Annotated in this window: 359 protein-coding genes, 1 tRNA gene, 3 rRNA genes, 2 pseudogenes and 1 riboswitch (2 of these 366 only partly in view); of the genes and pseudogenes, 125 read left to right on the forward strand and 240 right to left on the reverse strand. The window is 71.4% G+C overall.

The window, feature by feature from the left end; all coding sequences use genetic code 11:
• The 4 genes from OG276_RS07860 to OG276_RS07875 form a co-directional block, all read right to left on the reverse strand.
• On the reverse strand, window positions 1–771 hold the 5' portion of the coding sequence (locus OG276_RS07860; protein ID WP_266903751.1) for an arginine deiminase. Its footprint begins 459 nt before the window's first position; the window shows 771 of its 1230 coding nt (coding positions 1–771); it begins with the start codon at window positions 769–771; the stop codon falls past the left edge of the window.
• Window positions 772–877: 106 nt separating this feature from the next.
• A complete protein-coding gene (locus tag OG276_RS07865; RefSeq protein WP_266903752.1) occupies window positions 878–1345 on the reverse strand; it encodes a hypothetical protein in 468 nt (155 codons plus the stop codon).
• Window positions 1346–1544: 199 nt separating this feature from the next.
• Window positions 1545–4139 carry a polynucleotide kinase-phosphatase gene (locus OG276_RS07870; RefSeq protein ID WP_266903753.1) on the reverse strand — a complete coding sequence of 865 codons (2595 nt, stop codon included), beginning with the start codon at window positions 4137–4139 and terminating at the stop codon, window positions 1545–1547.
• Window positions 4136–5635, reverse strand: coding sequence for a 3' terminal RNA ribose 2'-O-methyltransferase Hen1 (locus OG276_RS07875; protein WP_266903754.1), 1500 nt, complete (start codon window positions 5633–5635; stop codon window positions 4136–4138). Before OG276_RS07875 ends, OG276_RS07870 begins: the two co-directional genes overlap by 4 nt.
• A gap of 68 nt (window positions 5636–5703) precedes the next feature.
• Here OG276_RS07875 and OG276_RS07880 point away from each other — a divergent pair, with 68 nt between their 5' ends.
• A complete protein-coding gene (locus OG276_RS07880) occupies window positions 5704–5949 on the forward strand; it encodes a hypothetical protein (RefSeq protein ID WP_266903755.1) in 246 nt (81 codons plus the stop codon).
• 172 nt (window positions 5950–6121) lie between these two features.
• On the forward strand, window positions 6122–6544 hold the full coding sequence (locus OG276_RS07885) for a hypothetical protein (protein ID WP_266903756.1): 423 nt from the start codon (window positions 6122–6124) through the stop codon (window positions 6542–6544).
• On the opposite strand, the gene mmuM is transcribed toward OG276_RS07885, so the two are convergent.
• Together mmuM and OG276_RS07895 are read right to left on the reverse strand one after the other, a co-directional pair.
• Window positions 6531–7442, reverse strand: a complete 912-nt coding sequence (gene mmuM, locus OG276_RS07890) for a homocysteine S-methyltransferase (protein ID WP_266903757.1) — start codon at window positions 7440–7442, stop codon at window positions 6531–6533. The genes OG276_RS07885 and mmuM overlap by 14 nt on opposite strands.
• A 14-nt stretch (window positions 7443–7456) precedes the next feature.
• Window positions 7457–8380 (reverse strand): LLM class F420-dependent oxidoreductase, encoded by a 924-nt coding sequence (locus OG276_RS07895; RefSeq protein ID WP_266903758.1) that lies wholly within the window; start codon window positions 8378–8380, stop codon window positions 7457–7459.
• Window positions 8381–9557: 1177 nt separating this feature from the next.
• Here OG276_RS07895 and OG276_RS07900 point away from each other — a divergent pair.
• Window positions 9558–9749: a hypothetical protein gene (locus OG276_RS07900; RefSeq protein WP_266912599.1), complete on the forward strand. Its 192-nt coding sequence runs from the start codon at window positions 9558–9560 to the stop codon at window positions 9747–9749.
• Window positions 9750–10356: 607 nt separating this feature from the next.
• Here the strand turns inward: OG276_RS07900 and OG276_RS07905 are convergent.
• From OG276_RS07905 to OG276_RS07920, 4 genes are all read right to left on the reverse strand, one after another.
• Window positions 10357–10842: a DUF6099 family protein gene (locus tag OG276_RS07905; RefSeq protein WP_243331552.1), complete on the reverse strand. Its 486-nt coding sequence runs from the start codon at window positions 10840–10842 to the stop codon at window positions 10357–10359.
• A gap of 124 nt (window positions 10843–10966) precedes the next feature.
• Complete coding sequence (locus OG276_RS07910; protein ID WP_266903759.1) at window positions 10967–11359, reverse strand: nucleotide pyrophosphohydrolase; 393 nt, start codon at window positions 11357–11359, stop codon at window positions 10967–10969.
• Window positions 11356–12474: an ATP-binding protein gene (locus tag OG276_RS07915; protein WP_266912601.1), complete on the reverse strand. Its 1119-nt coding sequence runs from the start codon at window positions 12472–12474 to the stop codon at window positions 11356–11358. Before OG276_RS07915 ends, OG276_RS07910 begins: the two co-directional genes overlap by 4 nt.
• 775 nt (window positions 12475–13249) lie before the next feature.
• Window positions 13250–13645, reverse strand: a complete 396-nt coding sequence (locus OG276_RS07920) for a cell division protein SepF (protein WP_250742110.1) — start codon at window positions 13643–13645, stop codon at window positions 13250–13252.
• Window positions 13646–13849: 204 nt separating this feature from the next.
• On the opposite strand from OG276_RS07920, the gene OG276_RS07925 reads away from it, so the two are divergent.
• Window positions 13850–14569, forward strand: coding sequence for a DUF2470 domain-containing protein (locus OG276_RS07925; RefSeq protein WP_266903760.1), 720 nt, complete (start codon window positions 13850–13852; stop codon window positions 14567–14569).
• Between the two features lie 130 nt (window positions 14570–14699).
• Window positions 14700–15620, forward strand: a complete 921-nt coding sequence (locus OG276_RS07930; protein ID WP_266903761.1) for an NADP-dependent oxidoreductase — start codon at window positions 14700–14702, stop codon at window positions 15618–15620.
• Window positions 15621–15719: 99 nt separating this feature from the next.
• Here OG276_RS07930 and OG276_RS07935 read toward each other — a convergent pair whose 3' ends face one another.
• From OG276_RS07935 to OG276_RS07970, 8 genes are all read right to left on the reverse strand, one after another.
• A complete protein-coding gene (locus OG276_RS07935) occupies window positions 15720–16088 on the reverse strand; it encodes a ferredoxin family protein (protein WP_266903762.1) in 369 nt (122 codons plus the stop codon).
• Window positions 16085–17668, reverse strand: a complete 1584-nt coding sequence (locus OG276_RS07940) for an FAD-binding protein (RefSeq protein ID WP_266903763.1) — start codon at window positions 17666–17668, stop codon at window positions 16085–16087. The genes OG276_RS07935 and OG276_RS07940 overlap by 4 nt, the downstream gene beginning before the upstream one ends.
• Window positions 17665–19002: an LLM class flavin-dependent oxidoreductase gene (locus OG276_RS07945; RefSeq protein WP_266903764.1), complete on the reverse strand. Its 1338-nt coding sequence runs from the start codon at window positions 19000–19002 to the stop codon at window positions 17665–17667. Before OG276_RS07945 ends, OG276_RS07940 begins: the two co-directional genes overlap by 4 nt.
• A gap of 290 nt (window positions 19003–19292) precedes the next feature.
• The gene (locus OG276_RS07950) at window positions 19293–20081 is read right to left on the reverse strand and encodes an ABC transporter permease (protein WP_266912603.1); all 789 of its coding nucleotides are present in this window, start codon (window positions 20079–20081) and stop codon (window positions 19293–19295) included.
• 110 nt (window positions 20082–20191) lie between these two features.
• On the reverse strand, window positions 20192–21007 hold the full coding sequence (locus OG276_RS07955) for an ABC transporter ATP-binding protein (protein WP_266903765.1): 816 nt from the start codon (window positions 21005–21007) through the stop codon (window positions 20192–20194).
• Window positions 21008–21014: 7 nt separating this feature from the next.
• Entirely contained in the window at window positions 21015–22046 is a 1032-nt protein-coding gene (locus tag OG276_RS07960) for an ABC transporter substrate-binding protein (protein ID WP_266903766.1), read from the reverse strand.
• A gap of 91 nt (window positions 22047–22137) precedes the next feature.
• The gene (gene ssuE / locus OG276_RS07965) at window positions 22138–22695 is read right to left on the reverse strand and encodes an NADPH-dependent FMN reductase (protein WP_266903767.1); all 558 of its coding nucleotides are present in this window, start codon (window positions 22693–22695) and stop codon (window positions 22138–22140) included.
• Between the two features lie 87 nt (window positions 22696–22782).
• On the reverse strand, window positions 22783–23721 hold the full coding sequence (locus OG276_RS07970) for a TauD/TfdA family dioxygenase (protein ID WP_266903768.1): 939 nt from the start codon (window positions 23719–23721) through the stop codon (window positions 22783–22785).
• 1118 nt (window positions 23722–24839) lie between these two features.
• On the opposite strand from OG276_RS07970, the gene OG276_RS07975 reads away from it, so the two are divergent.
• From OG276_RS07975 to meaB, 4 genes are all read left to right on the forward strand, one after another.
• A complete protein-coding gene (locus OG276_RS07975; protein WP_266903769.1) occupies window positions 24840–26114 on the forward strand; it encodes an ROK family transcriptional regulator in 1275 nt (424 codons plus the stop codon).
• A 62-nt stretch (window positions 26115–26176) separates the two neighbouring features.
• Window positions 26177–28033, forward strand: a complete 1857-nt coding sequence (locus OG276_RS07980; RefSeq protein WP_266903770.1) for a methylmalonyl-CoA mutase family protein — start codon at window positions 26177–26179, stop codon at window positions 28031–28033.
• Window positions 28030–30216 carry a methylmalonyl-CoA mutase gene (gene scpA, locus OG276_RS07985; RefSeq protein ID WP_266903771.1) on the forward strand — a complete coding sequence of 729 codons (2187 nt, stop codon included), beginning with the start codon at window positions 28030–28032 and terminating at the stop codon, window positions 30214–30216. The genes OG276_RS07980 and scpA overlap by 4 nt, the downstream gene beginning before the upstream one ends.
• Before the next feature lie 5 nt (window positions 30217–30221).
• Window positions 30222–31217, forward strand: coding sequence for a methylmalonyl Co-A mutase-associated GTPase MeaB (gene meaB, locus OG276_RS07990; protein ID WP_266903772.1), 996 nt, complete (start codon window positions 30222–30224; stop codon window positions 31215–31217).
• A 178-nt stretch (window positions 31218–31395) separates the two neighbouring features.
• Here meaB and OG276_RS07995 read toward each other — a convergent pair whose 3' ends face one another.
• The gene (locus tag OG276_RS07995; RefSeq protein WP_266903773.1) at window positions 31396–32406 is read right to left on the reverse strand and encodes an asparaginase; all 1011 of its coding nucleotides are present in this window, start codon (window positions 32404–32406) and stop codon (window positions 31396–31398) included.
• Between the two features lie 126 nt (window positions 32407–32532).
• On the opposite strand from OG276_RS07995, the gene OG276_RS08000 reads away from it, so the two are divergent.
• The 6 genes from OG276_RS08000 to OG276_RS08025 all read left to right on the forward strand — a co-directional run bounded on the left by OG276_RS08000 (window position 32533) and on the right by OG276_RS08025 (window position 37646).
• The gene (locus tag OG276_RS08000) at window positions 32533–32982 is read left to right on the forward strand and encodes an Lrp/AsnC family transcriptional regulator (RefSeq protein WP_266903774.1); all 450 of its coding nucleotides are present in this window, start codon (window positions 32533–32535) and stop codon (window positions 32980–32982) included.
• A gap of 137 nt (window positions 32983–33119) precedes the next feature.
• Window positions 33120–34706, forward strand: a complete 1587-nt coding sequence (locus OG276_RS08005; protein ID WP_266903775.1) for an amidohydrolase — start codon at window positions 33120–33122, stop codon at window positions 34704–34706.
• A 5-nt stretch (window positions 34707–34711) separates the two neighbouring features.
• On the forward strand, window positions 34712–34942 hold the full coding sequence (locus OG276_RS08010; RefSeq protein WP_266903776.1) for a hypothetical protein: 231 nt from the start codon (window positions 34712–34714) through the stop codon (window positions 34940–34942).
• On the forward strand, window positions 34939–35661 hold the full coding sequence (locus OG276_RS08015; protein WP_266912605.1) for a 4'-phosphopantetheinyl transferase superfamily protein: 723 nt from the start codon (window positions 34939–34941) through the stop codon (window positions 35659–35661). Before OG276_RS08010 ends, OG276_RS08015 begins: the two co-directional genes overlap by 4 nt.
• A 196-nt stretch (window positions 35662–35857) precedes the next feature.
• Window positions 35858–36292, forward strand: coding sequence for a GNAT family N-acetyltransferase (locus OG276_RS08020; RefSeq protein WP_266912607.1), 435 nt, complete (start codon window positions 35858–35860; stop codon window positions 36290–36292).
• Window positions 36293–36548: 256 nt separating this feature from the next.
• Entirely contained in the window at window positions 36549–37646 is a 1098-nt protein-coding gene (locus OG276_RS08025) for a nitrous oxide reductase family maturation protein NosD (protein WP_266903777.1), read from the forward strand.
• Between the two features lie 62 nt (window positions 37647–37708).
• Here the strand turns inward: OG276_RS08025 and OG276_RS08030 are convergent, their stop codons facing one another.
• The 6 genes from OG276_RS08030 to OG276_RS08055 form a co-directional block, all read right to left on the reverse strand.
• Window positions 37709–38842, reverse strand: coding sequence for an acetylornithine transaminase (locus tag OG276_RS08030; protein ID WP_266912609.1), 1134 nt, complete (start codon window positions 38840–38842; stop codon window positions 37709–37711).
• 47 nt (window positions 38843–38889) lie between these two features.
• On the reverse strand, window positions 38890–39837 hold the full coding sequence (argB, locus tag OG276_RS08035; protein ID WP_266903778.1) for an acetylglutamate kinase: 948 nt from the start codon (window positions 39835–39837) through the stop codon (window positions 38890–38892).
• An 11-nt stretch (window positions 39838–39848) separates the two neighbouring features.
• Window positions 39849–41000, reverse strand: coding sequence for a bifunctional glutamate N-acetyltransferase/amino-acid acetyltransferase ArgJ (gene argJ / locus OG276_RS08040; RefSeq protein WP_266903779.1), 1152 nt, complete (start codon window positions 40998–41000; stop codon window positions 39849–39851).
• Window positions 40997–42043 (reverse strand): N-acetyl-gamma-glutamyl-phosphate reductase, encoded by a 1047-nt coding sequence (gene argC / locus OG276_RS08045; protein ID WP_266903780.1) that lies wholly within the window; start codon window positions 42041–42043, stop codon window positions 40997–40999. The genes argJ and argC overlap by 4 nt, the downstream gene beginning before the upstream one ends.
• A gap of 106 nt (window positions 42044–42149) precedes the next feature.
• The gene (locus tag OG276_RS08050; RefSeq protein WP_266903781.1) at window positions 42150–42818 is read right to left on the reverse strand and encodes an isochorismatase family protein; all 669 of its coding nucleotides are present in this window, start codon (window positions 42816–42818) and stop codon (window positions 42150–42152) included.
• A gap of 195 nt (window positions 42819–43013) precedes the next feature.
• Window positions 43014–43226 (reverse strand): MbtH family protein, encoded by a 213-nt coding sequence (locus tag OG276_RS08055; protein WP_266886023.1) that lies wholly within the window; start codon window positions 43224–43226, stop codon window positions 43014–43016.
• 193 nt (window positions 43227–43419) lie between these two features.
• Between OG276_RS08055 and OG276_RS08060 the strand changes: the two genes are divergently transcribed.
• Complete coding sequence (locus OG276_RS08060) at window positions 43420–44535, forward strand: alpha/beta hydrolase-fold protein (RefSeq protein WP_266903782.1); 1116 nt, start codon at window positions 43420–43422, stop codon at window positions 44533–44535.
• Between the two features lie 82 nt (window positions 44536–44617).
• Here OG276_RS08060 and OG276_RS08065 read toward each other — a convergent pair whose 3' ends face one another.
• The 8 genes from OG276_RS08065 to OG276_RS08100 form a co-directional block, all read right to left on the reverse strand.
• Entirely contained in the window at window positions 44618–46321 is a 1704-nt protein-coding gene (locus OG276_RS08065; RefSeq protein ID WP_266903783.1) for an ABC transporter ATP-binding protein, read from the reverse strand.
• Window positions 46308–57254: a non-ribosomal peptide synthetase gene (locus OG276_RS08070; RefSeq protein ID WP_266903784.1), complete on the reverse strand. Its 10947-nt coding sequence runs from the start codon at window positions 57252–57254 to the stop codon at window positions 46308–46310. The genes OG276_RS08065 and OG276_RS08070 overlap by 14 nt, the downstream gene beginning before the upstream one ends.
• A gap of 58 nt (window positions 57255–57312) precedes the next feature.
• Window positions 57313–59100 (reverse strand): ABC transporter ATP-binding protein, encoded by a 1788-nt coding sequence (locus OG276_RS08075; protein ID WP_266903785.1) that lies wholly within the window; start codon window positions 59098–59100, stop codon window positions 57313–57315.
• 2 nt (window positions 59101–59102) lie between these two features.
• Complete coding sequence (locus OG276_RS08080) at window positions 59103–60170, reverse strand: iron-siderophore ABC transporter substrate-binding protein (protein ID WP_266903786.1); 1068 nt, start codon at window positions 60168–60170, stop codon at window positions 59103–59105.
• A gap of 107 nt (window positions 60171–60277) precedes the next feature.
• On the reverse strand, window positions 60278–61123 hold the full coding sequence (locus OG276_RS08085) for an ABC transporter ATP-binding protein (RefSeq protein WP_266903787.1): 846 nt from the start codon (window positions 61121–61123) through the stop codon (window positions 60278–60280).
• A 118-nt stretch (window positions 61124–61241) separates the two neighbouring features.
• A complete protein-coding gene (locus OG276_RS08090) occupies window positions 61242–62315 on the reverse strand; it encodes an iron chelate uptake ABC transporter family permease subunit (protein WP_266903788.1) in 1074 nt (357 codons plus the stop codon).
• Window positions 62316–62317: 2 nt separating this feature from the next.
• Entirely contained in the window at window positions 62318–63313 is a 996-nt protein-coding gene (locus tag OG276_RS08095) for an iron ABC transporter permease (RefSeq protein WP_266912611.1), read from the reverse strand.
• A gap of 190 nt (window positions 63314–63503) precedes the next feature.
• Window positions 63504–64871: a lysine N(6)-hydroxylase/L-ornithine N(5)-oxygenase family protein gene (locus tag OG276_RS08100; RefSeq protein ID WP_266903789.1), complete on the reverse strand. Its 1368-nt coding sequence runs from the start codon at window positions 64869–64871 to the stop codon at window positions 63504–63506.
• 261 nt (window positions 64872–65132) lie between these two features.
• Here OG276_RS08100 and OG276_RS08105 point away from each other — a divergent pair, with 261 nt between their 5' ends.
• Window positions 65133–66080 (forward strand): methionyl-tRNA formyltransferase, encoded by a 948-nt coding sequence (locus OG276_RS08105; protein ID WP_266903790.1) that lies wholly within the window; start codon window positions 65133–65135, stop codon window positions 66078–66080.
• A 164-nt stretch (window positions 66081–66244) separates the two neighbouring features.
• On the opposite strand, the gene OG276_RS08110 is transcribed toward OG276_RS08105, so the two are convergent.
• Both OG276_RS08110 and OG276_RS08115 read right to left on the reverse strand, forming a co-directional pair.
• Window positions 66245–66493 carry a hypothetical protein gene (locus OG276_RS08110; RefSeq protein ID WP_266903791.1) on the reverse strand — a complete coding sequence of 83 codons (249 nt, stop codon included), beginning with the start codon at window positions 66491–66493 and terminating at the stop codon, window positions 66245–66247.
• An 11-nt stretch (window positions 66494–66504) separates the two neighbouring features.
• Window positions 66505–74304: a ricin-type beta-trefoil lectin domain protein gene (locus tag OG276_RS08115; RefSeq protein ID WP_266903792.1), complete on the reverse strand. Its 7800-nt coding sequence runs from the start codon at window positions 74302–74304 to the stop codon at window positions 66505–66507.
• A 609-nt stretch (window positions 74305–74913) separates the two neighbouring features.
• Between OG276_RS08115 and OG276_RS08120 the strand changes: the two genes are divergently transcribed.
• Window positions 74914–78057, forward strand: coding sequence for a DNRLRE domain-containing protein (locus OG276_RS08120; protein WP_266903793.1), 3144 nt, complete (start codon window positions 74914–74916; stop codon window positions 78055–78057).
• Window positions 78058–78341: 284 nt separating this feature from the next.
• Here the strand turns inward: OG276_RS08120 and OG276_RS40785 are convergent, their stop codons facing one another.
• On the reverse strand, window positions 78342–78632 hold the full coding sequence (locus OG276_RS40785; protein ID WP_323182319.1) for a hypothetical protein: 291 nt from the start codon (window positions 78630–78632) through the stop codon (window positions 78342–78344).
• Between the two features lie 588 nt (window positions 78633–79220).
• Between OG276_RS40785 and OG276_RS08130 the strand changes: the two are divergent.
• Window positions 79221–79400 (forward strand): annotated as a pseudogene (locus tag OG276_RS08130) (SAM-dependent methyltransferase); the annotation flags it as partial.
• Between the two features lie 357 nt (window positions 79401–79757).
• Here OG276_RS08130 and OG276_RS08135 read toward each other — a convergent pair.
• Window positions 79758–80366: a TetR/AcrR family transcriptional regulator gene (locus OG276_RS08135; protein WP_266912613.1), complete on the reverse strand. Its 609-nt coding sequence runs from the start codon at window positions 80364–80366 to the stop codon at window positions 79758–79760.
• Between the two features lie 116 nt (window positions 80367–80482).
• On the opposite strand from OG276_RS08135, the gene OG276_RS08140 reads away from it, so the two are divergent.
• Window positions 80483–81337, forward strand: coding sequence for a class I SAM-dependent methyltransferase (locus OG276_RS08140; RefSeq protein WP_266903794.1), 855 nt, complete (start codon window positions 80483–80485; stop codon window positions 81335–81337).
• A 5-nt stretch (window positions 81338–81342) separates the two neighbouring features.
• Here the strand turns inward: OG276_RS08140 and OG276_RS08145 are convergent, their stop codons facing one another.
• Together OG276_RS08145 and OG276_RS08150 are read right to left on the reverse strand one after the other, a co-directional pair.
• On the reverse strand, window positions 81343–81624 hold the full coding sequence (locus OG276_RS08145; RefSeq protein ID WP_266903795.1) for a metal-sensitive transcriptional regulator: 282 nt from the start codon (window positions 81622–81624) through the stop codon (window positions 81343–81345).
• A gap of 250 nt (window positions 81625–81874) precedes the next feature.
• Entirely contained in the window at window positions 81875–82822 is a 948-nt protein-coding gene (locus tag OG276_RS08150) for a hypothetical protein (protein WP_266903796.1), read from the reverse strand.
• Between the two features lie 176 nt (window positions 82823–82998).
• Between OG276_RS08150 and OG276_RS08155 the strand changes: the two genes are divergently transcribed.
• The 10 genes from OG276_RS08155 (at window position 82999) to OG276_RS08200 (ending at window position 91863) form a co-directional block, all read left to right on the forward strand.
• The gene (locus tag OG276_RS08155) at window positions 82999–83289 is read left to right on the forward strand and encodes a heavy-metal-associated domain-containing protein (RefSeq protein WP_266903797.1); all 291 of its coding nucleotides are present in this window, start codon (window positions 82999–83001) and stop codon (window positions 83287–83289) included.
• A 94-nt stretch (window positions 83290–83383) separates the two neighbouring features.
• Entirely contained in the window at window positions 83384–85642 is a 2259-nt protein-coding gene (locus OG276_RS08160; protein ID WP_266903798.1) for a cation-translocating P-type ATPase, read from the forward strand.
• A gap of 10 nt (window positions 85643–85652) precedes the next feature.
• Window positions 85653–85934, forward strand: coding sequence for a metal-sensitive transcriptional regulator (locus OG276_RS08165; RefSeq protein ID WP_266903799.1), 282 nt, complete (start codon window positions 85653–85655; stop codon window positions 85932–85934).
• A gap of 182 nt (window positions 85935–86116) precedes the next feature.
• A complete protein-coding gene (locus OG276_RS08170; protein ID WP_266903800.1) occupies window positions 86117–86506 on the forward strand; it encodes a BlaI/MecI/CopY family transcriptional regulator in 390 nt (129 codons plus the stop codon).
• Window positions 86503–87414 (forward strand): M56 family metallopeptidase, encoded by a 912-nt coding sequence (locus OG276_RS08175; RefSeq protein ID WP_266903801.1) that lies wholly within the window; start codon window positions 86503–86505, stop codon window positions 87412–87414. Before OG276_RS08170 ends, OG276_RS08175 begins: the two co-directional genes overlap by 4 nt.
• Window positions 87415–87544: 130 nt before the next feature.
• Window positions 87545–88024 carry a GNAT family N-acetyltransferase gene (locus OG276_RS08180; protein WP_266903802.1) on the forward strand — a complete coding sequence of 160 codons (480 nt, stop codon included), beginning with the start codon at window positions 87545–87547 and terminating at the stop codon, window positions 88022–88024.
• Window positions 88025–88246: 222 nt separating this feature from the next.
• On the forward strand, window positions 88247–89104 hold the full coding sequence (locus OG276_RS08185) for a bifunctional 2-polyprenyl-6-hydroxyphenol methylase/3-demethylubiquinol 3-O-methyltransferase UbiG (RefSeq protein WP_266903803.1): 858 nt from the start codon (window positions 88247–88249) through the stop codon (window positions 89102–89104).
• Window positions 89105–89258: 154 nt separating this feature from the next.
• On the forward strand, window positions 89259–89660 hold the full coding sequence (locus OG276_RS08190; RefSeq protein ID WP_266912615.1) for a Fur family transcriptional regulator: 402 nt from the start codon (window positions 89259–89261) through the stop codon (window positions 89658–89660).
• A gap of 54 nt (window positions 89661–89714) precedes the next feature.
• Window positions 89715–90716, forward strand: a complete 1002-nt coding sequence (locus OG276_RS08195; protein WP_266903804.1) for a LuxR C-terminal-related transcriptional regulator — start codon at window positions 89715–89717, stop codon at window positions 90714–90716.
• A gap of 94 nt (window positions 90717–90810) precedes the next feature.
• Complete coding sequence (locus OG276_RS08200; RefSeq protein ID WP_266903805.1) at window positions 90811–91863, forward strand: helix-turn-helix transcriptional regulator; 1053 nt, start codon at window positions 90811–90813, stop codon at window positions 91861–91863.
• Between the two features lie 116 nt (window positions 91864–91979).
• On the opposite strand, the gene OG276_RS08205 is transcribed toward OG276_RS08200, so the two are convergent.
• From OG276_RS08205 to asnB, 6 genes are all read right to left on the reverse strand, one after another.
• Window positions 91980–92294, reverse strand: coding sequence for a hypothetical protein (locus tag OG276_RS08205; RefSeq protein WP_266903806.1), 315 nt, complete (start codon window positions 92292–92294; stop codon window positions 91980–91982).
• A 230-nt stretch (window positions 92295–92524) separates the two neighbouring features.
• Complete coding sequence (gene mshA, locus OG276_RS08210) at window positions 92525–93823, reverse strand: D-inositol-3-phosphate glycosyltransferase (RefSeq protein ID WP_266912617.1); 1299 nt, start codon at window positions 93821–93823, stop codon at window positions 92525–92527.
• A gap of 147 nt (window positions 93824–93970) precedes the next feature.
• Complete coding sequence (locus tag OG276_RS08215) at window positions 93971–95620, reverse strand: class I tRNA ligase family protein (RefSeq protein WP_266903807.1); 1650 nt, start codon at window positions 95618–95620, stop codon at window positions 93971–93973.
• The gene (locus OG276_RS08220; RefSeq protein ID WP_266903808.1) at window positions 95580–96317 is read right to left on the reverse strand and encodes an SDR family oxidoreductase; all 738 of its coding nucleotides are present in this window, start codon (window positions 96315–96317) and stop codon (window positions 95580–95582) included. Before OG276_RS08220 ends, OG276_RS08215 begins: the two co-directional genes overlap by 41 nt.
• Before the next feature lie 131 nt (window positions 96318–96448).
• On the reverse strand, window positions 96449–97357 hold the full coding sequence (locus OG276_RS08225) for a PrpF domain-containing protein (protein ID WP_266903809.1): 909 nt from the start codon (window positions 97355–97357) through the stop codon (window positions 96449–96451).
• 16 nt (window positions 97358–97373) lie between these two features.
• On the reverse strand, window positions 97374–99173 hold the full coding sequence (gene asnB, locus OG276_RS08230; protein WP_266903810.1) for an asparagine synthase (glutamine-hydrolyzing): 1800 nt from the start codon (window positions 99171–99173) through the stop codon (window positions 97374–97376).
• 144 nt (window positions 99174–99317) lie between these two features.
• Here asnB and OG276_RS08235 point away from each other — a divergent pair, with 144 nt between their 5' ends.
• Window positions 99318–100061 (forward strand): PIG-L deacetylase family protein, encoded by a 744-nt coding sequence (locus OG276_RS08235; RefSeq protein WP_266903811.1) that lies wholly within the window; start codon window positions 99318–99320, stop codon window positions 100059–100061.
• A 48-nt stretch (window positions 100062–100109) separates the two neighbouring features.
• On the opposite strand, the gene OG276_RS08240 is transcribed toward OG276_RS08235, so the two are convergent.
• The 21 genes from OG276_RS08240 to OG276_RS08340 all read right to left on the reverse strand — a co-directional run bounded on the left by OG276_RS08240 (window position 100110) and on the right by OG276_RS08340 (window position 122351).
• Complete coding sequence (locus OG276_RS08240; RefSeq protein WP_266903812.1) at window positions 100110–100775, reverse strand: maleylpyruvate isomerase family mycothiol-dependent enzyme; 666 nt, start codon at window positions 100773–100775, stop codon at window positions 100110–100112.
• 5 nt (window positions 100776–100780) lie between these two features.
• Complete coding sequence (gene ahcY, locus OG276_RS08245) at window positions 100781–102187, reverse strand: adenosylhomocysteinase (RefSeq protein WP_266903813.1); 1407 nt, start codon at window positions 102185–102187, stop codon at window positions 100781–100783.
• 57 nt (window positions 102188–102244) lie between these two features.
• Entirely contained in the window at window positions 102245–105724 is a 3480-nt protein-coding gene (metH, locus tag OG276_RS08250; protein ID WP_266903814.1) for a methionine synthase, read from the reverse strand.
• Window positions 105721–106704: a carbohydrate kinase family protein gene (locus tag OG276_RS08255; RefSeq protein ID WP_266903815.1), complete on the reverse strand. Its 984-nt coding sequence runs from the start codon at window positions 106702–106704 to the stop codon at window positions 105721–105723. Before OG276_RS08255 ends, metH begins: the two co-directional genes overlap by 4 nt.
• A gap of 1 nt (window position 106705) precedes the next feature.
• Window positions 106706–107920 carry a methionine adenosyltransferase gene (gene metK / locus OG276_RS08260; protein ID WP_266903816.1) on the reverse strand — a complete coding sequence of 405 codons (1215 nt, stop codon included), beginning with the start codon at window positions 107918–107920 and terminating at the stop codon, window positions 106706–106708.
• Window positions 107917–108639: a 4'-phosphopantetheinyl transferase superfamily protein gene (locus OG276_RS08265; RefSeq protein WP_266903817.1), complete on the reverse strand. Its 723-nt coding sequence runs from the start codon at window positions 108637–108639 to the stop codon at window positions 107917–107919. The genes metK and OG276_RS08265 overlap by 4 nt, the downstream gene beginning before the upstream one ends.
• Before the next feature lie 58 nt (window positions 108640–108697).
• Window positions 108698–109561, reverse strand: a complete 864-nt coding sequence (locus OG276_RS08270; RefSeq protein ID WP_266903818.1) for a hypothetical protein — start codon at window positions 109559–109561, stop codon at window positions 108698–108700.
• Between the two features lie 34 nt (window positions 109562–109595).
• A complete protein-coding gene (locus tag OG276_RS08275; protein ID WP_266903819.1) occupies window positions 109596–110489 on the reverse strand; it encodes a diiron oxygenase in 894 nt (297 codons plus the stop codon).
• 42 nt (window positions 110490–110531) lie between these two features.
• Window positions 110532–111578 (reverse strand): methyltransferase domain-containing protein, encoded by a 1047-nt coding sequence (locus tag OG276_RS08280; protein WP_266903820.1) that lies wholly within the window; start codon window positions 111576–111578, stop codon window positions 110532–110534.
• Window positions 111575–112414 carry an SAM-dependent methyltransferase gene (locus tag OG276_RS08285; protein WP_266903821.1) on the reverse strand — a complete coding sequence of 280 codons (840 nt, stop codon included), beginning with the start codon at window positions 112412–112414 and terminating at the stop codon, window positions 111575–111577. The genes OG276_RS08280 and OG276_RS08285 overlap by 4 nt, the downstream gene beginning before the upstream one ends.
• 76 nt (window positions 112415–112490) lie before the next feature.
• Entirely contained in the window at window positions 112491–113006 is a 516-nt protein-coding gene (locus tag OG276_RS08290) for a MaoC family dehydratase (RefSeq protein ID WP_266903822.1), read from the reverse strand.
• Window positions 113007–113077: 71 nt separating this feature from the next.
• A complete protein-coding gene (locus OG276_RS08295; RefSeq protein WP_266903823.1) occupies window positions 113078–114268 on the reverse strand; it encodes a PLP-dependent aspartate aminotransferase family protein in 1191 nt (396 codons plus the stop codon).
• Window positions 114269–114396: 128 nt separating this feature from the next.
• Window positions 114397–115830 carry an MFS transporter gene (locus OG276_RS08300; protein WP_266912619.1) on the reverse strand — a complete coding sequence of 478 codons (1434 nt, stop codon included), beginning with the start codon at window positions 115828–115830 and terminating at the stop codon, window positions 114397–114399.
• A gap of 288 nt (window positions 115831–116118) precedes the next feature.
• The gene (locus tag OG276_RS08305; protein ID WP_266903824.1) at window positions 116119–117378 is read right to left on the reverse strand and encodes an MFS transporter; all 1260 of its coding nucleotides are present in this window, start codon (window positions 117376–117378) and stop codon (window positions 116119–116121) included.
• Window positions 117375–118523 carry a PLP-dependent cysteine synthase family protein gene (locus OG276_RS08310; protein WP_266903825.1) on the reverse strand — a complete coding sequence of 383 codons (1149 nt, stop codon included), beginning with the start codon at window positions 118521–118523 and terminating at the stop codon, window positions 117375–117377. The genes OG276_RS08305 and OG276_RS08310 overlap by 4 nt, the downstream gene beginning before the upstream one ends.
• A 130-nt stretch (window positions 118524–118653) precedes the next feature.
• Window positions 118654–119082 (reverse strand): hypothetical protein, encoded by a 429-nt coding sequence (locus OG276_RS08315; RefSeq protein WP_266903826.1) that lies wholly within the window; start codon window positions 119080–119082, stop codon window positions 118654–118656.
• A 204-nt stretch (window positions 119083–119286) separates the two neighbouring features.
• The gene (locus OG276_RS08320; protein WP_266903827.1) at window positions 119287–119466 is read right to left on the reverse strand and encodes a hypothetical protein; all 180 of its coding nucleotides are present in this window, start codon (window positions 119464–119466) and stop codon (window positions 119287–119289) included.
• Between the two features lie 152 nt (window positions 119467–119618).
• The gene (locus OG276_RS08325) at window positions 119619–120008 is read right to left on the reverse strand and encodes a hypothetical protein (RefSeq protein ID WP_266903828.1); all 390 of its coding nucleotides are present in this window, start codon (window positions 120006–120008) and stop codon (window positions 119619–119621) included.
• Between the two features lie 159 nt (window positions 120009–120167).
• The gene (locus OG276_RS08330) at window positions 120168–121073 is read right to left on the reverse strand and encodes a F510_1955 family glycosylhydrolase (protein WP_266903829.1); all 906 of its coding nucleotides are present in this window, start codon (window positions 121071–121073) and stop codon (window positions 120168–120170) included.
• Window positions 121074–121171: 98 nt separating this feature from the next.
• The gene (locus OG276_RS08335) at window positions 121172–121804 is read right to left on the reverse strand and encodes a DUF305 domain-containing protein (protein ID WP_266903830.1); all 633 of its coding nucleotides are present in this window, start codon (window positions 121802–121804) and stop codon (window positions 121172–121174) included.
• Window positions 121805–121910: 106 nt separating this feature from the next.
• Window positions 121911–122351, reverse strand: coding sequence for a DUF6153 family protein (locus tag OG276_RS08340; RefSeq protein ID WP_266903831.1), 441 nt, complete (start codon window positions 122349–122351; stop codon window positions 121911–121913).
• Window positions 122352–122497: 146 nt separating this feature from the next.
• On the opposite strand from OG276_RS08340, the gene OG276_RS08345 reads away from it, so the two are divergent.
• Window positions 122498–123019, forward strand: a complete 522-nt coding sequence (locus OG276_RS08345) for a DUF4396 domain-containing protein (RefSeq protein WP_266903832.1) — start codon at window positions 122498–122500, stop codon at window positions 123017–123019.
• A 145-nt stretch (window positions 123020–123164) separates the two neighbouring features.
• Complete coding sequence (locus OG276_RS08350) at window positions 123165–123575, forward strand: four-helix bundle copper-binding protein (protein WP_266903833.1); 411 nt, start codon at window positions 123165–123167, stop codon at window positions 123573–123575.
• Window positions 123576–123590: 15 nt separating this feature from the next.
• Here the strand turns inward: OG276_RS08350 and OG276_RS08355 are convergent, their stop codons facing one another.
• Window positions 123591–124118 carry a hypothetical protein gene (locus tag OG276_RS08355; protein WP_266903834.1) on the reverse strand — a complete coding sequence of 176 codons (528 nt, stop codon included), beginning with the start codon at window positions 124116–124118 and terminating at the stop codon, window positions 123591–123593.
• Window positions 124115–124261: a hypothetical protein gene (locus OG276_RS08360; RefSeq protein WP_266903835.1), complete on the reverse strand. Its 147-nt coding sequence runs from the start codon at window positions 124259–124261 to the stop codon at window positions 124115–124117. The genes OG276_RS08355 and OG276_RS08360 overlap by 4 nt, the downstream gene beginning before the upstream one ends.
• Before the next feature lie 80 nt (window positions 124262–124341).
• Here OG276_RS08360 and OG276_RS08365 point away from each other — a divergent pair, with 80 nt between their 5' ends.
• The 3 genes from OG276_RS08365 (at window position 124342) to OG276_RS08375 (ending at window position 126272) form a co-directional block, all read left to right on the forward strand.
• A complete protein-coding gene (locus tag OG276_RS08365; RefSeq protein WP_266903836.1) occupies window positions 124342–124911 on the forward strand; it encodes a TetR/AcrR family transcriptional regulator in 570 nt (189 codons plus the stop codon).
• A 79-nt stretch (window positions 124912–124990) separates the two neighbouring features.
• Window positions 124991–125434 (forward strand): hypothetical protein, encoded by a 444-nt coding sequence (locus OG276_RS08370; RefSeq protein WP_266903837.1) that lies wholly within the window; start codon window positions 124991–124993, stop codon window positions 125432–125434.
• A gap of 106 nt (window positions 125435–125540) precedes the next feature.
• Window positions 125541–126272: a hypothetical protein gene (locus tag OG276_RS08375; RefSeq protein WP_266903838.1), complete on the forward strand. Its 732-nt coding sequence runs from the start codon at window positions 125541–125543 to the stop codon at window positions 126270–126272.
• A 75-nt stretch (window positions 126273–126347) separates the two neighbouring features.
• Here the strand turns inward: OG276_RS08375 and OG276_RS08380 are convergent, their stop codons facing one another.
• The 3 genes from OG276_RS08380 to OG276_RS08390 all read right to left on the reverse strand — a co-directional run bounded on the left by OG276_RS08380 (window position 126348) and on the right by OG276_RS08390 (window position 128258).
• Window positions 126348–126611 carry a heavy-metal-associated domain-containing protein gene (locus OG276_RS08380; RefSeq protein ID WP_266903839.1) on the reverse strand — a complete coding sequence of 88 codons (264 nt, stop codon included), beginning with the start codon at window positions 126609–126611 and terminating at the stop codon, window positions 126348–126350.
• Window positions 126611–127741 carry a sulfite exporter TauE/SafE family protein gene (locus OG276_RS08385; protein WP_266903840.1) on the reverse strand — a complete coding sequence of 377 codons (1131 nt, stop codon included), beginning with the start codon at window positions 127739–127741 and terminating at the stop codon, window positions 126611–126613. The genes OG276_RS08380 and OG276_RS08385 overlap by 1 nt, the downstream gene beginning before the upstream one ends.
• Before the next feature lie 124 nt (window positions 127742–127865).
• Window positions 127866–128258, reverse strand: a complete 393-nt coding sequence (locus tag OG276_RS08390) for a hypothetical protein (RefSeq protein ID WP_266903841.1) — start codon at window positions 128256–128258, stop codon at window positions 127866–127868.
• Window positions 128259–128795: 537 nt separating this feature from the next.
• Here OG276_RS08390 and OG276_RS08395 point away from each other — a divergent pair.
• Both OG276_RS08395 and OG276_RS08400 read left to right on the forward strand, forming a co-directional pair.
• Entirely contained in the window at window positions 128796–130244 is a 1449-nt protein-coding gene (locus tag OG276_RS08395; RefSeq protein ID WP_266903842.1) for a hypothetical protein, read from the forward strand.
• Between the two features lie 835 nt (window positions 130245–131079).
• Window positions 131080–131727: a carbohydrate-binding module family 14 protein gene (locus OG276_RS08400; protein ID WP_266903843.1), complete on the forward strand. Its 648-nt coding sequence runs from the start codon at window positions 131080–131082 to the stop codon at window positions 131725–131727.
• Window positions 131728–131832: 105 nt separating this feature from the next.
• On the opposite strand, the gene OG276_RS08405 is transcribed toward OG276_RS08400, so the two are convergent.
• The 3 genes from OG276_RS08405 to OG276_RS08415 form a co-directional block, all read right to left on the reverse strand.
• Window positions 131833–132534 carry a class F sortase gene (locus OG276_RS08405; protein WP_266903844.1) on the reverse strand — a complete coding sequence of 234 codons (702 nt, stop codon included), beginning with the start codon at window positions 132532–132534 and terminating at the stop codon, window positions 131833–131835.
• A gap of 111 nt (window positions 132535–132645) precedes the next feature.
• A complete protein-coding gene (locus tag OG276_RS08410) occupies window positions 132646–133182 on the reverse strand; it encodes a hypothetical protein (protein WP_266903845.1) in 537 nt (178 codons plus the stop codon).
• 679 nt (window positions 133183–133861) lie between these two features.
• Window positions 133862–135151 carry a DUF6236 family protein gene (locus OG276_RS08415; RefSeq protein WP_266903846.1) on the reverse strand — a complete coding sequence of 430 codons (1290 nt, stop codon included), beginning with the start codon at window positions 135149–135151 and terminating at the stop codon, window positions 133862–133864.
• Window positions 135152–135251: 100 nt separating this feature from the next.
• Between OG276_RS08415 and OG276_RS08420 the strand changes: the two are divergent.
• A pseudogene (locus tag OG276_RS08420) lies at window positions 135252–135438 on the forward strand (SAM-dependent methyltransferase); the annotation flags it as partial.
• A gap of 188 nt (window positions 135439–135626) precedes the next feature.
• On the opposite strand, the gene OG276_RS08425 reads toward OG276_RS08420, so the two are convergent.
• The 4 genes from OG276_RS08425 to OG276_RS08440 form a co-directional block, all read right to left on the reverse strand.
• Window positions 135627–135797 carry a hypothetical protein gene (locus tag OG276_RS08425; protein WP_266903847.1) on the reverse strand — a complete coding sequence of 57 codons (171 nt, stop codon included), beginning with the start codon at window positions 135795–135797 and terminating at the stop codon, window positions 135627–135629.
• 310 nt (window positions 135798–136107) lie between these two features.
• Window positions 136108–137472 carry a YcaO-like family protein gene (locus tag OG276_RS08430; protein ID WP_266903848.1) on the reverse strand — a complete coding sequence of 455 codons (1365 nt, stop codon included), beginning with the start codon at window positions 137470–137472 and terminating at the stop codon, window positions 136108–136110.
• A 4-nt stretch (window positions 137473–137476) separates the two neighbouring features.
• Window positions 137477–137602: a hypothetical protein gene (locus tag OG276_RS08435; protein WP_266903849.1), complete on the reverse strand. Its 126-nt coding sequence runs from the start codon at window positions 137600–137602 to the stop codon at window positions 137477–137479.
• A 167-nt stretch (window positions 137603–137769) separates the two neighbouring features.
• The gene (locus tag OG276_RS08440) at window positions 137770–138744 is read right to left on the reverse strand and encodes an aldo/keto reductase (protein ID WP_266903850.1); all 975 of its coding nucleotides are present in this window, start codon (window positions 138742–138744) and stop codon (window positions 137770–137772) included.
• A gap of 142 nt (window positions 138745–138886) precedes the next feature.
• Here OG276_RS08440 and OG276_RS08445 point away from each other — a divergent pair, with 142 nt between their 5' ends.
• A complete protein-coding gene (locus tag OG276_RS08445) occupies window positions 138887–139774 on the forward strand; it encodes a TauD/TfdA family dioxygenase (protein WP_266903851.1) in 888 nt (295 codons plus the stop codon).
• A 73-nt stretch (window positions 139775–139847) separates the two neighbouring features.
• On the opposite strand, the gene OG276_RS08450 is transcribed toward OG276_RS08445, so the two are convergent.
• Together OG276_RS08450 and OG276_RS08455 are read right to left on the reverse strand one after the other, a co-directional pair.
• A complete protein-coding gene (locus OG276_RS08450; protein ID WP_266903852.1) occupies window positions 139848–140615 on the reverse strand; it encodes a polysaccharide deacetylase family protein in 768 nt (255 codons plus the stop codon).
• An 8-nt stretch (window positions 140616–140623) separates the two neighbouring features.
• A complete protein-coding gene (locus tag OG276_RS08455; protein ID WP_266903853.1) occupies window positions 140624–140875 on the reverse strand; it encodes a hypothetical protein in 252 nt (83 codons plus the stop codon).
• 224 nt (window positions 140876–141099) lie between these two features.
• Between OG276_RS08455 and OG276_RS08460 the strand changes: the two genes are divergently transcribed.
• The 6 genes from OG276_RS08460 (at window position 141100) to OG276_RS08485 (ending at window position 147399) form a co-directional block, all read left to right on the forward strand.
• A complete protein-coding gene (locus OG276_RS08460) occupies window positions 141100–142281 on the forward strand; it encodes a sensor histidine kinase (protein WP_266903854.1) in 1182 nt (393 codons plus the stop codon).
• On the forward strand, window positions 142278–142952 hold the full coding sequence (locus tag OG276_RS08465) for a response regulator transcription factor (RefSeq protein WP_266903855.1): 675 nt from the start codon (window positions 142278–142280) through the stop codon (window positions 142950–142952). Before OG276_RS08460 ends, OG276_RS08465 begins: the two co-directional genes overlap by 4 nt.
• Window positions 142953–143044: 92 nt before the next feature.
• On the forward strand, window positions 143045–143308 hold the full coding sequence (locus OG276_RS08470; protein WP_266903856.1) for a hypothetical protein: 264 nt from the start codon (window positions 143045–143047) through the stop codon (window positions 143306–143308).
• 431 nt (window positions 143309–143739) lie between these two features.
• Window positions 143740–144600: a polyprenyl synthetase family protein gene (locus OG276_RS08475; RefSeq protein WP_266903857.1), complete on the forward strand. Its 861-nt coding sequence runs from the start codon at window positions 143740–143742 to the stop codon at window positions 144598–144600.
• A gap of 165 nt (window positions 144601–144765) precedes the next feature.
• Window positions 144766–145851, forward strand: a complete 1086-nt coding sequence (locus OG276_RS08480) for a terpene synthase family protein (protein WP_266903858.1) — start codon at window positions 144766–144768, stop codon at window positions 145849–145851.
• Window positions 145852–146001: 150 nt separating this feature from the next.
• Entirely contained in the window at window positions 146002–147399 is a 1398-nt protein-coding gene (locus OG276_RS08485; protein ID WP_266903859.1) for a cytochrome P450, read from the forward strand.
• A gap of 307 nt (window positions 147400–147706) precedes the next feature.
• On the opposite strand, the gene OG276_RS08490 is transcribed toward OG276_RS08485, so the two are convergent.
• Entirely contained in the window at window positions 147707–148111 is a 405-nt protein-coding gene (locus OG276_RS08490; RefSeq protein WP_266903860.1) for a peptidase inhibitor family I36 protein, read from the reverse strand.
• Between the two features lie 461 nt (window positions 148112–148572).
• Between OG276_RS08490 and OG276_RS08495 the strand changes: the two genes are divergently transcribed.
• Together OG276_RS08495 and OG276_RS08500 are read left to right on the forward strand one after the other, a co-directional pair.
• Window positions 148573–149364, forward strand: coding sequence for a serine protease (locus tag OG276_RS08495; RefSeq protein WP_266903861.1), 792 nt, complete (start codon window positions 148573–148575; stop codon window positions 149362–149364).
• 136 nt (window positions 149365–149500) lie between these two features.
• Complete coding sequence (locus tag OG276_RS08500) at window positions 149501–149704, forward strand: hypothetical protein (protein WP_266903862.1); 204 nt, start codon at window positions 149501–149503, stop codon at window positions 149702–149704.
• A 211-nt stretch (window positions 149705–149915) separates the two neighbouring features.
• Here OG276_RS08500 and OG276_RS08505 read toward each other — a convergent pair whose 3' ends face one another.
• Window positions 149916–150227: a hypothetical protein gene (locus tag OG276_RS08505; RefSeq protein ID WP_266903863.1), complete on the reverse strand. Its 312-nt coding sequence runs from the start codon at window positions 150225–150227 to the stop codon at window positions 149916–149918.
• Between the two features lie 403 nt (window positions 150228–150630).
• On the opposite strand from OG276_RS08505, the gene OG276_RS08510 reads away from it, so the two are divergent.
• Window positions 150631–150918 (forward strand): hypothetical protein, encoded by a 288-nt coding sequence (locus tag OG276_RS08510; protein ID WP_266903864.1) that lies wholly within the window; start codon window positions 150631–150633, stop codon window positions 150916–150918.
• A 42-nt stretch (window positions 150919–150960) separates the two neighbouring features.
• On the opposite strand, the gene OG276_RS08515 is transcribed toward OG276_RS08510, so the two are convergent.
• Window positions 150961–151245 (reverse strand): hypothetical protein, encoded by a 285-nt coding sequence (locus OG276_RS08515; protein WP_266903865.1) that lies wholly within the window; start codon window positions 151243–151245, stop codon window positions 150961–150963.
• 268 nt (window positions 151246–151513) lie between these two features.
• On the opposite strand from OG276_RS08515, the gene OG276_RS08520 reads away from it, so the two are divergent.
• The 5 genes from OG276_RS08520 (at window position 151514) to OG276_RS08540 (ending at window position 156194) form a co-directional block, all read left to right on the forward strand.
• The gene (locus OG276_RS08520; protein WP_266903866.1) at window positions 151514–151720 is read left to right on the forward strand and encodes a hypothetical protein; all 207 of its coding nucleotides are present in this window, start codon (window positions 151514–151516) and stop codon (window positions 151718–151720) included.
• Window positions 151721–152078: 358 nt separating this feature from the next.
• On the forward strand, window positions 152079–153140 hold the full coding sequence (locus tag OG276_RS08525) for an oxygenase MpaB family protein (protein ID WP_266903867.1): 1062 nt from the start codon (window positions 152079–152081) through the stop codon (window positions 153138–153140).
• Window positions 153141–153439: 299 nt separating this feature from the next.
• Entirely contained in the window at window positions 153440–153739 is a 300-nt protein-coding gene (locus OG276_RS08530) for a hypothetical protein (RefSeq protein WP_266903868.1), read from the forward strand.
• A 181-nt stretch (window positions 153740–153920) separates the two neighbouring features.
• Entirely contained in the window at window positions 153921–155033 is a 1113-nt protein-coding gene (locus tag OG276_RS08535; RefSeq protein ID WP_266903869.1) for an ImmA/IrrE family metallo-endopeptidase, read from the forward strand.
• Between the two features lie 3 nt (window positions 155034–155036).
• Window positions 155037–156194 (forward strand): hypothetical protein, encoded by a 1158-nt coding sequence (locus tag OG276_RS08540; protein ID WP_266903870.1) that lies wholly within the window; start codon window positions 155037–155039, stop codon window positions 156192–156194.
• A 19-nt stretch (window positions 156195–156213) separates the two neighbouring features.
• On the opposite strand, the gene OG276_RS08545 is transcribed toward OG276_RS08540, so the two are convergent.
• The gene (locus OG276_RS08545; protein WP_266903871.1) at window positions 156214–156831 is read right to left on the reverse strand and encodes a hypothetical protein; all 618 of its coding nucleotides are present in this window, start codon (window positions 156829–156831) and stop codon (window positions 156214–156216) included.
• 746 nt (window positions 156832–157577) lie between these two features.
• On the opposite strand from OG276_RS08545, the gene OG276_RS08550 reads away from it, so the two are divergent.
• Window positions 157578–158750 carry a hypothetical protein gene (locus OG276_RS08550; RefSeq protein ID WP_266903872.1) on the forward strand — a complete coding sequence of 391 codons (1173 nt, stop codon included), beginning with the start codon at window positions 157578–157580 and terminating at the stop codon, window positions 158748–158750.
• 273 nt (window positions 158751–159023) lie between these two features.
• Here OG276_RS08550 and OG276_RS08555 read toward each other — a convergent pair whose 3' ends face one another.
• Window positions 159024–160358 carry a class I SAM-dependent RNA methyltransferase gene (locus OG276_RS08555; protein WP_266903873.1) on the reverse strand — a complete coding sequence of 445 codons (1335 nt, stop codon included), beginning with the start codon at window positions 160356–160358 and terminating at the stop codon, window positions 159024–159026.
• Between the two features lie 127 nt (window positions 160359–160485).
• Window positions 160486–162540 (reverse strand): APC family permease, encoded by a 2055-nt coding sequence (locus OG276_RS08560; protein ID WP_266903874.1) that lies wholly within the window; start codon window positions 162538–162540, stop codon window positions 160486–160488.
• Between the two features lie 263 nt (window positions 162541–162803).
• On the opposite strand from OG276_RS08560, the gene OG276_RS08565 reads away from it, so the two are divergent.
• Entirely contained in the window at window positions 162804–163472 is a 669-nt protein-coding gene (locus tag OG276_RS08565) for a TrkA family potassium uptake protein (RefSeq protein WP_266903875.1), read from the forward strand.
• Window positions 163469–164131, forward strand: a complete 663-nt coding sequence (locus OG276_RS08570) for a TrkA family potassium uptake protein (RefSeq protein ID WP_214953432.1) — start codon at window positions 163469–163471, stop codon at window positions 164129–164131. Before OG276_RS08565 ends, OG276_RS08570 begins: the two co-directional genes overlap by 4 nt.
• Window positions 164132–164332: 201 nt before the next feature.
• On the opposite strand, the gene OG276_RS08575 is transcribed toward OG276_RS08570, so the two are convergent.
• The 7 genes from OG276_RS08575 to OG276_RS08605 all read right to left on the reverse strand — a co-directional run bounded on the left by OG276_RS08575 (window position 164333) and on the right by OG276_RS08605 (window position 170954).
• A complete protein-coding gene (locus tag OG276_RS08575) occupies window positions 164333–165082 on the reverse strand; it encodes a DUF3159 domain-containing protein (RefSeq protein WP_266903876.1) in 750 nt (249 codons plus the stop codon).
• 2 nt (window positions 165083–165084) lie between these two features.
• The gene (locus tag OG276_RS08580; RefSeq protein ID WP_266903877.1) at window positions 165085–165513 is read right to left on the reverse strand and encodes an OB-fold nucleic acid binding domain-containing protein; all 429 of its coding nucleotides are present in this window, start codon (window positions 165511–165513) and stop codon (window positions 165085–165087) included.
• 24 nt (window positions 165514–165537) lie between these two features.
• Window positions 165538–166224 (reverse strand): response regulator, encoded by a 687-nt coding sequence (locus OG276_RS08585; protein WP_266903878.1) that lies wholly within the window; start codon window positions 166222–166224, stop codon window positions 165538–165540.
• Complete coding sequence (locus OG276_RS08590) at window positions 166221–168845, reverse strand: sensor histidine kinase KdpD (RefSeq protein WP_266903879.1); 2625 nt, start codon at window positions 168843–168845, stop codon at window positions 166221–166223. The genes OG276_RS08585 and OG276_RS08590 overlap by 4 nt, the downstream gene beginning before the upstream one ends.
• A gap of 198 nt (window positions 168846–169043) precedes the next feature.
• On the reverse strand, window positions 169044–169835 hold the full coding sequence (locus tag OG276_RS08595; RefSeq protein WP_266903880.1) for a DUF3710 domain-containing protein: 792 nt from the start codon (window positions 169833–169835) through the stop codon (window positions 169044–169046).
• 1 nt (window position 169836) lies between these two features.
• Complete coding sequence (gene dut, locus OG276_RS08600) at window positions 169837–170370, reverse strand: dUTP diphosphatase (protein ID WP_266903881.1); 534 nt, start codon at window positions 170368–170370, stop codon at window positions 169837–169839.
• On the reverse strand, window positions 170370–170954 hold the full coding sequence (locus OG276_RS08605) for a PaaI family thioesterase (protein ID WP_266903882.1): 585 nt from the start codon (window positions 170952–170954) through the stop codon (window positions 170370–170372). The genes dut and OG276_RS08605 overlap by 1 nt, the downstream gene beginning before the upstream one ends.
• A 58-nt stretch (window positions 170955–171012) precedes the next feature.
• On the opposite strand from OG276_RS08605, the gene OG276_RS08610 reads away from it, so the two are divergent.
• Complete coding sequence (locus OG276_RS08610) at window positions 171013–171474, forward strand: DUF3093 domain-containing protein (protein WP_266903883.1); 462 nt, start codon at window positions 171013–171015, stop codon at window positions 171472–171474.
• Between the two features lie 12 nt (window positions 171475–171486).
• On the opposite strand, the gene OG276_RS08615 is transcribed toward OG276_RS08610, so the two are convergent.
• The 4 genes from OG276_RS08615 to OG276_RS08630 form a co-directional block, all read right to left on the reverse strand.
• Window positions 171487–172464 carry a hypothetical protein gene (locus OG276_RS08615; RefSeq protein WP_266903884.1) on the reverse strand — a complete coding sequence of 326 codons (978 nt, stop codon included), beginning with the start codon at window positions 172462–172464 and terminating at the stop codon, window positions 171487–171489.
• Window positions 172465–172476: 12 nt separating this feature from the next.
• Window positions 172477–172773: a DUF4193 domain-containing protein gene (locus OG276_RS08620; RefSeq protein WP_112451146.1), complete on the reverse strand. Its 297-nt coding sequence runs from the start codon at window positions 172771–172773 to the stop codon at window positions 172477–172479.
• Between the two features lie 384 nt (window positions 172774–173157).
• Window positions 173158–174402, reverse strand: coding sequence for a HAMP domain-containing sensor histidine kinase (locus OG276_RS08625; RefSeq protein ID WP_243331627.1), 1245 nt, complete (start codon window positions 174400–174402; stop codon window positions 173158–173160).
• 5 nt (window positions 174403–174407) lie between these two features.
• Window positions 174408–175061: a response regulator transcription factor gene (locus OG276_RS08630; RefSeq protein ID WP_112451148.1), complete on the reverse strand. Its 654-nt coding sequence runs from the start codon at window positions 175059–175061 to the stop codon at window positions 174408–174410.
• A gap of 248 nt (window positions 175062–175309) precedes the next feature.
• Between OG276_RS08630 and OG276_RS08635 the strand changes: the two genes are divergently transcribed.
• Window positions 175310–175483 carry a hypothetical protein gene (locus OG276_RS08635; RefSeq protein ID WP_204357838.1) on the forward strand — a complete coding sequence of 58 codons (174 nt, stop codon included), beginning with the start codon at window positions 175310–175312 and terminating at the stop codon, window positions 175481–175483.
• 111 nt (window positions 175484–175594) lie between these two features.
• Here OG276_RS08635 and OG276_RS08640 read toward each other — a convergent pair whose 3' ends face one another.
• Together OG276_RS08640 and OG276_RS08645 are read right to left on the reverse strand one after the other, a co-directional pair.
• Window positions 175595–176395: an inositol monophosphatase family protein gene (locus tag OG276_RS08640; RefSeq protein ID WP_266912621.1), complete on the reverse strand. Its 801-nt coding sequence runs from the start codon at window positions 176393–176395 to the stop codon at window positions 175595–175597.
• Between the two features lie 68 nt (window positions 176396–176463).
• Window positions 176464–177639: a ferrochelatase gene (locus tag OG276_RS08645; protein ID WP_266903885.1), complete on the reverse strand. Its 1176-nt coding sequence runs from the start codon at window positions 177637–177639 to the stop codon at window positions 176464–176466.
• A gap of 169 nt (window positions 177640–177808) precedes the next feature.
• On the opposite strand from OG276_RS08645, the gene OG276_RS08650 reads away from it, so the two are divergent.
• Window positions 177809–179071: an MFS transporter gene (locus OG276_RS08650; protein WP_266903886.1), complete on the forward strand. Its 1263-nt coding sequence runs from the start codon at window positions 177809–177811 to the stop codon at window positions 179069–179071.
• Window positions 179016–180350 (forward strand): D-arabinono-1,4-lactone oxidase, encoded by a 1335-nt coding sequence (locus tag OG276_RS08655; protein ID WP_266903887.1) that lies wholly within the window; start codon window positions 179016–179018, stop codon window positions 180348–180350. The genes OG276_RS08650 and OG276_RS08655 overlap by 56 nt, the downstream gene beginning before the upstream one ends.
• 9 nt (window positions 180351–180359) lie before the next feature.
• On the opposite strand, the gene OG276_RS08660 is transcribed toward OG276_RS08655, so the two are convergent.
• Window positions 180360–181223, reverse strand: a complete 864-nt coding sequence (locus OG276_RS08660) for a hypothetical protein (RefSeq protein WP_266903888.1) — start codon at window positions 181221–181223, stop codon at window positions 180360–180362.
• 537 nt (window positions 181224–181760) lie between these two features.
• Between OG276_RS08660 and sepH the strand changes: the two genes are divergently transcribed.
• Window positions 181761–182777, forward strand: coding sequence for a septation protein SepH (gene sepH, locus OG276_RS08665; RefSeq protein ID WP_266903889.1), 1017 nt, complete (start codon window positions 181761–181763; stop codon window positions 182775–182777).
• Between the two features lie 54 nt (window positions 182778–182831).
• On the opposite strand, the gene OG276_RS08670 is transcribed toward sepH, so the two are convergent.
• On the reverse strand, window positions 182832–183692 hold the full coding sequence (locus tag OG276_RS08670; RefSeq protein ID WP_266903890.1) for a sulfurtransferase: 861 nt from the start codon (window positions 183690–183692) through the stop codon (window positions 182832–182834).
• A gap of 194 nt (window positions 183693–183886) precedes the next feature.
• Between OG276_RS08670 and OG276_RS08675 the strand changes: the two genes are divergently transcribed.
• Window positions 183887–184681: a VOC family protein gene (locus OG276_RS08675; RefSeq protein ID WP_266903891.1), complete on the forward strand. Its 795-nt coding sequence runs from the start codon at window positions 183887–183889 to the stop codon at window positions 184679–184681.
• 39 nt (window positions 184682–184720) lie between these two features.
• Here OG276_RS08675 and OG276_RS40790 read toward each other — a convergent pair whose 3' ends face one another.
• From OG276_RS40790 to OG276_RS08695, 3 genes are all read right to left on the reverse strand, one after another.
• Entirely contained in the window at window positions 184721–187222 is a 2502-nt protein-coding gene (locus OG276_RS40790) for an MDR family MFS transporter (protein WP_323182320.1), read from the reverse strand.
• A 100-nt stretch (window positions 187223–187322) separates the two neighbouring features.
• Window positions 187323–187829 (reverse strand): MgtC/SapB family protein, encoded by a 507-nt coding sequence (locus OG276_RS08690; protein ID WP_266903892.1) that lies wholly within the window; start codon window positions 187827–187829, stop codon window positions 187323–187325.
• Window positions 187830–187928: 99 nt separating this feature from the next.
• Entirely contained in the window at window positions 187929–188288 is a 360-nt protein-coding gene (locus tag OG276_RS08695; RefSeq protein WP_266903893.1) for a metalloregulator ArsR/SmtB family transcription factor, read from the reverse strand.
• Window positions 188289–188434: 146 nt separating this feature from the next.
• On the opposite strand from OG276_RS08695, the gene OG276_RS08700 reads away from it, so the two are divergent.
• From OG276_RS08700 to OG276_RS08720, 5 genes are all read left to right on the forward strand, one after another.
• A complete protein-coding gene (locus OG276_RS08700; protein ID WP_266903894.1) occupies window positions 188435–189796 on the forward strand; it encodes an MFS transporter in 1362 nt (453 codons plus the stop codon).
• 205 nt (window positions 189797–190001) lie between these two features.
• Complete coding sequence (locus OG276_RS08705; protein WP_266903895.1) at window positions 190002–191420, forward strand: DUF11 domain-containing protein; 1419 nt, start codon at window positions 190002–190004, stop codon at window positions 191418–191420.
• An 80-nt stretch (window positions 191421–191500) separates the two neighbouring features.
• A complete protein-coding gene (locus OG276_RS08710; protein WP_266903896.1) occupies window positions 191501–193624 on the forward strand; it encodes a hypothetical protein in 2124 nt (707 codons plus the stop codon).
• A gap of 90 nt (window positions 193625–193714) precedes the next feature.
• Entirely contained in the window at window positions 193715–195805 is a 2091-nt protein-coding gene (locus OG276_RS08715) for a DUF11 domain-containing protein (protein WP_266903897.1), read from the forward strand.
• A gap of 203 nt (window positions 195806–196008) precedes the next feature.
• Window positions 196009–196452 carry a hypothetical protein gene (locus OG276_RS08720; RefSeq protein ID WP_266903898.1) on the forward strand — a complete coding sequence of 148 codons (444 nt, stop codon included), beginning with the start codon at window positions 196009–196011 and terminating at the stop codon, window positions 196450–196452.
• A gap of 61 nt (window positions 196453–196513) precedes the next feature.
• Here the strand turns inward: OG276_RS08720 and OG276_RS08725 are convergent, their stop codons facing one another.
• Window positions 196514–197206: a CPCC family cysteine-rich protein gene (locus OG276_RS08725; protein WP_323182321.1), complete on the reverse strand. Its 693-nt coding sequence runs from the start codon at window positions 197204–197206 to the stop codon at window positions 196514–196516.
• A gap of 254 nt (window positions 197207–197460) precedes the next feature.
• Between OG276_RS08725 and OG276_RS08730 the strand changes: the two genes are divergently transcribed.
• The gene (locus OG276_RS08730; protein ID WP_266903900.1) at window positions 197461–199434 is read left to right on the forward strand and encodes an NAD-binding lipoprotein; all 1974 of its coding nucleotides are present in this window, start codon (window positions 197461–197463) and stop codon (window positions 199432–199434) included.
• A gap of 86 nt (window positions 199435–199520) precedes the next feature.
• On the opposite strand, the gene OG276_RS08735 is transcribed toward OG276_RS08730, so the two are convergent.
• Window positions 199521–201488, reverse strand: coding sequence for an NAD(P)/FAD-dependent oxidoreductase (locus tag OG276_RS08735; RefSeq protein WP_266903901.1), 1968 nt, complete (start codon window positions 201486–201488; stop codon window positions 199521–199523).
• A gap of 226 nt (window positions 201489–201714) precedes the next feature.
• Between OG276_RS08735 and OG276_RS08740 the strand changes: the two genes are divergently transcribed.
• Window positions 201715–202740: a toxin glutamine deamidase domain-containing protein gene (locus OG276_RS08740; RefSeq protein ID WP_266903902.1), complete on the forward strand. Its 1026-nt coding sequence runs from the start codon at window positions 201715–201717 to the stop codon at window positions 202738–202740.
• 22 nt (window positions 202741–202762) lie between these two features.
• On the opposite strand, the gene OG276_RS08745 is transcribed toward OG276_RS08740, so the two are convergent.
• Window positions 202763–203050 carry a hypothetical protein gene (locus OG276_RS08745; protein ID WP_266903903.1) on the reverse strand — a complete coding sequence of 96 codons (288 nt, stop codon included), beginning with the start codon at window positions 203048–203050 and terminating at the stop codon, window positions 202763–202765.
• 164 nt (window positions 203051–203214) lie between these two features.
• On the opposite strand from OG276_RS08745, the gene OG276_RS08750 reads away from it, so the two are divergent.
• Window positions 203215–204063: a hypothetical protein gene (locus OG276_RS08750; protein WP_266903904.1), complete on the forward strand. Its 849-nt coding sequence runs from the start codon at window positions 203215–203217 to the stop codon at window positions 204061–204063.
• Between the two features lie 18 nt (window positions 204064–204081).
• Here OG276_RS08750 and OG276_RS08755 read toward each other — a convergent pair whose 3' ends face one another.
• The 5 genes from OG276_RS08755 to OG276_RS08775 form a co-directional block, all read right to left on the reverse strand.
• Window positions 204082–204552 carry a hypothetical protein gene (locus OG276_RS08755; protein WP_266903905.1) on the reverse strand — a complete coding sequence of 157 codons (471 nt, stop codon included), beginning with the start codon at window positions 204550–204552 and terminating at the stop codon, window positions 204082–204084.
• 7 nt (window positions 204553–204559) lie between these two features.
• On the reverse strand, window positions 204560–209188 hold the full coding sequence (locus tag OG276_RS08760) for a putative T7SS-secreted protein (RefSeq protein WP_266903906.1): 4629 nt from the start codon (window positions 209186–209188) through the stop codon (window positions 204560–204562).
• A complete protein-coding gene (locus OG276_RS08765) occupies window positions 209188–209751 on the reverse strand; it encodes a hypothetical protein (protein WP_266903907.1) in 564 nt (187 codons plus the stop codon). Before OG276_RS08765 ends, OG276_RS08760 begins: the two co-directional genes overlap by 1 nt.
• Window positions 209751–210161: a hypothetical protein gene (locus tag OG276_RS08770; RefSeq protein WP_266903908.1), complete on the reverse strand. Its 411-nt coding sequence runs from the start codon at window positions 210159–210161 to the stop codon at window positions 209751–209753. The genes OG276_RS08765 and OG276_RS08770 overlap by 1 nt, the downstream gene beginning before the upstream one ends.
• A 193-nt stretch (window positions 210162–210354) precedes the next feature.
• Complete coding sequence (locus tag OG276_RS08775) at window positions 210355–211521, reverse strand: sensor histidine kinase (protein ID WP_266912625.1); 1167 nt, start codon at window positions 211519–211521, stop codon at window positions 210355–210357.
• Window positions 211522–211815: 294 nt separating this feature from the next.
• Between OG276_RS08775 and OG276_RS08780 the strand changes: the two genes are divergently transcribed.
• Together OG276_RS08780 and OG276_RS08785 are read left to right on the forward strand one after the other, a co-directional pair.
• Window positions 211816–212388 carry a heme-binding protein gene (locus OG276_RS08780; RefSeq protein WP_266903909.1) on the forward strand — a complete coding sequence of 191 codons (573 nt, stop codon included), beginning with the start codon at window positions 211816–211818 and terminating at the stop codon, window positions 212386–212388.
• A gap of 52 nt (window positions 212389–212440) precedes the next feature.
• A complete protein-coding gene (locus tag OG276_RS08785; protein WP_266903910.1) occupies window positions 212441–213037 on the forward strand; it encodes an ankyrin repeat domain-containing protein in 597 nt (198 codons plus the stop codon).
• 32 nt (window positions 213038–213069) lie between these two features.
• Here the strand turns inward: OG276_RS08785 and OG276_RS08790 are convergent, their stop codons facing one another.
• Genes OG276_RS08790 through OG276_RS08805 form a run of 4 tightly spaced genes read right to left on the reverse strand, consistent with a single transcriptional unit; the run spans window position 213070 to window position 218519 of the window.
• Window positions 213070–213720, reverse strand: coding sequence for a thymidine kinase (locus tag OG276_RS08790; RefSeq protein ID WP_266903911.1), 651 nt, complete (start codon window positions 213718–213720; stop codon window positions 213070–213072).
• A 60-nt stretch (window positions 213721–213780) separates the two neighbouring features.
• Window positions 213781–214986, reverse strand: a complete 1206-nt coding sequence (locus OG276_RS08795) for an alkaline phosphatase family protein (RefSeq protein ID WP_266903912.1) — start codon at window positions 214984–214986, stop codon at window positions 213781–213783.
• Window positions 214986–215582 carry a DUF5998 family protein gene (locus tag OG276_RS08800; protein ID WP_250746479.1) on the reverse strand — a complete coding sequence of 199 codons (597 nt, stop codon included), beginning with the start codon at window positions 215580–215582 and terminating at the stop codon, window positions 214986–214988. The genes OG276_RS08795 and OG276_RS08800 overlap by 1 nt, the downstream gene beginning before the upstream one ends.
• 57 nt (window positions 215583–215639) lie before the next feature.
• The gene (locus OG276_RS08805; RefSeq protein WP_266903913.1) at window positions 215640–218519 is read right to left on the reverse strand and encodes a bifunctional GNAT family N-acetyltransferase/acetate--CoA ligase family protein; all 2880 of its coding nucleotides are present in this window, start codon (window positions 218517–218519) and stop codon (window positions 215640–215642) included.
• A 184-nt stretch (window positions 218520–218703) separates the two neighbouring features.
• Between OG276_RS08805 and OG276_RS08810 the strand changes: the two genes are divergently transcribed.
• Entirely contained in the window at window positions 218704–218985 is a 282-nt protein-coding gene (locus OG276_RS08810; RefSeq protein WP_250746483.1) for an HPr family phosphocarrier protein, read from the forward strand.
• 293 nt (window positions 218986–219278) lie between these two features.
• Here the strand turns inward: OG276_RS08810 and OG276_RS08815 are convergent, their stop codons facing one another.
• The 4 genes from OG276_RS08815 to OG276_RS08830 all read right to left on the reverse strand — a co-directional run bounded on the left by OG276_RS08815 (window position 219279) and on the right by OG276_RS08830 (window position 224139).
• Window positions 219279–219944 carry a GntR family transcriptional regulator gene (locus tag OG276_RS08815; RefSeq protein ID WP_266903914.1) on the reverse strand — a complete coding sequence of 222 codons (666 nt, stop codon included), beginning with the start codon at window positions 219942–219944 and terminating at the stop codon, window positions 219279–219281.
• Window positions 219945–220186: 242 nt separating this feature from the next.
• The gene (locus tag OG276_RS08820; RefSeq protein WP_266903915.1) at window positions 220187–220981 is read right to left on the reverse strand and encodes a M23 family metallopeptidase; all 795 of its coding nucleotides are present in this window, start codon (window positions 220979–220981) and stop codon (window positions 220187–220189) included.
• Between the two features lie 12 nt (window positions 220982–220993).
• A riboswitch (cyclic di-AMP (ydaO/yuaA leader) is annotated at window positions 220994–221153 on the reverse strand.
• A 239-nt stretch (window positions 221154–221392) separates the two neighbouring features.
• A complete protein-coding gene (locus OG276_RS08825) occupies window positions 221393–222760 on the reverse strand; it encodes a pitrilysin family protein (RefSeq protein ID WP_266912627.1) in 1368 nt (455 codons plus the stop codon).
• Between the two features lie 20 nt (window positions 222761–222780).
• Window positions 222781–224139 carry a pitrilysin family protein gene (locus tag OG276_RS08830; protein ID WP_266903916.1) on the reverse strand — a complete coding sequence of 453 codons (1359 nt, stop codon included), beginning with the start codon at window positions 224137–224139 and terminating at the stop codon, window positions 222781–222783.
• Window positions 224140–224393: 254 nt separating this feature from the next.
• Between OG276_RS08830 and OG276_RS08835 the strand changes: the two genes are divergently transcribed.
• Window positions 224394–226850 (forward strand): DNA topoisomerase (ATP-hydrolyzing) subunit A, encoded by a 2457-nt coding sequence (locus OG276_RS08835; protein ID WP_266903917.1) that lies wholly within the window; start codon window positions 224394–224396, stop codon window positions 226848–226850.
• A 116-nt stretch (window positions 226851–226966) separates the two neighbouring features.
• Window positions 226967–229060 (forward strand): restriction endonuclease, encoded by a 2094-nt coding sequence (locus OG276_RS08840; RefSeq protein ID WP_266903918.1) that lies wholly within the window; start codon window positions 226967–226969, stop codon window positions 229058–229060.
• Here the strand turns inward: OG276_RS08840 and OG276_RS08845 are convergent.
• Genes OG276_RS08845 through OG276_RS08855 form a run of 3 tightly spaced genes read right to left on the reverse strand, consistent with a single transcriptional unit; the run spans window position 229006 to window position 231779 of the window.
• Entirely contained in the window at window positions 229006–229434 is a 429-nt protein-coding gene (locus OG276_RS08845; protein ID WP_266903919.1) for a hypothetical protein, read from the reverse strand. The genes OG276_RS08840 and OG276_RS08845 overlap by 55 nt on opposite strands.
• A gap of 10 nt (window positions 229435–229444) precedes the next feature.
• A complete protein-coding gene (locus OG276_RS08850; protein ID WP_266903920.1) occupies window positions 229445–230575 on the reverse strand; it encodes a GTP-binding protein in 1131 nt (376 codons plus the stop codon).
• Window positions 230576–230618: 43 nt separating this feature from the next.
• Window positions 230619–231779: a citrate synthase gene (locus OG276_RS08855; RefSeq protein WP_266903921.1), complete on the reverse strand. Its 1161-nt coding sequence runs from the start codon at window positions 231777–231779 to the stop codon at window positions 230619–230621.
• A gap of 70 nt (window positions 231780–231849) precedes the next feature.
• On the opposite strand from OG276_RS08855, the gene OG276_RS08860 reads away from it, so the two are divergent.
• Window positions 231850–233103 carry a citrate synthase gene (locus OG276_RS08860; protein ID WP_266903922.1) on the forward strand — a complete coding sequence of 418 codons (1254 nt, stop codon included), beginning with the start codon at window positions 231850–231852 and terminating at the stop codon, window positions 233101–233103.
• Window positions 233104–233137: 34 nt separating this feature from the next.
• On the opposite strand, the gene OG276_RS08865 is transcribed toward OG276_RS08860, so the two are convergent.
• The 6 genes from OG276_RS08865 to OG276_RS08890 form a co-directional block, all read right to left on the reverse strand.
• Window positions 233138–234745, reverse strand: a complete 1608-nt coding sequence (locus OG276_RS08865; RefSeq protein ID WP_266903923.1) for an alpha-amylase family glycosyl hydrolase — start codon at window positions 234743–234745, stop codon at window positions 233138–233140.
• A 68-nt stretch (window positions 234746–234813) separates the two neighbouring features.
• On the reverse strand, window positions 234814–235689 hold the full coding sequence (locus OG276_RS08870; RefSeq protein ID WP_266903924.1) for a carbohydrate ABC transporter permease: 876 nt from the start codon (window positions 235687–235689) through the stop codon (window positions 234814–234816).
• Between the two features lie 14 nt (window positions 235690–235703).
• Window positions 235704–236612, reverse strand: coding sequence for a carbohydrate ABC transporter permease (locus OG276_RS08875; protein ID WP_266903925.1), 909 nt, complete (start codon window positions 236610–236612; stop codon window positions 235704–235706).
• Window positions 236613–236715: 103 nt separating this feature from the next.
• On the reverse strand, window positions 236716–238116 hold the full coding sequence (locus OG276_RS08880; protein WP_266903926.1) for an ABC transporter substrate-binding protein: 1401 nt from the start codon (window positions 238114–238116) through the stop codon (window positions 236716–236718).
• A 234-nt stretch (window positions 238117–238350) separates the two neighbouring features.
• Window positions 238351–239370, reverse strand: coding sequence for a LacI family DNA-binding transcriptional regulator (locus tag OG276_RS08885; RefSeq protein ID WP_266903927.1), 1020 nt, complete (start codon window positions 239368–239370; stop codon window positions 238351–238353).
• 181 nt (window positions 239371–239551) lie between these two features.
• Window positions 239552–243844, reverse strand: a complete 4293-nt coding sequence (locus tag OG276_RS08890) for a discoidin domain-containing protein (protein WP_266903928.1) — start codon at window positions 243842–243844, stop codon at window positions 239552–239554.
• Window positions 243845–244083: 239 nt separating this feature from the next.
• On the opposite strand from OG276_RS08890, the gene OG276_RS08895 reads away from it, so the two are divergent.
• On the forward strand, window positions 244084–245691 hold the full coding sequence (locus tag OG276_RS08895) for a sensor histidine kinase (protein WP_266903929.1): 1608 nt from the start codon (window positions 244084–244086) through the stop codon (window positions 245689–245691).
• Window positions 245688–246449: a response regulator gene (locus OG276_RS08900; RefSeq protein ID WP_266903930.1), complete on the forward strand. Its 762-nt coding sequence runs from the start codon at window positions 245688–245690 to the stop codon at window positions 246447–246449. The genes OG276_RS08895 and OG276_RS08900 overlap by 4 nt, the downstream gene beginning before the upstream one ends.
• 38 nt (window positions 246450–246487) lie before the next feature.
• On the opposite strand, the gene OG276_RS08905 is transcribed toward OG276_RS08900, so the two are convergent.
• From OG276_RS08905 to OG276_RS08915, 3 genes are all read right to left on the reverse strand, one after another.
• Entirely contained in the window at window positions 246488–248080 is a 1593-nt protein-coding gene (locus tag OG276_RS08905) for a cation acetate symporter (protein ID WP_266903931.1), read from the reverse strand.
• On the reverse strand, window positions 248077–248607 hold the full coding sequence (locus OG276_RS08910; protein WP_266903932.1) for a DUF485 domain-containing protein: 531 nt from the start codon (window positions 248605–248607) through the stop codon (window positions 248077–248079). Before OG276_RS08910 ends, OG276_RS08905 begins: the two co-directional genes overlap by 4 nt.
• 187 nt (window positions 248608–248794) lie before the next feature.
• Window positions 248795–250915, reverse strand: coding sequence for a type IIA DNA topoisomerase subunit B (locus tag OG276_RS08915; RefSeq protein ID WP_266903933.1), 2121 nt, complete (start codon window positions 250913–250915; stop codon window positions 248795–248797).
• Between the two features lie 446 nt (window positions 250916–251361).
• Between OG276_RS08915 and OG276_RS08920 the strand changes: the two genes are divergently transcribed.
• Window positions 251362–251598, forward strand: a complete 237-nt coding sequence (locus OG276_RS08920) for a hypothetical protein (RefSeq protein ID WP_112449103.1) — start codon at window positions 251362–251364, stop codon at window positions 251596–251598.
• 127 nt (window positions 251599–251725) lie between these two features.
• On the opposite strand, the gene OG276_RS08925 is transcribed toward OG276_RS08920, so the two are convergent.
• The 14 genes from OG276_RS08925 to OG276_RS08990 form a co-directional block, all read right to left on the reverse strand.
• Window positions 251726–252703, reverse strand: coding sequence for a serine protease (locus OG276_RS08925; protein ID WP_266903934.1), 978 nt, complete (start codon window positions 252701–252703; stop codon window positions 251726–251728).
• A 140-nt stretch (window positions 252704–252843) separates the two neighbouring features.
• On the reverse strand, window positions 252844–254427 hold the full coding sequence (locus OG276_RS08930; protein ID WP_266903935.1) for an RNA polymerase sigma factor: 1584 nt from the start codon (window positions 254425–254427) through the stop codon (window positions 252844–252846).
• A gap of 484 nt (window positions 254428–254911) precedes the next feature.
• Window positions 254912–255853 carry a FadR/GntR family transcriptional regulator gene (locus tag OG276_RS08935; protein ID WP_323182322.1) on the reverse strand — a complete coding sequence of 314 codons (942 nt, stop codon included), beginning with the start codon at window positions 255851–255853 and terminating at the stop codon, window positions 254912–254914.
• Between the two features lie 150 nt (window positions 255854–256003).
• Window positions 256004–257800, reverse strand: a complete 1797-nt coding sequence (locus OG276_RS08940) for an ATP-binding cassette domain-containing protein (protein WP_266903937.1) — start codon at window positions 257798–257800, stop codon at window positions 256004–256006.
• Between the two features lie 206 nt (window positions 257801–258006).
• The gene (locus tag OG276_RS08945) at window positions 258007–258753 is read right to left on the reverse strand and encodes an NUDIX domain-containing protein (protein WP_250748883.1); all 747 of its coding nucleotides are present in this window, start codon (window positions 258751–258753) and stop codon (window positions 258007–258009) included.
• A gap of 150 nt (window positions 258754–258903) precedes the next feature.
• Window positions 258904–260793, reverse strand: coding sequence for a glycogen debranching N-terminal domain-containing protein (locus tag OG276_RS08950; RefSeq protein ID WP_266912629.1), 1890 nt, complete (start codon window positions 260791–260793; stop codon window positions 258904–258906).
• Between the two features lie 461 nt (window positions 260794–261254).
• Complete coding sequence (locus OG276_RS08955; RefSeq protein WP_266903938.1) at window positions 261255–262544, reverse strand: DUF4192 domain-containing protein; 1290 nt, start codon at window positions 262542–262544, stop codon at window positions 261255–261257.
• A gap of 194 nt (window positions 262545–262738) precedes the next feature.
• Window positions 262739–263914, reverse strand: a complete 1176-nt coding sequence (locus tag OG276_RS08960) for a hydroxymethylglutaryl-CoA synthase (RefSeq protein ID WP_266903939.1) — start codon at window positions 263912–263914, stop codon at window positions 262739–262741.
• Window positions 263915–263916: 2 nt separating this feature from the next.
• Window positions 263917–265050, reverse strand: coding sequence for a hydroxymethylglutaryl-CoA reductase (locus tag OG276_RS08965; protein WP_266903940.1), 1134 nt, complete (start codon window positions 265048–265050; stop codon window positions 263917–263919).
• Window positions 265047–266144: a type 2 isopentenyl-diphosphate Delta-isomerase gene (fni, locus tag OG276_RS08970; protein ID WP_266903941.1), complete on the reverse strand. Its 1098-nt coding sequence runs from the start codon at window positions 266142–266144 to the stop codon at window positions 265047–265049. The genes OG276_RS08965 and fni overlap by 4 nt, the downstream gene beginning before the upstream one ends.
• The gene (locus OG276_RS08975) at window positions 266141–267259 is read right to left on the reverse strand and encodes a phosphomevalonate kinase (protein ID WP_266903942.1); all 1119 of its coding nucleotides are present in this window, start codon (window positions 267257–267259) and stop codon (window positions 266141–266143) included. Before OG276_RS08975 ends, fni begins: the two co-directional genes overlap by 4 nt.
• Window positions 267256–268341, reverse strand: a complete 1086-nt coding sequence (gene mvaD, locus OG276_RS08980; RefSeq protein ID WP_266903943.1) for a diphosphomevalonate decarboxylase — start codon at window positions 268339–268341, stop codon at window positions 267256–267258. Before mvaD ends, OG276_RS08975 begins: the two co-directional genes overlap by 4 nt.
• The gene (gene mvk, locus OG276_RS08985) at window positions 268331–269425 is read right to left on the reverse strand and encodes a mevalonate kinase (RefSeq protein ID WP_266903944.1); all 1095 of its coding nucleotides are present in this window, start codon (window positions 269423–269425) and stop codon (window positions 268331–268333) included. Before mvk ends, mvaD begins: the two co-directional genes overlap by 11 nt.
• 8 nt (window positions 269426–269433) lie before the next feature.
• Complete coding sequence (locus OG276_RS08990) at window positions 269434–270522, reverse strand: polyprenyl synthetase family protein (protein WP_266903945.1); 1089 nt, start codon at window positions 270520–270522, stop codon at window positions 269434–269436.
• A 398-nt stretch (window positions 270523–270920) separates the two neighbouring features.
• Here OG276_RS08990 and OG276_RS08995 point away from each other — a divergent pair, with 398 nt between their 5' ends.
• Window positions 270921–272030, forward strand: a complete 1110-nt coding sequence (locus tag OG276_RS08995; protein ID WP_266903946.1) for a 3-oxoacyl-ACP synthase III family protein — start codon at window positions 270921–270923, stop codon at window positions 272028–272030.
• A gap of 3 nt (window positions 272031–272033) precedes the next feature.
• Here the strand turns inward: OG276_RS08995 and OG276_RS09000 are convergent, their stop codons facing one another.
• On the reverse strand, window positions 272034–274076 hold the full coding sequence (locus OG276_RS09000) for a LuxR family transcriptional regulator (RefSeq protein ID WP_266903947.1): 2043 nt from the start codon (window positions 274074–274076) through the stop codon (window positions 272034–272036).
• Between the two features lie 165 nt (window positions 274077–274241).
• Window positions 274242–276392, reverse strand: a complete 2151-nt coding sequence (locus OG276_RS09005) for a RecQ family ATP-dependent DNA helicase (RefSeq protein WP_266903948.1) — start codon at window positions 276390–276392, stop codon at window positions 274242–274244.
• A gap of 362 nt (window positions 276393–276754) precedes the next feature.
• Here OG276_RS09005 and OG276_RS09010 point away from each other — a divergent pair, with 362 nt between their 5' ends.
• Entirely contained in the window at window positions 276755–277384 is a 630-nt protein-coding gene (locus OG276_RS09010) for a hypothetical protein (RefSeq protein ID WP_266903949.1), read from the forward strand.
• A 157-nt stretch (window positions 277385–277541) separates the two neighbouring features.
• Here the strand turns inward: OG276_RS09010 and OG276_RS09015 are convergent, their stop codons facing one another.
• From OG276_RS09015 to OG276_RS09025, 3 genes are all read right to left on the reverse strand, one after another.
• Window positions 277542–278138, reverse strand: a complete 597-nt coding sequence (locus OG276_RS09015; protein ID WP_266903950.1) for a hypothetical protein — start codon at window positions 278136–278138, stop codon at window positions 277542–277544.
• A gap of 59 nt (window positions 278139–278197) precedes the next feature.
• Complete coding sequence (locus OG276_RS09020; protein ID WP_266903951.1) at window positions 278198–278908, reverse strand: ribonuclease HII; 711 nt, start codon at window positions 278906–278908, stop codon at window positions 278198–278200.
• Window positions 278909–279031: 123 nt separating this feature from the next.
• Window positions 279032–279658, reverse strand: coding sequence for a TetR/AcrR family transcriptional regulator (locus tag OG276_RS09025; protein WP_266903952.1), 627 nt, complete (start codon window positions 279656–279658; stop codon window positions 279032–279034).
• 116 nt (window positions 279659–279774) lie between these two features.
• Between OG276_RS09025 and OG276_RS09030 the strand changes: the two genes are divergently transcribed.
• Window positions 279775–281328, forward strand: coding sequence for an MFS transporter (locus tag OG276_RS09030; RefSeq protein WP_266903953.1), 1554 nt, complete (start codon window positions 279775–279777; stop codon window positions 281326–281328).
• 77 nt (window positions 281329–281405) lie between these two features.
• Here OG276_RS09030 and OG276_RS09035 read toward each other — a convergent pair whose 3' ends face one another.
• From OG276_RS09035 to OG276_RS09055, 5 genes are all read right to left on the reverse strand, one after another.
• On the reverse strand, window positions 281406–283091 hold the full coding sequence (locus OG276_RS09035) for a DUF4173 domain-containing protein (protein ID WP_266903954.1): 1686 nt from the start codon (window positions 283089–283091) through the stop codon (window positions 281406–281408).
• A 194-nt stretch (window positions 283092–283285) separates the two neighbouring features.
• Window positions 283286–284200: an ADP-ribosylglycohydrolase family protein gene (locus tag OG276_RS09040; RefSeq protein WP_266903955.1), complete on the reverse strand. Its 915-nt coding sequence runs from the start codon at window positions 284198–284200 to the stop codon at window positions 283286–283288.
• Between the two features lie 11 nt (window positions 284201–284211).
• Window positions 284212–284871, reverse strand: a complete 660-nt coding sequence (locus OG276_RS09045; protein ID WP_266903956.1) for a histidine phosphatase family protein — start codon at window positions 284869–284871, stop codon at window positions 284212–284214.
• A 107-nt stretch (window positions 284872–284978) separates the two neighbouring features.
• Entirely contained in the window at window positions 284979–285584 is a 606-nt protein-coding gene (locus tag OG276_RS09050) for a YdbC family protein (protein ID WP_250748831.1), read from the reverse strand.
• Between the two features lie 32 nt (window positions 285585–285616).
• Window positions 285617–286459, reverse strand: coding sequence for an arylamine N-acetyltransferase (locus OG276_RS09055; RefSeq protein ID WP_323182323.1), 843 nt, complete (start codon window positions 286457–286459; stop codon window positions 285617–285619).
• Window positions 286460–286538: 79 nt separating this feature from the next.
• On the opposite strand from OG276_RS09055, the gene OG276_RS09060 reads away from it, so the two are divergent.
• Window positions 286539–287498 (forward strand): DUF1152 domain-containing protein, encoded by a 960-nt coding sequence (locus tag OG276_RS09060; protein ID WP_266912633.1) that lies wholly within the window; start codon window positions 286539–286541, stop codon window positions 287496–287498.
• 82 nt (window positions 287499–287580) lie between these two features.
• On the opposite strand, the gene OG276_RS09065 is transcribed toward OG276_RS09060, so the two are convergent.
• Window positions 287581–290484, reverse strand: a complete 2904-nt coding sequence (locus OG276_RS09065) for a vitamin B12-dependent ribonucleotide reductase (protein WP_266903957.1) — start codon at window positions 290482–290484, stop codon at window positions 287581–287583.
• Between the two features lie 144 nt (window positions 290485–290628).
• The gene (nrdR, locus tag OG276_RS09070) at window positions 290629–291138 is read right to left on the reverse strand and encodes a transcriptional regulator NrdR (RefSeq protein ID WP_250748823.1); all 510 of its coding nucleotides are present in this window, start codon (window positions 291136–291138) and stop codon (window positions 290629–290631) included.
• A 480-nt stretch (window positions 291139–291618) separates the two neighbouring features.
• Between nrdR and lexA the strand changes: the two genes are divergently transcribed.
• Entirely contained in the window at window positions 291619–292410 is a 792-nt protein-coding gene (gene lexA, locus OG276_RS09075; RefSeq protein ID WP_243331797.1) for a transcriptional repressor LexA, read from the forward strand.
• Between the two features lie 98 nt (window positions 292411–292508).
• Here lexA and OG276_RS09080 read toward each other — a convergent pair whose 3' ends face one another.
• The 5 genes from OG276_RS09080 to OG276_RS09100 form a co-directional block, all read right to left on the reverse strand.
• On the reverse strand, window positions 292509–294479 hold the full coding sequence (locus tag OG276_RS09080; protein WP_266903958.1) for an ATP-dependent DNA helicase: 1971 nt from the start codon (window positions 294477–294479) through the stop codon (window positions 292509–292511).
• A gap of 52 nt (window positions 294480–294531) precedes the next feature.
• Window positions 294532–296364: an IucA/IucC family siderophore biosynthesis protein gene (locus tag OG276_RS09085; protein ID WP_266912635.1), complete on the reverse strand. Its 1833-nt coding sequence runs from the start codon at window positions 296362–296364 to the stop codon at window positions 294532–294534.
• A 172-nt stretch (window positions 296365–296536) separates the two neighbouring features.
• On the reverse strand, window positions 296537–297157 hold the full coding sequence (locus OG276_RS09090; protein WP_266912637.1) for a GNAT family N-acetyltransferase: 621 nt from the start codon (window positions 297155–297157) through the stop codon (window positions 296537–296539).
• An 83-nt stretch (window positions 297158–297240) separates the two neighbouring features.
• A complete protein-coding gene (locus OG276_RS09095) occupies window positions 297241–299106 on the reverse strand; it encodes an IucA/IucC family siderophore biosynthesis protein (protein WP_266903959.1) in 1866 nt (621 codons plus the stop codon).
• Window positions 299107–301718: 2612 nt separating this feature from the next.
• A complete protein-coding gene (locus OG276_RS09100; protein ID WP_266912639.1) occupies window positions 301719–303032 on the reverse strand; it encodes a diaminobutyrate--2-oxoglutarate transaminase family protein in 1314 nt (437 codons plus the stop codon).
• 438 nt (window positions 303033–303470) lie between these two features.
• On the opposite strand from OG276_RS09100, the gene OG276_RS09105 reads away from it, so the two are divergent.
• Window positions 303471–304640, forward strand: coding sequence for a serine protease (locus OG276_RS09105; protein ID WP_266903960.1), 1170 nt, complete (start codon window positions 303471–303473; stop codon window positions 304638–304640).
• 77 nt (window positions 304641–304717) lie between these two features.
• On the opposite strand, the gene hflX is transcribed toward OG276_RS09105, so the two are convergent.
• The 6 genes from hflX to miaA form a co-directional block, all read right to left on the reverse strand.
• Window positions 304718–306226, reverse strand: a complete 1509-nt coding sequence (gene hflX, locus OG276_RS09110) for a GTPase HflX (RefSeq protein WP_266903961.1) — start codon at window positions 306224–306226, stop codon at window positions 304718–304720.
• Window positions 306227–306421: 195 nt separating this feature from the next.
• The gene (locus OG276_RS09115; RefSeq protein ID WP_266903962.1) at window positions 306422–307870 is read right to left on the reverse strand and encodes a M1 family metallopeptidase; all 1449 of its coding nucleotides are present in this window, start codon (window positions 307868–307870) and stop codon (window positions 306422–306424) included.
• Between the two features lie 76 nt (window positions 307871–307946).
• Window positions 307947–310046 (reverse strand): bifunctional (p)ppGpp synthetase/guanosine-3',5'-bis(diphosphate) 3'-pyrophosphohydrolase, encoded by a 2100-nt coding sequence (locus OG276_RS09120; protein ID WP_266903963.1) that lies wholly within the window; start codon window positions 310044–310046, stop codon window positions 307947–307949.
• Window positions 310047–310186: 140 nt separating this feature from the next.
• Window positions 310187–311062 (reverse strand): diaminopimelate epimerase, encoded by an 876-nt coding sequence (dapF, locus tag OG276_RS09125; RefSeq protein ID WP_266903964.1) that lies wholly within the window; start codon window positions 311060–311062, stop codon window positions 310187–310189.
• A 46-nt stretch (window positions 311063–311108) separates the two neighbouring features.
• On the reverse strand, window positions 311109–311645 hold the full coding sequence (locus tag OG276_RS09130; RefSeq protein WP_266903965.1) for a hypothetical protein: 537 nt from the start codon (window positions 311643–311645) through the stop codon (window positions 311109–311111).
• A gap of 189 nt (window positions 311646–311834) precedes the next feature.
• Entirely contained in the window at window positions 311835–312773 is a 939-nt protein-coding gene (gene miaA, locus OG276_RS09135) for a tRNA (adenosine(37)-N6)-dimethylallyltransferase MiaA (RefSeq protein ID WP_266903966.1), read from the reverse strand.
• Window positions 312774–312947: 174 nt separating this feature from the next.
• Here miaA and OG276_RS09140 point away from each other — a divergent pair, with 174 nt between their 5' ends.
• Entirely contained in the window at window positions 312948–313163 is a 216-nt protein-coding gene (locus tag OG276_RS09140) for a gliding motility protein (protein ID WP_266903967.1), read from the forward strand.
• A 22-nt stretch (window positions 313164–313185) separates the two neighbouring features.
• Entirely contained in the window at window positions 313186–313431 is a 246-nt protein-coding gene (locus OG276_RS09145) for an antitoxin (protein ID WP_266881466.1), read from the forward strand.
• 76 nt (window positions 313432–313507) lie between these two features.
• On the opposite strand, the gene OG276_RS09150 is transcribed toward OG276_RS09145, so the two are convergent.
• Both OG276_RS09150 and miaB read right to left on the reverse strand, forming a co-directional pair.
• Window positions 313508–314215, reverse strand: a complete 708-nt coding sequence (locus OG276_RS09150) for a class III extradiol dioxygenase subunit B-like domain-containing protein (protein ID WP_266903968.1) — start codon at window positions 314213–314215, stop codon at window positions 313508–313510.
• A 62-nt stretch (window positions 314216–314277) separates the two neighbouring features.
• Window positions 314278–315789 carry a tRNA (N6-isopentenyl adenosine(37)-C2)-methylthiotransferase MiaB gene (gene miaB / locus OG276_RS09155; protein ID WP_266903969.1) on the reverse strand — a complete coding sequence of 504 codons (1512 nt, stop codon included), beginning with the start codon at window positions 315787–315789 and terminating at the stop codon, window positions 314278–314280.
• Window positions 315790–315901: 112 nt separating this feature from the next.
• Between miaB and OG276_RS09160 the strand changes: the two genes are divergently transcribed.
• Window positions 315902–316897, forward strand: a complete 996-nt coding sequence (locus tag OG276_RS09160) for a TAXI family TRAP transporter solute-binding subunit (RefSeq protein ID WP_266903970.1) — start codon at window positions 315902–315904, stop codon at window positions 316895–316897.
• A gap of 18 nt (window positions 316898–316915) precedes the next feature.
• Here OG276_RS09160 and OG276_RS09165 read toward each other — a convergent pair whose 3' ends face one another.
• From OG276_RS09165 to OG276_RS09175, 3 genes are all read right to left on the reverse strand, one after another.
• Window positions 316916–317833, reverse strand: a complete 918-nt coding sequence (locus OG276_RS09165) for an ROK family protein (RefSeq protein ID WP_266912641.1) — start codon at window positions 317831–317833, stop codon at window positions 316916–316918.
• 104 nt (window positions 317834–317937) lie between these two features.
• Window positions 317938–319011 carry a LacI family DNA-binding transcriptional regulator gene (locus OG276_RS09170; RefSeq protein ID WP_266903971.1) on the reverse strand — a complete coding sequence of 358 codons (1074 nt, stop codon included), beginning with the start codon at window positions 319009–319011 and terminating at the stop codon, window positions 317938–317940.
• Between the two features lie 8 nt (window positions 319012–319019).
• On the reverse strand, window positions 319020–323378 hold the full coding sequence (locus OG276_RS09175; RefSeq protein WP_266903972.1) for an NEW3 domain-containing protein: 4359 nt from the start codon (window positions 323376–323378) through the stop codon (window positions 319020–319022).
• 248 nt (window positions 323379–323626) lie between these two features.
• Between OG276_RS09175 and OG276_RS09180 the strand changes: the two genes are divergently transcribed.
• The 3 genes from OG276_RS09180 (at window position 323627) to OG276_RS09190 (ending at window position 330223) form a co-directional block, all read left to right on the forward strand.
• Entirely contained in the window at window positions 323627–324979 is a 1353-nt protein-coding gene (locus OG276_RS09180) for a glycosyl hydrolase (RefSeq protein ID WP_266903973.1), read from the forward strand.
• A 115-nt stretch (window positions 324980–325094) separates the two neighbouring features.
• Window positions 325095–327185 carry an endo-beta-N-acetylglucosaminidase gene (locus tag OG276_RS09185; RefSeq protein ID WP_266912643.1) on the forward strand — a complete coding sequence of 697 codons (2091 nt, stop codon included), beginning with the start codon at window positions 325095–325097 and terminating at the stop codon, window positions 327183–327185.
• Window positions 327185–330223, forward strand: a complete 3039-nt coding sequence (locus tag OG276_RS09190; protein ID WP_266903974.1) for a glycoside hydrolase family 38 C-terminal domain-containing protein — start codon at window positions 327185–327187, stop codon at window positions 330221–330223. The genes OG276_RS09185 and OG276_RS09190 overlap by 1 nt, the downstream gene beginning before the upstream one ends.
• Here OG276_RS09190 and OG276_RS09195 read toward each other — a convergent pair.
• Window positions 330220–331662 carry a HAMP domain-containing sensor histidine kinase gene (locus OG276_RS09195; protein WP_266903975.1) on the reverse strand — a complete coding sequence of 481 codons (1443 nt, stop codon included), beginning with the start codon at window positions 331660–331662 and terminating at the stop codon, window positions 330220–330222. The two genes, OG276_RS09190 and OG276_RS09195, sit on opposite strands and share 4 nt — an antisense overlap.
• A 12-nt stretch (window positions 331663–331674) precedes the next feature.
• Window positions 331675–332436 (reverse strand): response regulator transcription factor, encoded by a 762-nt coding sequence (locus tag OG276_RS09200; RefSeq protein WP_266903976.1) that lies wholly within the window; start codon window positions 332434–332436, stop codon window positions 331675–331677.
• A gap of 313 nt (window positions 332437–332749) precedes the next feature.
• Here OG276_RS09200 and OG276_RS09205 point away from each other — a divergent pair, with 313 nt between their 5' ends.
• From OG276_RS09205 to OG276_RS09235, 8 genes are all read left to right on the forward strand, one after another.
• Window positions 332750–333535, forward strand: coding sequence for an amino acid ABC transporter ATP-binding protein (locus OG276_RS09205; protein WP_266903977.1), 786 nt, complete (start codon window positions 332750–332752; stop codon window positions 333533–333535).
• Window positions 333536–333631: 96 nt separating this feature from the next.
• A complete protein-coding gene (locus OG276_RS09210) occupies window positions 333632–334486 on the forward strand; it encodes a glutamate ABC transporter substrate-binding protein (RefSeq protein ID WP_266903978.1) in 855 nt (284 codons plus the stop codon).
• A gap of 116 nt (window positions 334487–334602) precedes the next feature.
• On the forward strand, window positions 334603–335274 hold the full coding sequence (locus OG276_RS09215; protein WP_266903979.1) for an amino acid ABC transporter permease: 672 nt from the start codon (window positions 334603–334605) through the stop codon (window positions 335272–335274).
• Window positions 335271–336146, forward strand: coding sequence for an amino acid ABC transporter permease (locus OG276_RS09220; protein WP_266903980.1), 876 nt, complete (start codon window positions 335271–335273; stop codon window positions 336144–336146). Before OG276_RS09215 ends, OG276_RS09220 begins: the two co-directional genes overlap by 4 nt.
• Window positions 336147–336358: 212 nt before the next feature.
• Window positions 336359–337942 carry an FAD-dependent monooxygenase gene (locus OG276_RS09225; RefSeq protein WP_266903981.1) on the forward strand — a complete coding sequence of 528 codons (1584 nt, stop codon included), beginning with the start codon at window positions 336359–336361 and terminating at the stop codon, window positions 337940–337942.
• 47 nt (window positions 337943–337989) lie between these two features.
• Window positions 337990–338076 carry a putative leader peptide gene (locus OG276_RS40950; RefSeq protein ID WP_311318651.1) on the forward strand — a complete coding sequence of 29 codons (87 nt, stop codon included), beginning with the start codon at window positions 337990–337992 and terminating at the stop codon, window positions 338074–338076.
• Between the two features lie 73 nt (window positions 338077–338149).
• Window positions 338150–338677: a cysteine dioxygenase gene (locus OG276_RS09230; RefSeq protein ID WP_266903982.1), complete on the forward strand. Its 528-nt coding sequence runs from the start codon at window positions 338150–338152 to the stop codon at window positions 338675–338677.
• Window positions 338668–339054 (forward strand): rhodanese-like domain-containing protein, encoded by a 387-nt coding sequence (locus OG276_RS09235; RefSeq protein WP_266912645.1) that lies wholly within the window; start codon window positions 338668–338670, stop codon window positions 339052–339054. Before OG276_RS09230 ends, OG276_RS09235 begins: the two co-directional genes overlap by 10 nt.
• A gap of 652 nt (window positions 339055–339706) precedes the next feature.
• Here OG276_RS09235 and OG276_RS09240 read toward each other — a convergent pair.
• The 3 genes from OG276_RS09240 to recA form a co-directional block, all read right to left on the reverse strand.
• On the reverse strand, window positions 339707–342274 hold the full coding sequence (locus OG276_RS09240; RefSeq protein ID WP_266903983.1) for an ABC transporter permease: 2568 nt from the start codon (window positions 342272–342274) through the stop codon (window positions 339707–339709).
• 141 nt (window positions 342275–342415) lie between these two features.
• The gene (gene recX, locus OG276_RS09245; RefSeq protein WP_266903984.1) at window positions 342416–343051 is read right to left on the reverse strand and encodes a recombination regulator RecX; all 636 of its coding nucleotides are present in this window, start codon (window positions 343049–343051) and stop codon (window positions 342416–342418) included.
• Between the two features lie 4 nt (window positions 343052–343055).
• Entirely contained in the window at window positions 343056–344180 is a 1125-nt protein-coding gene (gene recA, locus OG276_RS09250; RefSeq protein ID WP_266903985.1) for a recombinase RecA, read from the reverse strand.
• Window positions 344181–344364: 184 nt separating this feature from the next.
• Here recA and OG276_RS09255 point away from each other — a divergent pair, with 184 nt between their 5' ends.
• Together OG276_RS09255 and OG276_RS09260 are read left to right on the forward strand one after the other, a co-directional pair.
• The gene (locus OG276_RS09255; RefSeq protein WP_266903986.1) at window positions 344365–344931 is read left to right on the forward strand and encodes a 2'-5' RNA ligase family protein; all 567 of its coding nucleotides are present in this window, start codon (window positions 344365–344367) and stop codon (window positions 344929–344931) included.
• Window positions 344932–345003: 72 nt separating this feature from the next.
• On the forward strand, window positions 345004–345765 hold the full coding sequence (locus OG276_RS09260) for a Clp protease N-terminal domain-containing protein (RefSeq protein ID WP_266903987.1): 762 nt from the start codon (window positions 345004–345006) through the stop codon (window positions 345763–345765).
• Here OG276_RS09260 and OG276_RS09265 read toward each other — a convergent pair.
• Both OG276_RS09265 and OG276_RS09270 read right to left on the reverse strand, forming a co-directional pair.
• A complete protein-coding gene (locus OG276_RS09265; RefSeq protein ID WP_323182406.1) occupies window positions 345713–346807 on the reverse strand; it encodes an AI-2E family transporter in 1095 nt (364 codons plus the stop codon). The genes OG276_RS09260 and OG276_RS09265 overlap by 53 nt on opposite strands.
• A gap of 255 nt (window positions 346808–347062) precedes the next feature.
• Complete coding sequence (locus tag OG276_RS09270) at window positions 347063–347257, reverse strand: DUF3046 domain-containing protein (RefSeq protein WP_214955542.1); 195 nt, start codon at window positions 347255–347257, stop codon at window positions 347063–347065.
• 81 nt (window positions 347258–347338) lie between these two features.
• Between OG276_RS09270 and OG276_RS09275 the strand changes: the two genes are divergently transcribed.
• Window positions 347339–348313, forward strand: coding sequence for a hypothetical protein (locus OG276_RS09275; RefSeq protein WP_266903989.1), 975 nt, complete (start codon window positions 347339–347341; stop codon window positions 348311–348313).
• On the opposite strand, the gene OG276_RS09280 is transcribed toward OG276_RS09275, so the two are convergent.
• Both OG276_RS09280 and OG276_RS09285 read right to left on the reverse strand, forming a co-directional pair.
• Window positions 348282–348590 (reverse strand): AzlD domain-containing protein, encoded by a 309-nt coding sequence (locus tag OG276_RS09280; protein WP_266903990.1) that lies wholly within the window; start codon window positions 348588–348590, stop codon window positions 348282–348284. The genes OG276_RS09275 and OG276_RS09280 overlap by 32 nt on opposite strands.
• On the reverse strand, window positions 348587–349321 hold the full coding sequence (locus tag OG276_RS09285; RefSeq protein WP_266903991.1) for an AzlC family ABC transporter permease: 735 nt from the start codon (window positions 349319–349321) through the stop codon (window positions 348587–348589). Before OG276_RS09285 ends, OG276_RS09280 begins: the two co-directional genes overlap by 4 nt.
• Before the next feature lie 66 nt (window positions 349322–349387).
• Here OG276_RS09285 and OG276_RS09290 point away from each other — a divergent pair, with 66 nt between their 5' ends.
• Window positions 349388–350191 (forward strand): nucleotidyltransferase domain-containing protein, encoded by an 804-nt coding sequence (locus OG276_RS09290; protein WP_266903992.1) that lies wholly within the window; start codon window positions 349388–349390, stop codon window positions 350189–350191.
• Here OG276_RS09290 and OG276_RS09295 read toward each other — a convergent pair.
• Together OG276_RS09295 and OG276_RS09300 are read right to left on the reverse strand one after the other, a co-directional pair.
• On the reverse strand, window positions 350188–351441 hold the full coding sequence (locus OG276_RS09295; RefSeq protein WP_266903993.1) for a DUF2716 domain-containing protein: 1254 nt from the start codon (window positions 351439–351441) through the stop codon (window positions 350188–350190). The genes OG276_RS09290 and OG276_RS09295 overlap by 4 nt on opposite strands.
• A gap of 10 nt (window positions 351442–351451) precedes the next feature.
• Window positions 351452–352303 carry an AraC family transcriptional regulator gene (locus tag OG276_RS09300; protein ID WP_266903994.1) on the reverse strand — a complete coding sequence of 284 codons (852 nt, stop codon included), beginning with the start codon at window positions 352301–352303 and terminating at the stop codon, window positions 351452–351454.
• Between the two features lie 80 nt (window positions 352304–352383).
• Between OG276_RS09300 and OG276_RS09305 the strand changes: the two genes are divergently transcribed.
• The 3 genes from OG276_RS09305 to OG276_RS09315 all read left to right on the forward strand — a co-directional run bounded on the left by OG276_RS09305 (window position 352384) and on the right by OG276_RS09315 (window position 359486).
• Window positions 352384–357006, forward strand: a complete 4623-nt coding sequence (locus OG276_RS09305) for an ATP-dependent helicase (RefSeq protein ID WP_266903995.1) — start codon at window positions 352384–352386, stop codon at window positions 357004–357006.
• Window positions 357007–357839: 833 nt separating this feature from the next.
• Entirely contained in the window at window positions 357840–358682 is an 843-nt protein-coding gene (locus tag OG276_RS09310; RefSeq protein WP_266903996.1) for a DNA-formamidopyrimidine glycosylase family protein, read from the forward strand.
• Window positions 358683–358718: 36 nt separating this feature from the next.
• Complete coding sequence (locus OG276_RS09315) at window positions 358719–359486, forward strand: SDR family NAD(P)-dependent oxidoreductase (protein ID WP_266903997.1); 768 nt, start codon at window positions 358719–358721, stop codon at window positions 359484–359486.
• A 62-nt stretch (window positions 359487–359548) separates the two neighbouring features.
• Here OG276_RS09315 and OG276_RS09320 read toward each other — a convergent pair whose 3' ends face one another.
• The 9 genes from OG276_RS09320 to OG276_RS09360 all read right to left on the reverse strand — a co-directional run bounded on the left by OG276_RS09320 (window position 359549) and on the right by OG276_RS09360 (window position 374041).
• Window positions 359549–359833, reverse strand: coding sequence for a hypothetical protein (locus OG276_RS09320; RefSeq protein WP_266903998.1), 285 nt, complete (start codon window positions 359831–359833; stop codon window positions 359549–359551).
• 278 nt (window positions 359834–360111) lie between these two features.
• Entirely contained in the window at window positions 360112–360492 is a 381-nt protein-coding gene (locus OG276_RS09325) for a helix-turn-helix domain-containing protein (protein ID WP_112451800.1), read from the reverse strand.
• A 109-nt stretch (window positions 360493–360601) separates the two neighbouring features.
• Window positions 360602–361156: a CinA family protein gene (locus OG276_RS09330; RefSeq protein ID WP_266903999.1), complete on the reverse strand. Its 555-nt coding sequence runs from the start codon at window positions 361154–361156 to the stop codon at window positions 360602–360604.
• 47 nt (window positions 361157–361203) lie between these two features.
• A complete protein-coding gene (gene pgsA / locus OG276_RS09335) occupies window positions 361204–361860 on the reverse strand; it encodes a CDP-diacylglycerol--glycerol-3-phosphate 3-phosphatidyltransferase (RefSeq protein WP_266881436.1) in 657 nt (218 codons plus the stop codon).
• Complete coding sequence (gene rimO / locus OG276_RS09340; RefSeq protein WP_266904000.1) at window positions 361857–363365, reverse strand: 30S ribosomal protein S12 methylthiotransferase RimO; 1509 nt, start codon at window positions 363363–363365, stop codon at window positions 361857–361859. The genes pgsA and rimO overlap by 4 nt, the downstream gene beginning before the upstream one ends.
• Before the next feature lie 126 nt (window positions 363366–363491).
• Window positions 363492–364388: a helix-turn-helix domain-containing protein gene (locus tag OG276_RS09345; protein ID WP_266904001.1), complete on the reverse strand. Its 897-nt coding sequence runs from the start codon at window positions 364386–364388 to the stop codon at window positions 363492–363494.
• A gap of 204 nt (window positions 364389–364592) precedes the next feature.
• Window positions 364593–367412, reverse strand: coding sequence for a DNA translocase FtsK (locus tag OG276_RS09350; RefSeq protein ID WP_266904002.1), 2820 nt, complete (start codon window positions 367410–367412; stop codon window positions 364593–364595).
• A 202-nt stretch (window positions 367413–367614) separates the two neighbouring features.
• On the reverse strand, window positions 367615–368301 hold the full coding sequence (locus OG276_RS09355; RefSeq protein ID WP_266904003.1) for a two-component system response regulator: 687 nt from the start codon (window positions 368299–368301) through the stop codon (window positions 367615–367617).
• A gap of 229 nt (window positions 368302–368530) precedes the next feature.
• On the reverse strand, window positions 368531–374041 hold the full coding sequence (locus OG276_RS09360) for a HAMP domain-containing protein (RefSeq protein ID WP_266904004.1): 5511 nt from the start codon (window positions 374039–374041) through the stop codon (window positions 368531–368533).
• Between the two features lie 270 nt (window positions 374042–374311).
• Between OG276_RS09360 and OG276_RS09365 the strand changes: the two genes are divergently transcribed.
• Window positions 374312–376834 (forward strand): SpoIIE family protein phosphatase, encoded by a 2523-nt coding sequence (locus OG276_RS09365; protein WP_266904005.1) that lies wholly within the window; start codon window positions 374312–374314, stop codon window positions 376832–376834.
• 20 nt (window positions 376835–376854) lie between these two features.
• On the opposite strand, the gene OG276_RS09370 is transcribed toward OG276_RS09365, so the two are convergent.
• From OG276_RS09370 to dapA, 7 genes are all read right to left on the reverse strand, one after another.
• Window positions 376855–377067: a hypothetical protein gene (locus OG276_RS09370; RefSeq protein WP_266904006.1), complete on the reverse strand. Its 213-nt coding sequence runs from the start codon at window positions 377065–377067 to the stop codon at window positions 376855–376857.
• Window positions 377068–377255: 188 nt separating this feature from the next.
• Window positions 377256–377331 (reverse strand) — tRNA-Thr (locus tag OG276_RS09375).
• 5 nt (window positions 377332–377336) lie between these two features.
• Window positions 377337–377454 (reverse strand): 5S ribosomal RNA (gene rrf, locus OG276_RS09380).
• Between the two features lie 74 nt (window positions 377455–377528).
• Window positions 377529–380652: ribosomal RNA gene (locus tag OG276_RS09385) — 23S ribosomal RNA — on the reverse strand.
• A gap of 284 nt (window positions 380653–380936) precedes the next feature.
• Window positions 380937–382461: ribosomal RNA gene (locus tag OG276_RS09390) — 16S ribosomal RNA — on the reverse strand.
• The 16S, 23S and 5S rRNA genes sit together here with 1 tRNA gene alongside, the layout of an rRNA operon.
• A gap of 628 nt (window positions 382462–383089) precedes the next feature.
• On the reverse strand, window positions 383090–384775 hold the full coding sequence (locus OG276_RS09395) for a ribonuclease J (RefSeq protein ID WP_266904007.1): 1686 nt from the start codon (window positions 384773–384775) through the stop codon (window positions 383090–383092).
• 116 nt (window positions 384776–384891) lie between these two features.
• Window positions 384892–385791 carry a 4-hydroxy-tetrahydrodipicolinate synthase gene (dapA, locus tag OG276_RS09400; RefSeq protein ID WP_266904008.1) on the reverse strand — a complete coding sequence of 300 codons (900 nt, stop codon included), beginning with the start codon at window positions 385789–385791 and terminating at the stop codon, window positions 384892–384894.
• A gap of 460 nt (window positions 385792–386251) precedes the next feature.
• Here dapA and OG276_RS09405 point away from each other — a divergent pair, with 460 nt between their 5' ends.
• Together OG276_RS09405 and OG276_RS09410 are read left to right on the forward strand one after the other, a co-directional pair.
• Window positions 386252–386491, forward strand: coding sequence for a hypothetical protein (locus OG276_RS09405; RefSeq protein ID WP_266904009.1), 240 nt, complete (start codon window positions 386252–386254; stop codon window positions 386489–386491).
• Between the two features lie 48 nt (window positions 386492–386539).
• Window positions 386540–387097, forward strand: coding sequence for a PH domain-containing protein (locus OG276_RS09410; RefSeq protein ID WP_266904010.1), 558 nt, complete (start codon window positions 386540–386542; stop codon window positions 387095–387097).
• Window positions 387098–387155: 58 nt separating this feature from the next.
• On the opposite strand, the gene OG276_RS09415 is transcribed toward OG276_RS09410, so the two are convergent.
• From OG276_RS09415 to eccD, 6 genes are all read right to left on the reverse strand, one after another.
• Window positions 387156–387608 (reverse strand): hypothetical protein, encoded by a 453-nt coding sequence (locus OG276_RS09415; protein ID WP_266904011.1) that lies wholly within the window; start codon window positions 387606–387608, stop codon window positions 387156–387158.
• A gap of 16 nt (window positions 387609–387624) precedes the next feature.
• Entirely contained in the window at window positions 387625–388377 is a 753-nt protein-coding gene (dapB, locus tag OG276_RS09420) for a 4-hydroxy-tetrahydrodipicolinate reductase (RefSeq protein WP_266904012.1), read from the reverse strand.
• A 75-nt stretch (window positions 388378–388452) separates the two neighbouring features.
• Window positions 388453–389832, reverse strand: coding sequence for a pitrilysin family protein (locus OG276_RS09425; protein WP_266904013.1), 1380 nt, complete (start codon window positions 389830–389832; stop codon window positions 388453–388455).
• Entirely contained in the window at window positions 389829–392051 is a 2223-nt protein-coding gene (locus OG276_RS09430) for a polyribonucleotide nucleotidyltransferase (protein WP_266912647.1), read from the reverse strand. Before OG276_RS09430 ends, OG276_RS09425 begins: the two co-directional genes overlap by 4 nt.
• Before the next feature lie 296 nt (window positions 392052–392347).
• Entirely contained in the window at window positions 392348–392635 is a 288-nt protein-coding gene (gene rpsO, locus OG276_RS09435) for a 30S ribosomal protein S15 (protein WP_243337509.1), read from the reverse strand.
• Window positions 392636–392807: 172 nt separating this feature from the next.
• Complete coding sequence (eccD, locus tag OG276_RS09440) at window positions 392808–394313, reverse strand: type VII secretion integral membrane protein EccD (protein WP_266904014.1); 1506 nt, start codon at window positions 394311–394313, stop codon at window positions 392808–392810.
• Window positions 394314–394551: 238 nt separating this feature from the next.
• On the opposite strand from eccD, the gene eccCa reads away from it, so the two are divergent.
• Both eccCa and OG276_RS09450 read left to right on the forward strand, forming a co-directional pair.
• Window positions 394552–398529, forward strand: coding sequence for a type VII secretion protein EccCa (gene eccCa / locus OG276_RS09445; protein ID WP_266904015.1), 3978 nt, complete (start codon window positions 394552–394554; stop codon window positions 398527–398529).
• Between the two features lie 120 nt (window positions 398530–398649).
• A complete protein-coding gene (locus OG276_RS09450; RefSeq protein ID WP_243337515.1) occupies window positions 398650–398895 on the forward strand; it encodes a DUF397 domain-containing protein in 246 nt (81 codons plus the stop codon).
• 93 nt (window positions 398896–398988) lie between these two features.
• On the opposite strand, the gene OG276_RS09455 is transcribed toward OG276_RS09450, so the two are convergent.
• The 4 genes from OG276_RS09455 to eccB form a co-directional block, all read right to left on the reverse strand.
• Complete coding sequence (locus OG276_RS09455) at window positions 398989–399297, reverse strand: WXG100 family type VII secretion target (RefSeq protein ID WP_266904016.1); 309 nt, start codon at window positions 399295–399297, stop codon at window positions 398989–398991.
• Between the two features lie 46 nt (window positions 399298–399343).
• Entirely contained in the window at window positions 399344–399688 is a 345-nt protein-coding gene (locus tag OG276_RS09460; RefSeq protein WP_266904017.1) for a WXG100 family type VII secretion target, read from the reverse strand.
• Window positions 399689–399903: 215 nt separating this feature from the next.
• Window positions 399904–401145, reverse strand: coding sequence for a type VII secretion-associated serine protease mycosin (gene mycP, locus OG276_RS09465; protein ID WP_266904018.1), 1242 nt, complete (start codon window positions 401143–401145; stop codon window positions 399904–399906).
• A 29-nt stretch (window positions 401146–401174) separates the two neighbouring features.
• Entirely contained in the window at window positions 401175–402788 is a 1614-nt protein-coding gene (gene eccB / locus OG276_RS09470) for a type VII secretion protein EccB (RefSeq protein ID WP_266904019.1), read from the reverse strand.
• A 261-nt stretch (window positions 402789–403049) separates the two neighbouring features.
• Between eccB and eccE the strand changes: the two genes are divergently transcribed.
• The 3 genes from eccE to OG276_RS09485 all read left to right on the forward strand — a co-directional run bounded on the left by eccE (window position 403050) and on the right by OG276_RS09485 (window position 410360).
• Window positions 403050–404333 carry a type VII secretion protein EccE gene (eccE, locus tag OG276_RS09475; protein ID WP_266904020.1) on the forward strand — a complete coding sequence of 428 codons (1284 nt, stop codon included), beginning with the start codon at window positions 403050–403052 and terminating at the stop codon, window positions 404331–404333.
• A complete protein-coding gene (locus OG276_RS09480) occupies window positions 404330–405106 on the forward strand; it encodes a hypothetical protein (protein WP_266904021.1) in 777 nt (258 codons plus the stop codon). The genes eccE and OG276_RS09480 overlap by 4 nt, the downstream gene beginning before the upstream one ends.
• 2503 nt (window positions 405107–407609) lie before the next feature.
• A complete protein-coding gene (locus tag OG276_RS09485; RefSeq protein WP_266904022.1) occupies window positions 407610–410360 on the forward strand; it encodes an SCO5717 family growth-regulating ATPase in 2751 nt (916 codons plus the stop codon).
• A 125-nt stretch (window positions 410361–410485) separates the two neighbouring features.
• On the opposite strand, the gene OG276_RS09490 is transcribed toward OG276_RS09485, so the two are convergent.
• The 9 genes from OG276_RS09490 to rimP all read right to left on the reverse strand — a co-directional run bounded on the left by OG276_RS09490 (window position 410486) and on the right by rimP (window position 422890).
• On the reverse strand, window positions 410486–411442 hold the full coding sequence (locus OG276_RS09490) for a bifunctional riboflavin kinase/FAD synthetase (RefSeq protein ID WP_266904023.1): 957 nt from the start codon (window positions 411440–411442) through the stop codon (window positions 410486–410488).
• 56 nt (window positions 411443–411498) lie between these two features.
• Window positions 411499–415365 carry a serine protease gene (locus tag OG276_RS09495; protein WP_266904024.1) on the reverse strand — a complete coding sequence of 1289 codons (3867 nt, stop codon included), beginning with the start codon at window positions 415363–415365 and terminating at the stop codon, window positions 411499–411501.
• A 275-nt stretch (window positions 415366–415640) separates the two neighbouring features.
• Window positions 415641–416549: a tRNA pseudouridine(55) synthase TruB gene (gene truB / locus OG276_RS09500; RefSeq protein WP_266904025.1), complete on the reverse strand. Its 909-nt coding sequence runs from the start codon at window positions 416547–416549 to the stop codon at window positions 415641–415643.
• Complete coding sequence (gene rbfA / locus OG276_RS09505; RefSeq protein ID WP_266904026.1) at window positions 416549–417016, reverse strand: 30S ribosome-binding factor RbfA; 468 nt, start codon at window positions 417014–417016, stop codon at window positions 416549–416551. Before rbfA ends, truB begins: the two co-directional genes overlap by 1 nt.
• A gap of 27 nt (window positions 417017–417043) precedes the next feature.
• Window positions 417044–417337: a DUF503 domain-containing protein gene (locus OG276_RS09510; protein WP_030161467.1), complete on the reverse strand. Its 294-nt coding sequence runs from the start codon at window positions 417335–417337 to the stop codon at window positions 417044–417046.
• Window positions 417338–417500: 163 nt separating this feature from the next.
• Window positions 417501–420662, reverse strand: coding sequence for a translation initiation factor IF-2 (infB, locus tag OG276_RS09515; protein ID WP_266904027.1), 3162 nt, complete (start codon window positions 420660–420662; stop codon window positions 417501–417503).
• Window positions 420663–420813: 151 nt separating this feature from the next.
• Entirely contained in the window at window positions 420814–421101 is a 288-nt protein-coding gene (locus OG276_RS09520; RefSeq protein ID WP_266904028.1) for a YlxR family protein, read from the reverse strand.
• Between the two features lie 188 nt (window positions 421102–421289).
• The gene (nusA, locus tag OG276_RS09525) at window positions 421290–422390 is read right to left on the reverse strand and encodes a transcription termination factor NusA (protein ID WP_266904029.1); all 1101 of its coding nucleotides are present in this window, start codon (window positions 422388–422390) and stop codon (window positions 421290–421292) included.
• 2 nt (window positions 422391–422392) lie between these two features.
• On the reverse strand, window positions 422393–422890 hold the full coding sequence (gene rimP / locus OG276_RS09530) for a ribosome maturation factor RimP (RefSeq protein ID WP_266904030.1): 498 nt from the start codon (window positions 422888–422890) through the stop codon (window positions 422393–422395).
• Between the two features lie 154 nt (window positions 422891–423044).
• Here rimP and OG276_RS09535 point away from each other — a divergent pair, with 154 nt between their 5' ends.
• The 4 genes from OG276_RS09535 to OG276_RS09550 all read left to right on the forward strand — a co-directional run bounded on the left by OG276_RS09535 (window position 423045) and on the right by OG276_RS09550 (window position 426097).
• Window positions 423045–423617 carry a hypothetical protein gene (locus OG276_RS09535; RefSeq protein WP_266904031.1) on the forward strand — a complete coding sequence of 191 codons (573 nt, stop codon included), beginning with the start codon at window positions 423045–423047 and terminating at the stop codon, window positions 423615–423617.
• Window positions 423614–424069 carry a ferritin-like domain-containing protein gene (locus OG276_RS09540; protein ID WP_266904033.1) on the forward strand — a complete coding sequence of 152 codons (456 nt, stop codon included), beginning with the start codon at window positions 423614–423616 and terminating at the stop codon, window positions 424067–424069. Before OG276_RS09535 ends, OG276_RS09540 begins: the two co-directional genes overlap by 4 nt.
• A 109-nt stretch (window positions 424070–424178) precedes the next feature.
• Window positions 424179–425081 (forward strand): aminoglycoside phosphotransferase family protein, encoded by a 903-nt coding sequence (locus OG276_RS09545; protein WP_266904034.1) that lies wholly within the window; start codon window positions 424179–424181, stop codon window positions 425079–425081.
• A gap of 50 nt (window positions 425082–425131) precedes the next feature.
• On the forward strand, window positions 425132–426097 hold the full coding sequence (locus OG276_RS09550; RefSeq protein ID WP_266904035.1) for a slipin family protein: 966 nt from the start codon (window positions 425132–425134) through the stop codon (window positions 426095–426097).
• A gap of 257 nt (window positions 426098–426354) precedes the next feature.
• Here OG276_RS09550 and OG276_RS09555 read toward each other — a convergent pair whose 3' ends face one another.
• The 12 genes from OG276_RS09555 to OG276_RS09610 all read right to left on the reverse strand — a co-directional run bounded on the left by OG276_RS09555 (window position 426355) and on the right by OG276_RS09610 (window position 444304).
• Window positions 426355–428058 carry a proline--tRNA ligase gene (locus OG276_RS09555; protein ID WP_266904036.1) on the reverse strand — a complete coding sequence of 568 codons (1704 nt, stop codon included), beginning with the start codon at window positions 428056–428058 and terminating at the stop codon, window positions 426355–426357.
• A 57-nt stretch (window positions 428059–428115) separates the two neighbouring features.
• Window positions 428116–428685, reverse strand: a complete 570-nt coding sequence (locus tag OG276_RS09560) for an N-acetyltransferase (RefSeq protein ID WP_266912649.1) — start codon at window positions 428683–428685, stop codon at window positions 428116–428118.
• 137 nt (window positions 428686–428822) lie between these two features.
• Window positions 428823–429668, reverse strand: a complete 846-nt coding sequence (locus OG276_RS09565; RefSeq protein WP_266904037.1) for a GNAT family N-acetyltransferase — start codon at window positions 429666–429668, stop codon at window positions 428823–428825.
• Between the two features lie 285 nt (window positions 429669–429953).
• Complete coding sequence (gene ispG / locus OG276_RS09570) at window positions 429954–431111, reverse strand: flavodoxin-dependent (E)-4-hydroxy-3-methylbut-2-enyl-diphosphate synthase (protein WP_243337575.1); 1158 nt, start codon at window positions 431109–431111, stop codon at window positions 429954–429956.
• A gap of 243 nt (window positions 431112–431354) precedes the next feature.
• The gene (locus OG276_RS09575) at window positions 431355–432656 is read right to left on the reverse strand and encodes an RIP metalloprotease (protein ID WP_266904038.1); all 1302 of its coding nucleotides are present in this window, start codon (window positions 432654–432656) and stop codon (window positions 431355–431357) included.
• The gene (dxr, locus tag OG276_RS09580) at window positions 432653–433906 is read right to left on the reverse strand and encodes a 1-deoxy-D-xylulose-5-phosphate reductoisomerase (protein ID WP_266904039.1); all 1254 of its coding nucleotides are present in this window, start codon (window positions 433904–433906) and stop codon (window positions 432653–432655) included. Before dxr ends, OG276_RS09575 begins: the two co-directional genes overlap by 4 nt.
• A 20-nt stretch (window positions 433907–433926) precedes the next feature.
• Window positions 433927–435246, reverse strand: coding sequence for a hypothetical protein (locus OG276_RS09585; RefSeq protein WP_266904040.1), 1320 nt, complete (start codon window positions 435244–435246; stop codon window positions 433927–433929).
• 103 nt (window positions 435247–435349) lie between these two features.
• Window positions 435350–437323 (reverse strand): acyl-CoA dehydrogenase family protein, encoded by a 1974-nt coding sequence (locus tag OG276_RS09590; protein WP_266904041.1) that lies wholly within the window; start codon window positions 437321–437323, stop codon window positions 435350–435352.
• A gap of 108 nt (window positions 437324–437431) precedes the next feature.
• A complete protein-coding gene (locus tag OG276_RS09595; protein ID WP_266904042.1) occupies window positions 437432–438157 on the reverse strand; it encodes a thioesterase II family protein in 726 nt (241 codons plus the stop codon).
• A 224-nt stretch (window positions 438158–438381) separates the two neighbouring features.
• Window positions 438382–439827 (reverse strand): aldehyde dehydrogenase family protein, encoded by a 1446-nt coding sequence (locus tag OG276_RS09600; protein WP_266904043.1) that lies wholly within the window; start codon window positions 439825–439827, stop codon window positions 438382–438384.
• Between the two features lie 470 nt (window positions 439828–440297).
• Window positions 440298–441875: a PucR family transcriptional regulator gene (locus OG276_RS09605; protein WP_266904044.1), complete on the reverse strand. Its 1578-nt coding sequence runs from the start codon at window positions 441873–441875 to the stop codon at window positions 440298–440300.
• Window positions 441876–442039: 164 nt separating this feature from the next.
• Window positions 442040–444304, reverse strand: coding sequence for an ATP/GTP-binding protein (locus OG276_RS09610; RefSeq protein ID WP_323182324.1), 2265 nt, complete (start codon window positions 444302–444304; stop codon window positions 442040–442042).
• A 435-nt stretch (window positions 444305–444739) separates the two neighbouring features.
• Here OG276_RS09610 and gabT point away from each other — a divergent pair, with 435 nt between their 5' ends.
• Both gabT and OG276_RS09620 read left to right on the forward strand, forming a co-directional pair.
• Entirely contained in the window at window positions 444740–446074 is a 1335-nt protein-coding gene (gene gabT / locus OG276_RS09615) for a 4-aminobutyrate--2-oxoglutarate transaminase (RefSeq protein ID WP_266904046.1), read from the forward strand.
• 426 nt (window positions 446075–446500) lie between these two features.
• The gene (locus OG276_RS09620) at window positions 446501–447073 is read left to right on the forward strand and encodes a phosphatase PAP2 family protein (RefSeq protein ID WP_323182325.1); all 573 of its coding nucleotides are present in this window, start codon (window positions 446501–446503) and stop codon (window positions 447071–447073) included.
• Here OG276_RS09620 and OG276_RS09625 read toward each other — a convergent pair.
• From OG276_RS09625 to OG276_RS09660, 8 genes are all read right to left on the reverse strand, one after another.
• Complete coding sequence (locus OG276_RS09625; protein WP_266904048.1) at window positions 447058–448869, reverse strand: chitinase; 1812 nt, start codon at window positions 448867–448869, stop codon at window positions 447058–447060. The two genes, OG276_RS09620 and OG276_RS09625, sit on opposite strands and share 16 nt — an antisense overlap.
• 151 nt (window positions 448870–449020) lie before the next feature.
• A complete protein-coding gene (locus OG276_RS09630) occupies window positions 449021–449485 on the reverse strand; it encodes a hypothetical protein (protein ID WP_266904049.1) in 465 nt (154 codons plus the stop codon).
• A gap of 195 nt (window positions 449486–449680) precedes the next feature.
• Entirely contained in the window at window positions 449681–451099 is a 1419-nt protein-coding gene (locus OG276_RS09635) for an FAD-binding oxidoreductase (protein WP_266904050.1), read from the reverse strand.
• A gap of 22 nt (window positions 451100–451121) precedes the next feature.
• Window positions 451122–451928 (reverse strand): ABC transporter permease, encoded by an 807-nt coding sequence (locus tag OG276_RS09640; RefSeq protein WP_266904051.1) that lies wholly within the window; start codon window positions 451926–451928, stop codon window positions 451122–451124.
• A complete protein-coding gene (locus OG276_RS09645; RefSeq protein ID WP_243337601.1) occupies window positions 451928–452857 on the reverse strand; it encodes an ABC transporter permease in 930 nt (309 codons plus the stop codon). The genes OG276_RS09640 and OG276_RS09645 overlap by 1 nt, the downstream gene beginning before the upstream one ends.
• Window positions 452854–454005, reverse strand: coding sequence for an ABC transporter ATP-binding protein (locus OG276_RS09650; protein WP_266904052.1), 1152 nt, complete (start codon window positions 454003–454005; stop codon window positions 452854–452856). Before OG276_RS09650 ends, OG276_RS09645 begins: the two co-directional genes overlap by 4 nt.
• An 83-nt stretch (window positions 454006–454088) precedes the next feature.
• A complete protein-coding gene (locus OG276_RS09655; protein ID WP_266904053.1) occupies window positions 454089–455339 on the reverse strand; it encodes a spermidine/putrescine ABC transporter substrate-binding protein in 1251 nt (416 codons plus the stop codon).
• A gap of 51 nt (window positions 455340–455390) precedes the next feature.
• On the reverse strand, window positions 455391–456917 hold the full coding sequence (locus tag OG276_RS09660; RefSeq protein ID WP_266912651.1) for a gamma-aminobutyraldehyde dehydrogenase: 1527 nt from the start codon (window positions 456915–456917) through the stop codon (window positions 455391–455393).
• Window positions 456918–457111: 194 nt separating this feature from the next.
• Between OG276_RS09660 and OG276_RS09665 the strand changes: the two genes are divergently transcribed.
• The 4 genes from OG276_RS09665 to OG276_RS09680 form a co-directional block, all read left to right on the forward strand.
• Window positions 457112–457663, forward strand: coding sequence for an NADAR family protein (locus OG276_RS09665; protein ID WP_266904054.1), 552 nt, complete (start codon window positions 457112–457114; stop codon window positions 457661–457663).
• A 449-nt stretch (window positions 457664–458112) separates the two neighbouring features.
• Window positions 458113–459741: a TROVE domain-containing protein gene (locus tag OG276_RS09670; protein ID WP_266904055.1), complete on the forward strand. Its 1629-nt coding sequence runs from the start codon at window positions 458113–458115 to the stop codon at window positions 459739–459741.
• A gap of 234 nt (window positions 459742–459975) precedes the next feature.
• Window positions 459976–461001: an adenosine deaminase gene (locus OG276_RS09675; RefSeq protein WP_266904056.1), complete on the forward strand. Its 1026-nt coding sequence runs from the start codon at window positions 459976–459978 to the stop codon at window positions 460999–461001.
• Window positions 461002–461021: 20 nt separating this feature from the next.
• A protein-coding gene (locus OG276_RS09680; protein WP_266904057.1) for a glycerophosphodiester phosphodiesterase crosses the window boundary here: on the forward strand, window positions 461022–461373 show its 5' portion. Its footprint extends 338 nt past the window's final position; only the first 352 of its 690 coding nucleotides appear in the window; its start codon is at window positions 461022–461024; the stop codon falls past the right edge of the window.

Consider the following 461373-nt stretch of genomic DNA (forward strand, 5'->3'; position numbering starts at 1 on the left):
CGTCGTCGCCGACCCGGCGGCGAACAGCCCGCGCGCCAGCATCTCCACGGCCTGCGGGGTGGTCCGCTCGCTCATCCCGATCAGCACGGCGCCGTTGCCGATGACCAGGACGTCGCCGCCCTCGATGGTGGACGGGTAGTCGGCCTGCCCCTGCGACCAGGTGTGGAAGGGTCCGGAACCGGTGAAGAGCGGGTGGTGCTTGTAGATGGCCTCGAAGTGCACGGTCTCGCGCTGCCGGGCCGGCCAGCGCATCGCGTTGATGGACACCCCGTCGTAGATCCAGGCGGAGGTGTCCCGGGTGAAGAGGTGGTTGGGCAGCGGCCCCAGCAGGAAGCCGTCCAGCTCCAGGGCGTGGAAGCGGACCGACACCGGCTCCGCGTGCCGCTCCAGGAACTCCCGCTTGGTCATCCCGCCGATCAGCGCCTCGGCCAGGTCGGCCGACGGCAGTCCGTCGAAGACGGCCCGCAGGTGGCCGGTGGCGAGCGGACCGTACTCCTTCTCGTCGAAGACCCGGTCCAGGACGAGATGTCTCGCCTCCGGGATGTCCAGGGACTCGACCAGCAGGTCCCCGAAGAGGTGGACCTCCACGCCCCGGTCGCGCAGGACGTCGGCGAAGCCGTCGTGCTCCTGGCGGGCCCTGCGCACCCACAGCACGTCGTCGAAGAGCAACGCGTCCTTGTTGCTCGGTGTGAGCCGCTTCAGCTCCAGGTCGGGCCGGTGGAGGATGACGCGGCGAAGCCGCCCGGTCTCGGAATCGACATGGAATCCCATGCCGTACACGTTCGCAGACCGGGCGGCTTTTTGACGTGGCGTCGGCCCAGGGCGTCTCCAGCGGGTCCGTCCCGCCGGATCCGGCGGCGGGTGCGGGCCCGCCGGTTCAGCGCAGGCCGAGCAGGGCCTCCGGGGTGCCGGTGAGGTCCGGGGCGATGATGCCCAGCGCGGGGGCGGTCACGTTCGGCAGCCCGTGGTTGGACGCGTCGGGCATGGTCAGCGGGGAGCCGACGAGCAGGCCCGGGGTCCGGGTGCGCACGGTGGTCGCGGGTGCGTCGAGCGAGCCCTCGCCGTCCGTCTCCGGCTTGCCCGCCAGGTTCGGCACCGGGGAGGTGAGGAGGGTGTTCCCGAGCTCGGTGCCGATCGGCACCGCCGGCAGCAGCGGGGTGGGCAGCATGTCGCCCTTGTGGAACCGGGGCGCCTCGGGTGCTCCGACCACCGGCACCGGCACTCCGGTGGCCAGGTGCGGGACGTCCACGCCGAGCGTGGTCCGCACCGCGTCCAGGGGGACTCCCACCGGCACCGCGTCGGCCATGGCCGGGGTGGCCGCGCCTGCCGCGGCCATACAGGTCATGAGTGCCGCAATGCTTCCGCGCGCGGTCATCTTCATAGGTGACGTTCCGTCCTTCCAGGGTCGCGGACATTCCGCTGCCCTGGATGAACGATCCCGCCGGTGGTTTTCCCGGAGTTCTCCGCGAAAGTTCCCCCATACGACCTAATGCGCGGCCGTACGGGGGCCCTTCCTTGACGCCGGGCGTTCCAGCTGGGCGTCGTCAGAGCCGCGGGTCCACCGGCTCCGACTCCAGCGCGAGCACGGCGAAGACCGCCTCGTGGACCCGCCACAGCGGCTCCCCGGCCGCCAGCCGGTCCACGGCCTCCAGACCGAGCGCGTACTCGCGCAGGGCGAGCGAGCGCTTGTGCCCGAGGTGGCGTCCGCGCAGCCGCTCCAGGTGGTCCGGACGCGTGTACTCGGGACCGTAGATGATCCGCAGGTACTCGCGTCCGCGCACCTTCACCCCCGGCTGCACGAGCCGGCCCTTGCCGTCCTTGGCGTACGCCTGGAGCGGTTTGACGACCATGCCCTCCCCGCCGGCGGCCGTCAGCTCCAGCCACCAGTCGGTGCCCGCCCGTACCGAGGCCTCGTCGGCGGTGTCCACCAGGATCCGGCCGGTGCGGCGCAGCAGTCCGGTCCCGGCGGCCTCGTCGGCGGCGACGAGCCGGTCCAGCCAGAACAGCTGCTCGTCGTGGGGTACGGCCGCCAGCGAGCGGCCGGCCGCCGCCAGCAGCTGGAACGGGGCGAACCGTACGCCGTCCAGCCCGTCGGTGCTCCAGCAGTAACGCCGGTACGCCTCGGTGAACTTCTCCGCGTCGGCGGCCCGCCCGCGCTGGCGCTCCAGGAGCTCCCCGGTGTCGACGCCCCGGGCCGAGGCCGCCTCCAGGGCCGCGATGGCCTCCGGGAACACGGCGCTGGAAGCCGCGCCCACGGCGGCGTACTGGTTGCGCAGCAGTCCGGTGGACTTCAGCGACCACGGCAGCAGTTCGCCGTCCACGAGCAGCCAGTCGGTGTCGAGCTCCTCCCACAGCCCGGCGTCGGTGACCGCCGAGCGGAGCCGGCCGAGGACCTCCTCGGTGACCGCGGGGTCCTTGAAGAAGGGCCGTCCGGTGCGGGTGTAGACGGACCCGGTGGGGCCGTCGACCCCGAACCGCTCGCGGGCCGCGCCGGCGTCCTTGCAGAGCAGCACGGTGGCGCGGGAGCCCATGTGCTTCTCCTCGCAGACGACCTGGGCGATGCCGTCCTTGCGGTACTGCGCGAAGGCCTCGGCGGGGTGCTCCAGGTAGCCCTCCTCCGAGGAGGTGGCGGTCGGCGCCATGGTCGGCGGGAGGTACGGGACCAGGCGCGGGTCCACGGCGAAGCGGCTCATCACCTCCAGGGCGGCGGCCGCGTTCTCCTCGCGGACGTTGACGTTGCCCAGGTGCCGGGTCTCGACGATCCGGCGGCCGTGGACGTCGGCCAGGTCGAGCGGACGTCCGTCATGGCCGCCGGGCGCCTCGGTGACGAGCGGCTTGACCGGCTCGTACCAGACCTTCTCTGCCGGTACGTCGACCAGTTCGCGCTCGGGCCAGCGCAGGGCGGTCATCTTCCCGCCGAAGACGGCTCCGGTGTCGAGGCAGATGGTGTTGTTGATCCAGGCGGTGTTCGGGACCGGCGTGTGGCCGTAGACCACGACGGCCTTGCCCCGGTAGTCCTCGGCCCACGGGTAGCGCACGGGCAGCCCGAACTCGTCGGTCTCGCCGGTGGTCTCCCCGTACAGGGCGTGCGCGCGCACCCGGCCGGAAGTGCGGCCGTGGTACTTCTCGGGCAGCCCTGCGTGGCAGACCACGAGCCGGCCGCCGTCGAGGACGTAGTGGCTGACCAGGCCCTGGATGAAGGTGCGGACCTCCTGGACGAACTCCTCCGGCTCCCGTTCGAGCTGCTCGATCGTTTCGGCGAGGCCGTGGGTCCGCTGGACCTTGGAGCCCTTGAGGTGACGGGCGAGCTTGTTCTCGTGGTTGCCGGGCACGCACAGGGCGTTGCCGGAGCCGACCATGCCCATCACGCGGCGCAGTACGCCCGGACTGTCCGGACCGCGGTCGACGAGGTCGCCGACGAACACCGCGGTGCGGCCCTCGGGGTGGGTGCCGTCCTGATAGCCGAGCTTGGCGAGCAGGGTCTCCAGCTCGGAGGCACAGCCGTGGATGTCGCCGATGATGTCGAAGGGGCCGGTGAGGTGGGTGAGGTCGTTGTAGCGCTTCTCCAGGACCACCTCGACCGATGCGACCTCCTCGGGCGTGCGCAGCACGTGCACCTTGCGGAAGCCCTCGCGCTCCAGGCCGCGCAGCGAGCGCCGCAGGTCGCGGCGGTGGCGCTGGATGACGGCGCGCGGCAGCTTGGCCCGCTCGGCGCGGGCCGCGTTGCGCTCGGCGCAGACCTCTTCGGGCAGGTCGAGGACGATCGCGATGGGCAGGACGTCGTACTCGCGGGCGAGCTGGACCAGCTGCCGGCGGGACTCGGCCTGGACGCTGGTGGCGTCGACCACGGTGAGGCGGCCGGCGGCGAGGCGCTTGCCCGCGATGTAGTGCAGGACCTCGAAGGCGTCCTTGCTGGCGCTCTGGTCGTTCTCGTCGTCGGCTACCAGGCCCCGGCAGTAGTCGGAGGAGATGACCTCGGTGGGCTTGAAGTGGGTGCGGGCGAAGGTGGACTTGCCCGAGCCGGTGGCCCCGATCAGGACGACGAGGGACAGGTCGGTGACGGGAAGTACGCGCTTGCGGCCGGTGGCCGTATCGCCTGCGGCCGTGGTGCCGGCGGTGTCGGTGCTGTCGGTGGTCATGCTGCCTCGCCCTCCTTCGGGGTGTCGGTGTCGGTGCCGGTGCTGCCGGCGGTGCCGGTGTTCAGGGTGAAGACGGCCATCTGGGTCGGCGGCCCCACCTCGGGGTCGTCGTCCCCGACGGGCAGGTGGGCGACGGAGTAGCCGTGCCGGGAGGCGACGTCCCCGGCCCAGGCCCGGAACTCCGCGCGGTTCCACTCGAAGCGGTGGTCGCCGTGCCGGACGTGCCCGGCGGGCAGGGTCTCCCAGCGGACGTTGTACTCGACGTTCGGCGTGGTCACGAGGACCGTGCGGGGGCGGGCCGAGCCGAAGACCGCGTACTCCAGGGCGGGCAGCCGCTCGAGGTCCAGGTGCTCGATGACCTCGCTGAGCACGGCCGCGTCGTAGCCCACGAGCCGCTTGTCGGTGTACGCGAGCGAGCCCTGCGTCAGGCGGACGCGGGAGCTCTGCCGCTCCCCCATCCGCTCCAGCCGCAGCCGCTTCGCGGCGATGTTCAGCGCCCGGACCGACACGTCCACACCCACGATCTCGGTGTACGCCGGGTCCTTGAGCAGCGCCTGCAGCAACTGGCCCTGTCCGCAGCCCAGGTCCAGGACGCGGGCCGCGCCGGCCGCTCCCAGCGCGGCGAGGATCGCCTCGCGACGCAGCACGGCGAGCGGTACGGGCTTCTCCTCCGTGTCGGTGGTCTCGTCGACCGCGTTGTCGATCTCCTCCACCTCGCTGCCGTCGGCCTCGGCGAGGCGGACCAGCTCCAGCCGCTCCAGGGCGTCCTGGGTCAGCCGCTTGTGGCGGGCCAGGTAGCGGGAGGTGATCAGCCCGCTCTCCGGGTGTTCGGCGAGCCAGCCGTCTCCGGCGCGCAGCAGCTTGTCCACCTCGTCGGAGGCGATCCAGTAGTGCTTGGAGTCGTCGAGGACGGGCAGCAGGACGTACAGGCCGCGCAGCGCGTCGGAAAGCCGCAGCTCGCCCTCCAGGACGAGGCGCACGTACCGGGAGTCGCCCCACTCCGGGAAGGTCTCGTCGAGCGCGACCGGGGTGGCCGTGACCGACTCCCATCCGAGCGGGGCGAACAGCCGGTGCACGAGCTCGGCGCCGCCCCGGGCGGGCAGCACCGGGATCTCGATGCGCAGCGGGCGCACCTCGTCGGGCAGCTCGGGGCGGGCCGCGCACTGCCCCTTCAGCGCGCTGCGGAACACTCCGCTCAGCGCGACGGCCAGCAGCGAGGAGGCGGCGTAGGGGCGGTCGTTGACGTACTGCGCGAGCGCGGCGTCCGGCGTGCCGCCCTGCCCCTTGCCCTGACCACGCCGCACGAGCGCGACGGGATCCACCTCCAGCAGCAGGCCCGCCGTGCAGCGCTCGTCCGTGGCTTCGGGGTAGAAGACGTGGGCGGTGCCGTGGGAGGTGGAGAACGCCTGCGTCTTGCCGGGGTGCTTGTGCAGCAGGAAGCCCAGGTCGGTGGCGGGGCGCTCGGCCGTGCCGGTCGTGGAGATCGTCAGGAACATGTGAGCGATTGTTGCTGGTCACCGGTGTTGCCCGCGCCCTATTTTCCGGGGGCGCCTACCGTCGAATCATGAGCGGCAACGTTGTTGTGTACGAGCTCGACCAGCCGGGAACGGGGTCCGTCCGCCGGGTGCACGCCGCCCCCCACGCTCCGGGAAGCAGTACCGGGCGCGGCCCGCGGACCATGTGCGGCAAGGACACCTTCGCCATGGAAACGGCCGACTGGAAACCGTCCGAACATCCGGACGCCTGGTGCCCGCCGGAGTACGCCGACTCGGTGTGCCCCGGCTGCGAGGCGGTGATGAGCGAGGACTAGTCCGCACCACCCTCGACGTGGGGTCCCACATCGGGTCCGACATCGGGTCCGGCACCGGGTCCCCAGGGTGATGACGTCTCCATCATGACAGGTCAGAGGCCGTTTTCGTAGGACGGACGGCACAGCCGATCAGCCTTGTTCCAGGCCTTGTTCGGCTCCCAGAATCTCCCTCATGAATCCCACGGAGAACATCAATCACGACGCCGTGCTGCGCGCCCGGGTGGCGCTCCTCGGATCGGGCACGCTGCCCGTCCGGGAGCGGGTGGCCGCCTATCGCGTCCTCGTCCGGGTGAGTCCGTTGGCCTATCTGCCGCTGCTGGCGGCCGCGTTGTACGCGTACAGCCGTCAGGAGTTCGCCCACCGGCCCGGGATAGCGCTTGCCCTGCGCGCCGAGTCCGTCGCCGCGGCGCGCCGGATGGGCGCGCTGGAGCCCGGGGAGACCCAACTGCTCCTCACCGCACTGGTGCACTACCGCGAGCAGCTGCTCCTGATGGAGCGTCCGGAGGAACTGGCTTCTGTGGAAACGGAGATGACCGCCCTCGTGGCCTCGGGCGGCGGATCGCCGGGCGTGCGCTGGGACCTCAGAGGAGCGTAGCCGCCAGTTCCGCGATGCGGTCGGGGCCGATGCGGCAGCAGCCGCCGATGAGGCGGGCGCCGGTGCGGCGCCAGGCGGCCGTGGGCCAGGGGGCGGGGGTGACCGGGGCCCGCCAAGTGGCGGTGGCGGGCTCCCAGACCGAGCCGTCGTTGGGGTAGGCGAGCAGGGGTTTGGCGGTGACGGTGGCGGCCGCTTCCAGGGCGGGCAGGACCTCCGCCGGGTCGCAGCAGTTCACGCCGACGGCGATGACCTGCGGGGACCCGGCAGCGAGGGCGAAGGCCTCGGGCAGGGACTGGCCGGCCCGGGTCCGGCCGCCCTCGACGGTGTAGCTCAGCCAGGCGCGGGCGCCGGTCTCCGCGAGGACGGTGAGCAGGGCCTCGGCCTCGGTGGCGTCCGGAACCGTCTCCAGGGCGAGGACGTCGGGGCCCTCGGCCAGCAGCGCCGCGATCCGGGGCCGGTGGAAGTCGGCCAGCTCGCGCACGCTCAGCCCGTACCGGCCCCGGTACTCGGAGCCGTCCGCCAGCACCGCCCCGTACGGGCCCACGGACGCGGCGACCCACACCGCGCGGTCCGCCGCCCGGGCCGCCGCCTCGGCCAGACGGACGCTGCGCCGCAGCAGGGCCGTGGTGCGTTCGGGGCCGTACCCGTGCCGGGCGAAGGCGGCGTACCCCACCTGGTAGCTCGCGGTGATCAGCACCGCGGCGCCGGCCCGTACGTAGGCGGTGTGGGCGGCCGTCACCTGCTCCGGCCGTTCGGCGAGGACCCGGCCCGTCCACAGTCCGCCGGACAGGTCGCAGCCCTGGTCGGCGAGCTGGTTGCTCAGCCCGCCGTCCAGGAGCACGGTCCGCCCGCCGGGGCCGGTCAGGGCCCCGGCGAGCGGGCGGGAGGCGCGGGGCACGGTCGCCGCTCCCGTCAGCCGAGCTGGGACTGGACCCGGGAGGAGATCAGCTCCAGGTGGTCCAGATCGCCGAGGTCGAGCAGTTGGAGGTAGAGGCGGGAGGAGCCGACCGCCTCGTAGGCTCCGATCCGGTCCACGACCTCGGCCGGGGAACCGGCCAGGCCGTTGGCCTTGAGATCCGCCACGTCGCGGCCGATGGCTGCGGCCCGCCGGGCCACCTCGGCGTCGTCCTTGCCCACGCACACGACGAGGGCGTTGGAGTAGACGAGGTCGCCGGGCTTGCGGCCGGCGAGCTCGGCGGCCGCGCGGACCCGGCCGAACTGCCGCTGGCTGTCCGCGATCGAGGCGAAGGGCATGTTGAACTCGTCCGCGTACCGGGCGGCGAGGCGCGGGGTGCGCTTCGCGCCGTGGCCGCCGATCAGGACCGGGATCTTGTCCTGGGCCGGCTTGGGCAGCGCCGGGGAGTTCTCCACCTGGTAGTGGACGCCCGTGTAGTCGAAGGTGGCGCCGGGCGCGGTGGCCCACAGCCCGGTGACGATCTCCAGCTGCTCCTCCAGCCGGGCGAGGCGCTCGGCCGGGAAGGGGATGCCGTACGCCTTGTGCTCCTCCTCGAACCAGCCCGCACCCAGGCCGAGTTCGATCCGACCGCCCGACATCTGGTCGACCTGCGCGACCTGGATGGCGAGCACGCCGGGGAGCCGGAAGGTGCCGGCCGTCATCAGCGTGCCCAGCCGGATCCGCTTGGTCTCGCGGGCCAGGCCCGCCAGGGTGATCCAGGCGTCGGTGGGCCCGGGCAGACCGTCGGCCGCACCCATGCGCAGGTAGTGGTCCGAGCGGAAGAAGGCGTCGAAGCCCAGGTCTTCGGTGGCCTTGGCGACGCTCAGGAGGGTGTCGTAGCTCGCGCCCTGCTGGGGCTCGGTGAAGATACGGAGATCCATGTCCCCATCCTGCCCTGAGTCACCCGGCTGCCTCCGGTGTCCACACCACCGAGCCGGGCATCGGGGCCCGTGTGCCGCGGATGCGCAACCAGAACCGGAGGCATACCCAGCGGGCCGGAGCACGCCGGTACCGGTGGAGCTTTGTCCATGAGCACTGGACCGGCGGACGACGAGCCTTCGCCGCCCCCGCGGAGACCGCTGGAGCCGAACCAAGAGGTCCATGACCAGCGCCAAGGGCGCTGTGATCACCCTCGACGCCGCGGCCGGCGCGATCGTGGCGGCCTGGGGCCTGGGGCCTGGGGCCTGGGGCCTGGGGCCTGGGGTCTGGGGTCTGGTGGAACTCATCACGGGTGGCGGAGGCCCTCCGCCACCCGATCCGCACCTCACCACCGCCGAACGCGTACAAGAATGCGAGGCGGCCCACGGCATGAACGGAGCGCCCCAGAAACCCACGTCCAACGGGTCGACCGTGTTCGCCACCTGCTCCCGGTCTCCGCCCAAGCTCGCGGATCCGGACGGCTACTTCGCGATCCCCGTGAACACGGAGCATCTTGAGGACGGGTCGGAGACGACCAACGACAGCGAGGCCACCCGCGTCACCGGACATGGCTCTGGTGGAGCGGACGGATCCAGCGAAGCCGGCCACCGGCGCCCGGGTCGGCTATCCGAGCCTGGAGCCCTGGAAAGGTGCGCTGCCCTTTGACCCCGGGAGCCCCGAAGCCGTCGTGGTGCAGGCCGCGCGCTACCAAGTCGATCAAGTGACCTGCGCCTGACCGGACACCGGGCGGAGGGTCTCGGGGCAGGCCGCCGCCGGGCACGTCGACCACGGGGAGGCCGAAGCCCGCCTTCCGATCCATGCCGCCTCCTGCTCCTTTCCACCCCGGTTCCACCCCCGCTCCACCCCGGCCGGGTGAATCTGAGCGGGCCTGACGGTCCGCCGCCGCCGTGCCAGTGACCAGCCCGGATGGGGATCGTTGGCTCGGACGGAGCCGGACCGCCCGGCCCGCGCGCCGGCGGCGTTCGCCGGTGCGTCCACCGCCCCCTTCCGCCTCTCGGAAGGGCCAGGGCCGAGGAGGCCGCCATGTCCCAGGAGTCCGCGCCGGAGACCCACCGGCAATCCCGTCAGGACTGTCAGACCGGGCAGGCAGCGCACGACCACGCACGCCAGGAGTCCGCGGTGCCCGCCCAGGGCGGCGCGCCGAAGGGCCTGCTGCAGCAGATGGAAGAGCTGATGGCGGCGCTGAACGCCGACCTCTCGCAGCTCGACGCCGACCTCCAGTCCTCCACCGACCGCAGCCCCGGCACCGCGCTGCCCCAGGGCGCCCGCACCCCGGAGAGCGAAGACCGCCCGTCCTACCGGTCCTTCTGACCGCCCGGGTCCCGTCGCGCGCGACGGGACCCCACCGAAGCACCCCGCACGCCGCAGCACCCCGGCTCGAGCCACCCCGCCTCGGCCCACGCCGACCCAGGCCACGCCGGCCCGGCCCACCCCAGCTCGGCCCACCCCAGCTCAGGCCAACCCGGCTCAGGCCACCCCAGCTCAGGCCAACCCGGCTCAGGCCAAACCGCCTCGGCCCACGCCAGCTCAGGCCAACCCGCATCGGGCACCCCGCCTCGGGCCACGCCAGCTCAGTCCACCCGGCTCGGGCACGCCTCCTCGGACCACGCCAGGTCAGGCCAACCCGCCTCGGGCCACGCTGGTTCAGCCCACGCCAGCTCAGTCCACCCGGCTCGGGCACGCCTCCTCGGACCACGCCAACTCAGTCCACCCCGACTCGGTCCACCCCAGCGCAGGCCCCCTCGGGCACGCCCCCTCGGGCCACCCTGCCTCGGCACGCCTCCTCGGGCCACGCAGGCTCAGCCCACCCCAGCTCGGTCCACCCCAGCTCGGTCCACCCCGGCTCGGTCCACCCCGGCTCGGGCACGCCTCCTCGGGCCACCCCGGCTCAGGCCGCCCCACCGCAGGCCACCCCGGCTCATGCCACCCCGGAGGCGGATCCCCGCTCGCGCACGGCCATCCGGCGCAGGATCGCCCGGACCCGGTCGCTCGACTCGTCGGCCGCGTCTATCGACTCTATGCACTGCCAGTACAGACCCTCGTCGTCCGTCCCGCAGGCCACCCCGACCAGCGCTATGCCCACTTCGCCGAGCAGTGCCTGCAGCCCGAGCAACGCCTGCCGGGCGTCCGTCACCTCGGTCAACTGCGCCGCCCGGGGCGGGAGATCGGGCGCATAGCCCTCTCCGCGCAGAGCCGCCCGGTCGAGCACCCCGCAACCTCTTCCCCCCGCTTCACCCAGCCCCCGTGCCTCCGATCTCAGCTCCGGCGGCCCGGTGACCGCCAGCCAGCTCCCTATCCCCTGCGCGAGGGCCTGCGCCTGCCAGGCCTCGCCCACGATGTCCCAAGCAGCCCCGCTCTGCGCCAGCGCGTGCCGGCCGGCTGCGATGAGCCGTACCGCGTCCATATGCCGTCCCCCGTCCGCACGACATCTTGCCGTTCTCTCCACTACCCAGAGTGAGGGCAACGGGCCGGTAAAGCCAGGGGTATTCGGAAATTGTGGACACCGAAGATGGTTGTGGATATCGCCATCACTCCGAAGAGTGACGGTCTGCCCCGGGAGTGCCCGGGACGGGGAACCGCAACTCGTTCCGCTCGATCTTCGCGGCGAGCGCATCCAGCACATCGACCCCGAGGACCTCACAGAACTGCAGCAGGTAGGCGAGTACGTCCGCCACCTCATCGGCCACTCTGTGTGCGGTGTCCGGTTTCTCCATGACCTTGGCGGACTGTTCGGGCGTCAGCCACTGGAAGATCTCCACCAGTTCGGCCGCCTCCACGCTCAGCGCCACCGCCAGGTTCTTGGGCGTGTGGAAGGGTTCCCACCCGCGCGCCGCCGCGAACTCGGCGAGCCGCCGCTGGAGCCGGTCGATCCGCTCACCGGCCCCCTCTTCTCCCCCGGTCACTCCATGCTCTTCGCTCATGCACCCAGGTCTACCACCGAGACCCCCGCGACCTCCCGGGCGGCCGCCGCGCAGGCCTCGCCCGCCGAGGCCGCCAGCCTGACCTGCCCGCGCCCGCACGCCAGTACGGCCAGCCGCAGCAGCTCGGCGGTCTGCCGGCCGTCCAGGTCCCGGTCGAAGCCGTCCGCGAGCACGGCCAGTGCCTGCCGCGCGGAGGGCAGTTCGGCCGCCGGATCCACGTCCAGGACGCCCGGCCCGGTCAGCAGCACCAGCGCGAGGGCCAGGAAACGCAGCTCGCCCGCGCCCAGCCGGGCCAGTTCGGTGGCGGGCCTGTCCGGGCCGCGGTCCAGCAGGCCGGTGACCGGGCCGCCCTCGGGAGCCCGTACGTCCAGCCCGGCGACCCAGCCCGCGCAGGCGGTACGGGCGGCCCCGGTCAGCAGGCCGTACCGGGTGCCGCACTCCAGGCGGGTCCGGCGCAGCACATCGGCCAGGTTGGCGCAGTCGGCCAGCAGCCGCCCCTCCCCCGGCAGGACCGGCTCCCGCATCCGCTCCGGGCGGGGGTCACAGGGGAACACCGCGCGCAGCGCGACCACCACTTGCTCGGCGGCGGCCAGCACCTGCCGCTGCCCCTCGGTGGCCCCGGCCACCCGCAGCGGGAGCAGCGCGGTCCCGAGCCGGTCGTCGGGCAGCGGGGCCCGGGTGACCCCGGTGGCTCCGCCGGTCAGCCAGGCCGCCTGTACGGACCGTCGCCCGGGGTCGCGGAGTGCGGTGGCGAGCAGGACCTGCCCGCCCACGGAGAGCCGCTCGCCGACGATCCGCAGCGTCGGCTCCGCCTGGACGGCGAGGTCGAGCCGGACCGGCCCGGCGGGGCCGTCGACCGTACAGCCGATCCGGAAGCCCCGGCGCCGCTCGGCATCGGGCACCGCCCGGTCCGGGATCCGGGCCCGCGGGTCGGGGAACACCTCCTCCAGGGTGGCCCCGGCGCCCAGGGCGGCCAGCGCTCCGTAGGCCTCCAGCACCTGGGACTTGCCGCTCCCGCTCGGCCCGGCGAAGAGGGTGACGGGCCCGAGAGCGAACCGTGCCCCGCGGTGCGCCCCGTAGGCGGAGAGCCGCAACTCGGTGACGGCGGGCCGCAGATGCGGGGCGCCTGCGGCGGGCGGGGCAGGGTCCTGGGCCGGAGCCGGAGCCGGAGCCTGGGGCGGAACCCGGACCGGGTCCGGGGCCTGAGCCGAAGCCGGGGCCGGAGCCTGGGGCGGAACCCGGACCAGGTCCGGGGCCGGGGCCGGGGCCGGAGCCGGGGCCGAGGCCGGAGCCGCGGCCGAGGCCGGAGCCGCGGCCGAGGCCGGAGCCGCGGCCGAGGCCGGAGCCGCGGCCGAGGCCGGAGCCGCGGCCGAGGCCGGAGCCGCGGCCGAGGCCGGAGCCGAGGCTAAGGCCGGAGCCGAGGCTAAGGCCGGAGCCGAGGCTAAGGCGGCCGGAGCCGGGGCTGAAGACGGAGCTGAGGCCGGAACTTGGGCCGACGCAGGCGCCTGTGCCCGTGCCCGTGCCCGTGCCGCGAGCGGAGCGCCAGCAGGAGCCGTGACCTGGCCAACGGCCAACTCCGGGCCGGCGAACACGGCGGAAGCCGTGGGGGCCGCGGGCAGGGCAGAAGCAGCGGAGGCGGGGAGCCCGGCCAACGCAACGGCGGGCGCAGCCGACGTGCCGGCGGGCAAGGCCGAAGCGACGGCGGGCGCAGCCGGAGCCGCGGAGGCCGTCGGCGCCGGTGAAGCAGGCGGCGCGGTCAGCGCGGTGGGAGGCGTGGCGGAAGCCGGGGCGGGGGCCGGTGGGGTGGCGAGGCGCGAGGTCATGCGCGGGACGGTACGGGCCGCCGGACCCCCCGTGGGTCCGGCGAACCGTTCCGCCCGCGGGACCTTCCTACGATCGGGGGACGGCCGCGGCCGCGATCCCCTCCACCTCGGTCCCGACGGGCGCCAGCAGGAAGACGTTCCGGTCGACCCGGTGCATCCCGCTGCCCAGCCCGAAGACCACGCCGCTGCTGAAGTCCAGGATCCGCTTGGCGACTTCGCCGTCCGCGCCCGTGAGGTCCAGCAGCACCGGGATCTGCGCGATCAGGTACTCCGCCACCTCCCGCGCGTCCGCGAAGACCTGGACCCGGATCACCACGAAGCGCCGCTGCTCCGCCGCGGACGCCCCCGGAACCGTGGGGATCGTGCGGTGATCCACCCGGGAGGGCCACTCGTTGCGGCTCCGCAGGGGAACCACCTGCGCGAGCCCCTCCCACTGTTCGTCGGTGACGTCGTACCTGCTCACCAGGCCGCCTCGGCCTTGCGCTTCATGTGCATCCCCCCATCCTCTCGCGTTTCACCCGTTCAGCCCAACACCGACACGAGGCAGCTGAGACGCCCCGCCTGCCACCCTCCGCCCACCCCTCACCTACCCCCCGCCCGTCGAGTAGGTTAGGTTAGGCATACCTAAGTACGCGCCATCTCGCCACTCGGGACGACGGAGATCCACATGCACCTGCCCCTGCCGCTGCCCACCGACGCCGAGCGGATCCGGTCCGTCCTGGCCGCCGCCCACTCCATGACCGTCGTCACCGACGGCCGGCGCACGGAGATCCGCCACCTCGACGGCACCGACCCCCTCGGCCGGCTGCACCTGCACCCCGCCGATCCGAACGCCCGCTCCGAGCACCGCCCCGCGATCCGGCTGGAGTTCACGGACATCGCGCCCACCCCCGTACGGGACCGCGTGCGCGCCCGGGTCACCCTCGTCGGGCGCCTGCTCACCCCTTATACGGACGGAAGCGCCGAAGGCTCCGGCTCCACCTGCGTGGAGTTCGGCCGGGCCGTCCTCGAAACCCCCGACGGCGCCCGCTCGTACGTCGGCCTCGAAGAGCTGGACGCGGCCGGCCCCGACCCGCTCGCCCCCTACGAGGCCGGGATGCTCACCCATCTCCTCGACGACCACGCCGAACTGGTCACCCTCCTGCTGCGCCTGGTCCGGCCGCGGCCGGCGGCGGACGCGGGGGCCGGGTCCGCCGTCCTGCGCGCGCTGCCCCTCGCCATGGACCGGTACGGGATCACCCTGCGGCTGGAGGAGCGGCACGGGCACCACGACGTACGGATCCCCTTCCCCTCCCCGCTGGACGACGTGGAGCAGTCCGGGGCGCAGATCCAGGCCCTGTTCAGCGCGGCCCGGCGCAGCTCGCACCGCAACACCCTGCCCGCCTGAGCGACCTCCCCCGGGAATAGGCCATTCCGGAGCGGGCCGGAAAGAACGGAACGGCCGGAACTGCCGGAATGGCCGGAAAGGAGCGCTCGAACCCGGAACAACGATCCCCCGAAGGCCTGTTGAAAGGATCATGAAGGCAATCACATACACCGCATACGGAACGTCTGACATCCTCACTCTCACCGAGGTTCCGGAGCCCAAGGTCGGTCCCGGTGAGGTCATCGTCCGCGTCAAGGCCGCCGGCGTGAACCCGGTCGACTGGAAGCTCGCCTCCGGATACCTCGACTCGATCCTCGAAGTCCGCTACCCGGTCATACCCGGCTGGGACGTCGCGGGCGTCGTCGAGGCGGTCGGCGAGGACACCTTCGACTACGCCGTCGGCGACGAGGTGTACGGCTACGTCCGCAAGGAGTGGGTGGAGCTGGGCACTTACGCCGAGCTGGTCACCGCCCCCGTCCGCACCCTCGCCCGCAAGCCGCGCGAGCTGACCTTCGAGCAGGCCGCCGGGATCCCGCTGGCCGGGCTCACCGCTTACCAGTCCCTGACCCGTGTGGGACTCAAGGCCGGTGAGACCGTGCTCATCCACTCCGCCGCCGGCGGCACCGGCTCCCTCGGCGTGCAGATCGCCGTCGCCCTCGGCGCACGCGTCATCGGCACGGCCGGCGCGCACAACCACGACTACCTGCGCTCGCTGGGAGCCGAACCGGTCCTGTACGGCGAGGGCTTCGCCGACCGGGTCCGCGAGCTGGCGCCCGAAGGGGTGGACGCCGCCCTGGACTTCTTCGGCGACGACGTGGTCCCGGCGCTCCAGTCCCTGGTCAAGGAGCGGCACCGGGTGGTGTCCATCGCCGACTCCACCGCGGCCGCCCAGGGCGCGCACCAGCTGTGGGTCCGCCCGGACACCGCCGACCTGACCTTCCTGGCCGAGCTCGCGGACGAGGGCCGGCTCACGGTCAACGTGGAGCACGCGCTGCCGCTCGCCGAGGCGGCGAAGGCCTGGGAGCTGAGCGCCACGGGCCGCACCCGCGGCAAGATCGTCCTGACGGTCTGAGCCGGGGCCGGGCCCCTGCCCCGGCCTCCGCACACGGACGTGCCGCCGGAGCGTTTCGCTCCGACGGCACGTGACTCCGTACGCGACGCGACCCCTCGCTCAGGAGGTGATCGGCGGCGCCGCACCGCCGCCGCCCGCCGGGCCGAGCGAGGGGCCGATCGCCCGCAGGGCGCCCGGTGTCCGCCCCTCGCCCCAGCCGATCTCCCGCCGGTAGCTGCCGAGCAGACCCCGGCCGGCGAGCCCGGCCTCGTCCCGTACGGCCGGGTCCTCGGGGACCGGACGGGTCAGCGGGGACACGAACAGCGCGTCCACGGGGCAGTTGGCCTCGCAGAGGAAGCAGGTCTGGCAGTCCTCCTGCCGGGCGAGCAGCGGGATCCCCTGCGGTCCCCGCTCGAAGACGTCGGTCGGGCACACCTCCACGCACTTGTCGCAGGCGATGCACCGCTCGGCCGAGACCAGTTCGATCATGCGACCAGCTCCGCCGGCCGCGTCCACACCCGGTCGAGCCCGCCCGTCACGATGCGGTGGTGCTGCGCCGGGTCCTGCCCCGGGTGGTCGAGCCGGCGGGCCATCCCGCGGCTCTCCGTACGGGCCAGCGCGGAGGCGTACATCCAGCGGGCGTGCGCCGTCATGGCCGCCGCCTGGCGGACCTTGACGAGCCCGGCACCCTCCCCGCGCACGGAGCCGCGCAGCTGCGCCCATACCTCGTCAAGGGAGCCGAGGGCGCCCCCGAGGACGGAGCCGTGCCGCAGGTAGTTCTTGTCGTACGGCAGCACTTGCTCCTGGACGAGGCGTACGAGTTCCCGCGCCTCGCCGGGCCCGGCCGCGGACCCGGCGCCCCCGGTCGGGCGCAGGCCCGCCCCGCCGGCCCCGGTGACCGGCCGGAAGGCGGCCCGGCCCGAGCCCAGCGAGCGGGCGTACCGGGCCGCGCCGGCCCCGGCCCAGCTGCCCGAGGACATCGCCCAGGCGGCGTTGTGGCTGCCGCCTCCGGTGAAGCCCCCGCAGATCTCCTCACGGGTGGCCGCGTCCCCGGCGGCGTACAGCCCGGGGACCGAGGTGGCGCAGTCGTCCCCGGTGATCCGGATCCCGCCGGTGCCGCGGACGGTGCCCTCGGCCAGCAGGGTGACGGAGAAGCGTTCGGTGAAGGGGTCGATGCCGAGCCGGTCGAAGGTGAGGAAGAAGTTCGGCTGCGCGAGCCGCATCGCGGCCTGAGCGGTGGCGTCGGCCCGGTCGAGGCGGGCGTAGACCTTGGCTCCGGTGAGGAGTTCGCGGGCGATGGCGGAGCGGCCGCCGAGGCTGGCGGCGCCCTCCAGGACCTCGCCGTCCTCCTGGTAGAAGGTGGCGAAGGTGTAGAAGGCCGTCTTGGTGACGGAGGTGCCCTCGGGGGCGATCCCGTAGGAGTTGGAGAACTCCATGCCGGACAGTTCGGCCCCGGCCTCGGCGGCGAACAGCGCGCCGTCCCCGGTGTTGGTGTTGGTGCCGAGCGCGCCGCTGAGGAAGGCGCAGCCCCCGGTGGCCAGGACGACGGCGCCCGCCCGGACCCGGAAGGGTTCGCCGGCCTGGCGGCGGTGGCCGACGGCGCCCGCGACGGCGCCGTCCGCGTCGGTCAGCAGCTCGGTGACGGGGCTGTGGTCGAGGATCCGGACCCCGGCGCGGCGGATCCGGATGCGCATCCGCCGCATGTACTCGGGCCCCTGGAGGCCGCCCCGCAGCGGCCGGCCGTCGGGGCCGGTCGGGAAGGGGTAGCGCCCCTCGTCCGCCAGCTCGTTCATCCGGTCGTACGTCTCGTCGAGGACCCGGGACATCCACCGCCGGTCGGCGAGGTACCCGCCGAGTCCCTCGCGGCTCGCCATCGCCGCTTCGCGGGCCGCCGGATCCGGCGGGACGTACCAGACGCCGGTGCCGCCGGCGGCCGTCGCCCCGCTGGTGCCGCAGTAGCCCTTGTCGGCGAGGACCACGGAGGCCCCGGCCGAGGCCGCCTTGAGGGCGGCCCAGGCGGCGGCGGGGCCCCCGCCGACGACGAGCACGTCGGCGACGTGCTCGCTCACGGGGTCGCCCCGGCGGTGGCGTAGCGGTTGGCGGGGCGGGCCAGGCCGTAGTTCTCGCGCAGGGTCCGGCCGGTGTACTCGGTGCGGAAGAGTCCGCGGCTCTGGAGGATCGGCACGACCTGGTCGACGAAGTCGGTCAGCCCGGTGGGGAGTACGGGAGCCATGATGTTGAAGCCGTCGGCGGCCCCCTGGGTGAACCACTCCTCCAGCTGGTCGGCGATCTGCTCGGGCGTCCCCGCGAAGACGCGGTGGCCGCGGCCCGCGCCGAGGCGGGCGATCAGCTCGCGCAGGGTGAGGCCCTCGCGGCGGGCGAGCTCGGCGACGAGCGTGAAGCGGCTCTTGTTGCCGTTGATGTCCCGCTCCTCGGGCAGGTCGGGCAGCCCGCCGTCGAGCGGCAGCCCGCTGAGGTCCACGCCCAGCATGTTGGAGAGCTGCGCGAGGCCGTACTCCGGAATCTGGAGCTCGGTGAGCTCCTGTTCCAGGGCCCTGGCCTCGGCCTCGGTGGAACCGATGACGGGGGCGATGCCGGGCAGGACGAGCAGCTGGTCCTCGGTACGGCCGTACTTGGCGAGGCGGGACTTGAGGTCCTTGTAGAAGGTCTGCCCGTCGGCGAGGGTCTGCTGGGCGGTGAAGACGGCCTCGGCGTACTGGGCGGCGAACTCCTTGCCGTCCTCGGAGGATCCGGCCTGCACGAGCAGCGGGTGGCCCTGCGGGGAACGGGGCACGTTGAGCGGTCCGGCGACGCCGAAGTACTCACCGCGGTGCGCGGCGGGGTGGAGCTTGTCGGTGTCGGCGTAGATGCCGTTCTCCTTGTCGAGGACGATCGCGTCGTCCTCCCAGCTGTCCCAGAGCTTGGTGGCCACGTCGAGGAACTCGCGGGCCCGGTCGTAGCGGAGGTTGTGCTCCAGGTGCTCGTCCCGGTTGAAGTTGCGGGCCTCGTCGACGCTGCCGGAGGTGACGATGTTCCAGCCGGCGCGGCCGCCGCTGATGTGGTCGAGGGAGGCGAACTTCCGGGCGGTGTTGAAGGGTTCGTTGAAGGTGGTGGAGACGGTGGCGATCAGGCCGATGTGCTCGGTGACGGCGGCGATCGCGGAGAGCAGGGTGAGCGGCTCGAAGCCGCCGACGGCGTTGTAGCGGGCCTTGCCCCAGAGGGCCACCCCGTCGGCGAAGAAGATCGAGTCGAGCCGTCCGCGCTCGGCGGTGCGGGCCAGTTCCTGGAAGTAGCGCAGATCGGTGATCCGCTCGGGGCTGCTGGCGGGGTGGCGCCAGGCGGCGTCGTGGTGCCCGGCGTTCATGAGGAAGGCGTTGAGGTGGAGGGTCCGCGGTGCGGTCATGTCTGGTCCTCGGTTCGGATCCGGGCGGGGACCCCGCGGGGCGGGGGCCGGGAACGGGGGGAACGGGGCCGAAAGGACCCGGGGTTTGGTGCCCGGCCGGAGGCCGGGAGTCATGCGCGGAGGCCGGGAGTCATGCGTGGAGGCCGAGAGCCCTGACCGGTCCGAAGGCCAGGGGTCAGGGACAGGGCCCCGGGACCCTGGCCAGGGGTCCCGGGCCGGGGCCAGGGGCCATGGCCCCGACCACGTGGACCGGGCCGGACCGGGGCTCGGGCGTCAGGGGTGGCCGGGCCTCAGGACGGGACGCGCCACGTGCTCAGACGGCGTTCGATCGTGACGAGGACCTGGTTGAAGGCCAGGCCGATCGCGGAGATCGTGACGATGCCCGCGTACATCTGCGGGATCGCGAAGTTGAACTGGGAGGCGTTGATCAGGTAGCCGAGGCCCGCCTTCGCGCCGATCATCTCGGCGGCGACCAGGACCAGGATGGAGACGGCCCCCGCCAGCCGGATGCCGGTGAAGATGACCGGCACCGACGCCGGCAGGATCACCTTCTGGAACAGCTTCGGCGTGGACAGGTCCATGGAGCGGGCCAGTTTCACCAGCGTCGGATCGGCGTTGCCCACGGCGCTGATGGTGTTCAGCAGGATCGGCCAGACGCAGGCGTACACGACGATCGAGACCTTCGAGGTCTCGCCGATGCCCAGCAGCAGGACGAACACCGGCAGCAGCGCGAGCGCCGCCGTGTTGCGGAACACCTCCAGCAGCGGCCCGAGCAGCGCCGCCACCGGCCGGTACCAGCCGATCAGCAGGCCGAGGGGGACCGCGACGGCCACCGCGATGCCGAATCCGCCGAAGGAGCGGGCCAGGCTGGCCTTGCTGTGCTCGGCGAGCTGCCCGTTGCCCAGCAGCTCCCACCAGGCCTTGGCGACCTCGCTCACCGGCGGCAGGAACGTCGCGTCGACCAGCCCCAGCCGCGGCGCCGCCTCCCACAGGGCCAGCAGCGCGAGGATCGCCGCCGAGCGCAGCGCCACCGCCCGCAGCCCCCGCAGGACGCGCAGCGCCAGGGGCGCGGCCGGCACCCGTACGGGGGGCCGCGCGGGGGTCCGTACGTCCGGGGGCGCGAGGTCCCGTACGGCTGTCGCCGCCCCGGCCTCCGGCTCCGCCTCCACCGCCGCTTCCACCGTGGTGCTCATACGGCGACCTCCTCCTTCTCCAGTTGCTGGGCGCGGGCCACCTCGTCGTGGAGCAGGGTCCAGATCTCGTGGCGGTAGCGGGCGAACTCCGGGCTGGAGCGCAGGTCTTCACCGGTGGCCCCGGTGGCCCGGTCGCCGAACGACACCGGCACGACCTGCTTGACCTTGCCGGGGCGGGAGGTCATGACGGCCACCCGCTGCCCGAGGTACACGGCCTCTTCGATGCCGTGCGTGATGAACACGACCGTCTTGCCGGTGCTCTGCCAGATCCGGCGCAGTTCGTCCTGGAGGGACTCGCGGGTCTGCGCGTCGAGCGCGGCGAACGGCTCGTCCATCAGCAGCACGTCCGGGTCGTACGCGAGCGAGCGCGCGATGGCGACCCGCTGGCGCATGCCGCCGGACAGTTCGTGCGGGTGCCGGTCCTCGAACCCGGTGAGACCGACGAGGTCCAGGAACTCGCGGGCCTTCGCCGCCCGTTGGCGGCGCGGGACGCCGGTGGCCTCCAGGCCGAACTCGATGTTGCCGAGCGCGGTGCGCCACGGAAGCAGCGCGTACTGCTGGAAGACGATGCCCCGGTCGAGTCCCGGCCCGGTGACCGGCTTGCCGTCGAGCAGGATCCGGCCGGAGGTGGGCGGGGTCAGACCGCCGAGCAGGTCCAGGAGGGTGGACTTGCCGCAGCCGCTGGGGCCCACGACGACCACGAACTCGCCGGAGCCGATCTCCAGGTCGATGCCGTCGAGGGCGGTGAACTCGGTCTTCTTGTCCTTCGTCGGGAAGGTCTTCGTCACGGAGTCGAACACGATCTTCGCCATGGCGCCGTCAGCCCTTCCCGGACGCGTTGAACTCGTTGGTGTAGAGGTCGGCCGCCTTGAGCTGGCCCTTCTTGATCTCCCCGCGCCCGCCCAGCCAGTCGATCCACAGCTGGAACTCCTTGTCGGCGATCCGGCCGCCCTGCTCGGCGACTCCGTAGGAGCGCCAGTACTGCAGGGTCGAGGTGTCCTCGTTGCGGCCGCGCTTCTTGACGATCTCCGTCATCCGCGCGATGACCTCCTCGCGCGGGGTGGCGCGGGACCAGTCGATGGCCTTGGCCACGCCCGTGGTGAAGGTGCGGACGGTGTCCGGGTTCTCCTTGATGAACTTCTGCGTCATCACGTACGAGCCGGCGCTGAACGCGCCGAGCAGTTCGAAGTCCTTGAACAGCGGCCGGATGCCGCCCGTGGCCAGGGCCTTGTCGCGCAGCACGCCGCTGAGGACGCCGACCTCGATCTGCTTCTGCCTCAGCGCCTGTTCGGTGTTGACGGGGGGCACGACGAGGGATTCGACCTTGGCCGCGTCGGCCTTCGGGACGCCGTTGCGCTCCAGGTAGATGTCGAGCAGGGCCTGGGCGTGGGCGCCCAGGGTGTTCATGCCGACCTTCTTGCCGATCAGGTCGCGGGCGGAGCGGATCGGGCTGTCCTCCAGGACGTAGTAGCCGAGGTAGCTGTACTGGTCGGAGCCGTAGTAGGAGGTGACGGCCTTGATCTGGGCCTTGCTCGCCGCGAGTTTGACGATCGCGCCGTTGAAGGCGCCGCCGAAGTGGGTCTGGCCCGTGGCCGCGGACTGGATGTCCTGGGGGCCGCTGATGGTGTTGCCGACCCAGTCCAGGGTCACGTCGCCGAGGTAGCCGAGGTCGGCGGCGAGCTCGGGCAGGCTGACCGCGCCGACGTTGCCCTGGTACTTCAGGGAGGTGATCTGGCCACCGCGGCCGCCGCTGGCGGTCGCCGTCCCGCAGCTCACCGCGGCCGCCGAGATGCCGAGCAGGGTGAGGAACTGGCGTCGGGAGGTACGGGTGGAGGTGAAGGCTGCGGACATGGCGATTCCTTGTCGATCCGGGTCGGGCTGGTCGGGCGGGCGGGAGGTCAGTGAGGGAGAGAGGGAGGGTGGGGCGGTTTCCGTACGGGGATCAGCGCGCGGTGGCGAGCGCGGCGGCCTGAGCCGCGCGCAGGGCCTCGGCGAACTCGTCGACGGCCTGGTACAGGTCCAGCTCCGCCTCCGGGCGCAGCCGGTCCGGGCCGGACCCGCGCTCCACGGAGGAGTCCAGGACGAAGCGGCCGGCGGTGACGTGCCGGGCGCCGAGCGCGGCGAGGACCGGGCGCAGGGCGTAGTCGATGGTCAGGACGTGGGCGAGGCTGCCGCCGGTGGCCAGCGGGAAGACCGTCTTGCCGGCCAGCCCGTCCTGCGGGAGCAGGTCGAGGAAGGCCTTGAGCAGTCCGGTGTACGAGGCCTTGTAGACGGGCGTCGCGATGACGATCCCGTCGGCTTCGGCGACGGCTTCCAGGGCCCGGCGGATCTCCGGCTCACCGCGGCGGGCGGCGAGCAGATCGGCGGCGGGGAGCTCCCGGACGGCGAGCTGCGCGGTCTCGAACCCGGCGTGGTTCAGGCGGCGCAGCACGTGATCGGCGACCACGTCGGTACGGGAGTGGACGGACGGACTGCCGGTGAGGGCGAGCAGCTTGGGCACGGAGCGCTCCTTGGCTGATGGGGCGGGTCGGGACGGGTCGTTCTGGTTCTGCGTCTGCTTCTGCTTCTGTCTTCTTCGCCTGTCGGCTCAGGCTTCGGAGGTGGAGGCTCCGGAGGCGATGCCGAAGGCCGGGTCCGGCACGGTCTCCGGGCTGATCAGCCGGGACGGGACCCCGTCGGGCCCGACCGGGACGTCGCCGTCGACCGTCACGCGGCGCAGGGTGCGCTCGTGGTCGTCGGAGTCGTCGACGCCGTAGTGCTGGGTGGCTCGGTTGTCCCAGATCGCGACGTCACCGGCCTGCCACTGCCAGCGGACGGTGTTCTCGGGGAGCTCGATGTGGGCCTGGAAGAGGTCCTGGAGGAGTCGCGAGTCGCGGCCGGTGAGCCCGTTGATCCGCTGGACGAAGTTGCCGAGCAGCAGGGTGCGTTCGCCGGTCTCGGGGTGGACCCGGACCACCGGGTGCTCGGTGAGGAACTTGGTCGAGGTGAACACCTCGCGGTACTGGGCCAACGCCTCGGGAAGGGCGTCGGGCTTCAGGGCCGCGTAGTCGTACTCGTTGGAGTGCACGGCGCGCAGGCTGTCGGCGAGGACGCGCAGCGGCTCGGGCAGGCCGGCGTAGGCGGCGGCCGTGTTGGCCCACAGGGTGTTGCCCCCGTACGGCGGGATGGTGACGGCGCGCAGGATGGAGAAGGCGGGGTAGGCGGGGACGAAGGTCACGTCCGTGTGCCACTGGTTGGCGCGGGCTCCGTGGTGGGAGTCGATGCCGAGCGCGTAACGCCCGTCGGCGGAGGGCACGGTGGGGTGCGCGACGGGCGCGCCGAGCAGCTCGGCGAAGGCTTCGTGCCCGTCCTCGTCGAGGTGGTCCTGACCGCGGAAGAAGACGACCTTGTGGGCGAGCAGCGCGGCCCGGATCCCGGCGACGGCCTCGGCTTCGAGCTCGCCGCCGAGCCGGACCCCACCGATCTCGGCGCCTATGCGGCCGCCGATCTTGGTGACGGTGAGGTCGGTGCGGGTGGCAGTGGACATGATGGGCTCCTTGTTTATTTCCGCAGCGGAAGAAATAAGGGAAAGCGAGAACGGTGGAGATCCGGCCGGGGAAGACGGGCTACGGACGGACGGGTGAACGAAGGCGGAGGCGGAGGCCGGCGGGCGGCCGGACGGGGCGGGCCGCGACGTCCGGCGGACGGCGGGCTTCGACGGACAGCCGCCGGAGGGCGACGGAGGCGAGCGGGGCCGCAATGCCCGATGACGATCACCCTGAACCGCGGAGCCACGCGCCCCTACGGGCACCCCGCGGGACGGGGCACGAACGCCCGGCCACGCGGAGATTCAGAGACTCGGGAACGCGAAGACTCCGGAGCGAAGGAGCCCAGGAACTCGAAGGCTCAGGAACTCAGGGGCTCAGGGGCTCAGGAACAGCGCGGGGCCGTACAGCGACGGCCCTGACACTCGCCCGGCGCGGTACAGGAGCCGGGGGTGTGGAGCCGCGGGGCGAGGAACTCGGTCGCGGACATGTCCCGGAGACTGCCAGCACCCCCACCCCCGGTCAACCCTGCCGAGCACCCCTCACCCTCACCCCCGACCACCCACCCACACCCGCCATGACCTGCCCTTTCACCGTTTTCCGCCACTCCCGGAACGGCCGAAACCCATGGCCTGATTTCACGCCCCCGCAACGCACCCGCCACGCACCACCCCATCCCGGCCCCACCGGCACTCGAGGCACAGGACCCGAGGCCGAGCCCCGGCAACAGCGCCGCACCACACCACTCCAGCCGGCCAAAATCACCCCCGCCGGCGCCTGAGGCAAGGGGCCCCGGGCAGAGCCCCCGCATGGGCGCCGCACGACACCACTCCAGCCGACCGAATTCAGCCCCGCCGACATGTGAGGCGCGGCGTCCGGGGCGGAGCCCCCCAACGGCGCCGCGCGGACACCCACCACCGGTCACCCGAATTCAGCCCCGCCGACATGTGAGGCGCGGCGTCCGGGGCGGAGCCCCACAACGGCGCCGCGCGGACACCCACCACCGATCACCCGAATTCAGCCCCGCCGGCGTTTGAGGCGCGGGGTCCGGGGCGGAGCCCCGGGAGCCTCGCCGCACGGCTCGACCCCGCTCCGCACCCGCCGAGCGCAGCGACACGGCATGATCGGGACCACACCCCACCCCCCGAGGAGCCCGCCCGTGCCCCCCACCCCCGGTGACGGCCGGGCCGCCGCCAACGCCGCCGCCGTGCTCCGTACCGTCCTGAGCCACGGCCCCCTCGCGCGGAGCGACATTCCGCAGCTCTGCGGTCTCAGTCCTGCCGCCGTGTCCCGGCAGACCACGGCCCTGCTCCGCGCCGGCCTGCTGTGCGAGCGCCCCGGACCGGATCACCCGCCCGCGACGACCGGACCCGGCACCGGCACCGGCACCGGCACCGGCACCGGGTCCGGAACCACCCCCGGCCCCGGCCGCCCCCGCATCCCCCTCGACCTGCACACCGGCCCCCTCGGCGGCCCCCTCGCCGCCGGCCTGCACATCGGCGTGCCCGCCTCCACCTTCAGCCTCGTGGACCTGCGCGGCCGCGTCCTGGCCCGCCGGGCCTTCCCGCACGCGGGCCGCTCCCCCGGCCGCCTCCCCGCCGCCATCGCCGCCGAACTCGGCCGGTTCCTCCAGGAGTCCAAACCCGCCGGCCGCCCCCTGCTCGGCCTCGGCGCCGCCCTCGGCGGCTGGGTCCGCCCCGCCGACGGCACCGTCGTGCGCCACGACGCCCTCGGCTGGCACGGGCTCCCCCTCGGCGCCGAGCTCTCCGACCGACTCGGGCTGCCCGTCTCCGTGGACAACCACGCCCGCGCCGTCGCCCACGCCGAGATCCTCTTCGGCCGCCCGGAGGCCCGCTCCAGCCTTCTCCACCTCTTCATCGGCAACGTCGTCGACGCAGCCTTCGGCATCGAGGGCACCGTGCACCAGGGCCCGGAGGCCGCCGCCGGGGACGTCGCGCACCTCCCGGTGCCCGGTTCGCGGACCCCCTGCGCGTGCGGCCGTACGGGTTGTCTCCAGGCGAGCGCCTCCGACGGGGTGATCGGTGCCGAGGCCGTGCGACGGGGCATCGTCCCGGAGCCTTCCGTCAACCTCCTGGTCGACGCCGCCGCCACCGGCGACCCCCGCGCCGACCGGCTGCTGCGCGAACGCGCCCGTACGGTCGGCCGGGCCGCGGCCCTGCTCCTCGACGTGTTCAACCCGGCCGTCATGGTGGTCGCCGAGCTGTCCAGCATCCTCCACGAGGGCTACCTCGACGAGATCCGTGCCGCGGCCGGCGACCAGGACCGCTACGGGCGGCGGATCGTCGCCCCGCACGCGGGTCCCGCCGTACTCCCGGTAGCCTCCGCGACCGTCCTGCTCGCCCCGCTCTTCCGTGACCCCTCCCGACTCACATGAGAGGGCGAGATCACATCCGGTGGTTATAGGTCGTTCACAAGGACCCCCCTAACATTCGAGCCATGACGGTCCTGCCTGATGACGGGCTCTCCTTGGCCGCCGAATTCCCTGACGCGACGCATGAGCAGTGGCAGCGCCTGGTAGAGGGCGTGCTGCGCAAGTCGGGCAAGGAAGTTTCCGGCGAGGCAGCGGAAGACGCGTTGTCCACGAAGCTTGAAGACGGGCTCACCACCCGCCCGCTGTACACCGCGCCCGAAACCGCGCCGGACACCGGTTTCCCCGGTTTCGCGCCGTTCGTGCGGGGCGGACGCCCCGAGGGCAGTGCCGCCTCGGGCTGGGACGTGCGCCAGCGGATCGCGGGCACCGACCCCGTACGGGTGAACGACGCGGCCCTCGCCGACCTGGAGAACGGCACCACCTCGCTGTGGCTGGCGGTCGGCGACGCCGGCCTCCCCGCCGAGGGCCTGGGCCGGGCGCTGGAAGGGGTCTACCTCGACCTCGCGCCGGTCTCCCTGGACCCCGGCGCCCAGTACGCGGAGGCCGCCCGGGCCCTGCTCGCGCTGTACACCGAGCGCGGGGTGGCCCCCGAGGCCGCCCACGCCTCGCTCGGCGCCGACCCGCTGGGCCACGAAGCCCGCACGGGCGAGGCCCTGGACCTGGCGGAGGCCGCCGCGCTCGCCGCGGACACGGCCGCCTGGCCCCACGTGCGCGCCCTGACCGTCGACGCCCTGCCGTACCACGAGGCGGGCGGCAGCGCCGCCGAGGAGCTGGGGCTCTCCCTGGCCACCGGCGTCGCCTACCTGCGCGCCCTCACCGACGAGGGTCTGAGCACCGAAGCGGCCTTCGGCGAGCTGGAGTTCCGCTACGCCGCCACCGCCGACCAGTTCCTCACCATCGCCAAGCTGCGCGCCGCCCGCCGCCTGTGGGCCCGGATCGCCGAGGCCTGCGGGACCCGGGGGGCCGGCGCCCAGCGCCAGCACGCCGTGACCTCGCCGGTGATGATGACCCGCCGCGACCCGTGGGTGAACATGCTGCGCACCACCGTCGCCTGCATGGCGGCGGGCGTGGGCGGCGCCGACGCGGTCACCGTGCTCCCGTTCGACCAGGAGCTCGGCCTGCCCGACGCGTTCGCCCGCCGCATCTCCCGCAACACCTCCACGATCCTGCTGGAGGAGTCCCACCTGGCCCGGGTGATCGACCCGGCGGGCGGCTCGTACTACGTCGAGCAGCTCACCGACGAACTCGCGCACGCCGCCTGGGAGTTCTTCCAGACCATCGAGAAGGCGGGCGGTCAGGCCACCGCCCTGCGCTCCGGCCTGGTCGCCGAACGCCTCGCCGCCACCTGGGCCGCGCGCTCCAAGAAGCTGGCCACCCGGCGCGAACCCGTCACCGGAGTGAGCGAGTTCCCGCACCTGTCCGAGAAGCCGGTCGTACGGGAACCCGCGCCGGCCCCGCTCACCGGCGGACTGCCGCGCGTGCGGCGCGACGAGGCGTACGAGGCCCTGCGCACCCGCAGCGACGTACACCTGGCGGCGACGGGCAAGCGGCCGACCGTCTTCCTGGCGGCCCTGGGCCCGGCGGCCGCACACACGGCCCGCGCCACCTTCGCCTCCAACCTGTTCCAGGCGGGCGGCATCACCCCGGTCCACGACCCGGTGTCGGTGACCCCGGAGACGGCCGCCGCGGCCTACGCGGCGAGCGGGGCCGACGGCACGGCCGTGCTGTGCTCCAGCGACGCGCTGTACGAGGAGCAGGCCGAGGCGGTGGCCGCGGCCCTGCGCTCGGCGGGCGCGACGACCGTGTTCCTCGCGGGCAGGCCCGGCACCGCCGCGGCGGCCGTGGACGAGTACGTCTTCGCCGGCTGCGACGCGATCGCCGTGCTGTCCTCCGTACTCGACCGGATGGGAGTCGCGTCTTGAGCATCCCCGATTTCTCCGAACTCGCGCTGAACGGCGCGGCCCCGGCAGCCGGGTCCGAGGACCAGTGGCGCACCGCGCTGAAGGAGTCCACCGGCTCGGGAGCCGCCGAGCTGCTGTGGGAGACGCCCGAGGGCATCGGCGTGCAGCCCCTGTACACCGGCCGTGACCTGGAGGGCCTGGACTTCCTCCAGACCTACCCGGGCGTGGCCCCGTACCTGCGCGGCCCCTACCCCACGATGTACGTCAACCAGCCCTGGACCATCCGGCAGTACGCCGGCTTCTCCACGGCCCAGGAGTCCAACGCCTTCTACCGGCGCAACCTCGCGGCCGGCCAGAAGGGCCTGTCGATCGCCTTCGACCTGCCCACCCACCGCGGCTACGACAGCGACCACCCGCGCGTGACCGGTGACGTCGGCATGGCGGGCGTGGCCATCGACTCGATCTACGACATGCGCCAGCTCTTCGACGGCATCCCGCTGGACAAGATGACCGTGTCGATGACGATGAACGGCGCCGTGCTGCCCGTCCTCGCCCTCTACATCGTGGCGGCGGAGGAGCAGGGCGTCTCCCCCGACAAGCTCGCCGGGACCATCCAGAACGACATCCTCAAAGAGTTCATGGTCCGCAACACCTACATCTATCCGCCGAAGCCCTCGATGCGGATCATCTCCGACATCTTCGCCTTCACCTCGCAGAAGATGCCCCGCTACAACTCCATCTCCATCTCCGGCTACCACATCCAGGAAGCCGGAGCCACGGCCGACCTGGAGCTGGCGTACACCCTCGCCGACGGCGTGGAGTACCTGCGCGCCGGCCAGGCCGTCGGTCTGGACGTGGACGCCTTCGCGCCGCGCCTGTCCTTCTTCTGGGCGATCGGCATGAACTTCTTCATGGAGGTGGCGAAGCTCCGCGCGGCCCGCCTCCTGTGGGCGCGCCTGGTCAAGCAGTTCGACCCGAAGAACGCCAAGTCCCTTTCCCTGCGCACCCATTCGCAGACCTCGGGCTGGTCCCTCACGGCGCAGGACGTCTTCAACAACGTCACCCGCACCTGCATCGAGGCGATGGCGGCGACCCAGGGCCACACCCAGTCGCTGCACACCAACGCGCTGGACGAGGCCCTCGCCCTCCCGACGGACTTCTCCGCGCGCATCGCCCGCAACACCCAGCTCCTGCTGCAGCAGGAGTCGGGCACCTGCCGGTCCATCGACCCGTGGGGCGGCAGCGCGTACGTCGAGAAGCTGACGTACGACCTGGCGCGCCGGGCCTGGCAGCACATCCAGGAGGTCGAGGCGGCCGGCGGCATGGCCCAGGCCATCGACGCCGGCATCCCCAAGCTCCGCGTGGAGGAGGCGGCGGCCCGCACGCAGGCCCGTATCGACTCCGGCCGCCAGCCGGTGATCGGCGTCAACAAGTACCGGGTGGAGACGGACGAACAGATCGACGTCCTCAAGGTCGACAACTCCTCCGTGCGCACCCAGCAGATCGAGAAACTGCGGCGGCTGAGGGCGGAGCGCGACGAGGCGGTCACCCAGGACACCCTGCGGGCGCTGACGAACGCGGCCGAGCGCGGGGACGGCAACCTCCTCGCCCTGGCGGTGGACGCGGCGCGCGCGAAGGCCACGGTGGGCGAGATCTCGGACGCCCTGGAGAAGGTGTACGGGCGGCACGCGAGCCAGATCCGTACGATCTCGGGTGTGTACCGAACCGAGGCAGGCGAGTCCCCGTCCCTGGAGCGCACCCGTGCGCTCGTCGACCGGTTCGAGGAGGTCGAGGGCCGCCGTCCGCGCATCCTGGTCTGCAAGATGGGCCAGGACGGGCACGACCGCGGCCAGAAGGTCATCGCCACCGCCTTCGCCGACCTCGGCTTCGACGTCGACGTCGGCCCGCTGTTCCAGACCCCGGAGGAAGTGGCCCGCCAGGCCGTCGAGGCCGACGTGCACGTGGTCGGCGTCTCCTCCCTCGCGGCCGGTCACCTGACCCTGGTGCCGGCACTGCGCGAGGCCCTCGCCTCGGAGGGCCGCGAGGACATCATGATCGTCGTGGGCGGGGTCATCCCGCCCGCGGACGTCCCCACCCTCCTGGAGATGGGGGCGACGGCGGTGTTCCCGCCCGGCACGGTCATCCCGGACGCGGCGCACGACCTGGTGACGCGGCTCGCCGCGGACCTGGGTCACGAGCTGTAGGCGCCGTGCCGCCGCGGATCGACATCCCCGCCTACACGAAGGGCGTGCTCGACGGGAAGCGCGCGTTCATCGCGCGCGCGATCACCCTCGTCGAGTCCACCCTGCCCGCGCACCGGGCCCTGGCCCAGCAGCTGTTGACCGAACTCCTCCCCCACTCGGGGCGGGCGCGCCGGATCGGCATCAGCGGTGTGCCGGGCGTCGGGAAGTCCACCTTCATCGACGCCTTCGGCACACTGCTGACGGGCCTGGGCCACCGGGTGGCGGTCCTGGCGGTCGACCCCTCCTCCACCCGTACGGGCGGCTCCATCCTGGGCGACAAGACCCGCATGGAACGCCTCTCCGTGGACCCCGCGGCCTTCGTCCGCCCGTCCCCCTCGGCGGGGACGCTGGGCGGGGTGGCGAAGGCCACCCGGGAATCGATCATCGTGATGGAGGCCGCGGGCTACGACGTGGTGCTCGTCGAAACGGTCGGCGTGGGCCAGTCGGAGACGACGGTCGCCGGAATGGTCGACTCCTTCCTCCTCCTCTCCCTCGCCCGCACGGGCGACGGCCTCCAGGGCATCAAGAAGGGCGTCCTGGAACTGGCCGACGTCCTCGCCGTCAACAAGGCGGACGGCCCGCACGAGCGCGACGCGAAGGCGGCGGCACGCGAACTGTCCAGCGCGCTGCGCCTGATGCACCCGGCCGACGCCGCCTGGACCCCACCGGTCCTGACGTGCAGCGCCCGGGAATCCACGGGCCTGGATGAGGTCTGGAACCGCCTGGAACAGCACCGCGTGCTCCTGGAAGCGGGCGGCCGCCTGGCGTCGAAGCGCGCGGCCCAGCAGGTGGAGTGGACCTGGTCGATGGTCCGCGACGAACTCCTGGAACGCCTCCGCTCGAACCCGGCGGTACGGGACCTGGCCCCGAGCCTGGAATCAGCGGTCCGGGCGGGCACCCTGACGCCCACCCTGGCGGCGGACCACCTCCTGGCGGCCTTCACCGACTCCTCGCCCACATAGCCCCGCCGGCGTTCGAGGCGCGGGGTCTGGGGCGGAGCCCCAGGAAACGGAGAAAGGGCGGGGCGGGGAGCAAGCCCCGCGCAGCGGCACCCCCGACCCCGCCCCGGAATCACGCACCGCAGGCCCGACCCGCGAGGGTCAGGCCCGACCCGCCAGGGTCAGGCCCGACCCGCCAGGGTCAGGCGGCGACCAGCACGGGCTGCCCGGTGGCCAGCACCCGCCGCAGCACCCGCACCCGAGCTTCCGCATCCCCCTCGGAGAGCAGCGCCGCGAGCACCGCGACCCGCGCCTGCGGCGCCCGCAGCGTCCCCGTCGGCACGGCCCCGGCCGCAACCAGATCCACCGCACCCCCGTGGGTGTAGATCTCCGTCACCGGCCCGGCCGCGACCCGCGTGGTCAACGCCACCAGCACGCCGTCCGCGACGGCCGCCTTCACCGCGTCGACGACCTCCGGGGTCGCGTTCCCCGCGCCCGTCCCGACCAGCACGATCCCCCTCGCGCCCGCCGCCACCGCGGCGTTCAGCAGCACGGCGTCACCGCTCACGTGGTGCACCACGACATCCACCCGCGGCAGCCATTCGGGTCCCTCGGCCACAGCGGGCAGCGGCAGCGGCTCCGGCCGCACCGGCGTCCGCAGCACGGTGACCTTGCCGAAGCCGACCTTCCCCAGCAGTTCCTTCGACGGGTCGGCAAAGGCGTCGAGGGCCACGGCCTGCGTCTTCACGGTCCCGCGGGCCGCGTGCACCCGCCCCGCGAACGCGACCAGGACGCCTAGCCCGCGCGTGGTCGAGGCGGTCAGCAGGGCGTCGTAGAGATTGCCGGGACCGTCCCCGTCGGCCGCCCCCATGGGCCGCTGCGAGCCGGTGAAGACGACGGAACGCACATCACGGTGATACAGGTCCACCAGGAACGCCGACTCCTCCAGCGTGTCCGTGCCGTGCGTGACGACGATCCCGTCCACACCCGGATCGGCGAGCACCTCGTGCACGGTCCGCAGCAGGGTCAACTGGTGCGCGGTGGTCAGCCGGGGGCTGTTCACGCTGAACAGGTCGACGACCTCCACGCTCACGCCCTCGGGCAGCGGCGCGGTCGCCATGACCTCGGCCCCGTCGGCATCGGCCGCGAAACCGGAACCCTGCCAGCGGCTGGCTATCGTCCCGCCCGTACTGATCACGACGACGCGTCCCATGGCCACGATCCTTCCCTCACACCGTCCGCACATATTTTCTACAAAAGGCAATGGTAGGCCGATCTACGCGCAATGTGATTGCCACTTCACCCAAGCCCGCAACAAACCATGCGTGATAATTGCGCCATGGACGCGATCGACAGACAAATCTTGCGCGAGCTCCAGGCCGACGGCCGGCTCAGCAACCAGGAGCTGGCCCAGCGCGTGGGCCTCACCCCCTCCCCCTGCATGCGCCGGGTCCGCCAGCTGGAAGAGGAAGGGATCATCCAGGGGTACCGCGCGGTGATCTCCCCCGAAGCGGTGGGCCGCGGCTTCGAGGTCCTGGTCTCCGTGGAGGTCCGCCGCGACCGCGAGGCCGTCGAGGCCTTCGAGGCGGCCCTCCAGGAGATCCCCGACATCATCGAGGCCTACCGCCTCTTCGGCAGCCCCGGCTGCCTCCTGCGCATCGCGGTCGCGGACCTCCGCGCGTACGAACGCCTCTGGATCGAAAAGCTGACGGCCCTCTCGGGCGTCACGGAGGTCAACTCCCAGATCATCATGAAGCGCATCAAGGAACCGGAGGGCCTGCCGGTCTGACCGAGGGAGGGCGGCCCGCGCGTTGACCACGCACCACGTATATGGTTAGGGTTACCTAAGTCGGACGTGGCAGCCCTGGGCCCCCTGTCCTGACCCGTGTACACGCGCGTTGCCGCCAGGGGGAGTTGGACTGCCCAATGCTGTGTTCGAGGCTGACCAACGCGAACTTCGTCACCATGGATCCGGACCGCCCCTTCGCCCACACGCTGGGGATCTGGCGGGGGCGGATCGTGGGGCTCGACGAGGACGTGGCCTCGCTGCCGGCCCGTGAGGTCATCGATCTGCAGGGCGCCACCGTGCTGCCCGGGTTCATCGACAGTCACGTCCACCTGGCCTGGACCGGGCTGAAGCAGAGCACCCCGAGCGTCGCCCCGTGCGAGCGCGTCGAGGACGTGCTGGCGGTGGTGGCGGAGGCGGTCTCCCGCTCTGCGGGCGGGGACGGCGCCTGGGTCGACGTCATGGGGTACGACCAGCGGGCGCTGGGGCGGCACCTGACCGCCGCCGAGCTGGACGCGGTCAGCCCCGGGCGCAAGGTGTTCCTGATGCACGACTCGGGACACGGGTGCGTCGTGAACAGCGCGGTGCTGCGCCTGCTCCCCGACGGCGTCCCGCACCAGGACGGCTTCCTGGCCGAGGGCGCCATGACCGCCGCGCGCCGGCTCCGGCTGCCGTACGGGCAGGACGAGATCGCCGATGCCGTCGAGCGCGCGGCCCGGACCTGCCTCGCCGAAGGCGTGACCGCCGTCGCCGAGGCGGGCATCGGGGGCGGGCTGCTCGGCCACAGCCCGGTGGAGCTCGGCGCGTACCAGCTGCTGCGGGACCGGGGGAGGCTGCCCCTGCGGGTGCAGCTCATGCCCGCGGGCGATACGTTGCGGCCGCGCGAAGCGCACCGGGAGGACGGGATCCCCCGCTCGCTGGACCTGGGCATGCGCACCGGGTTCGGCGACGACTGGCTGTCGCTGGGCGCGCTCAAGATCTACACCGACGGCGGGATGATGGCCCGCACCGCCGCGCTCACGGCCCCGTACGCGGGCACGGACCACACCGGACAGCTCCAGGACGACCCCGACCGCCTCACCCGGCTCATCGTGGACGGCCACCTCGCCGGCTGGCAGCTCGCCGTCCACGCCATCGGGGACCGCGCCGCCGACCTCGCGCTCGACGCGCTGGAGGAGGCGCAGCGGCTACGGCCCCGGCCGGACGCGCGGCACCGGATCGAGCACGCCGGGCTGATCCGCCCCGACCAGCTCCCGCGCTTCGCGCGCCTGGGCGTCAGCGCGGTCGTCCAGCCGGCCTTCCTGTACTCCTTCGGGGACGACTATGCGGACGTGATGGGTGAGGAGCGGGCCCCCTGGATGTACCGGGGGCGCGGGTTCCTGGACCACGGGGTGACGCTCGTGGGCAGCTCGGACCGGCCCGTCACGGACGGGGCTCCGCTCCGGGCGATCCAGTTCATGGTCGAGCGCGCCTCCGCCTCCGGGCGGCCGATCGGGCCGGACGAGGCGGTCACGGTCGAGGAGGCGCTGCGCGCCTACACGGTCGCCGGTGCGTACGCCTGCCGGTGGGACGACAGGGCGGGCAGCCTCACTCCGGGCAAGCGCGCCGACCTGGTCGTCCTGGGCGACGACCCGCGGCGCGTCGATCCCTCCCGGATCAGTGCCATCGAGGTCGTGGAGACCTTTGTTGACGGACACCAGACGACGACGGATGCGGGAAAGCTGTGATCGGTGTGAGTGGTCAGACGAGCGTTCTGGAACGTTTCTCCCCGCTGTGGGAGGCGCCCGAGATGCCGCCGCGCTGGGTGATCTGGCACGCGGGCGCGGGTGATTCCTTCGTCTTCGACCGGGAGTTCAACATGCCCGTCGACGTGGACGACGCGCTCCTCGGGGAGGTTCTGTGCCGGATGCGCGAGGTCGGGGCCCCGGAGGGTGACACCTACCCCGGCCGCCCGTGCGGATGACCGCCGCGGCGGGCCCGGCCCCCGGCGCCGGCGCCTCGGCGCAGCCCTGGCTCACCTCGCCCGGACCGGGGCTGTGGGCCGTGCGCGTCAGCCTGTACGCGGACCGGGCGCGGGAGTCGGAGGGGATGCTCGACGCAGCCGAGCGGGCCCGGCTCCAGGGGATCAGGCGGGCCGGCGACCGTGACCAGTACCGGGTCGCGCACGTCGTGCTGCGGCAGTTGCTGGGCGACCGCCTCGGTGAGGACCCGGCGCGGGTGCGCTTCTTCCGCGAGCCGTGCCCCGGCTGCGGGGCGCCGCACGGTCGGCCGGCCGTGCCCGGCGTGCCGCTGCACTTCTCGCTGTCCCACGCGGGGGACGCCGTACTGGTGGCCTTCGCGGACAGTCCGGTCGGAGTCGACGTCGAGGAGCGGCCGGTGCCCGCGCTGGCCGCCCAGGTGGCCTCCGAACTGGCCGAGGTCCTCCATCCGGCCGAGCGCGCCGAGCTGGCGGCGCTGCCGGCCGAGGAGCTTCCCGGCGCGGTGGCCCGCTGCTGGTCCCGCAAGGAGGCCTATCTCAAGGGGATCGGCATCGGCCTCGGCGGGAACCCGGCCCTGACGTACGTGGGCACGGGCGCGACCCCCTCGGCTCCGCCGGGATGGACCGTCGAGGACGTGCCCGCCTTTCCCGGCTACGTGGCGGCACGCGCCGTCCGTACGGGCCGAGTTGGCTCCGCCAGCTAGGTAAGGCTAACCTTACTTCGACAGTTCCGCCGGGAGGCCTGCGCCTCCGCACCCGCCCCGCACACGGCGGAACCGAGGAAGGAACACCTTGACCACGGCCACGCTGCACCCTGCCGCCGCGCACGCCATCCTGTCGCCCCGCACCCCCGTCCCCGCCCCCCGGTGGCACGAGGCCCCCGGGGTCCCCGAGTTCTTCGTGCGCCCGGCGCGCCGGGACGACGGCCCGGCGCTCGCCGCCCTCTCCCGGCCGTTCGTCCATGCGGGGGCGCTGCGCGAACGCCCGCTCTCCCTCTACCTCTCCCGGGCGTCCGACTTCCTCGTCGCGCAAGCACCCGACGGAACCCTCGAAGGCTGCCTCGGGCTGCGCGAACACCCCGCCGCCGGCGTGCTGTACAACTTCTGCGTCGCGGCCCACCGGCAGGGCTCCGGCATGGGCGCCCGGCTGCTGCACGCGGCGCTCGCCAGGGCCCGCAACCGCTCCCTGACCACGCTGTTCACGGCGACGACCGGCAGCGGCCGCCTCTTCCTCCAGAACGGCTTCCTCCCGGCCTGCCCGGCCCTGGCGCCCGCCGAGTGGGCCCGTTCCCTGGACCCCGCCCGGGGCGCACGCGTGCTGTCCCGCGCCCTGTAGACGGCGGGACCGGAGGTACGCGCGACGGGGACTGCCGGGCCGCGCTGGTGTCTCCCCCAAACCGCGGTGGGCCGTTGAGGTGAGTCCGCTACTGCAATGGTGCCCTCCCCGGTCGAGTTCGGGGGCCCTGCCCCCGCGCGCTGCCCAATGATGTTGGCCGAATCCACCCGGCCCGACGCGTACGGCAGCACGCGGAAGCCGACGCGCACGCCCTGGTCGGATTCGCTCTCCTCATCCCATGGCTTGAAGGAGCATCATGCGGTCTGCACGCATTGTGGGCTTGCTGCTCGGGGGTATGGCCCTTGCGGCGACCGGCGCCCTCGCACCGGCCTCCGCCGCGGCGAACCCTCGCGACCTGATCGTCCCCACGGCGGCCTACCCGACCATCCAGTCGGCGGTCGACGCCGCCGGCCCCGGAGACGACATCACCGTTCGCCCCGGCACCTACCGGGAGCAGGTGACGATCCGCAAGGACCTCACCGTCACGGGGGCGGGAGCCGGGAAGACCACCATCCTCGCTCCCGAGCAGTTGGTGACGGGCACCGACGGCCTCAACTCGATCGTCTCCCTCGACAACGAGGCGTCCGTGAGGATCTCCCGCCTGACCGTGAGCGGGCCGGGTTCCGGCACGTGCGACGCGGGCGCGCTCGGGGCAGGCATCCGGGTCCTGGGAGGAGCGCACCTGGACCTGAGCCACGCGGCGGTGTCCCACATCAAGGACACCCCCATGGCCCCGTGCTTCCGGAGCGCGAATTCCGTCCTCATCGGGGACTTTCCCGTGGGTACGGGGTCGGCGACCATCCGGGATTCCAAGATCACGGACTATCAGGGCTCCGGCATCGTCGTGCTCAACGCGGGTTCGCAGGCCACGCTGCTCCGCAACGTCGTCACCGGCCAGAAGAGCATCTCCACCGACGGGATCGAGTTCGTCGAGGCGACCGGCAGGGCCGAGCAGAACACCGTGAGCGACAACGCCTGCCGCGAGCCGGATCCGGGTTGCGGACCCGACTTCTACACCGAGTTGCAGCACGCCGGCATCCTGGCCAACACCGGGGTCGTGGTCACCAAGAACCGCCTCGTCGGCAACCAGCTCGGCATCTACGCGTTCGGCACGATGGACACCAGCCACAACACCCTGATCGACAACGAGTACTTCGGGCTGGCCCTGCAGGACGGCACGTTCACCGCGGTCAAGGACACCGTCCGGGGCGGGGTGGGCGGCGTCGCCGTCATCGCCTCGGCCGTCGACACCACGGCGCGGCTGGACCACGTGAAGATCACGAAGACCTCGGGTGACCCGATCCGGAAGTTCGAATGCTGCGGATTCACCGCCACGGTGACCACCACGCCGTAGCCGATGCCGCGCCGGGGCGGGCCCCATGAGGGACCCGCCCCGGTCCGTACGACCCGCCGTCCCTACGAGGCGCCGAGGATCCCCGGCAGCGCCGCCACCAGGGCATCGGCCCGCTCCTGCGGCAGCGTCAGGGCGGGAGCCAGCCGTACGACGCCCGCGCCCGCCGCGTTGACGAGGAACCCGGCGTCCTGGGCGGCCCGCTGGACCCGCGCGGCGACCGGCTCGGCGAGGACGACGCCCAAGAGCAGGCCGGCCCCCCGCACTTCCCGGACCAGGGGGTGTTCCAGGGCCTCGATGCCGAGCCTCAGCCGCTCCCCCACCCGCTCGGCGTGGGCGAGCAGCCCTTCCTTCTCGATGGTCTCCAGGACGGCGAGCCCGGCCGCGCACGCGACCGGGTTGCCGCCGAAGGTGGAGCCGTGCTGACCGGGGGTCAGCAGATCGGCGGCGTCGCCGAAGGCGATGGTGGCGCCGATCGGCAGGCCGCCGCCCAGCCCCTTGGCCAGGGTGATCACGTCCGGCTCCGCTCCCGGCTCCGCCTGGTGCGCGAACCAGTGGCCGGTACGGCCGATCCCGGTCTGCACCTCGTCCAGTACGAGCAGGGTGCCCGTGGCGCGGGTGATCTCCCGGGCCGCGCGCAGGTAGCCCCCGGGCGCCGGGAGGACTCCGGCCTCGCCCTGCAGGGGTTCGAGTACGACGGCTGCCGTGTGCTCGGTGACGGCCGCGCGGAGCGCCTCCGCGTCCCCGTAGGGAACGTGCGTGACCTCCCCGGGCAGGGGCAGGAAGGGGGCCCGCTTGGGCGGCTGGCCGGTGAGGGCGAGCGCCCCCATGGTGCGGCCGTGGAACCCGCCCTGCGTCGCGACCAGGTGCGTGCGCCCGGTCCGGCGGGCGATCTTGAAGGCGGCTTCGACCGCCTCCGCGCCCGAGTTGGCGAAGAACACCCGCCCCGGCCGGTCCAGCAGGGCCAGCAGCCGTTCCGCCAGCGCGACGGCCGGCTCCGAGACGAACAGGTTCGACACGTGCCCGAGCCGGGCGACCTGCTCCTGGACGGCCGAGACCAGGGCCGGGTGGGCGTGCCCGAGGGCGTTGACGGCGATCCCGCCGGTGAAGTCCGTGTACGCGCGGCCGTCTTCGTCCCAGACCGTGCTGCCCTCGCCCCTGACCAGGGCGAGCGCGGGAGTTCCGTAGGTGTCCATCATCACCGCGCGCCAGCGGTCGGCGAGCGGTGTCCTCGTGCTGTCGGCGATCACGCGCCGTCTCCCTCGCCCTTGCCGCCGGACCGTTCGGGCCCGGTCTCCTCGTCCGGCACCACCGTGGTGCCGGGTCCGTCCTCGGTGAAGACCCCGCGCAGCAGCGCGTGCGGCACCCGGCCGTCGATGACCTGCGCCCTGGCGACGCCCGCCCGTACGGCGCGCAGGCAGCCCTCCATCTTGGGGAGCATGCCGCTCGCGAGCTCCGGCAGCAGGGCGTCCAGTTCGCCGGCCGTGAGGCGGTCGATCACCTCGGTGCTGTGCGGCCAGTCCGCGTACAGCCCCTCGACATCGGTCATCACCACCAGCCGGTCGGCCCCGAGGGCCACGGCCAGGGCCGAGGCCGCGAGGTCGGCGTTGACGTTGTAGACCTGGCCGTCCTCGCCGCGCGCGACGGGTGAGACCACGGGGATGCGGCCCTGTTCCAGCAGCCCGCCGATCGTCGCGGCGTCCACGTCCACGATGTCGCCGACCAGGCCGATGTCCACCGGCAGGCCGTCGACCCAGGCCGGGCGGCGTACGGCGGTCATCGTGTGGGCGTCCTCGCCCGACAGGCCCACGGCGAAGGGCCCGTGGGCGTTGATGGCCCCGACCAGCTCGCGCTGGACCTTGCCGGTGAGCACCATGCGGACCACGTCCATCGTCTCCGGCGTGGTCACCCGCATTCCGGCCTCGAAGCGCGTCTCCAGGCCGAGCCGGTCGAGCAGTGCGCTGATCTGGGGTCCGCCGCCGTGGACGACGACGGGTCGCAGGCCCGCGTGCCAGAGCTCCACGACGTCCTGGGCGAACGTCCGGTGCGTGGAGGGGTCCACCATGGCGTTGCCGCCGAACTTGACGACGACCGTGCGGCCTTGGAGCTGCTCCAGCCAGGGCAGGTCCCGGGGGGCCGGCACGGTGGCCCGCGCCTGCGTCCGATGCGTCTGCCGATTCGTCTCCGCCGTCATCTCGACCCCGTTCACGAGCTGTAGGCGCTGTTCTCGTGCACGTACTCGGCCGTCAGGTCGTTGGTCCAGATGACGGCCGAGGAGTCGCCGGAGCGCAGGTCCACGGTGATGGTGATCCGGCGGCCGGACAGGTCGGCCTTGTCGCGCGGCTCGCCTTCGGCGCCGTCCCGGCACACCCAGGTGCCGTTGATGGCCACGTCCAGCCGGTCCGCGTCGAAGGCGGCCGAGGTGGTGCCGATCGCGGACAGCACCCGGCCCCAGTTCGGGTCCTCGCCGTGCAGGGCGCACTTGAGGAGGTTGTTGCGGGCCACCGAGCGGCCCACCTCCACGGCGTCCGCCTCCGAGGCGGCGCCGACGACGGCCACCTCGATCTCCTTGGACGCGCCCTCGGCGTCCGCGACCAGCTGGAGCGCCAGGTCCCGGCACACGGCGTGCACGGCCGCGGTGAGCTCCGCGGGTCCGGGCGTGATGCCCGAGCTGCCCGAAGCGAGCAGCAGCACGGTGTCGTTGGTGGACATGCAGCCGTCCGAGTCCACCCGGTCGAAGGTGGTACGGACGGCTTCGCGCAGCGCCGCGTCGAGTGTGCCGGCGCTCGCGTCGGCGTCCGTGGTCAGGACGACCAGCATGGTGGCGAGTCCCGGGGCGAGCATCCCGGCGCCCTTCGCCATGCCTCCCACCGTCCAGCCGGGGCCTGCGGCCACCGCCGTCTTGTGGACGGAGTCCGTCGTCTTGATCGCGACGGCCGCCTCCTCGCCGCCTTCGGGCGACAGCCGGTCCGCGGCGGCGGTGATGCCGGCCGTCACCCGGTCCATCGGCAGCCGGACGCCGATCAGGCCGGTGGAGCAGACCGCGACCTCGTCGGCGGCGACCTCGACGGCCCCCGCGGTGCGCTCGGCCATCGCCTGCGCGTCCTCGGCGCCACCGGGTCCCGTACAGGCGTTCGCGCCACCCGAGTTGAGGACGACGGCGGAGATCCGCCCGTCGGCGAGCACGCGGCGGGACCAGCGTACGGGCGCGGCCTGCACGCGGTTCGAGGTGAAGACGCCGGCGGCGGCGCGCGACGGCCCCCGGTTCACCACCAGGGCCAGGTCCGGGTCACCGGACTCCTTGATGCCGGCGCGCACGGCGCCCGCCAGGAATCCCCGGGCGGCGGTCACACTCACGGAGCCACTCCATTCATGGGCAGGCCCAGCCGTTCCGGCAGGCCGAGGGCTATGTTCATGCTCTGCACCGCGCCACCGGCGGTGCCCTTCGTCAGGTTGTCGATGGCGCTCACGCAGATCAGCCTGCGGGCGTCCGGGTCCACGGCAATCTGCACCTGGGCGCTGTTCGAGCCGAGGACCGCGGCGGTGGCGGGCCACCGGCCGGGCGGCAGCAGCCGTACGAACGGCTGGTCGGCGTACGCGGCTTCGAACACGGCGCGCACCTCGTCCTGCGAGGGGATCGCGGAGGTGCCCGCGGCCGGGCGCAGCCGGGCCGAGCAGGTGGCGAGGATGCCCCGGGGCATGGGCGCCAGGGTGGGGGTGAAGGAGACGCTCACGTGCTCACCGGCCGCGCGGGACAGGTTCTGGGCGATCTCCGGGGTGTGCCGGTGGCCGCCGCCGACTCCGTACGGGGTCATGGAGCCCATCACTTCGGCGCCGAGGAGGTGCGTCTTGAGCGCGCGTCCGGCGCCGGAGGTGCCGCTGGCGGCGACGATGACGGCCTCGGGTTCGACCAGGTGCGCCGCGTAGGCGGGGAAGAGCGCCAGGGTGACCGCCGTGGGGTAGCAGCCGGGTACGGCGATCCGGGTGGCGCCCTTCAACTCGGCGTGAGCTCCCGGCAGTTCGGGCAGCCCGTAGGGCCAGGTGCCCGCGTGGGGGCTGCCGTAGAACCGCTCCCAGGCGGCCGCGTCCCGCAGCCGGAAGTCGGCGCCGCAGTCCACCACCAGCGTGCCGGGCTCCATTTCCTCGGCCAGGGCGGCCGATTGACCGTGCGGCAGGGCGAGGAACACCACGTCGTGGCCGCGCAGGGAGGCGGCGGAGGTGTCCAGGAGGATCCGGTCGGCGAACTCCGGAAGCTGTGGCTGTACGGACCCCAGCGGACGCCCCGCGCTGCTGTGCGCGGTCAGGGCTCCGATCTCCACGGCGGGGTGCGAGCCCAGCAGGCGGAGCAGCTCCCCGCCCGCGTAGCCGCTGGCGCCGGCCACCGCGACCCGTACGGTCATGTTCTTCCGCTCTCTCTCGGTTCGTGCGGGCGCCTTCGGGCAGGGCGGCGCCGTGCTGATGGCGTGGTGACGGCGTGGGCGGGGTGCGGGCGTCGGCGGGATGCGCTCAGGCATCCTTGCGCACGTTTCGGGACCCTCCGCCGAGCAGCAGCTCGCGGAGCAGGGTCTCGGTCGTGCACACCACCGCGCTGCGGGCGGCCCAGCGCAGGGCCATCGCGTGCTCCTCGGCGGAGAAGTCGGCGACGGCGTCGGCGACCACGAAGGGCTGGATGTCGTTCATGAAGGCGTCCGCGGCCGTCAGGAGGACGCCGAGGTGGGCGTGGACCCCGCAGACGATCAGCTGGTCACGCCCCTCCGAGCGCAGCAGCCTCCCCAAGTGGCTGCGCAGGAAGGCGTTGTGGCGCACGTTGGCCAGGACGCGCTCGCCCGGCTGCGGGGTGAGCGGCGGGATGATCGCGGCGGCGTCGGTCCCGTCACCGATGCCCGGCCCCCAGACGTCCGCGGCGAGGCCGCGCTGGCCCGGCGGCTGGGCGGCCGGCTCGGCGGTGAAGACGACCGGAATCCCCAGTGCCGTGGCGAGGGCCCGAAGTGCCGTGATGTTCTCCACGAGTTCCACGACCGGGGACCTGTCCGTCGGGAGTTCCCCCACGAAGTGGTTCTGCATGTCGTGGACCAGGAGTGCGGCGCGGCCGGGGTCGATGGCCCAGGACGCGCTGGAGCGGGGCAGGGCGGCGCGATCGGGCATGGGATAGGAGCCGATGGCCGGCAGACCCATGATGATCCCCTCCCCTGATGCCGTGCATGGGGCCCCACACGGGGGCTCTGTGTACTTAGCTTAGCCTAACCTAATTTCCGATGATCCCGCTCGCACGGCCCGCATGGAGCGGCCCCGGACGCGCCGCGAGCGCGGTGCGTCCGGGGCCGTACACCGTTTCCCCGCAGGGACGTTCACCGGGCCGGGCGGTCCCGGTCAGGCTTCGACGGCCGCCGCGAGGGAGCGGGGGCGCAGGTCGGTCCAGCTCGACTCGATGAACTCCAGGCACGCGTCGCGGGTGGTCTCGGCGAGGGCGACCGTCCATCCGCCGGGAGCCTCGGCGAAGGAGGGCCAGAGGGAGTGCTGACCCTCGTCGTTCACCAGGACCAGGAAACGGCCGTCGGCATCGTCGAACGGGTTGGTGCTCATACTGGGGTTCCTCCAGGAGCCCGATGGGACCGGCGGGTGGCCTCGGCGTGCGGCGCGCGGCGCGCGCAGTCCGACAGCGGGCGCCGTGCCCGTGGGAAAGGTCGATCGGGAATGAAGAGAGCCATGCACTTAGGTTAGGCTCGCCTAATTATAGAGCTTAACGTTTCCCCTTCCCCCTCACAAGGAGGCACCGATGCCTGCACTCGAACGGATCCTGGCCGAGGACGGCTCGGACAGCCCCTTCGCCGCGTTCGGCCTGCCCGCAGCGCCCGGCACCGACGAGTTCTGGGCGGCCGCGACTCCCGCGTCCGCGCCTGCCGGCGACGGCGGTTGGGTCACCCTGTTCCTGTGGCGCGGCACCCCGACGGTCATCGACTTCGAGAGCTGGTCGGACCCGGTCGTGCTGCTCCGGTGGCGCGACACGGACTGCTGGTACGCCGAGGTGCGCATGCCCGCACGGCTCCGGGTGACCTACCGGTTCCTCGCGGATGACGGATCGTCGTACCCCGATCCGCTCAACCCCCTCCGGGCCGGCGGCGACCGCTCCATCGTGGCCACCCCCGACGCCCCGCCCCAGCCGTACTGGCCGGCCGTGGGCGCCGACGACGTACTGCCCCTGCCGCGCACCCGGATCCGCTGGGCGAGCGAACGGCTCGGCGGCAAGCGCACCGTACGGGTCCACCCGGTGGGCGGCGGCGGACCGGTGGTCCTGCTGCTCGACGGGGACGACTGGCTGTACCTGCACCCGGCCATGACGGCCTTCGACGCGGCCTTCGAGGCCGGCGACATGCCCCCGGCCACGCTGGTGTTCCTGCCCACCAAGGACCGCCAGGCGGAGTTCGGTTGCCGGCCCGAGCTGTGGGAGGCGGTACGGGACGAACTGCTGCCCCTCGTCGCCGACAGCGGGGTCCCCGCGGACCTCGGCCGGGTGGTGGTCGCCGGGCAGAGCCTCGCCGGTCTGAGCGCGATGTACGCGGCACTGGAGTTCCCGGAGCTGGTGTCCCGGGTCGCCTGCCAGTCGGGGTCGTTCTGGTGGACCCCGGAGGCCGCCGGCCTGCCGGACCCGCTGGGCGGTCCGCGCGGCGGCGCCATCGCCGCACGGCTGCGCGAGCGCCCCGCCCCGTCCGGGCTGCGCATCGCCTTCGACCTGGGCGAGCACGAGACGCGCATGCTCCCCCACTGCGAACTGGTCGAATCCCTCACGGAACAGGCCGGTGCGACCGTACGGGTCTCCAGGTCGGCATCGGGCCACGACCGGGCGGGCTGGCGGCAGGCCCTGCTCAGGGACGTCGCCTGGGCGCTGGCCTGAGCACCCGACGACGAAGGGGGCCTGGTTGCCCGGCGGATCCGCCGGGCAACCAGGCCCCCTTGCCGTTCACCGGCTCACGAGGTCACCGCGTGACCGCCGCGCAGTACGCCGGGTCGTTGGCCAGCAGGTGGCGGTGCGTCCCTTCGGCCGTGACCACCCCGTCGTCCAGGACGAGGACCCGGTCGGCCGCGTCCAGCAGGGCCGGGCTGCTGGTGATGACCACGGTAGTGCGGCCCCGGCGCAGCTCCGCGATCTTGCGGGCGACGAGCTGCTCGGTGACCGCGTCCACGGCGGTGGTCGGGTCGCGCAGCACGAGCACGTCGGAGTCCGCGGCCAGCGCCCGGGCCAGGGAGAGCCGCTGGCGCTGCCCGCCGGAGAGGTTCGAACCGCGGTCGCGGACCTCGTAGTCGAGCCCCTGCCGGTGCAGGGCGACGACATCGGTCAGCATGGACGCCTCGACGGCCTCGGGGACCGTCCGGCTGGTGCCCGACGGGTCGATGTTCGTACGGAGGGTTCCCGCGAAGATCTCCCCGTCGTACGGGTTCACCAGCATGAGCTCGCGGACCGCCTCGACCGACAGGTCCGCGAGGTCCTGCCCGCCGAGCCGCACCGTGCCGCCGTACGCGGTCGGCGGCACGTTCACCGCGAGGATCGAGGCGAGTTCGGCCGCCGCGCGCGGCTGGTAGACCGCGATCGCCGTGAACTGGCCCGCCGGGACGTGGAACTTCAGGCCCTGGAGGGATTCGTACCGGACGCAGTCGATCTCCAGGTCCCCGCCCGGTGCCGGGCGGGCCGTCCCCGGGGCCGCCACCGGCGGGGCGGACAGCACCAGGGCCATCCGCTCCGCCGAAGCGCGGGCCATCATCACGTACTTGGGCATGTCCGAGAACAGCCGGAGCGGCTCCATGATGAACTGCGCCAGGCCCACGGCCATGACGAGCTCGCCGATGCTGATCTGCCCGTCGAAGGCCAGCCAGCCGGCGGTCAGGGTCACCGCGGCGGCGAGGGTGGAGTTCAGGGCCAGCGCGGTGCCCGTGTAGGCGCCGTTCACCTTGGCGACCGTGATCGCCTGCTCCTTGGCCTCCGTGCTGACCTTGCGGTAGGAGCGGAAGGCCGCGTGGTTGCCGCCGAAGCCGTGCAGCGGGCGCAGGCCCGTGATCAGGTCGGCGACCTTCGCACCGGCCCGCGCCACCCGGGCCTGCTGCTCCTGGGTGCTGCTGCCGATCCGCTTCGACATCACGCTGAGGGTCGACAGGATCAGCGCCGTGCCGACCATGACGAGCAGGCCGAGCCGCAGGTCCGCCAGGCTCAGCGCGACCGCCGCGACCAGCACCGCGACCGAGGAGCTGATCAGCATCGGAACGACCTCGACGATGTCGGCGGTCTGGTCGGCGTCCTCGGTGGCGATGGTGAGCACCTCGCCGGACTTCAGGTCCACGTCCCGGGCCACCGGCTGGAGGCCGCAGGACGCGACCCGCACCCTCCAGTGGTGGGCCTCGGTCGTGTTGGCCTTCTGCAGGATGCGCATCCCGTACCGCCACGACAGCGACACCGTCGTGATGATCACGGCCAGCGCGGCGATCGAGAGGGCGAGGGCCGTCAGGCTCCGCCCCTTCATCGTGTGGTCGACGATCAGGCCGAGCGCGATCGGGAAGGCCGTCTCGCCCGCCTGGTACAGGCCCATGAGGACGGTGCCCCAGACCATGGCGCCGACGTTGCGCCGTATGGCGGTCCGGAGGATGTCGGATCCCGCGCGGCGGGATCCGTGGACGTCAGGAGTTGTCATCAAGGTGCCGGGCAATCGCTTCGGGGGTTCGCAGGGTGAGCAGGTCGCGGATGGTGATCGTCGGGCCGAATTCACGGCGCAGGAGGCCGACCAGGCGTACGGCCAGCATGGAGTGTCCTCCGAGGGACACGAAGTCGCTCACGGCGCTCACCTCGTCGTCGTCCAGGTCCAGGGCTTCGGCGAAGAACTCGCAGACCAGGACCTCGGTCTCGGTCTCCGGGCCGCGCTCGCCCGAAGTGGTCAGCGCGCCCAGCGGCCTGGGCTCCGGCAGGGCCTTGGTGTCGGCCTTCCCGTTGACCGTGAGCGGGATGGCGTCGACCTGAGCGTAGTGCGTCGGGCGCATGTAGTCCGGCAGTCCGGTGCCCGCCTCGGCGGCGACCGCCGCCAGGTCGGCGCCGGCCTCCAGTACGAGGTACGCGGCCAGCCGGTAGGCGCCGTCGACCTGCGGGTCGGGCTGGGCGACCGCGGCCGTGAACCGTACCGCCCCGTGCGCGGCGAAGGCGGCCTCCACCTCGCCCAGCTCCACGCGGTGGCCGCGGATCTTGACCTGCTGGTCGGTGCGGCCGAGGTACATCAGGTTCCCGTCCGGCCGGCGGACCACCAGGTCGCCGGTACGGTACATGCGCTCGCCGGGCGCCCCGAACGGGGAGGCCACGAACCGGTGCGCGGTCTGGGCCGGCTGGCCCAGGTACCCGCGGGCGATGCCGATTCCGGAGACGTAGAGCTCACCGGGAACCCCGTCCGGCAGCGGCCGCAGCCACGGGTCCAGGACGAACACCTCGGTGTTGTCGATGGCCACGCCCACCACCGGGTCCTGGCACTCGAAGGTGCCGACGCCCAGGGTGTTGATGGTGTATTCGGTGGGTCCGTACAGGTTGTAGCCGACGGTGCCCTCGGTCTCGGCGAGCCGCTGCCAGAGGGTCGGGGTGACCGCCTCGCCGCCCAGGAGCACCAGCGCGGGGCGCCGGTCCGGGTTGTCGAGGAGGCCTTCGGCCGCCAGCTGCTGCGCGTAGGTCGGGGTCACGTTGATGACGTCGATCCCGTGCTCACGGCAGTAGTCGACCAGGGCGGGTGCGTCGCGGCGCAGTTCCTCGTCGCAGATGTGCACCTCGTGGCCGTCGGCGAGCCACAAGAGCTCCTCCCACGACATGTCGAAGGCGAAGGACACGGTGTGCGCGATCTTGAAGATCCGGTTGCCGTGCTCCGCCAGCACCGGTTCGAAGATGCGGCGCTGGTGGTTGATCAGCATGTTGGTGAGGCCGGCGTACTCGGTCACGACGCCCTTGGGCTTGCCCGTCGAACCGGAGGTGTAGATCGTGTACGCCGGGTACCGCAGCCGGTTGGCGTCCTGCGGCGCGAACGTCACGAACGGCTCGGCCTCCGGGAGGGGCCGGTCCAGCTCGATCAGGTCGCCGGTTTCGATCAGGTCGCCGGTCAGCCGGGGCGAGACGGCGCTGACGGTGAGGATCACCTCGGGCCGGGCGTCCGCGACGATCGTGGCGATCCGCTCGTCCGGGTGGTCCAGCTCCAGCGGTACGTACGCGGCTCCGGTGCGCAGTACGGCGAACAGCGCGACGATCCAGTCCAGTGTGCGCGGGATCGCCAGGCCCACCGTCTTCTCCGGGCCGATGCCGCGCCCGGCGAGCACCCCCGCCAGCAGGCGGCTGCGGTCACGGAGTTCGGCGAAGGTCATGCTCCGGCCGTGCGCGACGAGCGCGACCCGGTCGGGTGCGCGGTCCGCCGCCCGGTCGAAGCGGTCGACCACCGTGTCGGTGCCGATGTCCGTGCGGTCGGCGGGTGCGGGCACCGGTCCGAGGCCGGGCAGCGCGCCCACCGGTCCGGTGGAGCGGGCCAGGTCCTGGAGCAGGCCGACGTAGTCGTCGAGGAGGCGGCGGGCGCCGTCGGAGTCGCCGTGGCGGTGCTCCAGCTTGACGGTGAGCCGGTCGCCGGGGGTGACGACCCAGGTGAACGGGTAGTGGGTGGAGTCGTCCGACTTCACCTCGGTGATGCCGTGGCGGGCGTTCATCTCGGCCAGCCCGTCCAGGTCCAGGAAGTTCTGGAGCACGAACAGGTTGTCGAAGAGGGTGTCGTGGCCGCTGGCCCGCTGGATCTCGCCGAGCCCCAGGTGCTCGTGCTCCATCGCGTCGACCCGGGCCGCCTGTACGGAGGCCAGGTACTCCGCGACCGAGTCCTCGGGCCGGGCCCGCGTCCACATGGGCACGGTGTTGAGGAGCACGCCGACGATGTCGGACAGGTTCTCGCCCTCGCGGCCGGAGACGGTCACGCCGAACACGGCGTCGCTGCGGCCGGTGTGGGCGCCGAGCAGCAGGCCGAAGGCTCCCGTGAGGACCGAGTTGAGGGTGACTCCGTGCGCCCTGGCCGTCTCCCGCAGCAGCTGCGACTGTTCGGCGGTCAGGGTGTGCAGCAGCGCGGGCGGCAGCTCGTCCGAGAGGGACGGCGCCGGGCCGGCGAGCAGCGTCGGGCCGGAGAGACCGGTCAGGTGCTCGGCCCAGAACCGCTCCGAGACGGCCGGGTCCTTGGCGGCGAGCGATCGGGCGTGGTCCTCGAAGCCCGGCACGGCCGGGGCCGTGGACGGCTGCTCACCGTCGAGCAGGGCCCGGTAGGCCTCGAACAGGTCGCGGAGCACGATCGCGCGGGACCAGCCGTCCCACAGCAGCAGGTGGTAGCTGAGGAGCAGTCCGTCACGGCCGTCGGGCAGCCGGATCACGGTCAGCCGGATCAGCGGCGGCTCGGCCGGGTCGAAGCCGGTGTTGCGGTCACGGACGCGCAGGGCTTCGACTTCCTCCTCGGTCGACAGCTCGACCGTGTGGACGCCGACCCGGCGGCCCGCCTTGAGGATCTGGACCGGGTTGCCGTCCTCGTCGGTGGTGAAGCCGGCGCCGACGACCGGGTGCCGGGCCATGACCACGGCCATGGCCTCGGTCAGCGCCTCGGTGTCGAGGCGGTGGTCGAGGGCGAAGTAGCTCTGCGCGACGTAGTGCCCGGCCGTGCCCGCCAGCTGGGCCTGGAAGAACAGGCCCCGCTGCAGGGCGGTGACCGGCGCCGTGCGCTCGGCCGTCACGGAGGCATCCGCGAGGGTTTCCAGGGCGTGCAGCCAGTGCGCGGTGATCTCGTCGGGGATCTCCTCGGCGAGGGTGAAGGTCGCGTGCAGGCTGCCGGTGGCCGCGTCGGTCCAGGCGTTGACCTCGACGGCGTACGGGCTGCCCTGGTCGCCGCCGGTGATGTGCAGGGCACGGGACTCGCTGCCCCGGCCGAGGTAGTTGAAGAGCACCTGCGGGCGGGCGGTCAGCAGCGGGGCCGTCTGCGGGTTGAGGTAGCGCAGCCGGCCGTAGGCGAGGTGCCCGGACTCGTCGGGCTGCCGCTCGGCGAGTTCGCGGGCCGCCGCGACGGGGTCGGTGTGCGCGGTGAGCCGGACGGGCGCGATGGCGGTGAACCAGCCGACCGTACGGGTGTAGTCGTGGTGCTCCAGTACGGACACCCGGCCGTGCCGCTCCAGCTCGATCGCGAGATCGGTGGGCGCCGGCTGGATCCGCGTCAGGGCGGTGCGCAGGGCGCCGCACAGCAGCTCGGTCAGGGCGACGCCGAGGGCCGCGGGGGCGGTGCGCGTCACCCGGTCGCTGGCCTCGGGGCCGAGGACCACGGTGGTGTCGCGCAGCGCGCCGGACGCGGGCAGCAGCGGGGGCGCCTGGAGGGTGTCGACCCAGTGCCCGAGGTCGTCGGCGCCGGCGGCGGACCGCAGGGTCAGCGCGTCGGCGTACTCGGCGTAGGAGGTGGTCGCCGGTGCGAGGGTCTCCCCGCGCAGGGCGGCGGCCAGGTCGTCCAGCAGGATCAGCCAGGACACCGAGTCGACCGCGATGTGGTGCACGGTGACCACCAGGGTGCCGGTCGCCGCGAGCCAGGTGAAGGCGGCGACCTCCCCGGTCCCGGGGTCGAGCCGTCCGGCGGCCTCGTTCGCGGCGACCGTGGCGTCGGCCGTGTCCGCGCGGACGACGGTGGCCCCGCGGGCGGGTTCGGTGCGCAGGGTCCACACGCCGTGCCCGGTGTTCAGGCGCATCCGCAGGGCCGGGTGGGCGGCCAGTACGGCGGTGGCGGCGCGCTCGATGTCGGCGAAGGCGGCGCCTTCGGCCACGTCCACGGTCCTGGCCTGGGCGAACCGGTCGAGTGAGCCGCCCAGTTCGCGCTGGCGCAGGATGATCGGCGTGGGCGCGAGCGGGCCGTCCTCACGGCGCGCGGGGACCGCGGCGGTGGCCGGGGTCTGCGGCGCACGCGTGCCCAGGAGCTCCACGAGGGCGCGCGGCGTCTTCAGGAGGAACACGTCGCGGGGTGCGATCGGCAGGCCGAGCGCCCGGGCGCGGTTGACCACGGTGATGGCGACGATGCTGTCGCCGCCGGCTCCGAAGAAGTCGGTGTCGGCGTCGGCGGCCGGGTGGGACAGGGTGTCGGCGAAGATGCCGATCAGCGAGGCGAGCTGCGAACCGCCGCTCGCGCCGCCGGCCACCGGGGTGTCGTCCTGCGCGGCCGCCGCGATCAGGGCCTTGCGGTCCAGCTTGCCGTTGACGGTCAGCGGCAGGGCGTCCACGGTCAGGACCCGGCCCGGCACCATGTGCACGGGCAGCTTCTCGGCGAGGAGGGCGGAGAGTTCGCCGGGTACCCGGCCCACGACGTGCGCGACCAGGTGGTCGCCGCTGCCGGCCACGGTGACGGCCACGTCGACGACGCCGTCGAGGTCGCGCAGCGCGGACTCGACCTCGCCGAGCTCGATGCGGAAGCCCTTGAGCTGCACCTGGTCGTCGGCGCGGCCGGTGAACTCCAGCTCCCCGTCGAGGGTGCGGACGGCCAGGTCGCCCGTGTGGTACATCCGGGAGCCGTCGTTCGCGAACGGGTTCGCGACGAACCGGCCCGCGGTGAGGCCCGGCCGCCCGAGGTAGCCGAGGGAGACCTGGTCTCCGGCCACGTAGATGGCGCCCACCTGCCCCGGCGGCACCGGCCGGAGCCGGTCGTCGAGCAGGTGGGTGGTCAGGCCCGGGATGGGTCCGCCGATGGGGCTCACGTCGTCGCCGAAGGCGAAGTCCTCGTCGGTCAGCACCCGGTGGGTCACGTGGACCGTGGTCTCGGTGATCCCGTACATGTTGACGAGCTCGGGCGAGGCGGCGCCGTGCCGCTCGACCCAGCCGCGCAGCCGGCCGAGGTCCAGGGCCTCGCCGCCGAAGATGACGCGGCGCAGGGCGGGGAGCGGCCGGTCGGCGTGCCGGTCGGCCTCGACGAACTGGTAGAAGGCCGAAGGCGTCTGGTTGAGCACGGTCACGCCGCGCTCGCGGACCAGCCGGTGGAAGTCGACCGGGGAGCGGGTCAGGCCGTAGTCGGGGACGAGTAGCTCGCCGCCGTGCGCCAGGGCGCCCCACAGCTCCCAGACCGCGAAGTCGAAGGAGTAGGAGTGGAACTGGACCCAGACGTCGTCGGGGCCGAAGTCCATGTCGGGCTGGGTGTTGGCGAGCAGCGCCACCACGCTGGAGTGCGGGACGACGACGCCCTTGGGCTTGCCGGTCGACCCGGAGGTGTAGATCACGTACGCGGGGTCGTGCCAGCTAACCTCGGGCGCCGCAGCCGCGTCCCCGGCAGCGGTCTCGGGCGCCGGCTCGTCGCCCTGTACGAGGACGCGTGCGGCGACTCCCGCCCGCTCCAGCAGCTCCGTGAAGCGCTCGCGCTGACCGGGGTCCACGAGGACGGCCTGCGGGGCGGCGTCCGCGAGGACGTACTCCAGCCGGTCGTCCGGGTAGGCCATGTCGAGCGGTACGTACGCGCCGCCCGCGCTGACGATCGCGACCAGGGCGACGATCTGCTCGATGGTGCGCGGGACGGCCACGGCGACGCGCCGGCCCGGCCGGACACCGGCCGTGCGCAGGGCGGCGGCCAGTTCGTTCTTCGCGTCGGCGAGTTCGCCGTAGGTCAGCGAGCGGGTGGTGCCGTCGAGCGCGCACTGGGTGACGGCGGTGGCCGCCGGGTCCCGGTCGGCCGCGGCGTCGAAGAGTGCGCCGAGGGTGGTCGGGGTGATCCGTGCGGGGCTCCTGCCGCCCTCGGGCGCCAGGTCGGCGACCGGGGCGTCCGGCCGGGTGAGCAGCGCGGTGAGGGTGTGCGTGAACCGGTTCAGGATGTCGCGGGCGGTGCTCTCGCGGAGCAGTTCGCCGTCGTAGATCAGGTTGAAGCGCGGGCGTCCGTCGAGGGCCCGCTCCACGACCAGGGTCAGCGGGTAGTGCGGGGCTCCCTCGTTGACGAGGCCGGTGACGGCCAGGGTGTCGCCGGTGCGGCGCAGGGCGGCCACGTCGGTGGCCACGTCGAACACCACGAGCGTGTCGAAGAGGGAGCCGACGCCGGCGAGGCGGCCGATCCGGGCCAGCGAGACGTGCTGGTGCGGCAGGACCGCGCCCTGGTGCTCGCGTACGGAGGCGAGCAGTTCGCCCGCCGTGGTGCCGGCGGCCCACCGTGCACGCAGCGGGACGGTGTTGATGAACAGGCCGACCATGTCCTCGATGCCGGGGACGTCCGCGTCGCGGCCGGAGACCGTGGATCCGAAGACCACGTCGTCGGAGTGCAGGATCCCGCCCAGGGTCACCGCCCAGGCGCTGTGCACGGCCACGCTCAGCGGTACGCCGGCCGAGCGGACGGCGGCGTCGATGTCGAGCCCCGGTTCCACGGAGGTGTCGGCGAACCGGTCGGACGGGGTGTGCTGCCTGGCCACCAGCGAGGGGCCGGGCAGCTCGGCGAGTTCGGCGCCCCACACGCGGTCGCTCTCGTCGGCGTCGCGCTCGGCGAGCCAGCCGACGTAGTCGGGGAAGCCGCTCAGCGGGTAGGTGCTGCCCGGCGCGTGGTACTCCGCGAGCAGCGCGCGCAGCATCGGGGGCACCGACCAGCCGTCGGCGATGATGTGGTGGACGGTCTGCACGAGGACGTCGCGGCCGGATTCCGGGTCGCGGACCAGGGTGAACCGCATCAGCGGGCCGGTGGCCAGATCGAATCCGGCGCGGCGGTCCCGCTCGGCGAGTTCGTGGAGCTCCGCGTCGGTGATGCCGGGCCGCTCCAGGGTGGTGAAGGGGGCCTCGGCGCCGGTTTCCAGTACGGAGACGACGCGGCCGTCGGCGAGGGCCGTGAACCGCGCGGCCAGGTTCGGGTACAGGGTGAGCAGGCGGGTGGCGGCGGTGGCGAGGCGGGCGGGGTCGAGCTCGCCCTCCAGCGTCAGCAGCTGCTGTTCGACGTAGCTGCCGGCGGAGTCGTCGTCGAAGACCGAGTGGAAGTACAGGCCTTCCTGCAGCGGGGTCAGCGGCAGGACGGCGCGCAGCGCGGGGCCGTCCAGGGCGTCTACGTCGGCCTGGGCCAGCCGTACCAGCGGGAAGTCGCTGGGCGAGTGGCCGCCTTCTTCGAGCGCGGCCAGGGCGGTGAGTGCCGCCTGGAAGTACCCGCCGATCGCCTCGATGTCCTCGTCGGTGAACATCCCGTCGGGCCAGGAGACGGTGGTGACGAGCTCGTACTCGCCGGTGGCGGAGGGTTCGGCGATCGCGTTGAACTCCAGGGCGCGCGGCAGGCGCATCCGCGGGTCGCGCTTCTCGCCGAGCTGTCCGGTGGTGCCGGAGAGCTGCCAGTCCCCCGACGCGCCCGCGTCGAAGCGGCCCAGGTAGTTGAAGAGGATCTGGGGTGCCGGCGCGGTGAAGGCGGCGTCGGACAGGTAGCGCAGGGCGCCGTAGGAGACGCCGTTGCTCGGTACGCGGGCCAGGTCTTCCTTGACCGCCTTGAGGGCGGCGGCGAGGTAGCGGGGGTCGGTGAAGTCGCCGGTGGTGCCGGGGTCCACGGTCACCGGGAACAGCGTCGTGAACCAGCCGATGGTGCGCGACAGTTCCGGCTCGACGCCGGCGGCACCCGCCACGTGGCGGCCTTCGCGGCCGTGGCCCTCCAGCTCGATGTGCGCGAAGGTCTGCTCCTGGCCGCGGCCGCGCCGCCAGCGGGCGAGGGTGACGGCGAGCGCGGTCAGCAGGACGTCGTTGACGCCCGCGTGGAACTTCGCGGGGATCTCGCCCAGCAGTGCGGCCGTGGGCTCGGAGCCGACGGTGAAGACCCGGGTCCGCTCCCGCTCGACCGTGTCGGCCCCGGACGGGGCGCGCCTGCCGAGCGGCGCGTCGGGGCCCGGCAGGGGGCGTTCGAAGTAGGCGCGGTCCGCGTCGAATTCGGCGTTTTCCAGGAGCTGGGTCCAGCGGCGGAACGAGGTTCCCACCGCGGGGAGTTCGATGGCCTCACCGGCGGTGAACTGGCGCCATGCCGTGGCCAGGTCCTCCATCAGGACCCGCCAGGACACGCCGTCGACCACCACGTGGTGGGCGACGAGGACCAGTTGGCGGGCCTCGCGGCGCCAGACGGCCCGCAGCATCACGCCGTTGTCCGGGTCCAGTCCTTCGGTTGCGAGGGCGACGCACGCGTCGAGCGGCCCGTCGCTCTCCTGCCAGTCGGCGGTGGCCCCGTGGGCCTCCGGTATGTCGAAGCTCCAGCGGTCCCCGCGGACGAGCCGGGCGCGCAGCATGTCGTGCCGGGTGACGACGGAGTCGAGGATCGGGCCGAGGGCGTCGGCGGTGAGGTCCGCCGGGGTGTTCAGTACGACCGCCTGGACGAAGCCGTCGACGGCGTCCGTGGTCCGGCCGAGCCACTGGACGATGGGCGATCCCGGTACGGGACCGGTCGCGACGTCGGCGTGGTCCACCCGGGCGGCGTCCTCGCGGCCGGCCACGGCCGCCAGGGCGCCCAGGACGCTGTTGGCGAAGATCTGTCCGGCGGTGACGTAGAGGCCCGCCGCGCGCAGGGCGCTGAGCAGCGAGATGGCGAGGATGCTGTCTCCGCCGAGCTGGAAGAAGTCCTGGTCGACGCCGACTTCCTCCAGTCGCAGCACGGAGGCGACGGCCGCGCAGACCGCGCGCTCCTCGTCGGTGGAGGGCCGTACGAACGTCCCGGTCACGACCTCGGGTTCGGGCAGGGCGCGCCGGTCGAGCTTGCCGTTCGCGGTGAGCGGGAACTCGGTCATCACGACGATGTGGGCGGGCACCATGTACTCGACCATGTGCTCGGTGGCCCAGGCCTTGACCTCGTCGGCCCGCAGCTCCGCGGCTCCGGCGGCCGGGATCACGTAGCCGACGAGGTAGGTGCCGCCCGCGCTGTTCTTCTTCGCGATGACGCAGGTGTGCCGTACCTCGGGGTGCTCCGCGAGGCCGGCCTCGACGTCCTCCAGTTCGAGGCGCATGCCGCGGACCTTGACCTGGTTGTCGGCGCGGCCGAGGAAGTCCAGGGAGCCGTCGGGGGCGAACCGGGCGAGGTCGCCGGTGCGGTAGAGGCGGGAGCCGTCGCCTGCGAACGGGTTCGCCACGAAGCGGGACGCGGTCAGTGCGGGTGCGTTCACGTACCCGCGGCCCAGGAGGAAGCCGCCGACGTAGAGCTCGCCGCCGACGCCGACCGGGACCGGGCGCAGTTCGTCGTCGAGGACGTACAGCTGGGTGTTGGGGTTGGCCTTGCCGATCGAGGTCGACAGGCGTTCGGCCTCGCCCCGGTAGATGACGTGGGAGACGCCGATGGTCGTCTCGGCCGGGCCGTAGCCGTGGTACATGGGGATGTCGAGCCGGGTGCGGTAGCGCTCGTACAGCTCGGGGGTGAGCACCTCGCCGCCGCACCACACGTGGCGCAGGCTGTCGAGGCGGTCGGAGTCGCCGGCCATCTCCAGCAGGACGTCCAGCATGGAGGAGACGAGGTAGGTGAAGGTGACGCGGTGCTCGGCGATCACGGCGAGCAGGTGGTGCGGGTCGCGTTCGCCGCCGGGCCGCAGGACCACGAGGCGGCCGCCGCACACCAGCGGGAGGAAGATCTCGTTGATGGATATGTCGAAGGACAGGGGCGCCTTGAACAGCGAGGCGTCGTCGTGGCCGAAGCCGAGGATCTCGTTGACCTGCCACAGCAGGCGCTCGCTGATCGCCTCGTGCCGGATCATCGCGCCCTTGGGGCGGCCGGTGGAACCGGACGTGAAGATCACGTAGGCGAGGGAGTTGCCGTGCGCGGTGATTCCGGTGTCCCCGGCGGGCTGGTCGGCGTACCGCCAGTCGTCGAGGTCGACGGCCACGGCGGCCGGTTCCGCGGGGTCGTGTGCGCCGGAGTCGTTCAGCTGCACCACGACCCGCGCGTCGTCGATGACGACGGCGCGGCGCGCGGCGGGCCACTGGGGGTCGAGCGGGACGAAGGCGCAGCCGGCCTGGAGCACGCCGAGCAGGCCGATGACCATGTCGGCGGAGCGGCCCAGCGAGATGCCCACGACCTGCTCGGAGCCGAGTCCGCGGCCGATCAGGTGGTGGGCCAGCTGCGCGGACAGCTCCGCCGCCTGGCGGTAGGTCAGCGAGCGGTGTTCGTCGATGATGGCGACCGCGTCCGGCCTGAGCCTCGCCTGCTCGCGGAACATCTCCACGATGGTCGGCCGGACCCGGTCGGCCGCGTTGTCGTTCCACCCGGCGAGGGTTCCCAGTCGCTCCGCCACGCCGGTCGGGCTGATGGTGCCGATGGGCCGGTCGGGGAAGTCCGCCAGGTCGTCCAGCGCGAGCTGGGCGTCGGACTGCCGGACGCTCCCGGGGACCGCGATGGCCCAGCCGTCCGGAGCGGCCTCGCCGGTCTCCCAGCCACCGGGCGCGCGTCCGCCGTTGTCGACCCATCCCAGGACGTCCGCGAAGAGCGTGCCGGGGGTCAGGTCGATTCCGTCGGGGCTGACGCCCGTCGCCCAGTACGACAGTCCGATGGCACAGGCCTCGGCGATGGTCCGGTCGGAGTATCCGCCGGTACGCCGGCGCACGTCTGCCAGGCGCGTAGGAGAGATCAGCACGAGACGAGCGCTCGGTTCCATCATTTGAAGACTCAACACCCTTCCAAGGTACGAAGGCTAGCCTAACCTAAATTAGGGTGACCTAACTAGCGTCTCTCCAGGCCCGCCAGAGTCGCGCGTAGCGGCCGCCCAGGGCCACCAACTCCTCGTGCGTGCCCAGCTCCACGACGCGTCCCGCATCCAGCACGGCGATCCGGTCGGCCGCCACCGCCTGGGTCAGCCGGTGGGCCACGAAGAGCGTGGTCCGCCCGGCGCAGGCCGCCAGTACGGCCCGTTCCAGCTCGGCGGCGCCTTCGCTGCCCGCCTCCGCGGTCGACTCGTCGAGCACCACCACGGGTGCCCGGCCCAGCACCAGCCGGGCCAGGGCGACTTGGGCCACCTTGGTGCCGTCGAGCCGCGCACCGCCCTCGCCGACCTCGGTGTCCAGGCCCTCGGGCAGCGCCTCGACCCACTCGGCCGCCCCTACGGTGCCCAGCGCGGCCAGCAGTTCGGCGTCGGTCGCCTCCGGCGCGGCCAGTCGCAGGTCGTCGGCGAGCGGCCCGGAGAACACGTGCGTCTCCTGGGTCAGGATGCTCACCAGCGCCCTCGCCCCGGCCTCGTCCAGATCGGTGAGGTCGGTCGGCCCGATCCGCACCGAACCGGCCTCCGGGGTCCCGATGCCGGCGATGAGCGCGGCCAGGGTCGTCTTGCCGGCGCCCGTCGCGCCCACCAGGGCCAGTGAGCCGCCCGCCGGGATCGTCAGGCTGACGTCGCTCAGGACCGGCTCATCGGATCCGGGGTAACGGAACGTCAGCCCCTTCACCGTCACCGGGTACGGCTCCACGTCCGCCGGAGCGGCGGTCGCATCACCCACGAGCCGGTCCTGCGTGGACTCCCCCAGCACCCCGACGAGCCGGGTCAGGCTCGCGCCCGACTTCTGGGCCTCGTCGAAGGTGAACATGATCGCGCCCAGCGGGGTGAACAGGCGGTGGAACACCAGCGGCGCGGCCGCCACTTCACCGAGGCTTGCGGAGCCGGTCTCCAGCAGGGCGTAGCCCACCACGAGGATCAGGACCAGGCCGATGAACTCCGCCCGGTTCTCCCGGCCGACGAACCGGCCGAAGAAGTGGAACACCTCGATGCCGAGGTCCCGTACCCGTCGCGAATCCTCGGAGACCTTCTCGCGGAAGGCCTCCTCCAGCCGGTGCGCCCGTACCGTCTCGATGCCGTTGAGGCCGCTGATCAGCGCCTGCGCGCGCTCGGCCTGGGCCACTGCGCGCTTGCGGTAGAGCGGGGCGGAGCGGGGCAAGTACCAGCGCAGGGCCAGCGCGTAGGCCGGCAGGGCGCAGGCGCCGGCCAGGCCGAGTCGCCAGTCGAGGCCGAACATGCCGATCGTGGCGATGGTCACCAGCACCCCCGCGGAGAACACCGTGGGGATGGCCGACCGGATGCCCTTGGACAGGACGGCGACGTCGTCGCCGACCCGGGAGAGCACGTCGCCGCGGCCCACCTGCTCGACCCGGGCGCTGGGCATGCCCAGCACGGCCCGTACGGCGCCTTCGCGCAGGTGCGCGAGCAGGTCGGCGCCGAGCCGCCCGATCAGGTAGGCGGACAGGGCGGTGGCCGCCGCGCCGAGGAGCGCGGCGGCCACCATCCAGGCCCCGATCGTGACCAGGACCGAACGCGGTTCGCCCCCGGTCACCGCGTCGACCACCCGGCCGAGCAACAGGACGGGGAGCATTTGGAGAGCCGCCCCGGCGACCGTGCTGAGTACGGCGCCGGACGTCAGCCAGGGCATCGTGCGGCAGTTGGCCGCCACCCATCGGGCCGCTTCACGTCCGGTCGTCGTACGCAGGGTTGCCGGGGCGACCCGAATTTCCGTGGTGCTCACACCTAGCCGACCGACTTGACGAGCTCGTCGATGGCGAAGGGCAGGGCGGGCAGGGTGGCCTGCGACATGGCCGCGCCGGCCGCCGGGCCCTCGCTGTCGAGCAGGTAGGACACCTTGTTGTTCTTGACGACCTTCAGGTTGGCGAAGAGCTCGGACTTCTTCATCGCGTCCGTGTCGGCCTTGTCGTTGATGACGAAGACGCGGTCGACGTCGATGAGGTCCATGCGCTCCGGCGAGAGGGCGAAGGAGAACTTGCCGTCCGAGATCTTGTCGAGCTCGGTCTGGCCCTTGAAGCCCATGCCGGTCAGGAGCTGGCCGCGCACGTCGGTGGTGGTGAAGGGGTTGACCGCGTCCTTGTACCAGGACACCGCGACGGCCGTCTGGGTGGCGAACTCGGGGTGCGCCTTCTTGACCGCGGCGAGCTTGTCCTGGATGCCCTGGACCATCGCCTTGCCCTCGGCCTCCTTGCCGACCGCCTTGGCGACCTGGAGGGCGTTGTCCGACCACGGAGCGCTGAAGGGCTCCTTCTCGGCCTTGGTGCGGCCGACCGTCGGGGCGATCTTCGACAGCTTGTCGTAGGCGGCCTGGTCGACCTCGGAGTACACCGCGATGATCAGGTCGGGGCGCAGGGCCGCGATCTTCTCGAAGTTGGGGCCGGCGTCACCGTTGTTCATGATGACCTCGGGCTTGGTCTCGCCCCACTTGTCCTTCACCCAGGGCCACTGGGTGTTGATGTCGGGGCTCTGACCCGCCGGGTTCGGGTACTGGTCGACCATGCCGACCGGCTTGATGCCGAACGCGAGGACGTTCTGGTCGTCGGTGTAGCCGACGGTGACGACGCGCTGCGGGGCCTTCTTGACCTCGGTGGAGCCGAAGAAGTGCTCGACGGTGACCGGGAACGCACCATTGGCGGCAGGAGACTTGGCGGTGCCTTCCTTCTTGTCCTTGCCGTTGGTGTCGGCCTTCTCGGAGCCGCAGCCGGCAAGGACGCCTACGCCGAGGGCCGCTGCGGACACGGTCGCCGCCAGCTTCAGCCAGGGCTTGTTGCGTGTCGTTCGGTCGAGGAGCATTGCGGGATCCCTTGCTTTCGTACTGTCCACTGCAGCCCCACTTAGGGCAGGCAAACCGTACCCCGGTGAAGTGAGGTAAGCCTAGCCTAAGTGATAACGCTCTGGTTTCAGCTGCCCGCACTCTGGACGTGGGTCCGCCCGATCGGCACGACGAGGGGCCGGTCACCCACCGGATCGTCAATCACCATGGCACGCAGGCCGAATGCCTCGAGCAGCAACTCGGCGGTCAGCACCTCGCGCGGGTGACCCTGCGCCAGGACCGAACCGGCCTTCATCACGATCAGGTTGTCGCTGTAGCGCGCGGCCAGGTTGAGGTCGTGCAGCACCATCACCACGGTGCATCCCGACTCGTGCAGGTCGTCGACCAGGTCGAGCACGTCGACGGCGTGCGCCAGGTCCAGATAGGTCGTGGGCTCGTCGAGCAGCAGCAGATCCGTGCCCTGAGCGAGGGTCATGGATATCCACACGCGTTGACGCTGGCCCCCGGAGAGCGCGTCGACGGGACGGTCGGCCAGGTCGGCCACCCCCGTCATGGCCAGCGCGCGTTCCACGACGGAGGCGTCGTCCGAGGACCACTGGCGCAGCCAGCTCTGATGTGGATGCCGGCCCCTGGCGACCAAGTCGGCCACGGTCAGGCCCTCCGGCGCGACCGGCGCCTGGGGCAGCAGTCCGAGCTTCTTCGCCACGTCCCTGGTCCGCAGCCGGGCGATGTCCTCGCCGTCAAGCACGACCGATCCGCTGGTCGGCTTGAGGAGCCGCGACAGGGTCCGCAACAGGGTGGACTTGCCGCACCCGTTGGGGCCGATGATCGTGGTCACCACCCCCGGCGGGATCGCCACGTCGAGGGAGTCGATGACGGTCCGGTCGCCGTATCCGACCGTGACGCCCCTGGCCGCCAGCCGCGGGACGGCATCGGCCCCGGACTCGGTCTCGGTGATGGACTGAGCGACCACGACTCCCCCTTTATTTAGGCTTGCCTAACCTTTCTATCACCTAGGGCCTGTCGTCAAATTCCCGTCGTCGCCCGAAGGGCGGCCCGCCGCGGGGCAGGCGGGAATTTGACGACAGGCCTTAGCGGCGGTTCGCCCGCACCAGGAGGTAGATGAGGAAGGGGCCGCCGATGGCGGCGGTGACCACGCCGACCGGCAGGGCGATCGGCAGCGCCGTACGGGCGACCAGGTCCGAGCCGATCAGCAGCAGCGCCCCGACCACGGCGGACGCCACCAACGGCGGCGTCGGGGACTTCGTCAGACGGAGCGCCACCTGCGGCGCCACCATGGCGACGAACGGGACCGGTCCGGCGGCGCTCACCGCGAAGCCGGCCAGGAGCACCGCGCACAGCAGCAGGACGGCCCGTACCAGCGAGAACCGGACGCCGAGGCCGGCGGCCACGTCGTCGCCGAAGTGCAGCGGCTTGAACTGGAAGGCGACGCACGCCACGACCACCGCGAGGGCGAGCGTGCCCCACAGGGCCACCCCCACCTCGTCCCACGAGCGGTTGTCCAGGGAGCCGACCAGCCACGCCTGGGCCCGCGCCACGTCCCTGATGTCGGCGGTGACCAGCAGCCAGGTCGTGATCGCCTCCATCACGGCGCTCACGGAGAGGCCGATCAGGATGAGCCGGAAGCCGTCGACCCCGCGCCGCCACGCCAGGAAGTACACCAGCAGCCCCGTGCCGAGGCCTCCCGCGAGCGCCGCCCCGGACAGCCCCACGGAGCCGACGACCGCGGCCGTGGCCCCGCCCGACACCGTCACCAGGCACACCGCGACCGCGCTGGCGCCTCCGGTGATCCCGAGGATGTCCGGACTGGCCAGCGGATTGCGGGCGATGGACTGGGTGATCGCCCCGGACATGCCCAGCGCGATGCCCACGACGAGCCCGGCCAGGGCCCGCGGCATGCGCAGGTCCATGATCACGAACTGGTCGACCTGCTCGCCGCCGCCGAAGAGGGTGGCCACCACCTGCGACAGCCCGAGGGGGAAGTCCCCCACGGCGATGGACAGGCAGAACAGCAGGAAGGCCGCCGCCGTCAGCAGCAGCGTGACCAGCACGATCCTGGGCCGCCAGACGAACGACATGCCGCCGAGCCGCACACCGGGCGCCACCGAGGGCTTCCCGGCGGGCTTCACCACTGTCACGTCCATGTTCATGCGCTCTTGAACTTTCCCCGCCACACCAGGACCGCGAAGAACGGGGCGCCGAGGAGAGCGACGAGGACGCCCGCGTCCAGCTCCCCCGGCCGCACCACGACGCGTCCCACGATGTCGCAGACCAGAAGGACGACCGCGCCGAGCAGGCCCGCGTACGGCACCAGCCAGCGGTAGTCGGGCCCGGCCAGATAGCGGGCCAGGTGCGCCACCATCAGCCCGAGGAAGGCGATGGGGCCGCACGCCGCCGTGGCCGCGCCCGCCATCAGGGTGATGGCGATGATGCCGACGATCCGGATCAGCGTGATGTTCACGCCCAGTCCCCGCGCCACGTCGTCGCCCAGGTTGAGCAGGTTGACGGAGGGCAGGGTGGCCAGTGCCAGCACCAGCCCGACCACGATGAAGGCGGTCACCGGCCAGATGACGTCGAAGCCGACGCCGGCCACCGACCCCGCGTTCCAGAACCGCAGGGCGTTCAGCGCCGCCTTGTCCGACAGCGCGACCGCCGTCGTCATCGCCATCAGGAACACCGTGACCCCCTGCCCGGCCAGAGCGAGCGTCAGCGGATTGCCCGCGCCCCGGCCGATGCTCGACAGCCCGAACACCACGACACCGGCGAGCGCGGCGCCCAGGAAGGCGAACCAGACGTACTCGAACGGGTCGGTGAGCCCGAGCAGGGCGATCGCCGACACCACGGCGAAGGAGGCGCCGGTGTTCACCCCGAGCAGACCGGTGTCCGCGATGGGGTTGCGCGTATAGCCCTGGATCAGCGCCCCTCCGACGCCCAGGGCGATGCCCGCCACGATCGCGAGGACCGTACGGGGCACCCGTACCGTCTGCATGATGAGCCGGGCTTCGGAGAGCTTCTGATCGGGATCCGGGTCCGCGAAGAGCCCGTGCCAGGCCTCGGCGGGGCTGAGCGCCCGCGCACCGACCGCGAGGGACACCACGGCGGCGACCGCCAGGACCGCGAGGGTGGCGCCCAGACCCACGATCCGCCGCCGCCTGGCCTGCGCGACGACCCGGGAAGGCGCCGTGCGTTCGACCGCGGGCGGGCCGCCCGCGGGGCGGCGAATACCAGTGGGCACGGACGTTCCTTCTTCGTGGGGCAACTGGTTGCACACTACTGCCGTGCCCCGGGAGCGTGAACGCCCGGGAGCACGGCAGCGGAGGGGTGGGGACCGGTCAGACGGCCGGCTGGCGGGCTCCGCCGGCGGCGCCCCCGGCGACCGGACGGGCCTGGCCGGGCACGGTCTTGGGGTTCCGGTCGAGGATCGAGTCGAGTATCTCCCCGACCCGTACCGCGGTGTTGGACAGCAGGGAGGAGGTGATGCCGTGCGTGTGCTCGGTTCCGCCCTGGAGGTAGATGCCGCAGCTCAGTTCGAGGTCGGTCGACACCCGATAGTCGCGCTCGACGCGGACCCGGCCCTGGTCGTCGCGGTGGCAGCGGTCGGCGACCTCGCCGAGCAGCCCCAGGCCGTCGGCCTGCTGGTAGCCGGTGGCGCACACCACGACGTCGGCGTCGAGCACGCTCTCCTCGCCGGTGACGAGCGACTTGATCGTGGCGCGGACCCCGTCGGCCGTCTCCTCCACGCCCGTCAGGCGCGAGACGTTCAGGAAGCGGAGCCGCTCGGTGCCGAGCACCTTCTCCTGGTAGGACTGCCGGTACAGGTCGTCGATGAGGTCGATGTCGACCACGGAGTAGTTGGTGTTGCCGTGGTAGCCCATCAGCCGCTGCTTCACGTCCTCCGGGGCGGTGAAGTACTCGTCCACCGCCTGCGGGTCGAAGATGCGGTTGGCGAAGCTGCTGTCGTCCGCCGGGCTGTAGCCGTAGCGGGAGAAGACCGCGCAGACCTCGGCCTGCGGGAAGCGGCGGTGCAGGTAGGCCACGTTCTCGGCGGCGCTCTGACCGGCGCCGACCACGACGAAGCGGGTGGGCTCGCCGCCCTCCAGGCCGTCGATCTTCTTCAGCAGGTCGGTGTTGTGCCAGACGTGGTCGGTCCGCTCGACGCCCTCCGGCATGACCGGACGCAGCCCGGTGGAGATGACGAGGTTGCGGGCACGGTGGACGACGACCTCGTCGCCGGAGCGCGCCGTCACGTCGAGGTACTCCACGACGCCGTCGCGCACCACGGGCTCGACGGAGACGACCTGGTGGCCGTACGAGACCATGTCGTCGACCTTGGCGGCGGCCCACTCGAGGTAGTCGTGGAACTCGACCCGGAGCGGGAACAGGTTCTTGTGGTTGACGAAGTCGATCAGCCGGCCCTTCTCCTGCAGGTAGCAGAGGAAGCTGTATTCGCTGGTCGGGTTCCGGAGCGTCACCAGGTCCTTCATGAAGGACACTTGCATCGTCGCGTCGTCGATGAGCATCCCGCGGTGCCACCCGAACCGGGGCTGCTGCTCGAAGAAGTGGGCGGTGACCGCCTCTTGCCTTCCGACGCGCACGTTGTGCTCGCTGAGCGCGATCGCCATGGCGACGTTCGACGGCCCGAAGCCGATACCGATCAGGTCGTGGATCAGTGGTGCGTCGCCAGGAAGAGCCTGTGACATGTCACTCCCATTGGTGCGGGACAGCCGCCTGCCAGGCGTCGTGTCAGGGGTGGGGGAAAGGGGGAGTCCAGGCGCACCGGTGACCGGCAGCCGAGTGGAACTTAGGTAAAGCTAACCTGATCCAGACGGCCTGTCGACCAGACAAACCGGACAACAAGCCCGCACTCGGGTCAATCAAGCCCAGAATCGGGGTTGTTGCGCCGTTAGGTAAGCCTTGCTTTACTTGCCTTTGCTCATTCGCTCTCCCGAGGAGGAACCCCGATGCGGGTCGTCATGTTCGGCTATCAGACCTGGGGCCATCGCACCCTGAAGGCGCTCCTGGACTCCGAGCACGACGTCGTCATGGTCGTGACCCACCCCAAGAGCGAGCACGCCTACGAGAAGATCTGGAGCGACTCGGTCGCCGACCTCGCCGAGGAGCACGGCGTCCCGGTCGTCATCCGCAACCGCCCCGACGACGAGGAGCTGTTCCAGCAGCTCAAGGAAGCCGACGCGGACATCCTCGTCGCGAACAACTGGCGCACCTGGATCCCGCCGCGCATCTACACGCTCCCCCGGCACGGCACGCTCAACATCCACGACTCCCTCCTCCCCAAGTACGCGGGCTTCTCCCCCCTCATCTGGGCCCTCATCAACGGCGAGCCCGAAGTCGGCGTCACGGCGCACATGATGGACGAGGTCCTCGACGCCGGCGACATCGTCATGCAGCGCTCGATCCCCGTCGGCCCGACGGACACGACCACGGACCTGTTCCACAAGACGGTCGACCTGATCGCCCCGGTGACGATCGCCGCCCTCGACCTCATCGCGTCCGGCCGGACGGAGTTCACGAAGCAGGACCGCTCCCAGGCCACCTTCTTCCACAAGAGGGCCGAAGAGGACATCCGCATCGACTGGTCCTGGCCCGCGGAAACCCTGGAACGCCTGATCCGCGCCCAGTCGGCCCCGTACCCGGCCGCCTTCACCTTCCACAAGGGCAAGCGCCTGGAGATCCTGACGTCCGTCGTCTCCGAGGGCCGCTACGGCGGCACCCCGGGCCGCATCTTCTACCGCGAGGGCGAAGGCGTGGTCATAGTCGCCGGCGCGGACGCCCGCACGGGCCAGAACCACGGCCTGTCCATCACGAGCGTCCGCACGGAAGACGGCACGGAACTCCCGGCCACCACCTACTTCAAGTCCATGGGCGGCTACCTCACTTCCCGCCCCTGACCCCCTAAAACCCCGGCCCGCCCCGGACGGTCCCCGGGCGGGCCGGCCTCGCGTGCCGCGCCGCACGGCCGGCTCCCCGCCATTCGGCACACAGACGGAAAACCCAAGAGGGTGGCTTCCCGGATTCCCCGGGAAGCCACCCTCTTGTCGTGCATCAGAATGAATCACTCACCGGGAAGCCACGACGGAGCAAAGGAAATCAATTCCTCGTCCGTAACGCCACCTTCGGTCCAACTCAGCAATTCAAGCTTCTGCTTTACCGACCATCCATACTCTTTCCCAAGAGCGGATGCCGCGTTGATTTTCCTACCGCCATTCTCCCCGAATTCTCGAAGGAAGCCGGCTATGTCGATGATCGACGCACCCGCTCGCTGCAGTCGGCGCGCTTCTGCGACCCAGTCGTCCGTAGTCACCGTCACACCCCTCAGGGTCTCGTGAAGATCGGCTCAACCTTGGAATAGTTCCCAGGTTCACCGATAAGGCGAAGTGATTGCAGGTTGCTGAAGCCGCTTCTCGTTGCCAGCTTCCCTGTCCAAGTTTCGAGGATCGCTGCTTCCGGCGCCATGCCACCACCTGTGAGCGTATTGAAGGTGGCCCTGTTCTCTTCAATGAGGTTGCCATTGATGGACGTGACTCGATCGCCGAAATGATCAAGCGCCTTGTTGAACAGGACGATACCCCTCACAGGGCTCTGCTTTGTCACCCCGGCAAGCATCGTCATGGTTCCATTGTCGTCGATTTCCGCCTCGAAGAGGCTATCCGACCCCTCGTGCTCCCACGAATATTTGTTCTCGCCGAGCGTCTCGGTACCACAGTTGTGAACGAGAACCGGGGTGGATTCCGCCAGCACATAGTACGTGTGCAGGTCCGACACCGTGAGGTTGTGCACGGTGGCGCTTGCGGCGGTCTGGGGCTTGGCCGCGGTGATCTGTACGCGGGTACCCGCGCCGGTCTGGAGCCACTGGCCCTGCTTCAGGTCCGCGGCGTCGATCCACTCACCGAGTTCCGGGACCCAGAACGGGTGACCGTCGGTCGCGGTGACCTCGGCGGTCTTCGAGCCCGCATCCCCGTCGATGTCGATCGTGATCGTGACGAGGTGCTTGAGACCCTCGCCCTTGATCTGCGCGGTGACCGTCTCGACGCGGGTTTCCCCGGTCTTGGGGTCGGTCGCGAGGATCTTGTCGCCGGTCTCGACCTTCTCGATCGCCTTCACGGATCCGTCGGCCATCAGCACCTTCGTGCCGGGCACGAAGCTGTTGCTGGCAACGGAGCAGGAACCGCCGCCGTCGGCCTTGCCCGAGCCGCCGCTTCCGCTGGACCCGCCCTTGCTGCGGGCGGAGCCTCCGGAGGAGCCACCCGGCTTGCTCCCGCCGGCCTTGGGCTTGCCACCGCCCGAGTGAGTGGAGGCCTTCGGGGCGGCCTTGGCCTGGGCCTGCTTCTGGACGGGGTTACCCGTCTTCTTCTTCGCCGCCGCGGCTGCGTCGGCCGTTCTCTTGGCTTCTTCGGCGGCCTTCTTCTTGGCCCGTTGCGCGGCCTCCTTCTTGGCCTTCTCGATCGCCGCCTTCTTGGCTTGCAGAGCCGCCGCCTCGGCGGCCTTCGCCGCCTTCAGCACGGCCTCGGCGGCGACCTTCGCCGCCTTGAACGCCTGGATGGCGCCGATGGTGCGGTCGACGGCCCTGAGGACCGACGGGATCTTGCTGATCTTCGTCCAGGGAATGGCGCCGACGATGAGGCCGGCGCAGGACCACAGGTCACCGCCGAAGCAGGCCATGGCGTCGTTGATGCCGATGAAGTCCTTCAGCGTCTCCCAGGCCACGGCGAGGATGACGGAGCCGAGGGACTTGCCCTGCATCGCCTGGGCCTGGGCGACCTGCGCCTCCGACAGACCCGCGCCGGACAGGGCCGCCGACCGCTCGGAAGCGGTCAGTTCGATCGAGAGACCCGACGGGTCGGAGAAGGTGACCGGGTTGTTGTGGGAGTACGTGTACCCGTTGGACTGCAGCGGGTCGTTCAGGTCTTGGATCGGGTCGGCCGACAGGAAGCGGCCGACGACCGGGTCGTAGAGCCTGGCGCCCAGCGGCTGGAAGCCGGAGGAGTCGCTGCGGTCCTTGCCCAGGAACCCCTTGCCGGTCTGGATGTTCTGACCGGCCGTGTCGGCGCCCCGCTGGTTGCCGTACGGGTCCTGCTTGCGGACCCGTACCGCCTGGCCGGCGGCAAGGGCGACCTCCGTGTAGATGCTGCCCTGGTGGTCCATCGCCAGCGCCGTGAGGGCGTCGCCACCGTTGCCGTTGGCGTAGCGGAGCACCGCGCCGCCGGGGGCGGAGTAGGTGCGCTCGGTGCGGACCAGGACACCGCCCTGCTGGGTGGTGATCTGCGATTCGCCCAGGTTCAGCGTCGCCTGCTTGCCCTGGATGGTCAGCAGGGTGGAACCGTCGGGGCCGTAAATGTGACGGGTGTCGTCCTGCGGCAGCCACTGCTGTGCGGCCTGCGCCGCGTCACAGGTGGCCAGGACGATCGGGGTCGCGTTGACGTTCGCCGCGCCCTGCACCGCGAGGCACAGACCGGAGGCGTTGTGGGTCAGTTGTCCCGAGGCGTTGCGCTTCAGCTGCTGCGCGGCGGAGCCGTTGCACTTCTGCAACTGCGCGGCCGAGCCCGCCGTGTTCCCGGTCGGCTGGACACACCACGTGTCGTAGACCTGAAGGGTGCCGAGCTTGGCGTCCGCCTGGCCCGGGACCGGGTCGAAGTGCCACTTCTGTGCCACGGTGCCGTTGCACGCGTACAGCTGGATGGCGGTGGCGGCGACCGCGAGACCGGACTTGAGGTCGAGGCACTTCTGGCCGAGACCCACGTACGGGGTCTTGCCGCCCGAGCCCTGGCCCGTGATCCGATCGATCTTGCCGTCGTAGGTCCAGGTCAGGTCCTGCTTGTCGCCGTTCTGGACCGAGGTGACGGACTTGGTCTGGCCGGTCAGCTCGTGGAGACGCGTGGCCTCGGCCGTGATCTGCGCGCCGGCCGGGGTCGTGTACTTCTTCGTGACCTTGGTCAGCGTGCCCGGCTGGTCCTTCGCCGCGTTCTTGCCGTAGTCGTAGGTGGTGACGGCGTCCTTCGCCGTGTCACCCGCGAGGTTGCGCTCGGTCAGCTTGGTGCGGTTGCCGCGCAGGTCGTACTCGTAGTCCTGCCAGTAGCCGGATCCGTCCTTGCCCGCGACGACGTTCATGGTGCCGTCGGTGTTCTTGGGGCCGGCGCACTTCGTCTGGTCCTTCGAGGTCCAGGCCGACTTCAGCTGACCCAGCGGGTCATAGGTGAAGCACTGGCGCTCCTCGATCCCTACGGACTTCTCCTGGATCGAGGTGACGTTGCCCGCCGGGTCGTAGGCGTACGCCCGGTTCGAGACCAGGTTGCCGCCCACCAGGCTGGCGGTGTTCTGCTCCCGGTGGACCGACTGCTCCTTGAGCTCACCGCTGGACTCGTCGAACGAGTTCTGCGTCCAGACGCGGTAGGGCTGGGCGCCCAGCGTCGAGCGGAGCACCTGGCCGTACGGGGAGTAGACCGTCTCGGAGCCGTACCAGTCCTTGCCGGAGACGGAGAGCGGCTGCCCGTTGTCGTTGTAGCGGACGACCAGCTTCTCGGCGTCCAGCGCGCCGACCGCCGGAAGCTGCGCGTCCTGGAGCACGCCGGAGTCGGTGTAGTTGTAGCTGTAGCTGTAGTCCTTGGCGAAGCCCCAGGTGTCGGCTATCTGCTGCGGGATCGACAGGGTGGTCGAGGTCGGCTGGTAGTCCTTGGTGAAGCCGTTGACCTTCTGGGTGTACGCCAGGCCGTCGGTGTAGCGGGTGGCGGTGGAGGGCATGCCCTTGCCGCCCGGGGCGGTGTCGTACGAGAAGTCGGCCAGCAGCGTGCCGGCGGAGTCGTTCAGGCGCTGCTGCTTGGGCCGCGACAGCTCGTCGTAGCCGTTCCAGACCTTCACACCACGAGCGTTGGTGGTCGTCAGGACACGGTCGCGGTGGTCGTACTCGTTGCGCGTGACACCCGTGTCGGGGTCGGTCGCGGTCACCATCCGGCCGCGGTGGTCGTACGACCAGCTCCACGGGTGGTCCGTGTCCGCCGAGTTGGTGGCCTTCGACTGCCGGCCGGCGGCGTCGTACTCGTGCTTCACGGAGGTGTAGCCGCCGGGCGCGGCGGGGTTGAAGGTGTCCGTGCGCGTGGTGCGACCCAGGGCGTCGGTGAAGACCCGGTAGGTCGAGGCCCCTTGCGGGTTGATGATCTTCGACCAGTCCGCTCCGTACTCGTAGCGGGTGGCCCGCTCCGGGTACTCCTTGGACGAGGTCGCCTTGGTCTGCGGGTCCACGTACTTCATGTACGGGGTCTCGGCCAGGACGCGGCCGAGGCCGTCGTAGGTGTAGCGGGTGATGTTGGGTATCGCAGTGTCGGCGAGCGGCTTGAAGAGCTCGCCGATCTTCGCTTCCTTGGTGAGGTAGGCGTTGTTGGTCTGCCACACCTCACCGGAGCTGTTGTACAGGGTGTCGGTGACCAGATAGCCGCCACCGCTCTCCGGCTCCTCCATCGACTGACGCTCGCGGCCGAGGCCGTCGTAGAGCGTCACCGAGGTCTCGATCCGGTCGTCGTGACCGCGCCCGTACGTGACGACGTACGGAGGCTTGCGGATCTTCTGGGTGGCGTCGTCCGGGTCGGTCTCCTCGGCCGGGATCGTGTACTCGGCCCGGAAGTCGGGCACCGAGGACGGCGAGGGGGTACGGCCGGGGGCCCATGCCTCTGCCATCCTGCCCAGCGGGTCGAACGTGGCGTTGCTGACCAGGCCGTTGGCGTCGGTCGTCTTCAGCGTGACCGCGCGGCCCGGCTCCAGCTCCTGCACCTGGGTGTGGCCGACGGAGTTCGCCTGGGTGACCTTGAAGACCTGCCCGGTCGGCGGGTCGAAGGCGATGGTCGAGGACTTGCCGTCCGGGTCGGTCTTCCGGATCACCCGGCCGATGGCGTCGAAGCCGGTCGTGCCGTTGCTCTGGAAGCCGCTGCCGTCGCCCTTCAGCGACCAGGACTCGGTCGCCAGACCGCGCGTGGTGGCGGACAGGGCGGTGCCGTAGGCCGTGCCGTCGTAGGAGGTGCGGGAAGCACCGCTCAGCGTCGAAAGGTTGGTGAAGTTCGCCGCCGCGCAGGTGCTCGCGGAGACCAGGACCTGCTTGGACAGGCCGATGATGTTCTTGCCGGTGTGGTGCAGGTATTCGGACTTGGTGCAGGACTCGTCACCGGGCTTGTCGATGTCGCCCAGGGACTCCACCTGCGTGGGCAGGCCGTACGTCGACTCGTAGGTCGTCTTCGTGCGGACCTCGCGCAGGGTGCGCGCGTCGTCCGCATTGGTGCCCGAAGACTTCGTGTACGCGACCTCCTCCGGCTCCGTGACGCGCCAGGCCTTCAGCGGGTCCAGGCCGTCGTCGCGGTTGCGCTTGCCGAGTTCGGTGGCCTCGGGGACGGTGATGCTCCGGGTCAGCCAGGCGGTGTCGGCATCCGTCGCGTAGGTGTAGCTGAGTTCCTCGGAGACGCGGCCGGCGAAGGCCTCGCGGTCGTAGACCGTGGAGCCGTCCGAAGACTTGATCGCGTTTCCGTGGACGTCCTTGACCGGGACGGTGTCGCCCATGCCGCGGAAGTAGCGGGTGACGGCCTTGGACTGCTTGCTGCCGATCGCCGCGTCTTCGACACCGGTGATGACGGTGGTCTGCTCGGCGCCCGCGAATTGCGAGTACGTCCGGGTCGACTTCTTGCTGAATTCGGATTCGGCGAGCTTCCAGGCCGGGTTCTTGTACGCGTAGGCCGTTTTGGTGGGGTACGCGCCTTCGACGTTCGGGAGTTCCTCGATCGAGTCGACCACGTACTTGTGGAACCAGTCGATGTCCTCGACCTCGGGGTCCGGGTTCCAGAACGACGGGTAGCAGAGGCGGTTGTTCGCCTTGAGTGCAGCCGTGTCCGTCTTGCCGGGGAGCTGGCCGCTCAGGCAGTCGCCGACCAGGGGCTTGTACGTGACGACCGTGTCGCCGCCGTACTCGTTGGTGACGCGCGCGATGCGCAGCCGGGAGAAGCCCGGGCGCTGCGGGTTGACCGCCTTGACGCGGTTCGGCATGTCTTCGGTGTTCGACTCGAACCGGACCGGGTTCAGCTTGACGCTGGCGTCGGTGGAGCCGTTGCGGGCGTACCCGGTGCGCTGGATGGACTCCAGCCACAGGGCGGTGTTCGGACCGGTCTTCAGCTCGGCGAAGCTCTGCTTCAGCTGGTAGACGTCCACGACCTGGCGGGCGGTGGTGTCGGTCCGGCGCTGGGACGAGGTCGTGATCTTGTCGAGGCGCTTGCGGGTCCAGAAGGTCGGACCGGCGTTCCAGCACTTCTTGCCGGATTCACAGCGCAGGTCGGCCGGGGTGTCGAACCAGGGCCGGTACTGGCCGGGGTCCTTCGACTTGAAGTTGTCCTCGGTGCAGGCGACGCTGCCGACGGTGTAGCAGCGCTCGGCGACGCTGAAACCGATGCGCGCCGGGGCCTCGGTACTGAAGATGCTGTCGCGGCGCTGACCGTAGTCGATGCGGGACAGGTAGCCGTCGCGGTCGTAGACGACCGGCGCCTTGAAGTTGAAGTTGCGGGCGTAGTAGTTCTGGTCCTTCTTCCACCACAGCGTCATGGCGTTGTTGTGGATGTCCTCGACGTAGTCGAGGCTCCAGCGCCAGCCCTGGGTGCAGTAGGAGTTCTTCCAGTCGCCCGCTTGGTAGCAGTCCTCGCCTGCGTGGTTGCCGTAGACCGGGACCGTGAGGACGGAGTCCGTGGTCGGGTCGTCGGCGGCCGAGCCGTTGTCCGACCAGCCGGGCAGCCTGTTCAGGCCGAAGTGGTAGCGGGTGCCGTCCTTGGTGGTGACGACCCAGTACTCACCGTCCTTGGCGCCGTTGCCCGTGGCCTGGCCGGTGAGGCGCTCGACCTTCGAGCCGTCGCCGTTGGCGGTGAACCACTTGCTCTTGGTCTCGTCCCACACCAGCTCGGTGGTCATGCCGCCGAGGGAGAGGGTGGCATTGTCCGAGCCCCAGCAGAGGTCCGCGGTGCGGTGGGTGGCGTTGTTGGAGCCGGCCTTCTTGGAGTCCTGGCGGCAGTTGGCGTACGTACGGGTGATGGAGCCCGCGTTGTAGTCCCAGCCGTCACCGATCCAGGAGGCCTGGTTGTTCGTCGAGCTGGTGCGACCGTCGACGGACTGGGAGGAGTACGACAGTCCGACCTTCGGCATCAGGCCGCCGGCCGTCTCCGGGGTCTGCACCTGGTACGAGTACGTGAAGGCACCCGAGGAGGAGCCGGCCGACCAGGCACCCGAGGACAGCAGCGGGGAGGCCGTGAAGTCACCCTGCACGGAGGAGCCGGTGTCGAGCATGCCGACCGCGGAGCCGCCGGCCGCGTTGGCGGCGGGCTGGATGCCGTCGGCCAGCATCGCCTGGCGGGCCTCGCCGGAGGTGAAGCCCTCACCGAGCAGGCCGGACACCGGCACGGTGCCGGTGACGATCTTGCGGGTGGGGGCGCCCTTCGCGGCGGTGCTCCGGGTGGGAGCTTCCTTCGCCGGGACCGTCTCCACGGTGGAGCTCAGGCGCTCGAAGGTGTCCGAGGCGGACTTGCCCGACATGGTCTGGATGCCGCCGCCCTCGGCGCACTCGCCCGCGTTGGGGTCGGAGTACACGCACTCGGGCAGCAGCATCAGGCCGAAGCGGTCGGCTGCCTGCGGCCCGTAGAGGTCGGCGAAGCCGGTGGTGTCGACGGTGAGGGACACCTCGGCGGCCGGGTCGGCGGTGGCCGGCGGGGTCAGCTTCATGACCAGGCCCGACACACCCGCGTCCTGCGAGGTGGACGGCGGGGCGAGGTCGACCCTCCAGTCACCCGCGACGGTGGCCGGGTCGGTGCCCTCGGGCACTCCGATGGCGATCGGCAGGCCGTTGCTGACGGGAACGGTGGTGCCCGGCTGCGTGGTTGCCGTCAGTGCGGCGTTGCCGCTGCCCGCGGTCCACGCGGTGGTGGCCTTCGGGTCGTAAGGGTCGACCGGCACCTCGGGCGCCGTGGTCAGCTCCTTCTTCGCCCGACTGTCGCCCTCGAGCTCCGCGCTCTTCGGGATGTCCGGAAGGTCGACCGTCGTGGTCGACTCCTCGCGGTTCATACCCGGCCCGGGAGCGGCGAGCGCCTGCCCTCCCAGGCTCGTCACGGTCAGTAGTGAGGACAGCAAAATGACGGTCGCCGTGCGGCTTCGCCGCCGGTGCCGTCGTTGTGACTCCGTCATGGCCAGGCGTCCCCGCCCCAGCCATGACAACGGACCTGCAGCACGCATGCGCGTCGACTCCCACCCTGGCAAACAGACAACAAATGAGGTGCAGAAGCACCAAGCAGAAACACCAAAAGGCACGCGCCTGCCTCAGGCGCGTGCGTGCGCACTCTGCGGCATGGGCGGATGGGGGAGCAAGGAAGGTCGTTCCCGGTTGCGCACGTGTGAAGTGACGTGCCTCACGACCCAGTTCGGCACAGGTGATCACCACTGATGATCTTTCGGAAAAATAGAGTCTCTCCGGACAACAGCGACACCGAGTCGTCCAGACCGCCCCAAGTCGGACATGAAAATTCGATGAACGGAGCGGCCGCCTCCGGGGTTACGGTCCGGTAAAGATTGCAATTGTGGACGTTGCGTGGGGACTGTGTGATCGTGTGTCCGCTCTCTGCCCCGCGGCCTGCCGTCCGGGGCTGGTTGTGCTGTCCTCAATCCATCTGGTTTCACACGGGAGTAGACACCGTGTCCGCGCTGCCATTTCTCAGCCCCTTCGTGCGCACGCGCACACGGCTGTCCTTGACCATCGGCCTGGTGCTGGCCGCCCTCACCGCTGCCCTCTTGCTCTGGTCGCAGCCCGATTCCACGTCCACGACCGCCGGCGGCAAAGCTTCCGACGCCGAACAGGCTTCCACCGGACCGGTCGACGAGGCCGCCGCGGTGGCCAAGTCCCTCAGCAGCGGCGAACCGGTCCTCGTCGACACCGCCACCACGGCCACCGCGCAGACCTGGGCCCTGCCCGACGGGCAGTTCCGCACCCGGACGCACGCCCTTCCGCAGCGCGCGAAGAACGCCGCGGGCAAGTGGGCGCCGATCGACAACACCCTCCGCCGCTCCGAGAAGGCGCCGCGCGGGCTCGGGGTCTCCCCCGCGAACGCGGCCCTGCCGGTGCGCTTCGCGACCGGCGAGGCGTCGAAGGACCGCGCGGACCGCTCGTTCGCCCGTGCCGAGACCCCGGGCGAATCACTGCTCGCCGAGGTCGAGTTCGGCGAGCACACCATCGCCTACACCTGGCCCGGTGCGCTGCCCGTACCCGTGCTCGACGGCCCGCGCGCCCTCTACTCCGAGGTGCTGCCGGGCGTAGACCTGCTGCTCGTGGCGCGCGAGGAGGGCGGCTTCGCCCAGGTCCTCATCGTGAAGACCCCCGAGGCCGCCGCGAACAAGGGCCTCGCACGGGTCGGTTACGGCCTGCGTTCGGCGACCGCCACGTTCCAGAACGACACCGGCAGCAACCGGGTGCAGGTCCTCGACAAGACCGGTGCGGAGATCGGTTCCATACCGACCCCCTTCACCTGGGACTCCAGCGGCCGCGACCCCGAGCTCCCCGAGGGCACCACCACCCGGACCGCCGCCACCACCCCGGCAGAGGTCCTCAAGCTGTCGGGCCTTTCCGGCATCGAGCCCGGCGCGAAGTCCGCGCAGCTCCCGATGACGGTGGAGGGCGACAAGACCGGGACCGCCCGTCTCTCGCTGGACCTCGCCGGGTCCGGGCTGCTCACCGCGAAGGACCTGAAGTTCCCGCTCTTCGTCGACCCGACGATGAACGCGGGCTGGCTGGCGTGGACCACGGCGTACCGCCCGTACCCGAACTCCAGCTTCTACAACGGCACCAACTTCTCCTCCGGCACCTCCGACGCCCGCGTGGGCTACGAGTCGGACACCGGCGGTCTGGGGCGCTCGTTCTGGCGGATGGACTTCGACCCGAAGATGAAGGGCGCCAAGGTCACCAGCGCGACCTTCAAGGTGCTGAACAACCACTCCTGGTCCTGCACCACCCGCGAATTCAAGCTCTACCTGACCGGCACCATCTCCTCCGGCACCACCTGGAACTCACAGCCCTCGTGGGCGACGGAGATGCAGAAGAAGTCCTTCGCGCACGGCTGGTCGACGTCCTGCCCCGACGAGTACGAGGCCTTCAACAACTCCGGCGTCCTCGCGGCCGCCCAGAAGGGCGCCGACAACGGCTGGCCGAACATCACCTTCGGCATGCGTGCCACCAGCGAGTCGGACACCCAGACCTGGCGCAAGTTCCGCGCCACCTCCGCCACGTTCGAGGTGGACTACAACCGTCCGCCGAAGGAGCCGACCGCAGGCACCTCGTCCCCCGGCGGCGCCTGCGTGCCCGGTCCGGGCGGAGGTGTGACGGTCGGCAAGACCAACATCATCCTCAAGGCCACGGCCACGGACGACGACGACAACCTGTCCAAGATCCGCTTCCGCTTCTGGAAGACCGGCGGCACCGTCCCGCCCGGCACCCTCGTCTCCGCACCCGCGGGCGGCGGCACCGTGTCGCTGACGATCCCGGCCACGTTCCCGCTGGAGGACAAGGTCACGTACTCCTGGGACGCCATGGCCCAGGACGCCGCCGGCGCCACTTCGACCAACTATCCGCCGGGCACCGAGCCCTGCCGGATCACCGTCGACGCCTCCGCGCCCCCGCCGCCCACCGTGGACGAGGACACCACCCCGTTCAAGCGGGCCACCTCCGACGGCACCACCTGGGCCACCGTCAAGTTCGGCAGCACCGGACCCATGACCATCACCTCCGAGGGCGCGGCGAAGTTCCGCTACGGCTGGGAGGGCCTCACCTACACCGATGTCACCGCGGTCAACGGCTCGTTCACGGTCCCCGCGCTGAAGCCCCCGCACGCCGGCCCGAACTGGCTGCACCTCTTCGCGCTGGACTCGCTCGGCAACGTCAGCGCGCGCAGCGACTACGGCACCTACGTCCCCCCACGGGACACCGCGGACGGCCCGGGTGACGTCGGTGGCGACGGCATCGCCGACCTGATGGTCATCGATGCCAACGGCAACCTGCTCTCCTACCCGGGCAGCCCGGACGGCGAGCTGTACGGCGGCCTGACCGGCTCGTACACCATGGGCGCCGACGGCAAGCCCGACCTGGCTCCGAAGGCCCCCTGGTGGAACGGCACCAAGCCCGCGCTCATCTCCCACTACGCGGACGTCTACCCCGGCGACGGCACCACCGACCTGTTCGCCGTGGACCCGGACGGAACCTTCTACCTCTACCCCGGTGACGGCTACGGCTCGTTCGACGTGGGCAAGCGGCTCAAGATCCTCCTTCCGTCGAACACGCCCGCTCCCGGCACCTGGGTGTCGATGAAGGCCCTCGGGGACATCACCGGCGACAAGATGACCGATGTCGCCGTGAAGGTCGGCACCCAGTTCTGGCTGCTCTCCGGCTACACCGGAGCCACCTTCCAGAGCGCGACGCTGATGGAGGGCACGGCCTGGGGCCCCCGCGAGATCGTCAACATCGCCGACATCGACCTCGACAACACGCCCGACCTGCTGTGGCGCAGCCTGGACTCCGGAACCATCTACCTCCGGCACGGCAAGCCCGGCTCCGTCGCGGGCAGCGTCGACATCGACTCGCTGAAGCTCGCGGCCAACTCCCGTGAGGGCTCCGACACCTCGTACGGCACCAGCTGGACGCCCGAGAACATCTCGGCGATCGTCGCCATCCCCGACATCAACGGAGACCGGATCCCCGACCTGTGGGTCCGCACCGCCGCCGACGGGAACATCAAGATCTACCACCCGTCCACGACCAACACGAACCCGGCCGTCAAGACGGTGCTCGCGGTGGACTGGCGCGGGATCAAGTCCTTCGGCTGACACCATCGCCCCACGACAGCGGCCCCCCGCCACCGGATTGCGGTGGCGGGGGGCCGCTGTCGTCTATGCACACCGGCACACAGCAGGTCAGGCGTCCTTCGCCACCCGCTCCAGGATCACCACGCACTCCACGTGGTGCGTCGTCAGAAACAAGTGAATCGAAAACAGGTGGAAGATAATTGCAGGTCAGGGCGACGCATGGCTGACTTCGTGACGTAGGTGATGTGCGTTATGGGCGCTGCGTGCGCAAACGTGACGCTGGTTGCCACTTGGAACGGACCTGGTCAGCGGTGGCCGCGGCCTTCTCCTGGCGCGACCAGGGCGAAACGCGCGGCCACGGCGGAGAGCACGGCGAGGGCCGCGAAGAGGTAGGAGTATCCGCCGAGTGAGGTGGGGAGGGCTGCGCTGGCCCAGGGGACCAGGGCGGCTGCGATCTGGCCCGGTGCGCCCACGAGTCCGGAGAGCCGGCCGTATTGAATGGTGCCCCAGCGATCGGTGACAGCTGTGGCCTGAAGCGGAGCCAGGTTGCCCCATGCGACTCCGGCCAGGATCGCGAGGCCCACAAGTAGCGGCATCGGGCCCGGGATGAGGGCAAGTGATGCCGTGGTAGCGCCGCCGAGGGTGACGAGGGCTGCGGTGCGGGTCGTGACGGATATGCGGGAGGAGGAGGCTCGCATAGAGGGTGCGGTCGAGGGTCTGGCCCGCCCCGCCCAGCCCGAGAGCCCAGCCTGCGATCGACGGACTGGCGCCGCGCACCTCGGGGCGACCCGGCGTGGGCGCCACGGTGGCGGACTGCGCCGCCATGCGGCCGGGCCTGCCCGGAACTCCGCCACCAGGCGGAATCTGCCGTCGCACGGATCCGTGACGCTGGGTGGGTCAGCGTCCCTGGCTGTGGTCAGTGTGACTGCCAGGGCTGCCTCCTCGTGCCGCCACTGGCTATCGCTGCCCCAGATCAGTCGATCCGTCCGCCATAGCAGCCACACTCTGGCACCCACCGCGGCTAGGACGACGGCTCCTGCGCGACGTACGGGGCGTATCGAACGTGGTGGCGCCACTATGACGACGGCCTCGCCATCAGGTTCGGCCCGGAGTCGGCGCTTCCGCCCTCCGCCCAAGCGGAGCAAGAGCCGGAGCAATTGCGGACCGCACCCGCTTACGGACCGGTAGATCTGCACTCGGAGCGACTGCCCACCGAGTTCCTCGACATCGGTACCGTCATCTACTTCCTGCGTGAAGTCGTCTGGATGGTCCCCGGCTTCACCGTCGACCAGCGCCACGACCGCCTCCGCGAACTCCACGAGAAATTCCAGGCCGAAGGCCCCTTCCTCGCCCACACTGCCCGCACTCCAGCACTTCGAGGACTTCCCCGCCGACGTCCTGCCCTCCTTCGTCGCCTACGTGATCAAGGACGAGCGCGCCTCCTGGTGGCGCATCTTCGGCCTGGCCGAACTCGCCGTCCTCATTCCACTCGTCGCAGCCGTCGGCCTCCGCTGCGTTGCCTCCACCATGGCCCCCGAGTCCGGTGGCGGCCATAGCCACGGCACCGGTACGGGTGGGAGCGAGACCCAACACGAGGAACCCGCCGTTACCAGCAGCCCGCAGCCCGCGCGGACCAAGCCGTCGGCACCGGCCCGCACCGTTGCCGCCACGCCCGCCGCGGAGCAGCCCACGACGATGGGCACGGGCGCTGACCCGAAGTACTACGTCACCGGAGGCCGCTCGGCGCCGCGGAGCAGCACAGCCAGCAGCCGACCAATGGTGAGCTTCGCATCCTCTCCCCGTCCGGGATCGCGTGTCATCAGCAGGTGGTGGGTCGTGCCGACGAGCGCGAGCGCGATGGTGGCAGCATCGGCGCCCGCGGCCAGCCGACCGCCGCGCTGCTCCGCCTGCAGGTAGAAGGTGAAGGCCTGCTGGATCGCGGCGAACGCTGGTGCGCCGGCCTGAAGGCCTTCCCGGGCGTGCAGCGCAGCCGCGGGGCGTGTCATCGCCAGTCCCACCACCGCAGGAGGCAGAGCGTCCATCAGGACGAGGACGACTTCCTGAAGATTGTCGGCAACCGTCGCCTGGCCCACCTTCGCCTTCAGCGCTTCGGCCTGGCGGGCGCTGCGCGCGAACCGATCCAGGACCAGCTCGGCAACGAACTCGTCCAGGCTGGCGAAGTGCGTGTACAGGACACCTTTGCCGCAGTCAGCCTCCACGGTGATCGCACGGCTGGTCAGGGCCCCTGCGCCGTCGCGGGCCACCACCCGCTCCGCAGCCGCGAACAGCCGCTCGCGCAAGTCGGGAATCGCCACTCCACGAGGTGACACAACTACCCCTTTCCTCAGGCCCATTGCAAGTATGGGCACTCGCCCATACTATTTGGGCACTTGCCCATACTAGGGCCGGGGCCCCGTACCGCGCCCCGGTGGGAGGGAGTTCATTCATGGAACGACTCGCCAACACCGCACAGGCAGAGGCATGGAACGGCTACGAGGGCGAGCAATGGGCCCGCAGCCAGGAGCGCTGGGACGCCATCAACGACGGCTTCAACCAGCCTCTCCTGGAGGCTGCGGCCATCTCAGAAACCGATTGCGTGCTGGACATCGGCTGCGGGGCAGGCCGCACTACCCGGCTCGCCGCCCAGCGCGCCGGCCGCGGCCAGGCACTCGGACTGGATCTGTCAGGCCCGATGCTGGAGAAGGCCCGCGACAGCGCCCTGCGCGAAGACGTGCAGAACGTCTCCTTCATTCAGGGCGACGCCCAAGTCCACCCCTTCGACACCGAAGGGTTCGACGCGGTCATCAGCCGTTACGGCATGACCTTCTTCACCGACCCCGTCGCCGCGTTCACCAATTTCCACCGCGCGCTGCGCCCCGGCGGCCGGCTGGCCTTCATCTGCGCAGCCGAAGCCGAAGCCAACGAGTGGCTGCAGGCCATGACCTCACTCAAGGACATCCTGCCGCTCGGCAGCTTCGGAAAGCCGGGCGCACCCGGCATGTTCTCGCTCACCGACCCCGACCACACCCGAATGCTGCTCACCGCGGGCGGTTTCGCCGAAGTCGATGTGCAGCGTGTCGAGGCGCCGGGGAAGTGGGGTGTCAACGCGGCAGATGTCACGGCGTTCCTGCTCGACTCCGGCCCTGGACGCCACCTCCTCGACCAGGTCGGGCCGCAGGAGCAGACCCGGGCACGCCAGGCACTGACGGTCACCCTGCGAGATCACGAGGCGGACGGAGCGGTGTGGCTTCGCAGCAGCTCCTGGCTGGTCACCGCCGTACGGGAGCCCCTACCCGGCTGATCCCATCAGGTGCGAACCATGCGGGCGATGGCTTGGGAGGCTTCTTGGACCTTGTCGCGGGCTCCATCGCCGCCTTCCGCGATGGCGTCGGCGACGCATGAATGGAGGTGGTCTTCCAGCATGGTCAGCCCGAAGGACTGCAGGGCCTTGGTGGTGGCGCTGACCTGGGTGAGGACGTCGATGCAGTAGGTGTCTTCGTCGACCAGGCGCTGCAGACCACGCACCTGGCCTTCGATGCGGCGCAGCCGTTTGAGGATGTCGTCCTTGTTGGCGGTGTAGCCGTGCACGAGGCGATCCCTTCCTTCCTATCGGCGCTTTACCCCCAGGGGGTATTGGTGTAACGATGGGTTGCAGCTATCTGTTCCACTGAACGTCGGGCGAATACATAGGTGCCCCGCCCGAGCGACGGGCGGGGCACCTTTTACAGGTGAGGGTCAGGCGACATCCACCGAGCCAAGAATCATGGCCGTCTACGGCCGCGTGCCGCTGGGGCTCACAAGGTACTGCGAGCCCTCCTCCAGGAGCCACCCCGCCACCCTAGTGGGAGTGCCCACCCGGCTCGGCCGTGGTGGCGTTCGCTGCCGGGGCGACGGATCCGCCTGCCTGGACTGTGAAGGCTGCCGTCCGAACCTTGCCCCCGTGCTGGAAGTCTAGGAAGAGCCGGTAGGTTCCTGCGCTCGGGGCCGTGGCAGTGAAGGAGACGTCCGGGCCGGGGCCGCCCTCGTTGGGGTGGACGTGCAGGTAGGCGAGGTCTCCGTCGCGAAGGGCGACGAGGTGGCCGTATGCCCCGAGGTAGGGCTCGAGGTTCGTGACCGGCTTGCCGTCCTTGCTGACCGAAAGCTTGAGTTCGCCGGCCTTACCGGGGTCGAGGGTCCCACCAAGGGTGACCTGATAGCCCTCCACCTCCGCGGCCGCCGCGGCCGGGGGCACGGGGTTCGGCGCGTACGCCCCAGGCACCGACAGGTCAGCGCCGAGGGTGACGCCCTTCGCGCCTTCCGCAGCGGGGGCGAAGTCGGCGAAGGCCTTATACGCCCCCGCCGCAGGAAGGTCGACCGGCGTCGACCACGTTCCGTCGTCCGCACGCACCGGGTGCAGATGGCGATAGACGGTGAGGTCGCGTGAGGCAACGATGAAGTGCAGCTCCTTGCCGTGCTCGGTCCTGTACGCGGTGACCTTGCGGCCTTCCGCATCCTTGATCGAAAACTTCAGCTCACCCTGACCCGCGGCGATCTGCGGGGTATCCAGGGCCAGCGTGTAGCCGCCCTCCGACACCTGCAGGCCCCCGGCCGCCGACCCTTGGGCGGCCTCCTCATGAGCTCCGTGCCCGGCGGCGCCCGCATCGGTCGACGCCGGTGCCGCGTGGCCCGCATGTTCGGTTTTCGCCGGTGTACCTACGGGCCCTACGCCCGCTCCGACCCCGTAGGCGGCCCCGAAAGTCGCTGCGAGTGCGGCGGCAAAGACGGCGGTCTTCACTCCGGTGTTCATGGCTGCTCTCCCGTACGACGTAGTGCCGCGTCCAGCGGTTCCATAAGGCCCAAGATACCCCTGGGGGGTACCAAGTCAAGCCGAGGGAACACTTGCGGAGAGATACCGCTGGGGGGTATATCTGAAGTCAGTCCGGATACCCCCTGTGGGTATCTGAATCGATCAAGGAGAAGCCCATGTCTTCCTGCTGTACCTCTGAGGGCACCTGCAGCACGAACGCCAGCGAATCGACGACCGCCACGGCCGTCGTCGACAGCACCGCCACCGTCTACCGCGTGTCGGGCATGACCTGCGGACACTGCAAGACCGCCATCACCAAGTCCGTCAGCGCGCTCGACGGGGTCCTCTCCGTCGACGTGGACGTGGCCGGCGGCCTCGTCACCGTCACCACGGCTGGCGACCCCGACGACGCCGCGATCACCGCGGCGGTGGACGACGCCGGCTACGAGCTGACCGGTCGGGTCTGACACCCAGCCCGACCCCGACCAACCTGGCCGCCGGGGCCCAGTCCGTCCATCGGGCCCCGGCCCCCACCCCGCGCTCGAACGAGGAGCAGCCCTCATGACCACCATCACTCCCGGCGTCGCCCAGGTCGAGCTCGCCATCGGCGGCATGACCTGCGCCTCTTGCGCGGCCCGCATCGAGAAGAAGCTCAACCGCATGGACGGCGTCGAGGCGACCGTCAACTACTCCACCGAGAAGGCCAAGGTCACCTTCGACGCCGACATCTCCGTCGCGGACCTGATCGCCACCGTCGAGGCCACCGGATACACGGCGCAGGAGCCTGCGCCGCCCCGTACGAACGGCTCGCCCGACAGCGTGGAGGACCCGGACGAGCACGACGAGCTGCGCCCTCTGCGCCACCGGCTCGTCACCGCCGTCTCGCTCGCCCTGCCGGTCATCGCCATGGCCATGATCCCGGCCTTGCAGATCGACTACTGGCAGTGGCTCTCGCTCACCCTGACCGCGCCCGTCGTCACGTACGCCGCCTGGCCCTTCCACCGCGCCGCCTGGACCAACGCCAAGCACGGCGCGGCCACCATGGACACACTGATCTCGGTGGGTACGACCGCCGCGTTCCTGTGGTCACTGTGGGCTCTGTTCTTCGGAACTGCCGGCACGCCCGGGATGACTCATGCCTTCGAGTTCACCATCGCCCGCACCGACGGCGCCGGAAACATCTACCTGGAGGCTGCAGCCGGGGTCACTGCCTTCATCCTCGCCGGCCGCTACTTCGAGGCCAGGTCCAAGCGCAAGGCCGGCGCCGCCCTCAAGGCGCTGCTGGAACTCGGCGCCAAGGAAGTGACGGTGCTGCGCAGCGGCCGCGAAGTCACCCTACCCACAGCCGACTTGCAAGTCGGCGACCGCTTCCTGGTACGCCCCGGAGAGAAGATCGCCACCGACGGCACCGTCGTCGAGGGCTCCTCCGCGGTGGATGCTTCCATGCTCACCGGCGAGTCCGTCCCCGTGGAGGTCTCGCTCGGGGACTCCGTCACCGGCGCCACCCTCAACGCCGGCGGGCGCCTCGTGGTCGAGGCCACCCGCATCGGCGCCGACACCCAGTTGGCTCGGATGGCCAAGCTGGTCGAGGACGCGCAGAACGGCAAGGCCGCAGCCCAGCGGCTCGCCGACAAGATCTCCGCCGTGTTCGTGCCGGTCGTCATCGGTCTGGCCCTGGCCACCCTCGGCTTCTGGCTCGGCACCGGCTCCGGCCTCGCGGCCGCCTTCACCGCCGCCGTCGCCGTACTGATCATCGCCTGCCCCTGCGCCCTGGGCCTCGCCACCCCCACCGCCCTCATGGTCGGCACGGGCCGCGGCGCCCAGCTCGGGATCCTGATCAAGGGACCCGAGGTACTGGAGACCACCCGCAAGGTCGACACCATCGTCCTGGACAAGACCGGTACGGTCACCACCGGCAAGATGGCGCTGCTCGCCGTGCACACCGCGGACGGCACCGACGAAAGCCAAGTGCTGCGCCTGGCAGGAGCGTTGGAGCATGCCTCCGAGCACCCCATCGCGCAGGCCGTCGCTGCCGGCGCCGCCGCCAAGGTCGGCGCGCTGCCCGTCCCGGAGGACTTCGCCAACATCCCCGGACTGGGCGTCCAGGGCGTCGTCGAAGGCCACGCGGTTCTCGTCGGCCGCGAGAAGCTGCTCACCGAATGGGCGATGGAGCTGCCCGTGGAACTGGAGCGCGCCAAGGCGGAGGCCGAAGCCGCCGGTCGCACCGCCATCGCGGTGGCCTGGGACGGAGAGGCACGCGCGGTCCTGGAGGTCGCCGACGCGGTCAAGGAGACCAGCGCGGAAGCCATCCGGCGCCTGCGCGCCCTGGGCCTCAAGCCGATCCTCCTCACCGGTGACAACAAGGCCGTCGCCGAGTCCGTCGCCGCCGAAGTCGGGATCGACGAGGTCATCGCGGAGGTCATGCCCCAGGACAAGGTCGATGTCGTCAAGAAGCTGCAGGCCGAGGGCCGCAGCGTCGCGATGGTCGGCGACGGCGTCAACGACGCGGCCGCTCTCGCCCAGGCCGACCTCGGCCTGGCCATGGGAACCGGCACGGACGCCGCCATCGAAGCGGGTGACCTGACGCTCGTACGAGGAGACCTGCGGGCTGCGGCGGATGCGATCCGCCTCGCTCGCAAGACGCTCGGCACCATCCGCTCGAACCTGTTCTGGGCCTTCGCCTACAACGTGGCCGCCCTGCCGCTCGCCGCGGCCGGCTTGCTCAACCCGATGATCGCCGGAGCGGCCATGGCCTTCTCCTCCGTCTTCGTCGTCGGCAACAGCCTGCGACTGCGTGGCTTCCAGGCCGCCGACAACTGAGGAGCCTCCCGTGGCCGGTTACGTACAGAGCAAGGAAGTCATCATCAGACGCCTGCGCCGAATCGAGGGACAGGTGCGCGGGGTCCAGCGGATGGTCGACGAGGACTCCTACTGCATCGACGTCCTCACGCAGGTTGCCGCGATCAACGCCGCATTGCAGTCGTGCGCGGTGGCCCTGCTGGACGAACACCTCAGCTGCTGCGTCACCGAGGCCATCACCGCGGGTGGGGACCAGGCCAAGGCGAAGGTGGGCGAGGCCTCGAAAGCCATCGCCCGGCTCATCCGAGCCTGATCTCATGGCCCGCACGGCTTCACCACGGACCGCGCCCGAGCGAGGAAGACCACGCTTCGGGGGCGGTCCGTGGTGTTGACGTCGAATTCACACCAGAATACCCACCGGGGGTATGTCGGTTTTGCGGTGGCGACCCGTACGATGAGCCGCTCGCGAGGGGCCGAGGGGCGAGGGGGATGCGCGTGCGCCGGCTGGGAGAGCTGGAAGCCGAGATAATGGACCGGGTATGGCTGTGGGAACGGCCCACTACGGTACGCGAGATCGTCGACGACATAAACCGGGGGCGCCAGGTCGCCTACACGACCGTCATGACGGTTGCCGACATCCTTCACCGCAAGGGATGGCTGCGCCGGGAGAAGGCCGGTCGCGCGTGGCTCTACGAGGCGGTCCGCAGTCGCGAGGAGTACACGGCAGGCCTCATGCAGGACGCGCTCGGCGACAGCCAGAACCGCGAGGCCGCCCTCTTGCATTTCGTGGAACGCATGTCCCACGAGGACGTGGAAACGCTGGACGCCGTACTGCGCGCCGCCCGGCGCGACCGACCGGCCAGCGGCCCCCGGAGCGGGCAATGAACCACCATGTTCTACCTCCCCTCGGACTCGCCCTCGCCACCGGCGCGTTGCTGCCTTGGACGTTGGCCCGCGCCCGCTGGGCCCAGCAGGTTCCGCGGCTGGCGCTCACCGTGTGGACGGCATGCGGACTGATCTTCGCGCTCGCGGTGGCCCTGATCCCGGCACAACTGCTACTCCCCGGCAGGATCAGCCACCGGCTCGTCGACATGCCCCTGACCCTGACCCTTCCCTCCGTTCACCAACTGAGGCACGCGACCGGTCTCGAATACGCCGCGGCGGCTACCGCTCTCGCCGTCCTGACGTTGCCCGTCACCGGCTTCCTGCGTGAGGTCCTGCGGGCGCGTCGGGCCCGGTCCCGACACGCAGGACTACTGCAATTGGTCGGTCGCTACGACGCGAGGCTGGGAGCGACCGTCTTGGACGACGCACGTCCTGCGGTCTACTGCCTTCCCGGGCGGTCGCGCCAGGTGGTGGTCTCGTCAGGGGCGGTCGCCGTTCTGACGGATCCTCAGTTGACCGCTGCCCTCCGGCACGAGCGGGCCCACATCGCGGGCCGTCATCATTTGCTTGTCGCGGCGGCCAGAGCATACGCAACCGTCTTCCCCGGGCTGCCGCTGGCCCGGCTCGGCGGCGAGGCCGTACCACTCCTGCTGGAGATGGCAGCGGACGATCAAGCGATGCGTGCCGGTTCGCGGGAGGCACTGGCCACGGCGCTCTACACGCTGGCAGTCGGACGGTCACCGCGCGAGGCATTCGCGGCGAGCGGCCCCTCGGCAGCTCTGCGCATGCGCCGCATCCTCACTCCGCACCGTTCGGGACACCCCGTCTTGCGTGGGCTGTTCGCGGTCACGGCAGTGGCGGCGGCCATCACCCCGCTGATCCTCGCCTGTTGTTCGGTGCCGGGGTAGCGGCCCCGGCCCCAACCACTCTAATTACTAAGCGAATTCGTAGATTTGACACTGGCTTCCCTCGCTCGAATTCCCCGCTATTGTGGGCGCGTGCGAGCGCGGAACCGGGAACGGCGAGAGGTATGGACATATGCTGCTGGCTCACGTCCGGACGGCAGCATCTAATGACGCCACATCGATTTCCCACCTTCTCGCCGAGGGGATTCGCGACAGCTACTGCCAAATCCTCGGCCGTACCGGCACCGAGCGGCTGGTTTCCGACCAGTGCGCCCTGCCCCGCCTAAGAGCTGAAATCGAAATGCCCGGCGGGGCACCGGGCTGGCTGGGCTGGCTAGTGGCCGCGGACGCGGACGGCATCATCCACGGTGTTGCGTCAGGTGGCGTCGCCGTTCCGACCCAGGGTGAGATATACGCCCTGTGCACGGCTCCCGGCCGGCGCCGCAAAGGCGTGGGTACGGCATTACTTGCGGCGGTCACCATACGGATGGTCGCGTATGGCGCCACCTCACAACGAATCGGCCTTCCCATCGAGCAGGACCCTGCGCTGCCGTTCTTCACGCACCACGGCTTCGCCCTCGTCACGCCGCTCCGGCTCGGCCGCACTCTCTGACATGCCGCGGGGCCAAAGCCGCTACCCCGCATCTCTCCAGACCGTGGCAGATCCACGCCATCGCGTGTTCACGCAGCCCTTTCCGCTGGTCCGTCGCCGCCCTACGGGACAGGATTTCCTCAACGGCGCGGCCCCGGCGGCACGGAACCTCGCCGGGACCGCTGGACCGGACGAGCCCCTGGAGGAGCGATGCACACACCGAGCGGCACTTCCCTGCCCGTCGTGCCTGCAGCGCTTGTGCCGGTCCTGCCGTCCGAATACACGGGACAGTGTGAGGCACTGGGCACCAGCATCCGCGCCACCGCGGAATACCTGCCCGGCCTCGAGTCGACCTCTCCCGTCGACAATGACTCGGTGTGGCTGCACGACGCACTGCTCGGCCCCCACAGCGCCGACATCGTCCGCTACTTGAGGCTGGCTCGGGCCACTGGCGGCCCGGTCCTCGACCTCGGCTCAGGGGCGGGTCGACTCGCCGTTCCCTTCGCCCGGCACGGCTTCCTCGTCGAGGCTGTCGACCGGGACGCTTCGAGCCTGGAACGGCTCCAGACGTGGGGCCGACGGATCGGGCCGCAGGTGTCGCGGCTGGTGATCCCCACTCGCGCCGACCTCGCGGAGTTGCACCTGCGGCGCACGTACCGTCTGGCGTTGCTCGCCGGGACGATGGTCTCTGCCGTATCGCCACGGGTGCGCCCCGAACTACTGCGCGAGATCGCATCACACCTGGACCCCGGCGGCGCGCTCGCCCTTGACTACACGGCGCACCAGCTGCGGGGGCTGTCCGAGGATCCCCACCGCACCTGGGCTTTCCAAGTTCCCCGCTTCGACGGGATCGAGGAGTGGGTGGTGGCTCGCCAGGTCTTCGACTTGGCGGACATGAGCGAGCGCATCACGTACTACGCGGTCCGGACGGGCAAGTCGAGTTCGGAGCGGGTGGTCCTGACCACCGACAAGTGGGTCATCGACCCGCAACGGCTCACGGACGAGCTGCACGCGGCCGGACTCCGCATCGAGGGCCGGCGACGCCGCCGTATCGACGAGCGGACCGAGAGCGTGTTCCTCGTTTGCCGGGCCCACGCCTGACGACCGCAGCGACCGACTCCGCCCACTTCCCTCCCAGTCGGGCAGGCAAGAGGTACGATGCCCTCAAACCTTTGGGTCGACCAGGTGATGGACACCTGCTGACAGGGGTGGCGGAGGAGTGGCTGGCGTGCAGGTGTCAACGGGCCGTGAGGCGGTGATCCAGCGCCTCCGTGACGTAGGACTGCGGGTCACAGGGCCCCGCCTGGAGGTGCTCCAGGTCATGGCAGCGGGTGGCCACATGGACGTCGAGACCATCACCGCGACCGCCCGTGAGCGGCTCGGCACCCTGACCAGCCAGGCCGTCTACGAGATGCTTCGCCACTTCCTCGATACGGGCTTGGCCACAAAGTTCGACCGCCCTGGACTGCCGGCCGTCTTCGAGATCTCAGGCACACCTCACCAGCATGCGCTCTGCGTGCGCTGCGGCCGGGTGGAGAACGTGGAATCCGAGGTGCCGAAAGCGATCGGCGAGGGTCTCCAGGAGTGGCAGATGGGCGAAGCGGATGTAGTGTTCAAGGGCTTGTGCCCCGACTGCCTCCGTGCAGCGGGGGATTGAGCCTGAGTCCGGAGGGGGTGCTGCACTCTGAGCAGGTACGGGATCGGTCCGCGAGTGGGCGACCAGACCCTCGCGCTTTACCTTGAGCTTCGTGAGCGCCCGGAGTCCGGAGTCGAGAAGATCGCAGCCTCCCTCGGATTCTCGACCGAAGAGCGCGAGCGCTGTCTGGCCGAGCTTTCCGGACTCGGTCTACTTGATCACCACGGGGCCAGAGACAGCCGCACTGCCGTCGAACCGGGCATCGCACTGCTCGGGCTCCTCCGTGCCGAACGGGAACGCCTGCAGAACCGGCTGATAGAGACCGGCCGCTTCCACGACACCCTGGACATTCTGGCCGGGCCCGTCTTGCGGGCCGGCGCCACACCCGAGCGTGAGATCGGGGTCGAGATCGTGACCGACCTCAGCCGCGTCCACCTGGAGCGAGCCGGAATCTCCGAGTCCGTGGCACACGACCGTCAGACCATGCATACAGGAGCGGTCGGCCGCGAGGAGAGCGAACAGACGCTCGAAGAAGATCGGCGACAGCTGGCGCGCGGTGTGAGGGTGCGAGCCATGTATGGGCGCCGCGCGGCCTCTGTACCGGACATGGCGCGGCACCTGCGAGATCGAGCCGAACTGGGGGTGGAAATAAGACTTTCCCCCGTGGTCCCGATGAACATGTTCCTCGCGGACGAGAATTTCGCCCTCCTACCCATCGACCTGCACGATCTCTCCGCGGGCGCCATCATCGCGCGGGGATCCGCACTGGTCGGCTCGTACCTGGCGCTGTACGAGTACTGCTGGCATTGCGCGACGCCCCACGGGGAGGACTCCCCTGCCGAGCGCGGCGGCGACGGGCTGTCTGAACAGCAGGTAGCCGCACTTCACATGCTCGCCTCAGGCGTAAAGGACGAGGAGGTAGCCCGCAACCTGGGGGTGTCCCTGCGCACCGCGAGTCGCCTCCTCTCGGAAATCATGCAGGAGTTGGGGGCCGCGAGCCGCTTCGAGGCGGGGGTCAAGGCGGCCCGTCTCGGTTGGCTGGACGCGAGGAGCAGCACGCCGGAGGGCCCTGCGTGACCTGCCCCACAAGCCACTTCGGGGCCGGAAGTTCTTGTCCCGGCGTGTGGCAAGGTGTGGCGGGCATTCTGATGATCAGGGGGGTCACTTCACAATGTCGACGGGTGACGACAGCAGCGGTATCCAGTCGGCCGAGAGGGTTCTCGCGCTTTACCAGGAACTCCGCCAGCGCGGGGTGTCCAATCTCGACGAGGTCTTCGATGAGCTGAAGTTACCGCCGGAAGAGTACGAACAGCGACGTGCGGAACTGATCGCCCTCGGCCTCATCGTGCCGACCAGCACCACCCACGCCACACGTGCCGATCTCCAGGCGGGTACCTGGGAGTCCGGACCGGATACGGTTGCCGTGGTCGACCCCGAGATCGCTCTTCTCCGCATGCTGCAGCAGGAGCGCGAGCGTCTCCGGGAGCATCTGGACGAGTCCGACCGTGCCTACAGCACTCTCGAAGCATTAGTGGGGAGATTTCTTCGGCCCGGCTCGCTGAACGGCTCCGAAGTCGAGGTAGAGCTTCTCAGTGATTACCGGAGGATCCAGCAGGCGCTGGAGGACATCACGGATGTCATCCAGCACAACCTCGCGTCCATGCACGTAACCGCCCTTGTGCGCGAGGTCGCGGACCGCGTACTCAGCCGGGATCTGAGGCAGATCGAGAACGGCGTGCGCATCCGCGCCATCTACCACCAACGCATCACCGCATCCCCGGAGGCAGCCGAGATGCTGCGCCGCCGGGTAGAAGTGGGCGTCGAGATCCGGCTGTCCCCCGCGGTCCCCATGAACATGATCATCGCGGATCAGCAGTTCGCCGTTCTCCCCGTCCACCGCGAGGACCGGGCCGCCGGCGCGATCCTGGCTCGCGGGCCGGCGCTCGTCCGCTCGTATCTGGCGCTGTACGAGCACTGTTGGCACACGGCGACTCCGTACGGCGACGACGTCACTGCCGAACGCGGCGGGGACGGCCTGTCCGAACAGCAGCGGGCCGCTCTCAAAATGCTGGCTTCGGGCATGAAGGACGAAAAGATCGCCCGAAGTCTGGGAGTCTCGTTGAGGACAGTGAGTCGCATGCTGTCCGAGGTGATGCAGGAGCTCGGTGCGTCGAGCCGCTTCGAGGCCGGCGTACGCGCCTATCGGCTCGGCTGGCTCGACTGACTCCTGCCCGATTCCGACCTGCACAGTGGCGAATACTGACGCGCCGCTTCGGACCGCAAGGCCGAAAAGCCCCGTGTTCGCCTGGAGCGGCGATCACGGGGCGCGCTTCGTCGGCGTCAATTGCCCGGAGCCACCGGGGCCGGCTTGGTGGAGTCCCAGCCGTTTCCGTTCGACGGAGTCGGAGACGGCACCGGGGTGTCGGCACCGTCCGCCGACGCCGGGGTCGGCTTGGCGAAGTCCCAGCCGTTGCCGTTCGACGGGCTCGGGGACGGAGCACCAGGGTCGGAACCCTCGGCCACCGAGCGCTGCGAAGCGGTCGCCGACGGGGATACCGCGACCGCCGCTCCGCCGGCGACCGCGGTACAGAGCAGGAGCGCGAGGGCGAACTGGCCGGCCGTCTTGCGAATTCCGGTGGTGTGCCCAGCAGACATGATTCCTCCAGGAATGTGGAATGCGATTTCCGCCTTCGTAGGCCCCGTGCCGCCGGGATCCCCTTGAAGACATCTCTATTCTTGTCGCACTCCCAAGGCTGAATCCAGTATTCCTCCATGCGTGGAAACGCCATGGCGTGGATGAGACAAGAGACGTCAACACGCCACGATCCCGCGAGAGTTCATACAGACGTTACAGTTCCAGTTCTTTGGTCAGACCAAAAGAGATGTTAGGCTGGTATTCCGGCCTTCTCCACCCTCCAGGAGGGAAGCGCCGGTGAGGCAGGAGCGTGCCGTCGCTCCTGCCTCATTTGCGTTCCGGCAGGCCGCTGCGCACACAGTGCGCGCCGATACACCTCCAGCGTCCGCGTGGCCGCGGCCTGCCAGCTCATCGCCTGCGCATGGCGCACCGCGGCCCCGCCCATGCTCACGACGACCTCGGGATGCTGCGCGAACCACCGCAGGCAGCGGGCGTAGTCCACCGGATCGTGGCCGGGCACCAGCACTCCGGTCACCCCGTCCCACACGGCCGTCGGCAGTCCACCGACGGCCGCCGCCAGTACAGGGGTTCCGCACGCCTGCGCCTCCAGCGCGACCAGCCCGAAGGACTCGCTGCGCGAGGGCACCACGAGAACGTCCGCCGCCCGGTACCAGTCCGCCAGCTCCGCCTGCACCACGGGCGGAAGGCACCGGAGTACGTCCGCCACCCCCAGCTCGCGCGCCAGGTCCCAGGGTCCGCCGACCGGTCCGGCGCCCGAGTGTCCGCCGACCACCGGGACAAGAAGACGGCTGCGCAGCGCAGAGTCGGTCCTCAGGAGCTCGGCGACCGCTCTCACGAGGACATCCGGCCCTTTGAGTGGCTGAATTCGTCCCGCGTACACGGGGATGAAGGCCCCGGTGGGCAACCCGAGTCGCGCCCGCGCCGCTGCCCGACCGTCACCGGGGTGGAAGGTGTCCAGATCCACGCCCGGTCGGACCACGTCGACACGAGGTGCCGACGCCCCGTAGAGGCCCCGCAACGCCCCAGCCTCGTCTGCCGTGTTGGCGATCAGCCTGTCCGCAGAGGCGGTGACTTGCTGCTCGCCCCGGATCCGCAGCTCGGGCTCGGGGGTGTCGCCGGCGGCGAGGGCGGCGTTCTTCACCAGGCCGAGGGTGTGTGCGGTGTGTACAAGCGGTATCCCCCAACCGGCGGCGGCGATGCGGCCGGCCTGGCCGGAGAGCCAGTAGTGGGAGTGGACCAGATCGTAGCGCCGCCTCTCCTTCATCAGCGCCAGCGAGAACGGCACCACCAGACCCGGCATGTCCTCCTTGGGGAGGGCGGCGCGGGGCCCCGCGTGCAGATGGCGGACTCGTACACCCGGGGCGAGGTCGACCTGGGACGGCCGGCCCTCACCGCGACAGCGGGTGAAGAGGTCTACTTCAATGCCTTGTTCGGCGAGAGCGCGGGAGAGCTGAACCATGTAGACGTTCATGCCGCCCGCGTCCCCGGTGCCGGGCTGGTGGAGCGGCGAGGTGTGGACACTGAGCATGGCGACGCGCAGGGACACGTGGAGCTCCTATGGGAACGGGCCACGTGCCCTGCGCCCGCCGCGTGGCCGGCCGGCGCACCACGCGGCGAAGGGGGGATCTTGCCGTTTTACTGTCTTGCGTCTGAGGGCCTGCCCGGGGCCGCCCGGTCAGAAGCCGAAAATCGGACCCGACGGTGGGGCCAGCCGACTGCCGGGCGGCAGCGGGGCGAGTGCCGCATCGGATACGGGGCGCCCGGGCGCCGCCTTGAGCGCCGCCGCCAGACGGTCCGCGCCCTCCGGCATCACCGGCCGGGCCCAGGCGCTTAGTGCAGAGGCCACCGCCAGCTGGGCGGACAGGGCCGGAAGGTGACGGCAGTCCGCCGTGGGGCGGCATGTCTCGTGGGCGTTGACGTGGCCGAAGTCGGACACCAAGCGGACGATTTCATCGAGCAGGGCGACCGCCCTGCGGGGATCGAAGGTGTCAGGACCGTACGCCTCGCGCAGATCCTCCACCGCCCTCAGCAGTCGCTGCGCCAAGACCTCCCAGCCTGTGCCACCGGGCAACGCCGCGGGAGCCAAGCCCGCACTCTCTGCCCTTACCGCCGCGAACAGCCGGGACAGCCAGCTGTTCCAGTTCTCGTCCAACTCCTTTCGGGCAGCATCGAGCCGGTCGGCATGGAACACCGTTCGCCGGCCCAGCGGGCGAGCCTGCAGGACGTGGCGGCGGAGCGTGTCGGACCCGTACTCGGTAAGGAGGTCCAGCGCCCACACCTTGTGATCGGAGCCGGAGACGATGACCTTGTCCTCGATGACGAACGACTCGTTCACACAGAATTCCTGTGGAAGCTTGATGCCCTGGGACAGGAGAATGACCGGCAGCAAGACGGCGTGGCAGAAGGCATGGCCGAACCCGCAGAAGTGGATGGTGCGTTCAGGCAGCGGCCGGTTGTCGCCGTAGCCGAAGAGATGCATCGCGGCTGCCTCGAAGCAGCCGTCGATCCGGTGCTCGGGGAAACCGTCCACCGGGACGCTCAGCCCCCACTCCGCCGGATGCGAAACCGCGATGTCCGGCAGACCGTCCTCGACCAGCGACTCGCACAGTGCGGCGAGACGGGGCGGCAGGCCGGTGGCGGCCCAGTAGTCGGCGAGCGTTTCACGGAAGGGTTCCAGCGGGATGTAGAGGCGGCGGCAGCGCCGGGGCACTGCCGGGGTGGCACACACGGCGCAGTGGGGCTCCACGAGGTCCCCACCGTCATTGGGGCGGGCGCACTCGTGGCACATCCCGCCGTCGCTGACGGCTGCGCAGTGCGGGCAGGCCCCCGTGACGTGCGCGCCGTACAGCCAACGGCCACACGGCTCGCAGTACGGCAGCATCCTCGTACGCGGGGCGATGACGCCTTCCGCGTGCAGCCGCCGGAAGAGGTCCGCCACCCAGCGGCCGTATCCCCGGTCCTGACGCGGGCGCACGACGTGATCGAACTCGATGCCCGAGCGCAGCCAGTCCGCGGTGATCGCGGCCCGATAGCCCTCGGAGACCTCCTCCGGCTTGCGACCCGCCCGCAGTGCGCGTACGTGTACGGAACTGGTGTGGTCAGCGGTGCCGGTGGTGAACAGGACCGGTTCGCCCTCGGTGCGCAGGTAGCGGGACAGAACATCGGCTGCGACGTACGGTCCCGCAAGGTGACCGATGTGGAGTTCACCGTGCGTGGCGGGCGGGGTCGCGGTGATCCAGAAAGGGGTGCTCATGGGACCTCCTTGACGCTGTGGTGCGAAGTGCTCAGCGAGGCTCGAAATGGAAGGAGCGGATGAAACAGTCACGCGGCTGCTCAACGGCGTAGACGATGCATTCGAAGAGGGCCTGGGTGGTGAGTTTCTCGTCGCGTATCGCGTCGTCCGCCTTGATTCCGTCCCACTCGGCGAATCGCGGGTCGGAAGTGGAGAAGTCGGGGGGATACAGGGAGAACACCCGGACACCGGAAGGCCTCAGTCGCTGTGAAAGAATTTCGGCGAACCCGGCCTGTGCGCTCTTGGCCGTCCAGAACGCCTCGTGCGCCGCCGCCACGGAGGATCCGCCGGCGTCCCGTACGGCGACCATGTTGACGATGTCGGGGCGCTGGGACGACCTCAGAAGCGGCAGGAAGTGTTTGACCATCAGGACCGTGCCGCCGGCCGTGGACTCGATGGTCTCCACGATCGCGTCGTCCGACGCGTCCTCCAGATCGACGGCGTCCAGCCATCGGGCACCGTTGTTGACCAGCAGGTCCACCCGGTCGGTGTGTTCGCCGACCTGGCGGGCGAACTCCCTGATCTCCGCCGGTCGGCTGAGGTCGCAGCCGAAGGCATGGATACGGTCGCGTGCGGACCCCATGACCTCGGCACGGGTTCGCTCGGCCAACTCCACGGTCCGAGCCGAGACGTAGACCTCGGCTCCCAAGTGGGCGAATCCAATGGCGAGCGCTCGGCCGAAATGGCGCGAGGCACCCGTGACTACAACACGCAGATTTTCGAATTTCATTCTTCGCTCAGTCTCCCCGCTGGGATGCGAATGCGGTCGAATTCACGACGCCCGTCCGGTAATCCGGACGGGGGCTCCACATCAGCGTGCCAGAGACGGGAAGCGGGGAGTCCCCCACCAGGGTTGCGCATTCACGCCGTTGCGTGGATACGCCACGGCAGCTCCATCCGTCGGAGAACGGTCGCGCGCTTGTGGTGCACGCTGACCCGGTTGGCCGTGGAGGAGACCGTGACCGGGCCGCCGGGAGTGTCGACGACTCCATCGAGCGGGCCCACGACCGTACCGCACAGCGCGGCCGCCGCGGCGAGGGCAGTGGCACCGGTGAGTGCGAGCGAGGGATGCCAGCCCCCGACGGTGACGGCGCGCACAGCGGGGGTGGCCGCGGAGTAGTCGACAGCAGCGATCTTGGGCAGGGCGGAGTGGGGCGGGTGTCCCAGCACCTCAGCGGCGAGGGCTCGCAGGGCCAGGAGCCGGCGCAGTACCGTCTCCCCGGCGGCGAAGAGCTGGTCGCGGCTACGGATCCCCAGGTCGCGGGCGTCCACGAAGACGTAAGGGTTTCCGTACCTCACCAGGGAAACGGGAACGCCGTCGAGCCGGTCGAGAGGCCGGCCCGTGGGCAGCACGCCTGGTGCATCCGGCGCCCGCAAGAAGTGCAGCGTGTAAGTGTCCGGAACCCCTCCGTGAGGCTGTTCCGACACGCACACGACCTCGTCCCCGGTGGTTACGGCCCGCACGGTGACGGGACCGGGCGACCCGGCGGCGGCTACACAGGCGAGCAGGGAGTGACCGCATCCGGTACGGAAGTCGAAACTGCCGTCCGGCATGGCCTGGACGAAGCGATAGTCCAGGTCCGTGCCGGGCGCGCCCGAGGGCCCGTAGAGGGCGATCTTGGCGAGGCGGTCGTAGCTAGACCCCTCCAAGCTCTCCCGAAGGCCGCGGAGTTCCGCGTGCAACGCCAGTGCGCCTAGGGGCAGTTCGGACAGCTCCACGACCAGGGTGGGGCCGGGAGCCCCCGCGGCCCTCACCACTGTGGCGATCACGGGACGACCGCTCCGTTCACGCGGCGCATCCGACCGGGATACCCATCCCCCGTACGACTTCGGTCCACAGTTCGTGGGTGGCCAGCGCCCACAGGGTGAGCGCGTCCTGGTCCGAAGGCCGTTCCAGTTGCCGGGCGAGCAAGCGCTGCACCCGGTCGGGCCGGACCTGGCCGCCCCGCAAGAGCCGGTCCGGAGACAAGAGCTCCCGCACGGGCTCGAGGAGGGGACTACCAGGGCTAAGCATCGCGGTCACGGGCAGGGTGAAGGGCTGCTTGGGCCGGTTCAGCACGGTGGCGGGCAGCAGGTCGCGCCCGGCCTCGTACAGCGCCAACTTCCCGCGTCGAGCGGCCGAAGGGAGTTCCCGGGCGTGCGCGGCGACAGCGGGCTGACAGAACGGCATCCGGGCCTCGACCGCCCACGCCATGCTCAGGTGGTCGACTCGGCGAAGGTGGTAGGCGGGCAGCCGCCAGCGGGTCTCGAACGAAGTGATCGCGGTGAGCCGATCCGTGCGCGCGGAGCGAAGCTCCCGCACTATGCGGTCGGCAGCCGAACCTTCCTCGGCGATGTAGGCCCGGTACGCGGGGGTGTAGAGGTATTCGCGGAGCATCCTGGGTGCCGCGGACAGCGCGTCGGCGTACGAGGCGGCCCAGTCGCCACCCGCAGGGGCCTCCAGGGCCTCCCGCATCCGGGCATATCCACCGAACAGCTCGTCGGCGCCGTCTCCGGTGAGAGCGACGGTGAAGCCGGCCTCTCGTACGGCCCGGAAGAGGGCGTACGTACTCAGGGCGATGGGGTCGGCGTTCGGCTGCCCCAGATGCCGGGTGGCGCGGGTGAGCAGCGATCCCAGCTCCCCGGGATCCAGCGCCACTTCGTGGTGGACGGTCCGGGCCTGCCGGGCGACGGCGCGGGCGTGGATGTGCTCCGAGCCCGGCCATCGGCCCTGGTAGGTGAGATGGAAGGTGTGCAGGGACGGCGCGCCGGTTTCACGCGCGTACTCTGCTGCCAGCGCGGTCACCAGGCCGGAGTCGAGACCACCGCTCGTGAGGGCACAGACCGGCACATCGGCTCGGGCGAGGCGTCGCACTTCGCGGCGCAACACGTCCTCGGTGCCGAAGCCGGCCTCTGAGGGCGCCGCCGGCTGCACGGGCCGCCGCCGTACGGCCGGTTCCCGCCCAGGGCTGACGACAGCGGTCGCGCCCGGGGGCATGACACTGATGCCTTCCAGGGCAGTCTGCGTGGAGAAGGGTGTCCGTGTGGCTAGGACCGTGTCGAGGGTGTCAGCGCGAGGAGTGATCCGCACCCCTTCGAAGGCCAGGAGTGCCGGGATCTCGGAGGCGAAGCGGAAGGAGCCGTCCTCGCCCCGGTGGTAGTGAATGGGTTTCATCCCCATGGGGTCGACGGCCAAGACGAGTAGGGGGCTCGCCCGCAGGTCGAGGACGGCCACGGCGAACATCCCATCGAGCCGCTCGGCAAAGGCCGGCCCGTACTCGGCGTAGAGCGCGGGCAGCAGGGTGCCGTCGCACGTGTCGGGGAAGCGGTGGCCGCGGGCCGCGAGCTCGCGACGGAGGATGCGGTGGTTGTAGATCTCGCCGTTGAGTACGGCGATGATCCCAGGCAAGTGGGGCAGCCGGTAGGGCTGTCGACCGCCACGGAGGTCGGTCACGGCGAGCCGGTCGCACCCGAGCGACCAGCCGGCCCCGCTGAGCACGTCATGTTCGTCGGGACCACCGTGCCGCTGACGGGCGGAGACCGCGGCGAGCTCGCCCGGGTCGGGGCGCGCCGCGCCGGCCGAGAAGGAGCCGAAAATCCTGCACATGCCGGTGCCTCCGGATTCCACGTACATGCGATTAGACCATTTATTTGAAGCTACCAAATTTTTGACTGGCGTAGAAGTGCCATGTCGCAAGTACGCCAGATGAGTTGCCTTGCAAGCCGCCACCAGGCACAACAGGCTGAGTCCATGGAGCACTTCGCGACCGATCTAACAGACCGCAGCGCCCCGGAATCCCTGCTGGTGGTGGCCGCCCACCCGGACGACATCGAGTTCTGTGTCAGCGGCACGGTCATGCGGTGGATCGCCCAGGGCACGACGCGGGTCACGTACTGCATCGTCACCGACGGCGGGGCCGGCGGATACGACGAGCAGCTCCCCCGCCAAGCGATGGGGGACCTCCGGCGAGCCGAACAGGTGCACTCGGCCAAGCGGAGCGGCGTCGAGGATGTCCGATTCCTCGGCTACCCCGACAGCTTCGTCGAACCGAGCGTCGAGCTGCGCCGCGACCTGTGCCGGGTGATCCGACAGGTTCGCCCGCAGCGCGCCGTCATCCCCAGCCCGGAGATCAACTGGGCCCGAGTGGCCGACCTTCACCCGGACCATCGCGCGGTCGGCGATGCCGCCTTGCGTGCGATCTACCCCGAGGCCCGCAACCCCTTCGCGCATCCCTCCCTCCTCAAGGAGGAAGGACTGGAGCCCTGGATCGTGCCAGAACTGTGGCTGATGACCGGCCCCACGCCGAACCAGTACATCGACGTGACCCCTGTCTTCGAACGCAAGGTCGAGGCTCTGCGGATCCACACCTCACAGACGGCCCATTTCGACGACCTGGCGGGGCTACTACGGGACTGGTTGGGGGAACACGCAAGAGCAGCGGGACTGCCGGCGGGGCGGATGGCAGAAGCCTTCCAGGTCGTGAAGATCGAATGAGGCCCCGGTCCGTCCGCCTGCCATGACGGACGGACCGGCTCGGGCTCGTCAGCGGTAGATGAGCAGTTCTTGTTCTGTCGCATCCGTGAGCTCGTAGCGGGTCGCGACCAGCGGACGGCCCGAGTAGAGGCGAATCAGCGTTGCCGCGTCGCCTTGGAAGCGGGCCGCGGGCCGTCCCTCGATCTCATTGCCCAAAACCAAGAGACCGTCCAGACCATTGAGTTGTGCGACCAGCCGAGGTGTCCCCCGCTTGCGGCTCGTAATGCGGAGAAGGGGCAGGGCAAGTGTCAGGCTGTCCCCGCTGTAAGCCCCCGACTCCCCGAACGCGTCACGGACATCGCCGGCGTGGACCCACTCCCCCAGCGCAACCGCGTCCAGCGTGCCGTCGCCCGCCGCGATCTCCGGGCCTGCCTCGGTGAAGCCCCGCTCCAACTCGTCAAGGAGTTGGGCCAACGGCCAGTCTTCGCGTTCGGCGACGTCCGTCGCGTTGGCCTCGGGGAGGAACACTCCCTCTTCCAACCGTCCTTCGACAATCCGCACCAGGGCCGCCGCGCAGTGGGCGAGCACCTGCCGGGCCGTCCAGCCAGGACAGGCCGTGCGTAGCGCGTATGCCTCCGGAGGGGTTCGACGCAACAGCGGCATCAACGCGTCGCGTTCGGTTCGCAACAACCGGTCCGGAAGCCAAGGGTCACGTATCTCGTCGAGAACTGTCATGGGGCTCAGTAGCGGTAGTGGTCGGGCTTGTAGGGGCCGTTGACGTCCACGCCGATGTACGCGGCCTGCTCGGGGCGCAGGGTCGTCAACTTCACCCCGAGCGCGTCGAGGTGGAGGCGAGCCACCTTCTCGTCGAGGTGCTTGGGGAGCACGTAGACGTCGGTGGGGTACTCGGCCGGCTTGGTGTAGAGCTCGATCTGGGCCAGGGTCTGGTCCGCGAAGGAGTTCGACATCACGAAGGACGGGTGACCGGTGGCGTTGCCCAGGTTCAGGAGGCGGCCTTCGGACAGGACGATGAGGACCTTGCCGTCGGGGAACTTCCAGGTGTGGACCTGGGGCTTGACCTCGTCCTTGACGATGCCCTCGATCTTCGCGAGACCGGCCATGTCGATCTCGTTGTCGAAGTGGCCGATGTTGCCCACGATGGCCTGGTGCTTCATCTTGGCCATGTCGGCGGCCATGATGATGTCCTTGTTGCCGGTCGTCGTGATGAAGATGTCGGCGATCTCAACCACGTCGTCGAGCGTGGCGACCTGGTAGCCGTCCATCGCGGCCTGCAGGGCGCAGATCGGGTCGATCTCGGTGACGATCACGCGGGCACCCTGGCCACGCAGGGACTCCGCGGAGCCCTTGCCGACGTCACCGTAGCCGCAGACGACCGCGACCTTGCCGCCTATCAGGACGTCCGTGGCGCGGTTGATGCCGTCGATCAGCGAGTGGCGGCAGCCGTACTTGTTGTCGAACTTCGACTTCGTCACGGCGTCGTTCACGTTGATCGCCGGGAACAACAGCGCGCCAGCCTGCTGCATCTCGTAGAGGCGGTGGACGCCCGTCGTGGTCTCCTCGGTGACGCCACGGATCTCCGAGGCCAGCTCGGTCCACTTCAGGGACGTGCGGTGCAGCAGCTCCAGGACGACGCGCAGCTCGTCGTTCTCGGCGGTCGAAGGGTCGGGGATGCTTCCGGCCTTCTCAAACTCGACACCCTTGTGGACCAACAGGGTGGCGTCACCGCCGTCGTCCAGGATCATGTTGGGACCGGCGGCGTCGGGCCAGGTCAGCGCCTGCTCGGTGCACCACCAGTACTCCTCCAGCGTCTCGCCCTTCCAGGCGAAGACCGGGATGCCGGCGGCGGCTACGGCGGCCGCCGCGTGGTCCTGGGTGGAGAAGATGTTGCACGAGACCCAGCGGACGTCCGCGCCCAGGGCGACGAGCGTCTCGATGAGCACGGCCGTCTGCACTGTCATGTGCAGGGAGCCGGTGATCCGGGCCCCGGCCAGCGGCTGGGTGGCCGCGTACTCCCGGCGGATCGACATCAGACCCGGCATCTCGTGCTCGGCGAGGGTGATCTCCTTGCGCCCGAAGGCGGCGAGGGAAAGGTCTGCGACCTTGAAATCGGTGAATTCAGCAGGCATGAAGAACGCTCCTTGTACTTCGGTCGGTGCAATGGGCCGCGGGGGCCGGTACGTGGTTCACCGGCGGCCCCCGGCATTGAAGTAGCTGGCCTCGGGATGGTGGACAACGATGGCGTCGGTGGACTGCTCCGGGTGGAGCTGGAACTCCTCGGAGAGGTGGACGCCGATCCGCTCGGGCTTCAGGAGCTCGGCGATCTTCGCGCGGTCCTCCAGATCGGGACAGGCTGGATAGCCGAAGGAGTAGCGGCAGCCCTGGTACTCGGTGCGCAGCATCCCGTCGAGCGAGCGCGGGTCCTGTCCCGAGATGCCCAGCTCGGCGCGTACCCGCGCGTGCCAGTACTCGGCGAGGGCCTCCGCCAGCTGCACGGAGAGGCCGTGGAGCTCCAGGTAGTCGCGGTAGGAATCGGACTCGAACAGCTTGGCCGTGGCCTCGCCGATCCTCGATCCGACGGTGACGATCTGCAGGCAGATCACGTCGACCTCGCCGGACTCCTCGGACTTGAAGAAGTCCGACAGGCACAGGAACCTTCCGCGGGGCTGCCGGGGAAAGGAGAAGCGGGTCAGTTCCGCGCCCACGTCGTCGAGGATGATCAGGTCGTCGCCCTTGGAGACGCACGGGTAGTAGCCGTGGACCACGGCGGCTTCCAGCAGGTTCTCCGTCTGGAGGCGGTCGAGCAGACCGCGCAGCCGGGGCCGGCCCTCGCTCTCCACCAGCTCCTCGTACGAAGGTCCGCCGCGGGCCTGCTTGAGGCCCCACTGGCCCTTGAAGAGGGCGTCCTCGTCGAGCCAGGAGGCGTAGTCCTTGAGCGGGATGCCCTTGACGACGCGGCTGCCCCAGAACGGCGGGGTGGGCACGGCGTTGTCGGTGGTCACGTCGGAGCGGGAGGGGGCTTCGGGCCCGGGCGCCATGAGCGCGGTGGTGGCCGCGGACTTCACCCGGCGCTGCTTGAGCGGGGGCAGGCTCGCTCCGGGGACGCCGCGTTTGACTCCCATGAGGGCGTCCATGAGGCGCAGGCCCTCGAAGGCGTCGCGGGCGTAGCGGACCTCGCCCTCGTAGATCTCGTGGAGGTCCTGTTCGACGTAGGCGCGGGTGAGGGCGGCGCCGCCGAGGATGACCGGGTAGTCGGCCGCCAGCTTGCGCTGGTTGAGCTCCTCCAGGTTCTCCTTCATGATCACCGTGGACTTGACCAGCAGGCCGGACATGCCGATGACGTCGGCCTTATGTTCCTGTGCGGCTTCGAGGATCGCGGAGACCGGCTGCTTGATGCCGATGTTGACCACGTTGTAGCCGTTGTTGGTCAGGATGATGTCGACGAGGTTCTTGCCGATGTCGTGGACGTCGCCGCGGACGGTGGCCAGGACGATGGTGCCCTTGCCCTCGTCGTCGCTCTTCTCCATGTGCGGTTCCAGGTGGGCCACCGCGGTCTTCATGACCTCGGCGGACTGCAGGACGAAGGGGAGCTGCATCTGGCCGGAGCCGAACAGCTCACCGACGACCTTCATGCCCTCCAGGAGGGTGTCGTTGACGATCTCCAGCGCCGGCCGCGTCTCCAGGGCCTCGTCGAGGTCCGCCTCCAGACCGTTCTTCTCACCGTCGATGATCCGGCGCTGCAGGCGCTCGTCCAACGGCAGCGCCAGCAGCTCCTGCGCCCGCCCGTCCTTCATCGACTTCGTATTCACGCCCTCGAACAGGGCCATCAGCTTCTGCAGCGGGTCGTAACCCTCCGCCCGCCGGTCATGGATCAGGTCGAGGGCGACCTTGACCTGTTCCTCGTCCAGGCGGGCGATCGGCAGGATCTTGCTGGCGTGCACGATCGCGGAGTCGAGGCCGGCTTTGACGCATTCGTCGAGGAAGACCGAGTTGAGGACGATGCGGGCGGCCGGGTTGAGGCCGAAGGATATGTTCGACAGTCCCAGGGTCGTCTGGACGTCCGGGTGGCGGCGCTTGAGCTCGCGGATCGACTCGATCGTGGCGATGCCGTCCTTGCGGGACTCCTCCTGACCGGTGCAGATGGTGAAGGTCAGGGTGTCGATGAGGATGTCCGACTCGAGGATCCCCCAGTTCCCGGTGAGGTCCTCGATGAGGCGCTGGGCGATGGCGACCTTGTGCTCGACGGTGCGGGCCTGGCCCTCCTCGTCGATGGTCAGCGCGATCAGCGCGGCGCCGTGCTCCTGGGCGAGGGCGGTGACCTTCGCGAAGCGGGACTCGGGCCCGTCGCCGTCCTCGTAGTTCACCGAGTTGATGACGGCGCGCCCACCGAGCTTCTCCAGGCCGGCCCGCAGGACGGGGACCTCGGTGGAGTCCAGCACGATCGGCAGGGTGGAGGCGGTCGCGAAGCGTCCGGCGAGCTCCTGCATGTCGGCGACGCCGTCGCGGCCGACGTAGTCCACGCACAGGTCCAGCATGTGTGCGCCCTCGCGGATCTGGTCGCGGACCATCTCCACACAGTCGTCCCAACGGGCTGCCAGCATGGCTTCGCGGAACTTCTTCGACCCGTTCGCGTTCGTACGCTCGCCGATCGCCATGTACGAGACGTCCTGGCGGAAGGGGACGGTCTGGTAGAGCGAGGAGGCGCCGGGCTCGGGGCGCGGGTCGCGGGCGGCCGGGTTCAGGCCGCGGACGCGCTCCACGACCTGGCGCAGGTGCTCGGGGGTGGTGCCGCAGCAGCCGCCGACCAGGGAGAGGCCGTACTCGCGGACGAAGGTCTCCTGGGCGTCGGCGAGCTCGCTCGCGGACAGCGGGTAGTGGGCGCCGTTCTTGCCGAGGACCGGCAGGCCCGCGTTGGGCATGCAGGAGAGCGGGATGCGGGAGTTGCGCGCGAGGTAGCGCAGGTGCTCGCTCATCTCGGCGGGGCCGGTGGCGCAGTTCAGGCCGATCATGTCAATACCCAACGGCTCCAAGGCCGTGAGCGCCGCGCCGATCTCCGAACCCAGCAACATCGTGCCGGTCGCCTCAACCGTCACCTGCACCATGAGAGGCAGGTCGCCCATTCCGCACCACTCCAGCGCCCGGCGGGCGCCGATGACGGCCGCCTTCGCCTGGAGGAGGTCCTGTGAGGTTTCGACCAACAGCGCGTCTGCGCCGCCTCGGATCAGACCCTCGGCGTTCTCCTGGTACGCCTCGCGTAAGGGCTCGTACGCGACATGCTTGAGCGTGGGCAGCTTGGTGCCGGGGCCCATGGAGCCCAGGACCCAGCGGGGCCGTCCATCTTTCGCCGTGAACGCATCCGCGGCTTCGCGGGCGATGCGCGCTCCGGCCTCGGACAGGTCATAGACCCGGCCCTCCACGCCGTACTCGGCGAGTGCGGAGAGGTTGGCCCCGAAGGTGTTGGTCTCGACGCAGTCCACACCCACCGCGTAGTACTCGTCATGGACCGACCGGACGATGTCGGGCCGGGTGACATTGAGGATCTCGTTGCAGCCCTCGAGACCCATGAAGTCGTCGAGCGTCGGATCGGCGGCCTGGAGCATCGTTCCCATCGCCCCGTCGGCCACCACGACCCGCTGCGCCAGCTCCTCCCTCAGAGACCGTCTCATCCCAACTCCCGGAGGTGTGCGGTCAGCTCCGTCTCGTACCGGCAGCCGTACCCCATGCCGAGCAGGGTGAGCAACGATTCGCCGGACAACCGGTACTCCTGCGTACCCACGGATGCGAGGACGGTCGCAGCGACCGCACAGCCCAGCTGAGCCGCGCTCCGCTCGGACACACCCCACGCCGTTGCGGCGAGGAACCCGGCTCGGAACGCGTCGCCGACACCGGTGGGGTCGACGACTTCCTCGACCTCGACCGCGTGCACGGTCAGCGGCGTGGTGCCCGCAGTTTGGATTCGTACGCCACCCTCGCCGTGGGTGGTCACCCAGGAGCCGACCCGCCGCAGGACCTGCTCCTCGGTGAGCCCGGACTTCTCGCACAGCAAGGCTGCTTCGTACTCGTTGGTGAACAGCCGGCTCGCACCGTCCACCAGCTCCCGAACCTGCGGCCGCTCCAGTCGCGCCAGCTGCTGGGACGGGTCCGCAGCGAAGGGGATGCCCAGCTCACGGCAGGTCCGCGTATGGCGGAGCATGGCCTCGGGGTCGTCGGGCGAGATCAGCACCAAGTCGGGGCGACCGGCCCGTGCGACGACGTCGCTCAGATCGATCTCGCGGGCCTCTACCATGGCCCCCTCGTAGAACGTCGCGATCTGGTTCTGGTCCCGGTCGGTGGTGCAGACGAAACGCGCGGTCTGGCACGTCTCGCTGACCCGAACGGAGTCGGTGTCGACGCCGTGCTCCTTGAGCCACACCCGGTACGGATCGAAGTCTCGACCCACAGAGCCCACCAGGACAGGCCGCAGTCCCAGCGTTCCCAGACCGAACGATATGTTGGCCGCTACTCCGCCGCGTCGGAATTCCAGGTTGTCGGCGAGGAACGACAGGGATATCCGGTCCAACCGGTCCGCGAGCAGCTGCTCGGCGAACCGGCCGGGAAAGGTCATCAGATGGTCGGTCGCAATGGATCCCGTCACAACGATGCGCATGTCAGACCCCAACGGCCCGGCGAAGGGCGTCCACGCGGTCGGTGCGTTCCCAGGTGAAGTCCGGCAGCTCACGGCCAAAGTGGCCGTACGCGGCGGTCTGGGCGTAGATCGGGCGCAGCAGGTCCAGATCGCGGATGATCGCGGCCGGCCGAAGATCGAAGACACTCGACACGGCTTCCTGGATGCGCTCGTCCGGCAGTGTTCCCGTGCCGAAGGTCTCGACGAAGAGGCCGACGGGCTCGGCCTTGCCGATGGCGTACGCGACCTGGACCTCGCAGCGCGAGGCCAGGCCCGCGGCGACCACGTTCTTCGCCACCCAGCGCATCGCGTACGCGGCGGAACGGTCGACCTTGGACGGGTCCTTGCCCGAGAAGGCGCCGCCACCGTGACGCGCCATCCCGCCGTACGTGTCGATGATGATCTTGCGACCGGTCAGGCCGGCGTCGCCCATCGGGCCGCCGATCTCGAAGCGCCCGGTCGGGTTCACCAGTAGTCGGTAACCCTCGGTCTCCAGCTTGATGCCGTCCTCGACGAGCTGGTTCAGCACGTACTCCACGACGAACTCACGGATGTCCGGGGCCAGCAGTGCGTCGAGGTCGACGTCGGCTGCGTGCTGGGAGGAGACCACCACCGTGTCCAGGCGCACCGCCTGATCGCCGTCGTACTCGATGGTGACCTGCGTCTTGCCGTCGGGGCGCAGGTAAGGGATGACCCCATCCTTGCGGACCTCGGACAGCCGGCGCGAGAGCCGGTGCGCGATGTGGATCGGCAGCGGCATCAGCTCGGGCGTCTCGTCACAGGCGTAGCCGAACATCAGGCCTTGGTCGCCCGCTCCCTGCTTGTCGAGCTCGTCACTCGGCCCCGCGCCTCCGACACGCTTCTCGAATGCGGTGTCGACGCCCTGGGCGATGTCGGGTGACTGCGCCCCGATGGACACCGACACCCCGCAGGAGGCACCGTCGAAGCCCTTCTTCGAGGAGTCGTAGCCGATGTCGAGAATGGCCTCACGAACGAGGGCGGCTATGGGGGCATAGGCCTTGGTCGTCACCTCGCCGGCTATGTGGACCAGGCCGGTGGTGATCAGGGTCTCCACAGCCACCCGCGAGGTGGGGTCCTCACGGAGCAGCGCGTCGAGGATCGTGTCACTGATCCGGTCGGCGATCTTGTCGGGATGCCCCTCGGTCACCGACTCTGAGGTGAACAGCCGCTTGCTCATGCCTGCCCCACCTCGACCGGGAAGAAGTGCGACTCGATGGCGGCGAGGGTGCGGATCTCGTCCACTTCCAGGGCCTCCATCTGGATGGACCGACCGCTCTGCTGCTCCAGCAGGAAGACGAACTCCACGAAGGACAGCGAGTCGATGAGCCGGTTCTCGATGAGGTCCAGGTCGGAGGCGATGTCGTCACGCTCCGTGTGACGGGCGAGGAGCCAGTTCTTCACCTGCTGCAGACCGTCGGACATGGTTGTTCTCCTTGAAGTGCTTTGTATGGATGAGGTGTTGGTTGCGCGGGCGACGCTGAGAGCACCGGCTGGGTCCGGAAGGCCCGGCGTGAGGGGGTAGCCCGCCGAGCCGGCATGGAGCACCGGGGCAGCCACGGCTACCGCGTAGTCCACGTCATGGCTGATGGACACGGTGATCTCGGCGATGCCGGACTCCGCGGCCATCTCGGCCGCGCCCCGGCGGAGCTCGACGAGGGGCCAGCCCCCTTCGGAACGCCGAACGACGATGTCGAGCCAGGGGAGGAATTTGCCCCGGACGCGGAGGGTCTTGAAGGCTGCCTCCTTGGCCGCTATCCGGCCGCACAGACTCAGTACGTCGAGCCCGGAGGCCGTTCCGCAGTCGGCGAGTTCGCCTGGGGTGAGCATCCGCTCGAAGAAGTCCTCGCCGTACTCGGCGAGCAGTCGGCGGACACGGGTGACGGACACGATGTCCATGCCTAGATTCGCCCAGCCCAGGCCGCCCGCCGGCGGGGCGACGGGTCGGGTCGGCACGTCAGATCGCCGGCCCGGCCGCGTTCGCGCGCAGGACGGCCTCGGTCGCCGCCTCCCAGCTGCCGTGGCGCCTGGTCAGCGCGGACAGCCAGCGTTCGAGGCCGAACGCGGCGCAGCTGGTGAAGGCCGGGCTGCCGCTCGACTCCAGCGTGATCTCGCAGCGGTCTCCGAAGAAGTTGCGGTGGGTGTTGACCGAGGCGATCGCCAGGTCCTCGTACAGGAACTCGTGCTTGACCGGGGTGAGGCGCTGGAGCACCGCCTTCGAGCTGCCCTTGTCGAAGAACGGGTCGCAGGCGGCCTCCTTGCGCAGAGGCAGGTCCAGCGCCTCGGCGAAGGCCTGGATGCGCGAGGTGAAGCGGGTGAGGTGGGACTCTGCGTGCTCGCGGGTCCCGATCGCGACCACCTCCCGCATGCGGAAACCGAGTTGCCGGCGCAGGCCCTCGTAGTGCTCCTCCTTGCGGAAGCACCAGCCGACGACGGTGATCAGGGTGTCGTCCGCGACCTGGCGACCCTGGTGGTCGATGTAGACGGCGTAGCAGGACGCGGAGGGGAGTCCGAGGGCCGCCGGCTGGAGGGCGGTGCAGGGGAAGCAACCGCTGTCCGTACAGAACTCGTCGGTCTCCCGTGCGGACAGGTCGAGCGGGGCGGCGACGACGGCCTGGTGAGGGAAGTTGTCGTAGTAGTCGAGCCGGGCCAGGTCGGCGGCCGGCAGCAGCGGAGGCATGGTCATCGGGCGGGCGCCCGCGCTCACACCCCAGCCCTCGAAGGTGTCGTCGAGGAGCCGCAGCAGGGCGGTTCCCTCGGGACCGAGGGACGGCAGGCCCCTCGATTCCCCGACGCTCGCAGGGGTTGTTGTAACGGTCATGGTGGAGTCACCTCTCGGACGACGGACGGTTCGTTCAGACGACGGGCAGTACGTCGTCGGTGAAGATTCCGGTCTTCAGGAAGAAGCCGAGCGGCTTGCGGATGGCCTTGCGCTCGTACGGACGGCGGCCCTCGTCGGCGACCAGCGCATTGCGCAGGGCCAGCGGGTCGGCGATGCCGGCGTCGCGGTAGACGTGCGGGTTGTAAAGGGAGTTGACGCTGTAGACGACGTACCGCTTGAGGTACGCCTCCACCTCGGCGAGCCGCTGGGCAGAGACGGTGTCCTTCATCCGCTTGAACAGCAGGGAGACCAGCTCCCGCCCGAAGGCGATGTGCCGGGACTCGTCTTGGTGGTGGATGCGGTTGACCTCGCGGATGGTGTGACACAGGGACTCGTCCTGCGCCATCCGCATGTTGTAGTGGTCGACGAGCTCCTCGAAGAACAGGATCCGGGCGAAGACCAGGAAGTTGTCCACCTCCGGCTCCCACGCGGAGTCGGCGCGCATGGCGGTCGAGCCGTAGATCTTGTCGCCGTAGCGGCGGCAGAACTCGGCGAAGAACCACATGTGTTCGTTTTCTTCGCCGATGAAGTGGTGGAAGAAGTCGGAGGGGACTTCGAAGCCGGGCATGTGTATCCGGCCGACCACCTCGATGAGCAGCTCACGGATGCCGTGCACGTTGAGGCTGTAGAAGTTGATGCTCTCCCACTTGGAAAGGCGGTGAATGGTCTCCTCGCCGAGCTCCTCGTAGAAGGGCGTGCCGTAGACGGTGAGCAGCTCGGGGGTCATCCACAGCTGGCCCTCTTCGAGCTTCTCGGGCCAGTCGAACTGCTGGTAGGGGTTGTAGTACTCCTCGATGGAGCGCGAGCTCAGCCGTTCCAGGACTTCCAGGAAGCGATCAGTGACGGGCAGGGGGGCGGCGATGCCCATGGAGACTCCCTCGGTGTGTGGTGGGTTGCGGCGAGCGAAGGCTCAGGGCCGGACTTCGTAAACGGCGTTGACCGGGGTCTCGGTCGCGCGCCGCCAGCGGGTGAAGCCGGCCTCCTCCGCGATGGCGCGGAACGCCTTCTCGCCGGAGTGGTTGCCGAGCGCGTGAGGACCGCGCTGGGCGACGGCCACGGGCAGGCACATCACGGCCGACAGCGCCATGAACATGCGGGCGGCGGGCGTCTGCGTGTCGATGTCCGCGGGCGAGACGTTCGACTCGACGAGCATCCACGTCCCTTCTCCGTCCAGGGACTTGTGTACGTGCTGCGCGGCGGCGACCGGGTCTCCCATGTCGTGCAGGGCGTTGAAGAAGGTGACCAGGTCGTAGCCGGAGCCGGGGTAGTCGTCGGCCGCGGCGACGTCGAAGACGACGCGGTCGGAGAGTCCGGCCTCCTCGGCAAGCTGCCGGGCGATGGAGATGGCTTCCTCGGAGTAGTCGAAGCCGTGCACGGTCGCCTGGGGGAACGCCTTCGCGATGAGCAGCGTGGTGTGCCCGACGCCGCACCCGACGTCGGCGACGGTGCCGCCGGCTGCCAGCTTGCTGGTGACCCCGTGCAGGGCGGGCAGCCAGTCGGGGACGAGCCGGTGCTCGTAGGTGGGCTGGAAGAAGCTGCCCATCCCGGTGTCCAGTGCCGGGTCGTGTTCCGCCCAGCCGACGCCGTCGCCGGAACGGTACGCGTCGACGAGCAGGTCCTCGGTGGCGTACAGCGCCTTGAGGGCGGTGAAGAAGCCCGCGGCGAACGTGACGGCTTTCGGGTCGGCCAGTACGGCCACGTGGTCGGCGGGGAGCGTGTACGTATCGGCGCTCGGGTGGCGCTCGACGTACCCGGCGCTCAGCTGTGCGTGCAGCCACTCCTCCGCGTACCGCTTGGCGATGCCGGTGCGCTCGGCGAGCCCGGCCGCGGTGAGGGGGCCGGCCTCGGCCAGCGCGCGGTACAGGCCGAGCCGTTCGCCGAGGGCGACGGTGAGCCCCCGTACGGCGGCTCCGGCATCGCTGATGACCCGTTGGTGGAACTCGTGCGTGCCGCTCATGCCGCCGCCGCCTCGGAGGTCGGAAGGTCACACGTGAACAGGAAGGAACGGGGAACGCCCGGAACGCTGCGAGCCGGAACCGGGTACGGCCAGCGGCCGAAGTCGGCGCCCGGTTCTCCCGGCTGTCGGACCTCGCGCACGTCCCAGCCGCAGTCGGCGAGGAGCTGCTCGGGGGTCTCAGTGCCGAACAGCCACGGGTTGCCGTCTTCCTTCAGGCACTTGAGGAAGGGGCGGGAGAGCGGGTTGTCCAGCGCGGCCCGGCTGATGACGTCTCCGAGCAGCACCGAGCCGGGCGCGGAGTGGGCGGCCAGCGTCGAGATCAGGTTGCGCACGGCGCCTTCCGGGAGGAAGAAGAGGAGCCCTTCGACCACCCACAACACCGGCTCGTCACTGCGCCAGCCGGCCTCCTTGAGCGGACCGGTCCAGTCCTGCGTGAGGTCCACCGGTACGGTGACGCGGGTGCGTCCGGCGGGGGCGGGTTCATCGGCGAGCATCTGCGCCTTCGCCTCCAGGAGCGCGGGGCGGTCCAGCTCGTAGACGGTCACGCCGTCGGGCCACGGGAGCCGGTAGAACCGGGTGTCCATGCCCGCGGCGAGGAACACGACCTGGCGGATGCCGTGTTCCTCGACGGCCCGGACGATCGCCCGGTCCAGGTAGGTGGTGCGGATGGCGAGGAACGGCACGGTGCCCGCCCCTGCGTAGCGCTCCAGAAGTTCGAAGCCGATCGTGTCGGCGACGGTGCGCGCGTAGGGATCGGCGAACAGCCGGTCCTCGCGGTCGGTCTCCAGGGCTCGCGCTGCGGCGGTCCACTGGGCGGTGCGGGATACGGCCTCCACAGGAGGTCTCCCTTCACATCGGGTGAGATGGGTACAAGCAGTTATGGAATCCGCAAGGGGCCCCGGTCCGGCGCGGTCAAGCCACGGATCGCACGCAGGCGACCGGGTCGTCTGCCGCGGACTTCGTCCCGGAGCGCGAGGCGTCGGGACCGGCGGGCCGGCGCTGGAAGATGCTGTGCAGGATCATGCTGAAGACGACCGCCCCGTCGCCGTCGACCAGCAGGCACTTGGGCTGCACGATGCCGGTGGTCGGGTTGAACGGTGACGGGCGGGACCCGAGGATCTCCACTCGGGCGGCGAGGACGTCTCCCGGGCGGACGGGGCGCACGTAGCGGATCTCGTCGACCCCCGGGGAGCCGGTGCACGCACTGTGGACCAGCAACCCGTCCACGTAGCGCCGCATGAACATCGAGGCGGTGTGCCAGCCGCTGGCGATCAGACCGCCGAACGGCGACCGGGCGGCGAGCTCCGGGTCCGTGTGGAAGGGCTGCGGATCGAAGCGCTTTCCGAACTCCAGCACCTCCTCGGCGGTGACGGTGATCGTGCCCAGCTCGTGGACATCACCGGTCCGGAAGTCCTCGAAGTAGCGCATCACGCGCCCCCCTTGACGTAGAGCAGTGTTTCCTTGGCGTGAACCAATCTACGAATCGTTCATTTATTTTGTCAAGCCAAAAGAAGCTTGGATAGAGCCTGTTCGATGTCCCTCCACAGGTCGTCGGGGTCCTCGATACCGACCGACATCCGCACCAGACCCGATCCGATACCGGCCGCCGCCAACGCCTCCTCACCCAGCTCTCGATGGGAGGTACTGGCCGGATGCGTCACCAGCGTCTCCACGCCACCCAGGGACAGCGCGAGCCGTGCCACCCGCACTCCCTCCACGAACACCCGCCCCGCCTCCCGGCCGCCGGCCAGTTCGAAGGAGAGCAACCCTCCCCCGCCGGAGAGCGCCTTACGGGCGGTGGCGTACGAGGGGTGGGCGGGGAGCCAGGGCCAGTGGACGGCCGTGACTGTGGGATGAGCAGCCAGCCGCGCAGACAGGACTTCGGCATTGGCGCAGTGCTCCCGCATCCGCAGGGGCAGCGTCGGGATCCCGCGCAGGGTCAGCCAGGCGGCGAACGGGTCGGCGCTAGCCCCGAGTTCGACTGTCCGCGGCCATATCTCCTGCCGCAGTCCGTCATCCGCGAAGATGGCTGCGCCCCCGAGGACGTCGGAGTGTCCGGCCAGATATTTGGTCGTGGAGTGGAGCACGATGTCGGCGCCGAGTTCGATGGGCCGGCACAGGACGGGCGACGCGAGGGAGTTGTCCACGGCGCTGACGACTCCCCGGCGCCGGGCCGCAGCCAGCAGCCCTGGCAGGTCAGGGACTTGGCCCGTCGGGTTCGCGATGGTCTCCAGCAGGAGCAGCCGGGTCCGGGGTCCTGCGGCCGCCTCGAACTCGGCCACCTCGTCACCGCTGATGTACGTGACGTCCACGCCGTAGCGGTCCGCCAGGTCAGTTAGGGCGGCGTGTGTCCCTCCGTACAAACACCGCTGCGCGATCACGTGATCGCCGGGGCGTAGCAGCGCCAGCAGGACGCCACTGATGGCTCCCATGCCCGAGGCGAAGGCTATGGCCGAAGCCCCGCCCTCCAAGTCCGCGAGGGTGTGCTCCAGGGCGCGGACGGTGGGATTGCCGCGGCGGCTGTAGACGTACTGGCCGTCGGGGCTAGCCATGGCTTCGGCCAGCTCGCTCGCGGAGTCGAAGGCGAAGGCGGACGATTGCACCAGGGGTACGGAGAGCGGCCAACTGCCGTGCGGCAAAGGCCGATTGATCACATGCACGGCACGGGTTCGGATGTCTTTGTCTTCCATGGGGTCTCCTGTCTGATGGGCCGGTCCGTCCGGCCGTCTGCGTCAGGTACGGGGAGCAGACAAGGGGTCGCCCGATGTCCTGGGAGGACATCGGGCGACCCCTTGTCGAGTACGGACGAGCCCGTACGTCACACCCCGGCGGTCTCGCTTTGCGGCGCGGGGGCGGCTGCGGTCGCCGCAGCCTTGTCTCCCTTCATGACGAGAAGAGTGATCACGGCGCCAGCGGCCGCGATGGCGGCGGCACCGAGGAACGCGGCACTGAAGCCGTCGGTGAGGGCGGGCAGGTTGCCGAGCTCACCGGCCCCCTGCGTGGTGGCAAGAGCGGTCAGAGCGGCAAGGCCGAGGGCCGAGCCCACGTTGTACGTGGTGTTGACGATGCCCGAGGCCAGACCTGCCTGCTCCTGGGGAGCTCCGGACATGGCGGCGATCATCGCAGGGATGTAGGCGAGCGCCATGCCGAGCGCGGCGACGAGCGAGGCCGGGAGGACATCGACCAGGAAGGTGCCAGTCGGCTCCACCGCCGACAGCCAGACCAGGCCTGCGGCGAGGGCCAAGAGGCCGGCGACGATCAGCGGCTTCGCACCGAACTTGCCCATGAGGCGTGCGGTAATCGCCGTCATGAAGATCATCAACAGGACGGTCATGGGGAGCAGGGCGGCGCCGGACGCGAATGCGCCGTAGTTGAGGACCTGCTGCAGATACAGGTTGAGGAAGTACCACATCGGGATCCACGCCGCACCGAGCAGCGTCATCGCGAGGTTGGCCGAGCCGAGACGCGGGACCCGCCAGACGCTGAGCGGCATGAGCGGCTCACGGATGGACTTCTGAATCACGAAGAAGGCGGCGAGCAGAACGGCCGCACCGATCAGCTCCAGGACTGTGGCGGTGGAGCCCCAGCCCACCTCGGGCGCCCGGACGACAGCGAACACGGCGAGCGCGAGACCCGCAGTGACGGCGACCGCACCCAGGACATCCACAGAACCGCGTCGGGACGCAACGTCCGGCAGCAGCTTGGTGGCGGCGAGGGTCGCGAGACCGATCGGGATGTAGATGATGAAAACCCACTGCCAACTCATCCACTCGGTGAAGACACCACCGAGGAATACACCCGCAGTACCGCCGGCGGGAGCAGCGGCGCCGTACAGCGCCATCGCCTTGCCGAGCTCCTTGGGGTCGTGCATGAAGAGCATCATCAGCAGGGTCATGGCGGCGGGTGCGATCAGCGCGCCGCCAATGCCCTGGACGGCACGGCCCACGATCTCGACCGTAGCTGTCTGCGCGGCGGCCGCGACGATCGAACCGACGATCATGGTCGCCCATCCGGCGGCGAAGATCTTGCGAGCTCCGACGAGGTCGGAGAGACGACCGCCGAGCAGGAGTAATCCGCCGAACACGATGACGTAGGCGTTGAAGACCCACTGCAGCTCGCCCTGCGAGAAGCCGAGGTCCTTCTGCATCTCGGGGAGTGCGACTCCGATGATGGAGGTGTCCATGATGACCATGAACTGCGCGGCGGCAAGCACGGCAAGTGCCCACCAGCGCCGGGGATTGACGGTTGACATTGCCCTGACCCTTCTCTGCATCATACCCCTAGGGGGTACCTTCGCGGAGCAACGTAGCATACCCATGGGGGGTATGTAAGAGCGAAGTGAGGGCGATTGCAGGGTGAGGGAATCGAACTCCGGCAGGTTGTGCCGCCTCCACTGCCACGCGGGCCCATGGCCGGTCCGATTGAAGGCGACGCGGGCGGAACGCGGACGGACGCCTGCAGCTGGTGCACTCCGCCCGCTGACGAACGGCACCGACCCAGGGAGCACCGCACCGTGCGGTGCTCCCCGCCGTATTGCACCTCAGCCAGTGAGTGCGGCCTGCCAGCCCGGTGCCCGCAGGTGCCCGCCGCGCTCCAGGGCCGCTACGGCCCCCGCACAACCCGCGCCGGTCGCGGCCAGGACAACCCACGGCAGCCACGGCAGCCCGGTGTCGAACATTGCCCCCACCGCGAGGTTGCCCGCCGCGATGGCGATGCCGGAGGCGGTGTTGTAGGCGCCGTAGTAGGTGGCGACCAGCCGGTCCCCCGCAAGGCGTACGACCGTGTCCATCTCGAAGGGGTAGAGCAGGGCACCGCCCCACGCCAACAGTGCCGCGCACAGCGCAAGCCCAGCCACCCCCACCGCAAGGCCGACAGCCCCCTCATGCGGGCCGGGCAGCAGCGGCAGGAACGCCGCGCCCATGACGGCCAGCCCCCAGACGATCGCCCGGGGCCCGCTCAGGGTGCGCTTGGCCCAGGCCGTCAGCTTGAGCTGCCCGGACAGGGCTGCGAGGGCCGACACGGCGAACACGGCTCCCGTGACGAGGCCGGTCTGCGGGCCGAACAGTTCCCGGGCCCGTAGCGGCAGGGCCAGGTACACCTGGAAAGCCAGGACGTACGAGCCGGACATGGCCGCGGCGAACAGCAGGAACGGCCGGTTCGCGGCGATGGACCGCCAGTCCGCGAGCACCGCCCGCCACGCCGACTCCGCACTACGGTCGGACGGTGGACGGGTGGGCAGCGCCCGCGCCTGGAGCAGGGCCAAGGCGCCGAAGATGACCGCCGAGGCCGCACACACCGCCCTGAAGTCCCAGGCCAGCAACGCGAGCCCGGCCAGCGGGCCGATGAGGATGCCGGCCTGGTAAAAAACGTTGAACGCGGCGAACGCCTCCACCCGGCGCTCCTCACCGGCCTCGGCCGCCAGGTAAGCCCGCACCGCCGGGTTGAACAGGGCCCCGGCCAGCCCGGTGAGCGCCGAGGCGACGATCAGCGCGGGCAGCGACTGCACCATCCCCAGCAGTGCGAAGGCCACCGTGCGCAGGCCGCATCCGGCGAGGATCATCGGCTTGCAGCCGTAGCGGTCGGCGAGGGTTCCGCCGACCAGGAACATTCCCTGCTGGGACAGGTTCCGTACGCCGAGGACCAGGCCGACGGCCCAGGCGGCCAAACCGAGTCCGTGGGCGAGATGGTCGGCGAGGTAGGGCATCAGCATGTAGAAGCCCAGGTTGATGGCGAACTGGTTGGCCATCAACAACCGCACGCTCGGGTCGAAGGAGGCGACCTGCGCCCGCAGCGCCTTCACCGGGCGCCCGCGGTACGGATCGCGCGGGGTCCGGGCTTCCGGCCGAGCGGGTCGCGGACCTGAGTGGACCGGGTCCAGCCCGTCACCGTGCACGCATCCGGGGCCGCGATTTCCTCGGGCTCCGCCGCGGGCTCTGCGCCGAGAATGCCCTGTTCCGCGCACCAGGCGTCGTTGTAGACGGTCTCCAGGTAGCGGTGCGGTCCGTCGGGGAACACGGCTGCGATCCGGGTTCCGGGCGGCATGGTCCTTGCTGCCCATCCTGCGACGAGCGCGACCGCGCCCACGCTCCAGCCGCCCGAGGCGTAGTGCCTGCGGGCCAGGCGGCGGCAGGCCCATACCGCTTCGCCCGGGGCCACCCAGTGGACCTCGGCGAAGGCCTTGTAGTCGACGTTGGCGGGGTGAATGCTGGAGCCGAGCCCGCGCATCAGCCGCGGACCTGCGGGCTGGCCGAAGATCGCCGAGTTGATGGAGTCCACGCCGATCAGCCGAAGTCCGGGCGAGTGCTCCCGCAGTCCCGCCGCGATCCCGGCGGAGTGGCCGCCGGTGCCGACCGCCGTGACCAGGACATCGATCCGGCCCAGTTGCGCGATCAGCTCGGCGGCCAGCGGCCGGTAGGCGCCGACGTTGTCCGGGTTGCTGTACTGATCCGGGCAGTACGCGCCAGGAGCTGCGGTCAGGAGTTCGGCGACCCTCTCCCGGCGGGCCTCCTGCCAGCCGCCCGTCGGATGCGGAGTTTCGACCTGGTCGACGTACGCGCCGAGCGCCGTGAGCAGGCGGACCACGGCTGGCTCCATGCCCGGATCGGAGACGACGGTGACCGGATGACCGTAGGTCAGCCCGGCCAGCGTCAGCCCGAGACCAAGGGTTCCGCTGGAGGACTCGACGATGGGCGCACCAGGCAGCAGATCGCCGCGCAGGCGTGCTTGGCGGACCATGTGGAGCCCCGGGCGGTCTTTGATGCCGCCGGGATTCGCGCCTTCGAGCTTGGCGAAGAAGCCGCGGCCGGGCGGGGCGAAGGGCTCGTCGATCCACAGGACCGGGGTGTTGCCGACCAGCTGTGCGGGCCGGCGGGCGATAACGGGCACCGGAGCGTGAGCTGCCGGGGAGAGCGGACCGAAGTCTTCGAGCAGGGGAAGGCGGTTCATGTGCGTACGGCTCCTACACGCCGCCGGTGTACGGAGGCGCGGGGTAGGCAGGTCGAAAGGCGCGCGTGCACACCCCAGCCCTCCACACCCGGGACGATCACCGGTGGAGGTCAGGGGTGCGGGCGTGCTTCTACTGCCGCCAGACGCAGTTCAGCGCGAGATCGACGCCGCTGCCCGGCGGGCCGGCCTCACGTGAGGCCGCCCATCCGACCGCCAGGTCTGGACAGGGTTCATCGGGAATCGGGACGAGCACGACTGCGGCCACCGCAGGCATCGCCACGGCCTTCGCTCCGTCAGAGCGCGGCCTGTCCACAGCGTGATCGATATGCTTTTCCGAGCCGTGCTGATGCGCAGGACCCGAGGAGAACGCCGACAGGACCAGGCCCTGGCGAAGGTCATGCTGTGGACCGGCGGCCAGCACCGTGGTGTGCGGCCCCGCGAAAGCAGGGGTGTGTGCGCCCGCGGCCACATGCGCCGCGATCAGCAGAACGAGTGCGGGCAGAAGGACGTTGCGGGCCCGCCGCACTGCTTCCTGGGAAATCCGCCAGCACCCGATCACATCCCTCAAAGTAGTCGAGCAACTGCAAGGCGTCACGTTTCTGCGGGTCGGATACCCCCGTACGTGGGTAGGTCCAGCACGGGCATTGCCTGTCCCGTGTAGCCGTCGGCGGCTTCGTGGACCGCCGGGCTCGGCCCTCCAGACGCGATGCGAGGGGGCTGCGGCGGGGCGGGCCCGCCGCAGCCCCCTCGCATCGGTGTCGGGTCAGTACGCGTGGCCGTCGCTGTGATCCGACTGCGGCGTCTTCGCGGTCGGCTTGGTGGCAGGCGTGACCCTCGCGCCGGGAGTGCTGCCCGTGGTGGGGGCATTGGTGGGGGCGTGGTCATCTGCGGCCGGCTGCTCCGCGGTGCCGTGGCTGTGCCCGCCGGCCGGAATGTCGTGCATCGAGGACGCGACCTGCCGTAGGCCGAGGAAGGCAAGGGCTGCGGCCACCATGACGGCCCGGCCGACGAGGCCGAAGATGCGCTGCCAGGGGTGTCGGCGGCTTCGATGACGTAGGCGATGGCGAGGAGGAGTCCGATGGGGGGCAAGGGCCGTTACCCGGTCGGGGAAGTCGTCGAAGTACTGAAGGCCGCAGCTGAGCATCCGATGCCGAACGAGAGCATCAGGGAGGCACCGATGACCACCGTCATCCGCGAAGGCCCGGGGCGCTCGCGGGTGAGGAGGAACTCGTTGACGACGGTGGCGGCGAGGAAGACCAGGACGCCGTAGAGGGCGATGCGGGCAGGGTCGAGCGGGTGGTGGACGACGGCGCCGCTGATCAGGCAAGCGCCGACGAAGTATCCGACGTAGCCGCGGTAGCGGGCGGCCAGTGAACGCTTGCGGGCCTGGTGTGAGCGTTGTTTGCGACGGGCGGCGCGTCCTTCGGCGGGCGCGGGCGGCCGGCTGTGGGTGGGCCGGGAGTCCAGGAGCTGGGGTGATGTCACGGGCATGTTCTTTCTGGTGGCATGCGTGGCTCATCGCGGGCGCGCGCCAGAGCAGGCGGCTGCTGGGCCAGGCGAAAGTGCAGGACTGATCGGGCAGAAATCCCGGGTCTACACCTGCTGCACCACGGAACGGCCGGTGCGGCGTTCAGCGCGGGCGGGTCAGTGTCCGGTGTTCGTGTGGCCCCCTTGGTGCACGGTGGTCCAGGTGCGGCCGCCGTCCTTGGATTCGTGGACGGCGTCGTTGCTGTCGGCGGCCAGGAGGTGGTCGGGGCCGGCCGCGGTCAGTACGGCACCCTGCACGCCGCCCGGGAGGCGGCCGCGTTCTTTCCAGGAGGTCCCGTCGCCACCGGAGAGGACCTTGCCGTCCGTGGTGAGGGCGATCAGCTGCCCGGGAGTCGGCAGCTCCACGGCGGCCAGGGCCGGCGTGCCTGGGACCGGCTGGAAGGTGGCGCCGCTGTCGGTGCTGTGCAGCAGCCCGTCACGGCTGGTCGCCCACACTTCCTGCGGCGTCTCGGCGTGGGCGGCGAGGTCCCCGGCCGAGATCCGCGCGCGCCGCTCCCAGGTGGCGCCGGCGTCTGTGCTGGCCCAGATCTGCGAGGTCTGGCTGTCGAGGCCGTAGAGGGTGGGGCCGGCCTGCTGGAGGGAGTGGAAGTCGGCTTCGCCTGCGGCGGAGACGGTGGTCCAGGTATGGCCGGTGTCGGTACTGCGGATCAGTCCCAGATGCGGTGAGGTGGCGGCGGGGTCGGTGGGTGAGGGGTGGCCGCTGGCGAGGAAGGTGCGCGGGCCGGTGATGGTGAAGCCCATCGTGTCCTGGTAGCGGTCGGCGATCCGTACGGCGCCTGCGGGGGTGAGGCGGAAGACGCCGAGGTGCCCGGCGGCGTAGAGGGTGCCGTCGGCCGGGTCGACGCCCAGGCCGTGCAGGTGCCCGGTTCCCGGGTCGGGGTCGCTCGCTGCGCCGACGTTGCCCTGTGCGGGCGTGATCTCGGTGGTTGAGCAGGCAGTCAGCAGCAGGACGCCGGACGCCGTGGCGGCCGCGAGCGCGGCTATGCGGAAGCGGATGGTCATGTGTGAGGTCCAGAACGCTTGAAGGGGAAGAAGGGCTGGCTGACCCGGGTGCGGGCAGCTGTTGCTGGCTGCCCGCACCCGGGGTGTGCTGATGCGGGTCAGCTCTTCCCGAGGAGCGTGTTCATCCGGGCGATCTCCGCGCTCTGGGAGGTGATGATCGCCTGGGCCATGTCCTTGGCGGGCTGGTAGGTGCCGTCGGCCTGCTCGGTCTTGGCCATGGCGACGGCGCCTTCGTGATGCTTGACCATCATCGTCAGGAAGGCCGTGTCGAACGCCTTGTCCGAGGAGGCTTCGAGCTGCTTCATCTCTTCGGCCGTCATCATCCCGGACATGTCGTGCCCGCCGTGGCCGGCATCCTCGGCGGGGACCTTCTCGCCCCAGGAGGTCAGCCAGCCGGAGAGGGTCTCGATCTCCGGGTCCTGGGCCTTCTTGATCTCATCGGCCAGCTTCTTCACCTCAGCCGACTCGGCGCGCGTCGTGGCGAGGTCGGCCATCTCGATGGCCTGGCGGTGGTGGGGGATCATCCCCTGCGCAAACGCGGTGTCGGCGGCGTTGTGGTCGCCCTGCTGCGCGGGGGCGGAGGCGGAAGGGGAGGCGGTGTTGTGCCCGTTGTGGGCCGAGCCGCTGTCGTTTCCGTTGCCGTTGCCGCCACAGGCGGCGAGGACGAGGGCGGCGGTGGCGGCCGCGGTCACGGCGGTGACGCGGCGGATCAGGGAACGCTTCCTGGTCATGGTGCAACTCCTGCTGTGGGGCACGCGCGCGTCGGCGGGCGTGCGGAAGTAGGGCGGGGCCGAGAGGCTGGTCGGCCCTCTGGGGGCCGGGCATGCCGGGGCCGCCCTATATGCGCAGGAGTTGCAGTTCGCTCAGTGACGGCGGCGCCCGCCCGCAGGCGGTGGCGTCGGGGATGGCCCCGTGCGCAGGGACCGCCTGGGCTTCGGCGTGGCCGGGCAGGACCGCAGGCGCGGGCAGAACCGGGGCGCCGACCGTGCCGGTGGCCGCGCACGTCGCATCTGCGTGCTCCGTGTGCCCGCCGCCTCCGCCGCCTGCCGGATCGCCGGCATGGACGCAGCCGTCCTGGCACGCGGCATCGTCGGCGACCGCCTTCTCGTGGCCGACGGCCGACACGTGGTGGGAAGCGACCCCCGCGTGCGTAGCGGCCGATGCGGGGGCGGGCCCCAGGCCGTGCATGGCCACCAGCCCCGCCAGTACGACCAGAACAAGGAGCAGGTAGGAGCGCAGCCCGAAGGGCTTCACCGCTCGCATCACCTGACCTTCCATGCCCGCATCGTAAGCGCCCGCCTCGGCGGGTGCGAGGCGAGGGGCCCGAACGACAACCCCTTGAGGTATACCCCTGGGGGGTATACAGTGGATGTTGTGAGCCCGCGGGGACGGGGTCACACTGGACGGGATTGGGGATGACGGCCATGGACCACAACGCACACCACACCAGCACCGCGCACGACCACGCCGCGCACCAGGCGCACGCGGGTCACGCCGGTCACCAGATGGGCGGGGTGACGTGGGGGGCCGCGGCGAAGGCGACGCTGCACTGCCTGACCGGGTGCGCCATCGGCGAGATCCTCGGCATGGTCATCGGCACCGCCCTGATGTGGGGCAACGTTCAGACGATGATCCTGGCGATCGCGCTGGCGTTCGTCTTCGGCTACTCCTTCACCCTGTTCGCGGTCCGCAAGGCTGGCCTGGACTTCAAGACGGCCGTGAAGGTCGCGCTGGCCGCCGACACCGTCTCGATCGCGGTGATGGAGCTCGTCGACAACGGCATCATCGCCGTGGTCCCCGGCGCGATGGACGCCCACCTGTCGGACACCCTGTTCTGGACGGCTCTGCTGGGCGGCTTCGCCGTCGCCTTCCTGATCACCACGCCCGTGAACAAGTTGATGATCGGCCGCGGCAAGGGCCACGCCGTCGTCCACGCCTACCACTGACCACAGCCGTACGGCACCGGCGCCCGGCCGCACCTCACGGTGCGGCCGGGCGCGGTCGCGTCCAGGGGCGGAGGCTGGAGGTACCGGGGGCTTCGACGGCGGCCGTCCCGGTCCGCCGGCCCCGCGGGGAACGGAGGCACCGACGATGTCCAGCACCGTCAAGGACATGCTCGCCACCTACCCGGCCGACCTCGGCGACATCGACCAGGCCAAACTCACCGCCTGCATCGAGCAGTGCATCGCCTGCGCCCAGGCGTGTACCGCCTGTGCGGACGCCTGCCTGTCCGAGGGCATGGTCGGCGACCTCGCCAAGTGCATCCGTACAGACATGGACTGCGCCGACATCTGCACCGCCACCGCCGCGGTCCTCTCCCGCCACACCGGCTATGACGCCAACATCACCGCCGCGATGCTGAAGGCGTGCGCCACGGTCTGCAAGGCGTGCGCCGACGAATGCGGCCAGCACGCGGACATGCACGAGCACTGCCGCATCTGCGCCGAAGCCTGCCGCTCCTGCGAGACGGCGTGCAACGAACTCCTCGGCGCCCTCGGCTGACCAGCCCGGGGCCAGTCAGCGCGGCTGCGGGATCTGCTCGCGCTGGCGGCGGCGCCCGTAGCGGGTCATCCCGCGCGGCTTGAACACCGACAAGGCCGCGGCCGTGAGCAACACCAGCAGGGCCGCGGCCGCGTCCGCGATCAGCTGGATACGCATGCCCTCCATCTCACCGCCCGCAAGGGCCGCCCGTGCGGCCGCGTCCGCGAGGTGACCGACCGGCTGCATGTGGACCAGCAGCAAAACGGTCGCGACCACAGTGATCAGGAGCTTCGCGATGACCCAGTAATAGCGCAGCAGCCCCCACACCGTGCCGGCCGACTGCACCAGGCCGGTCAGTAGGCAGGCGGCGCTGAACGGCACGATCACATACCAGCCGACCACATCCATCGCGAGGTAGGCGCCCCGCACCGTCTGGGGCGAGCTAGCGGCCAGCCCGGCGACGGCGAGGGCGAGGAATGCCGCGACCGCGCCCAGCCAGCCGACCGACGCGGTGACGTGAAGGGTGAGCGCGAGCTTGCGCAGCCGCGGCGGGAACGGGCTCACGACCCGTGCCCCGCCATGCCGCCGCCGGCCAGGTGCACGACCACGAACACCACGATCAGCACGACGGCCACCACTACGGACACCTTCACCCAGCGCGGCGCCCCCTCGCCGTCGTCATCGTGACGGTCCGGTGAGCCTGCCATGACGCCTCCCGATTTTTCGAGACACCCTGTCTCTATCTAAAACTGAGTGTATGCCCTGTGGACGTCCGTATCCTGGGTGGGTGCCCAAGCTGTGGAACGAGACGATCGACGCGCACCGCGCCGCCGTGCGCGAGGCGATCCTGGACACCACCGCGAAACTGGTGGCCGACGGCGGCCTGCGGTCGGTGACCATGTCCCAGATCGCCGAGCAGACCGGCATCGGCCGGGCCACCCTCTACAAGTACTTCTCCGACGTCGAAGCAGTGCTGCTGGCCTGGCACGAACGCCAGGTCACAGCCCACCTCCAGCAACTCGCTGGCCTCCGCGACCAGACCGGAACGGCCATGGAACGCCTGACGGCGGTATTGGTGGCATACGCGGGCATCGCCCGGCAGCGGCACGGCGGAGAACTCGCCGCCCTCCTGCATCAGGGCGAGCACGTCACCCACGCCGAGCGGCACCTGCACGGCATGCTCCAGCACCTGATCGCCGAAGCGACCGAAGCCGGTGACCTGCGCTCGGACGTCCCACCCGCCGAGCTCGCCCAGTACTGCCTCCACGCCCTGACCGCCGCGGCCACCCTCACTTCCCAGGCCGCGGTGACCCGCCTGGTCGCCGTCACCCTCGACGGCCTGCGCCCGGTTCCCTGAACCCGCCAGGTCACCGCTTCGTGTGATCGACAAAGGGGTCGCCGGACAGCACCTCCCGGCCGCCGGATAGGGTCACGGTGTGATCACGGCCCGCCAAGCGTTCAGCACGACGCGGACCCGCCGCCCGGCGGGCCCGCTGCGGCTGCTGTGGCTGGCCGCGCTGCTGTTCGCGTTCCTCTACACCCACGCAGCCGGAGCCGACAGCGCCACCGCGCACGTCACCGGCGACGCCGCGGCGGTCCCCCATCTGGCGGCCGCCGGCGCCGGTGACCTCTCTCACCACGAGGCCCAGCGGCCCGACCACCACGACGGCGACGCCGACGGCGGCCACTCGCATCCCGCGGAGGCGTGCGCCACCGCACACCCGCAGCAGGGCCATGACCTGCCCGGCCCGCACCTGACCGCCGTCGCCGTGCGGACTGCCGCCTTCGCCGCGATGACACCGCAGCAGTGGACCCAGATCCCGCCCTGCGGTCTACCTCCGTCGCACAGTTCCCTCGGTTCAGTGGTGCAACAGGTGTAGATCCGGGCCTTTTGCCCCGTTCTGCCCTGAATCTCATCGCCGCGGACCGCTGCCACCATGGCCGGCCGGGTGATGAGCCACGCACGCACCCAAGGAACCCGTACACATGGCATCCGCCCAGCTCCTCGACGCCCACACCCCGCAGACCCCGCCGCAGGCTCCTACCGCCGGGAGGGCCGCCCGGCGCAAGGCCCAGTCCTCCCGCAAGCGGTCACTGGCCGCCCGCTACCTCGGCTACGTCGGCTACTTCGTCGGTGCCGGCCTCATCAGCGGCGCCGTCGTCCACCACCCCCTCGACCCCGACCGCTACACCCGCATCGCCGCCTACGGCGCGCTCGTCTTCCTCGCTGCGACCGTCCTCAACGAGTTCCTCCTCACCCGCGAGCGGCCCGGCCTGCCGCGCATGCTCGTGGTGATCGGCTCCTCGCTGCTGCTGTCGTTCGGCATCGGCATGCTCAGCGGCGGCCTCCAGCACTTCGACGACTTCCCCGCCCGCGGCGCCGTCCTCGTACCCGCCGGCATCCTCGTCTCCTTCACCGCCTACGTCGTCAAGGACGCCGAGACCCCCACCCGCCGCATCTTCAGCCCCCTGGGCCTGACCGTTCTGGCGGTGGCGGCTCTCGCCTTCTTCGGACTGCGCGAAGTCGCGGCTTCCATGGAGACCGAGACCGCGCCCGGCGGCGGCCACAACCACGGCACCGCGGAAGAGCCCGCCGCGGATGACCACGCCCCCACAACCAGCCCCTCCCCGGCCACCACCCCGGTAACGGGTACCTCCACCCAGCCCAAGCCCGCCGCCACCATCCCGCCTCACAACGACGGACACACCGGCCACTGAATGCCAAGGCTGTCCGCGCGGTCAGTCCTCGCCACCCACCGCGCATTGCCGAGGCCCCCGATGTACGGCCGTGGGTCAGCCGGCGAGGCGCGCGGTGTACTCGCCCGCTGCTTCCACGACCGCGACGAGAGCAGCGGTGTCGGAGTCGGAGCCCTCCTCCAGGACGACGACGCTGCGTCCGGCCCGCACGTCGGTTGCGGCGGAGCGGACCTGGGCGAGTTCCTCCAGCTCGTCGTCGATGAGCAGACCGCAGCTGCCGCAGTGCATGCCCTCGATCAACAGCACCACCTGCTCACCGGTCTCAGCCCCGGTCTTCTTCTTGCGGCTGAACAGCTTCATTACGCGTCCTTCTTGAACTCGATGGCGCCGGTCTGCATGCCCATGGCGCAGGAGAAGCGGAGGGTGCCGGGCTTGCGCGTACCAAGGTCGATCTCGGTGTCGCCGTCCCGCTTGACGATCTCCTGGACCCCGAGCTCGGGGATGGTGAAGGCGCGGGCGCAACCGCCGGAGTCCTTGCCCCGCAGTACCAGCGTGGTGGGCACACCAGCCTTCGCTGTGAACTGCGTGGGGAGGTAAAAGTCCGTCACCGTCAGGATGACCGTCTGCTCCCCGGATGCGCCGATGCGTACCGGGGCGGCTTCTCCGGTCGCCGTTCCGCCGTTGCCATCACCGCTTCCGTCACCACCCTCGACGATGAACGGCCCGTTAGCCACCGACTGCTTGCCGGGCGTGTTGAACGACACCCAACCGCCCGCCTGCAAGGCGGAGCCCATCGTCCAGGCCGCCACACTCAGCACCACCACACCGGTGAGCACGGCCAGTTTCCCCGACAGTGCCTGGCTGCTCCGCCGAAACAGGTACCCGAGCACGGCGAACAGCGGCGCAGTCCCGACGACGAAACCGGCCATCACCGCGGCGCCGGCCACCGGCGACCCCGAGGTGACGGCAAGCAGTTCCATCGACAGGGTCACCCCGCAGGGCACCAGCACGGTCGCGAAGCCGAGCAGCGCCGGAGCGGCACCCGAATCGGTCTTCGCGCTGCGCCGCATCAGCCGCCCGAACGACGAGGGCGTACGCGGCAGCAGCCGTCCCACCCACTTCACCCCGAACAGATCCAGCGCGAACAGCACCATGAGCAGCCCCGCCACCAGCAGAAGCACCGCCTGGGTACGGGGTCTGGGCTGCAGCGCGTTGCCGAAGACGCCCAGCAGCGCGCCGAGCAGGGTATGGGAGACCAGCTTCCCGGCCAGGAACGCCCCGACCGGAGCCAACGACGCGACACCCTCGGGCTCGAGACGCGCGGAGCGGGCCGCTTTGGCCGCGGCCCTGGGGAAAGGCTTCGGGGCGAGGCTGCGGCGGCGGGTGACGGCCCCGGCCAGCAGGCCCCCCTGGACGGCGGCGCACGAGGCACCACCGGCGAGGAGACCGGTGCTCGCACCGGTGATCAGCAAAGCGACGGACGACGGCATTCGTCGTACTCCTGTTCTGCGACGAAGACACGCGCACACGGAAGATCTCGGGCGTGCCGAAGAGGACATGAGAGATCACGGCGTCCCGCGAGGCTAACGATCACGCCTCACGAGCAGCTGGCCGTCACGTCCGTGATACGCACAACCGGTACAGATCAGGAGGGTCGGCCGACGAGGGCGGAGCCTTGGGCCGGGCCGCCAGGAGCGCGGGAGCGCAGCTCATCAGGCGCGACTCGACCATGGGCACCGGAGCCGCCGGACTGTCCTGCGCCGGGACGCCCTTCGGCGCCACGCACTGCTCCGTAGCCACCGGGCAGCCCGAGCCATGGCCGGGTACCTCGGCCACAATCTCCGCCCCGGCATGCCCCACGGCCATCACCTGCGCGGGCATGTCCATCGGCCCCGGCATCGCCATGGCCATCGCTGGACGCGCCAGCCCTGACAGGCAGGCGAACAGCGCACACACCAGCAGCGCCCCGGACCACGTCCGGAGCGACAGGGGCAGACGCTGCAGCATGCGAATGATGCTAGCCATCGCCGGCAGCCGCTCGTCGGCCAGGGGCTCAGGTGCGGCCTCGGGGGATGGCCTTGGCGCCGCCGCATGGGCGGAGCGAGAGCTGAGGCACGTCGACGTTGGCACCCTGGCCGACGCGTCCTCAGATGAGGCCGTTGACCTGATAACAAAGCGGTGACCGCATGTGCTGCTCACCGCCAGCCCTCTCCTGGCCGCAGCCAAGGGGGACCGATACCCCTGCACCTTCCCCTGCCGGAGACACGGGAACACTTCAGCCCGGACGGCCAGGCTAGTACGGGCAGTCGTACGCCCGGCGGCCTCCTACTCGGATGATCGCGAAATGGCCAGCACCCGTCACAGGCCGACCGGCAAGCGTCCACGGCGGCCACCAACGAACGACTGCGAGCCTAGCCACCACAGGCGGCCATGCATACGTCTGTCCGAATCTTCATCGTCGCCGGCCACCCCCCTTCCACCCGCGCCAGGCGGAGTGGGGCTGCGAGCATGCCTGTGCAGGCATTCGCACGGTGGGGAGTTCAGGTGCCACGAGAGCTCAACGAACGGCAGCAACAGGTGCTGCAATGGGTCGCCCGAGGCTGCCCTGACGGCGTGTGGGAAGGAACCGGGCACAAACTCAGCTGCCAAGCCCTGCACAGCCGCGGACTGGTCAAAGTCTCCAGGCGCCAGGGGCAATGGTCCGTCGCCCTCACCAAGGCCGGCCAGCAATACCTGGACCACGGATCCCATCCGCCGGAACAGCCTCGCGGCAAAGACACCGCTCCCGCACCGCAGACTGGAATCCAGCCACCCGACGTGGCCAAGAGCAAAAAGTCCAGCGGCCAGGCGGCTGCGCCCGTACCGGTTCAGCGAACGAGCTCCCTTCCGCGGAAGAAGGCCAAGACCGTCACGGAGCAGCTCCTGGAAGAGCTCGCCGAAGCCGGCGGCCGCGTCGTCAAACGCGAAGCCACCGGTCGGGAGACCGAGAAATGGCCGGTCCGTGTTGCCGCCGCACGGCGGTCGGGAAAGATCCCTGCAACCAAGCAACTGCACGCCGGCTGGTGCCGCGACGGATACGAAATCCGGCTCGTCGACACCCCCGCATGGCGATTGGCCGTACTGCCACCCGTCCCCGTACCGGCACGGCTCCCCACTCCACACCCCGTGGTCAGAGCTCTGCAGGCGCACCCCCAGCCCATGGCGCTGACCAAAGCCGTGCAGAGCAGAGCCCTCCGCCTCATCCACGCATTGCTCACCGCAACGCAGAGGCTGGGATTTACCAGCGCGTTCGGCACGGCCGAGAGTGCACCCGCGCCACATCGCAGACGAAACGGCCCTCCCCACTTCACCATCACCGCCCAGGGCCAGCGATGCGATTTCCTCATCCTGCAAGAACAGGACCGGACCGACCACATCCCCACGAAGAAGGAGCTCTCGGACGCCGAGAAGCACTCCTGGGTGCGGATTCCTCGGTACGACCACTCCCCCGCTGAGCGCCTGAGATTCTGTGTCAGTGGCGGGCTGCCACACAGGGCCGGGGAATGGGCCGATACGACTTCACGCCCCCTTGAGGATCAGCTCGCCGAAATCGTGCAGGAAGTAGGACTTCGAGGCGAGGCAGCCGAACGCAAACGACTGGCCGACCTGGAGGCGGCACGGGAAAAGCGGCTGCAATGGGAAGCCGCGATGCAACGGGCAAAGATCGACTTCGCCGAGGCAGACCGAGTCCAGCACCTCGAAGCCCAGGAACAAGCATGGCGCCGTGCAGCGGGCCTGGCCGAGTACGTCGACGCCCTCCGACTCCACGCAGAGACCTTGGCGACCGGGCCAGAGAGGGACGGAGCCGAGGCATGGATCGCCTGGGCTACCGACCACGTGGAGCGCCTGAACCCGCTCAACGGGACGCTCCGCCTGCCCGACATTCCCGAACCTCGCGCCAGCGACCTGCAGCCGTTCCTGCACGGATGGAACCCCTACGGTCCCGCCTACTAGTCGCGAGCCCCCTCTGACTATCACAGAGCGTAATCGGAGAGAAGGAGGTGGATCGCGGGTCTGACGCCGACCGACTCGGTCGCCGACTACCGGAAAGGGCGCCTCCCGCAGCGAGATCACAATCTGCTGCGGGACGCGCCCTTCCACGCCTGACGGCCCGTCAGAGATCGCCGACGGCGTGCGTCAAACGTGCGTCACGAGCGTCAAATCTGCGTCAAGATATCGCCCGTAACGCCCACAGCGCACATAACGCACACTGCCTTAACCCGCAGGTCAGACGCCCTTTCCAACGGGCTCAAGGATCGCGACGCACTCGACATGATGGGTCGTCAGAAACAGATCCAACCAAAACAGGTGGAAGAAAACCACAGGTCAGAGCCTTTCAATCTTGCCTTCGTGGCTTGAGTTGTGTGCGTTGTGGGCGCTGCGTGCGGAATCGCGACGCTGGTTTGCTGCTCGGGACCGGCCGGAACGGCGTCCAGTCGTCGACTGACAGCGACCGGTCTGCCGTCGCCCAGGCGCAGGCGGGCTCTGCATCATGGCCGTAGTCCTCTCGGGGGGGCCTGGGCACCACCGCTGAGCCATCGACGCGACTGAGCATTCCAGTTCCGCTCGGACTTCAGGGCGAGCCCCAGCTCGCCTACGGCTGCGTTGATGCCGCATCGGGCCCCTTACCCGATGGCCCGTCATGGCCATCGCGTCGCACAGGCACCAAGGAACCCTCAGCCACCGTTGCGGCATGTGTGCGCCAGCAGGCACGACGGAGAGGGAACCGGCCACTGGCGGGTAACGGTCATCCCGGGACACCGGCACCCCGGGCCGCGAGACTACGCGCATGAAGATCATCCACATCCTCGCACCGCTGGCTGCCCTGGCCGCGCTGCTCACGATGGCTGCCCCTGTCCAGGCCCAGCCCGCGCCGGCCCCCGCGGCCGTAGCTGCTGCCACGGTCCCGCCGCCCGTCGACCGGAACATCTGCAAGAGGCTGGGAGGCTACTACCAGCACCTCAGCGACCCGGCCACGTTCTGGGTATGCGACAACGCCTACCGGCCCACCCGCTACACATGTCCCGACGGGCTCCTGTTCAACGAGGGGGCCCGGCCCGGCCCGGTCTGCGACTGGCCCGATCAGGTCCACTCCCAGGCCCCCACCGGCGCGACCACGCTGACCGCCGCCCCGGCCCACCTTCAAAAGCTCCCGCTGAAGGTCGTCGGCCTCAAGGCGACCCTGAAGACCGGACTGATCGGAGTGCCGATCACGTTCAAGAGCAAGTCCGGCAAGGTCCTGTGCACCGCCACCACTCAGTCGGTCAACTACTACGACAACACCCGTGGCGCGCCCAGCGTCGCCACCTGCGACAGCACCTCGGGCCTGGTCGGTACCGTCACGGACCTGCTGCTCGGCTACACCGCCTCCTTCGCCGGCCGCGACGGTCTCTTCGAGGCATCGACCGGTAACGGCACCGTGAAACTCCTCGGATAACCCCGGCCCGCGCGGAATGAGCACGTACGTCAATACCCCCGCACACCGTGGCCCTCGACGGGAGCAACCCAGGTCCCCCGCCGACACGGCGGGACCCCTGAGGTCTCAGCGCGTGGATGCCGGGGTGTCGGTGAGGTGGGCGTAGACGACGACGTTGGCCGGGTAACCGGTCTTCTTGGTGTAGGTGCCGCCGCAGGTGATGAGCCGCAGTTCGGGGCGTCCCGTGGCGCCGTAGACCTGCTGGTCGGGGAAGCCCTCGCGGTCGTGGACCTCGATCGCGTCGACGGTGAAGACCGCAGTGGTTCCGTCTCGGCGTGCTACTTCTATGCGCTCGCCCTTCTTCAGAGCTCCGAGCTGGTAGAAGACGGCGGGACCCTGCTTGTTGTCCACATGGCTGGCGACGACGGCCGTGCCATCTGCGCCGGGTGACGTACCACCCGCGTACCAGCCCGCGAGGTTCTTGCCGTCGGGCGGGGGCGCCTGGAGGCTGCCGTCGCTCTCCAGGCCGAGGCCCGTGAGTGGGGCGTCGATGCGGAGCGAGGGTACGCGGATGCGTTCCGGCTCGGCCGGGGCCATGGCCGCCGGCTGGGGCGTGGACGTCGGGGTGGGCGCGGAGCTCCCCCCTCGCGACTCACCGCGCAACTGGTCGAACACCCGGTGCTGGGTGCCGAGGAGACCTTGGGCCCGGGTCGGCTGGGGTGGCGGCTGCGGTATGTCATCGGTGGTGATCAGCCAGACCCCCACGGCCGCCGCGAGTGCGGTCAGGGATCCGATCGTCCGGTTCCCCCAACGCCGTCCGTCCGGCACGTACGCCCCCTCTTGTCCGTGTGATGTCGGTGACCCGCGGAGGTGCCGGATCCGGGCTCGGGGCACCGGATCCGACACCGCCATACGCGTACGGCCTGAGCCGCAGACCGGTCAGGCCCGACCGGAGGCCGTCCGGCGGCGCGCCATCCACACTCCGCCGACGGCCGCGGCACCGAGGGCGCCGATGCCGGCCGCAAGGTTCGTACCGGAGTCCTGGGTGCCGCCGAGGCCGGTCTTCACCGCGCCCTTGGGGTGCGCCGCAGAGACGGTGAGGGTGCCGGTGAACGGGCCCTCGACGTTGCCCTTGCCGTCGTCGCAGACCACGGACACCTCGTAGGAGCCGGGCTTGGTGCTCGCGGGAACGGTGCCGACGCCGCCGACCTCGTTCTTGAGCATGGAGAGCTTGACGGTCGGGATGCTGGAGCCGGTGACGCCCGTCTTGAAGGTGGCCAGGCCCTCCTTGCCCTTGCAGTTGCCTCCGTCGAAGACGGAGAACTGCCCGCCCGGAGCGACCGGGTTGGGCTGGAGCACGACCGGGTTGGAGGCGGCTGCGGCGGCCGGGCTGCCGGCAGCGGCGGCCGGGCCAGCGAGGCCGAAGCCTGTCGCGAGGGCGAGGGCGCCACCGGTGAGTATCGAGGACGTACGCATGTTGTTCTCCCCTGGACGCGGCCACGGAGCCACCCCCGTGTAAGGCAGGAACCGCGTCCCGGGATCAGCACACGGCCGTCCCTCAACCGGCGCATCCCGGACCGGCGCACCCGTCCGGCGTGTCGCGGACACGACAGAGCCCGAAGCCCAATGACCGTGCAGGTCAGACCGCTTAGCAGGTGATCTCTGGGTTACCGCAGCAAGTTCGGCCGAACGCATGACGGACTCCCTGCCAGGGACTCCCTGCAATGGCCCCCCAGGCCCCCGCCCCGAATCGCCGACGGCCCCGGGAACCGAGCAGCCCCGCAACGCTGGCATCCCCTACCCCAAGGCGGCCCGGATCAGCAGATCACTGACGGATGCACCGCGGAGCCAGAACACCGACGAAGGGCATCGAGCGGCGTGACCGGCCGGTCGCCACAGAGGCCAGTACGGCCGCCGATGCGCCCACGGCCCCCTCACCGACCGTCATGAACCCGCCGCCTTGGCCCGTGCGCTTCCTCTTCGTGATCACCCTCGGTTCGACTCCGGGCGCAAGGCGCCAAGATCGTCGAGACGGGCGAGGTGGCGAACCCCACCGGCCCGATGGTCGCCGGAGCCACACCGGACCCGCGGTTTCGACGTCAGCGGCCAAGCCGAGCTGTCGCGACGGCACCCATGGAGCGAGGTCCCGGCCGCGTCAGATCCCGGTGCCCGCAGCCCGGGCCGAGACGCGCAGGATGCGCCGCAGGAGCGACTGCGGTTCGAGGTCGTACTTGATCCGCAGGAGGCAAGTGACCGCGGAGTTCCGCAGGTGAGCGTCGCGGGCGTCAACCACGTGACGGCGTATGGACGTCACGCCGAAGGCGACCGCTCCGGCGGTGAGCAGGGACGATCCTGCGGCCAACCCGCCCAGGGAAGCGGCCGCCGCGCTGCCGAGCTCCAGCTTGTAACCGATCGCGGCATGGCCAGCCTCCATCCTGAGCCCCTTCATCGCCGCTTCGAGGTCTTTCAATGGCGTCGTGAACCGCTGCTGGACCAACAGCCGCAGATACGCCTCAACGGCCGCGGGATCGTCGGCGGAGCCAAGCGCGACACGCAGCTCCTCAGCCGTCGCGGCCACCGCGTCCGCGAAGGCGTCGAACTCCGTGGCATGGCGGGTGCGCAGCTGGATGATCTTCTCGACCGGGATGTCCTGGAGACCGCGCGGCACCACGCAGCGCACCACCAGATGCCCGATAGCGGCCGCGAACTGCCGTTGGCCGAACACGGTCGCGGGCGTTACGGGAGCGGCACTGTTGTGGGCCCGATAACGGCTAATGAGCTGGGGGCCGCTTTCTCCCAGGAGAACCTCCGCCAGCCGCGGGGCGCTCCAGTCGCCGCTGTACGGGTGCAGGACGGGCTGGTCGGTGACGGGCAGGTACCCGGTGCGGCGCGCCAGTTCGTCGACGACCACGCGCTTCCAGATCCAGGCGAGGGTGGGGTCCATGGCGGCCCAACGGGACTGGCGTCCATCGACGTCCACGTTATCGGCGATGCCGGGCACCATCAGCCCCATGGACTCCATTTCCCAGTAGGCGACTTCGCCCCAGTGCATCGGCACCAGGTCCGGTCCGAGACCAGGATCGCCGCCTCCCTGCGGCCAGGCGCGGGTTGCCCCGTCATACGCGTCGTAGCGCATCATGGGCACTCTTCCCGGCTGCTTGACGGCCCGCTCCCGCAGGTTGTTCGCATAGCGTCGCCACATGGTGTGGGAGTCGACGCTGAACACCTCTCTGAACAGCGGAATCACCGCTTCGATCGCCTCGCGAGGAGAGACGTCGACGACGAAGTCGAGCCCGTCCTTGAGCGCCAGGGCAACACCCGCATCGGCCGGGACGAACCGGTCGGGGACCACACGTGCCATGCGCGGCCAGTACAAGGCCGCCGCTTTCAGCCACTCCTCGCTGCGGAAGTGGATGTACGGGTAGTAGAGCCCGATGCGCTGCATCGGATCACGCTAGCCAGCACGGGCGTGTTGCGGAAGGGATGGTGGAGACGCAACCGATCTCGCCCCGAACCAGGGCCTGTTGGGGAATACCGGGGCCCGACTGGGAGCAATGGCCGAGGACGAGCCGGCCTTGCCGCTCGCCGACGGTGCGTTCGACCGCGTCACCAGCCGCCATCCCGTGAAGGCCTGGCAGGAGGAAATCGCCCGCATCCTCGTACCCATCGGCACGTGCCTTTTCCCAGCACGTGGGGCCGGCCGGCGTCTTCGAGCTGGTGGAGTACTTCCTCGCCCACACCGCCCGATCCTTATCGAAACCCGCAAGCCCGCCTGAGACGGCCGTGGCCTGGTGAGACGAACGCCTACCCGCAGATGAACCCGGCACCGGCCCAGTCGATCCGGAGCTGGGTGGGCCCCACCGACGAGGGCCACCCAGCGGGACACCTACCGCGGGGCGGCACCAACCGGCGGCCTTCGGCTACGACTGGCCCTGGTCCATCACGCCTCCACCGCGTGTCCTCGCCTCCGGCGCGGGCTCCTGGTCAGCAGCATCCACGCCCGCCCCGGGGCCATCGTCCTGGGGGCCGGCGACCCTGCGGACGACCAGCTCAGGCTGGTCGTCGGCGTCGTGCTCATCGATCTCGGGCATGTGGCTCTCCTTATTCGGGACTGTCAGGTACTGGTACCAACGAGCCGCCGCTCACCGGATAACGGCTCCTGAGGGATGGCTGCACGACTACGCGGAACCTGACCACCGACGTGGTCACCACCGCCGCTACCGTCCCGGCGCCCGCAGGGCGGCAATCTTCCACGCGGGCTTAGCCGAGCAGGCCTGCTTTCGTACGAGGCTTCCGCACTGAGCTGCTGCCCGCCGGGGCGAGATCAGTCTGCCGCGGGACGGCTGCTGTCACCGAGGTGGTCGCAGGCGCCCATGTGGTACCGCGCGGGGGCAGACGGTGTCAGGTGATCGCAGCATTGGTACCAGTTCGCGCGGACCTGCTACGGGTGGCAGGCCTGACGGCGTATCGACCGCGGGGGCCGGGCAGCACGAGCGCCCCCTTGACCACCGCAAAGAATCGCTCCAGGCCGGGGACCAAGGCGTGGGCGACGTGGATGTCACCGGGCAGGACGCGGATCGTTCGCCGGTAGGCCGTGTACCCCCCGGCGGCGAGCAGGGAGAGTACTTGGTCCAGTCGGTGCTGCGGCCCTCCGGGCGGCTGCCGGCGGTCCGCGAAGGGGACGAGCTCGGCACGGCTCAGCTGACCGGTCAGGTCGAACCGCCCGCACGCGTGGAGCTGTGGGTAGCTGTGCAGGGCGCGCAGGTCGGCCTGCCGGTCGAGGGTGTCCCCAGGGGCCAGGGCCCGGACCTGCACTGATTCCAGGAGTTCGGTGAGGGCCCGGTGAACAGCCTGGCGCATGCTCAAGGAGGCACCTTGGCCACGGAAGTACGGTGACTCGGGGGTGGGAGGGCTGTAGGCGACGACGGTGGGGATATCGAGGTCCGTGGTCGCGTCCAGCAGGTGTACGCGGTGCCCCGCGCTTTCCTCGACGTGAGCGTGGAGGCTGGCCAGGTCGGGCGGCAGAGTGCGGGGATCAAGTTCCGCGAGGTGGTGGCCGCTGCCGAGGAAGGCGTGTGCAAGCAGGAGCGAGCAGGCGTCGCGCTCGACGGTCTCGTACAGGGCGTGCAGCGTGGCGTCAGTGAGGGAAAGGCCGAGGCCGTAGCCGGAGTTCACCGCGTACCGGGACAGCGCGCGGTAGTCGCCCTGGTCGCCGGCCCGCTCCCTGAGGGCCGGGCCTTGCTCCGAGTCCGCGTACCAAGGGGACGAAAGATAGACGGGGACGTCCAATTCATGGACCTCCGCGAGTGGCTCGTACGTCCAGCAGGCGAGTCTCTGCTCCGGAGCCGCGGCCAGGAGCAGAGCGCTGGCCTCGGCGGCCAAGGCCCCTCGGGCGAGTTCTCCCGCGTACCGCAGCCGGGTCCGAGCCGGATCGAAGCCGGCCGGACCCGCCAGATGGCGTTCCAACGCCTCGCACACGGCGCCCAGTCCGGCCCGTGCAGCGCTTCCGGCTGCGTGCCCGACCGCATCGGGCACCACGTTCCCCTGCCTGTCGAGGAGCTGGCACGAAACGGTGGTCGGGTGCTGACCCGCCGCGTGGTCCGTCCACTGCGGGAAGAGCCCGAGGACCTCGGCCGCACGGAGCACCACGGCGGTGGCCTGCTTGAGCGAAGGGGTCAGCTCGCCGGCCGGCCCGGCAGGTACGTGAGGGGTGGTTGCGGTCCGGCCGGGGGCCGGCCGCGCGCTCTCGTACCCACCTGGCGTCATGCGGTCAGGCCTGCCCGCCCTGGTCTCCCTTGTCATCGAGGCCCAGCTCGGCGGCGAGGACCGCCTCGGCCTCCGACAGTTGGGTCTCCATCGGCTGGACGATGCCCATGTCTCCGACGCTCGCTCCCATGGTCTTCACCTTCCGTTTCCGTCACTGGCCAAAGGGCTGCGGGTCCGCCGCCCTGCCAGAAGGTAATCGGGCACCGGGCGGGCAGGCAGGGCGCACGGGGGCGCATCCGCCCCCCGAAGGAGGACGGCGCGATCCCGGCCCCGCGAACGTGCCCCCAGGCGCCCTGCCTACTGCTCAAGCCGGGTAACGTCGGGTGCTCGGGGACCGACGGCTTCACCGACCGCTCTGGTGATTGTCCACAACTGGTCGGCCGACAGCCGCACATCCAGCGCACCGATGTTCTCCCGCAGGTGACCAATCCTTCGCATGCCCGGGATGGGAACCACGGAGTCGCCCTGCGCGAGGAGCCAGGCGAGTACCAGTTGCGCCGGCGTGCACCCGACCTGCGAAGCGAGGGCACGTACGCTCTCGACGACGGCGAGGTTGGCGGTGAGGTTGGCACCCCGAAAGCGCGGCTGGTCACGTCTCACGTCGTCGTCGGACAGCCCGTCCACCCCTGCCATCTCGCCTGTCAGGAGGCCCCGGCCGAGCGGACAATAGGCCACGAGGGCAACACCGAGTTCGCGGGCCGCGGGCAGGATCTCCTTCTCCAGGCCGCGGGTCCACAGTGAGTACTCGCTCTGCAAGGCCGCGATCGGCGCCTGCACACAGGCCCGGCGCAGCGTCTCGGCGCTCACCTCCGAGAGACCGAGGAAGCGCACCTTGCCCTCATGGACGAGTTCGGCCATCGCGCCGACGGTGTCCTCGATCGGGACGCCGGGGTCACGCCGGTGCAGATAGAACAGGTCGAGATGGTCGACGCCCAGCCGCTTCAGCGACGCCTCGCAGGCGCGCTTGGCGTACGCCGGTGTGGAGTCGACCCTGCGGGCACGCGCGTCGGCGCCGCGTACGACACCGAACTTGGTGGCGAGAAAGACCTCGTGGCGACGCCCGGCGATGGCACGACCGACGAGCTCTTCGTTGGTATGCGGCCCGTACATGTCGGCGGTGTCGAGGAAGGTGACGCCACAGTCGAGGGCCTCGCTGATCGTGACTCTCGACTCTGCTTCGTCGGACGGTCCGTAGAAGTCCGACATCCCCATGCACCCCAGACCCAGTGCCGACACCTGCGGACCGTTCCGGCCCAGCCTCCGCGACAGCATCCGCCCTCCCCACTCCCGTGCCCGGCCTCAGCCTAGGCGTCCAAGAACCAGCAGCAGAGGGCTTGTTCGGGCCTTCTGCAAGCCCTCCGGGGTCTCCTACGATCACAGCACGGATCCGGGACCAGGGAAGGGGCCGTGCCCTGTGAACGAGTACGCGACCGGCTGGCAGCGTCGCAGCTTCACGGGCAGCGCGGCTTTCAGCCTCGCCTACGATCCCGATCACCCGAGGCTGGCCGGACAACTGCGTGACCGGCTGCTGCACGGGGCGGGCTTCGCGCTCGTGACGGGTGTCCCCGTCCAGGAGGGGACCACGGCCGACGCCCAGAGGCTGGGTGAGTCGATGCTGAGCCCCCTGGGGGAGCTCCTCCCCCAGGGAAGGGACACGGACCGGACCCTGGGCTGGCTGGTCCAGGACGAGGGCGTCTCGGCGTACACCGACGACCGCAGATTCCACGAGACGGCGTACACGTCGAAATCGCGGGGCTACCTTCAGCTCCACAACGACCGCGCCGTGACGCCGTTCGGCCACGAACCGGACTTCATCGCGCTGCTGGCCCATCGCAGGGCCCTGCGGGGAGGCGCGTCCGTCCTGGTGGACGGCCTGACCGTCCACCACATACTGAGCGAGCAGCACCCGCGTGAACTCGGGCTGCTCCACTCCCCCTTCGCCTTCGACCGGCGCCATGTGACACCACCAGGCCAAAACCCCGTCGTACACGGGCCCGTCTTCGAGCAGATGGATGGCCGGCTGCGCCTGCGGTGCAACACGACGCGCATGCGGACCGCCTCCGAACTCACCGGCGACCGTCTTCCCCCGGACCGCCGCGCCGCACTAGACGCCCTCACGCAGGTCCTGGCACGCCCCGACCTAGCTATCACCATCGAGCTTGACGAAGGCGACTGCCTGGTCATCGACGACCGGCGCATCCTGCACGGCCGCACGACCTACCAAGACCACCCGGAGCCCGCCCGTCGACGCTGCCTGGTGCGCATCATGCTCAAGCAACACGGCACCCCGCCGAACGCTTGACGGACCGCAGGGCGTTCAGTCGGCGGCCGGCTGAAGACGTCACGGGGGGCATGAGACGGGTCCCCCGGGGGCGTCACGGGCGGTAGACCTTGCCCGCCTCGGGTTGGGCAGGTGCGAGGAGCTGGGAGACGGTCACGAAGGTGTAGCCCTGTGCACGGAGTGCGGGGATGACGTCCTGGACCGCGGGGGTGGTTCCGGCGTACCGCTCGTGGAGGAGGATGATCCCGTCACGTTTCGTCTGGTCGAGGACGCGCTTCTTGATCAGGGCCGTGTCGGTGGTCTGGTAGTCCTTCGCGGTGACGCTCCAGAGGATCTGGGCCAGGCCCAGGTCTTTCATGACCTTGGACACGTCGTCGTTGGTGGCGCCGCCAGGTGGCCGCATGAGGTTGGGCGTGCGGCCGGTGGCCTTCTGTATGTCCTCCTGGACCGGTTCTATTTCCGCGCGTATCTCGTCCGGGGTGAGTTCGGTGAGATTCTTGTGCGACCACGTGTGATTCGCTATCTCGTGGCCCTCCTCGGCCATGCGGTGCACGGTGTCGGGATAGGTATCGGTGTGCCCTTTCCCTTGGAGGAAGAAAGTCGCCGGAACGGTTTCCTGTTTCAGGATGTCCAGGAGTGCGGGCGTCGGGGCGCTGGGGCCACCGTCGAAGGTGAGGGCCACGCATTTCGCGGTGCGGCAGTCCACCGGGGTAGCGGCCGCATCGTCCGCGACGGCTGACTTGTTACGAGCGGCGGCGGGTGAGGTGACCCCGGTGAGGGTGCTGCAAGCCGTCAGGGCCGCCGCGATAACGGCTGTGAGGAGCAAAACGGCGGTCTTCGGCGTTCGGGTGGTGCGGTTCATGCTGATGATCACCGGTTACCGGCGTCTGCGAGGGGGCGCAGGGTGTAGTGAACGGCGAAGCCGAAGGCGGTGAGGCCGGCCACGAGGAGGATCAGTTGACTCAGGACCGGGCCGTAGAAGAGGTCGGCGAAGAGGAGATCCGACAGCAGGCCGGTGAAGCGGGCGGCAAGTGGCAGGCCCGCGGCGACGGCGAGGATGCCGAAGATGAGGGCCAGGGCGGCGAGCATGGGGCGGACTGCGGGGGCGGTGCGGTTCGTCACGTGTGTTTCCTTGCAGGAGGGGTCAGGCCGATGGGAAACACACTAGGAAGCACGGCAGTTCGGTTTCTTCGGCAGAAAGTCGGCGATGCGTGAGTGACGAAAGGATGAGTCCCGGGCAAGGGCATACACCTTGGTATAGAGATGCGCGCGGACAGCGCGCATAAGTGATCACCGCCCTCCGGCCGGTCTCCAACGCCGTACTCTTGACCGTTATGGAATGGGGAATGACGGAGCCCGCCGCCAGGCGCCGGAGCACCGAACTGCTTGTCGCGGCCGGAAGCGCCGCGCTGTGCGTGACCGTCGGCTTCGCCGAGGCGCGCGGGTTGTCGGTGTACCCGAGGCTGTCGTCCCTTCCCCTCTCGATCCCGGGGACGGGCAGGCTGCCCATATACCTCGCAGCCCTCGTGCACTACGGCATGGTTCCGCTCGTCGGCAGCGCGCTGCTCTTGGGACGCAGGCGCCGGCCAGTGGCCGTCGCGGTCGCCCTCACCATCCTGGCCACGATGACGCCGCTCATCCCCGCGGCCCTGGCCGCTCTGTTCACCGTCGCCTCGATGCGTTCTATCCGGACCACCTGCGCCGTCACGGCTGTGGCCCTACTCCCGCTGCCGCTGTACCTGGCCCTGCAGCCGTCCCTCTCCTCGGCCTCGCTGGCCACCGCACTGACCGGCGGCGTGCTGGTCGGCGGCGCCGTGGGCTGGGGACTGTTCCTGCGCGGCCTTCACGACCGCGGCAAGCAGGCCAGGGCACAGGCCGTCCTGCGTGCCGAGCAGATCCGCCAGCGCGAGCGCGAATCGCTGGCCCGGGAGATGCACGACGTGCTCGCCCACCGGCTGTCCCTGCTCAGCGTGCACGCCGGAGCCCTGGAGGTGAATCCCGGCGCACCGCCCGAGCAGGTCGCCCAGGCCGTCGGCGTCATCCGCTCCAGCGCACACCAGGCCATGGAAGACCTCCAACAGGTTCTCGGCGTCCTACGCACCCCACTCCAGGCCGAGGGCGCCCGACCCGAACCTCCGCAGCCCACCCTGGGCGACATCGCGCCTCTCCTGGAGGAGTCCAGGACGGCCGGCATGCGCATCGACCTGACCGATGAGGTCCTCCACCGGTCACAGATCCCTCCAACCACCGGACGGACGGCCTACCGGATCGTGCAAGAGGCCCTCACCAACGCGCACAAACACGCACCCGGACACGACGTACGGATCGCCCTGCGCGGCGCCCCGGGCGCGGGCCTGAGCCTGGAGGTCACCAACACGGTCCCCGCCGGGGAGGGGCCCAACCTGCCGGGCAGCGGATCCGGACTGATCGGCCTGAGCGAACGAGCCGCTCTCGTGGGCGGCGACCTCACGTACGGCCCCCACGGGGAAACCCACCATGTCCGGGCACAGCTGCCGTGGCCGGCATGATCCGCGTCCTGCTCGTCGATGACGACGCCCTAGTCCGTGCCGGCCTGCGCATGATGCTCGCCTCCGCTCCCGATATCGAGATCGTCGCCGAGGCGGCCGACGGCAGCGAGGTCGAATCGCTGGTGGACCGCCACGGCCCCGACCTCGTCCTGATGGACATCCGCATGCCGGGCGTCGACGGCCTGGAAGCCGCCCGCCTCCTGCGCGCACGCCCCGGCGCCCCCGAGATCGTGATGCTGACGACCTTCTCCACCGATGGCTACGTCCTGCGTGCCCTGCAGGCCGGCGCCGCGGGGTTCCTGCTCAAGCACACCCGCCCGGACCGGATCATCGAGGCGGTGCGGCAGGCCGCCGCCGGAGAGCCCGTCATGTCACCCGAAGCCCTCAGCCAACTCATCGGCACCGTCACGGCGCCCCCCGGCCCCACGGACGCACCCGCGTCGGCGGCGGTTCCCTCCCCCGACGCGCAGGAGCAACTGGGTCTGCTCGGCGACCGCGAACTCGAAGTCGCCCTCGCCGTCAGCCAGGGCAGGACCAACGCCGAGATCGCGTCGGACCTCTACATGAGCATCCCCACCGTCAAATCCCACATCTCACACATCCTGGCAAAACTCGACCTGAACAACAGGGTCCAGATCGCCCTGCTCGTCTACCGCTCCGGCCGGACCTGAACCACCCGCAAAGAACGGGCAAGGTGCCGAACCATGGCCGCCTTCGACGCCCGATGGTGACTCTCGTGACCTTGATCCGTTGGATACCCGGAATGTCATCTCCGGAGGAGCTCCTCATGCTCAAGAAGGTCCTTGTCGCATCACTGCTCACGGCTACGGCGGCCATGGGGGCGGCTTCACCCGCCATGGCCGCTGAACCAACCCCGCCGACCGTGCGGGACGTGCCCCTCACCCGTAGCGCTCCGAGTGACGGACCCGCCGCCCCACGGGGGAACAGCTCACGGCGCTGCTCCTACGGGTTGCTCTTCAACGACAACCGGCTTACCTGCGACTACGCGCAGTTCATCGGCGCCTAGTCCACGGGCAGCCTGGCACGCGGGTTGCGCCTGGACAGCGGGGTTCCCAGCCGCAGGAAGGCTCTAAACGATCTAGCCGAAGGCGACGACCTGGCCCCACCCTGGGCTCGGACATGATCCGCAGCGTTGTGGCGGTCTCAGCGTCGAGGGTGCTGGAAGGGCACCCCGGGCGCCGGCCGGCAGCGGCCACGGCGACAGCTCGGAGAACACCGTCGGCCCCGGGTCGACCGTCGCGAAGGCAGGTGCCGGTGTTACCGATACCAGTGAAGGCCCCACGGAGCCGCGATGCCCGGCACGTGCTGCTCAAGGCCCGGGCTCTGGTGGATCCGGAGCTGCGCGCGGCGGTCGGGAGTCTCCCGGCGCCTGCACGGAACGTAGCTGCGTACCACTTCGGTTGGAGGGACGAGCGCGGCAGGCCGAGTTCGGGCGGGGTGGGGAAGTTCCTTCGTCCCGCGCTGGTGCTACTTGCCTGCGAGGGGGTCGGTGGCAGGCCGGAGCAGGCCCTGCGGGCGGCCGTCACGGTGGAGCTCGTCCACAACATGTCCCTGATTCACGATGACGTCATCGACCGAGATGCCCTGCGGCGTCACCGCCCCACCGTCTGGTCGGTGTTCGGACTCCCGGCCGCGATCCTGACCGGGGACGCCCTGCTGTCCCTGGCCGGGCGAATCCTGGCGGACGCTCCCGGCCACGCGGGCATGACGGGCCGCGCGTGGCTGGACGATGCCGTCCAAGAGCTCATCGCAGGCGAGTTCGCCGACAGCACGGCCGAGAACCGCGAGGCGGTCACCCTGCAGGAGTCGGTGGCCACGGCGGAAGCGAAGACGGGCTCGCTGATCGCCCTGTCCTGCGCGCTCGGAGCCCTGGCCGGCGGTGCCGACGAGGCCAGGGTGGGTCACCTGCGCAGCTTCGGCCGCCATCTGGGGGCGGCCTTCCAGCTGACCGACGACATCCTGGGAATCTGGGGCGACCCCCAGATCACCGGGAAGCCGTACCTGTCCGACCTGAGGTCCCGCAAGAAGTCGCTGCCGGTCGTGGCCGCGCTCGCCGCCCCCGGGCAGGCCGCCAGGGAGCTGGCCGGTCTCTACCACTCCCCCGCCGTGCTCACAGACGCGGAGCTGATGCGCGTCGCGGAGCTGGTGGAGGCGGCAGGAGGCCGCGCCTGGGCGGAGTGCGAAGCGGGCCGCCGCCTCACCGAGGCCATCGCCGGCCTGGAAGCCGCAGACCTGACCCGGACCGCGTACGACGACCTGAGCGCACTCACCCTCATGATCACCGGCCGGGACCACTGAGCCCGCCTGAACGCCGAGCACGGCCGTCACCTCGCGGCGCCGACCGCGTAATCCGCCCAGGCCAGAGCATCGACACCCGACACGACCGATGCGTCAGCGCCCCCAGGGCCCCGCGAAGGTACCCACGGTCACCGAAGAACACCGACGACGCATGAGGAGTGGACGATGGACGCACCTTCCCTGAACGGCCTGGTCTGGCCCACCTGGCACATCCCCTTCCCCCACCGGCAGAACCCCGTGGTGGACCAGGTCGAGGCCGCGCACCTGGAGTGGATGGACCGGTTCGCTCTGGCCCCGACAACCAAGGCAATGGAGCACTACCGCAAGGCACGCAACGTGGAGGGGAACGCCTGGTTCTACCCCACCGCCTCCTTGGAGGACCTGATCCTCCTGACCAACATGATGGGCTGGTTCTGGATCTTCGACGACCAGTTCGACGACGGCCAGACCGGCCTGGACGTCGCCAAGGCCAAAACCATCGCCTCCGGGATCATCCCGATCCTCTACGGCGCCCCCGCTCCCGCCGGCTCCCCAGCGCCCTACCAAGGCCTCGCCGACGTCGTCCAAGGGTTCGGCATACGCCTGGGCCCCGACAGCATGCGGCGCCTGGGGCGCGGCATCAGCCAGTTCATGCTGGCCTACATCTGGGAAACCGAGAACCGCTCCGCACGCAGGTTCCCCACCCTGCGGGAGTACATCCACATGCGCGTCCACAGCGGCTGCGTCGTCCCCGTCTACGACGTCGTCGAACTCGCCGAGAACGTCTCCCTTCCCTACCGGCTGCGTGAATCGGTATGGATGAACGACTTCCTCTTCGACGCCGCGAACATCATCAACTGGCAGAACGACGTGGTCTCGCTGGTCAAGGAGAGCAACCAGCACCACGTCAACAACCTGGTGTACATCCTTCAGAACCAGAATGGGTGCAGTCTGCAAGAGGCTGTCGACACCGCCTACGGCATGGCCACCGGCCTGAACGAGAAGATCTTCCGAGCGCAGCGGGAACTCCCCGGGATGATGGACATCTTCCGCCTCGACGACACCGAACGCGACGGCGTCCAACGCTGGTTCGACGGTGTCCTGCTGGCGCTGGGCGGCTGCATGAAATGGCACGAGATCACCCACAACCGCTACCTGCGCTACACCACAGCTCTCGACGACATCGATCGCGGCGCTCCCGGCGCCAACCCCGCCTACCTTGCCGACCTGCTCCCCAACGAGCGCATCCATCCTGGAGGAGCACCGGTCTGACCGGGCGAGATGGCGGAGGCGGAGACGACTGGCCGCAGCCGGATACCCCCAGCCGCGTATTCATCCGCTCGTACGGACGGCACCACGGACTGAGATCAAGGGCTGCCGCGTCGCCCGCAAACTTCGCAATCACGCCGAAGGAAGAGGACTGTGCCCCTGAAGCCCCCACAGGCGACACCCGCCCCCGGATCCGCGAACAAGGGGGGAAACGGCGTCGTCACGGGCGCGCCCGCCCCTCACGCTCCGGGCGCCTGGCCGCTGGCGGGCCATGTGCCTTCCCTGATCCGCAACCCCTTGCGGTTCGTGACCTCGCTGGCCGCGCACGGCGACGTGGTGCGACTGCGGCTCGGGCCCCTGCCCGTGTACGCGCTCACCCACCCGGCCCTGGTCCACCAGGTCCTCGTGGAGGACGCACGCGACTACGCGCGGGGCCGGATCTTCGAGAAGGCCGGCCCCTTTCTCGGCGATGGCCTGCTCGCCCATTCCGGCACGGAGCACCGCCGTCAGCGGCGCCTGCTCCAACCGGCCTTCCATCGGGACCGGATCGCCGCCTCCATCCCCATGCTGCGGCAGGCCGCGGAGCGCATCAGCGCCTCATGGTCGCCGGGGCAGACCGTGGCCGTGGACCGCTCCATGAACGAGCTGTCCCTGACCATGCTCACCAAGACCCTCTTCGCCGCCGACGCGGGAGCCCGCGCCGCCACCCAGATCGAACGCGCTCTGCCGGTGCTGGCCCAAGGCCTCATCACCCGCACTCTCATGCCCGAGTGGTGGACGAAACTTCCCACCCCCGCCAACCGCCGCTTCGACCGGTCCGTCCATGACATGGGCGCGTCCATCGACGAGGCCGTCCACGCCTACCGCGCCGAAGGCCGCGACCACGGAGATGTGCTCTCCATGCTCCTGAGCACGCGCGACCATGACGGGCAAGCCCTGTCCGACCAGCAGATCCGCGACCAGCTGATCGGGTTCGGCCTCGCCGGAGTCGAGACCACCGGCGCGAGCCTCGCCTGGCTCTTCCACGAACTCGGACGACACCCCGAGATCGAGCAGCGCGTCCACGCGGAACTCGACACGGTCCTGGGCAGCCGACCGCCCCTGTACGAGGACCTGCCCGCCCTGCAATACACCGGCCGCGTCATCACCGAAACCCTGCGCCTACACGCCCTCTGGCTGGTCATGCGCCGCACCCGCACCACGGTCCGGCTCGCAGACACCACCCTGCCAGCCGGGGCGGAGATCCTCTACAGCGCCTACGCCCTCCACCGCGACCCCCGCTGGTTCCCCGACCCCGAGCGGTTCGATCCCGACCGCTGGCTCCCCGAACGGGCCCGACAGGTTCCCAAGGGGGCCTTCATCCCGTTTTCCGCCGGAGCCCACAAATGCATCGGTGACTCCCTCGCCTTCACCGAGATGACGATCGCGCTCGCGGTCATCTGCCGACACTGGCGCCTGCGCCCCACCCCCGGCGTGCGCGTCCGCGAAGTCGCCCGCGGTGATGTCCACCCGAACCGGCTCCCCATGATCGCCGAGGCACGGTCCATCTGAACCCCGCTCAGCCTCGGCTCCTCGGGCCGCGCTGCCGTACGCGAAACCCAGGAGGTGACGTACCAGGACAGCGGCGGCGGGCGCTCCTCGGCGGCCCGCTCGACCGCGCCCCGTACGGCGGCCAGGGCCTCGGTCGCGATGGCAGCGATCAGCTCGTCCGGGTCGCGCAGACAAGAAGCTCCTGATCAAAGGTTGCGGTGCGCGGCGGTTGATCGTCACCGGCACACTCCACCAGGCACTCCCCGCCTCCTGAACCCGACGCGTGCCTACTGCTGTCGGCCTCTGCGTCGGCCGCACGCCAGGAAGGTCAGTTGATCTTCACCGAGGTGATCTGGTCGTTCCAGTTGAAGGTGGCCTCTGGCCCGTACGGGACCTGGTCGGCCTTTCCGGCGGGTGCCTGGCCCAGGGTGCCGTAGGCGGTGCGGCGGCGAGCCGTGGTGGTGAAGCTGTGCCCGCTGAATTTGTGGTCCTGGTAGATCGTGACCCGGCGGCCGGTGTTGTTGATGAGGGAGGAGGCGCGGTCGCTCATGCCGTTGAGATTGGGGTCGCTGACCTTGGTCGCCCACATCGATCCGCCGGTGGCGGACTTGGGCTCCTTACTGGGGAACCCTCCCTTGGTGTTCCACTGCACGTCGTCGTAGATGCACAGGTATCCGTCCGGGCATGCCTCGTACCCGTGGCCGCCCTGGACGTAGAAGGTGTCGGGTTGCACCTCTGCGGCAGCGACAGGCCCGCCGGGCAACACTGGCGCCAAAGCGATGAGTAAGCCGGCGACGACCAGGAGCCCTCGTACGCGGTCGATGTGCATGCTCCGATACCTCCGAAAGTGGTGAGCGCGAATCGCATGATCAACGCCACCCCGTCCAGAAGGTCACCGCGGCAGAACAGCGATTCGCCAGTGCCCCACGCCTCACGCCCCAAGGCGGTGGTGGCGGACCAGGCGGTAACCGCCTCGGGCGCCGAGATCGCCCCTTCGACAACCGGTAGCGATGCAAATGCCGGCCGCCATCAGCGTCTGGATTTGTTCACAAGAACGCGAACTAAGCCACCGCGCAGGATGCTCGGGTCACACTCCGGCCGATCCCGCCTGCTGCCCGGCAGTGTTCGGCCAAAGTTCCTTCCTGTAGGCCAATTCGATCCCGTGAACACGCTCCGCACCATCATGATCACCTCATGACAACGAACTTCCCCGTGACGATTCCGCGCTCAGCCCTTGGTCGCGGCCTGCTCGCTTTGGGCGCCACCTTGGCCTCGGCACTGCTGGTTCTCACGGGCTCGACCCAGGCGCACGCCATCGTCGGCGGATATGAGGCGAAGCCGCTGCAGTTCCCCTCCGTCCTCGCGCTGGAGAAGAACGGGCAGCTGATCTGCGGGGCCACCCTCATCAAGCCCGGCTGGGCCTTGACCTCCGCGGCGTGCACGACCGGATCCGCCCCCAGTCAGCTCAAGGTCGTCTCGGGGGCGCTGGCCCTTACCGATCTGTCTGTCCCCGGCATCACCACGGTGCAGGTCGCGCAGATCGTTTGGCACCCCGACTACGCCGCGAGCTCCGGGTGGAACAACATTGCGCTGCTCAAGCTCAAGTCGCCTCTCGTCGCCGTCCCTGCGGCTCTTCCGCAGTCCGGGGCCGCGTTCACCGGTACGGTCACTGCCGCGGGCTGGGGCGCAACCCGTGAGGGAGGGCAGCCCTCTCCCACGCTGCGCTACGTCAACACCCAGGTGGTGCCTCGATCGACGTGCCGGAGCCAGTACGGCACCGGCGCGATCGCCGACAGCATGATCTGCGCCGGAGTGGACGCGGGCGGAAAGGGCACCTGCAAGGGCGACGGCGGGGGCCCGCTCTACAAGAACGGCACCGTCATCGGCATCGTGTCCCACGCGAACGGCTGCGCCAGGGCGGGGTCGTCCGACATCCTCACCAACGTCGCCTACTTCCGGACCTGGATCGACAGCAAGACTGCGTAGACACAACCGGTCTGGGCCTCTGCGATCGCGGGAGGCCGGCCTACCAGCGGAAGCCATCGGGGCAAGCATCTGGGGCAGGTCCGCGCCCATCGCGGCGAGGCGTGCGCCCCACTCATCACCATGCAGGGAGCTGTAGATGACGTTCTACATTCAGAACATCAGCACGGGACTCGTTCTCGACGTCCAGAAGGGCCGGGCCCTGGTCGAGGAACTGACCACTCGTGAGGATGTCCCGGCCGACGTGCGCGAACGTGCCGCCGAGTTCAAGCCGGCGCTGGAGCTGATCGAGTCTTCCCTCACGGCCGGCGTTCCGGGGGGCACGGCAGCGGTGAAGCCGTAGCCATCACCGCTGCCGTGTGGGTGCCGCCAGAGCGGACTGGTGGCACCCCACACAGGCCGCTTCGGCTGAGGAGAAGCCCCGGTAGATCTGCCGGAAACGATGCTCCTTCAGGAGTCCCTTTCCGGCGGAACCGTGTTTGGCGCGGGCATGTCGCAGCCGACGCGACGGCCCCGGGGGGCTTGCCAGGCCGGGTTGTCGGCCCGGTGCTCCGCTAGGAGATCATGTTGATCTTCGTCGTTTCGTACGCTTTGGCGGTCGCGCCGGTGGCCCTGGCAAGCTCGGCGAACGTCGTCGCCGAGGTTTCGTCCCAGAAGGCCAGCGTGAACGAGGAGTCCGACCGTCCCAGCAAGTTGTCGATCTCCGCGGGGCTGTACTCGCTGCCGACCCTCTCCGTGAGGACGGCCCGCAGGAGGTCTTCGTCGCCGCCTGAGACGTCGACGTTCCACAGGTAGGAGACGGGCCTGCCTGATGTCAGGGTGCCGTTCGTCTGATCGCTGCCGAGCCCGCTGTCGTAGTAGCCCATGATCTTCCCTTTCGGTAGGTATGACAGGGGGCGGGCGTAGTCGCCGTGGCCGGGCCACCGGCGAGGACACCGATCCCCCGATGAAGCGGCATCCGCTTGCTGATCGGCCGTCGCGAGCGTTCAACCACCCTGGCACCGTCTGGTTACGGCCGAGCGCCGGGTGGCTGGAACTTCCGACTGCGGGTGACTCAGGCCGGGGGCTCGTTGGACAGCCCGGCTCTCCGAACGCCCTCGCCGTCAAGCGCATCGGGCACACCGGCGGTGCCGCCTCCGCCCTTCGCGCCCCCGACTTTGACGGGCGGCCGCAGACCCACGACCGCGACACCGCTGATCCTGGATAACCGGACGGACCGGACCGCGTCCGGCACGGTGACCGGCGAAGCCTGTTGTCGTTGACCATTACATGATCAAGAAGACCGCACAGGCCGCACTCGTCGTGGGCGCCGTCCTGCTCTCCGCCGGCCTGGCCCACGCCGATGACGACACCGTCGACGAATCCACCGTCCGGGACCGCACCGGCACTCTCACAGCAGACTTCGAGCAGCAGAACCCCCACGGTGGACGACCGTCGGCGGGCACCGACACCCTGGGGATGCCCCGGCCGGGACACGACATTCCCGTGAAGGTCGACTTCACCGCGAACGAGGACAGCAAGACCGCCATGCTCGACGTCACCGCGTCCGAGTTCTGACCGCCGGATTGCCGCGTCGGCGAGGCATAGACCAAGCCGGCTCTACGGACGGCCGCCCCGTCCTGCATATCGCGGTGTGTCGGGGGGCTCAAGCGGGTACCGGAACGCCTGCTGGCAGGTGCCGGTGGCGTAGCAGGCGGTGATCTCGGCAAGGACCTCGTCTTCGGTGATGTGCCCGGTGGCGTCGGCCTGGCGTTCAGCCGCGACACGGCGGGCCTGGTCTGGGTCGGCGCCGAGCACGGTCAGCATTCGTTCCACGGCGGCGACGGTGACGCCACCATCGCCGCCGTGATCGGCGGCGGTGTAGACCGCCCGGTGCCAGGGCAACGCGATCCGAGCAAAGGCTTCCGGGTCCTGGTGCAGACCGGTCTAGGGGGCGATGTCCACCCCGACCGGACCCCCGTGATCGCTGAACCGAGGACCACCCGAACCCGATCGAACTGAGCATCCTCAGCGTCACGTCGACGCCGCGCCCCCTCCCCATCCCTCACGGGCCCAACGGAGCCCAAGGTTAGGACTTTCGCCTCTTGAGGGCGGTTTGTCCTCAAATAGATTGATCGGGAAGGATTCCAGTCATTCGAAGGAGCAGCGCGCCATGAGCGAGATCCAGTGGGAGGCCGGCCCTTACCGGATCCGGGTGTCGCTGCCGGAATCGGATGCACCCTGGGCCGTCGAGGGCACGAAGGGCCTGATGGGCATCCGCCCCCTGTTCCAAGGGCGGGGACCCGAGCCCCGTCCAATCGCCGAAGGCGACAGCGGGATGGACCCGGCGGTGCTGGGTTACCTGGGGAAGGGCTTCTAGACCGCCACACCGGTCGCCGACCTTCCTCATGTCGACCTGGGTAGCGACGGGCCGGGCCCTGCGGACGCCGTTGCGTTTCGGCCGGAATCGACGGCCGGCAGGGCTGGAAATCACCGTCATCCGATCGAGGGGATCTTGGCTCTCCGATGCGGCACTTGCGGCGCCGACAGACCAAGATCGTTACATGAGCAACCCCATGACACGACGTCACATTCTCGGTTCCGCAGCGGCGGTCGGCGCCACCGCCCTCCTTGGCGGCGGGACCACGGCATCCGCCGCCCGGGCGGCCTCGGGCCCCACACCCTCGCGGGCCACCGCAGCCGATGCCGTTTCTGAAGAGAGGGCCCTTCTGGAAGGCTTGAAGCAGGTCGCGGACCCGCAGTGCGACGAGGCCGTGACCGACGCCTTCGAGCGGGGCCAGGGTCCGGCTGTCAACGAAGCCCTCAAGGGATGGGGAACCAACGGCCAGGCCATCCCTGAGGGACTGCCCGCCAAGCTGCGCGACTTCCTGGAGACGACCCGACAACTGCCCTCCTGGGTCGACCCGCAGGCACTGGCCGCCGGTCACCGTTTCGGCATGGCGCACGCGCAGCAGATCTCGTTCGCCGCAGTGCTGTACGTGACGCCGGAGCGGATGCGCTTCCCCGCCGCGGCGGCGGCCATCATCGGGATCGAGGGCCCGCACGACAACAAGCAGGGCTTCGCCAAGGCGCTGCGCGCCGTGGGCGACATCCTGCACAAGACCCCCTACGGACCCCAGGGGGCAGGCTTCGTCACGCCGGCACGGGTACGGATGGCGCACTCCGCCGTGCGCTACCTGCTGCACACCGAGGGGCACTGGGACACCGGCAAGTGGGGCCTGCCGATCAACCAGTTGGATCTGCTCGCCGAGGGAAGCCTCTTCACCAGTCGCCTGATCGACCACCTGCCCAAGCTGGGCGTCCACCCCAGCGAGGAGGAGGCGGAGCACTACTACCACGAGTGCCGCGTCGGCGCGTCCCTGATGGGGGTCTCCGAAGTCGGCATGCCCTCGACTCTGGCCGCGGCACGCAAGCGTGCGGTGGTGGGGGACGCGCTGCACGCGCGGGTGACGCCGCAGTCCGCGAAGTATGTGCGGGCGACGATCGAGTACTTCTCCTCGCTGGTCGGCCCGAAGGAGATGACGGTGCCGCCAGCTACCGCTGTGGTGCGGTACATGATCGGCGACGTGGACGCCGACGCCTTCGGCCTGGCCCGCTCCTCGTGGGATGCGGTGGTGCCGTCCGCCGTGCACGGCTTCTTCACCGGCACCCAGGCGGGCGGGCTGCCGACACCGTCGGCGACGATGACGCGCGTGGCGGTCCAGATGGTCCAACGCGCGATGAACGACGGCAAGGAAATCGAGCTGACGATGCCCCTGCACCTCTACGGGCACCGGTAGAGAGCCTCCGGACACCTCGGCCTCAATCTCGCGGACCGCAACGCCGGCGACGCGACGGCACCCCTCACCGGAATGCGTGACCTGGCCCGCCGCCCGCAGGACATGCACCACGCGGACCACCGTCCGGTGTGATCATGCCAACGGCCCCGTAGCGCTGGCCCTTCGCCACTTTCCATGAAGCGTTTCCGCACTTGTCTCAGTTTGATCCTCAGGCCGCGGCGATCGTCGCGGACCTTGAGGACCAAGTCCATCACCACTCCTTTGAGTTGCTGGCGTCATGAACCCGCTGCTTGTTGATCATGGGCTCGTTTGCCGAGGCGGAAGAGGAACGCTACCGACGCAAGGGAGACACAGTGCTCAGGAAAGCAGCCATCGCCGCCCTGGGGGCCGCCAGCCTTATCGGGCTGTTTGCGGGCCCGGCTCAGGCCGACGACGAAGTAGACGCCTGGTTCTCGGCGGAAGCACCCGTGGAGGACTCCAACGGATGCCTCGAAGGGGAGGTTCACAAGAGGCGTCCCCACGGCAAGAGCGAGTTCGTCGACTGCTACAGCAGCCCCCGCGACTACCCCTCGTCGCTGTCGGCGCAATACAAGATCTGACCACGCGGTCACCTTCTGGAGCGACTGCAGGGCACTCGGGCAGATTCGATCTTGAACATACGTTTCACCTCTCCAATCAGTCCCTCGCTGGCCCGACCCTCGGATCATGTGTGGAATATTTTGAGGCATAAAACCGTGTACCCTCAGGGGAGTTGAACTCGCCAGGGCTGGAGGTGAGCACGTGCGCGACCAGAAGAGCTTGGTTGCGGATCCCGGGATGCTCACACTGGCCCGTGACTCACGCGGCTGGACACAGTCCGAACTTGCTGACGAGATGACACGTCTTGATGGCAGCCGCATCACCCAGGGGTACGTCAGCCGAGCCGAAGCCGGCCGCATCCCCGTCAGGGACGGGCGCGTGCAACTGTTCGCCGACGCCCTGCGCTACACCGCCGACACCCTGTGCCACGCCGCTGAGACGGCCGGTGCAGGTGTCGGACTGGTGCACCACCGCAAGCGAGCCTCCCTGGGGGCGCCCGCCCTGCGTCGGATCCATGCGACGTTGGCGCTCACCCGGCTCCAGGTCGACTCCTTGGCCCGGGCAGCGGACCTCCATCGCAACGACAGGTTTCGGCGCGTGGAGGTCAACGACTTCGACACTCCCGCGGATGCGGCGGAGACGATGCGTGAGGAGTGGAACGTCCCCGCAGGGCCGATCGAGGACATGGTCGCCCTGCTCGAAGATGCCGGCGCTCTGGTCGTAGTTCGGGATCTCTGCACCACCGAGCTCGACGCCGTGAGCCAGTGGCCCCCCGGCGGGTGCCCGTTGATCTTGCTCAACTCGCATGCACCAGGGGATCGTTCTCGCTTCAGCCTGGCACACGAGCTGGGTCATCTGGTGATGCACGGCGAGCCGGGTGAGGGTCGCGTGCAGGAGGACCAGGCCAACCGGTTCGCCGCCGAGTTCCTCATGCCCCATGACGCGGTCCTGCCCGAGCTGAAGCCAGGCATCGACGTGTCCCGTCTGCTGGACCTCAAGGCCCGGTGGGGGGTGTCCATGGCGGCGCTCATCAGGCGGGCCATGGATTTGGGAGTCATCAGCGAATGGCAATACCGCACGCTCGTGGTCGAGTTGTCCGCCCTCGGCTACCGCACCAACGAGCCGACCACCATCCGGCGCGAAAATCCGCGCCACCTCGCTCAAGCCGTCACCCGGCTTGAGCAGCAGCTCCACCTCAGTCCGACCGAGACCGCCCACCTGGCTGGCCTGGGTCGCGAGGAGTTCCACGAGATCTACTTGTGCACTTCCTCTCCGTCCGGCCACAAGGACGTGCCGGACTCTTCTGCGAGGTGATTCATGAGCAACACCCCCTCCCCGAGGCGGCGACCGCCCGCCCTGAAGACGCTCGACCACACCGTTGCCGCCGTGCCGCTCCTCCAGGGGCGGGTGCTGCTCCACGAAAACGCCATCAACCTTCCGCGGCCGCGGCCCGCGCTCGATGACGACTTCAGCGGCGTCGTGATGACCGGAGCCAAAGCCGAAGAGCGGGCCTTCCACCTTCGCAGCACGGCCGGCTATGAAGGCACCCTGCTGATCGACAGCGCCCCTTACACCACCTATGTCGCAACCGCGGACGAGCCGTTCATGGTGCCCACCGACGAGCTGTTCGCCTCAGTGGACACCTCGCTGGCCTTCCAGAAGGCACGCGGAGCGAGCGCGGCACTGACCCCGACCGGCTACATTCCGCCCGCGGACTCCAAGACGCTCAAGGCAGTGATACGCGAGGCCAACAAGATCGAACGCGCCGACACCGTCGTGACGCTCCCGATCGACGTCACGTGGCTGAACCGCGAGAACATTGGTCAACTCATCGCGGTCTCCACGAAGATCCGGCACCCGAAGGCCCTCGTCCTGTTCCGCCAGTTCGATCCGCTGGAGCAGACGAAGGACATCCCCTCCAATCTGCGCCGCCTGCTGGCCGAGGTCGAACACGTGGCACTACTGCGGACCGACCTCGCTGCGCTTGATGCGATCGCGCACGGCGCCTTCTGCACCGGCATCGGCGTGCAGAGTTCACTCCGCCACGCGATCCCGCCCGGCGAGAAGGCCCAGACCAACAAGGCCGGCCCCACCTACCCGAGCGTGCTGATGCCGGAACTCATGTGCTTCAAGGGCGCCGAGTCCCTCTCCAGGTTGTACGGGAACGTGGATCCCGCAACCTGCTCCTGCGAGGAGTGCGACGGGCGTGGACTCGACCGCTTCTTCCTGCCGGACGGCGAAACCCGGCGCGAGGCCGACAATCACACCGTCCTCACGTGGAGCGACTGGGTCACCGAAATGGCCGGCTACCAGCCAGGCACCCCGCGTAAATCGTGGTGGCGCGACAAGTGTGCGGCCGCGATCGACCGCTACGCACTGGAGAACCAGCGCATCGGGCTGGGCGCCAGCCCCCGGTCCGGATTCCAGGCGCCCTCCCCGCTCAAAGCATGGGCGACACTCCCCGTCACCCCGTAACGAGCCGCGGGCCGGATGCTCAGGGGAGCTGGCGGTGGACGTCTTCCAGGAACTTCCAGCCGGCAACGGTATGGCGTCTGCGCACGAAGGGCCGCGGCGGCACCACCACTTCCACCGAGTCCCCCTGAAGCGTGAGCAGGCCGATGCCGTAGAAGTCCGCGCGCAGCACGGCATCATCCTTGCGCCGCAATACGCCGTCCACCACCACCGCGCGAGAACAGAACGGAGTAAATCGCTCGGCCTTCTCCATCCCCGACTCCCAGCTGCGGCCGGGCACGAACGCCATGTCGATGTGGACAGGCTGCGCCGCGCGACGGGTGATCGACCCGTCCCTGCGGACCGCCGCGCCTTTCGGAAGGGACTTCAGCACCCGCCGCTCCCTCTCGCTCAAGGAGCTGGCAGGAACCGGCTCGCCCAGGGGCAGCGACATGAGGAGATCCAGCACGTCAGGCCGCGTCAGCGGCGGCATCCCTTCGGCTGCCCGCCGCTCCCGCTCAAGCGCGTCATGCCGATAGGCCACAACAGCTTCCGTCCCGAAGGCTTCGACAAGCGCGAGCTTCGCCTCGCGGGGCACGAGGTCGCAGGGAGCCAGCGCACCTGCGACGACATCCATCTGCTCTCGCGCCACGACCGACATGAACCAACCCGCTCTCGTTTCGAACTGACACCCTCGCCTGCGGAGCGTCTGCACGCCCCTGCTTACCCTCAGGCACCCATCACCGGAAGCACGAGCGGCTCACGTTCACACGATCCACTCGCCAATCCCCTGCTGGCCGCAGCCGAGCGGGACCGACACCCCTAACCCGCCTTCCCCTGACCAAGACACGGGAACGCCTCAGCACGGACGGCCCAGGCTAGTACGGGCAGTCGTACGCCCGGCGGCCGCCTCCTCAGATGATCGCGAGATGGCCAGCACCCGTCATAGTCCGGCCAGCAAGCGTCCACGGCGGCCACCAACGAACGACTGCGAGCCTAGCCACCACAGGCGGCCATGCCTACATCTGTCCGAATCTTCATCCAGCCTGCCAACCCCCTTCCCCTTCCACCCCCGCCAGGCGGAGTGCGGCTGCGAGCATGCCTGTGCAGGCATTCGCACGGTGGGGAGTTCAGGTGCCATGAGAGCTCAACGAACGGCAGCAACAGGTGCTGCAATGGGTCGCCCGAGGCTGCCCTGACGGCGTGTGGGAAGGAACCGGGCACAAACTCAGCTGCCAAGCCCTGCACAGCCGCGGACTGGTCAAAGTCTCCAGGAGCCAGGGGCGGTGGTCCGTCGCCCTCACCAAGGCCGGCCAGCAATACCTGGACCACGGATCCCATCCCCCGGAACAGCCTCGGGGCAAAGACACCGCTCCCGCGCCGCAGACCGGAATCCAGCCACCCGACGTGGCCAAGAGCAAAAAGTCCAGCGGCCAGGCGGCTGCGCCCGTACCGGTTCAGCGAACGAGCTCCCTTCCGCGGAAGAAGGCCAAGACCGTCACGGAACAGCTCCTGGAAGAGCTCGCAGAAGCCGGCCGCGTCGTCAAACGCGAAGCCAGCGGTCGGGAGACCGAGAAATGGCCGATCCGTGTTGCCGCAGCACGGCGGTCGGGAAAGATCCCTGCAACCAAGGAACTGCACGCCGGCTGGTGCCGCGACGGATACGAAATCCGGCTGGTCGACACCCCAGCCTGGCCCTTGGCCGTACTGTCACCCGTTGCCGTACCGGCACGGCTCCCCACTCCACACCCCGTGGTCAGAGCTCTGCAGGCGCACTCCCAGCCCATGGCACTGACCAAAGCCGTGCAGGGCAGAGCCTTCTGCCTCATCCACGCACTGCTCACCGCAACGCAGAAGCTGGGGTATGTCAGCGCGTTCGGTACGGCCGAGAGTGCACCCGCCCCTCACCGCCGGCGCGGCGGCTCTCCCCACTTCACCATCACAGCCCAGGGCCAGCGATGCGATTTCCTCATCCTGCAAGAACAGGACCGGACCGACCACATTCCCACGAAGAAGGAGCTCTCGGACGCCGAGAAGCACTCCTGGGTGCGGATTCCTCGGTACGAATACTCCCCCGCTGAACGCCTGAGGATCTGCATCAGCGGCGGGTCACGACACAGGGCCGACGAGTGGGCCGACACGGCCGCACGCCCTCTTGAGCACCAGCTCGCCGAAATCGTGCAGGAAGTGGGGCTCAGGGGTGAGGCTGCCGAACACAAACGGCTGGCCGACCTGGAGGCCGCACGGGAGAAGCGGCTCCGGTGGGAAGCCGCTATGGAACAGGCAAAGATCGACTACGCCGAGGCAGTCCGTATCCAGCGACTCGAAGCACAAGAGAAGGCATGGCGTCGCGCAGCGGACCTGGCCGAGTACATCGACGCCCTCCGCCTCCACACACAGAACCTGCCGACTGGTACGGAGAGGGACGGAGCCGAGGCATGGATCGCTTGGGCCTCGGGCCACGTGCAGCGGCTGGACCCACTCAACGGGACGCTCCGCCTGCCGGATATTCCCGAACCTCGCGCCGACGATCTCCAGCCGTTCCTGCACGGATGGAACCCCTACGGGCCCGGCTTCTAGAAGCAAGGCACCTTGACAATGTCACGGAACGTGTTCGGCGCGGTCGGTCAGAATCTGGTTCCAACACGGACCGACTCGACTGCCCAACGCCAAGAAGGGCACCTCCCTTGGCAAGATCACAAGCTGCCGTGGGAGGCGCCCATCCATTACTGACGAAGCGTCAGGATTTTCCGATCGCGTGCGTCAAACGTGCGTCACGAGCGTCGAATCAGCGTCAAGATATCGCCCACAACGCCCACAGCGCACATAACGCACCCTGCTCTAACCTGCAGGTCAGAGGCCCTTTCCAACGGGCTCAAGGATCGCGACACACTCGACATGCTGGGTCATCGGGAAGAGGTCGAAGGCGCGCAGGGTGCGGACCTTGTAGCCCGCCTCCTGGAAGTACGCCAGGTCGCGGGCCAGGGCCGCCGGGTCGCAGGCCACGTAGGCGATGCGGCGCGGGGTGAGGCCGGCTACCTGGCGGACCGTCTGCTTGCCCGCGCCCGCGCGGGGCGGGTCCAGGACGACCAGGTCGCACTCGGTGATGCCGGTCTTCGGGAGGATCTGCTCGACCTTGCCCTGCTCGATGCGGACGCGGGGGAAGTCCGTGAGGTTGTGCCGGGCGTCCTCCACCGCGCGCTTCGTGGACTCGATGCCGAGGACGGCACCCGTCTCGCCGAGGCGTTCCGCGAGGGCGCCCGCGAAGATGCCGACGCCGCAGTAGAGGTCGAGTGCCATCTCGCCCTTGCGCGGCATCAGGCCCTGCATGACGGCCTTGATCAGGGTGTCCGCGGCCTGGGGGTGGACCTGCCAGAAGCCGCCCATGCCCACGCGGTACGTACGGCCGTCCGCGCGCTCGCGCACGAAGGGGCGGCCGTGGACGCGGTGGACTCCGCCGTCCTTCTCCTCGACGCGCAGGACCGAGACCGGCTTGTCGAGCTCGACGAGGGGGAGGCGGCCGCCGGGGCGCGGGGTCAGGACGACCTGGCGGTCGCCGGAGCCGGTCGCGGCGATGGCCTCGACGGTCTCCATCTGGGGCCAGTCCTGCTGCTCGATGCCGAGCTCGGTGACGCCGGGCGCCGCGATCATGCAGTGGTCGACCGGCTGGATGTCGTGCGAGCGGTGCTTGCGCAGGCCCACGACGCCGTCCTCGTCGATCGCGTACTGCACGCGGGTGCGCCACTGCGGGACCTGCCCGGCGGGCACCTTGTCGCCCTCGGCCGGCATGACCGTACCGTCCCAGCCGGCCTGCTCCGGGGTGAGCCCGGCGAGCCGCAGCAGCTGCTCGGCGATGACCTCGCCCTTGAGCCGGCGCTGGGCGCCGGGCTTGGCGTGCTGCCAGTCGCAGCCGCCGCACGCGCCGGGGCCGGCGTACGGGCAGGGGGCCTCGACGCGGTCCTTGGAGGGGTCGAGGACGGTGATGGCGTCGGCGCGCAGGAAGCGGGAGTCGACGTCTCCCTCGGTCACCCGCGCGATGATCTTCTCGCCGGGCAGGGTGTGCCGGACGAACAGGACACGCCCCTCGGCGGTGCGGGCGATGCAGTGCCCGCCGTGCGCGACGGGGCCGACCTCGACCTCGTACTCCTCCCCCACCAGTGACTGCTTCTCGTTCTGCTCGCTCGTCATGGTGGGGAGACTCCAAGGAGATGTGGATCAGAAGATCAGAATCGAAAAGGAACGGCCGGACGACCGACCCACCAGTTTACGTGGATCTCGTCCGGCCGTTCGCCACTCCGACGCGGGGGCTGCGGACCTACTTCCCCGCCGGGTCCTTCGGACGCGGACGCGGGGTGTCGACCGGCCCGCGGCGCACCGCGCCCGGGGCGTTCCACTCCGCGCGCTTCTTCGCCCGCTTCTTCGCCAGCTCCGAGGACTCCAGCTGGTAGGGCACCGAGGTGACCATCACGCCGGGGGTGAAGAGCAGCCGGCCCTTGAGGCGCAGCGCGCTCTGGTTGTGGAGGAGGTGTTCGTACCAGCGGCCGACGACGTACTCGGGGATGTACACGCTGACGGCGTCGCGCGGGTTCTCGCTGCGCAGGCCCTTGACGTACTCGACGACCGGGCGGGTGATCTCGCGGTACGGGGAGTCCAGGATCTTGAGCGGAACGTTGATGCCGCGCCGCTCCCACTCCTCGCGCAGGGCCTTGGTCTCGGCCGGGTCGACGCTGATGCTGAGCGCCTCCAGCCGGTCCGAGCGGGTCAGCTTGGCGAAGGCCAGGGCCCGCAGGGTGGGCTTGTGGACCTTGGAGACCAGGACGATGGAGTGGACCCGCGAGGGGCGCACGCTGTCGTCGCTGGGGCCCTCGGCGGCGGCGATCTCCTCGGAGACCCGGTCGTAGTGCTTGCGGATCGCGGACATCGTTCCGTAGAAGATGACCATGCCGAGCAGGGCGACCCAGGCGCCGTGGGTGAACTTGGTGGCCAGGACGACCACCAGCACCATGCCGGTGAAGAAGGCGCCGAAGGTGTTGATCGCCCGGGACCGGTGCATCCGGCGGCGGGCGGCCGGGTCGCGCTCCGCGCGCAGGTGGCGGTTCCAGTGCCGGACCATGCCGATCTGGCTCAGCGTGAAGGAGACGAAGACGCCGACGATGTAGAGCTGGATCAGCTTCGTCGAGTCGGCGTCGTAGATCCACACGAGCAGCATCGCGGCGCCCGCGAGCAGCACGATGCCGTTGGAGAAGGCGAGGCGGTCGCCGCGGGTGTGCAGCTGGCGCGGCAGGTAGCGGTCCTGGGCGAGGATCGAGCCGAGCAGCGGGAAGCCGTTGTACGCGGTGTTCGCGGCGAGGAAGAGGACCAGCGCGGTGGCCGCGGCGAGCACGATGAAGAGGAAGCTGCCGTTGCCGAAGACGGCCTCGGCGACCTGGGAGATGACCGGGTGCTGGACGTAGCCGGCGCCGACCGGGGTGCCGTTCTCCAGCAGGTCGACGGCCGGGTTCTCGGCCATCTTGACGTCGGTCGCCATGGCCAGGCCGATGATCCCGCAGAACATGGTGACGGCCAGCAGGCCCATGAGGGCGAGGGTGGTGGCCGCGTTCTTGCTCTTGGGCTTGCGGAAGGCGGGTACGCCGTTGCTGATGGCCTCGACGCCGGTGAGGGCGGCGCAGCCGGAGGAGAAGGCCCGCAGCAGCAGGAAGACCAGGGCGAATCCGGCCAGTCCCTGGTGTTCGGGTTTGATCTCCAGGCCGGCCGTGGGGGCCTCCATGGTGTCGCCCATGACGATGCCGCGCCAGGCGCCCCACGCGATCATGACGAAAACGGCGCCCACGAAAACATAGGTCGGGATGGCGAAGAGCTTCCCGGATTCCTTCATGCCCCGCAGATTCATCAGCGTGAGCAGCAGAATCATGATCACCGCGGAGAGCACTTTGTGCTCGATGACGAAACCGACGGCGGAGCCGAGATTCTCGACGCCGGAGGAGATCGACACGGCGACCGTGAGGACGTAGTCGACGAGCAGGGCGCTCGCGACGGTGAGACCGGCCCGGGGCCCGAGGTTGGTGTTGGCGACCTCGTAGTCACCGCCGCCGCTGGGGTAGGCGTGGACGTTCTGCCGGTAGGAAGCGACCACCGTGAACATCAGCACGACGACCGCGACGGCGATCCAGGGGCTGAAGTGGTACGCCGACACGCCTGCGATCGACAGGACCAGCAGGACCTCGCCGGGGGCATATGCCACCGAGGAGAGCGGGTCGGACGCGAACACGGGGAGGGCGATCCGCTTGGGAAGAAGGGTTTCCCCGAGGCGGTCGCTGCGTAGCGCCCGGCCGATCAGGATCCGTTTGGGCACGTCGGTCAGTTTGGACACGCAGAGGATCGTAAGCGTTCGAAATCAGCCTGACGAACCCCCCACCCCTATAGGACGGGAAGTCCCTTCACATCCATGCCACAGGAGCGCCTCATCCAGGGCACGGGAGCGCCTCATCCAGGGCAAAGGAGCGCCGCCGACCGCGCAAATGGTCACACTGGTGACCGCCCGTGTGTAGCTTGGGCCATGGTCTGAGACCCTGTTAAGCCAGAGCAGCAATGAGGCTGGAACCCAGCGAGCCGCTGACAGCCGGAAGGACGGCCGTGCACATCGTCATTATGGGCTGCGGAAGAGTGGGCTCCGCCCTCGCGCAGACCCTGGAACAGCAGGGGCATACGGTCGCGGTCATCGACCAGGACCCCACCGCATTCCGCCGGCTGGGGGCGTCCTTCGGCGGCCGTCGCGTCACCGGGGTCGGCTTCGACCAGGACACCCTGCGTGAGGCCGGCATCGAGGAGGCGGGCGCCTTCGCCGCGGTGAGCAGTGGTGACAATTCCAACATCATCGCCGCCAGGGTGGCCCGTGAGATGTTCGGCGTCGAGAACGTCGCCGCCCGCATCTACGACCCCAAGCGCGCCGAGGTCTACCAGCGCCTGGGCATCCCCACCGTCGCCACCGTGCGCTGGACGGCCGACCAGATGCTCCGCCGGCTGCTGCCTTCGGGCGCCGAGCCGCTGTGGCGCGACCCGAGCGGCGGTGTCCAGCTCGCGGAGGTGCACACCTCCACCACCTGGATCGGCCAGAAGGTCAGCCGGCTGCAGGAGGAGACCGGCGTCCGCGTCGCCTTCCTCACCCGGCTGGGCGAGGCCATGCTGCCGACGTCGGCGACCGTCCTCCAGGAGGGTGACCTCGTCCACGTGATGATGCGCACGGACGAGATCGACAAGGTGGAGGCCGCCTTCGCCGAGGGTCCTGAGGAGGCACACGCATGAGGGTCGCGATCGCCGGAGCCGGCGCGGTGGGCCGTTCCATCGCGGGCGAGCTCCTGGAGAACGGCCACGAGGTGCTCCTCGTGGACAAGGCCCCGACCGCCATCTCGGTGGAGCGGGTGCCGCAGGCCGAGTGGCTGCTGGCCGACGCCTGCGAGATCACCTCGCTCGACGAGGCGGCGCTCCAGCGCTGCAACGTGGTCATCGCCGCGACCGGCGACGACAAGGTCAACCTGGTCGTCTCCCTCCTCGCCAAGACCGAGTACGGGGTCCCCCGGGTCGTGGCGCGGGTGAACAACCCGAAGAACGAATGGCTCTTCAACGAGTCCTGGGGCGTCGACGTCGCCGTTTCCACGCCGCGCCTGATGTCGGCGCTGGTCGAGGAAGCCGTCAGCGTCGGCGACCTGGTCCGGCTGCTGCGCTTCAGCCACGGCGACGCCAACCTCGTCGAGCTGACCCTGCCCGCCGACTCCCAGGTCGCGGGCAAGCAGATCAGCGAGATCACCTGGCCCGAGGACACCTCGCTGGTCACGATCATCCGGGGCAACCGGGTGCTCACGCCGCACGGCGAGGAGACCCTGGAGCCGGGCGACGAGCTCCTCTTCGTGGCCGCCCAGGCCCGCGAGGAGCAGCTGGAGGACCTCCTCCAGGCCGCGGACTGACCTGCGGTCCCGCTGAACCGCCGAAGGGGCGGCTGACCATCACGGTCAGCCGCCCCTTCGTACATCCCCGGGCGTACGAGCCTGCGTGCGCGGCCGGGCCGGTCTGCGCGGCGGCGCCCTGCGAGGCCGTCCCCTACCCGCCCTTCCACCGTTCCCCGGGCTGCGCCCGGACCCCGCGCCTCAAACGCCGGCGGGGCTGATCTAGCCCTTCGCCGCCTTCGCCGCCTTGGCCGCCTTCGCCGCCTTCTCCGCGGCCTCCTCCGCCTCCCACTCCGCGATCACGTTGATCGGCGGCGGCGCCTGCGCCAGGAACAGCCAGGTGAAGTACACCGCGAGCACCATCGGCGGCAGCTTCAGCGCGATCAGCACCCAGCCGAGCTGCGTCGCGTCGCCCCACCAGTACAGCGGGAAGAGGATCGCGTACTTCGCGAGGAAGATCAGGCCCCAGGCCAGGCTGGCCTTGACGTACGCCTTCTTGCGCCCGGGATTGCGCGTGCGCCAGGACAGGTTCTCCTTGAAGACCGGTCCCAGGATCACGCCGAGCAGCGGGAAGCCCACCAGTGCGGAGAGCGTGAAGGCCACGCCCAGGCCGGCGCCGTAGATCATGCCGGGCAGGTAGAAGCCCTTCGCGCTGCCCGTGAAGAGGGCGAAGGCCACGCCCACGCCCACGCCGAAGACCCCGCTGAAGGCGTGCTTGACCGTGTCCTTGCGCAGCAGCCGCACGATCACCAGCAGGACCGCGACCGCACCCGCCGCGATGGCGGACAGCTTCACGTCCTTGTTGATCGTGTAGATCATGACGAAGAGCAGCCCGGGGAGCATCGTCTCCACGGTGCCCCGGATGCCGCCGAAGGCGTCGAAGAGTGCGGCCTGCGTGACGGCCTTCTGGTCCGCGGTCGGTTCCGCGGCGGGATCCGTCCCGGGGGTGGTCGGTTTGTCGAGTGACGTCACCGTCAGTGCTCCTGTCCGAGCGGTCGGAGTTCGTACTTCGGGTTGAAGAGCACCCGACGGCCGTGGCTCATCGAGATCCGCCCGGAGGCGATCATGCGACGGCCGGGTTCGATTCCCACGATCGAGCGACGTCCGAGCCAGACGACGTCCAGCGCGGCCGAGCCGTCGAACAGCTCTGCCTCCAGGGCGGGGACGCCCGCGCGCGGCCGCAGGGTGACGGTCCGCAGGGTCCCGGTCACCTTCACTATCTGACGGTCGTGGCAGTCGCAGATCCGCGTGCACCCCGCGGCTTCTGCGTCCTCCTGCAGCTCCGCCGAATGCAGCTCCTCCTGGGAGGTGGACAGCCGCTCTATCATCCGGCGGAACCTGCCCGCGGGCCTGGCGGGCTTCGCCGGCTTCACGGGCTTCTCGGGACGCGGTTCAGCACTCATACAGGAAGCGTACCGGCGCCCCCACTACCTCTCGAAGCGGTATCCCATGCCCGGTTCGGTGATGAAGTGGATCGGGTGCGAGGGGTCCGCCTCCAGTTTGCGCCGCAGCTGGGCCATGTAGACCCGCAGGTAGTTGGTCTCGGTACCGTACGAGGGCCCCCAGACCTCCTGGAGGAGCTGCTTCTGGCTGACCAGTTTGCCGCCGTTGCGCACCAGCACCTCCAGCAGGTGCCACTCGGTGGGCGTCAGGCGTACGTCGCGGCCGGCGCGCACCGCCTTCTTCGCCGCGAGGTCCACCGTGAAGGTCTCGGTCTCGACCATCACCTCGTCCTCGCCGGCTCCGGCGCCCGGTTCCGCCCGCCGGACGGCCGCGCGCAGCCGGGCGAGCAGCTCGTCCATGCCGAAGGGCTTGGTGACGTAGTCGTCGGCGCCCGCGTCCAGGGCCTCGACCTTCTCGTCGGAGCTGTGCCGGGCGGAGAGGACCAGGATCGGGACCCGGGTCCAGCCGCGCAGCCCCTTGATCACCTCGACCCCGTCCATGTCGGGCAGGCCCAGGTCCAGGACGACCACGTCGGGGTGGCGGGCGGCCGCCAGTTCCAGGGCGCTCGCCCCGTCGGCGGCCGCGTCGACCTCGTACTTGCGTGCCTTCAGGTTGATCACGAGGGCTCGGACGATCTGGGGTTCGTCGTCCACCACGAGCACCCGGGTCATTGAGGTCCTGCCTTCTGTCGTATCGAATCGAGATCGAGATCCATCGGGTGCCCCCCGGCCCCGCCCGGCGCGCTGCGCCCCTCGCCGTCCACGCTCACGTGGATCTGCGGGCGCCCGCCGGTGGCCGCGCGCAGGGTGAGCACCATCGTGAGCCCGCCCCCGGGGGTGTCCTCGGCCTCCAGGGTGCCGCCCATGGCCTCGGCGAAGCCGCGCGCGACGGCCAGTCCGAGCCCGACCCCGGCACCGCGGGGCGCGTCGCCGTGCCGCTGGAAGGGGGCGAAGATCCGGTCCTTGGCCTCGTCGGGCACGCCCGGCCCGCGGTCCACGACCCGTACCTCGACCCGGTCGCCGAGGAAGCTGGCCGCCACCAGCACCTGCTCGCCCGGTGGGCTGTACTTCACCGCGTTCTCCACCACGTTGGCCACGGTCCGCTCCAGCAGCCCGGGGTCCACCGCCACCATGGGCAGGGTCTCGGGGACGTCCAGCAGCACGCTGTCCTCGGGTACGCCGCCCAGCGCCATCGGGACCACCTCGTCGAGGTCGATCTCGCGGATCAGCGGGGTGACGGTGCCGGTCTGGAGCCGTGACATGTCGAGGAGGTTGCCCACGAGGTGGTCGAGCCGGTCGGCGCCGTCCTCGATGCCCTCCAGGAGCTCGGCGCGGTCCTCCTCGGACCATTCCACGTCGGCGGAGCGCAGGGAGCTCACGGAGGCCTTGATGGAGGCCAGGGGCGTACGCAGGTCATGGCTGACGGCGGCCAGCAGCGCGGTCCGGATCCGGTTGCCCTCCGCCATCCGCCGGGCCTCCTCCGCCTCTCCGACCAGCCGCTGCCGGTCGAGCACGACGGCGGCCTGGGCGGCGAAGGCGCCGAGCACGCGGCGGTCCTCGGCGGGCAGCACCCGCCCGGACAGGGCCAGCGCCATGTGGTCGCCGATCGGCATGTCCACGTCGGCGTCCTCGGGGCGCGCGACCGGGTTCGGGCCGACGCTGCCGGCCGGCCGCCAGGGCTCGACGTCGCTCTCGCGCTCCAGCAGGGCCACCGACTCCATGGCGAAGGTCTCGCGGACCCGTTCCAGCAGCGCGTCCAGGGTGGTCTCGCCGCGCAGCACGCTGCCTGCGAGGAAGGAGAGGATCTCGGATTCGGCGCGCAGCCGGGCGGCCTGGTGGGTGCGGCGGGCGGCGGCGTCGACGACGGAGGCCACGGAGCCCGCGACGCCGAAGAAGACGGCGATGGCGACGATGTTCTTGGGGTCCGAGATGGTGAAGCGGTGCAGGGGCGGGGCGAAGTAGTAGTTCAGGAGCAGGGAGCCGACGGCGGCGGAGGCCAGCGCCGGCCAGAGCCCGCCGAGCAGGGCGGCGGCCACGGTCAGGGCCAGGAACAGCAGCATCTCGTTGGCGAGCCCGGGGTCGCTGTCGATGTGCGTCAGCAGGGTCGCGAGCCCCAGCGGCAGGGCCACCCCGACCAGCCAGCCGGCCAGCAGCCGGGTCCGGCCGAGCCGGGCCGCCGAGCGGGCCACGGGCCGCAGGCCCCGGCCCTTGGCCACCTCCTCGTGCGTGACGATGTGCACGTCGAGGTCGGGCCCCGAGTCACGGGCGACCGTGGCGCCGACGCCGGGGCCGAACACGTACCGCCACGAGCGGTGGCGGCTGGATCCGAGCACGATCTGGGTGGCGTTGACCCCGCGGGCGAATTCGAGGAGCGCCTCGGGGACGTTGTCGCCGATCACATGGTGAAACGTTCCGCCGAGGTCCTCCACCAGCGTCCGCTGGACCGCGAGCTCCTTGGGCGAGGCCGCGGTCAGTCCGTCGCTGCGGGCGATGTAGACGGCCAGGATCTCGCTGCCGGAGCCCTTGGCCGCCACCCTGGAGGCCCGCCGGATGAGGGTGCGCCCCTCGGGTCCCCCGGTGAGGCCCACGACGATCCGCTCGCGTGCCTGCCAGGTGGAGCGGATGTTGTGCTCGCCCCGGTACTGCTGGAGGTACTCGTCGGCCCGGTCGGCGACCCAGAGCAGCGCGAGCTCGCGCAGCGCGGTCAGGTTCCCGGGGCGGAAGTAGTTGGACAGGGCCGCGTCGACCTTGTCGGACTTGTAGATGTTGCCGTGCGCCATGCGGCGGCGCAGGGCCTGCGGGGACATGTCGACCAGCTCGATCTGGTCGGCGCGGCGCACCACCTCGTCGGGGACGGTCTCCCGCTGCCGCACGCCGGTGATCGACTCCACCACGTCGCCCAGGGACTCCAGGTGCTGGATGTTGACGGTGGAGATCACGTCGATCCCGGCCCGCAGCAGCTCCTCCACGTCCTGCCAGCGCTTGGCGTTGCGCGAGCCCGGCACGTTGGTGTGCGCCAGTTCGTCCACCAGGGCTATGGCGGGCTTGCGGGCCAGCAGGGAGTCGACGTCCATCTCGGTGAAGGCGGCGCCCCGGTAGACGAGCTCCTTGCGCTCCACCTGCTCCAGGCCGTGCAGCATGACCTCGGTGCGCGGCCGCCCGTGGTGCTCGACGAAGCCCACGACGCAGTCGGCGCCGCGCTCGACCCGGCGGTGGCCCTCGGAGAGCATGGCGTACGTCTTGCCCACGCCGGGGGCCGAGCCGAGATAGATCCTGAGCTTGCCGCGTCCCATGCGCCCATTCTCAGGGACGTCCGCCCCGTTCACGCGCCGATGACCGGGTGTGGGCGGATCTCTGACGGTTCCCTGACACCCCCGGGCACGGGGAAGGTCGTACGGCCGTGTCCGCGGCCGCGGACACGGCTGAGGACACGGCTGTGGGCCGCACCCCCGCAGGAGTACGGCCCACGGCCGCAAGCGATCGAGCCGGGGTCAGCGGACCTCGGTGATCTCCGGGCCGCGCTCCAGCTGGCCCATGCCACCGCCGAAGCGGGAGCCTTCCTGGTCCCCGGCCTCCTCGGTCTGCACGCCGTCCGGCACCATCTGCGCGTCGTTCGGCAGCTTCAGGACGATCGGGTCGCGCGGGGCCATCGGGCCCTCGCCGCGGACCACGACGGTGTCCAGGAAGATCCGCTCCAGCACCCCGGCCGACTCGGGACGCACCGCGCCCTGGCCGGAGATGACACCGCGCAGGAACCAGCGCGGACCGTCCACACCGACGAAGCGGACCAGCTGGGCGCCGGTCTGCCCGTCCGGGAGCGGTACGGGGACCTGCGCGCGCAGCTCCCAGCCCAGCGGACCCTCGACCTCGTCGATGATGCCGCCCTGCTTGGTGATGCCCTCGGCGATCTCCTCGCGGACCTCGCCCCAGATGCCTTCCTTGCGGGGCGCGGCGAAGGCCTGCAGCTGCACGGCACTGTCGCCGAGCACCACGGTCGCGGCGACGATCGCGTCCCCGGCGACCTCGACCCGCAGCTCCATGCCCTCGACACCCGGTACGAGGATGCCGCCGAGGTCGACCCGGCCCTCCTCGGGGTTGCCGGGGACCTCGGAGATGTCCCACGGGCCGTCGGGACGCGGGGCCGGCGGCAGGTTCACCCTGCGCGGCTGGACCGCGTCTGTCTCCTCCGTGCCGTCCTGCTCATCGGCACCGACGCCGTCGACGACCTGCTCGGCCGCGCCGCCGTCCTTGACGGAGTCGTTCTTCTTGCGACGTCCGAACACGTCACTGTCCTTCCCGGTCGGATACGACCGAAGCGTAGCCATTCCCACCCTGCTGACCAGCGCCGGATCCGGCCACGGCCGCATGACCACCGGTGGAGCCGAAACCCCCCTCGGCCCGCGCCGAGTCGGGAAGCTGCGCCACCTCGCGGAAGCGCACCTGCTCGACTCGCTGGACAACCAGCTGGGCAATGCGGTCGAAACGCTCGAACCTGACGCTCTCGCGAGGGTCGAGGTTGACCACGATCACCTTGATCTCCCCACGGTACCCGGCATCCACCGTCCCGGGGGCATTCACGAGTGCGAGCCCGCAGCGGGCGGCCAGGCCCGAGCGCGGGTGCACGAAGGCCGCGTACCCCTCGGGCAGTGCGATGGAGATCCCGGTGGGCAGGACCGCCCGCTCCCCCGGCTCCAGCTCCGCGGCCACGGTGGTGACCAGATCGCAGCCGGCGTCGCCGGGGTGCCCGTAGGCCGGAATCGGCACCTCCGGGTCGACGCGCCGGATGGCCACGTCCACGCCGGTGTTGTTCTCAGACATCAGGGGTTCACCTCGAAGGCGCGTGCGCGCCTGACCTGGTCCGGGTCGGCCATCGCCGCCCGGATCTCCTCGGGCCGTCCGTTGTCGATGAAGTGGTCGACCTTCACCTCGATGAAGAGGGCGTCGGCGCGCAGTGCGACCGGTCCCTCGGGTCCGCCTATTCGGCCGACCGCGCTGGAGTAGATCTTCCGGCCGGCGACGGCGGTGACCTCGGCCTCCAGGTACAGCACGGTGTCCACGGGCACGGGCCGGACGAAGTCCGTCTCCAGCCGGCCGGTGACGGCGATGACGCGCAGCAGCCAGTTCAGGGAGCCCAGGGTCTCGTCGAGCGCGGTGGCGAGCACGCCGCCGTGCGCGAGGCCGGGCGCACCCTGGTGGGCGGCCTTGACGGTGAACTCCGCGCTGACGCGCACGCCCTCGCCCGCGCGGGCCTCCAGGTGGAGTCCGTGCGGCTGGCCGCCGCCGCAGCCGAAGCAGTGCTCGTAGTGCGCGCCGAGCAGTTCGCCGGGGGCCGGGGCATCGGGGTGCCGCACCGGCGCCGTGGCATCGGCGGGGGGCGTCAACGCTGTGTTTCGTCCACTCACAGCCGCAGACCTTACCCGCGCGGCTACCCGCCGGTCGCCTCGTGGCAGGCTTGGCCGCATGCAGCTCTCCCCCGCGCACCACGACGAACGTCTGACAGCCCCCCGTTCATGGTGGGCCATCGCCGCCCTGACCGGCCTGGCCTGCGCGCTGATGCTGCTCCCGCTGGGCACGCTGCCGATGCTGGCCGGGCTGATCGGGGGCACCGCGCTGATGGGGCTGCTGGTGAGTTCGTACGGTTCCCAGCGCGTGCGCGTGGTGGGCGGAGCGCTGGCCGCCGGGGAGGCCCGGATCCCGGTGTCGGCGCTCGGCGACCCGGAGGTGCTGGACGCGGAGGAGGCCCGCGCCTGGCGCACGTACAAGGCCGACATGCGCGCCTTCATGCTGATGCGCAGCTACGTGCCGACGGCGGTGCGCGTCGAGGTCACCGACCCGGCCGACCCGACCCCGTACGTCTACGTCTCCACCCGCGAGCCGCAGGCCCTGGTGGCGGCCATCCGCGCGGCGCAGGGCAGGGACTGACCCCCGGCGGGCTCAGCTCCGGGGGTCGGCGGCGCCCGGGTCGACGGCCCGGGGATCGGCGGTGCTGGGGTCGATGGCCCGCGGGTCGAACATCCGGCCCTCGACGGCGGCCCTGGTCGCCTCGGGAAGGGCCTCGGCGGGCCGCTCCAGGCGCGGGAGCTGCGGCAGCGCGTTCCAGGGCACGGCGCGGGCCCGCAGGTCCGTACGTACCTTCTCGGCGAGTTTGCGGGTGTCGCGGCGGTTCATGACCGCTCCGACCGCGGCGCCGACCATGAACGGCATCAGGTTGGGCAGGTTGCGGAACATCCGCTTCATGATCTGCTGGCGCAGTTCGCGCTTCATCTGGCCGCCGAGCGCCGCGTTCAGAGTGGTCGGCTTGGTCAGGTCGACCCCGCGCTCCTCCGTCCACGACGTGAGGTAGGCGACGCTGCGCTCTTTGAGGTTGCCGGGCGGTCGCAGGCCGTAGACCTCGTGGAGCTCGGCGATGAGCTTCAGCTCGATCGCGGCGACCCCGGTGACCTCGGCGGCCAGCTCGGCCGGCATGGCCGGGGGCGCCGGCAGCATGGCGGCGGCGCCGATCCCGGCGCCGACCGTGGAAGTGGCGTTGGCGGCGCCCGAAATCAGCTTGTCGGCCAGCTGATCGGGCCCGAGGCCCGGGAACTGCGCGCGCAGGGTCGCGAGGTCCCGAACCGGAACGCGCGGTGCGTTCTCGATGACTCGGTCGGTGAGGTAAAGGGCGGCGGCCCTGGCACTTTCGCCGCCCTTGCGCACACCGTTCTTGACGGCTTGCAGCCGACGGACCCCGGAGTTCTTCCGGGGGCCCTCGCCGGCCTCGGAGGCCGACGGCACCGCCTCGGCGGTGTCGGGGAGCACGGCGGGTACGCCGGGGGCTCCAGGGCCCGTTTCCAGGCCCTCGGTTCCCTCGCGCGTCTCCGCCGGATCACCAGCTTTTCGGAAGCGGCGCTTCCGAAATGGTGTCGAGCCAGTCACGGCCGACGCCTCTCAGTCGCATTCGCGGCAGATGGGCTGACCGTTCTTCTCGCGGGCCAGCTGGCTGCGGTGGTGCACCAGGAAGCAGCTCGTGCAGGTGAACTCGTCGGCCTGCTTCGGCAGGACCCGTACGGCCAGTTCCTCGTTGGAGAGGTCTGCGCCGGGCAGGTCCAGGCCCTCGGCGTTGTCGATTTCGTCCAGGTCGACGTTCGAGGACGACTTCTCGTTGCGACGAGCCTTCAGCTCTTCGATGCTGTCGTTGTCTACGTCGTCGTCGGTCTTGCGCGGGGTGTCGTAGTCCGTTGCCATAGTTCGCTCTCCCCCTCTGGGATTTAGCGGGTGTCTCAGCGCACGTAACGCGCGAGAGGCCGGACTTGTGCCCGACCTGAGGCGGAGATTTTGCCTCACATCAAGGTCTGTTACTCAATCGACACCCAGCCGCACATTCAGAAGAGCGATTGGCTGGGATGACGACCGGGACCGTACACGGTCCGGGGGCCGTCTTGCACAAACGCCACCCCATGTATTTCCCGCCACCAGGGGGGCCGGAAACCCGGACTTCCCGGGCTTTCCGGCCGCCCCAAGGTCACTGAGCGCATAGGGTCGGACACTCGGCACTGTGATCGATCGCACAGAAGTCACTGTCTTCATGACCCAAGCATTCAGCCAACAGCGAACACGGGGTGGCCGTGCTCACAAGGGCAGAGTGACACGCATCACGAGGCCACCGCCCTCGCGCGGGACCGCCTGGATCCTCCCGCCGTGTGCGCGCGCCACGGAGCGCGCGATCGAGAGGCCGAGCCCGACACCCTTGTCACTGCCCGTGCGCTCCGTACGCAGCCGTCTGAAGGGCTCGAAGAGGTTGTCCACCTCGTACGCGGGAACCACGGGACCCGTGTTCGATACCAGCAGGACCGCCTGCCCGTGGACGGCCTCGGTGGTGACCTCCACCCAGCCGCCCTCGGGCACGTTGTAGCGGACGGCGTTCTGCACCAGGTTGAGCGCGATCCGCTCCAGCAGCACGCCGTTGCCCTGGACCACGGCCAGCGCGCGCTCCCCGCGGATCTCGACGCCCTTGGCCTGCGCCTCCCCGCGCGCCTGGTCGAGGGCGCGCGAGGCCACCTCCGCCAGGTCCACGGGCTTGCGCTCGATGATCTGGTTGTCGCTGCGGGCGAGCAGCAGCAGCCCCTCGACCAGCTGCTCGCTGCGTTCGTTGGTCGCGAGCAGGGTCTTGCCGAGCTGCTGGAGCTCCACCGGGGCCCCGGGATCGGAGAGGTGCACCTCCAGCAGCGTCCGGTTGATGGCCAGCGGGGTCCGCAGCTCGTGCGAGGCGTTGGCCACGAACCGCTGCTGGGCCGTGAAGGCCCGCTCCAGCCGGTCGAGCATCTCGTCGAAGGTGTCGGCGAGCTCCTTGAGCTCGTCGTCCGGGCCGTCCAGCTCGATCCGCCGGGTGAGGTCGGAGCCGACCACCCGGCGGGCGGTACGGGTGATCTTGCCGAGCGGCGAGAGCACCCGGCCGGCCATCGCGTAGCCGAAGGCGAAGGCGATGATGCTCAGCCCCATCAGCGCCATCAGCGAGCGGCTCAGCAGGTCGTCCAGCGCGTGCCGGCGCTGTTCGAGGATGCACGTGTTGATCGCGGCGTTGAACTGGTCGGGCATCTGGCCCGTGCCGCTCACGCCGGGGCAGCTGCTCGTGACCTGGATCGGGCCGCCGCCCACGATCGTGAACGGCAGCGCGTTGCCCTGCCGCAGCGCCTGGGCCGCCAGCAGGTAGATGATCGACAGCAGCAGGATGCCGGCGATCAGGAACATCCCGCCGTACAGCAGCGTGAGACGTATCCGGATGGTCGGCCGCAGCCAAGGGAAAGGACCCTCGGGCTGGCCGGGGTCCCAGGTCGGTTTCGGTGGCGCCGCCGGTGGCGCCGGGGTCGCGGCCACCCGCGTCAGATCCGGTAGCCGGAACCGGGGACGGTCACGATGACCGGCGGCTCCCCCAGCTTTCGGCGCAGCGTCATCACCGTCACGCGCACCACGTTGGTGAAGGGATCCGTGTTCTCGTCCCACGCCTTCTCCAGGAGCTGCTCGGCGGACACGACCGTGCCTTCGCTGCGCATGAGGACCTCCAGCACCGCGAACTCCTTCGGCGCCAGCTGCACCTCCTTGCCCTCGCGGAACACCTCGCGCCGGTTCGGGTCGAGCTTGATGCCGGCGCGCTCCAGGACGGGGGGCAGCGCGACCGTGGTGCGGCGGCCGAGGGCCCGTACCCGGGCGGTCAGCTCGGTGAACGCGAAGGGCTTGGGCAGGTAGTCGTCCGCCCCGATCTCCAGGCCCTCGACCCGGTCGCTCACGTCGCCGGAGGCCGTCAGCATCAGCACGCGGGTGGGCATGCCGAGCTCGACGATCTTCCGGCACACGTCGTCGCCGTGCACGAGCGGGAGGTCCCGGTCGAGCACGACCACGTCGTAGTCGTTCACTCCGACGCGCTCCAGGGCCGCGGCGCCGTCGTACACGACGTCCACGGCCATGGCCTCCCGGCGCAGTCCGGTGGCCACCGCATCGGCGAGCAGCTGCTCGTCCTCGACGACGAGTACGCGCACGTCGTTTCCTTCCTCAGAGCCCGTCAGGGCAGGGGTGTCATGTGTCGACCATCCTGCCCCTTTCGCCGGTAAACCGGCTGTAAGACGCCGCTCGGGGGTGACGGCCGGGGGCGGAAGTGAGGATTCCCTCGCCTTACGAGGTTTCTGGGGCCAAGGCGGCGGGGAGGACGACTTCACACCCCGAACACCTCCCTGACGGCGCACTGCCACGTGCCGCCGCCGACCCACGAAGAGGGGGCGAACCCACGATGGACGCATTCACCGCGGGTCTCCTGCAGCGCATCAGGAGCACGCAGTCGGACCTCAGGCAGGCTCGTGAAACGGGCGACGACTTCCTCGTGGAAGTGGAACAGGCGGAGCTGGAAGACCTCCAGCGCATCGCCGCCGATCACGGCGTTCCGGTCACCGTCTCCGCCTGCTGATCCCAGCCGCCGTACCCACACACCCCGGACCCCGGAGGCCGCCACCCGGCCGCCGGGGTTCCTTCATGCCCCGCGGCGTCCCGGAACCCGCCCCGGGGCGGGTTCCACCGCTCAGTCGTGCCAGGCCCCTGCTTCCTCCAGCAGCGGCCGCAGCGAGGCGAACACCGCGGGGGTCGCGGCCAGCGCGAGCTCGCCCGAGGCGGGCTCCCCGGGCCGGCCGCCCGTGACCGCGCCGGCCTCCCGCGCGATCAGCTCTCCGGCCGCCAGGTCCCACGGGTTCAGCCCGCGCTCCCAGTACCCGTCTAGCCGTCCGGCGGCCACGTCGCACAGGTCGATCGCCGCCGAACCGCCGCGCCGGATGTCCCGGACCAGCGGGATGATCCGCTGCGCGACATCGGCCTGGTGCGCCCGCCGGCTCTGGACGTACGCGAATCCGGTGCCGATCAGCGCCTGGTCCAGCGGAGCGGCCGGCCGGCAGGCGAGGCGGACGTCGCCCAGCCAGGCCCCGCCTCCCAGCACCGCGTGGTACGTCTCCCCGCGCATCGGCGCCGCCACGACCCCGGCCACCGTCTCGCCGCGGTACTCGGCCGCGATGGACACGCCCCAGGTCGGCAGCCCGTAGAGGTAGTTCACCGTGCCGTCGAGCGGGTCGATGACCCACCGCACGCCACTGGTGCCGGCCGATTCGGAACCCTCCTCGCCCAGCAGCCCGTCCTCGGGCCGCCGTTCCCCGAGGATCCCGGTGATCAGCTTCTCGGCCGCGATGTCCATCTCGGTCACCACGTCGATCGGGCTCGTCTTGGTCGAGGCGACCGCCAGATCGGCGGGCCGCCCGTCCCTCAGCAGCGCGCCCGCCCGGCCGGCCGCCTCCAGGGCCACGTCCAGCAGTTCGGTCTTCAGCTCTTCGGAGATCACGCCGGGCTCCCGTTCATCGAGTTCTGCGGACGTCACTGCGCGCCCTTCGCTGCGCACACCGGCGGCTACGCGTAGGGGCTGTCCACGCCCGCGGCCGCCGGCCGGGGCCCGCGCGCCGGGCAGCAGCCCACCGCGCACAGGTCGTGGCTCGCGCCGAGCAGCCCGAGCGCGCAACGCTCCACGGCCTCGCCGCGTTCCGCCGCGGCCCGCTCCAGCACGAGGTCCCGTACCGCCTCCGCGAACCGGGGGTCGGCGCCGACCGTGGCCGAGCGGGCGATGGGCAGCCCCAGCTCGGCGGCCTTCGCCGTCGCCTCCGTGTCGAGGTCGTACAGCACCTCCATGTGGTCCGAGACGAAGCCGATGGGCACCATGACCACCGCCGGGGCGCCCGCCGTGTGCAGGGCCTCCAGGTGGTCGCAGATGTCCGGCTCCAGCCACGGGATGTGCGGGGCGCCGCTGCGCGACTGGTAGACGAGCTCCCAGGGCAGCTCGGTGCCGGTCTCGGCGCGGACCGCGTCGGCGATCAGCTTCGCGACGTCCAGGTGCTGCTTGACGTACGCGCCGCCCTCGCCGTCCGCGGAGTGGTCCTCCACCGGGCCGGAGGCGTCCGCGGCCGCGGTCGGGATGGAATGCGTGGTGAAGGCCAGGTGCGCCCCGGCGCGGACCTCCCCGGGCAGCGCGGCCAGCGAGGCCAGCACCCCGTCGATCATGGGCTGCACGAAGCCGGGGTGGTTGAAGTAGTGCCGCAGCTTGTCGACCTTCGGCAGGTCCGCCTCGGCCACGCCCTCCTCCACGAGCAGGGCCAGCGCGTCCGCGAGGTTCTCGCGGTACTGCCGGCAGCCCGAGTACGAGGCGTACGCGCTGGTGGCGAGCACCGCGATGCGGCGGCGCCCGTCGGCGGCCATCTCGCGCATCACGTCGTTCAGGTACGGGGCCCAGTTGCGGTTGCCCCAGTAGACCGGCAGGTCCAGCCCGTGCCCGGCGAAGTCCTTGCGCAGGGCGTCCAGCAGCTCGCGGTTCTGCCCGTTGATCGGGCTGACCCCGCCGAAGCCGAAGTAGTGCTGCCCGACCTCCTTGAGCCGCTCGCGCGGGATGCCCCGGCCACGCGTGACGTTCTCCAGGAACGGCACGACGTCGTCGGGCCCCTCGGGGCCGCCGAAGGACAGCAGCAGGAGGGCGTCGTAGGGGGCGGCGGGGCTTTCGGCCGAGCCGGGAGCGGAGGCGCGGAGCTGGTCAGACATGCTTCGAATCCTGCCACCCGCCGCCGCCCGGCGGAAAACAGGCCCGCCCTGCGGGACCGCTCCACCGCGGGCCGGGACCCCCTTCCGGCCCCCCCCGGCTTCATCAGGCGGGCGGCCCGTACGCGGCCGTAACCTGTATGGGCCAATGACGTCCCTTACGGAGGGCACCTTGCCCAGTCCCTACCGCGCGATCTTCGCCGCTCCCGGGAGCCGGGGCTTCAGCGCGGCCGGCCTCATCGGCCGGCTGCCGCTCTCCATGGTCGGCATCGGCATCCTGACGATGATCTCCGAGCTCACCGGCCGCTACTCGCTGGCCGGCGCCCTCACCGCCACCCTCGCGCTCTCCGCCGCCGCGATCGGCCCGCAGGTCTCCCGCCTGGTCGACCAGTACGGCCAGCGCCGCGTCCTGCGGCCGGCGACCCTGCTCGCGCTCCTGGCCATCTCCGGGCTGCTGCTGTGCGCGGCCAACAACACGCCCGACTGGACCCTGTTCGTCTTCGCGGCGCTCGCCGGCTGCGTACCCAGCGTGGGCTCGATGATCCGCGCCCGGTGGACGGCCATCTACCGGGATTCGCCGCGCGAACTGCACACGGCGTACTCCCTGGAGTCCGTCCTGGACGAGGTCTGCTTCATCTTCGGGCCGATCCTGGCCATCGGGCTCTCCACCACCTGGTTCCCGGAAGCGGGCCCGCTGGTCGCCGGGGTCTGCCTGCTGGTGGGGGTGTGGTGGCTGACCGCGCAGCGCGCCACCGAGCCCGCCCCGCACCCGCGCGGCGGGGACGCCGACCGGACCTCGGCGCTGCGCTCCCCCGGACTCCAGGTGCTGATGGCCACCTTCGTGGCCACCGGCGCCATCTTCGGCTCCATCGACGTGGTCACCCTGGCCTTTGCCGAGGAGCAGGGACACAAGGCGTGGGCCAGCTTCATCCTCGCCATCTGGGCGGTCGGCTCCTGCCTCGCGGGCATCGTCTTCGGCCTGCTGCACCTCAAGGGCAAGCCGGAACGCAGGTGGGTGCTGGGCATCTGTGCGATGGCCGTGAGTATGATCCCCCTCCTACTGGCCGGGAACCTTCCGTTTCTGGCCGTGGCGCTCTTCGTCTCGGGCCTCGCCATCGCTCCCACGATGATCACCACGATGGCCCTGATCGAGGCGCACGTACCACGCGCGAAGCTGACCGAGGGCATGACCTGGATCAGCACCGGCCTCGCGGTCGGGGTCGCGCTCGGCTCCTCCGTGGCCGGCTGGGTCATCGACGCCGCCGGCGCGAAGACCGGGTACGTCGTCTCCATCTCGGCGGGGACCGCCGCGGCGGCGGTTGCGTTCGCGGGTTACCGCCGGCTGACGAGGTCGGCGCAAGGGGAGGAGCCTTCCAACGATGGCGACGACGGGGACAGCAGGCAGCAGCGGGACACGGACCGCCGCGTGGCATAACTGGGCGGGCAACGTCAGCGCCACGCCCGCGCGCGTGGTCACCCCGGCATCGGTCGGGGAGCTTCAGGAGGCGGTCCGCCGGGCCGCCGGGGACGGGCTGAAGGTGAAGGCGGTCGGCACCGGCCACTCCTTCACCGCGGCCGCCGCGACCGACGGCGTACTGATCCGCCCGCAGGCGCTGGCCGGGATCCAGGCGATCGACCGGAGCGCCGGCACCGTCACCGTGGCGGCGGGCACGGTCCTCAAGGACCTCAACCTGGCCCTCGCCAAGGAGGGCCTGTCGCTCACCAACATGGGCGACATCATGGAGCAGACGGTCTCGGGCGCCACCAGCACCGGCACCCACGGAACCGGCCGCGACTCGGCCTCCATCGCCGCCCAGATACGCGGCCTGGAGCTGGTCACGGCGGACGGAGCTCTGCTGACGTGCTCCGAGAAGGAGAACCCCGAGGTCTTCGCGGCGGCGCGCCTCGGCATGGGCGCGCTCGGCGTGGTCACCTCGCTCACCTTCGCCGTGGAGCCGCTCTTCTTCCTGACCGCCCGTGAGGAGCCGATGACCTTCGACCGGGTCACGGCGGAGTTCGACCAGCACCACGCGGAGAACGAGCACTTCGAGTTCTACTGGTTCCCGCACACCGGCAACTGCAACACCAAGCGCAACAACCGCAGCCAGGGCCCGGCCGCCCCGCCCGGAGCGGTCTCCGCCTGGGTCGAGGACGAGCTGCTGTCCAACGGCCTCTTCCAGGCCGTCAACTCCTTCGGCCGCGCCGTCCCGGCGGCCATCCCCTCCATCGCCCGGATCGCGAGCCGCGCCCTGTCGGCGCGCACCTACACGGACATCCCGTACAAGGTGTTCACCAGCCCGCGCCGGGTGCGGTTCGTGGAGATGGAGTACGCCCTTCCGCGCGAGCGCGTCGTCGAGGCGCTGCGGGAGCTGAAGGCCATGGTGGACCGCTCCGGCCTGCGGATCAGCTTCCCGGTGGAGGTGCGGACGGCTCCGGCGGACGACATCACCCTATCGACCGCCTCGGACCGCGAGAGCGCGTACATCGCGGTGCACATGTACAAGGGCACCCCGTACCAGGCGTACTTCACGGCCGCCGAGCGGATCTTCACCGAGTACGGCGGGCGTCCGCACTGGGGCAAGGTCCACACGCGGGACGCGGAGTACTTCGCCGGGGTGTACCCGCGCTTCGGGGAGTTCACCGCGCTCCGGGACCGGCTGGACCCGAACCGGGTCTTCGGCAACGACTACCTGCGGCGGGTTCTCGGGGACTGAGCCCCGGGCTCAGGGAGTCGGCGCGGAGGCGGCGCCGGTGCCGCTCGTACCGGCGCCGCCCGGCGTCGCCCGGCCGCTGCTCGGCGTCGGGGACTTCGAGGGCGTGGTGCTCGGCGAGGGATCGGGCTTCGGCGGGGTCGGGCTGGGGCTGGACGACGGGTCCGCGGACGGCGAGGTGTCCGGGTCCGGCTTCGGCTTCGGGCTCTGGCCGCCGTTCGAGTGCGAAGGGGTCGGGGAGCTCCCGGTGTCCGGGGTCTTCCCGCCCTTCTCCCCCGTGCCGGTGCCGGTGCCCGTGCCCTGCTGCTCCTTGGACGTGTCCGGCTTGTAGTCGCGGGCCTTACCGACACCGCCGGTGAAGATCGTGCCGCCGCCGGCGCTGACCGCGGTGCCGGCCACCGCCTCGTAGGTCCCCAGACCGCCGAGCGCGATGGCGAAGGCCGCGCCGGAGGCCACCGCCGTACGCTTCCAGCCCCGCATCCTGGTCCCGTGGACCGTGCCCTCGGAGAACTCCTCGTCGGTCGGCGGCCCGCCGGCCGGGACGGTGCCCAGCATCATCGTCCCGTCCGGCGCCCGCCCCGCGGGAGCGGACCCGGGCCCGTCCACCGGGACCTGACGGGCCTTCGGCCGGGCCGTCTCGCGCAACTGGTCGCCGGTGCGGCGGAAGAAGTGCTGGATGACGGGTCCGCCCGCGGTGGCCACCACGCTCACGATGCCGGCGCCGATGATGGTCCCGTAGAGGCCCATCCCCGAGGCGAGCACGGCCGCCGCGACCGTGGCGAGGGAGGAACCCGCGACCTGAGCCACGCTCAGATCGAGTTTCTTCTTCTCCTTCTCCTGCTCCGGTTCGACGCCCAGCACCGTCTTCTGACCCATCGCCATCCCCTGCGTGTCCTGCCCCTCGCGCTCCAACGCCTTCTCCCGTTACTGACACGTCAGCGAAACGGATAGTTCCGTTTCCGGAGATTCTGTGAAGCAAGACACCCGAAAACGGGCGCACGTCCAGGTCCGGCCGGATGTGGACCCGATTCAGGGCAGCCCAACTCCCGCCGTCCGAGACAAGTTCGGCGGCGCGGCGGTCCACCCAGGTGGCCCGAATGGAGTACTGTGGCGAGCCCTGGGGCCGTCCTTCCTTTCGGATGTCCGGACTCGGGAGAGGGGGCCGGCTGATGGAAAACGGCACTCGAGACCGGCGATGCCGCGGTTTTGCACGGGATCCTGCTGCGCACAGTAATCGTTCGGTCACTGTGCGTACCCAACAGGTAACCGTGCCATAACAGCGATCAAGGGCGCATGCCCGACACGCCGGTTTAACTCGGCAAGGTAGTGGCAGGCTGCACCCGGGCAGGCCACACTCGACTAGCGGAAGCAGCGACGCACGTGACGTCGGCAGGCACCACCCGGGAGGTCCCCATGCCCGAACTGCGTGTCGTGGCCGTCTCAAATGACGGCACACGACTGGTGCTCAAGGCTGCGGACAGCACGGAGTACACGCTTCCGATCGACGAGCGTCTCCGGGCTGCCGTGCGCAACGACCGTGCGCGCCTGAACCAGATCGAGATCGAGGTGGAGAGCCACCTCCGCCCCCGCGACATCCAGGCCCGCATACGAGCCGGTGCCTCCGCGGAGGAGGTCGCCCAGATGGCCGGCATCCCCGTCGACCGGGTACGCCGCTTCGAGGGCCCCGTGCTCGCGGAGCGCGCGTTCATGGCGGAGCGGGCCCGCAAGACCCCCGTGCGCCGGCCCGGCGAGAACACCGGACCCCAGCTCGGCGAGGCCGTGCAGGAACGCCTCACGCTGCGCGGTGCCGAGAAGGAATCCGTCCAGTGGGACTCCTGGCGCCGCGACGACGGCACCTGGGAGGTCCTGCTGGTCTACCGGGTCGCGGGCGAACCGCACTCGGCGAGCTGGACGTACGACCCGCCGCGCCGGCTGGTCGTGGCCGTGGACGACGAGGCCCGCTCGCTGATCGGCGAGTCGGACGACCTGCCGGCGACCCCGGAGCCGAGCTTCCCGTTCGTGCCGAGGATCGCGCGGCTGCCTCGCGACCGGCCGCTGGACCGGGCGCTCGACCGCCAGATGGAACGACCCACAGCGCCCGCTCCCCCGCCGGAGCCGGAGGCCGAGGAGGAGCGCGACACGCTGACGGCCCTGCTGGAGGCGGTCCCGAGCTTCCGCGGCGACATGGTGGTTCCGGAGCCGGTGACGGAACCTGAGGTGGAGGAGCCGCCCGCCGCTTCGGCCTCGGCCGGTGCGGGTTCCGCATACGCGGACGTCCTGATGCCGCGCACCGTGGCGGGACACCGGGACCGGCTGACGGGCACGACCGACCGGCAGGCGGAGGCCGACGGGGTCCGTCCGGGCCGCCGCGCGGCGGTGCCGAGCTGGGACGAGATCGTCTTCGGCACCCGCCGCAAGAAGCAGGAGTAGTACGGGCCCGGGCACCGGCGGCGCAGGCCGCCGGTGCCCGGGGCCGAGCACCGCCTAGCCCGGCAGTTCGCCGACCGCCACCTCGCGCGACGGGTCCGCGGACCACTCCGACCAGCTGCCCGCGTACAGCGCCGCCGGGATGCCCGCCGCCGCGAGCGCCAGGACCTCGTGGGCCCCCGAGACGCCCGAGCCGCAGTAGACCCCGACCGGGGTGCCGGTGTCGGCGTGCACGCCCAGGCCCTCGAAGCGGGCCCGCAGGGCTTCGCGGCCCAGGAGCAGGCCGTCGGGTCCCGCGTTCTCCGTGGTCGGCGCCGAGACCGCCCCGGGGATGTGGCCCCCGACCGGGTCGATCGGTTCGACCTCGCCCCGGTACCGCTCGCCCGCCCGTGCGTCCAGCAGCACACCCGTCCGGGCCAGCGCCGCCGCCCCGTCGGCGTCCAGGAGTCCGATGGCACCGGGATTTGGCTTGAAATCACCCTCGCTCACAGGAGTGACCTCGGCCGACAGCGGACCGTCACCGGCCTTCCACGCGGCCAGTCCCCCGTCCAGGACCCGCACGCGCGGGTGACCCGTCCAGCGCAACAGCCACCACGCGCGCGCCGCCGCCCAGCCCTGGCCGCCGTCGTACACGACCACCGGCGCGTCCAGCGAGACCCCGGCCCGCCGCATCACCGCCCCGAACTCCTCGGGATCCGGCAGCGGGTGCCGGCCGCCGGAGCCCGCCGGGCCTGCGAGTTCCGCGTCGAGGTCGACGTAGACGGCGTTCGGGAGGTGTCCGGCCTCGTACTCGGGCCTCAGGTTCGGGCCGCCGAGCTGCCAGCGGACGTCCAGGAGCACCGGCGGCAGCGGGCCGGCCAGCTCCTCTTTCAGGTCGGCGGCGGAGACGAGCGGGGAGCGGGGCGGGTTCGCAGTCATGCGGGCCATTTTGCTCCCCGCCACCCACCCCGCGTAACAAGCTGTGCGTCAACGTGCCGGGACGGGCCGCACTGATCCGGACATCTCTCCCGGCTCCCGGAAAACCCGGCCGGTCGGGGCGCGCCGGGCCCCCTGGAGTGGAAGCATCAGCTCCGGGAAGGGTCACGAGCGTGACGACGGAGGAGACGGCTGACATGACCGAGGCATCGGAAGCAACGCGGCGCACGCCCGGCACGCCGTGCTGGGCGAGCCTGATGGTGCACGGCCTCGGTACCACCGAGGAGTTCTACGCCGACCTGTTCGGCTGGGAGTACGAGCCCGGCCCCGAGCAACTCGGCCCGTACGTCCGGGCCATGCTCGGCGGGCGGGAGGTGGCCGGCATCGGCGAGATGCCGCCGGACCGGCAGCTCCCGGTGGCCTGGACCACCTACCTGGCGACGGACGACGCCGATGCCACGGCCGAATCCATCCGCTCCTGCGGCGGCACGGTCGCGGTGGGCCCGCTGGACGCCGGAATCGCGGGCCGGGTGGCGATCTGCTCGGACCCGCTGGGCGCGATCTTCGGGCTCTGGCAGGCGGCGTCCCACCTCGGCACCCGGCTGGCCGGGGGGCCCGGCACCCCGGTGTGGCACGAGCTGGTCACGCAGGACACCTCGACGGTCGGGAAGTTCTACGAGCACGTCTTCGGCCACGAGGCCCGTGCGCACGCCGGCGCGAACGATGCCGCCGACGAATTCGACTACCTCACCTTGTCCCTGCAGGGCCGGCCGGTGGCCGCCGTGCACGGGGTCGGCCGCTCCCTGCCCCACGACCGGGGGCCGCACTGGATGACGTACTTCGAGGTGGAGGACACCGACGCGGCCGCCGCCCGGGTCCAGCGGCTCGGCGGCCGGATCGTCCAGCCGCCGCGCGAGGGCCTGAGCGGCCGGCTGGCCGTGGTCACGGACCCGGAGGGCGCGGTGTTCACGCTCGTACGCGGCCGGGGCTGACCGCGGTCCGGGGCCGGGGCTGAGCGCCTGCGGGGCGGCTCAAGGGGTCGGCCGTGAGGGCCTGGCGTTGACCGTCAGGCCGGCGGTCAGGCCCGCGAGCAGCACTCCGCCGAAGGCCCACCAGAGGGTGGCGGCATAACCGCCCACCAGGTACTCGTCCATCGCGTTCTGCGACGCGATCCGCGGGCGGCCGGCGAAGACGGCGGCGAGCACCGCGGCGCCGATCGCCTCGCCCAGCTGGAGGGCCGTCATGGCGGCCGCCGAGGCGGCCCCGATGTGCTGCGGGGCCATGCCGGCGGTCGCGGTGGCGAGGAGCGGGGCGAAGGCCAGGCCGGTGCCGAGGCCGGCGAGGATCGTGCCGGGCAGCACCTGGGCCTCGTACACGCCATGTGCCTCCAGGCCGGTCAGGAGCAGCAGTCCGGCGGCCGCGAGCACCAGCCCGGCCGCGATCAGGACGCCGGGCGCGGCGCGGTGGAGCAGTCGGCCGGAGATCTGGGTGGATCCGATGACCACGGCCGCGAACATGGGCAGCAACTGCAGCCCGACCGTGCTCGGGGCGTGGCCGAGTACGTACTGCAGGTAGAAGCTCACGGACAGGAACAGGATGAGGAGGCCGGCCCCGGCCAGGAGCAGGGCGGCGAGGCTGCCGGCGCGGTTGCGGTCCCCCAGGACGTACGGCGGCAGGAGCGGGTACCGGGACCTGGTCTGCCACCGCAGGAAGGCCACGAGCAGGACGGCGCCGCCCCCGACGGGGAGCAGCACCATGGGGGTGCCCCAGCCGTGCGACTCGCTCGCGCCGAGGCCGTAGACGAGGGCGGCGACCGCGGCGGAGCCGAGCAGTACGCCGGGCACGTCGGGGCGGGCGCCGCCGGGGCCCGGGCGGTCGTGCGGCAGGCCGAGTGCGCAGATCAGGGCGATCACCCCGATGGGGACGGCGGCGTACACCGCCACGTCCCAGGCCAGGACCTGGACGAGCCATCCGCTCGCGAACAGCACGAACGCGGAGCCGCCGCCCACGAGCGCGGCGTAGATCCCGAAGGCCTTGCCGCGTTCCCTGGGGTCGCTGAAGCCCGCGGCCACCAGGGCCAGTCCGGCCGGTGTCACCAGTGCGCCGAAGACTCCCTGCAAGACACGGGCCGCGACGAGCACCCCATCGGATCCGAGGCCCCCGCCACCGAGCGCGCAGGCGGCCACGAATCCGACCAGGCCGATGAGCAGCGTCCGCCGCCGCCCCACGAGGTCCACGAGGTGCCCGCCGAGCAGGAGCACCGCGCCGAAGGCGACCGCGTAGGCGATGAAGAACGGCCCCGGGCCGCCGATGCGAAGGTCCGCGTGGAGCTCCGGCAAGGCCACGCTGAAGACCGTCGCCTGGAACACCACCATCAGCTGCGCGAGGACGGCCACCGCCAGCCCCCGCCAGCGCTTGGCGTGCGGGGACACGGACTCCCCGGCGGCCGTGGACGGCGTCACGGCCCAGCCGTCGCCGGTGGGGACCGGAGCCGGCCCGAAGCCCCGTGCGGGGCCGAAGTCCGCGGGGGCCGTGGGAGCGTATTCGGGCGGCGGGGGCACGGGGAGCCAGGGCTCGGGGCGTGCGGACGGGACTCGGGGGTCGGCCTGCGCGACGGGCGGCTCGGCGGGCAATGCGGGGGCGTAGTCCAGCAACTGGGCGGCGTGGCGGCCGAGTTGGGCGAGGACCTGGCCCGGCAGCCATTCCCCCGCCTGGTCGGCGGCCGTGCGCTCGGCCACCTCCCGGGGGGTGGGCCGCTGGGCCGGGTCCTTGTGCAGGCAGTCGCGTACGAGGTCGGCCAGGGCCTCCGGTACGCCGGTCAGGTCCGCCTCCTCCTCGGCGACGCGGAAGAGGTGGGCGTTCAGGCCGGTGTCCGCGGCGCCGAAGAGGAGGCGGCCGGTGGCGGCGTAGACGAGGACGGCCCCGAGGCAGAAGACGTCGCTGGCGGGGGTGAGTTCGAGGCCGCGGACCTGCTCCGGCGACATGAACCCGGCCGAGCCGATCAGCATGCCGGTGTGGGTGAGCAGGCTGTCCCCGGCGAGGCTGTCCATCGCCCGGGCGATGCCGAAGTCGATGACGCGCGGGCCGTCGACGGTGACCAGGACGTTGGAGGGCTTGAGGTCACGGTGGATCAGACCCGCCTCGTGCACGGCCTGCAGGGCGAGGGCGAGCCGGTTGGCGAGGGTGCGCACGGAGTGCTCGGGCAGCGGCCCGAAGTCCTTGGCGACCACGGCGTGCAGATCGGGCCCCGGGATGTACTGGGTCGCCACCCAGGGCACTGCGGCCTCGGGATCGGCGTCGAGGACGGCCGCGGTCCAGCTCCCGCCCACCCGCCGCGCGGCGGCCACCTCCCGGGCGAAGCGCCTGCGGAACTCCGGGTTCCCGGCGTACTCGGCCTGCACCACCTTGACGGCGACGGTGCGCCCGCCCTCGGAGCGGCCCAGGTAGACCAGGCCCATGCCGCCGGCGCCCAGCCGGGCGATCAGACGGTACGGGCCGATGCGGGTGGGGTCTTCGACGATCAGCTGATCCACGCGCCGAGGATAGTGCAACTATCCAACGTACGGCGGGGCATTGGCGGAATCAGCGAAATCGTCCGTGGCCGGGCCGGCCGCGAGGGGGCGCGGTCGCCCGTCAGTCCTCGGCGCTGGGGCTGCGTTCTCCGTGCAGTCGCAGGACGTCGGCGTCGCTGCGGAAGCGGTGGGCCCACCGGCGGCCGTCGAAGACGCTGAGGCCGGGGATGTGGCGGGTCTCCAGCGCCAGGATCACGAAGGCCGTCGCCGCGGCGGCCGGCGCGAGGCGGCCCTGGCCGGCGGCCGCACCGATCGCGGCCGCGGCGAAGATCGCTCCGGCGGTGGTCACCCCGTGGACGAGGTCGCCCTCGGTGCGGCTCTGGCGGAAGACCAGGCCGCCCCCGATGAACCCGACGCCGGTGATGACTCCCGCGAGGGCGTTGGGTGCGCCGTCCAGGGCGAGGACGGCCACGAGGGCGGCGCCGACGCCGATCATGGAGAAGGTCCGGTTGCCCGCGGCGGCCCCCCTCAGGGTGCGCTCGAAGCCGAGGAGGTAGGTGAGGACGAAGGCCACCGCGAGGTGGCCGATCGTGACGAGGGTGGAGGTGTCCGCCTGCCGGTAGTCCATCGGCCGCCCTTCGGGTGTCCTCCGCGTGAAACTGGCACGGCTGTCCGTGCCAGTAGAGCGCGCGGGCCGCCCGGGGCGCCGGGCGCGCCGCCGCGGCGGTCAGTTGTGCGGGGCCGTTCCGCTGACCCGGTGGTCGGCGTGGCTGAGGGCTTCCAGGACGAGCCGGCGCAGATGCCCGTCGCGCAGGCTGTAGTGGATGCGCCGGCCCTCGCGGCGGGTGTCGACGAGGCCCGCCAGCCGCAGTTTCGCCAGGTGCTGGCTCACCGCGGTCCTCGACGCCTCGCAGCGGTCGGCGAGCGAGCCGACGTCCGACTCCCCCTGGGCGAGCAGCCACAGGAGGTGCAGCCGGGTGATGTCCGAGAGCATCGCGAAGACCTCGGTCGCCTCGGCGAGACGCGCCCTGTCGGGATCCCGTAGGTGCGCATCGGGTGCAGGTGGCTGAGGTTCGCGAGCTGGCATACCCCACAGGGTAGGTCGCTCCGGGGAGGCGCAGGGTGAGGACGGAGCCGTAATCCATCGGACATGTGCGCAGGTGCGCATGTGTGGATATATTGGAGACGTCGTCCTCATCGTCCCTGTCCATCCCCCGGCCCGGAGGGAACCGCATGCAGAGCGTGCTGCGCGACCGCACCTACCGCCGCCTGTTCGGCGCCCAGGTCATCGCCCTGACCGGCACCGGCCTGGCCACCGTGGCCCTCGGCCTGCTCGCGTACGACCTCGCGGGCGCCGACGCCGGTTCGGTGCTCGGGACGGCGCTCGCGATCAAGATGGTGGCGTACGTCGCCGTCGCCCCGGCGATCGCCGCGGTGGCCGACCGGCTGCCGCGCCGGGCCCTGCTGGTCGGCTCCGACCTGATCCGGGCGGGGGTCGCGCTCTTCCTGCCGTTCGTGAGCCAGGTGTGGCAGGTCTACGTCCTGATCTTCCTGCTGCAGACCGCCTCGGCCGCCTTCACCCCGACCTTCCAGGCCCTGATCCCCGACGTCCTGCCGGAGGAGCGCGCCTACACGCGGGCCCTGTCCCTGTCCCGGCTCGCCTATGACCTGGAGAGCCTCTTCAGCCCCGCGCTCGCGGCCGCGCTGCTGTCGGTGGTCGGCTACGACCAGCTGTTCCTCGGCACGGCGGCCGGCTTCCTCGCCTCGTCCGCGCTCGTGGTGTCCGCCGTCCTGCCCCGGCGGGCGCGGGCCGTCGTCGCGTCCGGGCCGGGCGCGTACGCCAAGGCCACCGCGGGGACGCGACTGCTCCTGCGCGCCCCGCAGCTGCGGTCCCTGCTGGCGATGAACCTCGCGGTCGCGGCCGCCGGGGCCGTGGTCACGGTCAACTCCGTCGTGTACGTACGGGACTTCCTGGAGCTGTCCGCCGAGTCGGTCGCCCTCGCGCTCGGGGCGTACGGGGCCGGCTCCATGGCCGTGGCCCTGGCACTGCCGCGGATCCTGGAGAACCGCCCGGACCGGCGGGTGATGCTGACCGGAGCCCTGCTGCTCCCCGTGGCGTTCGGCGCCCTCGGCTTCATCACCTCGGCGGACAGCGGCGGTTGGCGCTGGCCCGCGCTGCTGGTCACGTGGGCGGCGTTCGGGGCGGCCTGCTCGATGGTGCTCACGCCCGCCGGCCGGGTGCTCCGGCGGGCCACGCCGGAGGGGGACCGCACCGCGGTGTTCGCCGCCCAGTTCTCCCTGTCGCACGCCGCCTGGCTGCTGACCTATCCGCTCGCGGGCTGGGTCGGCGCGAAGGCCGGGCTCGGATGGGCGACGGCGGCCCTCGGCGCGATCGCGCTCGCGGCCGCGGCCCTCGCCGCCCGGCTGTGGCCGGCCGGGGCGGCCACGGAGGAGGTCCTGGGCCACGTACACGAGCACGAGCACCGCGGGCTGACTCCCGGGCATCCGCACCTCCACGGAGCACGCCGGGCCGGGGCGGGGTGGCGGCACAGCCACCACCACTTCACGGACGAGCTGCACGCCGCCCACGGCTGAGCCGCCCCGAGGCCACCCGAGGCGACCCGAGGCGACCCGAGCGGACGATCCGACGACGCACAGCGGACGTACGGCCGACGGACTGAATTCGATCACCCGTTAGTCACAAGCGATCACATCGAGTGACCCCTTTCTGCCTATTTGTGTGAATAGATCACCACACTGGTCCTCCTAGGGGCGAGTCCTCTTCCCCGAAGGGCAGCCGATGCGACGTGTCGTGAGAAGCCGCGCCGGTCTCCCGTACCGGCGCCGGCGCACGGTGGCCGCGCTCTCCGCGGTGGCCGCGTGCGGCTTCCTTTCCACGGCGCCTTCCGCCGCATCGGCCCCGCCGGACCCCGGTACCACCGCCTCCGAGTCCCCCGGGCCCTCCGCGTCCGCCCTACCGGCCGCGCCCGCCGCCGGTACGGGACAGCCGTCCTCGGGAACGGAACCCCGCGGCGACACGGGACGAGTGGAGGAGCCCGGGGCGGACAGCGGGGCCGCCTCGCAGCAGCTCCGGGAGGGCGCGGATCTGGCGGTGTCGGGTACCCTGCGGCCGACCGAGACCGCCGACCGGGAGAGCGCCGCTTCGGCGGCGCGGGAAACCTTCGACTACGTCGTGACGGTGACCAACCGGGGACCGTCCACCGCCCGGCAGGTGCGCGTCACCGACCGGTTGCCGCTCGCCCTGGAATTCGTCTCGTCCCGCGACGGCTGCACCGCGAGCGGCCGGACCGCGGTGTGCGGGCCGTTGGCCACGCTGGCGGTGGGCGCCTCGCACGCCTGGGTGATCACCGTGCGGCTCGCTCCCGGCTACCGCGGAGACGGTACGGACATCGTCAACGAAGCGGTCGTCGACTCGGCCACGTCGGACCCGGACTCCCGGAACAACACCTCCACCCTGACCGGCCTGGAGATCCCGCCCAGTGCGCGAACGGCCGACCTGTCGCTCCGCAAGACGGCGGTGCTCCCGAGGGGACGGGAGCACGTCAGGCCGGGCGAGAAGTTCACGTACCTGATCACGGTGCGCAACGAGGGCCCGGCGACGGCGCGGCAGCTCCAGGTCACCGACCTCCTGCCGTCCTCGCTGGTCCTGCTCTCCTCACCCGACGACTGCGCGGTCGCGAAGAGCGGGGAGCGGCGGGTGGTCTGTCCGCCGCTGGACCGTCTGGCGGCCGGGGAGACGACGGAGTACCGGATCACGGTACGGGCCGTCACCGGGGACCGGGCCGCCCAGCCGCCGCCCGACAAGTGCACGCCCATCGAGAACCTCGCCCGCGTCACCTCGGCGAGCTTCGACCCCGACCTCTCGGACAACGCCAACCGGCCGGGGACCACCGGGCCGGGCGGCGGCCGGCTGTGTCTGGTGTCCGACGGGCACGGGGAGCAGCACCACGGGCACGGCGGGCACGACGGTCGCGGGGACGGCGGAGACGGTCGCGGGGACGGCGGAGACGGTCGCGGGGACGGCGGGGACGGCCACCACGGCCGCGACGACCACCACGACGGCCGGGAGCAGCACGGCGGCCGCGGCGACCTGGCCCACTCCGGGGCCACGGTCCCGGCCTGGCTGCTGTGGACCTCCACCGCGCTGGTGGCCGCGGGAGCGGCGCTGCGGACGGCCTTCCGGGTGCGGCGCCCGTGACCGGCGGTCCGCCGCGGCCCCCGCGGCGGACGACCGCCGCACGCCCCACCGCAACGCGAGAAGACAAGGAACGTTCCGGTATGACGATGCCCCGGAGTGCCCGGTGGCGCAGGGCCGCCGCGGCCTTGCTGTGCACGACGGCGCTGGTCCTGCCCGCAGCCCTCGCCCCACCCGTGACGGCGGCCCCGGCCGCCGGGGCCGACCCGGCCGGCGGCCCCCGGCCGCGGGCGCTCGCCTTCCCCGTCAACGAGACCTTCGACAGCTCCACCAACCTGGGCAGCACCAGCGGCAACGCGAGCTATCCGGAGGGCGGCGGCTGGCTGCGGCTGACGTCCGCGAGCTCCACCCAGGCCGGCACCTGGAAGCTGAAGGACTCCTTCCCCTCCAGCCTCGGCATCCTCGCCGAGTTCAGCTACGCCACCTACGGGGGAACGGCCTTCGAGGGCAAGCGCGGTGACGGGCTGTCGTTCTACCTGGCCGACGGCGCGGCGGCCGACGGGGTCGGCTCTTCCGGCGGAGCCCTCGGCTACGCCTGCTCGGGCAGCGCGGACTCCTGTGCCACCTCGGGCGTACCGGGCGCGTACCTCGGCATCGGGCTGGACGAGTTCGGCAACTTCTCCTCGAACACCGTCGGCAACGGCGGCCCGGGCGGCCAGCCCAACAAGATCGTGGTGCGCGGCGGAGGCAGCGGAAGGACGGGGTACCGCTTCGCCACGTCCGCCGACGGGCCGGGCAAGACCGTGGAGACCGGCAGCCGCGCCAAGGAGCGCACGGTACGCGTGTCCCTGCTGCCCAGCGGTACGAAGATGCTGCTGTCGGTGTGGTCCGACAGCGGCCCCGGCACGACCATGACCCAGCTGATCACCGACTTCGACGTCACGGGCATCACCGGCCAGCCGAAGCTTCCGGCCACCCTCAAGGTGGGATTCTCCGGGAGCACCGGTGGCGCGACGAACGTGCACGAGATCGACGGCCTCAGGATCAACGTGCCGGCCGACCTGACCATCGCGAAGACGGGCTCCCCCGCGACCGTGCCCGCGGGCGGCGGACCGGTGACCTACACCCTGGCCGTCTCCAACAGCCAGGCCAACGAGGTCGCCGGCGCCGCCGTACGCGACACCGTGCCCGGACTGACCGGCGTGACCTGGACCTGCCGCCCCGGCACCGGCGGGACCTGCGGGCAGGCCTCCGGCAGCGGGAACGCCCTGAACACCACGGCCGACTTCCAGCGGGGCGGCTCCGTCACCTACACGGTCACCGGCACGGCCCCGGCCCAGCCGGTCACCCTGTCCAACACCGCCACCGTGACCGCCCCGGCGGACCGTACGGACACCAATCCGGCGGACAACAGCTCCACCGCCCCCGCCACGGTGGTGACGGCCCGCGCCGACGTGGCCGCGGAGAAGGAGGGGGTCGGCCCCGGACCGGTGGTCCCGGGGCAGGAGTTCGCGTACCGGATCACCGCACGGAACCTGGGGCCCTCCCACACGAGCGCGGTCCAGGTCTCCGACACCCTTCCCGGGCCGCTGAGGTTCGTCTCCTCCGCCGACGCGTGCACGGCCTCGGGGCAGCAGCTGTCCTGCCCGGTCCGCGAGCAGCTGAGTGCCGGTACGAGCGCCTCGTGGACCGTACGCGTCCGGCTGGACCCGGCCTATCAGGGGGACGGCTCGGACCTCGGCAACGTCGCGTCCGTCCGGCACGCCCTCCCCGATCCGCAGCCCGCGAACGACACCAGCGCGGCCGCCGCCCCGCCGGGCGGAGTGGCGGCCGCCCGGGCCGACCTCTCGCTGGTGAAGGCCGTCGAGACCCGCTCCCCCGTGGCGCCCGGGGAGACCTACACGTACACGGTGACCGTGCGCAACGGCGGCCCGTCCGTGGCCCGGAAGGTCACGGTCGCCGATCCGCTGCCGACGGCGCTCGCGTTCGTCGCGTCGGCCGGCGGCTGCACCGCCATCGGCCGGGACGTCACCTGCGCCGCGGCGGCGACGCTGGACCCGGGCGGGGTCCGTTCGTGGACCTTCACCGTGCGCCTCGACCCGGCGTACACCGGTGACGGGACGGGCCTGCTGAACACCGCGACCGCCCGCGCGGACACCGCCGATCCGAACCTCCTCGACAACAGCGGCTCCGCCGGTGTGCCCGGCGGGCGCGTCCGCCCGCCGAGCGCCGACATCGAGCTCGCCAAGCGCGCGACGGCGGGCTGACGGGGCGCCCGCCCGCTGCCCGCCCTCCCCGGAACTCCCGTACAGCTCTCTCTGTACGGTCCTCTCCCGCACGAAACGGAACGATGCGCGATGACGACGACACCAGGCCGGCGGCCGGCGGTGTGGGCCCTGGCTCCGCTGCTCTGCGCCGCGGCCCTGTGGGCCGGACCGGTCCCCGGGGCCGCCGCCCTGCCCGGCGGAGGGCCCAGGATCGAGGTGACGGCACAGCGGGCCAAAGCTCCCGGTGACCTGATCACCTACACGCTGACCGCGAGGAACAAGGGCCCGTCGGTGGCCCGGAAGGTCACCGCGACGGACAAGCTCCCGGCCGGGATCTCCTTCGTGGGCTCCTCCGACGGCTGCACCGCCATCGCTCAGACCGTCACGTGCGGGCCCGAACCGCAGCTCGCCGCCGGGGAGACCAAGAGCTGGAGCTTCCAGGCCCGGCTGAGCCCCTCGTACCAGGGCGACGGTTCCGACCTCGGCAACAGCGCCACGGGCAGCTCCGAGGCCACCGATCCGGACCCCGCCAACAACAAGCCGGATCCGGTGCTGCCTCCGGGGCCGTTCGATCCCGTGTCGGACCTGGCCACCGTCAAGACCCCGCTGGGCGCGGGGCCGACGGTCCCGGGCCAGGAGTACGAGTACGAGGTCCGTACGACCAACAAGGGCCCCTCGGACGCGCGCAACGTCGCGGTGACCGACACCCTGCCCGTCGGTTTGGCCTTCGTCTCCTCCGCCGACCCGTGCACGGTGTCCGGACGGACCGTCACCTGCGGTCCGCTGGCCCGGCTCGTCCCCGGCGGCGAGGTGGTGTGGACCTTCAAGGTGAAGCTGGACGCCGCCTACTCCGGTGACGGCAGCGACCTGCGCAACACGGCGACCTCGGCCTCCGCGTCCAAGGATCCGGAGCCCGCCGACAACACCTCGCAGGCCGTGCTGCCGCCGGGCGGGGTCACCGCCCCGCAGGCCGACGTGTGGACGACCAAGCGGACGGCCGACAGCACTCCCGTCGCCCCCGGACAGACCTTCGACTATGTGGTGAGCGCGACCAACGACGGCCCGTCCCGGGCCCTCGGCACCACCGTCACCGACAAGCTGCCCGCGCAGCTCGCCTTCGTCTCCTCCCCCGACGGCTGCTCGGTCACGGACGGCACGGTCAACTGCGGCCCGGTGGCCGTACTGGAGCCCTCGGCGTCCCGGACCTGGCGGTTCACCGTCCGGCTGGACAGCGGCTACACCGGCAACGGATCCGACATCCGCAACACGGCGACCGCCGGCTCACGGACCAAGGACCCCAAGCCGGAGAACAACACGAGCAGCCCGGCCGGCCTGCCCGGCAGCACCGTCAACAAGCCGACCGCGGACCTGGAAGTGGTCAAGGAAGCCGTCGGTACGAAGCCTCCGGTGCCGGGCGAGACCTTCGACTACCGGATCCGGGTCACCAACAACGGCCCGTCGGCCGACGCCTTCAACGTCAAACTCACCGACGCCCTCCCCGAGGGCCTCTCGTACGTGACCTCCTCCCCGGCCGGATGCACCGTCGCCGGACACCTGGTCTCGTGCAGGCGCACCGGCCCGCTCAGGGTCGGTGACACGGTCGAGTACCTGCTCACCGTCAAGGTGGATCCCGCCTACGCCGGAGACGGCAGCGACCTGAAGAACACCGCACAGGTGACGGCCGACAACATCGACCCGGCGAGCGAGAACGACAAGAGCAGCGCGACCGTGCCCGGCGGGCACGTCACCGCGCCGGCCGCGGACCTCGCCATCACCAAGAAGCCCGTCCAGACCAGCCCCGTGGCCCCGGGCGAGACCTTCGACTACGCCCTGACCGTCACCAACAACGGCTCCTCCCAGGCCCAGCAGATCACGGTCTCCGACACACTGCCGACCGCGCTGAGCTTCGTCTCGGGCGATGCCACGTGCACCTCCGGACGGACCGTCACCTGCGGCCCGCTGCCGCGGCTGGCGCCCGGAGCATCGATGACCTGGGTGATCAAGGTGAAGCTGGACCCGGAGTACACGGGGAACGGCTCCGACATCCGCAACACCGCCACCGTCGACTCCCTGACGGGCGATCCCAAGCCCGCGAACAACACGAGCGCGGCCGCCGGCCCGCCCGGCGGCACGGTCAAGGACCCGACGGCCGACCTGGAGGTCGGCAAGACGACCCCCTGACCCCGCACCCCCTACGGAAGGCCGGCAGGGCACCCCGCCCCGCCGGCCTTCCGGCGTACGCCCTCCGCGGCGGCTCTTACAGGACCGGGCCCACCGCGCGGATTCACCCGAATGGCGGCGCTCCAATGTCCCCGCGCGCCCCCGGCACCGACGCTGGGCGCAACGCAGGACCCCCGGCGTCCCGCCCGACGAAGGAGCCTCTCGTGGCACAGGCAACGCCCCCCAGCAGGGCCCCCCACAGCAGGTACACCGCCGACGAGAACCCGTGGGCGGCGAGCGGCACCGTGTTCGCCGGTGTGCTGATGCTCGTGGAAGGCGTCCTCGGCATCCTGAAGGGAATCGTCGGCATCGCGAACGACGACGTCTACGCGAAGGTGGGCGACTACACCTTCAAGTTCGACACCACGGCGTGGGGCTGGATCCACCTGCTCCTGGGCATCGTGCTCGTGGTCGTCGGTGCCGGCATCCTCAAGGGCGCTGCCTGGGCCAGGGTCACGGGCGTGGTGATCGTGGCGCTGGACATCATCCTCAACTTCCTGTGGCTGCCCTACACGCCGCTCTGGGCCCTCATCTCGATCGCCATCGGCGTCTTCATCATCTGGGCGCTGTGCACGGATTCGGCCAGGAACCGCTCCACCGCCGCCTGAACGACGCACGGGTGCCGGGCCCGCGGAGGGCCCGGTACCCGTGGGCCGGTGCGGAGCAGGGCTACTCCTCGCGAGCCTCGCCCCGCAGGTACCCGGTCAGCCCTTGGACGACGGCCCGCCGGGCCTTCACTCTGGCGCGGATCCACTTCGCGTCCAGCCTCACGTGGAGGGGCACTTCGTCCCCCTTGCCCACGGTGATGCTGCCGACGTGACCGCCGGCCCGGCCGGCTTCGAGTGCGACCACCGCGTCCAGGAGGCGGAGTTCCACCTGGGCCGTGTCGAAGCGGCCCTCGCGCCATTCCCGGGGCGGGGCATCCGGATAAGCCGGCAGGTCGAAGCGGATGAGGACCGACGACCCCTCCTCGTGCCAGCGGACTTCGCGCACCGTGACGCCGTCGAGTCCGGGCACCGCCCGCTCCCCGTAGACCGCCCGGATGACCTCGGGGTTGTCCACGAACTCCAGCCAGCTCGGTTCCGGCGCGGGACCCGCCGCCTCCGCGGGAGCGACCTCCTCGGGCAGGGGCGGCCGTACGCGGCCGGTGCGCCGCCGCTCGCTCGCTCCGAACTCCGCGTAGTTCTGCCGGGCCCCTCGGAGCGTGACGTGGTTGGGGCCACCCACGTACTCGTCGGGATCCCGGTAGTCCCCACCGTCGTCCTGCCATCCGCAGACGGGGCAGATCTCGTGATGGCCCCTCACCTGCACCGTCAGGCTCCCGCAGACGATGCAGGGTGATGCGGCTGTCGTCACTGTCACTCCGGTTCTGGTTGCCCGTCCCGCCTGAAGGAGCTGGCGAAAATGGCAATGATCCTACTGGATCCGTGCGTCGGCCTCCTCGCCGTCAGGATCCGGCGCGAGGCCCGGCAGGCCGAACCGCGTGAACGGGGCGTTCATACCTCTGGGTGAGGCCGGTGGAGTTCGAGGGGGTCGGAGCACACATCTGTCTAGGGTGACTTCAGGTGGCGGGCAGCCGCTCCGATCGGCGCGTCGACCTATGTACAGGAGCTTGTGTGGCGCAGCAGCACACGACGTCACTCCGGCTCCGGCTCCGGTACCGCTTCGACCATCTGCTCTCGGGCGGCACGACCGCGCTCATCGGCTGGCTCGCCCTGGCCTGCCTCGCCGTCGTCGTTCCGGCCAGCGCGGTCCTCGTCTGGTCCGACCGGGCCGCCCCGGACACGCTCTCGGGCCGGCTCACCGCCGTGTGGGTCAGCGTCGGCCAGACCCTGAAGATCGGGGGTGCGGTCGGCTCCCCGCTGTACGTGCTGGCCTCGGTCTCCCTCGCGCTCGTGGCGCTGCTGTTCGTGTCGACCCTGGTCAGTCTGATCACCACGGGCATCAACCGGCGCATCATGTTGCTGCGCCGAGGTCACTCCACGGTGTTGGAGACCCGGCACACCGTCGTACTGGGCTGGTCGGACCAGGTGTTCCCGGTGATCGGGGAACTGGTGGCCGCCAACGCCAACCAGCGCCGCTCCGCGATCGCCGTGCTCGCCCCTCAGGACAAGGTGTGGATGGAGGAGGAGATCTCCGCGCGCGTCGGCGACAGCGGCAGGACGCGGATCATCTGCCGCAACGGGAGCACCACCGACCCGGCCGAGCTGCGCCGGGTGAGCCCGCGCACGGCGAGGGCGGTGCTGGTGCTCCCTCCCACCGGGGACACCGGTGACGCCCACGTGGTGAAGACCCTCCTGGCCCTCGACGCGGCCGTCCACGGCTCCGCGGAGGCGGAGGGAACGGAAAGGGAGGGGGGAGGGGAAGGGGCGGTGGTGGTCGCCGCCGTCCGCGACTCCCGCAACCACCTGACCGCCAGGCTGGCCGCCGGGCCCACGGGACACGTCCTGTGCGTGGACGACATCGTCGCCCGGCTCCTCGTCTCGACGGCCCGGCAGCCCGGTCTCTCGCTGGTCTACGCGGAGTTACTGGACTTCGACGGCGACGAGTTCTATCCGGTGGCACCCGGGGACCTCGTGGGACGTATGTTCGGCGAGGCGCTGCTGTCCTTCGACACGTCCTCGGCGGTCGGCCTGCTGCACGGCGGCGGGAACGTCACCCTCAATCCGGACCCGGGGACGGTGATCGGCCCGGCCGACCGGATCATCGTCATCTCCCGGGACGACGACACGGCCGTACGGGCGGAGGTGGCCGCCCACGTCGAGGAAGCCGCGATCGTGACGGCCGCACCCGCGACCGCCCGGGCCGAACGCCTCCTCCTGCTCGGCTGGAACCGCCGCGCCCCGCTCGTCATCGAGCAGCTCGACCAGTACGTCGCCCCGGGAACCACCCTGGACGTCGTGGCGCTCGGCGTGCACGCGGCCACGGGCGGCGGCGCCCGAGGCGTCACGGCCGTGCGCTCCCGCCTCGAAGTCTCCTTCCACGACGGTGACGTCACCGACCCGATCACCCTGGCCAAGCTGGACGTGCCCTCGTACGACGGCGTGATCGTGATCGGTGAGACGGAGCCCGAGGCCGCGGACGCGCCCATGGCCCCCCTCGCTCCGGTGACGGATCCGCAGGCGCGGGCGGACGACCGGACGCTGGTCACCCTGCTGCACCTGCGGGCCATCGGGGACACCGCGCAGCGGGACATCGTACTCACCACCGAGATGTCCGACGACGGGAACCGGCTCCTCGCACCGGCGCAGGACGGCGCCGACTTCATCGTGAGCGGCAGGCTGATCAGCCTGCTGATGACCCAGATCTCCGAGAGCCCCTACCTCGCCGCGGTCTTCGAGGAGCTCTTCGACGCGGAGGGCCACGAGTTCCACCTCAAGCCGGCCACGGACTACGTACGGGCCGGTCATGAGGTCTCGTTCGCCACCGCCGTCGAGGCTGCGCGGCGGCGCGGGGAGTGCGCGGTGGGCTACCGGCTGCGGGCGCGGAGCAGCACGGGGCCTGACTACGGGGTGCGGATCAATCCCGACAAGCGCCGGCGCGTCCGCTTCGGCGAGGACGACTGGCTGATCGTGCTCGCCGAGAGCTGACGACGGGCGGCTGACGGCCGGTGGCAGGTGGCCGGTGCCGGTGGCCGGCGGCGGGGAGCCGACGCCGACCGCCGTCGGGGCCGCCGCTACGCCGTGTGCACTTCCAGGGCGGTCCGCACCGCGGATTCCAGGGCTCCCTCGATCCACGCGGGCTTGATGGAGGTGTGGCAGCCGGCGAAGTGCAGGTTGCCCTCGGCCTTGCGGACATGGGGGAAGAGCTCGGTGTGCTGGCCGGGCAGCAGTACGGACGCCTCGCCGTACGCGTACGGGTCGCGCATCCAGGACTGGGTGCGGCCGACGCCCGTGTAGAACACCTCGACGCGCTGCCCGAACACCTCCTGGACTCCTGCGAGGGCGCGCGGGTAGCGCTCCTCGTCGTCCAGGGAGTCCCATTTCAGGGCGTCGTCCGACCAGCTGTAGGAGGCGAGGACGACACCGCCGGCGCTGCCCTCGACGGGGTAGGAGGGCTGGAACATGAAGCGGTTGGGGTTGTCCGTCACCGAGCCGCCGCCGATGACGCGGGCTGCCTCGGGCTGATCGCGGGTGACCACGCGGCTGGCGGCGTAGTGGGAGCGCTGGCCCTCGGAGACGTGGCCCTCGGGTACGGAGGAGTGGGCGCCCAGCAGGGATCCGTTCGCCGGGCTCTGCCCGGTCTGGTACTTGCGGTACAGCCCGGGCTGTACGGTCTCCAGCTCGCGCTTCCAGTCCGCCTCGTCGAACTCCCACCAGCGGCGGCTGAATTCGAGCAGCACCTTGGTGGCGGCGTCGTAGTGCAGCTCGGTGACCGCGCGCCGCTTGCCGTACGAGAGCGCGGGGGTGACGGGGATGTGGCGCAGCCCCGAGAAGGGGACGGTGATGATGGCGGTGTCGGCGGTGAAGGTCTCGCGCCGCACGGGGCTGCCGCCGCGGCCTTCGGAGACGGTCTCGACGGTGACCTTGCCCTCGCCGTGGGTGATGCGGGTGGCACGGCGGTCGAGGCGCACGAGGTCCTTGACGCGCGCGTACATCGCGTCGGCCAGGGTGGCGGTGCCGCCGGGCAGTTCGTAGAAGGCGGTGTCGGGGCTGATCAGCGAGGCGCCGATGAAGCTGTGCACGAAGGCGAGGTGCAGGCGGGAGGTGAGGTTCTCGACCGTGCCGATCAGGTCGATGGTCCGCTCGTCGAGCTTGGCCTCCTCCGTCAGGAAGCGGTACATCGACATGTGTCCGTAGCGCTGGATGACGCGCGCCCAGCCCTCGACGAGTTCCTTGTCCTTCTTGCCCTCGATCTCCCCCCGTACGGGGGCGAAGGCGTCGCGGACGATCTGCGAGGCGGGCACGGACTCGTACGCCTGCGGCACTCCGAAGGAACGATTGAGCGCCTGCGGGGCGCGCGCGTAGTCGGCGCGGCGGACGCGGATGCCGTTGATGTGGATCCACGTCCGGTAGGCGGGACGGCCGGACGCGTCGACGTCGACCAGGTGGAAGCGCCTGCGCTTGAGGCCGAGATCGTCCATCAGTCCGGTCACCAGCGGATGGCTGTCCGGGATGCGCATCGCGCCGGCCTCGGCGTACTGCTTGGGGTCGGCGAAGGGCTGGGCCGCCTTCTCGTGGCCGCCGGTGCGGAAGGTCTTGATCCGGCCGCCCACCCGGTTGGCGTTGGCCTCGATGACGGTGACCTTGTGTCCGGCCTCGCGCAGGAGGTGCGCGGCGGTGAGGCCGGCCGGCCCGGCGCCGACGATCAGCACCTTCTTGCCGGGGCGGCGCGAGCGGGGCAGGCCGTTGTTCAGCAGGATGTCGGCGTAGCGCGGTACGAGCGGCTGGTCCTGGTCGTCCCGTACGAGGATGGCCCGGGCGATCGTCAGGCAGGTGTCCCAGTCGGCGACCGCGACCCCGGGGACGGCCTGCGAGGTCTCGGCGGAGGTGACGGCCACCGTCAGCCCGCCGGCCGCCGCGACGGCGGCCGCGCCGGCGATGACGGTACGGCGGGAGGGCCGGTGGGAGGCCGCCACTGCGGGCTCGCCGGAGGCTCCGGAAGCATCAGGGGTTTGGGAGTTGGCATCGGGATCCATGATCATGACCCAACTCTTGCCGCCCGCCCGGGCAGTGGAGACCAGAAGCCGCCCGCGCGGGCAAGGACCACCCGGACGTGCGAATCCCTCCGCGCGGCGCTGACGAACTGGGTTTCGTACGAGCGACCTTGAGGCCCCCGGGCACCTTCGGGAGCCCGAGCACTTCCCATGTCCCCCTATCCCCCATCGTCTATCCCCCATCGCCTATCGCCGGCACGGTCAGGAACCAGAGATGCTCACGTTGAACGAGGCCGTGGAAACGGCGCACCCTTACCTCGCACGGGCATTCGCCCACGAGCCATGGACCGTCGTCGTCCAGCCGCAGCTGAGCGAGGAACACGACCTGGCCTGGATCATCAGGTACGTAACCCGGCAGCGCGTCGACACCACCGCCGCGGCCGGCCCTCTCACCACGATGGTCCTGGTCCCCAAGGACGGCGCCCCGGTGCGCTTCCCTCCCTCGCACCTCCCCTTGGGCGAGTACTTCGCCTACGTTCGGCACGGCGGCTGGGACACCGCCGGCCTGGCGAGGACCGTGCGTGCCGAGCCGTGGCAGACGGCCCTGCAATGGCTGCTCACCACCTATCGCGGCCTGGTCGAACTGGCAAGCACCGCACCGGTCGCCGAGGATGCCGGTACGTGGTTGTTCGCGTGCCGGTCGATCGAGCAGCCCGGCTCCCCGCGGACCCCGATGCTGGCCGCTTCCGTGGTGGTGCCCAAGGACCTCGGGGTGCCGTTCCACCCGGCGGCCGATCATCCCTGGGGCGATGCTGCGGCATACACGCAGAACCCTGTGGAGCGTGATCCGGAGGGGCAGGCGCTGCGGCTGAACTCGCGTGGATGCGTGGTCACGGTGGCCGCCGCGATCGCGGGCCGGCCGTCCACGCCACTGCCGTGGCAGCCGGCGCACGAGGCGCCGGGGTGGTGGCAACTGCTGCTACGGCGCTACTTCCCGACGGCCGAGCAGGTGCGGTGTGCCGACTGGGACGAGGTGATCACGCAGGCCGAGGAGTCCGGGCCCGGCACGCAGGGCGTGGTGTGGGTGCGGCGGGAGATCCGCGGGACCGAGGTCAGTGGCCACCTCGTGTACGCGCACAACAACAACGGAGCCGTGGTGTTCCTGGACGGCATGACCGGCGGTCTGGCGCGACTGGACACGGTCGGGCTGCGGGAGCTGGTCTTCGCCCGGATTCGCGCAGGCGCTCCACGACACGGCACGGCACGGCGGTTCAGGGGACGTGGCGGGCGTAGCGCCTGAATTCGTGACCGGGTTCGCCCGGTCACCTCCGTTCCTGCACCGCCAGGGCTTCCTCGGCCCGCAGCGCGCCCGCACCGGGCCCGACGAGGCAGACCTTCCCGTGGTGCGTTTCGTCGAGCACCTCCCGGGGATGCCCGTACCACTCGATCTCCGTCAGTTCCACGGTTCCGTCCGCCGGGGAAGGCAGCCGGTAGAGCGTCCCGACGCGTGCGGGGCCGTACAGGCTCCGTACCACGCACACGGCCCGCGAGGCTTCTGGGCTCTCGACCGAGATGATGAGGAGCCGGTGGGCGTCAGACGCCATGCTCATGAGCCCTTCGAACGCATTCCGAGATCTGTTCCGACGGCAGTTCAGGGACGTCGTATTCCGGCAAGGGGACCATGACCCGGTCACTCGGCCCCAGGGCCCAGGGCCCAGGGCCCCACGAACTCGCCGGACCGGCGCGACCACCCCGAACAGCAAGTGAGGATCTCATGACCCGCACCACCCCGCCCCGCCCGGTCGACGCCGAGGCCCTGTTCCCCGCCCTCGGCGACCACCGCCGTACCAGCACGCGCCTCCACCCGCGCCCCGGCTCCCCGAAGGCAGACGACAGCTCGGTGGCCGGCCCGCTCCTGTGGCCCGCCGACGAACCGTGGCCCCTGTGCACCGCCGTCCATCGCAAGGGCAGAGGGCATCGTCTGTCAGACGTGCGCCTCCGGCGGCGGATCCTCGACGAGGCATGGCACCGCGATCCCAAGTCGGGTCCCACCGATGCGGAACGCGAGGTCCTCGACACCCTCCGGCCCGGGCGGCACGCCCCGCAGATCGCGGACGCGGACCCGATTCCGCTGCTCGCCGCCGCGCAGCTCTTCGTACGCGACGTCCCCGACCTGACCGGACCGGACGGTTGTGACCTGCTCCAGGTCCTCTGGTGTCCTTTCGAAGCGCACGGCCCCGACCGGACCATCGAGGTCGTGCTGAAGTGGAGGCGCTCCCAGGACGTGGGCGAGGTCCTCCAAGTGATCCCTGAACCCGTGGTGGTGGGCAGGGACGGATGCGTCCCGAACACGTGCGTGCTCCACCCCGAACAAGTGGTGGAGCACGAGTACGAGGGTCTGCTGGACGAGGACCTGCAGGAGGCCATCGAAGCGTGGGAGGTGGGAGACGACGAAGAGCACGAAGAGGTCGAAGAGGGCGATGGCGCCTCCGGCTCCTCCGGTTTCGACACGTACGAGGAGGACGAGGTGACGTACCGGGGTGATCTGTCCATCGCGCCCGGCTGGAAGGTAGGCGGCTTCGCCTCGTGGCACCTCACCTACCCGGCGCTCAGGCGTGGTTGACCGGGAGGTCGTCCGGGCTCACCACGGAGCGGACTTCGGCACGCGCCACCACCAGACGTGGGCCTGCGGCGCCCGGCCGCGCGCGGTGCGCAACCACGGGTCGAGCGCTCCCGTCACGTCCTGGTCGGTGGCGGCCCCGAACCGGGCGTCCAGTGCGTCCAGCATCTCCGCCAGCTCCGCCCGCACCGGCGCAGGGAGGGCTTCCATCACCTCTGCCAGCGCGTCCCTGCCGTCGAGGTCGTTCTCGTAGGCGCTGAACGGGTAGAACTCCTCCGGGCGGGGTCCCGCTTCCAGGATCCGCCCCAGGCGCTCCCACGCCTCGAACCGCCGACGTACGGAATACACCGGTTCCGTGACCGCCTCCCGCCGCTCCGGCGCGAGGCGGGCCCGTTCCAGCTCCAGCCTCTCCGCGTCGACGACGGCCACCGCCGCCACCGCCGCGGGCGACAACCGCGCCCACAAGGCGTCCGTCTCGGGGGTCCCGGTCATCCGTGCCTCATTCATTGATCTGTTCCAAGTAGTAGTCGTAGCCGCGGTCCGGTTGCATGAAGGTGCCGTTCTCCCCTTCGCGGATGAGCATCGTGCCGGTCGAATCGTCCCACCAGGCCCATCGCGGCGTACCCGAAGGCGTACTGCGCATCTTCACCCCCGGGTTGTTGGTCATCATGTCTTCCAGGTACTCCGGCACGTCCAGGTCGTCGACCCCGGGAATGCCCCGGTTCTTGACGTCGCCGTGTGCGGCGATCTTGTCCGCCAGCATGGGGAGGTTGCCCCCCTGACTCGCCGGGTCCGCCTCCCCGATCTTGCATTCCGGGGCCAGGCCGAGGTAATCGGTCCAGGTCAGCGGGTCGTTGACGTACGTGGCCGGGTTCGGCGCCGGCCCCAGGCCCAGCGGGTCCGGGCTGAGGTAGCGGGCGGTTTCGGGGTCGTAGGTGCGGAAGTAGTTGTGGTGCAGGCCGGTTTCGGGGTCGTAGTACTGGCCCGGAAAGCGGAGTGGCGTGTACGCGGTCGCGTCGCGGTTCCACGCGGTGGCGCCCCACAGCGTGGCCCGGACGCGCCAGGCGATCTCCCCGTCCTCGCCGACCAGTTCCCTCGGAGTGCCGATCAGGTCCGTGACGATCGCGAAGAACCGCTCGTCCACCGTCTCCTGGGTGGCGTCGGCAACGATCCGCTCCGTCTGGGCCAGCGGGTGCAGCCCGTTGTGGTCCCAGGAGACGACCATCGAGCGGTCCTCCCCCTCCGGGTCACCGGAGGCCGCGGACGCCAAGGTCGTGGTCTGCTCGCACAGGATGCTCTCGTCCCACGTGAAGAGCGTTTCCTCGGCGACCCGACCGTCGTCGGCCAAACGCTGCTTCGACGTCCGTCGGCCCAGCGCGTCATGGCGGTAGCGCCAGCGGGTCCCGTCCGGAGTGACCACCCCGGTGAGCCTCCCGTCCGCGTCCCACGTGTAGCGCCAGGTGTCCGGCTTGCGGGAGAGCCGCGCCTTCTGGCGCAGGACCACACGACCCCGGGCATCGTGCTCGTAGCGCACCGCGCCCGCTCGGACGATGCGGGTGCCTTCGTACGCGCGCTCCCCGCGGGCCTCGGCGCCCGGGTGGCCGTCGGGCCAGGAGGCGGCGCTCTGGTTGCCCGCCTCGTCGTAGGCGTACCGCTCCGTCCAGTCCTGCGCCCGGACGGCCGTGATCCGGCCCCCCGCGTCCCGTTCGAAGGTCCTGGCGCCCCCCAGGGCGTCCTCGATCCCCGCCAGTCGGCCGTCGGCTCGGTAGGTGTACCCCCGCCGCTGGAGGAGGGCGCCGTCCCGCCCCGCCACCTGCTGGCCGGTGATCCGGCCCAGCTCGTCGAACTGGTGGAGGACGGTGGCCGCGGTTCCGACCGTGCGGGAGACCTCGCGGCCCGCCGCGTCCCGGTCGAAGGCGACGGTGCGGCCCGACGTGACGAGCGTGCTGCGCCGGCCGGCCGCGTCGAAGGACCAGCGACTCTCCGCTCCCCCGGGGGTGGTCCGCGCCGCGCGCCGGTCCAGCTCGTCGTAGCCGTACGTGAGGGTGCGGCCGTCGACGGTCTCGGACAGGAGGCGGCCGTGGCGGTCCCTCAGCCGGGTCAGCCGCGTTCCGTCCGGGGTCGTCGCGGCGGCGAGTTCGTCGAAGACGTCGTACTCGTACTCCGTGACACCGTCCGCACTCCGTTTGAGGACGGTCTGGCCCAGTGCGTTGTACGCGAAGGTGACCGGCTCGGCCCCGCCGTCGGCCCGTGAGACGAGGCGCCCCGCCGCGTCGTGGCCGTACTCGACCGTGCGCCCGTCGAAGTCCGATTCCGAACGGAGCCGGCCGGCCTGATCGTAGGCGTAGTCCCAGGACATCCCCTGCGGGCCCGTCACCCGGGTCAGCCGCAGTTCGCCGTCGTAGTCGAACGCGTACCGCAGGCCGTCGGGCCCGGTCCGCGCCGCGAGCAGGTCGAAGTCGGTGTACTCGAAGACGGTCCTGCCGCCCAGCCCGTCCGTACGGCTGAGGCAGTTGCCCTCACCGTCGTACGTCCACGACTGCTCGCTGCCGTCGGGGGCGATCCGGCGGGCGGGCTTGCCCTCCACCGTCCACTCCATGCGGGTGACGGCTCCCAGCGGGTCGGTGAATCGGACGACCCGGCCGAAGACGTCCCGCTCGAAGCGGCTGACGGCGCCCAGAGGGTCCGTCACACGGGACGCCAGGCCGGAGCTGTCGCATTCGACACGGGTGACCGCACCGAGTGCATCGGTCAGGGAGATCAGTTGCCCTCGATCGCCGTACTCGGCCGTCCTGCCGACTCCGGTGGGCGAGGTGACCGAGGTGCGGTTGCCCCGCTCGTCGTAGGTCTGGCGGAAGACCCGGCCGTCTTCGGCGACCACCTTCACCGGCAGGCCGAGGTCGTCGTACTCCATCCGGCCCCGGCGCCCGTCCGGCCGGACGAGTTCCGTGAGCAGGCCGCGTGCGTCGTAGGTGCGTCGGGTGGTCAGACCGAGCGCGTCCGTTTCCGCCACCAGCCGGCCCTGGCGGTCGTACTCGTACCGCAGGGTGGCGCCCAGCTCGTCGGTCCGGGCGACCACACGGTAGGCCTCGTCGACCACGTAGCGGCGGGTGTGGCCCGAGCCCGTGGTGGCCGTGGTCACGCGCAGCCCGGTCCCGGGGTCCGCTTCGGAGTACGCGAGGGTGAGGGCCATGTGGCCGGCGGCGCCGCCTTCCGCGACGCAGCGGTCCCGCTCGTCGTAGGCGTACTCGTAGCGGCGGTCGTTCGTGTCGGTCCACGAGGTGATGCGGGCGCGCTCGTCGTAACCGAAGCGCAGGGGCAGACCGGATGAGTTGACGACCTCGGTGAGGTGACCGTCCGTGTAGCCGTACGCCACGACGCGCGGGCCGCCGGTCAGGTGGAGCGCGGTGATCCGGCCGTCGGCGGTCTCGAAGCGCAGGTGGTGGCCACCGCTGTGGGCGATGCCCAGCGGGGTGCCCTCGGCGTCGTACTCGAAGGTGATCGTGTTGCCGTTGCGGTCCTCGATGAAGTCGATCACCGCGTGTCCGTACGCGTCGCCCTCGCCCTCGCCCTCGCCGTCCGCGGGAGCGGTGAAGTGCCGGATGCGGCCCAGGGCCGGGTCGGTGACGGTGTAATCGCCTTCCGGAGTCCGGTCCAACGACCATCGCGGGCCGCTGGTGGCCAGCACCGGGACCCCGGGTGCCGGGTGCGGGTACGCGACGACCAGCCCGTCCGCGGTGACCAGGACGACGCCCTCGGGGTCGATCTCCAAGTGTTCGTCGACGGTGGAGGACCACGACGGACCGAACCAACGGCCCCCCTTGTAACCGGACTCCGCACGGCGTGTGAAGGCCAGAGGCAGGGTGCCGGGCAGCACGATGTCCGTCTGAGGCAAGAACATCCGGCCGGTGGCGAGGTCGACCGGGTCGGTCCCGTCGCACTGCTTGTCGCAGTCCGGCTTGTCCCGCTGGTTCGGTCCGTCCTTGTCCAGGCCGGTGCGACCGGGGCCCTTGAGGTCGTCGGCGTGCTTGGCGGCGGAGCCGACCTTCTTCAGGGCGCCCATGCCCTTGGAACCGATGAGCTCCGGGATCAGCTTGCCGATGCCCTCGGAGGGGTCCTTCATGAACTCGTCGAGCATCTTCTTGCCCGCACCGAGCGGGTCGTTGGCCATGGTGACCAGACCCGCCGCCGTCGAGTTCAGGTTCGTGACGTACTCCGCCGGATGCGTCAGGTTGTACGGATCCATCGGGTTCAGCGCCCGCGCGAAGTTCACGATCCCGGCCGTGCCCTTGATGACGCCGCCGGTCAGGTGCGTCTTGGCGAGGTCGAGGTAATCCATGCCGTCGCCGAGCTGCTTGGCGTACGAGGGCTTCGGCGGAGCCGCGTCACGTGCGGCGCGGACCGCCGTACGGACGGTCTCCGCAACGTCGTTGCGCTGCTTGCGGGCGCTGTCGAGCTTGTCCTGCGCGGCCGTCGCGATCGCGGTCCCCGGATCGGTGAAGTTCTCCGAGGGGCGGGGCGGCAGCGGATCCTGCTTCGCCTTCAGCGCGTTGTTGTAGGTGTCGACCAGCTTGTTGTGCGCGGTGCGGGCCTCGCCGGAGACCTTCTTCGCCCGGTTGTACTCCTCCAGCGCCTCCTTGGCCTGGCCCTGCGCCCACTCCACGGTCTCCGCGAACCGGCCCATCGCGTCGGCGGCCTTCCCGAAGGCCTCGGACGCCTTGAACCAGCGCGGCGGCTCCTTCGCCACCGACTCCCGGAAGGAGTCCGCCGTCTTGCCCTTCAGGCCGTCCGGCTCGCCCATGCCCTTCAGGCCGTTGCCGACCTTGTCGAAGGACGCCTTGAAGTCGTTCAGGTGGGAGACCTGTGCGCGTATCTTCGACACGCTGCCGTAGACCAGCTTGTTCGGGTCCTCGGTCTGGCCCAGCTCCAGCTCGGCCACGTCCGCGCCGAGTTGATTGGCGGCGGAGCGGCTCTTGTCACGGATCCAGTCGCCCGCGTCGTCCAGGCCGACGTCCTCGGCGAAGTCGGCCGTCTTGTCGCCGGCCCACTCGACCGCGTCACCGACCTTCTCGGCACCCTTCTCGACGCCGTCCTCGATGACGTCCGGTACGAAATCCCGCCAGCCCATCAGTGACCGTCCCCGTCACGCTTCGCCTGCTCCAGCAGGTCCTTCAGCGAACCGATCCGCCCGCTCGAGCTGACCGTGTCCCCCGTCTCCGACCAGGTCTTCTTGATGTCCTCGGCACTCTTCTCGAAGGACTCCGGGCTGTAATCGGGCTTGTAGACGTCCGCGGAGAAGATGTCCCCCCACGGCTTCTTCTCGATCTCGTCCTCACTGGCGTGCGGATTGCCGTACGCCGCGTTCGCGACCACCCGGAACGTGCCGTGGAGGTACTGCTCCTCCTCCCACACCGTGCCCGCCGCGATCCCGAGCGACTGCGCCAGCGTGCTCGCGTCCTGCACCAGGCTGCGTACGCCCCACTCCCAGCGCTCGCAGAAATCCTCGAAATCGGTGGCCAGACCCGCGTGCCCGGCCTCCATCCCCGTCATCGCCAGATTCTCGAAGCCCGCACCCATCGAGGCACCGGCCGCGTCCCCCGACTCCCGCAGCTCCCCGATCGCCGCCCGCAGACCGTCCTGAATGTTCTTGACCGCCGCCGGCGAAACCTCAAGATCCCCGTTGCCCGCCATCAGACGGCCTCCCCACGACCGACCAGATCCACGGCATTCGCGTCCGGAACGATCCCCGCCACCGGCGGGAAGAACATCGACCCGTCCTCGTCCGCCACGTTCACGACCACACCCGCCGGAGCATCCGCCAACGGAACCACCTCATCGACCAGGCGCGCACCCAGCACCGAGAGGAACTCCCACTCCCGGCCGGCCTCCGCCTCACCGCGCGCCGCCGCGAACCGGGCCAAAGCCTCCTCATCGGTGAACGCGTAGATCCAGCGGATGCCCCCCGACACCGCCGACATCAGACCACCGTCAGCACCATCGGCCAGCGGAACCAGCAGGACCGCCCGCCGGAACTCCCCCACCAGACGGCCGGAATCACCCAGCCCGTCCCGAATCGCCGCGATCTCTGCGGTCAGTTCCATGGCTTGCATCCCCTCCGGCGCCAGGCAGCGTCCTGGAAGAACACGCTATCGGGAGCCCCACCGGTTCCCTCAGACCCCCCGGGACACCCTCTCAGCCGGGGTTGACCGGGAGGACGTCCGGGGAGAGGGCGCCCGCGCGGGCCGGCGCCGAGGTCACGATGCGGGCCGGGAGGGCGTCCGGTGCCCGGTGTTCTCAGGGGGCGGGGACCGGGACGGCGGCGGTCAGGACGGCGCCCTCTCCGGGCGCCGACTCGATGGTCAGGGTCCCGCCGAGCTGGCGCATCCGGACGCGCATCGCCGGGACGCCGTGTCCGCGCACGCCGGACGGGACCTCGGGGAGGGCGGTGGGGTCGAACCCGTGTCCGTTGTCGGCCACGTCGAGGACGACCTGATCGTCGAGCCGGGTGAGGGTGAGCGCGGCGGTGGTGGCACCGGAGTGCTCCCGTACGTTGGCCAGCGCGCCCTGTGCGATGCGCAGCAGCGCGGACTGCACGCGTTCCGGCAGCGGGGTGACGTGCCCGCCCGCGTCGATGTGGACGCGCACCGTGAGTCCGGCGCCGGACTCCCGTTCGGCGAGGGCGTGCAGCGCGGCGTCGAGGCCACTGCCGTGCGCGAGGTCGGCGGGTGCGAGGTCGTGCACGAAGCGGCGGGCCTCGGCGAGGTTGAGCTCGGCGATGGACGCGGCGGTGCGGACGTGACCGCGGGCCTTGGCCGGGTCGGTGTCCCAGGTCCGGTCGGCGGCCTGGAGCAGCATCCGCTGGCTGGACAGGCCCTGGGCGAGCGTGTCGTGGATCTCCATGGACAGCCGCTGGCGTTCGGCGAGGGTACCTTCGCGGCGCTCGGTGGCGGCGAGCTCGCGGCGGGTGCGGACGAGGTCGTCGATGAGGGCGTGCTGGCGGGCCGCTTGCCGCTGCATGTGGAGGAAGACGGCGGTGGTGAGCGCGGAGACGGCGGCCGGGCCGATCACCAGGTCGAGGTTGAAGCGGGGGGCCAGCGTCAGCTGCGCGAAGATCACGAGGAGCGTGAGGAACACGACGAGGACGTACGCGGCGACGGGCGGCAGGGTGCGCAGCACGGAGTAGAAGAGGGGGACCGCGACCCACGCGAAGCTGGGCGCCAATAGGACGAGGACGGCCCACGCGGTGACGACCATCCCCAGCCAGGCCAGCCGGGGTGCCGGGGGCCACGGCCTGCCGCCACGGCCCGGGGGCGCCTTGGCCTCCGTGGCGGGGCCCAGCAGGTAGAGGACGGCGAGCACGACGGCGAGGGCGATCACCCAGGGGGCACGGGCCTCCTGGGTGTGGCGCTGGACGAAGCGGACCATCGAGGTGCCGACCAGCACGAAGAAGGTGACGCGCATGACCAGCGCCAGCCACCGGTCGTCCGGATCACCGCCGGAGCCGGAGGGGTCGCTGGGGTCGGGCCGCACGTGCACCTCTTGACATAGGGTCCCCGAAGTGGACAAACAGTCACATTGTCGCCGAGTGTGACCGTACCGGGGTCAACCGATCGGATGACCCGCGTGTCCCCCCTCCTGCCCGCCGCAGGCACCCGGCCAGTCGACGGGTCAGGGCCGCCGCCGGGCCCAGGATTGATGTCAGAGCGGGGCAGCCGGAACGGACGGCCCCCACCCCTCATCAAGGAGCCGGTACACATGCAGCAGGTCAAGAAGGTCTCCCAGCGCACCCGTGCGATCACCGGCGGCGCCCTGGTCGCCGCCCTCGCCCTCGGCGGCTTCGGCGCCTACGCCGCCAGCGCCGCCCCGGCCGCCCAGGCCCCGGCCGCCCAGGCCGATGCGAAGGCGGATGCCAAGAACAAGAACCTGACCCAGTCGACCCACCTGACCATCGACGCCGCCACGAGGGCCGCGCAGACGGCGCTCGACGCCGCGAAGAAGGAGAACCAGCGCGTCACCGTCGCGGTGGTGGACCGCAACGGCAACACCATCGTCACGCTGCGCGGCGACGGCGCCGGCCCGCAGTCCTACGACGCCGCCCAGCGCAAGGCCTACACCGCCGTGTCCTGGAACTCCCCCACCTCGGTGCTCGCCGGCCGCCTCGCCCAGACGCCGACCCTGAAGGACATCCCCGGCACCCTCTTCCTCGGCGGTGGCGCCCCGGTCACCGCGAAGAACGCCCCGATCGCGGGCATCGGTGTCGCGGGCGCGCCCTCCGGCGACCTGGACGAGAAGTTCGCCCAGGCCGGTGTCGCCGCGCTGAACAAGTAGCAGCGCAGGCCTGACGGCGCGACGCGCCCTGACCCACCCGAGGAGGACCCCCATGCCCCCTGCCGACCGAGACCTGCTGGCCGCCGCCGGCGAAGGCGGCGCCGACGCCGTGCGCGCGGCGCTGGCCGCCGGCGCCGACATCGAGGCCCGCGACGAACACCGCCGCACCCCGCTCCTGCTCGCCGCCCTCGGTGACCACGTGGCGGCGGCCGAGGTCCTCGTCGGTGCCGGCGCCGACCCGAACGCCCAGGACGACCGCGACGACAGCCCCTGGCTGGTCACCGGTGTCACCGGCAGCGTCCGGATGATGCGTACCCTGCTCCCGGCCCGCCCCGACCTCACCCGGCTCAACCGCTTCGGCGGCATCGCCCTGATCCCCGCCGCCGAACGCGGCCACGTCGACTACGTGCGGGCCCTGCTCCGGGAAACCGACATCGACGTCGACCACGTCAACCGGCTCGGCTGGACCGCACTGCTCGAAGCCGTCATCCTCGGCGACGGCGGCCGCGCCCATCAGGAGATCGTGGAACTGCTCATCACCGCCGGCGCCACGGCGCACCTTCCGGACGGCGACGGCGTGACCGCGCTCGAACACGCGGAACGCCGCGGCTTCACACAGATCGCCGACCTGCTCAGGGCCGTACGGTAGGAACGACCACGGGACGGGCAAGGGGCTCGCGATCAGACCGAGTTGACCGGGAGGACGTCCGGGGAGAGGGCGCCCGCGTGGGCCGAGGCGCTCGTCATCTGCTTGCGGTGGTGGCGACGGCACAGGACCTCGTACCCGATCTCCCCCGCCGGGCGGTTCACGTCGCCGACCACGACCTGCTCTCCCTCGACCACCATTTCGCCGCCCACCGTACGGGCGTTGTGCGTGGCGCGGGCTCCGCACCAGCACAAGGCCTCCACCTGGAGCTGCTCCAGGCGGTCCGCCAGCTCGATCAGGCGCTGGGAGCCGGGGAAGAGCTTCGTGCGGAAGTCCGTCGTGATGCCGAAGGCGAAGACGTCCATGTCGAGGTCGTCCACGATGCGCGCCAACTGGTCGATCTGGGCAGGGGCCAGGAACTGGGCCTCGTCCACGATCACGTAGTCCGCCTTGCCGCCCTTGGTGAGCTGGGCGACCACGTACGCGTACAGGTCCATGCCCTCCGGCGCCTCCACCGCCTCCGTCACCAGGCCGAGGCGGGAGGAGAGCTTCCCCTCCCCCGCCCGGTCGTCACGGGTGAAGATCACGCCCTGCAGACCCCGCGCGTCACGGTTGTGGGCGATCTGGAGCGCCAGCGTGCTCTTTCCGCAGTCCATCGTTCCGGAGAAGAACACCAGCTCGGGCATGGGGAGTACAGGGCCTTTCGGAGGGAGGGGGAGGCGGGGGAAGGGGTGCGGCCCCGAGGGTCAGGAGCGGATTTCGAGCAGCGGGACGAGCTGCTCGGCCGGGGTCATGGAGCCGTGCATGCCGGCGAGGGCCGACTCGTTGGGCTCGGCGCGTGAGGCGGTGATCGCCACGTCGGCCTGGGCGGCGGCGATCACGTCGCCGATGCGGCCGAGGACCCGCTCGTCGCATTCTCCCGGTGCCCCGAACCAGCCCAGTTCCAGGGCTTCCGCCCGGCTCGCGACCCAGAAGCGGTCGCCGAGGACCTCGCGCCAGACGGTGAGGACGTCGGCCTCGGCGCCCGGTACGGCGTACACGTGCCGGGCCCGGCCCTCGCCGCCCAGCAGGGCCACGCCCGCGCCGAGTTCCCAGTCGTCGTCGTAGTCGATGCGGGAGTCCTCGTCGAAGGGGACGTCCACCATGCCGTGGTCGGCGGTCACGTACAGCGCGGTGCGCGGCGGCAGTTGCTCGGCGAGCCGCTGGACGAGGCGGTCCACGTACATGAGCTGGCCGCGCCAGGCGTCGGAGTCGACGCCGTGCCGGTGGCCGGCTCCGTCGAGCTCGCTGTAGTACGTGTAGACGAGCGAGCGGTCACCGGCCGCGAGCCGCTCGGCCGCGAGGTCCATGCGCTCCTCGCCGGTCATCCGGCCGAGGAAGGTGCCGCCGCTCAGGGCGACCTTCGTCAGCGGGGTGGTCTGGAAGGCCGGCGAGGACACCTGCGCGGTGGCCACCCCGGCCGCGTCCGCCCGCTGGAAGACGGTCGGGTACGGCTGCCAGGGCTTGGGCGGGGTCCACGGGTGCCAGCGGAGCTGGTTCATCAGTTCGCCGGTGGCGGGATTGCGCACGGTGTACCCGGGCAGGCCGTGCCGCGCGGGCGGCAGGCCGGTGCCGACGGAGGCCAGCGAGGTGGCGGTGGTCGCCGGGAAGCCCGCGGTGATCGGGCGGCCGGTACCGCCGCGCGAGGTGGAGAGGAGGGAAGTGAGGTACGGGGCCTCGTCCGGGTGGGCCTTGATCTGCTCCCAGCCCATGCCGTCGACCAGGAACACGCAGTTCCGGTCGGCCGGGCTCAGCTCGGCGATCGAGGCCTCGAAGCCGGGTACGCCCTGGCCGGCCACGAGGGTGGGCAGCAGGTCGGCGAGCGAGCCGGTGCCGTAGTGCGGCACCGGGGCGCCGGCCAGGTCCAGCAGCTCGGGCTCGTCCTGCCAGCTCTGCGCGGCGGAGTACGCCATCAGCGGGCGGGGGTGGAGGTGGCCGCAGTCGCTTCGCTGAGCGCCTGGGCGAAGACCAGGGTCTGGCGGACCGCCTCGGGGCCGTCGCCGGCTTCGCTGACGCGCAGGCTGAGGTCGTCGGCGGTGGAGTTGCCGGTGTAGCCGTGGTCGGCGTCGCAGTTGGCGTCGCCGCAGGCGGCGGGCTCCAGGTCGATGCGCGAGACCGCGCCCCAGCCGATGGTCAGGACGACCTCGCGGGGCAGGGTGCCGGGAGTGTAGGACTCCGGGTTGGCGACGACGCGGCTGAGCACCACGGAGGAGATGCTGGCCAGCTTGACCGACTCGGTGGAGGTGGTCGCGTACGGGGAGGGGGACCCGGCGTCGGCGGCCTGCTCGTCGGTGTGGCTGACGATGAAGCGGTTGCCGGTCAGGACCAGCACGGTGACGTGCCGGCGCACCTCGTTGGAGTCGAAGGTCGTCTCCTGGTGGACCAGGTACGACGAAATCGGCTCGCCGCCGACCGCGGCCTCCACGGCCTCGGCCACGAGGGCCGGGTAGTAGCCGCTGCGCTCGATCGCCGTGCGCAGCCCCTGGGTCGTCGTACCGGATTTCGCCATGAGGTCCATCCTAAGGCCCGTATGGGGCACCTCGGCCGCCCTGGGGCCTGTCGGACCTCAGTAGCTGGGCAGGGTCCGCGGGCCGAGGTCGCCGCGGGCGGGCGGGTGGGCGACGCGGACGCTCGCGCTGAGCACGGACAGCCCCTCGGTGGCGACGACGACGGGCTCCAGGGCGACCCCGACCACCTCGGGGTGATCGTCGACGAGGCGGGAGAGGCGCAGGAGGAGTTCCTCCAGGGCGGGGGTGTCCACGGGGTCGCTGCCGCGCCAGCCGAAGAGCAGCGGGGCGGTGCGGATCGAGCGGATCAGGCTCGCCGCGTCCTTGTCGGTGGCGGGAACCAGCCGGTGGGCGGTGTCGCCGAGCAGCTCGGAGGCGACCCCGGAGAGCCCGAAGGACAGGACGGCGCCGGCGGCGGGGTCGATGACGGAGCGGATGACGGTGTCGACGCCCCGCGGGACCATCGACTGGACCACGGGGAGCAGCTCCTGCGGTTTGCCCAGCGCGTGGGTGAGCTCCTCGTACGAGCGGCGCAGTTCGGCCTCGGTGGTGAGGTCGAGGCGGACCCCGCCGAGGTCGGCGCGGTGGCGCAGGTGCGGGGCGGTGGTCTTGAGCGCGACGGGGTAGCCGAGGACCGCGGCGGCGCGGACCGCGGCGTCCGCGCTGGGGGCCGGGAGCGTGGAGAACACCCGGATCCCGTACCGGGCGAGCAGCTCGCGGGCATCGGGGTCGTCCAGGGTCGCGACCTCCTCCTCCCCTACGCCGGCCAGCAGGCGGGCGAGCTGTGCGGCGGCCCCGCTCTCGTCGATGTCCTCGAACTCGGGCACCTGCCCGACCTCGGCGATGCCCCGGCGCCACTGCCCGTACCGGACGGCTTCGGCGACGGCCTTGACCGCCCGCTCGGCGGCGGGGTAGCTGGGGATCCGGGCGGTCCCGGGGGCGGGCACGGCCGCACTCTCCGCGCCGCCGGGGGCCGGCTCCGGCGCCGGCTCGGGGGCGGGGGCTGCGCCGGACCCGGGGGCCGGGGCGGAGCCGGAGGCCGCCAGGGCCGTCGCGGGCGTCGGCAGCGTCGCGGGCAGGGCGTCCGCGAGGGCCGTCGCGGCGGCCGGTGCCGTGGCCGCCGAGAGGGCCTCCGCGAGGGCGCCCAGCTCCACGTGGACCACGGCGACCGGCTTGCCCGGATGCCCTGCGGCGGCCGCCCGCAGGGCCTCGGCCAGATCGTCGGCGAGCGCGTGCTCGCTCACCCACGGGATCGCGGTGACGACGACGGCGTCGGTGTCCGGCGAGGCCAGCGCCGCGGAGACGGCGGTACGGAAGTCCTCCGGCGAGGCGGCCGTGGTCAGGTCGAGCGGCGGCAGCGGCCGCAGCCCCTCCGTGAGGCAGGCGTCGTAGGTGAGGACCCCGAGCGATTCGGAGTTGCCGAGGATGGCGACCCGCGGCCCGGCCGGTACGGGCTGTGAGGCCAGCAGCAGGCCGACGTCCACCAGCTCGGTCACCGTGTCGACCCGGATGACGCCGGCCTGCCGCAGCAGCTCCGAGACCGTCGCCTCGGGCAGCCGGGTGCCGGGGACCACGTGTCCGGCGGGGGTGTGCCGGCCTCCCCTGGCGACGACCACGGGCTTGACGGCCGCGGTGCGCCGGGCGAGCCGGGTGAACTTCCTCGGGTTGCCGAGGGTCTCCAGGTACATGAGCGCGACGTCGGTGGCCTCGTCGTCGTACCAGTACTGGAGGATGTCGTTTCCGGAGACGTCGGCCCGGTTCCCGGCGGAGATGAAGGAGGACAGGCCCTCCCCGCGCCGCAGCAGCCCGGAGAGCAGCGCGATGCCGATCGCCCCGGACTGGGTGAAGAGGCCGACCCGTCCCCGCGCGGGGGCCGGAGCGGGGGCCAGGGAGGCGTTCAGCTCCACCTCGGGGGCCGTGTTGATCACCCCGAAGGCGTTCGGACCGATCAGCCGCATGCCGTACGAGCGCACTTGCCGCACCAGTTCGCGCTGGCGGGCCAGGCCCTCGGGCCCGCTCTCCCCGTATCCGGCGGACAGGACGACCAGCCCCTGCACCCCGTGTTCACCGCAGGCCGCCACCGCGTCCGGGACCCGGTCCGCCGGGACCGCGATGACGGCGAGGTCGACCGGGGCGCCGACGGCGCCGAGCGTGGGGTAGGCCCGTACGCCGTCGAGCAGATCGCGGGTGACGGCCTCGTTGACGGCGTAGAGGTGGCCGTGGAAGCCGCTGTCGCGCAGGTTGCGCAGGGCCGCCGCGCCCACGCCCGCGAGGGAGCGGCTGACGCCGATCACCGCCACCGAGCCGGGTGACAGCAGCCGCTGGACGGATCGGGCCTCGGCGCGCTGTTCGCGGGCGCGCTGGACCGCGAGGGACTCGGCGGTCGGTTCGAGGTCGAGGGTGAGGTGGACGGAGCCGTCTTCGAAGCTGCGCTTCTGCTGGTAGCCGGCGTCGGTGAACACCTTGATCATCTTGCTGTTGGCCGGCAGCACCTCGGCCGCGAAGCGGCGGATCCCGCGCTCGCGGGCCACCGCACCGATGTGTTCGAGCAGGGCGGAGGCGACCCCGCGTCCCTGGTGGGCGTCCTGGACCAGGAAGGCGACCTCGGCCTCGTCGGAGGGTCCGGTGGCCGAGCGGCCGTCGGCGCCGATCCGGTCGTAGCGGACGGTGGCGATGAACTCGCCGCCGATCGTCGCGGCGAGGCCGACCCGGTCCACGTAGTCGTGGTGCGTGAAGCGGTGCACGTCCCGGTCGGAGAGGCGGGGGTAGGGAGCGAAGAACCGGTAGTACTTCGACTCGTCCGAGACCTGCTCGTAGAAGCTGACCAGCCGGCCCGCGTCGTCGGTGGTGATGGGCCGGATCCGGGCCGTTCCGCCGTCACGGAGGACCACGTCGGCTTCCCAGTGGTCCGGGTACGAGGGGTCGGACTCGGTCGTCATGGGGTCACCTTAAGGCTCGAACGCTTCAAGTGGCCCGGGCGCGGCGCATCGGGCAAGCTGGCTCGAATCAGGGCAAGCTGGGGTAGGTCGAATGGCGGGAAACTCGGGCCGAAGGTCGGTTCGACCATTCCGGACGCCGTGAGAGACTGGTCTAGACAACCGTAAGAACCTGAAGGGCATCACCATGGCAGAGCGCCGCGTCAACGTCGGCTGGGCCGAGGGCCTGCACGCTCGTCCCGCCTCGATCTTCGTCCGCGCGACGACCGCTTCCGGCGTCCCGGTGACCATCGCGAAGGCCGGCGGCGACCCCGTCAACGCCGCCTCCATGCTGGCGGTTCTGGGCCTGGGCGCCCAGGGCGGCGAGGAGATCGTCCTCTCCTCCGAGGCCGACGGCGCCGAGGCCGCGCTGGACCGCCTCGCGAAGCTGGTCGCCGAGGGGCTCGAGGAGCTTCCCGAGACCGTCTGACCCTTCGGGTTCGACCCGCAGGACTCGCAGACTTACAGGACTTGCACGGCGAAGCCGTTGCCCATCGACCGTCACGGTCGGGGGCAACGGCTTCTCTGCTTTCCGCGCTGCAATCCGGGCCGCCCCCGTGGACTCCACCCCCGCAGGATCGCCGGATCGTCGAATCGGACGGAAATACGCACGCCGCTATTCCGACACACTCGATTCCCGTGGCCGAATTCCGGCACAATGGCACGCGAGACACGGGCGCCAATTACCCGGCCCGGATATCCCACCTTTGTATACGGCGTTTGTTAATGCGGAACGCTTGCCGTGTTTACGGCAGGTTGCAAAGTCCTCACGCGCAGCCGGTGCGCCCCCGCCGCCCTGTCCACGTGCACCGCGGTCAGCGCCCGGGCCCGCTCGGCGTCGCCCCGGGCCACCGCGTCCACGATCGCGCCGTGCTCCGCCCAGGACTCCACGGGCCGCGCCGGGGCCTCCACCACGTACATCCAGGCCACCTTGTGCCGCATCTGGGTGAGCAGCGCGATCAGCCCGGGGCTGCCCGAGGCCTGGGAGAGCGTCTCGTGGAACCAGCCGCCCAGGGAGCGCAGATCCTCGCCCTGGCCCCTCCTGGCCCGCTCCTGGCCCAGCCTGACCAGGCCGCGCAGCACCTTGAGGTGGGCCTCGCTGCGCCGCCGGGCCGCCCGGGCGGCCGCGAGGGGCTCCAGGAGCATCCGCAGCTCCAGGAGGTCGGCCGCCTCCTGTTCGGTCGGCTCGGCCACGCAGGCGCCCGCGTGCCGCCGGGTGGTCACGAACCCCTCGGACTCCAGCGTGCGCAGCGCCTCGCGCACCGGGACGCGCGAGACTCCGTACCGGCGGGCCAGCACCTCCTCGGTCAGCCGGCCGCCGGGCCCGAACACTCCGGAGACGATGTCGTCGCGGATCGCTGTGCATACCGTGTGCGCGGGAATACGCAAGACCGGACCTCCGCCTTTTTCGTATGACTGTGCGCGTTGCGACTCTATTGCAACACACGATAATTTCCGAGAGCGGCCGGAAATACGAAACATTCACACACCGCGGAACACAAGGCGGGGTACAAGGCGGAGCACAAGACCCGGGTACGGCGCGGAGGACCAAGCGCGCGGCGAGAAGCGCGAAGGCCCCGGCTCGAAGAGAGCCGGGGCCTTCGCGGAAGACGTGCGGTGGGGCGAGCGGGTCAGACGGTGACGCCGTGCGAGCGCAGGTACGTGACCGGGTTGATGTCCGAGCCGTAGTCGGCGCCGGTGCGGGCCTCGAAGTGCAGGTGCGGGCCGCTGGAGTTGCCGGTGGAGCCCGACAGGCCGATCTTCTGGCCCGGGGTGACCTGCTGGCCGACGGAGACGCTCAGCGAGGACATGTGGCCGTACTGGGTGTACGTGCCGTCGGCGTGCTTGATCACGACGTTGTTGCCGTACGCGCCGCCGTAGCCCGCCTCGACCACGGTGCCGAGGCCCACGGCGTGCACCTCGGTGCCGGAGGCGGCGTGGAAGTCGATGCCGGTGTGGCTGCCGGAGGACCACATGCCGCCACCCGCGTGGTACTGGGTGCTGACGTAGGTGTTGTCGAGCGGCGACACGAAGGTGTTGAGGCGCTTGCGCTCCTCTTCGCGGGCGGCGCGCTCGGCGGCCTCGCGCTCGGCCTTGGCCTGCGCTTCGGCCTTCGCCTTGGCTTCGGCGGCCCGCTGCCTGGCGTCGGCCTCGGCCTGCGCCTTGGCGGCGGCGGCCTCGGCGGCGCGCTGCTGGGACTGGGCCTGGGCCTCGACGTCACCGGCGAGCTCGTCGGCCACCACGATGGTGTTGAGGGTGCCGGTGTCCTCGATGGAGGGGGACTGGTCCGCGGCGAACGCGGGACCGGCCAGGGAGCCGACGACGCCGGTTGCGGCGAGGGCGGCTATGCCGGCGTAGCCGGCGGTCCTGCGGCTCATACGGCTCGGGCCACGGTGCTTGCCGGCGGCACTACTGCCAAACGCCATGAAGGGGCTGATCCTTTCCTTCCCTCTCGCCTACCGGGTTAGCTGACGGGTTCGGAGCAGGAAGGTCTCCTACGGGCCCCCTCTTGCGAGGCGGTCCGATTCACCCCAGGGACACAAGTGGGTCCCCGGCTCCCCAGGCTCGCGCCTGACGGGGACTCGGCGATCGCTGTCCGGTGCCGCGGGCGCGGCGGTTACAACTGACGAACAGCACGGCCGACGCTAGGCGGATCATCAGTCAATCGCCAAACAGACACGCCCTTTTGTTGCGCACGCCACACCACATACAAGCAACCACACCATCAAAGGGACAGAAAAGGCAAAAGGGACCCCGGCGGACAAGCCGCTGGGGTCCCGTGCCGGATTTCCGCGCCCGGCGGGCCAGTTGGCGGCCCGCCGGCAGTCAACGGACGGTCAGTTGGTGACCACGGTCACTTCGCCGATCCCGAGGGCCCGCACCGGCTCCTCGATCTGCGAGGCGTCACCGACCAGGACCGTGACCAGGCGGTCCACCGGGAAGGCGCTGACGACCGCCGAAGTGGCCTCCACCGTTCCGGTTTCGGCGAGGCGCGCGTACAACTGCGCCTGGTAGTCGTCCGGGAGCTCCTGCTCGACCTGGTCGGCGAGCGTGCCCGCGACCGAGGCGGCCGTCTCGAACTTCAGCGGGGCGACGCCCACCAAGTTCTGCACGGCCACGTCCCGTTCGGCGTCGGTCAGGCCGCCCTCCGCGAGGGTGCGCAGCACCGTCCAGAGGTCGTCCAGGGCCGGGCCGGTGTTCGGGGTGTCCACCGAGCCGCTGATGGCGAGCATCGAGGCACCCTTGCCGTCGGCGGTGGAACGCAGCACCTGGCCGAAGGCGCGCACGCCGTACGTGTACCCCTTCTCCTCGCGCAGGACCTTGTCCAGCCGGGAGGTGAGGGTGCCGCCCAGGCAGTACGTGCCGAGCACCTGCGGGGCCCAGACCCGGTCGTGCCGGTCGGCGCCGATGCGGCCGATCAGCAACTGCGTCTGGACCGCGCCGGGGCGGTCCACGATGACCACGCGGCCCGTGTCGTCGGCGGTGATCGGCGGGACCGGGCGCGGGGCGGTGGTGTCACCGGTCCACGCGCCCAGGGTGTCGGCCAGGACGGCGTCCAGGTCGATGCCGGTCAGATCGCCCACGACCACCGCGGTGGCGGTCGCGGGGCGCACGTGGGCCTCGTAGAAGGCGCGTACGGCCGCGGAGTCGATGCGGGCGACCGTCTCCTCGGTGCCCTGGCGCGGGCGGGACATCCGCAGGGAGGCCGGGAAGAGCTCCTTGGAGAGCTGCTTGGCGGCGCGGCGCTGCGGGTTGGCGCTCTCGTGCGGGATCTCGTCGAGCCGGTTGCGCACCAGACGGTCGACCTCGGAGTCGGCGAAGGCCGGTGCGCGCAGCGCTTCTGCGACCAGGCCCAGCGCCTTGTGCAGGCGGGAGGCCGGGACCTCCAGGGAGACCCGCAGGCCGGGGTGGTCGGCGTGCGCGTCGAGGGTGGCGCCGCAGCGCTCCAGCTCGGCGGCGAACTCCTCGGCGGAGCGCTTGTCGGTGCCCTCGGACAGGGCGCGGACCATGATCGTGGCCACGCCGTCGAGGCCCTCGGGCTCCGCGTCGAGCGGGGCGGTGAGGTTGATCTCGACCGCGACCACCTGCTGGCCCGGGCGGTGGCAGCGCAGCAGGGTCAGGCCGTTGGCCAGCACCCCGCGCTCGGGGGCCGGGAAGGCCCACGGCTGCGGCTCGCCGGCCTCGGGGCGCGGGTGGAAGGTCATCGTGACGGCTGCGGTGTCGCTCACTGCTCCGCCCCCTCGTTCTCGTCGCTCGCGTCGGTCTCTTCGGTGTCGTCCACGGCGATCGGCTCATAGACGAGCACCGCCCGGTTGTCGGGGCGCAGTCGGGCCGCGGCCACGGCCTGCACCTCCTCGGCGGTGACGTCGAGGACGCGCTGGACGGCGGTCAGCGCGAGCTGCGGGTCGCCGAACAGCACCGCGAAGCGGCACAGTTCGTCGGCGCGCCCGGCCACCGTGCTCAGCCGGTCCAGCCACTCGCGCTCCAGCTGGGCCTGCGCGCGCTCCATCTCCTCGGCCGTCGGGCCCTCGGCGGCGAACCGCGCGAGCTCCTCGTCGACGGCCGCCTCGATGGCGGGCACCTCGACCCCGCTGGAGGTCTTGACGTCCAGCCAGCCCAGCGAGGGCGCGCCGGCGAGGCGCAGCATGCCGAAACCGGCCGCGACGGCACTCTGGTCGCGGCGCACCAGGCGGTTGTGGAGCCGGGAGGACTCGCCGCTGCCCAGGACGGTCAGCGCCACGTCGGCGGCGTCGCACTCGCGGGTGCCGTCGTGCGGGAGCCGGTAGGCGGCCATCAGCGCGCGGGCCGGCACCTCCTCGACGACCTCTTCGCGCAGCTGCGCCCCCATGATCTCGGGCAGCGAGCCGTCGCGCGGCGGCTGCTTGCCGTCGTGGCCGGGGATGGTGCCGAAGTACTTCTCGACCCAGGCGAGCGTCTTCTCGGGGTCAATGTCGCCGACGACCGAGAGCACCGCGTTGTTGGGCGCGTAGTACGTACGGAAGAACGCGCGCGCGTCCTCCAGGGACGCGGCGTCCAGATCGGCCATGGACCCGATCGGGGTGTGGTGGTACGGGTGGCCCTCGGGGTAGGCCAGGGCCGTCAGCTTCTCGAAGGCCGTGCCGTACGGGACGTTGTCGTACCGCTGGCGGCGCTCGTTCTTGACGACGTCGCGCTGGTTCTCCATGGACTCGTCGTCCAGGGCGGCCAGCAGCGAGCCCATCCGGTCCGCTTCCAGCCACAGCGCGAGCTCCAGCTGGTGGGTCGGCATCGTCTCGAAGTAGTTGGTCCGCTCGAAGCTCGTGGTCCCGTTGAGGGAGCCGCCGGCTCCCTGGACCAGTTCGAAGTGGCCGTTGCCGGAGACGTTCTTCGAGCCCTGGAACATCAGGTGCTCGAAGAGGTGAGCCAGACCCGTACGTCCCTTGACTTCGTGGCGCGAGCCGACGTCGTACCAGAGGCAGACCGCGGCGACCGGGGTCAGGTGGTCCTCGGACAGCACCACGCGCAGGCCGTTGGCCAGCCGGTGCTCGGTCGCTGTGAGGCCGCCGGAGCCGGCGTGAGCTGTGGCCGTGTGACCCATGGGCATGTGGTCCCTTCGATCGCGATGCAGAGATTCCTGTCAGACCTGCCACTGTATGCAAGCGTGTCGGGGCGCGGAGAAGTTCCCGGCCCAGTCCTGGGTCGGAGTCGGCGTTGTCGGTGCCTCGGGCCACAATGGTCCGCGTCACCCCTGTCCGAAACCGCCCGCCCGCCCGACGCAGTCCCGTCCCACCCCCAGTCCCGTCCCCACCCCGTGAGAGCTCAGCTCATCCCGATTCTTGGTTAAGGAGCCGCGCAGCGATGGCCCGCCGCAGCACGAAGACCCCGCCGCCGGAGGATTTCGAGGAGAAGATCCTCGACATCGACGTCGTCGACGAAATGCAGGGCTCCTTCCTCGAGTACGCGTACTCGGTGATCTACTCCCGTGCCCTGCCCGACGCCCGCGACGGCATGAAGCCGGTGCACCGGCGCATCGTCTACCAGATGAACGAGATGGGCCTGCGCCCCGACCGCGGCTACGTGAAGTGCGCCCGTGTCGTCGGCGAGGTCATGGGCAAGCTGCACCCGCACGGCGACGCGTCGATCTACGACGCCCTCGTGCGCATGGCGCAGCCCTTCTCCATGCGGCTCCCGCTGGTCGACGGCCACGGCAACTTCGGCTCGCTCGGCAACGACGACCCGCCCGCCGCGATGCGGTACACCGAGTCGAAGATGGCCGACGCCGCCTCGCTGATGACGGACGGGATCGACGAGAACACCGTCGACTTCGCCGCGAACTACGACGGCCAGGAGCGCGAACCGGTCGTCCTGCCGGCCGCGTACCCGAACCTGCTGGTCAACGGCGCGTCCGGGATCGCGGTGGGCATGGCCACCAACATGGCCCCGCACAACCTCGGCGAGGTCATCGCGGCCGCCCGCCACCTGATCCGCTACCCGGAGGCGGACCTGGAAGCGCTGATGCGCTTCGTGCCGGGTCCCGACCTGCCCACCGGTGGCCGGATCGTGGGCCTCGCCGGAATCAAGGACGCCTACGAGAACGGCCGCGGCACCTTCAAGATCCGTGCCACGGTGGCCCTGGAGGACGTGACCCCGCGCCGCAAGGGGCTGGTCGTCACCGAACTGCCCTTCACGGTCGGTCCCGAGAAGGTCATCGCGAAGATCAAGGACCTGGTCGGCTCGAAGAAGCTCCAGGGCATCGCGGACGTCAAGGACCTCACGGACCGCTCGCACGGCCTGCGCCTGGTCATCGAGATCAAGAACGGCTTCCACCCCGAGGCCGTGCTGGAGCAGCTGTACAAGCTGACGCCGATGGAGGAGACCTTCGGCATCAACAACGTCGCGCTGGTCGACGGACAGCCGCTGACGCTGGGCCTCAAGGAGCTGCTGGAGGTCTACCTCGACCACCGCTTCGAGGTCGTGCGCCGGCGCAGCGAGTTCCGCCGCGGCAAGCGCCGCGACCGGCTGCACCTGGTCGAGGGCCTGCTGGTGGCGCTGCTCGACATCGACGAGGTCATCCGGATCATCCGGGACAGCGACAACTCCGCTCAGGCCAAGGAGCGCCTGATGGAGCGCTTCTCGCTGAGCGAGATCCAGACCCAGTACATCCTGGACACCCCGCTGCGCCGGCTCACCCGCTTCGACCGGATCGAGCTGGAGTCCGAGCGCGACCGGCTGGCCGGCGAGATCGACGAGCTGACCGGGATCCTCGACTCCGACAGCGAGCTGCGCAAGCTCGTCTCGGCGGAACTGGCCGCGGTCTCGAAGAAGTTCGGCACGGAGCGCCGTACGGTGCTGCTGGAGTCGGCGGGGACGCCGGTCGCGGCGGTCCCGCTGGAGGTCGAGGACACCCCGTGCCGGGTGCTGCTGTCCTCCACGGGGCTGCTCGCCCGTACGCCGAACGCCGACCCGCTCCCCGAGGAGGAGGGCGGCGCCCGCGCCAAGCACGACCTGATCGTCTCGCAGGTCGCGGCGACCGCGCGGGCGGACATCGGCGTGGTCACCTCGTACGGGCGGCTCCTGCGGCTGTCGGTGATCGACCTGCCGCAGCTGCCCGACACCCACGCCGCGCCGAACCTCGCGGGCGGCGCCCCGGTCACGGAGTTCCTCTCCGCACTGGAACCCGACGAGAAGGTCGTCTGCCTGACCTCGCTGGACGAGTCCGGGCAGGGGCTGGCGCTCGGCACCGAGCAGGGCGTGGTCAAGCGGGTCGTGCCGGACTATCCGGCCAACAAGGACGAGCTGGAGGTCATCACCCTCAAGGACGGTGACCGGATCATCGGAGCGGTCGAGCTGCGCACGGGCGAGGAGGACCTCGTCTTCATCACCGACGACGCCCAGCTGCTGCGCTACCCGGCGGGCCAGGTCCGCCCGCAGGGCCGCCCCGCGGGCGGTATGGCGGGCATCAAGCTCGCGGACGGCGCCAAGGTGATCCACTTCTCGGCGGTGGACCCGGCGCGCGAGGCCGTGGTATTCACGGTGGCGGGCTCGCACGGGACGCTGGACGACTCGTTGCAGTCCGGGAAGCTGACCCCGTTCGACCAGTACCCGCGCAAGGGCCGGGCCACCGGCGGCGTGCGCTGCCAGCGCTTCCTGAAGGGCGAGGACGTCCTGCTGCTGGCCTGGGCGGGCACGTCCCCGGTCCGCGCGGCGGCGGCGAACGGCACTCCGGCGCTCCTGCCGGCCGTGGACCCGCGCCGGGACGGCTCGGGCACGGCGCTGCCGGCCGTGGTCGCGGCGCTGGCGGGCGCGGTGCTGTAGGAGTTGCAGGTCATTCGGGTGGTGCTGCCGTCGCGACTGGGCGGACGTACCACCCGAATGGCGACTAGTGTTTTCCCTCTTGGCACTGTCGGGTGGGGCGGGGAGACACAGAACTGATGAGTCGTCGGTCGGGCGGATTGATCAGTGACTGGGCCGAGGCCCAGCGCCGGACGCAGCAGACGCAGCTGATCCAGCAGCGCGAGGCCGAACGCCGGCAGCGGGCGTACGAACGGGACGTGGCCCGGGGGCAGCGCGAGCAGCAAGCCGCCTACAAGCAGCACCGCGAGGCCGAGGCCCGGCGGGCGACCGAGCGGCTCGACGCCCAGGTCGCGGCCCTGCAGGGACTGCTGGCCGCGGGCTGCCGGGCCCCGGCGTTCCGGCTGGCCGCCCTGGCCAGGACCGAGCGGCTCGAACCCTTCGACCCGGGAACCCTGGCGCACCCCGTGCCGCTGCCACAGCTGCACCACTTCCAGCAGCAGAGCGGCGGCTGGACGCTGGGCTCGAACCGGCGAGCGCAGGCGGAGCGCGAGGCGCACGCCCGGTACACGCAGGCCTGGCAGGCGGCGCAGGCCGCGGAGGCACAGCGGCAGCAGCAACTGGCGGCGTACCGACAGCAGTACGACCGCTGGGCGGCGGAGCAGCTTGCCGGGATCCGCGGGCACAACGCCGGGCTCACCGAGCTGGCCGGGGCGCTGCGCGCGGGCGACGCGGAGGCCGCGGTGGAGTACTTCTCGGCGGCCCTGTACGCCTCGGCCGGCTGGCCGGAGAACCTCCCCCGACAGGTGTCGGCGGCCTACGACCCGGCGCGGCGCCAGCTGGTGCTGGACTGGGAACTGCCCGGCTACGAGGTGGTGCCGGAGGCCAAGTCGGTGCGGTACGTGCCGAGCACGGACCAGGACAAGGAGACGGCCCGCCCGGCCACGCAGCGGCGGGCGGTCTACCGGGACCTGCTGGCGCAGTGCGTGCTGCTGGTGGTGCGCGATCTGTACGCGGCCGACGAGTTCGGCGTACTGGAGTCCGTCGTCGTCAACGGTTTCGTGGACGCCCACGATCCGGTGACGGGGCGGGAAGCGCAGCTCGTCCTCGCCTCGGTGTCGGCGGCGCGCTCCGCTTTCACCGGGCTGCGGCTGGAGCTGGTGAGCGCGGTGGACTGTCTGGTGGAGGGGCTGGGCGGGCAGTTGTCGGCGCGGCCGGACCAGCCGGCCGCCGTGCGCCCGGAGCGTCGGCCCGGTGAGGTCGGCGGCGTCGTCAGTCACGGAGGGCACGCGGGCCGCGACGACGACGAGGACGAGCCTGACCTCTTCGCGATGGACCCGATCGCCTTCGAGAACCTGGTCGCGGAGCTGTTCCGGGCCATGGGCATGGAGGCGCTGACGACTCAACGGTCGGGCGACGGCGGGGTCGATATCGAGGCGAACGACCCGTCCCCGATCACGGGCGGACGGATCGTGGTGCAGGTCAAGCGCTACCGCAACACCGTGTCACCGACGGCGGTCCGGGATCTTTACGGCACGGTGCAGGACAAGGGGGCGAACAAGGGAGTGCTGGTCACCACCGCGACCTTCGGCCCCACGTCGTACACCTTTGCCGACGGCAAGCCGCTGGAGCTGGTTCCCGGGGCCGCACTCGTGGATCTGCTGCACCGGCACGGACTGCGCGGCCGTCTCGGCCCGGGGACGGTGGCCTCGGTCCCGGCCCAGCGGACGGCCGGGCCGCAGCCCGCCGCGGACCACAACGTGCTCGGCATGTCCTGGGCGGGGCCGGTCGCGCTGGACGTGTGCGCGCTGGTCTGCGAAGGCAGCCGGGTGCTCAGCGAGGACCACTTCGTGTTCTTCAACAACCCGAACACCCCGGACGGTTCGGTACGGACCCACGCGCACGCGGCGCCCGACAAGGCGGCGCTGCTGGTCTCCTTCGACGCGCTGCCGCAGCGTTGCGACCGCCTGGTCCTCATCGCCGCGGTCGACCCGGAGGTCAATCCGCACGCCGACCTGGCCGGCTTCACGGACGCCCGGATCCGGCTGCTGGACGCGGCGGGCGGCGAACTGGGCGAACTGGAGGTCTCCGACGGCCGCGCCGGCGAAACCGCCCTGGTCCTCGGCTCCTTCCGGCGCCGCCCGGGCGGCGACTGGGACTTCGTCCTCGGCGGCAAGGGCTACCCGGGCGGCCTGGAACCCCTCCTCGGCGACTTCGGCATCGAGGTCGCCTGACGCAGGCGGCGTAGCCCCCAGATCCACGTCGACGGCTGCGACCAGTGGTACGCCCACAGCCACCCCGGCAGCCGCCGGTGCGGGACGAAGCTCCAGAGGTCGTCGTCGGCCTCGTTGCCCCGCGGCCGGGCGCGCAGCAGGTCCAGGGAATCCCGGTCGACGGTGCCGTGCAGCCGGGCCGTGTGGGCCAGGGCGATGACGCCTTGGCGGCGGATCTCCGGATCGGGCGACCGCATCGCGCGGGCGACCCGGGGCAAGATCGCCCCGGCTTCGGGGTGGTTGAGCGCGAGGGCGATCACCATGACCCCGGCGTGGGGGTCACCGCGCTCGAAGGCCGCGTCCACGTCTTCGGGGTCGTCGGTCTCGTTCCACACCGGGCGGCGCCTAGAAGTCGTCGGGATCGGGATCGGTGGCCGAGTCGGAGTCCGGTTCGAAGTCCGGGGCCGGCTCCGCCGGGCGGTGTACGTAGCGCAGGACGCCCCACATGCTCTCCGGGGGCGCGTGCCACGGCTCCGGTTCGCGGCAGGCCTCCAGCTCGCGGAGCAGGGCGGGGCCGTCGGTGCCCGAGCCGATCAGGACGAGCTGCGTCAGGCGCGGTTCGCCCGGGCCCCAGGGGTGCGGGGCGAAGCGGAGGAAGCGGCCGACCGCCTGGACCTCGTAACGCTCCTCGTGGCCGGGAACGCCGAAGTGGACGGAGCCCTTGATCCGGTAGAGGCCGGCCGGGCGGCGGTCGAGGAACTCGATGAACCGGCGCGGGCCGAGGGCCTGCTCGGACACGAACTCCGTGCTCGTGTAGGCCGCGTGGACGTGCTGCGCGTGATCCGTCTCGTGGTCGTGATCCGTCGCACGAGCATGGTCGTGGTCGTGGGCCTGGGCCAGCAGGTCCTCGAAGGAGAGCTGGCCGCGCGTCTCGGTCCACGGGCGGCGGTCGAAGAGCAGTTCCGGATCGATCCGCCCGTGGTCCGCGCCGACGACCGGGATCCCCGGTGCGCAGAGCGCGGCGAGCGCGCCCTCGATCCGGGTGCGTTCGACGGCGTCGATCCGGTCGGTCTTGTTGAGCACCACCAGGTCGGCGACGGCCAGGTGCCGGTCGGTCTCGGGGTGCTTGTCCCGGGTGGCGTCGAACTCCGCCGCGTCGACGATCTGCACCATGCCGCCGTAGCGGACCGCCGGATTCTCGTTGGCGACGAGCATCCGGACCATCTCTTCGGGCTCCGCCAGCCCGCTCGCCTCGATGACGATCACGTCGATGCGGTGGACGGGGTCGGCGAGCTTCTCCAGGTACGCGTCCAGCTCGCTGCCGTCCACCGCGCAGCACAGGCAGCCGCCGCCGAGGGAGACCATCGAGTCGCCGACCTGGCCTGCCACCGACATCGCGTCGACCTCGATGGAGCCGAAGTCGTTGACGACGACCCCGATCCGGGTGCCGCCCCGGTTGCCGAGGAGGTGGTTGAGGACGGTCGTCTTGCCGGATCCGAGGAAGCCGGCCAGGACGATGACGGGGATGCTGTTCACCCGGTCGATCGTAGCCAGTGCCGTCCCGGTCACAGCACTGGCGTCAGCCGAGGGCGGGCACTGGCCGGGGCGGGGTCGGGCCGGTGTAGCGGGCGGCCGGTCGGATGATCTTCGGGTCGGCGGCCTGCTCCAGGACGTTCGCGCTCCACCCGACCACGCGGGCCGCGCAGAAGGTCGGCGTGAACATCTCGCGCGGCAGGCCGCACAGCTCCATGACCACGCCCGCGTAGAACTCCACGTTGGTGTGCAGTTCCCGGCCCGGCTTGAGCTCGGCGAGGATCTCCTCGACGTGCCGCTCGACCTCCACGGCGAAGTCCACGAGCGGGCCGCCGAACTGCAGGGCGATCCCGCGCAGCATCCGCGAGCGCGGGTCCTCGGTGCGGTAGACGGGGTGTCCGAAGCCCATGATCCGGTCGCCGGCGAGGACCCGCTCGCGGATCCACGGGTCGATCCGGTCGGCCGTGCCGATGGCGTCCAGGGTGTCCAGGGCCCGGCTGGGGGCGCCGCCGTGCAGCGGACCGGAGAGTGCGCCGATCGCCCCGGTCAGGCAGGCCGCGACGTCGGCGCCGGTGGAGGCGATCACGCGGGCGGTGAAGGTTGAGGCGTTGAAGCCGTGGTCGATCGTGGAGATCAGGTACCGCTCGACCGCGCGGGCCCTGACCGGCTCGGGTTCCCGTCCGGTCAGCATGTGGAGGTAGTTCGCCGCGTACGGGAGGTCGTCCCGCGGTTCCACCGGCTCCAGCCCCTGGCCGAGCCGGTACAGGGCGGTGAGCAGGGTCGGTACGGCGGCGCAGGCGGCCAGCGCGTCGGCGGCCCGGCGCTCGGGGGTCAGGTCGTAGACCGGGCGGAAGCCCGCGGAGGCGCCGAGCAGGGAGAGCGCCGTGCGCAGTCCGGCGAGCGGGCCGGACAGGGCGGTGGCGCGGGCCAGGGCGGGCAGGGCGTCCCGCACCTCGGCGGGGAGCCTGCGCAGCGGGGCGATCTCGGCCGCGAAGGCGGCCCGTTCGGCGGCGTCGGCCGGCAGGGTCCCGCGGAACATCAGGTGCCACACGTCCTCGAAGGTGCGGCTCCCGGCGAGCTCGACGGCCGAGTACTGGCGGTAGTGGTAGAAGCCTTCGCGGCCTCGGACGTCACCGAGCTGGGTCTCGGTGACCACGACTCCCGCGAGTCCGCGGGGGGTTTCGGCAGGTGCGACGGTGGTGTTCATGGATCGACCATCCATGATGGACTCAATCACTGTCAATATTGATCCAATCAATATATGTAGGGTGTGCGTCATGAGCGACGAGCCCGGTGAGCGAAGGATCGGCACCCAGGAGGCGGCCCGGCTGCTGGGGGTGAAACCCGCGACCGTGTACGCGTACGTCAGCCGCGGCCAGCTCACGAGCCGCCGCGACCCGGTCGGACGCGGCAGCAGTTTCGACGCCCGAGAGGTGGAGGCCCTGGCCCGGCGCAGCCGCCGCGAGGCGGCGGGACCCTCCGGTTCGGCGGCCTCCGCCGGGGAGCTGTCCGTACGCACCGCGCTCACCCTCATCGAGGCCGACCGGTACTACTTCCGCGGGGTGGACGCCGTGGAGCTGGCCTCGCGGTACCGCTACGAGGAGGTCGCCGAGTGGCTCTGGACGGGGACCCTGGTGCGCGGGGCCCGGTTCACCGCTCCCCCGGAATCCCTCGCCGCGGCCCGGCGGGCGGTCGCCGCGCTGCCCGAGCACAGTGGTCCGATCGACCGGCTGCGGGTGGCCGTCGCCGCCGCGGCGGTCGCGGACCCGCTGCGCTTCGACCTGTCCGGGCCGTCCGTACTGGGCTCCGCGCGCTCCCTGATCCCCACCCTGGTCGGCGCCCTGCCCGAGGTGGGCCCCGCGCAGTGGGGCGGGGACGGCCGCCTCGCCCGGCAGCTGTGGCCCCGGCTCTCCGCCCTGGATCCCGATCCGGACGCGCTGGCCGTACTGGACCTGGCCCTGGCCCTGCTGACCGACCACGACCTGGCCGCCTCGACCCTGGCCGTACGGGTGGCCGCGTCGGCGCGCGCGCATCCGTACGCGGTGGTCTCGGCCGGGCTCGGCGCGCTCGAAGGGCCCCTGCACGGAGCGGCCGGGCGGCTCGCGCACCGGATGCTGGTGGAGGTGCTGGAGCGGGGCGGCGCGGCCCCGGTGGTGGCGGAGTACCTGCGGGCCGGGCGCCGGGTGCCCGGGCTCGGGCACCGGTTGTACGAGGGCCAGGACCCGCGGGCGACGGCCCTGTTCGCACGGCTGGAGCCGCTCGCGCAGGCCGCTCCGGCGCTGGGCGCGGCGCGCGAGGTGGCCGGGGTGACGGCCCGGCACGGCGGCGGCCTGTACCCCAACGTGGACCTGGCGCTGGCGGTGCTGACGGTCTCCTTCGGAATGGCCCCGGAGGCCGGGGAGACCGTCTTCGCGGTGGCCCGTACGGCCGGGTGGATCGCGCACGCGCTGGAGGAGTACGAGGAGCGCCCGCTGCGGATGCGACCGAGCGGGCAGTACCACGGGCCCCGCCCGCCACAGCCGTTGCCGTGACGGGCGCGGTGGTTCCGACGGTCCGGCCGCGGCGTCAGGTCCGCAGCCAGACCGCCGTGTCCTGCCCGAGCAGCCCGTCCGCATCCAGGGCGGAGCTGCTCAGCAGGAGGCTCGTGTGGGCCGGCAGCGGGACCGGCTCCGGGGACAGGTTGGCCACGCAGACCAGCCCGTCGGGGCGGCTGAAGGCGAGCACCCCGGGCGGCGCGGGCAGCCACTGAAGCGATCCGCCGCCGAAGCCGGCCGCGGCGCGGCGCAGGCCCAGGGCCGTCCGGTAGAGGGTGAGCATCGAGGCCGGGTCCCCGTCCTGCCGGTCCGCGGCGTACTGCGGCCAGCTCGCCGGCTGGGGCAGCCAGGGCTCGTTCCAGGGCTCGGCGGTCCACGGCAGTGGGACCCTGCAACCGTCCCGTCCGGGATCGGTGCCGCCCGACCGGAAGTGCATGGGGTCCTGGATCCGGCCGAGCGGGATGTCGGCCTCCGGAAGCCCCAGTTCCTCGCCCTGGTACACGTAGACGGCGCCGGGCAGGGCGAGGGTCAGCAGCGCGGCGGCGCGGGCCCGCCGGGTGCCCAGGGCCAGGTCGGCGGGGGTCCCGAAGGCCTTGGTGGCGAAGTCGAAACCGGTGTCGGCGCGCCCGTAGCGGGTGACCGTACGGGTCACGTCGTGGTTGCACAGCACCCAGGTGGCCGGGGCTCCCACGGGGGCGTGCTCGGCGAGTGTCTCCTCGATGGAGGTGCGCAGCCGGCCGGCGTCCCACGGGCAGCTGAGGAAGGAGAAGTTGAAGGCGGTGTGCAGTTCGTCGGGGCGCAGGTAGCGGGCGAAGCGCTCGGAGTCCGGCAGCCAGACCTCGCCGACGAAGATGGCCCCGTACTCGTCGGCGATGGCCCGCCACGAGCGGTAGATGGTGTGCAGGTCGTCGCGGTCGATGTACGGGTGCACCTCTCCGGGCCACGGCTCGGGTGAGCGGCCGGCCAGGTCGGGCAGGGCCGGGTCCTTGGCGAGCAGGGCCGCGGAGTCGATCCGTACGCCGGACACTCCGCGCTCGAACCAGAACCGCAGGACTTCCTCGTGTTCCCGGCGGACGGCGGGATGGTCCCAGTTGAGGTCGGGCTGCTCGGGGGTGAAGAGGTGCAGGTACCACTCCCCGTCCGGTACCCGCGTCCAGGTGGCCGCTCCGTTGAACTGCGAGGGCCAGTCCCCCGGCGGCAGTTCGCCGTTCTCGCCGCGGCCGGGGCGGAAGTGGAAGAGCTCCCGCTCGGGACTGCCGGGGCCGGCGTCGAGGGCTGCCTTGAACCAGGCGTGCTGGTCGGACACGTGGTTCGGGACGATGTCGACAATGGTGCGGATGCCCAGCTCACGGGCTTCCGCGATGAGCTTCTCGGCTTCGGCGAGGGTGCCGAAGGCGGGGTCGATGGTGCGGTAGTCGGCGACGTCGTAGCCGCCGTCGGCGAGCGGGGAGAGGTACCAGGGGGTGAACCAGAGGGCATCGACGCCCAGTTCGGCGAGGTAGGGGAGACGGGCCCGGACGCCCACCAGGTCACCGGTGCCGTCCCCGTCGCCGTCGGCGAAGCTCCGTACGTACACCTGGTAGATGGCGGCCGAGCGCCACCAGTCGGCGGCGTTTTCGGGCAGGGGAAAGTCAGCCACGGAGGGGTCCTTTCACAGCGTTCTTTTCACAGGGGGCGGCCGGGCACGGCGGCGGTGCGGGGTGGTGCTCACCCCTTGAGGGAGCCTGCCGTCAGGCCGCTCATGATGTTGCGCTGGAAGATCAGGAAGATGATGAGCGTGGGCGCCGAGGCCATCGCGAGCGCGGCGACGAGATGGTTCTCGGGCACTCCCCTGGCGAGTGAGTAGATGCCGACGTTGAGCGTCTGCAGGGCCGGGTCGGGGAGGGTGAGCATGGGCCAGAGGAAGTCTTTCCACACTCCGACGATGGCGAAGATCGACACGACGCCGAGGACGGGCCGGGACATCGGCAGGACCACGGAGCGCAGGATGCGCAGGGCGGAGGCTCCGTCGATGGCGGCGGCATCGAGGATCTCGCCGGGGATGGAGTCGAAGAATCGTTTCAGAAGGAAGATGTTGAAGGCGTTCGTGACCGAGGGCAGCCAGATCACCCAGGGTGTGTTGAGCAGGTTCCGCTCGATGAGCGGCATGTCCAGGACCGTGAGGTACTGCGGTACGACGAGGACGGTGGCCGGGATCATCAGGGTCGCCAGCATCATGCCGAGGACGGCCTTGCCGAAGACCGGGCGGAGCTTGGACAGCGAGTAGGCGGCGGCCACGTCGAGGACGAGCTGGAAGGCGAGGGCGCCGAAGGCGTAGTAGAGGGTGTTGAACAGCAGCTTGGCGAGGTCCATGACCTTCCAGGCCGCCGAGTAGTTCTCGGCGTGCAGGGAGTCCGGCACCACGGTCGGCGGGACCTGGGTGAACTCCGCGGTGCTCTTGAGCCCGTTGGCGACCATCCAGTAGAGGGGCCCGAGGAAGACGACCGTGAAGCCGATCACGACCACGGCCAGGACGGTCCAGTAGGCGATCTTGCCCCGGGTGCGGCCGAGTTGGGCCGGCGATATGAGCGTGCGCTCCGACATGTGAGGTGCTCCCGTCAGTTCTCGTTGTCGCGGCTCAGCCGGACGTACACGGCGGAGAAGCCGGCGAGCAGGACGAGCAGGCACAGGCCCAGGGCCGCGGCGCCGCCGTACTGGTTGAAACTGAAGGCGTACTGGTAGATGAGGACGACGACGGTGGTGGTCGATCCTTCGGGACCGGCGCCGCCCGTGAGCATGAACGGTTCGACGAACACCTGCATCGTCGCGATGACCTGCATGAGCAGCATCAGCGAGAGGATGAGCTTGGTCTGCGGGATCGTGACGTGCCAGATCTTGCGCAGCACCCCGGCTCCGTCGAGCTCCGCCGCTTCGTAGAGCTCTCCGGGAATGCCCTGGAGGGCCGCCAGATAGATCAGGGTCGCGCCGCCCATGTTCATCCACGTGGAAGCGATGACCACGGAGAGCATCGCGGTATCGGTGGATTGCAGCCAGTCTTGCGCCGGCAGGTGCAGGAATTCCAGAATCCTGTTGAAGACCCCGTAACCGGGGTCGTAGAAGTACTTGAAGAGCAGGATCGAGGCCACCGGCGGCATCATCACCGGGAGGTAGACCAGCAGGCGCAAGTAACCCTGCGCGTGCCGGAATTCGTTGAGCACGACCGAGACCACGAACGGGACGGCGAAGCCGAGGACCAGCGCGAGGCCGCTGAAGAGCAGGGTGTTGCGCCAGGCCTGCCAGAACGCCGGGTCGTTGAAGACGTAGCGGAAATTGTCCCAGCCGACCCAGTGGACGGCTCCGCCCTCGGTCTTCTGGAAGGCCAGCAGGAACTCCCGGACCATCGGGTACCAGGAGAAGAAGGAGAAGCAGAGGACGGCGCCGATCAGAAAGCCGTGGGCCGATAGGTTCCGCTTGAACGCCCGGGAGAACTCCTCGCGAGAGGTACCGGACAGGGTGGGAGCCGACATCGCCGCTCGCTCCTTGGTGGGTCGTCGCCATCGGTTTGCGGGGTACGGGACCTGCGGGCGGGTCCGGGCCGGGGAGGCCGCCCGGACCCGCGCCCTGGGACCGCTACTGGTTGGCCAGCACCTGGTTGACGGCCTTCTCGGCCTCCGCGAGGAGCTGCGCCGGGTCGGCGTCCTTGTTGGTCAGGACCCCCGACATCACCTTGTCGAGGACCTTGTAGACCTCCTGGGCCTTCGCCGGCTCGGCCTTGCCGGCCACCGGGTTGTCCAGGAAGGACTTGAAGTTGGCGACCGGCATGGTGGCGCTGGCGGCCTTCAGCTCGTCGTCCTTGGCCTTGCTGGCGCCGGTGAAGAAGGCGGGCTGCGGAAGCCCGACCGGCAGGCCGTCGGTCTTGGAACGGTCGTACTGGAACTGCCCCTTGCCGACCGCGAGCGTCTTGAAGTTCAGCCAGGCGATCGCGGCCTTGACCTTGTCCGGCGAGCTGCCCTTCTTGATCATGTAGCCGTTGCCGCCGGCCAGCGTCGCGGCGCCGCCGGGGATGGGGCCCATGCCGAAGTTCTCGTACTTGCCCGCGAGCTGCTGGACCATGTAGGTGATGTCGTCGGGCGCGGCGAGGAACATGCCGAGCTTGTCCGAGGCCATCTGCTTCTGCAGGTCGCCCCACTTGAGCAGCTGGGTCTTGCCCATGCTGTCGTCCTCCCAGCGCATGGCGCGGAGGTTGTCCACGACCTGCTTGCCTGTCGCGTTGTTGAAGGCCGCCTTGCCGTCGGCTCCGACGACGTCGCCGCCCAGGCCGTACATGGCGGCCGTGAAGTGCCAGCCGCCGGTGTTCTCGACGCTGTACTCGCCGTAGCCGGCGGTGCCGTTTCCGAGGCCCGCGATCTTCTTGGCGGCCGCGCGGACCTCGTCCCAGGTGCGCGGGGGCTGGTCGGGGTTGAGGCCCGCCTGCTGGAAGAGCTTGCGGTTGATCAGCAGGCCCATCGTGTAGTTGCTGGTGGGCAGCCCGTAGAGCTTGCCGTCCTGCTTGAGGGTGTTGACGACGTTCTTGTCGATGTCGTCGATGCCCGGAACCGTCTTGGCCGTGACGTAGGCCGAGATGTCCTCGGCGCCGTCGTTGTCCAGGACCTGCTTGAGATCGGTGAAGTAGGCGTAGAAGACGTCCGGCTGCGACTTGGCCTTGAGCATCGCCGTGAACCGCGGGGGCTCCAGGCACTGGCCGGGGGTGGAGCGGCCGTCGATCGTGACGTTCGGGTAGGTCTTGTTGAACTCCGCCACGTCCTCCTTCCACTGCTTGAGCTCGGCGGCCTTCGCCGCCGGCGGCATGCAGTCGATGGAGATGGTGACCTTGGCCTTCGGGTCGAGCGGCGCGGAGGCGTCCGTGGAACCGCCGGACGGCTGGTTCTTGGTGTCGTCCCCGCTGCTGCTCGTACCGCAGGCCGCGAGGGCGGTGACGGCGAGCGCCGAGACGAGGGCGGTCGCGGTGGTGCGGCGGATGTTGGTTCTCATCGGTGGTCCCCTTCGAGCATCGAGCAGGAGGCGTGGGGCGTGTATGGAGGCGAGCGCGGCACACTCAACCACCACCGACAGATGAACGCAATATCTCGCGCAGATTTCGCAAGAGATTGGCAGCAGAGCGCCGGGTGGCACGGAGGGTGAACGCAAAACAGGGCCCCGAAACGTCAGCGGGACGTTTCGGGGCCCTGTGGCCGGGGGCTCAACTCGGTGGAGCCCGGCGGGGCGTTACTCCGGACGGGGGCGCGGCACCTGCGCGGTGGAGCCCCGCACGACGAGCTCGGGCTCGAAGAGCAGCTCTCCGGGCTGTACGGCGGCCCCCTGGATCTGTGCGGTGAGCAGCTCCACGGCCGCCCGGCCCATGGCCTCGATGGGCTGCCGGACGGTGGTCAGCGGGGGTTCGGTGCAGTTCATGAAGGCCGAGTCGTCGTACCCGACGACGGAGACCTCGCGGGGCACGTCCAGCCCGCGGCGGCGGGCCGCACGGATGGCCCCCAGGGCCAGGGGGTCGCTCGCGCAGATGATGCCGGTCACCCCGCGGTCCAGCAGCCTCGACGTGGCCGCGTGGCCGCCCTCCAGGGAGAACAGCGCCCGCTCCACGTGGGCGGCGGGCAGCTCGGTGCCGGCCGCCGCGGCGACCGCCTGGGCGGCAACCAGCTTGCGCAGGGAGGGGATGTGGTCGGGCGGGCCCAGCACCAGCCCGATGCGCTCGTGACCGAGGGAGGCCAGGTGGCGCCAGGCCTGTTCGACCGCGACGGCGTCGTCGCAGGAGACGCACGGGAAGCCGAGGTCCTCTATCGAGGCGTTGATCAGCACCACCGGGACCTTGCGGTCGTGGAGCAGCCGGTAGTGCTCGTGCGGGGCGTCGGCCTGCGCGAAGAGCCCGCCGGCGAAGACGACGCCGGACACCTGCTGCTGGAGCAGGAGCTCGACGTAGTCGGCCTCGGAGACCCCGCCCGTGGTCTGCGTGCAGAGCACCGGGGTCAGCCCCTGCTGGGCCAGTGCGCCGCCGATCACCTCGGCGAAGGCCGGGAAGATCGGGTTCTGGAGTTCCGGCAGGACCAGGCCGACCAGCCGGGCGCGTTCGCCGCGCAGCTGGGTGGGGCGCTCGTAGCCGAGGACGTCCAGGGCCGTGAGCACGGACTGGCGGGTTGCGTCCGAGACGCCCGGCTTGCCGTTGAGCACCCGGCTGACCGTTGCCTCGCTGACCCCCACCTTCTTCGCCACTTGAGCAAGTCGTCGCGTCATGAACGCAAGAGTAGCGCAAACACTGCAAGTTCCTTGCAGTTCGATTACGGCCAGTTTGGCCCATCGGAAACCGGCGCGGAACCCCCCGCGCCCCACCGGCCCCGGCGATCTCCCGGCGGCGAGCGGCGGGGCACCCCGAAGGGATGCCCCGCCGCCCTCGTTCCCCGGTGCGGGCCGCCCGCTAGGGCAGCTGGTTGATCTTGAACGTCGAGGTCGTGTTCCGCACGTCCACGGCGTTGTCGCTCATCCTCAGGTTCTGGATGGTCACCTCACCCACCGCCGGACCCTGTCCCGCCTCGGGCATCTCGTTCGCCCAGAGACCGAACCCGGACTTGGCGTCGAAGGCGTCACCGCTCTTCTTCGCCCCCGTGATGGTGATGTCCTTCAGAATGGTGTCCTTGATGGGATTGACCGGCTGGCCGCCGACGTACTGCGTCTGGAACATGATTCCGCTGTAGGTCGGATCCACGATGTCCACGTTGTTGATGCGGATTCCCTGGAACACCTTGGACGCCGAGAAGATCCAGATTCCGGGGAAGGTCTGCGCCCCCCAGAAATGGCCTCCGGCCCGGACGATCGAGATGTTCTCGAAGAGCGTCGGGTCGGTCCCGAATCCGTTCATCGGATACCCGAAGTCCAGCGAGCTGATGGTGATGCCCGAGTAGACGAGGATGTCGGCGATGTAGATGTTGCGGAAGGTGTTGTCGAAGCCGCCGTAGACGGCGACACCGGCCGCACGCCAGGTGAGGATCGCGCTCAGGTTCTCGTAGACGTTGTTCTTCATGTCCGCGCCGCCCGCGTCGATCGCGGAGAACAGCGCGAAGCTGTCGTCACCCGTGGACCGCGCCTCGATGTTGGTCACGAGGTTGTCCGTGCTGCCGTTGGTCATGTTGATGCCGTCGGCGAAGGTGTCGCGGATCCGCGAGTTCTTGATCGTGATCCGGTCGGTGTTGGCGCCCCAGTAGAGGCACACCTGGTGTTCGTTCCAGATGTTGTCGATGGTCATGTCGCTCACGTTGGCGAAGTCGAAGACCTTGCCCGGACCGTCGATGCGCGAGGTGTAGTTGCCGAAGTAGGCGAAGCCCGTGAAGGACGAGCCCTTCGCGGTGCCCTCCGCGCGCCAGCCGTTGTCGGTGTTGTCCTGCGAGGACGGGGCGTGGAAGCGGGTGAACCACGGTCCGGCCCCGACGACCTGCACGGCCTTGCCGTACACCTGGAACTTGCTGGCCGTGTCGTAGTCGCCCGGCGGCAGGTAGACGCCCACGAGCTTGCCCGTGGTGTCCATGCGGACCTTGTCCAGGGCGTTCTGCACGTCCTGGTGGGTGAAACCGGTGGGCACCGTGTAGGTGGCCGGGTCGGGGTTGGGGATCACCGTGGCCTGTTCCAGGCTCACGAAGTCGATCGCGTAGGTGGTGGTGTTCGCCGCGTCCTTCTGGAGGCGGATCTTGCTGCCCGCCGGGACGGTCTCGCCGAGCAGGATGTTGGCCTCGTCGTAGATGTGCCGCGGGGCTCCGGCGCTCGGGGCGTTGCCCGGGCCGGCCTCGGCCCCGTAGAGCCAGGCGTACTTCGAGGTCAGCGGCAGGGCCTTCTTGAGGACGCCGTTGACGTAGACGTTGACGGTGGAGTCGATGCCGCCGCCGCCCGGGGCGTCCGGGATGGAGAAGCGGGTGACCAGGGTGTTGGTCGCGGCCCGGGTGGTGAACTCGACGTACTCGCCGGTCGCGTCCAGGTTCACGGCCTTGCGGCCCGAGGCCTCGCCGGCGATGTCACCGACGGTCCGGTTGGGGCCGACGACGCCCGCTCCGCCGCCGACCACGCCGTCCTCGGCCTCGTAGGTGTCGAAGGGCATGTTCGCCCCGCGGCCGACGAAGAAGGGCTTGGTGGAGGTGTTGTTGGCGCGCTTGACCGGCAGTTCGTTGGCGTCGTCGGCGAGGACCACCTTGACGGTGTACTTGCCGTTGGCCGCCGTCCAGTTGCCGAGGGCGATCGGCGCCGAGGAGGCACCGGCCGCGAGCGCTCCGCTGAAGGATCCGGTCAGCGTACGGACGGTGGCGCCGCCCGCGTCCTGCAGGGTGAGGGTGACGTTGTGGGCGCCCGCGGCGGCGGCCACGGTGCCCTGGTTCTTGACCGTGACGGAGAATCCCACGGACTGGCCGGCGGACGGGGCGCTGGGCGACCAGGCGACGGACGAGGCCACCAGGTCCGAGCTGTCGACCGGGCGGACCACCAGCGGGGAGCCGGTGAGGCTGTTGTTGGTCTCGTTCTGCTCGATGACCGTGTTCGCCTCGTCGACGACCGCGCTCAGCGGGTAGGTGCCGGCGTCGCGCGGACCGATCCCGGCAGTGACCTCGGCCGAGGCGCCCGCGGCCAGCGCGGGCACGCTGGCGGAGGCGATCTTCGAGCCGCCGAGCCGGAAGGAGACGGAGGTCGACGCCGCCGGGGCCGGGCCGCTGTTCTTGACGGTGGCGGACAGAGTGACGGAGTCCGACTCGACCGGGGTGGCCGGGGCGGCGCTCACCGCGGTGACCTGGAGGTCCGGGTTGGGCGCCGCGACGCCGAAGACCTGGAACTCGGCGATCTGGCCGTTGGAGGAGCCGGTGTTGGAGGTGAAGCGCAGCTGCACGTCCGCGACCCGGGCGTTCACCGGGATGGTGACGGTGTTGGAGCCGGAGGCCGGGTTGAAGACGTAGTCCTTGGCGGCCACCAGGCCGGTGACGCCCGAGGCGCTCTGCTCGCGGCCGAGCACCTGGATGTTCTGGGTGCGGGTGCCCCAGCTGCTGTCCGGGTTGAGCTTGAGGACCAGGCGGTCGACGTCGGCGTTCGACCCGAGCTTGACGGTCAGCGTGCTCGGGTAGGCGCCGCCCGCGCCCTCCCAGTAGGTGGAGGTGCTGTTGTCGTTGGCGTTCTCCGCGACGAAGGTGTGGATCACGGAGGAGCCCTCGATGGGCTTGCCGACGGCCAGGTTGGAGCCGCCCGTGCCTCCGCTGCCGTTGCGGGTGACGGAGTTGCTGTCGCCGGAGCGGTTGCCCGCCGCGTCCTTGGCCCGGACGAAGTAGCTCACGGTGGCGGTGGCCGGCTGGGTGTCCGTGTAGGTGGTGAGGTTGCCCGCGACCGTGGTGAGCAGCAGGTTGTTCGCGAAGACCTCGTAGCCGGTGACGCCGACGTTGTCGGTGGAGGCCTGCCAGGCCAGCTTGATCTGGCCGGCGGCCGGCTCGGTGAAGGCCAGGGCCGCCGGGGCGGTCGGGGCCTGGGTGTCGCCGGTGTCGCCGGCGCGGGTGACGCTGTTGCTGTTCGCCGACTGGTTGCCGGCCGCGTCCTTGGCCCGGACGTAGTAGGTCACGCTCGCGGAGGCGGGCTGGGTGTCGGTGTAGGTCGTGACGTTGCCCGCGACGCTGGTGCGCAGCTGGTTGTTGGCGTACACCTCGTACCCGGTGACGCCCGTGTTGTCGGTGGCGGCGTTCCAGGTGAGCTTGATCTGGCCGGTCGCGGGCTCGGTGTAAGCGAGGGCGGTCGGGGCCGTCGGGGCCTGGGTGTCACCGGTCGTCGGGCCGTAGATCTCCAGCTCGGAGAGCTGCCCGCCGGGCTGTACGGAGTTGGCCGATATCCACACCCGCACGTAGCGGGTGGTGGTGGCGTCGAAGGTGATGGTCACCGCGTTGGCGGCGGCGGCGTTGAACTCGTACGCCTTGGACGCCGTCAGGTCGGTGTAGTCCGTCCCGTTCGCGCTGCCCTGGATCTTGAGGGTCTGGGTGCGGGCACCCCAGTTCTCGGGCAGCTTGAGGACCACGCGGTCCACGCGGACGGAGGAGCCCAGGTCGGCCCGGAGCCACTGGGGCATGGCGTTGTTGACGCTCTCCCAGTAGCTGGCGGAGTTGCCGTCGCCGGCATTGCCCGGCACGTAGACCTGGGTGTTGCTGCTCGCGGTGAAGGTCTTGCCGAGGGCCAGGTTGGTCCCGGAGTCACCGGGGGCGCGGACCTCCAGCTCGGAGAGCTGGGCGGCCTGCCAGCCGGTGTTGGCGGTGATGTCGATCCGCACGTACCGGGCCTGGGTGGCCGGGAAGCCGATGGTGACCACGTTCCCGGCGCCCTGGCCGAAGGTGTACGTCGCCGAGCTCACCAGGGTGCTGAAGCTGGTGCCGTCGGCGCTGCCCTGGACGGACAGGGTCTGGTTGCGGCTCTCCCAGGAGGCGGGGAGCTTGAGCACCACCTGGTCGACGCGGGTGGTGGCTCCGAGGTCGGTCTGCACCCATTGCGGGAAGGTGCTGCCGGCGCTCTCCCAGTACGAGGACTGGTTGCCGTCGGTGACGTTGCCGGCCGCGTAGGCGCCGTTGGTGCTGCTCGCCGTGGCGGGCCTGCCCGCCGAGACGCTCGGTCCGCCGGCGGCCGCGGCGGTCAGAGCGGGCCAGCCCAGCATCAGCAGGGCCGTGCTGATCAAGGCGGCCAGGGTCCGCCATCTCCAGTTGTGCCTTCTCATATGTCCTCGTCCCTCGACATGAACTTTCTGAACCACAAGAGCGACAAATTTGCAGTGCGCGGTGCGAGAGTTGCAGAGCTTTGGCGAGTCGTCTACATCTCTGACCGCACTTTCATGCCTTCATCGCTTGCGCAAGCTGGGCGCAAATAACGCAAGCCATTTGCGTGAGGGGGAGAAATTCCGCTTACGCCCGAACCGCTCTACCGTTCGTACTCATGCGGTCCCTGCGGTTCCTCCACATGAGCGCTCGGCGCCTCGGGCTCCCCCGACGGGCCGCCTCCCAGATCCTGCTGACCCAGCTCGCCATCGCCGCCGGGGTCCTCGCCCTGGCCACCGGCCTCTTCCTGGCCCCGCTGAGCGCACAGCTCGACGACCAGGCCATGCGGCGCGCCCTGACCATCGCCCAGAGCGCCGCCGCCGACCCCGCCCTGGCCACCGGCCTCCTCGGCTCGCCCCCCTCGCCGGACAGCCCGGTACAGGCCTCGGCCGAGCGGATCCGCTCGGCCACGGGCGCCGAGTACGTGGTGGTCCTGGACCTGTACGGGATCCGCCGCTCGCACCCGAGCCCCGACCGCATCGGCCGGCACGTCTCCACCGACCCCGGTGACGTCCTGGCCGGCCGCGAGGTCATGGAGATCGACGAGGGCACCTTGGGCCGCTCCGCGCGCGGCAAGGTGCCCCTGCTCGCCGCCGACGGCGAGATCGTCGGCGCCGTCTCGGTCGGCATCGCCTACGACAGCGTCCAGGGCCGCCTGCTGGGCGCCATCCCGGGCCTTCTCGCTTACGCGGGCGGCGCCCTGGCCGCGGGCGCCCTCGCCGCCTACCTGCTCTCGCGCAGGATCCACCGACAGACCCGCGACCTGGCCTTCTCCGATATCGCGGGCCTGCTCGCCGAGCGCGAGGCGATGCTGCACTCCATCCGCGAAGGCGTGATCGCCCTCGACCGGGCCGGCCGGGTCCGGCTGGTCAACGACGAGGCGGCCCGGCTACTGGGCCTCGCCCCCGAGGCCGCCGACGCCGTCGCGGGGCGCGCGCTGGACGAGGTGCTCGGCGCGGGCCGCACCACCGACGTCCTCACCGGCCGGGTCACCGGCCGCGACCTGCTCACGGTCCAGGGCAGCCGGGTCCTGGTCGCCAACCGGATGCCCACCGAGGACGGCGGAGCAGTGGCCACCCTGCGCGACCGCACCGAACTGGAGCACCTGGGCCGCGAGCTCGACTCCACCAAGGGCCTGATCGACGCCCTGCGCGCCCAGGACCACGAGCACGCCAACCGGCTCCACACCCTCCTGGGCCTGCTGGAACTGGGCCTGTACGAGGAGGCCGCGGAGTTCGTCACGGAGGTGGTCGGCGTGCACCGCAGCACCGCCGAACAGGTCACCGAGAAGGTGCACGACCCGCTGCTGGCCGCTCTGCTGATGGGCAAGGCCACGGTCGCCGCGGAGCGCGGGGTCCCCCTGCGGCTGGCCGATTCCGCCCTGCTGCCCGACCGACTCGTCGACCCGGGCGGTCTGGTCACCATCCTCGGCAACCTCGTCGACAACGCGCTGGATGCCGCGGTCGGCTCGCCCGCACCGCTGGTCGAGGTCGACATCCGTGCGGACGGCCGCACGGCGGTCCTGCTGGTCCGCGACAGCGGCCCCGGCGTCCCGGTGGCGCGCCGCGAGGAGATCTTCACCGAGGGCTGGTCGACCAAACAGCCCCCGGCCGGCGCCCACCGCGGACGCGGGCTCGGTCTCGCCCTGGTGCGGCGCCTGGCCGAACGGCAGGGCGGCACCGTCCGGGCCGGCGAGGCAGCGGACGGAGGGACGGAATTCTCCGTCGTGCTCCCGGAGGCCCTGCGATGAACGATTCCGACGTGTTCAGCGCATCCGGCTCACCTGCCGGATCGGGCGGATCCGGCATCTTCGGTGCTTTTGACGTACTGGTCGTCGACGACGACATGCGTGTTGCCCGGATCAACGCGGCCTACGTGGCCAAGGTTCCCGGCTTCCGCGTGTCGGCCCAGGCCCATTCGGCGGCGGAGGCACTGGCCTTCCTCGACTCACGCCCGGTGGACCTCATCCTCCTCGACCACTACCTCCCCGACGAGAACGGCCTCGACCTGGTCCGGCGCCTGCGCGAGCGCGGCCACCACACCGACGTGATCATGGTGACGGCCGCCCGCGACCTGGCCACCGTGCAGGCCGCGATGCGCCTCGGCGCCCTCCAGTACCTGGTCAAGCCGTTCACCTTCGCGGGTCTGCGCACCCGCCTGGAGGCCTACGGGGCCCTGCGCCGCACCCTGGACACGGGCGGCGAGGCCGAACAGGCGGAGGTGGACCGGATCTTCGGCGCCCTGGCCGCGGCCGGCGCCGACGCCCCGAGCGACCTCCCGAAGGGACACTCCCCCACCACCGCCGACCTGGTCCGCGGAATCCTGCGCGCGGCCGAAGGCCCGCTCTCCACCCAGCAGATCGCCGACCGCGCGGGCATCAGCCGCCAGACCGCCCAGCGCTACCTCAAACTCCTCGACCGCACCGGCCGCGTCACCCTCGCCCTGCGCTACGGCGAAACGGGCCGCCCGGAACACCGGTACGCCTGGCGCCCGCCCACCACGGGCTGACACCGGCCGGCCGGTCCCGCTCCCCCGCCATGTCGGCCCTACACCGCCCCGGCCCCGGTCAGCGCGCGGACCTCGGTCTCGGCGTGCCGCCGCTCGTCCGGCTCCTCCGCCGAGGTCACGGTGCCCAGCCAGCCCGCCAGGAAGCCCAGCGGGATGGACACGAGGCCGGGGTTCTGGAGCGGGAAGAGCTGGAAGTCCACACCAGGGAAAAGGGATTCGGGGCTGCCGGAGACCACCGGGGACAGGGCCACCAGCAGCACGGCCGGGAGCAGCCCCCCGTACACCGACCAGACGGCGCCCCGCGTGGTGAACCCGCGCCAGAACAGCGAGTACAGGAGCACCGGCAGGTTCGCCGAGGCCGCCACGGCGAAGGCCAGACCCACCAGGAAGGCCACGTTCAGGTCCTGGGCCAGCAGCCCCAGCGCGATCGCCACCGCCCCGATCCCGACCGCCGCCATCCTGGCCACCGTCACCTCGCTGCGCTGCTTGGCGTGGCGGCGCTTGAGCGAGGCGTACAGGTCGTGCGCGACGGACGCCGACGAGGCGAGGGTGATCCCCGCGACCACCGCGAGGATGGTCGCGAAGGCGATGGCCGCCACGAAGGCGAACAGCACCGCGCCGCCGGTCGAGTCGGCCCCGCCGCCCAGGAAGGCCGCGAGCAGCGGAACCGCCGTGTTCCCCGAGGCGTTGGAGGCCCTGACCTGCTCCGGCCCGAGCAGCGCCGCAGCACCGAAGCCCAGCACGATGGTCATCAGGTAGAAGCCGCCGATCAGCCCGATCGCCCACACCACCGACCGGCGGGCCGCCCGCGCCGTGGGCACGGTGTAGAAGCGCGACAGGATGTGCGGCAGCCCGGCCGTGCCCAGGACCAGCGCGAGCCCGAGGCTCATGAAGTCGAAGCGGGCCGTCCAGTCCCCGCCGTACTTGAGCCCGGGGCCCAGGAACCGGTCACCGTACCCGCTGCGCTCTGCGGCGCTGCTGAGCAGCTGGTCGAAGTTCCCGTGGAAGCGCAGCAGCACGAGCACGGTCAGGGTGATCGCCCCGCCCATCAGCAGCACGGCCTTGACGATCTGGATCCAGGTGGTGGCCCGCATCCCGCCGAAGGACACGTAGATCACCATGAGGGCGCCGACCCCGATGACGGTCAACGTCCGTGCGGTCCGGCCCGAGTCGGCGAGCAGCAGGCCCACGAGGCTGCCGGCGCCGACCATCTGCGCGACGAGGTACAGCACGGAGACGACCACCGACGAGGTCCCGGCGGCGATCCGCACCGGCCGCTCGCTCATCCGCGCGGCGACCACGTCGGCGAGGGTGAACCGGCCGCAGTTGCGGACGAGTTCGGCGACGAGGAACAGGACGACCAGCCAGGCGACGAGGAAGCCCACCGAGTACAGCAGGCCGTCGTAGCCGAAGAGGGCGATGAGGCCGGAGATGCCCAGGAAGGAGGCGGCGGACATGTAGTCACCGGCGATGGCGAAACCGTTCTCCATCGGCGAGAACAGTCGCCCGCCCGCGTAGAACTCCTCTGCCGAACCGTGCCTGTTGCGGCTCACCCAGGTGGTGATGCCCAGGGTGACGGCGATGAAGACGCTGAACAGGAGCAGCGCCAGGGTCTGGTGCTCGGTGGTCACCGGCCCGCCCCCCGGGTCCGGGTGCGCTCCCCGGCATCCGCCCGGCGGACCTGCTCCTGCTCGAAGACCGTCCAGCGAAGGTCCAGGGCCGCGCGGTCCCGCCGCAGCCGGGCGTGCCGGGCGTAGGCCCAGGTCAGCAGGAAGGTGCTGAGGAACTGGCCGAGGCCAGCGAGCAGGGCCACGTTCACGGACCCGAACACCGGCCGGGCCATCATGCCGGGCGCCGTGGTGGCGGCGATCACGTAGGCCACGTACCAGAGGAAGAAGCCGACGGTCGCGGGGACGACGAACCTCCGGTAGCGGCCGCGCACTTCCTGGAAGGCGGCGCTGCGCTGCACTTCGAGGTAGATGTCGGACGCTGCGCGCGCGGGTTCGGCGCCGGGGCCGGAGCTCGGGGGTGACGTTTCCGCTCCGCCGCCCGACGCTCCGCCGGACCCCTCGCCCTCGCCCCAACCGACGGCCAGCGCGTCGTACCAGGGGTCGTCCAGCCGGATCGTTCCGGCATCACGACCTTCGTGCTTGTCCACCGAACTCTCCTTGTCCGCCGCCGCAGTGGCCGCGTGCCCACAAGGATGTGCGGGAGGGAAGGTTTCCGGACTGGTGTCCCGGTGCTCTTCACTCCATCAGGTGATGGAGTGAAGAGCACCGGTGTGCCAGTGCCCCGGAAGTGCCACCGGAGGTCTCCCGGTAGCTCGGGGTCCGCTCGGGGTCCGCTCAGGCGTCGATCCGCGAGCGGTCCAGGGTGGCGGCGGAACTGGTGATGAACTCCTTGCGCGGAGCCACCTCGTTGCCCATGAGCAGGTCGAAGACCGACTCGGCCGAGTCCAGATCGCCGATGTTGATCCGGCGCAGGGTGCGGAAACGGGGATCCATGGTGGTCTCCGCCAGCTGGTCGGCGTCCATCTCGCCGAGGCCCTTGTAGCGCTGGATCGAGTCCTTGTACCGGATGTTCTTGCGCTGGTACTCCAGCAGGGTCTGGCGCAGCTCGTTGTCCGAGTACGTGTACACGTACTTGTCCTGCCCCTTCTTCGGCTGGACGAGCTCGATCCGGTGCAGCGGCGGGACGGCCGCGAAGACCCGGCCCGCCTCGACCATCGGGCGCATGTAGCGCTGGAAGAGCGTGAGCAGCAGGCAGCGGATGTGCGCGCCGTCCACATCGGCGTCGACGAGCAGGACGATCTTCCCGTACCGCGCGGCGTCGATGTCGAAGGTCCGGCCCGAGCCGGCTCCTATGACCTGGATGATCGCCCCGCACTCGGCGTTCTTGAGCATGTCCGAGACCGAGGACTTCTGGACGTTGAGGATCTTGCCCCGGATGGGCAGCAGCGCCTGGAATTCGGAGTTCCGGGCGAGCTTGGCCGTGCCGAGCGCCGAGTCCCCCTCGACGATGAAGAGCTCGCTGCGCTCCACGTCGTCGCTGCGGCAGTCGGCCAGCTTGGCGGGCAGCGAGGAGGACTCCAGCGCGGTCTTGCGGCGCTGCGCCTCCTTGTGCTGGCGGGCCGCGATCCGGGTCCGGGCGGCCGCGACGATCTTCTCCATCACGGAGCGGGCCTGCTGCTTGTCGTCCCGCTTCGTGGAGGTCAGGAAGGCCTTGAGCTCCTTCGCGACGACGGCCGCGACGATCCGGGTGGCCGCCGAGGTGCCGAGCACCTCCTTGGTCTGGCCCTCGAACTGCGGCTCGGCGAGGCGGACGGTGACGACCGCCGTCATGCCCTCCATCGCGTCGTCCTTGACCACGTCGTCCTCGGCGACCCGCAGCAGCTTCGCGGAGCGCAGCACCTCGTTCACGGTCTTGGTGACCGAGCGCTCGAAGCCGGAGATGTGGGTGCCGCCCTTGGGGGTGGCGATGATGTTCACGAACGACTTCACGTTCGTCTCGTACCCCGTGCCCCAGCGCAGGGCGATGTCCACGCCGAGTTCACGGGTGACCTCGGTGGGGGTCATGTGGCCGAGGTCGTCGAGGACCGGGACGGTCTCCTTGAAGATGCCGGTGCCGGTCAGGCGCAGGACGTCGCAGGCCGCCTTGTCCTGGGCGAGGTACTCGCAGAACTCGCTGATGCCCCCGTCGAAGCGGAAGGTCTCCTCGGTCTTGCCGGCCCCTTCCAGGGCCCGCTCGTCGCGGACCACGATGGTCAGGCCGGGCACGAGGAAGGCCGTCTGGCGGGCGCGCTGGTAGAGCGTGTCCAGCGTGAGCTTGGCGTCCTTGAGGAAGATCTGCCGGTCGGCCCAGTAGCGGATGCGGGTGCCGGTCTTGCCCTTGGCGATCCGCTTGCCCTTGCGCAGGCCGTTCGCGGGGTCGAAGGGGCTGTCGGGGCCCTGCTCGGTGAACATGCCCGGGACGCCGCGGCGGAAGCTGATGGTCTGCGTCGCGCTGCCCCGGTCGACCTCCACGTCCAGCCGCGCCGAGAGGGCGTTGACCACGGAGGCACCGACGCCGTGCAGGCCGCCGGAGGCCGCGTACGACCCGCCGCCGAACTTGCCGCCGGCGTGCAGCTTGGTCATGACGACCTCGACGCCGGAGAGGCCGGTCTTGGGCTCGACGTCCACGGGGATGCCGCGGCCGTTGTCGCGGACCTCCACGGAGGAGTCCTCGTGGAGGATCACCTCGATGTGGTCGCAGTACCCGCCCAGGGCCTCATCGACCGAATTGTCGATGATCTCCCAGAGGCAGTGCATGAGGCCCCGGCTGTCGGTGGAGCCGATATACATGCCGGGGCGCTTGCGGACGGCCTCGAGGCCTTCGAGGACGAGCAGGTGCCGCGCGGTGTAGTTGGAGCCGTCCCGGTCTGCTCCGGTCAGCAGTGCGCTGGAAGGCACGGACGTGTCGGCGGTCACGCAGTTCGCTCCTCGCTGAATTTCTTTTCTGGCCCGGTCGGGCGCAGTGGTGGCTCGGTTGCCGTTGGAAGGGTACCGAGGCCTGGTAGAGCCGATGCAACGCCATCCCAGCCCCTTCACCAGCCTAGTGCAGGTCCGTACGCCTGTTCGATCCCCCGGGAGGGTGAAGCAAACATCACGTTCCCTTCCACGCATGAACCATTTAGTGTTCGGGCACGTCCTCATGAACAACCGGCACTCAGCCGGAGAGGGCAGAACTGCGACAAGCGAACGACCTGACAACGCGAAACCGTAAAGCAACGCAATACGGCTCCTTCGCCGCCAACCGGCAACGGCCGGCCAGCTTCGGAAGGAAGTTTCGAGGAAAAGCCGCGAGCGGGAACGTTTTCGGCCTGGTTGGATGTTGACCCTGGTACGACAGCTCGTCGAGCTAGAGAAGAGGCGACGTGACTACTGTTCTGACACCCGCGACCCCGCTGACGGCCGCTGACCGATGCGACCGTTGCGGCGCCCAGGCATATCTGCGCGTCGTCCTGCTGAGCGGCGGTGAACTGCTCTTCTGCGCCCACCACGGGCGCAAGTTCGAGCCGGAACTCAAGAAGATCGCCGCGGAAATACAGGATGAGACCGAGCGGCTTACGTCCGCTCCGGCGGCCAGTGCCGCCGAACCCGAGGACCGCTGACACAAGGCCTAAACCTCGCATCCGACGAGCCAGGACCGGCGTAGCCGGTCGACGGGCGGTACCTCTGCGACCCAGAGGCACCGCCCGTCCTCATGCCCGGACAGCGTTCGGCGTGTCCGGGCGGCGTTCAGCGCTTCGGCGCGGGCCGGCCCCCCGCCGCGAGGCCCTTCCCGGGCCCCTGGGCGGGGCGTACGTCCATCCCCAGGACTCCGCGGGCACCAGGAGGGCCCAGGGCCCCCCGGGCCGTCTCCGGGCCGCTGGCGGAGTCGGTGGCAGAGCCGGACTCGGCGACGAAGCCAATCAGCGGTGCGATCCGCGTGTACACCCCCGGGCTGTCCGCGCGCCCGCAGCCGCGCCCCCAGGACACCAGCCCGATGAGCCGGCCCTGAGCCACCAGCGGGCCGCCGCTGTCGCCCTGGCAAGCGTCCTTGCCGCCCGCGCGGTCCCCCGCGCACACCATGGAGTCGGCCCGGTACTGACCGTCGGCGTCTCCCGGGTAGGCCCGCCCGCACACCTCGTCCGCCATCACCGTCACCCCGGCGGCCCGCAGCCCGTAGGCGTAGTCGCCGAAGCCGCTCGTGTCGCCCCAGCCGTATACGGCGGCCTCGGTTCCGGCCCCGTACGCCGGATGCCCGAGGGCGGCCATCGGCAGCACGTTCTGCACGGCCACGGCTTCGACCAGCTCCAGGACGGCCAGGTCGCCGGCATTGCTGCCCGGGTCGTAGGCCGGGTTCACCCGGGCGGAACGCACCGCGATCTCCCGGCCCTCGCTCGCGCGCAGCTCCGTACGCCCGGTGATCACCCGGAAATCGCGGACGGACTCGACCGGGCCTCCCAGCACCTGACGCCCCAGGCAGTGGGCCGCGGTCACCACCTTGGTCGGGGCGACGAGAACGCCCCCGCAGAACTGGCCGCCGCGCGTACCCCCGAACCGGTCACGGCTGGCGAGGGCCACGACCCACGGGGCATCGGCCACCTTCACCGGCCTTCCGCCGATCACCACGCTGTCCGCGGCCGCTCGCGGCGCCTGGGAGAGCGGCGCCGCCGCCGCTCCCGCCGCCAGGGTCAGCGCTCCCGCCAGGACACGGGCAAAGGGACGACGCATGAGGCCTCCTGACTCCGAGTGTGCATGACTCCACTCAGAGTGGGACGCCCGGTGGCCGTGCGCACCCGCGCGGCCACCGGCGACGACCTGCGGCGAACCCCTCGCCGCGCCCGGTGCGGACCGGGCCGGCCCAGGCCGTGCTAGTCGAGGTAGTCGCGCAGCACCTGGGACCGGGACGGGTGACGGAGCTTCGACATGGTCTTCGACTCGATCTGGCGGATGCGCTCACGGGTGACCCCGTAGACCTTGCCGATCTCGTCGAGGGTCTTGGGCTGTCCGTCCGTGAGGCCGAAGCGCATCGAGACCACGCCCGCCTCGCGCTCGCTCAGGGTGTCGAGCACCGAGTGCAGCTGCTCCTGCAGGAGCGTGAAGCTCACGGCATCGGCCGGCACGACCGCTTCGGAGTCCTCGATGAGGTCTCCGAACTCGCTGTCGCCGTCCTCGCCCAGCGGGGTGTGCAGGGAGATCGGCTCGCGGCCGTACTTCTGGACCTCGATGACCTTCTCGGGGGTCATGTCGAGTTCCTTGGCCAGCTCCTCCGGGGTGGGCTCGCGGCCCAGGTCCTGGAGCATCTGGCGCTGGACACGGGCCAGCTTGTTGATGACCTCGACCATGTGCACCGGGATGCGGATGGTGCGGGCCTGGTCGGCCATGGCCCGGGTGATCGCCTGCCGGATCCACCAGGTGGCGTACGTGGAGAACTTGTAGCCCTTGGTGTAGTCGAACTTCTCCACGGCGCGGATCAGACCCAGGTTGCCCTCCTGGATGAGGTCCAGGAAGAGCATGCCGCGGCCGGTGTAGCGCTTGGCGAGGGAGACCACGAGGCGGAGGTTGGCCTCCAGCAGGTGGTTCTTGGCGCGGCGGCCGTCCTCGGCGATGATCTCCAGCTCGCGCTTGAGCTTGGGCGCCAGCTTGTCGGAGTTGGCGAGCTTGTCCTCGCCGAAGAGTCCGGCCTCGATGCGCTTGGCGAGCTCGACCTCCTGCTCGGCGTTGAGGAGGGGGACCTTGCCGATCTGCTTCAGGTAGTCCTTGACGGGGTCGGCGGTGGCGCCGGCCACGGCGACCTGCTGGGCCGGGGCGTCGTCCTCGTCGTCCGAGATGACGAAGCCCTTGCTCTCGGCGCCCTCCTCCTCGTCCTCGGACTCGGCCTTGGCTGCCCCGGGGCCTTCTTCAGCGGTCTCTTCGTCGCCCGCTTCGTCGGCGTCCTTCTTGGCGGCGGTCTTCTTCGCCGCCGTCTTCTTGGCCGCGGTCTTCTTGGCGGGCGCGGCCTTCTTCGCCGCCGTCTTCTTCGCCGCGGTCTTCTTGGCGGCGGGCTCGGTCGCGGTCCCCTCCGCGAGGGCGTCGGCTTCGACGGGCTCCGGCTGCGCCGCCCCGGCCCCCGTGTCCGCAGCGGCCGCGGCGGGCGCGGCCGCCGTCTTGGCGACGGGCTCGGTGGCCGTCCGCTTGACGGGGCTCTTCGCTGCGACGCTCTTGCGGGTGGTGCGCTTGGGCGACTCCGCGGCACTGACCATCAGCGTCACACCCTCTTCCTCGAGGATCTGGTTGAGGCTGCGCAGAACATTCTTCCACTGGGTCGCAGGAATCTGGTCAGCCTCGAAGGCCCGACGCACGTCATCGCCGGCGATCTGCCCCTCGGCCTTGCCCCGCTCGATGAGCGCCATCACAGACTCGGAATCGGCGATCTCCGGCGGGAGCGTACGGGATGTGCTGGCCGACACGAACAACCTCTCGGAACGATGGAAACGGCTTCCGACCCCGGCCTGGTGGTGCTGGACCGGAGCCGACGACCACCGACTGGGGATGGGCCGGGGGCGCGGGCAGGGGCCGGGGAGCTATACAGCACCCGCAAGGGCACTGTCTTCCCTCCGTCGGCCATCACCTCTTAGGTCATCGCGTGACCTCGCGGAGCGTTACGCCCAATCTTCGTGGCCCGAGTCACACCCTGTTTGATGCCATGCCGGTCATACCGTTATTTCTGCACGTCCGGTGTGTCCGAACACGCCCCGTTTCGCGGGCCGGACGACTCCCCGGAAGCGGAGTCCCGGCGGCCGCGGACCGGAGCCGGGAGCCGGCCGGGGCCGAGGGACCCGGACGGGGAGCCGGACTCCGCTGCCGCCGGCCCCTCCCCGGACCGGGTCCGGGGGTGCCGCTCGGGACCGGCGGCCCATCCAAGACACGTCCACGCCCGCGCTTGTGAGCTGCGGCCCGTCAGTGCTCGCGCGGGGCGGGAACCACGCGCTCGACCTCCGGATGCACCGTCAAAAGCTGGCGCATGGCGTTCTCCGCGCCGATCGCGTCGCCGGCGGCGAGGGCCTCGACCATGCGCGCGTGGTGCGCGACGCAGGTCTCGCTGGGACGGTCGCAGGAGGTGACGGGACTGCCGGACACCTGCAGGGCGGCGGAGACGATGCCGGAGAGGTGCTCCAGCATGCGGTTGGCCGCGACCTGGATGAGCAGGGCGTGGAACTCGTTGTCCGCACGCGCGAAGGTGATCGAATCGCCCTGGCCGAGGGCGTGTCCCATGATCTCGACCATGTCGGCGAGGCGCTGCTGGATCTCCGGGCGGCCGTGGCCCGCGGCGAGGCGGGCGGCGAGCGGCTCGATGGTCCAGCGCAGCTCGCCCAGCTCGCGGCGCTGGTCGTCGCGCTGCGGGCCGAAGGCGCGCCACTCGATGATGTCGGGGTCGAGCAGGTTCCAGTCGGCGACCGGGCGGACCCGGGTGCCGACGTTGGGGCGGGCGCTGACGAGGCCCTTGGCCTCGAGGACCCGCAGGGATTCGCGGACGACGGTGCGGGAGACCTCGAAACGCTGTCCGATCTCCTCGGGAACCAGCGGGCGGTCCGCGCCGAGGTCGCCGGAGACGATCATCTGGCCGAGCTGCTGGACGAGTTGGCCGTGCAGGCCGCGTCCGCGGCTGCCCGCGGCGCGGCGGCCGACCCGGCTCAACTCGACGTCGGATCCGTCCCAGTGGGGCACTCCCACCCGGTCGGCCCCCGAGGCCTCCGGGTAGGGGTAGCGGTCGAGTTCGCCCGCGCCGGCGAGGCCGGAATCGGCATGGCGGGCGGCGGTCATCATGGTGTGCGCAAGGGTACTCACGAATCCTTTGTCGGCCGTGTCTCCGCGACCCTTGAGGTCTTTGGTGAAAAGCACACGAAAGGGTGATCGGTGCCACCTACGCAATTGACGACTTATCGTAAAGAACCGGGCCTTTTGCAGGGACTTGTGGTCCGTGGGGCTTGATGTGAACCACAACGGTCCCGTTGGGTCCGGACCGGCGCCGGAACGATCACCAACGATCCCTCACAAACGGACGCGGCCGCGCAGTCCTGTGAACCCATAGGCGCACAACAGGACCATCAGCGACAACACCAGCGCGGTGCCGACGGGTTGGGCCATCACCCGGATCGCTCCGAGGACCACCCGGTCCGCCTCCGGCGGCCACTGCGCCCAGGCCAGGCCGCGCAGCCGCTCCGCGAGTCCGCTGACCGGGTACGCGGACGGGCCGTCCAGGGCCTTGCGCACCAGCGGTACGACCATCACCGGTACGGCGAGCACCGCGGCCAGACCGGCGGAGGCGGACCGGAAGACGCCGGAGGCCAGGACTCCGGACCAGGCGCAGCCGATGAGCAGCCCCGCCCAACTCGCGGCCGGGGAGACCCACTCCGCGGGCATACGGAGCGGCCCGCCGCCGAACACCAGTGTCAGGGCGGCGGCGTCGGCGGTCACGGCGAGGGCGCCGAGCAGCAGCGCCACGGCGGCGCTGACCCCGAGTTTCGCCGTGAGCAGCCCGAGCCGGCGCGGGACGGTGCCGCGGTCGGCGGCGAGCGCGGGATGGCGGTACTCCTCGCCGAAGGCCAGGGCTCCGAGCAGTCCGGCGCCGAGCGCCGCGGGCGGCAGCGGGAGCAACTCCGGCCAGGCGGCGAGCAACCGGTTCTGCGGGGTGTGGCCGATCCGGGCCAGGACCAGCGCCGTGACGACGGAGACGGCGACGACGAAGGCGGCGGTGAGTGCGGGGGTGGCGGTGCCGAAGAGCCGGTGCAGCTCGTAGCGCAGGGGTCGCAAGGGGCCGCCGAGCCGGCGCACGGGCGAGGCGGGCAGCCCTGTGCGCGGGGGGCGGGGCCGGTCTGCGACGCCCGCTGCGGGCGCGGCCGGCGTTGCGTCGGCGGCCGTGGCCCGGGCTCCGGATCCGGCGCGGTCCCGGGCGCGCGGCAGTGACGGCGGCGCTCCCGCGTCGCCGGTCTCGTCGGCGAGTTGGTGGACGAGCACACCGTGCCGGAAGGCGGCTTCGCCGACCTCGGCGCAGTTGCTGCCGTAGACGGACAGCCGGCTGCCGCTCTCCTCCACGATCTCCACCGTGCGCTGGGCGGCCCGCGCTTCCCGGCCCAGCACGTCGGCCAGCCGGGCGGCGTGCGGGGTGCGCACGGCGACCCGCGGCCGGAGCCGGGTCCGGGCGAACTCGGCGGCGTCCTGGTCGGCGACGAGCCGGCCCGCCTCGATGCTCACGACCCGGTCCGCGCTGCGGGCGGCCTCCTTCGCGTCGTCGGTGGTGAAGAGCACCGCGCCGCCGAGGGAGGCGTGGCCGCGCAGCAGCCCGTGCAGCCAGCTCCGTTCGCGGGGCGAGAGCCCGGCGGCGGGCTCGTCGAGGAGGAGCGTGCAGGGGTCCGCGAGGAGGGCGGCTGCCAGCGCGACCCGGCGCTCCATGCCGAGCGAGAGCGAACCGAGCCGCTGATCGCGCAGTCCCGCGACGCCGACGACGTCCAGCATGGTGTCGGCCCGCGCGGCCGGCACGCCGGCGGCGGCGCAGAGCATCCGCAGCTGGCCGCGCACGGTGCGCGAGGGGTTGCCGGGGAGATCGCCGAGGAGCACGCCGACCTCGCGGCCCGGATGCGGGATCCGGTGCAGGGGGCGCCCGCGGAAGTAGGTGACTCCGCGGCCCGGTTCGAGTTCGAGCATGAGCCGCAGTGCGGTGGTCTTGCCCGAGCCGGGCTCGCCGAGCAGTGCGGTCACGCTCCCGGGGCGGGCCTCGAAGGTGAGGTCGTCCACGAGGGGCGGGAGGTTTCGACGGGGGGCGCTGGTGAGTCCGATGGCCTGGAGCATCGCTTCTCTCGCGGGGGGTGAGACCGCTCTGCGGCAGGATGAATACCGCTAACAAGATAACGCGATATGTCCGATATAAGGCGCAGGTCGTCCCGATCCACGCCCGTGTCGGCGCCGAGGCAGCTGCCCGCGGGGGCGCGGGCCCGGACACCCGCCGGGGTACCGGCCCGGGTGGCGCCCCGGGGCCCGTGCGGGGCGCTGGGGCCTCAGACCTCCGGGCGCAGCATCGGCGGGTTGAGCAGCGTTGCCCCGCCGGCGCGGAACAGCTGGGCGGGACGGCCACCCTGACGTGTCGTCGTCCCCCCGGCCGGCACCAGGAACCCGGGGGTGCCGGTGACCTTGCGGTGGAAGTTGCGGGGGTCGAGGGCGACTCCCCAGACCGCTTCGTAGACCCGGCGCAGCTCACCGACGGTGAACTCGGGCGGGCAGAAGGCGGTGGCCAGCGAGGAGTACTCGATCTTCGAGCGGGCCCGCTCGACCCCGTCGGCGAGGATCTGCTCGTGGTCGAAGGCGAGTCCGGCGCCGGTCTGGCCGTCCGTGGACAGGAGCTCGTCGACGGGGGCCCAGCGCGCACTGTTGGCATCGCCGCCGGCCCGGGGTGCGGGCAGGTCCGGAGCCAGCACCAGATGCGCCACGCTGACGACACGCATGCGCGGATCCCGCTTCGGGTCGCCGTAGGTCGCGAGCTGTTCGAGATGCGCCCCGTTGCCCACGTCCGGAGCGGCCGGATCGTGGGCGCAGAGGCCGGTCTCCTCGGAGAGCTCGCGGGCCGCGGCCGCCGACAGGTCCTCGTCCCCGCGCACGAAACCGCCGGGCAGCGCCCAGCGTCCCTGGAACGGCTGCTCACCCCGTCGGATGACCAGCGCGCAGAGCGCATGGCGCCGCACGGTGAGCACGACCAGGTCGACGGTGACGGCGAAGGGCGGAAAGGCCGACGGGTCGTAGGGCGACATGCCGCGATCATAGTCGTCTGCCTGACGATAAACAGAGCTTTGGAGATCTTCGGACCACGGAACCGGCCACGGAAGCGGAAGCCCGGGCCCGATGCCTCCCGATCGGCAGGGCGACCCCTGCCCGCCCGCCTGTCCGCCCCGGCCACAGCACTAGCCGCCCAGTTGCAGCGCATCGGCGGCCTCCTCCACCATGCCCAGGCCCAGTCTGCTGATCCGGACGGCGAAGGGTTCCCCCGAAACCCTCAGTCCGGAGAGGCGGAGCCCGCCGAGCGGGGCGCCGGGAAGCGGTACGAGGGCGACCGTGCCGGCGGGGGCGTCCGGGCGGATCCCGGCCAGGGCGGTCAGTGCGTGGATCCCGGCGGCAGCCGCGACCGCCGCCGGACGGCAGGCCGCGGGGTGCGGAAGCGGGGCGCTGCCCGCGGTGCGCTGCTCGGCGGCGTACATCTCGGGGAGGCGGTACCCGAAGCCCTCCGCCGCGTCCAGCAGGCCCCGCAGCAGCCCCGTGGCCTCCTTCTCGAAGCCCGCCTGGGCCAGGCCCGCCACGGCGACCGCGCTCTCGTACGGCCGTACCGCGCCCGAGCGGTACCCGAACGGGTTGTGCCCCGGCTCGCGGACCGCCATGCTCCGCAGCCCCCAACCGGAATCCATGGCGGGGGCTCCGAGCAGCCGGGCCAGCTGTTCGGTGCGGACCCGGTCGAGCAGCCCCGGCGCGAGCCGGCCGCCCCCGAGCAGCCCGGTGTCCAGCAGGTGGGCGGCGGCCCCCGTCAGCCGGGGCAGGGGCCGCCCGTCGGGATGCAGGGCCGCCGCGGGCCGGCCGCCATCGGGGCCGTCGACCCAGAACCGGGCTGCGAACCGCTCCCGCAGCCCGGCGGCCCGCTCCCGCCACTCCTCGGCTCCGGGCCGACCGCACCCGGCGAGCAGGTCGGCCCCGAGGAGCGCGGCGCGATGGGCGTGGGCCTGGGTTTCACAGCGCCGCGGTCCCGGATCGGGATCGGCCAGGAAGCCGTCCTCCCCGAAGGCGCCCCGGATCCACTCCAGGCACCGCTCGGCGGCGGGGAGCAGCTCGGCCACCTCCGCCTCGGGCATCCCCCAGAGCCGGGCTTCGGCGAGGACCGCGGGGAAGGCGAGCGTCGCCTCGGTCCCGGTGCATCCCGGGGGCAGCTGTGGCCCGGCCCCGCGGAGCGGCCCCGGGATCTTCCCCGCGTCGGCGCCCCGCGCCCCGGTCTGGGTCCGGGCCAGGATGCGCAGGGTCGCGGCGGCCAGTCCGGTGCCGAGCGGGAGCGCCATGCGGGCGGCCCACAGGGATTCGGCCGGGGCCAGTCCGAGCCGCCACGGCACTCCGGCCGCCGCGTAGCTGTCGGCCGGTTCCTTCGGATCCCTGAGCAGCAGTGCGCCCAGGTCCTGCACGCTCGTGCGCATCCACGCCTCGGCCCGCGGGTCGTCTCCCTCCGCTCTGGCATCGTCGGACAGCGGATTGGCCACCTGGCCGGCGGGGGCGCGCGCCCCTCGGTCCCGGGTGGTCCGCAGCTCGATGGTGCGGGATTCGCCGGGGCGCAGTTCGAGCTGCCAGCGCAGCAGCCCGGCCGAGGCCAGCGCGTCGTCCGGCGGCGGCTCCGCAGCCGTGACGGCCTGGGCCTCGCCCTTGGTCCAGCGCAGTCCGGCGGCGTGCACCGCGGCGGGCAGCTCCGGCCCGGCCCGGCCTGCGGCCACCTCGGCCAGCTCCGCCAGGTCGGTGCCCAGCGAGACCTCCACCGGGATCCGCAGGGACCGGACGGTGAAGCTGCGCAGGGTGATCCGCTCGGTACCGTCGGCGTGCCGGATCCGCTCGACCCCGACGTCGGGATCGGGCCCGGGCTCCGCTCCGGTCCGCACGGTCGCGGTGAAGGAGGCCCGGTCGGCGCCGAGGCTACGGGCCTGGACCGCGACCGGGTCCCGGCCGGCGACGCGCAGCACGCAGCGGGACAGCAGCCGGAGCCCGGCGCGGTAGATCCCGTCGACCCCCTGCCCGGTGAGCTGGCCGTGCTCGGGCGAGATGACCATGCACGGCGCGGCGACGCAGATGACGGCACCGTGCACGGGCGGCAGGTCGGCCCTGCCGGAGGGGGCCCTGCCGGAGGGGGCAGCGCGGGAGGGGGCCAGGCGGGCTGGGGGTACGGGGTGGGACATGGGTCGCCTTGTCTGCGCTCCGGGTGGATCGGCTGGGCGGCGGCGCGGCCGGGTCCCCACCACCCCCCAGCGCAACGCCCCCGCCCCCGCCCGGGTCACGGGCCCCGGTGGGGGCTGCGCCCGGCGGAGCATCGGCCGTCGCGGTGGCCGTCGCCGCAGGACCGCTCGCGCCCCTTCCCGCAGCCACCCCGGGAGCGCGGACCCACCGCCCTCGCCCCGGCCCGCACAGCCGCCTCCAGCTCGGCCCCGGCCCCTGCCCCTGCCCTGACTCATGCCCCGACCCATGCCACTGCCCGCGCCCCTGCCCCCATCCCAGCCCCAGCCCCGTCCGCGCTTCACTGCTCGCTCCCCGCGGTGCTGCCGGACTCGCGGCGGCTGCTCTTCCTGCCCGGGCGGCCGGGTGGCCTGGTGACGGCGCCCGCCCGCCGGGGTCCTGCGGGCAGGCGCCCCCGGCGCGGCTCCCGTCGCCGCCGCTCCTCCCGCAGGCACTCCCGCAGCCCCTCCGGGTCGATCCCCTCGTTGCAGGCGTGGTGGAGCAACTGCGCGAAGCGGTACCCGTCGTCCGCCCGCAGGGCCAGCCCGAGGGCGATCCGGGCCGTCGGCTCGTCCCCGGTGGACCAGGAGACCCAGCCCGCCAGGGTGAGGGGAGCCGCCGCGTGCTCCCCGTAGGCCCCGACGCAGCGCCGGGCCAGGGCCCGCCACAGCCGCAGGGCGGGCGCCGCCTCCTCGCCCTCCATCCACTCGGCGGCGATATCGCGGATCTCGCGGTCCTGGAGCCCGAGGATCAACGAGGCGGCCTCGTCGTGGCCCAGCAGCGCGTCGTCCCGGGCATCGGCTCCGGGGCCGCCTTCGGCAGGCGGGGCGAGGGTCATGCGCTGGATCAGCGCGCGGGCGAGCAGGACGGTCTCGGCCCCCACCTCCTCACGGGTGGCCCCGTCGAGGATCTTCGGCACCAGCGCGACGGCCGCACGGTCCAGGGCGCCCTCCATCTCGACGGCCACCGTCCCGCGCAGTGGTGTCAGCCTGTGCTCGATCTCCCGGAGGGAACCGCGCACCTGGAGTCCGGCGAACGTGGCCGCGGCGGCCATGACCGAGGTGCCGGGCGCGGCCAGCGCGCTGCCCTCCGCGGGGCAGCACCGCTCGTCCGGGCAGCAGTAGGACCAGTACCGTCCGGCGGAGAGGCACAGGGCCTCCAGTACCGGGACGTCCAAGGCCCCGCAGGCCAGCCGGATCCGCTGGGCGAGCGGGCGCAGCCTGGTCATCACCCGCTGCGCGCTGTCGCCGGGGTGCGGGTCCTGGCAGAGGAAGACGATGATGCCGTCGGGCCTGGCTCCGCGTCGCACACTGCCGCGGATCAGACAGTCGGCGACCTGCCGGGCGGTGTCCTCCCATTCCTCGGGGGCGGCGGGAATGCCCACCCTGAGCCGGCCGCCGAAGCGGCCGGCCTCCCCGTGGACCGCGACCATGACGAGGGAGTCGCTCGGATGGAAGCCGAGCATGTAGGGCAGCGCGTCGGCCAGTTCGGCCGGACTGCGCAGGGTGATCCGGGACGCGTCCACACCGCCGGGCGGGCTGGTGGACGAGGGGTCGGACGGGATGCGTGCTGCTTCGTGGTTGTTCGTCATGTCCCGAAGGTCCCGTGTCCGGCCGAATCGGGAAACCCCTGTGGATAACTCCCGAACGTACGCCGAACGACCAACAGCAACAGCATGCCGACGGCGCCATCAGGCGCCGTCGGCACATGAAGCGGCACATGAAGACGATGCGACGCGAGGCAATGCAATGCGAGGCAATGCGAGGCAATGCGTCGCACCGCGGACTACCGCGGCGCGTACACCCGCTTGTGCCCGAACAGCCCCGCCAGCCGGTACGGACCGGTGGTTTCCTCGGGCGCCGGATGGTCTCCACCGTCGACCGGGAAGGCCTGCTCGTGGCGTTCCCGGTAGTCGGCGTAGTCGATGTCCTGGCGCCGGGCGATCGCCTCGCGGTGCTGCTCGGACCGCAGGTGCGACCGATAGCCCGGGACGGGGACGCCGGCGAAGAACTCGCCGACGCTGCCCGACCCGTAGCTGAGCAAGCCGATGGCCTGGCCCGTCAGATCGTCGGCGTCGTCGAGCAGCGCGGCCAGTCCGAGGTACACCGACGCCGTGTAGCTGTTCCCGATGGCTTCGTTGTAGGCCGTCGTCTGCCCGACGGCGCGGACCACTGCGGCCTCGTCGACTTCCTGTCCGCAGGTTTCGAGCAGGTGCCGGTGCGCCTTGTAGGCCATCTTCGTGAACGGCTGGTGATAGCAGAACGCGGCGAACTCACCGAGTGGACGGCCGCCCTGCTCGGCGTAGTCCTTCCACGCACCGTCCATCGCCTGCAGGTACGCGGAGACGGACTCCTTCCCGTCGACCAGGGCGGTGGTGAGGTAGTTCGGCCGCCAGAAATCCATGATGTCGGCGGTGAACACCCCCGACGGTTCCTCGATGCGCACCAGAGCGGGATCCGCGCTGATCAGCATGGCCACCGCCGCAGCCCCCTGGGTGGCCTCGCCCGGCTTGTCCAGCTCGTACTTCGAGACGTCGCTGGCGATCACGAGGACCTGCTGCGAGGGGTCGCGGTGGACGAGGCCGATGGCGAACTGCAGGGCCGCGGTTCCGCCGTAGCAGGCTTGCTTGAGCTCGACGACCCTGGTGGCGGAGGGCATGGCCAGCAGCGAGTGCACGTGGATGCCTGCCGCCTTCGCCTGATCGACGGACGACTCCGTGGCGAAGACGACGGTCCGGATCCGGTCGGTGCCGTGCCGGGCGAGGATGGGAGCGGCAGCGGTCGCCGCCATCGTCACGATGTCCTCGTCGGCGGCGGGCACGCTCATCGAGCGCTGGCCGATGCCCACGTGGTACTTGCCCAGCTCGGTGCCGTTGTAGGCGGCCAATGTCTCGTGCGTCAGGGCGAACCGGCCCGTGGCGAACGAAAGGTCGTGGATTCCGACCGCGAGATCCCTGGGCATCTCTACCGTCCGATCTTCGCGGTCGCGGTGGCGGTGGCGGTCGTGTTCACAGTCGCGGTCGCGGTCGCGGTCGCGGTCGCGGTCGTGTTCACGGTCGTGTTCTTGCGCTCCAAAGCGACGTGCGCCCTCATGAGTTCGCCGGGATTGGTCTGCGCCGCCATGAGGGAGAGTTCGCCGCACAGCACGGTCGCGGCCACCATGACCGCGAGGCGCCGGGCGTTCTCGCCGGGCTCGCGCTCCTCTCGGCAGCCCAGCCGCGCCAGGTTCTCCTCGACGAAGCCGAGTCCCTTTCCGTTGCCTACCGTTCCGACGATCAGGTTCGGCATGGTGCAGGAGAAGTACAGGTCGCCGTCCCGGTCCTCGGCCACGGTCACGCCCTGTGAGCCTTCGACGATGTTGGCCGCGTCCTGGCCCGTCGCCAGATAGAACCCGAGCAGCATGTTCGCGTAATGGGCGTTCGCCGAGCGGATCCCGCCGGCGAGCAGGGTGCCGATCAGGTTCTTGCGCACGTTCAGCTCGGCTATCGCGGCGGCCGAGGTGTGCAGCACGTCGCGGACGATCTCGCGCGGTACGAGCAGCTCGGTGACCACGTTCTTGCCGCGGCCGAGAATGCCGTTGATCGCGGTGGCCTTCTTGTCGGTGCAGTAGTTCGCGGAGATCGAGCCGTACGAGATCCCCGGAATGGCGCCCAGGATGTGGGTCAGGAGCGCGTCCGCGGCCAGCGTCGCCATGTTGTGACCGGAGGCGTCGCCGGTGCTGAACTCGAACCGGAGGAAGAGCAGGTTGGCCACGATCTCGTGGCGGAACCCGATCAGTTCGACGAACCGGCCGCAGGTGCGCACGACCGCGCGCAGCTCGTCGAACCGCGCGTCGACTTCGAGCGCCGCCAGGTACGCGGTCTGCGCGTCCTCGGCCGTGACCAGTACCGAGCGCGTCATCCGCTCGTCGATGAGGGTGGCGACGATTCCCTGCTCGACCAGCATGGAGATCTTCGCTCCGCGGCCGACGGAGGGCCACAGGGGCGACTCGTACGTGGCGAGCGGTACTTCCGTCTCGGTGGTCGCCACGTTCCCCGAAATCCTCAGGGGTCCCACCCATTTCATGGGAACGCCGGCTACCTCGTGCGTGTCGTTCATCGGGTGCCTCCAACCGTCTCGTGAGCGGTGTCGTAGGAGCGGGAGCGTGTGGCCAGCCGCCGGGTGTCGATTCCCCGGTCGGCGCAGAACGCGCGCAGGTCGCCGTGGACGAGCACGTCGCATCGCCTCAGGTCGGACGGGGTGCGCGCGCCCAGAGCGGTCATCAGGGCTTCCACCTGATCGAGCCACGTGGTGATCTGGGTGATCAAGGCGGACGGGCCGCCGTCGAGAACGGTCCGGAGGAACCCTCCGGACACGCCCACGGCGGCGGCGCCGAGCGCCAGTCCGCGCACCACGTCGAGTGGGTTGCGGACCCCGCCGGAGGCCAGCACCGGGATGCCGGCGTTCTGGGAATCCAGCAGGCAGGCGGGAGCGGACTGGCCCCAGCCGTTGAGGTAGGAGTAGTCGGCGTGCTTGCGCCGGTCGTTCTCGATGCGCGCGAAGTCCGTGCCGCCGCGGCCGGCGACGTCGGCCACGCGCACGCCCATGTCCCGCAGCGCCGATACGGTTTCGCGGCTCAGTCCGAAGCCGACTTCCTTGACGATGACGGGTACGTCGGCTCCGACTCCGTCCACGATCTTCTCGATCTGCGGTCCCCAGGAGGAGAAGGACCGGTCGCCTTCCGGCATGACCGTTTCCTGGATGACGTTGAGGTGGATCTGCAGGGCGTCCGCCCGCAGCAGGTCGACGGCCCGTCGCGCCTTGTCCACGGAGGCATTGGCGTTGATGTTCGCCATGACGAACCCGTCCGGGTTCTCCCGGCGCAGGACGCTGAAGGTGTCGGCCACGGCCTCGTCGGCGAAGAACGCGCTCATGGAGCCCGTCGCGATGGGCACGCCGGTCTCACGGGCGGCGATCGCCAGATCCCGGTTGATGGCGCCCGTCCGTACGCTGCCGCCGGTCATCGCGTTGATGTACAGCGGCACCTTCCACTCCATGCCGCCGAACCGCGTGACCAGGGAGGCATCGGACCGGTCGATGCCGGCCAGGGCATGGTGGACGAAGGACACCTCGTCGAACTGGTTGTATCCGCCCAGGTGGCGTTGTTGTTCGGCGGCGAACCGCACGTGGTCGTCCTTGCGCTCAGCGATCATGCTGCGCTCCCTTTCGTCGACTGGAGACGGATCGGCACGGGGAGCACCCCTGCGGCGGCCCATCCCTCGCGCAGGTGCGCGATCTGCTCCTGAGCGGTGGCGTCCAGCAGCGCGATGCCGCAGTCGCCGCCTCCGGCGCCCGACGGTTTCCCGGCGCCTCCGACGGCCTCGGCCGCATCGCACAGCGCGGTCAGTGTGGTGGTGAAGATCCCGAGCCGGACCTCCTCGTCCAGTTCGGCGAGCATCCGGCGGGCGCCCCGGACCTGCCGCAGCAGCTCGGGGCCGTCACCCCCTTCGAGTGCGCCGACCGAGGCGCGCACACATGCGTCGCTGCGCTCCACGAAGGTCCGTTGTGACGCGCTGCCCTGCCACGCGCGCTTTCCGAGGCTGCCGACCAGGGCAGTGGTGCTGGCGGGCCGGCCGGTCCAGCCCACCTCCAGCGTCAGACCGCGGGGCGCCGGCAGGCTTCGTACCCCGAACCCCGGCCACGGCGTACGGATCGACTCCTCGATGCCCCGGCGCTGCACCATGTCGAGCACGGCGGCTCGATCGGGCGCGTGGTATTCGATCCAGCCGCCCCAGACGCTCGCGGCGAGATCGCCGCCGGAGGAACCGGCGTCGAGCCGCGCCGACGCGAGCAGCGCCAGCCGGAACCGCGCGTCCTGCGACAGCTCCAAGCCGTGGTACGCGGCTACGGCGGACACCGTGGCGACCGTCACCGCGCCGCTCGATCCCAGGCCGAGCTTGGTCCCGTCGTGGTGCAGGCGGCTGCTGACCGAGACGTGGACGGGGGGTGCGGACAGGCCCCGCTCGGCCAGCAGCGCGTCGACCACGTCGATCGCCGACACGACGTGGGTGAGGCCGTCCCGCACCCGTCGTTCGTCGTCCTCGCCGAGTGGGGCGAGCCCGCCGTCGCCCCGCCGCAGTCGCGCCTGTTCCGGGCAGAGGTCGGATTCGATCACGACATCGGCGCCGTGGGACGCCGACACGGTGACGTCGACCTGCCGGTCGACCGCAGCCAGGATCGCGGGGTGGCCCGGCTGCACCACCGCGTACTCGCCGACGATGAACAGTTTGCCCGGCGCGGAGCGGCTCACGGTTCTCGTACGGGTCACTGCTCGGCCGCCGTCAGCAGCCGGGCCGCCGGCCCGCGCCGGGCGGTGAGCACCGAGCATCCCGGCGCTGCCGCCAGCAGCGTTTCGGCGACCCGGGGCGCCGCCTCGGGGTGGCAGAGCACCTTGACGTTCGGGCCGGCGTCCATGGTCGCGTAGGCCGCCACGCCGTCCTTGCGGAGCTGCAGGACGCCGTCGAGCACGGCCACCGTGGCCGGTGACAGGTAGCGCACCGCCGGCCGCGCGGCCAGCATCGTCGCGTGCATGCCGAGGGCGTTGCGCTCCGCGATCTCCCCCACCGCTTCGAGGTCGCCGCGGAGCAGGGCAGCTCGCATGTCGGTCAGGTCGCCCTTGCTGGACGTCGCCCAGGCCTGGTAGAGCGGCGAGGTCTCGACGGTCCGCCGCATGGCCGCGCGGCTGGACACGGCTTTGGGACCGGCGTTGACCAGCGCGACCACCAGGGCGGGGTCGAAGTCCGGGAGGGGCACCGGCTCGGCGTAGGAGCTGAGGTCCGCGGCCTCGCCGACGCCCTGGCCCGCGTGGCAGAGCGCGAAGCCGCCGAAGATCGACCGGGAGGCCGACGCGGACCCGCGCCGGGCGAGGCGGGAGAGGGCGGTGGGATCGAGGTCCAGCCCGTACGCGGCGGTGGCGGCGACGGCCAGGGCGGCGAACCCGCTCGCCGATGACGCCAGCCCCGCCCCGGTGGGGACGGCGTTACGGGTGTCGACGGCGGCCCTTTCACTGCGCCCGGCCAACTCCCGTACCAGGTCCAGGAAGACGATGACGCGCTCCCGCGGTTCACCCTCCGCGGGCTTTCCGTCGAGGACGACGCTGTCGGTCCGCGCCCCGGGGTCGAGCCGGACGGTGGTGTGCGTCGGGAAGACGTCCAGGGTCATCGACAGGCTGTCGACGTACGGGATGACCAGTCGCTCGTCGCGCTTCCCCCAGTACTTGATCAGCGCGATGTTCGGATGGGCGACGGCGGTCGGCCCGTGGTCGAGAAGTCCCGTCTGCGGTCCCTCCGGTCCTGTCAGCCGTGTCAGTCCCGTCAGTCCCTTAGGCACCGGCTTGTGGTCAATCGGCATGGTTTACGAACCTTCCCATCGGGACTACCCAGGTACGGACGGCGCCGGCTTCGTGGAGGCTCCGCACGGTGGCCTCTGCCTGACGCGGCTCTGCGGCCAGCGCGATCACGCAGCCCCCCAGCCCGCCGCCGCTGATCTTGGCGCCGAGGCCGCCGGCCGCGAGCGCGGCCTCGACCAGCCCGTCGATCAGGTCCGTACTGAGCCCCATCTCGTGGAGCAGCTTGTGGTTTTCCGTCATCCGCGCGCCGAAGTCGCTCGATCGGCCGCGGGCGAGGTCACGTGTGGCGGCGCGGGTCAGGCGCGACACCGCGAGGATGAAGTCCGCCTGGGTTTGCGCGTTGCGCTCGAACTTCCGCCACAGGAGCTCCACCGCCTCCTTCGTACTGCCGCTGACACCGCTGTCCGCGATGACGAACAGCCCGTCGAAGTCGTAGGGCCGGCCTTCGTCGGCGTGCTCCCCGGCCTGCTGGGAGGGAGGTGCGAGGGCGTGCCCCGGCATGGGAACGGGCAGTTCACGGGCAGTGCCGGAATGGAAGAGGAGCGGAGAGGTCGCCCCGGTGGCGAGCGCGTCGATACCGCTCGACCTGCCGTGGGCCACCTTCTCGGAAGCCTGTACGAGATCGAACACCTCGCGGGCGTCGAGCCTGCGGCTGAAGAGGTCCGCGAAGGCCAGCACGGCCGCCCGGGCGCACGCGGCGCTGGAGCCGAGCCCGCGGCCCTGCGGGATGGCGCAGTCGATGATCACCTCCACGCACACGTGGCCGCCGACGCCCGTCCTCGCCTTGAAGTCCGGGAGCAGGCGCCGCAGGCCGTCCGCGGCGAGCGGTGTCACCGGCCCCGCGCCCCGGCCCGCCAGTGCGAAGGAGACCCTGTCCGCGCCTTCGTCGGAACACCGCACTCGCCTGGCGGTCGCGGTCACCGTCAGCTGCGGAACGGGAATCGCCAGTGCCGGTGCGCCATAAACGACGGCGTGCTCGCCGAGCAGAATGGCTTTCGCGTGGGCGCGTCCACATCCGACGCGGTCGTATGCGACGTCCGGATCACTTGCCGAAAGGGTGCGGTCGGCGAAAGCAGGTGAATTCATAGGTGTCATCATCGGGCCCGCTGCGTCGCATTGACCGCCATCGCGGCGAGCTGTTCTTTCGCGGGTGTGGTGGCACTGCTGGAATCCAGTACGGCCATGGCCCGGTCGGTGCGGTGCGCGATCTGCCGCTCGATGTCGTCGACGGCTCCGACCTCGACGAATATGTCCCGCAGGGCATCGATCTCAAGGCCGGAGAGCTCGGTTCCTATTTTCGCCCGGAGGAATCCCGCCGCTTTTGCATCGCGTTCGTCCGCGCGCTTGAGCGCCGTCGCGAGCAGAACCGTTCGCTTGCCCTCCCGAAGGTCATCGCCCGAGGGCTTGCCCGTCACCGACGGGTCGCCGAACACGCCCAGCAGGTCGTCCCGGAGCTGGAACGCGATCCCGATGTCCGCCCCGAAGGCCCCGTAGGCCGCGACGAGGTCCGCCCCGGCACCGGCGATCGCGGCGCCGAACTGCAGCGGGCGCTCCACCGTGTAGGAGGCCGTCTTGTACTGGTTGACGCGCAGTGCCGAATCGATGCTCTCGTCGTCGCTCGCCTGGTTGATCACGTCGAGCAGCTGGCCGTACAGGACCTCCGAGCGCACCGCGGACCACACCGGTCCGACCCGGGCCTGCGCCTCGGCCGGCAGCCCGGACGCACGGACCATGACGTCGGACCAGGTCTGGGCCAGGTCCCCGACCAGGATGGCGGTACCGGTGCCGAAGGCCTCGGGGGCGCCGGAGAAGCCCCGCGCCCGATGCCGCTCGGCCAGGGCCACGTGCGCGGCGGGGTGACCGCGGCGGGTGTCGGACGCATCGATGATGTCGTCGTGTATCAGGGCCGAGGCGTGCAGCAGTTCGAGCCCCGCGCAGGCGGTCAGCACCGCCGTGGCACCGGGATCGTGCTGGTCGCCGCCGGCGCCGATCCAGCCCAGCCAGGCGAAGGCCGGCCGGACGCGCTTGCCGCCGCGCAGAACGTAGTTCTCCAGCTCGGCGACCACGGCCGCGAAGTCCTCGCCGAGTACGTCGGCTTCGGCTCGGCGCTGGCCGAAGAAGTCGCGGATCACGGCGTCTATGGCAGCCGTGTCCACGGCTGCGCCGAGATAGCTGACGGTCATGCTCTCATCTCCCGGTCGAGGTGACGGTCACTCTCATAATCAATCTCGTCATCGCGCGAATTCACCGAGATCGCGCCACCCGAGGAGTCCGGACTGTGAGCCCTTTCCGAATACACATCGGCCTCACCGATTTCCGCAGAAGCCCATTCATGCGCCTAAGCCACCCCACACCTGATCAGCATGCTTCGATGTTAGCCAGGGCATGCCGGTCTGCCCACTACTCACGCGAGTAGTGCCGACCGGTAGGGGGCGCTTACGGACGGGCGGGATCCCACCCAACCGAGTGAGACATTCCGCGTCGAGGAAATGCGGGGGCATAACGTGCCACGATGAGCCGCCTGCCCGAATGAATGGGAGCGCTCATCGCGCCCGGGCCGGCGCGGAAAACATCAATGCCAATGCCCACCCTCACCACGGGAGTCACCATCCGATCCATCCGATCCATCGGAATCCTCGGTACCGGCGCCTACCTCCCCCCGACCGAGGTCTCCAACGACGAGATCGCCGAACGGGCCGGCGTCACGGACGAATGGATCGTCCGCAAGACGGGCATTCGGAGCCGCCGCCGGGCGGATCCCGGCCAAGCCACGTCCGACCTCGCCGCGGCGGCTGCCGCCCGGGCCCTCGAACAGGCGGGTGTCGACCCCGGGGAACTCGCCTACATCGTCGTCGCCACGTCCACGCCCGATCACCCGCAGCCGGCCACGGCGAGCATCGTCCAGCACCGGCTCGGGGCGGTGAACGCGGCGGCCTTCGACCTCAATGCGGTGTGCAGCGGCTTCGTCTACGCGCTGACGGTCGCCGAACGGATGCTGTGCACCGAGGCGGGCGAGCGCTACGGACTGGTCATCGGCGCGGACATCTATTCCCGGATCCTCGACTACTCCGACCGCAGGACCGCCATTCTGTTCGGTGACGGCGCCGGGGCCGTCGTACTCGGCCCGGCCCCGGGCGACCGGGGCGTGTTCGCCACTTCGCTGCTCACCCGGGGCGACCGGCACGAGCTGATCAGCGTCCCGGCCGGCGGCAGCCGGATCCCGACCACGGCCGCGACACTGGACGAGGGCCTGCAGTACTTCCGGATGGACGGGCGACGGGTCCGCGAGTTCGTGCGGGACAATCTGCCCGAGGCCGTCGGAGACCTGCTGGCCGGTGCGGGCCTGGACCCGCGGGAGGTCCGCCACGTCATCGCCCACCAGGCGAACGCGGTGATGCTCCAGGAGGTCTGGCCCTCGCTCGGACTGCCCGGGGCCGGCTTCCACCTCGCCTTGGAGTCCTACGGCAACACCGGCGCGGCCTCCGTACCCATCACCCTCGACCTCGTCCACCGCGACGGCGCCCTCTGCGACGGAGACGTCGTCCTGCTCACCGGCTTCGGCGGCGGCATGTCGGTGGGCTCGGCCCTGACCCGCTGGCTGCCCACCCGGCACGCCGGGCCGGCCCGGGATCAGGCCCGGGAACCGGCTCGGGATCAGGCCCGCGCCGGGGTCCCCGCACAGTCGAGGTGAAATCTATTCGCCTTCGATCGAATAGATCGCAGCCCTACTCGAATAGATCGCGGCTCCACGTGCCAGTTCGACGCGGGTGTTGATGTCCAGCTTCCTGTAGATCTTCCTGAGGTGGTAATTCACCGTATGCGCCGACAGGTGAACCCGTTTGGCGATCTGCTGGTTCGTCATCCCCACGCTCACCAGGTACGCGATGCGGCGCTCCATGTCGGAAAGGCCGGACCAGTGGGCGGAATTGAGCGATGACACCACTCCTTCGGGCTTCGCCCGCGAGGCATCCGACGAAACCCAATCCGCGTCCCGCCTGCGGGCCGGGGCTTTCGCGCCGTAGATCTTGGCAAGCTCCTCCGTCGCCAGGGCGACCGAGAGCGGGTCCGGCGACTGCGCGATGATGCGCGACAGTACGGCCGGATCGCCGGTCACCAGAGCGTTCGCGTGCAAGGCGCTGAGGCCGACCACGGAGATGCCGGGATTGTCACCCGCGAGTCCGTCCACGGTTTCGAGCACGCTGCGCTTGAGCTCGGTGTCACCCACGTCCAGTGCGAGGCGGACCAGGAAAGCGGCGGCAGCCGGATCCTCGATGTACAGGCTCCGCTGCGTCGGCAGGTGGGCGTATGTGTCGGAGAACAGCGCGACGGCCGCCCGCGGACCCTCCCTTTTCACCGCGATGCGCACTTCGGTCCAGGCGTACTGCGGGGAATAGAGGACCGCCTGATCCGTCTCGAACTCGCCCTGCACCCGCTTCAAGCAATCGGTCGCCGCGGGCAGGTCTCCCTTGTAGAGGAAGATGGTGCTGAGCACCGAATACGCGAGGGGCCGGAATACGGGAACGGCGTCCCGATCGACGGCTTCGGTCGCCAGCTCCGCCTGCCGGCGAGCCTCCCCGACCCGGCCGGCCTGGAGGAACAACCGGGCCCGCATCGCCGCGAGGGTGGAGTCCCGGACGCGAGTGCCCCGTTCGCGCAGTCCCGCTTCGGCGTCATTGATCAGCGACTCGGCCTTTTCGAACTCGCGCAGGTTCGCGAGCTTCCCGGCCAGTGCGAGCTGGAAGTGCAGGCGCCACACGGGATCCGCCGTGGCGCCGTACCGCACCGCGGCGCGCCCCAGGCTGAGCCCTTCGCCCAGTTCCCCGGCCCGCCAGCGGGCGTTGGAGAGCGCCGTCAGCGCCATCAGCGCGGCAACGTCGCCCGTCCCGGCTCCCTGTTCCCTCAGGATCCTGGCGGAACGCTTCTCCGCTTCCTCCATGCCGAGCAGGGAGTACCCCAGGATGACGGACGCTTCCGCATCGAGCCGGGCGGGAGCCGCACTCGCGGAGCTGGAGAGAACGCGCTCCGCCGCACGGATTCCGGCCGTCGCCCTTCCGTCCATGATCAGGCTGTGGGACTTCGAGTACGCCTCACCGGATTCACCGGCTTCACGGGATTCACCGGATTCGCGGGATTCACCGGCGACCTCTTCGAACGGGCCGGTCGGCCGGTCGGCCATCCAGAGCGGGTGCCCGGTCACCCAGAACTTCTGATCGTGCGACTCCGCGCGATTCCTGGAGTGGCCCATCGCCTCGCGCTGCAATACACCCCGGGCGGGAGCCGGTATCGACTCGACGACCCCCGCCAGGAGGAAGTCGCTCTGGAATACGAGTTGGTGTTCCGCCGCGACGACGAAACCCGAGGAAATCGCCTCCTCCAGGGAAGAGAGCAGGCTGGCCGCGGATTTGTCCAGCATCCTGGAGACGTCCTCCAGCATGAAGGACCTCCCCAGGACTGCCGCAACCTTGAGGAATCGCTGGCAGTCCATGCTGAGATCGCCGAGGCGGCGCTTGACGAACGCCACCACACGGCCCGGGACCCGCCGTTCCGTCAGCCCGACCGTTCCGCCGTACTCCTTTACCAGCCCTTCCTCCACGAGCCCGGCCGCGCATTCGGCAAGCAGCCGAGAATTTCCGCCGGCATCCGCTGTGAAGTCGAGCAGCCCCTGGTCCGGTTCACCCCCCAGGATGTCCCGCAGGATCTGTTCGTCGGCAGACTCCATGAGCAATTTCGTTGCCATGACCCCGGCTTACCCCCGTATAGAGTCCGGCGTGCTACAACCCGCACACCCTCCTGCGAGGATCTTACGAACCATTGTCCGGTCTTGACTTGGCGAACAGTTGCCACGGACTGCCGCATTATCGGGCCGCACACGTGGTCGGCCGCCGGGGCCGGCGAGGTGCCTTCACCCCGCCAGGGCGAGGGTCAGGGGGAGCACCTGGTCGGCTCCGCTCTGGCGCAGGAGGCGTGCGCCCACGGCCAGGCTCCAGCCGGAGTCGGCGTAGTCGTCGACGAGCAGGACGGGGCCCGGGTTGGCGGCCAGAGCGGCGGCGAGTTCGTCGGGGACGGCGAACGAGGCGGCCAGGGCGCGCAGCCGCTGGGCGGAGTTGCTGCGGTGTACGCCGTACTCGCCCGCCTGTGCGGTGTAGGCGAGGCTCCCCAGCAGCGGGAGCCGCCCGACCCGGGCCAGGCCCTCGGCGAGGGAGCCCACCAGCTGCGGGCGGGAGCGGGAGGGCATGGCCACGATCCCCACGGGCCGGGCCATCGCGCCGCCGGCCCACCCGCCCGGCGAACGGGCCCAGTCGGCCACCACCGTCACCACGGCCGCCAGGACGTCGTCCGGCACCGGACCGTCCGCGGCCTGGTCCGACAGGAGCGGGCGCAGGCGGTTGCCCCAGCCGATGTCCGACAGCCGGCCCAGCGCGCGTCCGGTGGCCGCCTGCTGGCCCACGGGGATGCGGCCCTTGAGGTCGACGCCGACGGCGGGCATGCCCGAGGGCCACATCCGGCGGGGCTCGACCTCGACCCCCGGGCGGTCCAGCTCGCCGGTCGCCGTGTCGAGGGCGCCGTGGGACACGGCGGGGTCGAGCCAGGGCCCGGCGCAGGTGTCACAGCGGCCGCACGGGGTCGCCTTCTCGTCGTCGAGCTGGCGCTGCAGGAACTCCATCCGGCAGCCCGTGGTCGCCACGTAGTCCCGCATGGCCTGCTGCTCGGCCTGCCGCTGCCGGGCCACCCACTCGTAGCGCTGCGCGTCGTACGCCCACGGCTGTCCGGTGGAGGTCCAGCCCCCCTTCACGCGCTTGACCGCGCCGTCCACGTCCAGGACCTTCAGCATCGTCTCCAGCCGCGACCGCCGCAGGTCCACCAACGGCTCCAGCGCCGGCAGCGACAACGGCCGGCCGGCCTGCTCCAGTACGTCCAGGGTCCGCCGGACCTGCTCCTCGGGCGGGAATCCCACCGAGGCGAAGTACGCCCAGATCGCCTCGTCCTCCCGCCCCGGCAGCAGCAGCACATCGGCGTGGTCCACGCCGCGCCCCGCACGACCCACCTGCTGGTAGTAGGCGATCGGGGACGAGGGAGAGCCCAGGTGGACCACGAAGCCCAGGTCCGGCTTGTCGAAGCCCATCCCCAGCGCGGAGGTCGCCACCAGCGCCTTCACCCGGTTGGCGAGCAGGTCCTCCTCGGCCTGCAGCCGGTCGGCGTTCTCCGTCTTCCCCGTGTACGAGGCCACCGGATACCCGCGCTGCCGCAAGAAGGCCGCGACCTCCTCCGCGGCCGCCACCGTCAGCGTGTAGATGATCCCCGAGCCCGGCAGGTCCCCCAGCCGCTCCCCCAGCCACGCCAGCCGGTGCGCCGCGTTCGGCAGCTCCAGTACGCCGAGCCGCAGGCTCTCCCGGTCCAGCGCGCCGCGCAGGACCAGAGCGCCCCCGCCTCCCGTGCCCAGTTGCTCGGCCACATCGGCCGTGACCCGTGCGTTGGCGGTCGCTGTGGTGGCGAGCACGGGCACCCCGGGGGCGAGCTCGGCGAGCATGGTGCGCAGCCGGCGGTAGTCGGGGCGGAAGTCATGGCCCCAGTCGGAGATGCAGTGGGCCTCGTCGACCACCAGCAGGCCGGTCGTGGCCGCGAGCTTGGGCAGCACCTGTTCGCGGAAATCCACCGAGTTGAGGCGCTCGGGACTCACGAGGAGAACGTCGGTCTCGCCCCGCTCGACCTCTCCGTAGATCGTCTCCCACTCCTCCGGGTTGGCCGAGTTGATCGTCCGTGCCTGGATCCCGGCCCGCGCCGCGGCATCGACCTGGTTGCGCATCAGCGCGAGGAGCGGCGAGATGATCACCGTCGGACCGGCGCCGCGACGGCGCAGCAGGGCCGTCGCAACGAAGTACACCGCCGATTTGCCCCACCCCGTGCGCTGCACGACCAGCGCCCGCCGGCGCTCCTCCACCAGGGCGGACACCGCCTGCCACTGGTCCTCCCGCAGCCGCGCCGAACCCCCCGGGGCACCGACCAGCTCAGCGAGGATGGCATCGGCTTCTGCGCGGAGCTCCAGGTTGTCCATGCCCCCATGCAACCCGATGCCTAGGACAATCGGCCAACTCACCCAGCGTGACCGTCCGGCTCACAGGCCGTCCGTCTCGCCGCACGGCCGCTGCGGCGGAAGGCCGCCACGGGGCTGTTTCCCCTGGTGCCCGTGCTCCGGCCCGGACCGAATGCGTCATCTTCGCCTTGACGGGGCAAGGATATGAACGGCATACCGGCGAATTCCGGTCGGCGGCTCCAATTGCTCGTTGCCGCATGCTCACGGGCCACGCGAGAATTGTCTTGCTCCCGTTCGGCCCGACGGCGCTCTCCCGGGCCGTGCCGCGGCGCGCCCGCACTCCAGCTGTGCCCGTTCGCGGGCGTGTACCCGAAGGGAGGACCGTGACCTTCGGATTCGCCCCGCCCTCGACCACGTCCCTGAGAACGGCCACCGGTGGCGCCAGCCGGCATGGCAGGCTGCTGGAACCGTCCGAGTGGACGGCGTCGGGCGTCCCCCTCCTGCGCAATCCGCGCGAGGTCGTCAGCGGACTGCACTCACGGCACGGCCCCGTCCCCTCCACGGCGGTGATCGCCGTGCTCGGGCCCGAGGAGCGGCTCGTGGCCAGCGCCTCCTTCGTTCAGCGCTCCACCGCGGCCGACGGCTGGGAGTACCGCAACGCCCTGCTGTCCCGGCTGCGCCGGGTCATCCCGCACGACCTGCGCCGGCGGACCCCGGTACGGACCGCCGTGCTGCTGTTCTGCCGAGACGGCGACGAGCGCTGGACCGAGGAGGACGGCGCCTGGATGTGGGGGCTGCGGGACGCCTGCACCCTGCACGGGCTGCGCTGCGGCGCGTACATCACGCTGACCCGGGGCGGCTGGCAGGTGCTGGGCGAAGGCCGCGGCGGCCGGAGCCCCAGCTCGGACTCCCGGCCCGAGCGCCTCGGCGATGCGCCGTCCGAGTTCGCCCCGCTCGCCCTGCGCGGCGGCGGCGGAGCCACGGAGGCCCTGCGCCGCACCGCCGCACGCTGAGCCCGCGCCGCCGCAGGCTGAGCCCGCAAGGCCCCGTAGCCGGGAACGACCAACGGCCGTACACCCGGAAACGGGCGTACGGCTGGTCAGGCCTCGGACTTCGGCAGGGCCGGCCACCGGGCCGCCCCACCCCTCGACCGTGCGGGAGTACGGGACGTCAGACGCCCGCACCCAGCACGGAGTTGATCTGCTGCGGCTCCCCGCACACGATCAGGAGCGCACCGGCTCGCGCGAGCGCGACCGGCAGGGCTCCGGCAGCCGCGTCGGCCAGTCCGCCGTTGGCCGCGAAGACCACGACGGGACGGCCGGCGGCGCGCTGAACCTGCGCCGCGTCCGCGTAGAAGACGTCGTCCCGGGCATCGTGCAGGGCCCAGTACGCGGCCTCGCCGAAGGACAGCTCGTGCGCGGCCCACGGGTGCGGGTCGCCGGTGGTGAGCACCAGGATGTCACCGGGCGCACGCCCGGTGTCGAGCAGCAGGTCCACGGCCTCTTCGGCCGCGTCCAGCGCGCCCTCGGCGGATGCCGGGATCAGCTGGACCTGCGGTACGGACGCCGAGACCGAAGGTGCGGTGGCGGCTACGGGAACGGGGGTGGCCTGCGGTTTCCGCGGCGCGGGCGGCGCGGGCCTGGGTGCGGGACGCGGACCGGGTACGGGGCGGGGGGTCTGCGCGCTGCGGCCGGCGGCCGGAGTGACGCGGGGACCCTGGGCACTCTCGTGAATCTGAGGCTCCTCGGGGGCGGGGGTGAGAGGCATGAGCTGACATCTATCAAACACCGGTGCGAAACGTACCGGTTGGTGGCACGTACGTGCGATCAGAAATCGAAGCCGAGTTGGCCTCCGTTTTCCAGCTCCATCGATTCCTCGCTGCGGCGCACCTTCTTGAGGTGGCTCCAGCGGGGCAGGGCGTCGAGGTAGGACCAGGAGAGCCGGTGGTACGCGGTCGGGCCCTGCTCCTCAAGCGCCGCCCGGTGCACGGGCGAGGGATATCCGGCATTGGCGGCGAAGGCGAAGTCCGCGATTCCGCCGCCCTGTTCACCGATTTCGGCCATCATCCGGTCACGCCGGACCTTGGCGATCACCGAGGCCGCGGCGACGGCGACGCAGGACTGGTCGCCCTTGATCACCGTCCGGACCTGCCAGGGCGCACCGAGGTAGTCGTGCTTGCCGTCGAGTATCACCGCGTCGGGCCGCACGGGCAGCGCCTCCAGGGCGCGCACCGCGGCGAGGCGCAGGGCGGCGGTCATCCCGAGTTCGTCGATCTCCTCGGGGGACGAGTGGCCCAGGGCGTAGGCCGTGACCCAGTCCTCCAGGACGCCGACGAGCGCGTCACGGCGCTTGGGGGTGAGCAGTTTGGAGTCGGTGAGTCCCGCGGGCGGCCGGCGCAGACCGGTGATCGCCGCGCAGACGGTGACGGGACCGGCCCAGGCCCCTCGTCCGACTTCGTCGACCCCGGCGATGACCTTGGCGCCGGTGGTCGCTCGGAGGGAGCGTTCGACGGTGTGAGTGGGTGCTTCGTACGGCATGGCGCCAGCAAGGTTACGCCGCCCCGGGCCGCCTGCACACCCCGCCCCCTCCCCGTCGCGCCGCCGGCCCCTTCCCGCCGCGCCCCAGACACCTCCGCGCCGCGCCACCCACCCCGCCCCGTCTCACACCTTGAGCAGCGGCACCATCACCCCGTCGATCATCTCGGCGATCTCCGCGTCCGCCCATTCGCTCCCGCACACCTTCGCGCGGTACATCATCAGCGCCGGGATGACCTCGACGAGAAGCGGACCGGTCGCGTCCGCCCGGACGTCCCCCCGGTCGATTCCGCGGCGCACCAGCTCCCCGATCAGTACGTGCGCCGGTTCGTACAGCCCTGCCCGGACCAGGTCGCGGAACCGCTCGGCATGCACGTGATCGCACTCGTGAAGCACCGTCCTCAGCGCCTGCCCGGCTCGCGACCGCATCACGTCCCGCATCCGCACGCACACCGCGTACAGGTCCTCGCGCGCCGATCCCAGGTCCGCGATCCGGCCGAGCGGCGGCAGCCGCGTCCGCAGCGCCTCGGCCACCAGGTCCGCCTTCGAGGGCCAGCGCCGGTACAGCGCGGCCTTGCCCGTCTGCGCTCCCGAGGCGACGCCCTCCATGGTGAGGGCGTTCCAGCCCGTGGCGCCCAGCTGCTCCAACACGGCGTCGAGAATCGCCCGTTCGAGTTCGGGTCCGCGCCTGCGCCCCGGGGCCGCCACCGACCGGCGTGAACCCGCCACTCCCGATACCTCCGACCGGCTCATGCGTCCGTCGCACACCTTTTCAGCCTTAGTGAACGCTTGCGTTCACTAACTCCGGCTCCCTACCGTGGAATCGCCGTGAACGATTGCGTTCACTATTTCACTTGGGGGGACCCACAGTGACAACTCCTCAGCTCTCCACACTCCGAATACCGGCCGCGGCCCGCCGAGGGGGGCGCCCTGGAGTGGCGCTCACCGTCATCGCCGCCTGCCAGCTCATGGTCGTCCTCGACGCAACGATCGTGAACATCGCGCTCCCGCACATCCAGACCGACCTGGCCATCTCCACCACCGACCTGTCCTGGGTGATCAGCGCCTACACGCTCGCCTTCGGCGGTCTGCTGCTGCTCGGCGGCCGCGCCGGCGACATCCTGGGCCGGCGCCGCGTCTTCCTGACCGGCATCCTGCTCTTCACCCTGGCCTCCCTGCTCGGCGGATTCGCCGAGGAGTCCTGGCAGTTGCTCGCCGCCCGCGCCCTCCAGGGCGTCGGCGGCGCCATCGCCTCGCCGACCTCCCTCGCCCTGATCACCACGACCTTCGCCGAGGGACCGGAACGCAACCGCGCCTTCGGCGTGTTCGCCGCCGTCTCCGCGGGCGGCGGCGCCATCGGACTGCTGGCCGGCGGCATGCTCACCGAGTGGCTCGACTGGCGCTGGGTCTTCTTCGTCAACGTGCCGATCGGGCTGCTGATCGCCTTCCTGACCCCGCTCTACATCAACGAGTCCGAGCGCCACCCGGGCCGCTTCGACATCGCCGGAGCGCTCACCTCCACGGGCGGTATGACCGCGCTCGTCTACGGGTTCATCCGGGCCTCCCAGGACGGCTGGCGCGACGGCCTGACCATCGGCTCGTTCGGCGTGGCCGTGCTGCTGCTCGCGGCCTTCGTACTCGTCGAGTCCCGGGCCCCCGATCCGATCATCCCGCTGCGCATGTTCTCCGCGCGCAACCGCACCGGCACCTACGTGATCATGCTCAGCCTCGCCGCCGCGATGTTCGGCATGTTCTTCTTCATCGTCCAGTTCGTGCAGAACGTGCTGGGCTTCTCCCCGATCCGTTCCGGCATCGGCTTCCTGCCCATCACGGCCGCCATCATCACCGCGGCCGGACTCTCGCAGCGCCTGCTGCCGCGCTTCGGCCCGAAGCCGTTCATGGTCATCGGATCCGCCCTCACCGGCGCCGGCCTGGCCTGGCTGTCCTTCATCGAGACCGACAGCTCCTACGTCTCCGGGGTGCTGGGCCCGATGCTGCTGTTCGGCTTCGGCATGGGCCTCAACTTCGTCACCCTCACCCTGACCGCCGTCTCCGGAGTGGCCCCGCAGGAGGCCGGCGCGGCTTCCGGGCTGCTCAACGCCAGCCAGCAGGTCGGCGGCTCGCTCGGACTCTCCATCCTGGTCACCGTCTTCGGCACCGCCGGCCGCAACGAGGCCGCCCAACAGGTCCCCGACTTCCGGGCGCACGCCGACCAGGGACAACTGGCGGCGTTCCTGCAGACGGGACGCCTGCCCGACCCCTGGGGGGACCTCGTCCTCACCCGGGGCATCGCCGCCGCCTTCATCGCCGCCGTGGCCATGGCGGCGATCGCGCTGCTCACCTCGCTGCTGGTGATCCGCGTGCGCGCGAGCGACCTGGAGGCCCTGAACGGAGCCACCGCCAAGACCGGTCCGGCCGCCTGAGCACGCGGTCCCGTACGAGGGGCCCGGCGCGGGACTCTTCCGCGCCGGGCCCCTCAGGTTCCTGGGCCGTGCCCGGCCTAGTACTCGACGCGGCTCCCGAAGGTCCCCAGGCTCCTGCACTGTTCGTACGAGGCGCTCACCCCGCGCTCGCTCAGGATCTTCCGGGCCCGGCGCTCCCCCAGGCTCGTCGCGTACCAGGGCGTGCGGCCCGCCGCCTCCAACTCCCGGGCGATCCCGCGCAGGGCGCAGGAGCGCCGGGGTTCGGGCAGACGGTCCAGGGCCGGTACCGCGTCCGCCGAGAGGGACTGGAAGTAGGCCAGGTCGATCTTGCCGTCCTGTTCGTACCGCGTGACGTTGCCCTCCGCGATCACCCCGTCCGGGGACATCAGACCGAAGGCCAGTACGGCCGCCACGACGCTCCCCACGACCGCGCGGGGCAGCCAGCGCGCACCGAACAGCCCGCCGGCCATGATCAGTACGATGACCAGCCCGAGCCACAGCTCCACGCCGGCGACCGACAGCCGCAGCCTGGTCAGGCCGTACGCGTCCACGTACAGGTCCATGCGCCGGAGCGCCGAGGCGACGACGACGAGGGTCAGCACGCAGAGCGTGCCGAGCACGACGCGCACCAGCCGCCGGTCTCCGGCGCCGTCGCGCGGGGCCCAGCGCAGGGCCAGCGCGATGACGGCGAGGGTGAGCAGGGTGGCCCAGAGCAGCTGCCAGAAGCCCTGGCGCGCGTACTCGGCGTAGGTCAGGCCGGTGGCCTCCAGGACCTTGCGGTAGCCGCCGAAGAGGACGGCGAGCTGGACGGCGTTGAAGGCGGCGAAGAGCAGGTTCAGCACGATGAGCGGCAGGGCCCATTCCACCCGGGAGCGCGCCTTCCCCGGGCGCACCTCGATGCGGTCCCAGCGGGAGGGGGCGGCGGCGGCCCGGGCGACGGCGATCGCGACGACGAGGCCGAGCGCGAAGAGCAGGAAGCGGACCGGGCCGTCCATGCCGCTGATGTCGGGGGTCAGCCCGCTCAGCAGGTCCGCGAACGCGGCGTCGGCGGAGGCGAACAGGGTGCCGAAGAGCGCCAGCAGGACCACCGCCACCACGACGGCCTTCGCCACCGGCAGCCAGCGTTCGCGGCGCCCCTCGCCCCGCGAGCGCAGGCCGCTCCAGACCCAGCGCACCCCGAGGACGGCGGAGTCGAGGAGGCCGACCGGGCCGAGCAGGATGCCGGGCCAGCTGCGGCTGCCGTGCAGGGCCAGGGCGCCCGTCAGGAGGGCTGCGAGCAGGGCCGTCACGGCCGGCCAGGCGGAGGCGCGCAGCGCGGGCACGGCGAGCAGCGCGAGGCAGCCGAGCGCCCAGAGCGCGGTCCACGGGCGCACCGTGCGGCCCGCCGCGCGGGCGGCCGCGCAGGCGGCGAGCAGCGCGGGCACCACCGCGAGCAGCAGGCCCGGGCCCAGCCCGTCGGCGAGGAGCAGGGAAGCGGCGATGCCGGAGGCGAGTACGGCGCCCAGCACGACGGCCGGTACGGGTCCGACGGCGGCCGGGCGCGCGGCCTCGGCCCAGGCGAGCGGGGCCAACGACCAGGCCCCGGAGGAGGCGCGCTCCTTGCGCAACTGGTGGGCCCGCCAGGCCTTGGGATCCCAGCCGGGCGGCGCGGGTGGCGCGGGCGCGGACGGAGCGGGCGTGGGCGCGGCCGGAACGGCCCTTGTGTCGGCCCCCGCACCCGCGGCCCCCGGCTCGTCCGCCGTCTCGGCGTTCTCTGCTGACATCGGGTTCCCCTCCCCTGTCGGCCTCCCCCGCCCATCAGGCGGGGGAGGCGAAGCCGACAGAGTAGGCCGGTCATATGCAGTTTTGAACAGGATCAAAAGACGCCTGTGGCAGGACCGTGACAAACGGAGGGGCACGAACCGGCACGGACCGCCACCAGCCCCGCCCCTCCCCCGTCCCCTACCCGACTACCCCACTACCCGTCCGCCTCCGGCAGCCAGGCCGGCAGCGCCTCGGTCCGGGCCAGCCAGGCCTGCGGCAGCACCGCGTCCCCGCGCGCGCCCAGCACTCCGCCGACGATCGCGCAGGTGGTGTCCACGTCTCCGCCCACCTGGGCGGTGGTCCAGAAGGCCCGCTCGTAGTCGTCCAGGCTCCGCGCCGCCGACCACAGGGCGAACGGCACGGTGTCGTGGGCGCTGGTGCGCCGCCCGCAGCCCAGTACGGCGGCGACGGTCGTCGCGTCGCCGTAGTCGAGCATGTCGCGCGCCCGCCGCACCCCGGCCCCCACCGCGCTCCGCGGGACGAGCGCGATGACGCCGTCCAGCAGGTCGGCGGCCTTCGGCGGCCCGGCCGGATCGGCCGCCAGCGCGGCCGCGGCGGCCACGGCCATCGCGCCGCACACCGCTTCACGGTGCTGGTGGGTGGTGTAGGCGGAGATCTCCGCCTGGTGCGTGGCCTGCTCCGGGTCGTCGGCGTACCAGGCGCCCAGCGGGGCGACCCGCATGGCCGCGCCGTTGCCCCAGGAGCCCTGCCCGTTGAAGAGTTCCGCGGCGAGCGTGCGCCAGTCGGCGCCCTCGCGGACCAGGCGCAGCATCCGGTTCACGGCGGGCCCGTAGCCGCGGTCGAAATCGTGGTGGTGGGCGAAGGAGGCGGCCAGCGCGTCCTGGTCCACCCGGCCGTGCCCGGCGAGCACGGCCACCACCGAGCAGGCCATCTCGGTGTCGTCGGTCCACTGCCACGGATCGCTGCCGGCCGGCAGCTCGCGCCGCTTGAGCAGCGGGTAGTTCACGGGGACGAAGTACTGGGAACCCAGTGCGTCGCCCAGGGCCAGCCCTCGGAGGCTGGCCATGGCGCGTGCGTAGCGCCCTTCGGGAGAGGAGTCAGCGGTCATCGCGCGTCACTCTAGCCGTCCAGGTCGTAAGGCTCGGGTGTGGTCCACCGCTCAAACGGGCGGTCCATCCGGTACCGGCCGTCGGAACCCAGCAGGAGCATCCGGTATTCGCCGTTGCCCGGGTTGGAGAGGGCCTCGAACTCGGCCACGGACCAGTGGAACCAGCGCATGCAGAACAGTCTCATCGTCAGGCCGTGCGTCACGAGCAGCACGTTCTCGGGATGGTCCGGGGCCTCGAAACTGCGGTAGAGGCTCTCCAGGAAGGCCCCGACCCGGTCGTACACGTCGGCGCCAGACTCCCCCTGCGCGAAGCGGTAGAAGAAGTGGCCGTACGCGTCCCGGTAGGCCTTCTGCAGCCGTACGTCCTCCCGCTCCTGCCAGTTCCCCCAGTCCTGCTCGCGCAGCCTCGGCTCCTCGCGCATCCGCACGCGCGTCGGGTCCAGGCGCAACTCCCGGAAGGTCTGCAGGGTCCGGCGGTACGGGGAGACGTACGCGCTGACGTGCTCGTCCCCGAAGAGCTCGCGCAGGCGTCCGCCGGCCTCCGCGGCCTGCTCGCGACCGGTGGGGGTCAGCCGGAGGGCGTGGTCGGGCTCCCGCTCGTACACCGTGTCATCGGCATTGCCCTCCGATTCCCCGTGCCGGACAAGGACGATGCGCCGTGGTCGTACCATCCCACGACCCTATTCGGCCATCGGCGGGCGCGGGGACCGGGCACGCCGTACGGCCCCGGTGGCGGCCCTGCCGTCAGCTCTCCGGCGCGGCCGCCCACGGCGTACGGTCAGACCGTCCAGGAGGGTTCGAGGTCGACGACGTCCCCGGTGAGGGCCTCCACGTCGGCCTGGATCTGGGCGCGCAGCGACAGCCGCTCGACGCGCTCCTGCCGGTACTTGCCGTGTTCCGCCGCCGCGTGCCACATCGACAGCACCAGGAACTCACGGCCCGGAGCCTCGCCGAAGAGGCCCCGGACCATGCCGGGCGAGCCCGCCATGGCCGGGTTCCAGACCTTCTCCTGCATGAGCGCGAAATGGTCCACGCGCCCCTCCCGCACCCGGGTGTGGGCGACCCTGACGACGTCGGCGTCGGTGAACCGCGGCTCGAAGCCGGTCTTCACGTCGAAGCGGTGGTCGAAGAGCGTGACCCGCGCGTCGGTGTAGGTGCCGTTCTGTGACGCGGCCAACCGGTCGTGCGAGCGCGCCATGAAGGAGTCGTAGAAGGAACGGCTCTCCCAGAACGTGAAGACGTGCGCCACCCCCTGCCGGCCCCGGCTCCAGCCGCCGCCCTGCCCCCGGAATCCCGGTTCCCCCGGCAGTCCCGCCCATTTGCGCTGCCCGCGCTCGAACCCGCGTCGGTCCGTCACCGTGCAGCGAATCCACTTGACCAGCACTGCGCCATCGTACGGTCCCGGCGGGGCCCGGGTCAGTCCTCGGCGCGGTACAACCGAAGGAGTTCCTCCGCGTCCCGCTCGGACAGCCGAAGCCCGAACTCCCGGCCGAGCAGGGCGAGCAGTTCTCCGGCCGGCACCTCACGCCGCTCCATCCGCCCGTCGGGCAGCAGCCTGGAGAGCTCCCGCCCCACGAGGGCCACCCGGGCTTGTTCGCCCGGGTACTGGACGATGGCCCGGGCGAGGAAGGCGGAGCGGGGGTGCGAGGAGCTGTAGTGGTTCAGCACCACGTAGTCGACGGGGTGGTAGGGCTGCGGTGCGAAGGCGTACAGGTCGCGCCACACGCCCTCACGCCATGCGCAGAGCACGAGGACCCCGTCCGCCTCCTCCCGGACGCGGAACGCCCATTCCCCCTGCCGCACTTCGGCGCCGGGGCACGCCAGCGGGACGGGCTCGCGCGGGCCCTGCCAGCCGAACCCGGCGTCGCAGAGCCACGGTTCCCCCTCGACGGTGACGACGAGGACGGCGTGCGTCACCGCGGTCAGGGCGTCCCCCCGGGAGCGGTTGCGGGCGCCGCGTCCGGAGACCGCGAAACCGATCCGCTCCAGGGCGGCGGCCAGCAGGGTGTTCTGCTCGTAGCAGTAGCCGCCGCGGCGCTCGTGCACGATCTTGCCCTCGACCGTCTTGACGTCCAGCCCGACGGGGCGGCCGAACAGCACGTCCAGGCTTTCGAAGGTGATCGCACCGGTGTGCGCCCGGTGTACCGCCTTCAACGTCCCGAGGTCCGAGCGGAGTTCCCCACCATCCCAGCCGATCCTCGCGAGATAGGCGTCCAGGTCCAGCTCGTCACCGCTCCACATGGTTTCCACGACTCCCACGACTCCCCGCCCGACGCATCGCTCGACGCATCGCGATATTCAGGGGCGCCCTGTCATGGCACCCCGCACCATGGCCATCATGACCGCGCTGCACACCAACCCGCTCTTCGCCCGCCTGGCTTCGGCCGAGCGGATCCTCGTCACCGGCGCCGGAGGCGGCTTCGACGTCTACGCCGGCCTGCCGATCGCCCTCTCCCTCCTGCACCAGGGCAAGGAGGTTCACCTCGCGAACCTCTCCTTCAGTGCGCTCGCTGGGCTCCCGACGGACGACTGGCTGGCCCCGGATCTCGCCGCGATCACCCCGGACTCCGCGCCGCACCAGAGCTACTTCCCCGAACGCACCCTGGCCCAGTGGCTGAAACTGCACGGGTACCCGTCCACCGTGTACGCCTTCCCGCAGGTCGGCGTGCAACCGCTGCGGGCCGCCTACCGGGCACTGATCGACCTGCACCGGATCGACGCGGTGGTCCTGGTCGACGGGGGCACCGACATCCTGATGCGGGGCGACGAGGCCGGGCTCGGCACGCCGGAGGAGGACCTGACCAGCGTGGCGGCACTGGCCGCGCTGGACGACGTACCGGAGCGTCTCGTCGTCTCGGTCGGCTTCGGCGTCGACGCGTACCACGGCGTGAACCACGCGCTGGTCCTGGAGAACATCGCGGCACTGGAGCGGGACGGGGCCCACCTCGGCGCGTTCTCGATACCCCGGGCCACCCGCGAGGGCGCGCTGTACCTCGACGCCGTGGCCCACGCGCAGGACCGCACCCCGGAACACCCGAGCATCGTGAACGGTTCCATCGCGGCAGCGGTCCGCGGCTCCTTCGGGGACGTCCGCTTCACCGACCGGACCCGCGGCAGCGAGCTGTTCGTGAACCCGCTGATGTCCCTGTGCTTCGCCTTCGAGCTGACCGGCCTGGCCGCCCGCTGCCTCTACCTCGACCGGATCGAGGACACCCACCTCATGCGCCAGGTCTCCTCACGCATCGCGGCCTTCCGCGACGAGGTGATCACCCGCCCGGCCCGGACCTTCCCCCACTGAGCGCGGACGCGAAAGCGGGGACCGGCCCCAGGCCGGTCCCCGCTTCCTCAGCTGCTCAGCGACTCAGCAGCGTTCGAGCTCGTCAGCTGCAGCCGCTGGTGGAGCCGCAGCCCTCGCAGATGTAGCAGGAGCCGGCGCGCTGCATCTTCGTACCGCAGGAGAAGCAGAGCGGGGCGTCGGCGGAGACGCCGAGCTGCATCTCGACCAGTTCGGCGTTGGAGTGCGCCGTCTTGGGGGCCGGGACCGGGGCGAGCGCGACCGGCTTGACGGCCGGGACGGCCGGCACGGTCTGGACCGCGGCGACCGGGGCCGCCTGCGTCAGGGACTCCGTGTCGAGCTCCTCGTCGAGGGGCTCGTAGGAACCGGTGTCCAGGTGGCGCTGACGCTCCTCGGCGGAGTGGATGCCGAGGGCCGAGCGGGTCTCGAAGGGCAGGAAGTCGAGCGCCACGCGACGGAAGATGTAGTCGACGATCGACTGCGCCATCCGCACGTCCGGGTCGTCCGTCATGCCGGCCGGCTCGAAGCGCATGTTCGTGAACTTCGCGACGTACGTCTCCAGCGGGACGCCGTACTGCAGACCGACCGAGACGGCGATCGAGAAGGCGTCCATCATGCCCGCGAGGGTAGAACCCTGCTTGGACATCTTCAGGAAGACCTCGCCGAGACCGTCGTCCGGGTAGGAGTTCGCCGTCATGTAGCCCTCGGCGCCACCGACCGTGAAGGAGGTGGTGATCCCCGGGCGGCCCTTCGGGAGGCGCTTGCGGACCGGGCGGTACTCGATGACCTTCTCGACGGCCGTCCGGATGGTGTCCTCCGCCTTGGCGGTGACCTCCTCCTTCTCCTCTTCCTTCTTCTTCGCGGAGAGGGGCTGGCCGACCTTGCAGTTGTCGCGGTAGATCGCGAGCGCCTTGACGCCCAGCTTCCACGCCTCGAAGTAGATCTCCTCGATCTCCTCGACGGTCGCCGTCTCCGGCATGTTGACCGTCTTCGAGATCGCGCCGGAGATCCAGGGCTGGATCGCGGCCATCATGCGCACGTGGCCCATCGCGGAGATGGAACGCTCGCCCATCGCGCAGTCGAAGACCGAGTAGTGCTCCTGCTTCAGGCCCGGGGCGTCGACGACCACGCCGTGCTCGGCGATGTGGGCGACGATCGCCTCGATCTGCTCTTCCTGGTAGCCCATGCGGCGCAGGGCCTGCGGCACGGTGCCGTTGACGATCTGCATCGAGCCGCCGCCGACGAGCTTCTTGAACTTGACCAGGGCCAGGTCCGGCTCGACACCGGTGGTGTCACAGGACATCGCGAGACCGATGGTGCCGGTCGGCGCGAGGACGGAGGCCTGCGAGTTGCGGAAGCCGTTCTTCTCGCCGAGGCGGATCACGTCCTGCCAGGCCTCGGTGGCCGCGGCCCAGATGATGCTGTCCAGGTCCTCGGTGCGCGGCGCGACGGCGTTGGCGTCGGCGTGCTGCTTCATGACGCGCTTGTGCGACTCGGCGTTGCGGGCGTAGCCGTCGTACGGGCCGACAATCGCGGCCAGCTCGGCGGAGCGCTTGTACGCGGTACCGGTCATCAGCGAGGTGATCGACGCGGCGAGGGTGCGGCCGCCGTCGGAGTCGTACGCGTGGCCCGTGGCCATCAGCAGGGCGCCGAGGTTGGCGTAGCCGATGCCCAGCTGGCGGAAGGCGCGGGTGTTCTCGCCGATCTTCTGCGTCGGGAAGTCCGCGAAGCAGATGGAGATGTCCATCGCGGTGATGACGAGCTCGACGACCTTGGAGAAGCGCTCGGCGTCGAAGGACTGGTTGCCCTTGCCGTCGTCGTCGAGGAACTTCATCAGGTTCAGCGAGGCGAGGTTGCAGGACGTGTTGTCCAGGTGCATGTACTCGCTGCACGGGTTGGACGCGGTGATGCGGCCGGACTCGGGGCAGGTGTGCCAGTTGTTGATCACACCGTCGTACTGGATGCCCGGGTCGGCACAGGCCCACGCGGCCTCGGCGAGCTTGCGGAAGAGCGACTTGGCGTCGACCGTCTCGATGACCTCGCCGGTCATGCGAGCGCGCAGGCCGAACTCGGTGCCGTTCTCGACGGCCGTCATGAACTCGTCGTTCACGCGGACGGAGTTGTTGGCGTTCTGGTACTGGACGGACGTGATGTCGTCGCCGCCCAGGTCCATGTCGAAGCCCGCGTCGCGCAGGGCGCGGATCTTCTCCTCTTCCTTCACCTTGGTCGCGATGAAGTCCTCGACGTCCGGGTGGTCCACGTCCAGGACGACCATCTTGGCCGCGCGGCGGGTGGCGCCGCCCGACTTGATCGTTCCGGCGGACGCGTCGGCGCCGCGCATGAAGGAGACCGGACCGGAGGCGTTGCCGCCGGAGGAGAGGAGCTCCTTGGAGGAGCGGATGCGGGAGAGGTTCAGGCCGGCGCCGGAGCCGCCCTTGAAGATCATGCCCTCTTCCTTGTACCAGTCGAGGATCGACTCCATGGAGTCGTCGACGGCCAGGATGAAGCAGGCGGAGACCTGCTGCGGCTGGGGCGTGCCGACGTTGAACCACACCGGCGAGTTGAAGCTGAAGATCTGGTGCAGGAGCGCGTAGGTCAGCTCGTGCTCGAAGATCTCCGCGTCGGCGGGCGACGTGAAGTAGTCGAAGTCCTCGCCGGCCTTCGTGTACGTCTTCACGATCCGGTCGATGAGCTGCCGCAGACCGGTCTCGCGCTGCGGGCTGCCGACCGCACCGCGGAAGTACTTGCTGGTGACGATGTTGACCGCGTTCACCGACCAGAAGTCGGGGAACTCGACGCCGTACTGCTCGAAGTTGACCGAGCCGTCGCGCCAGTTGGTCATGACGACGTCGCGGCGCGCCCAGGTCACCTCGTCGTACGGGTGCACGCCCGGGGTGGTGTGGATGCGCTCGATACGCAGGCCGCTCTTGGCAGTCTTGGTGCCCTTGGCGCGGGAACCTCGTGCCGAGCTGCTCGCCGTCTCTGTCATGCCGTTCCTCCCAATGCGGGCAAAACGCCCTAAAGTGCCAGCGCTATTCCGCGGCACGGTGCTGTGTGTCTTGTATCTACGTCTTCTTCGCCAGACCCACCGGCCGTTCCGCGACGCTCATGCGACGGGGAACGGGCAGGCCGGTCAGTCGGCGGCGGAGGCGGGCACGGGGACCGGAGCGGTCCCACCGGGCTCGCACTCTTCGTGAGGCCGCGGCACGCGGAGTTCCGCGATGGCGGTCTCGAAGTCTTCGAGTGTGTCGAACGCCTTGTAAACGGACGCGAACCGGAGGTACGCGACCAGATCGAGGTCCTGCAACGGGCCGAGTATGGCCAGACCCACGTCGTGGGTGGTCAGCTCGGCGCTCCCGGTGGCGCGCAGCGCCTCCTCGACCCGCTGGCCGAGTTTGGCGAGGGCGTCCTCGGTGACCGGCCGCCCCTGGCACGCCTTGCGCACGCCGGAGATGACCTTGGTGCGGCTGAAGGGTTCGGTCACCCCACTGCGCTTGATCACCATCAGCGAGGCCGTCTCCACCGTCGTGAAGCGACGGGAGCAGTCGGGGCACTGGCGGCGCCGGCGGATCGACGTGCCGTCGTCGGTGGTCCGACTGTCGACGACACGGCTGTCGGGGTGCCTGCAGAAGGGGCAGTGCATGGTTCCCTCACCCTCCTCTTGGCACGACTGAATCACCTCGTGAGACCCCAGAACGGCAGAGACGAAGCTCTGTCGGAGGCTCTCGAAGCAGCCACAAGCATATGCGATGTCGGGGGCCCCGGCAGACCGAGGACCACAACTTCTGGGTGGCAGCGCTCATCCAACCACTAGATCTTGGGTTGTGGTGGATTTACACCGCTCCGCGTGTCGCCGCGTCCGATGGCCGGATGACAGGCCTCGCGGTGCCACACTGGGCGCAGACCCGGACGGTGGCGACCCGACCCGGAAGGGTACCGTAAGCAGTGGCTCCGCAGCCGAACCCCCGTTCGGTCCGGACGGCCCGCCGGCGGCATATACACCTCACGAAGTGAACACGATGGGTGATCTCCGATTTTTCACTCGAACGTGTGTTTGGCGCAACCTTTCGAAAGCAACTACCGTTGTCCAGCTAGGGAGAACATTTCGAGAGGGGCCGACGACGTGACCACCACCGCAGACAGTGCCACCATCACTGCCCAGAACCGCTCCCAGAGCCGACTTGAGCCGGTGCATGCCATGAATGACGCAAGTCTGAACCCGGAGGCGGAGCCCGTACGCCCCGCACGCTCGCTGCCAGGGCGGCCTCCAGGCATCCGCGCCGACAGCTCCGGGCTCACGGACCGGCAGCGGAGGGTCATCGAGGTCATTCGCGACTCGGTGCAGCGGCGCGGCTACCCGCCGTCGATGCGGGAGATCGGCCAGGCGGTCGGCCTGTCCAGCACCTCGTCGGTCGCGCACCAGCTGATGGCCCTGGAGCGCAAGGGCTTCCTGCGCCGCGACCCCCACCGCCCCCGGGCGTACGAGGTGCGCGGCTCCGACCAGCCCAGCTCGCAGCCCACGGACACCACGGGCAAGCCCGCCGCCTCGTACGTGCCCCTGGTCGGCCGGATCGCGGCCGGTGGCCCGATCCTCGCCGAGGAGTCGGTGGAGGACGTGTTCCCCCTCCCCCGCCAGCTCGTGGGCGACGGAGAGCTCTTCTGCCTCAAGGTCGTCGGCGACTCCATGATCGAGGCCGCCATCTGTGACGGCGACTGGGTCACGGTCCGTCGCCAGCCCGTCGCGGAGAACGGCGACATCGTCGCCGCCATGCTCGACGGCGAGGCCACGGTCAAGCGTTTCAAGCGCGAGGACGGCCATGTCTGGCTGCTCCCGCACAACGCCGCCTACCAGCCGATCCCCGGCGACGAGGCCACCATCCTCGGCAAGGTCGTGGCCGTACTGCGCCGGCTCTGATCGCCTGCGCCCCCATCCAGCTCCGGGACCTACTGCGCCGGTCCCGGAGCTGCTTTGTGTCCCGCCCTTCCGGGAACTACTGCGCGTACTTCCGAGGGCTACTTCTCGTCGGCCTTCGCCGCGGCGTCGATCGCGGCGAGTGAGCGGCGGACCTGATTGCGGTCCGTGGTGTACCAGAAGTCCGGCAGCGTCGCCCGCAGGAAGCTCCCGTACCGGGCCGTGGCCAGCCGGGGGTCCAGGACCGCCACGACACCCTTGTCTCCGGTGGCCCGTACGAGCCTGCCCGCGCCCTGGGCCATGAGCAGGGCCGCGTGCGTCGCCGCGACGGACATGAAGCCGTTCCCGCCGCGCTCCTCGACCGCCTTCTGCCGGGCGCTCATCAGCGGGTCGTCGGGACGGGGGAACGGGATCCTGTCCATGATCACCAGCTGACAGCTGGGCCCGGGCACGTCCACGCCCTGCCACAGCGACAGGGTCCCGAACAGGCAGGTCTGCGGGTCGGCCGCGAAGGCCTTGATCAGCTCGCCGAGCGTCTCCTCGCCCTGGAGCAGGATCGGGTTCTCGAGCCGGCCGCGCAGCTCCTCGGCGGCGGCCTTCGCCCCGCGCATGGAGGAGAACAGTCCGAGGGTGCGGCCGCCCGCCGCCTCGATCAGCTCCGCGAGCTCGTCCATCATGTCGCCACGGGTGCCCTCGCGGCCGGGGGTGGCCAGGTGCTTGGCGACGTAGAGGATGCCCTGCTTGGGATAGTCGAAGGGCGAACCGACGTCGAGCCCCTTCCACTGCGGGACGTCCTCCCCCTCGACGCCCTCCGGGGACAGGCCCATCGAGGCCGCGACCCCGTTGAAATCGCCGCCGAGCTTGAGGGTCGCGGAGGTCAGGACCACCGAGCGGTCCGCGAACAGCTTTTCGCGCAGCAGGCCGGACACCGAGAGGGGGGCGACCCGGAGGGTGGCGCCGAAGCGGTCGTGGCGTTCGTACCAGACCACGTCGTACTCGGAGCCGGCCACGATCCGCTCCGCCACCCCGTGCACGCTCTCCACCGCGGCGAGCGCCTGCTTGCGGACGGCGTCCTCGTCGTGGACGGACTTGTCGCGCGTGGTGCCGATCGCCGAGATCACGCTGCGCGAGGCGTCCCGCAGGGCCATCAGCGCATAGCCGAGGTCCTCGGGGATCTCCTCCAGCCTGCCGGGGAGGGCCAGCTCCATGACCCGCTCGAAGGTCTCGGACGCGGTCTGCAGGGAGTCGGCGGTCTTCTCGTCGACCAGCTTCGCCGCACGCTTCACGGCACGGTTGACCTGGCCCGGGGTGAGCTCTCCCGTGGCGACCCCGGTCACCCGGGACACCAGCTCGTGGGCCTCGTCGACGATCAGCACCTCGTGCTGCGGGAGCACCGGGGCGCCCTCGATCGCGTCGATGGCGAGGAGTGCGTGGTTGGTGACGACCACGTCCGCGAGCTTGGCCCGCTCGCGGGCGGCCTCGGCGAAGCACTCGGCGCCGTACGCGCACTTCGTGGCGCCCAGGCATTCGCGGGAGGAGACGGAGATCTGCGCCCAGGCCTTGTCGGAGACGCCCGGGGTGAGGTCGTCGCGGTCGCCCGTCTCGGTCTCGTCCGCCCAGTCGCGCAGCCGCAGCAGGTCCTGGCCGAGCTTGCTGGTCGGGGTGGCCGCCTCGAACTGGTCGAAGAGGCCCTCCTCCTCGTCCTGCGGGGCGCCCTCGTGCAGACGGTGCAGGCACAGGTAGTTGGAGCGGCCCTTGAGCATGGCGAACTGCGGGCGGCGGCGGAGCTGGGGATGCAGCGCCTCCACCGTCCGGGGCAGGTCGCGCTCGACGAGCTGGCGCTGGAGGGCCAGCGTCGCCGTGGCCACGACCACGCGCTCGCCGTGCGCGAGGGCCGGCACCAGGTAGCCCAGGGACTTACCGGTACCGGTACCGGCCTGGATGAGGCGGTGGGAGTTGTCGTCGATCGCTTCGGCGACGGCTTCGGCCATGGCCACCTGGCCGGGGCGCTCCGTGCCGCCGACGGCGGAGACGGCGGCGTGCAGCAGGTCGGGGAGGGAGGGCTTCGTCATAGCAGTGCCAACCCTACGGGGCCCCGCCGACAGTGGCCGCACCGGCGAGCGGTCATGACCGGTGGAGGGGGTTCGGCACGGTCCCGAACCGCACGGCGTGCGGGCGGTCGGGCCGGTCGCGGTAGCCGTCCTCGTAGAGACGGTTCCTGTTCAGGCAGAGCCTCATGATGCGTTCACCGAGGAGGTCGAAGAGCTCGTAGCGCTCCTTGAGCTCCGGGAAACGGGCCTGGTGGCGGAGGATCTCCGCCCGGACGAGGGACCAGAACGTGTCCTCCGGAACGCCGAGCCGGTCCTCGCAGAGGGCGGAGAGGTAGCGGAAGACGCCGACGAAGAGCCCGGAGTGGATGAACTGGGGAAGGAAGTCCGCGGGCTCGGTGAGCAGGACCGCACGGACCTCGTCGGGCATGGACGCCAGCTCGGGCAGCGGTTCGGCGCTGATGTTGACATCGTCCACGAAGTCCTTGACCGCGAGCCGGACCGGGACGTCGTGCTCGTCGAAGATCACGACGGCGTTCTCGCCGTGCGGGGAGAAGACCGTGCCGTAGCGGTAGAGGAAGCGGAGCAGCGGGGGCAGCAGGGCGGCGAAGAGCCGCTGGAGCCACACCGTCGGTGTCAGGCCGGAGCGGGCGACGAGCTCGGCGGTGAAGGACCGGCCGCGGGGATCGGTGTGCAGGAGAGAGGAGAGGGTGCGGGCCCGCTCGCCGGGGGCGAGGTGTCCGGTCAGCGGCTCGCGCCAGATCGCACCGAGGAGCTCCTTGTACTGGTACGGGACTTCGGGCAGCGCGTCGTAGACGGGGTGGCGGACCGTGACGGAGGCGACCTCGCCGAGGAGGATCACCCCGCATTCCTCGCGGAGGAAGGGGTCGCCGTCGCGCAGGGAGTGGATCCAGGCGGTGACGGCGGGCGCCGCGAGGGCCAGGTCCGAGGGCAGGCCGCGCCAGACCATCGTGTTGAGGACGGAGAGCGGCAGTTTGACGCTGTGGCGGTCGGGGCGGGTGAGGTTGAGGAAGGTGCGGATCGACTGCTGGGGGAGGCGGAGGTCGGGGTCGGCGGGGAGCGGGACCAGGGTTCCGGCGGCGAGGGCGGGGGCGAAGAGGGGCAGGAGGACCTCGTCCCACTGCCAGGGGTGGACGGGGAGGTAGAGGTAGCCGAGCGGGTCGAGGCCGCGCTCGCGCAGGGTCCGGTCGAAGAGGGCGCGGGTGACGGGGTCGAGCTCGGCGGAGTAGAGGCGGGCCGGGTCCTCCAGGCCGGCGGTGCCGCGGTACTGCGCGAGGGAGGTGTGCGCGGCGAGCCAGGGCAGGCGCTGGGCGGTGCGGGCCTCGGGCGCCCAGGCGGCGGTGTCGGAGGCGGAGAGTCCGATCCGCCCCTTGTTGAGGACGAGCCAGGGGTGACCGGTCTGATGGCCTTCGAGGGCCGCGTAGTCCAGGTCGGCGAGGACGTCCGCGGTGAGCGCGGTGTGATCGATGCGGGCATCGGCGGCGAGCGTGGCACTGAGCTCGCGGACGAGGTGGCCGAGGGTGGCGCCGTCGAGGCCGAGGAGCGTGCGCGCGCGGATGAGGAAGGCGTACGGGTCCCCGAAGGCGGCCGGTGACCCGGATTCGTCGGGCGCCCCCGGGGCGGCGGGCTGCGGGGTGAGGGTGATCGTGTCGGGTGCGACGTGCCAGCTGCCGTACGAGCGACGGCGGGCCCGGAAGCCGAGGCTGCTGCCGTCGTCGAGGGTCAGCGTCCAGGCGTCGCCGGAGGCGGCCGGGGCGGGGACCGGCGTGATGATCTCCTCGTACGCGAACTCGCCGAGCATCTTGGCGAGGAGGCGGCGGGCGGCGAAATCCCAGGTCGGACGGTTCAGTTCGGGCGGTGTGCACGGGTGCTGGGGCGACGGGGGCACGGTGTCCGAGTAGTGGGGGCCCGGGGAGTCGGGGGCTGCGGGGAAGATCTGCACGGGACTCCTCAGGATCGGGAACTTTGCTGCGTGGCGCAGAGTTTTCGAGGTGAGAGGTAAGGGAAGTGAAGGAGTGTACGGAAACGGGCCGGCTGTACGGGAAGCACGGGGGCGGCACTCAGAGGAGATTGCGCAGCGCCCGCTCGCGGATCATCAGGGCGGCTCGTTTGCCGGGCAGTTCGATCTCGGTGGGGCAGCGGAAGCCGGAGTTCAGGAAGGCTGATACGGAGGGGGTGTTGCGGATGTCCGGTTCGGCGATGACACGCATGCAGCGGGGGCGGTTGTCGAGCACCAGGTCGGCGACGGCGCGCAGGAGCGCGGTGCCCAGACCTCGGCCACGGTTCGTGCCGTCTCCGATGAGCAGGTGGATACCCGTGTCGTGGGGGCGCGCCGGGTAGTACGCGGAGAGCGGGTCGAGGTCGGCCCGGTAGATCTCCCAGTAGCTCATCGGCATGCCGTCGAGGAGGCCGAGGCACGGGATGCTGCGGCTGTCTCCGGCCATCTGTGCCCATACGTGGGCGGCGGTGACGCCGGCCGGGCCGGCGAGCTCCCAATAGGCGTCCACCTGCGGGTCGTTCATCCAGCCGGTCAGCAGGTCCAGGTCGCGGTCGAGTCGTACGGGTTCGAGGCGGAAGACGCCGGACCGCGTCGTGATGCCGCCCCAGGCGGCCGGGGAGTCAAGGAGATCGGCCTCGGCGAGCTGGGGCAGCGACTCGGCGCTGAGACGCGGCGTGACCATGTGGAGCACATCGGTGAGGAGCACGCCGGTGTGGAAGTCGGTGGAGGGCATCGGGGGCTCTTCTCCGTTTCTGTGCTGACGCGTCAATCGTGAAGGGGGTTGGCGATGGTGACGTAGACGGACTGGGTGTCGACGGGGCCGACCAGCTCGTCCAGGCCTCCGAGGCGGGTGAGCAAGTTCGCCTTGCACCGCAGGGTGGGCGAGTCGAGCAGCTTCTCGGGGAGCGGGCCGAGGCCCGTGGCCTTGCCGAGGAAGCGACGGAAGGCGGCCAGCAGGACGCGTTCGTCGGCGAGCCGCTGGGATCCGAAGGCCCCGATGAGACCGAGCACGTTGTTGATGCCGAGGTAGTAGGCGAAGCGTTCGTCCGTGACGGCGTCGGAGACGAAGGTGTCGCTCGTGGCGCCGATTCCGGGGAGGCGGCGCTCCAGTTCCGCGCGGCGGGAGGCGCGGAAGTAGTAGCCCTGGTTGTCGCGGTAGCGGCCGCCGACCGGCCAGCCGGCCGGGTCGAGGAGGACCAGCGTGTTCTGCTGGTGCGCTTCGAGGGCGATGCCGGCGAGCGCGTCGAAGGCGAGGACCGGCAGGACCACGTGTTCTAGGTAGCGCAGGAACCACTCGGCGGCGACGGCGGAGGTCGTCCGCCCGGTGGTGGCGGCGAGGCGCGAGACGGTCTCGGCGAGGCGGGAGGTCATAGTGGTCCGCCCAGGCCAGGGGCGGGGTGCGGTGAGTGCGGCGACGCAAAGGGCGTCGTCGCCCGGTCGGAAGGGGTTGTGACGCAGCAGGACGTCGAGTCCGGGGACGGGTGCGCCGTCCGGGGCGTCGACGGCGACCCAGGCGGGATCGCGGACGATGTCGAAGCCGGGGTGGGCGGCCTGCCACCGCTCGGCGAGTCCGGTGCGGAGCAGTCGGTGCACCTCGATCCCGCGGTGGAGTTCCTTGCGGAGGTTCTCGCGACGGGAGTTGGTGATGCGCAGGCCCAGGGAGAGCTTGAGCATCGCGGGGGCACCGGGCTGGTGGACGGTGCGGATGGAGGAGGTCGGATACCAGGGGGCGCCGTACGGGCCCAGGTCGTGCAGGAGTCCCGCGTCGCGGAGGGCGGCGACCGCGGGGCGCTGGAGCAGGTCGCGGGCCTGCCAGGGGTGAAGGGGAAGGGGGGTGGCGCCGTCGGGCATGGGAAGGCCGGGGGCGAGGCGGCCCAGCAGGCGGGCGGCGGAGACCGGGCGGCCTCGTTCGGTCCAGGCGGAGTCGGTGGCGAGGGCGGCGGGTTCGACCGCCACCCAGTGCAGGGGGAAGGAGCCGTGGAGTTCGGGTGAGTAACGGCGCACTTCGGCTTCCGAGAGCCCTTCGCGGCTCTTCGGGGTCGGGTGCAGCGGGTGGCCGAGAAGGAGGGACTGTTCGGCGGTGAGGAACCGGTCCGCGGCTACGGGGGCGGGTGCGGACGGGCGTTGGCGGCGGTCGGTGATGAACTCGGTGGTCCGGCGCACCGAGTCGGCGACCCGGCCGACGAGGTCGGCGCCGCCGGGGTCGCCGTCGCTGTGGGTGCCGTCGCTGTGGGCGCCGGTTCCGGGGCCGCCGCCTTCGCGGGAGATCAGCGCCGCGAGGGTGACCGCGTCCACGGCGGGGGCGTCGGCGGGGACGCCTTCGATGCGGGCCGGGCCGAAGCGGTGCCAGCCGGCGGGGGACCAGTAGCGGACGGCGACGAGCAGGGCGGCGCCGGATGCGGGGAGGGGGATGCGCAGGACGGGGCCGACGGGCTGTTCGAGTCCGGTCTCGCGGACCCAGCAGCGCAGCAGGTTCTCCACCGAGGCCGCCTCGGCGGCGACCCTGGGGTCGGGGTGGTCCAACGGGTCCGCGGCTCCCGCGCGGGGTCGGACGGCGCCGTCCTTCTGCCGCGGCACCGCGGCGGGTGCCTGGGGCTCGGTCGCCGGCCAGGGCATGCCCGCGGCAGGCATGCCCGGGAACGCACCGTCAGCACCGTCAGCACCAGTGAAGCCGTCCCCCGGCGATGCAGGCGCTGGGGCCCGCCGCTCCCCCGGTTCCGCTGCACCGGTTCGCGGGGCCGTCCCGTCCTGGGTGGCGAGGGGTACGCCGGTAGCACCGGTGGCCGAAGGGGCCGCCGCGGAGGGCCCCTTCGGCACGGCCTTGCCCTGCGCCCCCGGGGGCCGCCCGTCCGAACGTTCCGGGCCGGGCGGAGCCGGGTCGGCCGCCGAGCCGGAGCCGGGCGATGCTCCCCGGGCCTCCGCGGAACCCTCGGCCGGCAGACCCCCTGCCCTGCCAGCCGGACCAGCGTCGGCCGCAGCGCCGGAAGCCGGCCCCGAAGCCGCGCTGCCGGAGGCTTCACCGGTAGCCGACACCCCGGACCATGCCACGGCACCGGCCAACGGCGGCCAGGCGTTGGGGGCTGGGGAAAGGGCGGCGGACACGGCCGGAGCAGCGGCGGGCCCGGGGGCACTGTCGGCTGGAGCGAGCAGTGGCGGCCACGTGGTGAGGGCGGGGGAAGGGGCGGCGGCCACAGCCGGAGTGAAGGCGGGCTGGAAAGAACGTTCCGCTGGAGCGGGTGGCGGCTGCCACGCGGTGGCAGCGGGCGGAGGTTCGGTGGTGCCCGGGGCCGGAGGAGAAGCGGGCGGCTCAGGGTGCGCCGTAGCACCGGAAGGTGACGGGCCCGGACCGCCGTCCGGGGAGACGGAGGAGGTGAGCAGCGCGGGCTCAGCCGCCAGGGCCGAGGTGGCGCTGACGGACACCGGCCCGTCCGGGGCCCCCGCGACGGCCGGGGTCGGGCTCGGACCAGGAGCCGTGGGCTCCGTACCGGAAGGCTTCCCGGGCCGGGCGGGCAGGTGCCCGGTGGAGGCCGTCAGGGACGGAGAGGGGCGGTCGTCGGACAGTGGCACCGGCGCGCCACCGAGGGCCGAGGTCGAGGGGGGCGTAGGCGCAGCGCCCAGGATCGGGTCCGACGGCGGCATGAGCACAGGGCCGGACGTCGAGACCGGCAGCGGCGTAGGCGCAAGGCCGGAGATCGGGGACGACGTCGGCGTAGGCAGAGGTCCGGAGGTCGAGACCGGCAGCAACGTCGGCGCAAGGCCGGAGATCGGGGACGACGTCGGCATAGACACAGGGCCGGAGGTCGAGACCGGCAGCGACGTCGGCGCAAGGCCGGAGGTTGGGGACGGCGGCAGTGGCGCAGCGCCGGACATCGGGAACGGCGGCGTAGGCGCAGGGCCGAGGATCGGGGGCGGTGGCGGCGTAGGCGCAGGGCCGGAGGTCGGCAACGGCTGCGGCGTGGGGTCGGCTGGGGCGGGGGGAGACGGCGGCGGCGTGCTCTCGGCAACGGGCCGGGCCCCGGGTGCGGGGGTCGGCGGCTGCGGGAGTTCTGGGGAGACGGTCGGGAGCTGCGGGGGTCGGTGCCCGGGCGCAGCAGTCGAACCCGGGGCGGCCGCCGGTGGGGCCCCGAGGGTGGCCGGGGTGGCGGGAGTGGCTGATGCCGCTGAGAGGGGCCCGGTCTCCTCCTGGGTCGGCAGTGGTGAAGAGCCGACGGGGCCGGGCGCGGAGGGTGTGTACCCGTACCGGAAAGGGAGGGGAGCGGCAGGAGTCTCCGGGGATGGGGCCGCACCGCCGCTCCCTGCCTGAAGTGGCGTACCCGTCGGCATGGGCTGCGGCGTCGCAGCCGCGGAGAGGGGGGAACGTGGGTGGTCGACGGACTCCGCAGAAGGCGAGATGGATGCAGCCGGAGGGGTCGGTGAACCCAGTGCGTCAGCGGACGCCGACAGTGGCGAAGCGGCAGCAGGCGAAGAGTGCGCCGACGGCTGCGGATCAGCGGGCGCCCGTGGCGGAAGGGCGGACGCAGCCTGAGTGAATGACGGCTGTGGTGGCGCGGCAGGCGTCGTCGACCGCGGCGGCACAGAAGCGGCCTGCGGAAGCGGCGAATCCAGCCGATCAGTCGGCAACGGCAGGGCAGGGGCAGCGGCAAGGGCGGGCCGAAGGTCCGGCTCGGACTCGGCCGGAGGCTGCGGGGATCCCGGCGGTGTCGTGGGCAGCGGCGTCGATGGGGCGGACACCGACGGAGGCAGCAGCGGGCCGGACGCCGACTGGGCCAGCGGCGGGGCGGACACCAGCTGCGGCTGCGGTGCGGCAGACGCCGACGGAGGCAGTGGTCCGGCGGGCGCCAGAGGAGGCAGCGGTGCGGCAGACGCCGGCTGCGGCAGGGCGGACACCGACGGAGGCAGCAGCGGGCCGGACGCCGACTGCGGCAGCGGCGGGGCGGACGCCAGCTGCGGCTGCGGTGCGGCGGACGCCGGCTGCGGCAGCGGCAGGGCGGACGCCGACGGAGGCAGCAGCGGGGCAGACGCCAGAGGAGGCAGCTGCCCGGCGGGCGCCAGAGGAGGCAGCGGTGCGGCAGACACCGGCTGCGGCTGCGGCTGCGGCTGCGGCTGCGGCTGCGGTGGGTGTACCGGGTTGGCCGGTGGGTGTGCCGAAAGGGGCGGGGGGAGCGGGGTGGGCGTTGGGTGGAGCGGGTCGGTGGGGGGTGGGAAGGGGGCCGAGGGGTGGAGGGGGTCGGGCATCGGGGTCCTTAGCGGCGGGTGGCGGCGGAGATGGCGTCGGCGAGGCGGTCGAGGACGGCTGAGGCCTGTTCGTCGGTCAGGGTGAGAGGGGGGAGGAGGCGGACGACGCTGGAGTGGCGGCCGCCGAGTTCGACGATCAGGCCCCGGTCCAGACAGGCCTGGCGGACGGCCACCGCGAGGTCGGGCGAGGCTTCCCCGGTGTCGGGGTCGGCGAGTTCGACGCCGATCATCAGCCCGCGGCCCCGTACGTCCGCCACGCACGGATGGGCCGGCATCAGGCCGCGCAGCGCGGCGAGCATGCGCGCCCCCAAGGTCCGTGCGCGTTCCGCGAGGCCGTTCTCCCGGACGTAGGCCAGGGTCGCGGTGCCCGCCGCCATGGCCAGCTGGTTGCCGCGGAAGGTGCCGGCGTGGGCGCCGGGGGCCCACTGGTCCAGCTCCGCCCGGTACACGATCACCGCGAGCGGCAGGCTGCCCCCGATGGCTTTGGACAGCACCATCACGTCGGGGACCACCCCCGCGTGGTCGACCCCCCAAAAGGCCCCGGTGCGCCCGACCCCCGTCTGGACCTCGTCGGCGATCAGCGGGATCCCCCGCTCCGCCGTGATCTCCCGCATCGCGCGCAGCCAGGCGTCGGGGGCGGGGTGGACTCCGCCCTCTCCCTGGACGGGTTCGACGATCATCCCGGCGGGTGCGGGCACCCCGCTCTTGGGGTCGTCGAGCAGGCTCCGCGTCCACCGGGCCGCCAGTTCCGCCCCCTCGGCCCCGCCGACTCCGAACGGACAGCGGCGGTCCTGCGGATACGGCAGCCGGGTCACCGTGACGTCCGTGGCCCCGCCGGAGACGGCCAGTGCTCCCGCGGTCATGCCGTGGTAGGCCCCCGTGAAGGCGAGCATCCCGGACCGGCCGGTCGCGGTGCGGACGAGGGTGAGCGCGGCCTCCACCGCGTCCGTCCCGGCCGGTCCGCAGAACTGGATGCGGGCGTCCGCGGCCAGTTCCGCGGGCAGGTTGGCGAACAGTTCGGTGGTGAAGGCGTCCTTGACCGGGGTCGCGAGGTCCAGCACGTGCAGCGGGGCTCCCGAGTCGAGGACCCCGCGGATGGCTTCGAGCACCACCGGGTGGTTGTGGCCGAGGGCGAGGGTTCCGGCGCCGGAGAGGCAGTCGAGGTAGCGGCGTCCGTCCGCCCCCTCGATGGTCAACCCCCGTGCGCGCACGGGCACGATGGGCAGGGAGCGCGCGTACGTCCGTGCCGCGGACTCCCGTTGCGCCTGCCTGCGCAGGATCCCCTCGCCCGCGGCCGACCCCGGAGCCGCATGCGACCTCAGAGCCGCATCCGACCCCGGAGCGGTTTCCGACCCCGGAGCCGCATCCTGCCCCCCTCCCCCGAACTGCCCCGCCTCCGGAACCCGGTTCGCCCGCCCCGGGACCTGCGCCCCGGCCGTGGCCCGCTCGCCCGTCCAAGCCGTCAAAGGCACGAGTGTCGCTCCTCCCGCACGGTTGCTCTTCCGGGGTGCGCTTCGAACACCCACGCTGCTCCCCCATCCCCCGTACGTACCAACGACGGTGGCGGCGACGGATCACGGGTGGGCCCAAGATCCTTGTCCGGCCCGGGCGCCGGCGCCCGATGGAACCGGCGCCCGGGGGGAACCGATGCCCCGGGCTGTGCCGTCCCCCACGGCAGCGGCATAGTGGGGTGCTGCAACTCAGGCGCCCGCCTACCAGGCACCATCCCGAACCAAGAACCACCCAGGGGGATTCACGACATGCGACCGATCCGACCGGTCACCGCGATCCTGTGCTCGGCCGCGCTCGCGCTGACCGCCGCGGCCTGCGGGCCCGGCGACGGTGAGACCGACGCCAAGCCGACCGTGGCCGTGAGCCTGCCCACCAGCCTGGACGGGGTGAAGATCCCGGACGGACTGAAGGACAAGCTCAAGGAGCACGGCATCGACCTGGAGAAGTGGAAGGGGGGTGAGTGGAAGAACTGGAAGAAGGAGGACTGGCTCCGCGAGGCGGGCGACTACATCAACCCGATCATCGAGGACCTCTGGGACCCGGACCGGATGCGTGACGCCGCCAAGACTCCGCAGCCTCCCGCCGTCGACCCGGACGCGGGCAAGGACCAGGGCGTCACCGACCCGACCCCGGCTCCGGTGGCCGCCAAGGCCGCGGCCGCGCCGTACCACCAGAGCGTTCCCGCCTCCGGCAAGGTGTTCTTCGACGGTCCCGAGGGCTCGATGGTCTGCTCGGCGACCGTGGTCAAGGACCCGGCGCACCCCGGCAAGTCCAACATGGTCTGGACGGCCGGCCACTGCGTGCACGCAGGCAAGGCCGGCGGCTGGTACCGCAACATCGCCTTCGTCCCGTCGTACAACAACAAGGGCAAGTCCGCGGCCGCGCTCAAGGGTGCGCCCCGCGAGGAAGTGGCCCCGTACGGCGTGTGGTGGAGCGACTGGGCGCAGACCTCCGACCAGTGGATCGCGACGGGCGGTCCGACCGGCGGCGCGGGTGCTCCGTACGACTTCGCGGTGCTGCACGTGACCCCCGAGAAGGGTGGCGGCAAGTCGCTGGAGGAGACGGTCGGGACGGCGCTCCCGGTGGAGTTCACCGCCCAGGCCACGTCCAAGATCGCGAAGATCACGGCCACCGGCTACCCGGCGGCGGCTCCGTTCGACGGTCAGAAGGCGTTCCAGTGCGCCGACAAGCCGGGCCGGCTGTCGCTGAACGCGACCGACCCGGTGATGTACCGCATCGGCTGCACGATGACCGGCGGTTCCTCGGGCGGCGGCTGGGTCGCGGCGGGCGCGGACGGCAAGCCCGCGCTGGTGTCGAACACCTCCATCGGCCCCGCGAAGGCGGGCTGGCTGGCCGGGCCCCGGCTGGGTCCGGAGGCGAAGGGCGTCTTCGACGCCGTGAGCGGCAAGTTCAAGTAACCGCCTCAGCGCACCACATGACCGAGGGCCCCCGCTGCTGCGGGGGCCCTCAGTGGTTCATCCGGTTCCGGTACGCGTCAGTGCTTCGCGAGCACGTACGGAGCGAGCTCCGAGGCCAGTTCCGCGTGCACCCGTGCCTTGAGCAGGGTGCCCTCCTCGATGTGTTCCTCGGAGATCACCTCGCCCTCGGCGTGCGCCCGGGCGACCAGCCCGCCGCGCGTGTACGGCACCACGGCCTCGATCTCGATCGCCGGCCGCGGCAGCTCGGCGTCGATGAGCGCGAGGAGTTCCTCGATGCCCTGACCCGTGCGCGCCGAGACGGCGATGGAGCGCTTCTCGATCCGCAGCAGGCGCTGGAGCACCAGCGGGTCGGCCGCGTCCGCCTTGTTGATCACCACGATCTCGGGCACCTTGACGGCGCCGACCTCGCGGATGACCTCGCGGACCGCCGCCAGCTGCTCCTCCGGCGCCGGGTGCGAGCCGTCCACGATGTGCAGGATGAGGTCGGAGTCGCCGACCTCCTCCATCGTGGAGCGGAACGCCTCGACGAGGTGGTGGGGCAGGTGCCGGACGAAGCCGACGGTGTCGGCCAGGGTGTAGATCCGGCCGGACGGGGTCTCGGCCCGGCGCACGGTCGGGTCGAGGGTGGCGAACAGCGAGTTCTCCACCAGGACGCCCGCGCCCGTGAGGCGGTTGAGCAGCGAGGACTTGCCCGCGTTGGTGTATCCGGCGATGGCGACCGAGGGCACCTTGTTGCGGCGCCGTTCCTGCCGCTTGATGTCGCGGCCGGTCTTCATCTCCGCGATCTCCCGGCGCATCTTCGCCATCTTCTCGCGGATCCGGCGCCGGTCAGTCTCGATCTTGGTCTCACCGGGGCCGCGGGTGGCCATGCCGCCACCGCCGCCGCCACCCATCTGCCGGGACAGCGAGGCACCCCAGCCGCGCAGTCGCGGCAGCATGTACTGCATCTGCGCGAGTGCGACCTGCGCCTTGCCCTCACGGGACTTGGCGTGCTGGGCGAAGATGTCGAGGATGAGCGCGGTCCGGTCGACCACCTTCACCTTGACGACGTCTTCGAGGGCGATGAGCTGGCCGGGGCTGAGCTCACCGTCGCAGACGACGGTGTCGGCGCCGCTCTCCATCACGATGTCGCGCAGCTCGCGCGCCTTGCCGGAACCGATGAAGGTGGCCGGGTCGGGCTTGTCGCGGCGCTGGATCACTCCGTCGAGTACGAGCGCGCCCGCCGTCTCGGCGAGGGCGGCGAGCTCCGCGAGGGAGTTGTCCGCGTCCTGCACCGTGCCGGAGGTCCAGACGCCCACGAGGACGACCCGCTCCAGGCGGAGCTGGCGGTATTCGACCTCGGTGACGTCTTCGAGCTCGGTGGAGAGGCCGACCACGCGGCGCAGGGCCGCGCGCTCGGAGCGCTCGTACTGGGCGCCGTCCCGTTCTCCGTCGATCTCGTGGCTCCAGGCGACGTCCTCTTCCATCAGGGCGTCGGCCCGAAGGCTCTCGGTGAAGCTCTGCGGGTCCGGCGCACCCTGTGCGTCGTCCCGCGCGTCCTGGGAAGGGGAAGAAGAGGAGGTCATTGGATCCTTACGTCGTTTTCGAATGCGTCCGCGTCAGGCGAAGCGGAGCCAAGGCCAAAGCTACTCCCGCGCGTGACATAACACTGTCACGTCCAACGTGTGACACTCCCCTGGGATTCCCCCGGACTGCGGAGATTCCCCGGTGGCGCCCCGCGGAACGGCCTCGACGATATTGGCATGCCCGTTCCGCAGGCGTCACACGCTTTTCGGGGCGGTCCACTCCGGGTGCCCCGGCATCGCCGGCGTCTTGTTCCCGTACAGCCACGGCTGCAGGAACGCCCCCAGGTCCCGGCCCGCCTCCTGCGAGGCCAGCCGTACGAAGTCCTCCGTACCCGCGACCCCGTCCCGGTGCTCCCCCACCCAGCGCCGCTCCACCCGGTCGAAGGCCTTGACCCCGATCTCCTGCCGCAGCGCGTACAGGATCAGCGCGGCGCCGTCGTAGACCGCGGGCCGGAACAGCCCGATCTTCTCGCCCGGGGCGGCCGGCTTGGGCGCGGCCGGGGGGCCGCCGGCCGCCCGCCACTGGTCGGAACGCTGGTACGCCTCGCGCATGCGGCGCTCCAGGGAGTACTTGCCGAGGCCGTCCGCGTACAGGGCTTCGTACCAGGTGGCGTGGCCCTCGTTGAGCCACAGGTCGGACCAGGTGCGCGGGCTCACGCTGTCGCCGAACCACTGGTGGGCCAGTTCGTGGACCATCACGGACTCGACGTACCACTCGGGGTAGCCGCCGCTGCCCGCGAACAGTGCGCTCTCGAACAGCGACAGGGTCTGCGTCTCCAGCTCGAAGCCGGTACGGGCCTTCGCGATCAGCACCCCGTAGTTCTCGAAGGGGTAGCGGCCGACCCGTGCCTCCATCCACTCGATGTGTCCGGCGGTCTTCTTCAGCCACGGCTCCAGCCGTTCCCGGTCCGCCGCGGGGACCACGTCGCGCAGCGGCAGTCCGTGCGGCCCGGTGCGGTGGACCACGGCCGAGTCGCCGATCGACACCTGGGCCAGCTCGGTGGCCATCGGGTGCAGCGTCCGGTACGTCCACGTGGTCGCACTGCCCGCCCGGCGGGCCGGCAGTGCGCCCGGCACCCCGTTGGCCACGGCCGTCATCCCGGCCGGTGCGCTCACCCGGAAGGTGAAGTACGCCTTGTCGGCGGGGTGGTCGTTGCACGGGAAGACCCGGTGCGCGGCGTCGGCCTGGTTCGCCATCGCCAGCCCGTCGTCGGTGACCACCCAGCCGCCGTCGCCGCGGCCGCGCGGGTCGCTGGTGTGCCGGACGGTGATGTGGAGGGGCAGGTCCGGCTCCACGGGCCGGGCGGGGGTCAGGACGAGGTCCTCGCCGAAGCTCGCGAAGGTGGCGGGTTCCCCGTTGACCTCGGCGGAGGCCACTTTCCCGTGGGTGAAGTCGAGGTTGACGGTTTCGAGGCGCGCGAGGCTGCGCGCGTCGATGACGGTGACCGCGTCGAGCGGGGTGCTGTTGTCCTTGTACGCGAAGGACAGGTCGTACGAGAGGACGTCGTACCCGGGGTTCCCGAGCTCGGGGAAAAGCGGGTCTCCGATGCCGAGCGCCCGGGGCGGGGGCACGACGGCGGCGACGAGGCTGAGCGAGGCCGCGGCGAGCAGGGCGGCGCGCAGGCGCGGGGAGGTGAGCTGCATCCCCCACCGCTTATCAGCGCCCGCCACGCGCCCGCGAACGGCGCGCGACGGCTCCACCCGAAAGGGGTCGGGTCACTTACGCCCGGCTGACGTCGTAGACCCCCGGCACGTCCCTCATGGCCCGCATCAGCGCCGGGAGGCCCGTCGCGTCGGGCAGTTGCAGGGTGTAGCTGTGCCGGACCCGCTGTTCGACCGGCGGCTCCACCGTCGCGGAGACCACCTCGACCCCCTCACGGGCGATGGCCTCGGTCAGATCGGCCAGCAGGTGCGGGCGGCCGAACGATTCGGCGAGCAGGGTGACCCGGCAGTCCGCGGTCGCCCGCCAGTGCACGGCGATGGGGGTCCGGCCCACCGCCCGCATCTGGGCCACCGTCGCGCAGTGGACCCGGTGCACGGTGACGGCCCCGCCGCGTACGACGAACCCCTCGACGGCATCCGGCGGCACCGGGGTGCAGCAGCCCGCGAGCCGCACGGTGGCGTCCGGCAGGTCGGCGACGGCGTTGCCCCCGCCACTGCGGAGGCCGATCACCGACAGCGGCGGCCTGGGGGCGGCGTCGGCGGGCCGGGCCCCGTCCGGGTGGGCCTCCAGCCAGCTGCTGACGGCGATCCGGGCTGCCGGGGTCTTGGCGTGGTCCAGCCAGTCGGCGGTGGGCCCCGAGGAGGCGTCGTGCGCGAGCAGGAGCTGGACGGTGTCCCCGTCGGAGAGCCGGGAGGACAGGGAGGTCAGGCGCCCGTTGACCCGGGCGCCGATACAGCCGTGGGCCGCCTCGCCGTGCTGTGCGTAGGCGGCGTCGATACAGCTGGCGCCGGCCGGCAGTCCCAGCGTGCCCCCGTCGGCACGGAACACGGTGATCTCCCGGTCCTGGGCCAGCTCCGAGCGCAGGACGTCCCAGAAGGTGTCGGGGTCGGGCGCCGACTGCTGCCAGTCGAGCAGCCGCGACAGCCAGCCGGGGCGGGTCGGGTCCACCCGTTCCTCGTCGCAGTCGGCCGCCGCGATCTGCTCCGCGGGCTCGGCCTGCTGCGGGGAGGTGTACGGATTGCCGAGCGCCACCACGCCCGCCTCGGCGACCCGGTGCATCTGCCGGGTCCGCACGATGACCTCGGCGACGTACCCCTCGGGCGTCGCGAAGGCGGTGTGCAGGGACTGGTAGAGGTTGAACTTCGGGGTGGCGATGAAGTCCTTGAACTCGGAGATGACCGGGGTGAAGCAGGTGTGCAGCTCCCCCAGCACGGCGTAGCAGTCCGCGTTCTCCCCGACGAGGACCAGCAGGCGGCCGAAGTCGGAGCCGCGCAGCTCCCCGCGCTTGAGGGAGATGCGGTGCACGGAGACGAAGTGCCGGGGCCGTACGACCACCTCTGCGGCGATGCCCGCTTCGCGCAGGACGGACCGTACCGAGTCGGCGATGGCGGGCAGGGGGTCGCGCTCGCCCGCGTGGGCCGCGATGAGGGCACGGGTGTGCTCGTACTCCTCGGGGTGCAGGATCGCGAAGACGAGGTCTTCCAGCTCGGTCTTCAGGGCCTGTACGCCGAGCCGTTCGGCGAGCGGGATGAGGACGTCGCGGGTGACCTTGGCGATGCGTGCCTGTTTCTCGGGCCGCATCACGCCGAGGGTGCGCATGTTGTGCAGTCGGTCGGCGAGCTTGATGGACATCACGCGGACGTCGTTGCCGGTGGCGACGAGCATCTTGCGGAAGGTCTCGGGCTCGGCGGCGGCGCCGTAGTCGATCTTCTCGACCTTGGTGACGCCGTCGACGATGAAGCAGACCTCGTCGCCGAACTCCTCGCGGACCTGATCGAGGGTCACGTCGGTGTCCTCGACGGTGTCGTGGAGGAGCGAGGCCGTCAAAGTGGTGGTTTCGGCGCCCAGTTCGGCCAGGATGAGCGTCACGGCGAGCGGATGTGTGATGTACGGCTCACCGCTCTTGCGCATCTGGCCGCGGTGCGAGGTCTCTGCGAGCAGGTACGCGCGGCGCAGGAGCGACAGGTCCGCGTCGGGGTGATGGGCGCGGTGCGCCTCGGCGACATGGCCGATGGCGTCCGGCAGCCGGTCCCGGGGCGTGGGGCCGAGCAGCGCAGCGCGTCCGAGTCGTCGCAGGTCAAGCCTGGTCCGGCCGCGTCTGCGAAGTTCGGGGAGCGCTTCGGGACGTGCTTCGGGGTTCGTGGCCTCTGCACTCATGGGCACCTCCGACGGCTTCGACCGGCGGTGGTGGGCATGGGGTGCGCCCGCAGGGCCGGTGCCTGATGCTACCGACCCCACCACGTGGCGCAGTCCACCTCTCGCTCAGCGTGAAACGGATCACCCATTAGAGGGAAGCTTCAGGCGAAAGCCGTTTCGGTGAGCCAGGCCGGATCGAACTCGCCCTCGGCCACGATCACGGCGGGTCCGGTCATCTCGATCCGCCCGTCGGGGTGCTCGGTGATGACCAGGGTGCCGCCGGGCAGATCGACGGTGTACGTGACGGGCGCGCCGGTGACGGCCGGGTCGGCGCCGTCGCGGCGGATGGCGGCCACGGCGACCGCGCAGGCGCCGGTGCCGCAGGAGCGGGTCTCGCCGGAGCCGCGCTCGTGCACGCGCATGGCGACGTGCCGGGGGCCGCGGTCGACGACGAACTCGACGTTGACACCGGTCGGGTAGGCGGACGCCGGGCTGTACGGGGGCGGGTCCAGCAGCTTCCCGGCATCGTCCAGGCTGTCAACGAAGGCCACCGCGTGCGGGTTCCCCATGTTGACGTTGCGCGCGGGCCAGGAACGGTCCCCGACGGAGACGGTGACCTCGCCCTCGGGCAGCTCGGCGCGGCCCATGGAGACGGTCACGTCGCCGGTCTTGTCGAGGTGCACCCGCTTGACTCCGCCGCGGGTGGCGACGGCCAGGTCGCCCGGCTCCACGTGCCCGGCGTGCTGGAGGTAGCGGGCGAAGACGCGGACGCCGTTGCCGCACATCTCGGCGATGGAGCCGTCGCTGTTGCGGTAGTCCATGAACCACTCGGCCTCGCCGGCCAGGTGCGCCGCCTCGGGGTGCGCGGCGGAGCGCACGACGTGCAGCACGCCGTCAGCGCCGATCCCGGCCCGCCGGTCGCACAGCCGCGCGACGGCGGAGGCCGGCAGGTCGATGGCGTTGTCCGGGTCCGGGACGATCACGAAGTCGTTCTCGGTGCCGTGGCCCTTGAGGAAGGAGAGGCTGGTCTGCGTCACCCGCCCATGGTACCGAGCCGGCGCCCGCCACAGCCGGGCCGCCCCGCTACCGGAGCCGGGCCACCCGGTACACCGCGAGCGCTACGACACCCAGCGCGACCAGCGCGTACAGCAGGGCGAGGCGCCAGTCGGGCCGCTGCCCCGAGCCGCGGGCCGGGAGCCCCGGCAGGGCGTAGCCCACCCGGCGCGCGGCCATCAGGCCCCAGCCGCCCGCGCAGCAGCTGATGAGGAACCCGAGCATGGCGACGACCGCTCCGCCGTCGCCGAACTCGAAGGCGAGCGGGAAGGCGAACATCAGGGATCCGGCGGCGGCCAGCATGACGATGGGGGCGATCTGCCAGAGCCTCAGCCGGCGCTGCGGGCGCAGTTCCACCTCGAAGGCGGGGGCGGCGGCCGCCTCCGCCTCGGCGGAGTCCGGCGCGTCCGGGCCGTCGGGGGTCAGCCGCGCGGGATCCGCGGGCAGCCCCAGTCCGAGGCCGGCGTCGGCGTCCGCGGGCAGTGCCAGCCCGTCGGTGAGCCCGTCGGCGTCCACCGGCGCTCCGCCGGACAAGCCGTCGCCGCCGGCGGCGGCGCTGTGAAGCATCGGGTCCGCTTCCCGTCGGGTGTCGTCCCGACCGGTGTCACGAGGGCCGGCCTCCATCGCCACGCGCCCTCCCCACTTGGACTTCGTACGCCGTCGTTCACCGCCGGTGACGGCACCGTCGGAAGTTTGATGATGGCACGCCGTCAGGCCCGGGACGGGCGTGCGGGGCGTCCCGATGCCATCACGTGATCAGGCTGTGACCGCTCGTTCGACCAACGACTGCGCGAGTCCGGCGAGTTCTCCCCGGTCCTCGGCGGCCCCGCTGAGCCAGTGCACCCTCGGGTCCCGGCGGAACCACGAGTCCTGCCTGCGGGCGAACCGCTTGGTGGCGCGGACCGTCTCGGCGCGCGCCTCCTCCTGCGTGCACTCCCCGGCGAGGGCGCTCAGCACCTGCTGGTAGCCGAGCGCCCTGGAGGCGGTGACTCCGCCGCGCAGGCCGGCGGCCTCCAGCGTGCGGACCTCGTCCACCAGCCCGTCTTCCCACATCCGGTCCACGCGCAGCGCGATCCGCTCGTCGAGCTCGGGCCGGGCCACGTCCACGCCGATCTGGACCGTGTCGTAGACGGACTCGTGGCCGGGCAGGTTGGCGGTGAACGGCCGTCCGGTGATCTCGATGACCTCCAGCGCGCGCACGATGCGGCGGCCATTGCTGGGCAGGATCGCCTGCGCGGCGGCCGGGTCGGCGGCGGCGAGGCGGGCGTGCAGGGCGCCGGGGCCGCGCAGGGTGACCTCGGCCTCCAGGCGGGCCCGGACCTCGGGGTCGGTGCCGGGGAACTCCATGGCGTCGAGCGCGCCGCGGACGTAGAGGCCGGAACCGCCGACGAGGACCGGCGTACGGCCCTGGGCGAGCAGCTTGTCGATCTCGACGCGGGCGAGGCGCTGGTACTCGGCGACGCTCGCCGTCTCGGTGACGTCCCAGATGTCGAGGAGGTGGTGCGGGACCCCTCCGCGCTCCTCGGTCGTCAGTTTGGCGGTACCGATGTCCATCCCCCGGTACAGCTGCATCGAGTCGGCGTTGACGACTTCGCCGTCGAAATGACGGGCCAGGGCTACGCCCAGATCGGACTTTCCGGCTGCGGTGGGTCCTACGACGGCGATGACCCGCGGGGCGGGGGCTGCTTTCCTCACCGCACCAGTCTCGCAGCCCCTCGTCAAGGCATCGCCATGTACCCGATCGAGCTACGTGACGGGGCCGGGCCGGGGTCGTTGCCTTGGCGGGGTTCCGGCCGGGCGTGCGCCCGCCGTACGGCGGCCCGCCCACGGCGGAACTTCACTCACACGAGTAACGTTATAGGAGTAGACATGGGCATTTTGGACCGGCTTCTCGGCCGTAAGACCCAGGCGACGACCGAAGAGGCCGTTTCCGCGGATCTGACGGCGGAGTCCGCGACGGCCGACGAGGCCGGGACCGAGCAGGCTGTGGCGGAGGAGAGCGCGGTGGAAGCCGTCGAGATCCCGAAGCAGCAGTCGGCTGAGGTCAGCGCGGACAGCGAGGCCGCAGAGGGTGCCCGTACGTAGCCTCGCTATTGGAAGGTGACCCATGGGCCTGCTGGACAATCTGAAGGCCAAGCTCGCGCCCGCCAAGGACAAGGTCGGCGACCTCGCTGCTCAGCACGAGGGCAAGATCACCCAGAATCTGGAGAAGGTGGCCAAGGCCGTCGACTCCAAGACCAAGGGCAAGTACAGCGGCCAGATCTCTAGCGGCGCGGACAAGGCGAAGGACGCCCTGGGCAAGATCGCGCACAAGGACGCACCCGGCGGGCCGACGCCGCCGGCCGCTTCCTGACGCGGTCCCGGAAGTGCGGAAGGGGCGCGGCACCACTCGGTGCCGCGCCCCTTCTGCGTTCCTCCGCGGCGCCCTGCTACGACCAGGCCGCGACGAAGTACCCGACCCCGTACGGGGCGTCCTCGTAGAGCAGCCGCCCTTCGAGCCCGGCGCCCTCGGCGGCGCCCGCGAGGACCTGCCAGGGGGCCCGGCCGGCGGCCTGGAGCTCGGCGGCGAGTCCCGGGTCGAGGGCGGTGAGCGCGGGCAGGTCGGCGGCGCCGAGGGCGCGGGCGGCCTCGGCGTCGAAGGCGGCGGCGCGTTCGTCGAGGTATCCGGGGGCCTTGAGGGAGCGGCAGGCGCTGCCGTCACCCATGACGAGCAGGGCGACCCGGTCCTCGCGTGCGGCGAGCTCCCGGCCGGCCTCCAGGCACCCCTCGGTGTCCAGCTGTCCGGCGACCCCGAACCCCTCCGGGGACGCGGCGCCCCAGTCGGCCCGGCCGAGCAGCCAGGCCCCGACGGCGAGCGGGGTGGGCAGCAGGCGCGGGCCCTCTTCGCCCTCGCCCAGCCGTACGTCGGCTCCGGCGCCGAATCCGCGGAAGGTGCCGCGGGCGCCCGGGGGGTACGCACCGTGGTGGTCCGGGTCGCAGGCTCCGACCACGACGAGCAGATCGGGCCGGGAGGCGGCGAGCACGGACAGCGCGTCGGAACACGCGGTGCGGGCGTCGCCGAGTTCGGCGGCGGCTCCCGTGGCGAGCTCCGGCAGGAGCATCGGCGGGGCGGGGCAGACGGCGGCGGCTACGAGCATGATCCGCAGCGTAGCCGCCGATGCTTTTTTGCGCGTGCCTCGCGCCGATCGGCGCCGGCGCGTTAGGAGGGGGCGGCGCAGCCCGACGTCATCACCGGGAGCGGAGCCGGGACGCCCAGGGTCGGGATGCCGAGGAGGACGCCCTTCGGCTGCGCCGGAGCCGCGTTGCGCTTCTCCCACGCGTCGCCCGCACGGGTCCGGCGTACCGCCCCCGTCGGGCCCTCCGCGAGGAGGTGGTGCGGAGCCGCGTAGGTGATCTCCACGGTCACCACGTCACCGGGACGGACCTCTTCCTCCGGCTTGGTGAAGTGCACCAGGCGGTTGTCGGGGGCCCGCCCGGACAGCCGGTGCGTGGCCCCGTCCTTGCGGCCTTCGCCCTCCGCGACCATGACCTCCAGGGTCCGGCCGACCTGCTTCTTGTTCTCGTCCCAGGAGATCTCCTCCTGGAGGGCGACCAGGCGCATGTACCGCTCCTGGACGACCTCCTTGGGGATCTGCCCCTCCATGTCGGCGGCCGGGGTCCCGGGGCGCTTGGAGTACTGGAAGGTGAAGGCGTTCGCGAAGCGCGCCTCGCGCACCGCGTGCATGGTCTGCTGGAAGTCCTCCTCCGTCTCGCCGGGGAAGCCCACGATGATGTCGGTGGAGATCGCGGCGTGCGGGATGGAGGCGCGGACCTTCTCGATGATGCCGAGGAAGCGCTCCTGGCGGTACGAGCGGCGCATCGCCTTCAGGATCGTGTCCGATCCGGACTGCATGGGCATGTGCAGCTGCGGCATGACGTTGGGGGTCTCGGCCATCGCCGCGATCACGTCGTCGGTGAAGTCGCGCGGGTGCGGGGAGGTGAAGCGGACCCGCTCCAGGCCCTCGATGGCGCCGCAGGCGCGCAGCAGCTTGGAGAAGGCCTCGCGGTCGCCGAGGTCGGAGCCGTAGGCGTTGACGTTCTGGCCGAGGAGGGTGATCTCGGAGACGCCCTCGGCGACGAGTGCCTCGACCTCGGCGAGGATGTCGCCGGGACGGCGGTCCTCCTCCTTGCCGCGCAGCGCCGGGACGATGCAGAAGGTGCAGGTGTTGTTGCAGCCCACCGAGATCGACACCCAGGCGGCGTACGCGGACTCGCGCCGGGTCGGGAGCGTGGAGGGGAAGGCCTCCAGCGACTCGGCGATCTCGATCTGCGCCTCTTCCTGGATGCGCGCGCGCTCCAGCAGGACGGGCAGCTTGCCGATGTTGTGCGTGCCGAAGACCACGTCGACCCAGGGGGCGCGGGCCACGATCGTGTCGCGGTCCTTCTGCGCGAGGCAGCCGCCGACGGCGATCTGCATGCCGGGGCGCTTGGTCTTCATCGGCGCGAGCCGGCCGAGGTTGCCGTAGAGCTTGTTGTCGGCGTTCTCGCGGACGGCGCAGGTGTTGAACACGACGACGTCGGCGTCGCCGTCGGAGCCCTGGGGCGCGCGGACGTACCCGGCGTCCTCCAGCAGGCCGGACAGCCGCTCGGAGTCGTGCACGTTCATCTGACAGCCGTACGTCCGGACCTCGTACGTTTTCACAACAGTCGCCTCGCCGCTCTCGGTGCTCACCCAGCAAGGGTACGGGTCGGGCGTGGCGGCCCGGGCCGGGCGTGGGCCGGAGCGGGCCGGGCGGGCCCGTCGGGCCGTGACAGGACGGCGGGTCGGTGGCAGGATCGCGGCCATGCCTCTCGTACCGCCCCGGATCAGCAGGCGCCGTGCCCTGCGGGCCCTGGTGGCCGTACTGGCCGTGCTCTGCGCCCTCGTCTGGTGGCTGCGGCCCTTCGGCCGGCCGGAGGTCACGGGCGGGATCACCCTCAGCACGGGCGTCCAGAACGGGGTCTACCACCGCTACGGCCTGCTGCTGGAGAAGGCTCTCGCCGAGGACGTGCCCGAGTTGCGGGTCCGGCTGAAGACCAGCGAGGGCTCGCAGCAGAACCTGCAGCGGGTGGCCGCGGGCGAGGCCGACTTCACGGTGGCCACGGCCGACGCGGTGGCCAAGTACCAGGTCGACCGGAAGCCCGGCGCGGAGCGGCTGCGCGCCCTGGCCCGCCTCTACGACGACTACGTCCAGCTCGTGGTGCCCGCCGGTTCGCCCGTCCAGACCACCCGGGACCTGCGGGGCAAGCGGGTCGCCGTCGGCCAGGAGGGCTCGGGGGTACGGCTCATCTCGGAGCGGATGCTCACGGCGGCGGGACTGGACCCGGTGCGCGACGTCACCCCGGTGGCCATCGGCATCGACAAGGTGCCCGCGGAGCTGGAGGCCGGCCGGATCGACGCCTTCTTCTGGTCGGGCGGGCTGCCGACCGCTGCCGTGATGGAGCTCTCGGAGCGGTTCGAGATCCGGCTCGTGCAGCTCGGCGACCTGGTGGAGGCGCTCCAGGCCAGCGGCAGCCCCGCGCGGTACTACCGGGCGGCGGTGATGCCCCAGGACGCCTACGCCCGGGCCCGCAACACCTCTTCGGTGTCCACCGTGGCGGTGCCGAACCTGCTGGTGACCCGGGAGGACGCGGGGGCCGAGCTCACGGAGCAGTTCACCCGCACGGTGATCGACAGCCGGGACAAGATCGGGCGCGCGGTGCACGCCGCCCAGCTCGTGGACCTGCGGACGGCGATCTACACCGATCCCCTGCAACTGCACGAGGGCGCGGCCCGCTACTACCGCTCCGTCAAGCCCTGACCCACCGGCTCCACGGCCTCACGACGGCAGCAGCATCGTCGCCGCCGCCGCGGCCCCGATCAGGCCCGCGTGGGTGCCCAGCGTCGCCGGGACGACCTGGAGGTCCTTGACGAAGGACAGGGTCGCGTACGAGGCCAGGTGCGCCCGGACCGGCCCGAAGAGGGTGTCGCCGGATGCTGCGACCCCGCCTCCGATGACGGCGATGTCGGTCTCGACGAGGGTGGCGGTGGCGGCGATGGCCGCGGCCAGCGCCCGGCCCGCGCGGTCGAAGGCGGCCAGGGCGACGGGATCGCCCGCGGCAGCTGCGGCGGCCACCCCGGCCGCGGTGGCGTCCCCGGCCGGGACCCACCCCTGGGCCAGGGCCCAGGCCGCGATGGCGGTCCCGGAGGCGAGGGACTCCACGCAGCCGCGGCCGCCGCAGGCGCAGGGCTCCCCGTCGAAGGCGACGCTGATGTGGCCGATGTGTCCCGCGTTCCCGGTGGGGCCGGGGTGCAGCTGGTTGTTCAGGACGAGTCCGCCGCCGACGCCGGTGGAGACCACCATGCAGAGGGCGTTGGCGTGCCCGCGAGCGGCGCCGAGCCAGTGCTCGGCGGCGGTCATCGCCACCCCGTCGCCGGCCAGCACCGTCGGGATCCGCAGCCCGTGCCGCGCGAGCTCGGCGTCCACCCGGGCCTGCACGGGGAAGCCCCGCCAGGCGCCGATGTTGACCGGGCTGACCGTGCCGCGCGCGGTGTCCACCGGCCCCGCGCTGCCGATCCCGCACCGGACGGCCGAGCCCCACAGCGGGGACTTCGCCAGCTCCGCGACGACCTCCGCGACGGCGGCGAAGACCGTGTCCCCGTCGGCGCCGCGCGGGGTGGGCCGGCGGGTGGTGGCCGTCATGGCGCCCTCGGAGTCCACCAGCGCTCCGGCGATCTTCGTACCGCCGATGTCGATCGCGACCGTCGGGCCGGAGTCGCCCGGCGCACCGGCGCGGGGGGCGGGGAATGCGGAGGTGGGGGTGGGAGTGGTCACGGTGGCGCTCCAGGAAGGGGTCGGTTTCAGTATGCGGCCGGCGGCGGAGCCGTACTCTCGCGGGGCTCCAGCCTGGGCCGCTCGCTCTCGCGGGACCTCGGCGGGCCCCCCGCGAGGAGGGCGAGGAGCTCTTCGGCGGCGAGGCGGCCGAAGCCGGCGGTATCGCGGACCAGGGCGGTGAGCCGGGGACGGGTGACCCGGCAGAGCGCGGAGTCGTCCCAGGCGACGACCGAGAGGCTGCCGGGGACCGGGATGCCCAGCTCGGCGGCCACGGCCACGCCGGCCACCGCCATCACGTCGTTGTCGTAGACGATCGCGGTCGGCGGCGCGTCCTCGGCGAGGATCCGCCGGGTGGCCTGCGCCCCCTCGGCGTCGGAGTAGTCGGTGGTGACCGAGCGCACCTGTCCGGGGGCCAGGCCCAGCCGCTCGGCCTCGGCGCGCAGCGAGGCGATCCGGCGCTCGGTGTGGGCGAGTCCGGGCATTCCCGCGACGTGCGCGATGCGGCGGTGGCCGAGCCCGTACAGGTGGTCGAGCACCTCCGCCATGGCGCCGCCGTCGTCGGCCCGGACGACGGACAGGGCGGTGGGGGCAGCCGAGGCGGGGGAAGCGGAGTCGGGAGAAGCGGTGGCCGGTCCCGTCTCCCCCACCGTGACGGCCGGCAGGGCGAGCTGTTCGAGCAGGGCCGGGCGCGGGTCGTCGGTCCTCGGGTCCACGACGACGACCCCGTCGACGCGCCGCTCGGCCCACCAGCGGCGGTAGACGGCGCATTCGGCGTCGAGGTCCTCGACCACCTGGAAGAGCAGGGCGATCCGGCCGGCGGCCAGGACCTCCTGGATGCCGGAGACCAGTTGGAGGAAGAAGGACTCGACGCCGAGGGTGTGCGCGGGCCGGGCGAGCACCAGGCCGACCGCGCCGGACTGTTCGCCGGACAGGGCGCGGGCGGCGCTGTTGGGCTGCCAGCCGAGCTCCTCGGCGACCTGCCGGATGCGGGCGCGGGTGTCCTGGGAGACCCCGGGCCGGTCGTTGAGCGCGAAGGAGACGGCGCTCTCCGACACCCCGGCCTGGCGGGCGATGTCCTTGATGGTGGGTCTGCGGGCCATGGCCTGTCTCATCCCTCGCTGACGTGGACGGCAATGGCCGGACCGTACGCGATCCTGCCCTGGCAGACCGCCTTGACCACGACCCAGTACTCCCCGGCGGGGGTGCCCAGCGGGGGCCGCACCTCGAACACGGCCTCCGTCTCGCCGTCCGCCGGGACCTCGACGGGCAGGACGGCGGGGCCCGTCAGCTCCCAGGTCCCGAACGGGGAGACGGCGTACGCCTGCCCCGTCAGGGCGCTGCGGATGCCCGTGGAACCGATCCGTGCCCGTACGGGGGCCCGCCCGCCGGGGGCGACGGTGACGGTGTCGGTGCCGCTGCCCACGGGCTCCGGCGCGGCCACCCACAGCCCGGCCGGAGCCCCGGCCGGGCCGCCGGGGACGGTGACGGTGAGTACGTCCTCGAAGGTGCCCGCCGGGGTGGTGGCGAGGATCCGGACCAGGTGTTCGCCGGGTTCCGCGTCGGTGGCGGGCGCCACGGCGAGCGGGAAGGAGACGTGTCCGCCGGGCGGGAGCTCGTGCTGCCGCCGGGTCCAGGAGGTGGTCCAGCCCTCCGGCGCCCGGACCTCCAGCCCGACCGGGCCGCAGGCCGCCCGTCCGTGGGCGGCGAGGGTGACCGTGGCCTCGGCGGGGATCCCGTCACACGTCACGGTGTACGGGGCGTCGCCGAGCGGAGCCGTCCCGGTGTTGTGCAGCCAGTAGCGGCTGAACACCGGCTGGTGCGGCTCCCGTTCGCCCTGGCGCAGCGGCATGCCGGATTCCGTGAGCAGCAGGAGCGTGGTCGTCGCGGCGCCCTGGACCTGCCCCTCGAAGAAGCCGGTGGGCCGGTCCAGCAGATCGGCCTCGGCGGCCGGATCCGTCGGCCACAGGGTCTCGGCCATCGCCGGGCGGCCGTGCGTCTCGCGCAGCCGGACGGCGAGGTCGCTCCGGTCGGCGGAGCCCTCGGCCCGCTTCACCGTCTCGATCAGCACCCGGTCGGCCGGCTCCACGCCGAGCAGCGAGCGCGCCGGCGGCCGGGGGCCCGCTCCGGGGGCCGCCGTGACGGCGGTGAGCGGCTTGTTGAACTCCCTTCCGCGGCGCACCAGGTCCACCGCCCGCCAGTCCCCGGAGCCCGCGACCAGCGTGTGCTCGAAGACGTGGGTCCAGTGCTGGAGCTGGAAGGAGCTGCCGTCGGGCGCGGTGCGCCGCGGCGGGTCCATCCACTCCCCGCTCGGGCGGCCGGTGCAGGACCGCATCAGGGTGCTGTGCAGCCGCCCGGTGGTGTCGACGGCGAAGCTGGGCGTGCCGCGCACCAGGATCCCGACGGTGCGGTCGGCGTACGGCTCCTCGTGCGGGCACGGCTCCTCGTGCGGGTACGGCTCCGCGTGCGGGTACGGCTCCGCGTGCGGGTACGCCGTCCCGTGCACGCCCGCTGCGGTCGCCTCGCCCGCTCCGCCCGCCGGAGCCACGGCGTCGATCCGGCCCGACGCTGCCACCGCCCGCGCGAGCTGCGCCGGCGGCCCGGCGTGGACCAGGACCGGCAGGTCGCGCGGGCCCGTCAGGTCGCAGCCGGGGGTCCAGAGCGAGCGGAGCCCCGCCCGGGCCGCCACCCAGACCTGCCCGTGTTCCCGTAGGGCTGCTCGCAGGGCCTTCTCGTCGGCGGGACCGGCCGACTCCAGCAGCGCCGCCGTGAAGGTGTTCTGCTCGGGGCCGCCGAGTGCGATGCGGAAGTCGGGCAGGCTGCTGTCCACCGCCAGGTCGCCCCAGCGCGGCCCGGCCGCCCGGGCCGGGGTCGCGGTGACCCCGCGGCGGCCCAGGGCGGTGACCAGCTCGCGCAGGCCCTCCGGGGCGCCCGCGTCCGGGAGGACGATCTCCGCCGCGCCCAGGGCCCGGCCGCCGGGCCCGGTCATCGGCGCCGACAGCGCGAACCAGTTCAGGCAGGGGCTGTCGAGGGTCCAGGGGGCCCGGGTGTGGTCGGCCCCGGTGTCCGCCTCGGGGAAGGCGAACCCGCGCCCCACCGCGGAGGCGGCCGTCTCGGCGACGGGCAGCGCCCCGGGCACGTCGGCCGGGATCCGCAGCCGCAGCACCTGGTCGGAGCCTTCGAAGTCGTGCACCGTCGTGGTGAGTTCCACCCGGTCCAGGCCGTCCCACAGGGTGGTGGTCCGGGTCCAGCGGACGGGCCCGGTCCGCCCGGTGGCCACGATGCGCGAACCGAGCGGCCCGCGCTCCGAGCGGCAGGACTCGGCGGGCGCGGCGCCCGAACCGGTGCCCGGCCCCTTGGGCAGCAGGTGCCAGGGCCCCTCTTCGAAGTAGGGGTGCTTGTCGTACTCCTCCTGTACGACCAGCTCGTCCACCTCGCCGGGGGTGAGGAGCTCCTGCCCGGTGCGCCGGTCCAGCAGCCGGGCCAGGCCCCCGCCGCGCGCGGGATCGGCCTCGGCGCGCAGGAACTCGTTCTCCACGGCGTGCCCGGGCGCGGGCTCCCACCCGCCCGAACGCGGCTGCTCCGACGCCGCGAGCCACCAGGTGCGGTGGCCGAGCGAGGGCACGTCCTCGGCGAGGAAGGCCACCTCGGCGGTCCCGCCGGCGACGGCCTCGACGTGCACGGACGCTGCCCGGCCCGCCTCGTCCAGCACGGCGATCAGGCCGGCGTCGCGGTCGTCGGCGAGGCCGAGCGCCGCCAGGTCGACCCGGGTGCGGACCAGGTCGGTGCGCGTCCACGAGACCGGATTGTGCACGGTGACGGCGAGCTGCCCCGGGCCCCGGGTGTCGGCCGCGGCGGTGAGCGCGGCGAGCGCCTCCTCCCGTACGCCGGCGGCCAGTTCGCGGGCCTCGCGCCAGGTGGGGAGCAGGTCGAGGTACACCTGATCGGAGAAGGTCCCGGTGACGGCGTCGTGATGGGCGGCGTGCAGCAGGTGGCGCCAGGCCTTGGACAGGGTCTGCTCGGGGTAGGAGGTCAGGCCTTCGGCGCAGGCGAGGGCGGCGAAGGTCTCGGCCTGTTCGAGGAGGTTCTCGGCGTCCCGGTGCGCCTGTTTCACGTCGGCGTAGGTGACGTCCTTGCCGGTGTAGACCGGGCCCATCTCCCGGGTGACCGGCAGCGGTTGCTCGCCGCGCGCCGCGAGCTCGGCCCGGACCGCGTCGAAGTGGGCGCGCGGGCCGGTGTGTTCCATGCGCGGCCAGCAGTAGCGGCGGTTCCAGGCGTGCTGTACGTCCAGGCCCCAGCGGTGCGGCCAGGAGAAGTCGGTGCCCATCGGGATCAGGACGTTCTTCGTCGCGGCGGCGGTGCGCAGCAGCTCGTACAGGTCCAGCAGCTGTTCGGCGGCGGCCTCGGCGTCCGGTGCCTGGTGGGAGAACCAGCCCGCGGAGTAGTGCGCGGGCAGGTAGTGCAGGAGGAGGCCCTCTCCGCCGGGGGCGATCCACTCGTACTCGGCGGGCAGCTGCATGGCGGCGGGGGCGCGCAGCTCGTCGCCCCAGGTGTCCATCATCGGGCCCCACTGGTGGTGGGGCCCACGGGCGAGGACGGCGGAGTCGAGTCCGGCGCCGGCCATCAGCGCGGGGAAGGAGGGGTCGTGGCCGAAGACGTCGAGCTGCCAGGCGGTGCGCGGGTCGGCGCCGAGGGTGCCGCGGTGCAGGGCGAGGCCGTGGACGGCGGAGCGGATGGTGGTTTCGGCGGAGGTGAGGTTGGTGGAGGGCTCGTTGTAGGTGCCGCCGACGATCTCCACGCGGCCTTCCGCGATGAGCGCGCGCAGTTCGGCGCGTTCGGCGGGGTGGGTGTCCCAGTAGGGCTTGAGGTAGTCGACCTCGGAGAGCACGAAGCGGTACGCCGGGTCCTCGCGCGCCTGCTGGAGGTGGAGCGGGATCAGGGTGAAGGCCGGGACGCCGGTGTACTCCCAGCCGCGCTCGGCCTCGCCGGGCTTCGGCGGGGTGTCCCACAGGGCGGTGTAGGCGGCCTGGGTGTTCCACCACATGGGGTCGTAGTGGAAGTGCGGGACCAGGCGGACGGTCCAGCCGGGCTCGGCGACGACGAGCTCGAAGGGCAGCTCCGCGAGCGGGCGCCCGTCGGGGGTGGTGACGCGGACGGTGGCGGGCAGGACGGTCCCGGGTGCGGCGCCGCGGGTGCGGACGGCGACCTCGACGGTGGACTCCGGGACGGGCCGGGGGCCGGACCCGGCCAGATCGGCGCGGGCGTCCGTACCGGCGCAGGCCTCGGCGGTGTCGGCCCGCACGATGCGGGGGTGCGGGGTGGCGATGCCCTCGCCGTGCACCGCCACGTGCAGCGGGCCGGCCGGGCGGGCCCTGCGGATGCGCACCCGGACGATCTGCGCGGGGGTTTCCGGCGGGCCGGCGAAGAGGGCCGGGGTGGTGACCGAGGTGACGGTAATTCCGCTGTCCATTTCCGCACACTTCCTTGTGTGACAACACCGCTCATCAACAACTAAACCGCATTAGTATCCTTAGCTTCCGGCGGCTTGAACCCTACTGTCAACGGGACTGAAGCGCATAAGTACCAGCGTCCGCGAGATCAGGACTTTCATCCCGCCAAGTCGGGACGTTCGGAGATAAGGATGCTGTTGACTTATCCCCCGCGCAGGCGGCAGGTTGTGGGCATCCCGCGAATTCCCCCTGAACTCCAGGACCCTTCATGCACGACGGCAACGCCGCCCCCGCATCCGCTCCGGCCCCCGGACCCGCCCCGGCTCCGGCCCCCGCATCCGCCCGTCCGGCCCCCGCACCCGCCGCCCGCGCCCTGCGTTTCGGCGCCAACTACACGCCGACGCGCGGCTGGTTCCACCACTGGCTCGACTTCGACCTCGACGAGGTCAAGGCCGACCTCGACTCGATCGCCGGCCTCGGCCTGGACCACGTGCGGGTCTTCCCGCTGTGGCCGGTCTTCCAGCCGAACCGGACGCTCATCCGGCCGCGCGCCGTCGAGCAGCTCGTCGCGCTCGCCGACGCGGCCGCCGACCGCGGGCTCGACGTCAACGTGGACGGGCTGCAGGGGCACCTGTCGAGCTTCGACTTCCTGCCCGCGTGGACCGGCACCTGGCACCGGCGCAACATCTTCAGCGATCCGCAGGTGGTCGCCGGGCAGGAGGAGTACCTGCGCACGCTGGCCGCCGCCCTCGCCGACCGGCCGAACTTCCTGGGCATGACGGTCGGCAACGAGATCAACCAGTTCTCCGACGATCCGCACCCCTCCCCCGACCGGATCACCCAGGAGCAGGCGGGGCGCTGGCTGGAGCGGATGCTCGCCGCCTGCGAGGCGGGCGCGCCGGGCCGCATGCACCTGCACGCCGAGTACGACGCCGCCTGGTACCAGGACGGCCACCCCTTCACCGTGGCCCAGGCGGCCCGTCTGGGCGCCGCGACCGCCGTGCACTCCTGGGTGTTCAACGGCACCGCCCAGCGGCACGGCCGCACCGGTACGGCGACCGAGCACCACGCCGCCTACCTGATCGAGCTCTCCAAGGCCTGGGCCCGCGATCCGCACCGGCCGGTCTGGCTCCAGGAGGTGGGCGCGCCCGCGCCGCTGATCCAGCCCGAGCACGCCGCCTCCTTCACCGAGGCGACCGTGACGAACGCCCTGGACTGCCCCGGCCTGTGGGGCGTGACCTGGTGGTGCTCGCACGACGTGTCCCGGGAGCTCGCGGACTTCCCCGAGCTGGAGTACGGGCTCGGCCTGCTCACCAACGACCGCCGGACCAAACCCGCCGGAGAGGTGATCGCCAGGATCACCGAGGAGTGGCGGGGCCGCGAGCACCGCCCGGCCGTGCGCAGGACCGCGCTCGCCGTGGACGTCGGCGGCGCCGAGTCCGCGCCGAACCGCTCGGCGTGCGCCCCCGGCGGGGCCTTCTTCGAGGCCTGGGCGGCGCTCACCGCCCAGGGGGTCCGGCCGGCCGTGGTCCTGGCGGAGCTGGCCGGGGACGCGGAGCACCTGGCCGCGCGCGGCATCACCGAGGTACTGCACGTGTCCGACGTCCCCGCCCGGGCCTGACCGGCCCCTACCGAGGAGATCCCTCATGTCCGAGACCGACAACGGCGTCGATCCTCGAACCACGCACCACCGCGGCTCCCCCCGCCCCGCCTCCCCGCGCCCGACCCGGCGCGGCATGCTGCTCGCCGGAGCCGGGGCGGGCGCGGCCACCCTGCTCGGCGCGACCGCCTCCCCCGCGGTGGCCGCCCCGGCCGCCGCCCCCGCCTCCCCCGCCGACTCCCCCGCGTCGGCCGGACCGCCCGCGGACCTGTCCCCGTACGCCTCGTACTGGTTCCCGGACTCGCTGCCCGCCGGGACCCCGGGGCCCGGGATCACCTGGCGCTCCCTCATGCGGTGGACCCCCGAGTCCGACCCCGATCTGGCCCACAACACCGCGACCGTGCCGCTGGCGCCCCGCTTCACCCCGGTGCCGCCGAACGGCACGGCCCGGGCCGGCCAGGCCCGTATCGCCTCGCTCGTCTCCTTCGGGAACACGGCCGGCAATCCGGCCCAGGGTTCCGCGACCGCCGACTACTACGCCCTCGGCCACTGGGCGTACATCGACGAGCTCGTCTTCTGGGGCGGCTCCTCCGGCGAGGGCATCGTGCTCGCCCCGAACGCGCCCGTCACCGACGCCGCGCACCGCAACGGCGTGCGGGTGATGGGCAACGTGTTCCTGCCGCCCGTGCCCTACGGCGGCGACCTCCAGTGGACCCGCGACCTGGTCCAGCGGGACTCCCTCGGCCGGTTCCCGGTCGCCGAGAAGCTGGTGGAGGTGGCGCGGGCGTACGGGTTCGACGGCTGGTTCGTCAACGCCGAGACCGAGGGCGGCGACAGCGAACTCGCCGCCCGGATGCGGCAGTTCCTGCGCGCCCTGCGCGCCGCCGGTGAACCGCACGGCCTCGGCATCACCTGGTACGACGCGATGAACTCCACCGGCAGGGTCGGCTGGCAGGGCGCGCTCAACGAGCTCAACCAGGAGTTCTACGAGGACCGCCGCGGCAAGGTCGCGGACACGGTGTTCGTGGACTTCCGCTGGACCCCGGAGAAACTCGCCGCCTCCGGCGACCTCGCCGACCGGCTCGGCCGCAGCCGCCACGAGCTGTGGGCGGCCGTGGACACGGAGTCCCACGGCTGGAACTCCGGGGTGGACTGGGACGCGATCGTCCCGCGCGGCCAGGACCACATCGTCTCGTACGGCTTCTACCGCCCCGAGTGGACCCGCAACCACCTCACCGACCGCTCCCCCGGCGCCTTCCACCGCGCCGACGACCGGTTCTGGACGGGCGCCTCCCTGGACCCCGCCCACCCCTCCGCCGAGGACATCTGGCGCGCCCCCGCCACCGTCGTCGCCGACCGGTCCACCGTGACCGCGCTGCCCTTCGGCTGCTCCTTCAACACCGGTCACGGGGAGCGCTGGTACGAGGACGGCGAGCCCGTCTCCGACACCGGATGGAACCACCTCGGCCTCCAGGACCGGCTCCCGGGCCGCCGCTGGGCCGTGCACACCACCGGGACCCGCCCCGAGGTCACCCTCGACTTCGCCCGCGCCTGGCGCGGCGGCTCCAGCCTGCTCGTCGCCGGCGGGCTGACCGCCCCGGCGACCGTGGGACTGCACGCCACCCGGCTGCCGCTGACCCGGTCCTGCGTGGCCGAGCTGGTGCACTCCACCGAGTCGGGTCCGGTGACCGTCGAGCTGGGCGTGGCCACGCGCGAGCCGTCCGGCCCGGGGCAGGAGGTCCCGTACACCTGGCTGAAGGCGCAGACCCTCGGGACCGGCCAGGGGTGGCGCACGACCAGGGTCCGGCTGTCGGAGCTGGCGGGCACCACCGCCCACGCGCTGGCCGTACGGATCACCCGACGCGGGAAGGAGCCGGTGCGCTGGCGACTCGGCGCGCTGACGGTACGCGAGGCCGCCGCGCGGCCCCGCCCGGCGACTCCGGGCACACCGGCCGTGTCCGCCTCGGCCCAGCAGTCCGGCCAGGCCGCCCTGCGGCTGACCTGGCGGCGGGCCGCCGGGCCCGTCCGGCACTACGAGGTGTCCCGTCTCCTCCCGGACGGCACCCGCCGCTTCCTCGGCGGCACCTGTGGCACCGCCCTGTTCCTCCCGGCCGTCGAGCGGGCCGGCCGGGAGCAGGCGGCCGTCTTCGACATCCGGGCCGTGGACGAGCTGTACGCCGTCTCCGCCCCCGCCCGTACCACCCTCACCTGGACCGGAGCCCTCTGATGCATGACGACCGCGCAGTGCTGGAGGGACGCCTGAAGCGGGTCCTCGACGAGCGGATCCGCCCGGCCGTGTACCCGCTGTCCGAGCCTCTGACCATCGAGGCGTGGACCGCCCCGGGCCGCGAGCCGGTCCCGGTGGCCGAGGGACTGGCGGCCCCGCACGGCCCCGCCGCCGTCGGTGACACGTGGGGCGCGCCCTGGGACACCACCTGGTTCAAGGTGACCGGGACGGTGCCCGCCGACTGGGCCGGCCGGGAGGTGGAGGCCGTCATCGACCTCGGCTTCGACGAGCGGATGCCGGGCTTCCAGTGCGAGGCGCTGGTCTACACCCCGGAGGGCTCCCCGCTGAAGGCGATCAACCCGCGCAACCAGTGGGTCCGGGTCGCCGAGGGGCCGGTGGCGGGCGGCGAGCCGGTCGAGTGGCACCTGGAGGCCGCCTCGAACCCGGTGATCCTGGACGTGGAGCCGTTCAGGCCGACGGGCCTGGGCGACCGGCACACGGCCGGGGACGAGCCGCAATACCGCCTGACCCGGGTCGAACTGGCCGTCTTCGACCGGACGGTGTGGGAGCTGGTCATCGACCTGGAGGTGCTCGGCGAGCTGATGGCCGAGCTGCCGGTGGACGGGGCCCGGCGCTGGGAGCTGCTGCGCGCGGTCGAACGCTGCCTGGACGCACTGGACCTCCAGGCGGTGAACGAGACGGCCGCCGCGGCCCGCGCCGAGCTCACCGGGGTGCTCTCCGCCCCGGCGGACGCCTCCGCGCACCGGATCAGCGCGGTCGGGCACGCGCACATCGACTCGGCGTGGCTGTGGCCGCTGCGCGAGACGGTGCGCAAGGTGGCCCGTACGACCTCGAACATGACCTCGCTGCTGGAGGGCGAGCCCGAGTTCGTCTTCGCCATGTCCCAGGCCCAGCAGTACGCCTGGATCAAGGAGCACCGGCCGGAGGTGTACGCGAAGGTCAAGAAGGCGGTCGCGGAGGGCCGGTTCGTGCCGGCGGGCGGCATGTGGGTGGAGTCGGACACCAACATGCCGGGATCGGAGGCGATGGCCCGGCAGTTCACGCACGGGAAGCGGTTCTTCATCGAAGAGTTCGGGATCGAGAACGACGAGGCCTGGCTGCCCGACACCTTCGGCTTCGCGGCCGGGCTGCCGCAGATCATCAAGGCGGCCGGGTCCAAGCGGCTGCTGACGCAGAAGATCTCCTGGTCGCAGGTGAACAAGTTCCCCCACCACACCTTCCAGTGGGAGGGCATCGACGGGACCCGGATCTTCACGCACTTCCCGCCGGTCGACACCTACAACTGCTCGGTGGACGGCCGGGAGATCGCGCACGCGGCCCGCAACTTCAAGGACAAGGGCGCGGCCCGGCATTCGCTCGCGCCGACGGGCTGGGGCGACGGCGGCGGCGGCACCACCCGCGAGATGATCGCGAAGGCCCGCCGGCTGCGGGACCTGGAGGGCTCCGCGCAGGTGGTGTGGGAGTCCCCGGCCGCCTTCTTCGACAAGGCGCAGGCCGAGTACCCGGACCCGCCCGTCTGGGTCGGCGAGCTCTACCTGGAGCTGCACCGGGCCACGCTGACCAGCCAGGCCAAGACCAAGCAGGGCAACCGGCGCAGCGAGTCCCTGCTGCGCGAGGCGGAGCTGTGGGCGGCGACGGCGGCGGTCCGCGCCGGGTTCCCGTACCCGTACCAGGAGCTGGACCGGATCTGGAAGACGGTGCTGCTCCACCAGTTCCACGACATCCTGCCCGGGTCCTCGATCGCCTGGGTGCACCGGGAGGCGGAGGCCACGTACGCGGCGGTCGCCGAGGAGCTGACCGGGATCGTCGCCGCGGCCCAGCGGGCCCTGGCGGGCGCCCCGGAGGGCGGCCGCGAGCTGGTCTTCAACGCCTCCCCGCACGCCCGCGCCGGGGTACCGGCCGGGGGCAGCGCCCCGCTCGGCGTCCCGGTGGGGCAGGTCTCGGCCGGTCCGCGCGCCGGGGGCGGCTTCACCCTCGAAAACTCCCGGCTGCGGGTGGAGATCGACGCGCGGGGCCTGGTGGTCCGCGCCCACGACCTGGTCGCCGGACGCGAGTCGGTGGCCCCGGGCCACGCGGCGAACCTGCTCCAGATCCACCCCGACTTCCCGAACATGTGGGACGCCTGGGACGTGGACTCCTTCTACCGGAACACGGTCACCGACCTCACGGAGGCCGACGCCGTCACGCTCGAAGAGGAGGCGGGCGCGGCGACGGTGACGGTGACGCGCTCCTTCGGCTCCTCCCGGGTGGTGCAGCGCCTGACCCTGCGGGCGGGGCTGGGCCGGCTCGACATCGACACCGAGGTGGACTGGCACGAGACGGAGAAGTTCCTGAAGGCGGCCTTCCCGCTGGACGTGCACGCCGACCGGTACGCCTCCGAGACCCAGTTCGGGCACCTCTACCGACCCACCCACACCAACACCAGCTGGGAGGCGGCCAAGTTCGAGGCCTGCCACCACCGGTTCCTGCACGTCGCGGAGCCCGGCTGGGGCGCCGCCCTGGTCAACGACTCGATGTACGGGCACGACGTCACCCGGGACGTCAGGGCCGACGGCGGTACGACGACCACGGTCCGGCTGTCGCTGCTGCGGGCCCCGCGCTTCCCGGACCCGGAGACCGACCAGGGCCTGCACCGGTTCGGCTACGCGCTGGTGCCGGGCGCCTCGATCGCGGACGCGGTCCGCGAGGGCTTCGCGATCAACCTGCCCGAGCGCCGGCTGACCGGCACCCGGGAGACGGCCCCGCTGGTCCGCGTCGACAACGAGAAGGTGGCCGTCTCCGCGGTGAAGCTCGCCGACGACGGCAGCGGGGACCTGGTGGTCCGGCTGTACGAGACCACGGGCGGCCGGGCCGCGGCCCGGCTGACCGCGGACTTCGAACACGCCGGGGTCCGCGCCACGGACCTGTTGGAGCGGCCGCTGGCCGAAGCCCCCGCGCTGGTGGCGGCCTCCGGCGCGGCGGCCGACGTACGCCTCGGTCCGTTCGAGCTGGTGACCCTGCGGTTCACTCGGCCCTAGGGCGTGTCCGCCCTGGCGCTGCAATCGGGCAGAGCGGCGGGATCGGTGCGCGGGACGGCCACCGTCACGCGCAGCCCGTGCGGCGGGTTCTGCTCGTAGGAGAGGGACCCGCCGCCCGCGGCGAGCAGGATGCGGGAGATGGACAGGCCGAGGCCGGAGCCCTTGATGTTCTGGTGGCGTCCGCTGCGCCAGAACCGGTCCCCGATCCGGAGCATCTCCTCCTCGGTGAGGCCGGGGCCGCGGTCGGCGACCACGATCAGCACCCGGTCGCCCTCCACGGAGAGCGCCACTTCGACGGCCTCACCCTCAGGAGTGAACTTGAGGGCGTTGTCGATGACGGCGTCGAGCGCGCTGGAGAGCGCGATCGGGTCGGCCCAGCCGGTGGCGGCGGTCCGCCCCGTCCCGGTGAGCCGGACGCCCTTCTCCTCGGCGAACGGGCGCCAGGCGGTCACCCGCTCGGCGGCCAGCCCCGCGATGTCTATCAGACTGATCTCGGCGGCGGCGTGCTCGGCCAGTGCCAGGTCGAGCAGGTCGTCCAGGACCTGGGTCAGGCGCTTTCCCTCGGTCCGTACGGAGGCGATCTCCTCGTTGCCCTCGGGCAGTTCGAGGGCGAGCAGCTCGATCCGCAGCAGGAGTGCGGCGAGCGGGTTGCGCAGCTGGTGGGAGGCGTCGGCGACGAAGGCCCGCTGCTGTTCCAGCACCTCTTCGACGTTGTCGGCCATCTCGTTGAACGAGCGGGCCAGGCGCCTGAGCTCCGGGGGGCCGCTGCCCGCGGCGACGCGGGAGTTCATCTGCCCGGTGGCGATGCCGTGGGCGGCCGCGTCCAGGGTCTGCACGGGCTTGAGCACCCAGCTGGTCAGCCGCAGGGCGGCGCCGAAGGCCACGAGCATGGCCGCGCCGAGCCCGGCGGCGATGAGCAGCCAGCCCCGCAGGATCCGGCCGCGCATCTCGTCGGTGGGCGACTCGGTGGCGACCACGGCGACCACGTCCCCGTCGAGGACGACGGGGGAGGCCACGAGGATCCTGCCGTGGATCTGCCAGGGCCACACCTGGCCGGGATCGTGGCTGCGCCGCCCGGCGAGCGCCTCTTCGAAGGCCCGGCGGTCCTCCCCCTGATCCGGAACCACCCACCAGCCGGGAGACCGGGCGATGGCGGCGTCGTTCCGGCGGAACACGCCGACGCGGATCCCGTACAGCTCCTGGTAGCGGGCCAGTTCGTGCTGGAGGGTTTCGATGCGCTCGTCGGCTCCGCTGGACTTCGAGCTCTCGGCGTCGATGACGAACTGGGCGAGCGAGGCGAAGCGGGCGCTGTCGTCGATCCGGTCGACGACCACACTCTGCTGCTGCCCGGCCGCGAGGGCCACCGCGAGCGGGAAGCCGAAGGCGATCAGGACGCCCGCCATCAGGACGACGAGCAGCGGGAGCAGACGGGCGCGCACGACGGGTGGCCGCTAGACGGCGGGCGGAGCGGAGGCGGCGGGCGCGGCGGGCGCGGCCGGGGCGGGCGGTACGACGAGCCGGTACCCCACGCCGCGGACGGTCTCGATGAGCGCCGGCATGCGCAGCTTGGACCGCAGCGAGGCCACGTGCACCTCCAGGGTCCGGCCGGTGCCTTCCCAACTGGTGCGCCAGACCTCGCTGATGATCTGCTCGCGGCGGAAGACGACGCCGGGGCGCTGCGCGAGCAGGGCCAGCAGGTCGAACTCCTTGCGGGTGAGCGCTACGTCGACGCCGTCCACGCTGACCCGGCGGGTGGCCAGCTCGATGCCGACGGTCCCGAGCCGGACCACGCCGGGCGTGCCCGCGGGGCCGGTGGCGGTGCTCTCCTCGGGGGCGCCGGTACGGCGGGCCACCGCGTGGATGCGGGCGAGGAGTTCGCCGGTGTCGTAGGGCTTGGTGACGTAGTCGTCGGCGCCCATGTTGAGTCCGTGGATGCGGGAGCGCACGTCGGCCCGCGCGGTGACCATGATGACGGGCGTACTGGTGCGCTTGCGGATCTTGCCGCACACCTCGTAGCCGTCCTGGTCGGGCAGGCCGAGGTCGAGCAGGATCACCCCGTACGGAGAGGCCTGGGGCGGCGCTCCCGCCGACAGCAGCGCCTGCAGGGCCTCCTCACCGCTGCGGGCATGGGTGACCTTGAAGCCGTGCCGGGCGAGGATCGCGGACAGGGCGGCGGCGACGTGGTCGTCGTCCTCGACGAGCAGCAGTCTCATGTCGTCCCCCTCTCCATCTCTTGATCTCTCGATCTCTTAGCGATCTCCCGGCGATCTCTTCGTGTTCGCCTGGCGGACATCATGGGCCATCAAGCATCCACGCCGATACGCACTCCCACGTCAAGACGGTTCCGGTCCGGCGGAGGTTCCGTTACTCACCCGGTACTCCACGGCCGCTGCCGGACGCCCTCGGGCACGGAGCGTATCGGCGCGAGGCCGGATCGTTATGCTCAATTCTCCCTCAGATGTGATGACGCTGTGCGCGCCACGTCACTACTGTCCTCCCAACCGAGGAGGACGGAGCCACAAGCCGATGAGCGGAGTATCAGTGACCAAGGACGTGCGGGACGCGGCCGGTGCCGCGGACGACCTGGTCGTGCTGAGCAACGTCAACAAGCACTTCGGCGCGCTGCACGTGCTTCAGGACATCGATCTGAGCATTGCCCGCGGTGAGGTCGTCGTGGTGATCGGCCCTTCGGGGTCGGGCAAGTCCACGCTGTGCCGGACCATCAACCGCCTGGAGACCATCGATTCGGGCAGCATCACCCTCGACGGCAAGCAACTGCCGTCGGAGGGCAAGGCACTGGCCAAGCTGCGCGCCGATGTGGGCATGGTCTTCCAGTCGTTCAACCTCTTCGCGCACAAGACGGTGCTGCAGAACGTGATGCTGGGCCAGCTCAAGGTCCGCAAGGCGGACCAGGCGGCGGCGCTGGAGAAGGCGAAGTCCCTCCTCGACCGGGTGGGTGTCGGCTCGCAGGCCGACAAGTACCCGGCGCAGCTCTCGGGCGGCCAGCAGCAGCGTGTGGCGATCGCCCGCGCCCTGGCGATGGACCCGAAGGTGATGCTCTTCGACGAGCCGACCTCGGCCCTCGACCCGGAGATGATCAACGAGGTGCTGGAGGTCATGCAGCAGCTCGCCCGGGAGGGGATGACCATGGTCGTCGTCACGCACGAGATGGGCTTCGCCCGCTCCGCCGCCAACCGGGTGGTCTTCATGGCCGACGGGAAGATCGTCGAAGAGGCCACGCCCGAACAGTTCTTCAGCAACCCGCGGAGCGACCGCGCCAAGGACTTCCTCTCGAAGATCCTGCACCACTGACCTTCGCATCTGGTAGTGATCCGGTGACGGATCGTCGTCCAGCACGCACGTCTCACTTCACTGCTGTCTCACGTCTCACTTCGAGGGAAGTCCACCATGAAGCTCTCCAAGGTCGGCGCGGCCGCCGCCATCGCCGTAGCTCTCGCCCTGACCGCGACCGCCTGTGGCGGCGACAGCGACAAGGGCGCCTCCGACGCCGGCGCGTCGGGCGGGGCCAAGAAGGACAAGATCGTCATCGGCATCAAGTTCGACCAGCCGGGTGTGGGCCTCAAGACCCCCGACGGCAAGTTCACGGGCTTCGACGTGGACGTGGCGACGTACGTGGCCAAGGAGCTCGGCTACGCGCCGGACCAGATCGAGTTCAAGCAGGCCGTCAGCGCCGAGCGCGAGAACCTGATCTCCAACGGTGACGTGAAGCTGGTCGTGGCGAGCTACTCGATCAACGACAAGCGCAAGGCGAAGGTCGACTTCGCCGGCCCGTACTTCCTCGCGCACCAGGACCTGCTGGTCCGCGCCGACGACACCTCGATCACCAAGGCCGAGGACCTCAACAAGAAGAAGCTCTGCTCGGTCACCGGCTCCACGTCGGCGCAGAACGTCAAGACCAAGCTGGCCCCCGAGGCCGACCTCCTGGAGCTGGGCGGCTACTCCGAGTGCCTGACCGGCCTGGAGAACAAGAAGGTCGACGCCCTGACCACGGACAACTCGATCCTGGCCGGCTACGCGGCGCAGGACAAGAACAAGGGCAAGTTCAAGCTGGTCGGGCTGAGCCTGAGCAACGAGAACTACGGCATCGGCCTGAAGAAGGGCGACAAGGAGCTTCAGACCAAGGTCAACGCCGCCATCAAGAAGATGGAAGCGGACGGCGCCTGGGAAGCCGCCATCAAGAAGAACTTCGGCCCGTCCGGCTACAAGAACGAGCCGGCGCCCGCGGTCACCGAAGGCAGCTGACCCGGCGGCCGGTCCGCCGGCCGATCCATCGGTGAGGAGCGTCGCCGCCCGCCTGCCGCGGGCGGCGCCGTGTCCCACCGGCCAACCTGGCCATCCTGGGGAGAGCGCAGGCCATCGTGTTCGATTTTCTTGATTCCGGGCAGTACGACGTGCTCGGAGCCTTCTGGGTGACGGTTCAGCTCACCCTCTACTCGGCCGTCGGGTCCCTGATCTGGGGCACCGTACTGGTCGGGATGCGGGTCAGCCCGGTCCCGCTGATGCGGGGCTTCGCCACCGCGTACGTGAACCTCGTGCGCAACACCCCGCTGACCCTGCTGATCATCGGCTGTTCGCTGGGCCTCAACCAGACCCTCGGCGTCACCCTCGGCGGCGGCACCTTCAAGGAGATCGGCTTCCGGCTCGCGGTACTCGGGTTCATCGCCTATACCGGCACCTTCGTCTGCGAGGCGATCCGCTCGGGCATCAACACGGTCCCGGTCGGACAGGCCGAGGCGGCCCGCGCACTGGGCCTGAGCTTCTTCCAGGTCCTCACCCTGATCGTGCTCCCCCAGGCGTTCCGGGCGGTCGTCGCACCGCTCGCCAGCGTCCTGATCGCCCTCACCAAGAACACCACGGTGGCGGCTGTCATCGGTGTGGCCGAAGCGGCCCTGCTGATGAAGGAAATGAACGAGAACGAAGCAGCACCCTTTGAGGTCTTCGGGGTCTTCGCCCTCGGATTCGTCATCCTGACCCTGCCCATCGGCCTGCTGCTGGGCTGGGTGGCCAAGCGAGTGGCGGTGAAGCGATGACCTCCGTGCTGTACGACACCCCGGGCCCCAAGGCCAAGGCGCGCAACTGGATCTACAGCGGCATCTTCCTCGTCGTGGCCGCGGCCGTCGCATGGTGGGTGCTGTCCGCCCTGTCGGACAACGGGCAGCTCGACGCCGACAAGTGGAGTCCCTTCGTCACCGAAGCCGACATCTGGACCACGTTCCTCCTGCCCGGTATCGGCGAGACGCTGATGGCCGGCGCCATCTCCATGGTGATCGCCCTGCCGCTGGGCGCCCTGCTCGGCATCGGCCGGCTCTCCGACCACGCGTGGGTACGCGCCGTCGTGGGCACCTGGGTCGAGTTCTTCCGGGCCGTCCCGGTCCTGATGCTGATGATCTTCGGCTACGCCCTCTACGTGCAGTTCACCAACGTCGAGTCCGGCATCCGACCGCTGTACGCCGTGGTCACCGGCCTGGTGCTGTACAACTCCGCCGTCATCGGCGAGATCGTCCGGGCCGGCGTGCAGTCGCTCCCGAACGGCCAGACCGACGCCGCAAAGGCGATCGGCATGCGCAAGGGCCAGGTCATGAGCTACGTCCTGCTCCCGCAGGCGGTCACCGCGATGCTGCCGGCCCTGGTCAGCCAGCTCGTCGTGATCCTCAAGGACACCGCGCTCGGCGGCGCGCTGCTCGGCCTCGGCGAACTGCTGTCGATGAACCGGCAGATCGCCGCCAACTACAGCAACGTCATCCCGACCCTCATCGTGATCGCGGCGATCTACATCGCGATCAACTTCGCCCTCACCACCTTCGCCTCCTGGCTGGAGGGCCGGCTGCGGAAGTCGACTCGGACCACGGACGCGATCGTCCCGGTCACCCTCGACGCGGGCAACAACAGCGGCGCCATGTGACCGTCCGTCCGGTAAGGCATCGGACATCTGCTCGGACGCACGTCCGGCACCCGGCCTGACAGCCGGTCAGTACACTGGCGGGACACGTGTGGTGCGGCGGAACTCATCCGCCGCACCACACGGCCTTGTCCGGACCGGCGTCACTTGACGCAGGCACCTCCAGTGGGTTGCATACGTTCTGTGATCACATACCGGACACCGGGAGCCACATCATGGACCCGGTGATCGTCGTCGGCGCGGGGCCCGTCGGGCTGTCCCTGTCCCTCGCCCTGGCCGGCCAGGGCGTGCCCTGCGTCGTGCTCGACGAGGGATCCGGCAAGGACGAGCTCCGCCCCGCCCGCACCGTCGCCCTGCACACCGACACCGCCGCGATGGTGCACCGGCTGGGCTGTACGACCCTGCGCGACGAGGGCGCGTACTTCACCGCCTGGCGGACCATGCGGCGCGGCCGCGAGTCCCGGCGGATCACCTTCGAGGACGGCCCGGCCCCGATCCACCTGCCCCAGCACGCCCTGACCCGCGGACTGCGCGACGCCGCCGCCGCGCACCCGCTGGTCCAGCTGGTCACCGAGAGCAAACTCGACGCCCTGGAGCAGGACGGCCGCGGGGTCACCGCCCACACCCGGGGCGCCGAGACCACGTGGTGGCGCGGGAGCCACCTGGTCGGCTGCGACGGAGCCCGCTCCACCGTGCGCAAGCTGCTCGGCATCCGCTTCCCCGGCCGCACCGCCGTCGAACGGCACGCCGTGGCCGCCCTGCGCACCGAACTGCCCTGGCCCGGCGAGGCGTTGCTGGACCGCAACCCGCCCGAAGAGGTCACCGCCCGGCCGCTGGCCGACGGGGTGTACCGGCTGGACTGGCTGCTCCCGGCGCGCGGGGACCTCGTCACCCCCGACGCGCTGGTGAACCTCATCCGCGACAGCCTCGCCCTGTGGTGCGGGGGCACGACGCCCCCGTACGAGCTCCTCGACACCGGGGTCCACACCCTGCACCACCGGCTCGCCCGGCGCTGGCGCGACGGCCGCTGCTTCCTCGCCGGGGACGCGGCGCACCTGCTGGGCGCGCTCGGCACCCAGGGCGTCGAGGAGGGGCTCCGGGACGCCGAGAACCTCGCCTGGAAGCTCTCCCTCGCCTGGCACCAGGGGGCCTCCGGGGAACTCCTCGACAGTTACGAGGCCGAGCGCCGCAGGGCGGTGGCCGCCCGACTGCGCGCCGCCGACCAGGCCATGCCCGTACTGCGCACCGGGGGCGGCCTGCGCACCTACCTCCCGGGAGCCTCGCGCGCCGCGGAACTGCTGTTGACCGACGGCCACTTGGGGCGCGGCCCACTGGGTGCGGAGCCGGTGTACGCCCCGCCCGTGGCCGTCCACGACGTGCCCACCGCCACCGGGCCGGGCGGGGCCGTGGAGAACGTCCCGGTGACCGCGCCCGACGGCTCGACGGTGCCGCTGCGCGACCAGCTGGGGCGGGGCCGGCTCCTCGTCGTCCTCGTCGCCCCCGGCACCGGGGTCTGGGACCGGCGGCACTGGGTGGGCGCCGGCCTGATGCCCCGCCTCGCGGCGGCCGTCTCCGCGCTGCCGGTCCGCGCGGAGCTGCTCGTGGCGGACGGCTACCCCGGGGCGGCGGCCCACACCGTGCTCCTCGTACGACCGGACGGGCATCTCGCGGCCACCTTCGCCGGGGTCCACCCCGCCGAGCTGTACGAGGCCGCGGACGCGGTCCGGCACGGCCCGGCGACCGCAGCCCCGACCCCGGCGCCCAGGGCGTTGCCCGCCGCCGCACCCGTGATCGATTGAGCGATGATCGATTGACCCTCCGGCCGAGTCGTGCTTCACTCGCGGACATGACCGGCAACGACGTACGCCTGTGGCGGAGGGTCCATATGGACCTGCTCCGCTACGCGGGCTGCGTGTGTCGCCCTTCCTGCTGATTCGCCCTCCCTCGCGCGCCCCCCTTGCGGATGTGCCGCGCACTCTCGCGAACCCCCAGGACGGTCATCCTCCATGCCTGCACCCACGCACGCCCCTGCCCCGGCTCCGGCCGTCTCGGCGGCGGATCTCCTCGCCTTCACCCTGCGCATCGCCTCCGACCCCGAGCTGATCGCCTCCCTCCCCCTCGATCCCGAGGGCCGGACGTGGATCCGGCTCGACGGTCCGGGCGGCAGCGAGGCCTGGCTGATCGGCTGGCCGCCCGGCACCGGCACCGGCTGGCACGACCACGCCGAGTCGCGCGGCGCGTTCACCACCGCGCGCGGGCGCCTCACGGAGCACTCGCTCGCGGTCCGCCTCCCCTCGGAGGGCTGGCAGTCCCTCTCCCTGGCCCCCGACGTGGACCGCATTCGCCGACTGGGCGCGGGCACCGGGCGGGCCTTCGGCGAGCACCACGTGCACGAGGTGCTCAACGAATCCGCGACCGAGCACGCGATCTCCGTCCACGCGTACTACCCGCCGCTCCCCCTGATCCGCCGCTACAGCCGCACCGGCCCGGTGCTCACGCTGGAGCAGGTCGAGCGTCCGGCGGACTGGCAGTGAGCGGCATCGACGCCCTCGTGGAGCGGCTGCGGACCACGTACACCCGCGTGGACCCGGCCCAGGCGCACGCGGAGTCGCTGGACGGGGCCCTGCTGGTCGACATTCGCTACCAGGCCCTGCGCGAGCGGGACGGACTGATCCCCGGCGCCCTGCTGATCGAACGCAACGAACTGGAATGGCGCCTCGACCCCGAGGGCTCCCACCGCCTCCCGGAGGCGGTGGACCACGACGTCCGCATCATCGTCATCTGCAACGAGGGCTACGCCTCCACCCTCGCCGCGGCCTCCCTCCACGCCCTGTCCCTCCCCAACGCGACGGACCTCACGGGCGGCTTCCAGGCCTGGAAATCAGCGGGCCTGCCCGTAGCCCCTTCCTAACGCGCCGGGCACCTTCTCGACGCACCCCTCGCGCGGTGCGGGCCTTACCGCTTCGCGCCGCTGCGCCGAACTCCGTCCGGCGGTGGCCGGTCGGGGGTGCCGCCGCTGCCGTCGCGGCGTGGGGCCGGTGGGCGGGTGCGGCTGGATTGGCCCTGCGGGGCGAGTTCCCCTACCCGCCCTTCGCCCGTTCCCCGGGCTCCGCCCGGACCCTTGCCGCGTGCGGCGTCCGTCGCCGGGGGCCAGCCCCCGGAACCCCCGCGCCTCAAACGCCGGCGAGGCTGGATGTGGCCTCCGGCAAGCCGGCCCAGGGCGTGCTGCGTTGCGTGCTGCGCCGACAATCCAGCGCAAGCCGTGCTGCGCAAGCCGCGCTGCCCAAGTGGTGCTGTGCGAGCTGTGCTGCGCTCACGTCCAATCCAGCGCGGGCCAAATCCAGCCTCGCCGGCGTTTGAGGCGCGGGGTCTGGGGCGGAGCCCCAGGAGCACTTCAGCCCGTCCGGCGTTTGAGGACCGGGTCAGGGCGGAGCCCTGGGAACGGTGGAAGGGCGGGTAGGGGAACTCCGCCCCGCGCAGCGGCACACCCACGGCCGGGCGGGGAGACGGGGCCGGGGGCTGGTCCCCGCGGGACAACGGCCCCGGGGCGGAGCCGCGGACGCCTAGCCCTTGGCCGCCGCGAGGTCCACCGGCCGGGGCCGCATCGCCACCCGCCCGGCGAAGCCAGTAGCGCACAGCGCCACCAGCCCCGCCCCACCCACAACCACCCCGTACACCAGCGGAAGCACCACCGCCGCCGCCGACCCCGTCATGCCCACGCTGAACGCGGTGAGGACCGCCAGCGAGATCCCGGACCCCAGCACCACCCCCATCAGGAGCACCGCCAGCGCCTCCACCCGCAGCATCCCCCGCACCTGCCGCCGCGTCGCCCCCGCGAGCCTCAGCATCGCGAACTCCCGCAGCCGCTCCCCCGTGGACATCGCCAGGGTGTTGGCCACCGCGATCGCGGTGAAGGCCAGGACGAGCCCCATGGCCAGCAGGTTGATCTCCGACCCGGCCGCCTGCCGCTCCGCCCGGGCGCCGTCCGCTTCGGCCGCCGACAGCACGGCCACGCCCGGGTACTCCCGTACCGCCGAGGCGAGCACCTCCCGTACGGCCGGCCCCGCCGGTCCCGCCACCAGCACGCTCGAAGCCAGCGGATCGTCGACGTGCGCGGCGACCAGACCGTGGGGCAGCGTCACGTCCCCGAAGCCCAGGCCCCGCGCGTACACCGCGGACACGGTCAGGGTGACCGGCGTTCCGTCGCCCAGCGTCAGCGAGAGCGGGCTGCCCGGCTTCAGGCCCAGCTGGTCGGCGGCCAGTTCGCTCACCGCGACGTTCTTCTCCCCGAACTCCGCCAGGCTCCCGGCCGTCACCCCCGGGTCCCAGGTCCGGTCCAGCCCGGCCGGGGTCACGCCCTGCGCCGCGTACTTCGTCAGCCCCACCCGGATCGAGGTGTGCACGACCTCGGTGGCCGCGAGGACCCCGGGGGTGCGGCGGATCCGCTCGGCGGCGGCGCCGGGAACCCCCGGCCCCCGGCCCTGGAGCACCCACTCGGCCCGTACTCCCTCGCGGGCCTGCGCCCGGGCGGCGTCGCCCAGCGTCGGGGTGACGAAGAGCACGGTGCAGGCCATCCCGACCAGCAGGGTGAGCGGGGTGACGGCGGAGGCCATCCGGGTCGCGTTGCCGCGCAGGTTCGCGGTGGCCAGCCGGCCGCCCGGGCCGGCCAGCCGCAGCGGCCCCGCGAGCAGTGCGGCCGCGGCCTTGACGATCAGCGGGCCCAGCAGCGAGACGGCTCCGGCGAGCACCACGACGGCGAGGAAGGTGACCGGAGTCGACGCCGGCTCGGTGCGCAGCGTACTGAGTACGGCGATCAGCACCACCCCGGCCGCCAGCAGCAGCGCCCCGGCGACGAGCCGCGCCCACCTGGGCCGGCTCCGCTCGACGGCGGCCTCGGCCAGCGCTTCGGCGGGGCGGACGCGGGCCACCCGCCGGGCGGTGATCCGGGCCGCGGCCCATGCTCCGAGCAGGCTCGCTCCGACGGCGGCGATCATCGGGAAGATCCCGGCGGTGCGCTCCAGGGTGACGGGGACGACCCCCGCGTCGACGAACCGGCCGTGCAGCCAGGCGGCCAGCGGCAGCCCGGCGAGGGCTCCGGCGACTCCGGCGGCCAGCCCCACGAGCAGCGCCTCGCGGCCGATCATGCTCCGCAGCTGCCCGGGGGTGGCGGCGATGGCGCGGAGCAGGGCGAGCTCGCGGTGGCGCTGCTGGATCGACAGGGAGAAGGTGCCGACCACCACGAGGACCGCCACGAGGAGTGAAGTACCGCCCATCGCGCCGCCCATGGAGACCAGCTTGATCCGGGCGCCGGCCGCGTCGAGGAACTCCACGGGGCCGCGCTCGTCGCCGGTGGCCACCTGCGCGGTGGTGCCCTGGAGCGCCTGCCGGATCCGCCCGGCCAGCTCGCCCGCGTCGACCCCGGCCTTGGGCAGGACCCCGATGGCGCTGACCCGGCCTTCGCGGGCGGCGAGGCGCTGCGCCTCGGCGTCGCCGAAGAACAGGGCGCTCTGGTGCGCGAGGCTCCCGCCGGCCGCGGCGGCGATCCCGCTGACCGTATAGGTCTTGGGCGCGCCGGTGGACTGCACGGTGAGCTCGGAGCCGGGCCTCAGGGCCGCGCGGGCGGCGAGTCCGCGGTCGACGACGACCTCGTCACCGCCCTGGGGGGCGCGGCCTTCGGCGAGCGTGAAGGGGGTGAGCGCGGCCGAGCTCCAGGCGTGTCCGTACGAGGGCTTCGCGCCTTCGCCGCCCGGTCCGCCCCGGGTGAGCGGCACGGCCTGGAAGGTGAGCTCGGGCACGGCCCGCTCGACTCCGGGCACCGCGCGGACGGTGTCCACGGTGGTGGCCGGCAGCCAGGCCCGTTCGGCGACGGGCTTGGCCTTGTGCTTCGTCTTGACCTTCTGCTCGTCGCCCTTGTTCTTCACCTTGACCGTCGTCGCGTGGACGTTCTGGTCGGCGGCGACGATCACCGGGGCGCCCGCGTAGCGCTCGGTCGTGATCGTCCCGCGCAGTCCCGTCTCCAGGAGGGTTCCGCAGGCGGTCACGAGGGCCGCCGCGCACAACAGGGCGAGGAAGGCGCCGAGGAAACCGGCTTTGCGGTCCCGGACGGTCTGGAGTGCGTAGCGCAGCATCATGGGGAAAACTCTGCCGCCGGGGCCGCCTCGGGACATTGGAGCGCCCCGGCGTCCTCGGCCGGGGGCTAACCCCACCCCGCTCCACACCCGCGACGGACGGACGATCGGACCCCGCGGCCCCGGGGGCCGCGGGTCACCCCGTCAGAACGTCAGGTCTTCTGCGTCTTCACCCTCCGCCTCCAGTGCGCGGCGGACCACCCGCAGGGCCATGCCCTCGGGGTACCCCTTGCGGGCGAGCATTCCGGCGAGGCGCCGGATCCGCTTGTCCCGCTCCAGGCCCCGGGTCGCGCGGAGCTTGCGCTCCACGAGCTCCCGGGCGGTCTCCTCCTCCTGGTCGGAGTCCAGCTGTTCCAGGGCCTCCTGTACGAGGGTGGGTGCCACCCCCTTGGTACGGAGCTCCTGTGCGAGCGCCCGGCGGGCCAGCCCCCGGCCCCGGTGCCGGGACTCGACCCAGGCCCCGGCGAAGGCGGCGTCGTCGATCAGGCCCACCTCCTCGAACCGCGAGAGGACCTGCTCCGACACCTCCTCGGGGATGTCCCGTTTGGCCAGGGCGTCCGCGAGCTGGCGCCGGGTGCGCGGCATCCCGGTGAGCAGGCGCAGACAGATCGCCTTCGCCTGCTCCTCGGGACTCTGGGGCGGCAGCTCCTGCCTGTCGTCCCGGCCCTCACGGCCCTCCGCACGGCGGCCTCCACGGCCGCCGCTCTCGCGGCGGCCCCGGCGACTGCCCTCGCGGCGGTCCTCAGCGCCGTCCGTGCCGCCCCTTTCCTGCTCCCACACGGGGTCAGCTCTTGGCGACGGCGGCCTTGACCGCGGTCTTGGCCTTCGACGCGGGCGCGGGCACCGCGGCGGTCTCGGCGGACGCGTCCGCGCCGGCCTCGGCCGTGGCGGCTGCAGTCGCGGCGGCGTCCTTGCGGATGCCGACGCCCAGCTTCTCCTTGATCTTCCGCTCGATCTCGTCGGAGAGGGCGGGGTTGTCGCAGAGGAACTTCCGCGCGTTCTCCTTGCCCTGGCCGAGCTGGTCGCCCTCGTACGTGTACCAGGCACCGGCCTTGCGGACGAAGCCGTGCTCCACGCCCATGTCGATCAGGCCGCCCTCGCGGCTGATGCCGTGGCCGTAGAGGATGTCGAACTCGGCCTGCTTGAAGGGCGGCGCGACCTTGTTCTTGACGACCTTGACGCGGGTGCGGTTGCCGACCGCGTCCGTGCCGTCCTTGAGGGTCTCGATGCGCCGGATGTCGAGGCGCACGGAGGCGTAGAACTTCAGCGCGCGGCCACCGGTGGTGGTCTCCGGCGAGCCGAACATCACACCGATCTTCTCGCGGAGCTGGTTGATGAAGATGGCGGTGGTCTTGGACTGGCTGAGCGCACCGGTGATCTTCCGGAGGGCCTGGCTCATCAGACGGGCCTGGAGACCCACGTGCGAGTCGCCCATCTCGCCCTCGATCTCCGCGCGGGGCACGAGGGCCGCCACGGAGTCGATGACGATGAGGTCCAGCGCACCGGAGCGGACCAGCATGTCCACGATCTCCAGCGCCTGCTCGCCGGTGTCCGGCTGGGACAGGATGAGGTTGTCGGTGTCGACACCGAGGGCCTTGGCGTACTCGGGGTCGAGCGCGTGCTCGGCGTCCACGAAGGCCACGGTGCCGCCGGCCTTCTGCGCGTTGGCCACGGCATGCAGGGTCAGGGTCGTCTTACCGGAGGACTCCGGCCCGTAGACCTCGATCACACGGCCGCGCGGCAGTCCACCGACGCCGAGCGCGATGTCGAGCGCGGTCGATCCGGTGGGGATGACCTCGATGGGGTCGTTCGGCTTGTCGCCGAGACGCATCACGGCACCCTTGCCGAACTGCCGTTCAATCTGTGCGAGCGCGGCTTCGAGAGCCTTCTCGCGGTCGTTGCCTGCCATGGGTTCCACCCGATTTGCTTGAGTCGATCGCTTCACGCCATTGACGCTAACGCCTGCCACTGACAACGCGGTCCCACGTCCGTTTTGGCTGTGGATAACCAATAAGAATGCGTGTTCGATTTCCCTGTCAAGCGCACCACGCCGTACCCGTCCACCCCGCCGGCTGCTGGCATGATCCACCCCCATGAAGGACACCGCGGACGACACCACCTCCAGCATGTTCCCCGCCGGCCGCACCGCGCTCATCGTGCGGATACCCGAAGCGGAACCCGCCGTCCGGGACTGGCGGGACCGGATCGACCCCGCCGCCCGGGCCGGGGCCGGGGTGCCCGCGCACGTGAGCGTGCTCTACCCGTTCCTCCCGGAGAGCCTGATCGACCCCTCCGTGCACGCCCGGATCGCCGCGGCCCTGCGCCCCCACCCCGCCTTCGACCTGCGCTTCGAGCGGACCGGCCGGTTCCCGGGGATGCTCTACCTCGCCCCGGAGCCGGACGCCCCGCTGCGCCGGCTGACCCGCGCGGTCGCCGAGCACTGGCCGGAGGTCCGGCCCTACGGCGGCCGCTACCCCGACCCGGTCCCGCACCTCACGGTGGCCCAGCGCGCCCGGGAGGCGGACCTGGACGCGGCCGAGGCGGCGCTGCGCGGCCGGCTCCCCCTCACCACCCGCGTCCGCGCCGTCGACCTGGTGGCCTACGACGGGACGGCCTGGCACGAGCGCGCGAGCTTCCCGCTGCGGGAACCGGGAGAGTGACAACGCCACGGGAACAGGACGAGTGACAACCCAGGGTTGACACCCTTTCGACTGTCAACCTAGGGTTGCCTCATGACGAACCCTTCGGTGGAACCCGTTCGCATGACCAATCCGGTACGCCTCGACGACCTCATCGAGGCCATCAAGAAGGTCCACACCGACACCCTGGAACAGCTCAGCGGCGCGGTCGTCGCCGCCGAGGCCCTCGGGGACGTCGCGGACCACCTCATCGGCCACTTCGTCGACCAGGCCCGCCGCTCCGGTGCCTCCTGGACCGACATCGGCCGCAGCATGGGCGTCACCCGCCAGGCCGCCCAGAAGCGCTTCGTACCGAAGGCCGACAAGGAGGGCGAGGCCCCGCTCGATCCCGGCCAGGGCTTCGCCCGCTTCACCCCCCGCGCCCGCAACGTGGTGGTCACCGCGCAGAACGAGGCCCGCGCCGCCGGCAACACCGAGATCCGCACCGAGCACCTCGTCCTCGGACTGCTCTCCGAGCCCGACGGCCTCGCCGCCCACGCCGTCGCCGCCCAGGGGGTCGCGTCCGACGACGTGCGCGCCGCCGTGACCGCCGCCCTGCCCCCGGCCGCGGAGGACGTCCCCGAACTGGTCCCCTTCGACGCCTCGTCGAAGAAGGCCCTGGAGCTGACCTTCCGCGAGGCCCTGCGCCTCGGTCACAGCTACGTGGGCACCGAACACATCCTGCTCGCGCTCCTGGAGCTGGAGAACGGCACCGGTCCGCTCAGCGGCCTCGGCGTGGACAAGGACGGCGTCGAGAACTGGGTCACCGACGCCCTGGCATCCGTACTCGGCGCCTCGGACGATCCCGGGAAGTAGAGGCGTCCGCGTCTCCGGTCAGCGCGTACCGCCTCACGTACGCGCCGAGGAAGGCCTGCATCGTGGCGACGGCCGGGATCGCGATGAGCGCCCCGACCGCGCCCAGCAGGGCGGTGCCCGCGATGACGGATCCGAAGGCCACCGCCGGGTGGATGTCCACCGTCTTCGAGGTCAGCTTCGGCTGGAGCACGTAGTTCTCGAACTGCTGGTACACCACCACGAATCCGAGCACGTACAGCGCGTACCAGGGGTTGACCGTGAAGGCGATCAGCATCGGCAGCGCGCCCGCCAGGTAGGTGCCGATGGTGGGGATGAACTGCGACACCAGTCCCACCCACACCGCGAGCGCGGGCGCGTACGGCACGCCCAGCACCGCGAAGAGGACGTAGTGCGCGATCCCGGAGATCAGCGCCATCAGCCCGCGCGAGTAGAGGTATCCGCCCGTCTTGGTGACGGCGATCTCCCACGCCCGCAGCACTTCCGCCTGCTTCGAGGGCGGCAGTACGGAGCACAGGGCGCGGCGCAGTCGCGGCCCGTCGGCGGCGAAGTAGAAGGAGAACAGACCGATCGTCAGCAGCTTGAACAGTCCGCCGAGCACGGTGGCGGACACGTCGAGCACGCCGGTCGCGCTGTTCTGCACGTACTTCTGCAGCCAGTCCGAATGCAGCAGGCTGTCCTGGATCTCCAGCCGGGACAGGTCCGTGTGGAAGGTGTCGTTGATCGATCCGATCAGCGAGTCGAGATAGCCGGGGAAGCCCTCCACCAGGTCGATGATCTGCCCGGCGAGGACCGAGCCGAGCAGGACGACGAATCCGGCGGACGCGACGAACACCCCGAGGAACACGAGGAAGGTGGCGAGCCCGCGGCGCACGCCGCGGGCCGCCATCCGGGCCACGGCCGGTTCGATCGCGAGCGCGAGGAAGAACGCGATCAGGATGTTGACGAGCAGCCCGATGAGCTGGTGGAAGGCCCAACTGCCGAGCTGGAAACAGGCCACCAGCGCCAGTACGAGCACCACGGCTCGCGGCAGCCAGCGCGGCATCCGGGCGTCCGCCGCAGCCGGTTCCCCGACGGGTACCGGCGCTTCGGGATCTCCCGCTACGGAGCCTGCGGCCGAGGGGGCCGCCGGGCTGGCCGGCGGCGTGCCCCGGGGGTCTTCGGGCCGGTCGGTCGTCTCATCACTGGCTGCCACGCCGACCAGTCTGTCCCACCGGCGCCGCGAACCACGAAGCGGTCGCCGTGACCTCGCCCGCGCCGCACGGAGCGGGCGGCCCGCCGACCGCGGGAACGGCAGGAACTAGCGCAGCGAGGCGGGCACGTCCACAGCCGAACACACCGCGCGCCACACGTCCTTGGCCTCCCAGCCCGCGTCCAGCGCCTCGTGCACCGTGCGTCCCCCGAGCTCCGTCATGACGTGGTCCCGCGCGAAGGAGTCCGCGTAGCCCGCGCCGAAGTGCTCGGCCATCCGCTCCCAGAAAATCGTCAACCGCATGCCTCCAGTATCCCGCCCCGGAGAGTGCACCCTCCCCGTTCGGGCCACTTCGGCGCCGCCCGGGCCCCTACGGTTCCTGGCATGCCTGGAGACGAAACCCGCGCCCCGGCGGCGCCGACGGCGACGAGTGCGCCCGCCCGCGCCGAGCAGTTCATCTGGCTCACGGCCCGCGTGCTGGAGCAGCGGCGGTTCGCGTTCCACTTCCTCGGCGGGGACGCCGACCCTGTCGATGCCGCCCTCGGCGCCTACCTCGGCGCCGACGGCGGATACGGCCACGCCCTCGACCCGGATCTGCGCGGTCCGCTGAGCCACCCGCTGCACACCGCCCACGCCCTGCGCGTCCTGGACGGCCTGGGCCGCTGCGCCGGACAGCGCATCGAGCGGCTCTGCGCCCACCTGATCCGCGTCTCCACCCCCGAAGGCGCGCTTCCGGCGACGGCTCCGGACTCCGGCGGCTACCCGGCCGCCCCCTACCACCGGCTGCACGACGATCCGCCGGGCGACCTGCTGGCCACCGGCCCCGTCGTCGGGATCCTGCACCGCAACCGGGTGTGGCACGCGTGGCTGTTCCGGGCGACGGACTTCTGCTGGGACCGGGTGGAGAACCTGCGCCACTGGCACCCGTACGAGGTCCGGAGCGCGGTGGCCTTCCTCGACGGGGTCCCCGACCGGGCCCGGGCGTCGGCGGCCGCCGACCGGCTGGGGCGCCTCGTCCGCGAGCAGCGGCTCGTCGTACTGGACCCCGCGCGGCAGGACGCGTACCCGCCGGTCCCCGGCCACGCGCCGGGCGAGCACCTGTACCCGTACGACTTCGCCCGCCGCCCGGAGTCCCTCGCGCGCGGCTGGTTCACGGACGCGGAGCTGTACGGCTCGCTGCGCTTCCTGGCCGACCTGCAGCAGCCGGACGGCGGCTGGCCGGTGCACCGCGCGGCGTGGGCGCCGGGCAGCTCGCTGGAGCGGCGCCCGATCGCCACGCTGGAGGCGCTGCTGACCCTGCGCGCGTACGGCCGACTGCCCGGCTCGGTCAGCCTCCCAGGGCCCGCAGCCCCGCGGTGACGACGACGGCCGCCGCGACCACGACGAGGAACGGGGCCCGCAGCAGCAGCGCGACCGCGGCGGCCGCGAGCCCGGCGGCGCGGGCGTCGAGGACGAGCTCCTGCCCGGTGGCGAAGGTCTGCTGCGCGGTGAGCGCGGCGAGCAGCGCGACCGGCAGGAGCGCGGCGAGCTTGCGCACCGCGGGCCGCTCCAGGGCGCCGGCGGGGACGAGCAGTCCGGCGAGCTTCACGGCGTAGCAGCCGACGACGGTGAGTCCGATGGCGATCCAGACGTTCACGAGCGGCGTCCCTTCATCCACAGCACGATCGGCGCGGCCAGCGCCGCGATCAGCACGGGCACCCCGGCGGGCAGTACGGGCAGCAGGCCCAGCCCGAGCACGAGGGCGAGCGCGGCGACGGCCCGCTCGGTGCCGGTCTTGAGCATCGGCGCGAGCAGCGCGAGGAACACGGCGGGCCCGGCGGCGTCCAGCCCCCACGCCCTGGTGTCGCCGATGGCCTCGGCGCCGAGCGCGCCGAGCAGGGTGGTGAGGTTCCACAGGACGTAGAGGCTCAGCCCGGTCACGGTGAAGCCGAGCCGCGCCGACTTCCGGTCGGGCTGGGCCAGGGCCACGGCGGTGGTCTCGTCGATCACCCAGTGCGCGGCGAAGGGGCGTACGCCCTTGGGCAGCGCGAGCAGCTGGGACAGCCGCAGCCCGTAGAAGGCGTTGCGGGTGCCGAGGAAGAAGGCCCCGGCGGCGGCCGTGAACGGATTCCCGCCGGCGGCCAGGGCTCCGACCAGCGCGAACTGCGAGGCCCCGGTGAACACCAGCAGGCTGAGCACGCAGGCCTGGAGGGTGCTGACCCCGGACCCGGCGGCGGTCACCCCGAAGGCGAAGCCGGACAGCCCGACCGCCACGCCGACGCCGAGCGCGTCGCGTACGACGGCGGCGCGCGGCTTGTCGACCGCGGGCGCGCTGCCGGGAACCTCTCGGCCGGGCACCTCGTGCTCGGGTTCTTCTCGTATGGCCATCCGATGTTCTCCCACGCCCCGAAATTACGCGGGCCACGGCATCCGGGTCTTGTACGTTCTTGCACCATGCACGAAGTGATCAAGGAAATGGCGGACCGGCTGGCCGAGGTGCCCGGCGTCCGCGGGGTCATGCTCGGCGGCAGCCGGGCCCGCGGCGAGCACCGCCCCGAATCGGACTGGGACCTCGGCGTCTACTACCGCGGCGCCCTCGACCTCACCGCGCTCGGCGCACTGGCCGGCCCGGACGTGGAGGTCGCCGGACCGGGCGGCTGGGGCCCCTGGGTCAACGGCGGAGCCTGGCTGCGCGTCGACGGGGTGGCGGTGGACTGGATCCTGCGCGACCTGGACCGGGTGGAACGGGTGTGGCAGGAGTGCCGTGAGGGCCGCTACGAGGTGGGCGTGCAGCCGGGCCACCCCCTCGGCTTCTGGTCCCCGTGCTACCCGGGCGAGGTGGCCCTGGGCCAGGTCCTCGCGGACCCGTCGGGCGAACTGACCGCCCTGCGCACCACGACTTCGGCCTACCCGGAGCCGCTCCGCGACGCCCTGCTGGCCGGTGCCTGGGAGGCGGAGTTCCTCGCGGCGGGCGCCGCGAAGGGCGCGGCCCGCGCGGACGCCCTGTACGTCTCCCTCTGCCTGTCCCGCGCCTTCGGCGTCCTCATCCAGTCCCTGTACGCGGCGGACCGCCGCTGGTGCCTGAACGAGAAGGGCGCCCTGGCCGCGGCCGAGCTCCTGCCCTCGGCTCCGCCCGGCTTCGGCAAGCGCGTACGGGCCCTGCTGGGCGCCCAGGGCACGACGCCCGAGTCCCTGACGGCCACGGTGGCCGAGGCCCGCACCCTGATCGAGGAGACCCGCGCGGGCCTGGCGTCCTAGCCGTCCCGGCGCCGCAGCGGCTCACCCAGCAGCTCGGTGAGCTCCGCCTCCACGGCGGCGAGCAGCGGCCCGAACACGCACAGGGTCTGCTCCCAGGGGTGGCCGAAGGTGCCGAGGCGCATGTCCTCGGTGAGGTGGAGGTAGTAGTCGCCGTTGGGGTAGGTCCCCTCGCCCGGCGTGGGCGGTCGGCCGGGGATGCCGGTGCGGCGGGGGTCGTAGCGGTAGCCGTCGTGGTTCCAGTCGAGCCAGAAGACGGACTCCCCGGGTTCGGTGACGGCGATCAGCCCGCGCCGGACGATGTCGTCCAGCCGGGCGGAGAAGTCCGCGACGCGCGGCCGGCCGTGACCGTGGGCGTGCCAGGTGGCAGAGGGGGTGGGCTCCGAGATGCCGGGGAACCGGCTCACGGACGGCTTGAAGTCGAACGCGGCGTAGAAGCGGTCCCACAGCCGCCGGTCCAGCGCGGAGGTGCAGTCGACCAGCAGGGCGGGCCGCGTCGCCTCGGGTGTGCCCGGCGGGGTCCAGCGGTAGGAACGGACGGTGGTGATCTCGCGCAGACCGGCCTGCCCCAGCTCCTCACGCAAAGCGCCTTCGGCCTCCGCGAGCAGGTACCGCGGCCTCTTCTCGCCGCGCCGACGCTCCGCCCAGGCCCGGACGAACGCGCCCTCCGGTCGGCTGAGGCCGCCGACCACCACGAACTCCGTGCCGTGCACCAGCTCGGCCCAGCCCGCGGCCACCACCCGGCCCTCCGAGACGATCGTGTCGGCCCAGGGCTCCTCGCTGGCGTCGTCCGAAACTCCGTCCGCCTCGTACGTCGCCGGGCTCGTCCGGTGCGGACCCGAAGCAGCGGCCAGCGCGTGGACCTCCCCGGACAGGCCGCCGCGCCGACCGTGCACCTCGTCGTCCGCGCGCGGAGGCTCGATCGCGTCGAGGGGAGCGGCCAGCACGGAGCGTTCCGGCCCCGCGGTGAATCCGGCCCCGGTCAAGGCCTCGCCCAGGCCCGGGGAGTCGTGCCCGTAGACCTTCCATTCGGAGGGCTCGCACCGGTCCTCGAAGGCCGCGAGCTGCCGCCGGACCAGGGCGTCGAGTTCGGTCCCGGCCGCGAGTGCCACGTGCTCGGCCGTGCCGTGCGTCCCGTAGTGCCTGCGCACCACCGGCCCGTCGGCCTCGACCACCACCCCGACCGGGTGCCATTCGGGGACTCCGCCCCGGAGCTGTTCGTCGTGCCGTGCCAGCAGTTCCCCCGTATCCATGATCGGGACCCTAACCGCCCGCCCGCCCCCGCCGGTAGGCGCCCGGCGGCACCCCCACGATGCGCGTGAAGTGCCGGTTCAGGTGCGGCTGGTCGGTGAAGCCGACCGTGACGGCCGCCTCCGCCGGCGGGATCCCCGCGTCGAGCAGCCGCCGCGCCCGCCGGACCCGGGCGTCGGTCAGCCAGGTGTGCGGGGGCATGCCGTACCGGTCCCGGAAGGCCCGCAGCAGGGCGAAGGGGCTGGTCCCCAGCTCCGCCGCGAGCTGCTCCAGCGAAGGGGGCTCCCCCATCCGCTCCTCCAGCACGGCCCGGGCCCGCTCCGCGTCGGCGGCCCCCGCCCGGCCCGCCGCACGGGCGGGCAGCGGCCCGGCGTGCCGGGTCAGCATCCGCGCCACCACCCCGCGCAGCAGGGTGTCGGCGGCCAGCGCGTTGCCGGCCTCGGCGGCCCGGTGAACCTCGGTGATGGCCCGCGAGGCCTGCGGGTCGGCGACCATGTCGGCGGTGAAGCCGGGGGTTCCGCGCAGGGTCCCGATCTCGGTGGCGACCTCGGTGATCAGCGCCCGGGAGGGGTAGAGGGTCGCGTAGGCCCAGCCCTCGGGGACTCCGGCGCGGGCGGTGTGCGGGACCTCGGGGTTGATCAGGACCACGCTGCCGGGTCCGGCGCGCAGGGTGTCTCCCGGCAGGCCGATCTCCTCGACTCCGCCGGTGACGGCCGCGATGACGTACCCGTCGTGGGCGTGGCGCGGGAAGGTGTGGCGTACGTAGTGGGCGCGCAGGAGGTCCAGCCCGGGCAGTTCCGCGTACTGCCAGTGCCGCGCCCACTCCCGGCGGCCCTCGTCCGCTCCGGTCGTCCCCGTGCCCATCCCCCCATTCTGCGCCCGGCCCGGCCGGGGTGTTTCCACAGGTCCGGACGGTTGTCAGTGGGACGGTGCACGATGGGGGCATGTCCGGTACCGCGCTCGACTCGTTCTCCCCCGCGACCCGTTCCTGGTTCACGGGGGCCTTCGTCTCGCCCACCTCCGCCCAGGAGGGCGCCTGGCGGGCCATCGGGGCGGGCTCGGACGTGCTGGTGGTGGCCCCCACCGGCTCCGGCAAGACCCTGGCCGCCTTCCTCGCCGCCCTCGACCAGCTCGCCTCGACCCCGCCCCCGGCCGATCCGAAGAAGCGCTGCCGGGTGCTGTACATCTCGCCGCTCAAAGCCCTGGCGGTGGACGTGGAGCGCAATCTCCGCAGCCCGCTGACCGGCATCCGGCAGGAATCGGTGCGCCTGGGCCTGCCCGAGCCGGAGATCCGGGTCGGGATCCGCTCCGGCGACACCCCGCCGGCCGAGCGGCGCGCGTTGGTGACCCGGCCGCCGGACATCCTGATCACCACGCCCGAGTCGCTGTTCCTGATGCTGACCTCGGCGGCCCGCGAGGCGCTGACCGGGATCGAGACGGTGATCCTGGACGAGGTGCACGCGGTCGCCGGGACCAAGCGCGGAGCCCATCTCGCGCTGTCCCTGGAGCGGTTGGACGAGCTGCTGCCCCGCCCCGCGCGCCGGATCGGACTGTCGGCCACGGTCCGCCCGGTGGAAGAGGTGGCCCGTTACCTGGCTCCGCGCGGCAAGGTGGAGATCGTCCAGCCGCCCTCCACCAAGGAGTTCGACCTGTCGGTGGTCGTCCCGGTCGAGGACATGGGCGAGTTGGGCGGTTCCCCCGCCACCGAGGGCAAGGAGGGCGGCGACAAGCCCTCCATCTGGCCGCACGTGGAGGAGCGGATCGCCGATCTGGTCCAGGCCCACCGGTCCACCATCGTCTTCGCCAACTCCCGCCGCCTCGCCGAGCGCCTGTGCAACCGGCTCAACGAGATCGCGTACGAGCGGGCCACCGGCGGCCCGCTGCCCGAGGGCCCGCCCCCGGCCGAGATCATGGCCCAGTCGGGGGCGGCCCAGGGCGCTCCGCCGCTGATGGCCCGCGCCCACCACGGCTCGGTGTCCAAGGAGCAGCGGGCGCTGGTGGAGGAGGACTTGAAGGCGGGCCGGCTGCCCGCCGTGGTCGCCACCTCCAGCCTGGAGCTCGGCATCGACATGGGCGCGGTCGACCTCGTCATCCAGGTGGAGTCCCCGCCCTCCGTGGCCTCCGGGCTCCAGCGGGTGGGCCGGGCCGGGCACCAGGTGGGCGCGGTCTCCACCGGGGTCGTCTTCCCAAAGTACCGGGGCGACCTCGTCCAGGCGGCCGTGGTCACCGAGCGGATGCGCACGGGCTCGATCGAATCCCTGCGGATCCCCTCCAACCCGCTGGACGTCCTCGCCCAGCAGCTCGTCGCGATGACCGCGATGGACACCTGGCAGCTGGACGACCTGCTCGCCCTGGTGCGGCGGGCGGCCCCCTTCGCGGCGCTGCCGGACTCGGCCTTCACGGCGGTGCTGGACATGCTGGCCGGCCGCTATCCCTCGGACGCGTTCGCCGAGCTCAGACCCCGCGTCGTATGGGACCGCGTCGCCGGTACGATCACCGGCCGGCCCGGCGCCCAGCGGCTCGCGGTCACCTCCGGCGGGACCATCCCGGACCGCGGCCTCTTCGGCGTCTTCCTGGCCGGCTCCGACCCGAAGAAGGGCGGCGGCCGCGTCGGCGAGCTCGACGAGGAGATGGTCTACGAGTCCCGCGTCGGCGACGTCTTCACCCTCGGCACCACCTCCTGGCGGATCGTGGACATCACCCGCGACCGCGTCCTGGTCACCCCCGCCCCCGGGGTCCCGGGGCGGCTCCCGTTCTGGAAGGGCGACCAGCTGGGCCGCCCGCTGGAGCTGGGCCGCGCGGTCGGCGCGTTCCTGCGCGAGCTCGGCGGCCTCACCGCCGAGGACGCACGCCTGCGGCTGCTGGCGGCGGGCCTGGACGCCTGGGCCGCGGAGAACGTCCTGTCCTACCTCGCCGAACAGCGCGAGGCCTGCGGCCACGTACCGGACGACCGGACCATCGTCGTCGAGCGGTTCCGCGACGAGCTCGGCGACTGGCGGGTCGTCGTCCACTCCCCCTTCGGCGCCCAGGTGCACGCCCCCTGGGCCCTGGCGCTCGGCGCCCGCCTCTCCGAGCGGTACGGGATGGACGCGCAGGTCATGCACGCCGACGACGGCATCGTGCTCCGCCTCCCGGACGCGGACCTGCTGAACATGGACCTGGACCTGCTGGACCACGACCCGGCGCGGGGCCCCTCCTCCGGCTCCTCGGCTTCCCCGGCCTCCTTCGACTTCGACGACGACAAGCCCCCGCTGGGCGCGGCGGACGTCGCCTTCGACCACGGGGACGTCCAGCAGATCGTCACCGACCAGGTGGGCGGCTCCGCGCTGTTCGCCTCCCGTTTCCGCGAGTGCGCGGCGCGCGCCCTGCTGCTGCCGCGCCGCAATCCGGGCAAGCGCACCCCCCTGTGGCAGCAGCGCCAGCGCGCCTCGCAACTGCTTCAGGTGGCCTCCGAGTTCGGTTCCTTCCCGATCGTGCTGGAGGCCGTACGGGAATGCCTGCAGGACGTCTTCGACGTGCCCGGCCTGACCGAGCTGATGGGGGACATCGAGGCACGCCGGGTCCGCCTCGTCGAGGTCACGACGCCCGAGCCCTCCCCCTTCGCCCGCTCCCTGCTCTTCGGGTACGTCGCCCAGTTCCTCTACGAGGGCGACTCGCCGCTCGCCGAGCGCAGGGCGGCCGCGCTGTCGCTGGACTCCCGGCTGCTGGCCGAACTGCTCGGCCAGGCGGAGCTCCGCGAGCTGCTCGACGCGGACGTGCTGACGGAGCTGGAGCGGGAGCTCCAGTGGCTGACCGAGGACCGGCGGGCCAAGGACGCCGAGTCGGTGGCCGACCTGCTGCGCCTGCTGGGCCCGCTCACCCCGGCGGACCTGGCCGCCCGCGGCGCGGAGCCGCAGTGGGCTCCGTCCCTGGCCGCCTCCCGCCGGGCGATCCGGGTCCGGATCGCCGGCGAGGACCACTGGGCGGCCATCGAGGACGCGGGCCGGCTGCGCGACGCACTGGGCACGGCGCTCCCGGTGGGCGTCCCGGAGGCCTTCACCGAGCCGGTGAAGGACCCCCTCGGCGACGTCCTGGCCCGGTACGCCCGCACCCACGGCCCCTTCACCACGGTCACCGCCGCCGCCCGCTTCGGGCTGGGCACGGCCGTGACGGACGGCGCGCTGCACCGGCTCGCGGCGGCCGGGCGGGTGGTCCAGGGCGAGTTCCATCCGGCGGGCATCGGCCAGGAGTGGTGCGACGCCACCGTCCTCCGACGGCTCCGGCGTCGCTCCCTCGCCGCCCTGCGCCAGGAACTGGAGCCGGTCCCTCCCGCCTCCCTCGCCACCTTCCTCCCCCAGTGGCAGCACCTGGGCGGAGCCCTGCGCGGCGTCGACGGCCTGGCCCGCGCGATCGAGCAGCTCCAGGGCGCCGCGGTTCCCGCCTCCGCCCTCGAACGCCTGATCCTCCCGTCCCGTGTGGCGGACTACTCCCCCACCCTCCTGGACGAGCTGACCACCACGGGAGAAGTCCTCTGGGCCGGCGCGGGCGCCCTGCCGGGCAAGGACGGCTGGATCTCCCTCTACCTCGCGGAGGCGGCCCCCCTCCTCCTCCCTCCCGCCCACCCCCTGGAGCTCACCCCGCTCCACGAAGCGACCCTCTCCGCACTCTCCGGCGGCTACGGCCTGTTCTTCCGCCAGCTCACGGACCGGGTCCGCGCGCTGCACCCGGACGCCTCCGACGCGGACCTCTCCTCCGCCGTCTGGGACCTGACGTGGTCGGGCCGCCTGACGAACGACACCCTGGCCCCCCTGCGCTCCCTCCTCGGCTCGGGACGCACGGCGGGCGCCACCGCCCACCGCGCCCGCCGTACGATCCCCCGCGGCCGCTACGGCACCCTCACCACCCCTGCCTCCCGTACGGGCCCGCCCACGGTGTCGGGCCGCTGGTCCCTGCTCCCGGTCCACGCCCCGGACCCGACCCACCGCGCACACGCCCTGGCCCGCACCCTGCTGGACCGCCACGGGGTGGTGACCCGGGGTGCGGTGGCCGCGGAAGGCGTGGAAGGCGGCTTCAGCGCGGTCTATCGCATCCTCTCCGCCTTCGAGGACAGCGGCCAGGCCCGCAGGGGCTACGTGGTCGAAGGGCTGGGCGCGGCCCAGTTCGCCATGGACGGCGCGGTCGACCGCCTCCGCGCCGCCGAGCGCACCCCGCCCCCTCTCGCCGCAGTGGTCCTCGCAGCCGCCGACCCCGCGAACGCCTACGGCGCCGCCCTCCCCTGGCCGGAGCCCCCGACCGGCGCCACCCACAAACCGGGTCGCAAGGCAGGTTCCCTGGTCGTCCTGGTCGACGGCGAACTCACCCTCTACCTGGAGCGCGGCGGCAAAACCCTCCTGGCCTGGCCCGACCCGGACGCCCCCGCCCTCACGGCCGCCCTGACAGCCCTCACCACAGCCTCCCGCAAGGGCACCCTCCCCACCCTCACCCTGGAACGCATCAACGCCGCCCCCTCCCTCACCTCCCCCTACGCCCCACCCATTGAAGCCACCGGCTTCCACGCCACCCCCCAAGGCCTCCGCCTCCGCCACTGACCAACACCCACCGCCATCACGCAGCCCCCAAACCCCACGGCCGACCACAGCCCAACCCACGAATACCGGGCCGAATCCCGCTCCCGAGGCCCCCAGGCCCCGGCAAACAGAGCCGGAACAAAGCCCGAGAAGCGCTTCCCATAACGCAGCCCCCAACAAGATCCGCGGCACAGCCCCAGGAAGGGGCCCAGGACACAGCCCGGGACCGGGGTCCGGGACCCCGGTCCCGGACCCCAGAAACGGGGTCCGGGGTCGGGGGCCCCGGAAACGGGGTCCAGGTCGCAGGGCAAACCCCGGGAGCGGAGTCCGGGACCCAGCGCGAACCCCGGAAACAGGGTCCAGGGCCCAGAGGCCCAGGGCGAAGCCCGGGAACGGGGCCCAGGGCTTAGCCCGGAAACGGAGTCCGGGGCGGAGGCCGGGAACGGGGTCCGGAACGAAGCCCGGAAACGGGGTCCGGGGCGCAGCCCCGGGGAACAGGGTCCGGGGCGCAGCCCCGGGGAACGGAGGAAGGGCGGGGCGGGGAGCAAACACCACGCAACCGCAGCGGCACCCGCACCATCCCCCAAGCCCCCCCCGGAACGAGTACCGGAGCGCAGCCCACCCACGGGCACCCCGCCCCAGCCCAGAGAGCCGAACCCAAGACGCCGCCCCAGGGCACCAACCCCGGGCCGAGGGCGAAGCCCGGAAACGGGGCCCAGGGCGCAGCCCAGCAGCAGGGTCCGGGGCGGAGCCCCGGGGAACGGAGGAAGGGCGGGGCGGGGAGCAAGCCCCGCGCAGCGGCACCCCGACGCCACCGCACCGCCCCGACCCCGCAGGAGCAGGAGAATGAAGACATGCCCGAAGGCGACAGCGTCTACCGCGCGGCGGCCCACCTCCGCGAAGCCCTCGCGGGCAAGGAACTCACCCGCTCCGACCTCAGAGTCCCCCGCTTCGCCACCGCGGACCTCACCGGCTTCACCACCCTCGAAGTGGTCCCCCGGGGCAAGCACCTGCTCATGCGCTTCGGCCCGCCACCGTCACAAAACACCGAGGCAGAAGCCACTCTCCACCCCCTCCACCCCCTCCTCACCCTCCACACCCACCTCCGCATGGACGGCACCTGGCGCATCCTCCCCACCACCGGCGCGCCCAAGCGCGCCCCCGCCCCCACCCACGAACTCCGCGTAATCCTCGGCACCACCACCCACACCGCCTTCGGCTACCGCCTCCCCGTCGTGGAACTGCTCCGCACCGCCGACGAACACCGCGCCGTCGGCCACCTCGGCCCCGACCTCCTGGGTCCCGACTGGGACGAGGCGGTCGCCGCCGCGAACCTCCTCGCCACCCCCGCCCGCCCCCTGGGCGAGGCCCTCCTCGACCAGCGCAACCTGGCCGGCATCGGCAACATCTACAAGGCCGAGCTCTGCTTCCTCGCCCAGGTCACCCCCTGGACCCCGGTCGGCTATCTGGCACCCCGCACCCTCCCCCGCCTCGCCGCCGCCGCACACCGGCTCCTCGACGCGAACAAGGCCCGCCACCGCAACACCACGGGCAGCCGCCGCCCCGGCCAGGACCTGTTCGTCTACGGTCGCGCCCACCGTCCCTGCCTGCGCTGCGGCACCCCCGTCCGCGAGGCCCCCCAGGACGGCCGCCCCACCTACTGGTGTCCCCGTTGCCAATCCGGCCCGACGCCTTAGTTGACGCCCCGTCAGATGCGGTCGTACCGTCCCCGCATGCCTACACCCAGCGCGTACGAACTCACCGGCCGGACCGCCCTGATCACCGGCGCCGCCAGCGGCATCGGCCGGGCCACCGCCGTACTCCTCGCCGAGGCCGGAGCCGCCGTGCACTGCGCGGACCGCGACGCCCAGGGCCTCCAGGAGACCGTGGAACTGATCACCAAGGCCGGCGGCCGGGCCACCGCCCACCCCCTCGACGTGACCGACCGCGCCGCGATCAAGGCGGCGATCGCCCAGGCCGGCCCGCTCGACATCACCGCCGCGATCGCCGGGGTCATGCACAGCAGCAGCGTTCTGGAGACGTCCGACGAGGACCTCGACCGGGTTCTGGACATCAACTTCAAGGGGGTGCTGCGCACCTGCCAGGAGGCGGCCCGCGCCATGATCGCGACAGGCCGGCCCGGTTCGATCATCACCATGGCCTCCGGCGCCGTGGACGCCGCCCAGCCCGGTTTGCTCTGCTACAGCGCCGCCAAGGCCGCCGTCGTCCAGCTGACCAAGACCCTCGCCACCGAGGCCGGCCCGCACGGCATCCGCGTCAACGCCGTCGCACCCGGCTGGATCCGCACCCCGATGACCGATCGGCACAGCCCCGAGGTCCAGGAGCAGACCGAGGCGATGATGACGCGGATGTCTCCGCTGCGCCGCGTGGGTGAGCCCGAGGACATAGCCCAGGCAGTGCTCTACCTCGCCTCGGACGCCTCGTCCTTCATGACGGGCCAGATCCTTCGCCCGAACGGCGGAGTCTCCATGCCCTGGTGACCCACCACCCGGCGCCCATCGCCCCGGCCACACACGCAGGACACATCACAAGCCCCACCCGATCACCCGGACCCCGGCGGCTCCCCGACCCCCACCGACCCGGCAGCAGCCCGCTCCCCACCGCTCCCCGGAACACCGCCACCGCCGTCCGCCGCCCCGCGGCGACGGCGGCCCACCGGTCCCGGCACGCAATGCACCGGCAGCAGCCCCAGCCCCCATCCTCCGACGGCGACCGCACCCTCCACCAACCCGGCCTCGGCCGGCGCCAGCACGAGCCGCAGCACGGCCCACCACCACAGGACGCCCACCGACAGCGCGAGGGCCAGACCCACGGGTATACCCAGCAACCGCCGCACGGCCACCTCCAGGGGCCGGAGACCCGAACGGGCCCATCCTCCCGCACCCGGCCCCCACCCGCACCCCGCCCGCTCCCCCTCCAAGCCCCACCGGAACGCCACCCAAACCACCCACGCCCCATGCGCCACACCCACACCCGCACACGCCGCACAACGGCAAAGAGCCCCGCCCGGCACCCAAAGGGCACCGGCCGGGGCTCCGGCCACACTCATACGCTCAGCACGCACGCACACACATTCACGCGCACAGGCGGACGCTCACGCACGCATCACGCGGCTACGACATTCACCGCTTCCACGGGCGCCTTGATGGTCACCCGTTCCGGGCCACCCGTGACCGAGGCCACGGATACCGAATTGAGCATCGGGCGGACCGGTGCGGACACCGGTTCGCTCGCCGCGGCGGACTGGGCCAGCTCGGCGAGCGAAAGCTCGTCGCTGACTTCCCGCATCAGCTCTGACATCCGTACGTCAAGCGCGTCGCAGATCGCGGAGAGCAGCTCGGAAGATGCCTCCTTCTGCCCCCGCTCCACCTCGGAGAGATAGCCGAGCGAAACTCGGGCGGACGAGGAGACTTCGCGCAGAGTACGGCCCTGGCGCTGGCGCTGCCGACGCAGCACGTCACCCAGCAGGCGACGGAGCAGAATCATCGGTGGCTCCCTCCTCTGACCGTGTAGCCGTAACCTTCACGCCCCACCGTACCGCCTCGCGCGGCGGCCGTGCGGGGAGCGATGTCGTGTTCACTCAGGGCTGCAAACATCAAATCCCCCCGTCCTGTTCCGTATCCTGCCCCCGCAGATTCTCGCGGAGTTCGCTCGCGAGCAGCTCGAGCACTGTCCGTGCACTCTCCCTACGGATTTCCGCGCGGGAGCCGTTCAACCTCAGCCGGGCCGTTTTCCTGACCCCGGGACCCGCCACGGCGATGAAAACGGTGCCCACCGGCTGCCCGTCCTGCGGGGCGGGACCGGCCACTCCGGTGGTCGCGATGCCCCAGGAGGCGCCGAGCACCCGCCGCACGCCGGCCGCCATCTCCTCCGCGACCTGCGGGTTCACCGCGCCCTGGGCCGCGAGCAGCCCGGCGTCCACGCCCAGCACCTGGTGCTTGAGCTCGGTCGCGTACGCCGTGACGGACCCGCGGAAGGACTTGGAGGCGCCCGGGACGGACGTGAGCTCCGCGGCCACCATGCCGCCGGTCAGCGACTCCGCAACAGCAACCGTACCGTTACTCTCCGCGAGGAGTCGCAGCACGTCGGCCGCAACAGCCTCGCCGTCCCCGGCAGCCCCCGCGGCATTCCGCGGCGCTTCACCGGCCATCGAAGATCCACCCGCCTCTTGCACCACCGCGTCATCCCCCGGCAGGTTCACCGCGCGGCACGCTCCGCGGCGAGCCCCTTGCGCCGGAGCACGACCGCCTGCCTGATGTAGTCCAAACCGGTGACGACGGTCAGGACGACGGCGGCCGCCATCACCCAGAACCGCAGCGTCGCCAGCGGCCCGGTCAGCGCGAGCACGTACATGCCCACCGCCACGCCCTGGGTCAGGGTCTTCAGCTTCCCGCCCCGGCTCGCCGGGATCACTCCGTACCTGATGACCCAGAAACGCATGAGCGTGATCCCGAGTTCCCGGCCGAGGATCACCCCGGTCACCCACCAGGGCAGATCGCCGAGCCACGACAGACACACCAATGCCGACCCCATGATCGCCTTGTCGGCGATGGGGTCGGCGATCTTCCCGAAGTCGGTGACCAGGTTGTACGTACGGGCCAGATGCCCGTCGAAGATGTCGGTGATCATGGCGACGGCGAACGCCGCCCACGCCAGCGCCCGCCAGACGGGGTCGTAGCCCCCGTCGGCGAGCAGCAGCATCACGAATCCCGGCACCAGGACCAGCCGGATCATCGTCAGGATGTTGGCGATGTTCCACAGGCTGGCCTGATTGACGGCCGCGGCGCCCAGCTTCGCGCCGGGCGCGGGCCGGCGGCCGGTCCCGCCCGCCGCAGATGCCGGGGCTCCGGTCATCCGGCCGCCTCCTCAAGATCCACGCCCAGGGGCTCCGCCACCAGGTCCACACCCAGGGTGCCGACCACCTTCGCCGTGACGATACGCCCCGGGACCAGGCCCGCGCCGTCCGTGAAGACGACCTGGCCGTCGGTCTCGGGTGCCTGGTGGGCGGCGCGCCCGTAGGCACCCTCGCCGTCCTCCGCCTCGTCGATCGGGACGACCGTCTCGACGAGCACCTCCAGCGTCTCCCCGATCCGCTCCTCCGCGCGCTGCGAAGTGAGCTCCTCGGCGAGGCGCTGCATGTGGGCGAGGCGCTCGGCGATGGTGTCGGCGTCCAGCTTGTTCTCGTACGTGACGGCCTCGGTGCCGTCCTCGTCGGAGTAGCCGAAGACGCCGATGGCGTCGAGCCGCGCACTGGTGAGGAAGCGCTCCAGCTCGGCGAAGTCCGACTCCTTCTCGCCGGGGAAGCCGACGATGAAGTTGGACCGGACGCCGGCCGTCGGGGCCTTGGAGCGGATGGTGTCCAGCAGTTCCAGGAACCGGTCGGTGTCACCGAAGCGGCGCATGGCGCGCAGCACGTCGGGGGCCGAGTGCTGGAAGGAGAGGTCGAAGTACGGGACGACCTTGGGGGTCGAGGTGAGTACGTCGATCAGGCCGGGCCGCATCTCGGCGGGCTGGAGGTAGCTGACGCGGACGCGCTCGATGCCGTCCACCTCGGCCAGCTCGGGCAGCAGGGTCTCCAGCAGGCGGATGTCGCCCAGGTCCTTGCCGTACGAGGTGTTGTTCTCGGAGACCAGCATGATCTCCTTGACGCCCTGCTCCGCGAGCCAGCGCGTCTCGCCCAGCACGTCGCTGGGGCGGCGGGAGATGAAGGAGCCGCGGAAGGACGGGATGGCGCAGAAGGAGCAGCGCCGGTCGCAGCCGGAGGCGAGCTTGACCGAGGCGACCGGGCTCTTGTCCAGCCGGCGGCGCAGCGGCGCACGCGGGCCGGAGGCGGGCGCGACGCCCTCCGGGAGGTCTGCGGGAGCGGCTGCCACCTCCTCGACGGGCGTCGACTGCGCGTGGCCCGGCAGGGCCACGTCGGCGTCCTGGCGCTGGGCCGGGCTGATCGGCAGCAGCTTGCGCCGGTCGCGCGGGGTGTGGGAGGCGTGGACGCCGCCGTTGAGGATGGTCTGGAGGCGGTCGGAGATGTCGGCGTAGTCGTCGAAACCGAGCACGCCGTCGGCCTCGGGGAGCGCTTCGGCAAGTTCCTTGCCGTAGCGCTCGGCCATACAGCCGACGGCTACGACGGCCTGCGTGCGGCCGTGATCCTTGAGATCATTGGCCTCCAGCAGGGCGTCTACGGAGTCCTTTTTGGCGGCTTCGACAAAGCCGCAGGTGTTGACGACGGCTACGTCCGCATCGGCGGCGTCCTCGACGAGCTCCCAGCCATCCGCCGCCAAGCGGCCTGCGAGCTCCTCCGAGTCCACCTCGTTACGGGCGCAGCCAAGAGTGACAAGGGCGACGGTACGGCGTTCGGGCATGGACTCAAGACTACTTCGTCCCGGCACCGGCCCCCGCCTCCCGTCCCGGACGGCAAGATCCCCGGAGTGCGGCGCGGCACCCCGGGGATCCGGAACGTTCTATTCCCTGCTGGTCAGGCCTGGCGGTCAGCCCGCCTGGGCCTGGCCCTGACGCGGGTCGTCCTTGGTGTATGTGAGACGTTCCACCTGTCCTGGCTGGAACTCGTCCTTGATCTCCTTGCCGTTCACGAAGAGCTTCACGACCCCGGCATCGCCGAGCACCAGGTCGATGGACTCCTTGTCCGTGAACGTCTTCGACTGACCCTGTTCGAGGGTGCCGTCGAAGAGGAGCCGGCCACTGTGGTCCTTGGCCGAGATCCAGCTTTCGCCGTCGTTGGCCGTCAGGACGACCGTGACGAGGTCCTTGGGCGCGGCGGCGATGGCGCTGTCCGAGGGCTCCGGCTTGGGAGCCGTAGGCGCCGGCGGCGCCTGGACCGAGGGCTTGGAGGCGTTGGGGGTGGGTGCGGGCTTCGGCGCGGCGGAACCTTCCGCCACCGGCCGCTTGGCCTTCTCGTCGGCGCCGCCGAAGGCCGTGAAGCCGACGAAGCCGATCACGGCGACGATGGCGGCGACCATGGCGGCGGTCCAATTGGGCCGCTGCCGTTCGGGGCGGATCCGCTCGGCTTCGAACATCGGCGCGGCGGGGGTGGGTGCCGGCCGGCCGCCGTGGGCCGCGTCGTAGCTGTCGATCAGGGGTTCCGGATCGAGTCGTACGGCACGGGCGAGCGTACGGATGTGGCCGCGGGCATAGACATCGCCGCCGCAGCGAGTGAAATCGTCGGATTCGATCGCGTGCACGATCGGGATGCGCACGCGGGTGGTGGAACTGACCTCGTCGACAGTCAGCCCGGCGGCGATCCGGGCCTTCTTGAGGGCCGTCCCGATGGACGGCTCTTCGACGGAACGTTCGACGAGACGGTCCTCGGACCGGTCGTCGGTCGAAGGCTGCTCATCTTCGGGGGAGTTGGCGTTGCCGATGGACACGAGGGCGCCTTTCGAGCGTGTAGCCACCTGCTGGAAGTCCAGTCTAGGGGGGTGACGAAAGGGTGAGGCAACCGGAGGGGGGACTTCCTACGCCATACGAATGGCCGGAGGGCTCCCGCCCGGTGCGGCGGCCCGGAACAAGCCGCCACCTCCCTCAACTAGACACGGGACCGGGGGAAACGGTTGCCCCCGGTCCTTTGTCCGTTACTCGGAAGTCTCCCCCCGGATCACGGCGAGCACGCCGTCGAGTTCGTCGGCCTTCAGCAGCACGTCGCGCGCCTTCGACCCCTCGCTCGGCCCGACGATCCCCCGCGACTCCATCAGGTCCATCAGCCGCCCGGCCTTCGCGAAGCCCACCCGCAGCTTGCGCTGGAGCATCGAGGTGGATCCGAACTGCGTGGAGACGACCAGCTCGGCCGCCTGGCACAGCAGGTCCAGGTCGTCGCCGATCTCCTCGTCGATCTCCTTCTTCTGCTTCTGCCCCACGGTGACGTCGTTGCGGAAGACCGGAGCCATCTGGTCCTTGCAGTGCTGCACGATCCCGGCGATCTCGTCCTCGGTGACGAAGGCGCCCTGGAGCCGCACGGGCTTGTTCGCGCCCATCGGCAGGAACAGCCCGTCGCCCTTGCCGATGAGCTTCTCCGCGCCCGGCTGGTCGAGGATGACCCGGCTGTCGGCGAGCGAGGAGGTGGCGAAGGCGAGGCGCGAGGGCACGTTCGCCTTGATCAGACCGGTCACCACGTCCACCGAGGGCCGCTGCGTCGCGAGCACCAGGTGGATGCCGGCCGCGCGGGCCAGCTGGGTGATGCGGACGATCGAGTCCTCCACGTCCCGCGGGGCCACCATCATCAGGTCGGCGAGCTCGTCGACGATCACCAGCAGGTACGGGTACGGGCTCAGCTCCCGCTCGCTGCCCGGCGGCAGTTTGATCTTGCCGTCGCGGATCGCCTTGTTGAAGTCGTCGATGTGCCGGTAGCCGAAGGCCGCCAGGTCGTCGTAGCGCAGGTCCATCTCGCGCACGACCCACTGCAGGGCCTCGGCCGCCCGCTTGGGGTTGGTGATGATCGGCGTGATCAGGTGCGGGATGCCCTCGTACGCCGTCAGCTCCACCCGCTTGGGGTCCACGAGCACCATCCGGACGTCCTCCGGGGTGGCCCGCACCATCACCGAGGTGATCAGGCAGTTGATGCAGGAGGACTTTCCGGAACCGGTGGCCCCGGCGACCAGCACGTGCGGCATCTTCGCCAGGTTGGCCATGACGTAGCCGCCCTCGACGTCCTTGCCGAGCGCCACCAGCATCGGGTGGTCGTCCTCGGCGGCGTCCGCCAGCCGCAGCACGTCCCCCAGGTTGACCATCTCGCGGTCGGTGTTCGGGATCTCGATGCCGACCGCCGACTTGCCCGGAATCGGACTGATGATGCGCACGTCGGGCGAGGCCACGGCGTAGGCGATGTTCTTGGCCAGCGCCGTGATCCGCTCGACCTTCACGGCCGGGCCCAGCTCCACCTCGTAGCGGGTCACCGTCGGTCCCCGGGTGAAACCGGTGACCTTCGCGTCGACCTTGAACTCCATGAACACGTTCGTCAGCGAGGCCACGACCGCGTCGTTCGCGGCGCTGCGGGTCTTGCCCGGCCCACCCTTCTCCAGCAGGTCCAGCGAGGGCAGGGAGTACGTGATGTCCCCGCGCAGCTGGAGCTGCTCGGCGCGGGGCGGCAGCGCCTGGGTCTCGGGCGGGGCCTTCGTCAGGTCGGGTACGGACAGGGTTCCGGAGGCCGCCGCGGTGGTGTCGGTCGGCGCGGCCGCGGCGGCGGACTTCTCCTCGCGGGCCGGCTGCTCCTCGCGCGCGGGCCCCTCCTCGCGGGCCGCCGGAACCGGAGCGGTGATCTCTGAACCTTCGCGACCTTCGCGCTCCCCCGAGATGCCCTGCGTGAGGTCGGCGACGAGCGGGGAGGGCGGCATCCCGCCGTACACCACCCCGTCCAGCGCGGCGGCGGCCGCCGCGGCCACGTCGACGGCGTCCATCCCCCGGTCCATGGGCCGGCCCGCGGACCGCCGGGGGCGCCGCCGCCGGGCGAGCGCCTCCTCCTCGGCGGCCTCCGCCGGGTCCCCCGGCCCGCCGGCGCCGGAGCGGGCCCGCCACTGCTCGGCGTCATGCCGGTCCGCGGCGGCCGAGGCCGCGCCCGCGGAGTCCCCGTGCTCCGCGGACGCCGCGTACTCGTCGTCGTACTCGTTCGGAGCGATGATCCCGAGCCGGATCCCCGCGCTCCGCAGCCGCTGCGGGATCGCGTTGACGGGGGTGGCGGTGACCACCAGCAGCCCGAAGACGGTGAGCAGCACCAGCATCGGCACGGCCAGCGGTGCGCCCATCGTGAAGATCAGCGGCTTCGAGGCTCCCCAGCCGATCAGCCCGCCGGCGTTCTGCATGGCGGTGGTGCCCTCGTCGCGCCCGGGGGCTCCGCAGGCGATGTGCACGAGCCCCAGGACTCCGATGACCAGCGCGGAGAGCCCGATGCCGATGCGGCCGTTGGCGTCGGCCTGTTCGGGATGGCGGATGAAACGTACCGCCATGACGCCGAGCAGGACCGGCACGAGCAGGTCGAGCCGCCCGAAGGCGCCGGTGACCAGCATGGTCACCAGGTCCCCCACGGGCCCGCTCAGGTTCGACCAGGTCCCGGCGGCCACGATCAGCGCGAGCGCGAGCAGCAGCAGGGCGAGCCCGTCCTTGCGGTGGGCCGGGTCGAGGTTCTTCGCGCCCTGGCCGATGCCGCGGAAGATCGCGCCGACCGCGTGCGCGATGCCGAGCCAGAAGGCGCGCAGCAGCCGCAGCACTCCCCCGGTGGGGGACGGCGCGGGCTTGGCCGCCACCTTCTTGACGGGCGCGCGCTTCGCGGCGGGCGACGCCTTCTTGGCGGGCGGCTTGCGGGCTGGGGCAGCCTTCTTCGCCGGCGCCGTCGTACGGCCGGTGCGGCCCTTCGCGGTGCCCGCCGTGCTCTGGGAACCCTTACCGGACGTACTTGAGGCCATGCGACCGAGGTTACCGGGGCGAGCGCCGGTGGACACGCGTGCCCACCCCTTCACCCGTTCGTGTCGTTCCGAGTCCGGGACGGGAGGCGCCCGCGCCCTCGGCCCGTACCGGCGGCCTCCCATGACGCTCCGCCAGACCTGACGGACCGCCAAGCGGGGCCGCACGGCAGGCCACGCCGGGCCGCGAGGGCCCGAGCGGAGCTCAGCCCTGAGCGGGCAGTACGGGAGTACCGCCGCCGGTCCCCGGCTCCAGCGCGTCGAGCGCCCGCCGCAGACCGGTGAGCTTGCGCTCCAGATGGGCCGCGGTGGCCACCACCGAGGGATCGGCCGCCTCTTCACCGAGCTGCTTGGTCAGCGCCTCCGCCTGCTCCTCCACCGCGGCGAGCCGCGCGGAGAGCTCGGCCAGCAGGCCGGCCGTCTCCTTGGAGCCGTCCACCGCCCCGTTGGAGCTGCCGCCCTCCAGCTGGAGCCTCAGCAGCGCCGCCTGCTCGCGCAGTTGGCAGTTCTTCGTATACAGCTCGACGAAGACCGAGACCTTGGCCCGCAGCACCCACGGGTCGAAGGGCTTCGAGATGTAGTCCACCGCGCCCGCCGCGTACCCGCGGAAGGTGTGGTGCGGACCGTGGTTGATCGCCGTGAGGAAGATGATCGGGATGTCCCGGGTCCGCTCCCGCCGCTTGATGTGCGCGGCCGTCTCGAACCCGTCCATGCCCGGCATCTGCACGTCGAGCAGGATGACCGCGAAGTCGTCCGTCAGCAGCGCCTTGAGCGCTTCCTCCCCCGACGACGCCCGGACCAGTGTCTGATCGAGCGCGGAGAGGATGGCCTCCAGCGCCAGCAGATTCTCCGGCCGGTCGTCGACCAGGAGGATCTTGGCCTTCTGCACCATGCCCTGTCCTCCTCGCCCCGGCATGGGGCCTCCCCGGCTCCTGGCTCCGGCCTGTGCGCCGGGCCCCGCCCCAGAGGACGGCATCCTTGCGCCGTCCGTCCTTGTGCCGGTCATCGTAGCCCCAGTCCCGAGATCGCCACACCCTGTCACCAAGATGTCACAGCGCACGAAGCGGAAACGTGGTGGAAGGGCAGAAGGTTCCCACGGGAGTTGTCCTCCGCCCGCCCGGTCACGCCCCGGCCCCGCGCATGTGCCCTTCCATGACCGACAGTAGGTAGTCGGGTTCGACCGGCTTGGTCACGTAGTCCGAGGCACCGGACTCGATCGCCTTCTCCCGGTCCCCCTTCATGGCCTTCGCCGTCAGCGCGATGATCGGCAGCCCCTCGAACTGGGGCATCCGCCGGATCGCCGAGGTCGTCGCGTACCCGTCCATCTCCGGCATCATGATGTCCATCAGCACGAGCGCCACGTCGTCGTGCTGCTCCAGGACCTCGATGCCCTCCCTGCCGTTCTCCGCGTACAGCACCGCCAGACCGTGCTGCTCCAGCACGCTGGTCAGCGCGAAGACGTTGCGCACGTCGTCGTCCACGATCAGCACCCGCTCGCCGTGGAAGTCGTACGTCCGCGGCGCCTGCGGCAGCGGCTCCTCCACGAACCACGCGTCCGCGTCGCCCTGTCCGGGCACCTCCGCCCGCAGCGGCGGCTCGGCCATCGCCTTGCGGCGCCGCCGGAACAGCGCCGAGGACCCCTGCCCGGCCGGTTCCCCGGCCCGCGGCAGCGCCATCGGCCCCACGGACCCTACGGGGCCCTGCGCCACCGGCGCCGCCGGCAGCTCGGGCCGCACCTCCTCGGCGGCCGGGCGGCGGTACAGCTCCCCGCGCGCCCCACCGGGCGTCGGCGGCGCGTACCCCTGCGGGGGCAGCTCGCTCGGGTGCAGCGGCAGGTACAGCGTGAAGGTCGACCCGCGGCCGGGTTCGCTCGCCGCGTGGATCTCCCCGCCCAGCAGCCGGGCGATCTCCCGGCTGATGGACAGTCCGAGGCCGGTGCCGCCGTACTTGCGGCTGGTCGTCCCGTCGGCCTGCTTGAACGCCTCGAAGATCACCAGCATCTTGCTCGCGGCGATCCCGATCCCGGTGTCGGTCACCGAGAAGGCGATCAGGTCCGCGTCGGCCTCCCGCAGCGAACCGGCCTCCAGGAGCTGCTCGCGGATCGCGATGGGCACATCGGCCCCGGCGGGCCGGATCACCAGCTCCACCGCCCCCGTGTCGGTGAACTTCACCGCGTTCGACAGCAGGTTGCGCAGCACCTGGAGCAGCCGCTGCTCGTCGGTGTGCAGGGTCGCCGGGAGCTCCGGGGAGACCCGTACCGAGAAGTCGAGCCCCTTCTCCGCGGTCAGCGGCCGGAAGGTGGCCTCCACGTAGTCGACGAGCTGGACCAGCGCGATCCGGGTCGGGGAGACGTCCATCTTCCCGGCCTCGACCTTCGACAGGTCGAGGATGTCGTTGATCAGCTGGAGCAGGTCGGAGCCGGCGCCGTGGATGGTCTCGGCGAACTCCACCTGCTTCGGCGAGAGGTTCTCGTCCGCGTTGTCGGCGAGCAGCTTGGCCAGGATCAGCAGGGAGTTGAGCGGGGTCCGCAGCTCGTGCGACATGTTCGCCAGGAACTCGCTCTTGTACCGCATCGAGACCGCGAGCTGCTCGGCACGCTCCTCCAGGACCTGCCGGGCCTCCTCGATCTCGGTGTTCTTCACCTCGATGTCCCGGTTCTGCTGGGCCAGCAGTTCGGCCTTCTCCTCCAGTTCGGCGTTGGCGGCCTGAAGGGCCTTCTGCCGGTTCTCCAGTTCGTCGGAGCGCTCGCGCAGCTGCTCGGTCATCTCCTGCGACTGCTTGAGCAGCATCTCCGTCTTGGAGTTGACGGAGATGGTGTTGACGCTCGTACCGATCATCTCGGCGATCTGGCTGAGGAAGTCCTTCTGGATCTGCGTGAAGGGCTGGAAGGAGGCCAGCTCGATGACGCCGAGCACCTTCCCCTCGAAGAGCACCGGCAGCACGATCACGTGCGCCGGCGGGGCCTCGCCGAGCCCGGAGGAGATCTTCAGGTAGCCGGGCGGGGTGTTCTCGATGAGCACCATCCGCTTCTCCTCGGCGACCATCCCGATCAGCCCCTCCCCCGGCCGGAAGGAGATGGGCATCTGACCGCCTGCGTACGCGTAACTCCCGCGCATCCGCAGCTCGTACGAGCCGTCCGCGCCCCCGTCCGTCCCGATCTCGGGGGTACCGCCCGCCGGCAGCGCCAGGAAGAACGCGCCGTGCTGCGCGGAGACCACCGGGGTCAGCTCGCTCATGATCAGCGAGGCCACGTCGTCCAGCTCGCGGCGGCCCTGCATCAGGGCGGAGATGCGGGCGAGGTTGCCCTTGAGCCAGTCCTGCTCCTTGTTGGCCAAGGTGGTGTCGCGCAGGTTGGCGATCATCGTGTTGATGTTGTCCTGGAGGACCTGGATCTCGCCCGCCGCGTCCACGTCGATCTTCAGGTTGAGATCGCCCCGCGTCACCGCGGTGGCCACGGCCGCGATGGCGCGCACCTGCCGGGTGAGGTTTCCGGCCATCTCGTTCACGGACTCGGTCAGGTCCCGCCAGGTGCCGTCCACGTCCCGCACGCGGGCCTGGCCGCCCAGGATGCCCTCCGTACCCACCTCGCGGGCCACCCGGGTCACCTGGTCGGCGAAGGAGGAGAGCTGGTCGACCATCGTGTTGATCGTGGTCTTGAGCTCCAGGATCTCCCCGCGCGCGTCGATGTCGATCTTCTTGGTCATATCGCCCTTGGCGATGGCCGTCGTGACCATGGCGATCTGCCGCACCTGGCCGGTGAGGTTGGAGGCCATGAAGTTCACCGAGTCGGTGAGGTCCTTCCACGTCCCCGAGACCCCGGGCACGTGCGCCTGGCCGCCCAGGCGGCCCTCCGTACCCACCTCGCGGGCCACGCGCGTGACCTCGTCGGCGAAGGACGACAGGGTCTTGACCATCGTGTTGACGGTGTCGGCGAGCTGCGCGACCTCGCCGCGCGCCTCGACCGTGACCGTCTTGGTCAGGTCGCCGTTGGCCACCGCGGTCGAGACCTGGGCGATCCCGCGCACCTGGGCGGTCAGATTGCCGGCCATCGTGTTGACGTTGTCGCTGAGGTCCTTCCAGATGCCGGTGACCCCGCGCACCCGGGCCTGGCCGCCGAGGATGCCCTCGGTGCCCACCTCGCGGGCCACCCGCGTCACCTGCTCGGCGAAGGAGGACAGCTGGTCCACCATCGTGTTCACCGTGGTGACGAGCTCCAGGATCTCGCCCTTGGCATCGACGGTGATCTTCTTGGAGAGGTCGCCCATGGCGACCGCCGTGGTCACCTCGGCGATGTTGCGCACCTGCGAGGTCAGGTTGTTCGCCATGAAGTTGACGGACTGGGTGAGGTCCTTCCAGGTGCCGGAGACGCCCTTCACCTCGGCCTGGCCGCCCAGGATGCCCTCGGTGCCCACCTCGCGGGCCACCCGGGTCACCTGCTCCGCGAAGTTCGAGAGCTGGTCCACCATCGTGTTGAGGGTGTTCTTCAGCTCCAGGATCTCGCCCCGGGCATCGACCTCGATCTTCTGCGACAGGTCGCCGCGCGCCACCGCGGTGGCGACCTGCGCGATGTTGCGCACCTGGGACGTCAGGTTCCCGGCCATGCCGTTCACGGAGTCCGTCAGGTCGCGCCACACGCCGGCCACACCTGGCACCTGCGCCTGACCGCCGAGCCGGCCCTCCGTACCCACGTCCCGGGCCACCCGGGTCACCTGCTCGGCGAAGGCCGAGAGCTGGTCGACCATCGTGTTGATGGTGTTCTTCAGCTCCAGGATCTCGCCGCGCGCGTCCACGTCGATCTTCTGGGAGAGGTCGCCGCGGGCCACGGCCGTGGTCACCTGGGCGATCTGGCGCACCTGGGACGTCAGGTTCCCGGCCATGAAGTTGACGGAGTCGGTGAGCTCCTTCCAAGTGCCGGACACCCCCTCGACCCGCGCCTGGCCGCCGAGCCGGCCCTCCGTGCCCACGTCCCGCGCCATCCGCGTGACCTGGTCGGCGAAGGAGGACAGCTGGTCCACCATCGTGTTCACGGTGTTCTTCAGCTGGAGCATCTCGCCGGAGACGTCGACCGTGACCTTCTGCGACAGATCGCCGTTGGCCACCGCCGTCGTCACCTGGGCGATGTTGCGGACCTGCCCGGTGAGGTTGCGGAAGGCGGTGTTCACCGAGTCGGTGAGGTCCTTCCACGTCCCGGCCGCGCCCGGCACCTGCGCCTGGCCGCCCAGTTCGCCCTCGACGCCGACCTCACGGGCCACACGCGTCACCTCAGCACCGAACGACTGGAGCTGGTCCACCATCGTGTTGACGGTGTTCTTCAGCTCCAGCATCTCGCCGGCCACGTTCACGGTGACCTTCTGCGACAGATCGCCGTTGGCCACCGCCGTCGTCACCGTCGCGATGTCCCGCACCTGCGTGGTGAGGTTGCGGAAGACCGTGTTCACCGAGTCGGTGAGGTCCTTCCACGTACCCGCGGCACCCGGCACCTGCGCCTGGCCGCCGAGCGTGCCCTTGGCGCCGACCTCGCTGGCCACGCGCGTGACCTCGTCCGCGAAGGTCCGCAGTGTCTCGGTCATCTGGTTGATCGTTTCGGCCAGCTGCGCGACCTCGCCGCGCGCGCTGACCCGGACCTTCTGCGACAGGTCGCCGTTGGCCACGGCCGTGGTCACCTGCGCGATACCGCGCACCTGGGCCGTCAGGTTGCCCGCCATCGTGTTGACGGAGTCGGTCAGGTCCTTCCACACGCCCGCGACCCCGGGCACCTTCGCCTGGCCGCCGAGCTCGCCCTCCGTACCCACCTCGCGGGCCACGCGGGTCACCTCGGAGGAGAACGAGGAGAGCTGGTCCACCATCGTGTTCACGGTGTTCTTCAGCTGCAGCATCTCGCCGGCCACGTGCACCGTGACCTTGCGCGACAGATCGCCCTTGGCCACGGCCGTGGTCACGAGAGCAATGTCACGCACCTGGGCGGTGAGCCGGTACGCCATCGTGTTGACGGAGTCGGTCAGATCCTTCCAGGATCCCGACATTCCGCGCACCTGCGCCTGGCCGCCGAGCTTGCCCTCGGTACCCACCTCCAGCGCCACCCGCGTCACCTCGTCGGTGAACGCGGAGAGCTGGTCGACCAGGTTGTTGACCGTCCGCCCGACCTTCAGGAACTCCCCGCGCAGCGGGTGCCCGGCACCCTCCGCGGCCTGGGTCCGCAGGTCCATGCGCTGGTCGAGGTCACCCTCGGCGACCGCCGACAGCACCCGGCCCACCTCGGACACCGGCCGGGCCAGATCGTCGACCAGCTGGTTCGAGGCGTCGATCGCGGCCGCCCAGGAGCCCTCGCAGGCGCCTGTTTCCAGCCGTTCGCTGAGCTTGCCCTCGCGGCCGACCATGCGCCGCACCCGGGACAGCTCCCCGGTCAGGTGGAGATTGCGGTCGGCCACCTCGTTGTAGACGGCGGCGATCTCCGCCATCACCCCGTCGCCGGACACCGTCAGCCGCTTGCGGAAGTTACCGTCCCGCATCGACACCAGGGCCGTGAGCAGCCTGTTCAGGGCCGCGGTATCGACTTCCGTCGTCCCGCCCCGCCGGGAGCGTCCTCCCTTCGGGCGCGTTCCCGTACGCCGCACCGCCGCGCCAGCCTCCACCGTGTCCCTCCCGAAAGGGTCGACCACTGTTCCACCGGGCATCTTGTTCATCAGACTGCGTCCACCTACGCCGTGCCCATCCAAGCCGTGCCCATCAACTGCCTGACTCCAAGCCTGCCCAGTGTTTCACCCCGGCTGAACCCGGCCATAACACTCCGGCACCATCGCACACCGGCCACACCCTGTGGGTGGATTCACCGACGACGGCACCATGGCGACCGTGAAGGTAAGTAACCTGGCATCCGTTGTCCACCGCGTCGAAGGAGACTTGTGATCACGGCACGGGCGGCTGCCAGTTTCGATCCACAGGGGCGTTCAGTCGCTGCTGCCCGCGCATTCGTCCGCGACACCCTCCAGGGCTGGGGTTTCGCCGACATCGTCGACGACGCGGTGGTCCTCACCAGCGAGCTCGTCACCAACGCCGTGGTCCACGCCGGCACCCGCGCCGAAGTCCTGTGCCTGCGCACCGAGGACGGCGTACGGATCGAGGTCGCCGACCGCTACCCGGAGCGCGAGCTCCCGCTCCAGCACCCCGGCGACCGCCCGTACGCGGACCCCGACCGCGAGAACGGCCGCGGGCTCATGCTCTGCGCCGCCCTCGCCACCCGCTGGGGCGTCGAGTACACGGCCACGCACAAGCACGTGTGGTTCCGGCTCGACATGCCGGACCGCCCGGTCGGTACCCGCTCCGCGGGACCCGTCGTCCCCGACCAGCTCCTGCCCCTGGCCGACAGCCGCGTCCGCGTCGCCGTCCTGCAGATCGACTCCGCCGGCACGGTCTCCGCCTGGAACGAGGACGCCGAGATCATCTTCGGCCACCTCGCCGCGAAGGCCGTCGGCCGCCCGCTCGCCGAGCTGGCCGCCTGGCCGCAGACCCCCGGCACCGGCACCGGCATCGCCGAGGCCCTGCGCCTGTCCCGCTGGGAGGGCAGCTACGGCATCCGCGGCGCCGACGGCCGCGTGATCCCCATCTACGCCTCCCACCTGCGGGTCCGCGACGCCCACGGTGAGCCCTCCATCGTCTGCCTGCTCGTGCACGACGACGAGCGCGCCCTGCTGCAGAGCCCCGCACGGGTCCCCATGGACGGCGGCCACCTGACCGAGACCCGCCCCACGGACCCCTTCGAGATCTTCATCGGCTCCCCCGCCCCCGACGACCTCGACGGCCTCCTCCAGCGCACCGTGGAACGCGCCCGCGACCTCCTCGACGCCGACTCCGCCTTCCTCCTCCTCGCCACCGACGACGAGACCGAGCTCGAAGTCCGCGCCACCACGGGCCTGCCCTCCACCCGCCAGCGCTTCGCCCGCGTCCCCGTCGAAGCCGGCACCAACCGGTACGGCAGCGCCCGCATGCCCGCCGTCCACGAGGACCTCATCGTCGTCCCCGGTGCGGTACCCCTCCTGGAAGCCACCGGCATGCGCTCCGCCATCACCGTCCCCCTCAAGGTCGAGGGCCGCCTCACCGGCTCGCTCGGCGTCGCCTCCGAGATCCCCGGCCGCTACTCCAACGAGGACGCCCTGCGCCTGCAGTTCGCCGCGGACCGCATCGCCCTCGCCGTGGAATCGGCCCGCCTCGGCGAGCTCGAACGACTGCGCCGCGGCTCCCTCTCCTTCCTCGTCGAGGCCTCCGACCTGCTCGCCGGCACCCTGGACCGCGACCAGACCCTGGCCCTCATGGCCCAGATGACCGTCCCCACCCTCGCCACCTGGTGCGCCGTCTACACCATCGCCGACCAGGCCTCCGACCCGTTCCTCTCCTACGTCCTGCACGAGGACGAGGAGCGCATCGACGGCCTCAAGGCCCTGCTCGCCCAGGTCAGCCCGCCCGAGCCGGTCCGCGAGTCCGGCGCCCGCCCCTGGCCCGAGACCTCCCTGGCCGTCGGCGGCGAGACGGTGGTCCTCCCCCTCCTCGCCCGCAACCGCGTCATCGGCATGCTGACCCTCGGCAAGCCCTCGGAGGAGCACTTCCGCCAGGAGATCCTCGAACTCGCCGAGGACCTTTCCCGCCGCGCCGCCCTCGCCCTGGACAACGCCCGCCTGTACTCCGAGCGCACCGCCATCAGCCGCTCGCTCCAGCGCAGCCTGCTGCCGCCCGGCTCCCCCACCATCCCCGGCATCGAGGTCGAGGTCATCTACCGCGCCGCCGGCGAGGGCAACGAGGTGGGCGGAGACTTCTACGACGTCTTCCCCATCCGCCCCGGCGTCTACGGGTTCGCCATCGGCGACGTCTGCGGTACGGGCCCGGAGGCGGCCGCCGTCACCGGCCTGGCCCGCCACGCCCTGCGCCTCCTGGCCCGCGAGGGCCTAGGCGGCCCGGCCGTACTGGAGCGCCTCAACGCGGCGATCCTCGACGAGGGCGACCGCAGCCGCTTCCTCACCCTCCTCTACGGCGAGCTGCACCCCCAGCCCGACGGCGGCGCCCACATGAAGGTCGTCTGCGCGGGCCACCCGCTGCCGCTGCGCCTGCGCCCGAACGGCGAGGTGACCCCGGCCGCCGACCCGCAGCCCCTCCTCGGCGTCCTGGACGACCTCGACCTCTACGAACAGACCCTCACCCTGGACCCGGGCGACGTCCTCCTCTGCGTCACCGACGGCGTCACCGAACGCCGCGAGGGCACCCGCATGCTCGGCGACGACGGCCTCACCGAGGTCCTCACCACCTGTACGGGCCTCACCGCCGGCGCCGTCGCCTCCCGCGTCCTGCGCGCGGTGGAACGCTTCGCCGCCGAACCCGCCTCCGACGACATGGCCATCCTGGCCTTCCGCATCCCCCAGCAGCGCGACGGCGACTGAGCACCGCCGCGCCACACCGCTTACCGGCGGGGCCCCGCCACCAGGATCATGAAGGACGGGGCTGCCATCTCCGCGGCCCAAGGGGCACTGCCCGTCTCGACGACCGCGTCACGGCCGGCGTCGGACCGGGAAGGGGGCACGGACGCGGGCACGGACGGGGACGGGGAGGCACCGTCGGCAGCCGGGGCCGTCCTGAACGTGTGGGCGAAGTGTCGGATCCGTTCGGTGTTCATGAGCGTTCCTCCCGTGGATCGAGGGCCTTGGAACTCCTGCTCATCCCATTGCGCCCCGAGCCCCGCCCCCGGTCACGGCCCGAAAGTTCGGGGCTTGACGGGAAGCCCCGGACCCTCCTCACGCACAGCAGGACCCCTGCCGGGGGAACGCAAAAAGGCCCCCGCCAATGGCGGGGGCCTTCTCGTTTTGGAGCCCTTTAACGGAATCGAACCGTTGACCTTCTCCTTACCATGGAGACGCTCTACCGACTGAGCTAAAAGGGCGGGTTGTTCGGCGGCGTCCTACTCTCCCACAGGGTCCCCCCTGCAGTACCATCGGCGCTGAAAGGCTTAGCTTCCGGGTTCGGAATGTAAACCGGGCGTTTCCCTAACGCTATGACCACCGAAACACTATGAAGTTAACCAAACCGGATATGACACAGTTCGTTACTTCAGAACTAACACAGTGGACGCGAGCAACTGAGGACAAGCCCTCGGCCTATTAGTACCAGTCAGCTCCACCCGTTACCGGGCTTCCACATCTGGCCTATCAACCCAGTCGTCTACTGGGAGCCTTACCCTCTCAAGGAGGTGGGAATACTCATCTTGAAGCAGGCTTCCCGCTTAGATGCTTTCAGCGGTTATCCCTCCCGAACGTAGCCAACCAGCCATGCCCTTGGCAGGACAACTGGCACACCAGAGGTTCGTCCGTCCCGGTCCTCTCGTACTAGGGACAGCCCTTCTCAATATTCCTACGCGCACAGCGGATAGGGACCGAACTGTCTCACGACGTTCTAAACCCAGCTCGCGTACCGCTTTAATGGGCGAACAGCCCAACCCTTGGGACCGACTCCAGCCCCAGGATGCGACGAGCCGACATCGAGGTGCCAAACCATCCCGTCGATATGGACTCTTGGGGAAGATCAGCCTGTTATCCCCGGGGTACCTTTTATCCGTTGAGCGACGGCGCTTCCACAAGCCACCGCCGGATCACTAGTCCCGACTTTCGTCCCTGCTCGACCCGTCGGTCTCACAGTCAAGCTCCCTTGTGCACTTACACTCAACACCTGATTGCCAACCAGGCTGAGGGAACCTTTGGGCGCCTCCGTTACTTTTTGGGAGGCAACCGCCCCAGTTAAACTACCCATCAGACACTGTCCCTGATCCGGATCACGGACCGAGGTTAGACATCCAGCACGACCAGAGTGGTATTTCAACGACGACTCCACAACCACTGGCGTGGCCGCTTCAAAGTCTCCCACCTATCCTACACAAGCCGAACCGAACACCAATATCAAACTATAGTAAAGGTCCCGGGGTCTTTCCGTCCTGCTGCGCGAAACGAGCATCTTTACTCGTAGTGCAATTTCACCGGGCCTATGGTTGAGACAGTCGAGAAGTCGTTACGCCATTCGTGCAGGTCGGAACTTACCCGACAAGGAATTTCGCTACCTTAGGATGGTTATAGTTACCACCGCCGTTTACTGGCGCTTAAGTTCTCAGCTTCGCCACACCGAAATGTGACTAACCGGTCCCCTTAACGTTCCAGCACCGGGCAGGCGTCAGTCCGTATACATCGCCTTACGGCTTCGCACGGACCTGTGTTTTTAGTAAACAGTCGCTTCTCGCTGGTCTCTGCGGCCACCCCCAGCTCACGGAGTAAATCCGATCACCAGTGATGGCCCCCCTTCTCCCGAAGTTACGGGGGCATTTTGCCGAGTTCCTTAACCATAGTTCACCCGAACGCCTCGGTATTCTCTACCTGACCACCTGAGTCGGTTTAGGGTACGGGCCGCCATGAAACTCGCTAGAGGCTTTTCTCGACAGCATAGGATCATCCACTTCACCACAATCGGCTCGGCATCAGGTCTCAGCCTTATATGAGGGACGGATTTGCCTACCCCTCGGCCTACACCCTTACCCCGGGACTACCACCGCCCGGGCTGGACTACCTTCCTGCGTCACCCCATCGCTTACCTACTACAAGTCTGGGTCACCGGCTCCACCACTTTCCTTTCCCCGAAGGGTCCGGAACGGCTTCACGGGCTTAGCATCGCCTGATTCGATATTGGGCGTTTCAAAGCGGGTACCGGAATATCAACCGGTTGTCCATCGACTACGCCTGTCGGCCTCGCCTTAGGTCCCGACTTACCCTGGGCAGATCAGCTTGACCCAGGAACCCTTAGTCAATCGGCGCACACGTTTCTCACGTGTGTATCGCTACTCATGCCTGCATTCTCACTCGTGAACCGTCCACAACTAGCTTCCGCTGCTGCTTCACCCGGCACACGACGCTCCCCTACCCATCACAGCGGGCGTTGGCCCTATTGCTGCAATGACACGACTTCGGCGGTACGCTTGAGCCCCGCTACATTGTCGGCGCGGAATCACTTGACCAGTGAGCTATTACGCACTCTTTCAAGGGTGGCTGCTTCTAAGCCAACCTCCTGGTTGTCTCTGCGACTCCACATCCTTTCCCACTTAGCGTACGCTTAGGGGCCTTAGTCGATGCTCTGGGCTGTTTCCCTCTCGACCATGGAGCTTATCCCCCACAGTCTCACTGCCACGCTCTCACTTACCGGCATTCGGAGTTTGGCTAAGGTCAGTAACCCGGTAGGGCCCATCGCCTATCCAGTGCTCTACCTCCGGCAAGAAACACGTGACGCTGCACCTAAATGCATTTCGGGGAGAACCAGCTATCACGGAGTTTGATTGGCCTTTCACCCCTAACCACAGGTCATCCCCCAGGTTTTCAACCCTGGTGGGTTCGGTCCTCCACGAAGTCTTACCTCCGCTTCAACCTGCCCATGGCTAGATCACTCCGCTTCGGGTCTAGAGCGTGCAACTCAATCGCCCTATTCGGACTCGCTTTCGCTACGGCTTCCCCACACGGGTTAACCTCGCTACACACCGCTAACTCGCAGGCTCATTCTTCAAAAGGCACGCAGTCACGACCGTTATTCCGAAGAATAACGGCGACGCTCCCACGGCTTGTAGGCACACGGTTTCAGGTACTATTTCACTCCGCTCCCGCGGTACTTTTCACCATTCCCTCACGGTACTATCCGCTATCGGTCACCAGGGAATATTTAGGCTTAGCGGGTGGTCCCGCCAGATTCACACGGGATTTCTCGGGCCCCGTGCTACTTGGGAGATTCTTAAGCAAGCCGCTGATGTTTCGTCTACGGGGGTCTTACCCTCTACGCCGGACCTTTCGCATGTCCTTCGACTACATCAACGGTTTCTGACTCGCCGACCGGCCGGCAGACCGATCAAAAGAATTCCCACAACCCCGCATGCGCAACCCCTGCCGGGTATCACACGCATACGGTTTGGCCTCATCCGGTTTCGCTCGCCACTACTCCCGGAATCACGGTTGTTTTCTCTTCCTGCGGGTACTGAGATGTTTCACTTCCCCGCGTTCCCTCCACACTGCCTATGTGTTCAGCAGTGGGTGACAGCCCATGACGACTGCCGGGTTTCCCCATTCGGACACCCCCGGATCAAAGCTCAGTTGGCAGCTCCCCGGGGCCTATCGCGGCCTCTCACGTCCTTCATCGGTTCCTGGTGCCAAGGCATCCACCGTGCGCCCTTAAAAACTTGGCCTACAGATGCTCGCGTCCACTGTGTAGTTCTCAAGCAACGACCAGTCACCCATCACCCTCACCCATAAGGCGAAGTTCACTGGGGCCGGCATCGCGAAGATAAGACCTTTCGGCCGTACCCTCAGATACCCAACAACGTGCCAAGCACGATCCCCCGTCAGTGAGTCACTTTCCACGCCGAAGCAGTACTTGTGACCCATCCAGGAAACCGTGCCAACTAATCAACGTTCCACCCTGAGCTGACCGTGCAGAACGTTTGTCTGCAATCGGTACTGTGCTCCTTAGAAAGGAGGTGATCCAGCCGCACCTTCCGGTACGGCTACCTTGTTACGACTTCGTCCCAATCGCCAGTCCCACCTTCGACAGCTCCCTCCCTTACGGGTTGGGCCACCGGCTTCGGGTGTTACCGACTTTCGTGACGTGACGGGCGGTGTGTACAAGGCCCGGGAACGTATTCACCGCAGCAATGCTGATCTGCGATTACTAGCAACTCCGACTTCATGGGGTCGAGTTGCAGACCCCAATCCGAACTGAGACCGGCTTTTTGAGATTCGCTCCACCTCACGGTATCGCAGCTCATTGTACCGGCCATTGTAGCACGTGTGCAGCCCAAGACATAAGGGGCATGATGACTTGACGTCGTCCCCACCTTCCTCCGAGTTGACCCCGGCGGTCTCCTGTGAGTCCCCATCACCCCGAAGGGCATGCTGGCAACACAGGACAAGGGTTGCGCTCGTTGCGGGACTTAACCCAACATCTCACGACACGAGCTGACGACAGCCATGCACCACCTGTATACCGACCACAAGGGGGGCACTATCTCTAATGCTTTCCGGTATATGTCAAGCCTTGGTAAGGTTCTTCGCGTTGCGTCGAATTAAGCCACATGCTCCGCTGCTTGTGCGGGCCCCCGTCAATTCCTTTGAGTTTTAGCCTTGCGGCCGTACTCCCCAGGCGGGGAACTTAATGCGTTAGCTGCGGCACCGACGACGTGGAATGTCGCCAACACCTAGTTCCCAACGTTTACGGCGTGGACTACCAGGGTATCTAATCCTGTTCGCTCCCCACGCTTTCGCTCCTCAGCGTCAGTAATGGCCCAGAGATCCGCCTTCGCCACCGGTGTTCCTCCTGATATCTGCGCATTTCACCGCTACACCAGGAATTCCGATCTCCCCTACCACACTCTAGCTAGCCCGTATCGAATGCAGACCCGAGGTTAAGCCTCGGGCTTTCACATCCGACGTGACAAGCCGCCTACGAGCTCTTTACGCCCAATAATTCCGGACAACGCTTGCGCCCTACGTATTACCGCGGCTGCTGGCACGTAGTTAGCCGGCGCTTCTTCTGCAGGTACCGTCACTTTCGCTTCTTCCCTGCTGAAAGAGGTTTACAACCCGAAGGCCGTCATCCCTCACGCGGCGTCGCTGCATCAGGCTTTCGCCCATTGTGCAATATTCCCCACTGCTGCCTCCCGTAGGAGTCTGGGCCGTGTCTCAGTCCCAGTGTGGCCGGTCGCCCTCTCAGGCCGGCTACCCGTCGTCGCCTTGGTGGGCCATTACCCCACCAACAAGCTGATAGGCCGCGGGCTCATCCTTCACCGCCGGAGCTTTTAACCCCCGCCCATGCAGGCAGGAGTGTTATCCGGTATTAGACCCCGTTTCCAGGGCTTGTCCCAGAGTGAAGGGCAGATTGCCCACGTGTTACTCACCCGTTCGCCACTAATCCACCCCGAAGGGCTTCATCGTTCGACTTGCATGTGTTAAGCACGCCGCCAGCGTTCGTCCTGAGCCAGGATCAAACTCTCCATGAATGTTTACCGGTAATCCGGTGCACACGCACTTAGAGCGGGACAGTCATGTCGGAATAAGACCGACCGTCCACTGCGTCCTCGCTGTGTAATTGCCTGCAAGCGTCAGGGCCGAAGCCGCGACCTCACAGGTCTTTTTCAAAGGAACCTCATCCACCGAAATGGACGGGGTATCAACTTTTTGGCGTTGATTTTTGGCACGCTGTTGAGTTCTCAAGGAACGGACGCTTCCTTTGTACTCACCCTCTCGGGCTTTCCTCCGGGCGCTTCCTTCGTTCTTGTGTCTCCGACTCTATCAGACTCTTTCGTGTCCGATTCCCAGTCAGCGGGATTCGCTTTCCAGTTCTTCGCTTTCGCGTTTCCCTTTCCGGCGATTCCAACTCTACCAGATCATTTCCGTGTCGTTTCAGACTTGGATTTGAATTGGACGGCCGTTGGAGAGCCATTCCCTTTCGGGCGAGCCAGACTTTATCAGGTTTCCCTGCTCTGGAATCCCACCCGCCCGCACCGACATGGCCGGGCACACGTGTGTGCCGGGGAGCCGTGCGAGGTGGAGACGTAAACGTACTGGAGCGGGGCCCCCGGATGCAAATCCGGTTGCCCCGCTCCGGTGTGGTCGCTACGGCGAGGGTCAGACCTCGACGACGACCGGGAGGATCATCGGGCGGCGGCGGTAGCCGTCCGAGACCCACTTGCCCATCGTGCGGCGGATGAGCTGCTGGATCTGGTGCGGCTCGGCCACGCCGTCCGCGGCGGCGCGGGCGATGGCTTCCTCGATCTTCGGCAGGACCGAGGAGAACGCCGAGTCCTCGATGCCGGAGCCGCGGGCCTGGATGTTCGGGCCGCTGACGATCTTGCCCGTGGTGCTGTCCACCACGACGTAGACCGAGATGATGCCCTCGTCACCGAGGATCTTGCGGTCCTTGAGGTGGGCTTCGGTGACGTCGCCGACCGAGAGGCCGTCCACGTAGACGTAGCCGGCCTGGACCTTGCCCGAGATGCGGGCCTTGCCGTCGATGAGGTCGACGACGACGCCGTCCTCAGCGATGACGATGCGGTCCTTCGGTACGCCCGTCAGGGCGCCGAGCTCCGCGTTGGCGCGCAGGTGGCGCCATTCGCCGTGGACCGGCATCAGGTTCCGCGGCTTGCAGATGTTGTAGAAGTACAGCAGCTCGCCCGCGGAGGCGTGGCCGGAGACGTGCACCTTGGCGTTGCCCTTGTGCACGACGTTGGCGCCCCAGCGGGTCAGGCCGTTGATCACGCGGTAGACCGCGTTCTCGTTGCCCGGGATGAGCGACGAGGCCAGGATGACCGTGTCGCCCGGGACGATCCGGATCTGGTGGTCGCGGTTCGCCATGCGGGACAGGGCCGCCATCGGCTCGCCCTGCGAACCGGTGCAGACCAGGACGACCTCGTGGGGCGGCAGGTCGTCGAGGGTCTTGACGTCCACGACCAGGCCGGCCGGAACCTTCAGGTAGCCCAGGTCACGGGCGATGCCCATGTTGCGGACCATCGAGCGGCCGACGAAGGCGACCCTGCGGCCGTACTCGTGGGCGGCGTCGAGGATCTGCTGGATGCGGTGCACGTGGCTCGCGAAGCTCGCCACGATGATCCGGTTGTTGGCGTTGGCGAACACCGTGCGCAGGACGCCGGAGATCTCGCGCTCGGGCGGGACGAAGCCCGGGACCTCGGCGTTCGTCGAGTCCGAGAGGAGAAGGTCGATGCCCTCTTCGCTCAGGCGCGCGAAGGCGTGCAGGTCGGTGAGGCGGTTGTCCAGCGGGAGCTGGTCCATCTTGAAGTCACCGGTGCACACGACCATGCCGGCGCCGGTGCGGATGGCCACGGCCAGGGCGTCCGGGATGGAGTGGTTGACCGCGATGAACTCGCAGTCGAAGGGGCCGAGGTTCTCGCGCTCGCCTTCCTTCACCTCGAGGGTGTAGGGGCGGATGCGGTGCTCCTGGAGCTTGGCCTCGATGAGCGCCAGCGTCAGCTTGGAGCCGATCAGCGGGATGTCCGGCTTCTCCCGGAGGAGGTAGGGGACGGCGCCGATGTGGTCTTCGTGGCCGTGCGTGAGGACGATGCCCTCGATGTCGTCGAGCCGGTCCCTGATGGACGAGAAGTCCGGCAGGATCAGGTCGATGCCCGGCTGCTCCTCTTCGGGGAAGAGGACACCGCAGTCGACGATGAGCAGGCGGCCGTCGAACTCGAAGACGGTCATGTTGCGGCCGATCTCACCGAGCCCGCCCAGGGGGGTGACCCGAAGGCCGCCCTTGGGGAGCTTCGGCGGCGGACCGAGTTCAGGATGCGGATGGCTCAAAAGGTTCTCCTTCACCACGCGCGGCCACGTACCCGTCGAGGCACGTGGCGCGCATGTCATTCGTGCACTTGCTGTCGTCTTGTGTGGTTCTGCTTATTCAGTTGTGAAGTCTGATGTCAGAGCTGTACCCCGCCGGCGGCAAGATCGATCTTGAGCTGCGCCGTCTCTTCGGCGGTCAGCTCGACCAGCGGGAGTCGCAGCGGGCCCGCGGGCAGGCCCTGCAGGTTCAGCGCGCCCTTGGTGGTGATCACACCCTGGGTGCGGAACATGCCGGTGAAGACGGGGAGCAGCTTCTGGTGGATCTCGGTGGCCTTCTGGACGTCGCCGCCCAGGTGGGCTTCGAGCATCTCGCGGAGCTCGGGGCTGACCACGTGACCCACCACGGAGACGAAGCCGACCGCGCCGACCGACAGGAGCGGCAGGTTCAGCATGTCGTCACCGGAGTACCAGGCCAGGCCGCTCTGTGCGATGGCCCAGCTTGCGCGTCCGAGGTCGCCCTTGGCGTCCTTGTTGGCAACGATACGGGGGTGCTCGGCCAGCCGGACGAGTGTTTCCGTATTGATCGGGACACCACTGCGGCCCGGGATGTCGTAGAGCATGACCGGCAGCTCTGTGGCATCGGCGATCGCCGTGAAGTGCCGGAAGAGGCCCTCCTGCGGCGGCTTGCTGTAGTACGGGGTGACCGCGAGCAGGCCGTGGGCACCGGTGCGCTCGGCCTGACGGGCGAGCTCGAGGGTGTGACGGGTGTCATTGGTGCCGATGCCGGCGACCACGTGGGCCCGGTCTCCGACCGCTTCGAGTACGGCTCGTACGAGGTCGTTTTTCTCCGCGTCAGTGGTGGTCGGCGACTCACCGGTGGTGCCGTTGATGATCAGGCCGTCGTTGCCTGCGTCCACCAGGTGGACGGCGAGCTGCTGCGCGCCATCGAGGTCAAGTGCGCCATCCGCCGTAAACGGCGTGATCATGGCGGTGAGGACCCGCCCGAAGGGGGTCTGCGGAGTCGAGATCGGAGCCATGGGTAACACGCTACTCGCTGCCATGCTCGCGGTGTCCCCTCGGGGGACGTGATGACGGTGTTGGAGCCCGGCACTGCCTGCTCGGGGGTTCAAGCAGTGCCGGGTCCGTTTGATCAGCCTAGATGAACTTTACGAAACGTGGCAATACGGACACTTCGGACTTGTTCCGTACATCAGTGCGGAGCCGGTCGATCGGGCCGTACGGGGCACCGCGGCCGACTGCCGCCAGAGCGCGGACGGCGGCGCTCCGCCCGGAAGAAAGTACCGGCCGGCAGGGCCGAACGGGCAGCTCGGGCTCCGCCCGGCTCGCGGTCGGCGGAGCTGACGCGGCGCCAGGGAATTTGGCCAATTTCGCGAAAACCGGCACCGATCGGGCCTTTCGCTCGTCCTACCCGGTAGAACGTCCGCCCATCCCGCCCCCACCGCACCGGGGCCCCGACCGTGAGGAGAGTCGTTCCCCATGTTCCGCCGGCGCGAACCCGTCCCGTTCGCCTTCGTCGCCGAGGCCGACCGATTCCGCAGCAACGTCACTCCGCCGCCGCGCGAGAGTCTGGGCAAGACCCAGATCGCCGCCCGTAGTCTGGTCGGACTGACCGTCGTGGCGGGACTCGTCGGATCACTGCTCTTCGGCATCCCCGCACTGCAGCCGAGCCACGCACCGGCGAAGTCGCAGCAGTCGGAGGCATCCGAGGGACGGTAGCCTCACGGGCACAGCCCAACCGAACGTGCATGTGAGTGAGGTCCTGCCGTGCCCCTGCCCTTCCTGACGGCCGACGGCGCATTCGACGCGCACGACAACGGGGAGACGCTCCCCTACGAAGACCCCGACCGGTGGCGTCGCCCCTACCGTCCGGGCCCCTGGCGGGTGGCCATCGCCGCGGTGATGCTCCTGGTCGGCTCGTTCATGCTGTTCGCCACGGTGATCATCGTGGCCGCCGGCACCTGGCCCGGCGCCCTGGGCGGTCTGCTGGCCTCGCTCGCCGTGGTCGGCTCCGCCCTGCGGCTGCTGCGCACGGGCGTCTGGGTGAGCCCCAAGGGGCTGCGCGTGGCGGGGTTCTTCACCACCCGCTCGATCCCCTGGAACCAGGTCGGCGAAGTCCGCACGGTGCAGCAGCCCGTCCGCTGGCTCGGGCTGCCGAGGACCGTACAGGGCCAGGCCCTGACCGTGGCCGCGCGCGGAGGCGCCGAGCTGCCGGTCCTGCTGACCGACCACAACGCCGATTTCCTGTCGCGCACCGAGGCCTTCGACCGGGCCGCCGACTCGGTCGAGGCCTGGGCCGAGGAGTACCGGGCCGTGCCCGCCTGAGGCGGTCCGCCCCGGCGCCCCTGAGCGGGCGTCACGCGCACGGGAAGCCCGTACAGGCTCAGGCTTGTACGGGCTTTCCGTCGTGCAGGGAGATGGCCCGCTGCATGGCTTTGCGGGCCCGCGGGGTGTCGCGGGCGTCGTGGTAGGCGATGGCGAGGCGGAACCAGCTGCGCCAGTCCCCCGGCGCGTCCTCCGTCTCGGCCTTGCGGCGCGCGAAGACCTCGTCGGCCGAGTCCCGCAGGATCCGGCCGTACTTGTCCCGCTCCAGCTCGTCCACCGGCAGTCCGCCCTCTGCCTCCAGCTCGGCTCCGAGCTGGTTGGCCTTGGTGACGAAGCGGGTGTTCTTCCAGAGGAACCAGACACCGATGACCGGCAGGATCAGCACGGCCACCCCGAAGGTGACGGTGAGCCAGGTCCCGTGCCGGATCAGCATCAGGCCCCTGCTGCCGGCCAGGACGAAGTACACGACCAGGACCGCGGCCGTGATGAAGTAGAGGATCTTCGCGCGCATGGGGACCGCCTGCTCGTCAGCCGAGTTCGAGGAAGTTTTCCAGGCCGAAGGTGAGGCCCGGAGTCTGCGTCACGCGGCGCGCGCCGAGCAGGATGCCCGGCATGAAGCTGCTGTGGTGCAGGGAGTCGTGACGGATGGTCAGGGTCTCGCCCTCACCGCCGAGGAGCACCTCCTGGTGGGCCAGCAGGCCGCGCAGGCGGATCGCGTGCACCGGGACGCCGTCGACGTCGGCGCCGCGCGCTCCGTCGAGCGCGGAGGCGGTGGCGTCGGGCTGCGCGCCGAGGCCGGCCTCGGCGCGGGCGGCCGCGATGAGCTGCGCCGTACGGGTCGCCGTGCCGGAGGGGGCGTCGACCTTGTTCGGGTGGTGCAGTTCGACGACCTCGACGGACTCGAAGTAGCGCGCGGCCTGCGCGGCGAACTTCATGGTGAGGACGGCGCCGATGGAGAAGTTCGGGGCGATGAGCACACCGGTCGCCGGGGAAGCGGCGAGCCAGGTGTTCAGCCGGGCGAGGCGGTCCTCGGTCCAGCCGGTGGTGCCGACCACTCCGTGGATGCCGTGGCGGACGAGGAACTCCAGGTTCTCCATCACCGAGGCGGGGGTGGTCAGCTCGACCGCGACCTGGGCGCCGGCGTCGGCCAGCGTCTCCAGCTTGTCTCCGCGGCCGAGGGCGGCCACCAGTTCCATGTCCCCGGCGGCCTCGACGGCCTTGACCGCCTCGGAGCCGATGCGGCCCTGGGCGCCGAGAACTGCCACGCGCAGCTTGCTCATGTCATTCCTTAAAGTGCGTACGGGCCCGGGCCCTGTCCCGGGGCCCGGGCGACGTGCTCCTGAGAGGGGCCTTGGCTAGGCGACGGCCTCGTCGAGACGGGCCGCCTGCTTCTCCTTCAGCGGGCCGATCACCGCGAGCGAGGGCCGCTGCGCCAGGACGTCCTGCGCGACCGAGCGCACTTCGTCCGGGGTGACGGCCGCGATCCGGGCCAGCAGGTCGTCGACCGACATCTGGTCGCCCCAGCACAGCTCGCTCTTGCCGATGCGGTTCATGATCGCGCCGGTGTCCTCCAGGCCGAGGACGGTGGAGCCGGACAGCTGGCCGACGGCCCGCCGGATCTCCTCGTCGGTGAGCCCGTCGGAGGCGACCTTGTCCAGCTCGTCCCGGCAGATCCGCAGTACGTCGTGGACCTGGTTGGGGCGGCAGCCGGCGTAGACGCCGAAGAGGCCGGTGTCGGCGAAGCCCGAGGTGTACGAGTACACGCTGTAGGCGAGGCCGCGCTTCTCCCTGACCTCCTGGAAGAGGCGGGAGGACATGCCGCCGCCGAGCGCGGTGTTCAGTACGCCGAGCGCCCAGCGGCGCTCGTCGGTGCGGGCCAGGGCCGGCATGCCGAGGACCACGTGGGCCTGCTCGGTCTTGCGGTTGACCAGCTCGACGCGGCCGGAGGTGCGGATCCGCTTGGTGCCGGATCGCGGGCCGACCGGTTCGGCGTCGGTGCGGGTCAGGGCGCCGGCCTTTTCGAAGGCCGCGCGGACCTGGCGTACGACCTTGTTGTGGTCGACGTTGCCCGCGGCCGCCACGACCAGGTGGGTGGGGTCGTAGTGCTTCTTGTAGAAGCGGCGGATCCGGTCGGCGGTGAGCGCGTTGATCGTGTCGACGGTGCCGAGGACGGGGCGCCCGAGCGGGGTGTCCCCGTACATGGTCTGGGCGAACAGGTCGTGGACCATGTCGCCCGGGTCGTCCTCGGTCATCGCGATCTCTTCGAGGATGACTCCGCGCTCGGCGTCGACATCGGATTCGAGGATCAGCGAGCCGGTGAGCATGTCGCACACGACGTCGATGGCCAGCGGCAGGTCTGTGTCGAGCACCCGTGCGTAGTAGCAGGTGTACTCCTTCGCCGTGAAGGCGTTCATCTCTCCGCCGACCGCGTCGATCGCGGAGGAGATGTCGAGGGCACTGCGCTTCTCGGTGCCCTTGAAGAGGAGGTGCTCCAGGTAGTGCGTGGCGCCGTTCAGCGAAGGCGTCTCGTCCCGGGATCCGACGTGCGCCCAGATCCCGAAGGTGGCGGAGCGGACGGACGGCAGCGTCTCCGTGACCACGCGCAGTCCGCCGGGGAGGACCGTGCGCCGGACGGTGCCGATGCCGTTCGCGCCCTTGAGCAGTGTTTGGGTACGGGCGACGGCCCGCCCCTCCGAAGAGGGGCGGGCCGTCACACGGGAACTACGCGACGTCACTTGTCGGAGTCGTCCTTGTCAGCGTCGTCGCCGGCGGCCTCGCCGTCGATCACGGGGACCAGGGAGAGCTTGCCGCGGGAGTCGATCTCGGCGATCTCGACCTGGACCTTGGTGCCGACCGCGAGCACGTCCTCGACGTTCTCCACGCGCTTGCCACCGGCGAGCTTGCGGATCTGCGAGATGTGCAGCAGGCCGTCCTTGCCGGGCATGAGGGAGACGAAGGCACCGAAGGTGGTGGTCTTGACGACCGTACCCAGGTAGCGCTCGCCGACCTCCGGCATGGTCGGGTTGGCGATCTGGTTGATCGTGGCGCGGGCAGCCTCGGCGGCCGGACCGTCGGCGGCACCGATGTAGATGGTGCCGTCGTCCTCGATCGTGATCTCGGCGCCGGTGTCCTCCTGGATCTGGTTGATCATCTTGCCCTTGGGGCCGATGACCTCACCGATCTTGTCCACCGGGATCTTGACGGTGATGATCCGGGGGGCGAACGGGGACATGGCGTCCGGCGTGTCGATCGCTTCCATCATCACGTCGAGGATGTGGAGGCGGGCGTCGCGGGCCTGCTTGAGGGCGGCGGCCAGAACCGAGGCCGGGATGCCGTCGAGCTTGGTGTCCAGCTGGAGCGCGGTGACGAACTCCTTGGTGCCGGCGACCTTGAAGTCCATGTCGCCGAAGGCGTCCTCCGCACCGAGGATGTCGGTGAGGGCGACGTAGTGGGTCTTGCCGTCGATCTCCTGCGAGATCAGGCCCATGGCGATACCGGCGACGGGGGCCTTGAGGGGCACACCGGCGTTCAGCAGGGACATGGTGGAGGCGCAGACCGAGCCCATGGACGTCGAGCCGTTGGAGCCGAGAGCCTCGGACACCTGGCGGATCGCGTAGGGGAACTCCTCGCGCGTCGGGAGGACCGGCACGATCGCGCGCTCGGCGAGCGCGCCGTGGCCGATCTCGCGGCGCTTCGGCGAACCGACGCGGCCGGTCTCGCCGACCGAGTACGGCGGGAAGTTGTAGTTGTGCATGTAGCGCTTGCGGGTCACCGGGGAGAGGGTGTCCAGCTGCTGCTCCATGCGGAGCATGTTGAGGGTGGTGACGCCCAGGATCTGGGTCTCGCCACGCTCGAACAGCGCCGAGCCGTGCACGCGCGGGATGGCCTCGACCTCGGCGGCGAGGGTACGGATGTCCGTGAGCCCGCGGCCGTCGATGCGGACCTTGTCCTTGATGACGCGCTCGCGGACCAGGGCCTTGGTCAGGCCTCGGTACGCGGCGGAGATCTCCTTCTCGCGGCCTTCGAAGGCCGGGAGGAGCTTCTCGGCGGCGATCTCCTTGACGCGGTCCAGCTCGGCCTCGCGGTCCTGCTTGCCCGCGATGGTCAGCGCCTGGGAGAGCTCGCCCTTGACCGCGGCCGAGAGGGCCTCGTAGACGTCGGCCTGGTAGTCCAGGAAGACCGGGAACTCGCCCTCGGGCTTGGCGGCCTTGGCGGCCAGGTCGGCCTGGGCCTTGCAGAGGACCTTGATGAAGGGCTTCGAGGCGTCGAGGCCGGCGGCCACGACCTCCTCGGTCGGCGCCTCGGCGCCGCCCTTGATCAGGGCGATGGTCTTCTCGGTGGCCTCGGCCTCGACCATCATGATCGCGACGTCGCCGTCCTCGAGCACGCGGCCCGCGACGACCATGTCGAAGACGGCGTCCTCGAGCTCGGTGTGCGTCGGGAAGGCAACCCACTGGCCGCGGATCAGCGCGACGCGGACGCCGCCGATCGGGCCGGAGAAGGGCAGGCCGGCCAGCTGGGTGGACGCGGAGGCGGCGTTGATCGCCACGACGTCGTACAGGTGGTCGGGGTTGAGCGCCATGATCGTCGCGACGACCTGGATCTCGTTGCGCAGGCCCTTCTTGAAGGACGGGCGCAGCGGGCGGTCGATCAGGCGACAGGTGAGGATCGCGTCCTCGGAGGGGCGACCCTCGCGGCGGAAGAACGAGCCGGGGATCTTGCCGGCCGCGTACTGGCGCTCCTCGACGTCCACCGTGAGGGGGAAGAAGTCGAGCTGGTCCTTGGGCTTCTTCGACGCGGTGGTGGCGGAAAGCACCATCGTGTCGTCGTCCAGGTAGGCAACGGCGGAGCCGGCGGCCTGGCGGGCCAGACGGCCCGTCTCGAAGCGGATGGTGCGGGTGCCGAAGGAACCGTTGTCAATGACGGCCTCGGCGTAGTGGGTCTCGTTCTCCACTAGCGTTTTCTCCATTTTCGTCGTCTCCGTCCGCCACCCGTGTGGTGGTGGACGGTTGCGGAGAAGCGCTCCTGGCGTGCGGGCCGGTCTTCGATCGAAGCAGCCGGGCGAAGCCCCGTACGGGCTTTCCGGATGCCACTACCGAGGACCGGCGGCGTGGGAGGGCGCTCCTCCTCTTCAGTTGTGCACGTCTTAAGAAGTGGACGCTTCCAGACTACAAAGCGTCCGGTACGTCGCGCACGTACAGCAAAGGGAGCGGCCCACTCAATGTGGGAACCGCTCCCTTCACAGCGTCTTTACTTGGCGCCGGCCGCACCGCGGCGGATGCCGAGGCGCTCGACCAGCGTACGGAAGCGCTGGATGTCCTTCTTGGCCAGGTACTGCAGCAGGCGGCGACGCTGGCCGACCAGGATCAGCAGACCACGACGGGAGTGGTGGTCGTGCTTGTGCGACTTCAGGTGCTCGGTCAGGTCCGAGATGCGGCGGGACAGCATCGCGACCTGGACCTCGGGGGAGCCGGTGTCGCCCTCCTTGGCACCAAACTCTGCGATGAGCTGCTTCTTGACTGCGGCGTCGAGCGGCACGCGTACTCCTTGTAATAGGTCTACATAGCCACCGAGTGCCCCAGGTCGAATTCTCTGGGGATCTTCCGTAACTCGGGAGGCGGGGTCCGCTGAGCGCAGCCCCTGGAGGATTCCCGGGGCGCGTACACAAACGGCCGTCACACAGACTACCAGGCTGCCGCAGGCCCTCGTCTCAGCTGGTGAGAGCCCGGGCCTTGGCGTAGACGTCGAGCACGGCCAGGGTCAGCGGGACCAGGCTGAGCAGGACCGCCCCCTCGGTGAGGTCGAGGAGCCGCCCCCAGAAGGGTGACAGACCCTTGCGGGGAATGACCAATGCAATTCCGGCGAGGAGCGCCGCTCCGGCGGCGACGGCGGCGGAGAGCCAGAGCGTACGGATCTCCAGGCCGCTGTGGTCCCCGTAGAGGGCGAGCTCCTTGAGCAGGGCGAGCGGCGGGTGCATCGCGAGACCGAGGACGAGCAGGCCGAGGGCGGCGAAGCCGGCCACGAGGGCGCAGGCGACCTGGGAGGTGTAGCGGAAGAGGCGGGCGCGCAGCAGCATGGCGAGCCCGGTGGCCAGGGCCAGGAGCCGGGCCCAGGTGTTGTCCGAGAAGCCGAGGACGGCGGCGGAGCCGACGGCGACGGCCGCGCAGCCGCCGACGAGGCCGAGGAGCATCTCGTGGCCGCGGCGGGCCTGGGCGGCGATGGCCTCGGCGTCGAGCGGGGCTCCGGAGTCGTGCCCGTCGGTGGCGGAGCGCTCACCGTACGGCTCGCTCTCGTAGCGGTCCGGGGTCTCGTACTCGGCGGTGGCGCTCTGCGGGGCGGCGTAGCCGATGGGGAGCCGGGCGAAACGGGCGGAGAAGCCGGGGAGGAAGGCGACGAGGCCGATGGCGGCGGGGGCGCAGACGGCCGCGGCGGAGGTCGCGCCGGCGTCGGCGGTGATCGCGGCGAACGTGGCCAGGGTCCCGGTGGCGGCGAGGAAGGTGACCGCGACGAAGGGTGCGTCGCCGTCGGGGGTGAGGGCGACGAGGGCGACGGAGGCGACGAGCACGCAGACGCAGCCGAGGAGGAACTGGAGCCGGCCGGGGCCCTGGCCCGCGGCGGGGGCGATGATGCCGGAGCCGGCGAGCAGCAGGTGCGGTACGGCGGCGAGGCCGAGGGCTACGGCGGAGCCGCGGTCGCGGTAGACCCGGGCGCGGACGCCCGCGGCGGCGGTGAGGAGCACGCCGACGGAGCCGGCGATGATGCCGGGCAGTCCGTGCATGTCGTGCAGGACGGGGTCGGCGTACCAGAGGACGAAGCCGAGCAGGACGAAGAGGACGGCGGCGCCGGTCAGGCCCGCGCCGCGCAGCATGTCGTCGCTCCAGCGGTGGCGGTCGCGCACCACGGCGGCGGCGACGGCGTCGGAGACGTCGTCGAAGACGGCGGGCGGCAGGGAGTCCGCGAAGGGGCGCAGGCTCAGTACTTCGCCGTCCAGGACCTGCTGGGCCGCGAGGGTGCGGGCGCCGTCGAGGACGGTGCCGGAGCGCAGGACCAGGTGGAAGCCGGTGGGTGCGCCGACGGGCTGGGTCTGGCCGGTGAGGCGCAGCAGCTCGGGGTAGATGTCGGCGACGGCGATGTCCTCGGGGAGGGCGACGTCTATGCGGCTGTCGGGAGCCACGACGGTGACCCTGCGGAAGCCGGTCGCCTCGGCGGTGTTCACCTGATGCCCCCCGGTGGGTGTGTGCGTTGGTGTGCGTGCGGGTGCGCCGGTGACGGTGGTCCGCCCGCCGGTGCGCAGCCGATTCGCGGATGCGCATGCCGCGCGCGCCACCCTACCGGGAGTGCCGATGACTGTCGGCAAGTAGGATCACCTCTCTGCGGAGGAGACCCCCTTCGCGCCCGGGACTTGAGGGCGCCGGTTGCGACGTCCCGTCTGTTTTCGAGGGATTGATGCTCCGGTGAGCCAGATCGTCGTCAAACGTCCGCCCCGGTCGCTGCCGCCCGAAGTGCCTTCGGACGAACTGAGGCTGGAGGCACCGCCCGAACTCCCCCGGGGGCAGCAGGAGGGCGTGCTGATGCAGCTCCTCCCGATGCTCGGGATGGGCTCGTCCGCCGTCTTCTTCTTCATGCCGGGTGCCGCGCCGTTCATGCGCATCATGGGCGTGCTGATGATGGTGTCGACGGTGGGCATGCTGGTGGCCCAATTGATGCGGCACCGGCGCGGTACGCAAGGGCAAATGGCCGATATCCGGCGGGACTACCTCAAGTACCTGGCTCAAACCCGCCGTCAGGTACGGAGGACCGCGCGGGCCCAGCGTGACGCGCAGCTGTATCTGCACCCGGCTCCGGAGCAGTTGTGGTCGGTGGTGGCCGAGGGTTCGCGGCTGTGGGAGCGGCGGGTCGGCGACGCGGACTTCGGGCAGGCCCGGCTGGGGCTGGGCGCGCAGCGGCTGGCGACCCCGCTGGTGGCTCCGGACACGGCGCCGGTGGACGAGCTGGAGCCGCTGGCGGCCGGCGCCATGCAGCGGTTCCTGCGGGTGCATTCCTCGCTGGACGGGCTGCCGATGGCGGTGTCGTTGCGGGCGTTCTACCACGTGACGGTCTCCGGGGAGCCTGAGTCCGCGCGGGGCACCGCGCGGGCGCTCGTGGCGCAACTGGCGACCCTGCACTCCCCCGAGGACCTGATGGTGGCCGTGGTGGCGGCACCGGGCGCGGTGGCGGAGTGGGACTGGGTGAAGTGGCTGCCGCACACGCAGGTTCCGGGTCAGATCGACGGGGCCGGCACGAAGCGGCTGTTCGGCGACGACCTCGTGGAGGTGGAGGGGCTGCTCGGTTCCCGGCTGGAGGGGCGGCCCCGGTTCAGCCGGGAGGGGACCCCGGTGCTGGACCAGCCGCACGTGGTCCTCGTACTGGACTCGGGGTCCCGTGGCGGTCTGGTGCCGCCGGATTCGGTGTTCGCCGCTGCCGAGGGGCTGCAGGGGGTCACCGTCGTCGAGGTGGTGGCGGGCGAGCTGGACGAGGCGCGCGGCGGGCTGTCGGTCGTGGTGCGGCCGGGACGGCTGCGGCTGGAGTCGGGTGCGGGCTTCGCCTACGAGGGCCTGCCGGACACCCTGTCGCTGCCGGCGGCCGAGGCGCTGGCCCGGCAGCTGGCGCCGCTGCGGACGGGCGGCGGGGACGAGGACGAGCCGCTGCTGGCCAATCTGGACTTCACCGACCTGCTGAACCTGGGCGACGCGGCCGCCGTGGACGTGGCCCGGACCTGGCGGCCGCGCTCCGCCGGCGAGCGGCTGCGCGTGCCGATCGGGGTCGGCGAGGACGGCTCCCCGGTGATGCTGGACCTGAAGGAGGCCGCGCAGGAGGGCATGGGCCCGCACGGGCTGTGCGTGGGCGCGACCGGTTCGGGCAAGTCGGAGCTGCTGCGCACGCTGGTGCTGGGGCTGGCCGTCACGCACACCTCGGAGACGCTGAACTTCGTACTCGCCGACTTCAAGGGCGGTGCGACCTTCACCGGGATGGGGCAGATGCCGCACGTCGCGGCGGTCATCACCAACCTGGCGGACGACCTCACGCTCGTGGACCGCATGGGCGACTCGATCCGCGGCGAGCTGCAGCGCCGCCAGGAGCTGCTGCGTTCCGCGGGCAACTACGCGAACATCCACGACTACGAGAAGGCCCGCGCGGCGGGTGCTCCGCTGGAGCCGCTGGCCTCGCTGGTGCTGGTCATCGACGAGTTCTCCGAGCTGCTGACGGCGAAGCCGGACTTCATCGACATGTTCATCCAGATCGGCCGCATCGGCCGGTCGCTGGGCGTCCACCTGCTGCTGGCCTCGCAGCGGCTGGAGGAGGGCAAGCTGCGCGGGCTCGACACGTACCTGTCGTACCGGATCGGTCTGCGGACCTTCTCGGCGGCGGAGTCGCGTACCGCGATCGGCGTGCCGGACGCCTACCACCTGCCGTCGGTGCCCGGTTCGGGCTACCTGAAGTTCGGTACGGACGAGATGACGCGCTTCAAGGCGGCGTACGTCTCGGGTACTTACCGCTCGGGCGGCCCGGACCTGTCGGTCGGGCTGTTCCCGGTGGAGCGGCGGCCCGTGCTGTTCACGGCGGCGCCGGTGCCGGTGGTGTACGCGGCTCCGGACCCGGCGTACCTGTCGGCGCGGGCGGAGCAGGAGGCGCGGGCCGGGGACGACGCGCTGGCGGACACGGTGCTGGACGTGATCGTGGGACGGCTGGAGGGGCAGGGGGTGCCGGCGCACCAGGTGTGGCTGCCGCCGCTGGACCAGGCTCCGCCGCTGGACCAGCTGCTGCCGGCGCTGGCGCCGAGCGCGGAGCGCGGGCTGCACGCGGAGGGGTACACGCGGCCGGGCGGGCTGGTCGTACCGCTCGGGCTCATCGACAAGCCTTTCGAGCAGCGGCGCGAGGTGCTGTACCGGGACTTCTCCGGTGCGGCGGGCCACATGATGGTGGTCGGCGGTCCGCAGTCGGGCAAGTCCACGCTGATGCGGACGCTGATCTCCTCGTTCGCGCTGACGCACACTCCGCGCGAGGTGCAGTTCTACGGGCTGGACTTCGGCGGCGGCGGTCTGTCCTCACTGGCCGAACTGCCGCACGTGGGCGGGATCGCGTCCCGGCTGGACCCGGAGCGGGTGCGGCGCACGGTCGCGGAGGTGGCCGGGGTGCTGCGCCGGCGCGAGGAGTTCTTCCGCGCGAACGGCATCGACTCGATCGGCACCTACCGGCGCCGGAGGGCCGCGGGCGAGCTGCCCGGGGAGGCCTGGGGCGACGTGTTCCTGGTCGTCGACGGCTGGGGCGGCTTCCGGGGCGAGTACGAGGCCCTGGAGCAGGTCGTCACGGACATCGCGTCCCGCGGACTGGGATACGGCATCCACGTGGTGATCACGGTCGCCCGGTACATGGAGGTCCGGGCCGCGCTGAAGGACCAGATCCTCAGCCGGCTGGAACTGCGCCTCGGCGATGTCATGGACTCCGAGTTCGACCGCAAGGTGGCGGCGAACGTCCCGGCGGGGATGCCGGGACGCGGCCAGGTCGCGGAGAAGCTGCACTTCCTGGGCGCGCTGCCGCGGGTCGACGGCTCGCACGCGGCGCACGACCTGTCGGAGGCCACGACCGCCTTCGTGGACGCCGTGAAGCAGAACTGGGCCGGCCAGGCCGCCCCCGGCGTACGGCTGCTGCCGCGGCTGCTCCACGCGGACCAGCTCCCCAAGGGCGGGGAGTACCCGGAGCGCGGGATCGCGATCGGCATCGACGAGACCGAGCTGGAGCCGGTGTTCGTCGACTTCGAGACCGACCCCTTCCTCCTCGTGTTCGGCGAGAGCGAGTCGGGCAAGACGAACCTGCTGCGGCTCATCTCGCAGCGGATCGCGGAGCGCTACGGCCCGGACCGGGCGCGCCTGGTGGTCGGCGACTACCGGCGCGGCCTGCTCGGCGCGCTGCCGGAGGAGCACCTGCTGGAGTACGCGCCGATGGCGAGCTCCCTGCAGATGCACATGGAGGCGCTGGCCGGGGTGTTCGCCCGCCGGCAGCCGCCGCAGGACGTCACGCCGCAGCAGTTGCGCGACCGCAGCTGGTGGACGGGCCCGGACGTGTTCATCATCATCGACGACTTCGACCTGGTGGCCACGAGCCAGGGCAATCCGCTGGCGCAGCTGGTGGAGTTCCTGCCGTTCGCCCGGGACACGGGCGTGCGCTTCGTGATCGCGCGCAGCTCGGCGGGTGCCTCGCGGGCGCTGTACGAGCCGTTCATGCAGCGGATCAAGGAGCTGGGCGCGCAGGGCGTGGTGCTGTCCGGCGACCCGTCCGAGGGCGATCTGGTCGGCAGCGTGCGGCCGCGCCCCATGCCTCCGGGCCGGGCCTCCTTCGTCTCGCGCAAGCGCGGGACCTCGCTGATCCAGATCGGGCGGATGCCGGGGATGTAGGGCGGGACGCCGGCCGGTGCGTGGAGGCGGGGGCCCGGGAGGGTTCCGGAAAGCCTCCCGCGCCCGGCTGGTCACCGTCGATAATCGGCAGGGATCGCACCACCGAAGGAGAGGCCGCGCATGGGCACTCAGCAGGAGAAGGACGAGCTGTACGGGCTCGACATCAGCGGCGTCGAGTGGGAGGGCCCGCCCGGTACCTCTCCCGACGAGGAGCGGGTCGAGATCGCCCGGCTGCCCGAGGGGGCGGTGGCGATGCGGTCCTCGCTGGACCGGGACACGGTGCTGCGCTACACCGCGGCCGAGTGGGAGGCGTTCGTACTCGGGGCCAGGGACGGGGAGTTCGATCTCGACCGGGGTCCGCGCTAGGGCCCGTACGGCCCCTGTGGACGGAGGAGGGGGCGCGCCCGGTGCGGGCGCGCCCCCTCCTCCTGTCACGTGCCGCGCGGCACGCCGTCCGGCTCAGTAGGCCTCGGTGAACAGGCGCGAGGCCTTCACGTCGGTGGCGCGGTAGTCGTTCTTGCCGCGCTCGATGAGGTCCGCGACCTGGCGCAGCTGGGCGCGCATGTGGTCGGCCTTGGCGTTGTACTTGCGCTGCAGCTCGACGTACTGGGCGTGCGCCTCGCCGTCCCAGGTGTCGGTGACGACCGTCAGGGCGGCGCCCATCTCGTCGAGGTCCTTCTTGATGTTGTCCGAGACGATGCGGATGCGGTCCGCCATGCCCTGGAGGCTCTCGTATTGGACCTTGGTGTGCCCGTCGTTCGCGGCCATGCTCTTCTCCTTCGCTCGGGGCTGGGCAGGTGGGTGGGGAAGCGGGTCAGATCCCGTTGAGGGCGGAGGTGTTGCCGCCTCCGCCACTGGCGGCCTTGACCGACTGGAACGCCGAGACCACGTCGTCGTCCTGCGCGTTGCTCAGGTTCTTGGTCTGCCCGACCGCGTTGTGCAGGACGCCGAGCAGCCGACGGATCTCGTCGTGGTCCTCGTTGACGACGGTCTGCGCGGAGGTGAACCCCGACGCACCCACACCGGTCCAGCCCGCACCGACGGTGGCGAGGATGTCCGCCAGCTCCCGGGACTGCCGGGTGACGCTGTCGGCGGTCTCCGAAATCTTGTTCAGTGCCTGCTTTACCGGGTCATCAGCGAGTCCGAAATTGTTGGTCATCCGAAGCTCCTCATCTCTCAATTCGCCAGACAGAACCGGCGGATCGCGCGGCGGAGCGGTGCTTCGAGAGGGCGGTTTTCAGCCACGCGCCCCCGGGTCCCCCTCCGCTTCACGCACAATCCCCGATCACAGTCGTGAAGCCTCCGAACACTGTAGTCAGTTGATCGGCCCGACCCAACACAGCCCTTTGGGATCTGTTGATGAACCGTGACCGTTCACTGCAAACGGCGCCTGCGGTTCCGGGCGTCCCGGACCACCGTCGCGGTCCCGGCGATCACGGCGATGAGCACGCCGCCGATGCCCAGCGCGTACGTGCCGAGCCGTTCGTCGCGTTCGCTCGCCGTCTCGGTCGTGTGCATCACGGCCGGTTCCGGGGCCGCCGCGCGGGGCGGTCCGGGGTCCGGTACGGGGGCCTTGGGGGGCTCGGCTCCCACGGCGGACTGGGTGAGCGCGCGGACCGGGTCGACCACGCCCCAGCCCACGTAGTCGTCGTGGCCGTTGACGGAGCGCTCGGCGGTGTTCTGGAGCTGCCAGATCACTTCCTGCGCGGTCCACTGCGGGTGCTTGGCGCGCAGCAGGGCGGCGACCCCGGCGACGTAGGGGGCGGAGAAGCTGGTGCCGTTGTCCACGCACTGGCCGAAGCCGGGGACGGTGGAGACCATGTCGACCCCGGGCGCCGCGATCCCGACGAAGGTGCCGGGCTGGGAGAAGGCGGCGCGCTCGTTGTTGCGGTCCGAGGAGCCCACGGCGAGGACGCCGGGGAAGGCCGCCGGGTAGGTGGGGCGCTTCTTCCCGGTCAGGCCGTCGTTGCCCGCCGAGGCGATGACGACCACGTTGGCCTCGACGGCCTTCTTGACGGCTTGGCCGAGCTTGGAGTCCTCCGTCATCGGCACCTCGGTGTCCTGCGAGATGTTGATGACCTGTGCGCCCTTGGCCACCGCGTGCGTGATGGCCTCGCTCAGCGTCTGGGCGTTGCCGTTGCCCTGCCCGTCGTTCTGCCGGATGGGGATGATCACGGCCTCGGGGGCGAGCCCGACGAAGCCGGTGCCGGGCTTCGGACGGGCCGCGATCAGCCCGGCGACCTTGGTGCCGTGCCCGACGGTGTCCGCGGTGCCGTCGCCCTTGGCATCGAGGAAGTCGCGGCCGGCACCGATGTCGAGGGCGCCGCTGAGCTGCGGGTTGACCCGGTCGACTCCGGTGTCGATGACGGCCACGCGGACGCTCTTGCCGTCCTTGGAGCGGCCCCTGGTGTCCGCCCAGAGCTCGTCGAGCAGTAGCCGCTGAAGCGCCCAGGGGCGGTCCTCTATCTGCTTCTTCATCGGAAAGGTGCACTCGCCCGCGCCCGCGAGGCGCAGCGGGTACGAGGGCTGCGGCGCGGCGCCCAGCGTGAGGGCGGCGGCCGCCAGCAGGGCGGCGAGGGCGGGCTTCGACGTGTTCGGCATCGCGGTGCTCCGCATCGCCGTGCTCCGCATCGCTCTGCTCCGCATCACGAACCCTGGGGCTGACGCGCGGAGTTGCTGTCGAGGCGGGGGCCCTTGGAGAGGAACTCCGACCATGCGATGGGCACCGTCACCGGGACCACCTTCTCGTATCCGAGCCGGGCCTGGGCCTGGCTCGGCGCGGGGCGGCCGTCGGAGGTGACCGGCCCGCTCTGGCCGGTGCCCGCGTTCTCGCCGGTGCTCGCGCTCGGTCCGGGTGAGGGCTGGGCCGCGTCGCTGTCGCCGTTGGCCTGGACGGCGTACCGCAGGCCGGTGTCGGTGACCAGGAAGAGGGCGCCGCCGGCGGTGGTCTGGCGGCCCTGCGCCTGGGTGTAGAGCAGGCCCGTGCCCGGAGTGACGTAGGCGCTCGTGCCGCTGGCGGTGATGTCGACGGGGAATCCGGTGCCGGCCCAGGTGCTCAGCGTCTGGCCGCCCCTCGCGTCGACCGAGCGCAGCACGCTGCAGACCGTGTCGCGGGCGCCGTCCGCACCGGCGGCGGAGGCGGAGGCGCCTGCGCGGACCTCGTTGATCCGGTCGGTCTTCTTCTCCGGCCATTTCGCGCCGGCCTTGAAGGGGACGCGGTCCGGGTTGATGGACTGGAGGTCCACCTCGTGGGCCTTCCCGTGCATGTCGAGCCGGTCGGTCGCGGGCGAGGAGATCATCAGCCAGGCGACGAAGTCGGTGACGGGGACGACCTTGCCGGGCAGCACCAGGTAGTGCTGCGCGCCGGAACCGGTGACGGCCTTCAGGACCATGCCGACCTTGTCGTCCTTGCTGGCCAGCCCCTTGACCCCGGCGGCCGTCCCGGCCCTGGCCCCCGGCAGCTCGGGGAAGGCCAGGTCGTCGCCGGAGCCGAGGGTGGCCAGCCACTCCTCGGTGACCGGCTGCGGGACGGCGCTGCCGCCGACGAGGGCGTTGGTCATCGTGCGCGCGTCCGCGGTGCCGTCGGGGAACTTGTACTTCGAGCCCGCCGCGTCGACGAGGTAGCGGGCCCTGCCCGGGCCGGTGCTCTGGACGTACAGGGCCTGGGAGTCGGAGAGCCGGCGCCCGTCGTCCATCAGCTTCGCCTCGCGGTCGGCCAGGACGAAGGCGGCCGTCTGCACGCCCTTGCCGTTGCCGCCGGGCTGCTGGCAGACCGCCCAGCGCTTGGCCTTGCCCGCGTCCGCCGGGGCGGGCAGCCGGTCGGGGGCGTACGGGATGCCGATGATGGGACCGCGCGGGAGCTTGCCCGCGTCCAGCACCTTGTCCGCGACCTGGACGACCTTGGCCTTGTTCGGGTCGAGCAACAGCCGTGCGGAGGCGAGGTTGAGCACCGGGTGCAGCCGGGTCTGGTCCTTGCCGTCGACCTTGGTGGTCAGGACGACGTAGCGGGTCGTCGAGTCCTTGCCGACGATGACGTGGTCGCCGGGGGTGTCCCACCCCTTGGGGGCGGTCGGCTTGAACATCCCCCAGGCGCCGAAGGCCGCGAGGACGAGCGCCGCGGTGATGACACCGGGCAGGACGGCGCGCAGCGGTCTCGGAGCGCCCTCCTCGGACCCGCTCGCGGAAGGCTGAAGGAACGCGGCCACCGTGCGTCGCTTCGCAAAGGTGTACGCGTTGAGCTCGTCACGTCGTGAGGCCATGGCCGCCTGATTCTCCCCGCACGGCCCGGTCGATGGGTACGGTCTCCGGGCCTCTGTATGTCCGACCGGCCACCTACTATGCCTCTTGACGGAGGGTGGGTGGGGGCCGGGTAGGGTGAGGCAGCCGCTCCACGCCTTCCGGGCCGGGGGAAACAGGGGTGTTGAGGCGGATTGAGGAGATTCCGGGGGCGAGCGGCCGGCTGTCGCGCGTGCTGCCGGGGCTCAGGGGTACGAACCCCGGAAAGGTGAGGTGCGCGAGTGATGGCCACTGCCGTGAGGCCGCGGACCGGGGCGCCCGCACCCGAGCGCGCCGGAGTGACGCCGCATCCGAAGTCCGGTCCGGGCCGTTTCGGGCCGTTCCGATTGCAACAACTCGTGCTCCTCCAGGTCGCCGCGGCGGCGCTGTTGGCGGCCTGGGTGGTGGAGCCGCTGCTGCTGGCCCCGGCCGGTGTGCTCGCCCTGATCCTCGTCCTGCTCGCGGTCGTACGCAGGCACCGGCGCTCGCTGCCCGAGTGGATCGGCGGTGCGCTGGCACTGCGCGCACGCCGCCGCCGGGCCGCCGCCACGGCGGTGCCGGCCGGTACGGAGCCGGGGCTGGCCCCGCTCGTCGAGGCCGATCCGGCGTTGCGGACGCTCACGTTCAGCGAGCGGGAGCGCGATCGTGACCGGCGGCCCGTCGGGATGGTCGGCGACGGCACGTTCCTGACCGCGGTGGTCCAGGTCGACATGGACGCCACCGCGCTGCGGCCCGACCGGGCGGCGCGGCCGCTGCCGCTGGCCCTCGTACGGGACGTCCTCGAAGTGGACGGCATCCGGCTGGAGTCGGCGCAGCTCGTGCAGCACACCCAGCCGGCGCCGGCGCCGCACCTGCCGGCCCAGTCGATGGCCACGCGCAACTACGCCCCGCTGCAGGCCATGACCGGGAGCCCGGCGGTGCGCCTCACGTGGATCGCGCTCAAGCTGGATCCGGAGCTGTGCCCCGACGCGGTCACCGCGCGCGGGGGCGGGCTGCCGGGGGCGCAGCGGTGTCTGGTGCGGGTCGCGGACCAGTTGGCGAGCAGGCTCGCGGGGGCCGGGTTCCGCGCGACGGTGCTCACGGAGCAGGAGCTGACGGGCGCGCTGGCCACTTCCTCGTGCGCGAACCCGATGGCGATCACCCAGGCCGGGCGGTCGGCGGCCACGGGACGGCGCACCGAGGAGACCTCGCGGACCTGGCGCTGCGACGACCGGCGGCACACCACGTACTGGATCAGCCGCTGGCCCCAGTTGGGCGGGAGCGGGGCCGGACTGCCGCAGTTCGTCGCCCTGTTGACCTCGCTGCCGGCGCTGGCGACGAACTTCAGCCTGACGATGACCCCGGCCGCGCGGCACGAGGTCACGCTGACCGGGCACGTACGGGTCACCGGGCGCAGCGACGAGGAACTGGTCACCGCACGGCGCGGACTGGAACAGACCGCCCGGGGAATCAAGGCCGGGCTGGTGCGGCTGGACCGGGAGCAGGTGCCGGGGCTGCTGGCGTCGCTGCCGCTGGGAGGAGCGCGATGAGGGGCTCTCGATCGGGATCGAGCGCGAGCACGGACTCGGGCCCTGGCCTTGGCTCTGGCCCTGGCTCTGGCTCGGTGCGGGGCGGCTTCGGGCTGGTCGGCCCGCGCCGGGAGCGGCACGTGGTCCAGGCGGCGGAGCTGGACGCGCTCGCGCTGCCGGTCGGGGACGACGGGGTCGTCATCGGCGTCGACTCGGCGGGCCGCCCGGCGGTCCTCGGCATCAACCGGCCGACGCCGTACGAGGTCACGCTGATTGGCGGCCTGTGGACGGCGCAGGTCCTGGCCCTGCGGGCGGCCGCCACGGGCGCGCGGGTGGCGGTGGAGACCGGGCGCGGCCAGGTGTGGTCCGGCCTGGCGCAGGCCGCGGGCGGGGGCCAGCAGTGCGTGACCCTGCACGACGTGGGCCGGGTGCCGCCGCAGGGCGCGTCGGCGGGCAGTCCGGTCCTGGTGATCCGCGACTGCGGCATGCGACCGCCGCGGGGCCGGGTGGCGGCGGGCCCCTGGCAGTCGGTCCTGACCCTGCTCCCGTACCTGAGCCCGGCGGCCCCCCGCCTGGTGAGCAACGCCTCCCTGGTCGGCATCCAGCGGGTCTCCCCGGACGAGGCGGAGCAGCTCGGCCGCCTGATGCGACTGCCCGCGGCGGCGGTGGAGTCACTGCCGACGCTGGGCGACGGGGTCACGCTGTGGTGCACCGAGCGGGACCGGCAGTTCGTGATGACACAGCCGACGGACGGGGAGACGGGGCTGCTGGGGCCGGCGCGGCGCATCGACTGAACGGGGGAAACGGAGCGGGCGGGCGGGCGGGCGGAGCCCGGGGTGCCGGAGTGGCCTTCAGGGGAGCCCGGGGCCGAGGTGGCCGCCAGTGGAGCCTGGGGCCGAGGTGCCGGGGTGGCCGCTAGTGGAGCCCGGGACCGCGATGCCGCCAGCGGAGCCCGAGGTACCGGGGTGCCCGCCAGCGGAGCCCAGGGGGCCGGGGTGCCAGGGTGGCCGCCAGCTGAGCCCGGGGCCGCGGTGCCGCCAGCGGAGCCCGAGGTACCGGGGTGCCCGCCAGCGGAGCCCGAGGTACCGGGGTGCCCGCCAGCGGAGCCCAGGGGGCCGGGTGCCAGGGTGGCCGCCATGGAAGCCCGGGGCCGCGATGCCGCAATGCCGCCAGCGGAGCCTGGAAGGCCCGGGGTGCCGGCCAGCGGAGCCCAGGGGCCGGGGTGCCAGGGTGGCCGCCAGGGGAGCCCGGGGGGCCGGGTGCTGTCAGCGGAACTCTGGGGCCCGGGTGCCCGGCCAGCGGAGCCCGGGGGCCGCGAGGTTCAGCCTCACGAGGGACCCCGGGTCGCGGGGTGGACACGCCGGAGGTACCGGTCGAGGGATCTTGGCGCGGGGATGCCGGTCGGCGGCTCTGCGCGTGCCGGGCACTCGGGACTCCCACGAACCGGCGGTCCGGGGGCCTGTGGCCGGGACGGTCCGTCCGGGAGGCCGGTGGCCGTGACGAGTGGATCGGAAGCGGGCAGCGCCTGCGCGACTGCGCGACCGGCCTGCCGACGGGCCGGGACCCCACAGGGCCACTGACCGGCGGGACGCGAAGCGCCGGGGTCGGGGAACGGCAGCCCGAGAAGCGGTAGTTCGGGGAACCGGCAGGCCGGAGCGAAACGGGCTGGCCAGGGCAGATCGGGAGCAGGTCAACCCGGGGCGGCCACGCCGGAACCGTCCGCCGGAACGGTGCGCCGGGAACGATCGGAGCGCGGTCAGACGTGCCGCCAACCGACCGGCTCGGAACGGCCGGACCAGGAACTGACCAGCCGAACCGGGCGAGCCGTGATCTGCCGGACCGGGACGCTCCGCACGGCCGGCCGAGAACCAGCAGACCGGCACGGCAGACCTGGAGTCCGCGGACCGGATGGGGTGGGCCGGGAACCAATGAAGCATGCACGGGCGTGGCAGTGACCGACAGGCCCGGAGCGGACAGGCCCAGAAGCCACAGTCCTGGAAGCGGCAAGCCAACGGCAGGCCAGGATCCATCAGGGCAGAGCCCAACGGGCCGTGGACCGAGGGACCGAGAGCAGGCAAGTCCCGATCCGACAGGACCGGAACCGACAGCGCCGGGAGGGTCCGACGAGGAACCGGCAGCCCGAGCCGAACGCCCCCGAGACCCCTCCAGCCCATCCGGCGCTTGAGGATCGGGGTCCGGGCAGCGCCCGGGGAACGGTGGAAGGGCGGGTAGGGGAATTCGCCCCGCAGGGCCGCCCCACCCGCACCACGCGAGCGGCGCACCGAGCACCACCAGGCCGAGCCGAACAGCCCGGGACCCACAGGCCGAAAGCAGGCAAGCCCCGACCCGGCAGGCCCGGAACGGGCAGCAAGGGAACCGGCAGCGCCAGGACGGGGATGGGAACGGCCAGGACCGGCAGCACGGGGACCGGCACTGCCGACAGGGCCGCGCCCGCAACGTACGGGCGGATTGGGGACCCACAGGGCGGGAACGGGCAGCACGGGAGCCGGCAGGCCTGAACGAGCAGCGCCACGACGAGGACTGGCACCGCCAGGACCGGCAGCACGGGGACCGGCACTGCCGACAAGGCCGTCCCCGCAACGTACGGGCGGATTGGGGACCCACAGGGCGGGAACGGGCAGCACGGGAGCCGGCAGGCCTGAACGAGCAGCGCCACGACGAGGACTGGCACCGCCAGGACCGGCAGCACGGGGACCGGCACTGCCGACAAGGCCGTCCCCGCAACATACGGGCGGATTAGGAACCCACAGGACAGGAACGAGCAGCACCGGAACCGTCAGCGCTGATACGGGCACTGCCGACAGGGCCGCGTCGGGGATGTACTGGCGGATAGGGGACCCGCAGAGCGGGAACGGGCAGCACGGGAACCGGCAGGCCTCAACGGGCAGCCCCACGACGAAGACCGGCGCCGCCGGACCGGCAGCGTGGAGACCGGCACTCGCGACAAGGCCGCGCCGAGGACGTACGGGCGGATAGGGGACCCGCAGAGCGGGAACGGGTGGGTCGGGAACGGCGCGCACGCGTCGGCGACCCTGAAAGCTCAGTACGCGGCGGGCGGGCCGGAACCGGGACGGGACGTGGTGGCGTGGCAGGTCGGGGAGGCCGGGATTGGCCGGGGGCCCGGCCGTATGGGCAGGATGGAGGCGGCTCCCGGCCCGTGGTCGACCTCGGGTACGGGCCGACGGGGGCGGATACCGGCTGCGGGACACGATTAGGCTGGGCGCCGGCGTGGCGCGGTGGGACGCCGGACCAGTGTTCGACAGATCAGGAGGACCAGTGAGCGGCGATCGGAACGAGAGGCGCGGCGGGACGTGGGACGTCCCGACGGACGATCAGTCCGACGCGGAGCCCGAACTGACGGGCGAGTTCACCATCGACTACACACCGCCGGCCTGGTACACGCAGGGCGCGGCTCCGGCGGCCGCCGCGATCCCGGACCTGCCCGCGGGCAGCGGCTTCGAGCCCCACCGGCCGCCGTCGGACCTGGAGACCCCTCCGACGATGCGCATCGCCCCGCCGGCTCCGCGCGCGGCGTCGACCGCACCGGCACCGGCCGCGCCTTACGCAGGTACCCCGGAGGCGCCCACGGCGTTGACCGCGGACTCCCCGGCCGCACCGTACGCTCCGGCCGCACCGGCCGCACCGGCGCCGAGTGCTCCGTACGTTCCGGCAGCGGACGCCTCCGCCCCGCCGTACCCGTCGGCCCAGGGCAGCGCCACCCCGCCCTACCCGCCGCTCCCGGGCACCGCCCTGCCGTCGTACCCGGCGGCCCCAGACGGCACCGCCCCGCGCACACCGGCTCCCGACGCCGCCCCGCCATCGTTCCCGGCGGCTCCGGACAGCACCGCCCCGCGCACGCCGCCTGTCGAAGCCGCCCAGCCGTCACACCCGTCGGCTCCGGACGGCACCGCCCCGGCCCACACCCCGGCTCCGGACGCCTCGCAGTCGTCCCACCCCTCGGCTCCCGACAGCCCGGTCCCGCCCCAGGCGCCCGGCCCGGACGCCGGACCGCCGCCGTACCCGGCTGCACCCGCAGCGTCGTACCCGGCCGCCTCGGACACCGCCGCCCCGCCCCACACCCCGGCGTCGGGCACCGCGCTGCCCCCGGCCCCCTCGGCCCCGGCCGACGTAGAGCCGGGCCTCGCCGAAGGGGCCGCTCCGCAGGCCGCCGCTCCCGCCGACCCGCCGTACGCGTCGGGCCCGCAGAGCCCGACCGGTTCGGGTTCCGAGGGCTCCCACGGCGAGTCGTACGCACCCGCGCCCACCGGCGCGGAGGGCGCGGAAGGTGCCGCACCGGCGGCGTACCCGAGCAGCGGCGCCCTGCCCGTCGAGTCCCCGGCCGACCGGGGCCCCTTGAACGACCCGTACGCGTCCGCGCCGAGCGGGGCGGGGCACGGCACGCCGCCCGCCCGCCCCGACGCATCGCCGTACGCGAACACCGCACCGGCCGACGGCATGCCGCCCGCTGTCGCGCGTACGCCCACGCCCCCCGCGGGGACGGTCGTTCCGGCGCCGCACGCGGCGAACCCGTTCGAGGGTTCCGCCGGCGCCGAACCGCCGCAGTGGCCCTCGGAGTTGTCCGCGTCCGCGGATCCCCAGGCGGGGTACGACATCCGGCCGCCCGCACAGCCCCAGCCCCAGGCCCAGGCCCAGCCCCGGCCTCAGACACCGGACGCCGGGTACGGATTCCCGCCCGCGCAGCAGCCCCCGCAGTCCCCGCAGCCCCAGCAGCCGGACCCCGGTTACGGGTTCCCCCCGCCCGCACCTCAGCAGCAACAGCAGTACGCCGACCCCCGCGGCGGCCAGTGGCAGCAAGGCCCCCACGGGCCCCAAGGTCCGCAGGGCCCCCACGGGCACGACCCCCGCTACGGCGCCCCCCAGCCCTCCGGCGGCGCTCCCCTCGGCTACACCGCCGCCGTGGAGCTGTCCTCCGACCGCCTGCTCCGCGGCAAGCAGAAGGCGAAGAGCGGCAACAACGCCTCCGGAGGCGGCGGCCTGTTCCGCTTCGGCGGCAAGGCGGCCGAAGCGGAACGGCGCCGCAAGCTGGAGCTGATCCGCACTCCGGTCATGTCCTGCTACCGCATCGCCGTCATCAGCCTCAAGGGCGGCGTCGGCAAGACCACGACCACCACCGCCCTCGGCGCCACCCTCGCCACCGAGCGCCAGGACAAGATCCTGGCCATCGACGCGAACCCCGACGCCGGCACCCTCGGCCGCCGCGTGCGCCGCGAGACCGGGGCCACGATCCGGGACCTGGTCCAGGCGATCCCGTACCTGAACTCGTACATGGACATCCGCCGGTTCACCTCCCAGGCGCCCTCCGGCCTGGAGATCATCGCCAACGACGTGGACCCGGCCGTCTCGACGGCCTTCAACGACGAGGACTACCGCCGCGTCATCGAGACGCTCGGCCGTCAGTACCCGATCATCCTCACCGACTCGGGCACCGGCCTCCTCTACTCCGCCATGCGCGGGGTCCTGGACCTGGCCGATCAGCTGATCATCATCTCGACCCCGTCGGTGGACGGCGCGAGCAGCGCCAGCACCACCCTCGACTGGCTCTCCGCGCACGGGTACGCCGACCTCGTCTCGCGCTCCCTCACCGTGATCTCAGGGGTCCGCGAGACCGCCAAGATGATCAAGGTCGAGGACATCGTGCGGCACTTCGAGACCCGCTGCCGCGGTGTCGTCGTGGTCCCGTTCGACGACCACCTCGCGGCCGGCGCCGAAGTCGACCTCGACATGCTCCGGCCCAAGACGCGCGAGGCCTACTTCAACCTCTCCGCCCTGGTCGCCGAGGACTTCATCCGCGCCCAGCAGCAAGCTCCCCAGAACCACTGGGGCCAGCCGCAGCCGCCCCAGCAGCAGCCCTACCCGCAGCAGCAACAGCCGCCGCACCAGCCCCAGCAGCCTCAGCCGCAGCCCCCGTACGGGCAGCAGCCCTACCCCACCCCCGGCCAGCCCTGGCCCCAGCAGCCCGGTCAGCCGCAGCCCGGCGGGCCCCCGCGCGATCCGCGGCTGGGCTGACGCGGCCGGCACAGGCACGCACGCTCACGCACACACAGGCACACACACGCACGAGGGCCCGTACCGCCCCGGATTCCCCGGGACGGTACGGGCCCTCGCCCGTCCGTGCTGCGACCGACCGCTCGTCAGCGCTCCGCGTCGTACGCGTCCGTCAGCACCCGCGCGCGCTTCACGTCGTCCGCGATGGCCTCCAGCAGCCCGTCCAGCGACTCGAACTTCGCCATCCCGCGCACGTAGGCGAGGAAGTCGACGGCCACGTGCATGCCGTACAGGTCCAGGCCGACCCGGTCGATCGCGTACGCCTCCACGGTCCGCTCGGTCGCGTCGAACTGCACGTTCGTGCCGACCGAGATCGCCGCCGGCATCCGCTCGCCGTCCGCCGTCAGCCAGCCCGCGTACACCCCGTCGGCCGGGATCGCGGTGTGCGGCTGCGTCTCCACGTTCGCCGTCGGGTAGCCGAGCTCGCGCCCGCGCTGCGCACCGCGCACCACGATGCCCTCGACCCGGTGGGGGCGGCCCAGGATCTCGGCCGCGCCGTCCATGTCGCCCTGCGCCACGAGCTTGCGCGCGAGCGTGGAGGAGAACGGCACTCCGCCGCCCGCCTCGCCGCGCTCCACCAGGTCCACGACCTCGACCTCGTAGTCGTAGGTGGCGCCGAGCTGCCGCAGGAACTCCACGTTGCCGGCGGCCTTGTGGCCGAAGCGGAAGTTCGGTCCTTCGATGACCGCCAGCGCGTGCAGCTTGTCGACGAGCACCTTCACGATGAAGTCGGCCGGGGACAGCTGCGAGAACTCCGCCGTGAAGGGCAGGATCAGCAGCGCGTCCACGCCCAGCCCGGCCATCAGCTCGGCGCGCCGGTCGTAAGGGGCCAGGATCGGCGGGTGGCTGCCGGGGCGGACGACCTCGCTCGGGTGCGGGCTGAAGGTGACGACGACGGAGGGGACGCCGAGCTCGCGGGCCTTGGCCACGGCCCGTCCGATGATCAGCTGATGACCCCGGTGGACGCCGTCGTAGGAGCCGATGGTGACGACGCCGCGTCCCCAGTCCTGGGGGATGTCCTCCAAGCCACGCCAGCGCTGCACTGTGACCGCTCCTCGCCCGAACCCTTTAGGCCCTGTCCTGGTTGCCGATTGCAGGTCTAAGACTGCCATGCCGGTGGCCGCTGCCCATCATCGGCGTCGTGCGGCGGGGACCCGCTGTGAACGAGGGTCTCGACGGTCCGGCGCGCGCTCGGCCCCAGCAGCGCCGCCGCCTCCTGCGGCGCCCGCTCCAGCCAGGAGGCCACGAGTGCGCCGAAGGCCGGTTCGGCCCGTGCCAGCTCGACCGTGCGCCGCTCGAAGACGGCCGGGCCGCCCGGCGCCCGCAGCAGTTGCCGGCCGGTGCGCCGCAGCAGCTCCCGGGTACGGTCCGGCGCGCCGGCGGCCGCCCCCGCCGCCAGCGCGCCGAGGAAGGTGTCGAGCACCGACGGGTCGAGCTCCTCGCGGAGCAGCGCCTCGGCCAGCTCGCCGCGGAGCGTGTACGAGGACTCCGTGCCCGGGGCGGCCAGTACGCCGGCCAGCGCGGCCCGTACCGGCGGCGGACCGGAGCCCAGCAGGTCCCGTACGAGCGGGCGGAGCACGGGGGCGGCGGCCAGGCCCTGTTCGAGCCGCCGGTCCACGAACTCGGCGGCGTGCGCGGCGTCCTGCGGGTGCCGCGCCAGGTGCTCCCGTACGAGCTCGGCCGCGCGCCGGGCCAGGCCCGGCGTGGTCAGCGCGGCCAGTGCGCGCACCACCTCGCCGTCGGCCCGCTCCCGCAGGGCGGCGAACACCGCGTCCGGGTCGGGCAGCACGGGGAGCGCGGCAACCAGCGCGGTGGCGGGCAGCCGCAGGCCGCGCCCGGGGTCGCGGAAACAGGCGAGGGCGTCGGGGAGGTAGCGGGCCCGTACCTGGGGGTCGCGGAGCAGGATCCCGAGGGCGCTGCCGTGCAGGGACGCGTCCGCGGGGCGCGCGAGCAGGGCCTGCGCGGCGTAGCGCAGCAGCTCGCGGTCGGCGGGGGTCCGCACGTGAGGGGCGGTGAGCGGCCCGTACGCGGCGGCCGCGACCCGGCGGCCGGGCCGCTCGTCGTGCGCCCAGCGGTCCACGGCCCGGCTGAGGGCGGAGGGCTCGTCCTCGGCGAGTACGGCGAGCAGCTCGTCGGCGCGGGGGTGCGCGGCGCTGACGAGCGCCTCGGTGAGGTCGTCGACGGCGAGGCTGCGGTGGGTGTGCAGCAGTGCCTGCGCGGCGGTGGCGACGGTGGCCCCGGGCCGCCCGAGGAGCCGCCGCTCGTCGCGGAACCAGCCGCAGAGCAGCGGCTGCACGATCCGCGGCGCGCGAGCCAGCCGCCGGGCGGCGGCGTCCAGGAGGCGGTGGTCGTGGGGCACCAGCCGCCGCAGCAGCTCGAAGCGGTCTTCCTCGGCGACGCGCACCCGGGTCCAGAACCACCCCCCGAACTCCCCCTCGTCCTCCCGGCCCTGGCTGGGCGCGGGCGGGGTGCCGGGCCCGGTGCCCGCGGGGTGGCCGGTGTCCCCGGCGGCCGCTCCCGACCGGAGCTGCCCGGCCCGCCCGCCGGGTCCGCCGGCCACCGTCGCTCCGCCCTGCGCGGGGACCCGGAGGGGCCCGGCAGTACCGGTTGCCGTCCACCGGGTGGTGCAGGCCGGGCCCGGGGCACCCAGGGCGCCCGCGTACGCCGCGGAGCCGGCCGGCGAGGGTGCGGGCGGCGCGGGAGCCGCCGGAGACGGGGCCGGTTCCTCCGCCCGGGACGGCGCGGGCCTGGTCAGGTGGGCGGCGAGGGCGTGCAGGACCGGGAGGTACGGCGTGGCATCGGGGACCCGCAGGAGGGTCTCGCCGACGAGCCGGGCGGCCCACCAATGGGCCTGGGGGTCGGCGGCGCCGTCGAGCACGGCCACGAGCCGCTCCAGCGCTGCTCCCCGCTCCCCGGGCGGAAGCAGGCGCAGGGCCTCCAGCACGGGCCCGACGCGGTGCCGGGGGACGTCCCGGCCCAGGGTGTGCAGGGCGGCGGGGAGGTCCAGGTGGGCGGCCTGCACCCAGTCGGCGAACTCCTCGTGGGCGAAGCGGTAGCCCTCGCCGGCGGGCACCAGCAGCCCTTCGGCGAGCACCGCGGAGGCCCAGCCCGACCGCCAGGGGAACAGTTCCTCGAAGGAGGCGCGGTCCAACTGCCCCTGGCCCGGCCCCAGACAGCGCCGGGCGGCTTCGTGCACCCGCCCGGCCACCCGCACGGCCAGCCGGCCCACACCGGGCCCGAACACGCCGGGCTCGGACACACCGGGCCCGAACACACCGGGCTCGTACTCCCCGGACCCGCACGCCCCGGCCGGGTCCTCCCCGCCGTCCCAGTCCCGGCCGGCACCGACCGGCCCATCCGGGTCCGGGTCCGGGTCCGGGTCCGGGTCCGGCACGCCGTTGCCCACCCCGGCGGCCCTGTCCACCTCGGCTGCGCCGACCGGGCCGGCGGCCCCTCCGGGTCCACGGGGCTGCGGAAGCGCCGCGGACACCCGGACGGCCACGCGCAGGCACACCAGGTCCAGGTGCGCGGCGAACACCTCCTCGCGCGACGGACGGCCCGCGGTGACCCCGGCCGCACGGACCTCCGCGAGCAGCCGCAGCGTGAGCGGGTGCCGGGCATCGGTGGCGGCGACCGCGTCGGCCGGGATCCCCAGCCGGGTCCGGGCCGCCTGCGCCTCCTCCGGGGTGAGATCGCCGATCGGGACCGCGGGCGGCACCCGCCGGGCCGGCCGGGCCGGGGTGTGGAGCATCCGCGGCGGGTAGAGCCGCCCGGCCGACTCCCAGTGCTCGGGGCGGGCCGCCACGACCAGCCGGGCCCCGCTCGCGCCGAGCCAGGCGGCGGTGGCCCCGGTCCACGGCCCGGCCCTCCCCGCGAGCCGCGGCGGCATCTCCTCGGGCCCGTCCAGGACGACGAGCAGGGGCCGCCCGGCCGAAGCCACGAGGGCGGCCAGCTCCGACGCCGGTTCCGCCCCCGGAGCGGCGGCGGGCACCCCAAGGATCCGGCCCGCCTCCGTCAGCGCCCGTGCCACGGCGTCGGCCAGCGAGGTGTCGTCGGCCCGCAGGTCGGCGCCGCGCAGCCAGAGGGTCGGGGCCGGGTGCGGGCCGCGGGCGCGGCGGGCCGCCAGCGCGGCGAGGGCCGTCGTGCGGCCGGTGCCGGGCCGCCCGACCAGGGCGAGGACCGGGCGGTTCCCGGTGGTGAAGGCGTCGAGTTCGGCGGCGATCGCCGGGCGGTCCACCGGCTCCGCTCCCCCGGCGGCGAGAGCGGCCAGAGCGGCGAGGGCTGCGACGGCGGCGCCCAGGGTGGTCCCGGTGAGCTGCAGGGCTCCGGCGAGGTTCAGGTCGGCGCCGTGGCCCGGCACGGTGGCGGCGTTGCGTTCCAGCAGCGCGGCGAGGGGACCGCCCGGATCGGCGGCGGCCGCGGCCGCGAGGGGCACGGCGAAGCCCCCGGAGCGCTGCTCCGCCTGCAGAGCGGTGCACAGGACCGCGAGCACCGCTCCGGTTTCGGCGTCCAGCACCGGGCCCCCGCAGGCCTCGCCGCCCAGGCGCAGCGCGTCGCGCCCGTCGGTCCCGATGGCCAGTTCCACAGCGGCCGGGAGCAGGTGGAAGCGGTCCGTCGCCGGATAGCCGGCCTCGGCCGCGCCGAGCACCCGCGCCTGGCGCCAGCCCCGCGCGGGAAGCCGTACGTACGTCCCGGGAGCGATCGTCGCGCGCGGCGCGACCGGCAGCGGCCGCACCCCGAGCCCGTCGCTGCGTACGAGCGCCAGCCCCAGCTCCGGCAGGGCGGTCACGTCCGAGGCTCCCGCCGTCCAGGTCCGCTCCCCCGGCGCCGGCCCGTGCAGGACCAGCCGGGCCAGTCCGTCCACGGCCTCGTGGCTGGTGAGCACCGTCCCGCGGTCGTCCGCGACGAACCCGCTCCCCCGCGGCCGCCCGGCGAGATCGCAGATCCTGATCAGTTCCGCCGTCACCGCACCACTCCCCGCCGCGCGTGCCCCGTAGGCACGACCGTAGGCAGGTGAAGATCAGCTGGAACAGCACGCGTGTCGAAAGCGCCCCCTTACGCTCCCTCCATTCACTCCGAGCGCCTGCTCGGACGGGTGAATAAGGGGGTCCGGATGGATAGAGACCTACCCGAGGGGGGTCGTGGAGCGGTGAGCAGCAGTCCGTGTGCGCTCACCGCTCCACGTCAAACGAGAACCGGCCGGCCCGAAGGCCGGCCGGTCAACAGCGTCAGGGGAACCGGTCAGGCGAAGACCGCGAGCGATTTCGCCTTGCCGTTCTTGTTCTCCACGAGCCCGAGCAGCTGCCCGTCCGGCCCGTAGACCGCGACCGCCTTGCCGGGCTCGTACTCTTCCGGCATGTCGATCCGCACGCCGTTCGCCAGCAGCGACGCCCGCCGGGCGTCCAGCTGCCAGCGCGGGAACGCGGCGGCCGCCGCGTCGCCGATCGGCATGACGGTCAGGTCCTCCTGGAGCTGGTCGAGCGTGCGCGCCCGGTCGATCTTGTACGGGCCCACCCGCGTGCGCCGCAGCGCCGTGAGGTGCCCGCCGACGCCGAGGTCGGCGCCGAGGTCCCGCGCGAGCGCGCGGATGTACGTACCGCTGGAGCAGACGACGGAGACGACGAGGTCGACGACCTTGGTGCCGTCCTCGGCCTCCGCCTCCCGCATGTCGTACACCTGGAACGAGGAGACGGTCACCGGGCGGGCCGGGATCTCGAAGTCCTCGCCGTCGCGGGCGCGCTTGTAGGAGCGCACGCCCTTGATCTTGATGGCGCTGACCTTGGACGGGACCTGCATGATCGCGCCGGACAGCTTGGCGATGCCCGCGTCCACGCCTTCCCGGGTGACCCCGGTGGCGTCCGTGGACGAGGTGATCTCGCCCTCGGCGTCGTCCGTCAGGGTGTTCTGGCCCAGCCGGATGGTGCCGAGGTACTCCTTCTCCGTGAGCGCGAGGTGGCCGAGGAGCTTGGTGGCCTTCTCGACGCCCAGGACCAGCACGCCCGTCGCCATCGGGTCGAGCGTGCCGGCGTGGCCGACGCGGCGGGTCTTGGCGATCCCGCGCATCTTGGCGACCACGTCGTGCGAAGTGAAGCCGGACGGCTTGTCGACGATGACCAGGCCGTCCGGCGTCTTCCCTGCGTTGGTGCTCATTACGCGGATGCGTCCCCGTCTTCGTCGGCGGCAGCCTCGTCGTCCTCATCGGGCTTCTTGTACGGGTCGGCGTCGCCGGCGTACTTCGCGCCCGAGGAGACCTCGCGCACCTGGGCGTCGGAGGTCCGCGCCTTCTCCAGGAGGTCCTCGATGCTCTTGGCGGTCTCCGGAAGGGCGTCCGCCACGAACGTCAGGGTCGGCGTGAACTTGGTCTGCGCCGCCCGGCCGACCGCGGAGCGCAGAACGCCCTTGGCGCTCTCCAGACCCGCTGCCGCACTGACGCGCGCCTCGTCGTCGCCGTACACCGTGTAGAAGACCGTGGCCTCCCGCAGGTCGCCGGTGACCCTGGTGTCCGTGATGGTCACGTGCGTACCGAGGCGGGGGTCCTTGACGCCACGCTGCAGCTTCTCGGCCACCACCTCCCGGATGAGGTCCGCCAGCTTCTTCGCCCGCGCATTGTCGGCCACTGGTCCGTCTCCTTCTTCGTCTTGCGGTCAGTCTTCATCACCGTGGAGCCGCCGTCGTACCGACAGCAGCTCCACTTCCGGACGTGCCGCGACCAGCCGCTCGCAGCGGTCCAGTACATCCGAGAGGAACCCCGTGTCCCCACTCACCAGAGCGACCCCTATACGGGCCCTGCGGTGCAGGTCCTGGTCGCCCACTTCGGCCGCGCTCACAGAGAACTTGCGCTGGAGCTCGGCCACGATGGGCCGGACGACGGAGCGTTTCTCCTTCAGCGAGTGAACGTCGCCGAGGAGCAGATCGAAGGACAGAGTCCCCACGTACATGCAGTTCCGGATATCCCGCCGGTGCGGGTTCGGTGGCCTGCCGGCCGTCGCGCGGCAGGGTCATCAGAACCGTACACGCAACGGCCGGGGCCGATCGACGGATATTCCGCCGACCGGCCCCGGTGTTACAGCTACCTACGACACGGTGCGAACCGCCTCGCGCTTACGCGCGGGGCTTCTCGCGCATCTCGTACGTCGCGATGACGTCGTCGATCTTGATGTCGTTGAAGTTGCCGAGGTTGATACCACCCTCGAACCCTTCGCGGATCTCGGTGACGTCGTCCTTGAAGCGGCGCAGACCGGAGATGGTGAGGCTCTCGGCGATGACCTTGCCATCGCGCAGGAGCCGCGCCTTGGTGTTGCGCTTGACCTCGCCGGACCGGATGAGGACACCGGCGATGTTGCCCAGCTTGGACGAGCGGAAGACCTCGCGGACCTCCGCCGTACCGAGCTCGACCTCTTCGTACTCCGGCTTGAGGAGACCCTTGAGAGCCGCCTCGATCTCCTCGATGGCCTGGTAGATCACCGAGTAGTAGCGAACGTCGACACCCTCGCGCTCCGCCATCTGCGCGGCACGGCCGGCCGCACGGACGTTGTAGCCGATGACGATGGCGTCGGAGCCCATCGCCAGGTTGATGTCGGACTCGGTGACCGCACCCACACCGCGGTGCAGGACGCGGATGTCGACCTCTTCGCCGACGTCGAGCTGGAGCAGCGAGGACTCGAGAGCCTCCACCGCACCGGACGCGTCGCCCTTGATGATGAGGTTGAGTTCCTGGACCAGACCGGCCTTGAGGACCGAGTCGAGGTCTTCCAGGGACACCCGGCGGACGCGCTTGGCGAAGTTGGCGTTGCGCTCACGCGCAGCACGCTTCTCGGCGATCTGACGGGCGGTGCGGTCCTCGTCGACGACGAGGAAGTTGTCGCCGGCGCCGGGGACGTTGGTGAGACCCAGGACCAGGACGGGGGTCGCGGGACCCGCTTCCTCGACGTTGTTGCCCTTGTCGTCGAGCATGGCGCGCACTCGGCCGTAGGCGTCGCCCACGACCATCGTGTCGCCGACGCGGAGGGTACCGCGCTGGACGAGGACGGTGGCAACGGCACCGCGGCCGCGGTCGAGGTGGGACTCGATCGCAATACCCTGAGCGTCCTGCTCCGGGTTGGCGCGCAGGTCGAGCGAGGCGTCGGCGGTGAGGACGACGGCCTCGAGCAGGGAGTCGATGTTCAGACCCTGCTTGGCGGAGATGTCGACGAACATCGTGTCGCCGCCGTACTCCTCGGCGACCAGACCGAACTCGGTGAGCTGACCGCGCACCTTGACCGGGTCGGCACCCTCGACGTCGATCTTGTTGACCGCGACGACGATCGGGACGCCGGCGGCCTGGGCGTGGTTGAGCGCCTCGATCGTCTGCGGCATCACGCCGTCGTTGGCCGCGACCACGAGGATCGCGATGTCGGTCGACTTGGCACCACGGGCACGCATGGCGGTGAACGCCTCGTGACCCGGGGTGTCGATGAAGGTGATCTTGCGCTCTTCACCGTTGACCTCGGTACCGACCTGGTACGCACCGATGTGCTGCGTGATGCCACCGGCCTCGCCCGCAACGACGTTCGTCTTGCGGATGGCGTCGAGCAGTCGGGTCTTACCGTGGTCGACGTGACCCATGACGGTCACGACCGGCGGACGCGGCATGAGGAATTCCTCGCCGCCCTCGTCCTCGCCGAACTCGATGTCGAAGCCCTCGAGGAGCTCGCGGTCCTCTTCCTCCGGGCTGACGATCTGAACGACGTAGTTCATCTCGCCGGCCAGCATTTCGAGGGTCTCGTCGGAGACGGACTGCGTGGCAGTGACCATCTCGCCGAGGTTCATCATCACGGCGACGAGCGACGCCGGGTTGGCGTTGATCTTCTCCGCGAAGTCGGTGAGGGACGCACCGCGCGACAGGCGAACGGTCTCGCCGTGACCACGCGGCAGCATGATGCCGCCGACCGACGGGGCCTGCATGGCCTCGTACTCCTGGCGACGCTGGCGCTTGGACTTGCGTCCACGACGCGCGGGACCACCGGGACGGCCGAAGGCGCCCTGCGTGCCACCACGGGCATTGGGACCACCGGGACGACCGGCGAAGCCGGGACGACCGCCGCCACCGGCACCAGCCGGACCGCCGCCGAAGCCGCCACCACCGGGACGGGGACCGCCGAAGCCGCCGCCGCCACCCGGACGCGAGCCCGGACCGGCCGGACGACCGGCGAAGCCGCCGCCCGCGGGACGACCGGCGCCACCGGCGCCACCGGGACGGGGACCGCCCGCACCGGGACCACGGCCACCGGGGCCGCCACCGGGACGGGGACCGGGACCACCGGCAGCGGGACGCTGCGGCATCATGCCCGGGTTCGGACGGTTGCCACCGGGGGCACCACCCGGACGCGGAGCGCCGCCCTGCGGGCGGGGCATGCCGCCCGGGGTCGGACGACCCGCACCGGCACCCTGCGGACGCGGAGCGCCGCCGGGGCCGCCCTGCGGACGGGGAGCGCCACCCTGGCGGTCACCGGCGCCGGGGGCACCGGGACGGGGAGCGCCGGCCGGACGGGGCGCCTGCGGGCGCGCCATGCCGGTGGAGCCACCAGAGGTGAACGGGTTGTTGCCCGGACGGGGACCGGCCGGACGGGCGCCCTGCGGACGCGGGGCCGAAGCACCGGGACCGGCGGGACGCTCGGTGCGCGCCGGAGCGGCACCGGCCGGACGCGGGGCGCCGGGACGGGCGCCGGACTGGCCACCGGCCGCCGGACGCTCGGGACGCTGCTGCGCCGGACGCGGACCGGGGGTCGCGCCGGGACCGGCGGGACGGTCGGTGCGCGCCGGAGCCGCGGCGGCCGGAGCCGCCGGGGGCGCGGAGAACTCGGTCGCCACGGGAGCCGCCGGAGCGGGCTTCGGGGCGGCCGGAGCCTTGGGGCCGGGACGCGGACCACCGGGGGCGGCGGTCGGGGTCACCGGGGCGGGGGCGCTGACGGCCGGGGCCTCGGCAACGACCGGCTTGGGGGCCGGGGCGCCGGGCTTCGGGGCAGCGGGACGTGCAACAGCACCCGGGGTGGGAACCCCGGGCTTGGCGGGGGCGGCCTTGCGGGGCTCACCCGGCTTCGCAGCGGGCTTGCCGGCGTTGCCGCCAGGGCCCTGCAAAGCATCGGTCAACTTGCGTACGACCGGCGCCTCGATAGTCGAGGACGCCGAACGGACGAACTCACCGAGTTCCTGGAGCTTGGCCATGACGACCTTGCTCTCAACTCCGAACTCCTTGGCGAGTTCGTATACCCGGACCTTAGCCACTTCGCTCCTTTTAGGTCCGGGTTACGCCGGACCGTCTCTACTTCATGCTCGTACTCATCGCGTACTCATCGAGGGGTGCTCATCGCAATCTCGACCTACTTCCAACTCGCGAGGTACCTGACCGCACGGTGATCCGTGCCGTACTACTTGCTTACGGTGTCGCCTCGGCCTCATCGGCCACGGCTACGTGCAGTTCCGCCGTGTCGAACGGTCCTGCGGACTTGAAAGCCCGGGAGAACGCCCTGCGGCGGACAGCCTGGTCGAGGCAGACCACGGCGGGGTGCACGTAGGCACCCCGGCCGGGCAGCGTACCGCGAGGATCGGAGACACATTTGTCACCGACCGCCACGATGCGCAGCAGATCGCTCTTGGCCGCTCGCTCCCGACACCCCACACAGGTGCGTTCGGGGCATGCGCGGGCTTGCGTCCGGCCAGACACGCTTAAGTCTACCTCCCCGCACCGACCTCACCCCTTCGGGCGAAAAATCGAACGGATGTTGTCGTGATCACTGGTGCCGGGTCCGGCCGCTGAAACCTCGGCGGCGGACAGCCGTGCACGTTGAGCAGGGCTCTTGTCGCCCCTGCCGTTCTTGTGTACCGCCCGGAGAGCTCCGGGCGGTAGCGGTTTTATTCCCCGCGGCGGTCGTCGCGCCGGTCGTCCCGGCGGTCGTCGCGGCGGTCGTCGCCCCGGTCACCCCGGTCGTCGCGGCGCTCGCCGCGGTCGCCCCGGTCGCGGTCGTCCCCGTCCGAGGGCTGCTCGGTGTCGGGACGGATGTCGATGCGCCAGCCGGTCAGGCGGGCGGCGAGGCGGGCGTTCTGGCCCTCCTTGCCGATGGCCAGCGACAGCTGGTAGTCGGGCACGGTCACCCGCGCGGACCGGGTGTCCCAGTCCACGACCTCGACCTTGCTCACCCGGGCGGGTGACAGGGCGTTGGCGACCATCTCCGCCGGGTCGTCCGACCAGTCGACGATGTCGATCTTCTCGCCGTGCAGCTCGGCCATCACGTTGCGCACGCGGCTGCCCATCGGGCCGATGCAGGCGCCCTTCGGGTTGAGGCCGGAGCGGTTGGCGCGGACGGCGATCTTGGTGCGGTGACCGGCCTCACGGGCGATCGCGCAGATCTCGACGCTGCCGTCGGCGATCTCCGGGACCTCGAGCGAGAACAGCTTCTTCACCAGGTTCGGGTGGGTGCGCGACAGGGTCACGGACGGACCGCGGACACCCTTCGCCACCCGCACGACGTACGACTTCAGGCGCAGTCCGTGCGTGTACTCCTCGCCGGGGACCTGCTCCTGCACCGGCAGCATGGCCTCCATCTTGCCGATGTCGACGAGGACGTTCTTCGGGTCCTTGCCCTGCTGCACCACGCCGGTGATGACATCACCCTCGCGGCCCAGGAACTCGCCGAAGGTCAGGTCGTCCTCGGCGTCGCGCAGACGCTGGAGGATCACCTGCTTGGCGGTCGTCGCGGCGATGCGGCCGAAGTCCGACGGGGTGTCGTCGAACTCCTTGGCCTCCTGGCCCTCTTCCAGGTCCCTCGGGTCCTCGGTCGCCCACACGATCACGTGACCGTTGGTGCGGTCGAGCACGACGCGTGCGCGCCGGAAGCTTCCCTCGGTGCGGTGGTACGCGATGAGGAGGGCCGACTCGATCGCTTCGACGAGCAGGTCGAAGGAAATCTCCTTCTCCCGGACCAGACCCCGTAGGGCACTCATGTCGATGTCCACGACTACGCCTCCTCTTCCTTCTTGTCCTTGCGGTTGAACTCGATCTCGACACGCGCCTTGGCGATGTCGGTGAACACGATGCGGCGGGCGGTCGCCTTGCGGCCCTTCACGCCCGGGACTTCGAGGTCCATGCCCTCGTCGTCGACGTCGAGGATGCGGGCGATCACTTCCCCGCCGTCCGACGTCTGGAACTTCACGAGCCGGCCGATCGCCCGGATGTAGTGACGGTGCTCGGTCAGCGGGCGGTCGGCGCCCGGCGAGCTCACTTCGAGGACGTACTCGTCCTCGCCCATCGCGTCGGTCTCGTCCAGCAGGTCCGAGACCTCGCGGCTCAGCTCGGCGCACGCGTCCAGCTCCACGCCTTCGTCGGAGTCCACGATGATGCGCAGCATCCGGCGCTTGCCCGCCTTGGACGTCTCGATCTCTTCGAGGTCCAGGCCCTTGGCGGCGACGAGCGGCTCCAGCAATGCGCGCAGCCTGTCGCTCTGGGTGGTGCTCATCCGGGTGACTCCTCGGCCGCGTGTGCTGTTGTGATTTCCGTCGTGCGTCAGGTCAAAGGGTATCCGGTCGCGGAGGGTGTTGCCGTCCGCGCTGTGGACGGGGCCCCGGGTACCGTGATCACGCCCTGCCGGCCATCACCCTTAGGACGTCTCCGTGCCCGTGATCCTGCCGTCGCGAAGAGGCCTGCTCGCCGGTGCCGCGGGCATCGCCGGAGCCGCGCTGCTCAGCGGTTGCTCCGATGGCGGGCCGCCCGCCGCGACCCCCGAGGTTCCACTCGAACGGCGGATGCGCGAGACGGCCGTTCGTGAGAGCGAGCGACTGCTGGAACGTTACGACGCGACGACCGCGGCGCATCCGGCCCTCGCGCAGCGCCTCGCACCGCTGCGCGCCTCGGTCGCGGCGCACGCGGCGGCCCTCGCCGACGACGGGTCCCCGGCGGCCTCGCCGCCCTCCCGCTCCGCGAGCCCCTCCGCGGCCTCCTCCCCCTCCTCCGTCCCGTCCGGCGCCGCGGCCGCCGCGCCGCCCCCTCCCGGCGCCGTGCCCGTCCCCCCGGCGCCCGCCGACGCGCTGACCGCCCTCGCGGGCGCCGAGCGGAGCCTGGCCGAGGCCCGGACGATCTCCCTGGCCGGCGCCCCCGGAGAGCTGGCCCGGATGCTCGCCTCGGTGGCGGCGTGCGGCCACGTGCACGCGTACCTGCTGACCTCGAACCCGGGAGCCTCCTCGTGACCTCCACCCCCTCCCCCGCCGGCCGGGTCCTGGAGGCCGCGCAGGCCGCGCTCGCCGCCGAGCACGCGGCCGCGTACGGCTACGGCGTCATCGGGGCCCGGACCTCGGCCGCCCGCTCCGCAGAGGCCCGTGAGGCGTACGGAGGCCACCTCGCGCGCCGCGACGCGCTCGCCCGTACCGTGCGTGAGCTGGGCGGTTCCCCCCGCCCGTCGGAGGCCGCGTACACCCTGCCGTTCACCGTCCGCACGCCCGCCGACGCCGAGCGGCTGGCCGCCGGGATCGAGGACCGGGTGGCGGGCGCGTACTCCGATCTGGTGCGCGCAGCCGAGGGCCGGTTGCGCCGCGAGGCGGCTGACGCGCTCACCGCCGCGGCCGTGCGCGCGGCACGCTGGCGTGGTGTCGGCGTAGCCTTCCCTGGGCTCACGGAACGCGCGGACACACCGCCGGCCTAGGTCGTCTCTTGGGGATCTTGCCGGTCAGGCCCGCAGGATCCGAGAGGGACGGCCTGACGCGCAACCATGCGCGACGAGCCCGGGCACAGCTGAAAGGGACCACGCACGCATGGCTTTCGAACCGCCGCAGCGGCTCCTACGGGCGCTCGGCGAGCTGCCGGAATCGGCGCACGTCTCGGACTGGCTGGGGCAGCTGCCCCGGCTGGCGGAGGGGGCGCTGGCCCGGCGCGGGGTGCACGCCCAGCGGGTGCAGGCCCCCGGCGGCCGCAGCAGCCTGGTCGTCCTCGTCCACTACGCCGACGGAACCCCGGCCGCGCTGAAGCTGGCCCCGCCGGGGCTCCGGCCCGACCGTGAGCTGGCCGCGCTGGCGCACTGGGGCGGCTTCGGGGCGGTACGGGTCCTCGACACCCGCCATCACGAGGAGGACGGGGCGCTGCTGCTGGAGCGGCTGCACCCGGAGGTCTCGCTGCGCTCGCTGCCGGAGGCGAAGGCGCTGCTGGAGGCCTGCGGCACGCTGCGCAGACTGTGGGTGGCCCCGGCGCAGGGGCACGGCTGGGAGACCGTCGCCGAGCGGACCGCCGAGCAGGCCGAGGAGCTCCGCAAGGCTCCCCCGGAGGCGGCGGAGCTGGCCTCGGCGGCGCTGGCGGCCCGCGAGGAGCTGACGGCGGCGCCGGCCGAGGAACTGCTGCTGCACGGAGCCTTCCGGCAGGGCAAGGTCCTCTCCGGTGAGCGGGCTCCGTGGCTGGCGGTGGGCCCGGACCCGATGGTCGGCGAGCGGGCCTACGACCTGGCGCGGCTGGTACGGGACCGGCTGGAGGACCAGATGGCCTCCTCGGCGGGGGCCGCGGGCGCCCGGCGACGGGTGAACAAGCTGGCCGACGCCCTGGAGGTGGACCGGGACCGGCTGCGGGGCTGGACGCTGTTCCGGGCCGTCGAATCGGGCAACCGGGCACTGGCCGCCGGCCGGCGGCGGGACGCGGAGCTGCTGCTGGAGTTCGCGGGCTGGTTGTAGGGCATAACCCCTGTGGGGAGAGTGCTGCCCGGCAGGAGCAGGAGGCCGTCATGGTCGAGGAACTGCTGACAGCCGGCGCCGTCGCGGGCGTCGGGATCGTGGCCTACCTGGGCGCCGCCTCCCGGGTGGTGAAGCAGTACGAGCGGGGCGTGGTCTTCCGCCTCGGCCGGCTGCGCGACGGCGTCCGGGGCCCGGGCTTCACCTTCGTGGTCCCGGGCTTCGACCGGCTGCGCAAGGTCAACATGCAGATCGTGACGATGCCGGTGCCCGCCCAGGAGGGCATCACCCGGGACAACGTCACGGTGCGGGTGGACGCGGTCGTGTACTTCAAGGTGGTGGACGCGGCCAGCGCGATCATCGAGGTCGAGGACTACCGCTTCGCCGTCTCGCAGATGGCGCAGACCTCGCTGCGGTCGATCATCGGCAAGTCCGACCTGGACGATCTGCTGTCCAACCGGGAGCAGCTCAACCAGGGCCTGGAGCTGATGATCGACAGTCCGGCGGTGGGCTGGGGCGTCCAGATCGACCGGGTGGAGATCAAGGACGTGTCCTTGCCCGAGACGATGAAGCGGTCGATGGCGCGGCAGGCGGAGGCCGACCGGGAGCGGCGGGCGCGGATCATCAACGCGGACGCGGAGCTCCAGGCCTCGAAGAAGCTGGCGGAGGCGGCGGAGGTCATGTCGGAGCAGCCGGCGGCGCTTCAGCTGCGCCTGCTCCAGACGGTCGTCGCCGTCGCCGCGGAGAAGAACTCCACCCTCGTCCTCCCGTTCCCGGTGGAACTCCTCCGCTTCCTGGAACGCGCTGCCCCTGCGCCCACGGCGCCGCCGCCTGCGGCTCCTCCGCCCCCGGCTACCGCGGCCCCCGCTCCGGCGCCGCCGCCCCCGGGCATCGCGGGCCCCGCTCCGGCGGTGGCGCCTGCGGACACCGATGCGGGGCTCGGCCCCGGGGCGGTCGCGGAGCCCTGCCTGGACGGGTCCCCGCCGCCGCCCCCGGCGGAGCCGGACGTGCGCGGGTAGGCGCTGCGCGGAGCCGTCCCCCACCCGCCCTTCCACCGTTCCCGGGGGCCAGCCCCCGGACCCCCGCTCCTCAAACGCCGGAGGGCTGAATGCTCGCCGGCGCGAACTGGATTCGGCCGGTGCGGGCTGGATGGCGCGGAGCGCCATCTCAGCCTCGCCGGCGTTTGAGGCGCGGGGTCTGGGGCGGAGCCCCAGGGGGTCCGGGCAACGCCCGGGGAACGGGCGAAGGGCGGGTAGGGGAACTCCGCCCCGCAGGGCTACGCGGGCGCGGTCAGGCGGGACAGGGCCTCCGTCAGGGGGAGTTCCTCGCGGGCGCCGGAGCGGCGGTCCTGGAGTTCCACCACGCCGTCCGCGGAGCGGCGGCCCGCGACCAGGATCCACGGGACCCCGATCAGCTCCGCGTCGGTGAGCTTCACCCCGGGTGACAGGCCCGGCCGGTCGTCCAAGAGGATCCGCAGACCTGCCCCGGCCAGGGACTGCGCCGCAGACTCCGCGAGGGCGAGCGGCACCGCCTTGCCCGCCGCCACGACGTGGACGTCCGCCGGGGCCACCGCCGCCGGCCAGCACAGACCCCGCTCGTCCGCCGTCTGCTCGGCCAGCGCCGCCACCGCACGGGAGACGCCGATCCCGTACGAGCCCATCGTGACCCGGACCGGCTTGCCCTCCTTGCCGAGGACGTCGAGCCCGAAGGCGTCCGCGTACTTCCGGCCGAGCTGGAAGATGTGCCCGATCTCGATCGCCCGGTCCAGGCGGAGCCCGGCCCCGCAGGCGGGGCAGGGGTCCCCCTCCTCGACGACGACCACGTCCAGGTACTGGTCCACCTCGAAGTCCCGCCCGCAGACCACGTTCCGGGCGTGCGTGTCGGCCTTGTTGGCCCCCGTCACCCAGCAGGTGCCCGGCGCGATGCGGGGGTCGGCGAGGTAGCGGACCTTCTCCAGGCCCTGCGGGCCCACGTAGCCGCGTACGAGATCGGGCCGGCCGGTGAAGTCCTCCGCCGTCACCAGCTCCACGACCGCCGGGGCCAGGTGCTCGCCGAGCTTGCCGAGGTCGACCTCGCGGTCGCCCGGTACGCCGACGGCGGTGATCTCTCCGTCGACCTTGACCAGGAGGTTCTTCAGCGTCGCGGAGGCGGGGACGCCCAGGTGCGCCGCCAGGGTCTCGATGGTGGGGGTGTCGGGGGTCGGGATCTCCTCCAGCGGGCCGTGCTCCCCCTCGGCCGGGGCCAAGGCGAAGGTCACGGCCTCCGTGTTGGCCGCGTAGCCGCAGGAGGGGCAGTCCGCGAAGGTGTCCTCGCCTGCCGGGGCCGGGGCCAGGAACTCCTCCGACGCCGAGCCGCCCATCGCGCCCGAGACCGCCGACACCACCCGGTGGTCGAGGCCCAGGCGCTCGAAGATGCGTACGTAGGCCTCGCGGTGGAGCCGGTAGGACTCCGCCAGGCCCTCGTCGGACACGTCGAAGGAGTACGAGTCCTTCATCTGGAACTCGCGGCCGCGCAGGACGCCCGAGCGGGGCCGCGCCTCGTCCCGGTACTTGGTCTGGATCTGGTACAGCATGACCGGCAGGTCCTTGTAGGACGTGCACTGGTCCTTGACCACGAGGGTGAAGATCTCCTCGTGGGTGGGGCCGAGCAGGTAGTCCGCGCCCTTGCGGTCCTTGAGCCGGAAGAGCAGGTCACCGTACTCCGACCAGCGCCCGCTGACCTCGTACGGCTCCTTCGGCAGCAGCGCAGGGAGCAGTACTTCCTGCGCCCCGATCCCGTCCATCTCCTCGCGGACGATGCGCGAGACGTTGTCCAGGACCCGCTTGCCGAGCGGCAGCCAGCTCCAGACCCCGGCGGAGCTGCGCCGGACGTAGCCGGCCCGGACCAGCAGGCGGTGGCTGAGGGTTTCCGCGTCGGCGGGGTCCTCGCGGAGGGTCTTGGCCATGAGGCGGGACATGCGCTGCACGTGTTGCGTTGACATGACGGGAGGCTATCGGGGGCGCGGAGCCGCGCGGAAACGCTTTCCGGGCCTACGGGGTCAGGGTCTGCGCAGCGGCAGCGGGGCGCCCATGACGGCGTACGGGAGGCTCGCGCTCGGGAAGAGGACCTGGCGGGCGAGGTCCGTGTAGCCGAGGGAGTGGTAGAGGCCGCGGGCGGGGCTGTCGATGTCGATCGCGGAGAGGATCGAGCGCTCCTCGGCGGCGGTGTCGGTGATCCGGGTGATGAGGGCGCGGCCGACGCCCTTGCCCTGGAACCCGGGGTGCACGTGGAGTTCGGTGATCACGAAGGAGCCGTCGAGCCAGCCCTCGTGGCCGCCGGTCCGCAGGTAGGGCTCGACGATTCCGGACCACCAGTGCGTGCGGTCGTTGGGCATGCCGTAGACGAACCCGGCGAGCTCGCCGTCCTCGGTGAAGGCGCCGAGCGCGCGGGCGCCCCGGCAGGTCATGTGGCGCTGGACGATGTAGCGCCGGATGCCCACCTCCTCCTCGCTGAGCCCGAAGGCCATGGCCTGCACGCTCAGGGCCTCGTCGACCCGGGCGGCGAGGTCGAGGGGCCCGATGCGCAGTCCGGCGGGCCGGCCGGGGTCGTCTCCCGCGGGGGTTGGCATCATGCGGCGACCTTACTGGCCGACCGCGGAGTCGAACAGGAAGATCGGAACAGGACTCTCGCATCGGCGCGCCCGGAGCGGAGGGACGGCTGTGCGGAGGAGCGGCGGTGCGGCTGTACTGCCGAGCGGCGGTCCGCTCAGAACAGCACGCTCATGAACGCGCCGACCTCGCGGAAGCCGACCCGGTGGTAGGAGGCGCGCGCGGCGGTGTTGAAGTCGTTGACGTAGAGGCTGACCACGGGGGCCACGTCCCGCAGGGCGTACGCGACGACGGCGGCCATCCCGGTTTCGGAGTGCCCGCGGCCGCGGAACTCGGGGGCCACCCAGACGCCCTGGATCTGGCAGGCGCGGGAGGTCGCGGCGCCGATCTCGGCCTTGAAGACGACCTTGCCGTCCTGGACGCGGGCGAAGGAACGGCCGCCGGCGACCAGCTCGGCCACCCGGGCCTGGTAGAGCAGGCCGCCGTCGCCGGTCATCGGGGAGATCCCGACCTCCTCGGTGAACATGGCCACGCAGGCGGGCATGATCAGGTCCATCTCGTCCTTGCGGATCCGGCGGACCCGGGGGTCGGCGGTCACCGCGGTGGACGGCTGCTCCATGACCATCAGGGGCTGGCAGGAGCGGACGTCGCGGGCCGGGCCCCAGCTCGGCTCCAGGAGCTGCCAGAGCAGCCCGGTGGCCTCGGCGGGGCCGACGATGGAGGAGCAGCGGCGTCCGGTGCGGCGGGCGCGGTCGGCGAAGGCCCGTACCGCGTCGGGTTCGGCGCAGACGGGCACCAGGTTGGCGCCGGCGTAGCAGAGCGAGCGGAGCTCTCCGTCGGCGTACCAGCCCCACATCTCGCCGCCCAGGCGCCACGGGTCGAGCCCGGCGATCTGGACCCGGGAGGTGACGAAGGCGTTCTGGACCGGCTCGCGGCCGAGGATGTCGAGCGCGGCCTCAAGGTCACGGGGCTCAAGGACCCGGGTGGTGGTCTGCGTCAACACTGGGGCCTCACCATGCAAGTCTGCTGATCTCCGCACTGTACCCGGACCGGCTCCGAGATGCCCCCGAGGCCCCCCGAGGCCCCTTGGAGGCCTCCCTGGCCGGTTCCGCCCGGTGGCGGGCCCGCGAGGGGCCCGCTCGCCGAGGACGCACAGGCCCACGGGCGCACGTACGGGGGCCGCGCGCCGAGGGCTCGACATGCCGACGGGCCCGCAACCGCACCTGCGGTTCGGGCCCGTCGTCGTTCGTCCAGCGGAGCTGCGCGCTTCCCTGCGGGGAGCTGTGGCCTAGACGCCGATGGCGACCGTCGGCTCGCCCGACATCACGCCGTCCTTCTCCATCTGCTCGGCGATCTTCATCGCCTCTTCGATGAGGGTCTCGACGATCTTCGACTCGGGGACGGTCTTGATGACCTCGCCCTTGACGAAGATCTGGCCCTTGCCGTTGCCGGAGGCGACGCCCAGGTCGGCCTCACGGGCCTCGCCGGGGCCGTTGACGACGCAGCCCATGACCGCGACGCGCAGCGGGACCTCCATGCCCTCCAGGCCCGCCGTGACCTCCTCGGCCAGCTTGTAGACGTCCACCTGAGCGCGCCCGCAGGACGGGCAGGAGACGATCTCCAGGCGGCGCGGCTTGAGGTTCAGCGACTCCAGGATCTGGATGCCGACCTTGATCTCCTCCACCGGCGGGGCCGACAGCGAGACGCGGATCGTGTCGCCGATGCCCTCGGAGAGCAGCGCGCCGAAGGCGACGGCGGACTTGATCGTGCCCTGGAACGCCGGACCGGCCTCGGTGACGCCGAGGTGCAGCGGGTAGGTGCACTGGGCGGCCAGCTGGCGGTAGGCGTTGACCATGACCACCGGGTCGTTGTGCTTGACCGAGATCTTGATGTCGCTGAAGCCGTGCTCCTCGAAGAGGGAGGCTTCCCAGAGCGCGGACTCGACCAGCGCCTCGGGCGTGGCCTTGCCGTACTTCTTCAGCAGTCGTGCGTCGAGCGAGCCGGCGTTGACGCCGATCCGGATCGGGGTACCGGCGTCCTTGGCGGCGCGCGCGATCTCCTTGACCTTGTCGTCGAACTGCTTGATGTTGCCGGGGTTCACGCGGACGGCGGCGCAGCCGGCGTCGATCGCGGCGAACACGTACTTCGGCTGGAAGTGGATGTCGGCGATGACCGGGATGTTCGACTTCTTCGCGATCACGGCGAGCGCGTCGGCGTCGTCCTGCGTCGGGCAGGCCACGCGGACGATGTCACAGCCGGAAGCGGTCAGCTCCGCGATCTGCTGGAGCGTGGCCCCGATGTCGGAGGTCCTGGTGGTCGTCATCGACTGCACGGAGATTTGTGCGTCGCCGCCGACGGCCACCGAGCCGACCTGGATCTTGCGGCTGACCCTGCGGTCGGCGAGCTTCGTCGGCACGGCCGGCATTCCGAGAGAGATGGCAGTCATCTGCTGTGCAACCCCAAGGTGTGGATATAGGTGCCGGGGATCGGCGGGCTCCAACGTCCGAGATTACGCCAACCGGCACGCCACCCGCGCATCGCCGGTGGTGCGCCACCCGAACGTAGGGAGCCGGGCACGATGAGTGCCCGGCTCCCGCGCGGATGATGTACGAGGCGCCGTGAGATCCCGCGCCGGTCGTTCGGCCGGGTGAGGTCCGGACGTTCGGTCAGGTGATCCGGGCGTTCGCGGTCAGGTGATCCTGATGGGGTTCACCACGTCCGCGGCCAGCACCAGCAGCGTGAAGCAGACGAAGACGGCGGCCACCACGTACGCGGCGGGCATCAGCCTGGCCACGTCGAAGGGGCCCGGGTCCGCGCGCCGGAAGACCCGCGCGAAGGCGCGCCGCACCGATTCCCACAGGGCGCCGGCGATGTGCCCGCCGTCCAGGGGCAGCAGGGGCAGCATGTTGAAGAGGAAGAGGGAGAGGTTGAAGTAGCCGAGGACGCCCAGCAGGAACGACGCCCGCTCCTCCTTCGGGATGTCCAGGGTCGCGATGTCGGCGCTGATCCGCGCCGCGCCGAGGAGGCCCATCGGGGAGTCGGCCTCCCGCTCGCCGCCGTTGAAGACGGCGTTCCACAGTCCCGGGATCTTGCCCGGGAGGTTGGCCAGGCCCTGCACGCTGGCCTCGACGACCTCCACGACGTGCTCCGCGGACTGGGTGAAGGTGAGCGGCGCGATCACGGACCTCGCGCTGACACCGAGGTACCCGGCCGACACGAACTCGCCCTTGACGAAGCCGCCGCGGCCGTCCGTCTTGCCGACGCGGTTCTCCACGAGGTTCGGGTGGACGTCGATCCTCTGCCCGTCGCGCAGGACGGTGAGGGTGGCGGGTCCGATGGTCTTGCGGATGTGCTCCTGGAGGGCGCCCCAGTCATCGACCGGCTTGCCGTCGAAGGCCACGATCTTGTCGCCGACGTGCAGGCCCGCGGCCTTGCCCGGGGCCACCGGGTCGCCGTCCTCGCAGACCGTGCGCTTGTCGCTCTGCTTGAGGACGCAGTCGGCGACGGTCTGGACCTGGGTGGTCGTCTGCTGCACCCCGAAGGTCATCCACACGCCGAAGAAGATCGCCATGGCCAGGACCAGGTTCATGAACGGTCCGGCGAACATCACGATCACGCGCTTCCAGGGCTTGCGCGTGTAGAAGAGCCGCGACTCGTCGCCCGGCTCCAGTTCCTCGTACGCCGCCGAGCGCGCGTCCTCGATCATCGAGCGGAACGGCGACGTGGAGCGGGCGGTGACCTTGCCGTCCTCGCCGGGCGGGAACATCCCGATCATGCGGATGTAGCCGCCCATCGGGATGGCCTTGAGCCCGTACTCGGTGTCGCCCTTCTTGCGCGACCAGATGGTCCGGCCGAAGCCGACCATGTACTGGGGCACGCGGATGCCGAAGAGCTTGGCCGTCGAGAGGTGCCCGAGCTCGTGCCAGGCGATGGAGAAGAGCAGCCCGACCACGAAGACGAGCATGCCGATCAGGCTGAGCAAGATGGTCATGCGCGCGCCTCCATTGCGGCCCGAGCCGCCATCTCCTGTGCCCGGGCCCGGGCCCAGGTCTCCGCTTCAAGGACGTCCCGGACCGTGAGGGAAGTTCCCCGGGCGGGCGTTCCGTGCTCATCGACCACGGCAGAGACCGTATCCATGATTGCTGTGAACGGGAGCCGACCGGCCAGAAAGGCCCCTACGCACTCCTCGTTCGCCGCATTGAACACTGCGGGCGCGGTACCGCCCAGGGCGCCGACGTGCCGGGCCAGGCCCACCGCCGGGAAGGCCTCGGTGTCCAGCGGGAAGAACTCCCAGGTGGACGCCTTGGTCCAGTCGAAGGCGGTGGAAGCGTCCGGGACCCGCTGGGGCCAGCCGAGACCGATCGCGATCGGGCCGCGCATGTCCGGCGGGGTGGCCTGGGCCAGCGTGGAGCCGTCCGTGAACTCCACCATGGAGTGCACGTACGACTGCGGGTGGACCACGACCTCGATCCGCTCGAAGGGGATGTCGTAGAGCAGGTGCGCCTCGATGACCTCCAGCCCCTTGTTGACCAGGGTCGCCGAGTTCACGGTGATCACCGGGCCCATCGCCCAGGTCGGGTGGGCCAGCGCGTCCTGCACCGTGACCGAGGCCAGCTCGGCGCGGGTGCGGCCGCGGAAGGGCCCGCCGGAGGCGGTCACCACGAGCTTGCGCACCTCGGCGCGGGTGCCGGCGGCGAGGGCCTGGAAGAGCGCCGCGTGCTCGGAGTCGACCGGGATGATCTGACCGGGCTTCGCCAGGGCCTTCACCAGCGGGCCGCCGACGATCAGCGACTCCTTGTTGGCGAGGGCCAGCGTCCGCCCGGCCTTCAGCGCGGCGAGGGTGGGCGCGAGCCCGATGGAACCGGTGATGCCGTTGAGCACGGTGTGGCACTCGGAGGCGGCGAGCTCGGTCGCCGCGTCCGGTCCGGCCAGGATCTCGGGCAGCGGCTCGCCGGCGCCGTACTCGGCGTCCAGCGCCTCCTTGAGGGCCGGTACGACGTCTTCGCGCGCGACGGCCACGGTCTTCACGCGCAGCAGCCGGGCCTGCTCGGCCAGCAGCGCGACCCGGCCGCCGGCGGCGGACAGGGCCGTGACCCGGAACCGGTCCGGGTTGCGCAGGGCCAGGTCGATGGCCTGGGTCCCGATGGACCCGGTGGAGCCGAGGATGACGATGTCCCGACGGCCGGCCGCGGGGTCGAAGAGGAGGTGCGGATCGGCGAGGGGGGATGGGCGGTCGCTCATGGACCCATTGTTGCCGCAACTCAGGGGCGGCCGGACACGGAGCCCCCTTCCGTGACCCGAAGGAGAAGGTGCGGGAGCGTACCGGCGAAGTCCGGGAGGGTACTGGCCACCCGCCACCAGGCGTCCGGATCGGAGCCGAGGGCCAGCGCGAACAGCCGGTCGGCCTCGGCCCGCGCCGCGAGCACCGGGGCGGGCGGCTCGTGTCGGTCGGGGTGGTCCACCTCGCCCAGCCAGTGGTCCTCGTCCAGGGCCCAGCAGGCGGGCGCCTTGTGCCGGATCACGTCCTCGCCGGTGAGCAGCCCCCGGGCGAGGCAGTCGCGCACCCACCGGATGTCCTCCTGCACGGACTCCATGGGCACCGCGAGGCTCGCCAGGGCCAGTTCGCGGTCCACGCCCGCGACGGGCTCGGCCGGCCGGGGCGCCACGGAGCGCACCGCCTCGGCGAGCCCGGGGACGGGCGGCCCTTCGGCGGGCTCCTGCAGGGTGCCGCGCACGATCCGGGCCACCAGGACCGGCAGGGTGCCCGGGAAGGCGGGGGCGTGGCGCAGCAGCTCCGCCCAGAGCCGGGGGTCGTCGCGCAGGGGGCGCAGCGCGCGGGCGACGGCGGTGCGCATCCCCGTCCGCTCGGGCAGGCTCCAGCGCAGGCCGCGGGCCCCGGTCAGGCCGGTGAGCAGCAGGGTGCGGTGAGCGGGGGTCACGTGGGCGACGAGCTCCTCGTGCGTGACCCGGCCCATGCGCACGGCGCGGACGGCGGGCCGGTGCCAGGAGCGCTCGTCCGCCGCCGCGGTGGCGAGCAGCCCGTGGACGGTCTCCCGGGGCAGGTCCCCGACGAGGAGCAGGGCTTCGACGGAGCCGGCCGGGAGGGGGCTGCGGAGGTGTTCGGCGAGCAGCGGCTCCGGGTCCGCGTTGTGGCCGAGCGCCAGGATGTCCAGCGGGACCCGCGGCCCGCGCCGGCCGTGCCGGCGCAGCAGGCCGATGAGCTCGGCCGCGGTGAGCGGCCCCTCGCCGGGGTCCCGGCCGAGCTCGGCGCGGAGCACCGGCAGGAGTTCCTGCGGGGTCCGGCGGCGGGCGTACCGGGCGGGTCCGGGCAGGCCGGGCAGCGGCCGGCCCACGACGCGGGGGTTGCGGGCGACGTAGGTCCGGTCGGCCGTGCCTCCGTGGCGGAGCAGCAGGGTGACGGTCGAGGCCGCCAGCCATTCGTCCCGGCACAGGTACTTGAAGGCGGGCTCGTCGAGCCGGCCGATCATGTCGGTGACGACGTGGTCCGGTGCGTGGCGCAGCAGGTGCGCCACGCACCAGGCCAGCCGTCGGCTGGTGCGGTCTTCCTCGGCCGTCGGCATCGTTCTCGTCCGCCTCGCGCTGTGCTCGTACGGGTACCAGTACCCGTACCGGTACCCCTACTCATCCTCGTACATCTGTCCGATGTGCGGCGATGATTTCAGGTCAGCGCAGCGGACGGTGGACGTTTTCGCGGGTGGAGGGGCCGGGAGCGGCGTCGGCGATCCACGGGCCGTCGCCCGAGGGGTCCAAAACGCCCTCCTCCAGCCAGGTGTAGGTGCCGTTCAGGACCCCGGCCACCACCTTGCGGTCCAGGTCGTCGGTGTTGTCCCAGAGCCGCCCGAAGAGCTCCTCCACGCGGAGCCGGGACTGCCGGCAGAAGGCGTCGGCCAGCTGGTAGGCCTCGCGGCCGTGCTCGCCGGAGGCCCGCAGGTGCTCGGCGCGCACGCAGGCGGCGCTCATCGCGAAGAGCTCGGCGCCGATGTCGACGATCCGGCCTAGGAAGCCCTGCTTGGTCTCCATCCGGCCCTGCCAGCGGGCCATGGCCATGAACGTCATGCGCGCGAGTTTGCGCGCCCCTCGTTCCACGTAGCGCAGATGGGTGGCGAGGTCGGGGTGACCGCTCGGGTGGAAGGCGCGGTAGGTGCCGGGGACCTGGCCGGGCCCGGTGGCCAGCTTGGGGAGCCAGCGCGCGTAGAACCCGGCGGCGCGGGCTCCCGCCTTCGCCTTGTCGCCCAGCGCCTTCTCCGGGTCGATCAGGTCGCCGGCCACCGACAGGTGGGCGTCCACGGCCTCGCGGGCGATCAGCAGGTGCATGATCTCGGTGGATCCCTCGAAGATCCGGTTGATGCGCAGGTCGCGGAGCATCTGCTCGGCGGGCACGGCCCGCTCGCCGCGGGCGGCGAGGGACTCGGCGGTCTCGAACCCGCGCCCGCCTCGGATCTGGACCAGCTCGTCGGCCATCAGGCAGGCCATCTCGGAGCCGTAGAGCTTGGCGAGGGCGGCCTCGATGCGGATGTCGTTGCGGTCCTCGTCGGCCATCTGGGAGGCCAGGTCGACCACGGCCTCCAGGGCGAAGGTGGTGGCCGCGATGAAGGAGATCTTGGCGCCGACGGCCTCGTGCAGGCCGACGGGCCGGCCCCACTGCTCGCGTACGCCGGACCATTCGCGGGCGATCTTCAGGCACCACTTCCCCGCGCCCACGCACATGGCGGGCAGCGACAGCCGGCCGGTGTTCAGCGTGGTCAGCGCGATCTTCAGCCCGGCGCCCTCGGCGCCGATGCGCTGGGCCGCGGGGACCCTGACCCGGTGGAAGCGGGTGACGCCGTTCTCCAGGCCGCGCAGGCCCATGAAGGCGTTGCGGTGCTCGACGGTGATGCCGGGCGAGTCGGCCTCGACGACGAAGGCGGTGATCCCGCCGCGGTGGTTCTCGCTCTTGGGAACCCGGGCCATGACGACGAGCAGGTCGGCGACGACCCCGTTGGTGGTCCAGAGCTTCACGCCGTCCAGGACGTACGCGTCCTCCCCGTCCGGGACCGCCGTGGTGGCCAGGCGGGCCGGGTCGGAGCCGACGTCCGGCTCGGTGAGGAGGAAGGCGCTGATGGCGGTGGTCGCGCAGCGCGGCAGGTAGGCGTCCTTCTGCTCCTGCGTGCCGAACATCTTCAGCGGCTGGGGCACGCCGATCGACTGGTGGGCGGAGAGCAGGGCGCCGATGGCCGGGCTGACGGAGCCGACGAGGGCGAGCGCCTTGTTGTAGTACACCTGGGTGAGGCCGAGGCCCCCGTACTTCGGGTCGATCTTCATGCCGAGCGCGCCGAGCTCCTTCAGCCCCCGCACGGTCTCGTCGGGGATCTTCGCCTCGCGCTCGATGCGCGCGCCGTCGATCTCGGTCTCGCAGAACTCCCGCAGCCGGGCCAGGAAGGCCTCGCCGCGCCGGACGTCCTCCTCGGCGGGGAGCGGGTGGGGGTGGATCAGGTCGAGCCGGAACCGTCCGAGGAACAGTTCCTTGGCGAAGCTCGGCCGCTGCCAGTTCTGTTCCCGGGCCGCTTCCGCGACCTGCCGTGCCTCGTGCTCGGTCACCTTGGGCCGTACGGGCTGTGCGGGCTGGGTGTCGCTGTCGCCGGGCTGTGTTGCGGACATGAGGGGGCTCACCTCGCCGCCGAGAGTGGGGGTGCTTACCGGTGGGTGCTACCAGTGAGTCGTACCCGTTTCGGGCGGCGGGGAAGCGGGGGTGAAAGAGGGACGGCCTCAGACGCCGTGACGTTCCACGGCCAGCCGGGCGACGCGCGCCGCGTGGGGGACGAGGTAGAAGTGGTCGCCGTCGAAGACGTGGGACGTGAAAGCGCCGGCGGTGACCGCGGACCACTTCTGCGCGGCCAGGGGGGTGACGCGGGGGTCGCGGTCCCCCGTGAGGGCCATGACGTCCGCGCGCAGCGGCGGAGCGTCCTCGCGGCGGCGGTAGGTGTCGATCAGGTGGAAGTCGTTGCGCACGATCGGCAGGAAGAGCTCGCGCAGGTCCGGGTCGTTCCAGACCGCCGCGTGGGGACCGCCCAGCGAGGTGACGGCCGCGATCAGATCCTCGTCGGTGCGCGGACGGACCACGCCGGCGGGCGCGGAGAGCCCGCGGCCCGAGACGCACAGGCGCGTGACGTGGTCCGCGCCCGCGGCTTCGAGGCGCAGGAGGCTCTCGTACGCCACAGCCGCGCCCATGCTGTGTCCGAGGAGCACCGTGGGCACGGGAGCCTCGGCCAGGAGTTCCCCGGCGATCTGCGGCGACAGGGCGTCCATCGCCGGGATCAGCGGTTCGCCGATGCGGCTTTCGCGTCCCGGGTAGCGCACTGCCACGACTTCGACCGAAGGATCCAGGTGCCGGGGCCAGTCGCGGAAGAAGCCCGCGCCGCCTCCGGCGTGCGGGAAGCACACCAGGCGCAGCGCGGGGTCTGCGACGGGACGGTGGCGGACCAGGTAGGACACGTGCGACTCGATTCGTCGGCCGGAGATCGTCGGCCCGGCGCGTGGGGCCGCGCACCCGGGCGCCCACGACCCTGCCACACCGCGGCCGCGGCCTGCCGCTCAGGTGGGCCGGGGCCCCGGGGGCTCCCGGTGACGGGTCCCGGTGGACCCCACGGCAAAAGGAGACGGCCGGAGCCCCCGCACAGTAGGCTCCGGCCGTCGGCTTGGTGGCCGTACGAGTTCGGTCAGATGTCGAGGCCGCTGAGGACCAGGACCCGCTCGTAGGTGTAGTCGTCCATCGCGTAGCGCACGCCCTCGCGGCCCACACCGGACTGCTTGACGCCGCCGTACGGCATCTGGTCGGCGCGGTAGGAGGGGACGTCGCCGACGATCACGCCGCCGACCTCCAGCTCGCGGTGGGCGCGGAACGCGGTCTGGATGTTCCGCGTGAAGACGCCGGCCTGCAGACCGAACTTCGAGTCGTTGACCGCGGCGAAGGCCTCGTCGGTGTTCTCGACCCGGCGCAGGGTGAGGACCGGTCCGAAGACCTCCTCGGTGGCGAGGGTGACGCCCTCGGGCACCTCCGCGACGACGGTGGGCTCGTACGAGGCACCCTCGCGCTTGCCGCCCGTGAGCAGCTTGGCTCCGGCGGACACGGCCTCGTCGACCCAGGACTCGACCCGCTTGGCGGCGTCCTCGGAGACGAGGGGGCCGACGTCGGTGGCGGAGTCGTTCGGGTCGCCGGTGACCTGCTCGCGGACCTTGGCGACGACCTTCTCGACGAGGCGGTCGTAGACCGTCGCGTCGGCGATCACGCGCTGCACGCCGATGCAGGACTGGCCGGCCTGGTAGTTCGAGAAGGTCGCGATGCGGGTCGCGGCCCAGTCGAGGTCGGCCTCGGAGGACCAGTCCTCCAGGACCACGGCCGCGGCGTTGCCGCCGAGCTCCAGGGTGCAGTGCTTGTGGGGCACGGCCTGCTGGATGGCGTAGCCGACCTTGTCCGAACCGGTGAAGGAGATGACGGGCAGGCGCTCGTCCTTGACCAGCTCCGGCATCTTGTCGTTGGCGACGGGGAGCACGGACCAGGAACCGGCCGGCAGGTCGGTCTCGGCGAGCAGCTCGCCGAGGATCAGACCGGAGAGCGGGGTGGCCGGGGCCGGCTTCAGGATGATCGGCGCGCCGACGGCGATGGCGGGGGCCACCTTGTGGGCGCACAGGTTCAGCGGGAAGTTGAAGGGCGCGATGCCCAGGACCGGACCCTTGACGAAGCGGCGGGTCAGGGCCAGGCGGCCGACGCCACCGGCGTCGGTGTCCAGGCGCTGGGCCTCTCCGCCGTTGAAGCGGCGGGCCTCTTCGGAAGCGAAGCGGAACACGGACACCGCACGGCCGACCTCACCGCGGGCCCACTTGATCGGCTTGCCGTTCTCGGCGGAGATCAGCAGCGCGATCTCCTCGGTGCGCTCAGCGAGCCGGCGGGCGACGTGGGCCAGGGCCTCGGCGCGCACGTGGGCCGGGGTGGCGGAGAACTCCGCGGTCACGGCGTACGCGGCGGCCACGGCCTCTTCGACCTGGGCGTCGGTCGGGACGCTCACGGTACCTACGAGGCGGCCGTCCCACGGGGAGTGGACGTCGAAGCTGTCGTCGCCCGTGGCCTGGCGGCCGGCGAGCCAGAAGGCGTGGGTGGAAGTCATGCTGATCCCGGCCCTTCGGAGTGTGTGCGGTGGGTCCTTGTCCCCTCCACCGTAGGACTCCGCCGGGGATTCGGCGTTTGTCCGGGGTGGAGTACGTGCGTGGCGCGGCGCGCCGCTTTGTCAGTGTCGGGGCGGCCGCCGCCCGTGCGGGGCCCTGCCGGGGGCTTGTACGGGCCCCGAGCGGCCCTGCTGCGCGGGGCGGGCGGGGCTCGGCTGCGCCGCGCTGGCCCCCGCTGCGCGGGGCGGTGTCCCCTACCCGCCCTTCGCCCGTTCCCTGGGGCTCCGCCCCAGACCCCGCGCCTCAAACGCCGGCGAGGCTGGATCTTCCAGCCCGTCCGGCGTTTGAGGACCGGGTCCGGGCAGCGCCCGGGGAACGGGCGAAGGGCGGGTAGGGGACACCGCCCCGCAGGGCCGAACCACCCGCACCCGCCACCGCCGGACGGAGTCCGCGCAGCGGTGCGAGGAGCGCGTCAGGAAGGACTGGTGGCCTTCAGGGCGAGCCACAGCTCCATGCGGACGTCCGGGTCGTCCAGGGAGCGGCCGAGGATCTCCTCCACGCGGCGCATGCGGTAGCGCAGGGTGTGGCGGTGGACACCGAGGTCGGCCGCCGCCGCGTCCCACTGGCCGTGGCGGGAGAGCCACGCCTGCAGGGAGGCCACCAGGTCGCCCCGGCCCTTCTCGTCGTGCTCGCGCAGCGCCCGCAGCGTGCCGTCCGCGAAGGCCCGTACCGCGTCGTCGGCGAGCAGGGGCAGGACCGAGCCCGCAGCCATGTCCTCGTGTTCGACCATGGGGCGGCCGCGCCGCCGGGCCACGGCCAGGGCCTGGTCGGCCTGTTTGAAGGCCGCCGCCACGCCGGAGGCCACCGCGGGCGCCGACAGGCCGAGGACCAGCTCGTCCGGCTCCGGTTCGCCCGACTCCCGGCCGCGCCGGGATTCCAGGGCCTCCGCGTGTTCCGCGCACGCCTGGACCGCCGACCCCCCGTCGGCCGCCAGGACCACCAGCCGGCCGGGCTCCGGCACCACCAGCAGGGTCTCCCCCGTGCGCGCCGCCGCCGACTCCACGGCGTCGGCCAGCAGCGCCAGGCCCTCCGGCTGGGCCGTGCCCGCCAGGGCCGGTTCCGCCACGAGGATCCGGAACGGCGCGTCGAGCAGGGCCCCGTACAGGTCCCCGGCCACGGCCTGGGCGTGCTCCGCCTGGCCGGCGAGCAGCATGCGCAGTACGGCGGCGCCGAGCCGGGACTCCGCGTCGTGCAGGGAGCGGGAGCGTTCGGTGGTGAGGGTCAGCAGGGCCACCGCGGAGTGGACGGCGTACCGCTCCGCCGTGCCGAGCGGGGCCCCGGTACCGACCGCGAGGGCTCCGCGGGCCCGCCGCCCGGTGCCCAGCGACTGGAGTTCGACCCGGTCCTCGGAGCCGCCGACCACGGCGCTGGCCGGGGCGGGCCGCTCCCGCAGCCGTTCCACGTCGGGGGTGAGCCGGGCGGCCCGGCGCGCGGCCCAGTCGGGCGCGGCCGCGACGACGGCGCCCGAGGTGTCGTACAGGGCGGCCCAGCCGTGCACGTGCGCCGCCAGCTTCGTCAGCAGCTCGGCGGGCCCGTCGGCCGACAGAGCGGCCCGGGTCAGCTCGCGCTGCGCCTCGAAGCCCGCGGTCACGGCCCGGTACTGGTCGGCGGCGAGGGCGGCGGAGACGGCCTTGCTGATGGCGAGGAACGGGGTGCGCCGGGGTACCTCCAGCAGCGGCAGGTCCTCGGCGGTGGCGGCTTCCACGAGCGCCTCGGGCACGGCGTCGTAGTTCACGCCGATGGCGAAGCCGATGCCGACGACCCCGGCCGCCGCGAGCCTGCGGACGTAGCGGCGCATCTCCTCGGGGTCCTCCGCGTCCAGCTTCATCGCGGTGATGAGGAGGAGCTCCCCGCCCTCCATGTAGGGGACGGGGTCGGCGAGCTCACTGACGTGGGCCCAGCGGACGGGGGTGTCGAGGCGGCCCTCCCCGGCCCGGACGCTCAGTTTGAGCGCCGAGTGCTGGACGAGCGAGGCGAGGGTGAGCGGCATGGGTACCGGGGCGCCTTAGGTCGAGGAGGGGGTTCGGCGGCGAGGTGCCGACGGAGGATTCTCGCCGTGGACCACCACCGCGGATTTCGCCGTGTCGTACGAACGGCTCTCTTGATTCTGCCACCCCGTACGGGTTCGCCTCCTCCCGGCGACGCCCCCCACCTTCAGTCCTGCCCCCCGAGCCGCACCAGCAGCGGGGCGGCCCGCTCGCCGCGGACGGAGGTGAGGGAGAGCACGGCGTGGCCGGGGGGCACGGTGTTGGCAAGGGCCGAGGCCGACCACCGCTCCCGCTCCACGTTCCGCACGGTGACCGCATCCGTGGTGACGGCCTTGCCCGTGATCACCTTGCGCACGGCGTGCACGGCCCGGGTGAAGGGCTGGTCGGCATAGACCGTCCGGCTCGTGACGTCCCGCGTCTCGACCAACTCGGTTCCCCAGGCATCGGCGAACCACTTGCCGTCCCAGGTGGTGACCCCGGAAAAGGCCACCCGGCAACCGACCGATCCGAGGAGCGGGGTGCGCAGCCCTTCCGGTACGTCTTCCAGGGTGCGCAGCGCCAGCAAGACCCCCGCGTTGGCCGAACGGAGTCCCTGCATGCTGCGCACGGCCTCGGCGGTGACGGCGTGCGAAGCGTCGTCGAGGGCCAGGAGGGCGAACAGCGAGCGGTCGGCGCGGGCCGCGGCCGCCGCGTTGAACTGGGCGAGGAGCAGCCGGGCCAGCATCCGGGAAGCGTCCGGATGACCGCGCTCCGGGAGGTCCACACGCACCCGCACCGGGTGTTCCAGGGCGCGGAGGGAGAAGGGCCGTCCGCCGCCGGTGGTGTCGAAGAAGCCGTGGAACGCCGGCCGGTCGAGCAGGGCCGCCCTGTCGGCGAGAGCCGGTCCCGGGTCTCCGTGGACGCCGTGCTGCCGCGCCCGGGCATCGAGCTCGCGCAGCATGGCCTGCTGCCCGGAACGCTCCAGCTCGTGACGCAGCGCCTCGAGCGCCGCAGGCAGCAGCTCGAGCAGCGCACGCAGCTCGGGCACGGTCGGGAAGCGGCCGTACGCGGCATGGAACGGGCCGAGGATCTGGGCGAGCGCCGTCGCCGACCGGCGTACGTCGACGCCCGGCAGGTCGCCCACGAAGGCTTCCGCGAGGAAGGAAGCCGCCTCGTCGGAGTCGGCCGTCCCGCCGTAGAGGTCGAGATCGTGGACGGACTCCGGGTCGCCCAGGCGCACCACGATGTCGTAGGCGTCGTCGGGTCCGAGTCGGGTTCCCGCGGCGCCGACGGCGATCACGGCCGCCTGCCCGGCCAGCGCCTGGAGGGCCAGCGACTCCACCACCGGCCTGACCAGCCGGTGGGTCTTGCCCGAGCCCGAGGGGCCGACGGCGAGGACCGACGTGCCCAGCACAGCGGGGTCGAGGGCCAGCCCGGTCCCGCGGCGCTCGTGAGGGTTCGGCTCGACGCCTGTGACCCGGCCGAGCCAGACCTGCCCGACGGTCAGGTCGTGGGAGGCGGCACGAACAGGCAGATCACGGGCTCCCGACGGATGGCCGCAGGCGGCCGCACCCTTGGCCCGTACGGCTTCCTCGAAAGCGGGGCGCCGCGAGGGATCGGCCCTCACGGACTCCCAGGCCCGCCGGATCCGTGCGTGGTCGACGTCGTTCATCCGCCCCTGGTGGACTTCTGCCGCCAGCCGGTCCGCGGTCGCCGCCAGCCCGGCGGCACGCAATTGCGGCCAGCCGGCCGGCGAGTCCGGGCCATCCAGGTCCACTGCCTGCGGGGCATCGGCAGGAACGGCAGAGGAGCGGAGGCCGTTCAGCAAGGCAGCCCAGCCGCCGAGGCGGGCGAAGTAGAGGCCGACGGGTGCGTAGATCAGTACGTAGAGAACATTCGTGACCACCGCACCGCCCGTTTCGCCGAGCTCCGGATACGGCAGGTGTCCGAAGGCCAGCGGATAGACCATGAGGATCGGGGTCGGGTTCTGGATCAGCCAAACGACGACGAAGGCTCCTGCCGCGGCACCCACCGCGCGCTGCCAAGGGCCGCGGGCAGCAATCAGCTGGTCGAAGGCGGTCCGCCAGCCTCCCAGCTTGGCAAAGCCGAGGAACAGGCCCACGGTAACCAGCAGCTCGTAGAACTCACGGGCCGCCATGCCCCTGTGGTCGATCGGCTCCTTGACGAGATTGCCCTTCCACCAACTGTCGGGGGTGAAGTAATGGAGCGGGGATCCTTCGATATCGAAGGGGAGGCTCTTATCGAGGAAGGCCTGCCAGCACACGAAGAAGACGAGGAATGAGACGACGACCCGCGTGATCAGCACCCGGCCGTTGGTGTCCTGCTTCGGTGCGGCCGGAATGTAGGCGTAGCGCCAGATGCCGGGCTTCGCCTCAGGTCGCGGGGCGCTCAGCCAAGCGGCGAAGGGAGTCGCTGCGGGACTTGTGGTCACGCCTGCGGCACTCCCCGGCGCGTACCCAGGCGGTGGCGGGGCCGTGACCGGTCGCGGCGGCGTGGGCGGCGGGCCGGCTGGCCGGGGGATGTGGGGACCGCCGGCCCCCACATCGGGCGAGCCGCCGTAACTGCCGCGGTCCCCGCCGTGCGTGCCGTCGGTGTCCATGTAACCCCTGCCCCCTGCCCGTTACCGCGCTGCCCAGCGCTGCCCTGCACCACGCTGCGCGCTCAATCTAGTGGCCGTCGCCGCCCCGCGGCCCGTACCCCGTCATGATCCACAGGACATGCGCGGATTCCTTCCTATGGCCGTCACGGACAAGGACACGCGGGCACCACTCCCGAACGGAGCATGCAGGACCACGCCTCCCGGGCCTAGCCTGCGGACAAAGACACAAGTGCGTCCGAAAACACCCCCACCCCCCAGGAGCCCCCTATGACCGCTGTCCCGCAGGAGCGCCGCATCGTCACCGCGATCCCCGGCCCCAAGTCGCAGGAGCTTCAGGCCCGCCGTCTGTCGACGGTGGCCGGTGGCGTGGGCTCCGTGCTTCCCGTCTTCACGGCCCGCGCGGGTGGCGGCATCATCGAGGACGTCGACGGCAACCGCATGATCGACTTCGGTTCCGGCATCGCCGTGACCTCGGTCGGCGCCTCCGCCGAGGCCGTCGTGCGCCGCGCCGCCGCGCAGCTCGCCGACTTCACCCACACCTGTTTCATGGTGACCCCCTACGAGGGCTACGTGGAGGTCTGCGAGGCCCTCGCCGAGCTCACCCCGGGTGACCACGCCAAGAAGTCGGCGCTGTTCAACTCCGGCGCCGAGGCCGTCGAGAACGCCGTCAAGATCGCCCGTTCGTACACCAAGCGCCAGGCCGTCGTCGTCTTCGACCACGGCTACCACGGCCGTACGAACCTCACGATGGCCCTGACCTCGAAGAACATGCCGTACAAGCAGGGCTTCGGCCCGTTCGCCCCCGAGGTCTACCGCGTCCCGGTCGCCTACGGCTACCGCTGGCCGACCGGCGCCGAGAACTGCGGCCCCGAGGCCGCCGCCCAGGCGATCGACAACATCGTGAAGCAGATCGGCGCCGAGAACGTCGCCGCGATCATCATCGAGCCGGTCCTCGGCGAGGGCGGCTTCATCGAGCCGGCCAAGGGCTTCCTGCCGGCGATCGTGAAGTTCGCCAACGACAACGGCATCGTCTTCGTCGCCGACGAGATCCAGTCCGGCTTCTGCCGCACCGGCCAGTGGTTCGCGTGCGAGGACGAGGGCATCGTCCCCGACCTCATCACGACCGCCAAGGGCATCGCGGGCGGCCTGCCGCTCGCCGCCGTGACCGGCCGCGCCGAGATGATGGACTCCGTGCACGGCGGCGGCCTGGGCGGCACCTACGGCGGCAACCCGGTGGCCTGCGCCGGTGCGCTCGGCTCCATCGAGACCATGAAGGAGCTCGACCTCAACGCCGCGGCGAAGAAGATCGAGTCCGTCATGAAGGCCCGCCTGACGGCCATCCAGGAGAAGTACGACATCGTCGGCGACATCCGCGGCCGCGGCGCCATGATCGCGATCGAGCTCGTCAAGGACCCCTCCTCCAAGACCCCGAACCCGGAGGCGGCCGCCGCGCTCGCCAAGGCCTGCCACGCCGAGGGCGTCCTCGTCCTCACCTGCGGCACCTACGGCAACGTGCTCCGCTTCCTGCCGCCGCTCGTCATCGGCGAGGACCTGCTGAACGAGGGCCTGGACGTCATCGAGGCCGCGTTCGCGACCCTCTGATCGAACGTCTGACACAGGCGCTAGAACGCGGGGACGCGATCCTCGATCACCGCGCGGTCACTACCGCGGGTAACGGGCGGGCGCTGTGAAGAAGGTGTGGGGGGCCGATGGCGGGAGCGTTTTCCTGCTGTCGGTCCCCCTTTCGCTGCCGTACGGTTTCTGCAGATGAGTGAGACACCCCGCTTCCGGGAAATCGGAGGCGACACCAGTACCGGGCTTCCCCAGCGCCGCACTGGGCATGCGTTCGCGCACACTCCTCAGCGATCGGACGGCCGCACGCCCCAAACCCCCCGGGGCGCCCGGCAACCCGATCCGGCCGGCCGCCCCGGAACCACCCCCCCTGTTCCGGGGCGGCCGGCCACTCTCCTCTACGGCCTGGGCGCACTCTGCGTCACGCTCTTCGCCCTGATCACCTGGCAGGTCCTCGTGTCCGGCCCCCTGCTGGTCCCGGACGCCGCCCTCAGCCGGGCCCTCGTGCGCACCGTCCCCGACGCGGTCACCCAGCGCCTCTCCGACTTCGGCAACGTGCCGGTCGCGGTCCCCGTCCTGCTCCTCGCGGTCCTCTACGCCGTCCGGCGCGGCAACCGCCGGGGCGCGGCGGCCGCGACGCTGGCCATGGCCCTGGTGCCGGCCCTGGTCGTCCCGCTGAAGGAGTGGACCGGCCGGCCGGGCCCCCTGGAGCCCTGGGCCTCCGGCTACTACCCCTCGGGCCACACGGCCACCGCGTACGTGGCGTACGTGGGCGCGGCCCTGCTCGTGCGCCCGTACACCCGGGGCCGCTGGCCCCTGCTCCTCGCGGCCGCCCTCACCGCCCTGACGGCGACGGGGCTGATCCTGCGCGGCTACCACTGGCCCCTGGACGTCCTGGCCAGCCTCCTGATGTGCACGCCGCTGCTGCTCGCGGTGCGCGCCGCCCGTAACGCGGCGGCGGGGCCGGGGCACGTGCGCCCCGGCCCCGCCGTGTCCGGTGGTGACGGCGCCGGTCAGCCGCCGAAGTAGGCGTCGAAGTTCTTCGAGAACTCCCAGTTGCCGAAGCGGTCCCAGTTGATCGACCAGGTCATCAGGCCGCGCAGGGCGGGCCAGGTGCCGTGGGTCTGGTACGTCCCGCAGCTGGTCTTCTTCGTCAGGCAGTCCAGTGCCTTGTTGACCTCCGCCGGGGAGGTGTGGCCGTTGCCCGCGTTGGTCGTGGCCGGCAGGCCGATGGCGACCTGGTCCGCGCGCAGGGCCGGGAAGACGCGGGCGGTGTTGCCGGCCACCGGGAAGCCGGTGAGCAGCATGTCCGTCATGGCGATGTGGAAGTCGGCTCCGCCCATGGAGTGGTACTGGTTGTCGAGGCCCATGATCGAGCCCGAGTTGTAGTCCTGGACGTGGAGCAGGGTGAGGTCGTCGCGCAGGGCGTGGATGACCGGGAGGTAGGCGCCGGCGCGCGGGTCCTGGCCGCCCCAGGGGCCGGATCCGTAGTACTGGTAGCCGAGCTGGACGAAGAAGGTCTCGGGGGCCATCGTCAGGATGAAGTCCGGGCCGTACTTGGCCTTCAGGGTCTTCACGGCCGAGATCAGGTTGACGATCACCGGGGTGGTGGGGGCGCGGAAGTCGGTGTCGCCCGTGGCCAGGGAGAGGGAGTGGCCCTCGAAGTCGATGTCGAGGCCGTTGAGTCCGTACTCGTCGATGATCTTGCCGACGGAGGAGACGAAGGTGTCGCGGGCGGCCGTGGTGCCCAGCTGGACCTGGCCGTTCTGGCCGCCGATGGAGATCAGGACCTTCTTGCCCGCGGCCTGCTTGGCCTTGATGGCCGCCTTGAACTCCGCGGCCGATTCGACGGTCGGGCACTCGCTGACCGGGCAGAGCTGGAAGCGGATGTCGCCGGAGGTGACCGAGGTGGGCTCGCCGAAGGCCAGGTTGATGACGTCCCACGAGGCGGGTACGTCGGCCATCCGGACGTAGCCGGAGCCGTTGGCGAAGCTGGAGTGCAGGTAGCCGACCAGGGCGTGGGCGGGCAGCCCCGGGTTGCCGGGGTTGCCGCCGCCACCGGGCGTGGTCACGGGGACGGCCGCGCTCTTGGCGGATTCGCCGGCCGCGTTGACCGCGCTGACCTGGAAGGAGTAGGTCGTGGAGGCGGTGAGGCCGGTGACCGTCGCCGAGGTGGTGCTGACGGTGGTCGGGTTCGCGCCGTCCCGGTAGACCTTGTACGAGGTGGCCCCGGTCGCGGCCGCCCAGGAGAGGCCGACGGTGGTGGAGGAAGGGGCCGACGCGGTGAGCCCGGTGGGGGCGGCCGGGATCTGGGGGCCGGGTCCGGAGCCGCCGGGGTCGGGGCCGACGAGGGTCACGTCGTCGGTGAACTGCGGCGGCTGGCCGTACCAGCCCTGCGTGTACACGGTCACCGAGGTGGTGCTCGCGCCGGTACGGAAGCTCGTGCTCAGCTGCTTCCAGGCACCCGGGGTCTGCGTCCAGGTCTGCGGGTCCGTGGTCCCGGTGCCGGTCGCGCCGAGGTAGACGTACGCGCCCTGCACCCAGGCGCTCAGCGTGTACGCGGAGTCGGGCTTGACGGTGACGGTCTGGGAGCAGCGGGCGTTGTCCTGCCCGGCCGGGGTGCCCTTGAGGGCGGAAGCGCCGCCGTGCACCGGGGTGCTGACGGCGGCTCCGCTGCCGGCCGAGCAGCTCCAGCCGTCGAGGCCGACTTCGAAGCCGCCGTTGCGGATGAGGTCGGCGTCGGCCGCCGCGGCGGGCTGGCCTGCGACGAGGAGGCCGGCCGCCGCGAGGGCGGCGGCGGTAAGGAGGGACAGCGCGGAGCGCATGACGGTGGGTCTGGCGGGGCGGGTGGGGCCGGCAGGACGAGTGGGGCGCACAACTGCCTCCGGTGCATGGGGGGATGGAGCCGGGCCGCTGGTGGGGAAGCGGTGGGGGAAGGCACAGCGGCGCCCAAGATGGTCCAGACCAATGCCCTTGTCAAGACTTCCCGCCTCCCCGCCCCACGACGCGTGCCGCCGCCTCGTGCATCGCGAGTTCCAGCACCGCCGGATCGGTGAGCGTGCCCTGCCCGTCCGGGACCACCAGCCAGCGGACCCCGCCCGTGGCCCGGCCGGGGTACGGGACCACGATCCAGGTCCCGTGCCCGGCTCCCCGTACGCCCGTCCCGAGCCAGCGGGACGCCGTGCCCGGGGGCACGAAAAAGCCCAGCCTGGAGTCGCCGAAGTCGGCGAGCACCGGGCCGGGCCGCTCCAGCAGCGCGTCCAGTACTTCGAGGGTGGTGTGCCCCAGCTCCCCCGGCAGGATCAGCACGTCCCACCGGCGGCCGGCGGGCAGGAGGGCGACCCCGAGGGGGTTGCGCTCCCACTCCCACCGGCAGGCGTCCGGATCGGGCGCCACCGAGACCAGCCAGTCCACTGCCGTTTTGTCCCCCGGGATCGTCATCGCCCGGCCTCCGCTCTCTGTGTGAGGTGAAGCGTTCTCACAGGAGAGAGCGGGGCCGGGCGCAGGTATGACGCGGGTTTCGTTACTCCGTGGTAGTGAAGCAGGTCACACTGCCCGGGGCGATGTGCGCCCGGGGCGTGCGGAGGTCGCTTACCCGATCAGCGCACCGGCACGCCGGCGCGCCACCGTCCGGGCTCAGCTGTCGAAGCCGAGACCGAAGCGGTCCAGCGTCTTGAGCCACAGGTTGCGGTGCCCGCCCATCCGGTCCGCCCGGGCCAGCGACCACTTCGTCATCGTGATGCCGGTCCAGGCGAAGGGCTCCGGCGGGAAGGGCATCGGCTTCGAGCGGACCATCTCCAGCTCCGTGCGCTCGGTCTTCTCCCCCGCCAGGAGGTCGAGCATCACGTCGGCTCCGAAGCGGGTGGCTCCGACGCCCAGTCCGGTGAAGCCGGCCGCGTAGGCCACCTTGCCCGCGTGCGCGGTGCCGAAGAAGGCGGAGAAGCGCGAGCAGGTGTCGATCGCCCCGCCCCAGGCGTGGCTGAATTTCACCCCTTCCAGCTGCGGGAAGCAGGTGAAGAAGTGCTCGGCGAGCTTGAGGTACGTCTCGGGCCGGTGGTCGTGCTCGGCGTCGAGCTTGCCGCCGTACGGGTAGATCGCGTCGTAGCCGCCCCACAGGATCCGCCGGTCGGGGGTGATCCGGAAGTAGTGGAACTGGTTGGCGCTGTCGCCGAGGCCCTGCCGGTTCTTCCAGCCGACCGAGGCGAGCTGCTCCTCGGTCAGCTGCTCGGTCATCAGCGCGTAGTCGTAGACCGGGACGGTCAGCGGGCGCACCCGCTTGACCAGCGACGGGAAGATGTTGGTGCCCAGCGCCACCCGGCGGGCGAAGATCCGCCCGTACGGGGTGCGCACGGCCATCCCGGCTCCCGAGCCGGTCAGGTCCAGCCCGCGCGTGTTCTCGTAGATCCGTACGCCCAGCTCCATGCAGGCCCGCTTCAGGCCCCAGGCGAGCTTCGCCGGGTTGAGCATGGCGACGCCGTCGCGGTCCCAGATCCCGCCGAGGAAGGTCGGGGAGTCGACCTCGGCCCGTACGGCGTCCGCATCCAGCCATTCGGAGCGGCCGGCGAGGCCGAGCCGCTCGGCCTCGGCGTGGAACTCGCGGAGCTCCGCGACCTGGTGCGGCTCGGTGGCCACGTCGATCTCGCCGCTGCGTTCGAAGTCGCAGTCGATGCCGTAGCGGGCGACCGCCTCCTCGATGGCGTCGAGGTTCCGGGCTCCGAGGTCTTCCAGCTTGGCGAGCTCGTCCGGCCAGCGGGCCATCCCGTTGGCGAGGCCGTGGGTGAGGGAGGCGGCGCAGAAGCCTCCGTTGCGGCCCGAGGCGGCCCAGCCCGCCTCGTGGCCCTCGATCAGTACGACGTCCCGGGCGGGGTCGCGCTCCTTGGCGAGCAACGCGGTCCACAGGCCGCTGTAGCCGCCGCCGATGACGAGCAGGTCGCAGTGCTCGTCCCCGGTGAGGGCGGGCTCGGCGGCGGGCTTGCCGGGGTCGTCCAGCCAGTACGAGACCGGCTTCGCTTCGGAAAGAGATCGTGCAGCGGTGCGCATGGCGTCTGGGGCCATGTCTTCCAACTCCCTACAGGTGTTACTTGGGCTGTGCTTTCTTGCGGCGGTTGGCGACCATCTGGCCGGCCAGCACCACCAGGACCGCGATGACGAACATCGCGGTGCCGATGACGTTGATCTGTACAGGCGTACCGCGCTGGGCCGATCCCCACACGAACATGGGGAAGGTGACGGTGTTGCCCGAGTTGAAGTTGGTGATGATGAAGTCGTCGAAGGAGAGCGCGAAGGAGAGCAGCGCGCCCGCCGCGATGCCGGGGGCCGCGATCGGCAGGGTGACGCGCAGGAAGGTCTGCACGGGTCCGGCGTAGAGATCGCGGGCCGCTTCCTCCAGGCGGGGGTCCATGGAGAGCACCCGGGCCTTGACGGCGGCGACGACGAAGCTGAGGCAGAACATGACGTGGGCGATCAGGATCGTCCAGAAGCCGAGCTGGATGCCCATGTTGAGGAAGAGGGCCAGCAGGGACGCGGCCATCACGATCTCGGGCATGGCCATCGGCAGGAAGATCAGCGAGTTGACCGCGCCGCGACCGCGGAAGCGGTAGCGGACCATCGCGAAGGCGATCGCGGTGCCCAGCACGGTCGCGCCGATGGTGGACCACAGCGCGATCTGCAGCGACAGGGACAGCGACCCGCACATGTCGGCGACCCCGCAGGGGTCCTTCCACGCGTCGAGGGAGAACTCCTGCCAGGCGTAGTTGAACCGCCCGGTGGGGTTGTTGAAGGAGAAGACCGTGACGACGACGTTCGGCAGGATCAGGTACGCGAGCGTGCCGAGCCCCGCGATCACGACGAAATGGCTGCGCAGCCAGGTGGTGGCGCTCTTCATCAGACCAGGTCCTCCGTCCCCGCTCGGCGGATGTAGATGGTGACCATGACGAGCACGATGGCCATGAGGATGAAGGACAGGGCGGCCGCGGTCGGGTAGTCGAGGATGCGCAGGTACTGCGACTGGATGACGTTGCCGATCATGCGGGTGTCCGTGGAGCCGAGCAGTTCGGCGTTGACGTAGTCGCCGCTCGCCGGGATGAAGGTGAGCAGGGTTCCGGAGACCACGCCCGGCATGGACAGCGGGAAGGTCACCTTGCGGAAGACCGTGGCGGGACGGGCGTACAGGTCCCCGGCCGCCTCGTGGAGGCGGGTGTCGATGCGCTCCAGCGAGGTGTAGAGCGGAAGGATCATGAAGGGGAGGAAGTTGTACGTCAGACCGCAGACGACCGCGAGCGGCGTGGCGAGCACGCGGTCGCCCTCGGTCATGCCGAGCCAGCTGGTGACGTCCAGGAAGCCGACCGTGTTGAGCACGTCGACCACCGGGCCGCCGTCGGCCAGGATCGTCTTCCAGGCGAGGGTGCGGATCAGGAAGCTGGTGAAGAACGGGGCGATGACCAGCACCAGCAGCAGGTTGCGCCAGCGGCCCGCCTTGAAGGCGATCAGGTAGGCCAGCGGATAGCCCAGCAGCAGGCACAGCGCGGTCGCGGTGCCGGCGTAGAGCAGGGAGCGCAGGAACTGCGGGTAGTACTCGGTGAAGGCGTCCCAGTAGGTCTGGAAGTGCCAGGTGACCTTGAAGCCCTCTTCGAGGGAGCCGGTCTGCACCGAGGTCGAGGCCTGGTAGATCATCGGCAGCACGAAGAAGACGAGCAGCCACAGGATGCCCGGGAGCAGCAGCCAGTACGGGACCAGGCGCTTCTTCAGGGACGGCTTGTGGACCGGGGGCTCGGCGGATACTGCGACCTCGGGCAGGGTCGCGGGGGCCGTCACGCTCCCTCCCCGACCGTCTCGATGCCCGCGTCGATGTCCTGGGCCGCGTCGAGACCGAAGGTGTGGTCCGGGTTCCAGTGCAGTATCACGTCGGCGCCGGGGGTGAGGCGGGCGTCGCGCTCGATGTTCTGCACGTACACCTCCAGCTCCGGGCAGACCGGGCTGTCGATGACGAACTGGGTGGAGACTCCGATGAAGGAGGAGGCCACGATCTTGCCGGCGACCTTGTTGCGGCCGGTCTCGATGGTGTCCTCGGCGTCCGCGTGGACCAGGGAGATCTTCTCCGGGCGCACCCCGACCAGCAGCTTGCCGCCGGCGCGGGGCGTGGTCGAACATCGCGACGCCGGGACGCGCAGCTTGGTACCGGCCGAGGAGACCACGACGTCGGACGCGCCGGCTTCCAGGACCTCGGCCTCGATGAGGTTGGAGGTGCCGAGGAAGTTCGCCACGAAGGTCGTCTTCGGGTTCTCGTAGAGCTCGGCGGGGGCACCGAGCTGCTCGACGCGGCCGCCGTTCATCACGGCGACCGTGTCGGCCATGGTCATGGCCTCCTCCTGGTCGTGCGTGACGTGCACGAAGGTGATGCCGACCTCGGTCTGGATCCGCTTGAGCTCCAGCTGCATCTGGCGGCGCAGCTTGAGGTCGAGGGCGCCGAGCGGCTCGTCGAGGAGCAGTACCTGCGGGTGGTTGATGAGCGCGCGGGCGACGGCGACGCGCTGCTGCTGGCCGCCGGAGAGCTGGTGGGGCTTGCGCCGGGAGAACTGGCCGAGCTGGACCAGCTCCAGCATGTCGTCGACCTGCTTCTTGACCGACTTGATGCCGCGGCGGCGCAGCCCGAAGGCGATGTTCTCCGAGACGTCGAGGTGCGGGAAGAGGGCGTAGCTCTGGAAGACCGTGTTGACCGGGCGCTTGTACGGCGGCAGGTGGGTGACCTCGCGGTCGCCGAGGCTGACGGTGCCGGTGGAGGGCTCCTCCAGGCCGGCGATCATGCGCAGGGTGGTGGTCTTCCCGCAGCCCGAGGCGCCGAGCAGGGCGAAGAAGGACCCCTGGGGGATGGTGAGATCCAGCGGGTGCACGGCGGTGAAGGATCCGTAGTGCTTGCTGATCCCGGCGAGGCGGACGTCGCCGCCTTCGGTCTTGTCAGTCATGGGCCTGGGCCTTCGGTGGTGTGTCGTGGAAGGGGCAGGTGCCGGTTCGGGTGTCTTCGCCGGTGGGGGCGCGGCGGGACCCGTCAGGCTCCGATGAGCTTGGCGAACTTCTCCTCGTACGCCGTCTCTTCCTCGCTGGTGAGGGAGCGGAAGGCGTGCGACTTGGCGGCCATCGCCTTGTCGGGAACGATCAGGACGTTGTCCGCGAGCTCCGGGTCGATCTTGGCCAGCTCGTCCTTGACGCCCTCGACGGGGCAGACGTAGCTGATGTAGGCGGCCAGCTGGGCGGCGACCGGGGGCTCGTAGTAGTAGTCGATGAGCCGCTCGGCGTTGGCCTTGTGCCCGGCCTTCACGGGGACCAGCAGGTTGTCGCTGGAGGTGATGTAGCCGGGCGCCGGGATCGCGTACTGGATGTCCGGGTTGCCGGCCTGCAGCTGGATGACGTCGCCGGCCCAGGCCAGGCAGGCTGCGAGGTCGCCCTTGTCGAGGTCCGCGGTGTAGTCGTTGCCGGTGAAGCGGCGGATCTGCTTCTTGTCCACGCCCTTCTGGAGCCGGCCGATCGCCTCGTCGTAGTCGGCGTCGGTGAACTTCGCCGGGTCCTTGCCCTGGTCGAGCAGGGTCATGCCGACGCTGTCGCGCATCTCGGTGAGGAAACCGACGCGGCCCTTGAGGGAGGGGTCGTCCAGCATCTGCGTGACGGAGTCGACCTTCTTCCCGCCGGTCGCCTTGGTGTTGTAGGCGATGACGGTGTTGATGCCGGTCCACGGGTAGCTGTACGCGCGGCCCGGGTCCCAGTCGGGGCTGCGGAACTGCGGGATCAGGTTGGCGTAGGCGTGCGGGAGCCGGGAGGGGTCCAGCTTCTGCGCCCAGCCGAGCCGGATGATGCGCGAAGCGAGCCAGTCGGTGACGACGATCAGGTCACGGCCGGTGTCCTGGCCCGCCGCGAGCTGCGGCTTGATCTTGCCGAAGAACTCGACGTTGTCGTTGATGTCCTCGGTGTACTTGACCTTGATGCCGGTCCGCTTGGTGAACTCCTCCAGCGTGGGACGGGACTTCTCGTCCTCACTGGTGTCCATGTACTCGGTCCAGTTGGAGAAGTTGATCTCCTTCTCCTGAGCCGAGTGGTCGTCGGAGGCCGCGGCGGTGCCCTCCGCGCGCTTGGCCGGCGGAATGCCGCAGCCGGCCAGCGCGGACAGGCCGCCGAGGGTGAGCGCTCCGACTCCGGAGGCGCGCAGCACGGAGCGGCGGGTGAGGGCGCCGCGCCCGGTGGTGAGGCTGCGCCGCATAGCGGCGAGTTGCGCCGCCGAGAGGCGGTCGGGCTCGAACTGCTCCATGGGAGGTGCCCTTTCGGGATGGGTGCGGGCCGCTGGTCGGGCGGCTACTGGTTATCTGTCCCCGAAGATCGTGCGGTGCCAGTCCTTCGCCGCCACCGCGGTGTTGTCGTACATCACGTGCTTGACCTGCGTGTACTCCTCGAAGGAGTAGGTGCTCATGTCCTTTCCGAAGCCACTGGCCTTGTAGCCCCCGTGCGGCATCTCGCTGATGATCGGGATGTGGTCGTTGACCCAGACGCAGCCCGCCTGGATCTCGCGGGTGGCGCGGTTCGCCCGGTACACGTCACGGCTCCAGGCGGAGGCGGCGAGACCGTACGGGGTGTCGTTGGCCAGCGCGATGCCCTCGTCGTCGGTGTCGAAGGGCAGGACCACCAGGACCGGCCCGAAGATCTCGGACTGGACCACCTCGCTGTCCTGGGCGGCGCCGGAGATCAGCGTGGGCCGGTAGTACGCACCGTCCGCGAGCTCCCCGCCGGGGATCTCCCCACCGGTGACGACGGTGGCGTACGCGCGGGCGCGCTCGACGAAGCCGGCGACCCGGTCGCGGTGGGCGTGCGAGACCAGCGGGCCCAGGTCGGTCGACGGATCGAAGGGGTCTCCGACGCGGACGGTCTCCATCAGCTCGGCGACCCGGGCGACGAAGGCGTCGTGGAGGGGGCGCTGGACGTAGGCACGGGTGGCGGCCGTGCAGTCCTGGCCGGTGTTGATCAGGGAGGCGGCGACGGCTCCGTTGGCGGCGGCCTCCAGATCGGCGTCGTCGAAGACGAGGAAGGGGGCCTTGCCGCCGAGCTCCAGGTGGAGCCGCTTGACGGTGGCGGTGGCGATCTCGGCGACCCGCTTGCCGATGGCGGTGGAGCCGGTGAAGGAGGTCATGACCACGTCCGGGTGGCCCACCAGGTGCTCGCCCGCGTCCCGGCCGGCGCCGGTGACGATGTTGACCACGCCGTCGGGCAGGCCCGCGTCCTTGGCCGCCTGGGCGAACATCAGGGAGGTCAGCGGGGTGAGCTCGGCGGGCTTGAGGACGATGGTGTTGCCCGCGGCGATCGCCGGGAGGATCTTCCAGGCGGCCATCTGCAGCGGATAGTTCCACGGCGCGATGGAACCGACGACCCCGATCGCCTCGCGGCGTACGTACGAGGTGTGGTCCCCGGAGTACTCGCCCGCGGCCTGCCCCTGGAGGTGGCGCGCGGCGCCCGCGAAGAAGGCGGTGTTGTCGATCGTCCCCGGGACGTCGAACTCGGTCGACAGCTTGACCGGCTTGCCGCACTGCAGGGACTCCGCGTACGCGAACTCCTCGGCCCGCTCGGCCAGCACTGCGGCCAGCCGGTGCAGCGCGTCGGAGCGCTCCCCGGGGGTGGCCCCCGACCAGCCGGGGAAGGCCCGCTTGGCGGCGGCGACGGCGGCGTCCACGTCGGCGGTGGAGGCCAGCTCGTAAGTGAGCACCCCCTCGCCCGTGGCGGGGTCGACCACGGTGTGTGACCGACCCGAGGTGCCGGGCCGCAGCTGCCCGTCGATGTACTGCGCGCCTTCGGCGAATCGGTCCTTGACCTGGACCTTGACCTGGAAGCGGTTGCCCATCACGCTCTCACGCTCTCCGTAGCTACAGTTCGAGCTACAGCTCGAATTGAGTGCCGATCCTGGCAGAGGTACACCCCTCGGCCAAGTGATTCCGTTGTTGCCTTTTGATTACGCGACGGAATCGGTCGACCATGTGTCGAGGCGCGCCCGAAATCCCGTACGAAGTGTCCGGTGCTCCTGCGAGACTCACATGCATGGAGATGATCGAGGAACTGATCGGGCAGGTCAGCCGGGGTGAGAGGCTGAAGTTCCTGCCGTTCTGGGGACACCGTCCGCGACCCGACGGCACGCTCGGACCGAGCTGCCTCAGTCAGTGGTGGCCGTCCGAGTTCACCGTGGGTGACGTGCGGTACGCGACCGCCGAGCACTGGATGATGGCCGGAAAGGCGCGCCTGTTCGAAGATCCCGAAGCCGAGCGGGCGGCGCTGGAGGCGAAGACTCCGGCCGAGGCGAAGAAGGCCGGGCGGCTGGTGCGCGGCTTCGACAACGCGGTGTGGGAGCGGGAGCGGTTCGCGCTGGTGGTGGAGGGCAGCGTGCACAAGTTCGGCTCCGATCCGGCGCTGGCCTCGTACCTGCTCTCGACCGGGAACCGGGTCCTGGTGGAGGCCAGCCCGATGGACCGGATCTGGGGCATAGGGCTGGCCGCCGACGACGAGCGCGCGCTGGACCCGGCGCGCTGGCGCGGCCTGAACCTGCTGGGCTTCGCGCTCATGGAGGCGCGCGAGCGGCTGCGGGCGGGGCTTTAATCGCTCGCGGCCGCCGGGGGTGTGCGTCTAGCGTGATCCTTGTCCAGGTGCGCAGGCGCGACCTACTTCGACTCATAATCGGGCGGCCGCGGGTTCGAGTCCCGTCACCGGCTTCGGGCCGGTGTAGCTCAGTTGGTAGAGCACCTTGTGGTTTCGCCGACCTCGATCTCTGGACACCCACGTTCGCACCTCCCGGTGCGCAGGCCACGGCTACTTCTTCCACGAAACAACGCCGCGGCCACTTCTTCCTCGGGAGGCGCACGTGCGGAGTGCCCGGTGCGCAGGCAACGGTTACTTCCGGATCAACGTGTCGCGGGTTCGAGTCCCGCCCGGCTCCGGCCGGTAGCTCAGTTGGGTAGAGCAGTCGACACAGTCCGTCGCCGACTTCGATCTCGGGCATTCCGCACGTCACGCCTCCCCCGCTTTCCACTGAATTCGGGGGGATTCACATGGCTCGTTTCAACCTGCTCCGCTCCAAGGCGCCGCCCACCGCACCCGCGGCGTCCACCGCACCCACCTCACCGGTCCGCTCGACCGGCCGCCGCGCCGCCAACGCGCAGGGCAGCCCCGGCTTCGTCCGCGATCCGCGCTCCGAGCTGTTCCTGCTCGCCGTCGCCAACTTCGTGACGCAGCAGACCGCCTACGAGTCCGGCGGGGCCCGCGACGACCGGTTCGGCGCGCTCGTGCGCACCCTTGCCGTGGAGGATCCCGAGTGGACCGCCGGCCTGCTCGGCTGGCTGCGCCGCGACGGCAACATGCGGACGGCTTCGCTCGTCGGAGCCGCCGAGTACGTCAAGGCGCGGCTCGACGCCGGAGCGACCGGGGGGCCCTCGAACCGGCAGGTCGTGGACTCCGTACTGCTGCGCGCGGACGAGCCCGGCGAGCTGCTCGCCTACTGGACCGCCACGTACGGGCGGGGCGTGCCCAAGCCCGTCAAGCGCGGGATCGCCGACGCGGTGCGCCGCCTCTACTCCGGCAACGCGCTGCTGAAGTACGACACCGCCTCCCGGGGATACCGCTTCGGCGACGTCCTCAACCTCGTGCACGCCTCCCCCGACCCGGACAAGCCCTGGCAGGGCGAGCTGTTCCGGCACGCCCTCGACCGCCGGCACAACCCGGAGACCGCCGAGGTCCCGCCGGGCAACCGCACCCTGCTCGCGCACCGGGCCCTGATGGAGCTGCCCGTCGCGGAGCGCCGGGCCGTGGTCACCGCCCCGGACGGCGCCGAGCGGCTCGCCGCGGCGGGCATGACCTGGGAGGCGTTGGCCGGCTGGCTGCAGGGGCCGATGGACGCGGCCGCCTGGGAGGCGGTCATCCCGTCCATGGGCGCGATGGCGCTGCTGCGCAACCTGCGCAACTTCGACCAGGCCGGAGTCTCGGACGAGGTCGCCGAGCGGGTCGCGGCGAAGATCTCCGACCCGGAGACCGTCGCCCGGGCCCGGCAGTTCCCCTTCCGCTACCTGGCCGCCCACCAGCACGCGCCCTCGCTGCGCTGGGCGTACCCGCTGGAGCGGGCGCTGGGCCACTCCCTGGCCCACGTACCGGCGCTGCCGGGGCGGACGCTGGTCCTGGTGGACCGGTCCGGGTCGATGTGGGCTCCGCTGTCGGACCGCTCGCAGCTCAACCGGGCCGACGCGGCGGCCGTCTTCGGCACGGCGCTGGCGCTGCGCGCCGAGGACGCGGACCTGGTGCAGTTCGGCTCCACGAGCAAGGCGGTCGACTACCGGCGGGGAGAGTCGGTGCTGAAGGTGCTGGAGCGGTTCGAGGACCTCGGCGGCACCTGCACGACCAAGGCGGTGGCCGCGCACTACGCGGGGCACGACCGGGTCCTGATCGTCACCGACGAGCAGACCACGTACTCCTACGGCGGCGATCCGACGGCCCTGGTGCCGGACACGGTCCCCGTCTACACCTGGAACCTCGCCGGGTACCGGGTGGGCCACGCGCCCTCCGGGTCCTCGAACCGGCACACCTTCGGCGGGCTCACCGACGCGGCCTTCCGCATGGTGTCCCTGATCGAGGACGGCCGGGACGCCAGGTGGCCCTGGGAGACCGGTCGGGCGGACGCGGCCGCCTGACGGCTCGGCGCGAGGGGCCGGGCCGGGACGTGGGCGCCCCGGCCCGGCCCGGCCCGGCGGCGTCTGCCCCGGCAGCGGCGCCCAGGGTCTCGCGACTCGGGGCTCTGACCGGTCATACGGCGCCCCCTCTCGTACGGCCATGCTGAGCGCTCCCTCCGACAAGCCCCTTCGGCGGTGCGGGTCCTGCCTACGATGAAGCCGTTCCATCCGCACGCGTCCTTCGGAGGCACCCTCATGTCCGACCTGCACCCCTTCATTGCGGGGCTGCCCAAGGCCGAACTGCACGTCCACCACGTCGGCTCGGCCTCCCCCCGCATCGTGGCCGAACTCGCCTCCCGGCACCCCGACTCCAAGGTCCCCACGGACCCCGAGGCCATCGCCGACTACTTCACCTTCACCGACTTCGCGCACTTCATCGAGGTCTACCTCTCCGTCGTCGACCTGGTCCGCACCCCCGACGACGTGCGCCACCTCACCTTCGAGATCGCCCGCGACATGGCCCGGCAGAACATCCGGTACGCCGAGCTCACCATCACCCCGTACTCCTCCACCCGCCGCGGAATCGAGGAGAAGGCCTTCATGGAGGCCATCGAGGACGCCCGCAAGGCCGCCGAGACCGAGCTCGGCGTGATCCTGCGCTGGTGCTTCGACATCCCCGGCGAAGCCGGCGAGGAAGCCGCCGCCGAGACCGCCCGCCTCGCCGTGGACCTGCGCCCCGAGGGCCTGGTCTCCTTCGGCCTGGGCGGCCCCGAGGTCGGGGTGCCGCGCCCGCAGTTCAAGCCGTACTTCGACGCCGCCCGCGCCGCCGGACTGCACAGCGTGCCGCACGCCGGCGAGACCACCGGCCCCGAGACCATCTGGGACGCGATCCGCGAGCTGGGCGCCGAGCGCATCGGCCACGGCACCAGCGCCACCCGGGACCCGGAGCTGCTCGCCTACCTCGCCGAGCACCGCATCGCGCTGGAGGTCTGCCCCACCTCCAACATCGCCACCCGCGCCGTCGCCACCCTCGACGAGCACCCCGTCAAGGAGATGGTGGCGGCCGGCGTGCTCGTCACCATCAACAGCGACGACCCGCCGATGTTCGGCTCCGACCTCAACAACGAGTACGCGGTGGCCGCGCGGCTGCTGGACCTCGACGAGCGCGGTCTCGCCCAGCTCGCGAAGAACGCCGTCGAGGCCTCCTTCCTGGACCAGGCCGGCAAGGCGAAGCTCACCGCCGAGATCGACACGTACACCTCCGCCTGGCTCGCTTCCTGACGGCTGCGCAGAATGGGTGCATGCGCACCCTGACTGCCGTAGGCCACCGCGGGGATCCCTACCGCGTCCGCGAGAACACCCTGCCCTCGATCCGCTCCGCCTTCGACCGGGGGGCGAACGCGGTGGAGATCGACGTGCGGACGACCCGCGACGGGGTGCCCGTACTGCTCCACGACGAGGACCTCCAGCGGCTGTGGGGCCATGACGTACGGCTCGAAGACGTCACGGCCCCGCAGCTGCGGGAGCTGACGGACGGCGGGATCCCGACGCTGCGCGACGCCCTGCTGGCCGCCGGAGCGGGCCGGGTCATGATCGATCTGCCGGGTGCGACGGCCGAGACCGTACGGACCGTCGTCGGTCAGGTCCGCGAGT

This window comes from Streptomyces sp. NBC_00086, assembly GCF_026343255.1.
Classification (GTDB): domain Bacteria; phylum Actinomycetota; class Actinomycetes; order Streptomycetales; family Streptomycetaceae; genus Streptomyces.

Excerpts from the sequence above, each read along its gene's own strand:
- OG276_RS07865 (WP_266903752.1), bottom strand. The coding sequence starts at position 1,345 with ATGACCTGTATGGCCGCGGCAGGCGCGGCCACCCCGGCCATGGCCGAC.
- OG276_RS07870 (WP_266903753.1), bottom strand. The coding sequence starts at position 4,139 with ATGACCACCGACAGCACCGACACCGCCGGCACCACGGCCGCAGGCGAT.
- OG276_RS07875 (WP_266903754.1), bottom strand. The coding sequence starts at position 5,635 with ATGTTCCTGACGATCTCCACGACCGGCACGGCCGAGCGCCCCGCCACC.
- OG276_RS07880 (WP_266903755.1), top strand. The coding sequence starts at position 5,704 with ATGAGCGGCAACGTTGTTGTGTACGAGCTCGACCAGCCGGGAACGGGG.
- OG276_RS07885 (WP_266903756.1), top strand. The coding sequence starts at position 6,122 with ATGAATCCCACGGAGAACATCAATCACGACGCCGTGCTGCGCGCCCGG.
- OG276_RS07895 (WP_266903758.1), bottom strand. The coding sequence starts at position 8,380 with ATGGATCTCCGTATCTTCACCGAGCCCCAGCAGGGCGCGAGCTACGAC.
- OG276_RS07905 (WP_243331552.1), bottom strand. The coding sequence starts at position 10,842 with ATGGACGCGGTACGGCTCATCGCAGCCGGCCGGCACGCGCTGGCGCAG.
- OG276_RS07910 (WP_266903759.1), bottom strand. The coding sequence starts at position 11,359 with ATGAGCGAAGAGCATGGAGTGACCGGGGGAGAAGAGGGGGCCGGTGAG.
- OG276_RS07925 (WP_266903760.1), top strand. The coding sequence starts at position 13,850 with ATGCACCTGCCCCTGCCGCTGCCCACCGACGCCGAGCGGATCCGGTCC.
- OG276_RS07930 (WP_266903761.1), top strand. The coding sequence starts at position 14,700 with ATGAAGGCAATCACATACACCGCATACGGAACGTCTGACATCCTCACT.
- OG276_RS07935 (WP_266903762.1), bottom strand. The coding sequence starts at position 16,088 with ATGATCGAACTGGTCTCGGCCGAGCGGTGCATCGCCTGCGACAAGTGC.
- OG276_RS07945 (WP_266903764.1), bottom strand. The coding sequence starts at position 19,002 with ATGACCGCACCGCGGACCCTCCACCTCAACGCCTTCCTCATGAACGCC.
- OG276_RS07955 (WP_266903765.1), bottom strand. The coding sequence starts at position 21,007 with ATGGCGAAGATCGTGTTCGACTCCGTGACGAAGACCTTCCCGACGAAG.
- OG276_RS07960 (WP_266903766.1), bottom strand. The coding sequence starts at position 22,046 with ATGTCCGCAGCCTTCACCTCCACCCGTACCTCCCGACGCCAGTTCCTC.
- OG276_RS07970 (WP_266903768.1), bottom strand. The coding sequence starts at position 23,721 with ATGTCCACTGCCACCCGCACCGACCTCACCGTCACCAAGATCGGCGGC.
- OG276_RS07975 (WP_266903769.1), top strand. The coding sequence starts at position 24,840 with ATGATCGGGACCACACCCCACCCCCCGAGGAGCCCGCCCGTGCCCCCC.
- OG276_RS07980 (WP_266903770.1), top strand. The coding sequence starts at position 26,177 with ATGACGGTCCTGCCTGATGACGGGCTCTCCTTGGCCGCCGAATTCCCT.
- OG276_RS07995 (WP_266903773.1), bottom strand. The coding sequence starts at position 32,406 with ATGGGACGCGTCGTCGTGATCAGTACGGGCGGGACGATAGCCAGCCGC.
- OG276_RS08000 (WP_266903774.1), top strand. The coding sequence starts at position 32,533 with ATGGACGCGATCGACAGACAAATCTTGCGCGAGCTCCAGGCCGACGGC.
- OG276_RS08005 (WP_266903775.1), top strand. The coding sequence starts at position 33,120 with ATGCTGTGTTCGAGGCTGACCAACGCGAACTTCGTCACCATGGATCCG.
- OG276_RS08015 (WP_266912605.1), top strand. The coding sequence starts at position 34,939 with ATGACCGCCGCGGCGGGCCCGGCCCCCGGCGCCGGCGCCTCGGCGCAG.
- OG276_RS08025 (WP_266903777.1), top strand. The coding sequence starts at position 36,549 with ATGCGGTCTGCACGCATTGTGGGCTTGCTGCTCGGGGGTATGGCCCTT.
- OG276_RS08030 (WP_266912609.1), bottom strand. The coding sequence starts at position 38,842 with ATGATGGACACCTACGGAACTCCCGCGCTCGCCCTGGTCAGGGGCGAG.
- argB (WP_266903778.1), bottom strand. The coding sequence starts at position 39,837 with ATGACGGCGGAGACGAATCGGCAGACGCATCGGACGCAGGCGCGGGCC.
- argC (WP_266903780.1), bottom strand. The coding sequence starts at position 42,043 with ATGACCGTACGGGTCGCGGTGGCCGGCGCCAGCGGCTACGCGGGCGGG.
- OG276_RS08050 (WP_266903781.1), bottom strand. The coding sequence starts at position 42,818 with ATGGGTCTGCCGGCCATCGGCTCCTATCCCATGCCCGATCGCGCCGCC.
- OG276_RS08055 (WP_266886023.1), bottom strand. The coding sequence starts at position 43,226 with ATGAGCACCAACCCGTTCGACGATGCCGACGGCCGTTTCCTGGTCCTG.
- OG276_RS08060 (WP_266903782.1), top strand. The coding sequence starts at position 43,420 with ATGCCTGCACTCGAACGGATCCTGGCCGAGGACGGCTCGGACAGCCCC.
- OG276_RS08065 (WP_266903783.1), bottom strand. The coding sequence starts at position 46,321 with ATGACAACTCCTGACGTCCACGGATCCCGCCGCGCGGGATCCGACATC.
- OG276_RS08070 (WP_266903784.1), bottom strand. The coding sequence starts at position 57,254 with ATGATGGAACCGAGCGCTCGTCTCGTGCTGATCTCTCCTACGCGCCTG.
- OG276_RS08080 (WP_266903786.1), bottom strand. The coding sequence starts at position 60,170 with ATGCTCCTCGACCGAACGACACGCAACAAGCCCTGGCTGAAGCTGGCG.
- OG276_RS08090 (WP_266903788.1), bottom strand. The coding sequence starts at position 62,315 with ATGGACGTGACAGTGGTGAAGCCCGCCGGGAAGCCCTCGGTGGCGCCC.
- OG276_RS08100 (WP_266903789.1), bottom strand. The coding sequence starts at position 64,871 with ATGTCACAGGCTCTTCCTGGCGACGCACCACTGATCCACGACCTGATC.
- OG276_RS08105 (WP_266903790.1), top strand. The coding sequence starts at position 65,133 with ATGCGGGTCGTCATGTTCGGCTATCAGACCTGGGGCCATCGCACCCTG.
- OG276_RS40785 (WP_323182319.1), bottom strand. The coding sequence starts at position 78,632 with ATGCCGCTACTTGTGGGCCTCGCGATCCTGGCCGGAGTCGCATGGGGC.
- OG276_RS08140 (WP_266903794.1), top strand. The coding sequence starts at position 80,483 with ATGGAACGACTCGCCAACACCGCACAGGCAGAGGCATGGAACGGCTAC.
- OG276_RS08150 (WP_266903796.1), bottom strand. The coding sequence starts at position 82,822 with ATGAACACCGGAGTGAAGACCGCCGTCTTTGCCGCCGCACTCGCAGCG.
- OG276_RS08155 (WP_266903797.1), top strand. The coding sequence starts at position 82,999 with ATGTCTTCCTGCTGTACCTCTGAGGGCACCTGCAGCACGAACGCCAGC.
- OG276_RS08160 (WP_266903798.1), top strand. The coding sequence starts at position 83,384 with ATGACCACCATCACTCCCGGCGTCGCCCAGGTCGAGCTCGCCATCGGC.
- OG276_RS08175 (WP_266903801.1), top strand. The coding sequence starts at position 86,503 with ATGAACCACCATGTTCTACCTCCCCTCGGACTCGCCCTCGCCACCGGC.
- OG276_RS08180 (WP_266903802.1), top strand. The coding sequence starts at position 87,545 with ATGCTGCTGGCTCACGTCCGGACGGCAGCATCTAATGACGCCACATCG.
- OG276_RS08200 (WP_266903805.1), top strand. The coding sequence starts at position 90,811 with ATGTCGACGGGTGACGACAGCAGCGGTATCCAGTCGGCCGAGAGGGTT.
- OG276_RS08205 (WP_266903806.1), bottom strand. The coding sequence starts at position 92,294 with ATGTCTGCTGGGCACACCACCGGAATTCGCAAGACGGCCGGCCAGTTC.
- mshA (WP_266912617.1), bottom strand. The coding sequence starts at position 93,823 with ATGCTCAGTGTCCACACCTCGCCGCTCCACCAGCCCGGCACCGGGGAC.
- OG276_RS08220 (WP_266903808.1), bottom strand. The coding sequence starts at position 96,317 with ATGAAATTCGAAAATCTGCGTGTTGTAGTCACGGGTGCCTCGCGCCAT.
- asnB (WP_266903810.1), bottom strand. The coding sequence starts at position 99,173 with ATGTGCAGGATTTTCGGCTCCTTCTCGGCCGGCGCGGCGCGCCCCGAC.
- OG276_RS08235 (WP_266903811.1), top strand. The coding sequence starts at position 99,318 with ATGGAGCACTTCGCGACCGATCTAACAGACCGCAGCGCCCCGGAATCC.
- OG276_RS08240 (WP_266903812.1), bottom strand. The coding sequence starts at position 100,775 with ATGACAGTTCTCGACGAGATACGTGACCCTTGGCTTCCGGACCGGTTG.
- ahcY (WP_266903813.1), bottom strand. The coding sequence starts at position 102,187 with ATGCCTGCTGAATTCACCGATTTCAAGGTCGCAGACCTTTCCCTCGCC.
- metH (WP_266903814.1), bottom strand. The coding sequence starts at position 105,724 with ATGAGACGGTCTCTGAGGGAGGAGCTGGCGCAGCGGGTCGTGGTGGCC.
- OG276_RS08255 (WP_266903815.1), bottom strand. The coding sequence starts at position 106,704 with ATGCGCATCGTTGTGACGGGATCCATTGCGACCGACCATCTGATGACC.
- metK (WP_266903816.1), bottom strand. The coding sequence starts at position 107,920 with ATGAGCAAGCGGCTGTTCACCTCAGAGTCGGTGACCGAGGGGCATCCC.
- OG276_RS08265 (WP_266903817.1), bottom strand. The coding sequence starts at position 108,639 with ATGGACATCGTGTCCGTCACCCGTGTCCGCCGACTGCTCGCCGAGTAC.
- OG276_RS08270 (WP_266903818.1), bottom strand. The coding sequence starts at position 109,561 with ATGACCGTTACAACAACCCCTGCGAGCGTCGGGGAATCGAGGGGCCTG.
- OG276_RS08275 (WP_266903819.1), bottom strand. The coding sequence starts at position 110,489 with ATGGGCATCGCCGCCCCCCTGCCCGTCACTGATCGCTTCCTGGAAGTC.
- OG276_RS08280 (WP_266903820.1), bottom strand. The coding sequence starts at position 111,578 with ATGAGCGGCACGCACGAGTTCCACCAACGGGTCATCAGCGATGCCGGA.
- OG276_RS08290 (WP_266903822.1), bottom strand. The coding sequence starts at position 113,006 with ATGCGCTACTTCGAGGACTTCCGGACCGGTGATGTCCACGAGCTGGGC.
- OG276_RS08295 (WP_266903823.1), bottom strand. The coding sequence starts at position 114,268 with ATGGAAGACAAAGACATCCGAACCCGTGCCGTGCATGTGATCAATCGG.
- OG276_RS08300 (WP_266912619.1), bottom strand. The coding sequence starts at position 115,830 with ATGTCAACCGTCAATCCCCGGCGCTGGTGGGCACTTGCCGTGCTTGCC.
- OG276_RS08310 (WP_266903825.1), bottom strand. The coding sequence starts at position 118,523 with ATGAACCGCCTTCCCCTGCTCGAAGACTTCGGTCCGCTCTCCCCGGCA.
- OG276_RS08320 (WP_266903827.1), bottom strand. The coding sequence starts at position 119,466 with ATGCACGACATTCCGGCCGGCGGGCACAGCCACGGCACCGCGGAGCAG.
- OG276_RS08330 (WP_266903829.1), bottom strand. The coding sequence starts at position 121,073 with ATGACCATCCGCTTCCGCATAGCCGCGCTCGCGGCCGCCACGGCGTCC.
- OG276_RS08335 (WP_266903830.1), bottom strand. The coding sequence starts at position 121,804 with ATGACCAGGAAGCGTTCCCTGATCCGCCGCGTCACCGCCGTGACCGCG.
- OG276_RS08340 (WP_266903831.1), bottom strand. The coding sequence starts at position 122,351 with ATGGAAGGTCAGGTGATGCGAGCGGTGAAGCCCTTCGGGCTGCGCTCC.
- OG276_RS08345 (WP_266903832.1), top strand. The coding sequence starts at position 122,498 with ATGGACCACAACGCACACCACACCAGCACCGCGCACGACCACGCCGCG.
- OG276_RS08350 (WP_266903833.1), top strand. The coding sequence starts at position 123,165 with ATGTCCAGCACCGTCAAGGACATGCTCGCCACCTACCCGGCCGACCTC.
- OG276_RS08360 (WP_266903835.1), bottom strand. The coding sequence starts at position 124,261 with ATGGCAGGCTCACCGGACCGTCACGATGACGACGGCGAGGGGGCGCCG.
- OG276_RS08375 (WP_266903838.1), top strand. The coding sequence starts at position 125,541 with ATGGCATCCGCCCAGCTCCTCGACGCCCACACCCCGCAGACCCCGCCG.
- OG276_RS08380 (WP_266903839.1), bottom strand. The coding sequence starts at position 126,611 with ATGAAGCTGTTCAGCCGCAAGAAGAAGACCGGGGCTGAGACCGGTGAG.
- OG276_RS08385 (WP_266903840.1), bottom strand. The coding sequence starts at position 127,741 with ATGCCGTCGTCCGTCGCTTTGCTGATCACCGGTGCGAGCACCGGTCTC.
- OG276_RS08390 (WP_266903841.1), bottom strand. The coding sequence starts at position 128,258 with ATGCTGCAGCGTCTGCCCCTGTCGCTCCGGACGTGGTCCGGGGCGCTG.
- OG276_RS08400 (WP_266903843.1), top strand. The coding sequence starts at position 131,080 with ATGAAGATCATCCACATCCTCGCACCGCTGGCTGCCCTGGCCGCGCTG.
- OG276_RS08410 (WP_266903845.1), bottom strand. The coding sequence starts at position 133,182 with ATGCGTACGTCCTCGATACTCACCGGTGGCGCCCTCGCCCTCGCGACA.
- OG276_RS08415 (WP_266903846.1), bottom strand. The coding sequence starts at position 135,151 with ATGCAGCGCATCGGGCTCTACTACCCGTACATCCACTTCCGCAGCGAG.
- OG276_RS08425 (WP_266903847.1), bottom strand. The coding sequence starts at position 135,797 with ATGCCCGAGATCGATGAGCACGACGCCGACGACCAGCCTGAGCTGGTC.
- OG276_RS08430 (WP_266903848.1), bottom strand. The coding sequence starts at position 137,472 with ATGACGCCAGGTGGGTACGAGAGCGCGCGGCCGGCCCCCGGCCGGACC.
- OG276_RS08435 (WP_266903849.1), bottom strand. The coding sequence starts at position 137,602 with ATGGGAGCGAGCGTCGGAGACATGGGCATCGTCCAGCCGATGGAGACC.
- OG276_RS08440 (WP_266903850.1), bottom strand. The coding sequence starts at position 138,744 with ATGCTGTCGCGGAGGCTGGGCCGGAACGGTCCGCAGGTGTCGGCACTG.
- OG276_RS08450 (WP_266903852.1), bottom strand. The coding sequence starts at position 140,615 with ATGAACCGCACCACCCGAACGCCGAAGACCGCCGTTTTGCTCCTCACA.
- OG276_RS08460 (WP_266903854.1), top strand. The coding sequence starts at position 141,100 with ATGACGGAGCCCGCCGCCAGGCGCCGGAGCACCGAACTGCTTGTCGCG.
- OG276_RS08465 (WP_266903855.1), top strand. The coding sequence starts at position 142,278 with ATGATCCGCGTCCTGCTCGTCGATGACGACGCCCTAGTCCGTGCCGGC.
- OG276_RS08470 (WP_266903856.1), top strand. The coding sequence starts at position 143,045 with ATGTCATCTCCGGAGGAGCTCCTCATGCTCAAGAAGGTCCTTGTCGCA.
- OG276_RS08480 (WP_266903858.1), top strand. The coding sequence starts at position 144,766 with ATGGACGCACCTTCCCTGAACGGCCTGGTCTGGCCCACCTGGCACATC.
- OG276_RS08495 (WP_266903861.1), top strand. The coding sequence starts at position 148,573 with ATGACAACGAACTTCCCCGTGACGATTCCGCGCTCAGCCCTTGGTCGC.
- OG276_RS08500 (WP_266903862.1), top strand. The coding sequence starts at position 149,501 with ATGACGTTCTACATTCAGAACATCAGCACGGGACTCGTTCTCGACGTC.
- OG276_RS08505 (WP_266903863.1), bottom strand. The coding sequence starts at position 150,227 with ATGGGCTACTACGACAGCGGGCTCGGCAGCGATCAGACGAACGGCACC.
- OG276_RS08510 (WP_266903864.1), top strand. The coding sequence starts at position 150,631 with ATGATCAAGAAGACCGCACAGGCCGCACTCGTCGTGGGCGCCGTCCTG.
- OG276_RS08520 (WP_266903866.1), top strand. The coding sequence starts at position 151,514 with ATGAGCGAGATCCAGTGGGAGGCCGGCCCTTACCGGATCCGGGTGTCG.
- OG276_RS08530 (WP_266903868.1), top strand. The coding sequence starts at position 153,440 with ATGGGCTCGTTTGCCGAGGCGGAAGAGGAACGCTACCGACGCAAGGGA.
- OG276_RS08540 (WP_266903870.1), top strand. The coding sequence starts at position 155,037 with ATGAGCAACACCCCCTCCCCGAGGCGGCGACCGCCCGCCCTGAAGACG.
- OG276_RS08545 (WP_266903871.1), bottom strand. The coding sequence starts at position 156,831 with ATGTCGGTCGTGGCGCGAGAGCAGATGGATGTCGTCGCAGGTGCGCTG.
- OG276_RS08555 (WP_266903873.1), bottom strand. The coding sequence starts at position 160,358 with ATGACGAGCGAGCAGAACGAGAAGCAGTCACTGGTGGGGGAGGAGTAC.
- OG276_RS08570 (WP_214953432.1), top strand. The coding sequence starts at position 163,469 with ATGAGGGTCGCGATCGCCGGAGCCGGCGCGGTGGGCCGTTCCATCGCG.
- OG276_RS08580 (WP_266903877.1), bottom strand. The coding sequence starts at position 165,513 with ATGAGTGCTGAACCGCGTCCCGAGAAGCCCGTGAAGCCGGCGAAGCCC.
- OG276_RS08585 (WP_266903878.1), bottom strand. The coding sequence starts at position 166,224 with ATGACCCGGGTGCTCGTGGTGGACGACGAACCCCAGATCGTCCGAGCC.
- OG276_RS08590 (WP_266903879.1), bottom strand. The coding sequence starts at position 168,845 with ATGGGACGCGGCAAGCTCAGGATCTATCTCGGCTCGGCCCCCGGCGTG.
- dut (WP_266903881.1), bottom strand. The coding sequence starts at position 170,370 with ATGTCTGAGAACAACACCGGCGTGGACGTGGCCATCCGGCGCGTCGAC.
- OG276_RS08610 (WP_266903883.1), top strand. The coding sequence starts at position 171,013 with ATGCAGCTCTCCCCCGCGCACCACGACGAACGTCTGACAGCCCCCCGT.
- OG276_RS08620 (WP_112451146.1), bottom strand. The coding sequence starts at position 172,773 with ATGGCAACGGACTACGACACCCCGCGCAAGACCGACGACGACGTAGAC.
- OG276_RS08635 (WP_204357838.1), top strand. The coding sequence starts at position 175,310 with ATGGACGCATTCACCGCGGGTCTCCTGCAGCGCATCAGGAGCACGCAG.
- OG276_RS08645 (WP_266903885.1), bottom strand. The coding sequence starts at position 177,639 with ATGTCTGACCAGCTCCGCGCCTCCGCTCCCGGCTCGGCCGAAAGCCCC.
- OG276_RS08655 (WP_266903887.1), top strand. The coding sequence starts at position 179,016 with ATGGCGACGACGGGGACAGCAGGCAGCAGCGGGACACGGACCGCCGCG.
- OG276_RS08660 (WP_266903888.1), bottom strand. The coding sequence starts at position 181,223 with ATGGGTCAGAAGACGGTGCTGGGCGTCGAACCGGAGCAGGAGAAGGAG.
- sepH (WP_266903889.1), top strand. The coding sequence starts at position 181,761 with ATGCCCGAACTGCGTGTCGTGGCCGTCTCAAATGACGGCACACGACTG.
- OG276_RS08670 (WP_266903890.1), bottom strand. The coding sequence starts at position 183,692 with ATGACTGCGAACCCGCCCCGCTCCCCGCTCGTCTCCGCCGCCGACCTG.
- OG276_RS08675 (WP_266903891.1), top strand. The coding sequence starts at position 183,887 with ATGACCGAGGCATCGGAAGCAACGCGGCGCACGCCCGGCACGCCGTGC.
- OG276_RS08690 (WP_266903892.1), bottom strand. The coding sequence starts at position 187,829 with ATGGACTACCGGCAGGCGGACACCTCCACCCTCGTCACGATCGGCCAC.
- OG276_RS08695 (WP_266903893.1), bottom strand. The coding sequence starts at position 188,288 with ATGCCAGCTCGCGAACCTCAGCCACCTGCACCCGATGCGCACCTACGG.
- OG276_RS08700 (WP_266903894.1), top strand. The coding sequence starts at position 188,435 with ATGCAGAGCGTGCTGCGCGACCGCACCTACCGCCGCCTGTTCGGCGCC.
- OG276_RS08705 (WP_266903895.1), top strand. The coding sequence starts at position 190,002 with ATGCGACGTGTCGTGAGAAGCCGCGCCGGTCTCCCGTACCGGCGCCGG.
- OG276_RS08710 (WP_266903896.1), top strand. The coding sequence starts at position 191,501 with ATGACGATGCCCCGGAGTGCCCGGTGGCGCAGGGCCGCCGCGGCCTTG.
- OG276_RS08715 (WP_266903897.1), top strand. The coding sequence starts at position 193,715 with ATGACGACGACACCAGGCCGGCGGCCGGCGGTGTGGGCCCTGGCTCCG.
- OG276_RS08735 (WP_266903901.1), bottom strand. The coding sequence starts at position 201,488 with ATGATCATGGATCCCGATGCCAACTCCCAAACCCCTGATGCTTCCGGA.
- OG276_RS08740 (WP_266903902.1), top strand. The coding sequence starts at position 201,715 with ATGCTCACGTTGAACGAGGCCGTGGAAACGGCGCACCCTTACCTCGCA.
- OG276_RS08745 (WP_266903903.1), bottom strand. The coding sequence starts at position 203,050 with ATGAGCATGGCGTCTGACGCCCACCGGCTCCTCATCATCTCGGTCGAG.
- OG276_RS08750 (WP_266903904.1), top strand. The coding sequence starts at position 203,215 with ATGACCCGCACCACCCCGCCCCGCCCGGTCGACGCCGAGGCCCTGTTC.
- OG276_RS08755 (WP_266903905.1), bottom strand. The coding sequence starts at position 204,552 with ATGACCGGGACCCCCGAGACGGACGCCTTGTGGGCGCGGTTGTCGCCC.
- OG276_RS08760 (WP_266903906.1), bottom strand. The coding sequence starts at position 209,188 with ATGGGCTGGCGGGATTTCGTACCGGACGTCATCGAGGACGGCGTCGAG.
- OG276_RS08765 (WP_266903907.1), bottom strand. The coding sequence starts at position 209,751 with ATGGCGGGCAACGGGGATCTTGAGGTTTCGCCGGCGGCGGTCAAGAAC.
- OG276_RS08770 (WP_266903908.1), bottom strand. The coding sequence starts at position 210,161 with ATGGAACTGACCGCAGAGATCGCGGCGATTCGGGACGGGCTGGGTGAT.
- OG276_RS08775 (WP_266912625.1), bottom strand. The coding sequence starts at position 211,521 with ATGCGCGTCACCTTCTTCGTGCTGGTCGGCACCTCGATGGTCCGCTTC.
- OG276_RS08780 (WP_266903909.1), top strand. The coding sequence starts at position 211,816 with ATGCAGCAGGTCAAGAAGGTCTCCCAGCGCACCCGTGCGATCACCGGC.
- OG276_RS08785 (WP_266903910.1), top strand. The coding sequence starts at position 212,441 with ATGCCCCCTGCCGACCGAGACCTGCTGGCCGCCGCCGGCGAAGGCGGC.
- OG276_RS08790 (WP_266903911.1), bottom strand. The coding sequence starts at position 213,720 with ATGCCCGAGCTGGTGTTCTTCTCCGGAACGATGGACTGCGGAAAGAGC.
- OG276_RS08795 (WP_266903912.1), bottom strand. The coding sequence starts at position 214,986 with ATGGCGTACTCCGCCGCGCAGAGCTGGCAGGACGAGCCCGAGCTGCTG.
- OG276_RS08800 (WP_250746479.1), bottom strand. The coding sequence starts at position 215,582 with ATGGCGAAATCCGGTACGACGACCCAGGGGCTGCGCACGGCGATCGAG.
- OG276_RS08805 (WP_266903913.1), bottom strand. The coding sequence starts at position 218,519 with ATGACGACCGAGTCCGACCCCTCGTACCCGGACCACTGGGAAGCCGAC.
- OG276_RS08810 (WP_250746483.1), top strand. The coding sequence starts at position 218,704 with ATGGCAGAGCGCCGCGTCAACGTCGGCTGGGCCGAGGGCCTGCACGCT.
- OG276_RS08820 (WP_266903915.1), bottom strand. The coding sequence starts at position 220,981 with ATGGCGTTTGGCAGTAGTGCCGCCGGCAAGCACCGTGGCCCGAGCCGT.
- OG276_RS08825 (WP_266912627.1), bottom strand. The coding sequence starts at position 222,760 with ATGACCTTCCACCCGCGCCCCGAGGCCGGCGAGCCGCAGCCGTGGGCC.
- OG276_RS08830 (WP_266903916.1), bottom strand. The coding sequence starts at position 224,139 with ATGCCCATGGGTCACACGGCCACAGCTCACGCCGGCTCCGGCGGCCTC.
- OG276_RS08835 (WP_266903917.1), top strand. The coding sequence starts at position 224,394 with ATGGCCCGCCGCAGCACGAAGACCCCGCCGCCGGAGGATTTCGAGGAG.
- OG276_RS08840 (WP_266903918.1), top strand. The coding sequence starts at position 226,967 with ATGAGTCGTCGGTCGGGCGGATTGATCAGTGACTGGGCCGAGGCCCAG.
- OG276_RS08855 (WP_266903921.1), bottom strand. The coding sequence starts at position 231,779 with ATGAACACCACCGTCGCACCTGCCGAAACCCCCCGCGGACTCGCGGGA.
- OG276_RS08860 (WP_266903922.1), top strand. The coding sequence starts at position 231,850 with ATGAGCGACGAGCCCGGTGAGCGAAGGATCGGCACCCAGGAGGCGGCC.
- OG276_RS08870 (WP_266903924.1), bottom strand. The coding sequence starts at position 235,689 with ATGTCGGAGCGCACGCTCATATCGCCGGCCCAACTCGGCCGCACCCGG.
- OG276_RS08875 (WP_266903925.1), bottom strand. The coding sequence starts at position 236,612 with ATGTCGGCTCCCACCCTGTCCGGTACCTCTCGCGAGGAGTTCTCCCGG.
- OG276_RS08880 (WP_266903926.1), bottom strand. The coding sequence starts at position 238,116 with ATGAGAACCAACATCCGCCGCACCACCGCGACCGCCCTCGTCTCGGCG.
- OG276_RS08885 (WP_266903927.1), bottom strand. The coding sequence starts at position 239,370 with ATGACGCGACGACTTGCTCAAGTGGCGAAGAAGGTGGGGGTCAGCGAG.
- OG276_RS08890 (WP_266903928.1), bottom strand. The coding sequence starts at position 243,844 with ATGAGAAGGCACAACTGGAGATGGCGGACCCTGGCCGCCTTGATCAGC.
- OG276_RS08895 (WP_266903929.1), top strand. The coding sequence starts at position 244,084 with ATGAGCGCTCGGCGCCTCGGGCTCCCCCGACGGGCCGCCTCCCAGATC.
- OG276_RS08900 (WP_266903930.1), top strand. The coding sequence starts at position 245,688 with ATGAACGATTCCGACGTGTTCAGCGCATCCGGCTCACCTGCCGGATCG.
- OG276_RS08925 (WP_266903934.1), bottom strand. The coding sequence starts at position 252,703 with ATGCGTCGTCCCTTTGCCCGTGTCCTGGCGGGAGCGCTGACCCTGGCG.
- OG276_RS08940 (WP_266903937.1), bottom strand. The coding sequence starts at position 257,800 with ATGCTCCAGGCCATCGGACTCACCAGCGCCCCCCGTCGAAACCTCCCG.
- OG276_RS08945 (WP_250748883.1), bottom strand. The coding sequence starts at position 258,753 with ATGTCGCCCTACGACCCGTCGGCCTTTCCGCCCTTCGCCGTCACCGTC.
- OG276_RS08950 (WP_266912629.1), bottom strand. The coding sequence starts at position 260,793 with ATGGTCATCTCGCCCGAGCACGGCCAGCTCACCGGGCAGGGGGTCGAC.
- OG276_RS08955 (WP_266903938.1), bottom strand. The coding sequence starts at position 262,544 with ATGACGAACAACCACGAAGCAGCACGCATCCCGTCCGACCCCTCGTCC.
- OG276_RS08960 (WP_266903939.1), bottom strand. The coding sequence starts at position 263,914 with ATGCCCAGGGATCTCGCGGTCGGAATCCACGACCTTTCGTTCGCCACG.
- OG276_RS08965 (WP_266903940.1), bottom strand. The coding sequence starts at position 265,050 with ATGAACGACACGCACGAGGTAGCCGGCGTTCCCATGAAATGGGTGGGA.
- fni (WP_266903941.1), bottom strand. The coding sequence starts at position 266,144 with ATGATCGCTGAGCGCAAGGACGACCACGTGCGGTTCGCCGCCGAACAA.
- mvaD (WP_266903943.1), bottom strand. The coding sequence starts at position 268,341 with ATGCCGATTGACCACAAGCCGGTGCCTAAGGGACTGACGGGACTGACA.
- mvk (WP_266903944.1), bottom strand. The coding sequence starts at position 269,425 with ATGAATTCACCTGCTTTCGCCGACCGCACCCTTTCGGCAAGTGATCCG.
- OG276_RS08990 (WP_266903945.1), bottom strand. The coding sequence starts at position 270,522 with ATGACCGTCAGCTATCTCGGCGCAGCCGTGGACACGGCTGCCATAGAC.
- OG276_RS08995 (WP_266903946.1), top strand. The coding sequence starts at position 270,921 with ATGCCCACCCTCACCACGGGAGTCACCATCCGATCCATCCGATCCATC.
- OG276_RS09000 (WP_266903947.1), bottom strand. The coding sequence starts at position 274,076 with ATGGCAACGAAATTGCTCATGGAGTCTGCCGACGAACAGATCCTGCGG.
- OG276_RS09005 (WP_266903948.1), bottom strand. The coding sequence starts at position 276,392 with ATGGACAACCTGGAGCTCCGCGCAGAAGCCGATGCCATCCTCGCTGAG.
- OG276_RS09015 (WP_266903950.1), bottom strand. The coding sequence starts at position 278,138 with ATGCCTCTCACCCCCGCCCCCGAGGAGCCTCAGATTCACGAGAGTGCC.
- OG276_RS09020 (WP_266903951.1), bottom strand. The coding sequence starts at position 278,908 with ATGCCGTACGAAGCACCCACTCACACCGTCGAACGCTCCCTCCGAGCG.
- OG276_RS09025 (WP_266903952.1), bottom strand. The coding sequence starts at position 279,658 with ATGAGCCGGTCGGAGGTATCGGGAGTGGCGGGTTCACGCCGGTCGGTG.
- OG276_RS09035 (WP_266903954.1), bottom strand. The coding sequence starts at position 283,091 with ATGTCAGCAGAGAACGCCGAGACGGCGGACGAGCCGGGGGCCGCGGGT.
- OG276_RS09040 (WP_266903955.1), bottom strand. The coding sequence starts at position 284,200 with ATGACCGCTGACTCCTCTCCCGAAGGGCGCTACGCACGCGCCATGGCC.
- OG276_RS09045 (WP_266903956.1), bottom strand. The coding sequence starts at position 284,871 with ATGGTACGACCACGGCGCATCGTCCTTGTCCGGCACGGGGAATCGGAG.
- OG276_RS09060 (WP_266912633.1), top strand. The coding sequence starts at position 286,539 with ATGACCGCGCTGCACACCAACCCGCTCTTCGCCCGCCTGGCTTCGGCC.
- OG276_RS09065 (WP_266903957.1), bottom strand. The coding sequence starts at position 290,484 with ATGACAGAGACGGCGAGCAGCTCGGCACGAGGTTCCCGCGCCAAGGGC.
- nrdR (WP_250748823.1), bottom strand. The coding sequence starts at position 291,138 with ATGCACTGCCCCTTCTGCAGGCACCCCGACAGCCGTGTCGTCGACAGT.
- OG276_RS09080 (WP_266903958.1), bottom strand. The coding sequence starts at position 294,479 with ATGACGAAGCCCTCCCTCCCCGACCTGCTGCACGCCGCCGTCTCCGCC.
- OG276_RS09090 (WP_266912637.1), bottom strand. The coding sequence starts at position 297,157 with ATGGTCACGCCGCGTCTCAGCGCCGAGTCGCTGCCCCAGCTCGCCGAG.
- OG276_RS09095 (WP_266903959.1), bottom strand. The coding sequence starts at position 299,106 with ATGCCTGCCGCGGGCATGCCCTGGCCGGCGACCGAGCCCCAGGCACCC.
- OG276_RS09105 (WP_266903960.1), top strand. The coding sequence starts at position 303,471 with ATGCGACCGATCCGACCGGTCACCGCGATCCTGTGCTCGGCCGCGCTC.
- hflX (WP_266903961.1), bottom strand. The coding sequence starts at position 306,226 with ATGACCTCCTCTTCTTCCCCTTCCCAGGACGCGCGGGACGACGCACAG.
- OG276_RS09115 (WP_266903962.1), bottom strand. The coding sequence starts at position 307,870 with ATGCAGCTCACCTCCCCGCGCCTGCGCGCCGCCCTGCTCGCCGCGGCC.
- OG276_RS09120 (WP_266903963.1), bottom strand. The coding sequence starts at position 310,046 with ATGAGTGCAGAGGCCACGAACCCCGAAGCACGTCCCGAAGCGCTCCCC.
- OG276_RS09130 (WP_266903965.1), bottom strand. The coding sequence starts at position 311,645 with ATGCTTCACAGCGCCGCCGCCGGCGGCGACGGCTTGTCCGGCGGAGCG.
- OG276_RS09140 (WP_266903967.1), top strand. The coding sequence starts at position 312,948 with ATGGGCATTTTGGACCGGCTTCTCGGCCGTAAGACCCAGGCGACGACC.
- OG276_RS09145 (WP_266881466.1), top strand. The coding sequence starts at position 313,186 with ATGGGCCTGCTGGACAATCTGAAGGCCAAGCTCGCGCCCGCCAAGGAC.
- OG276_RS09150 (WP_266903968.1), bottom strand. The coding sequence starts at position 314,215 with ATGCTCGTAGCCGCCGCCGTCTGCCCCGCCCCGCCGATGCTCCTGCCG.
- OG276_RS09160 (WP_266903970.1), top strand. The coding sequence starts at position 315,902 with ATGCCTCTCGTACCGCCCCGGATCAGCAGGCGCCGTGCCCTGCGGGCC.
- OG276_RS09170 (WP_266903971.1), bottom strand. The coding sequence starts at position 319,011 with ATGGCCCGCAGACCCACCATCAAGGACATCGCCCGCCAGGCCGGGGTG.
- OG276_RS09175 (WP_266903972.1), bottom strand. The coding sequence starts at position 323,378 with ATGGACAGCGGAATTACCGTCACCTCGGTCACCACCCCGGCCCTCTTC.
- OG276_RS09180 (WP_266903973.1), top strand. The coding sequence starts at position 323,627 with ATGCACGACGGCAACGCCGCCCCCGCATCCGCTCCGGCCCCCGGACCC.
- OG276_RS09185 (WP_266912643.1), top strand. The coding sequence starts at position 325,095 with ATGCTGCTCGCCGGAGCCGGGGCGGGCGCGGCCACCCTGCTCGGCGCG.
- OG276_RS09190 (WP_266903974.1), top strand. The coding sequence starts at position 327,185 with ATGCATGACGACCGCGCAGTGCTGGAGGGACGCCTGAAGCGGGTCCTC.
- OG276_RS09200 (WP_266903976.1), bottom strand. The coding sequence starts at position 332,436 with ATGAGACTGCTGCTCGTCGAGGACGACGACCACGTCGCCGCCGCCCTG.
- OG276_RS09205 (WP_266903977.1), top strand. The coding sequence starts at position 332,750 with ATGAGCGGAGTATCAGTGACCAAGGACGTGCGGGACGCGGCCGGTGCC.
- OG276_RS09210 (WP_266903978.1), top strand. The coding sequence starts at position 333,632 with ATGAAGCTCTCCAAGGTCGGCGCGGCCGCCGCCATCGCCGTAGCTCTC.
- OG276_RS09220 (WP_266903980.1), top strand. The coding sequence starts at position 335,271 with ATGACCTCCGTGCTGTACGACACCCCGGGCCCCAAGGCCAAGGCGCGC.
- OG276_RS09225 (WP_266903981.1), top strand. The coding sequence starts at position 336,359 with ATGGACCCGGTGATCGTCGTCGGCGCGGGGCCCGTCGGGCTGTCCCTG.
- OG276_RS40950 (WP_311318651.1), top strand. The coding sequence starts at position 337,990 with ATGACCGGCAACGACGTACGCCTGTGGCGGAGGGTCCATATGGACCTG.
- OG276_RS09230 (WP_266903982.1), top strand. The coding sequence starts at position 338,150 with ATGCCTGCACCCACGCACGCCCCTGCCCCGGCTCCGGCCGTCTCGGCG.
- OG276_RS09240 (WP_266903983.1), bottom strand. The coding sequence starts at position 342,274 with ATGATGCTGCGCTACGCACTCCAGACCGTCCGGGACCGCAAAGCCGGT.
- recA (WP_266903985.1), bottom strand. The coding sequence starts at position 344,180 with ATGGCAGGCAACGACCGCGAGAAGGCTCTCGAAGCCGCGCTCGCACAG.
- OG276_RS09255 (WP_266903986.1), top strand. The coding sequence starts at position 344,365 with ATGAAGGACACCGCGGACGACACCACCTCCAGCATGTTCCCCGCCGGC.
- OG276_RS09260 (WP_266903987.1), top strand. The coding sequence starts at position 345,004 with ATGACGAACCCTTCGGTGGAACCCGTTCGCATGACCAATCCGGTACGC.
- OG276_RS09265 (WP_323182406.1), bottom strand. The coding sequence starts at position 346,807 with ATGCCGCGCTGGCTGCCGCGAGCCGTGGTGCTCGTACTGGCGCTGGTG.
- OG276_RS09270 (WP_214955542.1), bottom strand. The coding sequence starts at position 347,257 with ATGCGGTTGACGATTTTCTGGGAGCGGATGGCCGAGCACTTCGGCGCG.
- OG276_RS09275 (WP_266903989.1), top strand. The coding sequence starts at position 347,339 with ATGCCTGGAGACGAAACCCGCGCCCCGGCGGCGCCGACGGCGACGAGT.
- OG276_RS09285 (WP_266903991.1), bottom strand. The coding sequence starts at position 349,321 with ATGGCCATACGAGAAGAACCCGAGCACGAGGTGCCCGGCCGAGAGGTT.
- OG276_RS09290 (WP_266903992.1), top strand. The coding sequence starts at position 349,388 with ATGCACGAAGTGATCAAGGAAATGGCGGACCGGCTGGCCGAGGTGCCC.
- OG276_RS09295 (WP_266903993.1), bottom strand. The coding sequence starts at position 351,441 with ATGGATACGGGGGAACTGCTGGCACGGCACGACGAACAGCTCCGGGGC.
- OG276_RS09300 (WP_266903994.1), bottom strand. The coding sequence starts at position 352,303 with ATGGGCACGGGGACGACCGGAGCGGACGAGGGCCGCCGGGAGTGGGCG.
- OG276_RS09305 (WP_266903995.1), top strand. The coding sequence starts at position 352,384 with ATGTCCGGTACCGCGCTCGACTCGTTCTCCCCCGCGACCCGTTCCTGG.
- OG276_RS09310 (WP_266903996.1), top strand. The coding sequence starts at position 357,840 with ATGCCCGAAGGCGACAGCGTCTACCGCGCGGCGGCCCACCTCCGCGAA.
- OG276_RS09315 (WP_266903997.1), top strand. The coding sequence starts at position 358,719 with ATGCCTACACCCAGCGCGTACGAACTCACCGGCCGGACCGCCCTGATC.
- OG276_RS09325 (WP_112451800.1), bottom strand. The coding sequence starts at position 360,492 with ATGATTCTGCTCCGTCGCCTGCTGGGTGACGTGCTGCGTCGGCAGCGC.
- OG276_RS09330 (WP_266903999.1), bottom strand. The coding sequence starts at position 361,156 with ATGGCCGGTGAAGCGCCGCGGAATGCCGCGGGGGCTGCCGGGGACGGC.
- pgsA (WP_266881436.1), bottom strand. The coding sequence starts at position 361,860 with ATGACCGGAGCCCCGGCATCTGCGGCGGGCGGGACCGGCCGCCGGCCC.
- rimO (WP_266904000.1), bottom strand. The coding sequence starts at position 363,365 with ATGCCCGAACGCCGTACCGTCGCCCTTGTCACTCTTGGCTGCGCCCGT.
- OG276_RS09350 (WP_266904002.1), bottom strand. The coding sequence starts at position 367,412 with ATGGCCTCAAGTACGTCCGGTAAGGGTTCCCAGAGCACGGCGGGCACC.
- OG276_RS09355 (WP_266904003.1), bottom strand. The coding sequence starts at position 368,301 with ATGGTGCAGAAGGCCAAGATCCTCCTGGTCGACGACCGGCCGGAGAAT.
- OG276_RS09370 (WP_266904006.1), bottom strand. The coding sequence starts at position 377,067 with ATGAACACCGAACGGATCCGACACTTCGCCCACACGTTCAGGACGGCC.
- dapA (WP_266904008.1), bottom strand. The coding sequence starts at position 385,791 with ATGGCTCCGATCTCGACTCCGCAGACCCCCTTCGGGCGGGTCCTCACC.
- OG276_RS09405 (WP_266904009.1), top strand. The coding sequence starts at position 386,252 with ATGTTCCGCCGGCGCGAACCCGTCCCGTTCGCCTTCGTCGCCGAGGCC.
- OG276_RS09415 (WP_266904011.1), bottom strand. The coding sequence starts at position 387,608 with ATGCGCGCGAAGATCCTCTACTTCATCACGGCCGCGGTCCTGGTCGTG.
- dapB (WP_266904012.1), bottom strand. The coding sequence starts at position 388,377 with ATGAGCAAGCTGCGCGTGGCAGTTCTCGGCGCCCAGGGCCGCATCGGC.
- OG276_RS09450 (WP_243337515.1), top strand. The coding sequence starts at position 398,650 with ATGGGCACTCAGCAGGAGAAGGACGAGCTGTACGGGCTCGACATCAGC.
- OG276_RS09455 (WP_266904016.1), bottom strand. The coding sequence starts at position 399,297 with ATGGCCGCGAACGACGGGCACACCAAGGTCCAATACGAGAGCCTCCAG.
- OG276_RS09460 (WP_266904017.1), bottom strand. The coding sequence starts at position 399,688 with ATGACCAACAATTTCGGACTCGCTGATGACCCGGTAAAGCAGGCACTG.
- mycP (WP_266904018.1), bottom strand. The coding sequence starts at position 401,145 with ATGCGGAGCACCGCGATGCCGAACACGTCGAAGCCCGCCCTCGCCGCC.
- eccB (WP_266904019.1), bottom strand. The coding sequence starts at position 402,788 with ATGGCCTCACGACGTGACGAGCTCAACGCGTACACCTTTGCGAAGCGA.
- eccE (WP_266904020.1), top strand. The coding sequence starts at position 403,050 with ATGGCCACTGCCGTGAGGCCGCGGACCGGGGCGCCCGCACCCGAGCGC.
- OG276_RS09480 (WP_266904021.1), top strand. The coding sequence starts at position 404,330 with ATGAGGGGCTCTCGATCGGGATCGAGCGCGAGCACGGACTCGGGCCCT.
- truB (WP_266904025.1), bottom strand. The coding sequence starts at position 416,549 with ATGAGCACCAACGCAGGGAAGACGCCGGACGGCCTGGTCATCGTCGAC.
- OG276_RS09510 (WP_030161467.1), bottom strand. The coding sequence starts at position 417,337 with ATGTACGTGGGGACTCTGTCCTTCGATCTGCTCCTCGGCGACGTTCAC.
- rimP (WP_266904030.1), bottom strand. The coding sequence starts at position 422,890 with ATGAGCACCACCCAGAGCGACAGGCTGCGCGCATTGCTGGAGCCGCTC.
- OG276_RS09545 (WP_266904034.1), top strand. The coding sequence starts at position 424,179 with ATGGCTTTCGAACCGCCGCAGCGGCTCCTACGGGCGCTCGGCGAGCTG.
- OG276_RS09550 (WP_266904035.1), top strand. The coding sequence starts at position 425,132 with ATGGTCGAGGAACTGCTGACAGCCGGCGCCGTCGCGGGCGTCGGGATC.
- OG276_RS09555 (WP_266904036.1), bottom strand. The coding sequence starts at position 428,058 with ATGTCAACGCAACACGTGCAGCGCATGTCCCGCCTCATGGCCAAGACC.
- OG276_RS09560 (WP_266912649.1), bottom strand. The coding sequence starts at position 428,685 with ATGCCAACCCCCGCGGGAGACGACCCCGGCCGGCCCGCCGGACTGCGC.
- ispG (WP_243337575.1), bottom strand. The coding sequence starts at position 431,111 with ATGACTGCCATCTCTCTCGGAATGCCGGCCGTGCCGACGAAGCTCGCC.
- OG276_RS09575 (WP_266904038.1), bottom strand. The coding sequence starts at position 432,656 with ATGACCATCTTGCTCAGCCTGATCGGCATGCTCGTCTTCGTGGTCGGG.
- dxr (WP_266904039.1), bottom strand. The coding sequence starts at position 433,906 with ATGAGCGACCGCCCATCCCCCCTCGCCGATCCGCACCTCCTCTTCGAC.
- OG276_RS09585 (WP_266904040.1), bottom strand. The coding sequence starts at position 435,246 with ATGCCGACGGCCGAGGAAGACCGCACCAGCCGACGGCTGGCCTGGTGC.
- OG276_RS09590 (WP_266904041.1), bottom strand. The coding sequence starts at position 437,323 with ATGTCCGCAACACAGCCCGGCGACAGCGACACCCAGCCCGCACAGCCC.
- OG276_RS09600 (WP_266904043.1), bottom strand. The coding sequence starts at position 439,827 with ATGACTTCCACCCACGCCTTCTGGCTCGCCGGCCGCCAGGCCACGGGC.
- OG276_RS09605 (WP_266904044.1), bottom strand. The coding sequence starts at position 441,875 with ATGCCGCTCACCCTCGCCTCGCTCGTCCAGCACTCGGCGCTCAAACTG.
- gabT (WP_266904046.1), top strand. The coding sequence starts at position 444,740 with ATGACCGCTGTCCCGCAGGAGCGCCGCATCGTCACCGCGATCCCCGGC.
- OG276_RS09625 (WP_266904048.1), bottom strand. The coding sequence starts at position 448,869 with ATGCGCTCCGCGCTGTCCCTCCTTACCGCCGCCGCCCTCGCGGCGGCC.
- OG276_RS09630 (WP_266904049.1), bottom strand. The coding sequence starts at position 449,485 with ATGACGATCCCGGGGGACAAAACGGCAGTGGACTGGCTGGTCTCGGTG.
- OG276_RS09635 (WP_266904050.1), bottom strand. The coding sequence starts at position 451,099 with ATGGCCCCAGACGCCATGCGCACCGCTGCACGATCTCTTTCCGAAGCG.
- OG276_RS09640 (WP_266904051.1), bottom strand. The coding sequence starts at position 451,928 with ATGAAGAGCGCCACCACCTGGCTGCGCAGCCATTTCGTCGTGATCGCG.
- OG276_RS09650 (WP_266904052.1), bottom strand. The coding sequence starts at position 454,005 with ATGACTGACAAGACCGAAGGCGGCGACGTCCGCCTCGCCGGGATCAGC.
- OG276_RS09655 (WP_266904053.1), bottom strand. The coding sequence starts at position 455,339 with ATGGAGCAGTTCGAGCCCGACCGCCTCTCGGCGGCGCAACTCGCCGCT.
- OG276_RS09660 (WP_266912651.1), bottom strand. The coding sequence starts at position 456,917 with ATGGGCAACCGCTTCCAGGTCAAGGTCCAGGTCAAGGACCGATTCGCC.
- OG276_RS09665 (WP_266904054.1), top strand. The coding sequence starts at position 457,112 with ATGGAGATGATCGAGGAACTGATCGGGCAGGTCAGCCGGGGTGAGAGG.
- OG276_RS09670 (WP_266904055.1), top strand. The coding sequence starts at position 458,113 with ATGGCTCGTTTCAACCTGCTCCGCTCCAAGGCGCCGCCCACCGCACCC.
- OG276_RS09675 (WP_266904056.1), top strand. The coding sequence starts at position 459,976 with ATGTCCGACCTGCACCCCTTCATTGCGGGGCTGCCCAAGGCCGAACTG.